Source organism: Sphingobium sp. CR2-8, assembly GCF_035818615.1.
Taxonomy (GTDB): Bacteria; Pseudomonadota; Alphaproteobacteria; order Sphingomonadales; family Sphingomonadaceae; genus Sphingobium.
Genome location: NZ_JAYKZY010000002.1, coordinates 1,193,981 through 1,646,279, shown reverse-complemented (window position 1 = coordinate 1,646,279; position 452,299 = coordinate 1,193,981). Strand labels below are relative to the sequence as shown.

Annotated in this window: 416 protein-coding genes, 10 tRNA genes, 1 other RNA gene and 27 pseudogenes (1 of these 454 only partly in view); 243 read left to right on the top strand and 211 right to left on the bottom strand. The window is 63.3% G+C overall.

Features of this window, described 5'->3' with window-relative positions; all coding sequences use genetic code 11:
- Together U5A82_RS12010 and U5A82_RS12005 are read left to right on the top strand one after the other, a co-directional pair.
- On the top strand, positions 1-972 hold the 3' portion of the coding sequence (locus U5A82_RS12010) for an alpha-D-glucose phosphate-specific phosphoglucomutase (protein WP_326291107.1). 663 nt of this gene lie to the left of the window's left edge; only the last 972 of its 1,635 coding nucleotides appear in the window; its start codon lies off the left edge, out of view; its stop codon occupies positions 970-972.
- 164 nt (positions 973-1,136) lie between these two features.
- Positions 1,137-1,820, top strand: coding sequence for a DUF2490 domain-containing protein (locus tag U5A82_RS12005; RefSeq protein WP_326291106.1), 684 nt, complete (start codon positions 1,137-1,139; stop codon positions 1,818-1,820).
- A 212-nt stretch (positions 1,821-2,032) separates the two neighbouring features.
- On the opposite strand, the gene U5A82_RS12000 is transcribed toward U5A82_RS12005, so the two are convergent.
- Positions 2,033-2,776, bottom strand: a complete 744-nt coding sequence (locus U5A82_RS12000) for a hypothetical protein (protein WP_326291105.1) — start codon at positions 2,774-2,776, stop codon at positions 2,033-2,035.
- Positions 2,777-2,934: 158 nt separating this feature from the next.
- On the opposite strand from U5A82_RS12000, the gene U5A82_RS11995 reads away from it, so the two are divergent.
- Both U5A82_RS11995 and rarD read left to right on the top strand, forming a co-directional pair.
- The gene (locus U5A82_RS11995) at positions 2,935-3,156 is read left to right on the top strand and encodes a hypothetical protein (RefSeq protein WP_326291103.1); all 222 of its coding nucleotides are present in this window, start codon (positions 2,935-2,937) and stop codon (positions 3,154-3,156) included.
- Between the two features lie 32 nt (positions 3,157-3,188).
- Positions 3,189-4,055: an EamA family transporter RarD gene (gene rarD / locus U5A82_RS11990; protein ID WP_326291101.1), complete on the top strand. Its 867-nt coding sequence runs from the start codon at positions 3,189-3,191 to the stop codon at positions 4,053-4,055.
- Positions 4,056-4,113: 58 nt separating this feature from the next.
- On the opposite strand, the gene U5A82_RS11985 is transcribed toward rarD, so the two are convergent.
- Complete coding sequence (locus U5A82_RS11985) at positions 4,114-5,445, bottom strand: dihydroorotase (RefSeq protein ID WP_326291099.1); 1,332 nt, start codon at positions 5,443-5,445, stop codon at positions 4,114-4,116.
- An 86-nt stretch (positions 5,446-5,531) separates the two neighbouring features.
- Between U5A82_RS11985 and ygfZ the strand changes: the two genes are divergently transcribed.
- Both ygfZ and U5A82_RS11975 read left to right on the top strand, forming a co-directional pair.
- Positions 5,532-6,269, top strand: a complete 738-nt coding sequence (gene ygfZ, locus U5A82_RS11980) for a CAF17-like 4Fe-4S cluster assembly/insertion protein YgfZ (RefSeq protein ID WP_326291098.1) — start codon at positions 5,532-5,534, stop codon at positions 6,267-6,269.
- 98 nt (positions 6,270-6,367) lie between these two features.
- Positions 6,368-7,107, top strand: a pseudogene (locus U5A82_RS11975) (glutaminyl-peptide cyclotransferase).
- On the opposite strand, the gene U5A82_RS11970 reads toward U5A82_RS11975, so the two are convergent.
- On the bottom strand, positions 7,104-7,562 hold the full coding sequence (locus U5A82_RS11970; protein WP_326291097.1) for a DUF983 domain-containing protein: 459 nt from the start codon (positions 7,560-7,562) through the stop codon (positions 7,104-7,106). The pseudogene U5A82_RS11975 and the gene U5A82_RS11970 overlap by 4 nt on opposite strands.
- Positions 7,563-7,698: 136 nt before the next feature.
- Here U5A82_RS11970 and ychF point away from each other — a divergent pair, with 136 nt between their 5' ends.
- The 4 genes from ychF (at position 7,699) to U5A82_RS11950 (ending at position 11,222) form a co-directional block, all read left to right on the top strand.
- On the top strand, positions 7,699-8,799 hold the full coding sequence (ychF, locus tag U5A82_RS11965) for a redox-regulated ATPase YchF (protein ID WP_326291096.1): 1,101 nt from the start codon (positions 7,699-7,701) through the stop codon (positions 8,797-8,799).
- A 7-nt stretch (positions 8,800-8,806) separates the two neighbouring features.
- Positions 8,807-9,328 (top strand): DNA-deoxyinosine glycosylase, encoded by a 522-nt coding sequence (locus U5A82_RS11960; protein ID WP_326291094.1) that lies wholly within the window; start codon positions 8,807-8,809, stop codon positions 9,326-9,328.
- 68 nt (positions 9,329-9,396) lie between these two features.
- The gene (locus tag U5A82_RS11955; protein ID WP_326291093.1) at positions 9,397-10,683 is read left to right on the top strand and encodes an alkaline phosphatase family protein; all 1,287 of its coding nucleotides are present in this window, start codon (positions 9,397-9,399) and stop codon (positions 10,681-10,683) included.
- A 71-nt stretch (positions 10,684-10,754) separates the two neighbouring features.
- Positions 10,755-11,222 carry a MaoC family dehydratase gene (locus U5A82_RS11950; RefSeq protein ID WP_326291092.1) on the top strand — a complete coding sequence of 156 codons (468 nt, stop codon included), beginning with the start codon at positions 10,755-10,757 and terminating at the stop codon, positions 11,220-11,222.
- 10 nt (positions 11,223-11,232) lie between these two features.
- Here the strand turns inward: U5A82_RS11950 and U5A82_RS11945 are convergent, their stop codons facing one another.
- Both U5A82_RS11945 and mutL read right to left on the bottom strand, forming a co-directional pair.
- Positions 11,233-11,739, bottom strand: coding sequence for a hypothetical protein (locus U5A82_RS11945; RefSeq protein WP_326291091.1), 507 nt, complete (start codon positions 11,737-11,739; stop codon positions 11,233-11,235).
- A gap of 4 nt (positions 11,740-11,743) precedes the next feature.
- Positions 11,744-13,410 (bottom strand): annotated as a pseudogene (gene mutL, locus U5A82_RS11940) (DNA mismatch repair endonuclease MutL).
- On the opposite strand from mutL, the gene U5A82_RS11935 reads away from it, so the two are divergent.
- The 7 genes from U5A82_RS11935 to U5A82_RS11905 all read left to right on the top strand — a co-directional run bounded on the left by U5A82_RS11935 (position 13,309) and on the right by U5A82_RS11905 (position 19,569).
- Entirely contained in the window at positions 13,309-13,530 is a 222-nt protein-coding gene (locus U5A82_RS11935) for a hypothetical protein (protein ID WP_326293019.1), read from the top strand. The pseudogene mutL and the gene U5A82_RS11935 sit on opposite strands and share 102 nt — an antisense overlap.
- Positions 13,531-13,694: 164 nt before the next feature.
- The gene (locus U5A82_RS11930; RefSeq protein ID WP_326291089.1) at positions 13,695-14,741 is read left to right on the top strand and encodes a rod shape-determining protein; all 1,047 of its coding nucleotides are present in this window, start codon (positions 13,695-13,697) and stop codon (positions 14,739-14,741) included.
- A 17-nt stretch (positions 14,742-14,758) separates the two neighbouring features.
- Positions 14,759-15,682: a rod shape-determining protein MreC gene (gene mreC / locus U5A82_RS11925; RefSeq protein ID WP_326291088.1), complete on the top strand. Its 924-nt coding sequence runs from the start codon at positions 14,759-14,761 to the stop codon at positions 15,680-15,682.
- The gene (gene mreD / locus U5A82_RS11920; RefSeq protein WP_326291087.1) at positions 15,679-16,206 is read left to right on the top strand and encodes a rod shape-determining protein MreD; all 528 of its coding nucleotides are present in this window, start codon (positions 15,679-15,681) and stop codon (positions 16,204-16,206) included. Before mreC ends, mreD begins: the two co-directional genes overlap by 4 nt.
- On the top strand, positions 16,203-18,278 hold the full coding sequence (mrdA, locus tag U5A82_RS11915; RefSeq protein ID WP_326291086.1) for a penicillin-binding protein 2: 2,076 nt from the start codon (positions 16,203-16,205) through the stop codon (positions 18,276-18,278). The genes mreD and mrdA overlap by 4 nt, the downstream gene beginning before the upstream one ends.
- A complete protein-coding gene (rodA, locus tag U5A82_RS11910; RefSeq protein WP_326291085.1) occupies positions 18,275-19,387 on the top strand; it encodes a rod shape-determining protein RodA in 1,113 nt (370 codons plus the stop codon). Before mrdA ends, rodA begins: the two co-directional genes overlap by 4 nt.
- 106 nt (positions 19,388-19,493) lie before the next feature.
- A tRNA-Lys gene (locus U5A82_RS11905) sits at positions 19,494-19,569 on the top strand.
- A 57-nt stretch (positions 19,570-19,626) separates the two neighbouring features.
- On the opposite strand, the gene U5A82_RS11900 is transcribed toward U5A82_RS11905, so the two are convergent.
- Both U5A82_RS11900 and U5A82_RS11895 read right to left on the bottom strand, forming a co-directional pair.
- On the bottom strand, positions 19,627-20,280 hold the full coding sequence (locus U5A82_RS11900; RefSeq protein ID WP_326291084.1) for an MOSC domain-containing protein: 654 nt from the start codon (positions 20,278-20,280) through the stop codon (positions 19,627-19,629).
- An 80-nt stretch (positions 20,281-20,360) separates the two neighbouring features.
- Positions 20,361-20,579, bottom strand: coding sequence for a hypervirulence associated TUDOR domain-containing protein (locus tag U5A82_RS11895; RefSeq protein ID WP_326291083.1), 219 nt, complete (start codon positions 20,577-20,579; stop codon positions 20,361-20,363).
- 126 nt (positions 20,580-20,705) lie between these two features.
- Between U5A82_RS11895 and U5A82_RS11890 the strand changes: the two genes are divergently transcribed.
- The 4 genes from U5A82_RS11890 to U5A82_RS11875 all read left to right on the top strand — a co-directional run bounded on the left by U5A82_RS11890 (position 20,706) and on the right by U5A82_RS11875 (position 24,190).
- Positions 20,706-21,884, top strand: a complete 1,179-nt coding sequence (locus U5A82_RS11890; protein ID WP_326291082.1) for a glycosyltransferase family 4 protein — start codon at positions 20,706-20,708, stop codon at positions 21,882-21,884.
- Positions 21,885-21,911: 27 nt separating this feature from the next.
- On the top strand, positions 21,912-23,231 hold the full coding sequence (locus U5A82_RS11885; protein ID WP_326291081.1) for a replication-associated recombination protein A: 1,320 nt from the start codon (positions 21,912-21,914) through the stop codon (positions 23,229-23,231).
- Positions 23,228-24,085, top strand: coding sequence for a hypothetical protein (locus U5A82_RS11880; protein ID WP_326291080.1), 858 nt, complete (start codon positions 23,228-23,230; stop codon positions 24,083-24,085). The genes U5A82_RS11885 and U5A82_RS11880 overlap by 4 nt, the downstream gene beginning before the upstream one ends.
- 29 nt (positions 24,086-24,114) lie before the next feature.
- Positions 24,115-24,190: transfer RNA gene (locus tag U5A82_RS11875), tRNA-Thr, on the top strand.
- Positions 24,191-24,399: 209 nt separating this feature from the next.
- Here the strand turns inward: U5A82_RS11875 and U5A82_RS21725 are convergent.
- Positions 24,400-24,687 (bottom strand): annotated as a pseudogene (locus U5A82_RS21725) (cupin domain-containing protein); the annotation flags it as partial.
- 121 nt (positions 24,688-24,808) lie between these two features.
- On the opposite strand from U5A82_RS21725, the gene U5A82_RS11865 reads away from it, so the two are divergent.
- On the top strand, positions 24,809-25,111 hold the full coding sequence (locus U5A82_RS11865) for a glycine zipper 2TM domain-containing protein (RefSeq protein WP_326291077.1): 303 nt from the start codon (positions 24,809-24,811) through the stop codon (positions 25,109-25,111).
- Between the two features lie 133 nt (positions 25,112-25,244).
- On the opposite strand, the gene U5A82_RS11860 is transcribed toward U5A82_RS11865, so the two are convergent.
- Positions 25,245-25,526, bottom strand: a complete 282-nt coding sequence (locus U5A82_RS11860; protein ID WP_326292920.1) for a hypothetical protein — start codon at positions 25,524-25,526, stop codon at positions 25,245-25,247.
- Between the two features lie 151 nt (positions 25,527-25,677).
- Positions 25,678-26,085, bottom strand: a complete 408-nt coding sequence (locus U5A82_RS11855) for an EVE domain-containing protein (RefSeq protein WP_326291075.1) — start codon at positions 26,083-26,085, stop codon at positions 25,678-25,680.
- Between the two features lie 103 nt (positions 26,086-26,188).
- Here U5A82_RS11855 and U5A82_RS11850 point away from each other — a divergent pair, with 103 nt between their 5' ends.
- Entirely contained in the window at positions 26,189-27,136 is a 948-nt protein-coding gene (locus U5A82_RS11850) for an isopenicillin N synthase family dioxygenase (protein ID WP_326291074.1), read from the top strand.
- Between the two features lie 182 nt (positions 27,137-27,318).
- Here U5A82_RS11850 and U5A82_RS11845 read toward each other — a convergent pair whose 3' ends face one another.
- Positions 27,319-27,702 (bottom strand): dihydroneopterin aldolase, encoded by a 384-nt coding sequence (locus U5A82_RS11845; RefSeq protein ID WP_326291072.1) that lies wholly within the window; start codon positions 27,700-27,702, stop codon positions 27,319-27,321.
- Between the two features lie 140 nt (positions 27,703-27,842).
- Between U5A82_RS11845 and U5A82_RS11840 the strand changes: the two genes are divergently transcribed.
- From U5A82_RS11840 to U5A82_RS11825, 4 genes are read left to right on the top strand one after another with little or no spacing between them, the layout of a single operon-like run.
- Positions 27,843-28,361, top strand: a complete 519-nt coding sequence (locus U5A82_RS11840; protein ID WP_326291070.1) for a GNAT family N-acetyltransferase — start codon at positions 27,843-27,845, stop codon at positions 28,359-28,361.
- Between the two features lie 42 nt (positions 28,362-28,403).
- Positions 28,404-28,970, top strand: a complete 567-nt coding sequence (locus tag U5A82_RS11835) for a DUF1285 domain-containing protein (RefSeq protein ID WP_326291069.1) — start codon at positions 28,404-28,406, stop codon at positions 28,968-28,970.
- Complete coding sequence (locus U5A82_RS11830) at positions 28,967-29,575, top strand: CoA pyrophosphatase (protein ID WP_326291068.1); 609 nt, start codon at positions 28,967-28,969, stop codon at positions 29,573-29,575. Before U5A82_RS11835 ends, U5A82_RS11830 begins: the two co-directional genes overlap by 4 nt.
- On the top strand, positions 29,556-30,764 hold the full coding sequence (locus U5A82_RS11825) for a CCA tRNA nucleotidyltransferase (RefSeq protein WP_326291066.1): 1,209 nt from the start codon (positions 29,556-29,558) through the stop codon (positions 30,762-30,764). The genes U5A82_RS11830 and U5A82_RS11825 overlap by 20 nt, the downstream gene beginning before the upstream one ends.
- On the opposite strand, the gene U5A82_RS11820 is transcribed toward U5A82_RS11825, so the two are convergent.
- From U5A82_RS11820 to U5A82_RS11810, 3 genes are all read right to left on the bottom strand, one after another.
- Positions 30,728-32,467 (bottom strand): putative bifunctional diguanylate cyclase/phosphodiesterase, encoded by a 1,740-nt coding sequence (locus U5A82_RS11820; RefSeq protein ID WP_442802167.1) that lies wholly within the window; start codon positions 32,465-32,467, stop codon positions 30,728-30,730. The two genes, U5A82_RS11825 and U5A82_RS11820, sit on opposite strands and share 37 nt — an antisense overlap.
- A gap of 102 nt (positions 32,468-32,569) precedes the next feature.
- Complete coding sequence (gene parC / locus U5A82_RS11815) at positions 32,570-34,858, bottom strand: DNA topoisomerase IV subunit A (RefSeq protein WP_326291063.1); 2,289 nt, start codon at positions 34,856-34,858, stop codon at positions 32,570-32,572.
- Positions 34,859-34,925: 67 nt separating this feature from the next.
- Positions 34,926-35,846, bottom strand: coding sequence for a LysR substrate-binding domain-containing protein (locus U5A82_RS11810; RefSeq protein ID WP_326291061.1), 921 nt, complete (start codon positions 35,844-35,846; stop codon positions 34,926-34,928).
- A gap of 131 nt (positions 35,847-35,977) precedes the next feature.
- Here U5A82_RS11810 and U5A82_RS11805 point away from each other — a divergent pair, with 131 nt between their 5' ends.
- The 6 genes and pseudogenes from U5A82_RS11805 (at position 35,978) to purC (ending at position 41,439) form a co-directional block, all read left to right on the top strand.
- Positions 35,978-36,130 (top strand): hypothetical protein, encoded by a 153-nt coding sequence (locus tag U5A82_RS11805; protein WP_326291059.1) that lies wholly within the window; start codon positions 35,978-35,980, stop codon positions 36,128-36,130.
- 133 nt (positions 36,131-36,263) lie between these two features.
- Positions 36,264-36,967 (top strand): annotated as a pseudogene (otsB, locus tag U5A82_RS11800) (trehalose-phosphatase).
- A 150-nt stretch (positions 36,968-37,117) separates the two neighbouring features.
- Positions 37,118-38,841: pseudogene (locus tag U5A82_RS11795) on the top strand (glycoside hydrolase family 15 protein).
- Complete coding sequence (otsA, locus tag U5A82_RS11790) at positions 38,838-40,268, top strand: alpha,alpha-trehalose-phosphate synthase (UDP-forming) (RefSeq protein WP_326291057.1); 1,431 nt, start codon at positions 38,838-38,840, stop codon at positions 40,266-40,268. The pseudogene U5A82_RS11795 and the gene otsA overlap by 4 nt, the downstream one beginning before the upstream one ends.
- A complete protein-coding gene (locus tag U5A82_RS11785; RefSeq protein ID WP_326291056.1) occupies positions 40,252-40,434 on the top strand; it encodes a hypothetical protein in 183 nt (60 codons plus the stop codon). Before otsA ends, U5A82_RS11785 begins: the two co-directional genes overlap by 17 nt.
- Before the next feature lie 222 nt (positions 40,435-40,656).
- Entirely contained in the window at positions 40,657-41,439 is a 783-nt protein-coding gene (gene purC, locus U5A82_RS11780) for a phosphoribosylaminoimidazolesuccinocarboxamide synthase (RefSeq protein WP_017182324.1), read from the top strand.
- A 39-nt stretch (positions 41,440-41,478) separates the two neighbouring features.
- Here the strand turns inward: purC and U5A82_RS11775 are convergent, their stop codons facing one another.
- Together U5A82_RS11775 and U5A82_RS11770 are read right to left on the bottom strand one after the other, a co-directional pair.
- The gene (locus U5A82_RS11775; RefSeq protein ID WP_326291054.1) at positions 41,479-42,231 is read right to left on the bottom strand and encodes a sulfite exporter TauE/SafE family protein; all 753 of its coding nucleotides are present in this window, start codon (positions 42,229-42,231) and stop codon (positions 41,479-41,481) included.
- A gap of 442 nt (positions 42,232-42,673) precedes the next feature.
- On the bottom strand, positions 42,674-43,435 hold the full coding sequence (locus tag U5A82_RS11770) for a competence/damage-inducible protein A (RefSeq protein ID WP_326291053.1): 762 nt from the start codon (positions 43,433-43,435) through the stop codon (positions 42,674-42,676).
- Positions 43,436-43,515: 80 nt separating this feature from the next.
- Here U5A82_RS11770 and map point away from each other — a divergent pair, with 80 nt between their 5' ends.
- The 4 genes from map to U5A82_RS11750 all read left to right on the top strand — a co-directional run bounded on the left by map (position 43,516) and on the right by U5A82_RS11750 (position 46,773).
- Positions 43,516-44,346 carry a type I methionyl aminopeptidase gene (gene map, locus U5A82_RS11765; protein WP_326291051.1) on the top strand — a complete coding sequence of 277 codons (831 nt, stop codon included), beginning with the start codon at positions 43,516-43,518 and terminating at the stop codon, positions 44,344-44,346.
- Between the two features lie 243 nt (positions 44,347-44,589).
- A complete protein-coding gene (locus U5A82_RS11760; RefSeq protein WP_326291050.1) occupies positions 44,590-44,928 on the top strand; it encodes a P-II family nitrogen regulator in 339 nt (112 codons plus the stop codon).
- Positions 44,929-45,011: 83 nt separating this feature from the next.
- Positions 45,012-46,424 carry a type I glutamate--ammonia ligase gene (glnA, locus tag U5A82_RS11755; protein WP_326291049.1) on the top strand — a complete coding sequence of 471 codons (1,413 nt, stop codon included), beginning with the start codon at positions 45,012-45,014 and terminating at the stop codon, positions 46,422-46,424.
- 91 nt (positions 46,425-46,515) lie between these two features.
- Positions 46,516-46,773 carry a nitronate monooxygenase family protein gene (locus tag U5A82_RS11750; RefSeq protein WP_326291048.1) on the top strand — a complete coding sequence of 86 codons (258 nt, stop codon included), beginning with the start codon at positions 46,516-46,518 and terminating at the stop codon, positions 46,771-46,773.
- 29 nt (positions 46,774-46,802) lie between these two features.
- Here U5A82_RS11750 and U5A82_RS11745 read toward each other — a convergent pair.
- A pseudogene (locus tag U5A82_RS11745) lies at positions 46,803-47,457 on the bottom strand (histidine phosphotransferase family protein).
- Positions 47,458-47,554: 97 nt separating this feature from the next.
- Entirely contained in the window at positions 47,555-47,956 is a 402-nt protein-coding gene (locus tag U5A82_RS11740; protein ID WP_326291046.1) for a M67 family metallopeptidase, read from the bottom strand.
- 17 nt (positions 47,957-47,973) lie between these two features.
- On the opposite strand from U5A82_RS11740, the pseudogene U5A82_RS11735 reads away from it, so the two are divergent.
- Together U5A82_RS11735 and rpoH are read left to right on the top strand one after the other, a co-directional pair.
- Positions 47,974-48,926 (top strand): annotated as a pseudogene (locus U5A82_RS11735) (RluA family pseudouridine synthase).
- A gap of 76 nt (positions 48,927-49,002) precedes the next feature.
- Entirely contained in the window at positions 49,003-49,917 is a 915-nt protein-coding gene (rpoH, locus tag U5A82_RS11730; RefSeq protein WP_326291045.1) for an RNA polymerase sigma factor RpoH, read from the top strand.
- A 76-nt stretch (positions 49,918-49,993) separates the two neighbouring features.
- On the opposite strand, the gene U5A82_RS11725 is transcribed toward rpoH, so the two are convergent.
- Together U5A82_RS11725 and U5A82_RS11720 are read right to left on the bottom strand one after the other, a co-directional pair.
- Positions 49,994-50,482, bottom strand: a complete 489-nt coding sequence (locus U5A82_RS11725) for a GNAT family N-acetyltransferase (RefSeq protein WP_326291043.1) — start codon at positions 50,480-50,482, stop codon at positions 49,994-49,996.
- The gene (locus tag U5A82_RS11720) at positions 50,479-51,042 is read right to left on the bottom strand and encodes a TetR/AcrR family transcriptional regulator (protein WP_326291041.1); all 564 of its coding nucleotides are present in this window, start codon (positions 51,040-51,042) and stop codon (positions 50,479-50,481) included. Before U5A82_RS11720 ends, U5A82_RS11725 begins: the two co-directional genes overlap by 4 nt.
- Before the next feature lie 89 nt (positions 51,043-51,131).
- On the opposite strand from U5A82_RS11720, the gene U5A82_RS11715 reads away from it, so the two are divergent.
- Complete coding sequence (locus U5A82_RS11715; RefSeq protein WP_326291039.1) at positions 51,132-52,421, top strand: MFS transporter; 1,290 nt, start codon at positions 51,132-51,134, stop codon at positions 52,419-52,421.
- 33 nt (positions 52,422-52,454) lie between these two features.
- On the top strand, positions 52,455-53,147 hold the full coding sequence (mtgA, locus tag U5A82_RS11710; protein ID WP_326291037.1) for a monofunctional biosynthetic peptidoglycan transglycosylase: 693 nt from the start codon (positions 52,455-52,457) through the stop codon (positions 53,145-53,147).
- A gap of 181 nt (positions 53,148-53,328) precedes the next feature.
- Here the strand turns inward: mtgA and U5A82_RS11705 are convergent, their stop codons facing one another.
- From U5A82_RS11705 to U5A82_RS11680, 6 genes are all read right to left on the bottom strand, one after another.
- Entirely contained in the window at positions 53,329-56,670 is a 3,342-nt protein-coding gene (locus U5A82_RS11705) for a TonB-dependent receptor (RefSeq protein ID WP_326291035.1), read from the bottom strand.
- 359 nt (positions 56,671-57,029) lie between these two features.
- A complete protein-coding gene (gene clpX / locus U5A82_RS11700) occupies positions 57,030-58,298 on the bottom strand; it encodes an ATP-dependent Clp protease ATP-binding subunit ClpX (protein ID WP_326291033.1) in 1,269 nt (422 codons plus the stop codon).
- Between the two features lie 139 nt (positions 58,299-58,437).
- Entirely contained in the window at positions 58,438-59,073 is a 636-nt protein-coding gene (gene clpP / locus U5A82_RS11695; RefSeq protein ID WP_326291031.1) for an ATP-dependent Clp endopeptidase proteolytic subunit ClpP, read from the bottom strand.
- Between the two features lie 90 nt (positions 59,074-59,163).
- Positions 59,164-60,165: a glycosyltransferase family 2 protein gene (locus U5A82_RS11690; protein WP_326292919.1), complete on the bottom strand. Its 1,002-nt coding sequence runs from the start codon at positions 60,163-60,165 to the stop codon at positions 59,164-59,166.
- A gap of 157 nt (positions 60,166-60,322) precedes the next feature.
- Positions 60,323-61,927: a trigger factor gene (gene tig / locus U5A82_RS11685; RefSeq protein WP_326291029.1), complete on the bottom strand. Its 1,605-nt coding sequence runs from the start codon at positions 61,925-61,927 to the stop codon at positions 60,323-60,325.
- 59 nt (positions 61,928-61,986) lie between these two features.
- Positions 61,987-62,071, bottom strand: a tRNA-Leu gene (locus U5A82_RS11680).
- Positions 62,072-62,195: 124 nt separating this feature from the next.
- Here U5A82_RS11680 and U5A82_RS11675 point away from each other — a divergent pair.
- The 3 genes from U5A82_RS11675 (at position 62,196) to U5A82_RS11665 (ending at position 64,143) form a co-directional block, all read left to right on the top strand.
- Positions 62,196-62,393, top strand: a complete 198-nt coding sequence (locus U5A82_RS11675) for a hypothetical protein (RefSeq protein WP_326292918.1) — start codon at positions 62,196-62,198, stop codon at positions 62,391-62,393.
- 210 nt (positions 62,394-62,603) lie between these two features.
- Positions 62,604-63,209 (top strand): RNA polymerase sigma factor, encoded by a 606-nt coding sequence (locus tag U5A82_RS11670; protein WP_326291028.1) that lies wholly within the window; start codon positions 62,604-62,606, stop codon positions 63,207-63,209.
- Entirely contained in the window at positions 63,127-64,143 is a 1,017-nt protein-coding gene (locus U5A82_RS11665) for a FecR family protein (protein ID WP_326291027.1), read from the top strand. The genes U5A82_RS11670 and U5A82_RS11665 overlap by 83 nt, the downstream gene beginning before the upstream one ends.
- Before the next feature lie 3 nt (positions 64,144-64,146).
- Here the strand turns inward: U5A82_RS11665 and U5A82_RS11660 are convergent, their stop codons facing one another.
- From U5A82_RS11660 to U5A82_RS11635, 6 genes are all read right to left on the bottom strand, one after another.
- Complete coding sequence (locus U5A82_RS11660) at positions 64,147-65,889, bottom strand: MFS transporter (RefSeq protein WP_326291025.1); 1,743 nt, start codon at positions 65,887-65,889, stop codon at positions 64,147-64,149.
- Positions 65,890-65,891: 2 nt separating this feature from the next.
- Entirely contained in the window at positions 65,892-66,638 is a 747-nt protein-coding gene (locus tag U5A82_RS11655; protein ID WP_326291024.1) for an FkbM family methyltransferase, read from the bottom strand.
- Positions 66,635-67,780, bottom strand: coding sequence for a glycosyltransferase family 4 protein (locus U5A82_RS11650; protein ID WP_326291023.1), 1,146 nt, complete (start codon positions 67,778-67,780; stop codon positions 66,635-66,637). The genes U5A82_RS11655 and U5A82_RS11650 overlap by 4 nt, the downstream gene beginning before the upstream one ends.
- Positions 67,777-69,081 carry a hypothetical protein gene (locus tag U5A82_RS11645; RefSeq protein WP_326291021.1) on the bottom strand — a complete coding sequence of 435 codons (1,305 nt, stop codon included), beginning with the start codon at positions 69,079-69,081 and terminating at the stop codon, positions 67,777-67,779. Before U5A82_RS11645 ends, U5A82_RS11650 begins: the two co-directional genes overlap by 4 nt.
- Positions 69,078-69,830 (bottom strand): class I SAM-dependent methyltransferase, encoded by a 753-nt coding sequence (locus U5A82_RS11640; RefSeq protein WP_326291019.1) that lies wholly within the window; start codon positions 69,828-69,830, stop codon positions 69,078-69,080. The genes U5A82_RS11645 and U5A82_RS11640 overlap by 4 nt, the downstream gene beginning before the upstream one ends.
- A 73-nt stretch (positions 69,831-69,903) precedes the next feature.
- Positions 69,904-70,605 carry an NAD-dependent deacylase gene (locus U5A82_RS11635; protein ID WP_326291017.1) on the bottom strand — a complete coding sequence of 234 codons (702 nt, stop codon included), beginning with the start codon at positions 70,603-70,605 and terminating at the stop codon, positions 69,904-69,906.
- Positions 70,606-70,694: 89 nt separating this feature from the next.
- On the opposite strand from U5A82_RS11635, the gene dapB reads away from it, so the two are divergent.
- From dapB to U5A82_RS11615, 4 genes are all read left to right on the top strand, one after another.
- Positions 70,695-71,459, top strand: a complete 765-nt coding sequence (gene dapB / locus U5A82_RS11630) for a 4-hydroxy-tetrahydrodipicolinate reductase (protein ID WP_326291016.1) — start codon at positions 70,695-70,697, stop codon at positions 71,457-71,459.
- A gap of 3 nt (positions 71,460-71,462) precedes the next feature.
- The gene (gene nth, locus U5A82_RS11625; protein ID WP_326291015.1) at positions 71,463-72,125 is read left to right on the top strand and encodes an endonuclease III; all 663 of its coding nucleotides are present in this window, start codon (positions 71,463-71,465) and stop codon (positions 72,123-72,125) included.
- 101 nt (positions 72,126-72,226) lie between these two features.
- Complete coding sequence (locus U5A82_RS11620) at positions 72,227-72,625, top strand: hypothetical protein (protein ID WP_326291014.1); 399 nt, start codon at positions 72,227-72,229, stop codon at positions 72,623-72,625.
- A 73-nt stretch (positions 72,626-72,698) separates the two neighbouring features.
- Positions 72,699-72,775: transfer RNA gene (locus U5A82_RS11615), tRNA-Arg, on the top strand.
- 5 nt (positions 72,776-72,780) lie between these two features.
- On the opposite strand, the gene U5A82_RS11610 is transcribed toward U5A82_RS11615, so the two are convergent.
- The 4 genes from U5A82_RS11610 to U5A82_RS11595 all read right to left on the bottom strand — a co-directional run bounded on the left by U5A82_RS11610 (position 72,781) and on the right by U5A82_RS11595 (position 79,118).
- A complete protein-coding gene (locus tag U5A82_RS11610; RefSeq protein WP_326291013.1) occupies positions 72,781-73,275 on the bottom strand; it encodes a methylated-DNA--[protein]-cysteine S-methyltransferase in 495 nt (164 codons plus the stop codon).
- Positions 73,276-73,362: 87 nt separating this feature from the next.
- Positions 73,363-74,775, bottom strand: coding sequence for an efflux transporter outer membrane subunit (locus U5A82_RS11605; RefSeq protein ID WP_326291012.1), 1,413 nt, complete (start codon positions 74,773-74,775; stop codon positions 73,363-73,365).
- Between the two features lie 5 nt (positions 74,776-74,780).
- On the bottom strand, positions 74,781-77,954 hold the full coding sequence (locus U5A82_RS11600) for an efflux RND transporter permease subunit (RefSeq protein WP_326291011.1): 3,174 nt from the start codon (positions 77,952-77,954) through the stop codon (positions 74,781-74,783).
- Between the two features lie 3 nt (positions 77,955-77,957).
- The gene (locus U5A82_RS11595) at positions 77,958-79,118 is read right to left on the bottom strand and encodes an efflux RND transporter periplasmic adaptor subunit (RefSeq protein ID WP_326291010.1); all 1,161 of its coding nucleotides are present in this window, start codon (positions 79,116-79,118) and stop codon (positions 77,958-77,960) included.
- Positions 79,119-79,237: 119 nt separating this feature from the next.
- Between U5A82_RS11595 and U5A82_RS11590 the strand changes: the two genes are divergently transcribed.
- Complete coding sequence (locus U5A82_RS11590; protein ID WP_326292917.1) at positions 79,238-79,825, top strand: TetR/AcrR family transcriptional regulator; 588 nt, start codon at positions 79,238-79,240, stop codon at positions 79,823-79,825.
- Positions 79,826-80,012: 187 nt separating this feature from the next.
- Positions 80,013-80,171, top strand: coding sequence for a hypothetical protein (locus U5A82_RS11585; protein WP_326291008.1), 159 nt, complete (start codon positions 80,013-80,015; stop codon positions 80,169-80,171).
- Between the two features lie 26 nt (positions 80,172-80,197).
- Here U5A82_RS11585 and U5A82_RS11580 read toward each other — a convergent pair whose 3' ends face one another.
- The 3 genes from U5A82_RS11580 to U5A82_RS11570 form a co-directional block, all read right to left on the bottom strand.
- Positions 80,198-83,110, bottom strand: coding sequence for a M16 family metallopeptidase (locus U5A82_RS11580; protein WP_326291006.1), 2,913 nt, complete (start codon positions 83,108-83,110; stop codon positions 80,198-80,200).
- Between the two features lie 198 nt (positions 83,111-83,308).
- Complete coding sequence (locus U5A82_RS11575; protein WP_326291005.1) at positions 83,309-84,691, bottom strand: DEAD/DEAH box helicase; 1,383 nt, start codon at positions 84,689-84,691, stop codon at positions 83,309-83,311.
- A 288-nt stretch (positions 84,692-84,979) separates the two neighbouring features.
- Positions 84,980-85,450 (bottom strand): pyridoxamine 5'-phosphate oxidase family protein, encoded by a 471-nt coding sequence (locus tag U5A82_RS11570; RefSeq protein WP_326291004.1) that lies wholly within the window; start codon positions 85,448-85,450, stop codon positions 84,980-84,982.
- Between the two features lie 97 nt (positions 85,451-85,547).
- On the opposite strand from U5A82_RS11570, the gene U5A82_RS11565 reads away from it, so the two are divergent.
- The 11 genes from U5A82_RS11565 to U5A82_RS11515 all read left to right on the top strand — a co-directional run bounded on the left by U5A82_RS11565 (position 85,548) and on the right by U5A82_RS11515 (position 94,867).
- Positions 85,548-86,123: a NifU family protein gene (locus tag U5A82_RS11565; protein ID WP_326291003.1), complete on the top strand. Its 576-nt coding sequence runs from the start codon at positions 85,548-85,550 to the stop codon at positions 86,121-86,123.
- An 86-nt stretch (positions 86,124-86,209) separates the two neighbouring features.
- Complete coding sequence (gene tsaB / locus U5A82_RS11560) at positions 86,210-86,836, top strand: tRNA (adenosine(37)-N6)-threonylcarbamoyltransferase complex dimerization subunit type 1 TsaB (RefSeq protein WP_326291001.1); 627 nt, start codon at positions 86,210-86,212, stop codon at positions 86,834-86,836.
- Positions 86,833-87,312, top strand: a complete 480-nt coding sequence (locus tag U5A82_RS11555; RefSeq protein WP_326291000.1) for a GNAT family N-acetyltransferase — start codon at positions 86,833-86,835, stop codon at positions 87,310-87,312. Before tsaB ends, U5A82_RS11555 begins: the two co-directional genes overlap by 4 nt.
- A 112-nt stretch (positions 87,313-87,424) precedes the next feature.
- Complete coding sequence (locus tag U5A82_RS11550) at positions 87,425-87,850, top strand: Ros/MucR family transcriptional regulator (protein ID WP_326290998.1); 426 nt, start codon at positions 87,425-87,427, stop codon at positions 87,848-87,850.
- A 124-nt stretch (positions 87,851-87,974) separates the two neighbouring features.
- Positions 87,975-88,397 carry a Fur family transcriptional regulator gene (locus U5A82_RS11545; RefSeq protein ID WP_326290996.1) on the top strand — a complete coding sequence of 141 codons (423 nt, stop codon included), beginning with the start codon at positions 87,975-87,977 and terminating at the stop codon, positions 88,395-88,397.
- Positions 88,398-88,473: 76 nt separating this feature from the next.
- Positions 88,474-89,160, top strand: coding sequence for a lysophospholipid acyltransferase family protein (locus U5A82_RS11540; protein ID WP_442802209.1), 687 nt, complete (start codon positions 88,474-88,476; stop codon positions 89,158-89,160).
- Between the two features lie 8 nt (positions 89,161-89,168).
- Positions 89,169-90,533 carry a tRNA (N6-isopentenyl adenosine(37)-C2)-methylthiotransferase MiaB gene (gene miaB / locus U5A82_RS11535; protein WP_326290994.1) on the top strand — a complete coding sequence of 455 codons (1,365 nt, stop codon included), beginning with the start codon at positions 89,169-89,171 and terminating at the stop codon, positions 90,531-90,533.
- 121 nt (positions 90,534-90,654) lie between these two features.
- Positions 90,655-91,659 carry a PhoH family protein gene (locus tag U5A82_RS11530; protein ID WP_326290992.1) on the top strand — a complete coding sequence of 335 codons (1,005 nt, stop codon included), beginning with the start codon at positions 90,655-90,657 and terminating at the stop codon, positions 91,657-91,659.
- A gap of 27 nt (positions 91,660-91,686) precedes the next feature.
- Positions 91,687-92,196 (top strand): rRNA maturation RNase YbeY, encoded by a 510-nt coding sequence (ybeY, locus tag U5A82_RS11525; RefSeq protein ID WP_326290991.1) that lies wholly within the window; start codon positions 91,687-91,689, stop codon positions 92,194-92,196.
- Positions 92,197-92,241: 45 nt separating this feature from the next.
- Positions 92,242-93,183, top strand: a complete 942-nt coding sequence (locus tag U5A82_RS11520; protein ID WP_326290990.1) for a hemolysin family protein — start codon at positions 92,242-92,244, stop codon at positions 93,181-93,183.
- Between the two features lie 196 nt (positions 93,184-93,379).
- Complete coding sequence (locus U5A82_RS11515; protein WP_326290988.1) at positions 93,380-94,867, top strand: DUF2142 domain-containing protein; 1,488 nt, start codon at positions 93,380-93,382, stop codon at positions 94,865-94,867.
- Here the strand turns inward: U5A82_RS11515 and U5A82_RS11510 are convergent.
- From U5A82_RS11510 to U5A82_RS11495, 4 genes are read right to left on the bottom strand one after another with little or no spacing between them, the layout of a single operon-like run.
- Complete coding sequence (locus U5A82_RS11510) at positions 94,847-95,482, bottom strand: phosphatase PAP2 family protein (RefSeq protein WP_326290986.1); 636 nt, start codon at positions 95,480-95,482, stop codon at positions 94,847-94,849. The genes U5A82_RS11515 and U5A82_RS11510 overlap by 21 nt on opposite strands.
- Positions 95,460-96,857, bottom strand: coding sequence for a dihydrolipoyl dehydrogenase (lpdA, locus tag U5A82_RS11505; RefSeq protein ID WP_326290984.1), 1,398 nt, complete (start codon positions 96,855-96,857; stop codon positions 95,460-95,462). Before lpdA ends, U5A82_RS11510 begins: the two co-directional genes overlap by 23 nt.
- 30 nt (positions 96,858-96,887) lie before the next feature.
- The gene (locus U5A82_RS11500; RefSeq protein ID WP_326290982.1) at positions 96,888-97,289 is read right to left on the bottom strand and encodes an acyl-CoA thioesterase; all 402 of its coding nucleotides are present in this window, start codon (positions 97,287-97,289) and stop codon (positions 96,888-96,890) included.
- The gene (locus U5A82_RS11495; RefSeq protein WP_326290980.1) at positions 97,289-98,602 is read right to left on the bottom strand and encodes a pyruvate dehydrogenase complex dihydrolipoamide acetyltransferase; all 1,314 of its coding nucleotides are present in this window, start codon (positions 98,600-98,602) and stop codon (positions 97,289-97,291) included. Before U5A82_RS11495 ends, U5A82_RS11500 begins: the two co-directional genes overlap by 1 nt.
- A gap of 181 nt (positions 98,603-98,783) precedes the next feature.
- Here U5A82_RS11495 and U5A82_RS11490 point away from each other — a divergent pair, with 181 nt between their 5' ends.
- The gene (locus tag U5A82_RS11490; protein ID WP_326290978.1) at positions 98,784-99,239 is read left to right on the top strand and encodes a universal stress protein; all 456 of its coding nucleotides are present in this window, start codon (positions 98,784-98,786) and stop codon (positions 99,237-99,239) included.
- Between the two features lie 64 nt (positions 99,240-99,303).
- Here U5A82_RS11490 and rnr read toward each other — a convergent pair whose 3' ends face one another.
- Complete coding sequence (rnr, locus tag U5A82_RS11485; protein WP_326292916.1) at positions 99,304-101,649, bottom strand: ribonuclease R; 2,346 nt, start codon at positions 101,647-101,649, stop codon at positions 99,304-99,306.
- Positions 101,650-101,725: 76 nt separating this feature from the next.
- Here rnr and U5A82_RS11480 point away from each other — a divergent pair, with 76 nt between their 5' ends.
- Positions 101,726-102,130 carry a cupin domain-containing protein gene (locus U5A82_RS11480; RefSeq protein ID WP_326290976.1) on the top strand — a complete coding sequence of 135 codons (405 nt, stop codon included), beginning with the start codon at positions 101,726-101,728 and terminating at the stop codon, positions 102,128-102,130.
- Between the two features lie 270 nt (positions 102,131-102,400).
- Here U5A82_RS11480 and U5A82_RS11475 read toward each other — a convergent pair whose 3' ends face one another.
- Positions 102,401-102,550, bottom strand: coding sequence for a hypothetical protein (locus U5A82_RS11475; RefSeq protein WP_326290974.1), 150 nt, complete (start codon positions 102,548-102,550; stop codon positions 102,401-102,403).
- 163 nt (positions 102,551-102,713) lie between these two features.
- Here U5A82_RS11475 and purS point away from each other — a divergent pair, with 163 nt between their 5' ends.
- Both purS and purQ read left to right on the top strand, forming a co-directional pair.
- Positions 102,714-102,947: a phosphoribosylformylglycinamidine synthase subunit PurS gene (gene purS, locus U5A82_RS11470; RefSeq protein WP_093012502.1), complete on the top strand. Its 234-nt coding sequence runs from the start codon at positions 102,714-102,716 to the stop codon at positions 102,945-102,947.
- 3 nt (positions 102,948-102,950) lie between these two features.
- On the top strand, positions 102,951-103,625 hold the full coding sequence (purQ, locus tag U5A82_RS11465) for a phosphoribosylformylglycinamidine synthase subunit PurQ (RefSeq protein ID WP_326290970.1): 675 nt from the start codon (positions 102,951-102,953) through the stop codon (positions 103,623-103,625).
- Positions 103,626-103,934: 309 nt separating this feature from the next.
- On the opposite strand, the gene U5A82_RS11460 is transcribed toward purQ, so the two are convergent.
- The 5 genes from U5A82_RS11460 to wecB all read right to left on the bottom strand — a co-directional run bounded on the left by U5A82_RS11460 (position 103,935) and on the right by wecB (position 109,808).
- Positions 103,935-106,073 carry a GumC family protein gene (locus tag U5A82_RS11460; RefSeq protein WP_326290968.1) on the bottom strand — a complete coding sequence of 713 codons (2,139 nt, stop codon included), beginning with the start codon at positions 106,071-106,073 and terminating at the stop codon, positions 103,935-103,937.
- The gene (locus tag U5A82_RS11455; protein ID WP_326290966.1) at positions 106,073-106,780 is read right to left on the bottom strand and encodes a polysaccharide biosynthesis/export family protein; all 708 of its coding nucleotides are present in this window, start codon (positions 106,778-106,780) and stop codon (positions 106,073-106,075) included. The genes U5A82_RS11460 and U5A82_RS11455 overlap by 1 nt, the downstream gene beginning before the upstream one ends.
- A gap of 102 nt (positions 106,781-106,882) precedes the next feature.
- Entirely contained in the window at positions 106,883-108,178 is a 1,296-nt protein-coding gene (gene wecC / locus U5A82_RS11450) for a UDP-N-acetyl-D-mannosamine dehydrogenase (protein ID WP_326290965.1), read from the bottom strand.
- 90 nt (positions 108,179-108,268) lie between these two features.
- Positions 108,269-108,505: a hypothetical protein gene (locus U5A82_RS11445; protein WP_326290964.1), complete on the bottom strand. Its 237-nt coding sequence runs from the start codon at positions 108,503-108,505 to the stop codon at positions 108,269-108,271.
- A 175-nt stretch (positions 108,506-108,680) separates the two neighbouring features.
- On the bottom strand, positions 108,681-109,808 hold the full coding sequence (wecB, locus tag U5A82_RS11440; protein WP_326290962.1) for a non-hydrolyzing UDP-N-acetylglucosamine 2-epimerase: 1,128 nt from the start codon (positions 109,806-109,808) through the stop codon (positions 108,681-108,683).
- A 138-nt stretch (positions 109,809-109,946) separates the two neighbouring features.
- On the opposite strand from wecB, the gene U5A82_RS11435 reads away from it, so the two are divergent.
- Positions 109,947-110,072 carry a hypothetical protein gene (locus tag U5A82_RS11435; RefSeq protein ID WP_326290960.1) on the top strand — a complete coding sequence of 42 codons (126 nt, stop codon included), beginning with the start codon at positions 109,947-109,949 and terminating at the stop codon, positions 110,070-110,072.
- A gap of 9 nt (positions 110,073-110,081) precedes the next feature.
- Here the strand turns inward: U5A82_RS11435 and U5A82_RS11430 are convergent, their stop codons facing one another.
- Positions 110,082-110,942, bottom strand: a complete 861-nt coding sequence (locus U5A82_RS11430) for an ABC transporter permease (RefSeq protein ID WP_326290958.1) — start codon at positions 110,940-110,942, stop codon at positions 110,082-110,084.
- A gap of 117 nt (positions 110,943-111,059) precedes the next feature.
- Between U5A82_RS11430 and U5A82_RS11425 the strand changes: the two genes are divergently transcribed.
- Positions 111,060-111,761, top strand: coding sequence for a GcrA family cell cycle regulator (locus U5A82_RS11425; RefSeq protein ID WP_326290957.1), 702 nt, complete (start codon positions 111,060-111,062; stop codon positions 111,759-111,761).
- A gap of 156 nt (positions 111,762-111,917) precedes the next feature.
- Here the strand turns inward: U5A82_RS11425 and U5A82_RS11420 are convergent, their stop codons facing one another.
- Entirely contained in the window at positions 111,918-112,760 is an 843-nt protein-coding gene (locus U5A82_RS11420; protein ID WP_326290956.1) for an outer membrane protein, read from the bottom strand.
- 162 nt (positions 112,761-112,922) lie between these two features.
- On the opposite strand from U5A82_RS11420, the pseudogene parE reads away from it, so the two are divergent.
- Positions 112,923-114,898 (top strand): annotated as a pseudogene (parE, locus tag U5A82_RS11415) (DNA topoisomerase IV subunit B).
- A 10-nt stretch (positions 114,899-114,908) separates the two neighbouring features.
- The gene (locus U5A82_RS11410; RefSeq protein ID WP_326290955.1) at positions 114,909-116,222 is read left to right on the top strand and encodes a serine hydrolase; all 1,314 of its coding nucleotides are present in this window, start codon (positions 114,909-114,911) and stop codon (positions 116,220-116,222) included.
- Between the two features lie 33 nt (positions 116,223-116,255).
- On the opposite strand, the gene U5A82_RS11405 is transcribed toward U5A82_RS11410, so the two are convergent.
- From U5A82_RS11405 to uvrC, 10 genes are all read right to left on the bottom strand, one after another.
- On the bottom strand, positions 116,256-116,615 hold the full coding sequence (locus U5A82_RS11405) for a hypothetical protein (RefSeq protein ID WP_326290954.1): 360 nt from the start codon (positions 116,613-116,615) through the stop codon (positions 116,256-116,258).
- A 140-nt stretch (positions 116,616-116,755) separates the two neighbouring features.
- A complete protein-coding gene (locus U5A82_RS11400; RefSeq protein WP_326290953.1) occupies positions 116,756-117,547 on the bottom strand; it encodes a LysR family transcriptional regulator in 792 nt (263 codons plus the stop codon).
- Positions 117,544-117,942 (bottom strand): Co2+/Mg2+ efflux protein ApaG, encoded by a 399-nt coding sequence (gene apaG / locus U5A82_RS11395; protein ID WP_326290951.1) that lies wholly within the window; start codon positions 117,940-117,942, stop codon positions 117,544-117,546. Before apaG ends, U5A82_RS11400 begins: the two co-directional genes overlap by 4 nt.
- A 31-nt stretch (positions 117,943-117,973) precedes the next feature.
- Positions 117,974-119,182 carry a trans-sulfuration enzyme family protein gene (locus U5A82_RS11390; protein ID WP_326290949.1) on the bottom strand — a complete coding sequence of 403 codons (1,209 nt, stop codon included), beginning with the start codon at positions 119,180-119,182 and terminating at the stop codon, positions 117,974-117,976.
- Positions 119,179-120,177, bottom strand: a complete 999-nt coding sequence (locus tag U5A82_RS11385) for a threonine dehydratase (RefSeq protein WP_326290947.1) — start codon at positions 120,175-120,177, stop codon at positions 119,179-119,181. The genes U5A82_RS11390 and U5A82_RS11385 overlap by 4 nt, the downstream gene beginning before the upstream one ends.
- 61 nt (positions 120,178-120,238) lie before the next feature.
- Positions 120,239-120,658, bottom strand: a complete 420-nt coding sequence (locus U5A82_RS11380; protein WP_326290945.1) for a hypothetical protein — start codon at positions 120,656-120,658, stop codon at positions 120,239-120,241.
- Between the two features lie 84 nt (positions 120,659-120,742).
- Positions 120,743-121,786 (bottom strand): 3-isopropylmalate dehydrogenase, encoded by a 1,044-nt coding sequence (gene leuB, locus U5A82_RS11375; protein WP_326290943.1) that lies wholly within the window; start codon positions 121,784-121,786, stop codon positions 120,743-120,745.
- Positions 121,787-121,878: 92 nt separating this feature from the next.
- Positions 121,879-122,613: a DNA repair protein RecO gene (gene recO / locus U5A82_RS11370; RefSeq protein ID WP_326290941.1), complete on the bottom strand. Its 735-nt coding sequence runs from the start codon at positions 122,611-122,613 to the stop codon at positions 121,879-121,881.
- Between the two features lie 75 nt (positions 122,614-122,688).
- Positions 122,689-123,303: a hypothetical protein gene (locus U5A82_RS11365; protein WP_326290940.1), complete on the bottom strand. Its 615-nt coding sequence runs from the start codon at positions 123,301-123,303 to the stop codon at positions 122,689-122,691.
- Between the two features lie 84 nt (positions 123,304-123,387).
- The gene (uvrC, locus tag U5A82_RS11360) at positions 123,388-125,301 is read right to left on the bottom strand and encodes an excinuclease ABC subunit UvrC (RefSeq protein ID WP_326292915.1); all 1,914 of its coding nucleotides are present in this window, start codon (positions 125,299-125,301) and stop codon (positions 123,388-123,390) included.
- 154 nt (positions 125,302-125,455) lie between these two features.
- On the opposite strand from uvrC, the gene U5A82_RS11355 reads away from it, so the two are divergent.
- A complete protein-coding gene (locus tag U5A82_RS11355) occupies positions 125,456-126,508 on the top strand; it encodes an NAD(P)-dependent alcohol dehydrogenase (RefSeq protein WP_326290939.1) in 1,053 nt (350 codons plus the stop codon).
- Between the two features lie 171 nt (positions 126,509-126,679).
- On the opposite strand, the gene U5A82_RS11350 is transcribed toward U5A82_RS11355, so the two are convergent.
- From U5A82_RS11350 to U5A82_RS11315, 8 genes are all read right to left on the bottom strand, one after another.
- A complete protein-coding gene (locus U5A82_RS11350) occupies positions 126,680-127,300 on the bottom strand; it encodes a F0F1 ATP synthase subunit B family protein (protein WP_326290938.1) in 621 nt (206 codons plus the stop codon).
- A complete protein-coding gene (locus U5A82_RS11345) occupies positions 127,293-127,787 on the bottom strand; it encodes a F0F1 ATP synthase subunit B family protein (protein WP_326290937.1) in 495 nt (164 codons plus the stop codon). Before U5A82_RS11345 ends, U5A82_RS11350 begins: the two co-directional genes overlap by 8 nt.
- A gap of 89 nt (positions 127,788-127,876) precedes the next feature.
- Positions 127,877-128,104: a F0F1 ATP synthase subunit C gene (locus U5A82_RS11340; RefSeq protein ID WP_006961951.1), complete on the bottom strand. Its 228-nt coding sequence runs from the start codon at positions 128,102-128,104 to the stop codon at positions 127,877-127,879.
- Positions 128,105-128,157: 53 nt separating this feature from the next.
- Complete coding sequence (locus U5A82_RS11335) at positions 128,158-128,943, bottom strand: F0F1 ATP synthase subunit A (RefSeq protein WP_326290936.1); 786 nt, start codon at positions 128,941-128,943, stop codon at positions 128,158-128,160.
- A gap of 47 nt (positions 128,944-128,990) precedes the next feature.
- Positions 128,991-129,314 carry an AtpZ/AtpI family protein gene (locus U5A82_RS11330; protein WP_326290935.1) on the bottom strand — a complete coding sequence of 108 codons (324 nt, stop codon included), beginning with the start codon at positions 129,312-129,314 and terminating at the stop codon, positions 128,991-128,993.
- A 174-nt stretch (positions 129,315-129,488) separates the two neighbouring features.
- Positions 129,489-129,890 (bottom strand): YdbL family probable chaperone protein, encoded by a 402-nt coding sequence (locus tag U5A82_RS11325; RefSeq protein ID WP_326290934.1) that lies wholly within the window; start codon positions 129,888-129,890, stop codon positions 129,489-129,491.
- On the bottom strand, positions 129,887-130,075 hold the full coding sequence (locus U5A82_RS11320) for a YnbE family lipoprotein (protein ID WP_326290933.1): 189 nt from the start codon (positions 130,073-130,075) through the stop codon (positions 129,887-129,889). Before U5A82_RS11320 ends, U5A82_RS11325 begins: the two co-directional genes overlap by 4 nt.
- Positions 130,072-133,302: an intermembrane phospholipid transport protein YdbH family protein gene (locus U5A82_RS11315; RefSeq protein WP_326290931.1), complete on the bottom strand. Its 3,231-nt coding sequence runs from the start codon at positions 133,300-133,302 to the stop codon at positions 130,072-130,074. Before U5A82_RS11315 ends, U5A82_RS11320 begins: the two co-directional genes overlap by 4 nt.
- 163 nt (positions 133,303-133,465) lie before the next feature.
- Between U5A82_RS11315 and U5A82_RS11310 the strand changes: the two are divergent.
- The 6 genes and pseudogenes from U5A82_RS11310 to U5A82_RS11285 form a co-directional block, all read left to right on the top strand.
- Positions 133,466-134,008, top strand: a pseudogene (locus tag U5A82_RS11310) (JAB domain-containing protein); the annotation flags it as partial.
- Positions 134,009-134,260: 252 nt separating this feature from the next.
- The gene (locus U5A82_RS11305) at positions 134,261-135,502 is read left to right on the top strand and encodes a tyrosine-type recombinase/integrase (RefSeq protein WP_326290929.1); all 1,242 of its coding nucleotides are present in this window, start codon (positions 134,261-134,263) and stop codon (positions 135,500-135,502) included.
- 72 nt (positions 135,503-135,574) lie between these two features.
- A complete protein-coding gene (locus U5A82_RS11300) occupies positions 135,575-135,898 on the top strand; it encodes a type II toxin-antitoxin system MqsR family toxin (RefSeq protein WP_326290927.1) in 324 nt (107 codons plus the stop codon).
- On the top strand, positions 135,891-136,292 hold the full coding sequence (locus tag U5A82_RS11295) for a type II TA system antitoxin MqsA family protein (protein ID WP_326290925.1): 402 nt from the start codon (positions 135,891-135,893) through the stop codon (positions 136,290-136,292). Before U5A82_RS11300 ends, U5A82_RS11295 begins: the two co-directional genes overlap by 8 nt.
- Positions 136,293-136,499: 207 nt before the next feature.
- Positions 136,500-136,727, top strand: a complete 228-nt coding sequence (locus U5A82_RS11290) for a helix-turn-helix domain-containing protein (protein ID WP_326290923.1) — start codon at positions 136,500-136,502, stop codon at positions 136,725-136,727.
- A gap of 32 nt (positions 136,728-136,759) precedes the next feature.
- Positions 136,760-136,909, top strand: a pseudogene (locus tag U5A82_RS11285) (VirB4 family type IV secretion/conjugal transfer ATPase); the annotation flags it as partial.
- 155 nt (positions 136,910-137,064) lie between these two features.
- Here the strand turns inward: U5A82_RS11285 and U5A82_RS11280 are convergent.
- The gene (locus tag U5A82_RS11280) at positions 137,065-137,409 is read right to left on the bottom strand and encodes a DUF7662 domain-containing protein (RefSeq protein WP_326290921.1); all 345 of its coding nucleotides are present in this window, start codon (positions 137,407-137,409) and stop codon (positions 137,065-137,067) included.
- Between the two features lie 159 nt (positions 137,410-137,568).
- Here U5A82_RS11280 and U5A82_RS11275 point away from each other — a divergent pair, with 159 nt between their 5' ends.
- Together U5A82_RS11275 and U5A82_RS11270 are read left to right on the top strand one after the other, a co-directional pair.
- Complete coding sequence (locus tag U5A82_RS11275; protein ID WP_326290920.1) at positions 137,569-137,883, top strand: hypothetical protein; 315 nt, start codon at positions 137,569-137,571, stop codon at positions 137,881-137,883.
- A 375-nt stretch (positions 137,884-138,258) separates the two neighbouring features.
- Positions 138,259-138,426: pseudogene (locus U5A82_RS11270) on the top strand (JAB domain-containing protein); the annotation flags it as partial.
- 160 nt (positions 138,427-138,586) lie between these two features.
- Here the strand turns inward: U5A82_RS11270 and U5A82_RS11265 are convergent.
- Entirely contained in the window at positions 138,587-140,047 is a 1,461-nt protein-coding gene (locus tag U5A82_RS11265; RefSeq protein ID WP_326290918.1) for a DEAD/DEAH box helicase, read from the bottom strand.
- A gap of 124 nt (positions 140,048-140,171) precedes the next feature.
- Positions 140,172-140,606 carry a hypothetical protein gene (locus U5A82_RS11260; protein ID WP_326292914.1) on the bottom strand — a complete coding sequence of 145 codons (435 nt, stop codon included), beginning with the start codon at positions 140,604-140,606 and terminating at the stop codon, positions 140,172-140,174.
- Positions 140,607-140,685: 79 nt separating this feature from the next.
- On the opposite strand from U5A82_RS11260, the pseudogene U5A82_RS11255 reads away from it, so the two are divergent.
- The 4 genes and pseudogenes from U5A82_RS11255 to U5A82_RS11240 all read left to right on the top strand — a co-directional run bounded on the left by U5A82_RS11255 (position 140,686) and on the right by U5A82_RS11240 (position 144,842).
- Positions 140,686-142,124, top strand: a pseudogene (locus U5A82_RS11255) (FAD-binding oxidoreductase).
- 135 nt (positions 142,125-142,259) lie between these two features.
- The gene (locus tag U5A82_RS11250) at positions 142,260-143,060 is read left to right on the top strand and encodes a SapC family protein (protein WP_326290916.1); all 801 of its coding nucleotides are present in this window, start codon (positions 142,260-142,262) and stop codon (positions 143,058-143,060) included.
- Between the two features lie 308 nt (positions 143,061-143,368).
- Positions 143,369-143,443: transfer RNA gene (locus U5A82_RS11245), tRNA-Glu, on the top strand.
- A gap of 163 nt (positions 143,444-143,606) precedes the next feature.
- On the top strand, positions 143,607-144,842 hold the full coding sequence (locus U5A82_RS11240; protein WP_326290915.1) for a tyrosine-type recombinase/integrase: 1,236 nt from the start codon (positions 143,607-143,609) through the stop codon (positions 144,840-144,842).
- A gap of 59 nt (positions 144,843-144,901) precedes the next feature.
- Here the strand turns inward: U5A82_RS11240 and U5A82_RS11235 are convergent, their stop codons facing one another.
- Positions 144,902-145,105 carry a helix-turn-helix transcriptional regulator gene (locus U5A82_RS11235; RefSeq protein WP_093082076.1) on the bottom strand — a complete coding sequence of 68 codons (204 nt, stop codon included), beginning with the start codon at positions 145,103-145,105 and terminating at the stop codon, positions 144,902-144,904.
- A gap of 422 nt (positions 145,106-145,527) precedes the next feature.
- Here U5A82_RS11235 and U5A82_RS11230 point away from each other — a divergent pair, with 422 nt between their 5' ends.
- On the top strand, positions 145,528-145,953 hold the full coding sequence (locus tag U5A82_RS11230; protein WP_326290911.1) for a type II toxin-antitoxin system RelE/ParE family toxin: 426 nt from the start codon (positions 145,528-145,530) through the stop codon (positions 145,951-145,953).
- Positions 145,943-146,263 carry a helix-turn-helix domain-containing protein gene (locus U5A82_RS11225; RefSeq protein ID WP_326292913.1) on the top strand — a complete coding sequence of 107 codons (321 nt, stop codon included), beginning with the start codon at positions 145,943-145,945 and terminating at the stop codon, positions 146,261-146,263. The genes U5A82_RS11230 and U5A82_RS11225 overlap by 11 nt, the downstream gene beginning before the upstream one ends.
- A gap of 237 nt (positions 146,264-146,500) precedes the next feature.
- Here the strand turns inward: U5A82_RS11225 and U5A82_RS11220 are convergent, their stop codons facing one another.
- Positions 146,501-148,237, bottom strand: a complete 1,737-nt coding sequence (locus U5A82_RS11220; RefSeq protein ID WP_326290910.1) for an AIPR family protein — start codon at positions 148,235-148,237, stop codon at positions 146,501-146,503.
- Between the two features lie 373 nt (positions 148,238-148,610).
- Positions 148,611-148,826, bottom strand: a complete 216-nt coding sequence (locus tag U5A82_RS11215; RefSeq protein ID WP_326290908.1) for a hypothetical protein — start codon at positions 148,824-148,826, stop codon at positions 148,611-148,613.
- A 197-nt stretch (positions 148,827-149,023) separates the two neighbouring features.
- Between U5A82_RS11215 and U5A82_RS11210 the strand changes: the two genes are divergently transcribed.
- Entirely contained in the window at positions 149,024-149,638 is a 615-nt protein-coding gene (locus U5A82_RS11210; protein ID WP_326290906.1) for a hypothetical protein, read from the top strand.
- Between the two features lie 172 nt (positions 149,639-149,810).
- A complete protein-coding gene (locus U5A82_RS11205) occupies positions 149,811-151,148 on the top strand; it encodes a HEPN domain-containing protein (protein WP_326290905.1) in 1,338 nt (445 codons plus the stop codon).
- Here the strand turns inward: U5A82_RS11205 and U5A82_RS11200 are convergent.
- A complete protein-coding gene (locus U5A82_RS11200) occupies positions 151,145-151,375 on the bottom strand; it encodes a conjugal transfer protein TraD (RefSeq protein ID WP_326290903.1) in 231 nt (76 codons plus the stop codon). The two genes, U5A82_RS11205 and U5A82_RS11200, sit on opposite strands and share 4 nt — an antisense overlap.
- Positions 151,376-151,397: 22 nt before the next feature.
- On the bottom strand, positions 151,398-151,703 hold the full coding sequence (locus U5A82_RS11195) for a conjugal transfer protein TraD (RefSeq protein ID WP_326290901.1): 306 nt from the start codon (positions 151,701-151,703) through the stop codon (positions 151,398-151,400).
- Positions 151,704-151,876: 173 nt separating this feature from the next.
- Here U5A82_RS11195 and traA point away from each other — a divergent pair, with 173 nt between their 5' ends.
- The 3 genes from traA to U5A82_RS11180 all read left to right on the top strand — a co-directional run bounded on the left by traA (position 151,877) and on the right by U5A82_RS11180 (position 158,283).
- Positions 151,877-154,870, top strand: coding sequence for a Ti-type conjugative transfer relaxase TraA (traA, locus tag U5A82_RS11190; RefSeq protein WP_326290899.1), 2,994 nt, complete (start codon positions 151,877-151,879; stop codon positions 154,868-154,870).
- Between the two features lie 18 nt (positions 154,871-154,888).
- Complete coding sequence (locus U5A82_RS11185) at positions 154,889-155,647, top strand: DUF6118 family protein (RefSeq protein WP_326290897.1); 759 nt, start codon at positions 154,889-154,891, stop codon at positions 155,645-155,647.
- A gap of 602 nt (positions 155,648-156,249) precedes the next feature.
- Entirely contained in the window at positions 156,250-158,283 is a 2,034-nt protein-coding gene (locus U5A82_RS11180) for an EAL domain-containing protein (RefSeq protein ID WP_326290895.1), read from the top strand.
- An 81-nt stretch (positions 158,284-158,364) separates the two neighbouring features.
- On the opposite strand, the gene U5A82_RS11175 is transcribed toward U5A82_RS11180, so the two are convergent.
- Genes U5A82_RS11175 through U5A82_RS11160 form a run of 4 tightly spaced genes read right to left on the bottom strand, consistent with a single transcriptional unit; the run spans position 158,365 to position 161,896 of the window.
- Positions 158,365-158,640 (bottom strand): hypothetical protein, encoded by a 276-nt coding sequence (locus U5A82_RS11175; protein ID WP_326290893.1) that lies wholly within the window; start codon positions 158,638-158,640, stop codon positions 158,365-158,367.
- 15 nt (positions 158,641-158,655) lie between these two features.
- The gene (locus U5A82_RS11170) at positions 158,656-159,306 is read right to left on the bottom strand and encodes a TadE/TadG family type IV pilus assembly protein (RefSeq protein ID WP_326290892.1); all 651 of its coding nucleotides are present in this window, start codon (positions 159,304-159,306) and stop codon (positions 158,656-158,658) included.
- Entirely contained in the window at positions 159,303-159,920 is a 618-nt protein-coding gene (locus U5A82_RS11165) for a TadE/TadG family type IV pilus assembly protein (protein WP_326290891.1), read from the bottom strand. The genes U5A82_RS11170 and U5A82_RS11165 overlap by 4 nt, the downstream gene beginning before the upstream one ends.
- The gene (locus U5A82_RS11160) at positions 159,917-161,896 is read right to left on the bottom strand and encodes a pilus assembly protein (protein ID WP_326290890.1); all 1,980 of its coding nucleotides are present in this window, start codon (positions 161,894-161,896) and stop codon (positions 159,917-159,919) included. Before U5A82_RS11160 ends, U5A82_RS11165 begins: the two co-directional genes overlap by 4 nt.
- A gap of 794 nt (positions 161,897-162,690) precedes the next feature.
- On the opposite strand from U5A82_RS11160, the gene istA reads away from it, so the two are divergent.
- Together istA and istB are read left to right on the top strand one after the other, a co-directional pair.
- Positions 162,691-164,205 (top strand): IS21 family transposase, encoded by a 1,515-nt coding sequence (istA, locus tag U5A82_RS11155; protein ID WP_326290889.1) that lies wholly within the window; start codon positions 162,691-162,693, stop codon positions 164,203-164,205.
- Entirely contained in the window at positions 164,192-164,920 is a 729-nt protein-coding gene (gene istB / locus U5A82_RS11150) for an IS21-like element helper ATPase IstB (RefSeq protein WP_170172217.1), read from the top strand. Before istA ends, istB begins: the two co-directional genes overlap by 14 nt.
- A 284-nt stretch (positions 164,921-165,204) precedes the next feature.
- On the opposite strand, the gene U5A82_RS11145 is transcribed toward istB, so the two are convergent.
- Together U5A82_RS11145 and U5A82_RS11140 are read right to left on the bottom strand one after the other, a co-directional pair.
- The gene (locus tag U5A82_RS11145; protein WP_326290888.1) at positions 165,205-165,651 is read right to left on the bottom strand and encodes a ferritin-like domain-containing protein; all 447 of its coding nucleotides are present in this window, start codon (positions 165,649-165,651) and stop codon (positions 165,205-165,207) included.
- 508 nt (positions 165,652-166,159) lie between these two features.
- Complete coding sequence (locus tag U5A82_RS11140; RefSeq protein WP_326290887.1) at positions 166,160-166,435, bottom strand: hypothetical protein; 276 nt, start codon at positions 166,433-166,435, stop codon at positions 166,160-166,162.
- A 392-nt stretch (positions 166,436-166,827) separates the two neighbouring features.
- On the opposite strand from U5A82_RS11140, the gene tnpA reads away from it, so the two are divergent.
- From tnpA to tnpC, 3 genes are all read left to right on the top strand, one after another.
- Positions 166,828-167,289: an IS66-like element accessory protein TnpA gene (gene tnpA / locus U5A82_RS11135; RefSeq protein WP_326288525.1), complete on the top strand. Its 462-nt coding sequence runs from the start codon at positions 166,828-166,830 to the stop codon at positions 167,287-167,289.
- Positions 167,286-167,639, top strand: coding sequence for an IS66 family insertion sequence element accessory protein TnpB (tnpB, locus tag U5A82_RS11130; RefSeq protein ID WP_278391367.1), 354 nt, complete (start codon positions 167,286-167,288; stop codon positions 167,637-167,639). Before tnpA ends, tnpB begins: the two co-directional genes overlap by 4 nt.
- A gap of 154 nt (positions 167,640-167,793) precedes the next feature.
- A complete protein-coding gene (tnpC, locus tag U5A82_RS11125) occupies positions 167,794-169,320 on the top strand; it encodes an IS66 family transposase (protein WP_326288792.1) in 1,527 nt (508 codons plus the stop codon).
- A 116-nt stretch (positions 169,321-169,436) separates the two neighbouring features.
- Here the strand turns inward: tnpC and U5A82_RS11120 are convergent, their stop codons facing one another.
- Both U5A82_RS11120 and U5A82_RS11110 read right to left on the bottom strand, forming a co-directional pair.
- The gene (locus U5A82_RS11120) at positions 169,437-170,411 is read right to left on the bottom strand and encodes a GGDEF domain-containing protein (RefSeq protein ID WP_326290886.1); all 975 of its coding nucleotides are present in this window, start codon (positions 170,409-170,411) and stop codon (positions 169,437-169,439) included.
- An 898-nt stretch (positions 170,412-171,309) separates the two neighbouring features.
- Entirely contained in the window at positions 171,310-173,403 is a 2,094-nt protein-coding gene (locus U5A82_RS11110; RefSeq protein ID WP_326290885.1) for a PQQ-dependent dehydrogenase, methanol/ethanol family, read from the bottom strand.
- A 124-nt stretch (positions 173,404-173,527) separates the two neighbouring features.
- Here U5A82_RS11110 and U5A82_RS11105 point away from each other — a divergent pair, with 124 nt between their 5' ends.
- Both U5A82_RS11105 and U5A82_RS11100 read left to right on the top strand, forming a co-directional pair.
- Entirely contained in the window at positions 173,528-174,055 is a 528-nt protein-coding gene (locus U5A82_RS11105) for a VOC family protein (RefSeq protein ID WP_326290884.1), read from the top strand.
- A gap of 27 nt (positions 174,056-174,082) precedes the next feature.
- Positions 174,083-174,541 (top strand): VOC family protein, encoded by a 459-nt coding sequence (locus U5A82_RS11100; RefSeq protein ID WP_326290883.1) that lies wholly within the window; start codon positions 174,083-174,085, stop codon positions 174,539-174,541.
- A 16-nt stretch (positions 174,542-174,557) separates the two neighbouring features.
- Here the strand turns inward: U5A82_RS11100 and U5A82_RS11095 are convergent, their stop codons facing one another.
- Together U5A82_RS11095 and U5A82_RS11090 are read right to left on the bottom strand one after the other, a co-directional pair.
- Entirely contained in the window at positions 174,558-175,085 is a 528-nt protein-coding gene (locus U5A82_RS11095) for a VOC family protein (protein ID WP_326290882.1), read from the bottom strand.
- The gene (locus U5A82_RS11090) at positions 175,082-176,716 is read right to left on the bottom strand and encodes a GMC family oxidoreductase (protein ID WP_326290880.1); all 1,635 of its coding nucleotides are present in this window, start codon (positions 176,714-176,716) and stop codon (positions 175,082-175,084) included. The genes U5A82_RS11095 and U5A82_RS11090 overlap by 4 nt, the downstream gene beginning before the upstream one ends.
- A 201-nt stretch (positions 176,717-176,917) precedes the next feature.
- Here U5A82_RS11090 and U5A82_RS11085 point away from each other — a divergent pair, with 201 nt between their 5' ends.
- A complete protein-coding gene (locus tag U5A82_RS11085) occupies positions 176,918-179,221 on the top strand; it encodes a TonB-dependent receptor (protein ID WP_326290878.1) in 2,304 nt (767 codons plus the stop codon).
- Between the two features lie 82 nt (positions 179,222-179,303).
- Positions 179,304-180,515 (top strand): cytochrome P450, encoded by a 1,212-nt coding sequence (locus U5A82_RS11080; RefSeq protein WP_326290877.1) that lies wholly within the window; start codon positions 179,304-179,306, stop codon positions 180,513-180,515.
- A 4-nt stretch (positions 180,516-180,519) separates the two neighbouring features.
- Here U5A82_RS11080 and U5A82_RS11075 read toward each other — a convergent pair whose 3' ends face one another.
- The gene (locus tag U5A82_RS11075) at positions 180,520-182,151 is read right to left on the bottom strand and encodes an FAD-dependent oxidoreductase (protein WP_326290875.1); all 1,632 of its coding nucleotides are present in this window, start codon (positions 182,149-182,151) and stop codon (positions 180,520-180,522) included.
- A gap of 119 nt (positions 182,152-182,270) precedes the next feature.
- Between U5A82_RS11075 and U5A82_RS11070 the strand changes: the two genes are divergently transcribed.
- The 4 genes from U5A82_RS11070 to U5A82_RS11055 all read left to right on the top strand — a co-directional run bounded on the left by U5A82_RS11070 (position 182,271) and on the right by U5A82_RS11055 (position 184,853).
- Entirely contained in the window at positions 182,271-182,888 is a 618-nt protein-coding gene (locus U5A82_RS11070; protein WP_326290874.1) for a TetR/AcrR family transcriptional regulator, read from the top strand.
- 73 nt (positions 182,889-182,961) lie between these two features.
- Complete coding sequence (locus U5A82_RS11065; RefSeq protein WP_326290873.1) at positions 182,962-183,519, top strand: nuclear transport factor 2 family protein; 558 nt, start codon at positions 182,962-182,964, stop codon at positions 183,517-183,519.
- A gap of 15 nt (positions 183,520-183,534) precedes the next feature.
- Complete coding sequence (locus tag U5A82_RS11060) at positions 183,535-183,837, top strand: hypothetical protein (protein WP_326290872.1); 303 nt, start codon at positions 183,535-183,537, stop codon at positions 183,835-183,837.
- A 5-nt stretch (positions 183,838-183,842) separates the two neighbouring features.
- A complete protein-coding gene (locus U5A82_RS11055; protein WP_326290870.1) occupies positions 183,843-184,853 on the top strand; it encodes an NADP-dependent oxidoreductase in 1,011 nt (336 codons plus the stop codon).
- Here the strand turns inward: U5A82_RS11055 and U5A82_RS11050 are convergent.
- From U5A82_RS11050 to U5A82_RS11030, 5 genes are read right to left on the bottom strand one after another with little or no spacing between them, the layout of a single operon-like run.
- Entirely contained in the window at positions 184,850-185,314 is a 465-nt protein-coding gene (locus U5A82_RS11050) for a nuclear transport factor 2 family protein (RefSeq protein ID WP_326290869.1), read from the bottom strand. The two genes, U5A82_RS11055 and U5A82_RS11050, sit on opposite strands and share 4 nt — an antisense overlap.
- Positions 185,311-186,300, bottom strand: a complete 990-nt coding sequence (locus tag U5A82_RS11045) for an NADP-dependent oxidoreductase (RefSeq protein ID WP_326290867.1) — start codon at positions 186,298-186,300, stop codon at positions 185,311-185,313. The genes U5A82_RS11050 and U5A82_RS11045 overlap by 4 nt, the downstream gene beginning before the upstream one ends.
- Positions 186,300-187,490, bottom strand: a complete 1,191-nt coding sequence (locus U5A82_RS11040) for an acyl-CoA dehydrogenase family protein (protein ID WP_326290865.1) — start codon at positions 187,488-187,490, stop codon at positions 186,300-186,302. Before U5A82_RS11040 ends, U5A82_RS11045 begins: the two co-directional genes overlap by 1 nt.
- Before the next feature lie 7 nt (positions 187,491-187,497).
- The gene (locus tag U5A82_RS11035) at positions 187,498-188,571 is read right to left on the bottom strand and encodes a phosphotransferase (RefSeq protein WP_442802166.1); all 1,074 of its coding nucleotides are present in this window, start codon (positions 188,569-188,571) and stop codon (positions 187,498-187,500) included.
- Complete coding sequence (locus U5A82_RS11030; protein ID WP_326290864.1) at positions 188,568-189,995, bottom strand: aromatic ring-hydroxylating oxygenase subunit alpha; 1,428 nt, start codon at positions 189,993-189,995, stop codon at positions 188,568-188,570. The genes U5A82_RS11035 and U5A82_RS11030 overlap by 4 nt, the downstream gene beginning before the upstream one ends.
- A gap of 178 nt (positions 189,996-190,173) precedes the next feature.
- Here U5A82_RS11030 and U5A82_RS11025 point away from each other — a divergent pair, with 178 nt between their 5' ends.
- Together U5A82_RS11025 and U5A82_RS11020 are read left to right on the top strand one after the other, a co-directional pair.
- Positions 190,174-191,187, top strand: coding sequence for an NADP-dependent oxidoreductase (locus tag U5A82_RS11025; RefSeq protein ID WP_326290863.1), 1,014 nt, complete (start codon positions 190,174-190,176; stop codon positions 191,185-191,187).
- Between the two features lie 16 nt (positions 191,188-191,203).
- Complete coding sequence (locus U5A82_RS11020; protein ID WP_326290861.1) at positions 191,204-192,382, top strand: aromatic ring-hydroxylating oxygenase subunit alpha; 1,179 nt, start codon at positions 191,204-191,206, stop codon at positions 192,380-192,382.
- A 186-nt stretch (positions 192,383-192,568) separates the two neighbouring features.
- On the opposite strand, the gene U5A82_RS11015 is transcribed toward U5A82_RS11020, so the two are convergent.
- Together U5A82_RS11015 and U5A82_RS11010 are read right to left on the bottom strand one after the other, a co-directional pair.
- A complete protein-coding gene (locus U5A82_RS11015) occupies positions 192,569-193,348 on the bottom strand; it encodes an SDR family NAD(P)-dependent oxidoreductase (RefSeq protein WP_326290859.1) in 780 nt (259 codons plus the stop codon).
- 101 nt (positions 193,349-193,449) lie between these two features.
- The gene (locus U5A82_RS11010) at positions 193,450-193,869 is read right to left on the bottom strand and encodes a nuclear transport factor 2 family protein (protein WP_326290857.1); all 420 of its coding nucleotides are present in this window, start codon (positions 193,867-193,869) and stop codon (positions 193,450-193,452) included.
- A gap of 332 nt (positions 193,870-194,201) precedes the next feature.
- Between U5A82_RS11010 and U5A82_RS11005 the strand changes: the two genes are divergently transcribed.
- Together U5A82_RS11005 and U5A82_RS11000 are read left to right on the top strand one after the other, a co-directional pair.
- Positions 194,202-195,005 carry an SDR family NAD(P)-dependent oxidoreductase gene (locus tag U5A82_RS11005; protein ID WP_326290855.1) on the top strand — a complete coding sequence of 268 codons (804 nt, stop codon included), beginning with the start codon at positions 194,202-194,204 and terminating at the stop codon, positions 195,003-195,005.
- Positions 195,006-195,028: 23 nt separating this feature from the next.
- Positions 195,029-195,811, top strand: coding sequence for an SDR family oxidoreductase (locus tag U5A82_RS11000; protein ID WP_326290854.1), 783 nt, complete (start codon positions 195,029-195,031; stop codon positions 195,809-195,811).
- A gap of 28 nt (positions 195,812-195,839) precedes the next feature.
- Here U5A82_RS11000 and U5A82_RS10995 read toward each other — a convergent pair whose 3' ends face one another.
- From U5A82_RS10995 to U5A82_RS10985, 3 genes are all read right to left on the bottom strand, one after another.
- The gene (locus tag U5A82_RS10995) at positions 195,840-196,145 is read right to left on the bottom strand and encodes a putative quinol monooxygenase (protein ID WP_326290852.1); all 306 of its coding nucleotides are present in this window, start codon (positions 196,143-196,145) and stop codon (positions 195,840-195,842) included.
- Positions 196,146-196,162: 17 nt separating this feature from the next.
- Positions 196,163-196,585, bottom strand: a complete 423-nt coding sequence (locus U5A82_RS10990) for a nuclear transport factor 2 family protein (RefSeq protein ID WP_326290850.1) — start codon at positions 196,583-196,585, stop codon at positions 196,163-196,165.
- Positions 196,586-196,663: 78 nt separating this feature from the next.
- On the bottom strand, positions 196,664-198,193 hold the full coding sequence (locus U5A82_RS10985; protein ID WP_326290847.1) for a fatty acid--CoA ligase: 1,530 nt from the start codon (positions 198,191-198,193) through the stop codon (positions 196,664-196,666).
- A gap of 192 nt (positions 198,194-198,385) precedes the next feature.
- Here U5A82_RS10985 and U5A82_RS10980 point away from each other — a divergent pair, with 192 nt between their 5' ends.
- Together U5A82_RS10980 and U5A82_RS10975 are read left to right on the top strand one after the other, a co-directional pair.
- Positions 198,386-199,147, top strand: coding sequence for an SDR family NAD(P)-dependent oxidoreductase (locus U5A82_RS10980; RefSeq protein ID WP_326290845.1), 762 nt, complete (start codon positions 198,386-198,388; stop codon positions 199,145-199,147).
- 119 nt (positions 199,148-199,266) lie between these two features.
- Positions 199,267-200,019, top strand: coding sequence for a ThuA domain-containing protein (locus tag U5A82_RS10975; protein WP_326290844.1), 753 nt, complete (start codon positions 199,267-199,269; stop codon positions 200,017-200,019).
- On the opposite strand, the gene U5A82_RS10970 is transcribed toward U5A82_RS10975, so the two are convergent.
- A complete protein-coding gene (locus U5A82_RS10970) occupies positions 200,016-200,381 on the bottom strand; it encodes a Rieske (2Fe-2S) protein (RefSeq protein WP_326290841.1) in 366 nt (121 codons plus the stop codon). The genes U5A82_RS10975 and U5A82_RS10970 overlap by 4 nt on opposite strands.
- An 83-nt stretch (positions 200,382-200,464) precedes the next feature.
- On the opposite strand from U5A82_RS10970, the pseudogene U5A82_RS10965 reads away from it, so the two are divergent.
- Together U5A82_RS10965 and U5A82_RS10960 are read left to right on the top strand one after the other, a co-directional pair.
- Positions 200,465-200,770 (top strand): annotated as a pseudogene (locus U5A82_RS10965) (hypothetical protein); the annotation flags it as partial.
- 82 nt (positions 200,771-200,852) lie between these two features.
- A complete protein-coding gene (locus U5A82_RS10960) occupies positions 200,853-201,521 on the top strand; it encodes an NADP-dependent oxidoreductase (protein WP_326290838.1) in 669 nt (222 codons plus the stop codon).
- A 154-nt stretch (positions 201,522-201,675) separates the two neighbouring features.
- Here U5A82_RS10960 and U5A82_RS10955 read toward each other — a convergent pair whose 3' ends face one another.
- The gene (locus tag U5A82_RS10955; protein WP_326290835.1) at positions 201,676-202,869 is read right to left on the bottom strand and encodes an acyl-CoA dehydrogenase family protein; all 1,194 of its coding nucleotides are present in this window, start codon (positions 202,867-202,869) and stop codon (positions 201,676-201,678) included.
- A gap of 98 nt (positions 202,870-202,967) precedes the next feature.
- Here U5A82_RS10955 and U5A82_RS10950 point away from each other — a divergent pair, with 98 nt between their 5' ends.
- The 8 genes from U5A82_RS10950 to U5A82_RS10915 all read left to right on the top strand — a co-directional run bounded on the left by U5A82_RS10950 (position 202,968) and on the right by U5A82_RS10915 (position 210,303).
- Entirely contained in the window at positions 202,968-203,858 is an 891-nt protein-coding gene (locus tag U5A82_RS10950) for a helix-turn-helix transcriptional regulator (RefSeq protein ID WP_326290833.1), read from the top strand.
- A 166-nt stretch (positions 203,859-204,024) separates the two neighbouring features.
- Positions 204,025-204,459 carry a Zn-ribbon domain-containing OB-fold protein gene (locus U5A82_RS10945; protein WP_326292911.1) on the top strand — a complete coding sequence of 145 codons (435 nt, stop codon included), beginning with the start codon at positions 204,025-204,027 and terminating at the stop codon, positions 204,457-204,459.
- Positions 204,452-205,597, top strand: coding sequence for a thiolase family protein (locus tag U5A82_RS10940; RefSeq protein ID WP_326290831.1), 1,146 nt, complete (start codon positions 204,452-204,454; stop codon positions 205,595-205,597). Before U5A82_RS10945 ends, U5A82_RS10940 begins: the two co-directional genes overlap by 8 nt.
- Before the next feature lie 6 nt (positions 205,598-205,603).
- Entirely contained in the window at positions 205,604-206,812 is a 1,209-nt protein-coding gene (locus tag U5A82_RS10935) for an acyl-CoA dehydrogenase family protein (RefSeq protein WP_326290828.1), read from the top strand.
- 30 nt (positions 206,813-206,842) lie between these two features.
- Positions 206,843-207,805 (top strand): thiamine pyrophosphate-dependent dehydrogenase E1 component subunit alpha, encoded by a 963-nt coding sequence (locus U5A82_RS10930; RefSeq protein ID WP_326290825.1) that lies wholly within the window; start codon positions 206,843-206,845, stop codon positions 207,803-207,805.
- Between the two features lie 18 nt (positions 207,806-207,823).
- Positions 207,824-208,840: an alpha-ketoacid dehydrogenase subunit beta gene (locus U5A82_RS10925; RefSeq protein ID WP_326290823.1), complete on the top strand. Its 1,017-nt coding sequence runs from the start codon at positions 207,824-207,826 to the stop codon at positions 208,838-208,840.
- A gap of 6 nt (positions 208,841-208,846) precedes the next feature.
- On the top strand, positions 208,847-209,647 hold the full coding sequence (locus U5A82_RS10920) for an E3 binding domain-containing protein (protein WP_326290822.1): 801 nt from the start codon (positions 208,847-208,849) through the stop codon (positions 209,645-209,647).
- Entirely contained in the window at positions 209,644-210,303 is a 660-nt protein-coding gene (locus tag U5A82_RS10915; RefSeq protein ID WP_326290821.1) for a dihydrolipoamide acetyltransferase family protein, read from the top strand. The genes U5A82_RS10920 and U5A82_RS10915 overlap by 4 nt, the downstream gene beginning before the upstream one ends.
- Before the next feature lie 113 nt (positions 210,304-210,416).
- Here the strand turns inward: U5A82_RS10915 and U5A82_RS10910 are convergent, their stop codons facing one another.
- The 6 genes from U5A82_RS10910 to U5A82_RS10885 form a co-directional block, all read right to left on the bottom strand.
- Positions 210,417-211,214: a sugar phosphate isomerase/epimerase family protein gene (locus tag U5A82_RS10910; RefSeq protein WP_326290819.1), complete on the bottom strand. Its 798-nt coding sequence runs from the start codon at positions 211,212-211,214 to the stop codon at positions 210,417-210,419.
- A gap of 2 nt (positions 211,215-211,216) precedes the next feature.
- On the bottom strand, positions 211,217-212,008 hold the full coding sequence (locus U5A82_RS10905; RefSeq protein WP_326290818.1) for an SDR family oxidoreductase: 792 nt from the start codon (positions 212,006-212,008) through the stop codon (positions 211,217-211,219).
- Positions 212,008-212,787: an SDR family NAD(P)-dependent oxidoreductase gene (locus U5A82_RS10900; RefSeq protein ID WP_326290816.1), complete on the bottom strand. Its 780-nt coding sequence runs from the start codon at positions 212,785-212,787 to the stop codon at positions 212,008-212,010. Before U5A82_RS10900 ends, U5A82_RS10905 begins: the two co-directional genes overlap by 1 nt.
- 19 nt (positions 212,788-212,806) lie before the next feature.
- Positions 212,807-213,208: a nuclear transport factor 2 family protein gene (locus U5A82_RS10895; protein WP_326290815.1), complete on the bottom strand. Its 402-nt coding sequence runs from the start codon at positions 213,206-213,208 to the stop codon at positions 212,807-212,809.
- Positions 213,208-214,542 carry an aromatic ring-hydroxylating oxygenase subunit alpha gene (locus U5A82_RS10890; protein WP_326290812.1) on the bottom strand — a complete coding sequence of 445 codons (1,335 nt, stop codon included), beginning with the start codon at positions 214,540-214,542 and terminating at the stop codon, positions 213,208-213,210. The genes U5A82_RS10895 and U5A82_RS10890 overlap by 1 nt, the downstream gene beginning before the upstream one ends.
- Before the next feature lie 160 nt (positions 214,543-214,702).
- Positions 214,703-215,359, bottom strand: coding sequence for a DsbA family oxidoreductase (locus tag U5A82_RS10885; protein WP_326290810.1), 657 nt, complete (start codon positions 215,357-215,359; stop codon positions 214,703-214,705).
- Positions 215,360-215,672: 313 nt separating this feature from the next.
- On the opposite strand from U5A82_RS10885, the gene U5A82_RS10880 reads away from it, so the two are divergent.
- Both U5A82_RS10880 and U5A82_RS10875 read left to right on the top strand, forming a co-directional pair.
- Entirely contained in the window at positions 215,673-216,968 is a 1,296-nt protein-coding gene (locus tag U5A82_RS10880) for a carotenoid oxygenase family protein (RefSeq protein WP_326290809.1), read from the top strand.
- Positions 216,854-217,141: a carotenoid oxygenase family protein gene (locus tag U5A82_RS10875; protein ID WP_326292910.1), complete on the top strand. Its 288-nt coding sequence runs from the start codon at positions 216,854-216,856 to the stop codon at positions 217,139-217,141. The genes U5A82_RS10880 and U5A82_RS10875 overlap by 115 nt, the downstream gene beginning before the upstream one ends.
- A gap of 20 nt (positions 217,142-217,161) precedes the next feature.
- Here the strand turns inward: U5A82_RS10875 and U5A82_RS10870 are convergent, their stop codons facing one another.
- A complete protein-coding gene (locus tag U5A82_RS10870) occupies positions 217,162-218,148 on the bottom strand; it encodes a helix-turn-helix domain-containing protein (RefSeq protein WP_326292909.1) in 987 nt (328 codons plus the stop codon).
- 229 nt (positions 218,149-218,377) lie between these two features.
- On the opposite strand from U5A82_RS10870, the gene U5A82_RS10865 reads away from it, so the two are divergent.
- A complete protein-coding gene (locus U5A82_RS10865; protein ID WP_326290807.1) occupies positions 218,378-220,777 on the top strand; it encodes a TonB-dependent receptor in 2,400 nt (799 codons plus the stop codon).
- A gap of 225 nt (positions 220,778-221,002) precedes the next feature.
- On the opposite strand, the pseudogene U5A82_RS10860 reads toward U5A82_RS10865, so the two are convergent.
- The 5 genes and pseudogenes from U5A82_RS10860 to U5A82_RS10840 all read right to left on the bottom strand — a co-directional run bounded on the left by U5A82_RS10860 (position 221,003) and on the right by U5A82_RS10840 (position 223,362).
- Positions 221,003-221,535 (bottom strand): annotated as a pseudogene (locus tag U5A82_RS10860) (hypothetical protein).
- Positions 221,522-221,917: a phosphoribosyl-AMP cyclohydrolase gene (hisI, locus tag U5A82_RS10855; protein ID WP_326290806.1), complete on the bottom strand. Its 396-nt coding sequence runs from the start codon at positions 221,915-221,917 to the stop codon at positions 221,522-221,524. Before hisI ends, U5A82_RS10860 begins: the two are co-directional and overlap by 14 nt.
- Before the next feature lie 121 nt (positions 221,918-222,038).
- Positions 222,039-222,115, bottom strand: a tRNA-His gene (locus U5A82_RS10850).
- Between the two features lie 102 nt (positions 222,116-222,217).
- Positions 222,218-222,814 (bottom strand): nucleotidyltransferase family protein, encoded by a 597-nt coding sequence (locus U5A82_RS10845; RefSeq protein ID WP_326290804.1) that lies wholly within the window; start codon positions 222,812-222,814, stop codon positions 222,218-222,220.
- On the bottom strand, positions 222,811-223,362 hold the full coding sequence (locus tag U5A82_RS10840; protein ID WP_442802165.1) for a septal ring lytic transglycosylase RlpA family protein: 552 nt from the start codon (positions 223,360-223,362) through the stop codon (positions 222,811-222,813). The genes U5A82_RS10845 and U5A82_RS10840 overlap by 4 nt, the downstream gene beginning before the upstream one ends.
- On the opposite strand from U5A82_RS10840, the gene U5A82_RS10835 reads away from it, so the two are divergent.
- Positions 223,349-223,603, top strand: a complete 255-nt coding sequence (locus tag U5A82_RS10835; RefSeq protein WP_326290802.1) for a hypothetical protein — start codon at positions 223,349-223,351, stop codon at positions 223,601-223,603. The two genes, U5A82_RS10840 and U5A82_RS10835, sit on opposite strands and share 14 nt — an antisense overlap.
- Here the strand turns inward: U5A82_RS10835 and U5A82_RS10830 are convergent.
- The 9 genes from U5A82_RS10830 to U5A82_RS10790 all read right to left on the bottom strand — a co-directional run bounded on the left by U5A82_RS10830 (position 223,596) and on the right by U5A82_RS10790 (position 232,319).
- On the bottom strand, positions 223,596-223,868 hold the full coding sequence (locus U5A82_RS10830) for an HU family DNA-binding protein (RefSeq protein ID WP_326290799.1): 273 nt from the start codon (positions 223,866-223,868) through the stop codon (positions 223,596-223,598). The two genes, U5A82_RS10835 and U5A82_RS10830, sit on opposite strands and share 8 nt — an antisense overlap.
- Positions 223,869-224,051: 183 nt before the next feature.
- Complete coding sequence (gene lon / locus U5A82_RS10825; protein WP_326290797.1) at positions 224,052-226,448, bottom strand: endopeptidase La; 2,397 nt, start codon at positions 226,446-226,448, stop codon at positions 224,052-224,054.
- Positions 226,449-226,585: 137 nt separating this feature from the next.
- Positions 226,586-226,909 carry a YbaB/EbfC family nucleoid-associated protein gene (locus U5A82_RS10820; RefSeq protein WP_326290795.1) on the bottom strand — a complete coding sequence of 108 codons (324 nt, stop codon included), beginning with the start codon at positions 226,907-226,909 and terminating at the stop codon, positions 226,586-226,588.
- Positions 226,910-226,912: 3 nt separating this feature from the next.
- Complete coding sequence (locus U5A82_RS10815) at positions 226,913-228,529, bottom strand: DNA polymerase III subunit gamma/tau (protein ID WP_326290793.1); 1,617 nt, start codon at positions 228,527-228,529, stop codon at positions 226,913-226,915.
- A 51-nt stretch (positions 228,530-228,580) separates the two neighbouring features.
- An RNA gene (gene ffs / locus U5A82_RS10810) (signal recognition particle sRNA small type) lies at positions 228,581-228,678 on the bottom strand.
- A 174-nt stretch (positions 228,679-228,852) separates the two neighbouring features.
- Positions 228,853-229,821: an SGM family class A beta-lactamase gene (gene blaSGM, locus U5A82_RS10805; RefSeq protein WP_326292908.1), complete on the bottom strand. Its 969-nt coding sequence runs from the start codon at positions 229,819-229,821 to the stop codon at positions 228,853-228,855.
- 8 nt (positions 229,822-229,829) lie between these two features.
- Complete coding sequence (locus U5A82_RS10800; protein ID WP_326290792.1) at positions 229,830-230,165, bottom strand: 2Fe-2S iron-sulfur cluster-binding protein; 336 nt, start codon at positions 230,163-230,165, stop codon at positions 229,830-229,832.
- Between the two features lie 19 nt (positions 230,166-230,184).
- Positions 230,185-231,273 (bottom strand): cysteine desulfurase family protein, encoded by a 1,089-nt coding sequence (locus U5A82_RS10795; protein WP_326292907.1) that lies wholly within the window; start codon positions 231,271-231,273, stop codon positions 230,185-230,187.
- Positions 231,270-232,319, bottom strand: coding sequence for a cysteine desulfurase family protein (locus U5A82_RS10790; RefSeq protein ID WP_326290791.1), 1,050 nt, complete (start codon positions 232,317-232,319; stop codon positions 231,270-231,272). The genes U5A82_RS10795 and U5A82_RS10790 overlap by 4 nt, the downstream gene beginning before the upstream one ends.
- A gap of 150 nt (positions 232,320-232,469) precedes the next feature.
- Here U5A82_RS10790 and U5A82_RS10785 point away from each other — a divergent pair, with 150 nt between their 5' ends.
- On the top strand, positions 232,470-233,126 hold the full coding sequence (locus U5A82_RS10785; RefSeq protein WP_155186460.1) for an alpha/beta hydrolase: 657 nt from the start codon (positions 232,470-232,472) through the stop codon (positions 233,124-233,126).
- A 48-nt stretch (positions 233,127-233,174) separates the two neighbouring features.
- On the opposite strand, the gene U5A82_RS10780 is transcribed toward U5A82_RS10785, so the two are convergent.
- On the bottom strand, positions 233,175-233,366 hold the full coding sequence (locus U5A82_RS10780; RefSeq protein ID WP_326290788.1) for a hypothetical protein: 192 nt from the start codon (positions 233,364-233,366) through the stop codon (positions 233,175-233,177).
- 105 nt (positions 233,367-233,471) lie between these two features.
- Between U5A82_RS10780 and rpiB the strand changes: the two genes are divergently transcribed.
- The 5 genes from rpiB to U5A82_RS10755 all read left to right on the top strand — a co-directional run bounded on the left by rpiB (position 233,472) and on the right by U5A82_RS10755 (position 236,933).
- On the top strand, positions 233,472-233,909 hold the full coding sequence (gene rpiB / locus U5A82_RS10775; protein WP_326290786.1) for a ribose 5-phosphate isomerase B: 438 nt from the start codon (positions 233,472-233,474) through the stop codon (positions 233,907-233,909).
- 12 nt (positions 233,910-233,921) lie between these two features.
- Positions 233,922-235,223, top strand: coding sequence for a serine hydroxymethyltransferase (gene glyA, locus U5A82_RS10770; RefSeq protein ID WP_326290784.1), 1,302 nt, complete (start codon positions 233,922-233,924; stop codon positions 235,221-235,223).
- A gap of 92 nt (positions 235,224-235,315) precedes the next feature.
- Positions 235,316-235,777, top strand: coding sequence for a transcriptional regulator NrdR (gene nrdR, locus U5A82_RS10765; protein WP_326290782.1), 462 nt, complete (start codon positions 235,316-235,318; stop codon positions 235,775-235,777).
- A gap of 63 nt (positions 235,778-235,840) precedes the next feature.
- Positions 235,841-236,200 (top strand): GIY-YIG nuclease family protein, encoded by a 360-nt coding sequence (locus U5A82_RS10760; RefSeq protein WP_326290780.1) that lies wholly within the window; start codon positions 235,841-235,843, stop codon positions 236,198-236,200.
- An 88-nt stretch (positions 236,201-236,288) separates the two neighbouring features.
- On the top strand, positions 236,289-236,933 hold the full coding sequence (locus U5A82_RS10755; RefSeq protein WP_326290778.1) for an RNA methyltransferase: 645 nt from the start codon (positions 236,289-236,291) through the stop codon (positions 236,931-236,933).
- Positions 236,934-237,015: 82 nt separating this feature from the next.
- Here the strand turns inward: U5A82_RS10755 and U5A82_RS10750 are convergent, their stop codons facing one another.
- Positions 237,016-237,312 carry a chorismate mutase gene (locus U5A82_RS10750; protein WP_326290776.1) on the bottom strand — a complete coding sequence of 99 codons (297 nt, stop codon included), beginning with the start codon at positions 237,310-237,312 and terminating at the stop codon, positions 237,016-237,018.
- A 189-nt stretch (positions 237,313-237,501) separates the two neighbouring features.
- On the opposite strand from U5A82_RS10750, the gene rpsD reads away from it, so the two are divergent.
- Positions 237,502-238,116, top strand: a complete 615-nt coding sequence (gene rpsD, locus U5A82_RS10745) for a 30S ribosomal protein S4 (RefSeq protein ID WP_326290774.1) — start codon at positions 237,502-237,504, stop codon at positions 238,114-238,116.
- Positions 238,117-238,247: 131 nt separating this feature from the next.
- Complete coding sequence (locus U5A82_RS10740; protein WP_326290771.1) at positions 238,248-239,918, top strand: M28 family peptidase; 1,671 nt, start codon at positions 238,248-238,250, stop codon at positions 239,916-239,918.
- A gap of 15 nt (positions 239,919-239,933) precedes the next feature.
- Here the strand turns inward: U5A82_RS10740 and U5A82_RS10735 are convergent, their stop codons facing one another.
- Positions 239,934-240,386 (bottom strand): DUF6265 family protein, encoded by a 453-nt coding sequence (locus tag U5A82_RS10735; RefSeq protein ID WP_326290768.1) that lies wholly within the window; start codon positions 240,384-240,386, stop codon positions 239,934-239,936.
- A 97-nt stretch (positions 240,387-240,483) separates the two neighbouring features.
- On the opposite strand from U5A82_RS10735, the gene U5A82_RS10730 reads away from it, so the two are divergent.
- The 7 genes from U5A82_RS10730 (at position 240,484) to U5A82_RS10700 (ending at position 244,418) form a co-directional block, all read left to right on the top strand.
- Positions 240,484-241,473 (top strand): agmatine deiminase family protein, encoded by a 990-nt coding sequence (locus U5A82_RS10730; RefSeq protein ID WP_326290766.1) that lies wholly within the window; start codon positions 240,484-240,486, stop codon positions 241,471-241,473.
- Between the two features lie 89 nt (positions 241,474-241,562).
- On the top strand, positions 241,563-241,934 hold the full coding sequence (locus U5A82_RS10725; RefSeq protein ID WP_326290764.1) for a DUF2501 domain-containing protein: 372 nt from the start codon (positions 241,563-241,565) through the stop codon (positions 241,932-241,934).
- A gap of 89 nt (positions 241,935-242,023) precedes the next feature.
- Positions 242,024-242,872: an N-carbamoylputrescine amidase gene (gene aguB / locus U5A82_RS10720; RefSeq protein ID WP_326290762.1), complete on the top strand. Its 849-nt coding sequence runs from the start codon at positions 242,024-242,026 to the stop codon at positions 242,870-242,872.
- Between the two features lie 4 nt (positions 242,873-242,876).
- A complete protein-coding gene (locus tag U5A82_RS10715) occupies positions 242,877-243,152 on the top strand; it encodes a hypothetical protein (protein ID WP_326290760.1) in 276 nt (91 codons plus the stop codon).
- Between the two features lie 8 nt (positions 243,153-243,160).
- The gene (gene folK, locus U5A82_RS10710) at positions 243,161-243,667 is read left to right on the top strand and encodes a 2-amino-4-hydroxy-6-hydroxymethyldihydropteridine diphosphokinase (protein WP_326290759.1); all 507 of its coding nucleotides are present in this window, start codon (positions 243,161-243,163) and stop codon (positions 243,665-243,667) included.
- A gap of 43 nt (positions 243,668-243,710) precedes the next feature.
- Positions 243,711-243,786, top strand: a tRNA-Lys gene (locus U5A82_RS10705).
- A 62-nt stretch (positions 243,787-243,848) separates the two neighbouring features.
- Positions 243,849-244,418: an NUDIX domain-containing protein gene (locus U5A82_RS10700; RefSeq protein WP_326290758.1), complete on the top strand. Its 570-nt coding sequence runs from the start codon at positions 243,849-243,851 to the stop codon at positions 244,416-244,418.
- Here U5A82_RS10700 and glgX read toward each other — a convergent pair.
- From glgX to U5A82_RS10670, 6 genes are all read right to left on the bottom strand, one after another.
- Positions 244,399-246,270, bottom strand: coding sequence for a glycogen debranching protein GlgX (glgX, locus tag U5A82_RS10695; protein WP_326290757.1), 1,872 nt, complete (start codon positions 246,268-246,270; stop codon positions 244,399-244,401). The two genes, U5A82_RS10700 and glgX, sit on opposite strands and share 20 nt — an antisense overlap.
- Positions 246,267-247,715 carry a glycogen synthase GlgA gene (gene glgA, locus U5A82_RS10690; RefSeq protein WP_326290755.1) on the bottom strand — a complete coding sequence of 483 codons (1,449 nt, stop codon included), beginning with the start codon at positions 247,713-247,715 and terminating at the stop codon, positions 246,267-246,269. The genes glgX and glgA overlap by 4 nt, the downstream gene beginning before the upstream one ends.
- A gap of 8 nt (positions 247,716-247,723) precedes the next feature.
- Positions 247,724-248,983: a glucose-1-phosphate adenylyltransferase gene (glgC, locus tag U5A82_RS10685; protein ID WP_326290752.1), complete on the bottom strand. Its 1,260-nt coding sequence runs from the start codon at positions 248,981-248,983 to the stop codon at positions 247,724-247,726.
- A gap of 49 nt (positions 248,984-249,032) precedes the next feature.
- Positions 249,033-251,192: a 1,4-alpha-glucan branching protein GlgB gene (glgB, locus tag U5A82_RS10680; protein ID WP_326290750.1), complete on the bottom strand. Its 2,160-nt coding sequence runs from the start codon at positions 251,190-251,192 to the stop codon at positions 249,033-249,035.
- A gap of 20 nt (positions 251,193-251,212) precedes the next feature.
- Positions 251,213-253,681, bottom strand: coding sequence for a glycogen/starch/alpha-glucan phosphorylase (locus U5A82_RS10675; protein ID WP_326290749.1), 2,469 nt, complete (start codon positions 253,679-253,681; stop codon positions 251,213-251,215).
- A gap of 108 nt (positions 253,682-253,789) precedes the next feature.
- The gene (locus U5A82_RS10670; protein ID WP_326290747.1) at positions 253,790-254,989 is read right to left on the bottom strand and encodes a serine hydrolase domain-containing protein; all 1,200 of its coding nucleotides are present in this window, start codon (positions 254,987-254,989) and stop codon (positions 253,790-253,792) included.
- Between the two features lie 135 nt (positions 254,990-255,124).
- On the opposite strand from U5A82_RS10670, the pseudogene U5A82_RS10665 reads away from it, so the two are divergent.
- The 4 genes and pseudogenes from U5A82_RS10665 (at position 255,125) to U5A82_RS10650 (ending at position 262,374) form a co-directional block, all read left to right on the top strand.
- Positions 255,125-255,636, top strand: a pseudogene (locus tag U5A82_RS10665) (RNA polymerase sigma factor).
- 55 nt (positions 255,637-255,691) lie between these two features.
- Positions 255,692-256,615 (top strand): FecR family protein, encoded by a 924-nt coding sequence (locus U5A82_RS10660; protein ID WP_326292906.1) that lies wholly within the window; start codon positions 255,692-255,694, stop codon positions 256,613-256,615.
- Between the two features lie 4 nt (positions 256,616-256,619).
- Positions 256,620-259,067, top strand: coding sequence for a TonB-dependent receptor (locus U5A82_RS10655; protein WP_326290745.1), 2,448 nt, complete (start codon positions 256,620-256,622; stop codon positions 259,065-259,067).
- A gap of 97 nt (positions 259,068-259,164) precedes the next feature.
- Positions 259,165-262,374, top strand: a complete 3,210-nt coding sequence (locus U5A82_RS10650; RefSeq protein ID WP_326290743.1) for an autotransporter domain-containing protein — start codon at positions 259,165-259,167, stop codon at positions 262,372-262,374.
- A 378-nt stretch (positions 262,375-262,752) separates the two neighbouring features.
- Here the strand turns inward: U5A82_RS10650 and gatB are convergent, their stop codons facing one another.
- The 3 genes from gatB to gatC all read right to left on the bottom strand — a co-directional run bounded on the left by gatB (position 262,753) and on the right by gatC (position 266,132).
- On the bottom strand, positions 262,753-264,258 hold the full coding sequence (gene gatB / locus U5A82_RS10645; RefSeq protein ID WP_326290741.1) for an Asp-tRNA(Asn)/Glu-tRNA(Gln) amidotransferase subunit GatB: 1,506 nt from the start codon (positions 264,256-264,258) through the stop codon (positions 262,753-262,755).
- A gap of 1 nt (position 264,259) precedes the next feature.
- A complete protein-coding gene (gatA, locus tag U5A82_RS10640; protein WP_326290739.1) occupies positions 264,260-265,744 on the bottom strand; it encodes an Asp-tRNA(Asn)/Glu-tRNA(Gln) amidotransferase subunit GatA in 1,485 nt (494 codons plus the stop codon).
- Between the two features lie 100 nt (positions 265,745-265,844).
- Positions 265,845-266,132: an Asp-tRNA(Asn)/Glu-tRNA(Gln) amidotransferase subunit GatC gene (gatC, locus tag U5A82_RS10635; RefSeq protein ID WP_326290737.1), complete on the bottom strand. Its 288-nt coding sequence runs from the start codon at positions 266,130-266,132 to the stop codon at positions 265,845-265,847.
- Between the two features lie 127 nt (positions 266,133-266,259).
- Between gatC and U5A82_RS10630 the strand changes: the two genes are divergently transcribed.
- The 3 genes from U5A82_RS10630 (at position 266,260) to U5A82_RS10620 (ending at position 268,383) form a co-directional block, all read left to right on the top strand.
- Positions 266,260-267,378 carry a DUF3089 domain-containing protein gene (locus U5A82_RS10630; RefSeq protein WP_326290736.1) on the top strand — a complete coding sequence of 373 codons (1,119 nt, stop codon included), beginning with the start codon at positions 266,260-266,262 and terminating at the stop codon, positions 267,376-267,378.
- A 32-nt stretch (positions 267,379-267,410) separates the two neighbouring features.
- Complete coding sequence (ruvX, locus tag U5A82_RS10625; protein ID WP_326290734.1) at positions 267,411-267,884, top strand: Holliday junction resolvase RuvX; 474 nt, start codon at positions 267,411-267,413, stop codon at positions 267,882-267,884.
- 97 nt (positions 267,885-267,981) lie between these two features.
- Complete coding sequence (locus tag U5A82_RS10620) at positions 267,982-268,383, top strand: Rap1a/Tai family immunity protein (protein ID WP_326290733.1); 402 nt, start codon at positions 267,982-267,984, stop codon at positions 268,381-268,383.
- Between the two features lie 53 nt (positions 268,384-268,436).
- On the opposite strand, the gene serB is transcribed toward U5A82_RS10620, so the two are convergent.
- Positions 268,437-269,324 (bottom strand): phosphoserine phosphatase SerB, encoded by an 888-nt coding sequence (gene serB / locus U5A82_RS10615; RefSeq protein ID WP_326290731.1) that lies wholly within the window; start codon positions 269,322-269,324, stop codon positions 268,437-268,439.
- Here serB and miaA point away from each other — a divergent pair.
- From miaA to leuA, 7 genes are all read left to right on the top strand, one after another.
- On the top strand, positions 269,323-270,267 hold the full coding sequence (gene miaA / locus U5A82_RS10610; protein WP_326290729.1) for a tRNA (adenosine(37)-N6)-dimethylallyltransferase MiaA: 945 nt from the start codon (positions 269,323-269,325) through the stop codon (positions 270,265-270,267). The genes serB and miaA overlap by 2 nt on opposite strands.
- Before the next feature lie 103 nt (positions 270,268-270,370).
- Positions 270,371-272,122: an acetolactate synthase 3 large subunit gene (locus U5A82_RS10605; protein ID WP_326290727.1), complete on the top strand. Its 1,752-nt coding sequence runs from the start codon at positions 270,371-270,373 to the stop codon at positions 272,120-272,122.
- 10 nt (positions 272,123-272,132) lie between these two features.
- Positions 272,133-272,492: a hypothetical protein gene (locus tag U5A82_RS10600; protein ID WP_326290725.1), complete on the top strand. Its 360-nt coding sequence runs from the start codon at positions 272,133-272,135 to the stop codon at positions 272,490-272,492.
- Positions 272,492-273,007: an acetolactate synthase small subunit gene (ilvN, locus tag U5A82_RS10595; RefSeq protein WP_326290724.1), complete on the top strand. Its 516-nt coding sequence runs from the start codon at positions 272,492-272,494 to the stop codon at positions 273,005-273,007. The genes U5A82_RS10600 and ilvN overlap by 1 nt, the downstream gene beginning before the upstream one ends.
- A 195-nt stretch (positions 273,008-273,202) precedes the next feature.
- Positions 273,203-274,222 (top strand): ketol-acid reductoisomerase, encoded by a 1,020-nt coding sequence (gene ilvC, locus U5A82_RS10590; protein ID WP_326290723.1) that lies wholly within the window; start codon positions 273,203-273,205, stop codon positions 274,220-274,222.
- Between the two features lie 306 nt (positions 274,223-274,528).
- Positions 274,529-275,152, top strand: a complete 624-nt coding sequence (locus U5A82_RS10585) for a YceI family protein (RefSeq protein WP_326290721.1) — start codon at positions 274,529-274,531, stop codon at positions 275,150-275,152.
- Between the two features lie 252 nt (positions 275,153-275,404).
- On the top strand, positions 275,405-277,078 hold the full coding sequence (gene leuA, locus U5A82_RS10580) for a 2-isopropylmalate synthase (protein WP_326290719.1): 1,674 nt from the start codon (positions 275,405-275,407) through the stop codon (positions 277,076-277,078).
- A gap of 112 nt (positions 277,079-277,190) precedes the next feature.
- Here the strand turns inward: leuA and U5A82_RS10575 are convergent, their stop codons facing one another.
- Complete coding sequence (locus tag U5A82_RS10575) at positions 277,191-278,564, bottom strand: M20/M25/M40 family metallo-hydrolase (RefSeq protein ID WP_326290718.1); 1,374 nt, start codon at positions 278,562-278,564, stop codon at positions 277,191-277,193.
- Positions 278,565-278,757: 193 nt separating this feature from the next.
- On the opposite strand from U5A82_RS10575, the gene U5A82_RS10570 reads away from it, so the two are divergent.
- The 3 genes from U5A82_RS10570 (at position 278,758) to trmFO (ending at position 282,773) form a co-directional block, all read left to right on the top strand.
- The gene (locus U5A82_RS10570; protein ID WP_326290716.1) at positions 278,758-280,059 is read left to right on the top strand and encodes a dicarboxylate/amino acid:cation symporter; all 1,302 of its coding nucleotides are present in this window, start codon (positions 278,758-278,760) and stop codon (positions 280,057-280,059) included.
- A gap of 309 nt (positions 280,060-280,368) precedes the next feature.
- Positions 280,369-281,142 carry a GGDEF domain-containing protein gene (locus U5A82_RS10565; RefSeq protein WP_326290714.1) on the top strand — a complete coding sequence of 258 codons (774 nt, stop codon included), beginning with the start codon at positions 280,369-280,371 and terminating at the stop codon, positions 281,140-281,142.
- A 287-nt stretch (positions 281,143-281,429) separates the two neighbouring features.
- Positions 281,430-282,773: a methylenetetrahydrofolate--tRNA-(uracil(54)-C(5))-methyltransferase (FADH(2)-oxidizing) TrmFO gene (gene trmFO / locus U5A82_RS10560; protein WP_326290713.1), complete on the top strand. Its 1,344-nt coding sequence runs from the start codon at positions 281,430-281,432 to the stop codon at positions 282,771-282,773.
- Between the two features lie 16 nt (positions 282,774-282,789).
- Here the strand turns inward: trmFO and U5A82_RS10555 are convergent, their stop codons facing one another.
- Both U5A82_RS10555 and U5A82_RS10550 read right to left on the bottom strand, forming a co-directional pair.
- Complete coding sequence (locus U5A82_RS10555; protein WP_326290711.1) at positions 282,790-283,254, bottom strand: EF-hand domain-containing protein; 465 nt, start codon at positions 283,252-283,254, stop codon at positions 282,790-282,792.
- Positions 283,255-283,296: 42 nt separating this feature from the next.
- Positions 283,297-283,959, bottom strand: coding sequence for a squalene/phytoene synthase family protein (locus U5A82_RS10550; RefSeq protein ID WP_326290709.1), 663 nt, complete (start codon positions 283,957-283,959; stop codon positions 283,297-283,299).
- 121 nt (positions 283,960-284,080) lie between these two features.
- On the opposite strand from U5A82_RS10550, the gene U5A82_RS10545 reads away from it, so the two are divergent.
- From U5A82_RS10545 to U5A82_RS10535, 3 genes are read left to right on the top strand one after another with little or no spacing between them, the layout of a single operon-like run.
- Positions 284,081-285,727: a TadE/TadG family type IV pilus assembly protein gene (locus U5A82_RS10545; RefSeq protein ID WP_326290708.1), complete on the top strand. Its 1,647-nt coding sequence runs from the start codon at positions 284,081-284,083 to the stop codon at positions 285,725-285,727.
- Positions 285,724-286,323: a TadE/TadG family type IV pilus assembly protein gene (locus tag U5A82_RS10540; protein WP_326290705.1), complete on the top strand. Its 600-nt coding sequence runs from the start codon at positions 285,724-285,726 to the stop codon at positions 286,321-286,323. Before U5A82_RS10545 ends, U5A82_RS10540 begins: the two co-directional genes overlap by 4 nt.
- Before the next feature lie 8 nt (positions 286,324-286,331).
- Positions 286,332-286,973 (top strand): TadE/TadG family type IV pilus assembly protein, encoded by a 642-nt coding sequence (locus U5A82_RS10535; protein ID WP_326290704.1) that lies wholly within the window; start codon positions 286,332-286,334, stop codon positions 286,971-286,973.
- A gap of 133 nt (positions 286,974-287,106) precedes the next feature.
- Here U5A82_RS10535 and U5A82_RS10530 read toward each other — a convergent pair whose 3' ends face one another.
- From U5A82_RS10530 to eno, 4 genes are all read right to left on the bottom strand, one after another.
- The gene (locus U5A82_RS10530) at positions 287,107-288,492 is read right to left on the bottom strand and encodes a pyruvate dehydrogenase complex E1 component subunit beta (RefSeq protein ID WP_326290702.1); all 1,386 of its coding nucleotides are present in this window, start codon (positions 288,490-288,492) and stop codon (positions 287,107-287,109) included.
- Positions 288,492-289,571 (bottom strand): pyruvate dehydrogenase (acetyl-transferring) E1 component subunit alpha, encoded by a 1,080-nt coding sequence (gene pdhA, locus U5A82_RS10525; protein ID WP_326290700.1) that lies wholly within the window; start codon positions 289,569-289,571, stop codon positions 288,492-288,494. The genes U5A82_RS10530 and pdhA overlap by 1 nt, the downstream gene beginning before the upstream one ends.
- Before the next feature lie 233 nt (positions 289,572-289,804).
- Positions 289,805-290,116, bottom strand: coding sequence for an FtsB family cell division protein (locus U5A82_RS10520; protein WP_326290698.1), 312 nt, complete (start codon positions 290,114-290,116; stop codon positions 289,805-289,807).
- A 79-nt stretch (positions 290,117-290,195) separates the two neighbouring features.
- Entirely contained in the window at positions 290,196-291,470 is a 1,275-nt protein-coding gene (gene eno, locus U5A82_RS10515) for a phosphopyruvate hydratase (RefSeq protein WP_326290696.1), read from the bottom strand.
- A gap of 233 nt (positions 291,471-291,703) precedes the next feature.
- Here eno and U5A82_RS10510 point away from each other — a divergent pair, with 233 nt between their 5' ends.
- The 5 genes from U5A82_RS10510 to U5A82_RS10490 all read left to right on the top strand — a co-directional run bounded on the left by U5A82_RS10510 (position 291,704) and on the right by U5A82_RS10490 (position 294,130).
- A complete protein-coding gene (locus tag U5A82_RS10510) occupies positions 291,704-292,333 on the top strand; it encodes a hypothetical protein (RefSeq protein WP_326290695.1) in 630 nt (209 codons plus the stop codon).
- Between the two features lie 60 nt (positions 292,334-292,393).
- On the top strand, positions 292,394-292,798 hold the full coding sequence (locus U5A82_RS10505) for a hypothetical protein (RefSeq protein WP_326290693.1): 405 nt from the start codon (positions 292,394-292,396) through the stop codon (positions 292,796-292,798).
- Entirely contained in the window at positions 292,795-293,121 is a 327-nt protein-coding gene (locus U5A82_RS10500; RefSeq protein ID WP_326290691.1) for a hypothetical protein, read from the top strand. Before U5A82_RS10505 ends, U5A82_RS10500 begins: the two co-directional genes overlap by 4 nt.
- On the top strand, positions 293,114-293,803 hold the full coding sequence (locus U5A82_RS10495; protein ID WP_326290689.1) for a hypothetical protein: 690 nt from the start codon (positions 293,114-293,116) through the stop codon (positions 293,801-293,803). The genes U5A82_RS10500 and U5A82_RS10495 overlap by 8 nt, the downstream gene beginning before the upstream one ends.
- Before the next feature lie 105 nt (positions 293,804-293,908).
- On the top strand, positions 293,909-294,130 hold the full coding sequence (locus U5A82_RS10490) for a DUF4170 domain-containing protein (protein WP_326290687.1): 222 nt from the start codon (positions 293,909-293,911) through the stop codon (positions 294,128-294,130).
- Positions 294,131-294,224: 94 nt separating this feature from the next.
- Here the strand turns inward: U5A82_RS10490 and U5A82_RS10485 are convergent, their stop codons facing one another.
- The 3 genes from U5A82_RS10485 to carB form a co-directional block, all read right to left on the bottom strand.
- Positions 294,225-294,884 (bottom strand): rhomboid family intramembrane serine protease, encoded by a 660-nt coding sequence (locus U5A82_RS10485; protein WP_326290685.1) that lies wholly within the window; start codon positions 294,882-294,884, stop codon positions 294,225-294,227.
- 2 nt (positions 294,885-294,886) lie between these two features.
- A complete protein-coding gene (greA, locus tag U5A82_RS10480; RefSeq protein ID WP_326290683.1) occupies positions 294,887-295,363 on the bottom strand; it encodes a transcription elongation factor GreA in 477 nt (158 codons plus the stop codon).
- An 80-nt stretch (positions 295,364-295,443) separates the two neighbouring features.
- Complete coding sequence (gene carB / locus U5A82_RS10475; RefSeq protein ID WP_326290681.1) at positions 295,444-298,779, bottom strand: carbamoyl-phosphate synthase large subunit; 3,336 nt, start codon at positions 298,777-298,779, stop codon at positions 295,444-295,446.
- Positions 298,780-298,855: 76 nt separating this feature from the next.
- On the opposite strand from carB, the gene U5A82_RS10470 reads away from it, so the two are divergent.
- Positions 298,856-299,197 (top strand): endonuclease domain-containing protein, encoded by a 342-nt coding sequence (locus U5A82_RS10470; RefSeq protein ID WP_326290679.1) that lies wholly within the window; start codon positions 298,856-298,858, stop codon positions 299,195-299,197.
- A gap of 148 nt (positions 299,198-299,345) precedes the next feature.
- Here the strand turns inward: U5A82_RS10470 and U5A82_RS10465 are convergent, their stop codons facing one another.
- Together U5A82_RS10465 and carA are read right to left on the bottom strand one after the other, a co-directional pair.
- Positions 299,346-299,684 (bottom strand): ribonuclease E inhibitor RraB, encoded by a 339-nt coding sequence (locus U5A82_RS10465; RefSeq protein ID WP_326290676.1) that lies wholly within the window; start codon positions 299,682-299,684, stop codon positions 299,346-299,348.
- A gap of 24 nt (positions 299,685-299,708) precedes the next feature.
- Positions 299,709-300,974: a glutamine-hydrolyzing carbamoyl-phosphate synthase small subunit gene (gene carA / locus U5A82_RS10460; RefSeq protein WP_326290674.1), complete on the bottom strand. Its 1,266-nt coding sequence runs from the start codon at positions 300,972-300,974 to the stop codon at positions 299,709-299,711.
- Positions 300,975-301,128: 154 nt separating this feature from the next.
- On the opposite strand from carA, the gene U5A82_RS10455 reads away from it, so the two are divergent.
- From U5A82_RS10455 to U5A82_RS10420, 8 genes are all read left to right on the top strand, one after another.
- Positions 301,129-301,581, top strand: coding sequence for a GatB/YqeY domain-containing protein (locus U5A82_RS10455; RefSeq protein WP_326290671.1), 453 nt, complete (start codon positions 301,129-301,131; stop codon positions 301,579-301,581).
- A gap of 105 nt (positions 301,582-301,686) precedes the next feature.
- On the top strand, positions 301,687-302,052 hold the full coding sequence (locus tag U5A82_RS10450) for an endonuclease domain-containing protein (RefSeq protein ID WP_326290670.1): 366 nt from the start codon (positions 301,687-301,689) through the stop codon (positions 302,050-302,052).
- On the top strand, positions 302,049-303,965 hold the full coding sequence (gene dnaG / locus U5A82_RS10445; protein WP_326290668.1) for a DNA primase: 1,917 nt from the start codon (positions 302,049-302,051) through the stop codon (positions 303,963-303,965). Before U5A82_RS10450 ends, dnaG begins: the two co-directional genes overlap by 4 nt.
- 43 nt (positions 303,966-304,008) lie before the next feature.
- A complete protein-coding gene (gene rpoD, locus U5A82_RS10440; RefSeq protein WP_326290667.1) occupies positions 304,009-306,060 on the top strand; it encodes an RNA polymerase sigma factor RpoD in 2,052 nt (683 codons plus the stop codon).
- Positions 306,061-306,216: 156 nt separating this feature from the next.
- Complete coding sequence (locus U5A82_RS10435; protein WP_326290666.1) at positions 306,217-306,897, top strand: DUF6975 family protein; 681 nt, start codon at positions 306,217-306,219, stop codon at positions 306,895-306,897.
- A gap of 80 nt (positions 306,898-306,977) precedes the next feature.
- Entirely contained in the window at positions 306,978-307,823 is an 846-nt protein-coding gene (locus U5A82_RS10430; RefSeq protein ID WP_326290665.1) for an AAA family ATPase, read from the top strand.
- Positions 307,824-307,906: 83 nt separating this feature from the next.
- Positions 307,907-308,320 carry a GFA family protein gene (locus tag U5A82_RS10425; protein WP_326290664.1) on the top strand — a complete coding sequence of 138 codons (414 nt, stop codon included), beginning with the start codon at positions 307,907-307,909 and terminating at the stop codon, positions 308,318-308,320.
- Positions 308,321-308,430: 110 nt separating this feature from the next.
- A complete protein-coding gene (locus U5A82_RS10420) occupies positions 308,431-309,480 on the top strand; it encodes a hypothetical protein (RefSeq protein WP_326292905.1) in 1,050 nt (349 codons plus the stop codon).
- Here the strand turns inward: U5A82_RS10420 and U5A82_RS10415 are convergent, their stop codons facing one another.
- Positions 309,481-310,845: a methyl-accepting chemotaxis protein gene (locus U5A82_RS10415; protein WP_326290663.1), complete on the bottom strand. Its 1,365-nt coding sequence runs from the start codon at positions 310,843-310,845 to the stop codon at positions 309,481-309,483.
- 145 nt (positions 310,846-310,990) lie between these two features.
- On the opposite strand from U5A82_RS10415, the gene U5A82_RS10410 reads away from it, so the two are divergent.
- Positions 310,991-312,166, top strand: coding sequence for a vWA domain-containing protein (locus U5A82_RS10410; protein ID WP_326290662.1), 1,176 nt, complete (start codon positions 310,991-310,993; stop codon positions 312,164-312,166).
- 43 nt (positions 312,167-312,209) lie between these two features.
- Here the strand turns inward: U5A82_RS10410 and U5A82_RS10405 are convergent, their stop codons facing one another.
- A complete protein-coding gene (locus U5A82_RS10405; protein ID WP_326292904.1) occupies positions 312,210-313,298 on the bottom strand; it encodes an anhydro-N-acetylmuramic acid kinase in 1,089 nt (362 codons plus the stop codon).
- Positions 313,299-313,439: 141 nt separating this feature from the next.
- On the opposite strand from U5A82_RS10405, the gene tyrS reads away from it, so the two are divergent.
- Entirely contained in the window at positions 313,440-314,657 is a 1,218-nt protein-coding gene (gene tyrS, locus U5A82_RS10400; protein WP_326290661.1) for a tyrosine--tRNA ligase, read from the top strand.
- 87 nt (positions 314,658-314,744) lie between these two features.
- Positions 314,745-315,101: a PilZ domain-containing protein gene (locus U5A82_RS10395; protein ID WP_326290660.1), complete on the top strand. Its 357-nt coding sequence runs from the start codon at positions 314,745-314,747 to the stop codon at positions 315,099-315,101.
- On the opposite strand, the gene U5A82_RS10390 is transcribed toward U5A82_RS10395, so the two are convergent.
- Positions 315,073-316,149 (bottom strand): mechanosensitive ion channel family protein, encoded by a 1,077-nt coding sequence (locus U5A82_RS10390; protein ID WP_326290659.1) that lies wholly within the window; start codon positions 316,147-316,149, stop codon positions 315,073-315,075. The genes U5A82_RS10395 and U5A82_RS10390 overlap by 29 nt on opposite strands.
- Positions 316,150-316,382: 233 nt before the next feature.
- Positions 316,383-318,445, bottom strand: a pseudogene (gene recG / locus U5A82_RS10385) (ATP-dependent DNA helicase RecG).
- 201 nt (positions 318,446-318,646) lie between these two features.
- On the opposite strand from recG, the gene U5A82_RS10380 reads away from it, so the two are divergent.
- The 5 genes from U5A82_RS10380 to U5A82_RS10360 all read left to right on the top strand — a co-directional run bounded on the left by U5A82_RS10380 (position 318,647) and on the right by U5A82_RS10360 (position 324,652).
- On the top strand, positions 318,647-318,919 hold the full coding sequence (locus U5A82_RS10380; protein WP_326290658.1) for a succinate dehydrogenase assembly factor 2: 273 nt from the start codon (positions 318,647-318,649) through the stop codon (positions 318,917-318,919).
- Between the two features lie 101 nt (positions 318,920-319,020).
- Positions 319,021-322,494: a transcription-repair coupling factor gene (mfd, locus tag U5A82_RS10375; protein WP_326290657.1), complete on the top strand. Its 3,474-nt coding sequence runs from the start codon at positions 319,021-319,023 to the stop codon at positions 322,492-322,494.
- Positions 322,495-322,965: 471 nt separating this feature from the next.
- A complete protein-coding gene (locus U5A82_RS10370; protein ID WP_326290656.1) occupies positions 322,966-323,376 on the top strand; it encodes a hypothetical protein in 411 nt (136 codons plus the stop codon).
- Positions 323,363-324,103, top strand: a complete 741-nt coding sequence (locus tag U5A82_RS10365; RefSeq protein WP_326290654.1) for a TorF family putative porin — start codon at positions 323,363-323,365, stop codon at positions 324,101-324,103. Before U5A82_RS10370 ends, U5A82_RS10365 begins: the two co-directional genes overlap by 14 nt.
- Before the next feature lie 153 nt (positions 324,104-324,256).
- A complete protein-coding gene (locus U5A82_RS10360) occupies positions 324,257-324,652 on the top strand; it encodes an MAPEG family protein (RefSeq protein WP_326290652.1) in 396 nt (131 codons plus the stop codon).
- Here U5A82_RS10360 and U5A82_RS10355 read toward each other — a convergent pair.
- Positions 324,649-326,688: a putative bifunctional diguanylate cyclase/phosphodiesterase gene (locus U5A82_RS10355; RefSeq protein ID WP_326290650.1), complete on the bottom strand. Its 2,040-nt coding sequence runs from the start codon at positions 326,686-326,688 to the stop codon at positions 324,649-324,651. The two genes, U5A82_RS10360 and U5A82_RS10355, sit on opposite strands and share 4 nt — an antisense overlap.
- 125 nt (positions 326,689-326,813) lie before the next feature.
- Here U5A82_RS10355 and moaA point away from each other — a divergent pair, with 125 nt between their 5' ends.
- From moaA to U5A82_RS10320, 7 genes are all read left to right on the top strand, one after another.
- Positions 326,814-327,824, top strand: coding sequence for a GTP 3',8-cyclase MoaA (gene moaA / locus U5A82_RS10350; protein WP_326290649.1), 1,011 nt, complete (start codon positions 326,814-326,816; stop codon positions 327,822-327,824).
- Positions 327,821-328,597: an NAD kinase gene (locus U5A82_RS10345; protein ID WP_326290647.1), complete on the top strand. Its 777-nt coding sequence runs from the start codon at positions 327,821-327,823 to the stop codon at positions 328,595-328,597. The genes moaA and U5A82_RS10345 overlap by 4 nt, the downstream gene beginning before the upstream one ends.
- Positions 328,598-328,674: 77 nt before the next feature.
- A tRNA-Asn gene (locus U5A82_RS10340) sits at positions 328,675-328,749 on the top strand.
- Between the two features lie 354 nt (positions 328,750-329,103).
- Positions 329,104-330,165 (top strand): type III polyketide synthase, encoded by a 1,062-nt coding sequence (locus U5A82_RS10335; RefSeq protein WP_442802164.1) that lies wholly within the window; start codon positions 329,104-329,106, stop codon positions 330,163-330,165.
- Positions 330,162-330,854: a methyltransferase domain-containing protein gene (locus U5A82_RS10330; RefSeq protein ID WP_326290644.1), complete on the top strand. Its 693-nt coding sequence runs from the start codon at positions 330,162-330,164 to the stop codon at positions 330,852-330,854. The genes U5A82_RS10335 and U5A82_RS10330 overlap by 4 nt, the downstream gene beginning before the upstream one ends.
- A complete protein-coding gene (locus tag U5A82_RS10325; protein ID WP_326290642.1) occupies positions 330,845-331,930 on the top strand; it encodes an NAD(P)/FAD-dependent oxidoreductase in 1,086 nt (361 codons plus the stop codon). Before U5A82_RS10330 ends, U5A82_RS10325 begins: the two co-directional genes overlap by 10 nt.
- A 134-nt stretch (positions 331,931-332,064) precedes the next feature.
- Positions 332,065-332,139 (top strand) — tRNA-Asn (locus tag U5A82_RS10320).
- A 115-nt stretch (positions 332,140-332,254) separates the two neighbouring features.
- Here the strand turns inward: U5A82_RS10320 and U5A82_RS10315 are convergent.
- The 3 genes from U5A82_RS10315 to U5A82_RS10305 are packed head-to-tail and all read right to left on the bottom strand — an operon-like array spanning position 332,255 to position 334,831.
- Entirely contained in the window at positions 332,255-333,580 is a 1,326-nt protein-coding gene (locus U5A82_RS10315; protein WP_326290640.1) for an SPOR domain-containing protein, read from the bottom strand.
- Positions 333,581-333,584: 4 nt separating this feature from the next.
- Complete coding sequence (locus tag U5A82_RS10310; protein WP_326290638.1) at positions 333,585-334,097, bottom strand: hypothetical protein; 513 nt, start codon at positions 334,095-334,097, stop codon at positions 333,585-333,587.
- Between the two features lie 11 nt (positions 334,098-334,108).
- A complete protein-coding gene (locus U5A82_RS10305) occupies positions 334,109-334,831 on the bottom strand; it encodes a ParA family protein (RefSeq protein ID WP_326290636.1) in 723 nt (240 codons plus the stop codon).
- Positions 334,832-335,033: 202 nt separating this feature from the next.
- Between U5A82_RS10305 and U5A82_RS10300 the strand changes: the two genes are divergently transcribed.
- Complete coding sequence (locus tag U5A82_RS10300) at positions 335,034-336,050, top strand: SPOR domain-containing protein (RefSeq protein WP_326290634.1); 1,017 nt, start codon at positions 335,034-335,036, stop codon at positions 336,048-336,050.
- A 4-nt stretch (positions 336,051-336,054) separates the two neighbouring features.
- On the opposite strand, the gene gcvA is transcribed toward U5A82_RS10300, so the two are convergent.
- Positions 336,055-336,954, bottom strand: a complete 900-nt coding sequence (gcvA, locus tag U5A82_RS10295) for a transcriptional regulator GcvA (protein WP_326290632.1) — start codon at positions 336,952-336,954, stop codon at positions 336,055-336,057.
- 86 nt (positions 336,955-337,040) lie between these two features.
- On the opposite strand from gcvA, the gene U5A82_RS10290 reads away from it, so the two are divergent.
- Positions 337,041-338,069 (top strand): DUF1338 domain-containing protein, encoded by a 1,029-nt coding sequence (locus U5A82_RS10290; RefSeq protein WP_326290630.1) that lies wholly within the window; start codon positions 337,041-337,043, stop codon positions 338,067-338,069.
- A gap of 5 nt (positions 338,070-338,074) precedes the next feature.
- On the top strand, positions 338,075-339,475 hold the full coding sequence (gene astD / locus U5A82_RS10285) for a succinylglutamate-semialdehyde dehydrogenase (RefSeq protein WP_326292903.1): 1,401 nt from the start codon (positions 338,075-338,077) through the stop codon (positions 339,473-339,475).
- 138 nt (positions 339,476-339,613) lie between these two features.
- On the opposite strand, the gene U5A82_RS10280 is transcribed toward astD (U5A82_RS10285), so the two are convergent.
- From U5A82_RS10280 to U5A82_RS10255, 6 genes and pseudogenes are all read right to left on the bottom strand, one after another.
- Positions 339,614-339,769 carry a hypothetical protein gene (locus tag U5A82_RS10280; RefSeq protein WP_326290628.1) on the bottom strand — a complete coding sequence of 52 codons (156 nt, stop codon included), beginning with the start codon at positions 339,767-339,769 and terminating at the stop codon, positions 339,614-339,616.
- A gap of 202 nt (positions 339,770-339,971) precedes the next feature.
- Complete coding sequence (locus U5A82_RS10275) at positions 339,972-340,352, bottom strand: VOC family protein (protein ID WP_326292902.1); 381 nt, start codon at positions 340,350-340,352, stop codon at positions 339,972-339,974.
- A 420-nt stretch (positions 340,353-340,772) separates the two neighbouring features.
- On the bottom strand, positions 340,773-340,985 hold the full coding sequence (locus U5A82_RS10270) for a DUF2093 domain-containing protein (RefSeq protein ID WP_326290626.1): 213 nt from the start codon (positions 340,983-340,985) through the stop codon (positions 340,773-340,775).
- Between the two features lie 2 nt (positions 340,986-340,987).
- Positions 340,988-342,391 (bottom strand): NAD(P)H-dependent flavin oxidoreductase, encoded by a 1,404-nt coding sequence (locus tag U5A82_RS10265; protein ID WP_326292901.1) that lies wholly within the window; start codon positions 342,389-342,391, stop codon positions 340,988-340,990.
- Positions 342,392-342,481: 90 nt separating this feature from the next.
- Positions 342,482-343,654, bottom strand: a complete 1,173-nt coding sequence (locus U5A82_RS10260) for a glycosyltransferase (protein WP_326290624.1) — start codon at positions 343,652-343,654, stop codon at positions 342,482-342,484.
- Positions 343,647-344,527, bottom strand: a pseudogene (locus U5A82_RS10255) (alpha/beta fold hydrolase). The gene U5A82_RS10260 and the pseudogene U5A82_RS10255 overlap by 8 nt, the downstream one beginning before the upstream one ends.
- 37 nt (positions 344,528-344,564) lie before the next feature.
- Here U5A82_RS10255 and U5A82_RS10250 point away from each other — a divergent pair.
- The 9 genes from U5A82_RS10250 to U5A82_RS10210 all read left to right on the top strand — a co-directional run bounded on the left by U5A82_RS10250 (position 344,565) and on the right by U5A82_RS10210 (position 353,768).
- Positions 344,565-345,971, top strand: coding sequence for a protein adenylyltransferase SelO family protein (locus U5A82_RS10250; protein ID WP_326290622.1), 1,407 nt, complete (start codon positions 344,565-344,567; stop codon positions 345,969-345,971).
- A gap of 48 nt (positions 345,972-346,019) precedes the next feature.
- A complete protein-coding gene (gene astD, locus U5A82_RS10245) occupies positions 346,020-347,453 on the top strand; it encodes a succinylglutamate-semialdehyde dehydrogenase (protein WP_326290621.1) in 1,434 nt (477 codons plus the stop codon).
- An 86-nt stretch (positions 347,454-347,539) separates the two neighbouring features.
- On the top strand, positions 347,540-348,328 hold the full coding sequence (gene cobA / locus U5A82_RS10240; RefSeq protein ID WP_326290619.1) for a uroporphyrinogen-III C-methyltransferase: 789 nt from the start codon (positions 347,540-347,542) through the stop codon (positions 348,326-348,328).
- Positions 348,325-348,621 carry a DUF2849 domain-containing protein gene (locus U5A82_RS10235; RefSeq protein WP_326290617.1) on the top strand — a complete coding sequence of 99 codons (297 nt, stop codon included), beginning with the start codon at positions 348,325-348,327 and terminating at the stop codon, positions 348,619-348,621. Before cobA ends, U5A82_RS10235 begins: the two co-directional genes overlap by 4 nt.
- Before the next feature lie 3 nt (positions 348,622-348,624).
- A complete protein-coding gene (locus U5A82_RS10230; RefSeq protein WP_326290616.1) occupies positions 348,625-350,256 on the top strand; it encodes a nitrite/sulfite reductase in 1,632 nt (543 codons plus the stop codon).
- Entirely contained in the window at positions 350,249-350,656 is a 408-nt protein-coding gene (locus U5A82_RS10225) for a RidA family protein (RefSeq protein WP_326290614.1), read from the top strand. The genes U5A82_RS10230 and U5A82_RS10225 overlap by 8 nt, the downstream gene beginning before the upstream one ends.
- Positions 350,649-351,089: a DUF934 domain-containing protein gene (locus U5A82_RS10220; protein ID WP_326290612.1), complete on the top strand. Its 441-nt coding sequence runs from the start codon at positions 350,649-350,651 to the stop codon at positions 351,087-351,089. The genes U5A82_RS10225 and U5A82_RS10220 overlap by 8 nt, the downstream gene beginning before the upstream one ends.
- Positions 351,082-351,867 carry a phosphoadenylyl-sulfate reductase gene (locus tag U5A82_RS10215; RefSeq protein WP_326290610.1) on the top strand — a complete coding sequence of 262 codons (786 nt, stop codon included), beginning with the start codon at positions 351,082-351,084 and terminating at the stop codon, positions 351,865-351,867. Before U5A82_RS10220 ends, U5A82_RS10215 begins: the two co-directional genes overlap by 8 nt.
- A 92-nt stretch (positions 351,868-351,959) precedes the next feature.
- Complete coding sequence (locus U5A82_RS10210) at positions 351,960-353,768, top strand: DUF885 domain-containing protein (protein ID WP_326290608.1); 1,809 nt, start codon at positions 351,960-351,962, stop codon at positions 353,766-353,768.
- A gap of 92 nt (positions 353,769-353,860) precedes the next feature.
- On the opposite strand, the gene U5A82_RS10205 is transcribed toward U5A82_RS10210, so the two are convergent.
- Positions 353,861-355,345 (bottom strand): replicative DNA helicase, encoded by a 1,485-nt coding sequence (locus tag U5A82_RS10205; protein ID WP_326290606.1) that lies wholly within the window; start codon positions 355,343-355,345, stop codon positions 353,861-353,863.
- 114 nt (positions 355,346-355,459) lie between these two features.
- On the opposite strand from U5A82_RS10205, the gene U5A82_RS10200 reads away from it, so the two are divergent.
- The 10 genes and pseudogenes from U5A82_RS10200 (at position 355,460) to U5A82_RS10155 (ending at position 369,170) form a co-directional block, all read left to right on the top strand.
- The gene (locus U5A82_RS10200) at positions 355,460-355,942 is read left to right on the top strand and encodes a UPF0262 family protein (RefSeq protein WP_326290605.1); all 483 of its coding nucleotides are present in this window, start codon (positions 355,460-355,462) and stop codon (positions 355,940-355,942) included.
- 28 nt (positions 355,943-355,970) lie between these two features.
- Positions 355,971-356,638: pseudogene (locus U5A82_RS10195) on the top strand (GH25 family lysozyme).
- A complete protein-coding gene (locus tag U5A82_RS10190; protein ID WP_326290603.1) occupies positions 356,638-357,096 on the top strand; it encodes a cytidine deaminase in 459 nt (152 codons plus the stop codon). Before U5A82_RS10195 ends, U5A82_RS10190 begins: the two are co-directional and overlap by 1 nt.
- A gap of 5 nt (positions 357,097-357,101) precedes the next feature.
- Positions 357,102-357,692, top strand: a complete 591-nt coding sequence (gene dcd / locus U5A82_RS10185) for a dCTP deaminase (RefSeq protein ID WP_326290601.1) — start codon at positions 357,102-357,104, stop codon at positions 357,690-357,692.
- Positions 357,689-358,447 (top strand): metallophosphoesterase family protein, encoded by a 759-nt coding sequence (locus U5A82_RS10180; RefSeq protein WP_326290599.1) that lies wholly within the window; start codon positions 357,689-357,691, stop codon positions 358,445-358,447. The genes dcd and U5A82_RS10180 overlap by 4 nt, the downstream gene beginning before the upstream one ends.
- Before the next feature lie 185 nt (positions 358,448-358,632).
- Positions 358,633-361,470, top strand: a complete 2,838-nt coding sequence (locus tag U5A82_RS10175; protein ID WP_326290598.1) for a TonB-dependent receptor plug domain-containing protein — start codon at positions 358,633-358,635, stop codon at positions 361,468-361,470.
- Between the two features lies 1 nt (position 361,471).
- Positions 361,472-364,612 (top strand): amidohydrolase family protein, encoded by a 3,141-nt coding sequence (locus U5A82_RS10170; protein WP_326290596.1) that lies wholly within the window; start codon positions 361,472-361,474, stop codon positions 364,610-364,612.
- A gap of 80 nt (positions 364,613-364,692) precedes the next feature.
- Positions 364,693-364,872: a hypothetical protein gene (locus U5A82_RS10165; RefSeq protein ID WP_326290595.1), complete on the top strand. Its 180-nt coding sequence runs from the start codon at positions 364,693-364,695 to the stop codon at positions 364,870-364,872.
- A gap of 190 nt (positions 364,873-365,062) precedes the next feature.
- Positions 365,063-366,556: an ATPase domain-containing protein gene (locus tag U5A82_RS10160; protein ID WP_326290593.1), complete on the top strand. Its 1,494-nt coding sequence runs from the start codon at positions 365,063-365,065 to the stop codon at positions 366,554-366,556.
- A complete protein-coding gene (locus U5A82_RS10155; RefSeq protein ID WP_326290591.1) occupies positions 366,546-369,170 on the top strand; it encodes an ATP-binding protein in 2,625 nt (874 codons plus the stop codon). The genes U5A82_RS10160 and U5A82_RS10155 overlap by 11 nt, the downstream gene beginning before the upstream one ends.
- Positions 369,171-369,181: 11 nt before the next feature.
- On the opposite strand, the gene U5A82_RS10150 is transcribed toward U5A82_RS10155, so the two are convergent.
- The gene (locus tag U5A82_RS10150) at positions 369,182-369,871 is read right to left on the bottom strand and encodes an anti-sigma factor family protein (protein WP_326290589.1); all 690 of its coding nucleotides are present in this window, start codon (positions 369,869-369,871) and stop codon (positions 369,182-369,184) included.
- On the bottom strand, positions 369,868-370,356 hold the full coding sequence (locus U5A82_RS10145) for an RNA polymerase sigma factor (protein WP_326292900.1): 489 nt from the start codon (positions 370,354-370,356) through the stop codon (positions 369,868-369,870). The genes U5A82_RS10150 and U5A82_RS10145 overlap by 4 nt, the downstream gene beginning before the upstream one ends.
- Before the next feature lie 87 nt (positions 370,357-370,443).
- Between U5A82_RS10145 and U5A82_RS10140 the strand changes: the two genes are divergently transcribed.
- The gene (locus tag U5A82_RS10140; protein ID WP_326290588.1) at positions 370,444-371,739 is read left to right on the top strand and encodes a S8 family serine peptidase; all 1,296 of its coding nucleotides are present in this window, start codon (positions 370,444-370,446) and stop codon (positions 371,737-371,739) included.
- A gap of 99 nt (positions 371,740-371,838) precedes the next feature.
- Positions 371,839-372,540 carry a hypothetical protein gene (locus U5A82_RS10135; RefSeq protein WP_326290586.1) on the top strand — a complete coding sequence of 234 codons (702 nt, stop codon included), beginning with the start codon at positions 371,839-371,841 and terminating at the stop codon, positions 372,538-372,540.
- 110 nt (positions 372,541-372,650) lie between these two features.
- Here the strand turns inward: U5A82_RS10135 and U5A82_RS10130 are convergent, their stop codons facing one another.
- The 3 genes from U5A82_RS10130 to U5A82_RS10120 all read right to left on the bottom strand — a co-directional run bounded on the left by U5A82_RS10130 (position 372,651) and on the right by U5A82_RS10120 (position 375,342).
- Positions 372,651-373,340 carry a pentapeptide repeat-containing protein gene (locus tag U5A82_RS10130; protein ID WP_326290585.1) on the bottom strand — a complete coding sequence of 230 codons (690 nt, stop codon included), beginning with the start codon at positions 373,338-373,340 and terminating at the stop codon, positions 372,651-372,653.
- A gap of 107 nt (positions 373,341-373,447) precedes the next feature.
- Positions 373,448-374,155: a response regulator transcription factor CtrA gene (gene ctrA / locus U5A82_RS10125; protein ID WP_326290583.1), complete on the bottom strand. Its 708-nt coding sequence runs from the start codon at positions 374,153-374,155 to the stop codon at positions 373,448-373,450.
- Positions 374,156-374,448: 293 nt separating this feature from the next.
- Positions 374,449-375,342, bottom strand: coding sequence for a LysR family transcriptional regulator (locus U5A82_RS10120; protein ID WP_326290581.1), 894 nt, complete (start codon positions 375,340-375,342; stop codon positions 374,449-374,451).
- A gap of 106 nt (positions 375,343-375,448) precedes the next feature.
- On the opposite strand from U5A82_RS10120, the gene U5A82_RS10115 reads away from it, so the two are divergent.
- The gene (locus U5A82_RS10115) at positions 375,449-376,168 is read left to right on the top strand and encodes a pirin family protein (RefSeq protein ID WP_326290579.1); all 720 of its coding nucleotides are present in this window, start codon (positions 375,449-375,451) and stop codon (positions 376,166-376,168) included.
- A gap of 106 nt (positions 376,169-376,274) precedes the next feature.
- Positions 376,275-376,874: an NAD(P)H:quinone oxidoreductase gene (wrbA, locus tag U5A82_RS10110; protein WP_326290577.1), complete on the top strand. Its 600-nt coding sequence runs from the start codon at positions 376,275-376,277 to the stop codon at positions 376,872-376,874.
- A 108-nt stretch (positions 376,875-376,982) separates the two neighbouring features.
- Here the strand turns inward: wrbA and U5A82_RS10105 are convergent, their stop codons facing one another.
- Positions 376,983-377,942, bottom strand: coding sequence for an acyltransferase family protein (locus U5A82_RS10105; RefSeq protein WP_326290576.1), 960 nt, complete (start codon positions 377,940-377,942; stop codon positions 376,983-376,985).
- A gap of 77 nt (positions 377,943-378,019) precedes the next feature.
- On the opposite strand from U5A82_RS10105, the gene U5A82_RS10100 reads away from it, so the two are divergent.
- Both U5A82_RS10100 and arfB read left to right on the top strand, forming a co-directional pair.
- The gene (locus U5A82_RS10100) at positions 378,020-378,697 is read left to right on the top strand and encodes an RluA family pseudouridine synthase (RefSeq protein WP_326290574.1); all 678 of its coding nucleotides are present in this window, start codon (positions 378,020-378,022) and stop codon (positions 378,695-378,697) included.
- Positions 378,684-379,087, top strand: a pseudogene (arfB, locus tag U5A82_RS10095) (alternative ribosome rescue aminoacyl-tRNA hydrolase ArfB). The gene U5A82_RS10100 and the pseudogene arfB overlap by 14 nt, the downstream one beginning before the upstream one ends.
- Here the strand turns inward: arfB and U5A82_RS10090 are convergent.
- From U5A82_RS10090 to U5A82_RS10075, 4 genes are read right to left on the bottom strand one after another with little or no spacing between them, the layout of a single operon-like run.
- On the bottom strand, positions 379,088-380,710 hold the full coding sequence (locus U5A82_RS10090; protein ID WP_326290572.1) for an ArnT family glycosyltransferase: 1,623 nt from the start codon (positions 380,708-380,710) through the stop codon (positions 379,088-379,090).
- The gene (locus tag U5A82_RS10085) at positions 380,707-381,354 is read right to left on the bottom strand and encodes a class I SAM-dependent methyltransferase (protein WP_326290570.1); all 648 of its coding nucleotides are present in this window, start codon (positions 381,352-381,354) and stop codon (positions 380,707-380,709) included. Before U5A82_RS10085 ends, U5A82_RS10090 begins: the two co-directional genes overlap by 4 nt.
- Positions 381,351-382,346: a glycosyltransferase gene (locus U5A82_RS10080; RefSeq protein ID WP_326290568.1), complete on the bottom strand. Its 996-nt coding sequence runs from the start codon at positions 382,344-382,346 to the stop codon at positions 381,351-381,353. The genes U5A82_RS10085 and U5A82_RS10080 overlap by 4 nt, the downstream gene beginning before the upstream one ends.
- A 56-nt stretch (positions 382,347-382,402) precedes the next feature.
- Positions 382,403-382,813, bottom strand: a complete 411-nt coding sequence (locus U5A82_RS10075; RefSeq protein ID WP_326290566.1) for a GtrA family protein — start codon at positions 382,811-382,813, stop codon at positions 382,403-382,405.
- A gap of 85 nt (positions 382,814-382,898) precedes the next feature.
- Between U5A82_RS10075 and U5A82_RS10070 the strand changes: the two genes are divergently transcribed.
- From U5A82_RS10070 to U5A82_RS10060, 3 genes are all read left to right on the top strand, one after another.
- Positions 382,899-383,381: a GAF domain-containing protein gene (locus U5A82_RS10070; protein WP_326290565.1), complete on the top strand. Its 483-nt coding sequence runs from the start codon at positions 382,899-382,901 to the stop codon at positions 383,379-383,381.
- Between the two features lie 177 nt (positions 383,382-383,558).
- Positions 383,559-384,410 carry an RcnB family protein gene (locus tag U5A82_RS10065; RefSeq protein WP_326290562.1) on the top strand — a complete coding sequence of 284 codons (852 nt, stop codon included), beginning with the start codon at positions 383,559-383,561 and terminating at the stop codon, positions 384,408-384,410.
- A complete protein-coding gene (locus tag U5A82_RS10060; protein WP_326290560.1) occupies positions 384,407-384,697 on the top strand; it encodes a hypothetical protein in 291 nt (96 codons plus the stop codon). The genes U5A82_RS10065 and U5A82_RS10060 overlap by 4 nt, the downstream gene beginning before the upstream one ends.
- On the opposite strand, the gene U5A82_RS10055 is transcribed toward U5A82_RS10060, so the two are convergent.
- The 3 genes from U5A82_RS10055 to U5A82_RS10045 all read right to left on the bottom strand — a co-directional run bounded on the left by U5A82_RS10055 (position 384,633) and on the right by U5A82_RS10045 (position 389,606).
- Positions 384,633-387,287, bottom strand: coding sequence for a sensor domain-containing protein (locus U5A82_RS10055; protein ID WP_326290559.1), 2,655 nt, complete (start codon positions 387,285-387,287; stop codon positions 384,633-384,635). The two genes, U5A82_RS10060 and U5A82_RS10055, sit on opposite strands and share 65 nt — an antisense overlap.
- Before the next feature lie 137 nt (positions 387,288-387,424).
- Entirely contained in the window at positions 387,425-388,243 is an 819-nt protein-coding gene (locus tag U5A82_RS10050; protein WP_326290557.1) for an arginyltransferase, read from the bottom strand.
- Positions 388,244-388,358: 115 nt separating this feature from the next.
- Positions 388,359-389,606, bottom strand: a complete 1,248-nt coding sequence (locus tag U5A82_RS10045) for a threonine ammonia-lyase (protein ID WP_326290555.1) — start codon at positions 389,604-389,606, stop codon at positions 388,359-388,361.
- Positions 389,607-389,701: 95 nt separating this feature from the next.
- Here U5A82_RS10045 and U5A82_RS10040 point away from each other — a divergent pair, with 95 nt between their 5' ends.
- Together U5A82_RS10040 and U5A82_RS10035 are read left to right on the top strand one after the other, a co-directional pair.
- Entirely contained in the window at positions 389,702-390,571 is an 870-nt protein-coding gene (locus U5A82_RS10040) for an NAD(P)-dependent oxidoreductase (protein WP_326290554.1), read from the top strand.
- Positions 390,568-392,271 carry an amidohydrolase gene (locus U5A82_RS10035; protein WP_326290552.1) on the top strand — a complete coding sequence of 568 codons (1,704 nt, stop codon included), beginning with the start codon at positions 390,568-390,570 and terminating at the stop codon, positions 392,269-392,271. Before U5A82_RS10040 ends, U5A82_RS10035 begins: the two co-directional genes overlap by 4 nt.
- A 15-nt stretch (positions 392,272-392,286) precedes the next feature.
- Here the strand turns inward: U5A82_RS10035 and U5A82_RS10030 are convergent, their stop codons facing one another.
- From U5A82_RS10030 to U5A82_RS09965, 14 genes and pseudogenes are all read right to left on the bottom strand, one after another.
- Positions 392,287-393,417, bottom strand: a complete 1,131-nt coding sequence (locus U5A82_RS10030; RefSeq protein ID WP_326290550.1) for a glycosyltransferase family 2 protein — start codon at positions 393,415-393,417, stop codon at positions 392,287-392,289.
- Positions 393,418-393,420: 3 nt separating this feature from the next.
- Positions 393,421-394,770, bottom strand: a complete 1,350-nt coding sequence (locus U5A82_RS10025; RefSeq protein WP_326290548.1) for a sugar transferase — start codon at positions 394,768-394,770, stop codon at positions 393,421-393,423.
- A 77-nt stretch (positions 394,771-394,847) separates the two neighbouring features.
- Entirely contained in the window at positions 394,848-396,743 is a 1,896-nt protein-coding gene (locus tag U5A82_RS10020; RefSeq protein WP_326290547.1) for an XrtA/PEP-CTERM system amidotransferase, read from the bottom strand.
- Positions 396,744-396,753: 10 nt separating this feature from the next.
- On the bottom strand, positions 396,754-398,289 hold the full coding sequence (gene xrtA / locus U5A82_RS10015; protein ID WP_326290545.1) for an exosortase A: 1,536 nt from the start codon (positions 398,287-398,289) through the stop codon (positions 396,754-396,756).
- Positions 398,286-399,512 (bottom strand): TIGR03087 family PEP-CTERM/XrtA system glycosyltransferase, encoded by a 1,227-nt coding sequence (locus tag U5A82_RS10010; protein WP_326290543.1) that lies wholly within the window; start codon positions 399,510-399,512, stop codon positions 398,286-398,288. Before U5A82_RS10010 ends, xrtA begins: the two co-directional genes overlap by 4 nt.
- Positions 399,509-400,579 (bottom strand): FemAB family XrtA/PEP-CTERM system-associated protein, encoded by a 1,071-nt coding sequence (locus U5A82_RS10005; protein WP_326290541.1) that lies wholly within the window; start codon positions 400,577-400,579, stop codon positions 399,509-399,511. Before U5A82_RS10005 ends, U5A82_RS10010 begins: the two co-directional genes overlap by 4 nt.
- A complete protein-coding gene (locus U5A82_RS10000; RefSeq protein ID WP_326290540.1) occupies positions 400,576-401,424 on the bottom strand; it encodes an XrtA system polysaccharide deacetylase in 849 nt (282 codons plus the stop codon). Before U5A82_RS10000 ends, U5A82_RS10005 begins: the two co-directional genes overlap by 4 nt.
- An 876-nt stretch (positions 401,425-402,300) precedes the next feature.
- Positions 402,301-403,140: pseudogene (locus U5A82_RS09995) on the bottom strand (XrtA/PEP-CTERM system-associated ATPase); the annotation flags it as partial.
- A gap of 23 nt (positions 403,141-403,163) precedes the next feature.
- On the bottom strand, positions 403,164-404,780 hold the full coding sequence (locus U5A82_RS09990) for a hypothetical protein (protein WP_326290538.1): 1,617 nt from the start codon (positions 404,778-404,780) through the stop codon (positions 403,164-403,166).
- Positions 404,777-405,718 (bottom strand): AAA family ATPase, encoded by a 942-nt coding sequence (locus U5A82_RS09985; RefSeq protein WP_326290537.1) that lies wholly within the window; start codon positions 405,716-405,718, stop codon positions 404,777-404,779. The genes U5A82_RS09990 and U5A82_RS09985 overlap by 4 nt, the downstream gene beginning before the upstream one ends.
- A gap of 14 nt (positions 405,719-405,732) precedes the next feature.
- Positions 405,733-407,253: an XrtA system polysaccharide chain length determinant gene (locus U5A82_RS09980; protein WP_326290535.1), complete on the bottom strand. Its 1,521-nt coding sequence runs from the start codon at positions 407,251-407,253 to the stop codon at positions 405,733-405,735.
- Between the two features lie 2 nt (positions 407,254-407,255).
- On the bottom strand, positions 407,256-407,900 hold the full coding sequence (locus U5A82_RS09975) for an XrtA/PEP-CTERM system exopolysaccharide export protein (RefSeq protein WP_326290533.1): 645 nt from the start codon (positions 407,898-407,900) through the stop codon (positions 407,256-407,258).
- 132 nt (positions 407,901-408,032) lie between these two features.
- Positions 408,033-409,264, bottom strand: a pseudogene (locus U5A82_RS09970) (pyridoxal-dependent decarboxylase, exosortase A system-associated).
- The gene (locus U5A82_RS09965; RefSeq protein WP_326290531.1) at positions 409,261-410,814 is read right to left on the bottom strand and encodes an acyl-CoA ligase (AMP-forming), exosortase A system-associated; all 1,554 of its coding nucleotides are present in this window, start codon (positions 410,812-410,814) and stop codon (positions 409,261-409,263) included. Before U5A82_RS09965 ends, U5A82_RS09970 begins: the two are co-directional and overlap by 4 nt.
- Before the next feature lie 63 nt (positions 410,815-410,877).
- Between U5A82_RS09965 and U5A82_RS09960 the strand changes: the two genes are divergently transcribed.
- Both U5A82_RS09960 and U5A82_RS09955 read left to right on the top strand, forming a co-directional pair.
- Entirely contained in the window at positions 410,878-411,882 is a 1,005-nt protein-coding gene (locus U5A82_RS09960; protein ID WP_326290529.1) for a GNAT family N-acetyltransferase, read from the top strand.
- Positions 411,883-411,909: 27 nt separating this feature from the next.
- Positions 411,910-412,197 carry an acyl carrier protein gene (locus U5A82_RS09955; RefSeq protein ID WP_326290528.1) on the top strand — a complete coding sequence of 96 codons (288 nt, stop codon included), beginning with the start codon at positions 411,910-411,912 and terminating at the stop codon, positions 412,195-412,197.
- 42 nt (positions 412,198-412,239) lie between these two features.
- Here U5A82_RS09955 and trxB read toward each other — a convergent pair whose 3' ends face one another.
- The 6 genes from trxB to U5A82_RS09925 form a co-directional block, all read right to left on the bottom strand.
- Positions 412,240-413,214, bottom strand: coding sequence for a thioredoxin-disulfide reductase (gene trxB, locus U5A82_RS09950; protein ID WP_326290526.1), 975 nt, complete (start codon positions 413,212-413,214; stop codon positions 412,240-412,242).
- A 408-nt stretch (positions 413,215-413,622) separates the two neighbouring features.
- On the bottom strand, positions 413,623-413,808 hold the full coding sequence (locus U5A82_RS09945) for a hypothetical protein (protein ID WP_326290523.1): 186 nt from the start codon (positions 413,806-413,808) through the stop codon (positions 413,623-413,625).
- Positions 413,809-414,656: 848 nt separating this feature from the next.
- On the bottom strand, positions 414,657-415,394 hold the full coding sequence (locus tag U5A82_RS09940) for a proteasome-type protease (protein WP_326290521.1): 738 nt from the start codon (positions 415,392-415,394) through the stop codon (positions 414,657-414,659).
- Positions 415,395-415,472: 78 nt separating this feature from the next.
- Positions 415,473-416,345: a transglutaminase family protein gene (locus U5A82_RS09935; protein ID WP_326290519.1), complete on the bottom strand. Its 873-nt coding sequence runs from the start codon at positions 416,343-416,345 to the stop codon at positions 415,473-415,475.
- Positions 416,346-416,406: 61 nt separating this feature from the next.
- Positions 416,407-417,339, bottom strand: coding sequence for an alpha-E domain-containing protein (locus tag U5A82_RS09930; RefSeq protein WP_326290517.1), 933 nt, complete (start codon positions 417,337-417,339; stop codon positions 416,407-416,409).
- 124 nt (positions 417,340-417,463) lie between these two features.
- Positions 417,464-418,873: a circularly permuted type 2 ATP-grasp protein gene (locus U5A82_RS09925; protein ID WP_326290515.1), complete on the bottom strand. Its 1,410-nt coding sequence runs from the start codon at positions 418,871-418,873 to the stop codon at positions 417,464-417,466.
- Between the two features lie 219 nt (positions 418,874-419,092).
- Between U5A82_RS09925 and U5A82_RS09920 the strand changes: the two genes are divergently transcribed.
- From U5A82_RS09920 to U5A82_RS09910, 3 genes and pseudogenes are all read left to right on the top strand, one after another.
- Positions 419,093-419,941 (top strand): alpha/beta hydrolase, encoded by an 849-nt coding sequence (locus U5A82_RS09920; RefSeq protein WP_326290513.1) that lies wholly within the window; start codon positions 419,093-419,095, stop codon positions 419,939-419,941.
- Between the two features lie 97 nt (positions 419,942-420,038).
- Positions 420,039-420,115 (top strand) — tRNA-Met (locus tag U5A82_RS09915).
- A 93-nt stretch (positions 420,116-420,208) separates the two neighbouring features.
- A pseudogene (locus U5A82_RS09910) lies at positions 420,209-421,434 on the top strand (NAD(P)/FAD-dependent oxidoreductase).
- Positions 421,435-421,519: 85 nt separating this feature from the next.
- On the opposite strand, the gene U5A82_RS09905 reads toward U5A82_RS09910, so the two are convergent.
- A complete protein-coding gene (locus tag U5A82_RS09905) occupies positions 421,520-422,038 on the bottom strand; it encodes a 2'-5' RNA ligase family protein (RefSeq protein WP_326290511.1) in 519 nt (172 codons plus the stop codon).
- A gap of 84 nt (positions 422,039-422,122) precedes the next feature.
- Here U5A82_RS09905 and U5A82_RS09900 point away from each other — a divergent pair, with 84 nt between their 5' ends.
- Positions 422,123-422,545, top strand: a complete 423-nt coding sequence (locus U5A82_RS09900) for a sugar transporter (RefSeq protein ID WP_326290509.1) — start codon at positions 422,123-422,125, stop codon at positions 422,543-422,545.
- A gap of 9 nt (positions 422,546-422,554) precedes the next feature.
- Here U5A82_RS09900 and U5A82_RS09895 read toward each other — a convergent pair whose 3' ends face one another.
- The 4 genes from U5A82_RS09895 to U5A82_RS09880 all read right to left on the bottom strand — a co-directional run bounded on the left by U5A82_RS09895 (position 422,555) and on the right by U5A82_RS09880 (position 425,692).
- Complete coding sequence (locus tag U5A82_RS09895; protein WP_326290507.1) at positions 422,555-422,896, bottom strand: hypothetical protein; 342 nt, start codon at positions 422,894-422,896, stop codon at positions 422,555-422,557.
- A gap of 29 nt (positions 422,897-422,925) precedes the next feature.
- The gene (gene mltG, locus U5A82_RS09890; protein WP_326292899.1) at positions 422,926-423,897 is read right to left on the bottom strand and encodes an endolytic transglycosylase MltG; all 972 of its coding nucleotides are present in this window, start codon (positions 423,895-423,897) and stop codon (positions 422,926-422,928) included.
- A gap of 121 nt (positions 423,898-424,018) precedes the next feature.
- Positions 424,019-425,278 (bottom strand): beta-ketoacyl-ACP synthase II, encoded by a 1,260-nt coding sequence (fabF, locus tag U5A82_RS09885; protein ID WP_326290505.1) that lies wholly within the window; start codon positions 425,276-425,278, stop codon positions 424,019-424,021.
- A gap of 180 nt (positions 425,279-425,458) precedes the next feature.
- On the bottom strand, positions 425,459-425,692 hold the full coding sequence (locus U5A82_RS09880; protein ID WP_007689016.1) for an acyl carrier protein: 234 nt from the start codon (positions 425,690-425,692) through the stop codon (positions 425,459-425,461).
- 209 nt (positions 425,693-425,901) lie between these two features.
- Between U5A82_RS09880 and U5A82_RS09875 the strand changes: the two genes are divergently transcribed.
- Positions 425,902-427,143, top strand: a complete 1,242-nt coding sequence (locus U5A82_RS09875) for a glycosyltransferase family 87 protein (protein WP_326290504.1) — start codon at positions 425,902-425,904, stop codon at positions 427,141-427,143.
- On the opposite strand, the pseudogene fabG reads toward U5A82_RS09875, so the two are convergent.
- The 3 genes and pseudogenes from fabG to fabD all read right to left on the bottom strand — a co-directional run bounded on the left by fabG (position 427,097) and on the right by fabD (position 429,244).
- Positions 427,097-427,836, bottom strand: a pseudogene (fabG, locus tag U5A82_RS09870) (3-oxoacyl-[acyl-carrier-protein] reductase). The gene U5A82_RS09875 and the pseudogene fabG sit on opposite strands and share 47 nt — an antisense overlap.
- A 1-nt stretch (position 427,837) precedes the next feature.
- Positions 427,838-428,270, bottom strand: a pseudogene (locus U5A82_RS09865) (GxxExxY protein).
- 38 nt (positions 428,271-428,308) lie between these two features.
- A complete protein-coding gene (fabD, locus tag U5A82_RS09860) occupies positions 428,309-429,244 on the bottom strand; it encodes an ACP S-malonyltransferase (protein WP_326290503.1) in 936 nt (311 codons plus the stop codon).
- Positions 429,245-429,426: 182 nt separating this feature from the next.
- Here fabD and U5A82_RS09855 point away from each other — a divergent pair, with 182 nt between their 5' ends.
- From U5A82_RS09855 to U5A82_RS09825, 7 genes and pseudogenes are all read left to right on the top strand, one after another.
- A complete protein-coding gene (locus U5A82_RS09855) occupies positions 429,427-430,893 on the top strand; it encodes an efflux transporter outer membrane subunit (RefSeq protein ID WP_326290501.1) in 1,467 nt (488 codons plus the stop codon).
- Complete coding sequence (locus U5A82_RS09850; RefSeq protein ID WP_326290499.1) at positions 430,883-432,463, top strand: efflux RND transporter periplasmic adaptor subunit; 1,581 nt, start codon at positions 430,883-430,885, stop codon at positions 432,461-432,463. The genes U5A82_RS09855 and U5A82_RS09850 overlap by 11 nt, the downstream gene beginning before the upstream one ends.
- Positions 432,424-433,128 carry an ABC transporter ATP-binding protein gene (locus U5A82_RS09845; RefSeq protein WP_326290497.1) on the top strand — a complete coding sequence of 235 codons (705 nt, stop codon included), beginning with the start codon at positions 432,424-432,426 and terminating at the stop codon, positions 433,126-433,128. The genes U5A82_RS09850 and U5A82_RS09845 overlap by 40 nt, the downstream gene beginning before the upstream one ends.
- 202 nt (positions 433,129-433,330) lie before the next feature.
- A pseudogene (locus U5A82_RS09840) lies at positions 433,331-434,535 on the top strand (ABC transporter permease).
- A 110-nt stretch (positions 434,536-434,645) separates the two neighbouring features.
- Positions 434,646-434,813 carry a hypothetical protein gene (locus tag U5A82_RS09835; RefSeq protein WP_326290496.1) on the top strand — a complete coding sequence of 56 codons (168 nt, stop codon included), beginning with the start codon at positions 434,646-434,648 and terminating at the stop codon, positions 434,811-434,813.
- Positions 434,814-435,189: 376 nt separating this feature from the next.
- Positions 435,190-435,570, top strand: coding sequence for an RcnB family protein (locus tag U5A82_RS09830; RefSeq protein ID WP_326290494.1), 381 nt, complete (start codon positions 435,190-435,192; stop codon positions 435,568-435,570).
- A gap of 138 nt (positions 435,571-435,708) precedes the next feature.
- Positions 435,709-436,116, top strand: a complete 408-nt coding sequence (locus U5A82_RS09825) for a BLUF domain-containing protein (protein WP_326290492.1) — start codon at positions 435,709-435,711, stop codon at positions 436,114-436,116.
- A 7-nt stretch (positions 436,117-436,123) separates the two neighbouring features.
- Here the strand turns inward: U5A82_RS09825 and U5A82_RS09820 are convergent, their stop codons facing one another.
- Positions 436,124-437,524: a GntP family permease gene (locus U5A82_RS09820; protein WP_326290490.1), complete on the bottom strand. Its 1,401-nt coding sequence runs from the start codon at positions 437,522-437,524 to the stop codon at positions 436,124-436,126.
- A 286-nt stretch (positions 437,525-437,810) separates the two neighbouring features.
- Between U5A82_RS09820 and rpsF the strand changes: the two genes are divergently transcribed.
- The 3 genes from rpsF to rplI are packed head-to-tail and all read left to right on the top strand — an operon-like array spanning position 437,811 to position 439,109.
- Positions 437,811-438,251 carry a 30S ribosomal protein S6 gene (gene rpsF / locus U5A82_RS09815; RefSeq protein WP_326292898.1) on the top strand — a complete coding sequence of 147 codons (441 nt, stop codon included), beginning with the start codon at positions 437,811-437,813 and terminating at the stop codon, positions 438,249-438,251.
- Positions 438,252-438,264: 13 nt separating this feature from the next.
- Positions 438,265-438,489 (top strand): 30S ribosomal protein S18, encoded by a 225-nt coding sequence (rpsR, locus tag U5A82_RS09810; protein ID WP_004212076.1) that lies wholly within the window; start codon positions 438,265-438,267, stop codon positions 438,487-438,489.
- 14 nt (positions 438,490-438,503) lie between these two features.
- Positions 438,504-439,109, top strand: coding sequence for a 50S ribosomal protein L9 (rplI, locus tag U5A82_RS09805; RefSeq protein ID WP_326290488.1), 606 nt, complete (start codon positions 438,504-438,506; stop codon positions 439,107-439,109).
- 289 nt (positions 439,110-439,398) lie between these two features.
- Here rplI and U5A82_RS09800 read toward each other — a convergent pair whose 3' ends face one another.
- Together U5A82_RS09800 and U5A82_RS09795 are read right to left on the bottom strand one after the other, a co-directional pair.
- Entirely contained in the window at positions 439,399-440,013 is a 615-nt protein-coding gene (locus U5A82_RS09800; protein ID WP_326290486.1) for an outer membrane protein, read from the bottom strand.
- Between the two features lie 142 nt (positions 440,014-440,155).
- A pseudogene (locus U5A82_RS09795) lies at positions 440,156-442,351 on the bottom strand (TonB-dependent siderophore receptor).
- 400 nt (positions 442,352-442,751) lie between these two features.
- Between U5A82_RS09795 and U5A82_RS09790 the strand changes: the two are divergent.
- The 5 genes and pseudogenes from U5A82_RS09790 (at position 442,752) to U5A82_RS09770 (ending at position 446,164) form a co-directional block, all read left to right on the top strand.
- Positions 442,752-443,084, top strand: a complete 333-nt coding sequence (locus U5A82_RS09790; protein ID WP_326290485.1) for a hypothetical protein — start codon at positions 442,752-442,754, stop codon at positions 443,082-443,084.
- Entirely contained in the window at positions 443,081-443,314 is a 234-nt protein-coding gene (locus U5A82_RS09785) for a hypothetical protein (protein WP_326290484.1), read from the top strand. The genes U5A82_RS09790 and U5A82_RS09785 overlap by 4 nt, the downstream gene beginning before the upstream one ends.
- A gap of 92 nt (positions 443,315-443,406) precedes the next feature.
- Positions 443,407-444,336, top strand: coding sequence for a DUF808 domain-containing protein (locus tag U5A82_RS09780; protein WP_326290482.1), 930 nt, complete (start codon positions 443,407-443,409; stop codon positions 444,334-444,336).
- Positions 444,337-444,442: 106 nt separating this feature from the next.
- Positions 444,443-445,752, top strand: a pseudogene (locus U5A82_RS09775) (MATE family efflux transporter).
- Between the two features lie 91 nt (positions 445,753-445,843).
- Entirely contained in the window at positions 445,844-446,164 is a 321-nt protein-coding gene (locus U5A82_RS09770; RefSeq protein ID WP_326290480.1) for a hypothetical protein, read from the top strand.
- Positions 446,165-446,348: 184 nt separating this feature from the next.
- On the opposite strand, the gene U5A82_RS09765 is transcribed toward U5A82_RS09770, so the two are convergent.
- From U5A82_RS09765 to U5A82_RS09750, 4 genes are all read right to left on the bottom strand, one after another.
- Positions 446,349-447,119 (bottom strand): ABC transporter permease, encoded by a 771-nt coding sequence (locus U5A82_RS09765; protein ID WP_326290478.1) that lies wholly within the window; start codon positions 447,117-447,119, stop codon positions 446,349-446,351.
- Positions 447,116-448,048 carry an ABC transporter ATP-binding protein gene (locus U5A82_RS09760; RefSeq protein WP_326290476.1) on the bottom strand — a complete coding sequence of 311 codons (933 nt, stop codon included), beginning with the start codon at positions 448,046-448,048 and terminating at the stop codon, positions 447,116-447,118. Before U5A82_RS09760 ends, U5A82_RS09765 begins: the two co-directional genes overlap by 4 nt.
- A 59-nt stretch (positions 448,049-448,107) precedes the next feature.
- Positions 448,108-448,737, bottom strand: coding sequence for a class I SAM-dependent methyltransferase (locus tag U5A82_RS09755; protein ID WP_326290474.1), 630 nt, complete (start codon positions 448,735-448,737; stop codon positions 448,108-448,110).
- A 93-nt stretch (positions 448,738-448,830) separates the two neighbouring features.
- Positions 448,831-449,733, bottom strand: a complete 903-nt coding sequence (locus U5A82_RS09750) for a LysR family transcriptional regulator (protein ID WP_326290472.1) — start codon at positions 449,731-449,733, stop codon at positions 448,831-448,833.
- Between the two features lie 129 nt (positions 449,734-449,862).
- On the opposite strand from U5A82_RS09750, the gene U5A82_RS09745 reads away from it, so the two are divergent.
- Positions 449,863-451,002, top strand: coding sequence for an acyl-CoA dehydrogenase family protein (locus U5A82_RS09745; RefSeq protein WP_326290470.1), 1,140 nt, complete (start codon positions 449,863-449,865; stop codon positions 451,000-451,002).
- A gap of 90 nt (positions 451,003-451,092) precedes the next feature.
- Entirely contained in the window at positions 451,093-452,181 is a 1,089-nt protein-coding gene (locus U5A82_RS09740) for an enoyl-CoA hydratase/isomerase family protein (RefSeq protein WP_326290468.1), read from the top strand.
- Positions 452,182-452,299: the final 118 nt, after the last annotated feature.

The following is a 452,299-nucleotide window of genomic DNA, read 5'->3' as shown; positions in this document are numbered from 1 at the left end:
GCGGTCGAGATTTTCGAGCGGCGCCTGGGCGCGCCCGCTGGCACGGTGATGAACGGGACGCCGCTTCCCGATTTCGGTCATCATCATCCCGATCCGAACCTGGTCCACGCCAAAGAGCTGTATGACCGGATGATGGCCGCCGACGCGCCCGATTTCGGCGCGGCGTCGGACGGCGATGGCGACCGCAACCTTATCATCGGGCGGCACAGCTATGTGACGCCGTCGGATTCGCTCGCCGTGCTGGCGGCCAATGCCCATCTTGCGCCGGGCTATGCGGCCGGCCTCAAGGGCATCGCGCGCTCCATGCCGACCAGCGGCGCGGCCGACCGGGTCGCAGAAAAGCTGGGCGTGCCGCTTTATGAGACGCCCACGGGCTGGAAATTCTTCGGCAATCTACTCGATGCCGGCATGGCGACCATCTGCGGCGAGGAAAGCGCGGGCACCGGGTCGGACCATGTGCGCGAGAAGGACGGCATCTGGGCGGTGCTGCTTTGGCTCAATATCCTGGCCGTGCGGCAGCAGAGCGTCGCGGCGATCATGGCCGATCACTGGGCGACCTATGGCCGCAACTATTATGCCCGCCACGATTATGAGGCGATCGCCAAGGATCGCGCTGACGCCCTGATGGCGGCGCTGCGCGGCAAATTATCCGCCCTGCCCGGCACGACCAACAGCGGCGGCACGGTGCAAAGCGCCGACGATTTCGCCTATGTCGATCCCACCGATCAGTCGGTCAGCAACCATCAGGGCGTCCGGATCCTGTTCGAGGACGGATCGCGCATCGTGTTCCGTCTGTCCGGCACGGGCACGCAGGGCGCGACGCTGCGTGTCTATATCGAACGCTTTGTTGGCCCGGATGGCGCGTTGGGGTTGGAGACGGGCGAAGCGCTCGCCCCGCTGATCGCGGCTGCGCAGGAAGTGGCCGATATCGCTGGGTTCACCGGAATGGACACGCCCAGCGTGATCACCTGACCGGTTGATCGCCAGACGAACCAACGAAAGGGATCAGGTCGCGGAGGTAATTTCCCGTCTTCCAGACGCAAACTAACGATCGGGAAACGGGATAGAAACGCGCGCGCATTAAAAGGGCGGATAGCCGCGTGATGCGGCTCGCTTATCCCGGTTACAGGAACATCATGCGTCGCTACTTTGTCTGCCTGTCCACCTGCCTTGCGCTGATCGCCATGCCCGCCAGCGCGGCAACCCGCGAGGACGAGCAGTTCTGGCTCAACCTGACCGCGATGGGATCGGTCAAGGATGAGCTGGTCTATTTCGCGGAAGTCCAGCCACGCGTCGGCGATGGCCTGTCGCGGATCGACCAGTCCATCTTTCGCGGGGCGCTGGGCTGGAAATTCTCCCCGTCCATCACGCTGTATCAGGGCTATGCCCATGTCGTCGTGCCGATCGAGGGCGGCAGGGACGTCAATGAGGAACGCAGTTTTCAACAGCTGAACTGGGCGCTCGGCAAGCCCTGGGGTGGCGAATTGTCGTCGCGTTCGCGGATCGAACAACGGTGGCGGTCGGACGGGCACGATATGGGCTGGCGCCTGCGTGAGATGCTCCGCTATGAAAAGCCGCTACGGCCCGGCAGCGATGCGGTCAACGCGCTGGTCTATGCGGAGGGGTTCGTCGCGCTTAACGACACGGACTGGGGCGCGCGTGGCGGCTTCGACCAGCTGCGCAGTTTCCTGGGCGCGGAAATCGGCCTGCCGGGGGCGTCGACGCTGGAGGTCGGCTATCTCAACCAGTTGGTAAACCAGCGCGGGGGCAACACGCGCGTCAATCATGTGGCGTCGGTGACGCTCTTCTTCCGGCACTGACGACGCAATCGGGTCGACGGCGCGATCGCCACAACGACGTCACTACCGCTTTTCTATAATCTTATTGCAATGGCAAGTCCTTGATTACAAATGCAAATAGGACGGGCATCGTTCACATTCGATGACAAGCCATAAAAATCCATTGGATTACAGGGACTTGCAATCGGCCTATGCGTCGATACTGTCCGACTCGCTGTCTCAAGACGCGCCTCTTACCGCCCGTTGTCGGCGATGATATCCACGCTGGTCTTGCCCCCTGGGGCGTCGGTGAAGACGATGAAATAGGCGCTGCCGTCGGCACCGCGCGTGCCGCCCAGCACATGGTCGCCGCCCATGATCTTATGCTCGCCATCATAGCCCGCACGGCGGGCGACCGTATAATAATAGTCCATCACGCCCTGCCGGGGTGCAGGCGTCACGAAACTCGCCGCACGCAGGGTGCAGCCATCGACCTGCGCACCGGCCGCTTCGGTCAGTTGCGCGCCTGGATAGAGGCCGAACGGTTCAGGCAGGCGTTGCGCCCATTCCATGCCGTAGCTGAGTTTCTTGCTGCAATTGGCGTTGCCGCCACGCCGCCCGGCCTGTTCGCGCACCACCGCGCCCAAGGTGACGGTCGACGCCATCGCTTCGCCCTGGGTCGCGGCAGGTGCGGCCAGCAGCTTGCCGCCCGCCAGCTTGACCGCCTGTGCCTGCGCCGCGCCTGCGTCGCCGCCCAGCAACGGGACCGCGCCATTGGCGGTCCTGTCGGCGGACCGCACGGCGTTGCGGTTGGACTGACCGACCAGTTGCGGATCGACCACGATCGGGTCGGCCAAGGCGCCCTTGAGCGCGGGATCGGTCGCGTTGTTCGTCAGCTGCGCGTCCAGCGCGGCGAGATTGGCGTCCTTGTCCCCCTTGCCGCAGGCGGCGAGCGCCAACACCAGAGATATCATGCCTACAGACCGGAAACGCGCCATCCTTCACTCCTTCGTAAACGAGCCCTGAAGAACAAAGGTAAATTTTGCGTTAGGACTTATGGTGAATCTGCCGCTTATTCCGCGTTATAGCCAGTCCTGATTGACTGGCCTTGGCCCATTGTCTTGCTCTGGGACAGTCTTGCCGACATATAGGGGCGATGCTGAACATATTGTCGGGCTTTATCGGCCTTGTCACCCTCATCCTCATGATCCCGGCAGTGATTCCGCTGCTGGGCGCGCTCAACTGGATATTGGTGCCGATGGCGCTGTTCGGCGCGTTCATCGGCATGATCTCGTCCAGGAATGGCGGGCGGAATTTCTGCCTGATCGTCGCGGCCTTCGGGGCTCTGCGCCTGTTCATGGGCGGGGGCATTTTCTGACGGACGAACAACAGGCGACGCGGCGGGGGCTGATGGCGGCGTTTGCGGCCTATGGCCTGTGGGGCCTGCTGCCGCTATTCTTTCGCCTGCTGCACCATGTCGATCCGGTCGAGATCGTCACGCAGCGCGTCCTTTGGTCGCTGCTGCTGATCGTCGCGCTGCTCGCCCTGCGAAAGGGATTGCCGGATTTCTTCACGACCCTGCGCGATCGACGGCTGATGCTGCCGCTTGCCGGGTCGGCTTTCATGATCGGGATCAACTGGCTGACCTATGTCTGGGCCGTGAATGACGGGCATGTCGTCGCGGCCAGCCTGGGCTATTTCCTCAATCCGCTGATCGTCGTCATGCTGGGCGTGACGGTGTTCAAGGAAAAGCTGCGGCGCGCGCAGATGCTGGCGATCGGTATAGCCGCGATCGGGGTCGCGATCCTCGCTGCGGCGGCGTTGACGACGTTGTGGATCAGCCTGTCGCTCGCGTTCAGCTTCGCCTTTTACGGGCTGCTGCGCAAATTGACGCCGGTCGCGCCGATGATCGGGCTGGGCGTGGAGACGGCGTTGTTGACCCCGCTCGCCATCGCCTATCTGGTGTGGGAGCTAAACCATGGTGGCGTCGGCTTCGGCCAGGATGCGCCTACCAGCGCGCTGCTGATAGCATCGGGCGCGGTGACTACCGTGCCGCTGGTTTTGTTCGCAGTCGCCGCGCAGCGCCTGCCGATGGCGACGCTGGGCCTGATGCAATATCTGGCTCCGACTCTGCAATTTCTGTGCGGGGTGGTGTTGTTCGGCGAGACGCTCAGTCGCGGCCAGATGGCGAGTTTCGGGCTGATCTGGCTGGGCCTGATCCTGTTCGCCAGCGACGGTATCACCCATGCGCGGCGTCGTGATCGCGTAGCGGCGTAAGGCAGGGGTACAGCCACACGCAGAGGACTGGACCCCGGCCTTCGCCGGGAAACCATCCTTAGCGAAATTCTGTAGCCTCGAACCGCACCGCTTCGCCGATCGCAGCGTTGGCGAGCGCGTCTTCCCACATCACCGTGTTGCCGCGAATGATCGTGCCGACCGCCTTGCCGGTCAGTTGATCGCCCTCGAACGGGGACCAGGCGCAGCGCGAGGCGAGCCAGTCGCTGCCCACGGTCCAACGCTTTTTGAGGTCCACCACCGTGAAGTCGGCATCATAGCCGAGCGCAATCCGCCCCTTGCCGGTCAGGCCGAACACGCGCTGCGGCCCCGATGACGTCAGTTCGATGAAGCGGCGCAGCGACAGCCGCCCTTCCGCCACATGGTTGAGCAGCAACGGCACCAGCGTCTGGACGCCGGGCATGCCGCTGGGCGAGGCGGGATAGGTCTTCGCCTTCTCCTCCTTGGTGTGCGGCGCGTGGTCGCTGCCCAGCACGTCGGGCACGCCCTGGTTGAGCCAGAACCACAGGCCGTCGCGATGCGCGCCGGACCGGATGGGCGGGTTCATCTGCGCATAGGTGCCCAGACGCGGATAGGCGTCCTCGCCCGCCAGCGTCAGATGCTGGGGGGTGACTTCGCAGGTCGCGATATCCTTGTTCTGGCCGATATATTCCAGTTCGGCCGGGGTGGTGATATGCAGGATATGGATACGACGGCGCGCCTTGCGGGCCAGCGCGATGATCCGCTTCGTCGCGATCAAGGCGCTTTCGTCATCGCGCCAGACGGGGTGAGTCGATGGATCGCCCTCCTCCGCATGGATTTTGCGCGCGTTCATCCGCGTCTCATCCTCGGCATGGATGGCGACCCGGCGCGTGCCGCTTGCCAGTACGCGCGAGAGGGCGTCGTCATCGTCCACCAACAGGCTGCCGGTCGATGCGCCCATGAAGATCTTGACCCCCGACGTGCCAGGGATGCGTTCCAGTTCGCGAAGCTGCTCGGCATTGTCCGCCGTCGCGCCGACATAGAAGGCATGGTCGCACCACATGCGATGATGCGCGCGCTTCAGCTTGTCATGCACGCGTTCGGCGGTGTCGGTGTTGGGATTGGTGTTGGGCATTTCGAACACGGCGGTGATGCCGCCCAGCACCGCGGCGCGGCTGCCCGATTCGAGGTCTTCCTTATGCTCCAACCCTGGCTCGCGGAAATGGACCTGGCTGTCGATGCAGCCGGGCAGCACGTCCAGGCCGGTGCAGTCGATCAGCTCGCCCGCATCGCCCAGGGACGTACCGATCGCCACGATCTTCCCGGCTAGGACGCCCACATCCACGCTCTCCGCGCCGCCCGGCGTATGGACGGTGCCGTTCTTGAGGATCATGTCGTAGGTCTGGGTCATAATAAAATCTCCGTTCGGTTCGAGCGAAGTCGAGAACCGTGCGTATGCGCCTTGGCTAAGTCGTGCTGCCGTCCTACCTAAAGCCGATGACCGGCACCACCCTAAGCGACCGCACGATCCTGAGAATTTCCGGCGAGGAGGCCAAGCCTTTTCTCCAAGGCCTGCTGACCCGCGACGTGCTGACGCTCCAGCCGGGCCAACCGCGCTGGAGCGGACTGCTGACGCCGCAGGGCAAGGCGCTGTATGATTTCATCCTTTGGGGGGACGGCGACGATGTGCTGATCGATTGCGAGGCGGCGCAGGCCGAGGCGCTTGCGAAGCGGCTGATCCTCTATCGTTTGCGACGCAAGGTGACGATCGCCCGCGAAGAGGGCCTTGCCATCCACTGGTCGCTTGATGCTTTTGACCAGCCGCTCGACCCGCGCCTCCCCGCGCTCGGCCATCGCTGGATCGCGCCGGCGAGCGATGGCGACGCCGCACCGGCCTTCCGCGCTCATCGCCTTTCGCTGGGCATATTCGAAGGGGCGCAGGAATTGGGGCAGGACCAGACGCTGTGGCTAGAAACCAATGCGGAGGAACTGCACGGCGTCGATTATGACAAAGGCTGCTACGTCGGGCAGGAAAATACCGCCCGCATGCATTATCGTAACAAGGTGAGCCGCCGCCTCATCGCCGTGCCGCTGGCGCAAGCGGATGAGAAGCGGCAGCGTGCGGCATTGCCGGACATGGACCTTTCGGTCGAGTTGCACCGGGTGGAGAATATAGATCCCGCAATTTTGCCCGCATGGCTTGCCGAGGCGATCGAAGGACAGGCGGCGGAATGAAGGCGCAGTTTTCACCACACCCACCCCGTTCGGTTCGAGCCTGTCGAGAACCCTCGCGCAAAGGTTCTCGACAGGCTCGAACCGAACGGAAATGGTGGATTGGCGCTTTCGCCTGGCTTGCGATCCTGTCCACGTCCGCCGCTGCCGACACATCCTGGAAATTGGTCGCCACCCACCCGCATGACGCCAGCGCCTTCACCGAAGGCCTCTTCTACCATGATGGCGCACTCTATGAGAGCACCGGGCTGGAGGGGCAGTCGGACATTCGCAAGGTCGCGATCAAGACCGGCAAAGTCCTGCAACGCCGCGTGATCGCCCCCCCTATTTCGGTGAAGGGATCGTCAACTGGGGCGGCAAGCTGGTCAGCCTGACCTGGCGGCATCGCCGGGGGTTCGTCTGGAATTTGTCCGATTTCAAGCCGCTGTCCGACTTCCGCTATGACGGTGAAGGTTGGGGCATGACGCAGGATGGGCGCAGCCTCATCATGAGCGATGGCACCGCGCAACTGCGCTTCCTCGACCCCGACAGCCTGACCGAACAGCGCCGGATCACCGTGACCTGGAACGGCCGCGCGGTCGATCGCCTGAACGAACTGGAATATGTGAAGGGGGAGGTGTGGGCCAATATCTGGTATGATACCCGGATAGCCCGGATAAATCCTACGACCGGCGCGGTCGTCGACTGGATCGACGTCGGTCCGTTGCGCAAGGTGGCGGGCGTGACCGATAGCGAAGCGGTCGCCAACGGCATCGCCTATGACGCAACGAAGGATCGCGTCTTCATCACCGGCAAGAACTGGCCGAAACTGTTCGAGATCAAGGTCGAAGCCAAGCCCTAGTCGCGTGGCTCTCCCCCATGCAGCTTCGCCCATAGCGCGCCGGTGCCGGCTTCCTGCGCACTGTTGGTGAACTGGGCGGCGATCAGCCAGCCCTTGATCGGCCGCATCGGCAGGAGCGTCGTCAGGATCAGCACCGGCACGCCCACGGCCAGATGCACCCACAGCCCTGGCCGCGCCATGATCTCCAGCATGATGATGAAGACCACGCCCGGCACGCAGGCGAACAACTGCACGAACACCGCGGGACCATCGGCCGGATCGGCGAAGCTGTAGTCCAGATCGCAGACCTCGCACCGATCGCGCATCGTCAGGAAACCGGTGAAGATATGCCCCTCGCCGCAGCGCGGGCAGCGGCCGAACGCGCCGGTTTCATGCGCGGGGCGCTTTTTCCACGCCCGCCCCTTCTGGTCGATCCAGTGGGTTTCTCGGCTCGGTTCGATGCTCTCTTGGGTCATGATCCTCTATGCGGCCAAAGCGACGCGCTTATCAATCGCGCCTTTTGTCCACCCCCCTGTCGCGTCCAAGGCTGGCCTTTATCTGCACAAAGCGCTATCGGGCGCGCAAATCTTTCCGATCTTGTAAGGCAGTCAAATGGGTTTTCGTTGCGGTATCGTCGGCCTCCCCAATGTGGGCAAGTCCACCCTGTTCAACGCGCTGACCGAAACGCAGGCGGCGCAGGCGGCCAACTATCCCTTCTGCACGATCGAGCCGAATGAGGGCCGCGTTGCGGTGCCCGACGATCGGCTCGACACGATCGCAAAGATCGGCGGCAGCGCGAAGATCATCGAAACGGAGCTCAGCTTCGTGGATATCGCGGGCCTGGTGCGCGGCGCGTCGAAGGGCGAAGGGCTGGGCAACCAGTTTCTGGCCAACATCCGTGAAACCGACGCCATCGTCCATGTGCTGCGCTGTTTCGAGGATGACGACATCACCCATGTCGAGGGCAAGGTCGATCCGATCGCCGACGCCGAGACGGTCGAGATGGAATTGATGCTGGCGGACCTGGAAAGCCTGGAAAAGCGCGTTCCAAACCTCGCCAAGAAAGCCGCGCAGGGCGACAAGGAAGCGAAAGCCGCCGCCACCGTGCTGGGCCAGGCGCTGGACCTGCTGCGCGAAGGCAAGCCCGCCCGCCTCACCGTGCCGCGCGACGAAGAAGAAGATCGCCTGTTCAGGCAGGCGCAGTTGCTGACCGCCAAGCCGGTCCTCTACGTCTGCAATGTCGAGGAAGACGCTGCATCGGAGGGCAACGCCTTTTCCGCGCGCGTGTTCGAAAAGGCGAAGGTGGAAAATGCCAGCGCCGTGATCGTATCCGCCGCGATCGAGGCCGAACTGGTCACCATGCCTGTCGAGGAACGCGCCGAATATCTCGAAGCGCTGGGCCTGACCGAAGCGGGCCTCGCGCGCATCATTCGCGCGGGTTACGAACTGCTGGGCCTCATCACCTTCTTCACCGTGGGACCGAAGGAAGCGCGTGCCTGGACCGTGGCGAAAGGATCGAAGGCGCCCCAGGCGGCAGGCGCGATCCATACCGATTTCGAAAAGGGCTTCATTCGCGCCGAAACCATGGCCTATGCCGACTATGTGCAATATAATGGCGAAGCCGGGGCCAAGGAAGCGGGCAAGTGGCGGTCCGAAGGCAAGGAATATGTGACGCAGGACGGCGACATCATGCTGTTCCGTTTCAACGTCTGATCGCGGCATGGCGCTGCGGATCGGCCAGATGCCTGCGATACGCAAGGCCGCCTTTCCGCCCAGCGTCGATGCAAACACCCGCGTCCTGATCCTGGGCAGCCTGCCAGGCGATGCCTCGATCAAACAGGGCGAATATTATGCCCATCGCGGCAATGCCTTCTGGGATTTGCTGGGCGGTGTGCTGGACGAAGATCTGCGGGCCGCATCCTATGCGATGCGGCTGAAAAGGCTGCGGGCGCTGGGCATCGGCCTGTGGGACGTGATCGAAAGTGCGGATCGATCGGGTAGCCTGGATAGCAGCATCAGAGGCGCGGAACTGCGCGATCTGGGATCGTTCGTGGAACGGCTGCCGACGTTACGGGCGATCGGGTTCAACGGGAAGACGGCCAGCCTGCACGGACGGCGGCAGCTGGGCGAACGGCCGGGCGTGGCGCTCATCGACCTGCCCTCCTCCAGCGGGGCCTATGCCAGCCTGTCGCGGGAGGCGAAGCGGACCGTCTGGTTGACCCTCCGCGAGCATCTCAAATGAAACGTCACTTTACCGTCATCGGATGACTGCTAAGCGATTGGCATTCGTAAAATAGAAGAAGAGTCGCCATGCCGCCCCGTTTTCTTGCTCCTGCTTTGCTCGCCCCTGCTTTACTCGTTCTGGCCGGGTTGAGTGCCTGCACCACCGCCGCAATTGACCGCCCCGCCCCGACCGCCCAAGCCGAGCAACGTGCGCCGGTCACGATATTGGTGTCGATCGACGGCTTTCGCGCGGATTATCTGCAACGCGGGGTGACGCCAAATCTGGCAGCCTTGGCGGCAGACGGCATCGAAGCGCCTATGCGTCCTTCCTTCCCGACCAAGACTTTCCCCAATCACTGGGCGATCGTCACCGGCGACCGGCCCGATCGCAACGGCATCGTCGCCAACAACATGGAAGACGCGGCACGACCGGGCGAAAAATTCACGATGGCGAGCGACGATCCCTTTTGGTGGAACGATGTCGAGCCGATCTGGGTAACGGCGGAAAAGGCGGGGGTCCGCACCGCGACGATGTTCTGGCCCGGGTCTAACGTCCCCTGGGGTGGCACGCAGGACAAAGCCTGGCCGCATGACATTCATAGTGGCACCCGGCCAGGCGACTGGGCACAGTTCAATCAGCAGATCGGCGGGACGCAACGCGTTAATATGGTGCTCGATGTGTTGCGCCGTCCCGCCGATATCCGTCCGCGCTTCGTGACGCTTTATTTCGACACGGTCGATACGGTCGGCCATGTCAAAGGCCCGGATGCGCCGGAAACGACCCAGGCGCTGGCGGAGGTGGACGCCCATATCGGCGAACTGGTCGCGGGACTGAAGGCGATGGGCCAACCTGTCAATCTGGTGGTGGTCGCCGACCATGGCATGGCCGCGCGATCGACCGACCGGATCATCGCGTTGGACAAGATTGCGAACCCCGCAGACTATCGGATCGTGGAAAGCGGGCCCTACGCCAGTATCGTGGCCCTGCCGGGGCGCGAAAAAGCGCTGGAGGCCGCGCTGCTCAGATCCATTCCGCACATGCAATGCTGGCGCAAAGGGGAGATACCGGCACGCTTCCACTATGGCACCCACCGTCGCATCCCGCCTTATTTCTGCCTGGCCGAAACCGGTTGGGAAATTCAGCCGAGCGCGCCCAAGAGCGAGGTGACGGGTGGCAATCACGGCTGGGACGATCGCGCGCCTGAAATGCAAGCGTTGTTCATCGCCAACGGACCGGCTTTCGCTAAGGGCGCAAAGGCACCGACGGGATTCGCCAATGTCGATGTCTATCCGCTGCTCGCGCGCCTAATCGGCGTGACGGCGCGTTCGTCGGATGGCGACCCAGTCGCATTGGCCGGTCTACTCGCCCATTGAAGGCCGTTCCTGACATTGACGTAAACGGAAAGCAACGGTAGGCCATCGTCCGTAATAACAGGAGACGGGTGATGGCGGATGACATTCTCTATTTCGAGGATATCGCGATCGGCGACGGGTTCGATTTCGGTCCGCTGACCATATCGCGTGATGAGACGATCGCCTTCGCGGCAGAGTTCGACCCGCAGCCTTTCCATCTGTCCGACGAAGCGGCGGCGGCCACCCATTTCGGTACGCTTTCGGCCAGCGGATGGCATACGACCGCGCTGTTCATGAAGATGTTCGTTGCGGCAATGCAGGACAATCCGGGCCAGCAGGCCGCCAGCCTGGGGGCGATTGGCGTGGACGAATTGCGCTGGTTGCGCCCGGTTCGGCCCGGCGACACCTTGCATGGGCGAAGCGAAGTGATCGACAAAAGGCCGTCGCAAAGCCGTCCGGAAATGGGGATCGTCCGCAACAAGGTGACGATCCTGAACCAGGACGACAAGCCGGTGCTGACGATGATCCCGATCGCGATGTGGCGCACCCGTCCGGTGTGACGGGGCGGGCCTAGCGAACGGGCTGGTTCGCCGTTGCATCGGCGGCCATTACCCGCATGGATGGCCCCTTCGATCCCGCGATTTGGACGATGTGCCGCCCCGCCGCCAGATTGAACCAGACGATCTTACGGATGCCCGAACAGGTCGGACCATGCCCATGCTCAACCGATGTCTGCGCGGTCTGATCGGTAATGACATCAATCCAGGCCGGACCATCCAGCGCGATGCCGACACGCGCCGCCTGTTTGATCGACAGGGTGAAAAGTCCGGCATATCCGTCCTTTGCGCCTTTGCCGGGCTGCGCGACGAACTGGACATAGGCCGTGGGGGTCAATGTGGCGACGACGGGCTTGCCCAGGATCAGCGCCGGTGCGCCGTCTGCTTTTGCACCGGCCTTGGCCTGCCCGCTTTGGGTCCAACTGGTCCAGGGTTCGGATAGCGGCGCTGGCGTGGCACAGGCCGGATCGATCGCGGGCGTCCCCACCGTCGCTAACAGAAGAGCGGCCAGGATCGTCATCGTTTCATTTCCTTCCGAACAATTTCTCTATGTCGCCATGGCCCAGTTTCACCCAGGTCGGCCGTCCATGATTGCATTGGCCCGATCGCGGAGTCACTTCCATTTCGCGCAGCAGCGCGTTCATTTCCGCGACGCTCAGCACCCGCCCGGCCCGGACCGACCCGTGGCAGGCCATGGTCGCCGCAACGAGATCGAGCCGCTCCTTCAACGATAACGCACTGTCATAGGCGGCGAGATCATCGGCCAGATCGGTGACGAGGCCCTGCACGTCCGATTGGCCCAGCATCGCCGGGACCGACCGCACCAGCATGGCCGACGGGCCGAACCGCTCCAGGTCGAGGCCGAATTCCCGCAGTTCAGCGATCCGCGCTTCCAGCCGGTCGCAGGCGGGTTCTTCCAGTTCCACGACTTCGGGCAGCAACAACGCCTGCGACGCAACGCCCTGCCCTTCCATGGCGCGGCGCATCCGTTCCAGCGTCAGCCGCTCATGGGCAGCATGCTGGTCGACGATCACCAGACCGTCCTCGGCTTCCGCCACGATATAGGTACGCGCGACCTGCCCCCGCGCCACGCCCAGCGGGAAGCTGCTGCCTTCGGGCGGCGGCGCGGCGGCGGGTTCGGCGCGCGCCTGCGGCGGCGGAGTGATGAAGGATGCGCGGCGATCAGCCAGAGAGGAGGGCGCGAACTGGCTATAGCTGGCAGGGGACAATGCCGCCGCTTCGAAGATCGGCATCGATCCGATGGGTGTCGGAGAAACGGGTTCGGGCTTCCAGGCAGACAGCGCGGCCGGGTCGGCATGCTGGACGGCGCGAAACCCCTCCGCATCGAGCGCGCGGCGCAGGCCTGACACGATCATGCCGCGGATCATCGTCGGATCGCGAAAGCGCACTTCCGTCTTGGCCGGATGGACGTTCACATCCACCTCCTGCGCGGGCACGTCCAGGAACAGGGCGACCACCGGATGCCGATCGCGCGCCAACATGTCGGCATAGGCGCCGCGCAACGCGCCGATGAGCAGTCTGTCGCGGACCGGGCGACCATTGACGAACAGATATTGATGATCGCCCACCCCGCGATTGTAGGTTGGGATCGACGCCACGCCGGATAGTTGCACGCCCTCCCGCTCCAGGCTGACGATGACATGATTGTCCGCCAGCGCCCGGTCGGTCAGGCCAGCGACGCGCTCCTCCCGCGACTCTCCGCCCTGCACGCCCAGCACCCGGCGACCATCATGTTCGACCGAGAAGGCGACGAGGGGATGCGCCATGGCGAGCCGACGGACGATGTCGAGGCAGGCCGCATATTCGGCCTTTGCCGAGCGCAGGAACTTACGCCGGGCGGGCACTTTACCGAACAACTGCTCCACCGTGACCCGCGTGCCCGGTGGGAGGGCGGCAGGCCCTTCCGCCACCAGCTGGCCATTGTCGACCGTGCGGTTCCATCCATCCTGGCCGGACGGACGACTGTCTATCGACAGACGCGCGACGCTGGCGATCGAAGGCAGGGCCTCCCCCGAAAACCCAAAGTCGCTACATTTTCAATGGCATCGTCAGGCAGTTTGGACGTGGCATGCCGCTCCAGCGCCAGCGCCATGTCGACCGAATCCATGCCACAGCCATCGTCGCTGACCTCTATCCGGTCCAGCCCGCCATGGGACAGGCGTATCGCGATGCGAGTCGCGCCAGCATCCAAAGCGTTTTCAACGATTTCCTTGAGCGCGCTGGCGGGTCTTTCGACCACTTCACCGGCAGCGATACGATTGACCAGATGTTCGGGCAGACGGCGTATTGACATTGATTAGGGACTAGCCCAATCGAGCGCTTTCCGCGAGCCGCGATCCTGAATTTTTTGCACTGCAAGGCGCAAGGAAATTGAGGTTAACGGCAGGCGCAGAACAGCTTTCCGACCGGTCCCCCTATCGCGTCGCGGGGACGGCGGGCGATACAGGATAAGGCATGTCGATCTTTTCGCGTCTCTTCAAATTTACTTCGCAGGATATGGCCATCGACCTCGGCACCGCCAATACGGTGGTGTATGTGCGCGGTCGCGGCATCGTCCTCAACGAACCGTCGGTGGTGGCGGTCGAGACGCTGAACGGCGTCAAGCGGGTGAAGGCAGTGGGCGTCGATGCAAAGCTGATGATGGGCAAGACCCCGGATTCGATCGAGGCCATCCGCCCCTTACGCGACGGCGTAATCGCCGACATCGACGTCGCCGAACAGATGATTAAGCATTTCATCACCAAGGTGCATGGGGGCAAGCACAGCCCCTGGCGCGCACCTGAAATCGTGATCTGCGTGCCCAGCGGTTCGACCAGCGTCGAACGCCGCGCCATTCGCGACGCCGCCAGCAATGCAGGCGCCAGTCAGGTCTTCCTGATCGAGGAGCCGATGGCCGCCGCGATCGGCGCCGACATGCCCGTGACCGAACCGATCGGTTCGATGGTGGTCGACATTGGCGGCGGCACGACCGAAGTCGCCGTATTGTCGCTGCGCGGCCTGGCCTACACCACGTCTGTCCGCGTCGGTGGTGACAAGATGGACGAGGCGATCGTCTCCTTCGTGCGTCGCCATCACAATCTGCTGATCGGTGAAGCCACGGCGGAACGGATCAAGAAGCAATATGGCATCGCTCAGGCACCCGAAGATGGCGTGGGCGAAACCATCCATATCAAGGGCCGCGACCTCGTGAACGGCGTGCCCAAGGAAATCAGCATCAACCAGGGCCAGATCGCCGATGCGCTGGCCGAACCGATCAGCACGATCGTGGAAGGTGTGCGGATCGCCCTGGAAAACACTGCGCCCGAACTGGCCGCCGACATCGTCGATCAGGGCATCGTTCTGACCGGTGGCGGCGCGCTGCTCAAGGGGCTGGACGACGAACTGCGCGACGAGACGGGCCTGCCCGTCACCATCGCCGAAGACCCGCTGACCTGCGTCGCCATCGGCACGGGCCGCGCAATGGAAGATCCGATCTTCCGGGGCGTGCTGCAAACCGCCTGATCGAGAAGGACGATTAGATGGCGCGGCCAACCAGCCGACGCCCCGGTATCAACCGGAAGGCGCAATATAGCCTGTTTGCCAGCTATGTCGTGGCGGTGGCCGGTGCGGCCGTCGGCCTGCTTCTGGTCGTTGTCGCGATTTTCGATCCCACGGGATTTGCCGCCATCCGCATCGCCACGTCCGAAATCAGCCGCCCCGTTTCCAGCGCGTTCAAGGGCATGGTGAGCGGCGTCGGATCGGTCGACGAGACATTGGCATCCTACTGGCAGGCGGGATCGCAGAATGTTGCGCTGCGCCGCCAGGTGGAGGCGGATCGCAACCGCATTATCGAGGCGAAGGGCGTCGCGCAGGAAAATATCCGGCTCAAGAAATTGCTCAAGCTGGTCGACGCCGACGCCACCGAAGTGTTGACCGCCCGCCTTATTGCCTCTTCCGCATCCAGTGCGCGCCGCTTCGCGAAGCTCAACGCCGGGACGTGGCAGGGTGTGCGTTCAGGCATGCCGGTCCGCGCGCCGGAGGGGTTGATCGGTCGCGTCCATATCACGACCCCCAACAGTTCGGACGTGCTGCTGCTGACCGACACCAGCAATATCGTGCCGGTCCGGCGGGCGAACGACAATATCCCGGCCATCTCCACGGGCCTGGGCGATGGGTCGGTCGAGATCCGTGCGCTGACTGCGGGACGCAACCCCTTCAAGCCGGGCGATCTGCTCGTGACGTCGGGCATCGGCGGGGTCTATCAACCCAATATACCTGTCGCAGTCGTTGTCCGCGCGGAGGGTGAAATCGCCTATGGCGTGCCGCTCGCCAACCCGGCCAGGGTCGATGCAGTGGTTGTGGAACGTGCGTTCGAGGATGCCGTGACCAGGTCCGGTCCGGCGGCACCAGCGACGCCGACGGTGGTGGACGAGGCGGCGGCCGGCAACGCCGCGCAGCCATGATCGACCCGCATCTCTACCATGTGCCACGGCTGGGGCGGCATCCGTCCCGCTTGCGTTTGGCCGGCACGCCGGTCGTCACGGTGTTGTTCGGCTCCTTCCTGACTGCCCTGCCCGTCATCGCCCAATCTCCGATCATGCCCCCGTTCGGCCTGTTGCTGCTCCTGTCGTGGCGGCTGTTGCGTCCGGACCTGTGGCGCGCCTGGATCGGGCTGCCGCTCGGTCTGTTCGACGACATGATGAGCGGACAGCCGATTGGTTCCGCCATGTTCCTGTGGACGGTCGCTCTGATCGGGATCGATGCGATCGAACATCGCATGATCTGGCGCAGTTATCGGCAGGACTGGCTAATCGCGACGCTCGCCATTATCTTCTGCATCGCCGGTGGTCTGTTTTTCGCGCGGATCACGGGTGGAGGTGATGTGAAGCTGCTTCTGGTCGCGCCGCAAATGGTCTGGACGATATTGCTGTTTCCCTTCGTCGTCCGGCAATGCGCCCGGATCGACCGATGGCGCGTGATGGCATGAAGTTCCTGACCCCCAAGCGCAAGATTATCACCGAAGCTGCCCAATCCTTCACTTTCACGCGTCGCGCGATGATGGTGGGCGGGATTCAGGGCGCGATCGGCGCAATGCTGGTGGGCCGCATGGCGTGGATCAGCGTCGCGGAAAACGAAAAATACAAACTCCTGTCCGAAAGCAATCGCGTCAACCTGACCCTGATCCCGCCACGGCGCGGCTGGATCGTGGATCGCAACGGGCGGCCGCTGGCTAATAATCGCACCGATTTTCGGGTCGACCTGATCCCCCAGCGGGTGGTCGATGCCGAAGCGACAATTCGTCATCTGGCCCAATTGCTCAACCTGGAGGCGGACGAGGTGGACCGCATTCGGGAAGAGTTGGAGAAGACCGCCGGTTTCCGTCCGATCCAGGTCGCCGACAAGCTGACTTACGACCAATATGCCGCGATCAGCGTGCGGCTGCCCGACCTGCCGGGCGTGGCGCCCAGCCAGGGCTTTTCCCGAAACTATCCCGCCGGTGCAACGGTGGGCCATCTGCTAGGCTATGTCGGCGCGGCGACGGCGGAAGATTACAAGAAGCGCAAGGACCCGTTGCTCGTCACGCCGGGCTTCAAGCTGGGCAAAGATGGGCTGGAAAAGGCGTTCGACCAGACGCTGACCGGCAAGGCTGGCGCGAAACGCGTGGAGGTGACGGCACGCGGCAAGATTGTGCGCGAATTGACGACGCGCCCCGACACGCCAGGTAATTCGATCAAGCTGACGATCGACGCTGGCTTACAGGAGTTTGCAGGCCGCCGTCTGGCAACCCAGAGCGGGTCCGTGGTCGTGATCGACTGCCAGAATGGCGATGTGCTCGCCCTGGCGTCGATGCCCAGTTTCGATCCCAACAGCTTTTCCGACGGCATCAGCCATCTGGAATATGAGATGCTGTCGAAGGACGATCATGTCCCGCTGCGTAACAAGACGTTGCAGGGCCTCTATCCGCCCGGATCGACGGTGAAGCCGATGGTCGCGCTGGCGCTGCTGGAGGCGGGGATCGGGCCGCAGGAGACGATCAGTTGCGGCGGCGCGATCCGGGTCGGCAATACCCTGTTCCACTGCCACAAACGGCGCGGCCATGGCCCGCTCAACATGCGCGGCGCGATCGCCCAGAGTTGCGACATCTATTTCTATCAGATGGCGCAGCGGATCGGCATGGACCGGATCGCCAGCATGGCCCGCCGGGTCGGCATGGGCCAGAAATTCGACCTCCCCTTCCCCAGTCAGAGCTATGGCACGGTGCCCGATCCGGCGTGGAAGGAGAAGAAGTATCACCAGAAGTGGCAGGTCTACGACACGGTCAACGCCACCATCGGTCAGGGCTATATGCTGATCAACCCGTTGCAGATGGCGGTGATGGCCGCGCGTCTGGCGACCGGCAGGCAATTGATGCCCAATTTCATCCATGGCGCCCACCGCCTCGAACCCGCCACCGTCGGCGCGACCGAGGAGCATCTGGTCGTCATTCGCGACGCGATGAATGCGGTGGTGAATGGCGGCGGCACCGGGGGTGCGGCGCGCAGTTCCATCCCCGGGGTCATGATCGCGGGCAAGACCGGCACCGCGCAGGTGCGGCGCATCACCATGGCGGAACGCGCCGGCGGGGTGCGCGGCAATAGTTCGCTCGCCTTCAAGCTGCGCGACCACGCCTTGTTTCAGGGTTTCGCGCCGTTCGATAACCCTCGGTTTGCGATAGCCTGCATCATCGAACATGGCGGGCATATGATCCGCAACGAAGATGCGCCCATGATCGCCAGCGACACATTATCCTTCCTGTTCGACCCGAAGAAGGCGATGGAAAAGCTGGAGACGCTGGAAAAAGGCTGGGGCGGGACGCCCGCCGAACGTCAAGCGCGGCAAATGGCGGCTTTTCGCGTGGCCAAGGCTGTCGAAAAAGGCGAAGTGCCGCCACCGGCGGACAATGCCGCATCGAATGCGACAGGCAGCAACGCAGCGACAGCCGCGCCCGCGCCGACGCACAATGAGAGCGAGGATGACGTTCCGCCGCCCCCCGGCAGCAATCCGACAGGCGCGCCATGAGCATCATCCCACGGCCTCTCACCGAATTTCCCTGGCGCATCCTGGCGCTGCTTTTAGCCATTGCCGGGTTCGGCATCATCGTCCTCTATAGCGCAGCAAGCGGCAACATCTTTCCTTGGGCCGTCAACCAGGCCGTGCGTTTCTGCGTCTTTTCGGCAATGGCGCTGACGCTCAGCCGCATTCCGGTGGAGATATTCGCCCGCTTCGCTTTCCCCGCCTATGGCGCAATATTGGCGGCGTTGTTTTTGGTGGAACTGATCGGCGGCGTCGCGGGCGGAAGCCAGCGCTGGATCAACCTGGGCTTCATGCAGTTGCAGCCGTCCGAGTTCATGAAGCCCGCCATCGTTCTGACAGTCGCGCGCTTCTACGCGATGCTGCCGGTTGGCGAAATCCGACGATGGAACGCCATCTGGCCCGCTTTGGTTTTGATCGGCGTGCCGTTCATGCTTGTTCTGATCCAACCCGATCTCGGCACTGCGACGATGATCGCCGCAGGCGGTGTGACGGTCATGTTCCTGGCAGGATTGCCGCTGCGTCTGTTCGTCGGTACCGGCCTTGCCGGAGCGGCATTGGTGCCGATCGCGTTCAGCTTTCTCCATGATTATCAGAAAAACCGCGTGCTGATCTTCATGGACCCGGAAAGCGATCCCTTGGGCGCCGGCTATCACATCAGCCAATCGAAGATCGCGATCGGGTCGGGCGGCATGTGGGGAAAAGGTTTCCTGCAAGGCTCTCAAAGTCATCTCGACTACCTGCCCGAAGGCCATACCGACTTCGTCTTCGCCACCATGGCGGAGGAATGGGGCCTGCTCGGCGGCACCCTGCTCATCCTTGCCTTCATGCTGCTGTTCCGCTGGGGCATTCGCGTGGCGATGCGCACGCAGGATAAGTTCGCCCGACTGGCGGCTGCGGGGCTCACCACGACCATTTTCTTCTACGTTGCGATCAACCTGATGATGGTCATGGGGTTGGCGCCTGTCGTGGGCATACCCCTGCCCTTCATGTCCTATGGTGGATCGTCGATGCTGACGGTAATGCTGTGTGTCGGCATCATCATGGCGATCGATCGCGCCCATAAGCGTCGGGCAGGCACGGGGAATTGGGGCTAACCTGCCGCATCCCGGAAAATTCCGACACATGGCCGATTATTGTTTGCAAATGCCCGGTGCACTGCTAACAGCCCGCCAACGCCGGAATGCATATTTGCCCCGGAGTGGACGCATAGCTCAGTTGGTAGAGCAGCTGACTCTTAATCAGCGGGTCCTTGGTTCGAGCCCAAGTGCGTCCACCATATCTTCTCTTTACATCGCCGTGATGATGGGTGTTCGCCCTGTGGCCTTCATGCGCGTCAGGCCGCTAGTTTCCGTGCTCTTTCCCGCCAGGCTTCGGCCAGGACGGGCATGTGCGCCAGCGTGTGGACGGCGTCGGGGTTGCGTTTGTGTCCGCCGCCGATGAGCAACTGGAATATGCGGGCGATGCTCCAGTCGGGCAATGGACGCTGTAACAATTCCATCGGCGTGCCGGCGCGGGCTTCGCCTTCCTGCACCACGCGGAAATAGAGGCCGCTGCGCGCGGTCTTGACGATGGTCGCCATGACGTCTCGCGCGCCGAAACGGTGGTCGAGCTTCCAGCAGGGTTGCCGCCCATGGCTCACCTCCACCACCGCACTGCCCAGCGAAAAACGATCGCCAAGGCAAATGTCGGTTTCTGTCAGCCCGCGCGAGGCGATATTTTCACCAAAGGCGCCGGGCCTATCGAGCAGAGGCTCGTCGGGCTTACGCGTCCGCCACCAGCCATAATGGTCCTGGGGATAGAGATGGATCGCCTTGTCCCAGCCGCCATGGTGAACGGGATCGGCCACGGCGTCATGCTCGAACCCGTTCCATGTGATACGGACAGGTCCTATCACCGGCTGTTTGGCGATGGCGCTGTAATCGTCGCCGCGGAAAGGAACCGGCTTGCCGACAAGCAGCGCGTCGATAGTCATGAAAGATGTCGTCATGCGCCGATCATGCCATATGTGGCCAGCTTACACGATGGCCGCTTTGCGCGAACAGGCATCGCAAAGCTGGAGCCGACAACTTAAGCGGTGCTGATTTCCGAACGGAGCTTCAGAACTTCGCCGCCATTGTCGGCAGCGATCAGAAAGGCAGGATTGCTTGGCGAGCCGTTGCGACGGATGCACGATCCTTCGATCGTGCGCTCCACATGGCGGTCAAACCGTTCCGCAATGCGTCCTCGGCCGACGCCCTGCCCCCAGTTCCACTTGACCCGCGTTCCTTTACGGAATGTCTCGGTCATACGGGCATCCTCTCCATCATGGGTACATGCTGCGCCGGCCGTAACTCGACAACAACGAACAGCAAAATGCCCAAATCCGCATCTGGTTCCCTTGGGTTTTCATGACGGTTGGGCTATGGGCCGCCCATGGATGCTACCGGCCTGCGCGTCGCCCTGTTCAGCGGCAATTACAATTATGTCCGCGACGGCGCGAACCAGGCGCTCAACCGCTTCGTGTGCTATCTGTTGCGACAGGGCGCGAGCGTACGCGTCTATTCGCCGACGACCGGGACGCCTGCGTTCGAACCGGAAGGCGATCTGGTCAGCACGCCGTCCTTTCCCGTGCCGGGGCGCAAGGAATATCGCGTTCCCTATAGAATGTCGGCGCAGGTCCGCCGCGACCTGCACGATTTCGCGCCCAACATCGTGCATTTGTCCAGCCCCGATCCACTGGGGCATCGAGCGCTCAGTTGGGCACGCGCGCGCAGCCTGCCGACGGTGGCGTCGGTGCATACGCGGTTCGAAACCTACCCGCGCTACTATGGCCTGGCGTTTCTGGAGCCGTTGATCCTGTCCCTGCTCCGCCGCTTCTATCGCCGCTGCGATGCCATCGTCGCGCCGTCGGATTCGATGGCGCAACTGCTGCGCGAACAGCGGATGAACTACGATGTCGGCATCTGGACACGCGGCATCGATCGGGAGATTTTCAATCCCGGTCGCCGCGACCTGGCATGGCGACGATCGCTGGGCATTGATGACGATGCCCCAACGATCGGCTTCATCGGCCGATTGGTGATGGAAAAGGGACTGGACGTCTTTTCCGATACCATCGACCAGCTCGCCACGCGGCAGGTCAGGCACAAGATATTGGTGGTAGGCGAAGGTCCGGCTCGCGAATGGTTCCAGAACCGGCTACCGGGCGCTGTCTTTACCGGTTTCCAGAAGGGCCCCGAGCTTGGCCGCGCGGTCGCCAGCATGGATATGCTGTTCAACCCATCGGTTACGGAAACCTTCGGCAACGTCACGCTGGAGGCGATGGCCTGCGGCCTGCCCACGGTCGCGGCGCGCGCGACCGGTAGTGAAAGCCTGGTGACCGAAGGCGTGACCGGGCGATTGATCCGCCCCGGCGCGATCGGCGACTTTGCCGACGCGTTACAGGCCTATTGCATCAATGACGGCGCGCGACAGGCGGCCGGCACCGCTGCGCAAAGCCGCGCCGAACGCAATGGATGGGATCAGGTCAACCAGGCGCTGGTCGATACCTATTTGCGGATCATCCGCCAGCGTGCACAAGGGCTGGCGCCGCGATCCAGCCCGGTTCCATAATGCGTTTTACATCCTATATCGGGTGCGATGGCCGACCTCTTCGCTCCCGATGACCTGCCCGCTGCCGATAGCGCGGCGGATACTGCTCCGCTCGCGGACAAGCTGCGTCCGCGCACGCTCGGCGATGTTGTGGGGCAGGAGCATCTGACCGGTCCGGACGGCGCGATCGGCCGCATGGTGGCGGCAGGGCGGCTGTCTTCGATCATATTATGGGGGCCACCCGGCACCGGCAAGACGACGACGGCGCGGCTGCTGGCCGATGCGGTGGGCATGCGGTTCGCACCGATATCGGCCGTATTCTCGGGCGTGGCCGACCTCAAAAAATTGTTCGCAACCGCGAAAGAGCATGCGCGGCGCGGCGAAAAGACGTTGTTGTTCGTGGACGAGATCCATCGGTTCAATCGCGCGCAGCAGGACGGCTTCCTCCCCTTCGTCGAGGATGGCACGGTGACATTGGTCGGCGCCACCACCGAAAATCCCAGCTTCGAGTTGAATGCGGCGCTGTTGTCACGGGCGCAGGTGCTGATTCTGCGGCGATTGGACGCGGCTGCACTGGAACAGTTGCTCGATCGCGCCGAAGCCCTGACCGGCCGCCCGGTGCCGATAGACGCCGCCGCGCGCGAAGCTTTGGTGGCGAGCGCCGATGGCGACGGGCGCTTCCTGCTCAATCAGGTCGAAACCTTGTATTCGATCGATCTGCCAGAGCCGCTCGATCCGGCGGGGCTATCCGCCCTGCTCCACCGCCGCGTCGCTGTATATGACAAGGATCGGGAGGGACATTATAACCTCATTTCCGCCCTGCATAAATCGCTGCGCGGATCGGACCCGCAGGCGGCGCTCTATTATCTTGCAAGGATGCTGACGGCAGGGGAAGAACCGCTTTATGTGCTGCGGAGGTTAGTGCGTTTTGCAACCGAAGATATCGGGCTGGCCGATCCACAGGCGGTGGTGCAATGCCTTGCGGCAAAGGACGCCTATGATTTCCTGGGATCGCCGGAGGGCGAACTGGCGATCGTGCAAGCCTGCCTCTATTGCGCCACTGCGCCCAAATCCAACGCGGGCTATGCCGCGATGAAAGCGTCCTTCAAGTCTGCGCGGGATACCGGATCGCTGATGCCGCCGATGAACATCGTCAATGCCCCCACCAAGCTGATGAAGCAGGTCGGTTACGGCAAGGGCTATCAATATGATCATGACGCGGCCGAGGGTTTTTCCGGCGCGAATTACTGGCCAGGCGAAATGACACCGCAGACCTTCTACACGCCGACCGATCGCGGGTTCGAGGCGCGGATCGGCGAGCGGATCGCCCATTGGGATCGCCTGCGCGCGGAACGCGGCGGCGCGTGACGCCCCGCTTCGCGCGGTTTGCCGCGATCGACTGGTCGGGGGCGAAGGGTGCGCGACACAAGGGCATAGCCGTAGCGATGTGCGACGACGGCGACGCCGTGCCGTGCTTGATCGCGGCGCCTGGAGGCATCTGGTCGCGGCAGGCTGTTGCGGACTGGGTTATCGCGACAGCGAAACAGACACCCACTCTGTTCGGCTTCGATTTCAGCTTTGCGCCGCCTTTCGTCACGCGAGGCGACTATCTGCCCGGCGATCCTGCGCCGCAGGATGGCCCCGCCTTCTGGGCCTATGTCGATGCGATCTGCGACGACGTGGACCTGGGGGCGGCGAGCCTGTTGGAAGTGTCGCATCGCCGCCATTTCTATTTCGGCAAGGCGGACGGGGTGAAAGCCAGCTTCATGCACAACCGCATGTGCGAGGCGCATTATAATGGGGGCGGCGGCGGCAAGCCGTCCACTGTGTACGACGCGATCGGCGCGGCGCAGGTCGCCAAGGCCAGCTTTGCCGGGATGCGCCTGCTTCATAACCTGCGGCCGTATCTGCCGATCTGGCCCTTCGACCCTGCCCCTGACGAGGGCTCACTGGTCGTGGAAATCTATACCAGCATCGCCGCCCGCGCCGCCGGACGCCCCAAGGGACGCAGCAAGATGCGTGACGCCGATGCTTTGAATGTGGCGCTGGTCACTCTGGGATCGGAGCAGCATGTCGGGTCGATGCCCGACGATCATGGCGCCGATGCAATCGTGACTGCCGCGTGGATGCGCCGGTCGGCATCAAGGCGGGACCTTTGGACGCCACCGGCGCTGACGCGACAAATAGCGCAAACAGAGGGCTGGACCTTTGGCGTGATCTGATAGTAAGGGCGTCCGACCCGCAAGGGTGCGCCGGCTTAGCTCAGTTGGTAGAGCACCTGATTTGTAATCAGGGGGCCACGGGTTCGAATCCTGTAGCCGGCACCATTCACTTGGTCTTGTTTCCATTCCCTGCGTCCAGGCCGTGGTGGCACAGGATCAGCGGGGTCCTTTTTTGGGGACCGTCGGATCACGATACACCCGCAGACGCCGAAAAAAGATGTCCCCGTCCGTGCAGAACCGGGACAGGTTGGGCAGAAAGGATCGTGGGCAGATATCAGAATTTGAAACCGCCCCCTGCGCGATAGATGCGGCCCAGCGTGCGGTTGAGCGCAGGATGGATATCCAGACCGGTATTGGTCTGTCGCGATCGAAAGGACCAGTGGCGCGCCTGCGTGCCAGAACCAATGTTCGTCCGCATCGACGCAATGCCAGTGCGATCGCTGATGCGCCTCAAGCAGGAACAGGATCGCGGTTCCGGCCGAACGCTCCCCGGGCGACGATGCCGCACGCCAAGTCTCCCGATACCAGCCGCCTTCGGGGTGTGGCGCAAGGTTCAGCGCATCGATCAGCCGCCGCGAATACTGCCCGTCGTCCACGCGCATCTGTTCGCCTCAAATTTTATGTCTTCGGAAACAGTCTCTTAGATCGTTGCCGCAGGTTCATGCAACCTCGATCAAGGTTAGGGGGTTGAAGCGACAAATCACGCTGATGGAGGAGATACTCATGCGTAAAGCCCTGCTCGCCCTGGCCGCCGTTTCGTTGGCCGTTCCCATGTCCATGGCCGTACCGACCGACGGCGCCCAGGCCCGTAAAAACTATCGCTACAAGGAATGGCGTGGCCGTGACGGCCGCACCTATTGCCGCAAGTCGAACGGCACCACCGGCCTGATCGTCGGCGGCGTCGGTGGCGCGCTGGCGGGTCGTGCGATCGATACGCGCGGCGACCGCGCGACGGGTACGATCCTGGGTGCGGCCGGTGGTGCACTGCTCGGCAAGGCGATCGACAGCAAGCGCACCTGCCGCTGACGCATCGAACCGGCATGGCGTGATCGCGCCGTGTCGGTTCCTGGCATAGCGCTACGCGCTACGCACGATCGTCCAACAAGAAAGGGACGGCATCCCGTCGGATGTCGTCCCTTTCTTTAATGCCGTTTGAGACTTAGTTCGAAGCGGCGCCGCGCGCGTCTTCGACCTTGAAGGCGACCTGCTGGCCACCCGATACGCCCGACACCTTGCCGTTCTTCACGGCCAGGTTGAACGCGACAGAGTCCGGGAAGCGACGGCCGGAAATGACCTTGCCGCTCTTCGTGTCCTTGACTTCATACACATAGGTGTAACCTTCGTGCGTGAAGCGCTGCTTGCCGGTTTCTTCGGCCTGAGCGGGGGCAGCTATGGCGACGACGGCGGTCAGGGCGCCGGAAACAATGAACTTGGACAGCATTCGCATGGGTAAACTCCTTGTGAATGCCGATCAAACACCTCTTATATTCTTGTTCTGTTGAAGACGCTTTTATGCTGCAGCGCGGCACCGCGACAATCGCAAAGGACGGCGCGCCAGTTGCATCATGTGCAACCGGCGTCCAAGATGTCGGTCAAGCCTTCGACAGGGCGACGATATGGTCGAACTGCGCTTTGGTAAGTGGCGCTACCGACAGACGCGACTGGCGCAACATTACCATGTCCGACAGCGCCGGATCGGCCTTCATCGTCTTGAGCGACACAGGTCTTGCAAGTTTTTCATGGGGCGCGACATGCACGGCGATCCATTTGCCGCTGTCGTCGGTGCTATCTGATGCGGCTTCCTCCACGATCGTCATGATCCCGACCGCCTCCAGACCGATATTGCTATGATAGAAAAAGGCCCGGTCGCCCTTGCGCATCGCCTTCATATGGCCTTGCGCCGCGTGGTTGCGAACGCCGTCCCATTCGGCCTTCCCCTTTTTGACGAGATCGTCATAGGAAAAGACGTCCGGTTCCGATTTCATCAGCCAATAGTTCATTTTGCCTTCTTGCAACAGCGCTCCGGCGCGATCAAGGATGGCGTCATGTGCGGGCGGTCCCATAGGGGCTGCACCCCAGACGACGAACAATTGGAGATAAGACGTGTCGCAAGCGGTGCTGGATCAGGTGCCTGTCCTGTCCATGGCGGAAATGAGCAAGGCGGATTTCGCCGAGGCTTTCGGTCAATCCTTTCAACGGTTCGGCTTTGCCATGGTGAAGGACCATGGCATGGACCAAGCTCTGGTCGAAGACGGCTGGGCGCTTGCCCGTCAGTTTTTCGCGCTGCCCGAAGAGGTGAAGCAGCGCTATAACGCCAGGGTGAATGGCGGCCAGCGCGGCTATACCGCCTTCGGCACGGAAATCGCCAAGGGCGCGAGCGAGAATGACCTCAAGGAATTCTGGCATGTCGGCCGCGACCTGCCGGAGGGCGATCCGCTGGCGGAAACCATGCCGCCCAATATGTGGCCGCAGGAAATGCCGGAATTCGAGCCGCTGTTCGCCAAACTCTATGCCGAGTTCGATCGCGTGGGCGCGGAACTGCTGTCGGCGATCGCACTGTATCTGGGTCTGCCCGAACGCTGGTTCGACGGCCCGATCGAGAACGGCAATTCGATCCTGCGGCTGCTCCATTATCCGCCGGTGTCGCCGCAGGCGCCGGGCATTCGGGCGGGCGCGCATGAGGACATCAACCTCATCACCCTGTTGTTGGGCGCGGAGGAAGGCGGGCTGGATTTGAAGGACCGGAACGGCAATTGGCTGCCCGTGGTGCCGCCGCCCGGCGCGCTGGCGATCAATGTTGGCGACATGCTGCAGCGGCTGACCAACCATCTCCTGCCGTCGACCAGCCATCGCGTGGTCAATCCGCCACCGGAACGGCGCGGCCATTCGCGCTATTCCATGCCCTTCTTCCTGCATCTGCGGCCCGACTTCATGATCGACGCGCTGCCGCAATGCGTGTCGGATGACAATCCCCGGCGCGATCCGGCGATCAGCGCACATGACTATCTGACCGAGCGTCTGATCGAGATCGGGTTGATCAAGAAGGGGTAATAGTAGAATGCGATGATGCTGGCGCATAAGGCAGTTCCCCGGCGTAGGCCGGGGTCCAGTCCCGCGCTCAGAACTGGACCCCGGCCTACGCCGGGGAACGTTCCTATCAAGGCGACCTGGTATAAGGCTGGTTCGGGCGGAGTGGAGACAGGTTTCTCGACTTCGCTCGAAACGAGCTGTGGTTATCGCCGGCCGCGACCCAGGGTGATGCCGATTTCCTCGCCGCGTTCGCTGAGCGCCAGCTTCACGATCTTGACTTCGACATGGCTGACCTTGTCGTCCTGAAGGAAGATGGTGTCGATGACATGGTCGGCCACCGCTTCGATCAGGGTGAAATGCACGCCCTCTGGCAGGGCGGTAGAGGCGGCGTGCTTCAGGTCCATATAGTTTTTGGACTGGGTGAGCGCGGTGTCCGGCTCATAATGATCCGCGATTCGCAGGCGTGCGCGGATGGATATGCGCAGCGGCTGGGGGAGATGCGTCTCCTCCGAATAGATGCCGGTCAGCACGTCGACATGCAGGTCATTGACCTCCAGCGTCAGAAAATCGTCAAATCCAGTCTGCATAGTCCGCCAACATATGGCCCCCGCCCTGCGCGTCGCTGCCGTGCGGATAGGCCTATTTAGTCTTTCATTTTGCGAAGCGGGCGCTAAAGCCCCCGCTTCCGGCGCTGCCCCATGCGCCATTGACGGCAGATCGGCAAGACGTGTCAGACATTGTGCCTCTCAACAGCCAGCCCGATGCAGCGATAGAGCGTTTGCTCGACGCGGCGTTCGGTACGGACCGGCATGGACGCACCGCCTATCGCATCCGCGCAGGCATGCCATGGCTGCCCGCTTTGTCGTTCGCCACTCTGGACGCCGACGGGGCCTTGATCGGATCGCTGCAAAGCTGGCCGGTGGCGCTGAACGATGCGGATGGCGGCCAGATGCCACTCATCATGGTCGGCCCGGTCGCGGTCGCGCCGACGCACCAATTTGGCGGCCATGGCCGGGCGATGATGGATGCGGTGGTCGCCGCCGCCCGCGCCCAGCGCAGCGAAGCGCTGATGATGATCGGCGACCCGGAATATTATGGCCGCTTCTGGGGCTTTGCCGCCGATGGCACCGCAGGCTGGAGCGCGCCCGGCCCATTCGAGCAGCGCCGCCTGCTGGCTTTGTCGGTCGATGGCCGTCCGGTCGGCGGAAGCGGGATGCTTGGCCCCAGAATTGCGGTCGCGGCCTGATTAGGCCTTTGCCTTCGGGCGAGAGGCCCCTATCTCCGCCCCATGCCGATGGAGCCTTTGCCAGACCTGTCCACCCTTTCGCTCGCCGATATCGCGCGACTGGCTGCTGAAAAGCGCCTGCCGCCGGTCGAGAAATGGAATCCCGACCATTGCGGCGATAGCGAGATGCGAATCGCGCGTGATGGCACCTGGTTCCACCAGGGATCGCCGATCGGCCGGGAAACGATGGTCCGCCTCTTTTCCTCGATCCTGCGGCGCGAGGCGGACGGCAGTCACGTGCTGGTGACGCCGGTCGAAAAGCTGAGCATAGAGGTGGAGGACGCCCCCTTCGTCGCGGTGGAGTTGAAGAGCGAGGGCGAGGCGCGCGACCGCACCCTCGCCTTCCGCCTCAATAGCGGCGATATCGTTACCGCCGGGCCTGATCATGGACTGACCCTGCGCGAAACGCCCGATGGACCGCATCCCTATCTGCATGTGCGCGGCGGCATGGAGGCGCTGGTCGGGCGCAGCGTCTATTATGAATTGATGAACCTGGCGCTGGACGAAGGCGGCGACCGTGTCGGCCTGTGGAGTGACGGGGCATTTTTTCCGCTGGATGGCATGGCATGACGCTGGCGCAGCGGTTGCGCGCCGCGCTGGAGGATGGGCATCGGCGCGACGACATCCTGCTGTCGGACATGCGCGACCCGCGTATCAGCGGCGATATTACGCTGGCGCCAGCCGCCGTGCTGGTGGCGATTACCGACCGGCCCGAACCGGGCCTGATCCTGACGCAGCGTTCGTCTGCCCTGCGCAAACATGCGGGCCAGATCGCCTTCCCCGGCGGCCGGGTCGATGACGGCGATGCCGACGAGATTGCCGGGGCGCTGCGGGAAGCGCAGGAGGAGATCGCCCTGCCCCCGGCTCAGGTCGATGTGATCGGCACGTCCGACCGCTATCATACCTTCACCGGTTTCGACATCGTGCCGGTGCTGGGCGTAATCCCCCCGGACCTGCCACTGCATGCGCAAGAGAGCGAGGTGGCGGAGTGGTTCGAACTGCCATTGGCCTATGCGCTGGACCCGGCCAACCGGATGCGGCGGGAAATCGAGTTTGCGGGTGCGATGCGCCACTATTACGAAATTATGTGGGAAGGTCGCCGGATCTGGGGCATCACCGCCGCCATATTGACCAATCTGTCCCGAAGGTTGGGCCATGACCGTCTTGCTGCCTGATGCCGATTGGCGGCACCGTCCCGGCCTCGATACCCTGCTGGACGCACTGAATGCGGCGAAGGGCAAGGCGCGCTTGGTCGGCGGTGCGGTGCGGGACGGGCTGCTGGGCCTGCCAGTCAACGATCTCGATATCGCCACGACGCTCGACCCGCAGACGGTGGTCGATCGGCTGAAGACGGCCGGGATCAAGGCGGTGCCGACGGGGATCGCGCATGGGACGATCACGGCCGTACTGCCCGACGGGCCGGTGGAGATCACCACGCTGCGCCGCGACGTGAGCACTGATGGGCGTCGCGCCACCATCGCCTATACCGATGACTGGCGGGAAGACGCCGCCAGGCGCGACTTCACGATCAATGCGCTTTATGCCGATCCGCTGACGGGCGCGATCAGCGACTATTTCGGAGGCCTCGCTGATCTGGACGCGCGGCGGTTGCGGTTCATCGGTGACGCATCGGCCAGGATAGCCGAGGATCACTTACGGATATTGCGCTATTTTCGGTTCCTGGCGCGCTATGGCGACAACGAACTGGACAGTTGCGCCTATAAGGCCTGCGTTGCCGCCGCCAACAACCTGATGGCGCTGTCGCGGGAGCGGATCGCCGATGAACTGTTGAAATTGCTGGGCGTGGCCGCACCGGTTCATGCGCTGCGCCTGATGGTCGACGGTGGCATATTGCGTCCGGTGCTTCCCGAGGTGGATGCGGCGGGCGTGGCGCGAGTCGACCGTTTGATCGCGCGGGAGGCAGAGGCCGGAATCGCAGGGTCGGCGCTGCGGCGGCTGGCGGCGCTGCTGCCCGCCGATCCGGCAATGGCCGATAGCGTGGGCGCTCGGTTGAAACTGTCGAACAAGGCGCGCAAACGGCTGGTCGCCGCCTTGGAACCCAACGCGGCGGAGAAACCGCGCACATTGGCCTATCGGGTAGGATTGGAAGGGGCGATCGACCGGCTGTTGCTGGATAGCGAGCAACCTGTGTCGGTTCTGTCACGCCTGGAAAACTGGACCTTGCCGATATTGCCGATCAGTGGCGGTGCGCTGATCGCGCGTGGCCTTGCCCCCGGCCCGGATGTCGCCAAGGCCTTGCACGAGGTGCAACGCCATTGGGTGGCAGAGGATTTTCCGGACGCCGATCGTGTCGCGGCGATCGCCGATCAGATCGTTTCGAAATTCCAGCGCGCGCGCCAATAGTCGAAGGCGTCGGCTTCGCCCATGGGCTTGGCGAAATAATAGCCCTGCCCCTGCCAGCAGCCCATCTGCTGCAGGGCATGGGCCAGCGCCTGCGTCTCTATCCCTTCGGCCGTGACCTTGAGGTTCAGCGATTCGGCGAGTGACAGGATGGTGCGGACGATGACCGCCTTGTCATGATCCTCCAGCATCGAAGACACGAAGCTGCGGTCGATCTTCAATATGTCGATCGGCAGGCTGTGCAGGCTGGCGAGGTTGGAAAAGCCAGTGCCGAAATCGTCCATGGCGATCGGCATCCGCAATTCCTTGAGCGCGACGAGCAGCTTTCTCGCCTTGTCAGGATCCGCCACGATCGCGCTTTCGGTAAGTTCTGCGGTGAGGCGGTTGCCCGCTATCCCGGAATAGCGCAGTGCCTCCTCGAACATCGAGGCCACGTCGTCGCGCGCCATCTGAATGGGCGAGAGGTTGACGTTGACACCCACAGGCAATGGTTGGCCGAACTTCGCGTCCCAGCGCGACAGTGCCTGCGCCGCTTCATAGGCGGCCCAACGACCGAGCGGGGTGATGAGGCCGCTTTCCTCCGCTACCGCGATGAACTCGACCGGCGGCACATGGCCGAGTTCCTCATCATTCCAGCGGGCAAGCGCCTCGAACCCGGTGATCTCGCCGGTCTGGAGGTGAATGAGCGGCTGGAAGGCCAGCGTCAGGCCCCCCTGGGCGAGGGCGTCGCGTAACCGGCTCTCGATCGAAAATCGCCGCTGCGCTTCCTTGAGAACGCCGTTGCGATAGATTTCGACCTTGCCGCTGCGCTTGGCGATCTTGACCGCCGCCTGCGCCTTGCGAACGATGTCGTCGGGATCGTCGTCCAGGTTCAACGACAGCGCGCAGCCGATCGCGCAATCGACGCGGATCTGCAGATCGCTCAACCGGATCGGCGAACTGAGCAATTCTTTGATCCGTTGGACGATATGAAGAGCGTCTGACAAACCATTGTTAAGGCGCGCAAATATTGCGAAGTCATTGCCGCCGATGCGGGCGAGAACGTCACCCTGTCGCAAGCTGGATTTCAGCCGTTTGGCTACGGTGATCAGCAATTCGTCGCCCGCCATCGGTCCGAGCGATTCATTGACGCGGCTGAAACGGCTAAGGTCGATCGCGATGATGCCGAACTGGGCATTGTCCGCCCAGATCGAATTGGCCAGACGATCGTCAATCTCCTCACCAAAACCGGTGCGATTGGGGAGCGCGGTCAGCCCGTCCGACAGCAGTTCGCGCCGCAGATTCTTCTCGATCGTCCGATCGCCGGTGCGGTCCGTTGCAGTGATCAGATAATAGGCCCCGCGCCCCTCCTCCGCAGGCAGGCGGCCGAGGGTGCACATGAAATATTCCGGCCCCAATTTGCCTTCACGCCGTAGTTCGAAACTATCCGAATCGCGACCGGACTGGATAAGATCCAGGACGCGATCGCGCCATTCGATCATGACCTTGGACGAGGATTTGTCGCGTTCCGCCGGCATCTGGAAGGTCGATATATAATTCGCGTTGCCAAGAACGAGATTTATATCGTTATTTTCATAGGATAATATCGCCGCAAGTTGCGGAAGCGCGGCCAGCCAGTCGGCCAAGCTAATGGCTGGGTGACTATGCGCGCCATCGCCCCCGGTCGAGGGGGTGTCGCAGTCCAGTAAGACCGGCAAATTGCGCACCGATGTTGGTTCCATACACCCGCTGTAACCAGAAGGAGTAAATTTTCCGGAAACGTTAATCGCCGCCGCGGGATTTTTAGATCAAAGGCGAAATGCCTGCAATCAGAAGCGATTGTCGCGTGGAAAGCCGGTCGGCGGCATCCGTCCGGCCGCGCCGCGCGCGACTTTCCATGGCATCATGTCGCTTTCGGTGCGGGTGCGTCCCAACTCGCCGCCCATGGTCCAACTAAGGCCATCGGACAGGCGGAAGGCGATCGCATCGGACAGGCCGCCATCGCGATAGCGCTGCATCTGCACCCCCTGCCCGCGCGTCATCTTCGGCATTTCCGTAAGGGCGAATACCAACAGTTTGCGGTTTTCCCCGATCACGGCGATGCTGTCTGCTTCGGCCGGGATCGGGCGGATGACGCTCAGCTTCGCGCCGGCCCGCACGTTAACCACCTGCTTGCCCTTGCGTGTTTCGGCCATCAGGTCTGCCGTCGCCGCGAGGAAACCCCGTCCGTCGGATGAGGCCAGCAGCAGCTCCGATCCGATCCGCGCGGGCATGAAGGCAACGATCGCGCCCTCATTATCCATGTCGACCAGCGACCGCACAGGATCGCCGAAACCACGCCCGCCCGGCAGCTTATCCGACGCCAGCGTATAGATGCGGCCGGTCGAGGTCGCCATCAACAGCTTGTCCGTCGTGTAGGCGTGGAAGGCATAATGTGGAGCGTCGCCTTCCTTGAACTTGAGCGTGTCGGCGGCGGCCAGATCGCGATGGCCGCTCATGGCCCTGATCCAGCCGCGTTCGGACAGGATGACGGTGATCGGCTCGCGCTCGATCATGGCTTCCAACGGAATCTCACGCGCCGGTGCGGCTTCCTCCACTAACGTACGACGGCGGCCGAGATCCGTTTCCGGCCCATAGCGCTTGCGCAGGGCGGCCAGATCCTTCTTCAGGCGCGTGCGTTGGCGTGCCGGGCTTTCGACCAGCTTCTCCAGTTCGTCCTTTTCCTTGACGAGTTCGGCATGCTCGCCGCGCAGTTCCATCTCTTCAAGCTTGCGGAGCGAACGCAGCCGCATGTTGAGGATCGCCTCAACCTGGCGGTCGTTGAGCCCGAATTCCGCCATCATGAGCGGCTTCGGCTCATCTTCCGTACGGATGATTTCGATCACCCGGTCGAGATTGAGATAGGCGATGATATAGCCGTCGAGCAGTTCGAGCCGCGCGGCGATCTTGTCCAGCCGATGCTGGGCGCGGCGGACCAGTACGTCGATCTGGTGCTTGAGCCATTCGATCAGCAGCGGACGCAGGCCCAGCACACGGGGGGTGCGGCTGGCGTCGAGGACGTTGAGATTCAGCGGAAAACGGTTTTCCAGGTCGGTCAGCCGGAACAGGCTGTCCATCAGCATCTGCGGATCGACGGTGCGGGCGCGCGGTTCGATGACGATGCGGATTTCGGTGTCGCTCTCGTCCCGGACATCCGCCAGGATCGGCAGCTTGCGGTCATTGATGAGCGCCGCGATCTGTTCGATCAGCTTGGACTTCTGCACCTGATAGGGGATCTGGGTGACGACGGCGATCCAGGTGCCACGCCCGCCCTCTTCCTTGTGCCAGCGCGCGCGGGTGCGGAAGGCGCCGCGCCCCGTGGCATAGGCTTCGGAGATGATCGACGGCGTGTCCACCAGGACGCCGCCGGTCGGGAAGTCCGGCCCCTGCACCACCTGCATCAGGGCCCCATGATCGGTGTCCGGATCTTCGATCAGCAAACCGGCCGCGTCGATCAGCTCAGAGACGTTATGCGGCGGGATGCTGGTCGCCATGCCCACCGCGATACCGGTCGCGCCATTGGCGAGCAGATTGGGGAAGAGGCCGGGGAACACTTCCGGCTCCTCATCCTCACCATTATAGGTCGGGCGAAAATCGACCGTACCTTCGTCCAGGCCCGCCATCAGGTCGGCGGCGGCCTGGGTCAGGCGCGCTTCGGTGTAGCGCATCGCAGCGGCGTTATCGCCGTCGATATTGCCGAAATTGCCTTGTCCATCGACCAAGGGCGTGCGCAGCGAGAAGTCCTGCGCCAGGCGCACCATGGCGTCATAGACGGAAGAATCGCCATGGGGGTGATATTTGCCGATGACGTCGCCCACGACCCGCGCGCATTTCTTGTAGCTGGTGGTGTTGCGCGCAGGATTGGCGACCAGCACGTCGGGGTTAGCGCCGCCCGGCTCCATCCGCAGCAATCGCATGGCCCAGAGCAGGCGGCGATGGACCGGTTTCAGGCCATCGCGCAGGTCCGGCAACGATCGCGCCGTGATGGTCGAAAGCGCATAGACGAGATAGCGCTGCGACAGCGCATCGTCGAAAGGGTGATCCTTGATGGCGTCGAACGGGTCGCGAAAATCAGTCATCGCAGGTCGGATAGCAGGACGGGCACGAAACGGAAACGGATTTGGTCAAAGGCAGATGCATCGCGCGTCAGCGCGGCAGGTAACGGCCGTCCGGGTCGGCGGCGATCTCGGCAGCGAATTCGGCACTGATCCAGTCGCGAAACGCCTTCACCTTTGGCGTGTTGCGCGCGTGGGTGGGATAGACGATCCAGTAGCTGGCGATTTCGCGGACATAGGAAGGCGTCGCCTCGACCAGCAGGCCCGATTCGACTTCGCTTTTCCACAGGAAATGGTTGAGGATCGCGACCCCCTGCCCGGCGATGGCGGCCCGGCCTTCCATCACCTGGCTGTCGAGCGCGATGCCGGGCGGGCCGATCGCCGGATCGATGTCCACGGCCATTGCCGCGAACCATTCATGCCACCACATGTCGTCGGGCGACAGGCGCGGCAGGCTGTGAAGCGCATGCGCGTCGGCGATGGGGCCGTGACGGTCCAGCCAGGCCGGGCTGCACATCGGAACGAGGCGGTTATGCGTCAGCAGGCTCGCCTCCAGCCCCGGCCATTCGCCCTTGCCGCCGCGTATGGCGAGATCGACGCCGTCGCGGGCCAGATCCACGACGGCATCGTCCGCCTGGATGCGCACCGCCAGTAGCGGATGCCGCATCTGGAACGCGCCGATCTTGGGAGCGAGCCAGAGATGGGCGAAGCTGTTGGTGCAACTGATCGTCAGCACCGCCGAATGATCCTGCGTCAGGGCGGCAAAGCCCTGCCGCATCTGATCGAAGGCAAGGGTCAATATCGGGGCTATCTCCCGCCCCTTGTCGGTCAGCGCCACCTTGCGCCCGATACGCTGGAACAGGCTGATGCCCAGTCGTTCTTCGAGCAGCTTCACCTGATAACTGACCGCCGCCTGGGTCATGCCCAGTTCCTGCGCCGCCGCGGTAAAATTCTCCCGCCGCGCGGCGGCTTCGAACACGCGGATGGCGGACAGGGGCGGCAAGATAGACATGACCGGATAGATAAGGTCAGCTTGTCTATGGCGTCCAGCCTTTTGTTGGCGGCCACAGCGCCGATCGGGCAAAAACAGGGCGCGGGCATCGATTTGGGCCCGCCCTCTGCTCCCAACGAAAGGACGGCATCATGCGTGACGAATATGACGACCGGCTGTGGCAAGATGGTCGGGATGACATCAACCATGGCATAGACAGGCTGTTGGCCCGGGTGATGCAGGCGTTCCGTGTCCTGCACGGCATCCAATGGTCCGCACCATGGACCAAAGAACGGCGATGCTGATCCTAAGCCTGCCGGGTAAAAATCGATAGAGGCTTGAAGATCGGGGGTTGCGGTTTCGGGCGAGGACGCCACTTTGCGTCCGTGCCAGACATTGCCCCCTCCCCCCTTCGCCCTTTCCCCACCCCCCGTCGCTTTGTTGAATGGCGCATCGCTGTTCCTCGATTTCGATGGAACGCTGGCGCCGCTCGCCGAAACGCCCGATGCCGTGGAGGTCGACGACGCCCTGCTCGACATGCTCGCGCAGTTGCGCGATCGACTGGGCGGACGGCTGGCCATCGTCAGCGGCCGATCGATCGCCACCTTGCGTGACCTGGGCTTTGGCGGTTTCCTGTTGTCGGGCACTCATGGACTGGAACTCGCCCATCCCGGCGAGCCGGTGCTGGCCCCACCCCGTCTGCCCGCGATCGACGCGGTCGAGGCGGCCTTCGAAGATTTCGCCAAAGACAAGCCCGGCCTGCTGGTGGAACGCAAATCGATCAGCGTCGGCCTGCATTTCAGGAACGCGCCGCGATGGGGTGAAGAAGCTGGGGCACTGGCCGCGCAACTGGCGCAGGATCACGGCTTGGCCCTGCAACGCGGCAAGATGCTGTTCGAGCTGCGCCCCGGCGGCGCGGACAAGGGCAGCGCGGTGCTGGCGCTGATGCAGGACGCATCGATGGCGGGGGGCGTGCCGGTCTTCATCGGCGACGATGTGACCGATGAAGAGGGCTTCGCCGCTGCGGCGGATTTGGGGGAGCCGGCATACTGGTCGGCGCCCCGCGACCGACACTTGCCGCATTCTCTTTGGAACAGGTTGCCGCCGTCAGGCATTATCTGGCGGAGGGCATCGCCGGATAGATTTCCGGGAGTCCTCGCCGTGACCAGCAAATCGGGGACAGAGCGATCCAAGCATCAAGCGAATCCATCCTGGCCGGAGCCGAGCGCACGCTCGACCTTTGGCCCATCGGCAACTGCCAGGCCTCCGCACTGATCGACCGCATGGGCCGCATGGTTTGGGCCTGCGTCCCGCGCGTCGATGGCGATCCGGTCTTTTCCGCCCTGCTGGACGACAAGGCGTGGGACGATAGCCAATCGCGTGGCTTTTGGGCGATCGAGCTGGAAAATTGCGTCGCCGTCGAACAACATTATATCCGCAATACGCCGATATTGGTGACGCGCCAGAGCGATGGCCAGGGCAATGCGATCGAGATTATCGATTTCTGTCCCCGCCATCGGCATAAGGGCCGCATGTATCGGCCGGTTGCGTTTACCCGCATCGTTCGACCGGTGGCAGGCTCCCCCGCATCCGCGTGAAGCTGCGTCCCACAACCGCATGGAACGAGGAAAAGGTGCCGGTCAATTACGGATCGAACCATATCCGGATCGTGCTGTCCTACATGGCGATGCGGATATCGACCAATGCGCCCATCGGCCTGATCGCGCAGGAAAGCTGGTTCCGGCTGGAGCAGGACGCCCATTTCTTCATGGGGCCGGACGAAGGCTTTTCCGATGCGTTGCGCCCGGCGATCGAGCGCATGTTGGACGACACGATCAACGAATGGCAAATGTGGGTGCGCGGCCTGGCCATCCCGGCCGAGTGGCAGGAAGCGGTCATCCGGTCCGCCATCACGCTCAAGCTGTGCCAGCATGAGGAAACCGGCGCGATCGTCGCGGCGCTCACCACCTCCATTCCCGAACATGCCGATAGTGGCCGTAACTGGGACTATCGCTACTGCTGGGTGCGCGACGCCTATTATACGGTGGAGGCTCTGAACCGACTGGGCGCGCTGGACGTGCTGGAATCCTATCTCGTCTATCTGCGCAACATCGTCGATGGCGCGAAGGGCGGGCATATCCAGCCGCTCTACGACGTGCGCGGCAACGCGACGCTGACCGAGTGGGAGGCCGAGCAGCTTGCGGGATACCGTGGCATGGGGCCAGTGCGCGTGGGCAATGCCGCCTATGAGCAGATACAGCATGACGCCTATGGCCAGATCGTGTTGTCGTCCGTTCAGGGCTTCATCGACCAGCGCCTGCTGCGCATGGCGGGTCATGGCGATTTCGAGGCGCTGGAGGCTGTCGGTGAGCGGGCCTGGGCCGTTTACGACAAGCCCGATGCGGGCCTGTGGGAACTGCGGACTCGCGCCCATGTCCATAGCTATAGCGCGGTCATGTGCTGGGCGGCGTGTGACCGGCTGGCCCATGCGGCGGTCGCGCTTGACCTCCCACTGCGCGCCGCCCATTGGGAAAATCGCGCCGCAACGATGAAAGCGCATATATTGGAGTCGGCATGGCGGGAAGAGAGCCAGGCCATATCCGCCAATTTCGAGGATGATTCGCGCGACGCGTCGCTGTTGCAATTGCTGGACCTGCGTTTCCTGACCGCCGACGATCCCAAATTCGTGGGGACGCTGGCAGCGCTGGAGGCTGACCTGCGACGCGGCAACGACATGCTGCGCTACAGCGCGCCGGACGATTTCGGCGAGCCGGTGACCGCGTTCAACGTCTGCACCTTCTGGCTGATCGAGGCGCTGCATCGCAGCGGCCGTTGCGACGAAGCCCGTACCCTGTTCGAGGAGATGCTGTCCCGCCGCACCGCCGCAGGCCTGCTGTCCGAAGATATCGACCCCACGACCGGGGAATTATGGGGCAATTATCCCCAGACCTACTCGTTGGTCGGCATCATCAATTGCGCCGTCTTGTTGAGCAAACCCTGGAGCGCGATGCGATGAGCCGCCTGATTGTTATTTCCAACCGCGTCTCTCGCCCCAGCAAGTCCGGCAACCAGGGCGGATTGGCCGTCGCCCTCTCGCAGGCGTTGCGGGAAAGCCGTGGCATCTGGGTCGGCTGGTCGGGCGAGGTGACCGACAATTTCACCGGCCATATCGGCTTCGCCGAAGATGGCGGCGTCAAGACCGCGACGATCGACCTGGAAGAACAGGATGTCGACGAATATTATAACGGTTACGCCAACAAGACGCTGTGGCCGCTGTTCCATTTTCGCATCGACCTGGCCGAATATGCCCGTGATTTCGAGGGCGGCTATAATCGGGTGAACAAGCGGTTCGCGGACACGGCCAGCCCGCTGATCGAACCCGAAGACGTCATCTGGGTCCATGACTATCACATGATCCCACTGGGGCAGATGTTGCGGGACAAGGGGCTGAAGAACCGGATGGGGTTCTTCCTCCACATCCCGTGGCCGCCCACCCGGCTGCTGGTGTCGCTACCCCATCATAGCAAGCTGGTCAGCACCTTGTTCGCTTATGACGTCGTGGGGTTCCATACCGAGGAATGGCTCGAATCCTTCCGCCATTATGTCGAGCGGGAAATGGGCGGCACGGTGGACGGCGATTTCGTCACCGTGGGCGACAGGACGATCCAGGCGGTAGCCTGCCCGATTGGCATCAACGCGCAGGAATTCGCCGAAGCCGCGACGAGCGACGCGGCCAACGACATGAGTTCGCTGATCCGCGCATCGTTGCAGGATCGCACGATGATCGTGGGTGTCGACCGGCTGGACTACAGCAAGGGATTGGAGGAGCGGTTCGGCGGCTATTCGCGTTTCCTGAAGGATCATCCCGAACATCATCGCAAGGTCGTGCTGACCCAGATCGCACCGCCATCACGCGGCGAGGTGGAAAGCTATCAGCAGATCCGTGCGACGCTCGATTCGCTGGCGGGCCGGATCAACGGCGAATATAGCGATGTCGACTGGACGCCGATCCGCTACGTCAACCAGGGCTATCCGCGCGACAAGCTGGCCGGCATCTATCGCGGTGCGAAGATCGGGCTGGTGACGCCGCTGCGCGACGGCATGAACCTGGTCGCGAAGGAATATGTCGCGGCGCAGGATCCGGACGATCCGGGCGTGCTAATCCTCTCGCGCTTCGCGGGTGCGGCGATGCAGCTCAAGGACGCTTTGCTCATCAATCCTTATAGCCCGGAGGAGATGTCGGACGCCATCCTGCGCGCGCTGGCGATGCCGCTGGACGAGCGCAAGCGGCGCTGGCGATCGATGATGGACAGCGTCGAGCAGCAGGATATCAGCTGGTGGCGGGAGGCCTTCACCAGTCGACTGATGGCGTCGGGACGCGACGAGTCTCCCGAGAGCGAAACGGTGGAAGCCCAAGCGCCGGAAGATGCAGCCACCGGTTGAGTGGAGCGGCGTCACCGGCTACGCACTGCCCATGGACAGTGACGATAACGACGAACATCGCGGCCTTTGGTCCGCCATCCGCGAACGATCCGGCGTTATTCTGGGGGTAGTCGGCCTCGTCGCCTGGTGCGCGATGATATGGTTCATGTTCGGGGACGTGCTGTAGGGCTGGCGGGTGATCGCTGCTAATTGCACCCCCCTTCACTTTGCTCTATGGGCCGCCTCAGCAGCCCCGGCACCCGCTGATCCTTTCCGATTCGCGTTTGCCGGGGCGCAATGTTTTCTGGATCGGTTTCGACCGATCCGGGTCGTTGGTTTTATGCGATTTCCGAGCCATCAGATGGTCCCATCTGATGAGAAATCGCTCTAAGATAAGACAGGAACGCGCATGGCCCGTCGCCGCCAGATCTACGAAGGCAAGGCAAAGATCCTTTACGAAGGCCCCGAGCCTGGCACGATCATCCAATATTTCAAGGATGACGCCACCGCCTTCAATGCCCAGAAAAAGGGCACGATTTCCGGCAAGGGCGTGCTGAACAACCGGATTTCTGAGCATATCTTCACGCTGCTGGGTCAGATCGGCGTGCCGACCCATTTCATTCGCCGCCTGAACATGCGCGAACAGCTGGTCCGTCAGGTCGAGATCGTGCCGATCGAGGTCGTGGTGCGCAACGTCGCCGCCGGTTCGCTCAGCAAGAAGTTGGGCATCGAGGAAGGCACGCAGCTGCCCCGTACGCTGATCGAATATTGCTACAAGGACGACGCGCTGGGCGACCCGCTGATTTCCGAAGAGCATATCGCCTGCTTCGGTTGGGCCACGCAGGAAGAGATGCATGACATCGCCGACATGGCGATCCGCATCAACGATTTCATGTGCGGCCTGTTTGCAGGCATCGGCATTCGCCTGATCGACTTCAAGCTGGAATTCGGTCGCCTCTATGACGGCGATTACAGCCGCATAATCCTGGCCGACGAGATCAGCCCCGACGGTTGCCGCCTGTGGGATGCCGCGACCAACGAGAAGCTGGACAAGGACCGGTTCCGCCGTGACCTGGGCGGCGAAGTCGAGGCCTATCAGGAGGTTGCACGGCGTCTTGGCCTGCTGCCCGAAGGACTGGACACCACAGTCCTGGATCTCGACACGCATCGCAAGAAGCGCGAAAAGGAATAAGGAAAAGGTCGGCTCCAAGCCGGCCTTTTTTTGTGAGCGTCAGGCCATCACGGCATCGGCCAGTAGCTTGATGCCGAGCAGCACCATCAGCACATAGATGAGCGTGTAGAAACGGGCGGCATCGACGCGGCGGACCAGCGCCACGCCTGCAAGCGTCGCGGCGACCGCCACGGGCACCAGCATGGCGGTCGCCGTCAGATTGGCCCGCGTGAACTGGCCGAGCGCCGCATAGGCATGCACCTTCATCCAGTTCATCGCGGCGAAGGACATAGCGGTCGTGCCGACCAGCATATCACGCGGCAGGCGTTTGGGCAGCACCCACATCTGGAAAGGCGGTGACCCGGCATGGGCGATCTGGCTGGTGAAACCGCTAGCTACCCCGAAGAGCATGCCGACCCAGTTGGGGGAATTGGACGGCAGGACGATCGCCCCGCCCCGCTCGACCCAAAGACGTTGCAGGCCGAAGATCAGTGAGATCGCGCCTAGTGCGCCCAGCACCGCGCTTTCCGACACCTGCGCCGCAAAGACATAACCAAGGCCGACGCCCACGGCCATGCCGGGCAGCATGACCAGCAGGATGTGGCGATCCCAGCTACGTCGGAAGGCCCAGACGCTGACGGCGTCCTGCAGGATGAGGATCGGCAGCAGGATCGCAGCGCCGCGAACGGGATCGACGCCGAGCGCCATGATCGGCATGGCCAGCGCGCCCACCCCCGCGAACCCGCCCTTGGCTAGCCCTGAAATGACGACGGCGACGATCGCGCATGTGAAATAGAGAATATCCGGACTCATGACGTTCGCTTAGGCGAAGGCCCGGCCGAAGAGAATGGCAAGATTGCGGGCAGGCCCCTTCCCCTTTCCGGCGGGGCCGCGTTTTTACCGGGCGCATCCTGGGCGGACCGGCCATGAAAATGGGCCCTGCGTATGATTGCCGTCCATACACCTCGAACGCTATTCAGATTGGGGCTTATGGAACGGATATTATACCAAGATGCATTGATGGGAACCTATAGCCAGTTGTTCCCCGGCGAAGGCCGGGGCCCAGTACCGCGCTCAGAACTGGGCCCCGGCCTTCGCCGGGGAGCTGCCTTATGGGTCAGCATCATCGCATTCTGGTATTAGGCACAAAGCCCATTGACGCAGGAGATGCGTCGTGCCGTTCGCCTCGACACCCAGACCTGCCGACCGCGCCAACCTGAACGCCTATCTCAAGACCGAGGCAAGTAACGGGGTATCAGATACCGTCGGCCGTCACCGGCCAGCCGCCACGCTCCAGCGCGGCGGTGAGGTCCGCAACGCAGGCGTCGAGCTTCGCCGAATCAGTCGAGCGGATCACGAAATTGGCCCCGGTGCGGCCTTCGCGGAAAAAGGGGTAGCTGCCGATCTGGCATCCGTCATGCGCGCGTTCGGTGGCAGCCAGCAGGTCGGCAATCTCGCTTTCCGCCACCCAGCAGCCGATCGTGGTCGACTGGACCGGCAGGCCGCCTTCCAATGTACCTGTCAGGCTGTCGAGCATCCCGGCGGTGATGTGCGGCACACCGGCCATGATGAAGATATTGCCGTGGCGGATGCCCGGCGCGCCCGACATGCGGTTTTCGATGAGGTCGGAACCAGCCGGCACGCGCGCCATGCGCAGCCGCGCTTCGGTCAGGCCGCCGCGGCTTTCATAATAGCCGGTCAGGATCGCCCGGGCGCCTTCATGGATTTCGACGGCGACGCCCAGGGCCGCGGCGATCGCGTCCACCGTGATATCATCATGCGTGGGACCGATGCCGCCGGTCGTGAACAGATAATCGTTGCGAACCCGCAGCGCGTTGACCGCTTCCACGATGGCGTCCTGATCGTCGGCCACCACGCGCACTTCGAGCAGGCGGATGCCCTGCACACCCAGCCAGCCTGCGATTTGGGCGACATTCTTGTCCTGGGTACGGCCGGACAGAATCTCGTCGCCGATCACTATCAGCGCAGCGGTCCATATGCGTGTCGGATCGGCCATGCGCCCGGCCATAGCCTGCGTCCCGCCCGCTGCCTAGCCGCCCTCTCGCATTATCGATCGTCTGCGCCTATAAATATGCCATGACCGACTATATGACGATGACGGCCGATGCGCCGATTACCCGCTCCACCGCGATCAAGCTCTATGACGAGAGCGGCTTTGCAGGCATGCGCAAGGCCGGGCGCCTCGCTGCCGAGATACTGGACGCGCTGGTGCCGCATGCGGTGCCGGGCGTCACGACCGGCGAACTGGATGACATCGTGCGTCGCATGACGCTGGATGGCGGCGGCGTGCCCGCGACGCTGGGCTATCGCGGTTATACCCATAGCTGCTGCATCTCGCTCAACAATGTCATCTGCCACGGCATTCCGGGCGATTATAAACTCAAGGACGGCGATATCCTGAATATCGATGTCACCCCGCTGGTTGACGGATGGCATGGCGACACCAGCCGCATGTTCATCGTCGGCGATGCCCCGATCAAGGCGCGCCGCCTGGTCGAAGTGACCTATGAATGCCTGATGCTGGGCATCGAACAGGCCAAGCCCGGCAATCATCTGGGCGATATCGGCTATGTCATTCAGCGGCATGCGGAAAAGCATCGCTATGGCGTGGTGCGCGATTTCTGCGGCCATGGGCTGGGCCAGGTCTTCCATGACAGCCCGGAGGTGGTGCATGTCGGCCGCCCGGGCACAGGACCGGAATTGCGCCCCGGCATGTTCTTCACCATCGAACCGATGATCAATATCGGCAAGCCTGGCGTGAAGATGCTGGACGACGGCTGGACCGCGGTGACGCGCGACCGCACCCTGTCGGCACAGTTCGAACATAGCATCGGCATCACCGAAACCGGCTGCGAAATCTTTACCAAAAGCCCGACTGGGCAGGATTGCCCGCCCTACAGGCTTTGACCATCGGAATACTGCTCAAAAAACAGGCAGTGCGTCATGATCTTGCCCGGAAACCGGGCAATATGGACAAAGATTGCTGCATCGCCGAAAGCGTGTCCTAGCGATTCGCCATTTGGCACGGTAATTGATCATTAAGCGGGACGACGCCTACCTAGGGGGTATGACAGTCGTTCCTTAGAAGGGAAACGGGATATGGGTCGCGCCCATATCCTGAACGTGCGTCATGGGTTGGGATAACGAGTGATGAAAAAGATCGAAGCCATCATCAAGCCTTTCAAGCTGGACGAGGTGAAGGAAGCGCTGCACGAGGTCGGCGTGTCGGGGATCACCGTTACCGAAGCGAAGGGTTTCGGCCGCCAGAAGGGCCATACCGAGCTGTATCGTGGCGCCGAATATGTCGTGGATTTCCTGCCCAAGGTGAAGCTGGAAGTGGTGGTGGACAATTCGCTGGCCGACCGGGTGGTCGAGGCGATCTGTTCGGCCGCGCAGACAGGGCGCATCGGCGATGGGAAGATTTTCATTTCGGCGATCGAAGGCGCGGTGCGCATCCGCACCGGCGAGCGGGACAGCGACGCCATCTGATTTTAGGAATTTCCGCCGAGCCGGGCGGGAACGGACTTCAACTGCCCCTTCGGGGGGTATTTTTGAGAGAAGGGCAAGTGCACATGGCCAACACGCCAAAAGACATCCTGAAGATGATCGAGGAAAAGGAGATCGAATGGGTCGATGTCCGCTTCACCGATCCCAAGGGCAAGTGGCAGCACCTGACCATGGTGTCGAGCGTGCTGGGCGAAGATGAACTGACCCAGGGCCTGATGTTCGACGGTTCGTCGATCGAAGGTTGGAAGGCTATCAACGAATCGGACATGATCCTGAAGCCCGACCTGGACGCCGTCTATGTCGATCCGTTCAGCGCGACCCCGATGCTCATCATCTTCTGCGACATCGTGGAGCCCGACACCGGCGAACTCTACAGCCGCGATCCCCGTTCGACCGCGAAGCGCGCGGAAGCCTTCGTCAAGTCGGCCGGTTTCGGCGACACCGTCTATGTCGGTCCGGAAGCTGAATTCTTCATGTTCGACGATGTGCGTTTCGAAAACGACTATTCGCAGAGCTATTTCAAGATCGACGACATCGAACTGCCGACCAACACCGGCAAGGAATATGAAGGCGGCAACCTGGGCCACCGCCCGCGCGCCAAGGGCGGCTATTTCCCCGTCGCGCCGGTCGATCCGTGCACGGACATCCGCGCCGAGATGGTCACCACCATGCTGGAAATGGGCCTGCCCTGCGACAAGCATCACCATGAAGTCGCCGCCGCGCAGCACGAACTGGGCCTGACCTTCGGCACGCTGGTGCAGACCGCCGACCGCATGCAGATCTACAAATATGTCGTGCAGATGGTCGCCCAGGCCTATGGCAAGACCGCGACCTTCATGCCCAAGCCGATCGCGCAGGACAACGGGTCGGGCATGCACACCCATATGTCGATCTGGGACGGCGGCAAGCCGCTGTTCGCGGGCGAAGGCTATGCCGGTCTGTCCGACATGTGCCTCTACTTCATCGGCGGCGTCATCAAGCACGCCAAGGCGCTGAACGCGTTCACCAACCCGACCACCAACAGCTACAAGCGTCTAGTGCCGGGCTTCGAAGCGCCGGTGCTGCTTGCCTATTCGGCGCGCAACCGTTCGGCATCGTGCCGTATTCCCTATGGTGCGGGCGCCAAGGCGAAGCGCGTGGAATTCCGTTTCCCCGACGCGATGGCCAACCCCTATCTATGCTATGCCGCGCTGCTGATGGCCGGCTTGGACGGCATCGAGAACAAGATCCATCCGGGCGCTGCGATGGACAAGAATCTCTACGACCTGCCGCCCGAAGAACTGAGCCAGGTGCCGACCGTCTGCGCATCGCTGCGTGAAGCGCTCAACAGCCTGGAAGCCGATTACGACTTCCTGTTGAAGGGCGACGTGTTCACCAAGGACCAGATCGATGCCTATATCGAACTGAAATGGCCCGAAGTGTATCGCTGGGAAATGGCGCCGTCGCCGGTCGAATTCGATATGTATTACAGCAGCTGATCCTTATCAGCGCTGATTTTCGGGGAAGGCCCGGTCGCTCCTGTAGCGGCCGGGCCTTTTCCTTTTGGGAAGGAATATCCACATCGGGCGTATGACTTTCGACAGGCTGAAACTCGCCCATCCCATCATTCAGGCGCTCGCGGAGACGGGGTTAAGGGCGCCCGACTATCCGGTCGCCTATGATGCGGGCAAGGCGCTGAACCAGGCCGCAAAGTTGGCGGGAGATGGCGGCTATGGCGCGCAATGGGCCGGTCAGGGCGCGCCATTGGTCCGAAGCCTGCCTGTGGCCGACCTGATGGCTGCGCTGGTCGCGGAAATGCAGGCCGGGCGGGATCAGCCCGGTAAGTGAGACAGCGAGTTGGACAGTATTACGCGTTTTTACGGCCTGCGGTCGGGGATCGACGCGCCGAACAGAAGCACCGGTTCGCCCGGCGGCGACAGGGCGATCTCACCGCCTGATTCGATCACCATCTGACGCACCATCCAGGCGGCGGCGGTCCGGGATGCCAGCCCCTCGATCGGCAGGGTGCCCGCAAGCGCGCCGCGCAGGTCAGGGTCCAGCACGACCTTCGGCCCTTCGCCGCGCACGACGATTTCCGTCAGCCCGGGGCGCTTTTCCGCGCCGATGTCCAACTGCCCGCCGCGCACCAGCGCGTCGCCGGCGATGAGGGCGAGATTGAGCAGGATCTTGGCTGCCAGCTTGTCGAGCATCTGTTCCTCGACCAGCCAGCCGATCTTGACCCGGCCGGTGGTGGCGAACATGCCCTCTATCGCGACGCGCGCTTCATGCGGGGGACGGCATCGCCAAAGCCGCCGGCCGAACCGAAGGCGAGGCGGAAGAATTTGAGCTTGTTGGCGGAAGTCCGGGCGCTTTCCCCAGCAGATCGAGGCAGCGTTCCCGCATTTCCGGGTCGGTTTCGTCAGCCATCAGTTCCAGCCCGTTATTGAGCGCGCCGACCGGACTGAGCAGATCATGGCACAGGCGCGAGCAGAGAAGGCTGGCAAATTCGATGCTGTCGGTCGGATGGGTCATGCGGGTGGGGATCGCCGGATTAGGAGGAAGAGGAAGCGCGTCCTTGGCTAATGCGCTGCGCGGACTGTCGATGCAAGCCCGACCTGCCGCCTTTCCATCACCGACTGTCGAGATGCATTTTGGTGAAATGGACATTAACTGCCTTACCCGGCCCGGCGCGCCATAAGGTCGTTTGCCCTGCCCCAACGATCAGCCAGAGGCTGCCGTCAGGTGACGCGCAGGCGGCGTCCGTTGCGGACGGTTCGGACACGCCCGAGGGATGGGAATGATAATGGCCCACGATCGCCGCGCCGCCGCCCCGCGCCGTTCGATGCGCTGCGATCAGTGCTGCGGGGTCGAGTTCGAAATGGCGCGCGGGGTCGGGTGCGACATTGGCGGCGGGCAGGATCGCCTCTATCCGGTCAGCGCTGCCCAGCAGCAACCCGCACACTTCGTTGGTATCGGCCGCCGCCAGGGCCACGATCTGTTCCAACACTAGCCTTGAAATTTCGACCCGCATTCCTACATCCATAGACAATGGTTCCGGGGGTTTCCATCATCGAAACGGCGATCGGCGTGGCTCAGGACGGGCTGCGCCTTGACCGCGCTCTGGCGGCTTTGCTGCCCGATCTGTCACGCGAACGGCTGAAAGCGCTGATCGCGGAGGGACAGGTGACGTCCCCCACCTTTCGAAGATCAACGCATCTGCCAAGGTTTCTGCCGGTCAGGCGTTCACGATCGCCCTGCCCCCGCCGGTCGCGCTCGACACGGTGGCGCAGGACATTCCGATGACCATCGTGCATGAAGATGCCGATTTGATCGTGGTGGACAAGCCTGCGGGCCTGGTCGTGCATCCGGCCGCAGGCAATCTGGACGGGACGCTGGTCAACGCGCTGCTGCATCATTGCGAGGGGCAGTTGTCGGGCATCGGCGGCGTCGCGCGGCCGGGCATCGTCCACCGTATCGACAAGGACACGTCCGGCCTGCTGGTGGTCGCCAAGTCCGACAAGGCGCATGAAGGGCTGGCCCGGCAGTTCAAGGATCATAGCATCGAACGGCTCTACGCCGCCATCGTCTATGGCCTGCCCAATCCGGCGGCCGGGACGGTGGATGAATGGATCGGCCGATCCGACGCTGATCGAAAAAGGATGGCGGTTCATCGGGAAGGACGCGGCAAGCACGCGATTACCCATTATCGCACGATACAGCGGCTGCGCGACGCGGCCATGGTGGAATGCCGGCTGGAAACCGGCCGTACCCATCAGGTGCGCGTGCATATGCATCATATCGGCCACCCCTTGATCGGTGACCCGGTTTACGGTAGAGAAAGAAAAGGTTTCAAATCAATACTGGAAACGCTGGGTTTCAGAAGGCAGGCATTGCACGCCAAAAGCCTGGGGTTCATACATCCGGTAACGACGGAACGGCTTATGTTCCAAAGTGCACTGCCTGCCGATATGCAGGAACTGTTAAGCCGGCTCCACGTATAGTGTTCGACAAGTTTGCGACGGCGCAGTGATGCCTCTTCTGGGTCCCGCCGCGCATGAAAGGGAAAGGTGAAGCGACATGGCTACCAAGAGCAATGTCCCCGCGGTTCCAGCGCTGGGCGGTGAAGCCAGCCTCAACCGCTATCTGTCGGAAATCCGCAAGTTTCCGCTGTTGATGCCCGAGCAGGAATATATGCTCGCCAAACGGTATGAAGAGCATCAGGATCCTGATGCCGCAGCCCAGTTGGTGACGTCGCATCTGCGCCTGGTGGCGAAGATCGCGATGGGCTATCGCGGCTATGGCCTGCCAGTCAGCGAGCTGATTTCCGAAGGCAATATCGGCCTGATGCAGGGCGTGAAGAAGTTCGAAGCCGATCGCGGCTTCCGCCTGGCGACCTACGCCATGTGGTGGATTCGCGCGTCGATCCAGGAATTCATCCTGCGCAGCTGGTCGCTGGTCAAGATGGGCACCACCGCGTCACAGAAGAAGCTGTTCTTCAACCTGCGCCGGATGAAGAACAATATCGAAGCGTTCGAGGACGGCGACCTGCGCCCCGAAGACGTGACGAAGATAGCCACGGATCTGGGCGTCAGCGAGCAGGATGTTGTGTCCATGAACCGCCGCATGGCGATGGGCGGCGACACGTCACTCAACGTGCCGATGCGCGAGGATGGCGAAGGCCAGTGGCAGGATTGGTTGCAGGACAATGATCCGTTGCAGGACGAGCGCGTCGCCGAGGAACAGGAGCGCACCCAGCGGCATGACATGCTGGTGGAGGCGATGACCGACCTCAACGATCGTGAGAAGCATATCCTGGCGGAGCGGCGTCTGGCCGAAGAACCCAAGACGCTGGAAGAACTGTCGCAGGTCTATGGCGTGTCGCGTGAGCGTGTGCGCCAGATCGAGGTTCGCGCGTTTGAAAAGCTGCAAAAGGCGATGATGCGCATCGCTGGCGACAAGCTGGGTAAGATGGCGCGGTTCGCGCTGGCCTGATCTGTTTGAGCCTATCGATTGAAAAAGCCCCGGAGCGATCCGGGGCTTTTTTATTGGGCGAACGGTGCCGTCGGCTTTAGTGGCGGCTTTCCACGGGTCGTTCCATCAGGATGCTGGCCGCATCATAGGCCCCGTCCTGCCGGGCCATGGGGGTGAAGCCTTGCTTGCGCCAAAAGGCGTCGGCGCCATTGACTGCGGTCAGCGTGATCCGTTCGAAGCCTGCCCGTCGTGCCTGATCCAGGACCAATCGCACCGCATCGCCAGCCGCGCCGCTGCCGCGAGCCTGGGGCAGTAGGGCCAGGTCATGCAGATAAAAGAGATCGGCATTGGCCGGGATCTGGCGGAGGCGTGCATTAAGCATGGGCGGCGCGTCGCCATGCCACGGATGGCTGACCAGATAGCCAGAAGCCGCGCCATCGCGCTCCAGCAACCAGCATCCCGCCGGGTAGAGACACAGACGTTCAGCATAGACATCCGCGCGTTCGGTATAGGCGCCATGCGCCGCATCGGAGATCGCAGCTACCACCGGGATATCCGACGCCTCCATCGGTCGCCAGCCACTCATGCGGGCACGTCCAGCGCCTGTCGGGCGGCGGATAATATTTCCTCCGACAGAGCGGGATCATCGACGCCGCGCGCCAGCAGCATGGCGCCCACCATCTGCGCCATCCGGGCCAGCACCGTCGGCCTGTCGAGGGTCGGTCCAGCTTCTTGCAGGATAGCGGCCAGTTCCTCGAACCCATCGCGAAATGCCCCTGCCAGGTCGCCGCCGCGCCGCGCCGCGTCCGGTCCCAGCGCGATCAGGGCGCAGCCGGTTTCGGCTGCATCACGGTTGCGGGCGCTCAGATAATGGGCGGCGATCGCGGCCGGGGCGTCGCTTTCGCTGGCGTCCGCCGCGACGTCGCGCCAGCCTACTGCGCTGATGGCCAGCGACGTGGCGCAGGCTTCCGCCGCCAAAGCCTCTTTCGACGCGAACTGGTTGTAGAAGCCGCCATGGGTCAGGCCGCATGCGCGCATGACCTCGCCAATGCCGACGCCTTCTACGCCGCGCGCACGGAAAAGCCGCGCCGCCGCGTCGACCACCCGTTCCCGGTTGCGCGCTGCCTGATCGCGGCTGACCTTCATGTCCTATGTCCCCTTAATGGCCTCTTGACGACATATATGATACCCATCATTTAAAACCAGCCCGTTTGGGGGCAAAGGGGTTCTTCACATTGTCCAACGCTCTTGCCCGTCGTCTGTCCGCGCGGAACATCCATTATGGCTGGGCAGTGGTGGGCGCGACATTCCTGACCATGTTGGTGGTGGCGGGCGCTGTCGGGGCGCCCGGCGTCTTCATCGTGCCGTTGCAGAAGGAGTTCGGATGGAGCGCGGCTGACATCAGCGGGGCGCTGGCCATCCGGTTCCTGCTGTTCGGCGGGATGGGCCCCTTTGCTGCCGCTCTCATGAACCGTTTCGGCGTCCGCCGCATGATGCTGATATCGCTGTCGATCGTCATCGGCGGGCTGCTGCTGTCGTTGGGCATGACCCAGCTTTGGCAACTCATACTGTTGTGGGGCGTGGTCCTTGGCCTGGGTACGGGAATGACCGCCATGGTGCTGGGCGCGACCGTCGCGACGCGCTGGTTCAACCATCGGCGCGGATTGGTGATGGGATTGCTGTCGGCCAGCACGGCGACCGGGCAACTCGCCTTCCTGCCGTTGCTCGCAGGCCTGACGCAGGCGCATGGATGGCGTATCGCATTGCTGCTGATATGCGGCGCGATCGTCGTGGCGGGCTTCGCCGTCATCCTGCTGATGCGGGATCGTCCGGCGGATCTGGGCCTGGCGCCCTATGGCGATACCGAGATGCAGGTCGCGCCGTCCCAGCCCGCAAGCCTGAGCGCGCTATTGGTGACGCCGATCCATGTGCTGCGCGAGGCGGCGCGGGTGCCGACCTTCTGGATCCTGTTCTTTTCCTTCTTCATCTGCGGGGCCAGCACCAATGGCCTGATCCAAACCCATTTCATCGCCATGTGCGGCGATTATGGACTGGCCGCAGTGGGCGCGGCGTCGATGCTGGCCATGATGGGTTTTTTCGATTTCTTCGGGACGTTGGGATCGGGTTGGCTGAGCGATCGGTTCGACAATCGCTGGCTGCTGTTCTTCTATTATGGCCTGCGCGGCCTGTCGCTGCTCTACCTGCCGTTCAGCGACTTTTCGCTCTACAGCCTGTCGATCTTCGCGGTTTTCTACGGGCTGGACTGGATCGCGACGGTGCCGCCGACCGTGAAGCTGACGGCGCAGCGCTTTGGGGCGGAGAAGACGAACATCGTGTTCGGCTGGATTTTTGCCGGGCATCAGTTGGGCGCGGCCAGCGCGGCGCTGGGCGGTGGCCTGGCGCGCACGGCGTGGCAAAGCTACATGCCCGCCTTCATCGTTGCGGGCCTGTTGTGCCTGGTCGGCGCAGCGATGGTGCTGCTGATCAATCGGGACCGGCGGCGGGACACACTCGCCACCGCTTGAACCGGAGGCGGCGGGCGGGCTACCACGGGCGGCATGACCGCACATACACCGCCCCGCCGCCGATTTCGATGGATCATGATTCCGATCAAGATCCTGATCGGATTTATCGCCCTGTCGCTGTTGATGGTGGTCCTCTACCGCTTCGTGCCGCCGCCGGTGACGCTGACGATGCTGTTCGACCCCAACGGGATCACCAAGGATTGGACCCCCCTGGACGATATCGATCCGGATATGGCGCGGGCGGCGATCGCCGGGGAAGATGGCAAATATTGCAGCCATCATGGCTTCGACGTCGACGCCATCGCCAAGGCGGCGATCCACAATGCGAGCGGCGGGCGCATTCGCGGCGGATCGACTATCAGCCAGCAGACGGCGAAGAATGTCTTCCTGTGGCAGGGCGGCGGCTTCGTGCGCAAGGGGCTGGAAGCGTGGTTCACCATGTTGATCGAGGCGATCTGGGGCAAGAAGCGGATCATGGAAGTCTATCTGAACGTCGCGGAGACGGGGATCGGCACCTATGGCGTGCAGGCCGGAGCGATCCGCTACTTCCACCATGGTGCAGGCAAGCTGTCCAAGGCCGAGGCTGCGCGGATCGCGGCGGTCCTGCCGCTGCCCAAAAAGCGCGCCGCCGTCGCGCCGAGCGGCTTTACCAGACGGCACGGCAACACGATTGCGGCGCGGATCGGGTCGGTGCAGCGCGATGGGCTGGATCGCTGCCTGCGGTGAGGGTTTCCCTTAACTTCGCACATTTCCCGCTGATTTTGACATATTGTTACGTGCGGCCGATCCTATCGATATGCTGGCGGTCGAATATAGCGATCGCAGCAACGATAGGGCATCGGACGAACGCATAAGAAAAGGGCGGGGATTGCGCCCCGCCCTTTTCTCTTTTGGATCGATGCGCCCCCTAGAAGGTGAAGCGGGCACCAATACGGATCGTGTAGAGCGACTGACGCGAATAGATCGTGTCGGTCGGCGTCGCGGTCGGCGCCGAGTAACGATACTGAGCGCAGGCCTGGCCGGTGTTGGCAGTCTGCTGACCAGCGGTCGGCGCCGTACCGGTTGCGACCGGTGCGGTCAGGCACTGTCCACGCACGGCAATCACGTTGTAGGGGAACGTGTATTCGCGGATCTGGCCCCACTTCTTGTTGAGGAAGTTCGTGAAATTCTCCACGTCCGCAAACAAAGTGATGCGCGAACCGCCAAGACCCGTTGGGATCTCCTGATCGATATGGAGATCGATCTTGGTGAACCACTTGGCGTTGAAGGCGTTGCGCGGCGCGATCTGCCCGCGGAACTTCCCGAGGCCGGTGCTGGCGATCAGCCCTTCCATATAGGCCTGGGTCGCCGCGCTGTCATAGGACACGAGCGGATCGTTCGCGCTGGTCGGCACATAGAGCAGATAGCGCGAGTTGGAACCGGTGGTACCGAAGATGCCGCTGCGCGCGTTCGACACATCCTGCATCGTGTAGCTGTAGGGCCGACCGATGCGGGTTTCGCCGAACAGGGCGAAGTTGGTCTTGTAGTCACCGAAGAAAGCGTGGCTGAAGTTTACACGATATTTGATATTGTGCTTCACTTCATCGTTCGACGTACCAACGGCCGCGCCGTTGGCGTCAAGGAACGCGCCGTTGCCATAGTTGGACGAAGCGGTCGACGAGGTTGCCGGCGCCTGATCGGTGATATCCTGCCACGTGTAGCTGACACCCAGGTCCAGACCAAAGTCGAAGCTCTTGTCGATACGGGCGACCGCCACATAGCTGCGACCCTTGGTCGTGTTGGTCAGGAACAGGTCGTTGTTCGTGTCGGCGAAGTTCGTGACAGATGCGTAACGAACCCGGCCGTCCGGGGTACGCAATGCCGTTGGCGTGACACGCAGGTCGGTAAAGAACACCTGATTCCGGACCGCAGAGTAGAAGAAGTCTCCACCGAAGTTCCAGCCGTTGCCCAGGAAGGTATCGCGGGGCGACCAGTCTGCCGAGATCGTGCCGCGCCACTGGGAGGGAATCTTGAACTTGTGGTCGAGCGCATTGGTAGGCGCGTTTGCCGACGTCGCAGCATTCGTCACCAGCGTGTTACCGGCAGCCGGGATGGTCGTGCCATTGACGTTATTCAGCACGGCGTTGCCGTTGGGGACATCCGCACCCGTGATGCTGCCATCATTGTTGCGACGCACGTCGATGGTGTTCGACAGGAACCCGGTGTTCGAGAAGCTGTTCGACACATAAACGTCCGGCGAACCGCCAGAGAAGATGCCGCCGCCCGCACGGATCGACAGGTCACTGGTCGGCTTGAAGTCCAGGCCAATGCGCGGCTGGAAGATGCCACGACCGTTGACATAGGCCATGTTGGTGAAGCCGTAGCGGTTCACGAAAGCCTGGTTCAGCGTCGGGCGGCTGTCACCACCATAGACATCGTAACGTGCGCCATAGGCCAGCGTCAGCATGTCGTTGATGCGCCAGGAGTCCTGGATGCCGAAGGTGTAAGACTGATAGCGGAAGCGTGCGGCGGCTTCGTTCGGGTCCAGCGACGGGACGGCATTCTGATAGCGGAAGCGCTGGGCATTGCCAGCCTGGAAGTCCGCGATCGAGTCGAAATAATAGTCGCCAGCCGTCCGCTGAAGGAAGAGGTTGAAGATCTTCGTATCGGAAAATTCGCCGAAGACGCGCAGGTCATGATCGCCCTTGGTCAACCGGGCTTGCACAAGCCCCCCATAGGTGCGGCTGGTGAGTGCGTTGGATTGGCGCGACACGTCGGGGCCGAAGCTGACGGTGCCGAAACCGGGCTGACAAGCCGTCGATGCACCCGACCCGGCGGAGCCGGGGGTCGTTCGATCGGATGTCGGTGCCGTGCAAACCTGGAACTGGGCGAAACCGCGGCCCATGATGGGGTCCTGGCCGCGCTTGTAATCCTTGTAGAAACCACGAACTTCGGTCGAGAAATCGTCGGTCCAATCGGAGTTCAACTGAACCACGCCGGTGTGCAGCTGGTTTGTCGAAACATAGCCGTTGGATTCCAGGCCAAGGCCGGGGTTGCCAGTCGCGAAGGTGTTCTGATTGAGTTGGATCGAGTCCTTCGTGTACATGTAGGTGACCGAGGCGCGTTGCGTATCCGACAGGTTGGCGTCGATACGAGCAACGAGTCGATCGTCGCGATCGTTGTTATTGTTGAGAACGCCACCGGTATCATAGCCATAGCGCGACTGCGCGATGCCCTGAATTTGGCCGACCTGCGCGTCCGTGATGTTGGGGATGACCGTACCGGCGTTGTTGCCCGCCGTGCCTTCGGCGATCGGCAGCGCGGCCCGGATACGCTCGCCTGCGATCATGAAGAACAGCTTGTCCTTGATGATCGGACCGGACAGCTCGGCGCCATAATTCTCATACTTGAAGTTCGGCAGCGTCACACGGCCGGTGGGGACACCCGGGCCAGCCTTGGTCTTCTTGCCGGTCAGTTCGTCCGACGAATAAGCGTAAAAGCCGGTGCCATGGAATTCATTGGTGCCCGATTTCAGAATGGCGTTGATCGCGCCGCCCTGGAAATTGCCCTCGCGCACGTCATAGGGCGCCACCTTGGTCTGGAACTGGCTGATGGCGTCGAAAGGCACGGGCGAACGGCGGGTCGGCAAGCCGTCCGGGTTCAGGCCGAAATTGTCGGTGACGGGCACGCCGTCGATCGAGAAGCGGTTGAAGCGGGCATTCTGCCCGGCGAAGGACACCGCGCGGCCGCCGGTAGGCGTCTCATCCAGGCGCGCGAAGGGATCGCGGCGCATCAGATCACGAACGTCGCGATTGACCGATGCCACCTGCGCGATATCCTCGGCGGTCAGGACAGTCGTGGGGCCGGATGCCTTCGTGCCTGCGCCCACAACCCGCGACGCGGTGACGATGATGGCACCGCCCTGCGAAGTCAGAGCAATCGGCAGGTCATAGGGCTGGGCAACGACAGTGAAGATGTCGGTCACTTCGGTGGTTTCATAGCCATCGGCGGCGATGCGAACCGTGAAGGGACCGCCGACCCGCAGGCCAGACGCATTGAAGCTACCGTTCGCGCTGCTGACGGCATTCGTCACGGTGCCCGACGGAACGTGCGTGATCGTGATCGTCGCATTCCCCAGCGGCGCGCCATCTGCCGTCACCGTACCGCGTACAGACGACGTCGTTTCCTGTGCGTGCACCGGCGCGACCATCGCGGCGGACATCCCCATCGTGGCTACGCCCGCAGCCAACAATATCTTCAAATGTTTCATGTGACCCCTGTCCCTTTTCAAGAATGCCCCGTGGCACGCCTGCTAAAGCTGTCCTGCTCTTGCCGCTCTTTGCAGCTGCTGACGACGGCCCTGTGATGCGTCGATTGCATTTATGTTACAATGCACCCGCAGGACTGTCACAATCCTCCCCTGCCCATCCCGCCTATGCGGTTGGACACATCGCTCATGAACATAAATTATTGATTTTTAATGACTAATCTATTCCTGACACCGCTAGTTTAACGGTGGTGCAATTTTGCAACGCAGCAGGAATTTTTGTGCAGTGCACGGAACAGACATGAAAAAGGGCCGACGATTGCGCGCCGACCCTTAAAATCATACGGGTAAAACTGCCTTAATCAGGCGGCGTCTTCGGCCCGCTTTTCCTTCTCGCTGAATACGCAAATCGGTTCCTTGGTACCGGCGACGACATCCTTGTCGACGACGACCTCGCCCACGCCCTGCATGGAAGGCAGGTCGAACATGGTGTCGAGCAGGATCGCTTCCAAGATAGACCGAAGGCCACGGGCACCGGTCTTACGCTCGATCGCCTTCTTCGCGATTGCGACCAGCGCGTCGTCGGTAAAGCTGAGTTCGACATTTTCCATGTCGAACAGCTTGCCATATTGCTTCACCAGCGCGTTCTTGGGTTCGCCCAGGATCTTGACCAGGGCGGTGACGTCCAAATCTTCCAGCGTCGCGATGACCGGGAGACGACCGACAAATTCGGGGATCAGGCCGAATTTGAGCAGATCTTCCGGCTCGCTGGACTTGAGCAATTCGCCCGTCTTGCGCTCTTCAGGCGCCGCGACATAGGCGCCGAAGCCGATCGACTTGGCTTCGAGACGGTCGCCGATGATCTTTTCCAGGCCCGCGAACGCGCCACCGCAGATGAACAGGATGTTGGTCGTGTCGACCTGAAGGAATTCCTGCTGCGGATGCTTGCGGCCGCCCTGGGGCGGAACGGAGGCGGTGGTTCCTTCCATCAGCTTAAGCAGCGCCTGCTGCACGCCCTCACCCGACACATCGCGAGTGATGGAAGGATTTTCCGCCTTGCGGCTGATCTTGTCGATTTCGTCGATATAGACGATGCCGCGCTGCGCCTTTTCGACATTATAGTCGGACGCCTGGAGCAGCTTGAGGATGATGTTTTCCACATCCTCGCCGACATAGCCGGCTTCGGTCAGGGTCGTCGCGTCGGCCATGGTGAAGGGCACGTCGAACGTCTTGGCCAGGGTCTGCGCGAGCAGCGTCTTGCCGCAACCGGTCGGGCCGACCAGCAGGATGTTGGACTTGGCCAGTTCGACCTCGCCCGGCTTGGAGCCGTGGTTGAGGCGCTTGTAATGATTGTGGACCGCGACCGAGAGGACGCGCTTGGCGCGCTTCTGGCCGATCACATAATCGTCGAGCACGTCGCAGATTTCCTGCGGGGTGGGCACGCCCCCATCCTTCCGTCCGACGAGACCGCCCTTGGTCTCCTCCCGGATGATGTCGTTGCAGAGTTCCACGCATTCGTCGCAGATGAACACGGTCGGTCCCGCGATCAGCTTACGCACCTCATGCTGCGATTTGCCGCAGAAGGAGCAGTAAAGCGTGCTTTTCGAATCCGAACCGGTAAGCTTAGTCATTCGCCATTCTCTCTTCCCCTCCGCCCGCGATCATCAGAACCGCGTTTGGCCGGGGATTTTCTGGTCCAAAGGCCATATTAGACCGGGGCGCGCTCGTTCCACAAGGGAAGAAAGTGGCGCGACCCGGTAAAGATAGTCTTTAAGCGTCGGCAGATTCCGGCGCGGCGGGGCGACGATCGAACACTTCGTCCACCAATCCGAACGCCTTGGCCTCATCCGCTTCGAGGAAGGTGTCGCGATCCATCGCCTTTTCCACCGCTTCCAGGCTCTGGCCGGTATATTTGACGTAGAGGTCGTTCAGGCGACGGCGAATCCGCAGGATTTCCTTGGCCTGGATCTCGATATCCGACGCCATGCCCTGCGCGCCGCCGGACGGCTGATGCACCATGATGCGCGCGTTGCCGAGCGCGATGCGCTTGCCCGGTTCACCTGCGGCGAGGAGGAAGCTGCCCATCGACGCGGCCTGGCCGATGCAGACGGTGCCGACCTGGGGCCGGATATATTTCATCGTGTCGTGGATCGCCATGCCCGCCGTCACCACGCCGCCGGGCGAGTTGATATACATCCAGATGTCCTTTTTCGGATTTTCCGATTCGAGGAACAGAAGCTGGGCGACGATGAGCGAGGCCATGTGATCTTCGACCTGGCCGGTGATGAAGATGATCCGCTCCCGCAGGAGGCGCGAATAGATGTCGAAGCTGCGTTCGCCGCGGTTCGACTGTTCGATGACGATGGGGACCAGCGCGGCCATGGGATCGGACATGATATCGGTCATTGTGCTCTTTCAGTCAGGTGCTTTTGCCCAGCCCCTACATCGGCACAAAAGGCGAATGGTTCAAGGGGGGAACGGTCTGCCGCCGCGCGTTCAGTCGCGACGGGCGAAGTCGGATGGCGCGCGGAAGGCAAGATAGGCGAGCCGCCGCACCTCGCGTCGGCCACGCACCACCGTATCGAGGATGAGGCCGCACATCGCCGACAGTGTCGCCAGAATCATGAGGCCGGTGACGAGGATCGCGGTGGGGAAACGGGGCACAAGGCCGGTTTTGAGATAGGTCACGATCAGGGGCGCGGCGAGGCCGAGACCCAGCGCCGCCAGGAACGCCGCGATGAGGCCGAAGAACAATATCGGCCGTTCGATGCGATAGAGGGTTATGATCGTCCGCAGGATGCGGAAGCCGTCGCGATAGGTGCTGAGCTTGCTGACCGACCCTTCGGGACGGGTGCCATAGGCGGTCATGACTTCGGACACCGGCATGGCGAGTTCGAGCGCATGGACGCTGATTTCCGTCTCGATCTCGAACCCTGCCGACAGGACCGGGAAGCTCTTGACGAAACGGCGGGAGAAGACGCGATAGCCGGAAAGGATGTCGGTGAAGCTGCGGCCGAATAGCTGCTTCAAGAGGCTGGTGAGCGCCCAGTTGCCGAAACGGTGGCCACGGCGATAGGCCGCCTCCACTTCCGATTTGCGCGCGCCCACGACCATGTCGAGATTATCCTCCAGCATGGCGGCGACCATGCGGGGCGCGGCAGCGGCTTCGTAGGTCGCGTCGCCATCGGCCATGATGTAGATGTCGGCGTCGACGTCGGCGAACATGCGGCGGACCACATGGCCCTTCCCCTGCTGGCTGACGCGGCGGACGATGGCCCCTGCCCCGGCGGCGAGTTCGCGGCTGCCATCGCTGCTATTATTGTCGAAGACATAGATATCGGCGTTGGGGAGCGCGCGGCGGAAATCCTGTACCGTCTGCACGATCGCGCCCGCTTCATTATAGCAGGGCAGGATGACCGCGACATGAGGCGCCGCTGTCGCCGTTTCGCCATTTGCTGCAAGGTTTGCTGCGACGTTCACTGGGGGAAATTCCTTCATCGCCTCTACGCCCTGCCCCGCCTTCATGCCGTATCCTCAATGGTGCAAACCCAATGGCGCATCATGATTAAGATTTCGTCTGCCATGCCGCCCGCGAAATGAAAAGCGCCCGTGCTTCTGAGGGAAGCCGGGCGCTTATCATAGCTGTCTGAAGGGTTTATTCAGCCTTGGCGGCCGCCTTCTTGGGAGCGGCCTTCTTCTTGGGCTTTTCCTCGGCGGCGGCGTCTTCAGCCACGGTCTCGTCCTTCTTGGCGGCGGCCTTCTTGGGCGCGGCCTTCTTGGCGGGGGCGGCGTCCTCGGCCTTCGCCTCTTCTGCGGCCGGTTCGGCCTCAGCGGCTTCGGCCTTCTTCTTGGGCGCGGCCTTCTTCTTCGGCTTTTCGTCGTGATGGTCATGACCACAGTCGGGACCATGGACGTGGGGCTTCAGATCGCCATCTTCGGCTTCGATCGCGGCTTCCAGTTCTTCCTTGGTCACGGCGCGGTCGGTGACTTCCGCCTTTTCGAACAGGAAGTCGACGACCTTGTCCTCATAGAGAGGTGCGCGCAGCTGGGCGGCGGCCATCGGGTCCTGGCGGACATATTGCACGAAGCGTTCGCGGTCCTGCGGGCCGTACTGCTGCGCGGCCTGCATGATCAGGCGGTTCATTTCCTGGTCGTTGACGACGACGCCATTGGCCTGGCCGATTTCCGACAGGAGCAAGCCGAGGCGGACGCGACGCACGGCGATGGCGCGATAATCGTCCTTCTCCGCTTCCATTTCGGCGATCGCGGCGGCCGGATCTTCCTCATGGGTCGCTTCATGCTGCAGCTGCTGCCAGATCTGCGCAAATTCGGCTTCCACCATGCTGGGCGGCACGTCGAAATCATGGGCAGCGGCCAGCTGGTCGAGCAGCTTGCGCTTCATATAGGTGCGGGTCAGGCCATTATGTTCCTGCTCGATCTGCCCCTTGAGCAGTTCCTTGAGCTTGTCCAGACCTTCCAGACCCAGCGACTTGGCGAACTCATCGTCCAGCTTGGGCTTGTCGGCGTTCAGGATCGCATGGACGGTGACGTCGAAGGTCGCGGCCTTGCCGGCCAGATGTTCCGCACCATAATCTTCGGGGAAGGTGACCTCGATGGTCTTTTCCTCGCCCTTCTTGACGCCGGTCAGCTGCTCTTCGAAGCCGGGGATGAACTGGCCCGCGCCGATCTTGAGATTGACGCCCTCGGCCGAACCGCCCTCGAAGGCTTCGCCATCGACCTTGCCGACGAAATCGATCTTGAGCGTGTCGCCGTCCGCCGCGGCGTGATCCGCGTCATGTTCTTCGAGCGCGCCCTGCTGGGTCGCGATGCGGCCTGCGGCTTCATCGACCTGCGCGTCGGCGACTTCGACGGTCAGACGCTCAAGCTTGAGACCATCGACGCTGGGGGTCGCGATTTCGGGCAGCACTTCCAGTTCGACCTTGATTTCGGCGTCCTTGCCGAACTCGAAGCCTTCGTCCAGTTCGACCGACGGCTGCATCGCGGGACGCAGCTTCTGGTCGGCGATCAGCGTCTGGATGCTTTCCTGGATGCTGTTGTTGAGCGCGTCGCGTTGCAGCGATTCACCATGCATCTTCTTGACGAGGTTGGCAGGCACCTTGCCGGCGCGGAAGCCGGGCATGCGCACCTGCGGTGCGATCGCCTTCACTTCCTTGTCGACACGGGCGTCGATATCCTTCGACGTGATGGTTACGGTGTAGGCGCGCTTAAGGCCCTCGTTCAACGTCTCGACAGTCTGCATCTCTTCTCTCAAACGCTTTCTTCAGCTGAATTTCGGTGGCGTCGCGCCAGGCGGCGCACTGGTGCGGGCGAAGGGACTCGAACCCCCACATCTTGCGATACCAGAACCTAAATCTGGCGCGTCTACCAGTTTCGCCACGCCCGCATCGGTCGCCGGTCGGCGCGGCATAGAGAAAAGCGCAGGAAGAGGCAAGGGATAGTGGAACATCCCCTGGAACCCGCGATACTGCCCGAACGTAGGGTCTATGCATTACACAGGAGAGACAAAGATGGCGACCCGCCCCGACACCGGACCCGATGGCGTCCCGCCGCCCGACACCATCCAGCCCCAGTCCCCCGACGAACTGCCGGCACCCAACACGCCGGACGAAACCCCGATGACCGAGCCGGATGAAATTACACCAATTGGCCCGGATTACGACCAGCCCGACTCCGCGCCTTCGGAAGTGCCCCCGCCCCCCGACTAAGGCTGACCGCATGGCGGATACAGACATAGCTGTGCGTTCTACGCCACATATCCACAATTATTTTACGCGGCCGGGAACAATTTTGGTCGATCGCGACAATATGCCCCATTGGCGGCTGGACAGACCCCTGCATCCATGATTGAAATATGTCACAGATAAGACAGTGACAAAAAATCAGGAGAGACGCGGCTGACATATAAGGGGGTCATCGTGCATAGGGTTCGCGCTAAACTGGAATGGTTCAAGACGGTGATCCTGCCACAGGAAGCCGCCCTTCGTGGTCGCCTGCGCAGGATATTGCCGTCCACTCATGAACTGGAAGACATGGTCGCCGAGGTTCTGGCCCGCGCCTATGCCACGGAAAATTGGGAGAATGTGACGACAGGCCGCGCCTATCTGTTCACCATCGCCCGCAACCTCGTCATCGACACCGCCCGCCGTAACAAGGTGGTCAGCTTCGAAACCATCGCCGACCTGGAATTGCTGGGTGGCGAGAATAATATCGAAGCGCAGCTGCATGCCCGCGAGGCACTGCGCCAGGTCGAGGCGATCGTCGAGTTGCTGCCGCCCCAATGCAAGCGCGTCTTCATTCTTCGCCGCATCCACGAAAAATCGATGCTGGAGATAGCGGAGGAGATGGCCCTGTCCGTTTCTACTGTTGAAAAACATCTGGCCAAAGCCATCGCGATAGTTATGCGGGCCTGGGCAGAACGTGAGGAAACGGACTTCGAGCGTGCAGGCGTCGGGACCAGGTTCGAGCAGCGCAGACAGGGGCGCGATAGAAGCGCAAGCCGCGCGCCTGCTGGCCAGGCTTAACAGCGCCCCCACGCCTGAGGACGAGTCGGAGATTTGCGCCTGGGTCGAAAGCGACCCGCGCCATGCCGTTGCCTTCGCCCGCGCCGAAGCCGCCTGGGAAGCCGCCGAGCGATTGAAGAGCGCCGCGGCCGATGTTACCCTGCCCCCGCTGGCGCAGATCGTCAGCGAAGAACAGCAGCGCCGCCTGTCGCGCAACATCATGATCGCCGCTGCCGCCGCGGTCCTGTTCTTCCTGGTCGCCGCCGTGGTTACGGTCCGCACGTTCAGCGGCACCGATCGCTATCAGACCAGCATCGGGCAATCGCGCGACATCGCGCTGGATGACGGCTCCATCCTCCACCTCAACAGCAACAGCGAAGCCGAAGTGCGCTTCACGGCGAACGGCCGAAAAGTGCGCGTGATCAAGGGCGAGGCGTCGTTCGACGTCGCCCATGATGAAGAGCGCCCCTTCGACGTCGAGGCGCGGTCTGCGGTGATCCGCGCGGTCGGGACGGCCTTCAACGTGCGGATGCGCCCGTCGATCGTGGAACTGACGGTGACGAAGGGCGCGGTGACGGTCCATTCGGGCGGGAGCGCCGCGCAGAAGGTGGCTGCGGGCGCGGGCGCGGTCATCCAGCCGCGCACGATCGCGGTGACGCATCTTGGTCCCAAGCTGATCGACCAGCGAACCGCATGGCGCGAACAGATGGTCGAACTGGATGGGGAGACGATCGATCAGGCGGCGGGCGAGTTCAATCGGTACAGGGCTGCGCCGATATTGATCGGCGATACGCGCGTGTCGGCCCTGCGCATCGGCGGACGTTTTCGCACCAGCGACAGCCAGGCTTTTCTGTCGGCGCTGCAATTGAGCCTGCCGATCCGCGCGGTGCAGGGCGAAGATGGATCGGTGATGCTGCTTTACCGCGACGAGGCGCCTGCGATAGCGGCCAACTGACGGCTACATCGCGTTGTCGGCGGCGTTCAGCGCGTCGTCAAAATTGTCGGGCAGCGGCGGCTGAACCGGGCGGTCGCAGCCTTCTTCCTTCATATGCGCGCGCAGGGCGTCCATCCGGCCAAGGTTCCAGCGCGCCAGCGGCACGCCGAGCGGCCGAAATTCGGCGCGGTCGAACAATTCCACGACGTAGGATTTGCACAGTTCGTCCACCTGATCGAGCGAGAGCATGCCAAGGTTCATCACCATCGGCTTGCCCGGCACGCCGTTGCGGCCCCGGACCAGATCGGTGACATAGAGGCCGCCGCGTGGATCGACCAGAACGACATCGGCCTGGCTCGAATCGATCAGACGGTGGCTGGCCGCATAGGGCGCGACGAATTCGTGCGTTCGCCAGACGAGGAAGATGCTGGCCAGCGCGGTGATGCACAGGCCGATGACCAGGGGGCGTAATGCCCCCTGCGGCCGGAAGCGCGCCCAGCCCAGCCCCGCGAGCAGGCAGAAGGGACCGATGAAGCCATGGGCGTAGCGGAATCCCCAGCCATAGCCCTGCGCAAGCGCGAGCAGACTGCCCGCCAGACACCCCAAGGCCAGAGGCAGCGCGATTTCCTGCCCCCGGATCATCGTGCGCCAGCGCATCCCCGCCATGCCCAGCATGGCGAGCGGCACCATGAGGATGTTGCTCCAGGCGACATAGCGGGTGAGGTTCACCAGCGGTTGCCAGCGGTCGCCCAGCCGTTCGAACAGGCTGCCGACCTTGTCCGCGACGCCGGCGGACGGGCGGACGTCGGTGGGCGCGCCGAGCGCATGGAGCAGATATCCCGGCCAGAGCTTTGCCCAGATGATGACGATCGCCACGATCGTGAGCGCGTGGAAGGCCGCGACCGTCCAGCGCCGGGCGAGCAGCATCCACAGGATGAAGGGCAGGATGAAGATGGGCGGGAAATGCCATTGATGCAGCCCGGCCGCCACCAGCGCGACGACGCCCGCAGTGACATGACCGACCACGCCACCGCGCAGCACGAGCGCCAGCCAGATCATGTTGAGCGCGAAATGGCCCGTCATCGCATAGGGGGTCATCGCCGTGACCCAAAGCTGGCTGGATGAAAAGCCCAGTAGCACCGTCACCCAGACCGCGTCGGGGCGATCGGGCATCAGGTGCAGCGCCACCCGCCACAACGCTAACAGGCCCGCCATCAGCAGCACGGGACCGGCCAGATTGGGGTCGCCCAACTGCCAGAAAATGGCCTGGATCGCGCTGTTCACCGGCAGATAGGCCGCCGTCCAATAATCCGCCGCGCCGAAGGGCGAGAAAAATTCGGGCATGATCGCGCGGCGATAGGGTTCCCATTCGATGGGGATGGGGCGTGCGAACAGCCCTTCGCGCATATAGGCGGCGGCGAAGCGGGCGACCTCCTCGTCCCGGCTGATCGCATAATCCTGGAACAGCGCATAATGGCCCGCCCAGGCCGCCATGCCGAGCAGGACGATCAAGGGCACGACGATCCGCGCGGTCGGCCGGGGCAGCGTGATCCCCTTCCCCTCCGCCCAGGGCGCGGCGAGCGCGAGCAGCAGCAGCGAGCCGAGCAGGACCGGGAAATCCTGGTCCAGCAGCAGGATCACCGCCAGGCTGACGCCCTGCCGATAGGTGACGTGCCAAAGGAAGGTCGCGCCCAGCCACAGCGCCAGGCCGATCGCTCCCGCCAGGAACAGGCGGCGGGCGCTGACGAATCGGACGGCGGCCTCCATGGTCAGGCCGTCACCAAAGTCCGGTTGACGAAGATGCCGTCCATTTCGACCAGCAGGGGGAAATGCCCCTTGTTGTTGGCGAAGAAGGCTGAGGGGACGAACCCTTTCGCCTCCAGCCAGTCGATCATCGCGCGATAGCCGGTGCCGCCTTCATAGATGGGGCGGACGCCCAGTTCGGTCTGGATGCCGAGAATGTCTGCGATGATGGCGCCTGCGCCTTCGCAGACGGAAAGGTCGTGGCCCTGCGTATCCATCTTCAGGAACGGACGGGTGAAGCCATGCTGCGCCTGGAGTTCAGGCAGCAGCGTGTCGAGGCGACGGCATTGCATCTCGACCGTTTTTGTCACCCTGTTGCGGTCGGCGAAGATGGCGTCCTGTGCATCCGACGGTTTTTGGAGCGAGCTGAACTGGTCGGCGGCCATGATGTTGAAACTGGCGGGACCTTCGAAATCGGACAGCGCCACGTTGAAGACATGCCATTTGCGATCGGACGCCGCCTGTTTTTGCAGTTCGGCGAAGATGTCAGGATTGGGTTCGAAGGAGAGGATCAGGCCTTTATAGCCTGCGTCCTTGCGCAGCATCGTTGCATATTGGCCGCGATTGGCGCCGACGTCGAACAGGCAGTCGATGGCGAAGGCGGACAGGAAACGCTTCAACGCCTGGATTTCGGGATATTGGTGGACGCGTCCGGCCAAAGCCAGGCGCAGGCCCAGGGCGCGGTCGCCCAGTTCGCGGCGATAGCGGTTCATGCGCGCGCGGCCAGCACGGTTTCGTAGATGCCGATCGTCGCCACCGCCATATCCTTCCAATCACCCATAGCCTGTCCATAGGCCCGCGCCTGCGCGCTATGGCTTTGCCTGATGGCCGCGCTTTCAATCAGCGGCAAGAGGGCTTGGGCCAGGGCGGGTGCATTTCCGGCCTTCGCCTTGGCCGCGACGCCGTCCGGCAACTGCCCGAACATGCCCGCGTCGGACGTCACCATCGCCTTGCCATGATGGAGCGCGGACAGGAACGCGCCGCTCGAATCGATATGGCGATAGGGGAAAACGATTATGTCGGCGCGCATCATATGCGCGTCCAGGCGGGATTCGGTGAGGAAGCCGAAATCGGTAATCAGGCGGTCGGCAAAGCCCGCCTGGCGGACGGTTTCGACCAGCGAGGCGACGTCCATGAAAGGCTTGCCCGCCAGCACGAGTTCAAAGACATGGCCCGCACGCCACAGTGTCAGGCAGGCTTCGATCAGGATGTCGACGCCTTTATAAGGGCGGATCGTGCCGAAGAAGAGCAAACGGGGAACGGTGGGCGCCGGCATAGCGGCGAGGTCGGTCCGCGTAGCGGGCGCGAGGCGCATTGGCGGATGCGGCGTCACATGGATGCGGCCGGGATCGATCCCCTGCCCCATCAGCGCGGCGCGCGTGGTGTCGCCATGCACGACCAGCGCATCAAACTGGTCGAGCAGCGCGCGATAGCCGCGCCCCTGCACGCCCGCGTCGGCATGATAGGCGTCGGCATTGTGGACGGTGTGGACCAGCGCCGTGCGCCCTTTGAGGCGTTTCAGCATCAGGGCGTCGGCCGGGGCCAGCGGGAGCCATTGGACATGGACGATGTCGGCCTGACTTAAGGGGGCAATGTCGCCGACTGTGCAGGCGAAGGCATATTCCACAGCCTTGGCGATGCGGAAGGCGCGGCCTTCGCCCTTCCGCGCACGGAGCGCTTCGCTATGGCGGAAATAATGGGGGTGATAGGCATAGCCCTGCGGCGTGATGGCATCGGTGTCGCGCATCGGCCGGGCCAGAAGCGTGACGTCTGCCCCCTGCCCTCCCAATGCAGCGCACAGGCTGTCGTCATAGCGCCCGGTGAAGAGCGAGGGATCGACCATGGCGACCTTCATGCGCGCATCAACCCGCGCAGAGAGACGAGGTGCAGGGCAGCGACGCCGACCAATGTCAGCGCATAGAGCGCGAGGAAGGCGAGGTCGAAGCGCTGCGGCCAGAACAGCAGGGCAAGCGGCGCGCTGGCCAATGATCCGGCGAGGAAGGGCAGCGATCGGGCGAGCAATTCGCCAAAGCGCCCGAGTGCCGCCTGCACATAGACCGATACGCAGAGCAATGTCAGCGCGGCGAGCGCCAGGACGATGAGCATGATGTCCGCGCGATCGATCGCGGCGCGACCGTCGAACAGGAGTGAGAACAGCCGGTCGCCCGCGAAGAGCAGCAGAGCGGACAGGCCGAGCGCGAACAGCATCGCGGCCGCCAGCGCGCGACCCAGCAACTGGCGCAGACGCACCCGGTCGCCCGCATGATAGGCGCGGGTGATGCGGGGCAAGGCGGCCTCCACCGTCGCGCGCACCAACATGGACAGCGAACGCGACATCTTGAAGAAGAAATCGAAGACCAGCATCGGCCGCGCGTCATTGGTGGCGAGGGCGATGGTGAAATAGGGCGCGTTGTAGGCGACGATGTCGGACACGGTGAAGGCGGCCGACGCGCCGATATCGCGCAGATAATGGGCACGGACATGGCCGCCGCCGACGCGGAAGGCGAGCCACTGGCACCGGCTCATGCCAAGGCGGCGGTGGACCTGACCGATCGCATAACCGATCACCGCGATACTGACCGCCAGTTGCAGCGCGACCGACAGGCTGGGGTCCAGGCCCGACAGCATCGCGAGCAGCAGGCCGATCGTCACGACGCGCCGGGCGCAGTCGAGCCCTTCCCACAGGACGTTGCCGTCCACTGCTGCAAGCGCCCGCTTGGCGAGCAAGGCGGGCAGATTGAGGCAGGCGGACAGGAAGAAGAGCAGGAAAAGCAGCGGCAAGCCGGTCGCCAGCCAGCCCAAGGCCAGCGCGGCGAGCAGGATCAGCGTGGCACCCGCGACCAGCAGAGCGAGGAAGAGGAACAGCACGCCCATTTCCTCCAGCCGGAAGCCACCGTCGTCTGCCGCCGCATCGTCGCTCGACAGCCAGTGGCGACGCAGCCGCGCATAAATGATGCTGGTGAGGCCGAATTCCGCCGAGATGGTGAAGTTACCAAAGGCGACGAGCAGCAGGAACGCCTGAAACTCCGCGATCGGCAGGACGCGCACGAACACGAAGGTGACGGCGAAGCCCCAGATCAACACCAGCCCGACATTGGCGAGCTTCACCAGCGCGAGGAAGCGGGCCGAGCCTTCCAGCCGCGCGAGGCGGCTCACCGTGCGATGTCTCCGCCCGGCTTGCGCGCGCGGAACAGACGGTCGTCCAGCCCGTGAAAATAGCGTGTGTCGGTGTCGATCGCGGCCGCGTCGATCTCTTCCAGATCGAAACCGGCGGCGCGGATGCGATCGGCGAAATCGGGGCCATATTGGCGGACATGATCCCACTGGCCAAAGCGTCGTTCCCGTTCGCGCGGGGGGATGTCGAAGCTGCCATCCTCGGTCGGCTTGTCCCACAGTGGGACGATCAGCCAGGCTTCGCCGCCGGGTTTGAGCGCGCGATGGATGTTGCGCAGCACAGCCATGTCGTCAGGCACATGCTCCATCACATGGCTGGCGTAGAACAGGTCGTAGCGGTCGCTGTCGGAGAGGTCCATCAGGTCGACGCGGGCCATGTTCGCGACGGCGTAGCGCGACGGATCGAGGTCGGCAGGCGTATAGTCGGCCGCGACGGCGAAGCGGTGGACCAGGCTGGCTTCATTGGGAGCCATGTGCAGGATCGCGCCGTCGGTCGGCACTTTGAGCATGCCCTGCTGGATCAACCAGTTCATCAGCCGTTCGCGCGGGGATGCGCCGCATTGCGGGCAGCCCCATTCGCCATTGTCGCCATAGCGGAAGAAACCGACGACGGCCGCGCCGCAGGCCGGACAGCTTCGCGTCGCGCGCGCGCCCAGCGCCTTGCGCAGCTTGAGCGCCGCCTTGGTCAGATGCTTGCCGGCGGCCTTGGCCACCCGCTGGACAGTAATCACCGATCGCTCCGCACAGGGATGTTGAAAGGCCGCGCTATACTATAAGCGCCGGGCAATGCGAGGGCTTTCCGGTTCAGGCCAGCAGTTCGCGCACCAGATCGGGCACCAGCAGGCTGGCCGGACCGAGCCGTGTTTCCTCGAAATAGAGGCTGCCCGCAGACGGATCGAGATTGAGTTCCAGCGTGCGTGCGCCGACGTGACGGGCGGTCTGGACGAAACCGGCGGCGGGATAGACTGCGCCCGACGTGCCGATCGATACGAACAGGTCCGCGTCACGGACGGCATCGTCAATCCGCTCCATATCATAGGGCATTTCGCCGAAGAAGACGATGTCGGGGCGCAGGCGCGGCTGGCCGCAGCCGTCGCAGGTGCTGCCCGGCGGCAGGGCGTGAGCCCAAGGGACTGCCTTGTTGCACACGGCGCACAGCGCGGATTTGAGTTCACCATGCATGTGGATCAGCCGCCTCGCTCCGGCGCGTTCGTGCAGGTCGTCCACATTCTGGGTGACGATCAGCAAGTCGCCCGCCCATGCGGCGTCGAGGGCGGCGAGCGCGTGATGCGCGGCATTGGGTTGAACATCCGCCAGCTTTGCCCGGCGTTCATCGTAGAAGCGATGCACCAGCGCCTCGTCGCGGGCCAGTGCTTCGGGCGTACAGACATCCTCCACCCGATGCCCCTCCCACAGGCCGTCCGGGCCGCGAAAGGTGGCGAGGCCGCTTTCGGCCGAAATGCCTGCGCCGGTAAGGATGACGATGTTCCGGATGTCTTGGGTCATGGCGGGCTTTTAGAGAATGCGTCGAGGGATGACAAAGCCGTTCCGCTCTGGCATCGGCCGAAGCCTATAGTGGGAACGGAAACAGAGCCATGACGACGATCGGCATATTCGGGGCGGCGGGCCGCATGGGGCGCGCGATCGCACAGGTCGTGACGGAGGCTGGCCTGGGCCTGTCGGGCGGCACCGATCGCGATCCGTCAGGCGAGATCGCGCCGGGCATCGCTATGACAGCCGATCCGCTGGCGCTGGCCGAAGCGAGCGACGTGCTGATCGACTTTTCGGTGCCGGGTGCGCTGGGCGCGCATCTGGACGCGTGTATCGCTGCGCGCAAACCGATCCTGATCGGTACGACCGGGCTGGAGCCAGTACACCACGCCCTGATCGACGAAGCGGCCAAGCATGTTGCGGTGTTGCAGACGGGCAATACGTCGCTGGGCGTCAACCTGCTCGCCGCGCTGGTGGAGCAGGCGGCGGCGGGCCTGGGCGACGATTGGGACATCGAGATCGTGGAGATGCATCACCGGCACAAGGTCGATGCGCCATCGGGCACGGCGTTGTTGCTGGGCGAAGCGGCGGCGCGCGGGCGCGGGATCGCGCTGGCCGCGCATAGCGAGCGCGGACGCGACGGCATCACCGGCGCACGGGCGCAGGGCGCGATCGGCTTTGCCGCGCTGCGCGGCGGATCGGTGGCGGGCGACCATCAGGTGATCTTCGCGGCCGAGGGCGAGCGGATCGAAATCGGCCATCGCGCCGAAAACCGCAGCATCTTCGCGCGTGGCGCGGTGAAGGGCGCGCGCTGGCTGGTCGCGCAGCCGACCGGGCGTTACGACATGAAGGGCGTGCTGGGGCTGTAAGCCGTGAACAAGGCGCAGATCTTCGATTTTTTCAGCCGCCTGGCGGAGGCCAATCCCGCGCCGGTGACGGAGCTGGAATATGGCAATCCCTATCAATTGCTGGTCGCGGTGACGCTGTCCGCGCAGGCGACCGATGTCGGCGTGAACAAGGCGACGCGCGCGCTGTTCCGCGAAGTTCAGACCCCGCAACAGATGGTCGATCTGGGCGAAGACGGACTGAAAACGCATATCAGGACGATCGGCCTGTTCAATACCAAGGCCAAGAACGTCATCGGCCTGTCGGAGATATTGGTGCGCGATTTCGGCGGTCAGGTGCCGGAAGACCGGGACACGCTGACCACCCTGCCCGGTGTCGGGCGCAAGACCGCCAACGTCGTGGTGAATACCGCCTTCGGCCAGGAAACCTTCGCCGTCGACACCCATATCTTTCGCGTGGGGAACCGGACGGGGCTGGCGCCGGGCAAGACTGTGCTGGCGGTCGAGCAGAAGCTGGACAAGCATGTGCCGGGGCCATTCCGCCGCGACTCGCATCATTGGCTGATCCTGCATGGCCGCTATGTGTGCAAGGCGCGGCGGCCCGAATGTTGGCGCTGCATCGTGGCGGACCTGTGCCGCTTCAAGCCCAAGACGCCTGCGCCGCAGGGATCGGTGTCCAAGGCTGCCTGAACGCGAAGGCCGTTCTCATCCTGTTCAGGACCGCAGCGTTAGGAGATGACGGAAAGAGTCGCGCAGTGCCGTCGATTCGGCGTCATATGAGGAGAGAAGCCATGTCCGCCCGCCGCGCCCTTGCCCCCGCTGCCCGTTTTGCCCTGTATGCCGCGTTTGCCGGCATAGCCCTTCCCGCCTTGGCCAAGGATAAGCCCGATCCCTATGTCGCAAAGGGCAAGCCGGTCGATTGCATCCAGATCGGATCGATCCGATCGACCGACGTGCGCGACGACCGTACCATCGACTTCATCATGAACGGCAAGAAAGCCTATCGCAACATATTGCCCAATAGCTGCCCCAGCCTGGGCTTCGAAAAGCGATTCCTCTACAAGACCAGCCTGTCGCAGCTCTGTTCGGTGGATATCATCACCGTGCTGTGGAATGGCGGTCCGGGATTGCAACCGGGCGCCAGTTGCGGGCTGGGCAAATTCCAGCCGATCGAGAAAGCCGCGAAATAAGATCGGTCGAGGCGATTTTGCCGCTGGCGCAGGGCCTAGGACTTTGCTACCCGCCCCTCCTGACCAGCGTCATGCACCCATAGCTCAGCTGGATAGAGCGTTGCCCTCCGAAGGCAAAGGCCAGTGGTTCGAATCCACTTGGGTGCACCACTTTCTCATAATAGCCGATCGCCGCTCTGCTCGAAATCGAGCAGCCAGCGTTTGGCGTCCATGCCGCCGGCAAAGCCGGTCAGCGCGCCTTTCGCGCCTATTACGCGATGGCAGGGTGCGATGATCGAGATGGGGTTGCGGCCATTGGCGGCGCCGACCGCGCGGCTGGCAGTGGGATGCCCGATCGCGCGGGCGATCTCTCCATAGCTGCGGGTTTCGCCATAGGGGATGGTCACAAGCGCGGCCCACACTTTTTGCTGGAAATCCGTGCCGCGGAAATCCAGCGGGACGGCGAAATGCCGTAACTTTCCCGTGAAATATTCGGTCAGTTCTGCGCTGGCGGTTTTCAGGATCGGATGATCGTGGAGTGTCTGACGGACCGCCAGCCTGACGCGGGCGGGGTCGTCGTCCTGCCACAGAATAGCCACAAGGCCATCGTCGCTGGCGACCAGGGTCAGGTCGCCTACCGGGGACGGGAAAACCGTTTCGAAGAGGCCCATAAAAATCTCCGCTATTCACCTGTTGGCAAATAGCGGAGATTGATCGCCAGGGCTTCCTCCGGCTTGCGTTCAAAAGGGGCGGGCGATTTATTTCAAGCCGCCACCCATTGCGCGATAGAGTTCGACCATGTTGCTCGCGCGCGTCAAGCGCGTGGCGACGAGGCTCTGTTCGGCGGTGTAGAGCGACCGCTGGGAATCGAGCGTCGTCAGGAAGCTGTCCACACCCGCGCGGAAGCGGGCTTCCGACAGGGTGTAGGCGACGCGGGCGGAATCCCGCTGCGACGTCTGCGCTTCGATCTGTTGCGTCATGGTGCCACGCCGCGCCAAGCCGTCCGCCACTTCACGGAAACCTGTCTGCACGCTCTTTTCATAGGTGGCGAGCATCGCGTCGTAGGTCGCACGGGCGTAGCGCAGGTTGCCCTTGTTCCGGCCGAAGTCGAAAATCGGCAATGTCGCGCTGGGCGCGACCGACCAGCTTTTGCTGCCCGATTTAAACAGCCCCGACAGGCCGAGACTGACCGTGCCAAGCGCCGCCGTCAGCGATATGGACGGGAAGAAGGCGGCGCGCGCCGCGCCGATATTGGCATTGGCGGCGCGCAGCTGATGTTCCGCCGCTATGATGTCGGGCCGCCGCAGCAATATGTCGGACGATATGTTCGCAGGCAGATTGTCCAGCGTTGCGTCATTCTGCGATAGCGAATCCGGCAGGTCGGCGGCGGGCACGGTGGTGCCTGCCAGCAGGTTGAGCGCATTTTGATCCTGCGCCACCAGCGTCGTGGCGGCGGCGATATCCGAACGGGCGCCGTCATAGCTGGTCTGCGCCTGGCGCACTTCCAGTTCCGATGCAATCCCCCTGGCGAAGCGCGCCTTGTTCAGTTCCAGCGTCTTGCCGAACGCCTGTTCCATGCCACGCGCGATGCGCAGCCTTTCCTGATCCGCCGCCATGGTGAGCCAGGCATTGGCGGTTTCCGCGATCAGGCTGGTCTGCGCCGCGTTGCGGGTTTCGACGCTGGCGAAATATTGCTCCTGCGCCGCCTTGGTCAGGTTGCGGACGCGGCCGAACAGGTCGATTTCCCAGGCCGAGATGCCGATCTGCGCCTGATAGACGTCGGTCCGCAGCGTATCGCTCTGCCCAAATTGCACCAGCGGCTGCTCGGAATAGGTCGCCGTGCCGCTGCCTGCCACCGTCGGGAGCAGGTCGGCGCGCTGAACCTTATATTGCGCGCGCGCCTGTTCGACGTTGGCGATCGCCAGGCGCAGGTCGCGATTGTTGGCAAGCGCGGTTTCGATCACCCGCGACAGGCGGGCATCGGTGAAGAAATCGCGCCAGGCGGTGTCCGCCGACACGGTCACCTCCTGCCCGCCTGCCGCGCCATAGGCCGGTCCCTGCGGGGTGGCGGTAGGCACCGGCAGCGCGGGCTGCACATATTTGGGCGCCATATCGCAGGCGGCGAGCGCGAGCGAGAGTGTGACGGCGCCCAGCGCTTTCATGTTGCGCATGGTCTTCAAGCCTCCTGCGGGGCGTGCGGGGTCGCCGTGTCGCCTTCCGCTTCATGGTTTTTATGTTCGCGGAACAGCCGCTTCACGACGGTGAAGAAGACGGGGACGAAGAATACCGCCAGCACCGTTGCCGACAACATCCCACCGACCACGGCCCAGCCGATCGCATTCTGACCGCCTGCGCCTGCGCCTTTCGACACCGCCAGGGGGAGCACGCCGAAGATGAAGGCGAGACTGGTCATCAGGATCGGCCGCAGGCGCAACTTGCCCGCTTCCAATGCCGCCTGAGCGGGCGGCATGCCTTCGCGCATCTTTTCCTCGGCGAACTCCACGATCAGGATCGCGTTCTTCGCGGACACGCCGATGGTCGTGATGAGGCCGACCTGAAGATAGATGTCGTTGTTCAGCCCCGCCAGGGTCGCGGCGATCACCGCGCCCAGCACGCCCAACGGCACCACCAGCATGACCGCGATCGGCACCGACCAGCTTTCATAGAGAGCAGCAAGGCACAGGAAGACGATCAACATCGAAAGCGCATAGACATAGGGCGCCTGACCGCCGGACGTCTGCTCCTCATAGGAGATGCCATTCCAGCTGAAGCCGATCCCGGCGGGCAGCTTGGCGGCATGCTCCTCCATCGCCTTCATCGCGGTGCCGCTCGACACGCCGGGGGCTGGCGAACCCTGGATGTTCATCGACGGGACGCCGTTGAAACGCTCCAGACGCGCCGGGCCCTGGACCCAATCCGTTGTGGAGAAGGCCGACAGGGGCGCCATCGTGCCGCTGCTGCCACGAACGTGGAAGGCGTTGATGGCGTCGGGCGTCGACCGGAACGGCGCTTCGGCCTGGACGAAAACCCGCTTGACGCGATCGCGGTCGATGAAGTCGTTGACATAGGATCCGCCCAGATAGGTGCTGATCGTGTCGTTGACGTCCGCCTGGGCAATGCCAAGCGCGCCGGCCGCCGCCTGATCGACGTTCAGTTTAAGCTGCGGCGTGTCTTCCAGACCGTTGGGACGGACCTGCGCCAGACGCTTGTCGCCCATCGCCATGCCCAGAAGCTGGTTGCGGGCGGCAAGCAGTTTTTCGTGGCCGAGATTGGCCTGGTCGAGCAGCTGGAAATCGAAACCGGACGCATTGCCCAGTTCCTGTACGGCGGGCGGCACGAAGGCGAAGCCCATGCCCGACGAGATTTTCTGGAACGCCATATTGGCGCGCTGCGCGATCATGGGCACCTTGCTTTCGGCGCTGGTGCGGACTTTCCAATCCTTCATACGGGCAAAGACGATGCCGACATTCTGCCCCTGTCCCACGAACCCGAAGCCCGCGATAGTGAAGACGGCGGAGACATTGGCCTTTTCATCGACCAGATAATGGTCGCGCATTTTGGCCAGCGTGCGTTCGGTCTCTTCCAATGTCGCGCCCGCGGGCAGCGATATCTGGTTGATGATGATGCCCTGGTCCTCTTCCGGCAAGAAGCCGCTGGGCAGGCGTATGAACACGAAGGCCATGGCGACGACGATGACGCCATAGACCAGCATGGTCCGGCCCCAGCGATGCTCGACCTTTTCGACGCCACGCCCGTAGCGGACCACCCCCTTGTCGAAGGTCCGGTTGAACCAGTCGAAAAAGCGACCGAAGATCGAGCCGATCGGCCCGTTCCAGCTATGGCCGTGGGAGGCGGGCTTGAGGATGGTGGCGCACAGGGCCGGTGTCAGGATCAACGCGACCAGCACCGACAGGATCATCGAGGACACGATAGTGATCGAAAATTGACGGAAGATCACGCCCGTCGATCCGCCGAAAAAGGCCATGGGCAGGAACACCGCCGACAGGACGAGGCCGATGCCGATCAGCGCGCCGCTGATTTCATCCATCGACTTGCGCGCGGCTTCCCTGGGGCTGAGCCCTTCGTCCTGAATGAGGCGCTCGACATTTTCCACGACGACGATCGCGTCGTCGACCAGCAAGCCGATCGCCAGCACCATACCGAACAAAGTCAGCGTGTTGATGGTGAAGCCCGCGACGCTGAGGATGCCGAGCGTGCCCAGAAGCACGACCGGCACGGCGATCGTCGGGATCAGCGTGGCGCGCCAGTTCTGGAGGAACAGGAACATGACGACGAAGACGAGAAGAATTGCTTCGAACAGCGTGTGGATGACCTGTTCGACCGACAGTTTGACGAATGTCGAATTGTCGACCGGGAAATCATATTTCACCCAGCTGGGGAAATTCTTCGACAATTCGTCGACGCGCTTCTTGACCGCATCCACCGTGTCGAGCGCGTTTGCGCCCGGCGCGAGCTTTACACCAAAGCCGGAGGCCGGATGACCGTTGAACTTCACGCCGAAGCCGTAGGTTTCAGCGCCCAGTTCGACCTTTGCCACGTCCGACATCAACACGACCGAGCCATCGCTGTTGCTGCGCAGGCGGATATTGGCAAATTCTTCGGGCGTACGCAGGCGCGATTGCGCCGTGACGGTGGCGTTGAGCGCCTGCCCGGCGGGCGCCGGCGATCCGCCGATCTGACCGGCCGACACCTGCGCGTTCTGCGCTACGATCGCCGATTTGACGTCACTGGTGGTGATGCCAAGATTGGCCATCTTGTAAGGATCGAGCCAGATACGCATCGCATATTGCGAGCCGAACAACTGCGTATCGCCGACACCGGTCACGCGGCTGATCGGATCCTGCAGGCTGGACGCGATAAAGTCGGAAGCATCTTCCTGATCATGGATGCCGTCGTCTGAATAGGCGGCCATGATGAGCAGGAAGCTGGACGTGGACTTGCCGACGCGAAGGCCCTGTTGCTGCACTTCCTGCGGCAAGAGCGGCGTCGCCTGCGACAGCTTATTCTGGACCTGCACCTGTGCGATGTCAGGATCGGTGCCCTGTTCGAAGGTCAGCGTGATCGCAAGATTGCCCGACCCGTCGCTGGTGGACGAGAAATAGCGCAGATTATCGATGCCCTTGAGCTGTTGTTCGATGATCTGCGTGGTGGTGCTTTCCAGCGTCTGGGCGTTGGCGCCGGGATAGCTGGTCGCGATCGTCACTGCGGGCGGGGCGATTTCGGGAAACTGCGCCACCGGAAGGGCGCGCATCGCGAGCAGGCCTGCAAGCATGATGACGACGGCGATGACCCATGCGAAGATGGGCCGGTCGATAAAATAGCGCGCCATGGCTTAGTTCGCCCCGCCCTTGGCACCGGCGTTTTGCGCCGTAACCTGTTGGGGCGCACCGGGCTTCACCACCGTGCCGGGACGAAGGTTGACCAACCCCTCCACGATCAGCTTGTCGCCGGCCTTGAGGCCGTCGGTGACGATCCATTTGTCGCCGACCGCCCGATCGACGGTGACCTGGCGCATCTCGACCTTGTTGTCCTTGCCCACGACCATGGCGGTCGCCCGGCCACGCGCATCGCGGCTGATGCCCTGCTGCGGCGCCAGGATCGCCTGGGTCCGCCGCCCTTCGACCAGTTTGGCGCGCACATACATGCCGGGCAACAACATGCCGTCGGGATTGGGGAAGGTCGCGCGCAAGGTGACGGCGCCCGTTGTCGGCTCTACCGTGATTTCCGAAAATTGCAGGCGGCCTTCGACCGGGTAGGTCGTGCCGTTGGGCAGCAGCAGTTGGATGCGGGCGCCCTCCGCCTCGCTGACGCCGCCGCTCTTCATCGCCTGTTTGAGGTCGATGATCTGGGCGGCCGACTGGGCGATATCGACATAGACGGTGTCGGTGCGCTGGATGGTGGAAAGCGCGTCCGCCTGCCCGGCCTGCACCAGTGCGCCGGGCGTAAAGATCGATCGGCTGATCCGACCGGAAATAGGCGCACGAATGCGCGTGAAACCCTGATTCACCTGCGCTGCTTGGACAGCGCCACGCTGCGCTGCAACATCGGCCCGCGCCTGTTGGGCTGCGGCGTCGGCGTCATCATATTCCTGGCGGCTCACGGCGTTGATACCGACCAGATCCTTGTAACGCTGCGCCTGTAACCCGGTCGACCGGATCGCCGCGTTAGCTCGTGCCAATGACCCCTGTGCCTGCGCAAGGGCAGCGCGGTAGGGCGCGTCTTCAATTTCATAAAGAAGCTGTCCGGCCCGGACAAAGCCGCCTTCCTGGAACAGGCGGCGGCGGATTACGCCACCGATCTGCGGGCGTACTTCCGCCGTTTCCACCGCCACAATGCGGCCGGGAAGTTCATTCACCAAGGGCGCCGATTCGACCTTGAGCGTGACAAAGCCGACGGCGGGCGGCGGCGGCGCGGGTGGCGGGCTTTCACCGCACCCGGTCAACGCCAGTGCCGACACGCATGCCAGCAGCCCGAAGATTGTCCCCTTTTGCATCGTTTGAATATCCGTTTTTTAGGGATCGAAAGAATTGGAATGAACGTTCATTCCGCTTGCCGGGCAAGTACGATCATGGCAATGCGATTTCAAGAGGCAAAAAAGCTGTCGGGGTGGATATGGTTGCAGTGCAGCAGGAAAAAAATGGTCGCACGCCTATTTTGGCGGCGGCACGCACATTATTCGATAGTCATGGCTTTCACCAGACTTCCATGGCGGAACTGGCGGTGCTCGCCAAAGTATCGGTGGGACAGATCTATCGCCTGTTCAAAAACAAAGAAGATATCATCGAGGCGCTGGTCCATGACGACGCCGATCAATGGTGTTCGGACATGGCCGCATTACAGACCCGGCTCAATTCCGGGGAATTGACCGTCGACCAGATATTCGAGGCATTGCTGCTCCAGACGGTCGAGGACAAGGAAGAGGCACTGGCTTTCGACATATTGGCCGAAAGCTTTCGCAATAGACAAGTCGCCGACACGATTGGCGCGATGTGCCAACGTGGGCGCGTCTTCATCCGCCATTTCGCGTGCGCCGCCAATGACAAGCTGTCGGGTGAAGCGCTGGACGCCGCAGAGGAGATGATACTTGCCTGCCTGTTCGGCCTGGGGCATCGCAGCCTGTCGCGCCCACGTTTGTCCGGCCGCGCGGCGGCCCGGCGGACCGCGCAGATGATCGTCACCGGATTGCGGGGCGTTCAATAGCCGCGCGCGCGGTCAATCCTTCCCCGATTTTGGGCCATAACCAGCTTATAACAATGCGATAGCTTCATCGGCATCTCGCCCGATCAACGCTTCGACCCGCCGCAGGATGCTGTCGCTCACGCCGCGCCGCCGCAACTTTATCCCACGGGTGTCATTCACCCAGGAGAGAGTTTTCGAGAGGCACCGTATGATCACCAACCCCTGTTTCGACCGCGCCTATTTCGAAGCGCGGATAGAGAGGAATCGCCAGTTGGCGGCGCAGTCGCGTAATCCCACGATCCGCGACCTGCACCTCGAATATGTTCGCCTGTACGAGCAATTGATGGAAGCGCCGCAGCCCGCCTGATCGGCGGACATGCGGCGCGTACCTCGTCAGCGGGCCGCAACCCCTTCCGGCAGAACCACCGCCGACCAGCTTTTTGCCGGAACCAGATATTTGGCGGCGAGCGCCTGCAACTGGGCGGGCGTGACGGTCAGCATGTCCTGCGACATGTTCTTCATCGCATCGACATAACGCGCGTCATGGGTCGCGCCCTCCATCTGGTTCATCCAGAAGGCGTTCCCCGTGCTGGCGCGCATCAACAGTTGGCGCATCGGCGCTACGGCCCTTTGCAGTTCATCGTCGCTGACCGGCGTCTTGGCTAGGTCGGCCGCCGTATCCTTCACCACGCCGTAGAAATAGGCGATCCTGTCAGGGCGGACCTGGCTGGTGACAAGGATATAGCCCCCGCTTTCATAGGAGAAGGGCCAGTTATTCTGGACCGTGGGCGAATAGGCCGCCCCTTCCGTCGAGCGCAATTTGTCGAACAGGCGATCGTTGAAGATCTGGGTGAGAATTTCCAGCTGTCGCGCCTCCTTCTGAAGCTGGAAGCCACCGGCCGTCGGCCAGGCCATGACCGCGGCGGCCTGTTCCTGGTCGCCCTTGTGGCGCAGCACCACCGGCGTTTCGACATGGGCAGGGAAACGCATCGCCCGATTGATCGCTGGCACCGGCACGTCGGGTCGGGGCGGCAAGGCGCCGAAGGTAGCCGCGACCGCCTGAATCGCGTCCTCCGCCTTGACCTGGCCGAAAATCTGCACCTCGATCGGGCCGGACGCCAGGATCGGTTCCCAGGTTGCGCGGAACGCCTGCGGGGTAAGCGCTTCGATTTCCGGGCGGGATGGCGTACGGAAGCGGACGTCCTTGTCATGCAGCAACCAGTTGAGATCGCGGCCCAACACCGCGTCCGGCGAACGCGACATCGCGTCATACGCCACCGACGCGCCGGTCTTCACCCGCGCGATCGGCGCGGGATCCCAGCCGGGCTGCGCCAGCTTGGTCGCGAACAGGCGCAACTGGTCCTTATAGTCGGCGGGGCGGGTCACGACCTGCATCTCGAAAGCGTCGTCGTCGGTCGAAAAGTCCATGCCCATGCGGCGGCCATTGGTCAGGTCGTCCAGTTCGCGCTGGCCCAGCTTGCCGATACCGCTCGCCACCAAGGCATAGTCGGCCGCCCAGTTCGGCACCGGCTTGGTCGGTGAAAATGCCTGCTGGCCATGGCCGAAGCGGACGTTGATCCGCACCTTTTCGGTTTCCGCGTCATTGGCGAAGAGGGTCAGTTTGACCCCGTTGGAAAAGGCGATGCTTTCCATGCCGTCCAGACCGACGGGCGCGCGCGACACGACGGTGCCGGGCGGTCCCAGCTTGGGCAGGTCGTCCATCGTCACGGCCTTGTCCGCAAGGCGGGCGTTGGTCGCGGCCTTCACCGGCGCAGCCACGGCGGCGGCGAGCTTTGCGTCCAGGCCCGGTTGCGCTTTGCCGGTGATCAGCAAGGCGCGGAACACACCGGCGGAAAAGAGACGCCGCGTCGATTCGCGTATCTTGTCCGGTGTCATGGCCGGTTTGCCCGCGCGGAAGATATCGACGGCCGCCTGCGGGCTGACGGTGGTTTCGCGGATGTCGACAGCGCCGACGAGGTCGCTCGCCTGCTTGGCGCCCGGTTCGGTGTCGGCATTTTCGACCTGGATGGCGAGCGCCGTGTCCATCTGCGCATATTCGCGGTCGATTTCCGCCTGGCTGGGCGGCGCGGCCTTGGCGTCCTCCACCACGGCGCGAACGTCGGTCAGCGCCTTCTCCCAATTATCGCCATTGGGAATGATCGTCACGAAGGTGCCGTCGACCGAGCGACTGACATCCTGCTGCTCCACGCCGGCTTGCAGGAAGCTGCCGCCGCCGCGGGCGGCCTGCTCCAGTCGGCGGCTGATGATCTGCAATGCCAGCATGTCGGTCAGCTTGTCCTGATTATAGACGATGGTGTCGGCATGCGGCGTCCAAGGACGAAGCCAGGCCAGGGTCAGGCCCAGCGGCACGCCCGGCTCGACCACCACGAGGGTGGCGGGGAGCTTGGGATCGGGCGTACCGAAATCGGGCAGCGACGCGCCCTTCCCCGGCACCGACCAACTGCCGAAATTATCCTTTATAAGCTGTTCGGCGAGCGCCGGATCGATATCGCCCGCTATCGAGATGACGGCGTTTTCGGGGCGATACCAGCGCTGGTGAAAGGCCTCCACCTTGGCCGCTGTTGCAGCGGTCAGCGTTGCGAGCGTGCCGATCGGCGCATGATCCGCGAGCGGCTGGCCTGCGAAAAAGTGAAGGCGGCTGGCGTTGGACATGCGCATCTGCGGCCCGTCGCTTTCGCGCCGCTCGGCCAGCACGACGGCGCGCTCGGCTTCCACGGCGCTGTCCACGATATTGGGGTCGACCATCATGCCACTCAGGATCTTCATGCTTTCGCCCAGGCTGGCCTGGGTCGCCTGCGGCAGATCGAGCGCATAGGTGGTGCCGGTCGGCGTGGTCTGCGCATTGCTGTCGCTGCCGAATGTCACGCCCAGCCGCTGCCAGATGCGCTTCGATTCACCATCCGGGACATGGCGCGAACCTCGCATCGAAAGATGTTCGATGAAATGGGCGTAGCCCAGTTCTTCGGGTCGCTCCATCAGCGAGCCGACATCCACGCGCAGGCGCAGGGAAACCTGGCCGGGCGGGACGCCGTTGCGGCGAATGGCGTAGCGCAGCCCGTTGGGCAATGTACCGAAGCGCCAGGCCGGATCGATCGGCACATCGCTATTTTCATATAGCCATGGTCGCACTTGCGCCTGACCGGCGGACGGCCCTGGCGCGGTGGTGGCAGAGCCGGTGTCGGTCCGGGCCGCCAGCGGCGATCCCGACAGAAGCAGGGCGAGAACGGAGAGCGAAGCGGCCGAACGGCGGGGGTAAAGCGCATAGGACAAGGAGCCTAGCGCCATTTTCCTGAATGACCACTGACAAAGAGGTCATGAGAGGATCACGTCAGCCGATTGATCCGCGATTACGCTCTTACCCGTACCGCACAGCTTGAAAACGCCTTTGGGCCAAGCCAGTCGAAAGACCTCCTCCTTTCGCGACGGAAAGGAGAAGGGCTTCGCGAGGCTCAGCCCGAAAATGTGCGGGATTTGTCTAGCGGATCAGCGCGGCGCGCCGGTGCGCTGCACTGCGCCCTTATGCGCGCCGACGCCGCCACCGCTACGGCGGCGATTGAACGGACGCTTGGCAGGCGCGTCGCCTTCCGGACGATGCGCGCGATCGGGCGCGCCGCGCTGCTGGCGCTGACCATCCTGATATTTACGCTGACCATCGGCACGGCGCGCCTGCTGCTGCGGGGACTGGCTCGGCCCCTTTTTAGGCGCGGCGGGCTTGGGCAGGTTGCGCACGGCTTCCATGAAGTTCTCCGGCAGCGGCGTGACTTGCAGCTTGACGCGGGTCGTCTTCTCGATCGCCTTCAAGTACGGACGCTCGTCATCCGCCACGAAGCTAATCGCGATGCCATCAGCGCCTGCGCGCGCCGTGCGACCAATGCGGTGAACATATTGTTCGGCCACATTGGGAATTTCGAAGTTGATGACGTGGCTGACGCCCGACACGTCGATGCCGCGCGCGGCGATATCGGTCGCGACCAGAAGCTTCACCTTGCCTTGGCGGAACGCCTGGAGCGCAGTGGTGCGCTGACCCTGGCTCTTGTTGCCGTGGATGGCGAAGGCGTCGATGCCCGCGCCCTCCAGAAAGCGCACGACGCGATCGGCGCCATGCTTGGTACGGGTGAAGATGAGCGCACGATCGATCTCTTCGCTCTCCAGCACCAAGTGAAGCAGCGCCTGCTTTTCACCCTGGTTTACGAAATACATCTGCTGATCGACGCGTTCGGCGGTTGTCGATTGCGGCGCGACGCTGACCTTGACCGGATTGTTGAGGAACTGGGCGGCGAGCGCCTCGATTTCCTTGGGCATGGTTGCCGAGAAGAAGAGGTTCTGGCGATCGGCGGGCAGCATCTTCGCCACGCGCTTCAGGGGATGGATAAAGCCCATGTCCATCATCTGGTCGGCTTCGTCGAGGACGAAGATTTCGGTGTCCTTGATGGTGAAGGCGCGCTGATCGATCAGGTCGAGCAAACGGCCCGGCGTGGCGACGACGATGTCGACACCGGCCGACAGGGCGCGGATCTGCTTGTTGATCGGCACGCCGCCGAACACGGTCTCGACCGACAGCTTCATGAAGCGGCCATAGTCGCGGAAGCTCTGCGCGATCTGTGCGGCCAGTTCGCGGGTCGGCGACAGCACCAGCATGCGGCACCCCTTGATCGGGGTCGGCTTGGGATTGCGGGCGAAATAGTCGAGGCTGGGCAAGGCAAAGGCTGCGGTCTTGCCGGTGCCAGTCTGGGCGATGCCGCACAGATCCTTTCCTTCCAGCAGGACGGGAATCGCCTTTTGCTGGATAGGCGTCGGCGTGACGTAATTTTTGGCGGCAAGCGCCTTGATGATCGGCTCGGAAAGGCCAAGGTCATTAAATTGCATGAAAAACTCACAAGTCGGCCATGCGCCAACTCATGTCTGCAAGACGCAGCGAGGGCGCGAGGCGGGTTACGAAACGACCCGCGTGAAAAGGGAAGCCTCAAGCTTAGCGCAGACTGTCATTGGCCGGTCCTGCACCCTTCGGGGGAGAGGACGATCACGCTACCAATCGCTGTGGGGCCGATAGACCCATCTGCTGCGCTGCGGCGCATATGCGATAAAGGCGGGCAAAAAGCAAGCGGCCGCAACATAAGTTACGGCCGCCCTGCTTTTATTGAGAGGAGCGTGGCGTCAGAGCGCCACTTCGGCATGTTTGCCCTTCATTTCCGATCGCACGTCGCCGCCGAACAGCATCTTGAAAACGCCCTTGATCGACATGTCGGACCGCCAGATTTCGGCAGTGCCAAGGTCGAAGCGCAGCATCAGCAGATTGGGATCGTTGCGACCGCCTGGATACCAGGCTTCCACTTCCTTCGACCAGAAGCGGTCGATGACGGCCGGATCTGTCTCCGGGGTCAGCGCACCTTCGATGCAGGCGAAAAGGGAATGATCCTTCGCCGAGAACTGCGCCATGGCGGAACCACCGGGTGCCAGGCGATTGTCGCGCGACGTATAGAACCAGAAGCAGTGATTGGCGTCGGGATCGAGTTGCGCCGTCATCGGCAGGCTATGTTCGCTACTGTTGGACAAACCCACCATAAGGAAGGGGCTGGTGGACAGTTCCGCCCAAAAACGATCCTTGATTTCGGTAGCGTCGGTCATGATCCAAACTCCTGGCTGTTTGGACGTTCAATCGCCAGCGCCACGCGAAGTTCCCGAAGCGCTTGATCTTAGCCGCATCCGTCGCCACATAGCGCCCATGCTGATCGAGACCGAACTGACGCCCAATCCGGCGACCATCAAATTCCTGCCCGGACGCGAAGTCATGGGCGCGGGCACCCGCGATTTTGCAAGCCCCGAAGAGGCGGAGGCTTCTCCGCTGGCGGATGCGCTGTTTGGTCTGGGCGACGTCACAGGCGTGTTCTTCGGCAGCGATTTTATTTCGGTGACGATCGCGCTTGGTTCGGAATGGTCCGATGTGAAGCCGGATGTGCTGTCCACCCTGTTGGAGCATTTTTCGGCGAATATGCCCTTGTTCGCACCCAGATCGGCTGCCGGGTTCAACGTTCCGCCGGAAGAGACGAGTTTCGCCGACGACCCCGAAGATGCGGAGATCGTCGAGCAGATTCGCGAACTGATCGATACGCGGGTTCGTCCCGCCGTCGCCAATGATGGGGGCGACATCATCTATCGAGGGTTCGACAAGGGTACCGTGTACCTTAAGATGCAGGGCGCATGCGCCGGGTGCCCCTCCTCCACCGCGACGCTCAAAAACGGGATCGAGCAGTTGCTGAAACATTATGTTCCTGAAGTGACAGAGGTGCGCTCTGTCTGAAGCGCGCACGGCATTTGGCAAATCCGGGCGTATCGACTAACCGCAAGACGACTCCGCATGATGCGGATGCTTGAGGGGAGTATCTTTTGCGTCTTCTGGTGATCGACACAGCGACCCAGGCCTTGTCCGTTGCACTGTTGGAGGACGGGACGCCGATCGGTGGTTTCCACGAGGTCGTGGGACGCGGTCATGCCGAAGCGCTGTTGCCCGCGATCGCCGCCTTGCCAAACGGCGGACGCGCCGATGCCATCGCCGTGGACGTCGGGCCAGGCAGTTTCACCGGCGTGCGCATCGGTATCGCTGCGGCACGCGCATTGGCACTGGCCTGGCATATTCCCCTACATGGCTATAGCGCGCCGTCGCTGATCGCGGCGAAGGCGGCGCAGGATCATGGCGACAGCCCGATCGCCGTCACCATCACCGGGGGGCATGGCGAATTATTCTGGCAGAGCTTCACGGCCGACGGGATGGTTGCGACCAGCGCCATCCTGTCCACGCCGATCGCACAACTGGCAGAAGCGATGGACGCGCCCGTCATCTACGGCACGGGCGCGGAGGCGCTGGTCACGGCGCGCGGCCACGGTGCGGCCGTCAACCTCTATCCCGATGCAACCGATTATCCCCTGATCCGGCACCTGACGCCGCTCCCGCCCAGCCCGATCTATGGGCGAGGCGCAGACGCGATGACCATGGCGGAGCGCGCGGCACCATGACCCCGAACATGCAACTGGACATTTACGACGAAGGCGAGCGCAACGCGCTGGCCGATGCGATGGATGTCATGGTCAACGCGTTCGATCCCGCGTTCGGCGAAGCGTGGACCATGGCGCAATTGGCCGGCGTGATGATGATGCCGGGCACATGGCTGACGATCGCCCGGCTGGATGCAGCGCCGCTTGGCTTTGCGCTGATACGATCGGTGCTGGATGAATGCGAATTGCTGCTGCTGGCTGTCGATCCGATCTGGCGCGGGCGCGGTATTGGCGAGGCATTGTTGCGGCATAGCCTGCTCACCGCGCGGCGACGGGGCATCATGTCGATGAATCTGGAAGTGCGTTCGACTAATGAGGCCGTGAAACTCTATGAGAAAAGCGGGTTCGAATATGTGCATCGTCGTCCTGGTTACTATCGCGGAAACGATGGTCAACTTCACGATGCGCTAAGCTTTCGCATCGATATGCTCGCATGATATACTCAGCTATTGCGAAATTGTCCTACAAGGTCTAGCGAGCAAATTCCGCTCTTGAGATATGTTCCCCGGGCGGGTCGCACAATAATATAGCCCAGTAGGAAACTGCAAAATGGAAACCGAATCGGCCCAGAGCGAGCTGCTCATTACTTTGACATCGGATATTGTGGCTGCGCATGTCTCCAACAACAGTGTTGCTGTCTCTGACGTATCTTCGCTGATCCAGAATGTGCACGCCGCGCTTGCCGGTCTTAGCCAGCCTCCTGCTGCACCGGAAGTGAAGCTGGAGCCTGCCGTTTCGGTCCGTTCGTCGATCAAGCCCGACTATATTATCTGTCTGGAAGACGGCAAGAAGCTCAAAATGCTCAAGCGCCACCTGATGACCCATTATCAGATGACGCCCGACGATTATCGCGCGAAGTGGAGCCTGCCGGCCGACTATCCCATGGTTGCCCCAAACTATGCCGAACAGCGCCGCGATCTAGCGAAGAAAATCGGGCTGGGCACCAAGCGTCGGCGCGTCCCGCGCGCGAAGTAATTCGCCTGGCTCATCGGAAAGCCCATATAGAAGGGGCGCATCGCCGATGCGCCCCTTTCCTGTATCGGCAAAAGTCGCTAGGCTTGTGCCAACCTTGTCGCATCAAGCCATTAAGCGAGCCTGCATGAACCGCAAAATCGACGTCGAAGCCCTGTGTCATGAAAAGGGGCTGCGGATTACCGAACAGCGCCGGGTGATCGCCCAGGTGCTGAGCGACGCCACCGACCATCCCGATGTGGAGGAATTGCATCGTCGTTCCGCCGCGATCGACACCGGCATTTCGATCGCTACCGTATATCGTACCGTCCGCCTGTTCGAAGAAGCGGGCATTTTGGACCGGCATGATTTCGGTGACGGCCGCGCCCGCTACGAAGCGGCGCCCGAATCGCATCACGATCATCTGATCGATGTCGAAACCGGCAACGTCATCGAGTTCGTCGACCCCGAACTGGAACAGTTGCAGAAGCAGATCGCCGAGAAGCTGGGCTTCCGCCTGGTCGACCATCGCATGGAATTGTACGGCGTCGCGCTCGATCGGAAGAACTGACCGATTGAGCGGGCTGCGCCTGACGCTGCGTGTCGCGGCGCTGATCGTCAGCCTGATCATTTGCCTGATACCGCATATGGCGTGGCGCATCGCGCGCCGCCCCTCCCCCTGGCCGCGGCGCTTTCTGGCGTTGGCGGCCCGATCAGCAGGTGCGCGGGTGCGCATCAACGGGCAACCCCATGATGGCGACATGTTTCTGCTCGCCAATCATGTCAGTTGGATCGATATATTGGTGCTGGCCGGGGCGACGGGCGCAGCGTTCGTCGCGCATGACGGCATCGCGCGCTGGCCGGTGATCGGCTGGCTGGCAGCGCAGAACAACACCGTCTTCGTCGCGCGCGAAAGACGCGGCGCGCTGTCGGGTCAGATCGACGCCTTGCGCGCGGCGATGCTGGGGCATCAGCCCGTGGCTCTGTTTCCCGAAGGCACGACCAGCGACGGCAGCAGCCTGCTGCCGTTCAAGCCGTCGCTGCTGGCAGTGCTGCTACCGCCTTCACGCGCGGTGATGATCCAGCCTGTCCATATCGACTATGGCGTCCATACCGCCGAAATCGCCTGGCATGGCGATGAAGGGGCCGGGGCGAATGCGAGGCGGATATTGGGGCGTAAGGGGCGGCTTGACGTCACCCTGCATTTTCTGCCGCCTTTCGATCCCGCCGCCTGCGCCGATCGCAAGGCCATCGCCGCTTTGGCGCGCGACCGCATCGCACAGAGCATCGCTGCACATCAGCACCCTTCCGCTCCGCCCCTGCGGCCTGTATAGCAGGACCGATGAATTGTACCGACGCCCCCAAAAATCCTGCCAAGACGACACCGGCGACTTTCCAAGTCAAATCCTTCGGCTGCCAGATGAACGTCTATGATGGCGAGCGCATGGCCGAAATGCTGGGTACGCGCGGCATGACGGCGGCGGCGGAGGGCGCGGACGCCGACCTCGTCATCCTCAACACCTGCCATATTCGCGAAAAGGCGGTGGACAAGGTCTATTCCGACATCGGCCGCATGGTGCGTGAGGATGGGACGCGCCCGATGATCGCCGTCGCGGGCTGCGTCGCGCAGGCGGAGGGCAGTGAAATCCAGCGCCGGGCGCGCACGGTCGACATCGTCGTGGGACCGCAGGCCTATCACCGCCTGCCCGAGTTGATCGAGCAGGCGGGCCGTGGCGAGGCGGCCGTCGATACCGACATGCCGCTGGCGTCGAAATTCGGCGCCCTGCCCGCGCGCACCAAGCAGGCGCGGCCGACCGCCTTCCTGACGATCATGGAAGGGTGCGACAAATTCTGCACCTATTGCGTGGTGCCCTATACGCGCGGCGCGGAGATCAGCCGATCGTGGACCGCGATCCTGGACGAAGCCAGGGCGCTGGTCGATGGCGGCGTGCGGGAGATCACGCTGCTGGGCCAGAATGTGAATGCCTGGACCGGTGAGGACCATAAGGGCCGCATCCAGGGCATGGACGGACTGGTCCGCGAACTGGCCAAGATCGGCGACCTCAAGCGCATCCGTTACACCACCAGCCATCCCAACGACATGAGCGACGGCCTGATCGCCGCGCATGGCGAAGAGGCCAAGCTGATGCCGTTCCTGCATTTGCCGGTGCAGTCGGGCAACGACCAGATCCTCAAGGCCATGAACCGCAGCCACAGCGTCGAAAGCTATCTGCGCATCATCGAACGGGTGCGCGCGGTTCGGCCCGATATCGCGGTGTCGGGCGACTTCATCGTCGGCTTTCCCGGCGAAACGGACGCGCAGTTCGAGGATACGTTGAAGATCGTGGAGCAGGTGCGTTATGCGCAATGCTACAGCTTCAAATATAGCCCCCGCCCCGGTACGCCGGCCGCCGACATGGATCATCAGATCCCGGCGGACGTGATGGACGATCGGCTCGCGCATTTGCAGGCGGCGATCAACCGGCATCAGGTGGATTTCAACGCCGCCACCGTCGGGCGCAGCACCGATATCCTGCTGGAGCGCAAGGGGCGCTATCCCGGCCAGTTGATCGGCAAGACGCCCTGGCTCCAGTCCGTCCATGTCACCGTGCCCGAATTGTCCATCGGCGACATGGTCGAAGTCGATATCATCAGCGCCGGCCCGAACAGCCTGGCCGGCGAACCCAGCAGGAGGAAGGCCGCTTGAACCAAAACACCGTCGTTCCAGCATATGCAGGAACCCATCTCCGACCCTGTCCACCAGGATCGAACGGCGGAAGATGGATACTCGCCCTGGCGAGGATGACGGACGGGAAAAGGGGCTGACCATGAGCAAGAAACCGAATCATCACCACCGCGAAGCCGTCGCCGAAAAGGCGCGACTGGAAGTGACCTTCGAAAAGCCACATCTGCTGGGCACGTTGTTCGGTCAATATGACCGCAATCTGGTCGCCATCGAAAATCGGCTGGGCGTTTATATCGCCGCGCGGGGCAACAAGTTGCAGATCGAGGGGGAAGCCGAAGCCGCCGCGCGCGCGCGCGACGTCATGACCGGCCTCTACAACCGGATCGTCGCGGGGCAGGAAATCGACACCGGCGCCGTGGAGGCCGTCATCGCCATGTCATCGGAACCCACATTGGACGGCATCATCCGCCACGACGTCGCCGAACCGCCCAAGGTGATGATCCGCACGCGCAAGAAGACGATTGTCCCGCGATCCGCGACGCAGGTCACCTATATGGAGGCGCTGAACCGCAACGACATCATCTTCGCGCTGGGGCCAGCAGGCACCGGCAAGACCTATCTGGCGGTGGCTCAGGCGGTCAGCCAGCTCATCACCGGCAGCGTCGACCGGCTGATCCTTTCACGTCCCGCAGTGGAAGCGGGCGAGAAGCTGGGCTTCCTGCCCGGCGACATGAAGGAGAAGGTCGATCCCTATCTCCGCCCGATCTACGACGCGCTGCACGATACGCTGCCTGCCGAGCAGGTGGAACGGCGCATCGCATCCGGCGAGATCGAGATTGCGCCGCTGGCCTTCATGCGCGGCCGTACGCTGGCCAACGCGTTCATCGTGCTGGACGAAGCGCAGAATACGACCATCGCCCAGATGAAGATGTTCCTGACCCGTTTCGGCGAAGGCAGCCGCATGGTCATCTGCGGCGATCCCAAGCAGGTCGATTTGCCACAGCCGGGCATATCGGGCCTGGCCGACGCGGTCGCGCGGCTGGATGGCGTGGAGGGCATCGCGATGGTGCCGTTCGGCATAGCCGACGTGGTGCGCCATCCGGTGGTCGGGCGGATCGTGCAGGCCTATGAGGGGCCGGATGCCTGACCTCCGGCGTAATGGAAAGAAAGTTGCATGATTGAAGTCGCCGTCCTGCACGACCAAGGCTGGCCCGATACGGACTGGGCGTTTCTGGCCCAGCGCGCTGTCGCCAGCGCGATTGCGCACAGTCCCTATGCGGCGTTCGCCAGCGATCAGACGCTGTATGAAGTGGCGGTCAAGCTGACCTCCGACGAGGAGGTCCATAGCCTGAACCGCGCCTATCGCGACAAGGACAAGCCGACCAACGTCCTGTCCTTCCCGATGGTACAGGACGACCTGCTTCAGGCCACGGCCAACACCGACGATGGCGAAGTGCTGCTGGGCGATATCGTGCTGGCCGAAGGGGTCTGCGCCGCCGAGGCGGCGGAAAAGGGCATCTCCGTTGCCGACCATGCCACGCATCTGATCGTCCATGGGACTTTTCATTTGCTTGGATATGATCATATGGACGACAATGAAGCCGAAGCTATGGAGGCGCTGGAAACGGCGGCTCTGGCAAGCATCGGCCTTTCCGATCCCTATGGGGATCGACAGAGCGTTTAGCAGTCGCGTTTTTGGGAACGCGCGGACAGGGGACTAAGTAGGATCATGGCTGACGGCAGTCCGAAGGACGGCACCGCTTCGAAAGAAGGGGACAGTAGCAACGAGGGCGGATTATGGAGCGGTATCAAGTCGCTCCTGTTCGGTGAAGGCGAGGAAACCAGCCTTCGCAAGGAGCTGGAAGAAGCCCTCGACGACTATGACGAAGAAGAGCAGGACGAAAATGGCGCCGCGCCCGCGAAGGGCGACCTGTCGGCCATTGAGCGGCAGATGGTGCGCAACCTGCTTCATTTTTCCGAACATACGGTGGATGATGTCGCCGTGCCGCGCGCCGACATCATTGCGATCGAGGAAACGGCGAGCTTCGCAGACTTGGCCGACCTGTTCGCGGAGGCCGGACACAGCCGCGTGCCGGTGTATCGCGGGACCCTCGACACCATCGTCGGCATGATCCACATCCGCGACGCCTTCGCGATTCTGGCGGGCAAGGCCCCGGTGCCCGACACGCTGGAACCGCTGATCCGCCAGCCGCTTTATGTGCCTGAAAGCATGGGCGCGCTGGACCTGCTGGCAGAAATGCGCGCCAAGCGAACGCATCTGGCCATCGTGCTGGACGAATATTCCGGCACCGAAGGCCTGTTGACGTTCGAGGATCTGGTCGAGGAAATTGTCGGCGACGTCGAGGACGAGCATGACGATGCGCCCGAGGCGATGTTGGTGCCGCTAGACGGTGGCCTGTGGGAAGCCGACGCCCGCGCCGAACTGGACGATGTCGCCAAAGACATCGACGAGAAGCTGGGCGATGTCGAAGAGGATGTGGACACGCTGGGCGGACTGGCCTTCGTGCTGGCTGGCCGCGTACCTGAGCCGGGTGAGATACTGGACCATGCGCCCAGCGGCTGGAAGCTGGAAATCGTCGCGAGCGACGGCCGCCGCGTGACGCGCCTGCGTTTGCATCCACCGGTCGAGAAGGAAGAACCGGAGGCATAATCCGCCTGCCTGCGCCATTTTCGACGCAAGAGCGAAATGTTAAGTCTGGGCTGTTAGTCACAGGTCGCAGGCGTGACCCGCGTGCAGCCGGGCCTTTCCGCTAAGAAAGCTTGTCGGATCGGGCCGACATCGATCGGCGGAGAGGTTCACGCGCATTTAAACGGTCCCGCCGACGGACCATCAGACATGGCAGGCGATGCGAAACGAACGAAGCAAATTGCAGGGTGGCGGTAGCGCAGACATGGTGGTCGCCGCATCGTGGACGCCGATCGAAACTCTGTTGTTGGCCCTGCTATGTGCCGCCACCCTGTTCTACACCATCGTCACCCCGCCCTTTCAGGCGCCGGACGAGAACCAGCATTATATGAAAGCGCTGGCGTTGGCGCAGGGCGATATGCTGACCGAGCAGCGGGGCAAGTCCATCGGGGTCGACCTGCCCCGCGCAGCGCTGGATATTCATCGCGTGGATTTTCCGACCGAGGTGCCACCGACTTCCCGCAGCTTCGATCGCGCACAGATTGCCGCCAGTGCGGAGGCGGATGCAGGACGGCCCGGCATGGCCTTTGCGGACTTCCCCAATGTGGCGAGCTATGCGCCGACCCTTTATGCGCCCGGCGCGGTCGGGCTGATGCTGGGCAAGGCGATCGGGCTGCCGTGGATCGATATCTTCTATGCCGGGCGGCTGGTGAATGCCCTGACCGGGCTGGCCCTGCTGATCGCCGCCTTGCGCCTCTTGCCTTTCGGCCGCAACGCCATGCTCACCACCGCGCTGCTGCCGACCTTCGCCTATCAGACCGGATCGCTTTCACCCGATGCAGTGATCAACGGCCTTGGCTTTCTGGGCCTGGCGCTGGCGCTGCGCACCGGTTTCATGGCGGCTTCCCCTGCCCGTTCGGTCGCGTTGCTGGTGACCGCGCCGCTGCTGGCGCTGTGCAAGGGCGTCTATCTGCCACTGGTCGCAGCGGGCCTGCGCTGGCAACAGCATCGCTATGACCGACGGCCGGGGCTGATCCTGGGCGCGGGGGCGCTGGGGGCGATCGTCTTCATCGGCTGGATGCAGATGTCGGGTGGGAGCCAAGCGCTCTATTCCATCCGTGCGCGCGACACCGGCGTGTCGGTGATGACCGCGCCGCTGCGCGACCAGTTGGCCGTTATCCTGCACGATCCGCTGGCCTATGGTAGTATCCTGACGAGCAGCATCATCGAGCGCGCGCCGGTCTATCTGTTGCAGATCGTCGGGCGTTTCGGCTGGAACGCGATCCTGCTGCCGCTGGCGGCCTATGTGCTGGGCGCTGTAATGCTGGTCGCGGGCGTCGCGAGCGGGACCAGCACGCGGTTCGGGATCGGCCAGCGGCTCTGGTGGCTGGCGGTCGCGGCGGGCGTGGCCCTGCTGATTGAAACCGCCATGTACCTGACCGGAACGCCGCTGGGTGCAGATTATATCCAGGGAACGCAGGGCCGCTATTTCCTGCCGATCCTGCCGCTGGCGTTGATCGCCCTGTCCCCTGCCCAACCCGTTCGGGGCGCGCGACGGATATTTGCGATCAGTGCGATCCTGCTGTCGGGCATCGCCGCCGCCACGGTGTTCGATAGTTTCTGGGTACATGGTTTCATCACAAGCGACGGGATGCCGCCACATGACAGCATCGGCCGGGCGCTACTGCTACCCTCGCCCCGCTGGTAGCCAGACGCGGCAGAAGGCGAGCCAGCCCAGCCCCTCGATCCAGCCGGCGGTGACGTCGCTGGGCCAATGGACACCAAGCCAGACGCGACTGACGCCGATGAGCGCGATCATCACGGCAGCGGCCCCATAGCCGCTGCGGCGCGCCACCAGCATCGCGAGCGCGCCGAAGAACATCATGTTGCCCGCCGCATGACCGCTGGGAAAGCTGTAGCTGTGGACATTGTCGAGATGCGGCAGCAGGTCCGGACGCGGCGCGGCGAATATCTGCTTGAGGATGAGGTTCAGCGCCGTGCCGCCCGCCATCATCGTGGCGAGCCACAGCGCGCCGCTGCGTCGTCCGACCCAGAGCAGCGATCCGATGGCCACGGTCAGCAGCACCAGCCTGCCCGCCGTTCCGCCGACAGCCGAAGCGATCCGCATGGGAAGGGTAAGATGCTGGCCCATAGCGCTATCGCGCGCTACGCCAGCCCCTTGCATCAGCCCGACATTCAGTCCGTCGAGCCATCCGGCCTTCTGCATCAGCGCGATCGCCCATACGCAAAAGAGCGCGAGAGCCAAAGCCCCCGCGCCTTTCAGGATCGATGTGCGGCGATCAGATATGGAGCGCACGGCCATAAGCCGCCAGCACGCTTTCATGCATCGATTCCGAGATGGTCGGATGCGGGAAGACGGTGTGCATCAGTTCCGCCTCGGTCGTCTCCAGCGTCTTGCCGATGGTATAGCCCTGGATCATTTCCGTGACTTCCGCACCGATCATGTGCGCGCCGAGCAACTCGCCGGTCTTGGCGTCGAACACCGTCTTGGTGAAGCCTTCCGCTTCGCCCAGCGCGATCGCCTTGCCATTGCCGATGAAGGGGAACATGCCGACCTTCACGTCGTAACCCGCTTCCTTCGCTTTGGCTTCGGTCAGGCCGACGCTGGCGATCTGCGGGTGGCAATAGGTGCAGCCCGGAATGTTGCGCGGGTCCATGGCGTGGGGATGCTGGCCCGCAATGGCTTCGGCGGTGATGACGCCTTCATGGCTCGCCTTATGCGCCAGCCATGGCGGCGCGGTGATGTCACCGATCGCCCATAGCCCTTCGACATTGGTGCGGCACATCTCGTCGGTCTTGAGGAAACCGCGATCGTCCACGTCGACACCCAGTTCCTTAAGGCCAATGTCGGCGGTGTTAGGAACGATGCCGATCGCGACGATCATATGGCTGAACTCGGCGGCGCTTTCCTTGCCCGCCTTGTCCTTCAGCTTGGCGGTCACGCCATTGGCGCCGACCTTGATATCACTGACGCCTGCGCCGGTCAGGATGGTCATGCCCTGCTTCTTGAGCGCCTTTTCCAGGAAGGCGGAGACATCCGCATCCTCGACGGGGACGATGCGGTCCATCATTTCCACGACGGTCACGTCTGCGCCCATGTCATTATAGAAGCTGGCAAATTCGATGCCGATCGCGCCCGATCCGATGACCAGCAGCTTGCTCGGCATTTCGGGCGGGGTCATCGCATGGCGATAGGTCCATACGCGCTTGCCATCGGCAGGCGTACCGGGCAGGTCGCGGGCGCGAGCGCCGGTGGCGAGGACGATGTTCTTGGCCGTCAGTTCCTCGGTCTTGCCGTCCTTGGTGACGCTAAGCTTGCCCTTACCGGTCAACTTGCCGTCGCCCATATGGACGGTGATCTTGTTCTTCTTCATCAGGTGCGTGACGCCCTGATTCAGTTGCTTGGCGACACCGCGCGAGCGCTTCACCACCGCTGCGATGTCGGCGCTGATCTTTTCGGCGGCCAGGCCATAATCGCCTGCATGCTGCATATAGTGATAGATTTCCGCCGAGCGGAGCAGCGCCTTGGTCGGGATGCAACCCCAGTTGAGGCAGATGCCGCCCAGATTTTCGCGCTCGACGATCGCGGTCTTGAGGCCCAGTTGGGCGGCGCGGATCGCGGCGACATAGCCACCGGGGCCGGAACCCAGAACGATGACATCGTAATTCTCAGCCATGGTCATTCTCGCTTATTTGTCTTGATAGGATCACGCGCCCGGCAGGGGCGGAACGGAACGGGGCTGACGATCCTCGCCGATCGCCACGAAGCTGAAGGTCGCATGGGTCACGCGATAGGAGCGGTCGTCGTGGCGCGCCCGGCGCCAGGCTTCTACATAGATTTTCATCGATGTGCGCCCAACGGATTTGAGGGTTGCGAACACCGACACTTCATCGCCGACCACGACCGGGCGGAGGAAGGTCATGCCTTCCACCGCAATGGTCACGGCACGGCCATGGCTGTGCCGGGCGGCGACGGAACCCGCCGCCGAATCCATCCAGCTCATCAACCAGCCGCCGAAAATATCCCCATAGGGATTGGTGTCGGTCGGCATGGCGATGACCCGAACCGCGGGGCTGATGTCCGGCGGGATTTCGTCGACATACGCCATCAGGCGAGCATGCCGATCGGGTTTTCGACCAGTTCGCGGAACGCCTTCATCAGGCGGGCGCCGTCCGCGCCGTCGATCGCGCGATGGTCGAAGCTGCCGGTGGCCGACATGACGGTGGCGATCTGAAGCGAGTCATCGACCACGAAGGGCCGCTTTTCGCCCGCGCCGATCGCCATGATCATCGCCTGGGGCGGGTTGATGACGGCTTCGAACTGCTTGATGCCGAACATCCCCATGTTCGACAGCGACGCGGTGCCGCCCTGATATTCTTCCGGCTTCAACTTGCCGTCCTTGGCACGGGCAGCCAGATCCTTCATGCTTTCCGAAATGGCGGCGACGCCCTTGCTGCCCGCATCGGTGACGATCGGGGTGATGAGGCCACCGGGGATCGACACGGCGACGCTGATGTCGGCGCGCTTGAACTGGAGCATCTGGTCGCCTGCGAACTGCACGTTGCATTCGGGCACCTGGAGAAGCGCGACGCCCAGTGCCTTGATCAGCAGGTCGTTGACCGACAGCTTGACGTTGCGGCTGGAGAGGCCCGCATTGAGTTCGCCGCGCAGCTTGAGCAGCTTGTCGAGCTGGATATCCACCGTCAGGTAGATGTGCGGCACCTGCTGCTTGGATTCGGTCAGGCGGCGCGCGATCGTCTTGCGCATGCCGCTCAGTTTGACGAACTCATGCGGGATGCCGAAGTCCTGCGCCGCGGCGGCAACCGGTGCGGGCGCGGCGGCGGCGGCAGGGGCCACAGCGGCGGGAGCAGCCGCCGGGGCAGCAGCGCCGGGCTTCGCCCCGTCGATATCGGCCTTCACGATACGGCCATTGGTGCCGGTGCCGGTGATGCTGGCCAGATCGATGCCCTTGGCTTCGGCAAGACGACGCGCCAGCGGGCTGGCCTTCACGCGGTCGCCCGACGTGACGGCAGGCGCGGCAGCGGCCTTGGCTGGGACGGTGTCGGCTTTGGGTGCGGCAGCTTCGGTCTTTTCGGGGACGGCGTCGGCCTTTGGCGCGGCGTCGGCGGAGGGCGCTGCGGCCTTGTCGCCACCGGCAGCGACGGTGGCTGCGTCTTCGCCCTCTTCGGCGATGATGGCGATCACGGTGCCGACCTTCACGCCTTCGGAGCCTTCGGCGACCAGTATCTTGGCGACGACGCCTTCATCGACCGCTTCGAATTCCATCGTCGCCTTGTCGGTTTCGATTTCCGCCAACAGGTCGCCCGACGAAACGGTGTCGCCCTCCTTCACCAGCCATTTGGCCAGCGTCCCTTCCTCCATGGTCGGGGACAAAGCGGGCATCTGGATCGTCTTGCTCATGCTTTCGGGCCTCTTCTTGGCTTTACGGCTTTCTTCGTTGGTGCCCGTTTTCACCCATTCGCCGGATCGGTCAAGGGACGCCTTGCCAGAGACGCATTTATGGCTCACATTTCACCTCTATGGTTAGTTGCACCTTTCTGATGCAACATCGGGCCATAATTCATGCGAGGGGCGACAGGACGTGCGGACATATCTGGTTGTCGTGGACGAATCGCCGGAGGCCGAAACCGCGCTGCGCTTTGCCGCGCGGCGCGCCGCCAAGACAGGTGGCGCCGTCCGCATCCTAGCGCTGATCCCGCCCGCCGAATTCGTACAATGGGGCGGCGTGCAAGCGACGATGGAAGATGAGGCGCTGCAACGCGCCGAAGCGCTGGTGACGAGCGCGGCGGGCACGCTGACCGATGAATCCGGCATCCGCCCCAGCATAACGGTGCGCCAGGGCGACGCCGTGACCGTGGTGCGCGGCACCCTGGAGGAAATGGAGGATGTCGCGGCGCTGGTGCTGGGTGCGGCGGCGAGCGGCAATCCGGGCAAGCTGGTGACGCATTTCGCCGGGCCGGATGCAGGTAAACTGCCCTGCCCGCTGATGATCATTCCCGGCGGGCTGGACAGCGATGCGATCGACCGGTTGAGTTGAACGCGTCTTTGCAAGCGCAGCGCTTATGGATTGCTTCGCTACGCTCGCAAATGACGACGGCCCATTACCGTTTATGCTTGCCCCGTTTCGCGCCGATATGACGGATGTTGGTCGGGCGGCCGCGCTTGACGCCGGGGCGGGTGCGGTCGCGCTTCATCGGGCCGCCGCGAGGCGCGGGACTGTCGGGCAGTTCGAAGCGGAGCGATCCGTTGATCGGGTCCGCCTCCGCCAGCCGCAGTTCCAGCCGCTGGCCCACCGTGTAGCGATCGCCACTGTCCGCGCCCTGCAGGGCCTTGCCCGCTTCATCATAGTGGAAATATTCGCCGCCCATGGTCGACACCGGCACCAGCCCGTCGCCACCCAACCCGTCGACCGTGGCGAAGAAGCCGAAATTCTGGACGCCGGTGATGCGCGCCTTCACGATTTCGCCGACATGCGCCGCCAGATAGGCCGCGACGTAACGATCGACGGTCTCCCGCTCCGCCTCCATCGCGCGGCGTTCATGGCCGGAGATCATTTCGCCGACCCGACCCATATTCTCATAATCGTCCTGGCTGAGCGAGGAGCGGTCGGGGATGCTCTTGTCCTTGGGCGCGGGAAGGTCCAGGCCGTAGGCGCCGACCAATGCGCGATGCACCAGCAGGTCCGCATAGCGGCGAATGGGCGAGGTGAAATGGGCGTAGCTGCCGAGCGCCAGGCCGAAATGCCCCATATTTTGCGGACCATAATAGGCCTGGGTCTGGCTGCGCAGGATCTGCACCATGATCTGCTCCTTCTCCTCCAACTCCGCGACCTTACGGATCAGCGCGTTGAAGGTCGCGGGGCGGATCACTTGGCCCAGCGCGAAGTCGATGTCGAAGGTGGCGAGATATTCCTTGAGCGAGACTAGTTTCTCGCGGCCCGGCGCTTCATGAACGCGGTACATGACAGGCGCCTTCTTCGCCTCCAGCGCCTTGGCCGCCGCGACGTTGGCGGCGATCATATAATCCTCGATCAGCATATGCGCGTCGAGCCGTTCGCGCACGGCGACGCTCACGATCTTGCCATGTTCGTCCAGCACCACGCGCCGTTCGGGCAGGTCGAGCGCCAGCGGATCGCGCACGTCCCGTGCTTTGCGGAGCAGTGCCCAGCAAGCCCAGAGGGGTTTGAGGGCGACGTCCAGCAGCGCGTCCGCCTGCTCGCGCGAGGCTGTCGGAGCAGGCTCAAGCTCTGCGCCGTCGATCGCCGCCTGCGCATCCTCATAGGCCAGTACCGCCGCGACGCGGATCACGGCGCGCGTGAAGCGCCATGCCGTGACCTTGCCATTGGCGTTGATCGTCAGATGGCAGGCCATCGCCGCCCGATCCTGGCCCGCGCGGAGCGAACACATGTCGGACGAGAGTTCGTGCGGCAGCATCGGCACAACCTGATCGGGGAAATAGACGCTGTTGCCGCGCTTGCGGGCTTCCTTGTCCAGAGCGCTGCCGGGGCGGACATAATAGCTGACGTCGGCGATGGCGACGATCGCCCTGAAGCCGCCGACATTGCCTTCATCCTCGTCGGGTGTCGCCCAGACCGCGTCGTCATGATCGCGCGCGTCGGACGGATCGATCGCGACGATCGGCAGATGGCGCAGATCCTCACGCTTGTCCTCATGCAGCGGCAGGGCCGACGCCGCCGTCGCTTCTTCTTCCACCCGGTCGGGGAAGACATGGGGGATGCCATGTTTGTGGATAGCGATCAGACTGAAACTACGCGGGGCGAAGGGGTCGCCCAGAATATCGGTGACGCGGGCGAAGATGCGTGGCGGGCGGCCATGCGGTTCGGCCAGCACGAGGTCGCCGGGCTTCGCGTCGCCCACGTCGCTGATCGGTGTATCCTTGCGGATGCGCTTGTCGACCGGGCGGAGCCATAGCTTGCCGTCAGCCAACACCTCCACCACGCCCAGCAATTCCTCGCTGGCCTTGGCGAGCTTCTTCATGACGTGCGCGACATAGCCGCGCCCGGCCTCTTCGGTGCGGGCAAGTATGCGGTCGCCAATGGTGAGGGCGCCACGCTTGCCACGCTCCAATACGCGCAGGCGGGGCGCGGGCTGGCCTTCGGCTTCCCACCGCTCGGGGGTGGCGATCAGGGTCGTGTCGTCCACATCGATGATGCGCAGCACCGTGATCTTGGGCACGCCGCCCATCTTGTGGAAGGCGCGGGCGGGGCCGAGGTCGATCAGACCTTCGTCGGCCATATCCTTGAGCAGGGCTTTGAGCGCGATCTTTTCCTGACCCTTGAGCCCGAACGCCTTGGCGATTTCGCGCTTGCCGGCTGGCTGGTCGGACGTAGTGATGAAGTCCACCACTTCGTCGCGGGTGGGGAAGCCGGCGGGGCGGACTTTCTTGCGGGGGGGCGCGGATGTCTTGTTCTTCGGGGTCGATGCCATGGACCAGCTATAGGGACGCGCCGCCGCCGATACCAGCGATATGGCGGAGCAGGCGGGCCGGTTCGTTGGATGGCGCATGAACGCCCTGATCCTGATCGCCGCCGCCAGCGTCGCCACCCCTGCCCCATTGCCTGCACCCGTCGAGAAGGCGGGGGCGGAACATTATGTCTGGGGTGGGGTCAATGACGGCTGGCATCTGGTGAAGCGGGACGATCTGTCGGTGATTGAGGAGCGTATCCTGCCCGGCTCCAGCGAAGTGCGGCATTATCACGCACGGGCGCGGCAGTTCTTTTACGTGCTGTCGGGCGAATTGACGATGGAGGCGGCGGGGCAGACGCATAAGCTGATGGCGGGCCAAGGGATCGAGATCGCGCCGGGGGTTCCGCATCAGGCGCAGAACCGGAGTGACAAGCCGGTCGAGATACTGGTCACGTCCAGCCCCAAAAGCCATGGCGACCGGGTGGAAGCGCCGCTGCCATAAGCGGCAGATGTTGGAAATCCGGCGCTTAACTTCGCACATTTCCCGCTGGTTTCGACATTTTAATGTGCGATTTGGTTATTTTATTTTCAACAGGTCAGGTGCTTGCATCCGCGTGGACGGACTGGCTCTGCCATATCCATAGGAAGGCGGATAGGACAGGCATCACGAAAGTAGCGGCAAGCATCACCCCGATTAACGCTGCTATCCTTAGCGATCCGGCGCGTCATGGCCTGAGATGCCAGCCTGCGCTGGCATGACGGCTATGAATGCTCACCGATGCGCGCGGTAGCCGATCAGCAGGCCGAAACAGAAGGAGGCGAGCAAGGCCAGGCGCACTTTGCCGTGCGGATCGGTATAGCCCACCGCCTGCTCTCCCCATGCGAAAAGCCCGACGAACATTGCCAGCGCCAACCCGGACATGATGCGCGTTCCTCATCCCGACATTATGCAGGCAGCATAGCGCCATGCTGGCTAAGAAAGTCATAATGGCTTGCCTCCGCGCCGCGCCACGCCTAGGGGAGCGGCAAAGTTTGGCCCTGCGCATGTTGCGCGGCGCCGGTCGATTCTGAGGAGTCCACGTCCCATGAAAGCCCGCATCTTCGTCACCCTCAAGGGCGGTGTCCTCGATCCGCAGGGCCGGGCGATCCAGCATGCGCTGGGCGGTCTGGGTTTCGACGGGGTCAACGACGTGCGCGCGGGCAAGCTGATCGAACTGGACCTGGCGGACGGCACCAGCGACGAGGATATCGACGCCATGTGCCGCAAGCTGCTGGCCAACACGGTGATCGAAAATTACCGCATCGAAAAGGTCGCCTGAGCCATGAAGAGCGCCGTCATCGTCTTTCCGGGCAGCAATTGCGACCGCGACCTGGCGGTGGCGTTCGAGGCCGCGACCGGAACCAAGCCGGAGATGATCTGGCACCGCGACACCGAACTGCCCGACGACATCGACCTGATCGGCGTGCCGGGCGGCTTTTCCTATGGCGACTATCTGCGGTCGGGCGCGATGGCGGCCCGTTCGCCAGTGATGCAGGCGGTCGCCAAGGCGGCGGAACGCGGCGCGTTCGTGCTGGGCATCTGCAACGGATTCCAGGTGCTGACCGAAAGCGGCCTGCTACCCGGCGCGCTGCTGCGCAATGCGGGTGGGCATTTCGTGTGCCGCGACGTGGCGCTGACGGTGGAAAATGCGCAGAGCGCCTTCACCAGCCGCTACGATGCGGGCGAGACGATCAGCTTCCCTGTCGCCCATCATGACGGCAATTATTTCGCTGACGATGCGATACTCGACCGGCTGGAAGGCGAAGGCCGCGTGGCGCTGCGCTATGGCGAAAGCGTCAATGGGTCGGCGCGCAACATCGCGGGCATATTGAACGATGCAGGCAATGTGCTGGGCATGATGCCCCACCCCGAACGCGTGATCGAAGCGGCGCATGGCGCGACCGATGGGCAGCGGCTGTTCCAGGGGATCGTCGAAGGGTTGATGGCGCGGGCCTGACCGCAACGGCCAGTGATGATCTGAAAAAAAGCCCACCGTGCCCATGGCGCGGTGGGCTTTTGCGTTGTCGTCATCTTAGCGAAGGGCAGTATCTCATGCGGCGTGACGCGTCATGGCCTGATACCAAAATGCGAGGATGTTGACCCATAGGGCGGTTCCCCGGCGCAGGTCGGGGCCCAGTCCCGTGCTCAGAACTGGACCCCGAGCTGCGCCGGGGAACAACTGGCTATAGGTTCCTATCAATGCAACTTGGTATGATACCCCGGCCTGCGCTGGGGTGACGGGCATGACATGGATAGTCTGTCTCCATCACCCGCCGCGATGATAGTCGTAATCGATCGAGCGGCCCTGTTGCTTGGTCAGGATCGCACCGATGATGGCGCCACCGCTGCGGCGCAGGCGCTCCACGGCCGTGCGCAGGCCGCCATGATGGTTGCGGCCCCATTCGACCACGAGCAGGCTCGCCTGCGCCTGCGCCGCGAGCAAGGGGGCGTCGCCCGCGCCCAGGATCGGCGGCGCGTCGATCAGCACCGTGTCGTAGGAATTGCGCACGGCGGCGAGCAGCCCGGCGAGCGCGGGGGTCGAGAGCAATTCGGTCGGATTGGGCGGCAATGTGCCGCACGGCAGCAGGGCCACCCCCGCCACGCCGCTTTCCATGATGACATCCTGCGCCGTGGCCTGGCCGGTCAACACTTCGCTGATGCCCCGCACGGGCGAGAGGCGGAACAGGCGGTGCTGCACCGGGCGGCGCATGTCGCCGTCGATGACCAGCACGCTCTTGCCCAGCCCCGCCAGCGCCAGCGCCAGCGCATGGAGAGTGAGCGACTTGCCCTCCCCTTCCTGCGCGCTGGTGACGAGGATGGAGCGCGGCAGACCGTCCGCCGACGCCAGCAATAGCGAGGATGCGATCGGGGTGAAGATGTCCGGCGGCTGCGGATTGTCGCCGGTTACCGGGACCGCGCCCAGAAGCGGCAGTCCCACCCGTTCCGCCAGCGTGTCGGCGGAGGTCACGGCGTCGTCGAACATATGGCGCGCGGCCACCAGCAACAGGCCCAGCACTAGCCCCCCCAGCGACGCCAGCAGCAGGATCACGCCGATCCGGGGCGAAAAGGGCTGAGTCGGCACCGCGGCGCGATCGAGCGGCTGGATGCGTCCGGCCTGGAAACCGGCCTGCGAGGCCATGTCGCGATAACGCTGGAGCAGGCTGTCATGCAGCATTCGGTAAGTATCGACCGATCGTTCCATGATGCCGGTCTGAACGTCGCGCCCCTGTTCGACCTGCGCCTCTCGTTCGAGCTGCGCGATTTCCCTGGCGATCTGCTGCTCGCCGCGCACGGCGACATTATATTGTTCGCGCAGCGACGCGCGGATGGTGCTGGCCATGGAATTGGCCTGTTCATCCAGCGCCGACAGTCGCGCGCGGGCTTCGCGCATTTCGGGATGGGCGTCCTTGCGGAACTGCCGTTCTTCGGCGACTTCGGCGCGGGCCTGTGCGCGCTCCGCCATGATCTGTTGCATGGCGCCGTTGCCCAAAACTTCGGGCAACGTGTCCGCGCTGGTGCGGCGGGCGCTTTCCCAGCGTTTTTGTGCGGCGATGCGATCGGCGGCGGCCTGCGCACGGAAGGCATTGAGTTGTGCGAGGCGAGTCGCGACAGACCCCTCGGGCGCGGGGGGCTTGGCGGGCTTAGTGGTTTTCGCCGCATCCGGCTGGTCCTGGCCCGGCTCGATCGGCGCGCCATTGCGGGCGACATAGACCGCCAGATCGCGCTCGGCGCGGGCCAGATCCTTGCGCGCGGCGTCCAATTCACCCAGCAGGAAGCGGCGCGCCTGTACGCCGGATTCGAACCCGCGCTTGAGATCGGCGCGGATCAGGCTGTCGGCGTAGCTGTTGGCGATGCGTGCGGACAATACGGGGTCGGCGCTGACGAAGCTGATGCGCAGCACGCGGGACTTGCCGGGGAGCTCCACTTCCAGATTGTCGTGGAGCAGCCGGACAACCGCGTCCTGCTCCACCTGCCGCTGCGACAGGGTGCCGACGCCTTCGACCGGGCGCGGACGATCCATGCCCTTGAAGAAAGTGGGGGTGCCGACGAGCGACAGGTCGCGGGCGACATCTTCGGCCAGAGCGCGGCTGCGCAGCACCTCCAGTTCGGTTTGCATCAGGGTTTCGGTGTCGGTCGTCGTACTGGCCCGCTGCGCGGCGGCGGACCCGGCGGCACCGGCGGGCACATCCTCCACCTCTATCGAGGCGGTGGCGCGATAGTCAGGGGTCGACGTCAGGATGACGATCGCACCAGCCAGCAGGCTGAGCGCCATGGTGACGAACAGGATGACGCGATGGCGGCGCAGGACCAGCCAGCCGCGATGCGCGGCGATGGAGAGGCGCGCGCCCAGGCCATTGGCGGCCAGGTCGGCATCGTCACGCGCGGGCAGAGATACAGGCGCCATCATCGGCCTCCGTCCAGGGCGATGAAGCCCGTTGCCAGCGCGGGAATGGCGAGCAAGGCGCCGCCCAATATCGCCTTGGCGCGCGACAGGCCGACGACGACCCGGTCGCCCGGCAGGATTTCAGGATCGGCAGCCTCGCCCTTGCGGATGGCGGCAAGGTCGAACAGGGCGGCCTGACGCTGGCCATCCATCTGGCGGACGATCACCACCTGATTAAGGCCTGCAAGGCGCGTCGGCCCCTTCGCCAAGGCGACGGCCTGGAGCAGGGTCAGCCGCCCTTCGACCGGATAGAGGCCGGGTTCGCGCACTTCGCCGTCCACCGTGACGCGGCGGCCGACGGCTTTCTTCACGAACAGCGTGACCTGCGGCGAAACAAGATAGCGTTCGCCCAGCCGCCCGGCGATGACGTCGCTGGCTTCGCTGGACGTGAGGCCCGCGATCGACACGTCGCCAATCAGCGGCATGCGGATCATCCCCGCCGCCGTCACCTGCGCATCTTCCAGCGACAGGTCGGGTTCGTGATAGACCTGAATGCGCAGCACGTCGTCCGGCGCGATGCGATAATCCATGCCGACGGCAGGCGCGGGCGGGATCGCCGCATAGGCGGCCTCGCCACGCGGTGCATCCTCGACCGTCGTGCAGGCAGCCAGCGACCCGCAAGCGGCCAGCGCGACAATGGATAATTTTATGCTTTTCGTGCGCTTCATCCGCGCTTTCGCCCCGTCATGACCCTGTTGATGCCGGGGGGTAACGAGGCGGCGCGGTGATGGCAACCACGGACGGGACGGATGGAACCGACCCGTCGTTCTTCAGACAGCCAGACGACCAGGCGCGGGTTGAGCCAGGCGGCGCGGCTGGTCGGGCCAGATACCCCTGGTGTCATAGACAGCCTTATCGGCGCGCTCGTCGACGGGGACAGATTTGAACATGTCATGATCCACAAGAATGACGAACACGCCACATTGTTCCAGTGCCGTATCGAGATCGATCAGTTCCGCGCCCGTTCCGGCAAATTCCATCGGCAGCGCCTGGGCATAGGGTTCGACCAGCTTGACCCGGCGGCCATAGCGGCGGGCCAGGCGCGCGGCGACCTTTACCGCCGGGCTTTCGCGGAAATCGTCGATATTCGCCTTGAATGCGAGGCCGAGACAGGCGACGTCCTCATCGCCGAACGCGTCGATCAGGTCGGACGCCTTGGCCACGACATAGTCGGTCTTGCCGTCATTCACTTCGCGCGCGGTGCGAATGATGCGGGCATTTTCCGGATCGCCATGGACGATAAACCAGGGATCGACAGCGATGCAGTGGCCGCCGACGCCTGGCCCCGGCGACAGGATATTGACGCGCGGGTGACGGTTGGCGAGGCGGATCACCTCCCACACATCGATGTCCATATTTTCCGCGATCACCGACAATTCGTTGGCGAAGGCGATATTGACGTCGCGAAAGCTGTTTTCCACCAGCTTCACCATTTCGGCGGCGCGGGCGGTGGTGGTGATGCAGGCGCCACGCACGAACTGACGGTAGAAGCCCAGCGCCTTGCGCGCGCAGCGGGGCGTAATGCCGCCGATGCAGCGATCATTGTCGATCAGTTCGACCAGGATGCGACCGGGGAGCACCCGTTCGGGGCAATAGGCTATGGCGATGTCGCCCGCTACGCCGACGCCGGGCATTTTGAGATCAGGACGCAGACCGCCGATCACGTCGCGCATCGCTTCGGTCGTGCCGACCGGCGAGGTGGATTCGAGGATCACGGTGTCGCCCGCCTTCAGCACCGGAGCGATCGTGCGGGCGGCCTTCAGGACGTAGCTGATGTCGGGCGCGCGATCTTCCGATACCGGGGTGGGCACGGCGATGATGAAGACGTCGCTCTGTTCGACGTCCAGGCTGGCGCGCAGATTGCCGCGCGCCACGACGCCCTGGACCAGGCCGTCGAGATCGACTTCCTCGATATGAACGCGACCGCTATTGACGGTTTCGACCACATGGGCGCTGACGTCCACACCCACCACCTGCGCGCCGCCACGGGCGATCAGCGCAGCGGTGGGCAGGCCGATATAGCCAAGGCCAATGACGGAAACCTTCTGCTTGGCGTCGACGGGCATGAGGTGGACAATCCTTCAAACGGTGAATTTGACCGCTTTCCTGCCCGAAAATGCTGAAGATTTCGGTAACGCTTGGTCACCTGCCTGCGCTTAGCGGTAGCGCGGGACGGGCTGGCGCGCCATGTGCATCGGCGAGCGGACGACGGGCGTGGTGATGATCTTGTTCTTCATCAGCGTGCGGATGCGTTCCGCGCCATCGGGATTGAGCAACACCACGCGCGTGCCGCCCGACGACAGCGGCTCTATGGTCGAAATCGCGACCGAATGGCGGGTGCAGAGCGCAGTGACATCGTCCAGCGCGGCGTTGAGATTGATAGCGCGGCTCATGCGGGCAGTTCCGAGCGGCTGGCGGTCGGGTGGCGGCGAATTGATATCATCATGAGACAAGCTCCTTGCTTGGCAAGCGGGAGCGCGAAATGTCTCTCGGTCGCGGCGAATGCTTGCGGGCAGATTTCGCGGCGATGCCGCCGGGTAGCAGATGGCGGCCCAACAGTCGCCGCTTTTATTCCCGCGCGCGCGCCCCTGCCCCGATGATCGCCGCGATCCGGGCCGCCGCCTGGCCGTCGCCGAAGGGATTATGGGCGCGGGCCATGGCGTCATAGGCGTTCTGATCGTCCAGCAGCGCCAGCACTTCGCGCACGATCCTGTCGCGATCCGCGCCGACCAGGCGAGCGGTGCCCGCCTCCACCCCTTCGGGCCGTTCGGTCGTTTCGCGCATCACCAGCACCGGCTTGCCGAGCGAGGGGGCTTCTTCCTGCACACCGCCGCTATCGGTCAGCACCAGATGGGACAGGTCGAGCAGGCGGACGAAATGGGGATAGTCGAGCGGTTCGATCATCGCGACATTGGGCAGGTCGCCCAGCACCGCGTCCATCACCGGCCGGACATGGGGGTTGGGATGGACGGGGAAGATCACCGCCACGTCGGGGCGCGCGGCGATATCCGCGATGGCACGGGCGATCGCCTCCATCCCGCCGCCGAAATTTTCGCGGCGGTGGCTGGTGACGGCGACGATCCGCTTGCCCGCGAAACGGGCGGCCAGATCATCCAGGCCGCTGGCGAGAGCGGGCTGCGCCAGCACCCGGTCGCGGGTCACCAGCAGCGCATCGATCACCGTGTTGCCGGTGATATGGATGCTGGCAGCGTCGCGGCTTTCGGCACGCAGGGCGTCGGCGGCGGCCTGCGTCGGGGCGAAGTTCATGTCGGCTATGCAGGCGACAACGCGGCGGTTCACCTCTTCGGGCCAGGGATGGTGGATGTCGCCGCTGCGCAGGCCCGCTTCCACATGGGCCACGGGGATCTTGCGATAATAGGCGGCAAGGCTCGCCACCATGGTGGTCAGCGTATCGCCATGGACGACGATGCGGTCGGGCTTTTCCGCGTCGAACGCCTTGCCCAGTTCCACGATCAGCTTGGCCGTCAGCCCGTCCAGCGTCTGGTTGGGCACCATCACGTCCAGATCGATGTCCGGCACGATCCCGGCGATGTCCAGCACCTGATCGAGCAGGCCGCGATGCTGCGCCGTCACGATGACGCGCGTGTCGACGCCCGGCTGTGCGCGCAGGGCATGGACGACGGGAAACATCTTGATCGCTTCGGGGCGCGTCCCGAACACTAGCGCTACCTTCACATCATGTCCTTTGCGTCGCCTTTGCCGGATCCGTGTCGCAGAAATTGGTAACCAGCCGCTGAACATCCAACCGGATTCGTTGATGTAGCGACGGGACCGCCCTATCATCGCCCACGGACAAGATCGACGGGATGGAATGTGAGCGACGAACGGAATGAGCCGCGTGACGGCGACAGGTTTCCCCGCCTGCATCATTGGCTGATCGCGGCGGTGACTCTGTTCTGCATGGGCATCATTGTGCCGCTATTTGCGGCGTTCATCTGACAGGGTGCGTCAGGCCTTGATCTTCCAGCCGCGTCGCAGCAGCGTATAGCACAAGCCACCCAGGATCAGGTTGAGGCCCAGAAGCACGCTGCTGCCCACCACCACATTGGTGTCCGCCGCCGCGACGAAACCATAGCGGAAGCCGGAGATGATGTAGAAGAAGGGATTGGCGTGACTGATCCCCTGGAACAGCGGAGGCAGACGGTCGATCGAATAGAAGGTTCCGGACAGCAATGCCAACGGGCCGATCACGAAATTGGTGATCGCCGCGCCATGATCGAACTTTTCCGCCCAGATCGAGGTCAGGACGCCCAGGAAGGCGATGAAGCTGGTGCCGAGCAGGCCGAACCAGACCACCGCCCACAGATGGGCTGGTGTCACATGGACGCCCGGCCACAGCGCCATCGCCAGCCATAAAGCGAAGCCCACCATCACGGCGCGCGTCACCGAAGAGGCGACCAGCGCAAACAGCAATTCGGCCACCGCGATTGGCGGCATCAGGTAGTCGACCAGCGTCCCCTGCACCTTGCCCACCATCAGCGCGAAGCTGGCATTGGCGAAACAGGCGTTGATCATGCCCATGATGATGAGGCCGGGCGCGATGAAATCGGCGAACGGCACGGCAACCCCGCGCAGCAAAACCGTGCGCCCGCTGCCGCCCAGCGCCACGATGAAGATGATGAGGAACATGAGGGTCGTGATCGCGGGCGCCCACACCGTCTGCAACTGCACCTTCATGAAACGGCGCACTTCCTTGGCATAAAGCGCCCAGGTGCCCGCCCAGTTGACGTTGCGGATCTGCGGCACGCCCGGTTCCGGGAAAGGCGGGCGGACCGATGGTGCGGCGTGAATTTTGGGCTGGTCGTTCATGGTCGGATCGACTATCGGCTGGTCCGTTGTGCTGCAAGGGGAAAGGTCCAAGGATTTGAACCTGCGCGCTGTGCTTCCCATATAGGAAGCCATAGAAGATTTGTGAGGAGTTTTTCATTGTCCTGGACCGACGAGCGTATCGACCAGCTCAAGGGGATGTGGGAGCGCGGCCTGACCGCCAGCCAGATCGCCGACGAACTGGGCGGGGTCAGCCGTAATGCGGTGATCGGCAAGGCGCACCGCCTGGGCCTGCAGTCCCGCCCTTCGCCTGTTAAGGCGAACGACGCGCCCAAGAAGGCGGCCGCCCCTGCCCCGCGTAAGCCCGCCCCCGCGCCCGAGGTGGAAGCGCCCCGCGCCGTAGCGCCGGTCGCGCCAGCGCCTGCCCCGGTCCGCGCACCCGTCGCCGCGCCGACGGCGGCCCCCGCACCTGCGCCCGCCGCAGCAGCGACGCCCGCCGCCGACGCGCCAACGCCGACGCCGCAGCCGCGCATCATTTCGGTCGGTCCCGGCGGCTTCCTGCGCCAGGGTCCGGGCGACCAGCAGGCACCGATCCCGCCTGCGCCGCCGCGTCGCCTGGTGCCAGCCAAGCCCAGCGCCGAAATCGCCGACAAGACGACTTTGCTCGACCTGACCGAGCGGATCTGCAAATGGCCGATGGGCCATCCGGGTGAGCCGGACTTCCATTTCTGCGGCGAAGCGGTGAACCCGGGCTTCCCCTATTGCGTCGAACATTGCGGTCGCGCCTATCAGGCGCAGTTGCCGCGTGGGACGCGTCGTCCGCCCCCGCCGCTGCCGTTCGGCGGTCCGCGCGTCCGCTGATCGACGCCTTCCTATCCATAGGAAAGGGCCGCCCCGATGGAGCGGCCCTTTTTTCGTCCGGATAACGGGTCGGGCGATCGCCACACCGACATTTTACCGCAGGCATAGAAAAGGGGGCCGGTTCATGGAACCTACCCCCCTTGATTTTTTCGATGATCAGAAGCGGTAGCTGGTGGTGACCATCACGCTCTGCGTGTCGAACTTGTCGCCGCGATTGATGCTGGCGCCGCCCGACGGTGTGATGCGGAACGGGTTGGTCGCAGGAGCGCTGCCCGCACCGACGTCGACGCGATAATCGCCCGTGTTATAGCGGGTCCAAAGATAGCGTGCGCCGATCGAGAAATGATCGGACACCTTGGCTTCGATGCCGCCACCCATATTGTAACCCCATGCCTTTTCCTCGGCATTGGCCGGGGTGAAGCTGTTGGCGGTGTTGCTCGTGCGGAAATAATTCTGCACCTGCGCATAGGACACGCCTCCGGTGATGTACGGCATGATGCCGCCGGGCGTGGTGTAGCCGACGCGCAGACGGCCATTAGCGTTCCAGTCGAGCTTACGACGCATGGTGTAGAAGGCCGGGGTGGTCGAATATTCGCTCACCTTGTCGTCGATAAACGTCTTGCCACCTTCCAGTACGGCGCCGACAACGAAGCTGCCGAACTGCTTGTCATAACCGACATGGCCCAGCCAGCTGATGGCGTTCTTGTCGTCGTTGCAGCCGCTGGCAGGCGTCGGCCCGCGTGCCGCGCCACCACAGGTGCCGGGCGAAAAGGCGTTCGCGCCGGTGGTGGTGCGGATGACGTCGTTATAATTGCCGTCGGCATTGGTGTCGAACCGCAGATGTTCGCCACCATCCTTTTTCTGCCAGGTCTTACCGAAGGACACGCCGACATAGGGACCGGTCCAGTCGACGGCACCGCTATCCTGCGCGGCGGCCGGCATGGCTGCCATGGCGATCGCAAAGGTAGCGCCCAGTGGCGCGATCAGTTTCAGCTTCATAAAATAAGTCTCCTCGCCTTATGCGGAGGTAATCGTCTCCACATTCCCGGCGCTAACGATCCTCGTGGCAAATTTGTTGCATCGCACTTTGTGACATTTGATTGCCCCTGTGGCCGCGATGCAACGCTTGCGCCCGCCGCCCGCCCGCTTATAGCTTGATGCATGTCCGAAGACCTGTTCGCCGCCAACACGCCCGCCCCGCAAAATTACGATGCTTCGACGATCGAGGTGCTTGAGGGGCTGGAGCCGGTGCGCCGCCGCCCGGGCATGTATATCGGCGGCACCGACGAGCGGGCGTTGCACCATCTGGCCAGCGAGGTGCTGGACAACAGCATGGACGAGGCGGTCGCGGGCCACGCCACCCGGATCGAGGTGACGCTGGAGGCAGGCAATAAGCTGGTCATCACCGACAATGGTCGTGGCATTCCGGTCGATCCCCATCCCAAATTTCCCGGCAAGTCGGCGCTGGAGGTGATCCTGACCACCTTGCATTCGGGCGGAAAGTTCGAGGGCAAGGCCTATGCCACGTCCGGCGGCCTGCACGGCGTGGGCATCAGCGTGGTGAACGCGCTATCGACCGACACGGTGGTCGAAGTGGCGCGCAACAAGGAGTTGTTCCGCCAGAAATTTTCGCAAGGATTGCCGGTCACCGCGCTGGAGAAAGTCGGGGCAGCGCCCAACCGGCGGGGCACGTTGGTCAGCTTCGTCCCCGACACGGAGATTTTCGGCGAGCAGAAGTTCAAGCCTTCGCGTCTCTATCGGCTTGCCCGGTCCAAGGCTTATCTGTTCGCGGGCGTCGAAATTCGCTGGAAATGTGCGCCGGACCTGATCAGCGACGATACGCCGGCCGAGGCGGTGTTTCAGTTTCCCGGTGGCCTGGCCGATCATCTGAAGGAACAGATTGGCGATCGGGACTGTGCGACCACGCAGTTTTTTTCCGGCAGTCAGGATTTTCCGGGCGCCGCCGGGCGGGTCGAATGGGCCGTCGCCTGGCCGCTATGGTCGGACGGCAGCTATAGCTGGTATTGCAACACGATCCCGACGCCCGATGGCGGCACGCATGAGGCCGGCCTGCGCGCTGCATTGGTGAAAGGCATCCGCGCCTTTGCCGATCTGGTGGGGCAAAAGAAGGCCAAGGACATCACGGCCGACGACATCATGACGTCATCGGAAATCATGCTGTCCGTCTTCATTCGCGATCCCCAATTCCAGAGCCAGACCAAGGACCGGCTGACCAGTCCGGATGCCGCGCGGCTGGTGGAAAATGCGGTCCGCGACCATTTCGACCATTTCCTGACCGACCATATGGACCGGGGAAAGCGCTGCTGGCCTATGTGCTGGACCGGATGGACGAGCGCCTCAAGCGCAAGCAGGAGAAGGAGGTCAAGCGCAAGACCGCGACCAACAGCCGCAAGCTGCGCCTGCCCGGAAAGCTGACGGATTGTTCGAACGACGACCCGGAAGGTGCTGAAATCTTTCTGGTCGAAGGTGATAGCGCAGGCGGATCGGCCAAGCAGGCGCGCGATCGCAAGACGCAGGCGATCCTGCCATTGCGGGGCAAGATCCTCAACGTCGCCTCAGCAAATACCGCCAAGATATTGGCAAATCAGGAAATTGCCGACATGATCCTCGCGCTGGGCTGCGGCACGCGCAAGGATTGCAACCCGGATCACCTGCGCTACGAACGCATCGTCATCATGACAGACGCAGATGTCGACGGGGCGCATATCGCGACGCTTTTGATGACCTTCTTCTTCCAGGAAATGCCCGAACTGGTGCGGCGTGGGCACCTCTATCTGGCGCAGCCGCCGCTCTATCGGCTGGTTGCGGGCGGCAAGAGCCTGTACGCCAAGGATGATGCGCATCGCGAGGAGCTGTTGCGTAAGGAGTTCAAGGGCAAGAAGGTCGAGACCAGCCGCTTCAAGGGGCTGGGCGAGATGAACCCGATGCAGTTGCGCGAAACGACCATGGACCCCAAGACGCGGATGCTGATCCGCATCACCCTGCCCGACGATATAGAGGATCGGCAACAAGTGCGCGATCTGGTCGACCGGCTGATGGGCACCAACCCCGCCCACCGCTTCGCCTTCATCCAGGAAAATGCCGCGGCGGTGGATGAGGAGGCGATCGACGCGTGATTGGGTGGGCTTGCCCCAGGCGCCGGTCGGGTGGGTCCGCATAGCCGTGACGGCGCGCGTCATCGCCCTCGTCCTGTTGGCCATGGTCCTGCTCCCGGGCGCCGCCCGCGCAACCCCTGCCCCCTCCTATCAGGCGCGCGCCGAAGAGCTGCTGCGCATCCTGTCTGCGCCGGGTGGCGAAACGGCGTTTTTCTCCACGCTGTTTCTTGATGCGGTGCCGGTCGATCGCTGGCGGGCGATCGCCGCCGACCTGCGCGCCCAGCATGGCGCGCCGATCGCGCTGGGCGCGGTGCGTACCGACAGCGCGACGGCGGGCCAGGTGGAAATCCGCTACGAACGCGCGACCGTCGGCTTCACGCTGGTCGTCGCGCCGCAAGCGCCCAATCTGGTCGTGGGGTTGCATATCGTGGGCGCCCGCACGGCCGACGATAGCCTGGACAAGGTGATGGCGGAGATGGCGACGCTGCCCGGCGTCACAGCCTTCGCTGCGGCTCGGCTGACCGATGGCGCGCCGCAATGGCTGCATACCCATCGCGCCGACGCGCAGATGGCGACCGGATCAAGCTTCAAACTCTATATCCTTGCCGAACTGGCCCGAGCGACGCAGGCGCGCGAACGACGCTGGAGCGATGTCGTACCGCTGGGTCCGAAAAGCTTTTCGGGGCGGCTGATGGGTTGGCCCGATCGCGCACCGATGACGCTGCATAGTCTGGCGACCGCGATGATCGCCGAAAGCGACAATAGCGCCAGCGACACGCTGTTGCGGGCTTTGGATCGGGACAAGGTGGATGCGATGCTGGCGACTACCGGCCATGCCGACGCGACCAAGACATTGCCGCTGCTCAGCACCGCCGAAGGCTTCGCACTGAAAATGCCAGCCAATGCCGATCTGCGTCGCCGCTATGAAGCCGGATCGACCGTCGAACGTCGCGCTCTGCTGCGCGAGGCCGCGCCGCGCCTGACCGCCGACAAGGTGGATGTGGGCAGCGTCGCGGAAGTTCCGACCGCGATCGAGAGCATCGAATGGTTCGCCAGCCCCAAGGATATGATCGCCCTACTGAACTGGCTGCGCATCCATGGCGGCGACGCGTTGCCGATCCTGGCGGTCAATCCCGGCATCGCGCCTGCCGACGCCAAACGCTGGCGCTATCTGGGCTATAAGGGCGGGAGTGAGCCGGGCGTCATGGCGATGAACATATTGGCGCAGGCGCGTGACGGCCGTTGGTATGCGGTCAGCGGGAGCTGGAACGATCCGGCGGCGCGGCTGGACGAAGCGAAATTCGTGGCGCTGATGACACGGGCGATGAATCTGCTGGCACAATGAGACTATGCTATGTGACGAGGGAGCGGATCAGCCCTAGCTTGCGAGCCAAGCGCGTCCATCCTCCATCGTGAGAAACACGCGCACTCTTGGATGCACCAGGGTTCTTTCCGCTTGCGCCTTGTTCAATTGGCTGCCGACGACGACGGCCGTTCGTCCAGTCGTGAGCGCCATGCCACCGCGCATGATGTTCGCGAGCAAATCCGCCACGTCGTTCGCCTGCACCGGGAAATCGAAGGATTCGACGACCACATTGAAATCGTCCCGGATCAATCGTGCCTGGTTCGCCTTTGATCCCACTTCCTTGGCCAGGGCGACGACATTTTCCGGTTTCCAAAAGCCTTCGACCTTGATCGTGAGGCAATTGGCGTAGCGATCATAATCTACTTGAAACATCTATGCCCCGGTACACCTCCGAAAATGGCGTCACATTCTGTAACATGGTGGTTGGTAAACGCATTTATGGCCGTTCCCGCTTTATCATAGATTGACGAGGCGGGGATCGGCTACGACCATAAGTGAGGAACCCTTGTCGATTAAACCGTCAGCGCTTCCACCAGCGCCTTGACCTTCTTCTGCCGCCATTGGGGTAGCGGCGCGATCAGCCAATAGGCGAGCAGCGTGGGACTGGTGTCGCCCACCTGGCGTACCCGGCCCGCCGCGATATCCCCCTGCGCCAGCAGCAGCGGCACACGCGCGCGACCGAAGCCGCTGGCCGCCGCCTCGATCGCCAGGCCGCCGTCGGCGACGCGGATGATGGCGGGTTTGTCGCCGGACGGGCAACCGGGCCAGTCGATGCGATGGTCGGGACCGCCCGCCGCCGCCTCGACCATGACATAGGCAGCCTCACCGATCTTCACGCCCTCATGCTCGCCAGCGCCGTCGGCCAGGCGCAGGGCGATGTCCAGATTGGCTTCGGTGAAGTCGAGTGCTTCGTCGGCCGAGATCAGCTGGAAGCTCAGGTCGGGCTGGGTGGCGGCATAGGCGGCCAGGCGCGGCTGGAGCCATTTGCCAGTGATGTCGCGCGGCGCGGCGATGGTCAGTGCGTTGCTGGACTGACCAGCCTGCATCGCCCGAACCGCTTCCTCAAACTCCAGGAAACCCGCGCGCAGGGCGTCGAGGCCGGCCTCGGTTTCGGGCGTCAGTTCCAGCCCCTTGGGCGTGCGGCGGAACAGGACGACGCCCAGCATATCTTCCAGCGCGCGAATCTGCTGGCCGACCGCAGCGGGCGTCACAGCCAGTTCGTCCGCCGCGCGGGTGAAGGACAGGTGCCGCGCGGCGGCGTCCAGCACGCGCAGGCCGTTGAGCGGCAAATGGGTCCGTTTCATTCGGCCACCGCCGGGGCGATGAGGGCGAAATGCGGGATCGCCACATCGAACGTCTCCCCGCCGACGCCGATCATGCGATAGCTGCCCTTCATCGAGCCAGTCGGCGTGTTGAGGGGGCAACCCGATACATAGTCATAGCTTTTCCCCGGCTGCACCACCGGCTGTTCGCCGACCACGCCATCGCCATCCACCAGATGCTGGGCGCCGCGCCCGTCGGTGATGATCCAGTGGCGGGTCAGGAGCTGAACCGGCTGGTAGCCCTGATTTTCGATGCGGATGTGATAGGCCCAGAACCAGCGGCCCCGGTCCGGCTCCGACTGTTCGGGCAGGAAGGTGACCGCGACATGGACGATGATGTCCCGCGTGGTCGCGTGGAAGGGGAAGAGTGCGTTCACAGTTTCGAAATGCGCCCTGCCCCCGCCTGCGTCAACGCCCTATCGCGCGCAGTGCCTGATCCAGGTCGGCGATGACGTCGTCCGCATCTTCCAGACCGACATTCAGGCGCAGCATGTCTTCGGTGATGCCGACTTCCAGCCGCGCTTCTTCCGCCATGCCGAAATGGGTGGTGGAGGCGGGATGAGTCATCAAGGAGCGCGAATCGCCGATATTGTTGCTGATGTCGACCAGTTCCAGGCCGTTGAGCAGGCCATGCGCCTCCGCCCGGCCGCCACCGACATAGAGCGAGAAGATCGGCCCGGCCGCATCCATCTGGCGCATGGCGAGCGCGTGCTGGGGATGGCTTTCCAGGCCTGGATAGAGCACCCTGGCGACGCGACCTTCCAGGAATTGCGCGACTTTCAGCGCATTTTCGCTTTGGCGGCGGATGCGCAGGTCCAGCGTTTCCAGCCCCTTGAGCACCACCCAGGCGTTGAACGGGCTGAGCGTCGGGCCGGTATTGCGGTGGAAGGGCAGCAGGACATTGTCGATCCAGTCGCGCGTCCCGCAGATCGCGCCTGCCAGGACGCGGCCCTGCCCGTCCATCATCTTGGTCGCGCTATAGGCGACGACATCCGCCCCAAACTCCATCGGCCGTTGCAGCGCGGGCGAGGCGAAGGCGTTGTCGACCACGGTCGTGATGCCATGCGCCTTCGCGATGGCGCAGACCGCGGCGATGTCGACCACGTCCATCGTCGGATTGGCGGGGGTTTCGAAGAAGAACACCTTGGTATTGGCACGAACGGCGGCCTGCCAGGCGGCCGTGTCGCTGCCGTCGATCGTCGTCGTCTTGATGCCGAAGCGGGGCAACAGCGTATCGGTCAGCCAGCGGCACGATCCGAAGGCGGCCTTGGCCCCGACGATATGGTCGCCAGCCGACAATTGGCACAGCAGGGCGGCGGTCATGGCGGCCATGCCGGTGGCGGTGGCGCGGCAGGCCTCCGCCCCTTCGAGCAGGGCGATGCGCTGTTCCAGCATCTCTACCGTGGGGTTCTGGAGCCGCGAATAGGTCATGCCGACCTGATCGCCAGCAAAGCGCGCCGCGGCGTCTTCCGCCCGGTCGTAGCTGTAGCCGCTGGTCAGGAACAGGGCTTCGGAGGTTTCGCCCCATTCGCTACGCGCGGTTCCGCCACGGATGGCGAGCGTCGCTGGCTTCCAATTCTTGGTGATCTCAGGGTTCTGACCGCTTTTCCGCTTCATATCGCTTTCCGCATGTCTTGCCGCACCACCGGGGTGGTGCCGCCCAATATCTCGGCCATCTGGCTCATGTCGCCATTACCGCCCGAGAGGATAACTGCAACCTTCTTGCCCCGCATTCGGTCCTTTTCCTGGAGGGCCGCAGCGAGCGCCACCGCCCCGGCGCCTTCGGCCAGGTTATGTGTGTCCTGCCAATAAATGCGAATCGCTTGCGCCACTTCGTCGTCGGTGACGGCGACGAAGCGGTCGGCGCGTGGACCGAAATAGTCGAGCGCCGCCTGGACCGGAGTACAGACGGCAACGCCATCGGCGAAGGTGTAGGCGGTGGGCGATGCGATCAGGCGGCCCGCTTCGAAGCTGCGCTTCGCCGCATCGACATGGGCCGACACGACGCCGACGACCTTGGTCTTGAGGCCCAATGCGTCGCGGGCGGCGATGGTGCCGCACAGGCCCGATCCGCAGCCTACGGGCACATAGACGGTGTCGAGATCGGGCACCGCGTCGAACAATTCCAACCCATAGCTGGATACGCCGCGCACCAGTTCGTCATGATAGGCGGGGACCATGAACAGGCCCTGTTCCACCGACAGACGGATCGCCTCCGCCTTGGCGCTGTCGAAATCATGGCCATGTTCGATCAAGGTCGCACCGAAGGCGCGCATCGCGGCGTTCTTTTCCAGCGCATTGCCATGAGGCACGACGATGGTGGCGGACAGGCCCGCCGCCGATGCCGCGCGCACCTGCGCCTGGCCGTGGTTGCCGCGTGTCGCGGTGATGATGCCGCTGACGTCCGGGTGCGTGCGACGCAGCCAGTCGATATAGGTGATCGCCCCGCGCACCTTGAATGCCCCGGTGGGCGTGTGGTTCTCATGCTTGACCCACAGGTCGCAGCCCGACCGGCGCGCCAGCAGCGGCCAGGCATATTGCGGCGTCGGCGGCACCTGGGCATGGACCATGGCGGCGGCGGCGCGCAGCGACGCGAGAGAGAAGTCTGTCATCCCGCGCGCCTACAGGCTCGCCCCGTGCCGGAACAGAACCGTTCACGCGCAATTGGACCGGTCAGGCGGCCCGCAGGGCAGCCCCGTCGAAGAGCGGATGGAGATGTTGTTCCTCCCACTCCATCCGTTCGTACAGACCATTCTGAAGCGACAGCACGGCGTCGCGATAGCCGGGCCAATCCTTGCCGATCTGCACCGGGGTCCAATATTTGATATGATCGCTGTAGCGCAGGAACAGTGCGACTACGCCCCGGCTGTGGTCGCGCAGGGTGCGGTCGATCTGCGGGCTTATGGCGCTGTGGCGCAACGCCGTCACCATCGCGTCTTCCTGCGCCATATGTGCGCGAAACATCTGGGAAAAATCGATACGCAACCGAGCGATCGAAGGTATGTCGTCATTGCATGCAGTCCGCATGACATACGCGAAATTGCGCATCGCCACGCGCAGGTCGTCATGCTCCTGCGTCAATTTTCTATGCATAATACGACCCCATTTTCTGATTAGATCGGCATGGGGCCGCAAAGCTTAAATTATTCATCCATTTTTATGCGTCCAACCAATCGGTCAGAGCGCCGCCAAAACGGCGTCGCCCATCTCCACGGTCGACATCGTGCCGCCCAGGTCGAGCGAGCGCGCGCCGCCCGCCAGCGCCTTCGCCACGGCCGCTTCGATACGGTCGGCCTGTTCGGGCAGGTTGAGCGAGTAGCGCAGCATCATCGCCGCCGACAGGATGGTCGCCAGCGGGTTCGCCTTGCCCGTGCCGGTAATGTCGGGGGCGGACCCATGGATCGGCTCATACAGGCCCTGTCCGCTGCCGTTCAGCGTTGCCGACGCCAGCATGCCGATGGAGCCGACGCACATGCTCGCCTGATCGGACAGGATGTCGCCGAACAGGTTGCCCGTGACGATGACGTCGAACTGGCCGGGGTTGCGGACCAGCTGCATCGCGGCGTTATCGACATACATATGGCTGAGCGCGACATCGGGATAGTTGGCCGCCACTTCGATCACCACGTCGCGCCACAACTGGCTGGTTTCCAGCACATTGGCCTTGTCCACCGAGCAGAGCTTGCCGCGACGGGCGCGGGCGGCCTGGAAACCGGCATGGGCGATCCGGCGCACTTCGGCTTCGTTGTAGGACATGATGTCATAGCCTTCGCGCAGGCCGTCGACGGTGGTGCGGAAACCCTTCTCGCCGAAATAGACATCGCCATTGGTTTCGCGGACGATCAGCAGGTCGATCGATCCGGCGACTTCGGGCTTGAGCGCGCTTTCATGCGCCAGTTCGGGAAAAACCTTGGCCGGGCGCAGGTTGGAAAAGAGGCCCAGTTCCTTGCGCAGGCCCAGGATCGCCTGTTCCGGGCGCAGGTGCCGCTCCAGCGAGTTGCAGTCGGGATCGCCGACCGCGCCGAACAGGATGGCGTCGGCGCGTTTCGCGATTGCCAGCGTTTCGGGCGGCAGCGGATGGCCGACCGCCTTATAGGCCGCGCCGCCGACCAGCCCGTCTTCATAGGTCAGGCCATCGATGCCCAGCGCGTCCAGCACGCGGGTCGCTTGCGCGACGATTTCGGGACCGATGCCGTCTCCGGGAAACAGGGCGATCAACATGATTACGCTTCCTCACAATATGTTCGCGTTGGCCCATAGCGTGCAACAATAGGGCAGACTGTTGGCGCAGGCCTTTGCAGAACGAACCCGGATTAGGCAACCGCTCTTTTCAGCCGATCCACCAGCCGTTCGCGCGCCGCCAGTATGTCGGCGCGCCAGTCGGTCAGCACCGATCGTTCGAGAAAGAAGCCGGTAAGGCGCAGGCCGTCCAATATCTGCGGCCAGTCGCCCATGCCACCTTCGATCAGGAAGGGCGGCAGGGGCAGCAACCGGCTTTCATAACCGACCGCCGCCGCCCGGCTGACCGCCGCCGCGCTGCGGGGACTGACATAGGCGAGGTCGTCCGTGTCGCCCAGCGCGGCGCAGCGGGTCAGGTCAAGGCCGAACCCCAGTTCCGCCAGCAGCAGCAATTCGTAGCGTACCAGCGCCACAGCCCAGCCCCGCGCGGCCGGGGCCGCCTCGATCGCGCCCAACATCCCGTCCAGCGCTTCGTGCAGCGCGGGATAGGGCGTTCCCTCCGGCAAGGTGGCTGCCGTCAGCGCGCAACTCCAGTCGATCGCCACCGCAGGCAACGGTTCGGCCAGCAGCGGCGCGCGGCTGTGCGCGAGTTCGACCGTCAGGCCAGCCAGTTGATCCTCGGTACGGGCGCGAAAGTCTGCCTTCACGACATTGCCGGGCAGCAGCACCGGACGCAGCGTGCGGGACCGCCCACCCCGGACATATCCAGGCAACAGGCCATGATCGGGCGTCAGCAGCCGTACGATCGCACCATGTTCGCCATGATGCCGCACGGCGCAGACGATGGCGGAGGTGACGAGACTGGGCATGCGTCGTCCATAGGCGCAAGCAGCCGCGCGTGAAAGCGCAACGCCAGCCGAGAGGTCGCCTTATGGTCGCGATCCTTAGCCAGCCATCGTCTTTCGCCCGGACATATGCTTGGCTATCGCCAGCGCAAATCGCTCCGCCAGTTTTTCGCGGATGCCGCCGCCGCGCACGAGCATGTCGGCCCACCCTGCCTTCATATCTCTGATTTCAACCTTGAACGCGCCGAGCGATTGCCCCGATGCAGGGTCGATCACATCGACTTTGCCCTGGAGCATGTCCATGCTGCCAACGAGCAACGCGACGGCGGCGTCGGCGGTCTTGAGATAATCGATCGATATGCGCAGGAAGACCGGCCTGCCTTCGTCCAGTCGCCATTCGCGCACGACATCCCGGACCACCAGCGGAAACATCTGTTTGAAGGGCATGGTGGCATAGGCTGCACCATCCAGGCCATCGGGATAGCTATTGCCGTCGAGGGGCGGCAAGCCCTGATCGGCGCGCTTGCGCGCCGCTTTGGCGTCACCTTCCGCCAGTTCGGCCTGCACCTTGGGCGCATAGTCCAGGTCCATGCCGGTGATGCGGATTGGCTGTCCCGCCGCGATGGCAAGAGGGGTAATGGCCTTCACTTCCTTCGCCTGCGCCACGGGCGCGGCCACGAGGGCAAGCAGTATCGACATCAGCAGACGGCGCATGCGGAACATCCCCTTGATAATCGGGACGCTTTAGTCGCAACGCCTTAAAAGCTGCTTTCACGCCATGCTTAACGCCGTGCTGCGTCAGCCATGGAAATAATCATAGACCTGCTGCGCCACCGCCTTCGACACGCCGGGCGCTTTGGCCAGATCATCCAGCGCGGCGTCGCGGACGGCGCGGGCGGTGCCGAAATGCATCAGCAACGCCTTCTTCCGCGCGGGGCCGATGCCGGGGACTTCGTCCAGCGACGATACGGTGATCGCCTTGCTGCGCTTGGCGCGGTGCGCGCCGATGGCGAAGCGGTGCGCTTCGTCGCGCAGCCTTTGCAGATAGAAGAGAACGGGATGGTTGAGCGGGAAGCTGATTTCCCGGCCGTCGAGCATGTGGAAGACTTCGCGGCCGTCGCGGCCATGATGCGGCCCCTTGGCGACGCCGATCATGCAGACATCCTCTATACCCATTTCCTCCAATATCGTGCGCGCGGCGGACAGTTGCCCCTTGCCGCCGTCGATCAGCACCAGGTCGGGCCATTCGCCGCTGTCGCGATCGGGGTCTTCCTTTTGCGCGCGACCGAAGCGCCGTTCGAACATTTCGCGCATCATCGCGAAATCGTCGTTCGAGATGGCCGGGTCTTTCATGTTGAACTTGCGATAGGCGTTCTTGCGGAAGCCCTCCGGCCCCGCGACGACCATCGCGCCCAGCGCATGCGCGCCCTGGATATGGCTGTTGTCGTAGATTTCGATGCGGTCGGGCACACCGTCCAGCCCGAAGGTTTCGACCATTTCGTCGAGGATCTTACCCTGGCTGGTGGTTTCCGCCAGCCGCCGGTCGAGCGCCTCCACCGCGTTGCGCTGCGCCTGCTTGATGAGGCGGGTGCGGTCGCCGCGCTGGGGCACCTCGATCTTCACCCTGAAACCCGCACGTTCGCCGAGCGCCTGCATCATCAGGTCGCATTCGGCGGGCTGGCGATCGGCCAGGATCAGCTTGGGCGGCGGCACTTCCTCGTAAAACTGGGCCATGAAGCTTTCCAGCACCTCGTCCGTGGCCACATCGGCGGTGTGGACCGGGAAGAAGCTGCGATGGCCCCAATTCTGGCCGCCGCGAATGAAGAAGGCCTGGATGCACATCGCCCCGCCCTTCTCCGCCAGCGCGAAGATGTCGGCGTCGCCCAGCCCTTCGGCATTGATCGCCTGCGACCCCTGGATGAAGGTCAGCGCCTTCAGCCGGTCGCGGATCACCGCCGCCTGCTCGAAATCCATCGCATCCGACGCCGATTGCATCGCGGCGCCCAGCTTTTTCTGCACGGCGGTCGACTTGCCGCCCAGGAAATCCTGCGCGTCGTTTACCAGTTCGGCATAGCCCGCCGGGTCGATCCGGTCGACGCAAGGGGCGGAGCAGCGCTTGATTTGATAGAGAAGGCAGGGGCGCGAGCGGTTGGCGAAGAAGCTGTCGGTGCAGCTACGGAGAAGAAAGAGTTTCTGCAACGCGTTGATCGTCCGCGTCACCGATCCGGCGCTGGCGAAGGGGCCGTAATAGCGCCCCTTATATTTGCGCGCGCCGCGATGTTTCTGAACGCGGGGGAAGGCATGATCCTCCCGCAACAGGATGAAGGGGAAGCTTTTGTCGTCGCGCAGCAGGACGTTGTAAGGCGGGCGGTAACGCTTGATGAGTTGCGCTTCCAGCAGCAAAGCCTCCGCCTCGCTATTGGTGGTGACGATCGTCATGCTGCGGGTCTGGGCGACCATGCGCTGGAGCCGCCGGGGCAGGCGATCGACCTGGGTATAGTTGGCGACGCGGTTTTTCAGCGCCCGCGCTTTCCCCACATACAGCACGTCACCGCGCGCATCATGCATGCGATAGACGCCGGGCCGGATCGGCAGGGTCTTGAGCGTCGTGCGGATCGCCTCCACCCCCGCGTCGATATCCGGCTGGCTGCCGGTGATGGTGAAGCTTGCCTTGTCTTCATTGAAACGATCGGGGGATTGCGGGCCGGACATGGCGCATGAGATAGCGCCGTCCGCGTCTTTCGCAATGGTGTGGTTGATCGCTTCGCGATGCTTCCTATCTATGCCGCACCGCACAAAGAGGCGGGATTCCATTTGGATCGCCCGCTGATCCGCGAAGACATCCCTATCATCAAGGACATCATCCATGAGCGTAAAAGCCTATGGCGCCCAGGCAGCCGACACGCCGCTGGAACCGATCGCCATCACGCGCCGCGACGTCGGCGCGCATGACGTGCAGATCGCCACCGCCTATTGCGGCGTTTGCCATTCGGACCTGCATCAGGTCCGGGGCGAATGGCAGGGCACCCTATATCCCTGTGTTCCGGGCCATGAGATCGTCGGCCATGTGACCGCCGTCGGCGACCATGTGTCGAAGTTCAAGGTCGGCGATACGGTCGGGGTCGGCTGCATGGTCGACAGTTGCCAGTCCTGCGCATCCTGCGACGAGGGGCTGGAGCAATATTGCGAGAAGGGTTTCGTCGGCACCTATAATGGTGCGACCACCGACGCGCCGGGCCATACGATGGGCGGCTATTCGCAGAGCATCACGGTCAAGGATGATTTCGTCCTGAAGATCAGCCATGCGCCCGAACAGCTAGCCGCCGTCGCGCCCCTATTGTGCGCAGGAATCACCACCTGGTCGCCGCTGCGTCACTGGAAGGTCGGGCCGGGCATGAAGGTCGGTATCGTCGGGATCGGCGGCCTGGGCCATATGGGCGTGAAGCTCGCCCATGCATTGGGCGCGCATGTCGTCGCCTTCACGACGTCCGAAGGCAAGCGGCAGGATGCGCTGGCGCTGGGCGCGGACGAGGTGATCGTGTCGCGCAATGCGGACGAGATGGCGGCCCATGCCAACAGTTTCGATTTCATCCTGAACACGGTTGCGGCGAGCCACGATCTGGACGCCTTTACCGCGTTGCTGAAGCGGGATGGCACGATGACGCTGGTCGGCGTGCCCGAACATCCTCACCCGTCGCCCAGTGTCGGGGTGTTGATCTTCGGTCGCAAGGCGATCGCCGGTTCGCTGATCGGCGGCATCGCCGAAACGCAGGAGATGCTCGATTTCTGCGCGGAAAAGGGCATCACGGCCGAGATCGAGATGATCGCGATCCAGGACATCGAAAACGCCTATGCGCGGATGCAGAAGAGCGACGTCAAATATCGCTTCGTGATCGATAACGCCACGCTGGCGGCGTGAAGTAAGAGGCGGGCGGCTTTTGTCGCCCGCCGATCGGGCGGTGGGGAGCATAGCGCCGTGGCGCATTTTTCCCTCCGCGCGGTCCCCTCTCCCCAGCAAGATGGGGACAATCAACGAAAAAGGGCCGGTGCGACGATGCGCACCGGCCCTTTTCCGTTCAGTCCCGAACGATCAGTTGATCGTGCCGGTGCCCAGGCCCGAAATCGCGCTGTCGACCAGCGCCTTGTCCGCGCGGGCGTCATGCCCCTGCGCGATCAGGACGGCGGCGGCACTGGTGGCCGCGTTGACCGCCTTGGCGCGAATGGCAGTGATCGCAGCGCGTTCTGCTGCGCCGATCTTATCCTCCGCCATCTTTTCGCGACGGGCGACCAGCGCTTCGGCATTGACCGTGGCGTCGGCGATCAGCCCTTCGGCTTCATGTTCGGCCGCCTTGCGCATGGCGTCGGCTTCACCGGCTGCGGCGGCCAGCTTGGCTTCATATTCGCCCTTGAGCGTTTCGGCCTCGGCGCGAAGGCGCGAGGCTTCGGCAAGCTGTTCCTTGATCTGCGCGATCCGGCCATCCAGCGCGCCGCCGATCAGGGCGGGCACCTTCTTGACCAGCAGGATGACGATGAACACCGCCATCGCCAGGCTGACCCAGGCGGTCGCGTCCATGCCGACCGCTTTGGGATCGGTGTGGGGCGCCACGCCTTCGTGCGAAACGGTGCCGACCGGTTCCATGCCTTCGGCATGGATCGCCTGGTCGAGCGAGGGCGGATTTTCCGCCGAATGCTGTGCTGCTGCCTCAGCCATGGGCCAGTGCCGCCTTTACTGCGTTGCGGGCTGCTTCGTCCGACGCGTCGACGCCGGAGATGCGAGCCACCATGTCGCGCGCCGCGTCGGCGGCAACGGTTTCGATTTCTGCCATGGCCGCGTCGCTGGCACCCTTGATACGGGCTTCGGCGGCGGCAATGCGATCCGCGACGACCGCATCGGCGGCGGCGAGACGCACTTCGGAAGCCTTGGCGGCCTCGCTCTTGGCCTTGGCCAGCGTCGCCTGGGCGGCGGCGCGGTTTGCCGCGTCACGGCTGCGGTAATCCGCTTCCGCTTCGTCGGCGCGGGCGAAGGCCGCTTTCGCGGCGTCCAGATCACCGCTGATCTTCGCGTCGCGCGCATCCGCCGTACCCTGAACCTTTGGCACCATGCCAAGGCCGATGACGAAGAAGATGAAGCCGAACGTCAACAGCAGCCAGAAGACCTGACTGGAGTAAGTGTCGGCAATTTGCGCGATTTGAGGCATTTTACGGTCCGTCCGATCAGAGGGCGGTCAAATAAGGGAAGCGGGCAAGGCAGGCCATGATGCCGCCCCGCCCGCTTCTATCTCGTGCTTTAGGCCACGAACACCAGGATCATGGCGATAACGAACGCCAGCAGACCCAGAAGTTCCGCCGCGGCGAAACCGATGAACAGACGGCCCTGCTGACCATCAGCGGCGCCCGGATTGCGCAGCGCGCCTTCGAGGAACGCGCTGAACACGTTGCCAACACCCAGGGCAGCGATGCCCGCACCGATCGCGGCCAGGCCAGCACCGAGCAGCTTTGCGGCTTCTGCGTCCATGTCGTAAACTCCCTTGTTAAATCAGGTAAAAGTTGAGGAAAATCAGGTGAAACTTAGTGCAGGTTCTCGGCATCGTTGAGATAGACCGAGGTCAGCAGCGCGAACACATAGGCCTGGATGACCGCGACGAGCATTTCCAGCGCGCTGATGCCGATCATCAGGATGAAGCTGGCGGAGCCGACGGTCAGACCCAGAAGCGGAGACGCATTAGCGCTGTTGATGACGAAGCCCGCCAGCACCTTAAGCAATACGTGGCCAGCGGTCATCGCGACGAACAGTCGCAGGCCCAGGCTGAACGGACGCACCATGAAGGAGACGAGTTCGATGAAGAAGAGCGGCACCACCATCGCCACGGGCGTGCCATGCGGCACGAACAGCGAGAAGAAGTGGAAGCCATGCTTGGCGAAACCGACGATCAGAACGATCGAGAAGCTCATGATGGCGAGCACACCGGTCGCGGTGAAGTGGCTGGTGAAGGTGAAGGGGTGAAGCCCGATCAGACCCAGCGGCAGGAGGCCCAGAAGGTTCGCCAGCAGGATGAACATGAAGAGCGAGAAGACGTAGGGGATGTATTTCTTGCCACCCTCACCCACGTTGGAGATCAGCAGGTTCTTGATGAAGCCGGTGAAATATTCCACCGCCATCTGCCAGCGACCGGGCACCAGTTCACGCTTCATGCCGCCGATCACGAAGATCCACAGCACGACAGCGGCCAGCACCATATAGAGCGCGCTGTTGGTGAAGGCGATGTTGAAACCGCCGATCGACAGATGGTCCGTACCGAACAGCGGTTCGATAGCAAACTGATGCATCGGATCGATTTTGCCGGATTCTGCCACGTTGACCCCTGTAACGTCCATGTCTTCGGACTATGACAAAAGCGTCCCTATTGGTCGGGACGCTTCGTCGTCGTCAATCTGATGATGTTCCTGAACGCCGCCACGATCCCAAGACCGAGGAACACGAGCAGGAGCCATGGGGATGTGCCAAACAGCCGGTCGAGAACCCAGCCGATCAACGCACCGCCGACAAGACCGCCGATCAATTCAGCAAGAACCCTGTTGCCGAGGCGAGACCCATCGTCCGCCTTCTGCCCAGTGGCCCCCTGCCTGACCTTTTCGACATGTTCGGCCCGTGCGATCCGCTCTTCCAAAGAGCCGATCCGCGCGTCCTCCCCTGCCGGGTCCTGTCCGGGTGTTTCCGCAACCATGGTCATCCTCCATCCGGGTTGTTCACCCGATGGCAGGCGGCATGGAGCTTGCGGCTGCACCCGTCAAGGCGCGGCCCGTTTAGAAAGGGGATGACGGATAGTCAACCATGGTTAGGGCAGAGAATAACCGCCCCGCACGAAGGACGATAAAAAGTCCGCCAGTGGCGGTTTCCCTTACCCCGCGGTCGCGCAATAGCCGGGCAGCGCGATCGGGTCCGCCCCCTTGGTCTGCCAGGCGCCCGCACCGATGCGATAGGCCTGCCCCTGTTTGACACGGCTGCTGAGCGTTTGGCAACCGGTCGCAGCGGCGACATCCTGTACGGTGACGCCGCGCTGGCTCGCCAACTGGGTATAGACGGCGCGGCGCTTGATATTGATCAATTCGACCTCCGAACGCACGTCCGCGCCGACCGACCCGGCGATGCCGAGATAGCCGTCGGCCTGCTCACCCACCGTTCCGGCCGCCATCGCGGCGGCCACGGGTCCGGATTGCGCGCGCGCGGGCGCGGTCATGATGATGCCGCTCGCCAAAGCGACCGCAGCGCCGGCGGCGATCATGAATATCTTGCGTGTCATTGCGGGAACAACTCCGGGTTATTCTGGATCAGGTCTTGCGCGTCACGTTGCAGCCGCACCACGACTTCCTGCTGCACCTTCACGTTCAGGTTGATTTCGATCGGCTTGTCAGGCGCCTTCACCTGAATACAGCCCGTCAGGGCCAATCCGGCGAAACCCACCATGATGATATGTCGCTTTGTCATTTCGGTTCCCTATCTGGCCCCTTGTCGCTGTCCAGAGGCTGAACCGCAAGGCCCTGCACACCCTGGGTGCGCATCTTTTCCTGCGCCTGCTTGCCGATTTCGTCCCGGATTGTCTGGGTCGGATCGATGAAGGACTGGGCGGTGCCAAGCAGCCCGCGGAAAGGGGCCTCCACCCGGACGTTGAAGATGAAGGGCAATCCGATGAAGCTGCGCGCTATCCCGCCCGGCGCGTCGCCCAGTTTGCCCCGGTTGACGCCGTTGAAGACGACGTTCGTCACCATCTCCCCATCCAAGGCGCCATCCATCAGGATTGTCAGACATTTATATTGCAGGTTTTTGAGCGCGTCGAACGCCATGCGCCCCATCGTGCCGAGTTGTTCGTTCGATACCGGCCCGACATAGGACAGGACGCCGGACTGACGCGTGGGATCGCAGGGGATCGTCGGCAGCACGCCTTCGGGCATGATGAGCGGGTCCATGCCGTGCTGCCGCGCGACCAGCACGCCGCCCGCGACCCGGCCACCCTTCGCATTGAAGATCAGCGGCATGATGCCATCGAACGTGCCGGTGGCGGATATATTGTCCAGTTCCATCGCCTGGATGAACGCACCCGCGTCCAGCCCGATCACGCGGAAGGTCAGATAGCGATCGACATCTTCGCCGAAATTCATCGTCGTGGGCAGCAAGTCCAGCTTGCCGCCGGAGAAGGGCCAGCCGCCGCCCTCGATTCGCACCTTCTGCCCCGGTTCCAGATGGTAGCGGACGACACCATCGTGCACCTCGACGCCCGGATTGACGGACTTGATGCGCACCTCCTGCCCCGGCGCGGAGACCAGGCCGATAAGGTCGGTGAAGCGAATCTCGCCCGACACCCCCTCGACTGGGCCGAAGGCGGCGGCGAGATTGGCGTTGTCGGTGCGGAAGGTGCCGCGGCTGCTGACGGTGGAGCCGGTCCAGTCGATTCGCCCCGTCCCGGTCACGCTGGCATTCACATTGGCCACGATGCCACGGGTCAGCGGGGTCACGTCGTCGGGCTGGAGGGCGGGGCCGAATAGCAGTTTGGGCACGGTCAGGCCGGCATGGCCCTTCGCACTGGAAAGATCATGCGCGATGGCGACGTCGGCCACCTTCGCGCCGTTGCGCGACGCGGTGAGCGATCCGGTGGCGGTGATGCGGCCATCCTTCAGCGCAAGCGCGAAATCAGGGACCGGCATGGGCACGAAGCGCGCGGGTGCCTGCGAATCACGCACGACCACGGCCGCCCGGAAGGTGAGCGCACCTTTGGCGAAGGCCCAGTCGCCCGCGCCCTGCTCCACGATAAGGGGCACGCTGCCGATCCGCCCGCCCGCGCCGCCGACCTTGCCGACGAACCCGTCCTTCGTCGCGAGGCCGTCGAGCGTCGCGGCGGTCAAGCGGACGGACGGGGCATCCTGCGGGCCAATCGTAAGTGCCGGATTGGCAAGCGCGAAGCCGGTGCGGCCCAGAACGACGCGCGCATGATCGGCAGTCAGGCGCATCGGGCTGCTGCCGTTGCGGCCTTCCAGCGCGAGATCGCGAATTTCTGCGCCGCCCTTGGTGCCGCCCGGCCCCGTCGAGACCATCGCACCACCGACCGGACATAGGGTCTGGCGCGTCTGGCCGAGCGCGAAGACGCCGTAGCGGGCTTCCACCAGCGAAACGGGAACGCAACCGCTGTTGATCGCCAATGCGCCATCGGCCGCGATGCGTCCTTCGACCGGTATGCTCAATCCCCGCAAACGCCCATCGGGCAAAGGCCCGTCGAGCCGCAGCGCCGTCGAGAAGCGGGTCGCCCCGTTCGCGTCCGCAGTGAAGCGCACCCGATCCAGCGTCAGGCGGGCGTCCCTCGCGGTATAGGGATCGACGAACAATTCGCCCCCGAATCCGCCGCTGGGCCGCCGCGCCACACGGATCGCGGCATTGGGCAGGCCGCCCCCGCCCGTCTTCAACGCGCCGTCCAGCGCCCAGTCGAGGCCGCCCCGCTTACCCGGCCACGTCAATGTCACCAGGCTTTCGGGTGCAAGGCCCAACCGCGCGCCGCTGCGCGCGTCCAGTTCGGCGTCGGTGACGACCAGGCTGCCGCCGGTCGGCTTATAGACCAGAGCGAAGCGGGTGCGCAGTTGGTTGGCCGCGCTGGCGCGTTCGACCGCATCGGCCAGTTGCGCAGCGAGCGGCCCCACCGGCGTATTGGTCGAAGCGGTCCGCAGGCTGGCAATCGGGTCGCGCGACGACGCCCTGATGTCCTGACCCGACAATGTGCCTTTCAGGCTGCTGCCCCCGGCGCCCATGACGAAGTCGCCCGACAGTCTGGCTTCGCGCAACCGCGCGGCGCGCGCGTTGAGGGCATCCGCCTTCATCGCCAGCTTTCCGGCGGTGCGCTGCGCCGTGCCGTCGAAATCGATACGGCCCGAGGGCGACGCCAGCACCAGCCCCTTGCCCTTGAGCGCCTGCCCCGCCAGGTCGACATGACCCTTCCACCGATCGAGCGCCTGGCTCAGATCGATGTCGATGGTGGCGACCGGCCGTGCGATCGCCACGTCAGCGCTGCGACAGGCGATCGCGTCGGCACGAATCGGTCCGGACAATGTGGGTTGGCCCTGGCGCATGGCGATCGCCACGATGGCGCTTGCCCTTGTTGCCCCGCATCCCGCCAGCGCCGCGCGCGGCATGGCGGCGGCCAGACGCCCCCGAAAACCCGATTGCAGATTGCCGTCGCCGTCGACCTGCATGCCGATCCGACCGGCATCGGTATCCAGCGTAAGCCGCGCGTCGGCGATCGACACCAGCATGTCGGGCAGGCTGAATGGCGCGGTCGAATCGGGATCACGAAATTTGTCGAGTTCGCCCAGGCGCAGCACGCCGTCATGATAGGTGCCGCGCATCCGCACGCCGCCCGCGCGCACGGCGGCAACCTGCGGCGTCAGGCCGGCAAAGGCGATGTCGACCTCCACCCAACGGGCCGTCAGGTCGGGATGCGCGGGATTGCCCAGCACGATATGTTCGATCCGTTGGGTCCGCAGGCCGACATCGACCAGATCGTAATTGGCCTGCACCCCGCGCCGGTTGAGTTCGCGGCTGATGAAATTTTCGGCGATCGGCGCACGTTGCGTCCACAACCCCGCCAGTACGAGCGCCAGCGAACCGGTGCCGACGCCCAGCCAACGTAGCCATGCCCGGCGAACCGTTTCTTCGCCGTCCTGATCTTCCATGCCTATCGCCAACCCCGGCTTGGTTCGACGCGCCCTGCGTGACGCGAAAGTCCGTAACGGGAGCATAACGTCCCCGTCTTCGAAAATATCCTGCCCCTTAAATATCCTTGATCCGGGATTCCGCAACTTATAGCGTCGCCACGCCGGTGAAGGGGACGAGCAGTTGGCGGAACAGGATGCGAAAATCCCCCATTACGGTGCGGGCCATCGCGCGCGTCTGCGGGAAAAGATGGCGGAAAGCGGCGGCGAGGCGCTGCACGATCATGAACTGATCGAATATCTGCTGGCGCTCGCCATTCCCCGGCGCGACACCAAGCCACTCGCCAAGGCGCTGCTGCGGGAATTTGGCGGCATCGGAGGACTGATGTGTGCCGACTGGCAAGCCATCGCGCGCGTTCCGGGCATGGGCGACACCAGCATCGCCGCGATCAAGGTGGTTCAGGCGACGGCACTGCGGATGCTCCGCAACGAAGTCGCCGCCCGGCCGGTGCTGGCCAGCTGGCAGGCGCTGCTCGACTATCTGCGCGCGGACATGGCGCATCTGAGTATCGAGCGGGTGCGTGTGCTGCACCTCAACAGCCGCAACATGCTGATTCGCGACGACCATATGGGCGACGGGTCGATCGACCAGGCGGCGATCTATGTGCGCGAAGTCATCAAGCGGGCGATGGAACTGGGATCGGCGGCGCTGATCCTGGTGCACAACCAGGATAACTGGGCCTCGAATTTCACGTAAATTCACGACTAATCACTTGAATTCATGTGATTTTTTTACTTGCCCGCTAGAAGCGAGTTTGGCACCTTGGGTCCGGTATAAAAGGCCGTTTGGAGCGGTTACCGACCCCTATTCCGACCTCCAATCGGTCCGGCACCATTCGGACGGCGCCGCTCGGAGAGTCACAGGCTCTTCGGCCCGCTTCCCCGCGAAACCCTACTCGACAGGCGAGGAGGAAATGCAATGACCCAGTTCACTGACTCTCTCATCCGACAAGCCATCAAGCGGGTCGGACAATCGACGACATCCGAACTACTGACCGAAGGCGAAGGTCGCGGCGTCGGACGCCTCGTACTTCGAGTCAAGGCCGCGCGCCGGCGCGTCGTCGCCGAGTGGCTGGCGCAACAGTGGCGCAACAACAAGCGGGTCCGGGTGAAGCTTGGCGACTATCCGTCCATGACGGTCGCAGAAGCGCGGGAAACGTTCGAGCGCGACTTCGCCAACGCGATCCAGAAGGGGCGGAGCATCAAGATCGTCCGGGACGAACGAACCGGGACGGTTGGTGACCTCTTCGATGGCTATGTTGCCTGGCTCAAGGCCAACGACAAGCCCTCGTGGAAGGATACCCAAAAGGGCCTGGACAAGATCGCGGACACGCTCGGCCGCAACCGGCTGGCCCGGGAGATCGAGCCCAATGAAATCACCGAAATCCTTCGGCCCATCTATGATCGAGGAGCACCCTCAATGGCCGATCATGTTCGTGGCTACCTGCATGCGGCCTTCAACTGGGGCATCAAATCGGAAAACGACTACCGCAATCGGTCGCCACGCCGGTTCGGCCTCCATGTGAATCCCGCGGCCAGTATCCCGACGGAACCCAAGGTCGTCGGAACCCGCTGGCTGTCAAGCCGCGAGTTCGTCCAGCTCTATCGCTGGCTGGAACATCCCAGCACACCGGTTCATCCGCCGTATCTGCGGGCCGTTCGTCTGCTGATGCTCACCGGACAGCGGGTGCAGGAGATATCCAAACTGCACATCGACAATTGGGACGCCGAGCAGCGGATCATTGACTGGTCGAGGACGAAGAACGGCAGCCCGCACGCGATCCCCGTGCCAAGCCTGGCGGCCGAACTGATCGAGGGCATTGTCCCCAATCGTCACGGCTGGCTGTTCCCGGCCGCAAAGGACCCCAGTCGTCCGGTCTCGCATCAAACGCTCTACGCCTTCATGTGGCGTCAGCGGGATCGGGAGGTGATCCCGTTCGTGACCAATCGCGATCTCCGGCGGACGTGGAAGACCCTCGCCGGACAGGCCGGGATTCGAAAGGAAATCCGCGACCGCATCCAAAACCACGCCCTGCAGGACGTCAGTTCAAAGAGCTATGACCGATGGGACTACATGCCGGAGAAGCGCGCCGGGATGGAGAAATGGGACAAGTTCGTTCGACATCTTCTTGATAAGGAGGCCCAACGTCGTGCCGCATAGCGCAAATAGGCACGGGCCGACCGGATCACCGCTGCTTTACCTTGAAAATAAACCTTCAAGGTGTATATAGAGATGGCGTTCAAGCGTAGACCTCACCATGATCTGGCTGCGGTCCAGGCGAAGTTCGCGCAGGTCGAGACCCTGGAGATCACCCGCACTGCCGTCGAGGGCGCGCGGGCTCTGGGTTACTCGCTGGCAGATATCGTTGAGGCGGTGCAGGCGCTCGAACCAGGCGACTTCATAAAGTCGCAGACAGCGCATACCCCGCCCAATACGAGGATATGGCACGACACCTACAACATGCCGTGGGATGGTTTGTGGCTGTATCTTAAGTTCGCGGGCGAGACGTTGGTCGACGTCACGCTCACATCGTTCAAGGAGGTCGGCCATGAATGAGACGCGCATCCATCCCGACACCGGCAAGACGCTTATGCGTGGTGTACGTCCCCAGAACGTGACCTTCGGATCGATGACCCGCACCGTCGCCGTGCCGGGTTGGTATCCCGAAGACGGAAGCGACTCTATCCATTCCGGCGCCGATCTGGCCGTATCCGATCGCGTGTTTCAGGAGCTAAGGGCCGCTTATGCAGCCCACGTCCGCAAGGTTCGCAAACGCCTCAAGCTGACACAAGAGGAGGCTGGGCGGCTGATCGGCGGTGGCCGGCGCGCGTTCCAAAAATATGAGAGCGGCGCCATGCCGCCCAGCGATGCGGCCGTAGGTTTAATCGAAATCCTCCATCGGCATCCCGAGGAGATCGAGATCCTGAAGTCGCTCAGACACGCAGCTTGAGCAGCGGCGATCCAAACGAGCACGACAACGCCCGTGCGGGATTTTCGTCGAGCTAGCAGGAGGCCCAATGTCTATCGAAGAACATTTGGTGAAATCTGCTATACTGCTTTTATGAATACGAGGCGGAAACATAGAAGCGTGGCCGCTGAGGCGGTCCATCCGAACATCGAGGCAAAGTACCTAGCCGGGTCCATCGACTAGCAGACTATGCGCGAGTTCGATGAATCGTGCCTTGCCGTTCCACCGCCTCTGGACGCGGAGGACATCAAGGCGTTGCGAGAGAGCAATCGCGTCAGTCAGCCGGTATCTGCGCGCTACCTCAACACCAGCGATAGCACGATCGAGAACTGGGAGACCGGCGCGAAGAAGCCGAGCGGCGCGGCTTTAAAGCTCCTGTCGGTCGTAAAAAAGCATGGGCTTCAGATTCTCGCATGACTGACTGAGGTTGGCGGATCCCGACGTCCCTCATGGGCGTCGTGGCGGTGCGGGAAGAGATCGCGCTAGAGCCCGCCTTCTGGGCGCAGTTTCCGGCGAACTTCAGCTACATCGCGCGCCGTGGCCTGATTTCCACGAACAACTTCGCCGGCTTCGCCAGCGCTCACAACTTCCCCTTTGGGTCGGATTGCGAAGCAGGCATCGCGTCAGAGAACGGACGTGGGGAGCAGGGCTTTCACCTACGACTCCGGTTGTAACCGGTATGTTCGATTACACCATCCCCGATCAAAGTTTCTACGACGTGGGCGACCCGGTCAATGTCCGCAACGGGTCGATTTCATTCCGGAGCTTCGCCGCCGAAAGCGGACCTAGCCTCCAGACAAGAAAGCAATCGCCGTCGTCGTCCGCTAAGGGTGGCTTCCGGTCTGGGCGAAGTATCAGCTCGCCGGAAGGTGACGGCCTCCTTCGAACCGGGAACAGCGTGATAACCTGCGTCGAGCCAAGCGTTGCGTTGGACCTCATAACGGTCCTTCGGAGCGGCGTTGGACCACCATTCCGCTTTGCCGACGGCCTTGGGTAAAGGCGCGCCTATGATCCGCTCGATTTCGAAGAAAGTTAGGGTGAGATCGTCGTCACGCCGACGATGACGCAGGAAGCGCCGCAATGGTTCGTACTTCGACATCGAATAACCCCTAAACCCGGGCGGCAGAATTGACTAGGCTGGCGCTGCCTCACTGGGGAACGTAAGACGCCTTCGGCTACACCATCAAGCCCGCTTCGGCCGAGTGGTTCGCCAAACAGGCCGCAATCATCGCGGCTGAACTAGGCGATCTTCGTCAACATGCTGACGCCCAGTCGTCTGGGGGTCCTGAAGACGATCGGATACAAGGTCGGTCTCGACGGCCTGCCGCCGAACGACCGGCGCCTACGCCTAGATTATGTGATGTCAGGCGCCCTGCCCTTTGTCGGGTCGCCAGCGCATATGCAAGAATGGGGACAGCCCCTTTCCTTCGTGCGTTATCGCAAGCTTCATCGTGTGCTTGCTGGGTTTGCCACCTCCGCCAAGAACCAAGGTCCGCACATGGTCCATGCGGCCGAAGATTGGATGGAAGACCTCGACTATATCGAACGAGTCTGGAAGCCCAAGCTCGACTGATCGGTGCTGTCAGACCGACGCTGACTTGTCTCCCCCTTCTGGGTCGCAAGCCTTTTGAATTCCGAAGGGGCGCTTTGATGCGTGTTCCGCAATCGCACGAGAACCCACATCGCAGCGCGGCGGCGTGCACCGAGCATGATGACAACAACAGTTTCGCAGTGGCAGAGCGCTCATCATCTACGGGAACAAATCTATCACCCGCGATACAAATCCCCTTCACTTCTGCTGCCGTTTTCCGTATAGACTTCTTATGAAATAGCGGGAATGGTAGTGAAGTTCCCGGTCATTCAATTGATACATGACCTCAACCCATGCTTTTCTCTTTCTCCATTTTCTGCTAAATATCTGATACAACTAGGAAAGGGTGATTGTGTTTTACTTGTCCACAACCATCCGTCCGGCGACCCGTCGCCCAGCCGTCAGGACATCGACATCACACGGCAGATCGTGGAGGCCGGCAAACGGCTGGGCATCGCAGTCCATGACCATATCATCATGGCGGGCGGCGGACATACGAGCCTGCGGGCGCAGGGGTTGCTGTAGGACGATCGCCGCTTAACTTCGCACTTTTCCCGCCAATATTGTCATTTCATTACGCCGCCGCGATCCTATCGGAAAGTCGGCGGCCCAAATGACGGCAGCATAGACATCATGGCGGAAAGCGGAGCCATAGGACAGTCGCCCGCTACCCGCAGACGACGGTTCAGCCGCTGAAACCGAAGTTCAGGAACTCGGGGACGGGACCGTTCCAGCCGTCGTCCGGGCCATCATCGACCGTCTCGTTGCGGCGACGCGGCGGCGGCGCAGATGGGGCGCGATCGGGGCGCGAATCGCGGGGCTGGTCGGTGCGCGGACGATCGTCGCGGCGCGGCCGATCCTGACTGGGGCGATCTTCGCGCTGACGGCTTTCGCGCGGCTTGTCGTCGCGGGCCGTTTCCGCGCGCGGTTGATCGTCACGCGCGGCGTCTTCGCGCGGCTTTCGGGCGGGACGGCCGCCACGGCCTTCGGACCGCGCCTCTTCACGCACCGGCTCGGCGCGCTCTTCGCGGGTCGGCGGCGTGATATAGTCGATCTTCGTGCCGATCAGCTTCTGGATATTGTCGATCGCTTCGGCGTCTTCCGCCGTCACGAACGTATAGGCAGTGCCCGTCGCGCCCGCGCGGCCGGTGCGGCCGATGCGGTGGACATAATCGTCCGGGTGCCAGGGCGCATCGAAATTGAACACATGGGACACGCCCTTGATGTCCAGACCGCGCGCCGCGACATCCGACGCGACCAGGATGTTCACCTTGCCCTCGCGGAAGCGTTCCAGTTCGGCGATGCGCGACGACTGGTCGATGTCGCCATGGATTTCGCCGGACTTGAAGCCGTGGCGTTGCAGGGTCTGGTTAAGATCACGCACCGTCGTCTTGCGGTTGCAGAAGATGACCGCGCTGGTCACGTCTTCGGCTTCCAGCATCTCGCGCAACGCGTCGCGCTTCTTGCGCGAATCGACCTTCACCAGCCGCTGGGTGATGTTGATCGATGCCGTGGCGGGACGCGCCACTTCGATCGACTTGGGATTGGACAGGAACTTGTCGGCCAGCTTCTTGATGACCGGCGGCATGGTCGCGGAAAACAGCAGCGTCTGGCGCTGCGTCGGCAGCTTGGTGCAGATTTCCTCGATGTCAGGGATGAAGCCCATGTCGAGCATACGGTCGGCTTCGTCGATGACCAGCATCGAACAGCCGTTCAGCAATATCTTGCCCCGCTGGAACAGATCCATCAGCCGCCCGGGGGTCGCGATCAGCACGTCCACGCCCTTTTCAAGGGCCTTGAGCTGATCGCCCATCTGCACGCCACCGATCAGCAGCGCCATGTTGAGTTTGTGATATTTGCCGTATTTCTCGAAATTTTCGGCCACCTGCGCCGCGAGTTCGCGGGTTGGCTCCAGGATCAGGCTGCGCGGCATCAAAGCGCGGGCGCGGCCATGCGCTAATATGTCGATCATCGGCAGCACGAAGCTGGCCGTCTTTCCCGTGCCCGTCTGGGCGATGCCGATAATGTCCCGCATCATGAGGACGGATGGGATTGCTTGCGCCTGGATCGGCGTCGGCGTGTCGTAACCCGATTCGGTTACGGCCTTGAGCAATTCGTCGGAAAGGCCGAGATCGGCAAAAGTCATTCAATAGTCCGGGATAGGAGGCTACTCCGTCCTGCGCGGATGCGAGACGGAAATCCGCCGCGCATTGCGGAAATATTGGCCTCTTGTCAAGGAAATCGCGCCATATATGGGCCAGAGCGCCGGTTCAGTCGTCATTCTCCACCGGGACAAGGCGGCGAAAACTGTCGACGGCGCAGCTGAGGCCGCTGCGCGCCTGCAATTCATCCCGCCCGGAACATAGCGACCCGTCCTCGTCCGGCTCGACATAGAAACCGGAATAGAAACCGATGGAGTCGCACCCCTTTTCCAACCGGGCGCGATAGCGGTGATTGTCCGCCAATAGAAGATCCACGCCATTTTTCACGACGATGCTGGCGCCGCGAATGGACCGTAGCGCGACGCAGCGCGGCCCCTTCTTTTCTTCCCAGGCATCGCGCGCATCCGGCGTGATGCGCGCGGGCGTCGGCCCCTTGCGCGCCATGGGCACGCGAATGATGACGCGCTGCTGGATGGACAGTTGCGCCCATTGGACCGGGTCGCCGGTCGATGCGGAAAGCAGCAGCAAAATCGAATGAACCAACATGGACCCCTTTATGGGACGGGTACGCTATCGGGCAATGGTTGAACCGTCGATGAATTCCGGGGCATAGACACGTCCCATGATTGGACAAGACATCATCGACCGGTTCGTCGCCCTGCTCGGCCCCAAGGGGGTCGTCACCGATCCCGACGATATCGCCCCGTGGACCAGCGACTGGCGCGGACGCTATCATGGACGGGCGGCGGCCATCCTGTCGCCCGCCTCGACGCAGGAGGTCGCGGCGGCGGTGACGCTGGCGACTGACCTGGGCGTCGCGCTGGTGCCGCAGGGGGGCAATACGTCCATGGTCGGCGGCGCGACCCCACCGGCCGACGGATCGGCGCTGATCCTGTCGCTGCGGCGGATGAACCGGATCCGCAGCCTGTCCCCGCAAGACAATCTGGTCGTGTGCGAGGCCGGGGTGATCCTGAGCGTGCTACATGACGCGGCCGAGGCGCAGGGTCGGCGCTTCCCCTGAGCCTGGGTGCGAAGGGATCGGCAACCATCGGCGGCCTGGTGTCGACCAATGCAGGCGGCACGCAGGTCTTGCGCCACGGCACGATGCGCGCGCTGGTGGAAGGCGTCGAGGCGGTGTTGCCGGACGGCAGCATCTTCGACGGGCTGGATGCACTGAAAAAAGACAATCGCGGCTATGATATCAAGCAGTTGCTGATCGGTGCGGAAGGGACGCTGGGCGTCGTCACCGCCGCCTCGCTGCGGCTGGCGCCCGCCATCGCGGCGCGGGCGGTGGGCTGGGTCGGGGTGCAGACGCCCGCCGACGCGCTGGCGCTGCTGCGGCTGGCCGAAACCATGCTGGGCGTCAGCGTCGAAGGGTTCGAGGTGATCGCCGACGAAACGCTGGGCTTCGTCCTTGGCCATATTCCCGGCACAAGGTCGCCGATCGAAACGCGCACGCCCTGGCATGTGTTGATCGAGGTCGATCATGCCGACCTGTCCGATCCCGGGCCGTCCGAACGCCTGGAGGCGGCGCTGGCGCAGGCGTTCGAACGGGGCATCGCCATCGACGCCGCCATCGCCGCCAATGAGGCGCAGGCCGACGCCTTCTGGCGGATTCGCGAATCGCTGTCGGAATCGGAAAAGGCGCAGGGGCCAGCGCTCCAATATGATATCAGCGTGCCGGTGGCGAAGATGCCCGCCTTCATGATCGACGCCGCCGCCGCGGCCGAACGCGCCTTTCCCGGCACCACAGCGTCGTCCTTCGGCCATCTGGGTGACGGCAACGTTCATTTCCATGTCCGCGCGCCCAGGGGGACGAGCGACGGTCCAGCCTGGATCGCGGCGCAAGGACAGGCCATCAACGCCTTCGTTCATGACGCCGTGGTTGCCGCGGGCGGCTCCATATCCGCCGAACATGGCATCGGCCAGATGAAGCGCGCGGAACTCGCGCGCCTCTCCAGCCCGGCGCGGATCGGCGCCCTGCGCGCGATCAAGGCGGCCTTCGACCCCATGGGCCTGTTCAATCCGGGCAAGCTCATCCCCTTGCCCGACGACGGCTGAAAGCGCGCAGACGGCACGAAGCGCCAAGGACAAAGCGATTGCCTCTCGCAGGGAAGGTCATTATCGCCCTGCCCCAATATCAAGCCCGCGGCGCGCAGGCAAAAGCGCCCGCAACAGACAGAATGGACCCGGACCATGGCCAGCGCGCCCGCGAACACCCTGCCGATCTTCTACAATGATCTCCTTCCGCTGAGCAGCGTGGACCATGTCGATTACCGCACCCGTCCGTCCAATTCGGCGCCGTTCCTGACGACCCAACACGCCATCCCGCTGACGATCGACGAATTCGTCGCGGCCCAGCGTTTCGCGCCGATCATCTTTTCGGCCGGCGCGGACTGCGTGCCGCTGCTGCTGATGGGCCTGAACGAAGGCGTCAATATTTTCGTCGACGACAAAGGCAAGCTGCGCGGTCCGGCCTATGTCCCGGCCTATGTGCGCCGCTATCCCTGGATGCTGGCCAAGCTGCGCCCCGACAGCGACGACCTGTCTCTCTGCTTCGATCCCACCAGCTCCACCATCGGCGCGTTCGAGGATGGCGAAGCGCTGTTCGACGATGGCAAGCCCAGCGAGCTGACCCAGGGCGTCATGAAATTCTGCGAGGATTTCGAGCAGGCCGCGGCGCGCACCGGCCAGTTCGTCCGCGACCTTCAGGAACTGGACCTGTTGATGGATGGCGAAGTCGCGATCCAAACTCCTGTCGCCGACCAGCCCTTCGTGTATCGCGGTTTCCGCATGATCAACGAGGAAAAGCTGCGCGAACTGCGCGGCGACCAGCTGCGCAAGATCAACCAGAACGGCATGCTGCCGCTGATCCACGCCCATCTCTTCTCCCTGCAACTGATGCGCGAAATATTCGAAGCGCAGGTTGCCCAGGGCAAGGGACCGATCACCCTGCCCGCGCCGACCGACGCCGCGCCGGAGGCCGCCAACGCCTGAATGAGAAATTAACCCAAAAGGGTTTGAAAAATTGATGGAAAAGGCATCGCATCCCTCTTGAAAGCGGATGCGTCCTGCCCTATCTGTCTATTATGCGATGCACCTGCCCCCCTTTCGGGTGTATCGTATGGGCGCCCCCCCCTTTGGAGGCGTCTCCTCCCTGAACCTTGGCCACCCCGTGCATTTGCATGGGGTGGTTTTTTTATGGGCTGCATTTTGCCCGAGGGCGTTGCGACCGCCTTGTTTCGCTTGACGCCGTTCCCCCTATTCCTAAAGGCACCCCCTGCCGACCGCCCAGCGCGGTCCACGGCCCCTTCGTCTAGCGGTTAGGACGCGGCCCTCTCACGGCTGAAGCACGGGTTCGATTCCCGTAGGGGTCACCAAAATACTCTCCCAGAGAGTATCAGAATGTGCCGGAAACGGCGGATTTCTGCGGTTTTTCATGGTATAGGTATCCCATACGGAGCGGTCTTGGACCACCGGATACCAGCAACTTGATGGTATATCTGATGGTAGCGCGGCCCTCCTCGAAAAGGAGATACCATCATGGCGCTCACCGCCGCTGCGATCAAAAACGCCAAGGGCAAAGCCAAGCCCTATAAACTCACCGATAGCGATGGCCTTTTCCTCTATGTGGCACCTAATGGCGGGCGCTACTGGCGGATGAATTATCGCCACCTTGGCAAACAAAAGACGTTGGCCTTCGGGATTTATCCCGACACCGGCCTTGCCGACGCCCGCGAGCAGCGCGACGCTGCCCGCAAGGTGCTGGCGAAGGGGAACGATCCCGCCGAAAAGATCAGACTGGATCGGATTGCCGCGACCGTGGCCGCGTCCAACAGCTTCAAGGCGGTTGCCGACGAATGGCTGGTGAAAGTCGAGCGTGAAGGCCGCTCTTCCGTCACGATCAAGAAGCTGCGTTGGTTGCTTGCCTTTATCAATGTGTCGCTGGGCAAACGCCCAGTCACTGCCATCACCGCGCAGGAGGTTTTGACCATGCTGCGCAAAATGGAGGGCAAGGGCCGCTACGAGACGGCTAAGCGCCTACGCAGCACATGCAGTCAGATATTCCGCTACGCCATCGCCACGGCGCGCGCGGAGCGTGACGTGGCAGCGGACCTGCGCGGGGCGCTGATCGCACCCAAGCCAGTTCACCGCGCCGCGATCACTAGTTCGGAGAACGCCGGTGGATTGTTGCGCGCTATTGAGGCGTTCGAGGGCTTCGCCAACACCAAGGCCGCGCTGCAACTGCTGCCCCATGTGTTCGTGCGCCCCGGCGAACTACGCCATGCCGAATGGGCCGACTTCGATTTTGACAAGGCGCTGTGGACGGTCCCGGCGCACAAAACGAAGATGCGCCGCGCCCATTCCATCCCCCTCTCCCGGCAGGCATTGGCGATCCTTGGCACCATCGAACATGATGCCGACTATAGCCGCTACCTGTTCCCGTCGCTCCGCTCGGTGGACCGGCCCATGTCGGAGAACACCATCAACGCCGCGTTGCGGCGCATGGGCTTCGCACAGGATGAAATGACCGGCCACGGCTTCCGGGCGATGGCGGCGACGCTTCTCAACGAAATGGGACTATGGCATCCCGACGCGATCGAGCGGCAGCTTGCCCATTGCGACAACAACGCCGTGCGTCGCGCATACACGCGGGGCGAATATTGGGACGAGCGGGTCCGCATGATGCAGCACTGGTCCGACCATCTCGACTTCCTGCGCGACGGGCAGAAGGTCGTAACCGGAAAGTTCGGTAAGGCGAAGAGCCAAGCCGCCTGATCGCAAGCCGTCGATGTTGCCGTGCCCATGCCTGCAACAGGTTGGGCACGGCAACATGATCAAACGCCCAACTCTTCGCGATAGCTTACCGGATCGGCAATCCAGCGGTTGATGGCGGACTCGCGCCAGCCAGCGCCGTGGACGCTGATCTTCACTTGGCGCGGGAAAGTGCCTTCGCCCATCTTGCGATAAAGCGTCGTGCGGGAAAGCCCTGTGCGGGCGAGGACGGTTTTCAGGCGAATGATACGATCACTGTTGGTCATGGGGCAGTCTCTTCAAATCAGGATGTTGCACGCGCCCCCGACCACGAGCATTGGATGCCTTGCCGTGCCGGACAAGAGTGTTCCGGGCGCGTAGGCAGCTAAGCTTTCATGGGTCGGTGAACGCTGGCGGCAATTGGCGGTCAGCGGCGGAAGACGGCGGAATTTGGCGTAGGCTTCTCACTGATAGCGATCAGCGAAGATTTTTTCCCAGCCTGTACCAAAGTTTCATGCCAAGCCTTCTCATCCGCCCCGTCTCAGGGACAGCCAGCAGGCGTTAGGTCGAGTTGTTCATTGGAGGCTCCTTTGAAAGGACCACCTTCTCAGCGTCATGAAGCAAACTCATGCTCACCCGCAGCCTATGCGCTGTCAAGAAGGCCGATGTCGTGTCGTTCCTTCCCATCCATATTGAACTATAACGCTAAGTGTTATATAGAGCCACAGAGAGCAGGAGAACCGCCATCGCGCGCATCTTAAAAAATGGTTGGTTCGAGCGCTTCGCGCGAAAAGAGCGGATTGCTGATGCCTCGCTTGTTGAAGCCGTGGAGCGCGCAGAAAGCGGTCTGGTGGATGCCGATCTTGGCGGCGGTGTCATCAAGCAGCGGGTCGCGCGCACCGGGCAAGGCAAGTCGGGCGGCTATCGCACGCTGATCCTGTTCCGGCAGGGTGACAGGGCGATATTCGCTTTCGGGTTCGCCAAAAGTGCGCAGGCGAACATAACAAAGGCGGACCTGGCCCTGCTCCGTAACTCGGCGAGCGAGGCGCTGGAGTGGAGCGCCGGGGAATTGGACCGACTGGTGGCGACGGGAACGTTGGTGGAGATAGACGATGAGAACCGTGATGAAGGATAAGGGCTATCGCAGTGAGATTGCGGGCGCGATCCATGAAATGATGAGCGACGCTTACGACGCGGGCGTGGTGTCGCGCGCGACGTTGCGTACATTCGATGAAGCGTGCCTCGCCCCCGCCCCCACGCTGGCAGGCGATGAAATTCGGGCAATCCGCGAGCGCGAGCATGTCTCGCAGCCTGTGTTCGCCGCCTATCTCAATGTCTCGCGCAATCTCGTGTCGGATTGGGAACGAGGCGTTAAGCGACCCGGCGGCCCTGCCCTGCGCCTTCTGTCGATCATCCAGCGCAAGGGTTTGCAGGCGGTCGCGTAGCTGCTCCTTTCGGAAAGACCTATTTGTCGCCCAATGGCCGTTTGCAGACTGACAGGTCTAGAGCCCTTGACCTAAAGAAGCGGACGCTCGCCCCCAACCAGGCTAGTGTAACCGAGCCGTACTGGAGACGCCACCTCACCGTTCGGCGAAAGCATTGCCACATTGCAGTGGATTGGCCGCCTTCTTTGCGGCGATGGCAGTTGTGCTAGGGCTGCGGGGACGAAGGCGTGCCCGTCCCTAAAGAGGGATCGTTTCATTCGCTAAGTCTCGATCAAAAGCCTTAGCGAACGTCTCGGACCGGATGGCATCACGAAGTCTCTCTCTAGTGCCTGTATCCGCTGCAGCGATCCGCGCCTTAAGAAGGTCGTGCGTTTTCTCGACCGTCGCCTTCAAACGAGCTTCATCGGCTGCTAAATCAACTATCTTGGCGGATATCGCCTGTATGTCCTGACGTCTCCTTGCAAAAACATCGCCATTTCCGATAATCTTTCTGCCAATAGCAGCCATGAAATAGAAGCGATATATCTTAAAATCTTTGTCGAGTTTTTGATTTCTCCACAGATAGTCGAGACGATAATGCAGATAGCAGGCCGCATGATAGAGCCGAACATCGTGCTCTTCGAGGAACAATTTGTCCTGATATTCAGCTGTTATGCCACGGTAGTCTCGCGCAGAGCGATTTGGCTGATTTAGCAAAGTTGCGGCTACCGCTTTCATCAGCGTCGAGGGCTGCATGATACGTGCTCTCTCAACCTTCTGCCCACGAAACTGATTTTCTCGTCGTTCAAAAAGAATACGCTGTTCGTCGTCAAGGGACTGGCAGTACTCCTCGAAGCTTTTCATGAAAGGCCGCAGAGCCCAGAATTGCTCTTCGCGAACGGCGTTTTGACGGTTAGTCCCTGCGATGATAGAGGAAATGAAATCATCGTCCTTCGTGCCAATCAACCGGAAAGGAACATGGACACTGGCTACTGCCGTTCTATTGTTGAAGAGAATATTACTTGTCTGACAGCCGTTTACTACCTGATAGTCCTCGATCCGAAATCTGTCGCCAGTCCGATCTATAGACTTTGCAACAACGGTAATACCATTGTTGCGAAAAATGAAGTCGGGGGCCTCGCCTCTTTGAAGGGTGTCCGCAATATCATTATTTATTTTGGAATCTGGATCAAAATCCCGAATATTATCGAAAAAAACTGATCGATTAATGTCCTGCGGATTGCCATCATCGTCTCTAATTGAGACGAGCTTTACGACCTCGTCAGCGGTGATATATCCGAGATAAGCTTCTTCTACGCTCCCATGGCTTGGCAGCACCACATTTCGAGGGAACTCAATCGTTGCTTCAACGGCGCTTGACGCCGCACGATAAAGGCGCTGCAGTTCTTTCGCACCGATCATTTGGATTGAGGTTCGATCCTGATCGAATATGTTGAGATCTGACCATTGACTTTGGGCGCTTACAATCAGCTTCTCTATGCGAGACGGCTTATCGTAATTTCCGGTGCAAGCGTAATACGCGTGCAATCCCGGGTTTCGCCGACCCACGCCTTTACTGTAAAGAACGTCCTTGGCAGCGATCAAATCATCAAGCTGCGGGCTCTCGCCATTCATGCTGCCATCAAAAAATCCACTGATCGAATCAAAGAATTTTGATATATCGCCATAATCAAAGGACGTTCCGGTTTTCGATTGAAAGAAGTAGAAGTCGATTTCTGGATTTTTGATATCTTGTATTGCCTGTTCAGCATCTGTCGTATCGGCAACTAATCTACCCTGGACTATGATCGCTACACCATCAACGCCAAACTCATTGCCAGACAGGTGGACATCGGCCGCGTCTACGCTCTCGCCCAATCCACCGTTCAAAATCGAGTATACTGAGTATATCTCAAATATCTCGCTTTCAGCGCGGTGCTCGATGTCTTCCGTCGCGGCAAAGTCGAGTACCTGCGCTTTAATGACCGGATTCACGCTCTTCTCCCGTTTGTGGGCTTTAGCTATCACACCTCTCGGTTGAGCCAAGCCTAAAAGCACACTAGCGGTGGCAATACGGTACGGTAGACATGAAAGGCGCCAAGTATCCTTTCCTATTGTCCAATTTATCGGTCGCGCACTGAATGAAATTAAGGCCGGTTAGGGGGCCAAAGATCCCCGCTTAGAATGACCGACAATGGCGCAAACTCGACAATCGAAAACCATAATTTCAGTCGCTAGCCGCGCACTCTGGCGCTGATGCTGGGAAAATCGGCATCGTGTGGATACGCCACCGCAGGCCGCGCTCAACAATCAATCACCGTCGGATCGGCCAGGCGTCCGACAATCGCCGCAGCCGAACTGTTTTCGTTCAGGGCTTGCCCTGACCCGTGAACGCTTCCGGATTCTCGCGGCGCTGCAATTCGTTCTCCACCGCCTCGCGGATGAACAAGGCGAGCCTACGGTTGCCCACGAGCGCCTCGATACGACGGATCGTGTCGGTAGTCAGCCTGATCGTCGTCGGCTTCATTCCAAGTGGCGGGCGTCCCATCGACCTGTCGCTATCGGGTGCGATCGCAATTTCCAAATCAAACCCATTGACGCCACCGTTTACTTGAATATACGCCACCGTTTATTGATTAAACGATGGCGTATATGCCGCGACGGCCTTTCTCGGAGGGCTATTGCGCGACCGGCATCGCGAATCATGTGGGAGTGCCGGGCCCGTTCCGTATCCGCCGTCATATCTCACTCCCTTGCGATGGATGCGGAACGGAGGTGCATATGCTTGTCTCCAAATCCCGCCGCGCCCTGCTGCGCGCACTGACCATTGCGCCGGTTGCCGCATCGGCAATTGCCTCGCCCTGGGAGGGCGCACTGGGGGCGCTTCATCAACGCTACGAGGATGAACCCGCGACACTTGTTCGGACGAAAGAGGGGCGAAGCATAAGCCGCTTCCGCTATCACAATGCGGAACGGTGGATGACAACGCTGGAAGCGGATTTCCTCACTGAGCCGCGATTTGCACGAGAAGCGCTGCATCAGGCCGGTTTCGTGACCCAGCAGGCCCTGTGTGCCTATCTGCTCGACATGGGCTTTGCCGATGCGTGGAACGCCCGCCACATCAAGCAAGACATCGCCAAGGGGTTGGCCTATGCCAATGCCTGCGGCTTTGGGCATGATTGCCCCGACATGGCGCGGCTGGCGGCGGTTCTGTCGCCCTATTGGAAGTGGGGCTATCATTATCATGATTGGGAAGAAGACCGGCCCCGCACGGGCGGCTTCATTCCCGCCTCGATTACGCCCCTTGTGCGTGCCTTGGTGGATCGCGTCCATGACGTGACCGGCCACCCGCGCCCGAAGGGTTGCCAGCGTCGCTCGCAGGAGGCGCGGTCATGATGCTGCGTACCGATGCCGACCATCTGCCCGCGTCGATCCGCGAGGAGCTTCTTCACGTCACCATGATCCTGTTCGAGGCGTTCGAGGAAACGACCAAGGGCCGATGCTCTGAACATTTCCGGGCGGGCCGCATTCTCACCCTGATCCTGCACGGCCCCCATGCCGAGAAGGATTGGGAAGAGGTCGCGCCGGGGAAGCGTTCCGCCTGCTCGCGATCGTCAACTATCCGCGCCTTGCCCGCAGCGAAGGCGACTGGAGGCTGGTGCGCGACCGACTGCGCCGCGCATGGGAGAATGGCGAAATTACCCGCCCGGTTCGGTTGGCGGTCGAAAGCCTTGACCGGGTCAACGGCTCTCTTGTCGAAGGCGTCCCTCATTTCGTCACCATCGCCGAACGGGGAATCGCGCTTTACCAGATGGAGGGATTGCGGCTGAGTGAGCCGCGCCGCCTTCCGGTGCGGGAACGGGCTATTCGGGGTGCAGCGGAGTTTATCCGGTGGCATAATCGCGGAACCGGATTTCTGGCAGGCGCGGCTTTCTATCGCAACCGGGGCGATGCCCCGATGGCGGCGCTGATGTTGCATCAGGCGTGCGAGCATTTCTATCTGTGCGTTTTGCGGTCGATCAGCCTACACGCACCGCGCACCCATGCGCTCGATGAACTGCGCGAGGCGGCGGAGGCGCTGGACCCGCGCCTGTGTTCAGCATGGCCGCGCGATAGCCGGTTCGAGCGCCGCGCGTTCGGCTGCATCCGCCGCGCCTATGTCGAAGCGCGCTATGGGCGATCCTACCGCATTTCGGGTGAGGAACTGGCATGGGCGTTCGCGCGAGTGGAGATATTGCAGGTACGGGCAGCGTTCGCCTGCGCGGATCATCAGGCTTCGCTCGCTGCAAGCCTGCCAGCGCAAATGCTTACGCCGCCCACAGAGCCGACAACAGCGCTAACGCTTTCCCGGCCCGTGCGCCGCGCCAATATGCTGCGACGGACATGGCGGATCTTGCGACGAGTTGGCCCACGAGAGGGCCGATGGAATCCGCTCATTCCGCTTCGCCAATTCTGGCGCTCCGAAAGGTTCATCGATTGGGTTGACCATCTGCCCTTGGCGATTGTCTGCCTGTGCTTCTTCATGGCGGGTGCCGAGGCAACGCTATGGCGGGTAAAGTCCGCGCAGGCCGTCCGTTCCGAACCGGCTGACCTCTCAGCCGTGCTGGACTTCGACGTGCGCGCGGACACGGTGCTGGGCGCGGTCATGGACGTTGCGCAAAGGGCGGGATACCGGGTCAAGGCCAATGACGACATTTGGGCGGTGCGGTGGACCGGGGCCTATCGCGCCAAGGCGACGACCTTCGACGCGCTGGCGGACATTCTCTATGGCTCCGGCCTGTGCCCTGCGATCCGAGAAGACTTCATCACCGTGCGCTATTGCGACAAGAGCAGCCCACCGATTGCGGCGGTGGTCGAGTATCAGGCAGAACCGGACGGCAATGTGCGCTTGTCAGTATCGCGCTAACCGCCGCCCTGTTCCGCCTCGAAGGCTCGCTTGCCTTTGCGCTTCCAGAGGGCAAGTGCGTTGGCGCGTTCCTCGCCGCGCAGTCTGTCGGCAACGGTGAGGAACGCGCCGTAGAGCGCGGCCCGATCATCGTCGGTCAGATCGACTAGCCCGGCCTTGATGACGAGGCCGCCCAGTTCGATCAAATGCCGCGTGCGTTCACGGCGTGCAGTGGCCCAGTCCCGCATATCGGTTCGCGCCTTTCGAGCCTCAAGCCGATGTCGCGCCGCCGCCCTGCGGGAGAGTGCCGCTTTGCTGGCCAGAAGGTCCGCCCGCAGGCTTGCCGCCTTTGCCGAGAAAGAAGCCCGCGCCCGCCTTCCGCCATACCTCCTTTGTCGCGGCGTCCTTCACCGTGGCTGCATGAAGTAGCGCTCCGGCCAGCATATTGGCGTCGAGCGTATCGGCCCCGGTTGCCGTCACCAGTTCGCCAAGCTGGCGCACGCGCCGTTCCTTGAGCGCCTTGGCCTTGTCGGCCAGGGCTTTGAGTTCCGAATCAAAATCGCGGGGCTTGCGCATCGTAAAGTCTCCATTGAGTGACGATGACGCTATGATAAGATGATACCTCCGCAAGCGCAGTAGAGTCGCCGGGACAGCCTGACACTGCCTAGTCCCGTCCGAGAAATTTTCGAGAAGGGCGCGCTTATACGTCGTTCCGACGTGCGCTTTGATGGCGTAGATGGATTGCCATCATGGCGATCTTCCATTTCTCCGTTCAGGTCATTAGTCGCGCGGCGGGGCGCTCTGCCGTCTCTGCCGCCGCCTATCGGGCGGGCGAGCGGCTGCACGACGAGCGTCTTGATCGCGACCATGATTTCCGTGCCCGTTCTGGCGTTGAGCATAGCGAAATCACGTTGCCCGAAGGCGCGCCCGAACAATGGCGCGACCGCGAACGCCTGTGGAACGATGTCGAGGCATTCGAGAAGCGCAAGGACGCTCAGCTTGCCCGTGAGGTCGAGTTCGCCATTCCGCGCGAAATGACCAAGGCGCAGGGCATTGAACTGGCGCGGGATTTCGTGTCTGCCGAGTTTGTGGATCGCGGCATGATCGCCGACCTCAATGTGCATTGGGACATCGGCGCGGACGGCCCGCCCAAGCCGCACGCCCATGTCATGCTCACCATGCGGGAAGTTGTCCAGCGCGAGGACGGCACCGCTGGCTTCGGGGCGAAGGTGCGCCAGTGGAACGATCATGAGAATGTCGGGCGCTGGCGCGAACGCTGGGAGACCCACGTCAACACGCGCCTTGCCGAACTCGACATTGACGCGCGCATCGATCACCGCAGCCTTGCCGATCAGGGCATCGACCTTGAACCGCAAAGCAAGATCGGCGGCCCTGCACACAGGATGGATGCGCAAGGGCTGGAAGCCGACCGCGCCGAACTGCACCGCGAGATTGCGCAGGCGAATGGTGAACGCATCATCGCTGATCCCGGCATCGCCCTTAACGCCATCACCCACCAACAGGCGACATTCACCAACCGCGATATGGCGATGTTCATCCACCGGCATAGCGACGGGCAGGAGCAGTTCAACGCCGCCATGCGCGCGGTTAGGGGATCGCCAGACCTGATTGCGCTGGGCAAGGATGGGCGCGGCGACGAGCGGTTCACGTCGCGCGACATGATCGAGACCGAACAGCAGATGAGCCGCGCCGCTGACAGGCTTGCGATCGACCGGAGCGATAGTCTCTCGGCGGCGGCGACCTACGCCAGTCGCGCCGCCGAGACTTGTGGTCTTGCCCTGGGAGCAGAGCAAGAATCCGCGTTGCGCCATATAACGGGCGGGCGCGGATTGTCACTGGTGCTGGGCTATGCCGGGACCGGCAAGAGCGCCATGCTGGGCGTGGCGCGCGACGTGTGGGAAGGTGCGGGGCTGAATGTTCGTGGCGCGGCGCTTGCGGGCATCGCCGCCGAGGGACTGGAGAATGGCTCCGGCATCGCGTCGCGCACCATCGCTGCACTTGAACATGGTTGGGCGCAGGGCCGCGATCTATTGACCGCCCGCGATGTGCTGGTGATTGACGAGGCGGGCATGGTCGGCACGCGCCAGATGGAGCGCGTCCTGTCCCATGCCGCCGATGTTGGCGCGAAGGTTGTGCTTGTCGGCGATCCGCAGCAGTTGCAGTCGATCGAGGCGGGTGCGGCGTTCCGCGCGATCCATGAGCGCCATGGCGGCGTCGAGATCACGCAGGTTCGCCGCCAACATGAAGGATGGCAGCAGGGTGCCACCCGGCATCTGGCGACCGGCAGAACCGGCGAGGCCATTGCCGCTTATGCCGACAAGGGCATGGTGCATCAGGCAGAGACACGCGACGATGCGCGGCGCGATCTTGTCGCGCGGTGGGATCGCGAAAGGCAGGCAAACCCTGACGCCAGCCGCATCATCCTCACCCACACCAATGCGGAGGTGCGCGACCTCAACGAGGCTGCGCGCGCGGCGATGCGGAGCGCGGGCGAATTGGGCGAAGAGCGCCAGGTGAAGACCGAGCGTGGCGACCGGCTATTCGCGTCTGGCGGCCGCATCATGTTCCTGCGCAACGAGCGCAGCCTGGAGGTGAAGAACGGCACGCTGGGCACGATCGAGAAGGTCAGTCCGGAGCATATGTCCGTCCGCACCGATGACGGGCGTTCCGTATCGTTCGACACCAAACATTATCGCGACCTCGACCACGGCTATGCCGCCACCATCCACAAGGCGCAGGGCATGACCGTGGACAGGGCGCATGTGCTGGCGACACCGGGGATGGATCGGCACGGGGCTTATGTTGCCATGTCTCGCCATCGCGACGGCATGGCGCTTCATTATGGCCGCGACGATTTTCGCGATCAGTCCCGGCTTGTCCGCACGCTCTCACGCGAGCGCGGCAAGGATATGGCCACCGATTACCAGAAGACCGACCCCGCAAGGGAATATGCCGAGCGGCGTGGCATTAGCTTTGGCGAGCGGGTCGCTGAAATCGTCAGGCCCATGGTCGAAAAGGCGCGGGGGATCTTCGACAATTTCCGGCCGAACCTTCCGCCGCAGCAAGAACGCGACATATTTGCGGGCTTCCAGCCCAAGGCCGAGCCGCCTGCCCAGGAGCGGGCGGTTCGGCACCAACCCGAACATGACGCGCAGCCGATGTGGGCTGGCGGCGTGCGCGGTGCGGTGGAGCGCTACGCCAAGGCGCTGGACGCGATCCAACAGACACGCGCCCAAGGTCTGGACGCCATGCCGCACCAGCGCGAGGCGTTCGACAGGGCGCGCGATGCTCTGGACGCGATCCGCCCTGAAGGTTCGTCAGACTTGAACAGCGCCTTCCGCAGCAGCCCGGAGCTTGTCCGCGAGGCCGCCGAGGGCCGTGGCCAGGTCGCCGTGCGCGCGATGCAGCTGGAGACCGAAATCCGCATGGACCCCTTCCAGCGGGCCGACCGGTTCGTGGAAGGGTGGCAGCAATTGCAGCGCCATCATGCGAACCTTTTGCGCGACGGCAATTTCAGGGGCGCGAAGAGTGCCGCGCAGCAGATGGCGGGCATGGCGAAAAGCCTCGAACGCGATGCCCAGCTTGAATCCGTGCTGGGCCTGCGCAGCCGCGAGCTTGGGCTTGAGATTGGCCAGCCGGCGGGCCGCAGCCTCTCCCATGAGCTCGCATCCTCCATCCCGTTCGATCACGGACGCCACATCAGTCGCGGCATGAGCCGCTAACCCCAAGGAGACAACGACATGGACGACGAACAAAGCCTTTTGAACGAACCGGAGCCGGAACCCCGGCCCAACGCCGCCGCCGAGGCGTTCGCGCAGCTCTCGGAGCGCGTCGCCGCTATGGAGGAGCGGCTTGAAGGGCGCATGGCGGTGATGGCCCGCGCGCTTGAGCATATCGCCATCGAGAAGCAGAGCATCGAGTACCCCGACTACGGCCCGACGCTTGCCAAGATGAACGGCTATCTCGCGACGTTGGCGGCGCAGACGAAAACAATCATTGATGCACCCGCCATGCAGTTGACGCCGGAGAGCATGGCGGAGCGGATTGGCGACGCGGCACACGCCGCACGCGAGACCGACCGGGCTACGATCAAGAAATCGCTGGAATTGCACCATCAAGTCCATGCGGATCAAATGCGCGCGGTCGGAACCATTCGGACCAAACAGCAGCAGCGCTGGCACATCATGTATTGCGGCGGCGGCGCAGCGCTGGCCGTATCGCTTCTGTGGCTGATTTATCCCGGCTGGGCGGCCAGCATCGGCCCGCAAAGCTGGCTTTGGCCGGAACGGGTTGCCCGTCGTACGCTGGGCGAGGCAACGGTATGGGATGCTGGTATCCGCCTAATGCGAACCGAGAACCCGGAAGGCTGGCAGGCAATTGTTGACGCCGCCGACCTGGCGCGGGAGAATCGCGACAGCCTTGCCGCATGTCAGAGGGCAGCAGCCAAGGCCAAGGTGCCGGTAAGTTGCACAGTCAGAGTAAGGATGTCGCAGTCTTGATCGTTCGGCTTGGGGCTCTCGTCGCGAAGCCGACTGGCCGCTTCGGCGCTTGTTGGGTAGCGCGCGGCCATTCTGCTTCGCCCAGCGACAATCGACCGGTGGCGGAATACCCTTCGGCTATCGTTGTCGGACGCCTAGCCAATCCGACAGTGACTCTCGGACGCTGCCTGCGGTGACGTGCCCACGCGGTGCCGATATTCACGGCATCAGCGCAAGGATGCGCGGCTCGTGACCGAGATTGATGTTTTCTCCGACCGACGGCTTTGCGCCACTTTTTGCCATTCGAGGCAGATTTTTCGGCGCTCGGGAGCGGTCAGTCCGCTATAGGGAACGAGACAGCGTTAAGCCGACAATTAACACTAATCTTTGCGCTACTGGTAGATCATCGTATTTTGTCAGATATTAACAGCAGACGTGGCAGTCGGTGAAATGGCCTGCTCGAAGCGACGCGGCTACTAAAACCGTTACGATCAGGCAACAGTTTGAATTGCAAGGAAATATCAACCTCCCGATGCCAAACTGAAATTGAGGAGGGCTGTGTGCGACCAAGCCGACTATCAAATATTGGAGGTGCCTGCCTGTCCGACGGCCAAGCCACGCGCTTGGTTGAAAAATATGAAGACAGTGGGAAGGGCTGGTTCTGGGAAACACATGACGACGGGACGTTGGCATATCTCAGCCCCAAGATCAGTCGCGCTATGGCGGATTGCATGATATTTCCCGCAAGCCTTTCAGATTTGGTCGATAATGACGCCAGCCTGGCTGAAGAAGCCTCGGAGAGGAGCTTGAGCTTTTACATTGCCTCCCGCTTACCGTTTGAAGGATTGGTGGTAAAATTCAAGGCACGAGGGGATATATGGTGGTCCATTACGGGCGAACCCAAGCACGATGAGGCTGGCCAATATCGCGGTTTTGTTGGCTTCGCAGTTGACCTGACGGATCAGAAGAATTCCGAGATCAAACTGCTGCAATTGGCGCGCTTTGATTCGCTAACGAGTTTGGCGAATTGTGAGACGATGCGGCAAGCTCTGGAAAACAGTCTTATCTCCGCCGCCCATCGCAGGCAGCGATGCTCTACGATGATATTGGACCTCGACAGGTTCAAACTCGTCAACGATACATTTGGTCATCTGGTGGGCGACCAATTGCTCAAATCCGTCTCTGAGCGTCTCGTGAACTCTATTGCGGGAAGAGGACAGGTCGGTCGCCTTGGTGGAGACGAGTTTCAGATTGTCTTTGCAGATATCTGCGAGATTGAGATTCTATCCGGCATCGCTGAGGACATCATACATAGCCTGTCACAGCCCTATCTCATTAAATCGCATTTGATCACTATCGGGACATCGATTGGCATCGCCACATCTGATCATGACCATCGTTCGGCCGTCGATCTCGTTCGCGATGCAGACTTGGCACTGTATGCGGCAAAAGCAGCCGGTAAAGGCACATTTCACTTCTTTGCCTCCCAGATGCACGAACAAGCGCGCTCACGGCAACAAATCGAAGAGGATATGCGGCGGGCGCTGGAGAAGGGAGAGTTTCACCTCGCCTATCAGCCAGTGGTCAACACGCAAACTGGTGATCTGGTTGGATTTGAAGCTTTGGTACGCTGGACACATCCGGTGCGTGGATCTGTGTCACCAGCGGTCTTCATCCCGATTGCGGAAGAATCTGGACTGATCATAGAGTTGGGTGATTGGGTTCTTCGTACCGCCTGCATCGAGGCTGCAAAATGGCCTGATCACATAAGCGTGGCTGTGAACATTTCGCCGGTTCAGTTTTCAAGCCAAGCGCTTCCCGTTCTCGTGACTAGCGCCTTGGCTTATGCAGGAGTGACCGCAGACCGACTTGAACTCGAAATTACCGAGGGCGCTCTACTCGATGAAACTGCGAAGACGCGCGCCACCATCGCGACGCTAAAGGGCCTCGGTGTCAAAATATCGCTTGACGATTTTGGTACAGGATATTCAAGCCTTGGCTATCTCAAGAACATTCCGTTCGATAAAATCAAGATTGATCAATCATTTGTCCGGGGCGCTACGCTCACTGGTAATAATAACATCCCGATTATCAGAGCAATTGTTAATCTTGCGACCGATCTGGGTATGATCACCACGGCGGAAGGGGTCGAAACGGAGGACCAACTGGCGCTCGTCCGCGAGTTGGGATGCACGCTTATCCAGGGTTACATCTACGGACGACCTATGGATGCGAAAGCAGCCTATTCGCGCACGCAGACTAATCAATCGATCGTCAGCGGCTTCAAAACAGACCGTGCCGAACGGCGCAGGATCATCAGAGCAGGTCGGATCGGCACGCAAGGGAAGGATGAGACAGTCAGGCTTCGAAACATTTCCTGCACAGGAGCGATGGTGGAAACCAGCCTGCCACTGCACGTTGGAGATTTAGTCTCGCTCGACATTGGCCTTGCCGAACCATTGGAAGCCGATGTGCGATGGACCAAAGACGGCCGAGTCGGTGTTAAATTCGCCCACCTCATAAATCTGGACGATGTTTTTCTCGTGAAGCCGAAAGCTTCGTTTAAGACCTTCGTGCCCAATTATTTATTGCAAGAAAGCAGCGAGCTTTATGCGCCGAAAGAGCGCCTAGATCCCAAGAGCCTAACCATTCGATAAGCGAAAGTTTCTTCGTGTCCGGTTGAATTCTGTTCTATGATACATCTCCTGGGACAGCACGGCCTACCCCGCCAGCTTGCTCTACCCGTCTGACTGAAAACGGTCTTCGATCACCCTTCCACCCAAATCTTCCGCGCGGGGTATGGGGTTAAAGGCTTGATCGATGTTCGGCTCTTGGACGAAGTTTGGGGCATATTCGACCGACGGACTGGCACCGGATGGATTAGAGACAGGGGATTGCAGCGCGCTAAATCCTTGCGGCACGGCGGCGTCCTCTTGAGCGCCCCCACCGACCTGGTCGACTGCCGCAACAACTAATGCACCTACACCAATAGCGACGTAAATGAACTTATCCATGATTTTACTTATCCATCAGCATGTTGAAGGAACGACATTCTCATTATTGTAGATGCCGTTTGAACCGCCGCCATAATCTCTCTGATCCCGAACTGTCATGGCCGCGATGGCCGTGATCTGATCATTCGGTATAAAAAGACGTGTTATCAGCGGCTGGTAATTATACGCAACTTCCACAAAAATAAGAGCACCATCGTCTGGCGCGGTCGCCGTTTGGCCTCCAACAGTAAGGCCTGCCAAGTTGCTATCGCCCGCCCTCCCGTATGAGGACGGCCAAATCTTGCTTCCACGACACCTCTGCCATCTAATCCGGTAGCGATTGGTGGGATTGGGATTGGCGACGGGTTCGAGACTGCTCAAAATGACGCGACCGTGGCCATAGAGGTCAAGCCGTCCTCCCTGTAGCCCAGCTCCAGTCAGAAGATCGTTAATCTGCGCTTCGGTGATTTGTTTGTTGGCAAGGACCGTTCCGGTGCCGATCCGTGCCGCATTGTCGGCGACATGTAGGGCAAGCTGACTGATGCGCATTTTCGTGGTCACAAAGCTGGTGAGTTCGGCTCCGGCAAAAGCAATGGCGGTCATGAGAGGTAGGGCTAAACCGAACTCTACGGCCGCTACCGCGCGGTGCTCGCCAACAAGTCTTTTGCAAAACGAGATCAACTTCATATGCAGTTTCCCACAGTCGGCGGTCCATATGCACCTTGCTCGCCGAAAGGCTGGTTTTCGAGGACCGTCCTTGCTTCGACCGTCACCGTCTCAGACATTCCTACGAGCTTTGCGATTGGCAAGAGGCGTGGGAAGGTGATCTGAACCGTGTAAACCACATCGTCCTTTGCGCCACCCTGACCATTGTCCCCGCCATCGCGATCCCACACTGTGTTGCGGTTGTTATCCTGAAATGGTTCGTTATTGTCGCAACGGCCATTGGCGTTTATGTCCTGATAAGGCTCAGCCGTCGCCTGCGCTGCCTTGGTAAAATCCCTAAAATATCGGCGGGAGAATGTAACCGTTGAGTTTGCAGCGAGATGTTGCACGCGCTCCCTAACTGCCGCATCGAGCACCGATTGTTGCACCTCCGCTTTCCCACTTTCAAGCGTCGCATCCCGCGCGGTCTTCTGGACGGAGCCCTGAAGCACTGACTGGACATAGAGACTATGCCCAAGGTCCATGAAGCCAAGCAGAGTAGATACAAACAAGATGGCAATGAGGCCGAATTCAACGATTGTTGCGCCTTTCTCGTCTCCTCTCAGCCGTTCTAGCCAGTATCGATCGCCGATCATTTCGTCAGCCTCAATTGCGATATTTCGTCCGCAATTTGCTGGAAGTTTGAAATAAGGGTGGCGCTGTTGGCGGCAACGTAAAAGCGGTTGGGAGAAGCACAGGATTGCAGCAGCGTCTGCGCGCTGGAGCTTACCCCAGTGCCAAAGGAAACAACCCACAATGTGATGTTCTTCGACTTTATGGCGGCACAAAGGGCTTTCGTCCGCTCGTTTACCACTGCCGTAAGGATATTGGCGCTCGGCCCGGCATTGCTGCGGGTCTGTCGTCGGTCCCACCAGCCTACACCATGCGCGGTATAGCCCTGATTGCTGGTTACCGTGTCACCATCGGTCATGAACACCAGATGGCGTTCAATTTCCCCGCCGCTGGGAGTAAACGCATTCTCCGAGCTGAAAAGACCCGTCGGCGACATGAGGCGCGCGCCCCACAACAAGCCGATGTCGTGGTAGGTGTTACCGTTTGGATAAAGTGTATTTACATATCCCTCAAATGCGTTGGCATTCGAATATGGCTTTAGCTTCGCTGCTGCAGTGGGACAGGCATAGGTGTAGTTTCGACTAAGATCGGAGCTTGTCTTGACCTTTGCGGTCGTCCAGTTTCCGACGCTGTCATATCGTCCCCACACGAGGTCGGGGAGCAGTGGCTTCCACTTCGTCGCATCCGATCCAGTGGGCATCATGTCGATGTTCATATCGAATGCGCTGCTGGGAACAGGGCTGAATTCGCCCGTCGGATCGTCATCGGTATTTTGATAGGTCTGGCGTTCCTCGATGCAGCCATCCCACGCGATCGTGGCTGTCTGACCGTAGGGACCGACAGGCGCAGTAATACCGGCGTTCCAACTCGTTCCGCCTGCCTTCAGCCCCCCCACGTTGAAGGCGAGTTGATCGTATTCGTAATCCTTGAAGCCTGTTGTATCGCTGCGCTGATAATTCCGCTTCAAATAGCCACTGATGTACCGGCGTTGGATCTGGCATTTGCCTGTGACCATTACGCCCTGGTAATTATAGTAACGGCCGTCCTGATTGGTTGACCAGCTTACGACACGGGTCTCACCACCGCCGCTGGTGCTCTGATTATAGGGGGCGCTCTCCGTGCCCGTCATTTCAATGGAATCGGCTGGGATTTTACCGGTGCAGCTTGAGCCGCTAGCGCTTCCGAAATTTTCCCACGCGCTCCAATTCATATTGTAGGGAATCTGCTCTGAGGAAGCGACTTCAGCCTTACCCTCTTTATAGCCATCGACATCGGTGTTCCCGGTCGTCTTAGCCTTGCGTGACTGATAGAGCGCTGCATCAACCATCCATTCGTTGCGTAGCAGACGACCCACGTTCACATTGGACGAATAGGGCACAAAGCCAAAGCGGAGCTGAACATCATTGTTGCGATTGCCCGTCGGGTTGCTGCCGCAATTCGCTGTCGTATCGACCTTCGCCAACGCCTCATAGAAGCACTTGACCGCTACTTTTAGACCATTGATTTTCGTGTCACCGTCGCCTGGATTGACCGAAGCCATCGAGCCTGTGGTGTCGAGCACGAACATGACATCGGTGTTGGGAATGCGCATTTCTGCGTCGCACGTCACGTCGATCGTCTTCGATGAGTGACCGAAAATCACCATGATCGTCATGGGGAGAGAAACAGAGGCGGTCCCGGTAACCTTCCCTTGGCTTTCCGAGAAGGTCTTCGTCAGACCGCCCGATCCGTAGGCACCGGGAACGTAGTTGATGTTGAAGATGCCCTCTGCGGTACTGCGTGCCTTCTCATTGCTGGCATTCCACGCGCCGCCCGCCATCTGCTTGCGGCCTGCAAGGGCGCCAGCATCGCAGGCATGCTGCAAGCGAGTCTTCACGAGATAGATACGCGCCATATCGACGCCGCCGCCGATAAACCCCAGCAGCGGAATAAAGCCAGCCGCGACCATCACGAGCACGTTACCCGCTTGGTTGTCGCGCAACCGCGTTAGAAACCCCATGGAACTCCCTCCAGTAGATTTATCCATGGCGGAGGAAGGTTTATATCAAATTAAGTATCTGAAAAATCGTCGCAACGTAGATTAAGATTGGAATCGCTTTTGCCACAACCGGGCTCCGACGCAATCTCGATCACTGAATGGTCCGTAGGCGCGTCCAGTGGAATCCCCGCCTCTTTTCGCTCGGAATACCGATGCACCAGCCGCGCGGCGCGGGACTCATTGCATAATGCTGCCCATGCAGGAGATGTAAAGGTCTGTCGGCCATTCAGGCCACCCGCCGGTCGTCGACGCGCTTTACGACTAGAGCCTTGGTCGGCAGCAATGGCATGATCACCGACTACTCGAGATCCGCCGGATCGAGCCGCGCCATCCCGTTCTCCTTCGGAGAATTGAAGCGGATCACAGATACCTTGGGAATCAGATTTATGGGTATGTGTCCTTGAGTAGAAAGCCCGTCCTAAGCCTATGTAACGAGTAGCGGCTTTGGAGTATTCCCACCGATCGGCGCCGGAACTGGGAACGGCCGATTGCCCCAGTAGCCCACGCTGGTCATAAGGCAGCTATTCTGGTGTGGGCGCTCCAAACCGGACTTCCCAAAATCGGCCAGTTTAAGCCAACGAACTGCCGGGCGAAAATACGCCACTGTCTGACGTCAGCGGACTGGTTTTCCTTTCCCGAAAGCTGTGGATCGGCGTGCAAAAAGGACCCCGTTAGCGGGGTGATCGGCGTCTAAAAGGGACCCCTCATTTCGATAGCTTACACAGCCGCGTGGAAGTTCATGCGGCGAGATCGGGATGTTGGTTTTGGAGACAGTGGTTCGTATCCGGCGTGAGTATGCCGGCGGGAAGGCGATCAAGGCGATCGCGCGTGATCTGCATGTGTCGCGGAAGGTGATCCGCAAGGCGATCCGGGCGCCGGAAGGCGCATTTGATTATCGACGCAAGGTTCAGCCGCTGCCGCGGATCGGTCCGTTTCAGGATCGCCTGGATGGGCTGCTGGAAGAGAACGAGTTACGGGGCCGGCGTGACCGGCTTCGGATGACCCGTATCCACGACCTTCTGGTGCGTGAGGGTTTCGAGGGCTCTTACGATGCCGTGCGCCGCTATGCGGCACGGTGGAAGGTCGAGCGGCGCAGGGATTTCGGCGACGGGACGACGGCCTTTATTCCGATGATGTTCCAGCCCGGCGAGGCCTACCAGTTCGACTGGAGCCACGAGGATGTCGAGATCGCCGGCAAGCCGATGCGGGTAAAGGTCGCGCACATGCGGCTGTGCGCGTCGCGGGCTGTGTATGTCCGGGCTTATCCACGCGAGACCCAGGAGATGCTGTTTGACGCGCATGCGCGCGGCTTTGCCTTCTTCGGCGGCGTGCCCCGGCGCGGCATCTACGATAATATGAAGACGGCGGTGACGAGCGTGTTCACCGGCAAGGACCGGGTGTTCAACCGGCGGTTCCTGATCATGGCCGACCATTATATGGTCGAGCCCACGGCCTGCTCGCCGGCGGCGGGATGGGAGAAGGGTCAGGTCGAGAATCAGGTGCAGACGATCCGAGGGCGTTTCTTCCAGCCTCGTCTGCGGTTCGCCAGCCTTGAGGAGCTCAATGGCTGGCTGGAAGCTGAGTGTCGGCGCTGGGCCGAACGACAGGCCCATCCTGAGCACGGCGACCAGACCGTGGCGCAGATGCTGGAGATCGAACGCCCTGCATTACAGTCGATGCTGGGGCCGTTCGACGGCTTCAACGAGAGCGAGCACGGCGTGTCGGGCACCTGCCTGATCAGCTACGATCGCAACCGTTACTCGGTCCTCTCGACGGTGGCGCGGCGCACGGTGCAGGTTCGGGCCTATGCCGACCGCATTGTCGTGCGATGCGGCGATGAGGTCGCCGCTGAGCATCCCCGCTTCTTCGGGCGGAACCGGACCATCTACGATCCCTGGCACTATCTCCCGGTGCTGGCCCGCAAGCCCGGCGCTTTGCGCAACGGCGCACCCTTCCAGGACTGGGAACTGCCGCCGGCGCTCGCCCGGTTGCGACGCAAGCTGGGCAACGGCGATGATGCCGATCGGCGGTTCGTGCGCGTGCTGGCGGCCGTGCTGACCGATGGCCTGGAGATCGTCGAAGCCGCCGTGCGGGAGGCGCTGGCGACCGGCACGGCGAGCGACGATCTGATCCTCAATATCCTGGCACGGCGCCGCGAACCGCCGCAACCGCTGACGATCGTCACTTCGGAGGACAACGCCCTGAGGCATCCGCCGATCGCCGACTGTGCCCGTTACGACCAACTGAGGAACTTCCATGCAGCGGCATGACATGATCGACGCGATGCGCGGGCTCGGACTCAAGGGGATGGCTGGCGCGTTTGATGAGGCCGTCACCACAGGGCTCCAGCGTCAGCGCACAACGATGGAGATACTGACCGATCTGCTGCGCGCAGAGGCAACGCACCGTCACGCGGCCTCGATCCGATACCGGATGGCGGCCGCCAAGCTGCCGGTGGTGAAGGACCTCGATGCCTTCCGCTTCGAAGGGACGCCGATCAACGAGGGGCTGGTCCGTTCGCTGCACGGCGGAGCGTTCCTGCCCGCACGGCGCAATGTCGTCCTGGTCGGTGGCACTGGCACCGGCAAGACCCATCTGGCCATCGCCATCACCGCCAATGTCGTCCGCGCCGGAGCGCGGGGGCGCTACTTCAACACTGTGGATCTGGTGACCCGTCTCGAAGAGGAAGCCCGGATCGGCAAAAGCGGGGCGCTTGCCGCCCAGCTCTCTCGCCTCGACCTCGTCGTGCTCGATGAGCTTGGCTATCTGCCGTTCGCCCGCTCAGGTGGGCAGTTGCTGTTCCATCTAGTCAGCAAGCTTTATGAGCAAACCAGCGTCATCATCACGACCAACCTGGCGTTCGGGGAATGGCCGACCGTGTTCGGCGATCCCAAGATGACCACCGCTCTTCTCGATCGTGTCACCCATCATTGCGACATCATCGAGACCGGCAATGACAGCTGGCGCTTCAAGAACCGAAACTGATCCCCGCCGCAGGTCGGGATTAAGATGCTTTGCGCTGCGCGCGCCTCCGGTCGGGCTCCGCCCTCCCTACGCCGCGCGCAGCGCAAGGAGCATTCCTCGACCGTCGTGCCATACTCGAAAGGGGGTCCCTTTTGCGCGCTGATCGGGGGTCCCGTTTGGACGCCGATTGACACCGAAAGCGGACGCCCATCGCTATTTCGGAGGCACCGTAAATGACGGAGGACCGGTCAGTTGGCCGTCGTCCATACGAATAAGGCCGCCCGCAAAGGGGCGGCCTCAACCAGTTATGCAATGCTGTGCTTCAGCGCGCTCATTTTATCGTGGCCTTCTCTGACCGATACGAACGCCTTTTCTACAACAGCACGCGAAGACGGATCCAGGTTCGTGTCGCGAAGCGCGCCTTCAAACTTGGCCTTGATGTGATCTTCACCACGCTCGACTTCCTGAATGATTGCTTTGTCGTCCTTGCCAGTGAACGCTTGCTTCAGGTCCATGAAGGTGCGGTGAGCCGCTGCGAGGAAGCTGCTGTCGTCCTCAGGGTTTCCATTAAGGCGGCGAACTTCGGCCTGAAGATCGGTCGCTGCTGCGCTACGGTCCCGCGCGAAATCTGCGAACATCGTCGCGAATTGCGTGCTTTCAGCATCCTTCGCAGCGTCCTGATAACCCTTCATGCTATCGAGGGTGGTCTTGATCAGGCCGTTCAGCGTTGAGATCGTGCTATCTGTGGTCATGATGGTTCTCCTTGAGGTAAGTGTATCAACCAAACACGAGCGAACACGATCCATTTAGGGCGAAACATCGTCAGCTATAAAGCTTTACGTACGACACTTCTGCTGGGAAGCCGCACTTGTCCGGTGTGCGTCATTTCCCGTCGTTTAGATTAACCTCGACGCGCACATCGCCCAAACCCGCCATTTGCACGAATAGCTAAAGAAGTGACCGATAATCGTCGGGTTTAGGAAAAAACGACATGCGGATTTTGACCGATGAATGGCAATAGCTACCACGACTTTGCAGGGTGAACCGTCGATAGCCCGGCCTCCTGTCCTTTGATCATCCCGATAATCCGGGCCTCGGTAAAACGGCTCTTCCTCATACGTCTGCGCCTCTGTGGGCAGACTCTACGTTAGAGGGGGAAAACTCTCGGGGGGGCAAGTCACCAGTGGTTGCTGCCTCGTAAATGAAAAAGGCTCTCCATAGTGATATGGAGAGCCTTCCATTCGCTATGGGAGCGAAACCTTATTCGCCGCCGTTGTCCTTGACGCCGACAGTCGGAACTTCAATTTCTTCCTTCTTGGTGCCGACAACGACTTCCTTACTATCGACATCGACCTTGGGCAGCGCGCCGCCATCGACGCTGACTTCCGGCAAGTCGCCACCTTTAACATCTGCGCTCCAGAAGCCGGTGGCGAACAAAAGACCCACTATCGCAAGCGCGAGTATCGCAAGAATTGCAATCGTCCGTCCGGTATTGCTCTTCTTCACAATGAAACGATCATCACGAACGTCGACCATAGCACTTATCCTCCACGATTTGTGGATGTAGTAACTGTCGCGGAAACCGTTTGTTCCAACATAGCAACAAATCGATTTCGGGTGGATGCTGAAGCAGTGAGTGTTTAATCCGAAATTAAGGTGATCGGTATCAGTAGGTTAGCTCGACCGCATTGTTTGCCGTTGTTTCCAACATTGTGCGAAAGCCTACCAAGGATCACCAATGGGGACCGCTATGGGGAGCCGACGGAGATCCTGACGATCCCGCCAACGTCATAGCCCCGAGTACCATCTCCCGAAGCAATTTAATAAGTACTGAAACTATGTACATGCCGCGTAAGCGGTAAAAATCCCCCACATTTTCATGATTTGGCGATTTGGTAATTAGTGCGCCTTGCATTTGCGAGGTTGCGATGAGTGGTGATTTCGAAACGGGTTTCGAAACTGAAAGGGCTGAGAGGGTAGGCAAGGCCGAGCGTCTTGATGTCATTCCCTTGTCGAATGGCAACCGTGGATGGACTCCGGCGGCGAAGGCGCGGATCATTGAGGAGAGCTTCAAGCAGGGAGCGAATGTGTCTGAGGTGGCGCGGCGTCATGGCATGCTCCCGCAACAGCTTTATAACTGGCGAGGGCGTTTCCGAGAGCGGGCCGAGGGGATGGCCTTTGTTCCCGCGGTGATCGAAGACCCGGCTGCACCTCCCGTACCGCCGCCATCTTCCGGGCCACCGGCGCCCTCAGTGTCATCGTTGCCCGCGAGCCTGAGGAGTGGCGGTGAGATCGTCATCGAGACCCGCGGGCTGTCGATCCGCATCCCGTCGCACGTCGATGCCGACCATATCGAGCGGGTGCTCCTGGCCGCGCGGGTGACCACGTGATCATCCCGCCCGGGCCGTTGAAGGTGCTGGTTGCAACCCAGCCCGTGGACTTCAGGAAGGGCATGGTAGGCCTCGCCTCACTGGTGCAGCAGGAACTGCGGCTCGACCCATTCTCAGGCATGCTTTTTGTCTTCCGGGCACGCCGGGCAGACAGGATAAAACTCCTGCTATGGGATGGCACCGGGCTCGTACTCGTGACGAAGCGGTTGCAGGATGGGAAGTTCCGCTGGCCCCGACCGGGAGACGGCGTGATGAAGCTGTCGGCGGCCCAGGCTTCGGCGTTGTTCGAGGGGCTGGACTGGTCGCGCATGCATGTGCCGCGCGTGCCAAAACCACTTCATGCACAGTAGATCGCACGCCTGATTTTGTCTGGCGCAGGGGTGTTCCCAGCCGTGCGAAACCGGCTAGAATACGGGCGTGGCGGCGCATCCTGAACCCCCTCTCGAGACCAGCCCGGAGGCTGGATATGACGAGCTTCCCGATAATGTGGAGCAGCTCAAGGCGATGGTGCTGGCCGAGCGCGCTCGCGCGGCGCGGCTTGAACATATCCTCAAGCTGATCAACCGCTCGACCTTCGGCAAGCGTTCGGAAAAGCTCCCGGTCGATCAACTGGCATTGACGCTGGAAGACCAGGGCGTCGCCCTTGGCGAAGCCGATGGCTTGCAGGACAAGACCGCCGAGGAGGCCGAACGTTATGGCCTCAGGCCGCGTCGTCGACGGGCTCCGGATGCCGAGCGCGCATCACTGCCAGCGCATCTGCCGCGCTTCGAGACAGTGATCGAGCCCGAAAGCCTGGAATGTGCCTGTGGCGGGGCGCTACACAAGATCGGTGAGGACCGGTCCGAAAGGCTCGACATCATCCCGGCCCAGCATCGTGTGATGGTGACGATCCGACCCCGCTATGCCTGCCGCTGCTGTAGCGACGGCGTTCGCCAGGCGTTGGCACCGGCACATGTCGTGCCGGGCGGCTTGCCGACCGAAGCGCTGATCGCCGATGTTCTGATCAACAAATATTGCGACCACTTGCCGCTTTACCGTCAGTCGAAGATCTTCGCCCGGCAAGGCATCGAGATCAGCCGCGCCACTCTGGCGAACTGGGTTGGTCGCGGCATCGCTGCGCTGATGCCGATCACCGACAGGATGCGCGCCGATGCGCTTGCCCGTGCCCGTCTGTTCGTCGACGAAACTACGGTCAAGGTGCTGGCACCGGGAACGGGCAAGACGAAAACCGGCTACATGTGGGTCATAGTGTGCGACGATCGCGCTCATGGCGGCGTCGATCCGCCTCTGGCGCTCTATACCTATATGCCGGGACGCGGAAAAATGTGGGCCAGGCAGTTGCTAGGGTCATACCAGGGCATCCTACAGGTCGATGCCTGGCAGGCTTATGACCAGTTCGGCAAGGATGATAGCGCCGACGCCGGCGTCACGAAGTCCTTTTGTTGGGCTCACCTGCGACGCGGCTTCGTCGATGCAGGCAGCGATGCCCCGGTCGCGCAGGACGCCTTGCAGCGCATTGCCGAAATCTATCGCATCGAGAAGGAAATCCGGGGGCGCGCGGCCGAGGAACGCCTTGCCGTCAGGCAGGAGCGAACCCGTCCACTGGTCGACAAGCTCCATGCCTGGTTCGCCGCCACCGCACCGCGCATGATGGCTGGATCGGCAACGAGCGATGCGATGAAATATGCGCTCAAGCGCTGGGCGGGCTTTACCCGGTTCCTCGACGACGGCAGGATCGAGATCGACAACAACGCCGCCGAACGGGCCGTCAGGCCGGTGACTCTCCAAAGAAAAAATGCACTCTTCACCGGCCACCAACTCGGCGCCGAAAACTGGGCAGCGATCTCCTCGCTGGTCGAAACCTGCAAGATGCTGGACGTCAATCCCTACGCCTATCTCTGCGATGTCCTGGCCCGGATCATCACCCGCGCAGACACCGATCCCATCGACGATCTGTTGCCGTACAACTGGCTCGATGCCAACGCCGCCCAAGCTTCGTTCGAACTAAGCAGCATCGCAAGCGCCGCCTGATCACTCAGATGACAGCACCGCTCCCAAGGCCACGTGGGGGATTTTTACCGCTTACCATGCCGCTGGGACGTCGTTTTATCAAAGACATACTAAACGTCGATCCTGCTTGGATGAAATCACTCGGCTATTGAAGATCGAGGAACGAAAGAAGCGGCACACACTCGATCCCGACCAGTGCGCTTGGCGAGGTAAAGAGCCTCATCAGCCGCCTTTAGCGCAGTGCTCCCGTCGACATAGTTCAACCGGTCGGCCAAACCTGCTGAAAATGTCACACGCCCCATAGCGCGCTCAGTGCGACGATTGACAATGTTTCGTTCGCTAAGGTTTTGACGTGCAGCGTCCAGTTTGGCCATTGCATCTGGGACGGAATGGCCCGGCAGCAATATCCCGAACTCTTCCCCGCCAATCCGGGCAACAAAACAGCGTCGGCAGTTTTGCTTAAGCTGGTTTGAAACGAACTGGAGAACTCGGTCTCCTGCATCATGACCGTGCGTATCATTAATCGACTTGAAATGATCAATGTCGCAGATCGCCAGCACAAGCTGACCACCGTCTGCGAATGCTTTGCTGGCTTCATGTTCAAGCTGAGCATCGAAGGCGCGTCGGTTTGGGAGGTTTGTCAAAGCGTCCTTGTTCGCAGCACGTTGGGCCGCATCCAGCTTAGACTTAAGTCGAGATATTTCAGATTGATTCTGATCCATTTCGTTCTGCAGTTTGTCCGTGCGCGACACCATGGAAGAAGTGATTTCCAGCAATTTAGAAACTAAGGGCTTAACTTCTTTGCCCCGTTCGGCCTGATTGATATCTGCGCGTAATGCATCGCCATACATATGCACAGATATACGAGAGGCGGTCGCTATTCCATCCAGCACATTGACACCCTTTTGTGCTTTTTTAAGCATATCAAGAAGGGCTTCTGCTGTTGGCACGAGGTTCGTTCTCTGCGATATTTCCAGCATAACCGCATCCGACAGCGGATCGTCAGATTTTATTATCGCATCAATTTCGAGTTCGACTGCGCGATTGGTGCGCGCAAGATAGTCATGGGCAAGCCCAAAATTCAACGGAGTTATGGAGAGATCGTGAGCCAACAGAAACTCACCGACATCATCAAATAACCTCCGCCTCGCGCGTTCTCGATCGTGCACTGGACCTGCAGGTCTGGTGTGAGAAACTACCGAGTTCTCGCCCTCCGCATCGTCGCGCGAAATTGGGCGCATTCGGTTTGTTGATCGAGAAAACAGCGGCATAGCCAGACCATACTCAGCATGAGTAAACGGAAGGTAATTCCGATCAAGGCACAGGCATCATATACCGGAGTTATCGGTGAACCGAATGTTCCTGCAATTGTGGCGCAACGTGTCACCCTATTGGCACGCCTGCAACTGGTCGATGAACGACAGGCAGCTATTTTCGCCCACGATTGTGTCGCCTGCCCTAAAGACGGCCGGCGGCTATCCCCTCTTACCCGCCGGTAAAACGACATTCCGAAATCGGCCAAAAGCTGCGCGACAAAACTGGTGTTTCCGGCACATCCGCCGATGAAGCGCCATCTCAAACAATGCCATAAGAGTCCACGCGATAATAATGGACAGATGGCACTTGTGATGGTATCAATCGTGGGTCGGAAGCAAGAACCGACTTTAAATCAATACCTTGCCATGACTGCTGGGTGCCCGTAGGGGTCACCAAAATACTCTCCCGCACATGGATTTAGCTCACCACCGCCATATCCAGGCAGAAGTGGAGCGAAAACGGAGCCGGAGGTCGGCGGTGAAGCCGCTTCTGATACCGGTGGTCTGTATCCCGGGCTGCCGTGAGGGCGGATCATGCTGTCATGCCGCCGTCAGGCTTCGATCAGGTTTGCGCGAACGCCTTTCAAGCACCCCCGCCGTTACGGCTTTAGGGGCAGACGTCACAGTGGCAAAAGCGCGCGTCCTATTGACCCGAAACATCCACCGACCAGACATGTCCGATCATCCGTCGACGCTATTTCCCGGTCGGTGTCTGGACGGCGCCCCGATGCCAGTCGGCGTTATTGCGCCGGATATATTGGCGTAGCGCCGCGAGGGCGGCATCGTCGAACTCTTCGAAACGCGGCATGCCGTTGGACACCAGCGCGCCGTCCCGAACGACCGTCGCAAAAGCCGTGGGATCAACTGGCACGGTGGAGGCCCGCAGATCGGGCGCATGGCCGGCCGCGACGACATTGACGCCGTGACAGACGGCGCAATGCAGCGCGTAGGTCAGCATCCCGCGTGCCTCCATAGCAGGATCGGGCTTGAAATCCGGGTCCGTGGCAGGCGTCAGCGGCGCGATGTCGGCTTTGGGCAGGGTAGCCTTACCATCGAGCGCAAAGGTCAGGATGCGCCGCGCCTGAGTGCGATAGTCGATGCTGACCGGCAGCAGCGTGCCGAACGCCGCGCCGCTGGTGCCCATGCCGGTGATGACAGTTACATATTGCTTGCCATTAACGGCATAGCTGATCGGCGGCGCGGTGACGGGCGCCTGCGCGGCAAAGCGCCATAGCAGCTTGCCACTGTCGGCCGCATAGGCATTGAACTGGCCGTCGATCCGCCCCTGGAAGACGAGGTTGCCCGCAGTGGTCATCACGCCGCCATTCCATGGCCCCGGCGTCGGCACTTTCCACGCCGCGCGCTGGCGCACCGGGTCCCATGCCAATAGCGCGCTGGTGGCGTTGGTGGGGCCGGCGTCCTTGACGACATAATTGGGGATCGCCGCACCGTCCACCGCGCTGCCGGGCGTCCGCACCCAGTTGGCCCGCGTGATGCCGACGTCATTATAGCTGGTCGCCATCTCGATCGCCGGGATGTAGACGAGGCCTGCCTTGGGATTATACGCCATCGGCAGCCAGGTATGCGCGCCGACCGGGCCGGGCCACATGGTGAAGGTCTTGCCATCGGGATAGCGCGCGTCGGGATCTTCGACCGGGCGGCCGGTCTTGAGGTCGATGCGCTTGGCCCAGCTGACCTTGACGAAGGGTTCAGCTGAGATGAGCTTGCCGTTGGTCCGGTCGATGACGTAGAAAAAGCCGTTCTTGGGCGCGGTCATCAATACCTGACGCCGTTTTCCATCGATGGTCAGGTCAGCCAATTCCATGTCCATCGAGGCGTTATAGTCCCACGTCTCGCCCGGATTGACCTGATAATGCCATTTATAGGCCCCAGTCTTTGCATCCAACGCCACGACGGACGCCAGGAACAGATTGTCGCCCTTGCCCTCGCTGCGCACCTTGTGGTTCCAAGGCGAACCGTTGCCGACGCCCAGGATGATGGAATCCGTGCTGACGTCATAGGTCATCGCGTTCCAAACGGTTCCGCCGCCGCCATATTTCCACCAGTCCCCGGCCCAGGTCCGCGCCGCCATTTCCATGGCCTTGCTTTCGAAGCCATCCTTGGGATTGCCCGGCACGGTGTAGAAGCGCCAAAGTTGCTTGCCGGTTTTCGCGTCGTAAGTCGTCACATAACCACGCACCGAACTGACATCGCCGCCGCCGAAGCCGATGATGACCTTACCCGCGAAATAGCGGGGCGGGCCGGTGATGTAGCTGGGATTGTCGATCGGCAGCGTGCGCGACGACCAGGCAAGCGCACCTGTCTTCGCATCGATCGCCAGCAGGCGACCGTCATGCGTGCCGACGAAGATCTTGCCCTCGCCATAGGCAAGGCCGCGTATGCCCCAGCCCTGGCGCAGCTTGCGACCCGATAGTTCGGCCGCCTTGCTGTCATATTCCCATAACAGCTTGCCGGTCACCGCATCGATCGCGCGGACAAAGGTGTACCCTGTGGCGGTATAGACGACCCCGTCGATCGCCAGCGGCGCGGACACGCTGTTCTGCGGTGGCAGGTCCATCGACCAGACCAGGCCCAGCTTGCCGACATTGCCGCTGTTGATCCCATCGAGCGGGCTATAATGTTGTTCGCCGCCGGTGCGTCCGAACCCCGTCCAATCATTGGGGTTCAGCGCCGCATCGGTGGTGTCGCGAACCGTCGTGCCGCAACTCGACACAATCAGGGCAGTGGCCGCGATCCCCATAATGATTATGGCCTTGTGATGCGGCATAGATCCTCCCGATACGCTTATCGTCGCATGATAGCGCGCGATGAAGAACTTACCCCCCTGTCAAAGATGTTAGTCGCCGATCCGCACGAAAAGCCTAGCTTGGCCCGAGCAGAGGAGAGGACCGATGTCGCGACGCGCCGCCGCCAGGATCGTGCAAAATGGCTATGTCGTGCGCGATCTGGACATGGCGTGCGAGCGCCTGCGCGCGATGCTGGGCGTCGGGCCTTTTGTCGGCGGGACCGAAGTGACGCTGGAGGACCATCATTATCGCGGTGCGCCGACAGCGCCCATCCGGCTGCGGGGCGTGTTCGTCCAGTCGGGCGACCTCAACATCGAACTGATCCAGATCCTTTCACCCGGTCCCAGCGCCTTTCACGACATGATCGACACGGGGCGCGACGGGTTGCATCATGTCGCCCTGTTCTGCGAGGATTATGAGGCAGAAAAGGCGCATTGGGTCGCGGCCGGTCATGCCATTGCCAGCGAGTTCACCACCGGCTTCGGCGCGAAAATCTGCTATGTCGATGCGCGTGATACGCTGGGCCATTTCATCGAACTCTATCCCGAACATCCCATCATCCGCGCCATGTACGCCCGCACGGTCGAAGCGGCGCGCGACTGGGACGGCGAACAGTTGATGGTCCCCTGGTGACCCCTATTCCATGAAAGGCCTTTGCGCATGATCGACCTGCAACGCTTTCACCATACCGGCATGGCCGTGGCCGATATCGACGCGGCGATGGACCTGTTCGGCTCCACGCTGGGGCTGACATGGGCGGCGGTGCGGCATTTCGACCCCCTGCCCTTTTGGACGCCGGAAGCCGGATCGCATGAGGTGCATGTCAAGGCGACCTATTCGCTGGGCGGTCCGCATCATCTGGAACTGGTGCAGGGCAGCGGCGCCTTTTATGACCCCGATCGCGCGCCGGATGCGCGGCATGTCGGTATCTGGGTCGATGACCTGAAGGGCGAAACGGACCGGATGATCGGTGAAGGGTGGCGCGTGGTCGCGGCGGGCGCGTCGCCGGAAGAAGGCTATGGGCTGATCGCCTATGTCGCGCCGCCGGTGCCCGGATTGCTGGTCGAGCTGATTTCGACCGACCTGAAGCCGGTGATCGACGACTGGCTGGGCGAGTGAGGCTTGAACGAGCGCATCAGGCCATGCTGATGGGCCGGATTACGTCGCGGCCATCGAAACCGATCGACGCCTGCCTGACGACATCATAGAAGTCGGTCAGCACCGGCGCGCCTTGATACAATTCGATCATGTGGCCGTAGCGCGCGACCGCATCCATCATCAGGAAGCGGAATCCGTCGTTCATCTCCGCCTCCAATGCGGTAGCGAACCCCGCCTGTTCGCAAGCGATCCGGGCGGTCTCAAGATCGTCCACGATGAGGGCGACATGGTGAAACCCCTCCGCCCCCGGCGCAAACATATCGTGAAAGACGGAGGGGCCGGGACCATTTTGTTGCGCAAATTCGATCATCAGGTCGTTCCACTGCCCAAAGGCAGAACTATGATCGAGCGGCACCGCGACGCCACGGTGCAGGCAGCGTTTGAGCGGGATATGATCGGCCACGAAATAGGGACCGGAGCCGAAGGTCGCGGCGTGGGCGATGGCGGCGACGCGCACATCCTGAACGAAATAGGCGACCTGCCGGATCGGCAATCCCGCGATCATGCCGCCACGAACCGGCGCGCATCCGCAGCGATCAGGCTGGCCGCATGCCAGGCCAGCGCCATGACGGGACCGTTGGTGTTGCCCGACACCGGCGATGGCATGACGGAGCAGTCCACCACGCGCAGGCCCGACACGCCGCGCACGCGCAGGCGGTCGTCGACCACCGCCGCGTTGTCGCTGCCCATGCGGCAGGTCGCCACCGCATGGGTGCCGCACAGCGACAGGCGGCGGAACGCGGTGAGGATGTCCGCGTCGCTCTGACAGGCGGCGCCCGGCACCAGTTCTTCCCCGACATAGGGTGTCAGCGCCGGTTGCCGCATATAACGCCGCATATAGCGGACCATCGCGATCGCGGCATGTTCATCCTCCGCCGTGGTCAGCCAGTTGGGCGTGATGACCGGCGGCGTGGCAGGATCGGACGAACGCGCCATTACGCTGCCCTCGCTGGTCAGGCGCAAAAGCTGGCCGTAGATGGTCAGCCCAGGCAAACGCTCGACATCGGCCAGCGGGACCGGGAAATTGTCGTCGCTCCGCGCAAAGGTGAAGCCGCCCATATAGAGCTGCGCATCGGGTCGATCGACATGGGGTTCCGTCCGCACGAACGCCCCGACTTCGAACGGCCCCGTCGCCATCGGTCCCTTGCGCGTCAGAACATATTGCGCGACGCTGGCCATGAGACCCATCCCGTGAAACCGCCGGTTGATGCCCGGATCGCCCTGCAACCGATAGGGCAGCGAAAAGCCCAGATGATCGCGCATCCGCGATCCGACATCCGGGCTGTCGGTCACGACGTCGATACCCAGCGATCGCAGATGATCGGCAGGGCCGATGCCGGACAGTTGCAACAGCTTGGGACTGTTGATCGCGCCCGCCGACAGGATCACTTCGCCCGCGCAGTGGAAGGTCAGCAATTCCTGTCCGCGACGGCCGACGACGCCGGTCGTCACGCCATTTTCCACCAGGATGCGCTCGACCAATATGCCCGGCTCGATCTGGAGATTGGGCCGCTTGCGCGCGGGGTTGAGGAACACCACCGCCGCGCTCTGACGGCGGCCATTCTTGATATTATGGGCGTAATAGCCCACGCCCTCCTGATCTTCCCGGTTCAGATCCTCCTTACGCGCAAGGCCCATCTGCTCGCCCGCCTCGATCAGCGCCTCGGCCACAGGATAGCGGAATTTGCCGGTGCTGATATGCACCGGACCGCCCGCGCCGCGTTGGTCGTCCGCCCCCAGTTCATGATCCTCGATTTCCATGAACGCCGCCTTCATGGTCGGCCAGCCCCAGCCGGTCGCGCCCCTGGCCTCCCAGTCGGCATAATCCTCCGGCTGGCCGCGCACATAGATCATGCCGTTGATCGAGCTGGAGCCGCCCAGCACTTTGCCGCGTATCCATAGTTCGGAGGCGGGCATGCCCGGTTCGCGCGGCTGATCCACCGGATAATGCCAGGCATGGTTGGGATCGAGCACCAGCTTGCCCAACCCCTTGGGCATGTGAATCAGGAAACTGCTGTCCTGGCCGCCCGCTTCCAGCAACAGCACCCGATTGCGCGGATCGGCGGACAGTCGTTCGGTCAGAACGCATCCGGCCGACCCCGCGCCGATGATGATATAATCGAACTGGTCGGCCAAAGCGGTCTCTCCTTTTTCTGATTCTGAAACTATCATCGGATGATGTCGCGCCCTGTCAGCTAGTCGAAACAACAGGCCGACCTGTCCGTCGCCGTAACGACCCTAGTGTTTTGTCGAGGTTGTAAGCGACCGCCCGCCCCGCATAACTAACCTTACAAATACAGCCTTGGCCGCTGACATAAGAACAACAGGGAGACGGTGATGACCGACAGGAAGATTATGCCTTCATTTGGCCTGCTGGGCGGCTGCGCGCTGTCCGCTTTAGCCTTCGCAGCGCTTGCCGCACCGGCGATGGCGCAGGAGGATGCTGCCGCTGCGCCGCAGCTGGAAAAAAGCCAGATTCAGGACATCGTCGTCACCGCCCGTCGGCGCGACGAGACGTTGCAGTCGACGCCGATCGCGATCACCGCAATCGCCGCGGCGCAGATCGAAAACAAGGGCGCCGTTACCATCGGCGATCTTCAGGGGTCCGCGCCCAACCTGCTCATCACGCAACAGAATTCCGGCGCGGCCGCAGCCAACCTGTCGATCCGCGGCCTGACCTATGCCGATATCGAAAAGTCGCAGGAACCCACTGTCGGCGTCGTGGTCGATGGCGTGTTCATCGGCACCAGCACCGGGCAATTTTTCGACTTTTTCGACATCAAGCAGATCGAAGTGCTGCGCGGTCCGCAGGGGACGTTGTTTGGCCGCAACACCATCGGCGGCGTCATCAGCATCCAGCGGTCGCGCCCTACCGGTGAATTCGGCGCCAAGCTGGAGGGCACCTATGGCAGCTACAATACCTGGGCCGCCAAATCCATCATCAACCTGCCCATCGTTGCAGACAAGCTGGCCGCCAAGGCATGGTATATCCACAATGAAAGCGACGGCTTTTATCGGCACGGCATAACCGGCAAGCGTGCCGGCGGCAGCAATAGCGACAATTTCGGTGCGTCTTTCCTCTTCACGCCCAGCAGCAACTTCGACGCGTTACTGACTGTAGAGAAGCAGATACAGAAATTTGACGTCGTCAACCCCACCATCGCCAGGACAGGCGAACTATTCTGCAATTTCATGCCTGCCAACCAGTGCAATCGCAACACCTCTGGCGACCTCTACACCGTTTTCAACGATCCGGGTACATCCAACTATCGGGCGCCATCGGTCACCTATGAGATGAACCTGGACCTGGATGCGGTCAAACTTACATCGATCACCGGCTATCGCAAATCCACGGAGCGCCAGACGCAGGATTTCGATTCATCCACGGCCGATCTCTATTATGTGTTGCGTTTGCAGAATTATCGCCAATGGAGTCAGGAATTGCGCGCCGGTGGCAAAGTCGGCGATAATTTCGACTATGTCGTGGGCGGATATTTCTTTGACTCCAAATATAACCTGACGCAATTCACCCGCCTGTTCGGCTTCAATCCGACGCTTGATCCCAGGGTTGCCGATCCAGCGCCGCAAAACGTCACCGGCAAAAACCGGTCCTATGCCGTGTTCGGCGACTTCATCTGGGCCTTTGCGGACCAGTTCCGCCTGTCCTTCGGTGGCCGCTACACCTGGGATAAAAAGGAACTGACCAATGCCTTCGGTGTCACGCCGGTCGGCAGCGGCGCGGCGGATTTCAAGAAATTCACGCCCAAGATCGGACTGGATTATCGACCCGACGCCAACACGCTGCTCTACGCATCCTGGTCACGCGGCTATCGTTCGGGCGGTTTTTCTCCCCGCGCGGCGACGGCGGATACCGCCAGCTTGCCGTATCAGCCCGAAACGGTGGACAGCTATGAAATCGGCGCCAAGCTTGATCTGTTCGACCGGATGCTGCAATTCAATGTCGCGGCCTTCTACGCCAAATATAAGAATTTGCAGCAGAACACGACGATCCCCGGCGGCCCGACCGGTAACCAGACGATCACGTCCAATGTCGGCTCGGAATTGATCAAGGGCGTGGAAATCGACTTCGTCGCCCGTCCGGCCACGGCCCTGCGCATCAGTGGATCGGCCGGTTTTCTGGATACCAAGTTCAAGAACTTCGTCGCCGGCAACGTGCTGACCTTCCCCGCGCCTGTCGGCACGGTCATCCGCCCGTTCGACTATTCGGGCAACGATCCGATCTACAGCCCCAAATTCAACGCATCGTTCAACATCGACTATACGCTGGACACCAGCTTTGGCGATGTCGTCGCCAATGTAGGCTACCGCTACATTGGACGTTATGACCAGCAGATCTCGCTCGGGCCGCTCACGGGCAATACCGGCGCGGTCAGCAATGGCGGCACTGTCATCGTCAATGGCAACGACCCGCGCGTCCGTTCGGATGCTCAGGGACTGGTCGACGCCAGCCTGACCGCGCATTTCGACATGGGCAAAACCAAGGCGAAATTCACAGTGTTCGGTCGCAACCTCGCCAATGACCGGGGGCCATCCGCGGCATTCACCGTTGCTGGTCTGTGGTCCTTTGCATCGGCGCGCGAACCCCGCACATTCGGTGCGACACTGGGCGTCGAATTCTAACGGCCTCCCACTGCGACGGGCGGCCTACCATCGCGCCGCCCGTCGATTTCTGCACGATATGCGCTCGAAGGAGCCGAGCATCATGACTATCCCGACGCCGGTTCCCGACCATGTCCCTGCCGATCGCGTAGTCGATTTCGATGTCTATCAACCGCCCCTGATCGAGCAGGATTATTTCTCGGCGTGGAAGGCGCTTCAGGCACCGGGTAAACCCGCGCTGGTCTGGACGCCGCATAATGGCGGCCACTGGATCGCGACGCGGGGCGAGGATATTCACCGGCTCTGGGCGGATACGGACAATCTGTCCAACGAAGTGCTCACCGTCCCGCCCGAAGTGGGCAAGGTGATGCGGTTCATCCCGTTGCAACTCGACCCGCCCGAACATGGGCCATTCCGCAAGGCGGTGATGACGGGCTTTGCGTCGCGCCATATCGTCGCGATGGAGCCGCAGGTCAGAGCCGTCGCCCGCGAACTGATCGCCGGTCTGCAAAATCGCGGGACATGCGATTTCATGACGGACTTCGCCGAAATCCTGCCGATCAACATCTTCCTGACGCTGATCGACGTGCCACTGGCCGATCGCCCGATGCTGCGGGAGTTCGGCGCCCAATTGACCCGGCCTGACGGCACCATGACGCCAGCAGACCTGATGCAGGCGGCGGACGATTATCTGTGGCCCTTCGTTCAGGCGCGCCTGGCGAACCCCGGCGACGACCTGTTCAGCCGCATATTGACGGTTCCCATCGATGGCCGGGCGTGGACCGAGGACGAAGCGCGTCGGATGTGCCGCAACCTGTTGTTCGGCGGTCTCGACACCGTGGTGGCGATGCTGGGCTTCGTCATGCTCCATCTGGCCCGCCACCCCGCGCAGCAGGCACAATTGCGCGACGATCCGGCCCTGATCCCCGATGCCGCCGACGAACTGATGCGCCGTTATGCCAGCGTATCTGTCAGCCGCAATCTGCGCGTGGACATGGAACTGGATGGCGTCACGATGCAGGCGGGGGACACGATCTATCTGGCCAGCGTCCTGCACAATCTGGACGAACGCAGTTTCGATGCGCCACAGGATGTGCGGTTCGACCGCAAACTATCGCCGCTCAAACATACGACCATGGGCAATGGCGCGCACCGTTGCGTCGGTGCCGCGCTCGCCCGTATGGAGATCATCACCGTCCTCCAGGAATGGCTACCCGTCATACCCCTGTTCGACCTGGACCCGGCGCATCGCGTAACGATGCGGACGGGCAATGTCGGCGCCTGCACGGCGCTGCCGCTGCGATGGGATCGCTGACGGATCAGCCCCGCGCCGCAGCATGAAGCCCCGCGCGATAACCGAACACCATGCCCGGCGCCAGCGTGCCGCCCGCCCCGCCATAGGTCATGCCCATGGGTGAAGCCATCACGTTCCCTGCCGCATAGAGGCCCGGAATGGCGGCCCCATCGACGTCCAGCACATTCGCGTCCACGTCGGTCTGCGGTCCCCCCTTGGTGCCCAGCGCGCCACTCTTCACCTCCACCGCATAATATGGCCCCTTCCCCAAAGCGCCGAGGGTCGCCCGTTTGTCGCCGCGCCAGGCCGGATCGCCCCACCACAGGTCATTGGCGCTTTCGCCCCGTCGGAAATCAGGGTCGGTTCCCGCCGCCGCATGACCGTTGAACCGGTCCACCGTCGCCTCCAGCTGGTCGGGGTCGATGCCGATCCGGTCGGCCAGTTCCCGCAAGGTGGGCGCGCCCGCTATCCATTGGGGCGGCGTCAGGCCATGCTCATATTCATCGCGCAGACCGCCGACGAAGGGATATCTGGCATAGAAATCCTGATTAAAGATCAGCCAGCAGGGCAGGTTCGCATAGTCGAAGCGACTGACATCCTGCTCGTGAAACGCCGCACCGAAAGCATTATAATTGGACGCCTCGTTGGTGAAGCGCCTGCCCTGTTTGTTGACCATCAACGTGCCGGGCATGGTGCGTTCATAGGTCAGCAACTGTTTGCCCATGCGGTTCACTTCGGTCGGTACTTCGATCACCGGCATCCACCAGGCTTCCCGCATATTGCCCAGCATCGCGCCCACACGCATCGCCATCTTCAGGCCATCGCCGGTATTGGTCTTGATCGACAGCGGATGGGTCATCGGCCCGCGCGTAAAGGCCCGGACCATCTTCGCGTCCCATTCGAACCCGCCGGTCGCCAGGATCACATTCTTCGCTGCGACCTCGAACGGACCGCCCGGCCCCTCCAGCTTCAGGCCCGCGACCGCGCCGTCCCGCATCACCAGTTCGACCGCGCGGCAACCGGTCTGTGGTTCGATCCCGCGATCGAGACAGCCCTTCAGCAACCGCCCGATCAGCGCCAGCCCCATGCCCCGCTCGTCATTGGCGCGCCGGCGCGCCTTTTCCGCCTGCGGCACTTCGACCGGTACAGGTTGGCCCAGCGTGGTTTCGCCCACGGTGATGGTATAATCCAGATAATAGGGCGAGGTGCCGACCCGGTCGGCCCAATCGCCCAATTCGCCAAAGGGAAAGAGCCGACATTCCAGCGTCCGTCCGCCTTCCGGCTTGCCGCCCGGAAATTCGGGGTGGTAATCGGGGAAATCGGGAATGGAATAGAAGCTGACGGGCGAGCATTTTTCGAGGAAGTCGATCATCTCCGGCCCGGTATCGACGAACGCTTCTGCCATATCCGGCGCGATCATGCCGTGCGACAGCGACATCAAATAGGTCAATGCGTCGTCCCGGCTGTCTGGCTTGCCCAGTGCGCGCTGGTGCGGGTTGTTGGGTATCCAGACCTGCCCGCCCGACCAGGCGCTGGTGCCGCCCACCGTATCCGCTTTCTCGAACAGGCCGACCTTCGCGCCACCCTCATGCGCGGTGATCGCCGCCGTAAGGCCAGCTGCGCCGGTGCCCAGCACAATGACGTCATATTGATCCATCGATCCACTCCCGATTTTATTTACAACATATGTTATATAATAAAATAGACCGAAAGCTGTCGGAATCGCTAGGGAGACATGCCTTTACAGCGTCGCCTTTCTCTGGAGAAACTCGTGCCGTGCCCGCCACCGTCGATCATGAAGCCCGCCGCCGCCATATCGCCGACATCGCGGCCGATCTGATCGCGCAGGGCGGGATGGAGAATGCGACGATCCGCAACGTCGCGGCAACGGCAGGCTATAGCACCGCGATCGTCACCCATTATTTCGCGCATAAGCGCGACTTGCTGCTCTGGGCCTATCGCGCGTCCGCACAGGCGACCCAGCGCCGCTTCGATGCGGTGCAAGCCAACGATCCCGATGACCTGATCGCCGCACTCTGCGCTTTTCTGCCGGATACGCCGGACGGGATAAAGGCGTGGCGCGTCTATTTCGCTTTCTGGCGCGCGACGGTCAGCGATCCCGAAATGGCGGCGGAACAGCGATGGTGGCAGGCCAATGCCCTAGCGATCATCGGCGCCGTCGCCAGCCGTCAGCCGGGTATGACCACAGCACAGGATCGGGTCGCCCGGATGTTGCTGGCGATCGTCCAGGGGATCGCGACTCAGGCTGCGCTCGATCAGGATCATTGGAGCGCGCAGGAACAGCATCGCGCGCTGGCTATTCAGGTCGATGCCATCCTGCGCCAGCCCAGTCCTGCGATTGCGCTATCTGCCCCAAATGCCGAACTGCTTTAAATGATAGTCGGGAATAGACGCGCCATGCTCTAGCCTCCGCCTGATGGATAAGAGTATCGGGAAGAGGCACAGCATGGCCAGAGCAGCAGGCACCGCCGCCTCGTTGACGAAGGGCGTGTCCAGCCCACGAGGCGCTCTCGATACTACCAGCGACACCGCGCGCTCGCACCAGCAGATCGTCGAACTGACGCTCGCCTATTGCCGGGGCGTCGATCGCGCCGACGAGACGCTGCTGAAAAGCATCTTTCATGACGACAGCGTCGTGGTCAGCGGCGCCTTCGATGGCAATGGCCAGCAATTCGCGTCCGAAATCTGCGCGATCGTCCGGGCCGTGTTCGACCAGACCCTGCATAGCATCGACCATCAATGGATAGAGGTGACCGGCGACACCGCCATCGGCGAAACCTATGTCGTCGCGGTGTCGACCATGACCGACCTGGAACGTGGCAAATCGGAAATGCTGACCGGCGGCCGCTATCTCGACCGGTTTACGCGCCGCGATGGCGTTTGGAAATTCTCGGCGCGCAGATTCGTCAGCGAATGGAGCCGCGTCGACGGAACCAGTTGCACCGACGAAGCGCCGTCCGCCACACAGGGATCGGGCAGCCATCCTGCCCCGCGCTGGCATTGACGCATGGAGGATCGGATGAACCTTGAAGCGGAAATGCGCGATCTGGCCGCGCGGCGCGACATTCAAAAGGCGATCTTCGATTATATGCGCAGGCAGGACCGGCTGGATCCCGATTTGCAGATGCGCGCCTTGCATGCCGATTCCGACGTCGATTGCGGCCTGCTGCGCGGCGGGCCAGAGGCCCATATCGACTGGGCGCGCAAGGACGCGCCGAGCGACGCCTTCATGGCGGGCATGCCGCTCATCCATCTGCCGGGCCGCAGGGGCACGGATTTCAGCCAGACGCGCGATCGGGCGTCGGGCATATCGGGACGCTGACAGACATGACCATCAACCGCCGCTTTCTCCTCACCGCCCGGCCCGACGGCCTTATCAAGCCTGGCGATTTCACGCTGGTCGACGAACCGGTCCCCGCCATCGGCCCCGACGAGATGCTGGTGCGCAACCATTATGCCTCGATCGACCCGGCCATGCGCGGCTGGCTGGACGACGTACCCAGCTACCTGCCGCCGGTCGCACTGGGCGACGCGGTGCGGGCGACGACGGTGGGCGTGGTGGAGGCCAGCAATCTGGAGGGCTTCGCGCCGGGCGACTGGGTGATGGGCCTCAACAAGATCGAGCACTATTCTGTGGCGCGCAAAGGCGGTTTCACCAGCCCGATCGATGCGGCGCTGGTGCCATCGGTGACCCATTATCTCTCCGTCATGGGCGCTGTCGGCCTCACCGCCTATTTCGGGGTGAACGACATATTGAAGCCCCAGGCAGGCGAGACTTTCCTCATCAGCGGCGCGGCCGGCGCTGTCGGATCGCTGGTCGGGCAGCTGGGCAAGCTGGTCGGCGCGCGGGTCGTCGGCATAGCGGGCGGACCGGACAAATGCCGCCGCCTGATCGCCGATTACGGCTTCGACGCGGCGGTCGATTATCGCGGCAAGGATGTCGATGCGCTGACGGCCGCGATCGGGGAGGCGTGCCCGGACGGCATCGACCTGGTGTTCGAAAATGTCGGCGGCATCGGGCTGGACGCGACGCTGGAGCATATCAACGCCCATGCGCGCATCGGTCTGTGCGGCCTGATCTCCGAATATAATGGCGAACCCTATGGCACCCGCAACCTGTGGAAGCTGATCGCCCGAATGGCGACCATTCGTGGCTTTCTGATCAGCGAGTTTCTCGATCGCTTCGCCGAGGGCGGCATGGCGATGGCGAAACTGGTCGGCGAGGGCAAGCTGCGGTTCGACGAGCATATCGATGAAGGCATCGACAACGCCTTCCCCGCCTTCCTGCGCCTGTTCGAGGGCAGCAACCAGGGCAAGATGATCCTGAAGCTGATCTAGAAGCGCAGCGGATCGTTCACCGGATGGCCCGGATCGGCGGGATGGCCGAACAGCCGCACTTGCGCGTGCATCGTGTCGAAAAATTCCCAGATTTCGCGGATGGTGCCATCCTCGACGCGAAATATCTGGCAATAGGTCTGCTCGTAACGGTTGCCGTCCTTGGTTTCGGCGCCGCCCTCCATCATGCCGACCACGGTCGGGCCATCGACGGCCATGATGCGATGGCGGCGGGCGAGATTGACGGTGCCGGGCACGAGGTTGGCCATGACCAGCGGGAAAATATCCTCGAACAATTGCCGCTTGCCATAGGAGCGACCCGACACAGGAGTCCGACCGGCGACATTATTGATGAAATCCTCATGCAAGGTCGCAGCGAACCCGTCGATGTCCATCGCGGAGAGGCAGCGATACCACTGCTCCACCACGGATCGAGGGTCGACGGGCCTATGTTCGCGCGTCAAAGCCGCACGACCTGCTTTCCCCGGTTCGCGCCGGTAAACAGCCGGGCCAGCGCCGCCGGGGCGTTTTCCAGACCGTCCAGCACATCCGTCTGCCAACTGATCCGCCCGGCCAGCGCCAGTGCCGCCAACCGCGCGCGTATGCGGGGCCACGCCGCCTCATGGTCCAGGATGATGAACCCGCCCATCGTCGCCCGGCGCAGGATCAGGTTGAAATAATTGGTCGGCCCGGCGATCTTGCCGCCTTGTTCGTACCGGCTGATGCCCCCGCACAGCACCACCCGTGCGCCGATCGCCAGTCGCGCCAGCATCGCGTCGAGCACCTCGCCGCCGACATTGTCATAGACGACATCAACGCCATCGGGCGCGAGCGCCTTTATCTGCTTCGAGATATCGCCCGCCTTATAGTCGATCGCGGCGTCGAACCCGGCTTCATCGACCAGCCAGGCGCATTTTTCCGCGCCACCGGCGATGCCGATCACCCGGCATCCCGCGATTTTGGCCAGTTGCCCCGCGACCGATCCTGTCGCCCCGGCCGCGCCTGAGACAAGGACCGTGTCACCGGCCACGGGGCGTCCGATGTCGTGCAGCCCGACCCAGGCGGTCAATCCGGGTATGCCCAGCAGCCCCAGCATCGCTTGGGGCGGCAGGTCGGGATGGCAGGCGTCGAACCCCGCGCCGTCGCTGACCAGCGCTTCGGTCCAGCCGGTCATGCCGACGACCATCGTGCCGATCGGGAATTTGCCGCCCTCGCTTGCGACCACCTCCGCCACGCCCATGCCGCGCATGACGTCGCCCAGTTCGATGGGCGCGACATAGCCGCCGAAATTTTCCATCCACCCCTTTTGCGCCGGCTCAAACCCCAGCCAGCGGGTCGCCAGCAGCATCTGGCCGGGACCGGGTGTCGGCATAGGCACATCGACCATCGTAAAGTCGGTCGCGGCGACGGGGCGACCGACCGGGCGATCGGCAAGAACAAGCTGGCGCATCAGCGCCCCGCGTTCGCGCGCTTGATCTTCTTGGCGAGGCTCCATTTATGGACCTCGGTCGGCCCGTCATAGATGCGGAAGGCGCGAATCTCACGGAACACCTGTTCGACCATCGTGTCCTGCGTGACGCCGGTGCCGCCCATCACCTGGATGCAGCGATCGGCGACGCGGAACAACGCTTCGGACACCGCGACCTTGGCCATCGAGCTTTCGGTGGTGCCGAGTTCGCCGCTGTCCAGCACGTCGGCGCACCAGTCGATGATGAGTTCGCATTGTTTCAGGTCGATGAGGTTTTCCGCCAGCGGAAAGCCCACGCCCTCATGGTCGATCAGCGGCTTGCCGAAAGCATGGCGCTTGCAGGCATAAGCGGAGGCGATCTCCTGCGCGCGGATGCATGCGCCCAGCCAGCGCATGCAGTGGGTGAGCCGCGCCGGGCTGAGACGGATCTGCGCATAGTCGAACCCTTTGTGCAGTTCGCCCAGCACCTGGTCCGGCGACACCCGTAGATTATCGATCGCGATCACCGAATGACCGCCGGGCATCGAGCCATCCATCGTATCCATCACCCGCTCGATACTGATCGCCGGATCGGGCAGATCGACCAGGAACATGGTCGCGGCCATTTTCTCGGCCGTGCCGCTATTGGCCATGACGATGCCGACCTTCGCGCCCTTCGCGCCGGTGATGAACGCCTTTCGCCCGTTGATGACCCAATGGTTGCCGTCCTGCACGGCGCGCGTCTGCATCATCGACGGGTCGGCCCCGGCCCCGCCATCCTCGGCCGGTTCGGTCATGAAGAAGGCGGATCGGGCCTCGCCGCGATGCATGGGGGCCAGGAAATGATCCTTCTGCGCCTGCGTCCCCACCTTGCCGATCAGATACATATTGCCTTCGTCCGGGGCGGCGGTGTTGAGCGCGGTCGGGCCAAGGATCGACAGACCCGATGTCTTGAGCACCAAAGCGGTTTCGCGATGGGTCAGATGCCCGCCATCGGGCAGGACATGGGGCGTCATCAGCCCGGCGGCGCGCGCCTTGTCGCGCATCTCGGCGACCAGTGCCTCCTCCGGGCCGTGGGCGTCCTGACGCGGGTCCTTTTCATAGGGGATAACGACATCGCGCACGAAACGTTCGACCCGCGCGGCCAGATCGGCGGCGCGCTGGGTGGGCGCGGGATGGGGAGCGGTAATCATGGGCAATTCAGTCCTTTCGGGCTGCCATGGCGCGGGCCAGGCCGGCGAGTTCGGGCAAGGTATCGACCAGGCTGGCCGCTTCGGGCGAGGCGGCCGTGCCGCGCGCCATCCGCCCCTTGATCCCGTGCAGGATCGCGGCGAAGCGGAACATGTTGAAGGCGAGGTAGAAGGACAGATTGTCGATCCCCGCCCTGCCCGTCCGCGCGCAATAGGCCGCCACATAGGCGTCTTGGCGCGGGATGTTGAGCGCTACCAGATCCGCGCCCTTGAACCCGCCGATGATATGGGGCGGCAGATGATACATCATCAGATGATAGGTGAAATCGGCGAGCGGATGGCCCAGGGTCGAAAGCTCCCAGTCCAGCACCGCCAATATCGTCGGCTCTGTCGCGTGCCAGATCATATTGTCGGCACGGAAATCGCCATGCACGACTCTGCTTTCGTCGCCGGCAGGGATGTTCGTAGGCAACCAGTCGACCAGCCAGTCCATATCGTCCAGCCGCCCGGCTTCGACATCTTCACCATATTGGCGCGACCAGCGCGCGATCTGGCGTTCGAAATAATTGCCCGGCCGTCCATAATCGCCCAGCCCGATCGCGTCGGGGGCAAAGCCGTGCAGCTTTGCGATGGTCGCGTTCATGGCGTCGAAATAGAGCGGCCGTTCCTGTGTCGTCAGGCCGGGTAGCGTCGAATCCCAGAAAATGCGGCCCTCCACCATCTCCATCAGGTAGAAGGCGGTGCCGACGATGCTGTCGTCGTCACACAAGGCATAGGCCTTGGCGACAGGAAAGCCCGCCGCGCCAAGCGCGCTGATTACGCGATATTCCCGCTCGATCGCGTGGGCGCCCTTGAGCAACTGGCCCGGCGGCTTGCGGCGCATCACATATTTACGCGTCGGCGTAATCAGCTTGTAGGTCGGGTTGGACTGGCCGCCCTTGAACTGCTCGACGGTCAGCGGCCCGGCAAAGCCCTCCACATGCGCCGCCATCCATTCGGCGAGGCGTTCGATATCGAAACCATGGCCTTCGCGGATCGCGCCCGATCCGGCGAAACGCTGCTGCGCGCTGTTCGTCATCGTCATGCCGCCTCGATGAATTTCATCAACGTATTCTGAAACTGGCGGATCTGGATTTCCTGATAATTGGCCAGTTGCACCTGCCCGTTGGCGGAGCTTTTCAAGCCTTGCTGGACGAAGGGCAGATTTTCCATATCCTGTTCGAACACATCGCCCAAAATGCCGATCTCGGCCGCTTCGGTCCATTTCTGCGCGTCCGTCAGGAAATGCATCGGCGGGCATTTGGGCGGGGTTTCGCCGGGCGGCGTGCGGGTAAGGATGCGCACTTCCATCAGGCAATGGTCGACATCATGCCACGGCCGCCAGCGATAGACGATATTGGGCTGGAACCCCGCCCAGGGGCTGTAATTGGGGAAGACATTATAGAGCAGCGCATCCATCATCTCGCTGTCGGATGCGAAGCTGATGTCCTGCCCGAACATCTTGCTGGTCGTTTCGCGCAGGCTGGCGCCCAACGCCGCGCGGGCCGTAACCCCATCCGGCACCTTGACGTTATAGCCGCCTTCGGGTTGCTCCTCATAATTGTCGGACGAGCGGCCATTATATTTGACGAACTCGTCGACGATCCATTGCTGCGGCTTGCCTTCGGGATCGATGTGGGGCGACATGGTGCCGAAGGGCGTGACCGTCAGGTTCGTATAGTCGCCGTAGATATTATAGGATGAATTGGCGTCGCCGGTGAACGGCAGCAATTGCGGGTGGGTGACGACGGTGTGCCAGCTTTCCATGAAAGCCTCCATCACCACCTTCCAATTGGCGGGAACGACCTTGCCGACCCAGATGACGGTCGTGCATTCCTCATGCTTCCAGCGCTGGAAATGTTCGGGCAGCGGGGCCAGAAATTCCTCGATCGTCGGCCCTTCGCCCGCTTCCCGGATGAAGATATAGCCGCCCCAGCGCCCGACGGACACTTCGGGCAGCGCCATCTGATCGTCCGACAGATGCGCAAAATCCCAGCGGCACGGGATCTGTTTCATCGACCCGTCCATATTCCAGGTGAAGCCATGGAACGGGCATTGCAGTTCGCCTGCCCAGCCGCTTTCCAGCTTCAGCTTGCGGCCGCGATGCAGGCAGACATTGTAGAAGGCGCGGACCGACATATCCGCCTGCCGCACGATGATGAAGGATTTGCCGACATTCTCATATACGGCATAGTCGCCCGGCTCGGGCAGTTCCTCCTCGCGCACGGCGAATTGCCAGACCTTGGGCCACATTTTCTGCTTTTCCAGCTCGAAAAAGGCCGGGTCGGTGTAGCGGGATGTGGGGATCGGATCGGACCCCAGATTTTCATAGACATCCTGATAGAGATATTCCGGCACTTCATTGGTGTCGGCCAGGGCCAGGTCGCGATAGGACGGCCCCGGACAGCGTGGCAGCGGCTCTCCCTTGATCTGCGGCGGGGCTTTGATCTGGGGATCGGCGTCAGCCATAGTCTCGAATCTCCTCTTCCTGCGCCCAATCTATCGAAAGTCGGGCGCTTTATGACCTATGGATTGCATCAGGCCACCCAAGGCGTTGATGTGTCGACCTAGTGATAATCACAGGGAAGCGCCAACCGCGCACGCTCTATCATCGCGTCGTCGGCTATGACCGGCGTCCAGGAGAGTCATGACCGGCACGCATCGCACCATCACGCTGGCCCGGCGCCCCACAGGGCTTCCACAGGCGGGCGATTTCCAGTTGGCGCAGGCGCCGTTGCCGGTGGTGGCGGACGGCACGATGCTGGTCCGCAACCGGGTATTTGCGATCGATGCGGCGATCCGCGGTTTCATGGACGACCGGCCCAGCTATCTGCCGCCGCTGGCGATCGGCGAAACCATCCGCGGCATGGCGCTGGGCGAAGTGGTGGACAGCCGCCTGCCCGGTTTCGCCGCAGGCGACATCGTGCGCGCGCTGGCTGGGTGGGAGGAATATAGCCTGCTCACTGCCGACGCGCTGGGCCTGGAAAAATGCGACTGTCCCGATCGGGGGGCGCTCTCGCTCTATATGGGCACGCTCGGCCCGTCGGGCCTGACCGCCTATGTCGGCCTGTTTGCGATCGGCCGGATCAAGCCGGGCGATACCGTCGCGATCAGCGCGGCGGCGGGCGCGGTGGGCAATGTCGCGGGCCAGATCGCGCGCCTGTCCGGCTGCCGGACGATCGGCATCACCAGTTCACCCGACAAGGCCGCGCTGTGCCGCGACCTGGGCTTCGACGCCGTCGTCGATTACAACGCACCCGGCACGCTGGACGCGAAGATCGCCTCCGCCGCGCCGCAGGGGATCGACGTCTATTTCGACAATGTGGGGGGTGAGATACTGGACGGCATACTGCCCCACCTGACTGATCATGGCCGGGTCATCGTGTGCGGCATGATCGCCAATTATAACAATGCCGATGAACAATATCCGATCCGCAACCTGTGGCAGTTGCTGGTGAAGCGCGCGACGATGCAGGGGTTCCTGACCTATGAGCATCCAGAGTTTCTGGCCGAGGCGCAATCGCGTATCGGTGCATGGGTCAAGGCTGGCGACCTGCGCCCGCTGGAAAATGTAACGCATGGGCTGGACGCGACGCCGGACGCCTTCATACGATTGATGAGCGGCAGGACGACGGGGAAAACCGTCGTCTGCCTGCCGTGAGGAGAGAGACACGAGCATGGGCTATCATGACATCATCGGCAACGAAGCCGCCAGGATGCTGGACTATGTGGAAAGCGGCACGACCGACTGCGCAGCCGAAACCATGGCCGTGCCCGCCGCCGCCTATACCGACCCGGCCTGGTTCGACCGGGAGATGTCGGAGATTTTCCTGAAGCTGCCGTTGCTGGCCGCGGTGACTGCCGAAATGCCCCATCCGGGCGATTACAAGGCGATGGACCTGATGGGTAAGCCCATCCTCATCACCCGCAAGACGGACGGGTCGGTCGCGGCGATGTATAATGTCTGCTCGCATCGCGGCATGATCCTCAAGCCCGAAGGCCATGGCAACGCCAAGCGTTTTTCCTGCCCCTACCACGCCTGGACCTTCGCCAATGACGGCAAGCTGATCGGTGTCGCCGAACCCAAGAAGTTCGGTGCGATCTGCAAGGAGGACCATAATCTCACCGCCCTGCCCTGCGTCGAGGCGGGCGGCATCATCTGGGTCAGCCTGGACCCGAAGGCCGACATGGACATCGGCAAGCATCTGGGCGGGATGCTGGACGACCTCAACGCCTATGCACTGGATCAATGGCATTTTTGCGGGTCGCGCCGCATATATGGCGCGAACTGGAAGGTCGCCTATGATGGCTATCTAGAAGGCTATCATTTCGCCGCCGCCCATCCCGAAACCATCCATCCGCGCACCTTCAGCAACATCATGAGTTTCACCGCCTATGGCCCGCATCTGCGCGTGGGCTATCCGCAGGTCCGCATCAAGGAAGCGCTGGGCGCGCTGCCGCGCGAGACCTGGGGCGAGCATGAAAATGAAGGCTATGACTTCGTGCGCACCATCTTTCCCAATGTCAGCATCTTCTTCGCGCCCGAAATCACCCAGGTCGCGCAACTGATCCCCGGCCCGACGCCGGACAAGAACATGACCAACCTGCTGTTCATCCGCCGCCATGGCCCCAAGGACGAGGCCGACGCCGCCGCCATCGAGGGCATGATGGACTGGCTGCGCGACGTGGTGGATGTAGAGGATTATGGCGTCGGGCTACAGGTGCAGAAGGGCATGGAGTCCGGCGCGCGGCCGAACGTCACATTTGGCCGCAACGAGCGCGGGAACCAGTATTTCCACCGTTATGTCGACTATTATCTGAGCGACGATCCGGGCAAGACGCCGCCGGTCCTCTGACACAAAAACCTATGGCTTGTTCCCCGGCGCAGGCCGGGGCCCAGTCCCGCGCTCTGAACTGGACCCCGGCCTGCGCCGGGGAACTTCAACATCATCGCGTCTTGGCATAGCTTGCCACTTTCACACCGCGATGACTTTTGGCTCAGTTCGCCATGATCGGCGGGACCAAGCCATAATCATCTCACCCTAAACCCCCATCATCCCGGCCGTCGACGCGCCGTCGATGGCATATTCCGCGCCGGATATGAACGCAGCTTCGTCCGACGCCAGGAACGACACCAGCGCCGCCACCTCCTCCACCTGGGCCATGCGGCGTAGCGGAGACATGCCCTGATAGGCGGCCAGCGCCGCGGCGCTATCGGGCGACTTGTCGATGATCGCCTGGATCATGTCGGTCTGCACAACGCCTGGCAGGATCGCGTTGCAGCGGATATTCATCCCCTCGTTCGCGCAATGCATCGCCACGGATTTCGACAGCGCCAGCACCGCGCCCTTGGTGGTCGAATAGGCGACGAAATTGCCCATCACCTTGTGCGCGCTCATCGAACTGTTGACGATGATCGATCCGGTCGCCCCGCCCGGATTGTGACGCATCAGGCGCACGGCCGCCTGCGCGGTCAGCATCACGCCCGTCAAGTTGACGTCCAGCAGGCCGTTCCAGGCGTCGAGCGCGATATGTTCGACGCTGCTGTCGCCCCGTTCCATACCCGCATTGGCGAAGGCGATGTCGAGCCGCCCGAAGTCCGCCCGGACCAGCGCATCGAACCGCGCCCAGTCGGCAGGCTCCTGCACCCGGCCCTTGAGGAAGGTGGCGCCGGTCGAGGCGGTGATCGCGGAGGCTGCGGCCTCGTTCGATCCGGTGAAGATCACCCGCGCGCCGTCAGCGGACAGGCGCTCCACCGTCGCCTTGCCGATGCCCGACGTCCCGCCGGTGACCAACGCCACCTTGCCCGCCAAATTGTTCATATGCCCATCATCCTCTCGCCCGATTACGCCTGTTTGCGGCCATCATGGCAAGGCGCAAGCCCTTTGCCGCCTGCTATAAATGGCAGGCGGGGCATATGATGTCAGCTATCGACCGGCGTGCCCGTCGCGCGGCAGATCGCCGCCGTGTCGAAATAATAGGGCGTGATCCCGCTGAACTTGCCATCGCGCAGGTGGAATACCTCGCACAAGGGCATTTCCAGCCGTTCGCCGTTGAACCGGGAGGTCGCATGGAAAGACAGGAGGACGACGATATTATCCTGCGATATCGCGATATCCTTATAGTCCAGCGCCGGATCTTCCCAGAAGGCGAACACTTTGGTGAAGAGCGCCTGCAACGCACCCTTCCCTTCATAGACGCCGCCGAAGGGCAGACATTCCGCCTCCACGATCCTGAAGTCGTCGGTCAGCAGCGCCTCGACCTTGTCCCACTGTCCCGTGCCCGTCAGCGAATAGAGATGTTCGATCTGGCCCTTGAGGGCAGCATAGCGTTCGGCATCCATGCGCGTGTCCCTTGCTGTCAAAACTTGGTCGAAACCTGCACCATCACCGTCCGGGGCAGCGCGCCGAAGCCCGAGGCGCAATAGCGATAGTCATGATGCCCAGCCCCTTCGATCGTCCGCCCAAGGTCCGATGTCGGGCTTGTTCCGTTGAATGTCTCCGGCAACCCGATTGCCCGATATCAGGGGCGCGGACTGCCGACGACGGCGGCATGCACCCGGCGCCGCATCAGGTCACCCTGTGAAAAGCCGCAGGTGCTGCATGGCCGATATAAAGGGACAAGGATGGGCAGGAACATAGGGCCGACACCGGCCATATACGGGAGGGCGAGGATATGGGCGCAGGCCGTTTGGACGGACGCATTGCTTTGGTTTCCGGTGGCTTGCGGGGCATCGGCCTCGCTATCTGCATCTGTCTGGCCGCCGATGGGGCAAGCGTCATCATAACCGATCTGGATGGCCCCGACAGCCCGGACGCCGTCGCGGCCATCGGCACGGTCGAAAACGCCAGCTATATCCAACTGGACGCCACGCAGGAGGACGCGTGGATCGCCGCGCGGACGCAGGTAGAGCGGGACTTTGGCCATCTGGACATATTGGTGAACAATGTCGGTGGCGCCCTTAACGGCAAGGTACAGGACATGCCGCTGGCCGACTGGCGGCGTCTGATGACGCTGAACGTCGATACCGTATTCCTGGGGACCAAGACGTTCCAGCCCCTGCTGGCGAAGGCGGGTGCAGGCACCCCCTATGGCTCCAGCATCATCAATGTCAGTTCGATCTTCGGGCTGGTCGGCATGGGCGACGTATCGGCCTATAACGCGTCCAAGGGCGCGGTGCGGCTGTTCACGAAGTCCAATGCGATGGAATTTGCCGATGCTGGCATCCCGATCCGGGTCAACAGCATTCACCCCGGTTTTGTGGAAACGCCGCTTCTGCATCAGGGCATGGCCCTCTGGGCCGAGCGCGAGGGCGGGACCGCGCAGGAACGGATCGATGAGATGGCCGCGACCACGCCGACCAAGCGCCTCGCCCAGCCGGTCGAGATCGGGAAGGTCGTCGCCTTCCTCGCCAGCGACGACGCCAGCTACATGACGGGCAGCGAAGTCGTGGTCGATGGCGGATGGACCGCCCGCTGATCCCTGTCGTGGAAGGATAGATAATGCCCAACTTCGGTCTCGACGGCGCGGTGGCGCTCGTCACCGGCGCGACCGGCGGCATCGGTCGCGCGACCTGTCTCGCCCTCGCGGAATCCGGCGCGAGGGTTATCGCCACCGACCTGGCCGACAGCGCCGACATTGCAGGCGCTGCCGATTATCGTCGGCTGGACGTGACCGATGAAGCCCATTGGGCCGCGCTGATCGCCCAGATCGACACCACGCATCGTCGGCTCGACATCTTGGTCAACAATGCCGGGATATCCGTGACCAACAGCATCGCCAACACGACCTTGGCCGAATTTCGCACATGCATGGCGATCAATGTGGAGGGCGTGTTTTTGGGCACGCAGGCCGCGCAGAGCTTGCTGGCCAAAAGCGGGACGGACCGCAAGGGTGGCTCGTCCATCGTCAACCTTTCATCCGTCGGCGGCCTGCGCGGGGCAGCGCTCATGTCCACCTATTGCGCCAGCAAGGGCGCGGTGAAGCTGTTCAGCAAGAGCGCGGCCCTGGAATTTGCGATGATGGGGCTGCCCATCCGCGTGAACAGCGTCCACCCTGGCGGGATCGACACCAACATGATGGACACGATCTACGCCCGCTATGTCGATGATGGCCTGTTCCCCGACGAAGCCACCGCGCGCGCCACCGTGTCGGCGAACCACGCGATGGGGCGAATGGGCGAACCGGACGAGATCGCAGCGGGCATCGCCTATCTGTCCAGCCCGGCAGCCAGCTTCATGACCGGCGCGGAACTGGTGATCGATGGTGGCATGACCGCCAAATAAATGGCGGTCATGCAAAGCAGCGTGTGGATCAGGATGTCACCGTCAGCACTTCGCTACTGACGACCTGATGTATCTGAACGGCGGTGCGAAACTTTCCTTTGAAATCCTGTACCAGCGCGGCGACCGCGGGAAGAGCCAGGTGCGTATCCAGCGCCGCCTGGTCGCGCCATCCTTCCGTCGCCATGATAATGCCGCGCTCCGCGTCCTCAAGCGCCATATGGTAGAATAGGCAACCATCTTCTGCGCGAGATGGCGCGCATAGTTCTTTCAGGCGCCCATAAAGCGCGGGCAGTGTGTCCAGGTCGGTGAAAATCTGTCCGGTAATCACGATCATCGGTACGGCTCCTTGGCTCAGCTCTGGTGGATGATGGTGAAGCTGCGGCTTTGCAGGAACCACGCGCCGCCGCGCTTCACCAGCTTGTCATTATAGCAGGCGCGGGCGCGCTTATCCTTGCCGGTTTCCGGTTCCTCATAGACTTCGGAGATGTAGGTGCGCGCCTGCGCGACGTCGCCGTCGACCTGGATCATGCCGACGGATATCATGAAGCTGAGCTTGGGATAATGCGGCATCGCCCCGCGCCACAGCGCGACGATCGCGTCCTTGCCCTCCACGATCCCCAATTCGGGATAGTGCGACAAATCCCAGTGGCTATCCTCGACCCAGATCGAGGCCCATAGGTCCTCGTCCACGCGATTGACCGCGTCGGCATAGGTTTCCAACACCTCGCGGATCGCCATGCGATCTTCCAGCGGCCCGGTGAAATTGGCGGTCATGCGCGTGGCTCTCCCATAGTCTGTTTGGCAGCAGGCTATGCCGTCACGACCGGCGCGTGACCTGCTGGAAACAGCAGGTCAGCGATATTCGTCGCGCAACAGGCGGCGCAATATCTTGCCCGATGGATTGCGCGGCAGCTGCGCGCGAAACTCCACGCTCTTGGGCGCTTTGTAAGCCGCGATCCGTTCCCGCGCCCAGGCGATCAGGGCCACCGGATCAGGCGTCTCACCCTCGACCGGCACGACGATCGCCTTGACCGCTTCACCCCATTTGACGTCCGGCACGCCGATGACCGCGACATCGCTGACCTGGGGATGGCTGTAGAGGGCGTTTTCGACCTCCGCCGGATAGACATTCTCCCCGCCGGTGATGATCATGTCCTTGATCCGGTCGGCCAGATAGAGATAGCCGTCCGCATCCATCGTGCCCGCGTCACCCGTGCGCATCCACCCCTCGGCGTCGATCGTCTCGGCCGTCGCGTCGGGCCGCCCATAATAGCCGATCATGTTGGCGGCCGATCGCACCGCGATCTCTCCCACATCGCCGCGCGGCAGCTCCATGCCGGATTCATCGATGATCCGCACCTCCACGCCCGGCAGCGGCAATCCGACCCCGCGCATCCGCGCATTGCCGTTTGGATCATGATCCTCCGGCGGCAGCCCGACGATCGTCCCGGCCGTCTCCGTCATGCCGTACATCTGCGCAAAACCACAGCCGAACACGGCGATCGCCTGGCGCATCAGGTCCAGCGGAATGGCTGATCCGCCATAGCAGATAGTCTGGAGAAAACTGAAGTCGGTGGTGGCTGCGGCGGGATGATCGCACACGATCCGCATCGCGGTCGGCACCATCATGATCTTCGTGATGCGATGCGCGGTCAGCAGGCCCAGCACCTGATGCGGATCGAACTCGCGCACCACCACGCCCTTGCCGCCATGTTGCAGCGACCACAGCCCCCACCCCGACCCGCTGATATGAAAGATGGGCATCGCGATCAGCGCGACATCCTGCGCGCTCCACCTGTTCCAGGCGGGCATGATGGCGTCCGGCGTGTCCTGCCGCAGCGCCAGCAGGCTGCGATTGGTCAGCATCGCGCCCTTGGGATTACCGGTCGTGCCGGACGTGTAGAGTTGCAGGACCGGCTCATCATAGTCCGCATCCCGATGCGGATCGATCGGTGCCTGCGCGTCCCGCCAAGCCGCAAAGTCCACCCGCTCCGCGACGGGTTCGGTCGTCAAAATGGCATAGTCGCCCTGCCCGTCCAGCCGGTCGAGAAATTCGGGATCGGCCAGCACCAGCCGGGGCCTGGCGTCACCCAATATATAGGCGACCTCCGGCAGTGCCAGCCGCCAGTTGATCGGCACCAGCACGACGCCCGCCTTCGCCGCGCCCAGCCAATATTCGAAATAGAGATCGCTATTCCTCCCCAGAAACGCGACCCGATCACCCGGCGACAGGCCCATGGCGACCATCGCGGCGGCCACGCAGCTGGCATGGGCGTCCAGCGCGGCATAGCTGCTGTCCCGCCCCTCGAACGTCAGGGCGATCGCCTCGCCTCGCACTATCGCATGGCTTCGGATAAGGTCGGCGAGAACGGGCTTACCCATGAGCGGAACATCTCTCCTGGCGTTTATGCCACCATCTATAGGGCAGCGATGGCCCATCCGCCCCTGTCAATTCCATGGGGTCGGGGCGACAGGCGAACACTGTCGGAAACGCCAGTGCCTCCCACCCCGTCATCGGCTAGATATAGCGCAACAGGCTACGCCGAAGCACGGGCGGACCGAGAGGAGCGATGTATGGATCTGGGACTGAAAGGCCGTAAGGCCATATTGGCTGGCGCGAATGCCAGCATGGGCTTGGCCGTCGCGCGCATATTGGCGGGCGAAGGTTGCGACATCGCCTTGTGCGGGCGCACGCAGGGCAAGGTCGACGGCGCTGTCGCCGAACTGTCCGCGCTGGGCGTCAACGCATTTGGCGCATCGGTCGATGTCACCGACGCCGATGCCTTCCCGGCATGGATCGAACAGGCCACCAGCCAACTGGGTGGTTGCGACATCTTCATTTCCTTCGTCTCGGTCAATCCGGGCGCCGATACGGTCGAAGGCTGGAACACCGTGTTCAACGGCGACATCCTGCCGCTGGTGCGCGGTATCCAGGCAGCGCTGCCGTCGCTGGAACAGTCCGATGCCGGATCGATCGTCACCATCTCCTCCACCGGTGCGATAGAGGAATTTATGGGGCCGCAGCCCTATAATGCGCTCAAGGCCGCAATCATGAATTACAGCGCCGCGCTGGCGCAGAAGCATGCGCCGCAGGGCATAAGGGTCAATTGCGTGACCCCCGGTCCGGTGTTCACGCCGGACGGACCATGGCAATATATCAAGGACAATATGGCCGATTTCCACGATTCGATCCTGCAACAAATCCCCTTCGGCCGGATGGGGACGGGCGAGGAGATCGGCAAGGCCATCGCCTTCATCGCTTCCCCCGCCTGCCGCTACATGACCGGCGCCAACGTGCGGATTGACGGGTCGATGACCAAGGGCGTGTCTTTCTAGAGCATTTTCGAAGCAGATGGCATCATCTGCTGGCTGGGAAAATGCGGAAAACAAAGAATAACGAGAGCATGATCCGATCCTGTATGATCGGATTATGCTCTGGACAAAGGATTTAGGGCATGAGTGACCATCCCGAGCGGATCGACTGCGTCCTGATCGCAGGCGGCCTGTATCACGACATCGACTTCGCCCGGCTGCAACTGCTCAAGCTGCTGGGCGAGGACGACCGGGTCCGCACCCGCGTGTTCGAAAACTACGACAATATCGACGCCATCGTCCAGGCCGACTTCCTCGTCACCTATACCTGCGACGTCGTGCCATCACTTGCCGCGCAGGAAGCATTGCGCGACTGGGTGAAGGGCGGCGGGCGCTGGTATGCGCTGCACGGCACCAATTCGGTGCTGCGCCTGTTCGACAACGGCCTGTATGGTAGCCCGCGCTGGGCGCCGCTGTTCATGGACACGCTGGGCAGCCAGTTCATCGCCCACCCGCCGATCGCGCCCTACAGCGTGACCGTCGCCGATCCCGACCATCCGATCACGCGCGGCATCGCACCGTTCGAAACCACCGACGAACTCTATTTGATGGAACGGCACGGCGACCTGCACGTCCTGCTCGAAACCGAATTTGCCGGCGAAGCGACCGGCTTTGACGAGGCCGATTGGGCGCAGGACAAGCATCCTGTCCTCTACATCAAGCCGCAGGACAAGGGCGCCGTCCTCTACAACACGCTGGGCCACTGCCGGGGGCATTATGACATGCAACCCCTTCTCGACTATTGGCCGACCGTGGATCGCTGCGCCTGGGACCTGCCGGTCTTCTACGATCTTTTGCGGCGCGGCATTGATTGGGCCAAGGAAAGGCGGGCCTAGACCAGCGCCTTCACCGGCAGATGCTCCATCCCCGGCGCGTCGTCCGGCACCGCGACTTCGATCCAGCCGTCGTCGGTCACCCGCCATGGGAACAGCTTGAGCGGCTTGTAGCCTGCCCCGCCTAGGCATTCGCCGCTGTCCAGCTTGAACCGCGCGCCGTGCAGCGGGCACATCACCGATCCGCGCCGGACCTTCCCAGCCGGGGCGAGTTCCGCCGCGGCATGGGTGCAGCGATTGATGATCGCGTGGATCGCGCCCTCTTCACGGCAGAGGAACAGCGGCCAGCGGTTGACGATGAAGGGTAGCATCGCCTTTTCCGCCACATCCGACGCCTGGATCACGCGATGATAGGTCTCACTCATAGGTCTTGAACATCCGGCCTCTCCATATCCGACCCGTCTGGCCCAAGCCGATACAGCCGACAATTAATGCTTGTCATAGCTGCATGACGGACCCGAACGTTCCATGCCATGGTCAGGAAAAGAGGATGACCGGCATGAACCGCTTCTGGCAACTGGAAAGCTATCCGAACGGAACGGATTTCGCGTCCGGCATCAAGCTGCGCGAAGAGGCGGTGCCGACCATTGGCGACAACCAGTTGCTGGTGCGCAATCTGTGGCTGTCGCTGGATGCGGGCACGCGCATGTGGCTGACCCCGCGCACGGACAGCTATATGGCCCCCACCCCGCTGGGCAGCAAGATCGTGGGCTTCGTCCTGGGCCAGGTCGTGGAATCGCGCCACGCCGGGTACAAGCCGGGCGATATCGTGCGGGCCTATGGCCAGTGGGCCGACTATAGCGTGCTTGCCCCCCGACAGGGGCGCTATCTGGATCGTGGATGCCATCGCCGACATGCGCCAGCATTTCGCCGTGCTCGGCCCCAATGGCTGGACAGCCTATGTGGGCCTCACCGAATATGGCCGGGTGCGTCCGGGCGAAACCGTGCTGGTGTCGGCTGCCGCAGGCGCGACCGGGCTGCTCGCCGCGCAGTTCGCCAAGGCGATGGGATGCCGGGTGATCGGCATTGCGGGCGGCGCTGCCAAATGCGCCTTGCTGACCGATCGCTATGGCCTGGCCGCCGCGATCGATTACAAGGCGAACGATCTCGCCGCGCGGCTCGCCGCCTTGGCGCCCGGTGGGATCGACTGTTTCTTCGACTGCGTCGGCGGGGATACGCTTGATACCGTGCTGCCCGCCATGGCGATGAACGGGCGGATCGCAATCTGCGGCCTTATCTCCACCTATGACAAGGCGGAGCGGGTCGGCCCGCAGAATTTCGACCTGATCCTGATGAAGCGCCTGACCGTGGCGGGCTTCTTTTCGCCCGACTTCTATTTTCGCGGCGGCGAGATCAACCGGCTGACCGCGCCATGGCTGGCATCGGGCGTGGTGACGATGGAATTCGACGTCACCAATGGCCTGGAGAACACGCTGGACGCCTATGGCAAGCTGTTTTCCGGCGGCAATATCGGCAAGGTGATGGTGGACCTGAGCGCCAGTTAGGCCACCGTCAGAGCCAGCGCAGGCGCTTCACATGAAATCCGTTCGCCCTGAGCCTGTCGAAGGGCTTTTCTTTCCCTCAACGCCGAAAAAGAAAGGAGCTTCGACAGGCTCGGCTCGAACGGATGGGCGTGACGGGTATCTCATGCGCCTCAGGCTAGGCCGCCACCAGCGCCTCGTAACGCCGCAATTCCCACTCGCTATCGCCCAGCAATGACGCCAGCAGCATGACGCGCTTGAACGCCTGCCCGACCATCAGTTCCTCGGTCGTACCGATGCCGCCATGGAGTTGGACCGCATCTTCGCCCAGCGCCATCGCGCTGGCGCTGATATAGGCCTTCGCCCCCGTGATCGCCGCAGCGCGAGCGGCATCTTCCCGCCGCGTCGCCGCGGCGCGATAAAGCTGCGAACGGCTCAATTCCATGCGGGCATAATTGTCCGCCATGCGATGCTGGATCGCCTGGAAACCGCCGATCGGCTGGCCGAACTGCTTGCGCGTCTTGATATAGTCCAGCGTGGCGTCGAACATCATCGCCATCAACCCGATCAATTCAGCGCTGATCGCCAGTCGCACGTCGATCAATACATCGTCCAGCGCCGCCAGCCCGCCCGCCATCGCTTCGCCCGGCACATTGGTCAGCACCAGATCGCTCGCGATCGACCCGTCGGTCATGCGATAATGGCGCAACGTCAGCCCCGGCGCGTCGGCCTGCACCAGGAAAAAGCGCGCCTCACCCGTCTCATCGATCGCGGACACCACGAAGACATCGGCGACGCTGCCCGCTAGCGCCATCTGCTTCGCGCCGCTCAGCCGCGCACCCTTCGCGCGGGTGGCGACGCTGTCCTGATTGAAGCGCGCGCTATGCTCGCCATGCGCCAGGCTCGCCATCGCTTCGCCAGCGGACAGGCGCGGCAGCCAATGGGACTTTTGCGCATCCGTGCCCAACTTGTCGATCATGCCGCCCGCCATCAGGATGACCGGCAATATCGGCTCCACGGCAACGGCGCGGCCGATCGCCTCCATCACGGTGATGAGTTCGACGCTGCCGCCACCAAAACCGCCCCATTCCTCGGCGAAGGGAAAGGCGAGCAGTCCGGTGTCCGCCAGCGCGGCCCACCCCTCCAGGCAGAAGCCATGCGCCTGCCTGACATAGCTCAGCCGTTTGGCCGGGTCGTAGCGATCGCCCGCAAACTTCTCGATAAGGTTGCGCAGGAGAGCCTGTTCCTCGCTGAGATCGAAATTCACGCTGCCCCTCGCTTCCGCTATCGGTGACGCCGCGCCTGCTTCGACGGCGGCATCCTTCATCCGTGCCAAAAGGATAGACCCCGCCGCGCCCAGGCCAGCCTGCATTTTCCGATAGTTTGCGGCATCATGACATTGCGGACCTGCCACTATTCATAGGTTTTGTTTCGCTTGATCCTTATCAGCTTGGGGCGTAGCTTTCGGCTATGGAGAGATTAGGCGACATATCCGTCGCCTGTTCTAACGACGGCGGAATCCCGGCACAGATCGGCACCGACGCCCGTTTCGACAGGCATGTTCCCACCGCGATTGCGACGTCGGCCGATATATTGCCCGCGGCGCAGGCATTGCGCGACATCGCCATGGATGTCGGCAATTTCCGCGTCGCCGCATGCGCCAATATCGCGTCCAAGATGCCGATGTGCGATGCGGACGGCAATGTCCTGGCCCATTCCGTCTTCGGCTGGCCATCGACCAAGGAACAATGGTGGAAGAAGCCGCTTCTGGCGCTCAGTTCCCCCCTGCCCTTCGCCTGCCGCTATGAAAGCGATCCTTTCTGGGTCAACGCCCATGGCATCCACACCCGCGCCCACAACCCGCTGCTCGGCCAGATCGACCTGTCGCATTTCAGCGAGCAGGTGAACGCCAGCGCCGTCATCGTCGTGCCGATCCACCTGCCCTTCGGCCAGATCGGCGCGGTCAGCTTTTCACCTATCGACGATACGCGCGAAGACCTGTCGCGCGAGTTCGACCTGTACGCCGATCAGCTGGAATATCACAGCCGCCGCTTCGTCGGCGGCTATTCGCGCGTCACCAGCCAGCGGCCGTGGATCCCCACCAATTGCCGCCTGTCCAAGCGGGAAGTGGAATGCCTCCGCTGGGCGGCGGTCGGCAAGACCGACGTGGAGATTGCGATGATCCTGACGCGCAGTTGCGCCACGGTGCGCTTTCACATCCATAATGCCGCCACAAAATTGGAAGCCGTCAATCGCAGTCAGACCGTGTTCAAGGCCACCCAGCTCGGCTATCTGGGCAGCGTCGCCACCGTGACGACGCCGACCAATCACGACATGATGGACGCCGCCGCCGCCAACTGAGCAGCGCAGCGACAGCACAGGAAAAAGGCCCGCCCGGCAATGCCGCGGCGGGCCTTTTCTTGTCCATCGGGGCGACCTGCGACGATAACCTATGCTTTCTTACAGCAGCATTTGCCCGCCCGCATTTCCATAGTCGTCGCAGACAAGCAGACCAGGGAGCTGAACCATCACCGACATCGCCAGCCTCGATAGCGTTGCCGTAGCAGAGGGCCTTTTCGCCGCGCAGCCGCAACCGCATCTGATCGGCGGGCGTGATCGCGAAACGGGCCGCATCGTCTTTCCCTATCCCGCTGGCGATCCCCGGTTCGAAGCAATCGCTCTGCCTGCGCGCGGCCGGGTCTGGTCCTGGACCATCCAGCGCTTCCGCCCCAAGACTCCGCCCTATATCGGCGCGCAAGCGTTCGAGCCGTTCGCCATCGGCTATGTCGAACTGCCCGACGCGGTGATCGTCGAGACGCGGATCGTCGGCATCGCCTTCGATGCGATCCGCATCGGCATGGAGATGCAGACGGTCATCATTCCCTTCGCCACCGACGCTTCGGGTCGCGCCGTCCTCACCTATGCCTTCGCGCCACTTCAGGAGGACAGGCAGCATGGCTGATGTCTTCATCGTCGGGGTGGGCATCCACCCCTTCGGCCGCACCGATGGCCTGTCAGGCCTTCAGCAGGGCGCTTATGCAGCGCGGGCGGCGATGGCTGATGCGGGTGTCGATTGGAGCGACATCCAGTTCGGCTTCGGCGGCTCCGACGCGTCGGGCAATGCCGACACGATCGTCAACGAACTGGGCCTGACCGGCCTGCCCTTCATCAACGTCAAAAATGGCTGCGCGACTGGTGGGTCGGCGATGATCGGGGCGTGGCAGGGCATCGCGTCCGGCCAATATGACATTGGCATCGCGCTGGGGTTCGACAAGCATCCGCGCGGCGCGTTCAACGCCATGCCCGCCGACTACAGCCTGCCCGACTGGTATGGGTCGGTCGGCCTGATGGTCACGACTCAGTTCTTCGCCATGAAGCTGCAACGCTATATGGCCCAGCATGGCATCACCAGCCAGTCGCTGGGCCGCGTGTCGGAAAAGGCGTTCGATAACGCGGTCCACGCCGACCATGCCTGGCGGCGCGCGCCGGTCGACATCGACACCATCCTGAACGCCGCGATGATCAACGATCCGCTGACCAAATATATGTTCTGTTCGCCCGCTGAAGGCGGCGTGGCGCTGATCCTAGCGAGCGAGAAGAAGGCGCGCGAACTCGGCCGCGCCGACGTTCGCGTCAAGGCGGCGGCGATCCGCACCCGCCCGCCCGGATCGTTCGAGGTGTTCGCGCCGGGCCTGGACGTCGTGCGCGGTGGCGCGCCGACCCTCCTCGCCTCCGCCGCCGCCTACGAGATGGCAGGCGTAGGCCCGGAGGATATCGACGTCGCCCAGTTGCAGGACACCGAGTCGGGAGCGGAAATCATGCACATGGCCGAAAACGGGTTCTGCGCCGACGGCGCGCAGGAGGAATGGCTGGCGGAGGGCTGGACCCGGATCGACGGCAGGCTGCCGGTGAATACCGATGGCGGCTGCCTGGCCTGTGGCGAGCCGATCGGCGCATCCGGCCTCCGGCAGGTCTATGAAAATGTCATCCAGTTGCGCGGGCATGGCGGCGGCCGCCAGGTGCCGGGCAACCCCAAGACCGCCTACACCCATGTTTACGGCGCGCCCGGTATTTCCGGCGTGACCATCCTCCAGCGCTGACGGCCTATGGACCTGCATTTCACCCCCGAAGACGAAGCCTTCCGCGCAGAGGTGCGCAGGTTCCTGGACGGCCACCTGCCCGACCATCTGCGCGCGGGGATGCAGGCCACCCCTACGGTCTTCGTCGAACCTGACATCGGCCGCGAATGGCAGGCGATCCTGCACGCCAAGGGCTGGCTTGCCTATAACTGGCCCGTCGATTGCGGCGGCACCGGCTGGACCATGACCCAGCGCTATATCTTCGAGAAGGAATGCGCGCTGGCCGATGCGCCCAGTCTGCCGGTCCTCAGCCTCAAACTGCTCGGCCCGGTCATCTGCCGCTTCGGCACGGCGGAGCAGAAGGCGACCCTTCTGCCCCGCATCCTGGACGGCACCGATTACTGGTGCCAGGGCTTTTCGGAACCGGGCGCCGGGTCCGACCTCGCCAGCCTCAAGAGCAAGGCGGAGCGCAAGGGCGATCATTATCTGGTCAACGGCCGCAAGCTGTGGACCACCCATGCCCAGCACGCGACCCACATCTTCTGCCTGCTGCGCACCGACCCTGCCGCCAAACCGCAGGCGGGCATCAGCTTCATCCTGATCGACATGAACCAGCCCGGCGTGGAGGTCCGTCCGATCATCGGCCTGGCGGGCGATCATGAGGTCAACGAAGTCTATCTGGACGATGTCGTAGCGCCGCTCGACAATCTGGTGGGGGAGGAAGGCGGCGGCTGGACGATCGCCAAATTCCTGCTGGAAAACGAGCGCGGCGGCGCCTGCCACGCGCCCAAATTGCTCTCCGACCTCCAGAAATTACGCAGGGCCGCAGCCCAGGAACCCGACGGTATGGGCGGATGCATGGCGGACGATACCGCGTTCATGGCCGCCATCGGCCGCACCGAACTGGAAGCGCAGGCGCTGGAAATGACCGAATTGCGCATCCTCGCTGACATGGCCAAGGGCCTGCCGCCCGGCCCGCAAACCTCGCTCTGCAAAATGGTCGCCTCCACCCTGCGCCAGCAGGTGGATGGCCTGGCGGTGCGGCTCTACGGCTATGCAGGCCTAGCGCTGGAGGAACATCGCCCACTTTACGGCAATGGCGCGCCCGAACCGCTGCGCGACAAGGCGGCGCAGGTCGCGTCCCCCCGCTACCTCAACAGCCGCGCCTGGACCATCTTTGGCGGGACGAACGAGGTCCAGCGTACTATCATCGCCAAAACGGTGCTGGGTCTGTGACCTGCGACACCATCATGGGAGACGGACGACATGCAGCTTAGCCGCGAAGCCCTGTTACAGGCCTATCGCCAGATGAAGACGATCCGTGTCTTCGAGGATCGCCTGCATGACGAGATCGCGCTGGGCGAGATCGCCGGCTTCACCCATCTCTATGCTGGGCAGGAAGCCTGCGCCGTGGGCGTGTGCGAACGTCTGGACGCACAGGATTTCATCATCTCCACCCACCGCGGCCACGGCCATTGCATCGCCAAGGGATGCGACGTCGTCGGCATGATGAAGGAAATCTACGGCTCCAGCGAAGGGCTGTGCAAGGGCAAGAGCGGCTCCATGCACATCGCCGACGTGACCAAGGGGATGCTGGGCGCCAACGGCATCGTCGGGGCAGGCGCACCGATCGCGGTGGGTGCGGGCATCACGGCCAAGGGGACGGGCAATGTCTCGATCGCCTTTTCCGGTGACGGCGCGTGCAACCAGGGCACGACGTTCGAGGCGATGAACATGGCGGTGGTGCTGAAACTGCCGGTCATTTTCGTGTTCGAAAACAACCATTATTCCGAGCATACCGGCGAATCCTACGCGGTCGGCGCGGAAAGCATGACGACCCGCGCCGCCGCCTTCGGCATGAAGGCAATCAAGGCCGACGGAATCGATTTCTTTTCCGTCTATGAGGCGATGCGGGAGCTGATCGCCTATTGCAAGGCGGGCAATGGCCCCGCCTCCATCGAATTGGATTGCGAGCGCTTCTTCGGTCATTTCGAAGGCGATCCGCAGCGCTATCGCGGCAAGGGCGAACTGGATCGGCTGCGCGAGGAACGCGATTGCCTCAAACTCTTCCGCACCAAGGTGACGGAGGCCAAGCTGCTGGAAGGCGCGGCGCTCGACGCGCTGGACGCGGAAGTCACGGCGCTTATCGACCGCGCCGTCGCCGAGTCCAAGGCCGCCGCCCGCCCCACGGCCGACCACGTCCTTGAAGACGTCTATATCAGCTACTGACGCGAAAGATTTTCCATCATGGCCATGAAAATGATCCGCGACGTCATTCGCGACACGATCGACGAGGAAATGGCGCGCGACGATAGCGTCATCATGCTGGGCGAGGATATCGTCGGCGGCATGGGGTCGCCCGGCGGGCCGGAAGCGATTGGCGGCATCTGGGGCACGTCTGGCGGGCTGTGGGCCAAATATGGGTCCGACCGTGTGATCGACACCCCCATTTCCGAAAGCGCCATCATCGGCGCGGCGGCGGGCGCTTCGCTGACCGGCAAGCGCGCCATCGCCGAAATCATGTTCGCCGACTTCATCGGCGTCTGCATGGACCAGATCTGGAATCAGGTCGCCAAGTTCCGCTACATGTTCGGCGGCAAGAGCAAATGTCCGATCGTGATCCGCATGCCCTATGGCGGCGGCTACAATGCCGCGCCCCAGCACAGCCAGTCGATCCACGCGATGGTGACGGCGATGCCAGGGTTGAAGGTCGTGATGCCATCGACCGCCGCCGATACCAAGGGCCTGCTGGCGCAGGCGATCCGCGAAGACGACCCGGTCATCTTCCTGGAGCATAAGGCGCTGTATGGCGTGAAGGGCGAAGTGCCCGACGGCGATTATCTGATCCCGTTCGGCCATGCGCGGCAGGTGACGCAGGGCGATGACATCACCGTGCTCGCCACCGGTATGATGGTCGGCTTTGCGGAAAATGCCGCAGCGCAGCTGGCGCAGGACGGCATCGGCTGCGACCTGATCGACCTGCGCACCACCAGTCCGCTGGACGAGGAAGCGATATTGGACAGCGTGGAGCGCACCGGCCGCCTGCTGATCGTGGACGAATTGCCGCCCCGGTGCAGCTTCGCCACCGATCTGTCGGCGCTGGTCGCCAACAAGGCCTTTTCCAGCCTGCGCGCCCCGATCGAGATGGTGACCGGCCCGCACAGCCCGGTGCCTTTCGCCCGCGAACTTGAATCCGCCTATCTGCCCTCGCCCGAAAAAATCGTGGCGGCGGCGGTCAAGGCTATGTCCTACAGGCGGGGATAAGCAGCCATGGCCAATCTGCGCGCATTCGCCATGCCCAAATGGGGCATCGAAATGACCGAGGGCGTCGTTGCCGAATGGATGGTCGCCGAAGGGCAGCCGTTCAAGAAGGGCGACACGCTGGCGCTCATCGAGACCGACAAGATCACCAATGAGGTCGAGGCCGAAGCCGACGGTATGTTCCCCCGCCTGCTGGCCGAAAAGGGCGGCACCTATCAGGTCGGGGATCTGATCGCAGTCTTGACCGGCGCCGATGAACAACCGTCGGCCCAAGAGGTGGAGGCGTTCGTTGCCGGGTTCCAGCCTGCCGACGCCAAGCCTGCGTCCAAGGCGGCAGCACCATCGTCGCCGCCCCCCTCGGCCGGTTATGGGCAAGCTACTCCTCCGCCCCCGGCCAAGGCCATCACCATTCCCGCCGACGCGGCAATCAGCCCTGCCGCCCGCGCTTTCGCCGAAGCGGAGGGCATCGATATCGCCCATATCATCGGCTCCGGTCCCGATGGCCGAATCACCCTTCAGGACGTGCAGCAGGCCAGCCTGCCCCCGGTCGCAGTCGGTGGCGGCGCGGCTGTCGACACCACACCGGTCGGCAACATGCTGGGCGACGTCTATGCCAGCCCACTGGCGAAACGGCTCGCGGTCCAGCACAAGGTCGATCTTTCCGCCCTACGAGGGACTGGGCCGAAGGGGCGCATCTGCAAGGCGGATGTGCTCTCGCAGGTGCAGCCATCGGCACCGGCGTCGGCGGAACCAGCCGCCCCCATGGCCTTCGCCCGCCCCGCCCCCGGACGGCCGAGATCGTCAAGATGACGCCGATGCGCAAGGCGATCGCCAAGGCGCTCAGTCACAGCAAATCGACCATCCCGCATTTCTACCTGCGATCGAAGATAAGGATCGACGCGATACTGGGCCTGCGCGCGCAGGCGAAGGCCGCGACCGGCGAAGCGCCCAGCATCAACGACTATGTCGTCCGCGCCTGCGGCCTGGCGCTCGCGCAGCATCCCGACGTCAATGTGCAGGTTCATGGCGACGAAATCCACCGCTTCGGCAGCGCGGATATTTCGGTGGCGGTGGCCACGGACAAGGGACTGATCACGCCTATCGTGAAGGGGGCCGACACACTGTCGGTCGCCGCTATCGCGCGCGAGATCAAAGCATTGGCGGACAAGGCGCGCAACGGCAAACTCCAGCCCGAAGAATTTCAGGGCGGCAGCTTCTCGATCAGCAACCTGGGCATGTTCGGCATCGACCAGTTCGACGCGATCATCAATCCGCCGCAGGGCGCGATCCTGGCAGTGGGCGCCGGCACGCGCCAGCCGATCGAGATCGGCAATGCTTTGGGCTTCGCCACGATCGTGGAAATGTCGCTCAGTTGCGATCACCGCGCCATCGACGGCGCAGTCGGCGCGGCCTTCATGCGGACGTTGAAAGACCTGATCGAAGACCCGAAACTGCTGACGGCATGAGGAGAAGCGGGGGCTGTCCTATACGCCCCCGCTTCTTCATAATGTCGGTCAGACACATGAATAGGATCAACCGACCGTAACAATATTTCAAAATGAGCGGGAAATGTGCGAAGTTAAGCCCGGCCACCCAGCCAGGCCCGACTGGTCCGCATCAGTTCCGCAGCGCGATCGTTAAAGTCGGGAAAGTCCTCCCGCAGCGCCTTCGACCGCTCCTCGATTCCGATCGGCAATCCATCTGGCAATCCTGCCAGCAACCCATCGATCGCGAGGCCGCCCCGCCCCAAAGCGACCCGGCCATCGATCGCCTCGACGAGGATCGCATCGGGGTCGCCAGGGTCCGCCCCCGGCATCGGCGCATCGCATAATTGGGCATAGCCCAGCCACTCTATCGGCACGGCGGCGACATCCGCCAGCGTGCCCCCAGACCGGGTCCAGTGCAGCGCATCGATCAGCAACCCCATGTTCGGTGCATCGATTTCCCGCAGGATCGCGCTGGCCTGATCGATGGTCTTGACCGCTGTAAACAGGCCGAACTCCAGATTGACCCTGATCCCGCTGCCCCCATGCGCCATCAACGCCGCCAGCTTGTCCCGCGTCGCCCCCGCATCAGGGTCGCTGCTGACGCACAGGACATTGTGCGCGCCAAGCTCCAGCCCGATGTCGACGATACGCAGATGATCGGGGTCGAGCGGGCCAGGCTTGATCCACACCACTTCGACGTCCAGCAGTGGCAGGCCCGTCGCCGCCAGCGCCGCCCTGACCTCCCGCGTCGTGGCCGTCGTCCAGTCGGCCATCTCGACCCACATGCCGCCATAGTCGAACCCGGCCTGGGCGGCCGCCTCGACCAGTTGTACCGGGGTCGCTTCCGGCATGATGCCCGCCGACATGGCCAGCGGATGGCGGCGGCCCATCGTCAGCCCGCCGCAATCGCCGCCGCGACCGACGCTGCGATGTCCGCCTTGGACGGATTACCGCGCAGGCTTAGCCCGCCATTCACCTGCATATTCTCACCGGTCATGAAAGATTCGTCGCTGGCGAGCCAGACACAGGCCGCCGCGATATCCTCCCGCGTGCCATAGCGACCGAGCGGATAGGCTTTGTTGAAGGCGTCCATCAGGCCGGGCACGGCAGCCGCATCGGCCGTCATCGGCGTATCGGTGACGCCCGGCGACACGCTATTGAAACGGATGCCGCGGTCGCCAAACTGGTTGGCGACGCTGCGGATCATATGGTCGGTGCCCGCCTTGGTCGCCATATAGGCGTCATGATCGTGGAACATGATCGTCGCGGTCGCCGAACTGATCTGGATGACTGACCCGCCTGCGCCCATCGCCGGGATCAGCGCTTGCAGGAACTGGAACGGTCCGCGCAGTTGCAGCGCATACATCCGATCGAAATCCTCGTCGGTCGTTTCGAGGAACGGTTTGAGCAGGCCCCAGCCGGTGGCGTTGACCGCAATATCCAGGCCGCCCAGCGCCGCCTTCGTGCCTTCGACCAGGGCGAAGATACTCGCCCGATCGGAAAAGTCACAAGGCAGCGCCACGCCGCCAATCTCGCCCGCCAGCGTTTCCAGCACGTGCATGTTGCGCCCGGCGACCACGACCCGCGCGCCTTCATCCGCAAAGCGGCGAGCGATCGCCTGTCCCATATTCCCCGCGCTGGCGGCACCCACGACCAGCGCCGCCTTGCCCGACAGCCGGCCCATCAGACGAACTCCTCCGGGCGCGGCGTTCGCCGTAGCGCCTGTCCGGCGGTGACATCGATCCGCTGGCCGGTCACGAACGCCTCGTCACTGGCGAGCCACAAGGCGGTATTGGCAATATCCTCGACCGTAGGAAAGCGCCCCAGCGGCATTTCCTTGAGGAAAGCGTTCGTGACAGCCGGCATGGCAAAATAATCCTCCGTCATGGCGCTCTTGGTGAAGCCCGGCGCGATGGAATTGACCCGGATGCCGCGTGCGCCCAGTTCATTGGCGGCGACTTTGACCAGCACGTCCGCCCCGCCCTTGGACCCCGCATAGGCGCCATAATCGGTCGCCTGCACCAGCACGGTGAGCGACGATGCGGTGATGATCGATCCGCCACCCTTGCCATCGGCAACAGGGGTCATGGCCAGCGCCATCTGCTTGATGAACAGGCCCGTCCCGACGAAATGCACTTCCGCCTGCTGGCGGAACAGCTCGGCGCTGGTGTCCAGGATCGCGCCCGACCCACCTATACCGGCATAGTTGATCGCAATGTCGAGCCGCCCATAATTATCGACCGCCGCCTTGGCGAGCGCGGCCAATTGCGCTTCGTCGGTGATATCGCAGGCGATGGCGACCGCGCCCAGATCTGTCGCCACCGCTGCGACCGCGTCCGCTCGCCGCGCCGCCAGCACCAGCTTCGCGCCCTCGGCCGCAAAGCGCCGCGCCGTCGCCGCGCCCATGCTGCGGGGGTCGGACGCGCCCAATATCACCGCAACCTTGCCGTCCAGTCGTGCCATCATCCTCTCCCGATCGATCTCAATAGTCTTCGCTGTCGACGGCGGTGAACGCACGGAAGGCAAAGCCCCAGACGCCATTGCGTTTGCGATAGCGATCCTCGTAGCAGCCCTGCACCCGTAGCCTTTTGCCATCGGCGGTGCGCGCGACTTCGCTGGAATAGGATCGCCCGGTAGCCGCGTCGCCATCGATCACGACCTCACCCTGCGACACCATCATGATCACGAAGGGGAATCCCGCCATTGCCTGTCGCCAGGCGTCCAGGATCGCCGCCCGACCCTTCACCGGATCGGGATCGAACAGCCGCCATTCGCCGTCTTCGTCCCAGGTCGATGCCCATAAGACCGCGTCACGCCGGTTCACGCCATCGGCATAGCGCGCCAACACGTCGTTGATCGCCACCCGGTCTTCGAACGCGGACATCAGTCCCCATCCGCCGGTAACGCGCCATGAATGCCGCACGCATCGTTCAGCAATTCATGGAAGCGCTGAATCCGCTTTTCCTGCCCTGAAATCGTGCCGCCCTTATAGCCCATCGAATGCAGCCCCTGCTGCTGGCCCACAGCCACCGACATGTCCTGATCCGCGACATAGCCCAGCGTCTTGTCGCCATAGATCACGACCTCCCGCTCGGCAGGCGCGAAGGGCACGATGCCGACCGGGGTGACCACTTCCGTGCGCCCGTCAACCGGCGGCATCAGATACCAATGGTCGAAGATGCATTTTTCCGGGTCGGTCGGATGCGGTTCGGACCGCAATATCTGGAACCCGTCCGGGCTCATCGTGATCGTTGTGTTTGGCCAGAGCGTATAATGATAATAGTCGGTCAGCATGCTGTCGGTCATCGTGTCGAAATGCCGATAGCCGCGTTCGCGTCCCAACCGCCGCTTGGCCTGCTGGATCGCCACCCGTGCCTGCGTCGCGCGATCGGTGAAATCGGCGGGGTCCAGCCCCCATTCGCGCAGATTATCCTCGACCAGCGGCTGCATCGCATCGGGATAGTCCAGCCGCTTGGACGGGTGGCATCCCTTTTGCACCATGCGGTTATGGCCGCTGGGATACATCTCGAAACTGGTGTCGGTATATTCGTCGTCGATAAAGCTCGCCAGTTCCGGGTGGAGCGTGGGCAAATGATAGCTTTCGTTGAAATTGTCGCGAATGATCTTCCAGTTGCAGGGAATTTCGCAGCGCACGTCCAGCACGCGCGTCATCGTCTCCATCTGATAGCCTGCCAGTTGATCGGGCAGCGGCGCCAGCCAGTCGAGCAGCGGCGTGGCGTCTTTGTCCATGTTAAACCAGACGAACGGCCCCCATGTGCCGACCGCGATCTCGGTCAGATGCGCCTTGCCGCACGGATTGCCGCCGGGAAAATCCTCTGCATCCTGCGCGAACAACAAGGTGCCGTCCTTACCGAACTGCCAGCCATGATAGGAGCAGGTGATCCGCTCGCTGCTGCCCATGTCGGACCAGAGCAGCCGGTTGCCGCGATGGACGCAGGCATTGAAGAAGGCCTTGATCGAGCCATCCTCCTGCCGGATCATGATGACGCTGTCGCGCATCAGATTATGGGTGATCCAGTCGCCCGGTTCCTCCAGATCGGCCAGCATCCCGCCGATATGCCAGACCTTGGCAAAGACGTGGCGCCATTCGGCGCGCGCCCAGCGCTTGGAATAATAGCGTTCTCCGGTGATCGGATCGCCGCGCACCGGGGGCTCGAAATCCGCTAGCGTCCTTCCCAGAAAATGCTCTCTCGCCATTGCCTGTCCTCTGCCCGAGCGCTCTTGATTGGCGCGCGGATTTGGGGACAGTCTAGGCACTGGAGGACGGCCGCGAACCTCGGCTTTATATCAGGGTCGGTCTTCAGATATTCATTGCCGCGACCATCATAAAGGCGTCTTCTCGCCCAACAGCCCTGGGTCAGACTGACCGGCTTTCCGTGGCGATCTTTCTCAGCGCCTGTTCGAACGCTTCGGGCGGCTGCCCGCCGCTGATGAGATATTTCCCGTTCACTACGACCGCGGGAACGCTGTTGATCCCGCGGGACTGCCATAGGGCTTCCTCACTGCGCACGGCCGCCGCGAACTCGTCGCTTTCAAGGATCGTCAGGGCCCGTTCGATGTCCAGACCGGCCTTCGCCACAGCGCCAAGAAGAACCGAATGGTCGGCCACATTGAGGCCGTGGGTGAAATAGGCCTCGAACATCGCGAGCTTGAGATCGGCCTGCCCGCCCTCCTCAGCGGCCCAGCACAGAAGCCTGTGGGCATCGAAGCTATTATACATCCGGCTGTCTGCGGTCATCGTGATGTCAAAGCCCAACGCTGCGGCGCGATCCTTTATCATCGCCCGATTGGCGGCCGACTGCTCGGGCGTCGATCCATATTTCTGGGCAAGATGCTCGCCCAGATTCTGGCCTTGCGGCTCCATGTCCGGATTAAGTTCGAACGGGTGGAAGCGAATATCCGCCGTGACCTCGCCATCGAGGCGTTTCAGGGCCACTTGCAGACCTTTAAGCCCGATGATGCACCAGGGACAGACAATGTCCGATACGAAATCGATCTTCAAACGCTCGGCCATGCTGACGTCCTTTCACATGCAATCGGCTCGCTGCCGTCCGCCACCGGCAAGATGGGAATGGCTTGCCATGAATAGGAGGGCGGACGAGCATAAAATCAGGCCTGAAATCACCTGGCGGTCGCAGCCGTCAGGCGATGTCTGACGCGATATGGCGGTCACCATGTCAGCCTCTAACTCTTCGAACAATGTCAACGCGCAAATTTCATTACATATCAACATTTTAAGAAACATTGCGGAGTTAATTCGCAACATTCTTGCGCATTCTTTGATCGTGATGCACATAGCCACGCAATAATGATAGGAGGAAGAGGCGGTGGCAGCATTTCCACAAACACCCGAATATACCGGCCTGAACACACCGCTTGGCGCTGAATATGATTTGCATAATCTGAAGGTTGAGGGCGTCATACCCGCCGACGTGAAGGGCGTCTTTTTTCGCGCTGTGCCGGACCCTGCCTATCCCCCATTCATCGAAGATGGTGGCGCCATTCTGTCGGGCGATGGCATGATTTCGGCGATCCGCTTTGCAGCGGACGATGTCAGCATCTCCATGCGATACGTACAAACCGTTCGGCATGAGGTCGAGGCAGCCGCCGGTGAAGCGGTGTATGGGAAATATCGCAATCCTTTTACCGACAAGCCTGTTGCGGCAGGATTGGATCGCACCGTCGCGAACACCACCCCCATCTGGCATGGCGGACGACTGCTGCTCGCCAAAGAGGATGGACGTCCCTATCGCGTCGACCCGGCCACGCTGGCGACGGTCGGTTCTTATGATTTCGACGGCAAGCTGCAATCCCAGACATCAACCGCCCATGGCAGGGTCGATCCCGACACCGGGGAACTCTTCATGTTCGGTTATGAGGCCGACGGACTGGCATCACGGAAAATCGCCTATTTCATCGTGGATAAAGACGGCATCCTGTTGCGGGAACAATGGTTCGATGCGCCTTACTGCGCGATGATGCACGATTTCGCCATTACCGAAAATTATGTGCTGTTCCCCATATATCCGACGACCGCCGATCTGGATCGCCTGAAGGCAGGGGGCGATCATTGGGTCCATCATATGGATATCGACAGCTGGGTTGGTGTGATGCCGCGCTATGGCGATACCGCCGAACTCCGCTGGTTCAAGGGGCCAAAAGGCGTCTTCTGCTATCATATGATGAACGCCCATGAGGATGCAGAGGGGCTTATTCATTTCGATCAGTGCCTGTCGAACGTCAACGCCTTCCCCTTCGTTCAGCGCGCGTCGGGCCTTAATATTCCAGCTTGGGAAGCCGATGGTCGGCTGGAACGCTGGACCATTAATCTGACGGATGGCAGCGACACTATCACCGCTGCGCGCATCGGCCCTTCCGGGGACTTTCCCATCATTCCGGCGCATAAGCAGGGACGGCCACTCGACTATGGCTGGATGCTGACAATGGATCCCGACATGCGTGCCCCCCCGTTTTGGGCGGGCCGGTGGGGGCCATGTTCAACAGGCTTATTCGCCTGGATTTCAACGGTGGGCCTCTGCAAGCGCTCGCCTTGCCACCGGCCCATTGCTTCAATGAACCGGTCCATGTGCCCAGCAAACAAGCCGGGCATGAAGGGTGGCTGATAACGGTCGTCGACCAACAAACTGGATCTGACGATTTCGAGCACCAATGCTGGATCATCGACGCAGGGAATATCGGCGCAGGGCCAGTGGCGAAGGTGTCCATCCCCCAACGTCTGCGTCCGCAGGTTCATGGCTGCTGGGTTGATGCGGCTGCGCTTGCGAAGGCCGGGTAAACTGGATGGCCCAAGCCGGATCAGACCGATCTGGCAGGCTGACCCACAGCGAGCAACGGAGTGCAGGCGCGCCATTGCGTCGGCGTGCAATGGCGATTGCGTCGGAAGGCATTGGTAAAATGCGCCGCATCCTGAAAGCCGTTGGCAAAAGCGATTTGGGATATGGTCATGCCCGCGCGCGCTGGATCGCGCAGGTCTTCGGCGGCCTGTTCAATCCGTCGTTTCCAGATGCGATCTGTGATGGAGGCACCCAACGTATCATGAAATAACTGGTCCAGATGACGGCGGCTGATATGCTGGGATCGCGCGACAGCTTCGGCGGATAGTGCGGGTTCGGCCAGATGGAGGTCGATGAACAGGAGCGCATTCTGCACCCGCCAGACCGGCTTTGACGGCGCTTCGTCCTGCGCGAATTCCGCCGCCCCCATCAGATGGATTATGGAGACTAGAACCGCGCGTCGACGGTCCTCCCCCAACAGCGCCGCAGACCGCAATGCGCTCATCAGCGCATCAGCAATCATGCTGGTGTCGGCTTCTCCGCTACGCAATGGGCACACGGTGCGATGCTCCAGATGCGGGTTGCGACTCAGCACGCTGGCGCGCGGCATGCGCAGGAAGATGATCTGACCGCTGTCGGGGCCATTGATGCTGAATGGCAAACGCTCGTCGATAAAGCAGATGTCACCGGCATTCATCTCCGCGCGGCGCCCCTGCACGACTTCGTTGCAGCCCTCTATCTGCATCATCAGCGTGAAATTGGCGTCGTCGCTCCAGCGGCCTGGCGTGTATTGTACGCGAGCAGCGGGGTAGCGCATGGTCCAGAGGGCGCCTTCCCCCATCGCCAGCCGATGAATTTGCCCTGCCGACTGAATCTGCCCAAGGTCGCTGATGGAAAGGCCAGGGAATATGGACGGCGTGCGGCTGGACCAGACATGCGCCCGACGATCTTCCTCGACACCGCTCAGATCGAGCAGGGCGGGAACATCATATCGCCCTCCCAGTTCCATTTCAGACAACCTGCCGCTCTATTTCGCTCAACGCTTCCGCCGCCAGACCTGGATAGGATAGGCGGACGGCTTCAACAAGCGCTGAGTTGGGCAATTCAACCAGCGCCGTCCATGACCGCAGAAGTGTGCCGACCGCCATATCGGTCGAGCCGACTGCATCATGGCGACGGGGTTGGAGCAGAATAATTGGGCGATTGGCATATCGTTCGAACAGAGGGGGAGGACTTTAATGAACGTTGCCGTAAAATCCGGCTGTGCCTTGACGGCGCTGACCGCAGCGATGCTTTCGACCACGGCATGGGCGCAATCAAGCGCGGGCAACGAAACGCCAGCGGCCGCACAAGATGCCGGTCAGGCCGATGCAGATGGCGGCAATCGCGACATCATCGTCACGGCGCAATTCCGGCAACAGCGTCTTCAGGATACGCCACTGGCAATCACGGCCCTGTCGGCGGACATGCTCAACAATCGAGACCAGACGAGCCTGTCCAATATCGGCGGCTATGCCCCCAGCGTCAGCGTCAGCGAAGCGCCGTCCTATTATGGCAATTCGCTGGTCGCCTTCATCCGCGGCGTGGGCCAGAGCGACTCCAGCTTCGCCTTGGAACCGGGCGTCGGCATCTACATCGATGACGTATATTTCGGCACGACATTCGGCGCCGTCTTCGACCTGACCGATTTGGAGCGCGTCGAAATTCTGCGGGGTCCGCAGGGGACGCTCTCGGGCAAAAACTCTCTGGGCGGATCGATCAAGCTTTTCACCAGAAAGCCCGATGAAACAGCCGGTGGCTTTGTCGAAGCCACCTTTGGCCGCTTCAACCGGATCGGCCTGCGCGCCAGCGCCAATATCCCGTTGACGGACTCATTGTTCGCCCGCATTTCGGGCGTCTCCAGAAGTTCGGACGGCTATGTGAAGCGGCTCGATTATGGCTGCGTCAATCCGGGGCAAGGCTTTGCCGCCAGCCCTACATCGGGCGGAAGCTGCACGATCGGCACGGAAGGCGGCAAAAATGTGAAGGGCCTTCGCCTGTCCCTGCGCTACGCACCCGCGGACTCGCCGGTGGAAGTCAACCTGACGGGCGATGTGACCCGTGACAATTCCGAAGCTGGCGCGTCGAAATTGTTCTTCGCCAACAACCCCAACGTCCGAAGCTTTTCTCCTCTCAACCCGTTCGCCGGGATACCCTTCGACAGCCGTTTCCTGACCGGGGCCAAGAGCTACACCAACTATTCTAACTACTCCAACGGCGGCAATTATACGACGATCTTGGGTATTCCTACACAGGTTGCGCCGGGTTCCTTCAACATGACGCCAGAGTCCACCGCCAAGGGCTATGGGCTGAGCGCCATGGTCGACATCGAACTGAGTGATGCGCTCAGCCTTAAATCCATCACGGCCTATCGTGACGCGAGCGGCACCAGTGCGTCTGATTTCGACGGGTCGCCGCTCGCGATCTTGAATCAGGCGCTGCGCTTCAGCCACAAGCAATTCACGCAGGAACTCCGCCTGAGCGGCAAGGTCGGAACAGTCCTGAACTACACCGTTGGCGGATTTTACTATGATGCCAAGGATCGGTTGCGTTCCAGGGTAGAAATACCCGATTCGCTGTTTAACTTCTTGACCAACGATCCCGTCACCAATCGCAATTATTCCGTCTTCGCCCATGGAGAAGTCACGCCGTTTACGGGATTTAGCATTATCGGCGGGCTTCGTTACACCAATGACAAGAAAACCTATACTTTCAGTCGCAGAAATACCGACGGCACGCCGATTTCCCCTGCCTTCTTTGCGCCAAACTTCCTGATCTTCGGCCTGGACGGTGTTTCAGGCACCTATAAGAAGACCCATGTCGATTACCGCATCGGCGTCAACTATCGCTGGAACGAGGCGCTGATGACTTATGCGCAGGTGTCCACGGGCTTCAAGGGCGGCGGCATCAATCCGCGTCCCTTCGTACCCGATCAGGTCCGCAATTTCGGCCCGGAAACGGTGACGGCTTATGAAGCCGGTTTCAAGGCCGATCTGGGAGGGCGGACAGCGCGGTTGAACGGCGCTGTTTTCCTCAACGATTATAAGGATATGCAACTGACCTTGTTTGCCTGTCCGCCCAGCGTAAGCCCGGCCTGTGCCGCCCCGGCCAATGCCGGCAATGCGCAGGTGAAAGGCGCGGAGATCGAACTGACCTTGCGCCCGGTCGATGGGCTGACCATCGACGGGACCGCAGGCTACCTCGATTTCAAATATAAGTCGGTCAATCCGCTTTCGGGCGTATCGCTGAACATGAAAGAGCCCTTTCTCAGCGACTGGCAAGCCTCTGCGGGCATCCAATATGAGGCCGATCTTGGCTCCGGCACGCTCACGCCCCGGCTGGATTGGACCTATCAATCGAGCTTCTTTTACAAGGCGGTCAACACGCCTCTCAATCGCGTAGAAGCACGTAGCCTGTTTCAGGTGCGCCTGACATATGAAACGGCGGACCGTGACTGGAGCCTGAGTACGGGCGTGACCAATCTGTTCAATAAATTCTATTATACCGGTTTGGACGAAAGCGTTGTCGCTTACGGACTGGTGACAGGTTATGTGGGTCGCCCCAGAGAATGGTATGCGACGCTTACCCGACGGTTCTAATAGCAAGTTGCATTGATAGGAACCTATAGTCAGTTGTTCCCCGGCGAAGGCCGGGGCCAGTCGGGCGCTCAGAACTGTACCCCGCCCTTCGCCGGGGAACTGCCTCATGGGTCAGCGTCATCGCATTCTGGTATTAAACACAGGCCAGAAGTCAGAACCGATGTGACATCAATACTTTGGCATGACTGCCATTTGCCCGTAGCCGTCACCAGCTTTTGCGATATCCTAAATCTCGCAGAGCGGATGGCCGTCCTTGTCCCGGGCGCGCAGGGCGCTGGCGGCGTCGTTGGCGGTGCGCGGGAAGCTGACGCCTTCCAATGAGCCGCGCCCTTCGCACAGGTCTGCGCAGGCCATGTCGACCACACCGGGCAGCGCGATCTGGTCGCCATCATATTGCGCGACCACGATGCAGCGATCCCCGCCCTTGAAGCTGAGGATCAGCTTGTCGCCCGCGCGCCGCGCCGACCCCTGCCCTCGGCAGCTCTCATCCTCGCCGAAATTGGCCTGTAGCCCGAAGCGAAACGCGCCATCCTTGGACGGCATCACGCACAACATGTCTCGCCCGGCCTCGTGGCTGCGCTGGTAGAGGCCTATGGGCGACGTCTTGCTGGTGTCGGTGATCGCGCCACTCTCGATCGCGGCGCGCTCAAGGCCGGAGACGGCGGGCGCATCGGATGCCCCCCGGTGGCGTCAGCCGCCTCCGGAGCACGTTGGCAAGAGGCCAGGAGGACAAGGAGCGCCAGGCTAGCCCGCTGCATCGATCGCAATATCTGCCGCAGGTTCCACGGCCGTCAGGCCGTCCGGCCCGACCCGACGAAAGAAGCAGGAGCGCGCGCCGGTGTGGCAGGTGGGACCGGCGGGCGTCGCCTTCACCCAGACGGCATCCTGATCGCAATCGATGCGGATATCGCGCACTGTCAACATGTGGCCCGACGTCTCCCCCTTCTTCCACAGCGCCTGGCGACTGCGCGACCAGAAATGGGCAAGGCCGGTCTCGACCGTCAGCGCCAGCGCCTGCGCGTTCATATGCGCGACCATCAGCAGTTCGCCCGTCGCCGCGTCGGTCACGACTGCGGTAATCAGGCCATGATCGTCATATTTGGGATTGAGGGTCAGGCCCTTGTCGCGCGCATCGGTCATAGCCGCGCTATAGAGCATCATGAGGAAAATTGGGAACGGCTTTTGCGTGTCCGGCAACGCCGTTTGACGATCCCATTCCCGCAAAGAACAGGCCCCTTATGGCAGGGGACATATCAGACAATGGGGCGATCGACGGGATCCGAACCCGCGACCTCCGGTACCACAAACCGGCGCTCTAACCAACTGAGCTACGATCGCCACAGGGGCCAGAAGCCCCGAGAGAAGCGCCACATATGCGGCCCATTACCGGTCGTCAAGCAGTCAAATGCCATAGGCGCGCAATGACGCACATTCTCCCCTTCATCCCACCGATCGCGGTCTTGCCGCCTCGCTCCAGGGAAGGATCGGCAGATCGGGCCAGCATGTAGCCCAGCGCGCAGCCTTATGCTCGTAAAAGGCGCGGTCGATCAATGTCGCATTGGCGCGCACGACAGGCGCCAGGAAATCGTCCAGACCGAAAGGCGCGGACAGGGCGACCTCATTGATCGCCACGGCCGACGCGGTCGTGGGGAAAGTCGCGGTCGCGTCCCGCGCCGAACGATAGGGCGCAATCGGAACGCCGAAGCGATCGGGATACCAGAGATGCACCCGCGCCTGATTTTTCACGTCCAGACGGATCGGCAGATCGGCGAAGACCTGGCCGACATGCGCCGCCGCCCGCGCCTCCGCGTTATCGGAGAGGTCGACCGGATCGAAATAGATGATGTCGGCGTCATCGATGCCGTGCAACGGTGGCAGGCCGAACCGGATGTTCCACCAGGCCTGCGCGAGCAGGCTGCCGGACAACCAGGCGTCGGGCAGGCCCAGCAGTGCCCAGCGGTCCAGCATCGGACCAGCGACGGGATGGTCTTGTGCGATGCGCCGCACGGTCTCTGCCTGCGCCGCCGTCGCCGTCATGGGGCCGACGCCTGCAATTGCGCGCGCAGGTTGACCAATATCCTTTCCGGCACGCGTGGCCGGCTGCTTGCCGCCTTGCCCTTGCGCAGGCGCGCCTTGTCCTTTTCCGGTGGATCGACCAAGCGCACGCGGACCGGCGCATGACCCTGCGCCCGGATGCCCAGTTCTTCCGCCGCGCCGCGCGACAGGTCGATCACCCGTCCGCGACCCGAAAAGGGGCCTCGGTCGTTGACGCGGACCAGCAGCGTGCGGCCGGTGTCCAATGCCGTGACCTCGACATAGCTGGGCAGCGGCAGGCTGACATGCGCGGCGGTGATCCACTTGGCCCGGAACCGCTCGCCATTGGCGGTGTGGTTGCCTGATTCCGATCCATACCAGCTGGCATAGCCCAGCATGTCATAGGTCGGATCGGCGGCAGGAACATAGGTGGTGCCGCGCACTGTATAGGGCGGGCCGATCCTGACCGGCGTGTCGCGCACCGGGCGATAATGGCCGCCAGCGCAGGCGGACAACCCCAGGGCCAGGATGATCCCGATGGCTCTCGTCATGCGTCCCGTCATGGAGAACGTCCTAACCATCGCTCCCTCTCGGGTCGAGGGGCGCATCGGCAAAAAAAGGGACGAAAAGGCGATGTGCCCCTTCGTCCCTTTTGCCATTCGGCATCTGGCGGCGTGGAAGATGATCTTCCTGTCGCCGCATCACTCTCCTGAAAACTTTCCGGCCGCGATGCCGGCAGATGGTCGAACGGTCGGCGCCCCCGGGAAGGCAGGCGCCGCGCGCCTCAGTTGACCGAATCCTTTAGGCCCTTGCCGGCCTTGAACTTGGGTTGGGTCGAAGCCTTGATGGTCATGGTTTCGCCGGTGCGCGGGTTGCGGCCGGTGGACGCTTTGCGCTGCGAAACGGAGAAAGTGCCGAAGCCGACGAGGCGCACTTCGTCGCCCTTCTTCAGCGCGCTGGTGATGGCGTCGAACACGCCTTCGACGGCCTTGGTCGCGTCATTCTTGCTAAGGCCGCTGCTTTCAGCAACTGCGCTGATCAAATCCTGCTTGTTCATGCCTTGGGAACCCCCTTGCTATTTGGTTGATTAGGAATCGCGGCGTAGGGGGCGCAATAAGGCGCGGATTCCTGCGCCTGTCAAAGGGAAAGCGACAAAGCCCTTCACCGCTGTGGAATTTTGCGCCCGCGGACGCAAAATCCAACAAAACCCGCAGATACCCGCCGCTTTCCCGGCTTTTGGTTAATGCCGCAAGGCGGGGTCGCTGTCGCGCCCTGGCCCATTGCTGGGCTGTGCAGCCAAATCATCCTCTTCGGTCCAGGCGATCGCTTCCGGTACGGATGCGAGCGCGCGGGCCAGCACCTCATCGACATGCGAGACCGGCACGATTTCCAGCCCTTCGCGAATGTTGGCCGGGATTTCTGCTAGGTCCTTCTCATTTTCCTGCGGGATCAGCACCGTCTTGATGCCGCCGCGCAACGCCGCGAGCAGCTTTTCCTTCAAGCCGCCGATCGGCAACACGCGGCCACGCAATGTGACCTCACCCGTCATCGCGACATCCTTGTGCACCGGAATGCCGGTCAGGGTCGACACGATCGTGGTGACCATGCCGATACCGGCCGACGGGCCGTCCTTGGGCACCGCGCCTTCGGGCAGATGGATATGGATGTCCTTGCGGTTGAAGACGCTCGGCTTGATCCCATAGCCCGGCGAACGCGCCCGCACATAGGAGAAGGCGGCCTGCACCGATTCGTTCATGACCTCGCCCAGCTTGCCGGTGGTCTTGATCAGCCCCTTGCCGGGCACCGTCACCGCTTCGATCGTCAGCAATTCGCCGCCGACTTCGGTCCAGGCCAGGCCCGTTACCGCGCCGATCTGATCCTCTTCCTCACCCATGCCGTGGCGGAATTTCCGCACGCCCGCATAGTCGGCCAGATTGTCCGGTGTGATGACGACCTTGTCATAGGCGCCTTCCAGGATCTTGCGCAGTGCCTTGCGCGCCAGCCGCGCCACTTCGCGCTCCAGCGTGCGAACGCCCGCCTCGCGGGTATAGTAGCGGATCAGGTCGCGGACGGCCGCTTCGGTGACTTCGAACTCGCCGTCTTTCAGGCCATGCGCCTCGACCTGCTTGGCGATCAGATGGCGTTGGGCGATCTCGACCTTTTCATCCTCGGTATAGCCTTCGAGCCGGATGATCTCCATGCGGTCGAGCAAAGGTTGCGGCAAATTCAGCGAGTTGGCCGTCGTCACGAACATGATGTCCGAAAGGTCGACGTCGATTTCCAGATAGTGATCCTGGAACTTGCTATTCTGTTCCGGGTCCAGCACCTCCAGCAGCGCCGACGCGGGATCGCCGCGGAAATCCTGCCCCAGCTTGTCGATCTCATCCAGCAGGAAGAGCGGGTTCATCGTCCCCGCCTTTTTCAGGTTAGTGACGATCTTGCCCGGCAGCGAGCCGATATAGGTGCGACGGTGGCCGCGAATTTCCGCTTCGTCGCGCACGCCGCCCAGCGACTGGCGCACGAATTCACGCCCCGTCGCCTTGGCGATCGAACGGCCCAGCGACGTCTTGCCGACGCCCGGAGGACCCACGAGGCACAGGATCGGCCCCTTGAGCTTGTTGGTGCGCGCCTGCACGGCGAGATATTCGATGATCCGGTCCTTGACCTTGTCGAGCGCGAAATGATCCTCGTCCAGCACATCCTGCGCGCGCTTGAGGTCGTTCTTGACCTTGCCCTTCTTGCCCCAGGGCAGGCCGAGCAGAACGTCGAGATAGTTGCGCACAACCGTCGCTTCGGCCGACATGGGCTGCATGCCCTTGAGCTTCTTCAGCTCCGCCGTCGCCTTGGCACGGGCTTCCTTGCTGAGCTTGGTCTTGGCGATCTTCTCGGTCAGTTCGGCGAGTTCGTCGCCTTCCTCACCCTCGCCATTGCCCAGCTCGCGCTGGATCGCCTTCAACTGCTCGTTCAGATAATATTCGCGCTGGGTCTTTTCCATCTGGCGCTTCACGCGGCCACGAATTTTCTTTTCGACCTGGAGCACGCCCAGTTCGCCCTCCATGAAGGCGAACACCATTTCCAGCCGCTTGACCGGATCGGCCTCGACCAGCAGCGACTGCTTGTCGGACACCTTGACGTTGATGTTCGCGGACACGGCGTCGGCCAGGCGGCCCGCATCCTCGATCTCGCGCAGTTGCACCGGGGTTTCGGCGGGCAGCTTCTTGTTGAGCTTCGCGTAATTTTCAAACTGTTCGGCAACCGAGCGCATCAGCGCCGCCGCCTCCGGCCCTTCCGCGACGATGTCTTCGACATCATCGACATTGGCGACCAGATAGGCGTCGCGGGTTTCCATGCTGTCCAGCTGCGCGCGATGCTTGCCCTCCACCAGGACGCGCACGGTGCCGTCAGGCAGCTTGAGCAGTTGCAGCACCACTGCCACCACGCCCGTGTCGTACAGCGAATTGCGGCCCGGATCATCTTCCGCCGGGTCGAGTTGCGACACGAGGAAGATTTCCTTCGATCCTTCCATCGCGGCTTCCAGCGCGGCGACGCTCTTGTCGCGGCCGACGAAGAGCGGGACGATCATCTGCGGGAAGACGACGATGTCGCGCAGCGGCAGAAGGGGATATTGCACAGTCATTCAATCTCCGGGGCCGAAAGAAGCGGCCCTCTCCTACGGTTCATCGCCATTATGGGGATGCCCGTCGCGGCAATCAATCGCCGCCGTCATATTGGTGCAACGATGAACCGCAGGTGATCGATCCATCGCGCCGGTCATCAGAAGGGCAGCTTGAAGCCGGGGGGCAGCGGCAGGCCGACGGTCATCTTGCCCATTTCGGCGTTGCTGATCTCGTCCGCCTTCTTGCGCGCGTCGTTGAACGCGGCGGTGACCAGGTCTTCCAATATCTGCTTTTCCGACGGGGCGAGCAGATTGTCGTCGATCGATACGCCCAATATACGGCCCTTGGCCGACGCGCGCACCTTGACCAGGCCGCCGCCAGCCTGGCCTTCGACCTCCAGCTTGTCCAGATTATCCTGCGCGCGCTGCAACTCTTCCTGAACACGGCTCGCCATGCCCAATATGTCGTTCAAATCCTTCATGTCTCAAGCACTCCATGCTTCGGGGCGGTCGGTTTCGACCAACTCCGCGTCGGGGAAAGCGGCCATCGCCGCCTTGACCACCGGGGTTTCCAATATTGCGGCGCGGGCATCGGCCTTTGCGGCTTCGGCCTGTTCCAGCAAGGTAGGGCCGCCGCCCGCCTGCGCCAACTGCACCGTCCATTTCGTGCCGGGCGTGACGGCGTTGATCGCCTGTTCCAGATCGCGCTTGAAATCGCCGAACGGCCAGGGGCTGGTCAGCCGGATTTCGATCGCGGGCGCGTTCAGGGCGACCAGCGCGGCGCAATCATGCAGATGATTGGCCAGCAGCGCCTTGTGCGGCTCCACCAGCTTTATGATGTCTTCCAGGCTACCAGGCAGGGTTGCGGATGGCTGCGCGGATGGGCTTGCCGCTCCGCCCGATTCCGCGCTCCCACCCGCAACGGGCGCGCCTTCGCGCAGCATCCGCACCAGTTCGCCCGGATCGGGCATGGTCGCGGCATGCATGACGCGCAGCAGCGCCATTTCGCAGCTTTCGATCGGCAATATGGCGCCCGCGACTTCGTCATGGCCCTTCACCAGCAATTGCCACAGCCGATGCAGCGGCGCGAAGCCCAGTTGCGACGCCCATTCCGCCAGCGCATCGCGCTCCTCAGCCGACTGGCCGGGGCTGGCGATATCGCGCCCGGCCTTCACCAACGTCACGGCGTGGGTGAGTTCCATCAGGCCGCGCATCAGCGCCAGCGGCTCCACCCCCAGCGCATATTGGTCGCGTACCGCGCCCAGCAGCGCGGCCGTATCGCCCTCCAGCAGCAGACCGAGCAAACGCCGCACCGACCCGCGATCGGACAGGCCCAGCATGTCGCGCACCTGGGCGGCGGTGACCATCGGCGCGCCTTCACCCATCTCCGCATGGGCGATCGCCTGGTCGAGGATGGACAGGCCATCGCGCGCGGAGCCTTCGGCCGCCTGCGCGATCAGCGTCAGCGCATCGGGTTCGGCCGCCACGCTTTCGGCCTCCACCACATGGGCGAAATGGCTGGCGAGCAGTTCGGCGGGAATGCGGCGCAGGTCGAAGCGCTGGCAGCGCGACAGCACCGTCACCGGCACCTTGTTCACCTCGGTCGTGGCGAACAGGAATTTCACATGAGCAGGTGGCTCCTCCAACGTCTTCAACAGCGCGTTGAAGGCGTTTTTGGAGAGCATATGGACTTCGTCGATGATGTAGATCTTGTAGCGCGCCGACACCGCAGCATAGCGCACCGCCTCGATAATCTCGCGCACATCGTCCACGCCAGTATGGCTGGCGGCATCCATCTCGACGACGTCGATATGCCGTCCTTCGGCGATGGCGACGCACGGTTCGCACACGCCGCACGGATCGATGGTAGGCCCGCCCTGCCCGTCCGGGCCGATGCAATTGAGCGCCTTGGCAATGAGGCGCGCCGTCGATGTCTTACCCACCCCGCGTACGCCGGTCATTAGGAAGGCGTGGGCCAGACGGCCCCGCTTGATCGCGTTGCCCAGCGTCTGGACCATCGCGTCCTGTCCGATCAGCTCGCGAAAGCTGCGCGGTCGATATTTGCGCGCCAGGACGCGATAGGGCTGCGGGGAATCGGACATGGACCTGTCCTAGCCGCTCATGCGGCCATTGTCGAAGATGGATGATGGTTGAAAAGTAGGAGCCGGAACGACCCGTGACGAAATCACTGTGGCTGCTTCCGTCAGGACCTGACCCGGTTCGCGACGATCACGTCCGCCCGACTCCCGGCGCGGCATATGGCGAAAGGGGAGAGGGATGGCAAGGGGTAGTAACCACCTCTTGCCAATCGTCACCCTGAACTTGTTTCAGGGTCCATTTCTCCACACATGCTTTTGTACCCGGTGGCGGGATGGATGCTGAAACAAGTTCAGCATGACGGTGGACAGGATGGCAGCGCCTTCCTCTACTCCAGCCCGCTCTTCTGCGCCTTGCCCACGAAATCCAGCGCGGCGCGCGCGGTTTCCGCGATCGCGGCTTCGGCCTTCTTGGCGTCGACGGTCGGCCGGTCGATATAGATCGCCAGGATATATTCGTCGCCAGCCGGCGATTTCACCAGCGCCACGTCATTATAGGCGTTGCCGCATGTCCCGGTCTTGCTGCCCGATGTCCAGCCTTCGGACAGGCCCGCCTTGATCCGCTTGTCGCCGGTGCTGCTGGCGTTGAACCAGCTGCGCAGCGTATCCGCGCTTTGCGGTTTCATGTCGCGGAAGAAGAGGCGCCCCATCAGCCCCGCCATCGCGGCGGGCGTCGTGGTGTCCTGCTCGTCCCCTTCCGCATTTTCGTTCAGCGTCGGCTCGTTGCGATCCAGCCGCGTCACGCTGTCGCCATGGGCGCGCATGAAGGCTGTCAGTCCTTCCGGCCCGCCCAGCATGGGCAGCAACAGGTTGGCGGCGCTGTTGTCGCTGACCTCCACCGCCGCCTGCGCCAGCTCGCCCATGGTCATGCGACCGCGTTTAAGGTTCTTCTTCACCACCGGCGCATGGTCAAGGATATCATCCTTGCCGACGGGGATCGTCCCGTCCAGCCCGAACTTGCCCCCTTCCGCCCCGATCAGCACGGCGGCGGCCAGCGGCCCCTTGAAGGTCGAACACATGGCGAACCGCTCGTCGCGGTTGAACCCCAGCAGCAACGCCCCGCTCCTGTCGACCAGCGCGACGCCCAGCCGACCGCCGATCTCCTTCTCGATCTCGGCGGGATTACGCACGGAAGTCAGCGCCGATTGCGGCACCAGATAGCGCGGCGCGGGCGGCAGCAGCGTGTCGAGCCGTCCCGTCGGCGCCGGTTCCTTCGCGGGCGGGGCCTTCTTTTCGGCGGCCGAGGCGGGGGCGGCCAGCAGCGACAGCGTGGCGAACGCGGCGATCAGTGTTTTCATATCGGTCATCACATGCCCTGCATGTTGTTGAATTCGCCTGGAATGCGCACCATCAGCCGGTCCAGCTTCCCATCCAGCACGATCTGGCACGACAGGCGGCTGGTGCGGGTCGCGGCAGCGGCCAGGTCCAGCATATCTTCTTCATCCTCGCTGGCGCGGGGCAGCCTGGCGAAATCGTCGGTATCGATGATGACATGGCAGGTGGAGCAGGCCATCTGCCCCTCGCACGTGCCCTCCAGCGGCTGGCCAGCGGCTTGCGCTATCTCCAGCAATATCGATCCAGTGGGTGCGTCCACCTCCTGCCGTCGTTCGCCATCGGCGCTGATGAAGGTGACGATGGTCATATATTCTATGCGCTCCCGTTCACGGCGCCGCTTGTGCGGCTGCCGCTTCATGCAATGCCTGTGCTGCCCTCTCCAACTCTTCCCGGCTCGTGTAACGGCCAAAGCCGATCCGCACCGATCCGCGCGCCTGGGCATCCGTCAGCCCCAGCGCGCGCAGCACATGGCTAGGCCGCCCGGACCCGCTTGCGCAAGCGCTACCGAGCGAAAAAGCAATATTGCGGCAATATGACAACAATCGCGCGCCATCGATGCCGTCGCGGCGCAGGTTGAGATTGCCGGGATAGCGATGGGTGTCGGACCCGTTCAATGTCCAGTCGGCGAACAACGCACGGGCCAGTGCGGCTAGCCCTTTGACGTGGTCGCGATCGGCATCGGCCCGTTCGCGCATCAATCGCGCGGCAACGCCGAAACCGGCGCAGAGCGCAGGCGACAGCGTGCCCGAACGCAGCCCGGCCTCCTGCCCGCCGCCATGGATCAGCGGCACGGGCCGCACGCCATCGCGCAGCCAGAGCGCGCCCACGCCCTTGGGACCATGGATCTTGTGGGCACTGATCGCGATCATGTCGCAGGCCGGGGGGATCGCCACGCGGCCATAACCCTGCACCGCGTCGCACAGGAACAGTGCGCCCGCGCGATGCGCCAGATCGGCAAGCGCGGCGACCGGCTGGATCACGCCGATCTCGTTATTCACCAGCATGGCGACAACGAGTGAGACACCTGGAACGATGGCCTGCGCGGCAGCGTCCATATCTACGACCCCATCCGGCCCGACGGGGAGAATGGTGACATCCCGCCCGGTGCGCCGCATCGCCTCCACCGTATCCAGCACGGCGGCATGCTCGGTCGCGATCGTCACGATGCCGCCCGGCCCCGCGCCCTGGATCGCGATGTTGAGCGCCTCCGTCGCGCCGGAGGTGAAGATCAGCCTGCCGCCCGGCGGCAGCAATCGCGCGATCTCGTCGCGCGCCACCTCCACCTGTGCGGCGGCGGCGCGGCCCAGCCGGTGGGCGCTGTGCGGGTTGGCGAACTGGTCGCGGAGCAACGGCACCATCGCGTCGAACGCTTCGGACGCAAGCGGCGTCGTTGCCTGATAATCCAGATATATCAATGCTTTGATCGCTGCATCATGGTCTTCCAAACATTTAGGAACCTGTCCATGTCGCTGTCGCACGTTTGCGGGCCGAAGCTGACCCGGACGACTTGCGACGCGGCATCCTCGTCCCAGCCCATCGCGCCCAGCACATGGCTGGTCTTGAGCGAACCGGACGAGCAGGCGCTGCCCGCCGACACCGAAATGCCCGCCATGTCGAACTGGATCAGCTGGGCGCGGGCCGACACGCCGGGCATGCGATAGCTGGCGATAGTGGGGATACGCGGCGCATCGCGCGCGACGATGATCCCGCCCGCCGCCTCTATGTCCGCGTCCAGCCGCGCGCGCAGGGCGGCGGCGCGGGGCAGCCAATCCTCCCGCGCCTCCAGCGCGGCGACCATGGCGAGGATAGCGGGCAGATTTTCGGTCCCGGCGCGATAGCCCTGCTCCTGCCCGCCGCTCGGTTCCATCAGGGCCAGGTCGCGGATCAGCAGCGCGCCGATGCCGGGCGGGCCGCCGAATTTGTGCGCACTGATCGCGATCATGTCCGCGTCCGGCAGGGGCAGTTTACCCGCGCTCTGGGCGCAATCGGCAAACAGGATCGCGCCGTCACGATCGATCTGGTCGAGCGGCTGGATCACCCCGGTTTCGTTGTTGACGTGCTGGATGGCGAAGACCACCCCCTCACCTGTTCGAACTGCGCCAACGGAGGTTGGATCGACACGTCCGTCAGACTTAACCCCCAACCGCGCCGCCGCCTTCGTCACGCGCAGCACGGCGTCATGCTCCACCGGCGACGTGACGATGCGGGCGGCCTTCGCGCGCAGCAGACCGATGGCGATCGCCTCGCTCGCGCCAGAGGTAAAGATGACATGCCCGGTCCAGCCTAGCGCCGCCGCGATGCGGGCACGTGCCTCCTCCAGCCTGGCGCGGGCGGCGCGGCCATCGGCATGGGGGCTGGACGGGTTGGCCCAGCCAGCCATCGCCTCCACCATCGCGACTTGCGCCGCTGGCAGCATGGGCGTGGTGGCGGCATGATCGAGGTAAAGGCGGTCGGCGACCAAGCGGCGTTACTCATTGATTGCGGAAATGGCGGCGGCTTCTATATAGGCGGACTGCCGCGCAGCGCCAGCACTACCCATTGGTGCGCGCGATCCGCATCCATCCGCTGTCGGCTCATCCGAGCAGGACGGCCCAGAACGATAACAGGTGCCATGCCAGACGTCATTTTCCCCGGACCCGAAGGCCGCCTCGAAGGCCGTTTCAGCCCCCCGCCCCGCCCGCGCGCGCCGGTCGCCATGATCCTGCACCCGCACCCCCAGGGCGGCGGCACGATGAACGACCGTATTACCCAGGCGCTCTACAAGACCTTCGTGAAGCGCGGCTTTGCCGTGTTGCGCTTCAACTTCCGGGGCGTCGGCCGCAGCCAGGGCACGTTCGACAATGGCATCGGTGAACTGTCCGACGCGGCGGCCGCGCTCGATTGGGTGCAGAGCTTCCATCCTGAAGCGCAGACCACCTGGATCGCCGGCTTCTCCTTCGGCGCGTGGATCGGCATGCAGTTGCTGATGCGCCGCCCGGAAATCCGCGGCTTCATCTCAGTCGCGCCGCCCGCCAACATGTACGACTTCTCCTTCCTCGCGCCCTGCCCCTCCTCGGGCATCATCGTGCAAGGGACGTCGGATGAAGTCGTGACGGCGAGCGCCGTGCAGAAGCTGGTCGACAAGCTGCGCACGCAAAAGGGCATCACCATCCATCATGACGAAATTCGCGGCGCGAACCATTTCTTCGAGCATGAACTCGACCAGTTGATGAAGTCGGTCGACAATTATCTCGACATGCGCCTGTCGCCGGATTCGCCGATCCGCTGAGGATCGGCACAGCTAAAAGAAAAGGGGCTGCCGAAAGGCGGCCCCTTTTTATCGCCGTTCCAGCGGCGCGATATCCGGCCCCGGTATCGCGCTGATCGCGACATTGCCGAACATGACGAGGCCCGCGACGATCATCAGGCCGCCGCGCTTGCGGTCGCCCTTCTTCACGACCGCATAAATGCCACCGCCCGTGAGCAGGACGCCTGCGAGCATCAATATGGATAAAATCGTGCCAGCCATGGCGACGATGCATAGTCGGCAAGCTGGACGGTGGCAATTGCCCGCCTCTCCCCCTATGACGCGCCCAGACTCGAATCACCCCATGGACGCAGGGGCCCAACAGCCATGAAGATCGCCATCGCTTCCGATCATGCCGCCGTCGAACTGAAGGCGGAGCTTGCGCAATGGCTGCGCGACGAGGGGCATGACGTCGCCGACCTTGGCCCCGCGACTGCCGACCGGGTCGACTATCCCGATTTTGGTTACAAGCTCGCGACAGCCGTCGCCTCGGGCGCAGCGGAGCGCGGCATTGCGCTGTGCGGCTCTGGCATAGGCATTTCGATCGCCGTCAATCGCAACCCCGCCTGCCGCTGCGCGCTGGTGGGGGAACCGCTGTCGGCCGCCCTGTCGCGCGAACATAATGACGCCAATGTCATCGCGATGGGCGCGCGCCTGACGGGCGTGGACATGGCCAAGGCCTGCGTCACCGCTTTTCTCTCCACCGATTTCGGCGGTGGCCGCCATGCCGGCCGCGTCGAGAAATTATCCCAGCCCGCGCTCTGAAAGGATATTTCGATGAGCACAGACACGCTTTCGCCCGCCATCCGCCAGGAAGGCTTCTTCAGTGAATCGCTCAGCAGCGCGGACCCGGACATCTTCGGCGCGATCGGCAATGAGCTGAAGCGCCAGCAGGACAAGATCGAACTGATCGCGTCCGAAAATATCGTGTCGAAGGCGGTGCTGGAAGCCGCAGGCTCCATCTTCACAAACAAATATGCCGAGGGCTATCCGGGCAAGCGTTACTATGGCGGCTGCGAATATGCAGACGTGGTCGAAACGCTGGCGATCGAGCGCGCCAAGCAGCTGTTCGGCGCGAACTTCGCCAACGTCCAGCCCAATAGCGGCAGCCAGATGAACCAGGCCGTGTTCCTGGCGCTGCTGCAACCGGGCGACACGTTCATGGGGCTCGACCTGTCGTCCGGCGGCCACCTGACCCACGGCTCGCCCGTCAACATGAGCGGCAAGTGGTTCAAGCCCGTCGCATATGGGGTTCGTCCCGACGATCATCTGATCGACATGGACGAAGTCGCCCGCATCGCGCGCGAATCCAAGCCCAAGCTCATCATCTGCGGCGGCACCGCCTATTCGCGCGTCTGGGACTTCAAGCGTTTCCGCGAGATCGCCGATGAGGTGGGCGCCTATCTTCTGGCCGACATGTCGCACTTCTCCGGCCTGGTCGCGGGCGGCGCGCACCCCTCGCCGGTGCCTTACGCCCACGTCACCACCACCACGACCCACAAGTCGCTGCGTGGACCTCGGTCGGGCATCATCCTGTGCAATGACGAGGCGCTGGCCAAGAAATTCAACAGCGCGATCTTCCCCGGCCTGCAGGGCGGCCCGCTGATGCACATCATCGCGGCCAAGGCGGTGGCGTTCAAGGAAGCGCTGACGCCAGAGTTCAAGGCTTATGCGCATCAGATCGTCGCCAATGCCCGCGCCCTGTCTGAAACGTTGGTCGAAGCCGGCCTGTCGATCGTGTCGGGCGGCACCGACAATCACCTGATGCTGGTCGACCTGCGCGCGAAGAACACCACCGGCAAAGCCGCGGAAAAGGCGCTCGATCGCGCCTACATCACCTGCAACAAGAACAATGTGCCGTTCGACACGGCCAGCCCGTTCGTCACGTCGGGCGTGCGGCTCGGCACGCCGGCCGGCACGACGCGCGGCTTCCGGGAGGAAGAGTTCCGCGAAATCGGCCGCCTGATCGCGCAGGTCGTGGAAGGCCTCAACCGCAACGGCGACGAAGGCGATGGCCAAGTCGAAGCCCATGTGCGCGAGAAGGTGCTGGGCCTGACGGCGCGCTTCCCGATCTATTAAGATGAGAGAGCCGTTCGTTTCGAGCTTGTCGAGAAACGGGTTCAGCGACATCGTTTTCCGAAGCGGCTCGAAACGAACGGAGATTATTATCCATGCGCTGCCCCTTCTGCGCCCATGAAGACAGCCAGGTGAAGGACAGCCGTCCGACGGAGGATGGCGCCGCCATCCGCCGCCGCCGCCAGTGCGAAGCCTGCGCCGCGCGCTTCACCACCTTCGAGCGCATCCAGCTGCGCGACATCTGGGTCGTGAAGAGCGAGGGGCGCAAGGAAGCGTTCGAGCGGGACAAGCTGGCCCGCTCCATCGGCATCGCCTGCCGCAAGCGACCGATCGACCCCAGCCGCCTGGAAAAGCTGATCTCCGGCATCCAGCGCCAATTGGAAACCAGCGGCGACAGCGAAGTCCCGGCCCGCGCGATCGGCGAACTGGTGATGGAAGGGCTCAAACGCCTCGACAGCGTCGCCTATATACGCTTCGCGAGCGTCTATAAGGACTTCACCGACGCCAAGGATTTCGAGGAATTCGCAGGGACGGTGAAAGAAGTCGGGCGAGAGTGAGGATGTGACCAGCGGTCATCCCAACCCCCGTTCAGTTCGAGCTTGTCGAGAATCCCGCGCCATATGAGTTTCTGGATCTACATCCTTCGCTGTTCGGACGGCTCTTACTATACCGGCCATACGGACGATCTTGAACGTCGCGTCGCCCAGCACCAGTCCGGCGAGTTGCCCGGCTACACCCATGATCGCCGGCCTGTCGAATTGGTCTTCAGCGAGACCTTCACGGATCGTATCAACGCTTTGGAACGGGAGCGACAAGTCAAGGATTGGTCGCGGAAGAAGAAGGAGGCGCTGATTCGCGGCGACTGGAACGCCGTTTCGGATGCAGCCCGTTCTCGACCGCGGGTCTCGACTGCGCTCGACCTGGCTCGAACCGAACGGAACATATGGAGGCTCAGCCCCTACTCAGGACGAACGGTTTAATGACAGAAGATCACGCCCCTCCCCCTCCCCCGTCATCGTCCTGGTCCGCCCGCAGCTGGGGGAAAATATCGGGAAGGCGGCACGCGCCATGCTGAATTTCGGGCTGACCGAAATGCGGCTGGTGTCGCCGCGCGACGGCTGGCCCAATCCCGACGCCGGGCCGTCGGCGGCAGGCGCGGACTTCATCCTGGACCAGGCCCAGGTCTACGAAACACTGGCCGACGCGGTGGCGGACTGCGCCCATGTCTACGCCACCACGGTGCGCAAGCGCGGCGTGACCAAGCCTGTCGTGACACCGGAGCAAGCAGCGCAAGAAGTTCATGCCGCGCAGGGCCGCTGCGCCTATGTCTTCGGCCCGGAACGATCGGGGCTGGAGACGGAGGACGTTGCGGTCGCGCGCAAGATCCTGACCGTGCCGATCAACCCCGAGTTCGGGTCGCTGAACCTGGCCCAAGCGGTCATATTGTGCGCCTATGAATGGTCGAAACAGGCGGACCTGAAACAGCCCACCATCACCGATCTGGGTGAGCCTGCACCGCAGGTGGAGCTTGAGGGCATGATCGAGCAACTCGATGCGCTGTTGGTGAAGGTCGGCTATTTCTTTCCGCCCGACCGCGCCGGTGCGACCCGGCTGACGCTGCGCAACCTGCTGACCAAGCCGGGCTGGAACCACCTGGAGGTGCGGACGCTGCGCGGGGTGCTGTCGCATCTGGCGCGGCCGCGCGAACGCTGAATGCTCCTTCCCGTTCGGTTCGAGCTTGTCGAGAACCCTGGCGCCAGGGTTCTCGACAAGCTCGAACCGAACGGAGTCATGTTCACCCCCGCGTCCGGTCGAACTCCGCCATTTCATAGGCGATCGACGCTTCGACCAGTTCTTCCCACATGCCCGCGATCAAGTCGCACGGCACCCCCAACGCCTCCGCCTCGGCACAGGCGTTGGCGATGACCTCCGCCTTGCGCGCTTCGTCGCGCACCGCGCTGCGATCGGGCTTGATCCGGGCGGCGGCGCGCATATGGGCGAAGCGTTGCGCCAGCAAGGCGACGATCTGCCGGTCGAGATTGTCGACGCCAGCGCGCACCTGCGCCATGGTGGAATAATGTTCGGGAGTCATGCCTGACCGACTAAGCCGCCGCGCGCAGCCTGTCGAGGGTTGACATACAGGGTCCATATGGTCATAGGCGCGCCTTCGCAATTGGCTCCGCATCCCGGTGAAGCGGCGGCCCTGCCCCTGAGCGCATGACGCAATACGGACGTAGGCGATACCGGGAACAACGTTAAAAGCAATTACTAGGAATTATCTATGACGAAGCGCACCAGCGCCAAGTACAAGCTCGACCGTCGCATGGGCGAGAATATCTGGGGCCGTCCCAAGTCGCCTGTGAACAAGCGCGAATATGGTCCCGGTCAGCACGGCCAGCGCCGCAAGGGCAAGATGTCCGACTATGGCATCCAGCTGCGCGCCAAGCAGAAGCTGAAGGGCTATTACGGCGACATCACCGAAAAGCAGTTCAAGAAGAACTATTTCGAAGCCAGCCGCATGAAGGGCGACACCGGCCAGAACCTGATCGGTCTGCTGGAGCGCCGCCTCGACGCCGTCGTGTACCGCGCCAAGTTCGCGCCGACCATCTTCTCGGCCCGTCAGATCGTGTCCCACGGGCACATCTATGTGAACGGCGTGAAGTGCAACATCGCGTCGCGTCTGGTGAAGCCGGGCGACGAAATCACCCTGGGCAAGAAGGCGCAGGAAATGGCGCTGGTTCTGGAAGCGCAGAGCCTGCCAGAGCGTGACATCCCCGACTATGTCGCCCCCGACGGCGCGACCAAGGTCAGCTATGTCCGCGTGCCGACGCTGGACGAAGTGCCCTACCCGGTGAAGATGGAACCGAACCTGGTCGTCGAATTCTATTCGCGCTAATCGGTTTACCGATACGGAATTACGAAAAGGGCGGCTCTGCAAAGAGCCGCCCTTTTCTGTGTGCGCAACATTCTTGCGCGACCTGCCACACGGTGGCATCACCTGCGCATTCGTAAAACAGAGGGTATTCCATGCGTAGCTCCATTGCGGCGATCGCCGCCGTCCTTGCCCTGTCCACACCGGTCGTTGCGACTGCGGCACCAGCCAGGTCCACCGCCGCCAAAACGGCCGAGCCGTCGATCGACACGATGAAGCGGCTGGTGAAGGAACTGTCCTCCGACGCCTATGAAGGGCGCGCGCCTGGATCGCCCGGCGAGGAAAAGACGCTGGCGCTGCTCGCCGCCGAATTTGCCAAGCTGGGCCTGAAGCCCGGCAACAAGGGCAGCTGGTTCCAGGATGTGCCGCTGGTGGAAATCACCGCGAAGAATGTGTCGCCGCTGTCCTTCACCGGCGGCAAGAGCGCCGTCACCGCCGCCTATGGCCCCGAAATGGTGGTCGGCACCTATCGCACGACTCAGTCAAAGATCACGATCAAGGACAGCCCGGTCGTATTCGTCGGCTATGGCATCAACGCGCCGGAAAAGGGCTGGAACGACTATGCCGGGCTGGATGTGAAGGGCAAGACGGTCATCATCCTGGTCAACGACCCTGATTATGAGACGCAGGGGCTGACCGGCCCGTTCAACGGCCGGGCAATGACCTATTATGGCCGCTGGACCTACAAGTTCGAGGAAGCCGCTCGGCAGGGTGCGGCCGCCGCGATCATCGTGCATGACACGGTGCCTGCCGCCTATGGCTGGAACGTCGTCCAGTCCAGTTGGACCGGCGCGCAACATGTCGCCGACAGCGCCAACGGCAATGCCGACCAGAGCCAGGCGATCGGCTGGATTCAGAAGGACAAGGCGTCGGCTCTGTTCGCCAGCGCAGGCCTGGACCTGAACGCCCAAATGGCGGCAGCCAAGAAGCCAGGCTTCAAGGCGGTGCCGCTCACAGGGGTGAAGGCCAGTCTGTCCTTCGACAACGACCTGCGCAAGCATAGCTCGAAAAATGTCGTGGCGTTGCTGCCCGGCAAGACCCGGCCCGACGAATATGTGCTCTACAGCGCCCATTGGGACCATCTGGGCCACTGCCAGGCCGCGCCCGACGGCGACGATATCTGCAACGGCGCGGTCGACAACGCCACCGGCACCGCCGCGCTGGTCGCGCTGGCGCAGGCCAATGTGAAGGCCGGGCCGACCGACCGCAGCCAAGTGTTCCTTGCCGTGACCGGGGAGGAATCGGGTCTGCTGGGATCGGCCTATTATGGTAAGAACCCGGTCTTTCCCTTCGCCAGGACCGTGGGCGGCGTGAACATGGACGCTTTGTCGGTTGCGGGGCTGGCAAAGAATGTCGTGGTCATCGGCAAGGGCAAGTCGCAGCTCGACGCCTATCTCGACCGCGCGCTCGCCGCGCAGGACCGTGTCGCGACGTTGGAGCCGACCCCGGAGAAGGGCTTTTATTATCGTTCCGACCATTTCAGCTTCGCCAAATATGGCCTGCCGATGCTCTATTTCGAGGGTGGCGAGGATCTGGTGAAGGGCGGCACGGCAGCGGGTCTGGCCGCGGCGGAGGATTATACCAAGAACCGCTATCACGGTCCCAAGGACGAATATGATCCCAACTGGGACTGGACCGGCATCCTGGCCGACCTGAAACTCTATTACAGTGTCGGCCGCGACCTGGCGACGACCACCGACTGGCCCAACTGGGTGGAAGGCGACGAATTCCGCGCCATCCGCGACAAGGATCGGGCGGGGAAGTAAAACCGGTAGCTGGACCTACTTCCCCGCCGGGGCGTAGGTCCAGCTCTGGACATTGCTGCCGTCCATCTTCGACGTTTCGGCCATCAGCAGTCGCCCTTCGCGCCAATAGCGGATGCGTTGCGGATAATCATGGTCGGGATTGGCGAAGACGATATCGCGAACGCCCTGCTCGACCAAAGGAAAGACGGTCGCCGGGCCGCCGTCGGGCGCGCCATGAAACGCCAGCGATCCATCGGCGGCGCGCACGATCCGCATCACTTCCCAGGACCGCAGGCTTTCCCCGCGCCCGGTCCGACCGACACCGATCATCATCCCGCCGCGCGGCAGGGTCCATACTTCCTCGGTCCAGCGATCCGCCCGCTCCTGCTGCCATTCGCCGGTCAGCCAGTCCGGCAACTCACCGGCCCTTGCCGGACCGGACAGCGAAAGCAGAAGGCCCGCCGCCATCATCGAAACGCGTATCTTCATGGCATCCGCCCTCTGTCCACTTGGCACATGGCACGCTATGGAGCGCGCATAATCCCGCTATCACGGATCGGCCCCCGGTCGAGCAAGGACAAAAGCCATGACTTTCCGCATGCCTGCCGAATGGGCGCCGCACGACTGGACCTGGATCGGCTTTCCTACCAACCCCGCCGAATGGCCCGGCGCGTTCGAGGATGCCCGCGCGCAGATCGCCGCCTTCGCCAGCGCCCTCCATGCCGATGGCCGGGGTGAAGCGGTGCGGCTGGTCGTCGCCAATGAAGGCGATGCGCAGGCGGCCCGCGCGCTGGTCGATTCTGGTGTCTCTATCGTCGTTCAGAAACTGGGCGACGTCTGGCTACGCGACACCGCGCCGATCGCAGTGCTGAACGGCGCACAAGGCCGGGCATTGGTCGATTTCGGCTTCAACGGCTGGGGCGGCAAATATCGGATGCCCGGCGACGAGGATATCGGGGCGCGGCTGGCTGCGACCACCGGCCTCATGACCTCCACCCAGAATTGGGTGTTCGAAGGGGGCGCAATCGACACCGACGGCACCGGCCTGTTCGTGACGACCGAGCAATGCCTGCTTAATCCCAATCGCAACCCGGATCTGGATCGCGGCAAGATCGAGACGTTGCTCGCAGGCGCGCTGGGCCTGTCCGACATGCTGTGGCTGGGCGACGGGTTGCTGAACGACCATACCGACGGCCATGTCGACAATCTCGCCCGCTTCGTGGCGCCCGGCAAGCTGGCCCTGCCGATCGCGACGACGGCCGACGATCCCAATAGGGCGATCTACGCCGACGCCCGCGATCGCGCCAAGGCGCATGGGGTGGAGGTGGTCGACATCCCCTCCCCCGGCCTGGTGCTGGTGGACGGCGAAGCCATCCCGGCCAGCTACATGAATTTCTACGTCGGCAACGCTGCGGTCATCGTGCCCATCTATGGCCAGCCCAACGACCAGGCCGCGCTCGACGCCTTCCGCCCCTTCTTCCCGGGCCGGGAAATCGTCGGCCTGCGCAGCGACGCCATCCTGTCGGGCGGCGGCAGCTTCCATTGTTGCAGCCAGCAGATGCCGAGCGCCGCCTGAACTACCGAAAAGCGGCGTTGCGAATGAAGGCGGATCGGCCCACCCTTCAGGCCGATGGCCGGAGTCGTCCGGCCGTAAAGGAGACTGCCATGATCCGCCTTCCCCTTCGCGCTGCGCCGTTCGTGCTGCTGGCGATGACCGCCGCCCCGTCCTCCGCGCAACTGGATCTGGGCGGCCTGCTGGGTGGCGGACTACCCAATATCGCATCGGTCGGCGCGGGCAATGCCGCAGGCGTGCTGAGCTATTGCATGAAGAACAAGCTGGTCAACGCCACCCGCGCCGCGTCCATCCTGGGCAAGCTGACGGGCAAGCCGGGCGTGAAGGAATTGAGCGGCTTCAAGCTGGGGCAGACGGGCACTATCCAGACCGACCGGAACGCCCTGTCGCTCGACAGCCTCAAGAGCAAGGTGAAGACCCGCGCCTGCGACCTGGTGCTCAACCACGCGTCCGGGTTGCTCTGAACCGGTCGGTCGGCAACGATGGTTTGAACGGTGGCATGTCGGGCGGACAGTCCCTATATGGCGCGCTGTTTCCCGCCATGGAGTGAAGAATGACCCGCGTCACCGTCGCCGCCCTTCAACTCGCCTTTTCGGACGATATGGGCGCCAATATCGCGCTGGTCGCCGACCATGTGCGCAAGGCCGCGAGCCGGGGCGCAAAGATCATCCTGCCGCCGGAACTGTTCGAAGGCCCCTATTTCTGCCGCGTAGAGGATGAAGCGCTGTTCGCCAACGCGCAGCCGACCGACAGCCATCCGGCGGTGCAGGAGATGCGCAAGCTGGCGAAGGAACTGGGCGTCTATATCCCCACCAGCTATTTCGAGCGCGACGGGCAGCATCATTACAACTCGCTCGCCATGATCGATGACCAGGGCGAGATCATGGGTGTCTATCGCAAGAGCCATATTCCCGATGGCCCGGGTTATGAGGAAAAATATTATTTCCGCCCCGGCAACAGCGGCTTCAAAGTGTGGAACACTCGATATGGCACCATCGGCGTCGGTATATGCTGGGACCAATGGTATCCCGAAACCGCACGCTGCATGGCGTTGATGGGTGCGGAAATGCTGCTCTACCCTACCGCCATCGGTTCCGAACCCTATGACGCCGACCTCGACACCAGCCGCATGTGGCGGCGCGCGATGATCGGCCATGCGGTCAGCAACTGCATGCCGGTGATCGCCGCGAACCGCATCGGGGACGAGGACGGCCAGCTTTTCTACGGCCACAGCTTCATCACCGACGAATGGGGCGACTATCTGGCCGAAGCCGACGCGAAGGATCATGGCGCGCTGGTGGCGACGCTGGACCTGACCAGGGCGCGCACCCACCGCGCGGGCATGGGCTTCTTCCGCGACCGGCGACCCGACCTCTATGGCCGGATCGCGCAGGATATCTGATCGCATGACCGACACCGATACCCCCATCACCGATGCTGCGGCACCCCAAACGCCCGAAATCGAGATCGAAGCGCCGACCGAACCGATTCACGAGCTCGGCAGACCCCAGAAGCGCCTGTTGAAGCGGCTTTACAATGCGCGTACGGTGCCGGTTATCGCGGATGAGCGGCCCTTTCTGACCTATAAGGACGCCCTGCGCTATCTGCTGACGCTGCCGCTTGATGCACAAGACGCCGCCTATGCCCAGATGAAGGCGCAGGCCAGGGATAAGGTCCGCTAGGGACGCCGATGGCCGACCCGCGTCATCTCTACGCGCTGGCGCTCGGATCGAACCGGCCCTTGTCCGCCAGCCGGACGCCCACGCGCCTGCTGACGGAAGCGACAGCCATGATCGGGAACCAAGCGCGGGTTCTGGGCGTGTCGCCCATATTGTCCACGCCGCCACTTGGCCCTTCCGCCCGCCGCTTCGCCAATGGCGCCTTGCTGGTCGAAAGCGCACTGCCGCCGCCCGCGATGCTGACCTTCCTCCAGGCCATCGAGAACCGATTGGGCCGTCGTCGCCATCGCCGCTGGGGCGCGCGCAGCGTCGACATCGACATCATCCTCTGGTCGGGCGGCGTCTGGCGCAGCCGCCTTCTGACGATCCCGCACGCCGCCTATCGCGGTCGCGCCTTCGTGCTGACGCCGCTTCTGGCGATCGCGCCGGACTGGCGCGACCCGCATCTGGGGCTGTCCGTCCGCCATCTCCATGCCCGCCTGCAAAAAGCCAGGGTCAAGCGCGCGACTAGAGGTTGACCATCGCCATCCTCGCCTTTAGGGCAGCCTCCACCGCTTGCGGGGGTCCATAGCTCAGTCGGTAGAGCAACTGACTTTTAATCAGTAGGTCGCTGGTTCGAACCCAGCTGGACTCACCATATTTCGTCATCGGCGTCATGTTCCCGTAGCGGCAAGGCACGGCGGAACCGGAGAACGTCTGATGACCAGCATCCTTTCGACGCGGACGATCTATGAGGGCTGGCTGAACCTGTTGATGGTGGCGATGCGCGCGCCCGACGGGCAAGAGTTCGAGCGGCATGTCGTGGAAATGCGCCGCGCCGTGGTCGTTTTGCCCTATGATCCCGATCGCCGTGTCGCGCTGCTCGTGTCGATGCCGCGCACGCCCGTGATGCTCGCTGGCCTGCCCGACATGCTGGAGCCGATCGCGGGGATATTAGAAGATGAACCGGAACAATGCGCCCGGCGTGAGGCGCTGGAGGAAGCGGGCGTACGGCTGGGCGACCTCACCCATCTCGGCCAGATCTGGAGCATTCCCACCGTCGTCACTGAAAAGATCGACTATTTCCTAGCCGAATACCGCGCGCAGGACCGGATCGCCGCAGGCGGTGGACTCGATGCGGAGCAGGAACATATCAGCGTCCACGAATTGCCGCTCGATACGCTCTGGACGATGTTCACCGACAAACAGATCGGTGATGGCAAGCTGGCGATCACGCTGATGGCGTTGCGGCTCCGCAGGCCGGACCTGTTCAGCGTTCCGGTCGCCTGATCGCGACGGCGCGCGCAGCGACATCCACCTCTGCGTCCGGCAGGCGGAAGCGGCAGGGCGTGGTATCGCCGTTGACGCAAATGGCCAGCCCGCTGCTGCGATAGCGCAGTGTCAGGCGTCGGCGCGCAGGGTCTTCCCACTGGCCGACCGTCAGTGCCTGCCCCTCTTCGTCCAGCCATTCGACATCGGCATCCGACAAAAGCGCCGCGTCGTGCAACGCCGGCGTCTCCGCCCGCACCGCCGCCAGCGCGAAGGCATGCGCCTCCAGCGTCCGATCCCGCCCATTCCAATCGATCCAGCTGATCGCATTGTCCTGCGCATAGGCATTGTTGTTGCCCTGTTGGCTGCGCCCGAACTCGTCGCCCGCCGTTAGCATGATCGTGCCCCGTGACGCGAAGAGCGTGGAGAGCAGCGCCTCGACATCGCGCCGCAGTGCCGACAGGATCGCCGGATCGGCGCTTGCGCCCTCGACGCCGTTGTTCCAGCTGAAATTGTCGCCATGGCCGTCGCGATTCTGCTCGCCATTGGCTTCGTTGTGCCGCTGTTCGTAGGCGGTCAGATCGGCCAGCGTAAAGCCGTCATGCGCGGCGAGGAAATTGACGCTGCGGGTGGTGCTGCCGGGGAAAATATCCGACGATCCCGCCAGGCGCATGGCGAATGCGCCCAGCATCCCTGCGTCACCACGCCAGAAGCGACGCATATCGTCGCGATAACGGTCGTTCCATTCCAGCCAGCCGTCGCCGAACCGGCCCAGTTGATAGCCGCCTGGCCCGATATCCCATGGTTCGGCGATCAGGATGCGATCCGCCAGCAGCGGATCGGCGCGCATCTCCTGCAACAGCGGCGCGGCAGGATCGAATCCGTCCGCCATGCGACCGAGCGCCGGACCAAGGTCGAAGCGGAAGCCGTCCACCCCGGCTTGGGCCACGAAATAGAGCAGCGAATTGAGGATCAGGCGGCGCACGACCGGCGCATTGCAGGCAATGCTGTTGCCCGTGCCCGTGTCGTTGATCAGCCGCCCGTCGCCGTCGTGGCGGAAATAGCCCCGCGCATCCAGGCCGCGCAGCGACAGCGTCGGCCCATGCGCGTCGCTTTCCCCGTCATGATTATAGACCATGTCGAGGATCACGCCGATGCCCGCATCGTGCAGCGCCGCGACCGTATCGCGCAATTCCGCGATGCCGCCGGGCGCCAGGCGCGGATCGAGCGCGAAATAGCTGACCGGATTATAGCCCCAGGCATTGGTGAGGCCGAGCGGCCCCAGATGCCGTTCATCGATCCAAGCGTTGATCGGCATCAGTTCGATCGCCGACACATGCAGGCGTTGAAGATGCGCGATGATCGACGGATGGGCGAGCGCGGCAATCGTCCCGCGCTGCGCCTCCGGCACATCGGGATGCAACAGGGTGAAGCCGCGCACCTGCACTTCGTAGATCAGTCCGCCCGGCGCAAATCGAGGTGGCTCGGGCGGTAGCGCCGCTCCTTCAGGAACGACGATAGCCTTGGGCATCAGCGACGCCGTGTCGCCCCCGTCCCCGCGCGACGCGGCCAGCGCCGGGTGATAGGCAAAGGCGCGGTCGATCGCCGTCGCATAGGGATCAAGCAACAGCTTGTCGGGATCGAACCACAGCCCCGCGCCCGGATCATAGGGGCCATCGGCGCGCAGGCCGTAGCGCGCGCCCGCGCCCACGCCAGCCGCCTCGACATGCCAGCAGCCATCGGCATCGCGCAACATCGGCAGGCGGGTTTCACGATCCGCACCGTCGAACAGGCAAAGCCAGAGCTGGGTCGCATCGGGCGACCACACCGAAAAGCGCGTCCCCGTCGCCCCGACCGATGCACCCGGCCTCACGCGGCCGCCGCGATCAGCGATCGATACAGGTCGGCATAGCGCGCCGCGCTGTGGGTCCAAGAAAAGTCAGCGCCCATGCCCGCGCGCTGAATTGCCTGCCATGTCGGCTTGTCGCCATGCAGTGCGACCAGCCGGTTGATCGCGCCGTGCAGGGCCAGCGGATCGGACGGGGCGAAGACGATACCCGTCGCCGCCCGCGCGCCCACCGCCGCTTCATTGGCGTCGATCACCGTGTCCGCCAGCCCCCCGACCCGCGCCACCACCGGCACGCAGCCATAACGCAGCGCATAAAGCTGGGTCAGACCGCAGGGTTCAAAGCGCGACGGGATCAAGATGGCGTCGCCGCCCGCCTGCATCAGGTGCGACAGCGGCTCGTCATAGCCGATCTGCACGCCGATCCGCCCGCGATGCCGGTCCGCCGCGCCCAGCAGCGCGCCTTCGAGCGGATGATCCCCCGATCCCAGCACGGCCAGCTTGCCGCCCAGCGCGACCAGATGTTCGGCCGCGTCGATCATCAGGTCCATGCCCTTCTGCCAGGTGAGGCGGCTGACGATGATGCACAGCGGCGCGCCGTCATGGTCGAGGCCGAACTGCGCCTCCAGCGCGCGCCGATTGGCCGCGCGGCCCGCCAGCGCCCGCGCGCTGAACGGCTTGGCGATCAGCGTATCAGCGGTCGGGTTCCAGATGTCGGTGTCGACCCCGTTCAATATGCCATGCAGCTTGTCGATCCGCCCATTGATCAGGCCATCCAACCCCATGCCATGGACCGGGGACCGAATTTCCTGCGCATAGCTGGGGCTGACCGTGGTGATCGCGTCCGCCGACACCAGCCCCGCCTTCAGATAACCGGTCCCGCCATAATATTCGACGCCATCGACGCCCCAGGCTTCGGGCGGCAAGCCGAGTTGCGCGAAGATGTCGGCAGGAAACCGCCCCTGAAAGGCGAGATTATGGATCGTCACCAGCCGGGGCACATGGGCCGCAGGGCCGAAGCGCATATAGGCCGCGGTCATCGCCGCCTGCCAGTCATGGACATGGACGACATCGGGCCGCCACCCCTTCAACCCGCCCTCGGCGATGTCGGCGCCGACGCGAGACAGCGCCGCAAAACGCCGCCAGTTATCTGGCCAGTCGTTGCCGCCATGATCGCCATAAGGCCCACCTTCACGCGCGAAGAAATCGGGCGCGTCCAGCACCAGCAGGTCCAGCCCATCGACCGTGGCCGCCAGCACGCTCGCCGCCGCACCGGACAAAGCGTCGTAGCGGCGCACGACCTTCGCCTTGCCCAGCCGTGCGATCACGGCCGGATAGCCCGGCACCAATGTCCGCACCTGTACGCCCTGCCCCGCCAGCGCAGCAGGTAGCGCGCCGACCACATCGGCCAGGCCACCGGTCTTGATCAGGGGGTAGATTTCGGACGCGACCGACAGCAGCTTGATGGTCATGGGTCGGATCAGGCCTCCAGACGGTCGATCATGGGCTGCGTCACCAGACAGATGCCACTGTCGGTCAGGCGGAACCGCTGCGCGTCATGCACCGGATCTTCGCCGATGATGAGGCCGGGTGGAATGATGATCCCCGAATCCAGCACGCATCTGTGCAACCGCGCGCCCCGCCCGATCTCGCAATTGGGCATGATCACGCTTTCGGTGACGGACGAGAAGCTGTGCGTCTTGACCCCGGAAAACAACAGGCTGCGATCAAGTGAGGAGCCGGACACGATGCATCCTCCCGCCACCAGCGATGACGTGGCCGACCCGCGGCGGCCGTCTTCATTATGGACAAACTTGGCGGGCGGCGTCACCTCCGAATAGGTCCAGAGCGGCCAGCTGCGATCGTAGAGGTCGAGCGACGGCACCACGTCGGTCAGGTCGATACTGGCCTGCCAATAGGCGTCGATCGTCCCGACGTCCCGCCAATAGGGGACCAGTTCGCTTTCGGCGCGGACGCAACTGCTGGAAAAGCGATGCGCCACCGCTTTGCCGTGCTTGACGATATGGGGGATGATATCGCCGCCGAAATCGCGCTTGCTGATCAGGTCGTCCGCGTCGCGGCGCAACTGTTCGATCAGGAAACGGGTCTGGAACACGTAGATGCCCATCGACGCCAGCGCCATGTCGGGCTGGCCCGGGATGCCCGGCGGGTTCATGGGCTTTTCGATGAAGGCGGTGATCACGTCCTTCTCGTCCACATGCATGACGCCAAAGCCAACCGCTTCCATGCGCGGCACCTCCAGGCAGCCGACAGTGACGTCCGCGCCGCTATCGACATGCTGTTGCAGCATCAGCTCATAGTCCATCTTGTAGACATGATCGCCCGCCAGGATGACCATATATTCGGGCGCATAGCTTTCGATGATGTCGATATTCTGGAACACGGCGTCGGCCGTCCCTTCATACCACTGGCTTTCCGACACGCGCTGGCTGGCGGGCAGGATGTCGAAACTTTCATTGCGTTCCGGGCGCAGGAAGTTCCAGCCGCGCTGCAAATGGCGGATCAGCGAGTGCGCCTTATATTGCGTTGCCACGCCGATGCGGCGGATGCCGCTGTTGAGCGCATTGGACAGCGCGAAATCGATGATCCGCGCCTTGCCGCCGAAATGGACGGCGGGTTTGGCGCGCTTGTCGGTCAGTTCCGCCAGCCGACTGCCCCGTCCGCCCGCCAGGACATAGGCCATGGCGTCACGCGCGATCGGCTGATATTTGCTCTGCATTGCGCCTCTCCTATATGCGCCCGCGTTTCGTCGCATGCGCCGTCATTGATCAATAATCCAGTTCCAGCATCAGGGTTGCGAAGGGCGGAATGGTGATGTTCGCCCAACCTTCCTCATCCGCCTGCACCACGCCCATATTGCCCACGCCGCTGCCGCCGTAATCGGCCGCGTCGCTGTTCAATATCTCGCGCCACAACCCGCCCGATGGCAGGCGCATGCGATATCCGTGCCGCAATATCGGCGTGAAATGGCTGATGACGACGATCGGCCGGACGCCCGGCGCGCGTCGCTGCCACGCGAAGATGGAATCCCCGGCAGCATCGGCCAGCACCCATTCGAACCCTTCCCCCTCGCAATCGCGCGCATGTAGCGCAGGGCGCGCACGGTAGAGCCGGTTGAGGTCCCCCACCAGCCTCTGCACCCCCAGATGCGGGCCATGGTCGAGCAGATTCCAGTCGAGCGAACGCTCTTCGCTCCATTCGCCGCGCTGGGCGAACTCCTGCCCCATGAACAGAAGCTTCTTGCCGGGATAGCCCCACATGAAGCCATAATAGGCCCGCAGCGTCGCGAATTTCTGCCAGTCGTCGCCCGGCATCTTGTGCAGGAGCGACCCCTTGCCATGCACCACTTCGTCATGACTGAGCGCCAGCACGAAATTTTCGCTGAAGGCGTAGACCAGGCCGAAGGTGATGTCGTCATGATGATGGGCGCGATGCACCGGGTCACGCTGTAGGTAACGCAACGTGTCGTGCATAAAACCCATATTCCATTTGAAGCCGAAGCCCAGCCCGCCGCTATGGACCGGCTGCGATACGCCGGGCCAGCTGGTCGATTCCTCCGCGATGGTCATGATGCCGGGATGCGCGCCGTAAATCGCCTTGTTCATCTGCTGGAGGAAGGCGACGGCCTCTACATTCTCCCGGCCGCCATGGTCGTTGGGAATCCATTCCCCGGCCTTGCGCGAATAATCGAGGTAGAGCATCGATGCGACCGCATCCACCCGCAGCCCGTCGATATGATAGCGCTCCGCCCAGAACAGCGCGTTGTTCACCAGGAACTGCGCCACTTCGCGCCGCCCGAAATTATAGATGGCCGTGTTCCAGTCGGGGTGGAAGCCCTTGCGCGGATCGGCATGTTCGTACAGCGCCGTGCCGTCGAAATGCGCCAGGCCATGTTCGTCGGTCGGAAAATGCGCCGGCACCCAGTCCAGAATGACGCCCACCCCCGCCCGGTGCGCCCCGTCCACGAAGCGCGCGAACCCGGCCGGATCACCGAAGCGCGCGGTCGGCGCATACAGCCCCAGCGTCTGATATCCCCAGCTGGGATCATAGGGATATTCGCTGATCGGCAGAAATTCGATATGGGTAAATCCCATCCCCACCACATAGGGGATCAGCCGGTTGGCCAGTTCGTCCCAGCTCAGGAAATCGCCATGGTCGTCATGCTGCCACGATCCGGCATGCACTTCGTAGATCGATACGGGCTGGCGACGCGCATCGACCGTTCGCCAATGGTCGCGGTGCCGGTCGTCGCCCCAGGCCTGATCGATCGGCGCGGCGACGATCGACGCGGTGGAGGGGCGCAATTCGCTCTGGAAGGCGTAAGGGTCGGCCTTGAGCGGCAGGCGCACGCCATCTGCGCCGATGATCTCATATTTATACGCGCTGCCCGGTCCGACCTCCGGCAGGAAGACCTCCCACACCCCCGCATCGGCGCGATGGCGCATCAGCCCGCGACGGCCGTCCCAACGGTTGAAGTCGCCGACCACCGACACGCGCCGAGCATTGGGTGCCCAGACCGCGAAATGCGTGCCGGCAACGCCCTCATGCGTCATCGCATGCGCGCCCAGCTTGTCGAACAGGCGGTCGTGCGATCCTTCCGACAGAAAATGGTCGTCCATCGGCCCCAGCACCGGGCCAAAGCTATAAGGATCGATCAGCGCATAATGCCCACCGTCGCCAAAGGTGGCGACATAGCGGAGCGGCTGGCGCTTGCGGATCTTCACCTTGCCGAAAAACAGCCCGTCGCCATGGATCTGCGCCAGGTCGCCGACGGGCTTACCATCCAACGTCTGCGCGATCACGCTGACCGTTTCGGGCAGCAATAGGCAGGCGGTGAAGCCTTTTTCAGCCGGATGCACGCCCAGCGTGGCGAAAGGATCGTCGTCCAGGCCCTTGACCAGCCGATCGATCTGCTCCGGCGTCGGCACGGCCTATCTCCTCTTCCGGATCATGATGCGATCTTCCAGATGTCGGCCGCATATTCACGGATCGTGCGGTCGGACGAGAACCAGCCCATGCGCGCCACATTGTGGATCGCCTTGCTCGCCCAGACCGACTGGTCCTGCCACAAGGCGTCGACCCGGCGCTGCGCGGCGGAATAGCTGTCGAAATCGGCCGCGACCATGAACCAGTCATGGTCATATATGCCCTGCACTAGCCCCTTGTACCGGTCTGGATCGTCGGGTGAAAAGACGCCACTGGCAATGGCGTTTAGCGCCTGGCTCAATTCCCGACTTTGCCCGATCACCTCGCGCGGAACATAGCCCTTCGCGCGCCGGTCGTTCACGTCCTGCGCGGTCAGGCCGAAGATCACGATATTCTCTTCGCCCACATGATCGCGCATCTCGACATTCGCGCCATCCAGCGTGCCGATGGTCAGCGCGCCGTTGACCGCGAATTTCATGTTGCCGGTGCCCGACGCTTCCATGCCCGCCGTCGAAATCTGTTCCGACAGGTCGGCCGCCGGAATCATCACTTCGGCCATGGAGACATTATAGTTGGGCACGAATTGCAGTTTGAGCAGCCCCTGCACCGCCGGATCGTGATTGACCGCGCGGGCCACGTCACCGGTCAGTTTGATGATCAGTTTGGCATTGTGGTAACTGGACGCCGCCTTCCCGCCGAACAGCTTGACGCGCGGCACCCAGTCCTTTTCCGGGTGCGATCGGATCTGGTCGTACAGCGCCACCGCTTCCACGATGTTGAGCAGCTGCCGCTTATATTCGTGGATGCGCTTGATCTGGATGTCGAACAGCGCCGCCGGGTCGATCCGGGCATTCACGCGGGCGCGCAACAGGTTGGACAGTTCGACCTTGTTCGCGCGCTTCACCGCGACGAATTTCTCCTGAAACGCACTGTCGTCGGCAAAAGCGTCCAGGTCGCGCAAGGCTTCGGGATCGTCCAGGAAACGGTCGCCGATCGCTTCGCGGATCAGGCCGGTCAGCCCCGGATTGCACTGCATCAGCCAGCGGCGGAAGGTGACGCCGTTGGTCTTGTTGTTGATCCGCGTGGGATAGAGCGTGTGCAGGTCGGCGAAGACCGTGACCTTCATCAAATCGGTGTGCAGCGCCGACACGCCGTTGACGCTATGCGACCCGGCGAAGGCCAGATTGCCCATGCGCACCCGCCGCTCGCCGCCTTCGTCGATCAGCGATATCGCACCGATCGCCCCGTCATCGAACTGGCCGGATTTGCGCGCCTCGCCCAGAAGCTTGCTGTTGATCGCATAGACGATCTGCATGTGCCGGGGCAGCAGCCGTTCGAACAAGGGCACGGGCCAGCTTTCCAGCGCTTCGGGCAGCAGCGTATGGTTGGTATAGCTGAACGTGCGGCGCGTAATGTCCCAGGCTTCGCTGAAATCGATGCCATGATCGTCCAGCAGCACGCGCATCAGTTCCGCCACAGCGACCGCGGGATGGGTGTCGTTGAGCTGGATCGCCGCCTTGTCCGGCAGAGTGCGCACATCGCCGAAATATTGGATATGCCGACGCACGATGTCCTGCAGCGAGGCGGAGGAGAAGAAATATTCCTGCCGCAACCGCAATTCCTGGCCCGCAGGCGAAGAGTCGGCAGGATAGAGGACACGCGTCAGCGCTTCGGCCCGGTTGCTTTCGGACAGCGCGCCGATGTGATCGCCCGCATTGAACTTGTCGAGCAGGATGGGGTCGATCGGCTGCGCTTCCCATAGCCGCAGCGTATTGATCCGCTTGCCGCGCCAGCCCGCGATCGGCGTGTCATAGGGCGTGGCGATGACGCGCTCGGCGGGACGCCAGCGCATCTGGTGCGGCCCTGCGTCCTTACCCTCGGCCGGGTCGACGCGCCCGCCAAAGCCGATCTCGTAGCTTGCCTCGCGCCGCTCGAACTCCCACGGATTGCCGTGCGCCAGCCAGTTTTCGGGCAGTTCCACCTGCCAGCCGTCGCTGATTTCCTGCCGGAACATGCCGTTCACATAGCGGATGCCATAGCCATAGGCGGGCACGTCCACCGTCGCCATGCTTTCCATGAAGCAGGCGGCCAGACGGCCAAGGCCGCCATTGCCCAGTGCAGCGTCAGGTTCCAGCGCGGCGATGACGTCGATGTCGACGCCCAGCAACGCGAGCGCAGCCTGCATATCGTCCAGCATTTCCATGTTGGACGCCGCATCGCGCATCAACCGGCCGATCAGGAACTCCAGGCTCAGATAATAGACCCGCCGCCCTTCTTCCTCATAGGTTTTCTGGGTGGAGGTGATCCACGCGTCGATCACCCGGTCGCGGATCGCCAGGATGACGGCATGCAGCCAGTCGTGCGGCTTGGCCGCCACCGCATTCTTGCCGATGCGATAGGTCAGCCGCTCGACGATCTCATGCGCCAGGGCTTCCGGGTCCACCTGCCGCGGCGCTGGCTTGGGAAGCTTGGTCTGGCCGTCGAGATTCATGGCGCGTTCCCCCTGATGAGTCACCGCGATGATGGCACAGCGCCCCACGCCATGCCATCGCCATTTTTGCGGTGCAGCAATAACTTGCGGCCCGCGATTTCGATCCGCCTACCCTTTGCGACGGGTGATGATCGCGTCCGCGACGCCCTGCCGCAACATGGCGCGGATGGGATAGGTGCTGGACGGAAGATGCTGGGTCATGAAGATACCGATCAGCCGTTCAACCGGGTCGATCCAGAAGTAGGTCGAGAAAACGCCACCCCAATAATATTGCTGGGTGTCGAGGCCCATGGCGAAGCCCAGGCCGAAACCGACGCCCTGATAGTCCGCTTCGCTGAACATCGCGCTGGACATGGACGACAGATCGCCACCGCCCGGCAACTGGTTGCTCCGCATCTGCGCGACCGTGTTTTCCGACAGGAGCCGTACGCCATCCAGTTCTCCGCCGCGCAGCAGCATCCGCGCAAAGCGATGATAGTCCGCCATCGAGGACACCAGCCCGCCGCCACCCGACTGGAACCGGTCGGTCCATCGCCACCCGCTGCGCGCACCAAAATCGGCGACGCTAATCCTGCCCGTCTCGTCCAGCCGCCACGCGTCGGTCAGCCGGTCGGCCTTGTCATCGGCCAGCGCGAACGTCGTATCGACCATGGCGAGGGGATCGAAGATGCGGCGGCGAAACACGCTTTCCAGGTCCAGACCGCTCAGCCGCTCCACCACCACACCCAGCACATCGGTCGCCACCGAATAATTCCACCGCTCGCCCGGCGAGAATTCCAGCGGCAGGGTGGCCAGGTCGGCGATGAACCGGTCGGACGTCCGCTTTTGCTTGAAGTCGTCCAGTCCCATCTCGCGGTAGCGGGCATCGATCGCCGTCTGGCGCTGCAATCCATAGCTGAGGCCTGATGTGTGGCGCAGCAGGTCGATCATCAGCATGGGCCGCTTGAGACGCGCCGCGCCGTCCAGCCCGACGCGCAGATCGGCAAATTCGGGAATGACGTCCGTCACCGGCGTGTCGAGCGTGACTTGCCCCGCCTCCACCAACATCATGAAGGCAACCGACGTAACGGGCTTTGTCATCGACGCAATCCGGAACAACGCGTCGGCGCGCAGTGGCTCGCCGGTCGCCCGCGCCTGTCCGCGCGTCACCGACAGCAACGGCTGTTCATCGCGCGAGAGCAGCAATTGCATATGCGGCAGCTTGCCCGTGGCCACGTAAGTGGCGTCGATAGAACCCGCCAGCGCGTCCAGCCGGTCAGGGTCCATTCCCGCCGTCCGGCATGCCGCCCCGTCGATTCCATCCACCATGCCGCCTGTCGCTCCATCAACCGTGCCCCCCGCTAACCCAGCGGCACGGACAGGTAAACAGCTTGGGCGTTGCCAAGACCCCACCGCCCCCTCTATGGCAACGCGCCAGACCCTTTGACTGGACGCAAGACAGGCATGGCCACCGGCCTCACCGCAATCTTCATGGCCAACCGCGCCGCATTGTTGCGCTTCGTCCGCGCGCGCGGCGCCGGGGACGATGCCGAAGATTTGCTCCAGGACATGTGGATGAAACTGGAGGCCAAGGATCTGGGCCCGGTGTCCGATCCCTTGCCCTATCTCTATCGCATGGCGAACAACCTGATGCTGGACCGCTATCGTTCCGCCACGCGGCGCGAACGGCGGGAACAGGATTGGGCGGAGGGCGCGGGCGGCGTGATGGCCGACCCGACGGACGATGTCGCCGTGGACGATCGCATGATCCTGAACGAAGCGCTGGACGAAGCGCGCGCCGTGCTGCGCGAGCTTGCCCCCGCGTCGAACTGGTGTTCCGCCGCTTCCGGATCGAGGGCGTGGGGCAGCGCGTCATTGCCGAGGAACTGGGCATCAGCCTGACCACGGTGGAGAAGGATTTGCAGAAGGCCTATCGGGCCATGCTGGCGCTCAAGCAGAAAATGGATACGGCATGAGCGGGTCGGCGGCGTCAGCTTCCGTAAGGGGCATAAAATGAACGGGGCTGAAGCCATGATCAACGAGGAGGCGCTGGGCTGGGTCATCCGCACGCGCGATCCCGATTTTGTCGATTGGGACGGCTTCACGGCATGGCTGGAGACGGATGCCCAACATGCGTCCGCCTATGACGCGTTGATGCTGGCGGACAGCGAGTTGGACAGTATCACGCCGGTTCAGCCCGTGGCCATGCCGGTGGCGGCGAACGATCCGGGCGTGGCATCGCGTCGGCCTTTCCGCTGGATTGCTGGCGGCGCGGTGGCGGCCGTCCTCGTCGCAACTGTCTCACTTGCTGTTTTCAATCGCAGCGACATCTACACCGTCACCACGAAACCCGGCGAAATCCGGATGATCGCGCTGGACGACGGCACGAAGGTCGAACTCAATGGCGGCACGACCATGCGCTTCGATCGCAAGGATGCGCGCTTCGCCGCGCTCGATGCGGGCGAGGCCGCCTTCACGGTGCGCCATGACGAAGCCAACCCGTTCCGCGTCACCGTGGGCGACGCCGTGTTCGAGGATGCGGGCACCGTTTTCAACATCGTCCATACTAACGCCGCGACGCGCATCGGCGTTTCGGAAGGCAAGGTGATCTATAACCCGCAGGCCGAAGCGATTGCGTTGCCCGCCGGGCGCGCCCTGGCCGACGACGCGCAAGGGTTGCGCGTCATGGATATCGCGCCAGCTTCCGTCGCAAGCTGGCGTCAGGGGCAGCTGAGCTACGCCAACGCACCCGTCACGCAGGTGGCCGAAGACGCCGCCCGATCGCTGGGCCTGACCGTGCGTTTCACGCCGCAGGCGCAGGCGATGCGCTTTACCGGCACGATCCGGCTGGATCGCGATCCGGTTCGCTTCTTCGCGCAGGCTGCGCCGCTGATGGGATTGACCGCCACGCGTCAGGGCGACGGATGGCTGTTGCAGGAAGAGCCGAAGCAATAGGGGAATGGGCCGCAGAGCTGATCTCTTCATCGTCACCGCCTCCATCATCGCCGTCGCCACAGCGATAGCGACGCCCGCTTGTGCGGCGGAAAGACAGGATATCAGCATCGCCCCGGGACGGCTGGGCGAGGCGGTGATCGCACTCGGCCGTCAAACCGGCGCCAGCATCGGCATGTCGGACCAATCGCTTGCCGCGATCCGCACCCCCGCCATTCGGGGACGCTTGAGCGCGGAAGCGGTGCTGCGCCGGTTGCTCAAAGGCACCGGCGCGAGGGCGCAGCGGATCGGCGGCAATGGCTGGCGCATCGTCCGCACCCTGCCCGCGCCCTCTTCGCCCTCCGCCGCGTCCGCCCCGATCCCCGCCGCGCCCTTGCCCGAGCAGCCGCCTGCTCAGATCGTGGTCACAGCGTCCAAGCGCGACACGCCCCTGCCCCGCTATGCCGGGATGGTCGAAGCGCTCGATGGCAGCCTGTTCACGACCGCGGAGGCTTCGGGCGGCACCGCCACCCTGTTGTCGCGCGTCGCGAGCCTGAGTTCCACCCATGCCGGTGCGGGCCGCAACAAGCTGTTCATCCGCGCCATCGCGGATTCGGGTGTCGCCGGGCCGACCCAGGCGACCACCGGCCAATATCTGGGCGACATGCGGCTCAACTATGCCGCGCCCGACCCCGACCTCAAACTCTATGATGTCGGCCGGGTCGAGGTGCTGGAGGGACCGCAGGGTACGCTCTATGGGGCGGGATCGCTGGGCGGCATCATCCACCTCATGCCCAACCCGCCCAATCTGGGCGCATATGGCGGGCAGATATCCGCGGGTCTGTCCGCGACCCAGCATGGCGATCCGGGCGGCGACCTGTCCGCCACGCTCAACCTGCCGATCGTGCCGGAAAAGCTGGCGTTGCGCATCGTGGGCTATAGTGTGCGTGACGGCGGCTATATCGATGACGTCCATCGCGACAGGCAGGATGTCAACCGGACCGGCACCTATGGCGGCCGCGCCGCGCTGCGCTTCGCGCCGGGGGACGACTGGACCATCGACTTGACCGGCGTCTATCAGCATATCCACGGCGACGACGCCCAATATGCGGCCCGGTCGGTCGGACGGCTGGAACGGGCGTCCGCCGTCGCCCAGCCCTATTATGCCGACTATCTGCTGGGCAATCTGCGGATCGAACGGCAGTGGGACAGCCTGCGCTTCGTGTCGTCCACCGGCTATGTCCGCAACATCCTGGCCGAAAGCTACGACGCGACCCAGGCGAACAGCCCGCCCGCCCTCTTCCGTCAGCGTAACAGGGTGGATATCTTCTCCACCGAAAACCGGCTGGTGCGCGATCTGGACAATGGGCTGGGCTGGATATTGGGCGCATCCTATCTGCGCAGCACGTCGGACCTCAAACGATCGCTGACATCCTATGGCGCGGCGGCGTTCCAGCCCGCCATCATTCCCGGCGTGCCGATGTTCGGACGTGGCATGGCGGCGTCGGCCACCGGGGTGCGCAACATGGTCCAGGAAGCGACGCTGTTCGGCGAAGCCTCCTTCGAACCGGTCAAGGGGCTGGTCGCGACCTTCGGCGGTCGCCTGACAAACAGCCGCCTGTCGGGCCGTGCGCTCGATCCCGTCGCCGCCCTGTCCAACATCGAACTCGCCCGGGCCGAAGCGCAGGCCGACCGCAGCGAGACGATCTTCTTGCCGTCCGCTTCGCTGCTGACCGACGCCATTCCCGACCTGACGCTCTATGCCCGTTTCCAGCAGGGCTTCCGTCCCGGCGGGCTGGCCGTCGACGACCAGCGGGTGCGGCGGTTCCAGAACGACCGCGTGTCCACGGCGGAGATCGGCGCGCGCAAGGGCGTGCCGGGACGCGATGCGATCGCCTTCAGCGCCAATGTCGCCTATACCGACTGGCGCAATATCCAAGCCGACGTCACCGACCGGATCGGCCTGCCCACCACCGCCAATATCGGCGACGGGCGCATCTACACGGTGGAGGGGCGCGTGGTCGTGCGGGCGACACGGGCGCTGACACTGGATGGCAGCGTCATCTATAATGACAGCCGCCTGACCCAGCCCGCCGCCTTCGTGCGCGCTTTGTCCTATGAGGGGCGCTCGCTCGGCCTGCCCAATGTCGCGGACCTGAGTGGCCGGGTGGCGCTCGATTATCGCGCGTCGCTGGGCGACGCCATGCAGTTCCACCTGTCCGGCTCCGCCCGCTATGTCGGCAAGTCCCGGCTAGGGGTCGGGCCGATCCTGGGCCAGAGCCAGGGCGACTATGTCGACACCAGCCTGTCCGCCAGTATCACGCGCGGCCCTGTGCAATATTCGCTGTCGCTGACCAACCTGTTCGACAGCGACGGCAACCGTTTTTCGCTGGGCACGCCGTTCGACCTGCGTACCGATTATTATACGCCGTTGCGGCCCCGCACCGTGCGCTTCGGGATCGATTTCGCTTTCTGATCAAGCCTTTGTCGTATTTTCGTGACGGAAGCCGGGAACCGGCACCGTCCCTTTGCGACGCGCGCACATCAATAGCGCGGTACGCAGAGGAGACATCATGCGACATCTACTGGCCTGCACGGCGATCGCGCCCGTGCTGGCGGCCCTTACCATGGCCGACGCGGCGGCGGAAACCACCATCGCCACCGCCACCACCGTTCCCGTCAGAACATCCATTGTCGCCAATGGGGCAAGGGACGACATCACGATCAGTTCCGCCGGATCGATCACGCTGACCGGCGGCACGGCGGTGACGGCGGACAGCAGCAACAAAGTGTCGAACGCGGGCACCATCACCATCAACGACGCCGACACTGTGACCGGCATCCTGGTCGCCCCCGGCACCAGCGGCGACATCACCAACAGCGGCACCATCACGCTGACGGAAAATTACACCGCGACCGATACGGACAATGACGGCGATGTGGACGGCCCCTTCGCCAAGGGGACGAACAAGAAGGGCATCTGGGTCCAGTCGGGTGCGGGCCATAGCGGCAGCATCGTCCATAGCGGCACCATCACGATTGAGGGCAACCAGTCGGCAGCTATCCGCCTGGACGGCGCGCTGGCGGGCAATCTGTCGACCAGCGGCACGACCAATGTCGTCGGCGACAACAGCTATGGCGTGCTGGCCAACGCCGTGACCGGCAACGTCACCCTGCGCGGGACGACGACGGCCGTGGGCAAGGACAGCATCGGCGCAGCCCTGCTGGGCGACATCAACGGCGCGCTCAAGATTCAGGGCGGCATCACCACCACCGGCTACCGCACCACCACCCGTCCCAGCGACGTATCGAAGCTGGACTCGGACGACCTGCTCCAGGGCGGATCGGCCGTCGTCATCGCCGGCAACGTGACCGGCGGCATAATCTTCGACGTGCCGCCGACACCGAGCACTACGGACACCGACGTCGACAAGGACGGCTTGCCCGACGCCACCGAAGGCAGCGCGGCGATCGCGACCTATGGATCGGCGGCGGCTGTCCAGATCGGCGCGGCCGACCGCGACACGAGCATCGGTGCGGTCGCGGCGGGCAATACGGGCTATGGCCTTATCGTCAACGGCAGCATCGCGGGCTACGGCGTCTATGACGGCGTCAACGCCAACGGCCTGGTCATCGGCGGACTGGGCGGCGCCGTGTCGATCGCCAGGGGCGTGCAGGTGGCGGGCACGATCGCGGCGGCGTCCTACGACAGCACCGCCACCGCCCTGCGGATCGGGTCCGGCACCACGGCCAGTGCGATCGACATCAGCGGCACGGTCGCCGCCGCCGGATCCGTGAAGGACGGCACCGTCGCCCGCGGCCTGGTGATCGACGCGGGTGCATCGACCCGCGCCATCACCGTCGGCGGCACGGTCGCCGCCACGGCGGGCAGCAGCGACAAGGGCGCAGCCACCGCGATCCTCAATTCGTCGGGCACCCTGTCCAGCCTGGCGAACAGCGGCACCATCAGCGCGTCGGGCGGCAAGGCCGGATCGAATGTCGCCATCGACCTGAGCGCCAACACGGGCGGCGTCACGCTGACGCAGGCGCTGGCGTCGACAACGGCCAAGGCCCCGTCCATAGTGGGCGACATCCGCCTGGGTTCGGGCAACGACGCCCTCGCCGTATCGGCCGGCACGATCAACGGCAATCTCAGCTTGGGCTCCGGCAATGACAGCGTCGCGCTGTCCGGCACGTCCAGCCTGGCGGGCAACATCGCCTTCGGGTCCGGCACCAACAGCCTGACCCTGGCGGACACGGCCAGGGTCAGCGGCACGCTCGATTTCGGCGGCGGCGCGGGCGCGTTGACGCTGGGCGGCACATCTTCCCTCACCGGCACGATCGCCAATGGCGGCAATGTCGCCGTGGCGCTGAACGGCGGCACATTGAACGCTACCAACACCGGATCGGTGGCGCTGGGTTCGCTCTCCGCCAGCGGTACGTCCACGCTGGGCGTCAGCATAAACGCGGCGAACAAGACCAGCACCGTCTATACCGTCGCGGGCGCGGCCAGCTTCGCCAGCGGATCGCAGGTGAAGGTGAACCTGACCAATGTCGGGGGATCGGCGGGCGACTATGTCATCGTGCGCGCCGGATCGCTCAGCGGATCGCCGACGCTTGCCACCGCCACGCTGCTGCCCTACATGTTCAAGGGCAATGTGGCGGGCAACAGCAGCGCGGGCACCGTCACCCTGTCCATCGCGGCGAAGACCGTGTCGGAACTGGGGCTGAGTGGATCGACCGCCAGTGCCTATCCGGCGATCTTCAACGCGCTGGACAATGACGCTGCCGTCGCCAACGCCTATCTGGCGATCAACGACGGATCGACGCTGACAGCCAATCTGCGCCAGATGCTGCCCGACCATGCCGGTGGCACGTTCGAAGCGGTCACGTCGGGATCGCGGGCCACCGCCCGCATTCTGTCCGACCCCAATGGCATCTATCGCACGGCGGACGGACGCCTGGGCTTCTGGCTGCAACAGGTGGGCTTCGGCAGCGCCAAGAGCGTGGGCAGCACCGCGTCCTACGACATCACCGGCTGGGGCGCTGGGGGTGGCGCCGAATATCTGAGCGACATCGGCGCGTTCGGCGGTTCCTTCGCCTATATCCATGGCAGCGACAGCAATGGCAGTTCCAACAATGCGGTCGATTCCGACCAGTTCGAACTGGCGGCGCACTGGCGCGGGCAATGGGGTCCGCTCCAGGGCTTCGCCCGCCTGTCGGCCGCCCATGTCAAGTTCGACGGCAGCCGCCATTTCGAATCCGGCGATGTCGTGCGCACCGCCAATGGCGATTGGACCGGCAAGCTCTACTCCGCGACGGCTGGTGCCTCCTACCAGATCCAGATGGGTCGCTTCGGCCTGCGTCCGGCGGTCGGCATCGATTATTACCGGCTCAAGGAAGACGGCTATAGCGAAAGCGGCGGGGGCGACGCGTTCAACCTGACCGTACTCGGCCGGACCAGTGATGAACTGACCGCCAATGGCACGGTGACGGCGGGCTACGACTTTGGCAGCCTGAACAAGGAAGATGGCTGGCTCCGCCTGGAACTGGAAGGCGGCCGTCGCCAGATCGTGGGCGGATCGCTGGGCGACACGACCGCCTTTTTCAAGGGCGGCGAACGCTTCACTCTGGTGTCGGAAGAGCGCACCAACGGCTGGACCGGCCGCGCCCGCCTCTATGGCGGCACCGACACTTTCCGGGTCGGCGGCGAGTTCGGCGCGGAGGAACAACAAAATCACGTCGCCATATCATTTAGGGCGACGGTAAACTTCGTCCTGTGACGTCTTGAATGTGAAAGGACGGGCCACCCCACTGACCCCTCCCGGTCCGTCCTTTCCACTCCGGCGCATATCCCTCCCCAAGGGTGCCGGACAGTAAAGAGGGGCGTCGCTGGTCCCCCCGGCGGCGCCCCTTATTTATGTGGACACAGCAACACGCTGTCCCCCATGTGCATGCCCCACAGCTATTCAGGCTGTCGGCGCCTTTCGCGCTGTTCCCCGGCGCAGGCCGGGGTCCAGTTCGGACCTCGCAAACTGGACCCCGGCCTGCGCCGGGAACAGCATATTACTCCCGGTCAGCCAAGCGATACACCCACACGAAAAAGGGAGCGGCCCGATTGAGCCGCTCCCCTTTTTCCTTCCTATCGATGACGCAGCAACTCAGCCAGCCAGCGCCTTCTTCACCAGTTCATTGACGACCTGCGGATTGGCCTTGCCCTGCATCGCCTTCATCGTCTGCCCTACGAAGAAGCCGAACAGCGCTTCCTTGCCGCCGCGATACTGCTCGACCTTGTCGCCATTGTCCGCCAGCACCTTGGCCACCGCCGCCTCGATCGCGCCGGTATCTGAGGTCTGCTTCAGGCCCTTTTCCTCGACGATCTTGGCCGGCTTGTCGCCGGTTTCGAGCATGATCTCGAACACCTGCTTGGCGATCGTGCCGCTGATCGTGCCATCGGCGACCAGCGCCAGCAGTTCCGCGCCATCGGTCGGGCCGACCGGGCTGCTGTCCAGCGTCTTGCCCAACCGGTTGAGCGCGCCATAGAGTTCCGACAGCAGCCAGTTGGCCGACGCCTTGGCGACGTCGCTTTCACTCTTGCCCTGGATGCGCGCGGCTTCCGCCACCAGCGTCTCGAACCAGCGCGCCGTATCGGCGTCGGCGGTCAGCGTCGCGGCGTTGTAGGCGGACAGGCCCAACGCCTGCTCATACCGCTTGCGCTTCACGTCGGGCAGTTCGGGCAGCGACGCGCGGCATGCTTCCAGAAACGCGTCGTCCAGTTCCAGCGGCAACAGGTCGGGATCGGGGAAGTAGCGATAGTCGTGCGCATCCTCCTTCGACCGCATCGACCGCGTTTCGTTGCGGTCAGGGTCGTAGAGGCGCGTTTCCTGCACGATCTTGCCACCCGCCTCCAGCACGTCGACCTGGCGGTTCGCTTCATGCTCGACCACGGCCATGACGAAGCGCACCGAATTGACGTTCTTCGTTTCCGTGCGCGTCCCAAACTCTGCGCCCGGCTTGCGGACCGACACGTTCACGTCGGCGCGCATCGACCCCTGGTCCATATTGCCGTCGCACGATCCGACATAGCGCAGGATCGTGCGCAGCTTCGCCAGATAAGCGCCTGCTTCGGCGGGCGAGCGCATGTCCGGCTTCGACACGATCTCCATCAGCGCCACGCCCGACCGGTTGAGGTCGACATAGGAACTGGTGGGATGCTGGTCGTGCATCAGCTTGCCCGCATCCTGCTCGACATGGATGCGCTCGACGCCGATCACCTTGGTGCTGGTTTCCGGGTTCTTCTCATCCAGCACGATCTCGATCTGCCCTTCGCCCACGATCGGGTGATAGAGCTGGCTGATCTGATAGCCCTGCGGCAGATCGGCGTAGAAATAGTTCTTGCGATCGAACCGCGACCATTTGTTGATCTGCGCGTCGATCGCCATGCCGGTGCGCACTGCCTGACGGATGCATTCCTGGTTCGGCACGGGCAACATGCCGGGCATGGCCGCATCGACCAGGCTGACCTGCGTGTTCGGTTCCGCGCCGAACGCCGTGGCCGCGCCCGAAAACAGCTTGGCGTTCGAGGTCACCTGCGCATGGACTTCCAGGCCGATCACGACCTCCCACTCGCCGGTTGCGCCCTGGATGCGATAGGTTGATTCAGTCATATTACCACCACTTGTCCGGGCGCGCGTTGAAACCGGCGCGTTCCTCGATTGCCAGGCCCGCGTTCAGCACGGTCTGTTCGTCCAGCGCCTTGCCGATGATCTGGAGGCCGATCGGCAGCCCGGCCGAATCCAGCCCGCCCGGCACCGCCATCGCGGGCAGCCCGGCCAGGGAAGCGGGAACCGTGAAGACGTCGTTCAGATACATGGCGAGCGGATCGTCCTGCTTCTGGCCCAGCGCGAAGGACGCGCTCGGCGCGGTCGGCGTCAGCAGCAGGTCGCATTTTTCGAAGGCCTGCTCGAAATCGCGCGCGATCAGCGCCCGAACCTTCTGCGCCTGCGTATAATAGGCGTCGTAGAAACCTGCCGACAGCACATAGGTGCCGATCATGATGCGGCGCTTGACCTCCGGCCCGAACCCGGCGGCGCGGGTCGCGGCATACATGTCCTGCAAACCGGCCCCATCGGGCAGGTCGCGCTGGCCGTACCGCACGCCGTCATAGCGGGCGAGGTTGGACGACGCTTCGGCAGGCGCGATGATATAATAGGTCGGCAGCGCATATTGGGTATGCGGCAGCGACACGTCGACCACCTCCGCGCCCGCATCCTGCAACCAGGCGATACCGCGATCCCACATCGCGGAGATTTCGGCGTTCAGCCCATCGGGACGATATTCCCTGGGAATACCGACCCTCTTGCCCTTGAGATCGCTCGACAGATGGGCTTCCCACCGGGGCACTTCCAGATCGAGCGAGGTCGAATCCTTGGGATCGAAGCCCGACATCACCTCCAGCAGGATCGCATTGTCGCGCACGGTGCGCGCCATTGGCCCCGCCTGGTCGAGGGAGGAGGCGAACGCCACGATGCCCCAGCGCGAGCAGCGGCCATAGGTCGGCTTGATGCCGCTGATGCCGGTGAAGGCGGCAGGCTGGCGGATGGAACCGCCGGTATCGGTGCCGGTCGCTGCCGGGCACAGCCGCGCGGCGATGGCGGACGAAGACCCGCCCGAAGAGCCACCCGGCGCGAGCGCGGCATTGCCGCCGTCCTTGCGCCGCCAGGGCGAGATCACATTGCCATAATAGCTCGTCTCGTTGGACGATCCCATGGCGAACTGATCCAGGTTCAGCTTGCCCAGCATCCCCGCGCCCGCCGCCCACAGCTTGCCCGACACGGTCGATTCATAGGTCGGCACGAAACCTTCCAGCATGTGCGACGCGGCGGTGGTCTGTGTGCCTTCGGTGCAGAACAAATCCTTCATGCCGATCGGCACGCCGGCCAGCGCGCCGAGCGTGTCGCCAGCGGCTTTCGCGCTGTCGGCGGCATCGGCGGCGGCCAGCGCCTTGTCCGGCGTTTCCACGATGAAGGCGTTCAGCGCCTTGGCGGCGGCGACGTTGGCGTTGAACGCGCTCGCCACTTCGCGCGCCGAAAAATCGCCCGCGCGGAAGCCGTCGCGGATTTCGGCTACGGTAAGATCAGTAAGGTTGGTCATGCCCCAAATTCCGTTCGCCCTGAGCCTGTCGAAGGGCTGCTCTTTATGTCAAGAAAGGACTGGGCTTCGACAAGCTCAGCCCGAACGGTGAGAGTGATGATCACTCAATCACCTTGGGCACCGCGAAAAAGCCATGTTCGGCCTGCGGCGCATTGGCCAGCACCTTGTCACGCACATTGCCGTCGGTGACGATGTCCTGACGCAGGCGTTGGTGGTTGGGGATGACGGCGGTCATCGGCTCTACGCCGGTGACATCCACCTCGCCCAGTTGCTCCACCCAGCCAAGGATGTTGTTAAGTTCGGGCACCATCGCTTCGGCTTCGGCATCGGTCACCGAAATGCGCGAAAGGCTGGCGATCTTTTTCACGGTCTGAAGGTCTATCGACATGGCTTGCCGCTAGCACCCGCTCCGGCCCGCTTCAACCCGTTTCGCGCCTCTTGCGCCCACTCTTCCCTTGCGCCAGACAGGACGCCGCAAAAGGGGGCATGATCGCGCCCCGATACGGAGAGCAAGGGTGGCCCGCAAATTCCTCTATGTCATCGCGGCTCTGGTCGTGCTGGTGATCGCGGCGCTGCTCGCCTACCGCGTCTGGGGCATGCAGCTCATCCGCCTGGTGATGGTCCCGCGCGAAGCCTTCACCCAGCTGCCGCCCCTGCCCGCCAACGCCTATGACAGCGCCGCCATGTGGGTGGCCCGGCCGGACATCGTGAAGGACAATGTCGCGCTGTGGACGCCCGCAGGCGTGACCACGCCCGCGACGGGGCAGAAGGCCGCCATCTTCTTCATCCACCCGACCAGCTACATCACCACCTTCGGCGACGCGCACTGGAACGCCCGGATCGGGGACAAGGACGCGGACGCCACCGCCCGCCGCTTCGTCATGGGGCAGGCCAGCGCCTTCAACGCCGCAGGCGCCGTCTGGGCGCCGCGCTATCGCCAGGCCAATTACGGTGCCTTCCTGACCGACAAGCCCGCGGGCGACCAGGCGCTGGCGGTGGCCTATCGCGACGTGACCCAGGCCTTCGCTGCCTTCCTGAAAGCCAATCCCACCGGTCCGCTGATCCTGGCCGGTCATAGCCAGGGGTCGCGCCACCTGCTGCAACTGCTGCGCGAACAGGTGGCGGGGAAGCCCGTGGCCGACCGGATCGCCGCCGTCTATGCGGTCGGCTGGCCGGTGTCGGTGGAGGCGGACCTGCCTGCGCTCGGCCTGCCGGCCTGCGCGCGGCAGGATCAGGCGCACTGCATCGTCAGCTGGCAAAGCTATGCCGAACCGGCCGATCCGTCCGCCGTGGTCGAAAGTTTCGAGCGCAAGACCGGCTATACCGGCCAGCCGCGCAAGGGCACGCACATGCTCTGCACCAACCCGATCACCGGCGCGTTCAACGGCGCGGCCCCGGCCAGCGCGAACAAGGGTACGCTCGATGCGCGCGAGCAGGGCCAGCCGCCCAAGCTGCTGACCGGCATCGTGCCCGCGCGCTGCGACACCAGCGGCGTACTGATGATCGGGGAGCCGGTCGACATGGGGCCTTTCACCCTGCCCGGCAACAATTACCATGTTTACGACTACAGCCTCTTCTGGGGCAATGTGCGTGAGGATGCGCAGAAAAGACTGGCGGCCTTTACGAAGAAGTGACTCCGGTCCGAAGACATGGCAGGGCACGGCCCATGACATTGGTAACAACGGATCGCGCCATTTTCCGCGCGGCGCTCCCCGAAGGCGGGCGGCTGATCGGCATGGACGTCGGCACGAAGACGATCGGCCTGGCGCTGTGCGACGCCGAATGGTCGATCGCCAGCCCCGCCTATACGGTGACGCGCGGCAAGTTTAGCAAGGACAAGATCGGCCTCGCCGCCTTCATGACGCAGCAGAATGTGAAGGGAATCGTCATCGGCCTGCCGCTGAACCTGGACGGCACCAACAGCCCGCGCAGCCAGTCGAGCCGCGCCTTCGCCCATAATGTCGCGGATCTGGGGTGCCCGGTGCTGCTGTGGGACGAACGCTGGTCGACGCAGGCGGTCACCCGCACCCTGCTGGAAGCCGACGCCAGCCGCGCGCGTCGTGACGAACTGGTCGACAAGCTGGCCGCCAGCTACATATTGCAGGGCGCGATCGATGGGCTTGTCGCGGGGATGGAATGACGCCGTCCTGGCCGAAACCCGTTCGTCATGCCCGCGCAGGCTGGGATCTCAGGCGGCGGAGCGCCATCGACTGAGACAAGATGGAGAGTCTTTGAACATGCGCCCCAAACATCTGTCCTACTTTGCATTGGCCGCAGCCGCGCTCATCCCCGCCACCGCCAACGCCGGTTTCTACTCCGGCGACGAACTCTACGCCGTCTGCACGACCGACAAGGACAGCAAGGATTATTTCGAGAAAAGCTATGAATGCGTCGGCTATATCAGCGGCGCGGTCGATGCGTTCAACACGACGCGGGAGGCCAATAAGCTGAAAAGCTGCATCCCCGGCGACGTGACGATCAACAAGCTGCGCACCGTCACGGTCGATTATCTGGGCAACAACCCGATCGACCGCAAGCAGTCCGCCTCCTCCCAGGTCTTTGCCGCGACGCGCAAGGCCTGGCCCTGTTCCACGCCCAAGGCGGCGGTGAAGAAGAAGGCGAGCAGGAAGAAGCGATAGGCTTGAATGGGCACGGACAGGCGTAGCGCTTTTGGGCTGGAAGCAGGCAGCGGTCAGTGCTGAGCCTCCCTAACCCATTGCGACGACGGGATGCCCTGCGCGTAGAGCAGCACCGACAGATCGCCGTGGACGATTTCGGCAGCCGCCGCTTCGCGCGTCTTGGGCTTGGCATGATAGGCGACGCCCAGGCCCGCGCCTTCGATCATCGGAATGTCGTTCGCGCCGTCGCCCACCGCCAATGTCAGTGCGCGATCGATCCCGCCTGCGATCGACGCCTCCAGTTCGGTCCGCTTGCGCGCGGCGTCCACGATCGGCGTGGTTACGGTACCCAGCAATGCGCCATCGGCGATTTCCAGCACATTGGCGATATGGGCGTCGAAGCCGATCTCCGCCGCCACCGGCCCGGTGAAGCGGGTGAAGCCGCCCGACACCAGCAGGGTCTTCGCCCCGCGCGCCTTCATCGTGCGGACCAGCGCCTTTGCCCCGCCCATGATGACGACCCGTTCTGCGCGACACTGGTCGATGGCGCTATCGGGCAAGCCTTTCAGCAGCGCGACCCGGCCGTGCAGCGCCCCTTCGAAATCCAGTTCGCCGCGCATCGCCCGCTCGGTGATCTCGGCGATCTGCGGCTTGATCCCGGCATAGTCGGCCAGTTCGTCGATGCACTCGACGGTAATCATGGTCGAGTCCATGTCGGCGATCAGCAGCTTTTTCTCGCGATTGGCGACGGGCTGGACGATGACGTCCACTGTCTCAGCCACGCCATTCAGCGCAGCGCGGGCCGCGACCGGATCGGCGGCGAAGAACAAGTCTGCGGCCTTGCCTTCCTCCAGCCATGCCGTCTTGCCCGGCTGGCAACCGGCGTCGCGCAATCGATCGGTGGCCTGCGCAATATCCCCCTGCCCGATCGAGCCACTTGCCACTAAGGTCGCGACGAACATGCACACTCCTGAACCATCTTCGGGCGAATCCCGCCCGCGCGTCGCGCTTATTGCCGGGCCGACCGCCAGCGGCAAGAGCGCGCTGGCCATTGCGCTGGCCAAGGCGACGGGCGGCGTCGTCATCAATGCCGACGCCAGCCAGGTCTATGCCGACCTCGCCATCCTGTCTGCCCGCCCCTCAGCGCAAGAGATGGGCGATGTCCCCCATCGCCTCTTCGGCCATATCGACGGGGCGGAGGCCTGCACCGCACCGCGCTGGGCGGCCGAGGCGAAGGCGCAGATCGCCGCCGCCCATGATGCGGGTCGCCTGCCGGTGCTGGTCGGCGGCACCGGCCTTTATATCCGTACGCTACTGGACGGCATCGCCCCGGTGCCGGAGATCGATCCCGACATTCGCGCCACCGTCCGCGCGCTGCCGGTGGCCGACGCCCATGCCGCCCTGACCCGCGAAGACCCGGAGGCCGCCGCCCGCCTTGCGCCTGCCGACACCACCCGCGTCGCCCGCGCGCTGGAGGTGGTGCGGTCGACCGGCCGACCGCTCAAACAATGGCAGCAGCATAAGGCGGGCGGCATCGCCGATCGGATCGCCCTCGCCCCCCTGATCCTGCGCCCGCCGCGCGACTGGCTCATCGAACGCTGCGACCGGCGCTTCGCCCAGATGATGGCGAGCGGCGCGATCGAGGAAGTGGCGCAGCTCCTGACCCGCAAGCTCCATCCCGACCTGCCGGTCATGCGTGCGATCGGCGTGCCGGACATCGCTGCGTTCATCAAAGGAGACAGCGAGTTGGACAGTTGCATCGCATCGGGCAGCCTGGCGACCCGCCAATATGCCAAGCGCCAATATACCTGGTTCACCAACCAGCCGCCGCCATCCTGGCCCCGCGAAGATCGCGCAATTGATGCCAAAATCATCGATGAATTAGCAATTAAATTACAACAATAGTGGGTTGACCAGTCATTTTATGTCCTCTAGAGGCTGCCACCTTGCTATCGCAGGTGCGCTGTCGCAAAGGACGTGCCCTGCATCATGAAAGAAGGATTTTATCGTGGCCGAAAAGAGCGGCGCGGACATATTGGTCGAATGCCTGATGGATCTCGGGGTCGAGGTCGTGTTCGGCTATCCCGGCGGCGCGGTGCTGCCGATCTATGACGCGCTCTACAATCATCCCACGATCCGCCACGTGCTGGTCCGCCACGAACAGGGCGCGACCCACATGGCGGAGGGCTATGCCCGCTCGACCGGCAAGCCCGGCGTCGTGCTGGTCACGTCCGGTCCGGGCGCGACCAATGCCGTCACCGGCATCACCGACGCCTTGCTCGATTCGATCCCCATGGTCGTCATCACGGGCCAGGTGCCCACGCAACTGATTGGCACCGACGCGTTCCAGGAAGCGGACACGATCGGCATCACGCGCCACTGCACCAAGCATAATTATCTGGTGAAGACCCCCGGCCGCCTGGCCGAGGTCGTGCATGAAGCGTTCCACATCGCCACCACCGGCCGTCCCGGCCCGGTCGTCATCGACATTCCCAAGAATGTCCAGATCGCGACCGCGCCCTATGCCAAGCCGGAACTCAAGGTCCACGCCAGCTATCATCCGCAGACGAAGGCGGACGCGAGCGCGATCGACGCGGCGGTCGAGATGCTGGCCGCGGCCGAGCGCCCGATCCTCTATACCGGCGGCGGCGTCATCAACTCCGGCCCGCAGGCGAGCGCCTTGCTGCGCGAACTGGCGGCGCTGACTGGCGCGCCCGTCACCTCGACCCTGATGGGCCTGGGCGCCTTCCCTGCATCGTCCGACCAGTGGCTGGGCATGCTGGGCATGCACGGCACCTATGAAGCCAATTGGGCGATGAACCAGGCGGACCTGATCCTGTGCGTCGGCGCGCGTTTCGACGATCGCGTCACCGGCCGGCTCGACGCCTTCGCGCCCAACAGCCGCAAGATCCACATCGATATCGATCGCAGCTCGATCAACAAGATCGTGGATGTCGACGTGCCCGTCGTCGCCGACATCGCCAGCGCGCTGGACGACATGATTGCTCTGTGGAAGCAGCGCAATCACCAGAAGGTCGACCTGACCGACTGGTGGTCGCGGATGGAAGGGTGGCGCGCGCGCAAGAGCCTGGACTATGCCGAAAACGGTGTCGAGATCATGCCCCAGCGCGCGATCGCGGACCTTTATGCGGCGACGAAGGCGACCGGCAAGGATGTCATCATCACCACCGAAGTGGGCCAGCACCAGATGTGGGCGGCGCAGCATTTCGGCTTCGACGCGCCCAACAAATGGCTGACGTCGGGCGGCCTTGGCACCATGGGCTATGGCTTCCCGGCCGCCATCGGCGCACAGATGGGCAATCCCGACAGCATCACCATCTGCATCGCGGGCGACGCGTCGATCCAGATGAATATCCAGGAAATGGGGACGGCCAGCCAGTATCGCCTGCCGGTCAAGATCTTCATCCTGAACAATGAATATATGGGCATGGTCCGCCAGTGGCAGGAACTGACCTATGAAAGCCGCTATTCCAACAGCTATTCCGACAGCCTGCCCGATTTCGTGAAACTGGGCGAAGCCTATGGCTGGACGGGCATCCGGATCGAGGAACCTGCGGATCTGGAAGCCGGCATCCAGCAGATGCTGGACACCGACGGACCGGTCATCGTGGACTGCCGCGTCGCGAAACTGTCCAACTGCTTCCCGATGATCCCGTCGGGCGCGGCCCATACCGACATGATGCTCGATCCCAACCAGATCGCAGGCGTGATGTCGGACGAAGCCAAGGCGCTCGTATGATGGCCGTCCTGTGACGCAGCATCTCAAGCTCCGCATCCATGTGACGGAGCCGTGGGATTTCGAGAGGAATGCGGGCAGCGCCGAGCTGACCGGCTGGACCATAGACCATGCCGACCCGGACAATGAGGAATGGGAAGTGCATCTGGACCATGGGTTCGACTTTAACGGGCGGCATATCGGCACATTGCTGCTCGGCCCCCGCTATGTCGGCGAACATCTTGCCCGGGTGTTCGACACGGTGACGGGCCTGCCCGTGCGCGTGGCCCACGCCCAGGACGGCGGCTGGCACTATGCCTTTACCGCCATGATTTCGCAGCGCCATGACGATAGGGACGGGCGCGCAGATACGGATAACGGAAGCAGCATCTGATGCATATTCAGGAAGAACTCAGCCAGCGGCACGTCCTGTCGCTGACCGTGTCGAACGAGGCGGGCATATTGGCGCGGATCGCGGGCCTGTTCACCGCGCGCGGCTATAATATCGACAGCCTGACCGTGGCGGACATCACGCAGGATCATGGCGTCAGCCGCATCACCATCGTCACCAACGGTCCGCCCAAGGTGATCGACCAGATCATCGCGCAGCTCGACCGGCTGGTGCCGGTGCACAAGGTCACCGACCTGACCGAGGCCGGCCCCTTCGTGGAGCGCGAACTGGCGCTGGTGAAGGTCGCGGGCATCGGTGAAGACCGGATCGAGGCGCTCCGCCTGGCGGACGTATTCCGCGCCAAGGTGGTCGACACGACGATCGAAAGCTTCATCTTCGAAATCACCGGCACGACCGAGAAGATCGACAATTTCGTGGGCCTGATGCGCCAGATCGGCCTGGTCGAAGTCGGCCGCACCGGCGTGGTCGGCCTGATCCGGGGCAAGGAAGCGAACTAAGCATTTTCCCTCTCCCCTTGGGGGAGAGGTAGCGAGACTTGGCAGCGTGCTGCCTAGTCGCAGCTAGGTGAGGGGGCGTTGTGCCACTCGACCCCTCTCCAACTTCATCTAGGACCGGCTCCGCCGGCCCGAGATTTCGTATCCTCCCCCCTCTCCGGGGGAGGGAGCTATTGGACGGTTCGAGGAAAAACACTCATGAAGGTTTATTACGATCACGACGCAGACATCGGCCTGATCAAGGGCAAGAAGGTCGCCATTCTGGGTTACGGTTCGCAGGGTCACGCCCATGCGCAGAACCTGCGCGACAGCGGCGTCGCCGAAGTCGCCATTGCGCTCCGCGCCGGTTCGCCGTCCGCCAAGAAGGCCGAGGGCGCAGGCTTCAAGGTGCTGCCGAACGCCGAAGCCGCCGCATGGGCCGACGTGCTCATGATCCTGGCGCCCGACGAGCATCAGGCCGCCATCTATGCCGACGACATCCACGCCAATCTGCGCCCCGGCGCGGCGCTGGCCTTCGCCCATGGCCTGAACGTCCATTTCGGCCTGATCGAAACCCGCAAGGACGTGGACGTCATCATGATCGCGCCCAAGGGTCCGGGCCACACCGTGCGCGGCGAATATGTGAAGGGCGGCGGCGTGCCCTGCCTGATCGCGATCCATCAGGACGCGACCGGCAACGCGCATGACATCGCCCTGTCCTATGCGTCGGGCGTTGGCGGCGGCCGCAGCGGCATCATCGAAACCAACTTCCGCGAGGAATGCGAAACCGACCTGTTCGGCGAACAGGCCGTGCTGTGCGGCGGCGCGACCGCGCTGGTCCAGGCCGGTTTCGAAACGCTGGTCGAAGCCGGCTATGCGCCGGAAATGGCCTATTTCGAATGCTTGCACGAACTCAAGCTGATCGTCGACCTGATGTATGAAGGCGGCATCGCCAACATGCGCTATTCGATCAGCAACACCGCCGAATATGGCGATATCAAGACCGGCCCGCGCATCATCACCGAAGAAACGAAGAAAGAAATGAAGCGCGTATTGGCCGACATCCAGTCGGGCCGCTTCGTCAAGGACTTCGTCCTCGACAACCGCGCCGGTCAGCCGGAGCTCAAGGCCAGCCGCATCGCCGCCAAGCGTCATCCGATCGAGGAAACCGGCGCCAAGCTGCGCGCCATGATGCCCTGGATCGGCGCCAACAAGCTGGTGGATCAGGAAAAGAACTGACCCTTCTTCACCCCTTCCTTGAAAAAGAAGGGCAATCGCATTTGATTTTTTACTATCTCTTCAACGTCATCCTGAACGTGTTTCAGGATCCATCGCGCCCCAAAAGCCGCCGTCTGTGACGAAAAATGGATGCTGAAACAAGTTCGGCACGACGACGTGGGATAAGCTATGCGTTTCATATGCGATAGTAGTTTGAGAGAGGGGCTTTAGCGGGAACGATCCGTTTCCGCTTACGGCTCTGGCGCAATCGAGGGGCGTAGCTTATTCAAGCTGCGCCCCTTGAGCGTTTTACGGAGAGTCTGTCCTATGAAGAAGTTTCTCATCCCCGCCGCCGCCCTCATCGCGATCGCTGGCGGCACCGTCGTCGTCGCCCAGATGCCCACCAGCGCACCCGGCACGAAGGACATCGCGAAAGTCACCGGCGGCACCTACAAGGTCGATGGCGGCCATACCCAGGTCGTCTTCGCCTGGGACCATATGGGCTTCACCAATAATGCGGGCACGATCGCCGAGCCGACCGGCACGCTGACCCTGGACAAGGCGAACCCCGCCGCATCGAAGGTATCGGTCACCTTCACCATCGCCAATCTGCGCACCGGCGTGGCGAAGCTGGACGAGCATCTGATGAAGCCCGACTTCTTCGACGCCGCCAAATTCCCGACCGCGACCTTCGTGTCCACCAGCGTGAAGCCGGAAGGCGCCAGCGGTGCGGCCATCACCGGCAACCTGACCATCAAGGGCGTGACCAAGCCGGTCACGCTGGACGCCGAATTTTACGGCGCGGGCGTGCAGCCGATGAGCAAGAAGGAAAATGTCGGCTTCGTCGCCACCGGCACGATCAAGCGCAGCGAATTCGGCATGGGCTATGGCGTGCCCGTCGTGGGCGATGCGATCGAACTCAAGATCATCGCCGGTTTCGAAAAGCAGTAAGCCGACCGCACGACATATTGCATCAAAGAACGGGGCCGACTTGCATGTCGGCCCCGTTTTGCGTTAAGGCCCGTTCCATCATGCAGCGCGTCACGCTTCTTACCCTGCTACGACTTACACGCCCTTAGGCGTGGCTTTTGTGCTGCCGTCCGGCTAAGGGCAGCGTCGATCCGCCTAAGGGCATTCATCATAGTCAAGTCGTATATCGAAAAGCGCCTGCGCTTTTCGACCGCCAAGAAGTAGTTTGATCCCATGATGCTGACCGATCCTTCCCAGAAATACCGCGCCTTTCCGCAGGTGGACCTGCCCAATCGCCAATGGCCTGCCCAGGTCATCACCGCGCCACCGCGCTGGCTGTCGACCGACATGCGCGACGGCAACCAGTCGCTGATCGATCCCATGAATGCGGAAAAGAAGCGCCGCTTCTTCGACCTGCTCCTTAAGGTCGGCGTCAAGGAAATCGAGATCGGTTTCCCGGCCGCAGGCGCGACCGAGTTCGACTTCATTTCAGGCCTCGTCCGCGACGGCGCGATCCCCGACGACGTGATCGTCCAGGTGCTGACGCAGGCGCGCGCCGACCTGATCGCCACCACCTTCGAATCGCTGCGCGGCGCGCCCAGGGCGATCGTCCATGTCTACAACGCCGTGTCGCCCGCCTGGCGCAACATCGTGTTCCAGATGAGCCGCCCGGAGATCAAGGAGATCGCCGTCAACGCCGCCAAGCTGCTGCGCGACAATGCGGCGGCCCAGCCCGACACCGACTGGCATTTCGAATATTCGCCCGAAACCTTCTCCACGGCCGAGCTGGATTTCAGCCTGGAATGTTGCGAGGCGGTGATGGATATCCTCCAGCCCACGCCCGACCGGCCGCTGATCCTGAACCTGCCCGCGACGGTCGAATGCGCCACGCCCAACATCTATGCCGACCAGATCGAATGGATGTGCCGCAACATTTCCAAGCGCGACAGCGTCGTCATCTCGCTGCATCCGCATAATGACCGGGGCACCGGCGTCGCGGCGGCCGAGCTGGGCCTGATGGCGGGCGCGGACCGCGTCGAAGGCTGCCTGTTCGGCAATGGCGAACGGACCGGCAATTGCGATCTGGTGACCGTGGCGCTCAACATGTACACGCAGGGCATCAACCCGCTGCTGGACTTCAGCGACATCGACGAAGTCATCCAGACCGTCGAATATTGCAACCAGCTGCCCGTCCACCCGCGCCATCCCTATGCCGGGGAACTGGTGTTCACGGCCTTCTCCGGCAGCCATCAGGACGCGATCAAGAAGGGCTTCGCCGCACAGGAAGCGCGCAACGACCTGATCTGGGACGTGCCCTATCTGCCGATCGATCCCAAGGATCTGGGCCGCGACTATGAAGCGGTGATCCGCGTCAATTCGCAATCGGGCAAGGGTGGCGTCGCCTGGGTGTTGCAACAGGACAAGGGCTACAAGATGCCCAAGCGGATGCAGGCAGAATTTTCCAAGGTGGTGCAGGCCTTTGCCGACGAAAGCAGCCGCGAACTCAACGCCGCCGATATCTGGAGCGCCTTCCAGGACCATTACCGCCTGAGGGGCGAGCAGGCCTATAGCCTGGTCGACTATCATGAGAGCGGCGTCGCGGGCGACCGCATCTTCACCGGCAAGATCGTCCATGACGGCGCGGAGCGCTCGATCTCCGGGCGCGGCAACGGCCTGCTCTCCTCGGTACTGGCCGCGCTGCGCGACGAATTCGGCGTGCAGCTGGAGATCGCCGACTATAGCGAACATGCGATCGGCGCGGGCAGCGACGTGAACGCCGCCGCCTATGTTGAATGCCGCACGCCTGATGGCCGCACCGTCTTTGGCGTGGGCACCGACGCGGACGTGGCGACGGCTTCGGTCCAGGCCGTGCTGTCCGCCGCGAACGGGATCGCGGCCAGGGGTTAATCCCCCTTCCTCCTGACAGCCGTTCGGTTCGAGCAGCTTCGAGCAAAGTCGAGAAACGTCCGTCGAGAACAATTCTCGACAGGCTCGAACCGAACGGGTTCAGGGACAGGCCCTACTTCGCCAAGGCCCTTACCACCCGGTCCCATTGCTCCAGCGATTGCGCGATGCCCGCCACCGGCACCCGCTCGTCCAGCCCATGGGCGAACCCGTCCCCCGCCTTCATGAACAGGCTGGACACGCCGTAGCTCGGCACCCCCAGCGCCCGGAAATAGACGCTGTCGGTGGCCCCTGCCGACATGCCCGGCATCACAGCGATCCCCGGCGCCCGCGCCGTCACCGCGTCGCGCACTGCCTTCATCACGTCGGCGCGCAAGGGGGAGGCGTCGCTTGCCAGCGGATCGCCCAATGTCGTCACGGTCGCATCCGGGTCCGCCACGATCCTGGTCAGTTCCGCCTTGACGTCATCGATTGCGACACCGGGAAAGATGCGGCAATTCACCTGCACCTTCGCGCTTTGCGGCAGGGCGTTCAAGGCATGGCCCGCCTGCGCCATGGTCGCGACGCAGGTCGTGCGCACCTGCCCCACAAACTCCGGCCGCGACGACAGCAATGCCGCCGCCGCCCCGTCGCCCGTTTCCGCATAGTGCCGCATCGCCTGCCCCACCTCCCCGCCGATCCGGTCGCCGGACAGCAAAAGCGACGCTTTCGTCAGGTCGTTGCGCATCGGGGGAAACTGATAGGCCGCGATCGCGTCGATCGCCTTCGCCAGCCGATAGATGGGATTGCCCGGCGTCGGCGCGCTCGAATGGCCGCCGGGGTCGGTAAAGCCGATCTCGAAATCGGCATAGGTCTTCTCGCCCGCCTGCACCTGGTAGAGAACCGGCTCCCCTTCGTCATTCAGCAGCCCGCCGCCGCTATCGCCGTTCAGCACCAGCGCCGCGTCCTTGTAGCGCCCGGCCAGCGCCTTGGTCGTCGCCATCGCGGTTTCCTCGTCCCCCGACAGAGCCAGGATGACGGTTCGGCGGGGTTTCCAGCCCGCCTTGCGCCACCGCGCCATGGTCGCGACCATCATCGCGACATCATATTTATTATCCTCCGCGCCCCGGCCGAAAATATAGCCGCCCTCCTCTACCGGCACGAAGGGATCGCGGGTCCAGTCGGCACGGTTCGCCGCCACCACATCCATATGCCCGATCATCAACAGGGGTTTGAGCGCCGCATCGCTGCCCTTGAGCGTCGCGGTCAACATTGCCGTCTCGCCGATCGACGTGACGACGACATCCGCATCGGCGAAGCCTGCGGCTTTGAGCACCCCGGCATAATAGGCCGCAAGTCCCGGCACCTGCCCCGCTCCCTCGACCGTACGGAACGCGACCGAGCGCATCAGGATTTCCTTCGCCACCCCCGCGTCGGCCGCGGCCATCGCGCCATGCGGCAGAGCCAGCATCGCCGCGATCATCCCCCATCCATAATGCCGCCGCTGCATCAATCCGCACTCCCTGATGAACCTTGCCTGCTTCTGTGGCATAGTGGATTATGCGCGCCAATGCGTCGAACAGGCAAAGCCGTGGAAAGAGGACCACCTTATCCGCGTTGCATCCCCCTAAAGAATTGCTTGCGCGCAATCGGATCGTCAGTTCCCATATGGCGTAGCGGCACGCCCCACAGGAATGAAGCCCATGGCCATCAACTATCGCAGTTTCGGATTTCAGGTATTGGCCGGCATGGTCGTGGGCCTGTTGCTGGGCCTTGTCGCACGCCAGATCGGCGCAGGGCCGGACGGCGACCTCAACTGGCTGGCGACCACGCTCAAAACGGTCGGGTCGATCTTCGTCTCGCTGTTGAAGGCGATCGTGCCGCCGCTCGTCTTCGCCGCCATCGTCGCGTCGATCGCCAACCTGCGCGCGCTCGACAATGCGGCGCGGCTGGCCGGGCAGACCTTGCTCTGGTTCGCCATCACCGCGCTGATCGCCGTCGCCATCGGCATCACCATCGGCGTCATCGTCCAGCCCGGCACGGGCCTGCAAGGCGCGGCCCTCCCCATGGGCAAGAGCGACAGCATGGGCGGCTGGCTCGATTTCCTCAAAGGCCTGGTGCCCGCCAACAGCCTGGCGCTGTCGGGCAGCACCAAGGTCACGGACGGATCGGCCAGCACCAGCATCGGCTTCAACATCCTGCAACTGCTGGTCATTTCGATCGCCGTCGGCCTCGCTGCCTTGAAGGTCGGGGAAAAGGCCGACGCCTTCCTCTCCTTCGTCCGCTCGCTGCTGGCGGTCGTGCGCGCCATCCTGGGCTGGGTCATCCGCCTGACCCCGATCGGTTCGGCCGCCCTCATCGGCACCGCGATCGCCACCTATGGCTGGAGCGCGCTGGCGCAACTCGGCACCTTCACCGCCGCCATCTATCTCGGCCTCGCGCTGGTGCTGCTGGTCGTCTATCCGACGCTGCTGATCGCCAATGGCCTGAAACCCGGCCCCTTCTTCGCCAAGGCCTGGCCCGCGATCCAGCTTGGCTTCGTCTCGCGCTCCTCGGTCGGCACCCTGCCCGTTACCGAAGCCGTGACCCAGCGTCTGGGCGTGGAGCAAGGCTATGCCGCCTTCGCCATTCCCCTGGCGTCCACCACCAAGATGGACGGCTGCGCCTCCATCTATCCCGCGCTGGCGGCGATCTTCGTCGCGGGCTTCTACGGCATTCCGCTGCATTTCATCGACTATGCGCTGATCGTCTTCGTGTCGGTCATCGGGTCGGCCGCGACGGCCGGACTGACCGGCGCCATCGTGATGCTGACGCTGACCCTCTCGACACTGGGCCTGCCGCTGGAGGGCGTCGGACTGTTGCTCGCCATCGACCCGATCCTCGACATGGGCCGCACGGCCGTGAACGTCGCGGGCCAGGTGCTGGTCGGCGTCATCGTCGCGAAGCGCGAGGGGATACTCGACGAGACGGCCTATTATGGTGAGGGACAGTTGGTGACGGTTTAGCCTCGCTGCCTTCCGCTGTGCCATCCATCATCCACCGCCCGCTTTTACACGTCCGATACCATTGACCGGGCACGCCGTTCGTTTCTAAGGCGCTATGAATATTGGGCGCAAAGCAGAGTCAATGAAGGCGGTATGATGTCTTATTATCAGCAGGCACGGAGCGCTCTGGATTTTCTGGAACATCACCAGCACGAGCCGTCCCCTGCCAATTATGATTTCGCCCTGCGCTATATCATGAATCCGGCATCCAAACTGGCGCATGATGTCGACGATCTGACATCGGACGGCTTGCGACTGACGACCAATGCCATGATGACGCTCGTGGAGCGTCATTCGTCCGAGAATCATGGCTTTGCGCTTGATAAGCGGGAACGCACCGTCGCTCGACAGGCGGACGAGTTGGGAACATTAACCTCAGACGCGCACGACCTTACCGAAGCGCTTGGTCGTGACGTCGGCATCATCGTGAATCAGCCGGATCGCTCTCTGATCAATACGGACAATCTGGTAACCCGCCTGTCCGCTGCGGAGCGCGAGCTTGCGGAATTGCGCGATGACTTCATGACGCTGCGCAACGCAATCGACAATCCTGGGCAACCACGCGCCGATGTCGACCAGGACGAATTGACCCGGGCGCTGAATCAGACTGGCGCATGGCGGGTACTCGAACCGCTGTTGAGAGAAGGGCATAGCTATGTGCTGATCATGTTCGTCATCGATGATCTGGTCAGCATCAACGCCAAATTCGGGCGCGAAGTGGGCGACAACGTGCTCAATGCCTTTGCCGCGACTTTGCGACAGGAATTCCCCAAGGAAGATTTGATCCGCTGGAACGGGAACGAGTTTCTCATCGTGGCGACCGATATCGCAGCGACGGCAGCCCGTATTCAAACAGACGAAGCCCTGGCCGCTTTTGCGGCGCGGCGGCTGAGGTTGCGCGGCACGGGAGAATGGATCGGCACCGTCACCGCATCGGCGGGGATCGTGACGAGCAGGGGCGAAGAACCGGAAGCCATATTGGAACTGGCTCGTTCCAGCGCTCTGTCTGCGGTGGAACAGGGTGGCAACCGAACGGTAGGGTGAGACGCCAGGCTCCTGCGGCCGACCCCGAGCGAACAGCATTTCGCAAAAATTCTCCTATTGTGAAGTGCGTTTTGCCAATCACCATTGCTGGAAATGCTGACCCTGCGACGGTGTGAACTTCGCAGCTTTCGCATCTCGCCCTGCCCCGCCGCCTTTGGACAAAAGCACGTCACCCCGCCTGTCCTACTGCCACCCCATCGGCTATAGCCCTTGCTCCAGGCGGCGATATGTCCCACGGACGCCCGCATCATCAGCCTTGTCCCACATAGCCACGAAGTCACACATCCATGCCCCATCATCAGGTCCATATCATCGGCGGCGGCCTCGCCGGAACGGAAGCGGCGTGGCAGTTGGCGCAGGCGGGCATCCGCGTGCGCCTGTCGGAAATGCGGGGCGCGGGCGACATGACCCCGGCGCATCAGACCGAGGGATTGGCCGAACTCGTCTGCTCGAACAGCTTTCGCTCCGACGATGCGGACAAAAATGCCGTGGGCCTGCTGCATCAGGAAATGCGCCGCCTGGACTCGCTCATCATGGCAAGCGCCGAACCGGCCAAGGTGCCCGCCGGCTCCGCGTTGGCGGTCGATCGCCATGTCTTTTCGGGCGCCGTCACCCGCGCGCTGGCCGATCACCCTAATGTGGAGATCGTGCGCGAGCGGATCGACACGCTGCCGACCGATGGCATGACCATCGTCGCCACCGGCCCGCTGACCGCGCCCGCGCTCGCGACCAGCATCGGCCAGGCGGCAGGCATGGAGCATCTCGCCTTCTTCGATGCGATCGCGCCGGTCATCCACTATGACAGCATCGACATGGACCAGTGCTGGATGGCCAATCGCTGGGACAAGATCGGCCCCGGCGGCGGCGAGGGGAAGGATTATATCAACTGCCCGATGGACAAGGAGCAATATCAGGCCTTCGTCCAGGGGCTGCTGGACGGCGAAAAGACCGAGTTCAAGGAATGGGAAGCCAGCACCCCCTATTTCGAGGGCTGCATGCCGATCGAAGTCATGGCGTCACGCGGGCCTGAAACGCTGCGCCACGGGCCGATGAAGCCGATGGGCCTCGACAATCCGCGCACCGGCCGCTGGCCCTATGCGGTCGTGCAGTTGCGGCAGGACAATGCCAGCGGCACGTTGTGGAACATGGTCGGCTTCCAGACCAAGCTGAAACATGGCGCGCAGGTCGAATTGTTCCGCACCATTCCCGGCCTCCAGAATGCCGAGTTCGCGCGGCTGGGCGGGCTGCATCGCAACACCTTCATCCAGTCGCCCAAATTGCTGGATCCGACTTTGCAACTCAAAAGCGCGCCGCATATCCGCTTCGCCGGACAGATGACCGGCTGCGAAGGCTATGTGGAGAGCGCCGCGATCGGCCTGATCGCCGGGCGCTTCGCCGCCGCCGAACTGCTGGGCCGCGACCTGACCCCGCCGCCCGCCGACACGGCGCTGGGCGCGCTGCTCGGCCATGTGACCGGCAATGTGGTGAGCGCCGACTATCAGCCGATGAACGTCAATTTCGGTCTTTTCCCGACACTGGACGAGGTCAAGAAAAAGCAGCGCAAGGAAGCCTATACGGCGCGGGCGCGGGCGTCCTTCGGCGTGTGGATGGGGGAAATGGAACTGGCGTGATCGCCCCATCCCCGTTTCAACATTTACATTTCGCCTTCACCGCCCGCTTGGGCGCAGTCGCGGCGAACTCGGCCGGGGTCAGCTTGCCATCCTTGTCGCCGTCCGCCGCGCCGAACCGATCGGCCGTCGCCACCGCCCATTCCTCGAAGGACAGGAGGTTGTCGCCATCCTTGTCTAGCGCCTTGAACGCCCTGGTCCGGCTGCCCAGCATCTCGACCCGGGTGATAACGCCATCGCGGTTGCGGTCGTAGCGGGCGAAGCGCTTCTGCTCCCGGCTCTGCGGGCTGGCTTCCCCGGGCATGGGCGGCGCATCGCCGACGGCATTGGGGTCGCCCTCCGGCAGCGGCTCGATCTGCGGCGGCGGCGGTGGAGCGGAGGCCAGTTGCGGCACCGGCGCGGTGTCGGCCCGTCCCTGCCACCAGAACAGCCCGCCCGCGACCAGCAACAGCGCCGCCATGCCCCCCGCCAGCATTCGCCCCATGCCTGCCCCCTTCGTCTTGCCGCCAGACCCTATCCCGCCAGCCTAGCGACCGACAAGCGCAATTCGCAACAGTCGCAGCGCCAGCGCGCGCGGCATCCCGACCGGCGCGCCCCGTCCCGCCAGCACATCCTGCCGCGCCAGGGTGAAGGCGATGCGCAACGGTTTCCAGGCCCGCGTCCACCCCGCGCCCTCCGCCTGCGCCAGCGCGTCCCGCGCCAAACCCAGCGCCGCCTGCGCCAGCGCCGGATCGCCGACATGCCCCGCCAGATCCCACAGTGCCCATACCTGCCCCGCTGCATCCAGCCAGGCGGGCACATCCGCGACACCGGCCAGCGCCCGGAACAAGCCGCCGCCGCGCCCGGCCGCATAGTCGCGCAGCCCCTGCACGTCGATCTCCGGCTCGACCACCAATATTTCCCAGCCGTCGATCATCGCGCAAAGACCCGGCGCGCCGATCGCTCCCGTCGCCCGCATGGCGTCGACCACCGGCTCGCCCTGCCCTTTCAAGCCCGCGGCGTCATCCACGACGTCGTTCCACCAGGCAAGGCGCATCTGCCCGATCGTCGGCTCGCTGGTGGTGCGCGCCACCTGCGCCAGCCGTGCATCGAACGCCCAGAGCGCGCGATGCCGCTCGACTTGGCCAGGCCCGGCATGCGCCGACAGCAACAGCGCCAACGGCGGCATGGCATCTTCCGCCACCATCATCGAACAAAGCCTGCAATGACGGGGATCAGGCGGGTTATCGATGCTTTAACCATCTTCCTCATACACATTCTAACGAGTGCGCCTGCATAGGCGAAAAGGCTGCCCGTCCCATTACGGGGACATGGGGCGCGACATGGGTGATTGCGGGCAAATGGGCAAGATTAAGTATCGGGCGTTGAGCTTTCTGGCGACTTTACTGCGCAATCAGGCCGGTAACACACTCGCGATCATGGCGATTGCTCTGATCCCGCTGGCAGGAATGATCGGCGGCGGCCTCGATATGAGTCGCGGCTATTTGGCCAAGACCCGGTTGCAGAACGCCTGCGACGCTGGCGTCCTGGCCGGGCGAAAGGTCATGGCGACCAAGGGCGTGATCGACGATGCCGTGCGGACGGAAGTGCGCAAATATACGACGTTCAACTTCCCGACCGGCTATCTGGGCACGAACCTCGTCGCAACCGACATCAATCCGACCTTGGGCGCCAACGAACAGATAGATCTTTCTTTGTCCGCCACAGTCCCAACGGCAGTTATGCAGTTGTTCGGCAAGAACAGCATTTCCGTCACCGCGACATGCAGCGCGCGCAACGACTATACCAACATCGACATCATGCTGGTGTTGGATACCACCGGGTCGATGGCATGTACGCCCAGCATGAACACGAGCGAGTGCAGCACCTACGCCAATGCTAACAAAGTCGTCAGCAACCTTCCTTTGATCGGCAAGTCGCTAGAGTATATAGTTGAAAATTCGGGCGGTTCGCGCATGGCTGGTTTAAGAACCGCATTGTCGACAATGCAAAGCCAGATGGCGACGATAGAATCCCAAATGAACCTAAGCGATGCCAGTAAACGTAAGCGTGTACGATGGGCGATTGTCCCATTTTCTCAGATGGTCAATGCCGGTTTTAGCACTGATGCGGCAGGAACCAAGTTATACGATCGTCAACCGACATGGTTTAATACTAGTGGATACTACATCCCCAGAAGCTGCAGTTGGTTCGGCGGCAATTGCTATCCGGTAGATCATGACTCCAACTGGTTGAACAATACATGGGATGGTTGTGTGGAAGAGCAATCGACCAGCAACAATATAACCTCCACATCCAGCACGATTCCTTCGACTGCTTATGACATGCTATATGATACAATTCCGTCGTCAACAGCGACTAGATGGCTAGTTGCTGACCCGGACGCTGCCGTCGGTCAATATGCCTGCCCGAAGGCGATGAGCGAATTCAAACAAATGAACGCAACTGATTTCAATAATTACTTTACCGCAGAACGTGGATTTGTAGCAAATGGCGGCACCTATTTAGACTTGGGACTATTATGGGCTGCTCGCCTGTTATCGCGCAGTGGTAATTGGGCCAGCAACAACCCCACATCCTACAATACCTTTCCGGTTAGCCGCTATCTGATCTTCATGACGGATGGCAATATGGATACGGGCAACTCGGGCTATGGCGCATATAATCGAGAGTCCGTCTGGAAACGTGTCACCACGAATGGCGCGATTAGCAGCAGCAATGCCAATCATACCGCCCGCATGCTGCTGACATGCAACGCAATCAAGAATATGGGCGTGAAGATCTACACAATATCTTTCAGTCTTGGTTCCGATCTGAGCGACGACCTGATCGACTGCTCCTCATCTACCAATTCGACCAGTCCCGAATTTGCTTACAAGGCCGACAGCAGCAACCAATTGAATACCGTATTCCGCAATATCGGCGAAAATATTGGCTCGTTGAGGCTTTCGCGATGAAGCGCTTCACAAACTGGCGCCGACGGTTGATCAAAGATCGGCGCGGTGCGTCCATCCCCGAATTTGCGCTGATATTGCTGCCGTTGTGCTTGCTCATCCTGGGCGGCCTCGACATGGGCTATCAGCTCTACGTCCGTTCGGTCGTGCTCGGCGCGATGGAGCGCGCGACGCGGCTCGCCACGCTTCAGACGGTCGACAACACCGCAGTGGAAACCGAAATCGAAACCACGATCAAGCGCATCGCGCCCAATGCCACCGTCAACACGACCAAGGGCAGTTTCAACGCCTACAGCAATATCAACACCATGGAGCGGCTGACAAAGGACACAAATGGAAACAATGTCCTCGACAGCGGCGATTGCTGGGAAGATATCGACGATAACGGCGCGCGCAACGTCGTGGTCAGCGGCAAGGCGGGCAGCATCGGCGGTGCCGACGACATTGTGCGCTACGAGACGACCGTCACCTATAAACGCATATTGCCGATCTGGCGCATCATCGGAATGGGCGACACGGTCACCATGACCGCCAACACTCTGACGAAACGCCAGCCCTATGAAAAGCAAGACCCGGTGGTGCCGAAATGCAAAGCATGACATGCCACATGCGCGCCATGTTCCGCAACCGCGTCCGATCAGCCATAGCAGACCAATCGGGCGTGTCTGCGGTCGAATTCGCGTTGGGCCTGCCGGTCTTGATCGCGTTGACGATGGGCGGTGCAGAAGCAGCCAACATGGCCTACACATCCCAGCAGTTGGGCGATATCGCGACCATGAGCGCCGACAGCGTTGGCCGCGTGAAGGAATCCATCAATAACGGCACCGTCACCGACATATTGTCCGCCATGAAAACCATCAGCGACAAGATCGACCTGCGTAATCGTGGTCGCATCATCGTGTCCAGCATACAGCCGGTGGTCAATGATGCCGGAAACGTCACCAATCAGAAATTGCGCTGGCAACGCTGTACGGGCGCGCTGGTCAAATCATCCGCCTATAGCTCGACGGAAGGCGCGTTGCTCGGTGCGGACGGCATAGTCGTGTCCAGTAACCGCAAGATCGCCGCGTCGAAAGACAATGAGATGATCTTCGTAGAGGTATATTATACCTACAGACCGTTGATATCGTCGGCTTTTCTCGGGACGCCGCAAATGTCCGCCATTGCCGCGATCAGTGTGCGCGAACGATCGAACAACGACATCGGAGCGGGCGGGACGGTGTCCTCCTGTTCGACATACGCCGCCTGAACCGTGCCAATCGGCGGCATGACGTAGCGCCGCCTTCTCCTCGTCATTCGGCCCATGAAGAAGGCGCTGTCGTTTCCGACAGCGCCTTCTTCATTTTGGGATGCACCCGGGCCATCACCGGCCCGGTCCATATTTACCTGTAACACACCTTCTTCGCCGCTGCGACGACGCGTGCGGCGTCGATCAGGGCCGCCTTTTCCAGGTTCGCGGCGTAAGGCAGCGGCACGTCTTCATTGGTGACGCGCAGGACCGGGGCGTCGAGGTCGTCGAAGCCCTGTTCCATCACGACCGCGGCGATTTCCGACGCGATCGAGCAGGTCGGCCAGCCTTCTTCCACCACCACCAGGCGGTTGGTCTTTTTCAGGCTCTCCAGCACCGTCGCAGTGTCGAGCGGGCGCAGCGTGCGCAGGTCGATCACTTCGGCATCGATGCCTTCGCCCGCCAGCGTTTCCGCCGCGTCGAGCGCCAGGCCCACGCCGATCGAATAGCTGACCAGCGTCACGTCCTTGCCCGGGCGCATGATGCGCGCCTTGCCGATCGGCAGGACATAGTCGTCGACCTTGGGCACGTCGAAGCTGCGACCGTAGAGAAGTTCGTTCTCCAGGAACACGACCGGATCGGTCGAGCGGATCGCCGCCTTGAGCAGGCCCTTGGCGTCGGCCGCGTCATAGGGCGCAATGACGATCAGGCCGGGAACGGCGGCATACCAGGGACCGTAATTCTGGCTGTGCTGCGCGCCGACGCGGCTGGCCGCGCCGTTGGGACCGCGAAACACGATCGGGCAGCGCATCTGGCCGCCCGACATATAGTTGGTCTTGGCGGCGGAGTTGATGATGTGGTCGATCGCCTGCATGGCGAAGTTGAACGTCATGAACTCGATGATGGGGCGCAGGCCGCCCATGGCTGCACCCGTACCGATGCCGGCAAAGCCATATTCGGTGATCGGCGTGTCGATGACGCGCTTGTCGCCGAACTCGTCCAGCAGGCCCTGGGTCACCTTGTAGGCGCCCTGATATTCCGCGACTTCCTCGCCCATCACGAAGACGCGCTCGTCCTTGCGCATTTCTTCGGCCATCGCGTCGCGCAGCGCTTCGCGGACCGTCGTCTTGACGAACTCGGTGCCTTCGGGAAGGTCCGGATCCTGCACCGTCGCCTTGGCTTCCGATGCCAGCTTGGACGTGCCGCTCTCCGCCTTCTTGGGCGCTGCCTCGGCGTCGGCCTTGGGCGCTTCCTCGGCCTTGGGGGCTTGTACCTTGGGCGCCGGCGCCTCTTCGCCGTCCTCGCCCGCCATCGTCGCGATGACGGTGCCGACCTTTACGCCTTCGCTCCCTTCGGCGATCAGGATCTGGCCGATCTTGCCTTCATCGACGGCTTCGAATTCCATCGTCGCCTTGTCGGTTTCGATCTCGGCCAGGATGTCGCCGGATTTCACGTCGTCGCCTTCCTTCACCAGCCACTTGGCCAGCGTGCCCTCTTCCATCGTCGGCGAGAGCGCCGGCATCTTGATTTCGATACCCATTAATATTGCTCCACCAACACGTCGGTATAGAGTTCAGCCATGTCCGGTTCGGGCGAGGTTTCGGCGAAATCGGCCGCTTCGGCGACGATCTTGCGGATGTCCTGATCGATCAGCTTGATGTCGTCTTCGCTGACGCCCACTCCGATCAGATATTTCTTCACGCCCTCGATCGGGTCGGACTTGTCGCGCATCGCCTGCACTTCCTCACGCGACCGGTATTTGGCCGGGTCGGACATGGAGTGACCGCGATAGCGATAGGTCTTCATTTCCAGCAGGATCGGGCCATTGCCGCCCTGCACCCACTTCAACGCTTCCTCGGTCGCGCCGCGTACCGCGAGCACGTCCATGCCGTTGACCTGGATACCGGGAATACGGAAGCTTTCGCCACGACGATAGAGCTGGTCCTCGGCCGAAGAGCGGTTGACGCTGGTGCCCATGGCGTACTGGTTGTTCTCGATCACGAAGATGATCGGGAGCTTCCACAGTTCGGCCATGTTGAACAATTCATAGACCTGGCCCTGGTTGGCCGCGCCGTCACCGAAATAGGCGACGCATACGCCGCCATCGCCATTATATTTATGCGCAAAGCCCAGGCCCGCGCCGAGCGACACCTGCGCGCCGACGATGCCATGGCCACCGAAGAATTTATGTTCGACGCTGAACATATGCATCGAACCGCCCTTGCCGCGCGAGATACCCGCTTCGCGTCCGGTCAGTTCGGCCATGATGACCTTGGGATCGATGCCATAGGCGAGCATGTGGCCATGATCGCGATAGCCGGTGATGACGCTATCCTTGCCGGGCTGCAGCGCGGACTGGATGCCCACGGCCACGGCTTCCTGGCCGATATAGAGATGACAGAAGCCGCCGATGAAGCCCAGGCCGTACAACTGGCCGGCCTTCTCCTCGAAGCGGCGGATGAGGACCATCTGCCGATAGAATTCCAGCAATTCTTCCTTGCTGGCCTTGTAATCGGTCGGCGTTTCCGGGCGAGGCCGGTTATGGTCCGCACCGGCGACGGCGGGTGCAGCCGCCTTTGCCTTTGCGCTCGCAGCGCGCGGCGTGGTTGGTTTCGCCAAGGCTATTATCCTTTTGCGTGGGGGTAGGATGGAAGGAAGGCCGATATAGCGGTAGAGTTGCATATATTGCAACGGCGGACGCCTCGAAATCCGGGCAGAACCGACAGCTATCGGTAAAAATCGATGACAGGCGCGGCAGTCTCTACAACCGCGCCCACCAAGCTCGCATCAAAATTACGAAGATCGCATTCACCACGCAAATTCCTTGCGTGCGATCGCAGATGGCGCAAGGCTCAGTTGAGCGGCACGACCACTTCATCATGATGGATGACGCCCAACTGACGGCGGATCAGCTCGTCCGACAGGTCGGGATCGACCCGGCGGGCATTGAGCAAGTCGACTCTATTGTGCAGTTTCGCCCGCGCCAGTTGAGTCGCGTGCAATTCCGTCTTCGCCTCGCGCAATTGGCGCGAATAATCGCCCCAGGCCAGCACGCCGTTCGACCCCAGCACGACATAGCCCGCGAAGAACAGCAGCAAAAGCAGCGCGATCGCGGGGCCGATAGCCGACCATAAGAGGAGACGAAGCTTCGCGATATGCGCCATAAGTCAGATGAATCACAGGAAAAGGCTGGCCGCAAGCGAAAAATACATTGCTTGCGGCCAGCCGAGTCCCTGACGGTTTTTAACGGAAAATCGAACGCCCGGCATAGACCGCGATATCACCCAGTTCTTCCTCGATCCGGATGAGCTGGTTATATTTTGCAAGCCGGTCCGAACGGGCGAGCGAACCGGTCTTGATCTGCCCGCAATTGGTCGCGACGGCGAGGTCGGCGATGGTCGCATCTTCGGTTTCGCCCGACCTGTGCGACATGACGGCGCTGTAGCGCGAACGATGCGCCAGATCGACGGCGGCCAATGTTTCGGTCAGCGTACCGATCTGGTTGACCTTGACCAGCAACGAGTTGGCCAGCCCTTTGCCGATGCCCATCGCCAGGCGCGCGGGGTTGGTGACGAACAGATCGTCGCCCACCAGCTGAACCTTGCCACCAATCTTGTCGGTCAGCGCCTTCCAGCCCTCGAAATCATCCTCGCTCATACCGTCCTCGATCGACTTGATCGGATAGTCGGCGGCCAGCGCGGCCAGATAGTCGGCCATTTCGACCGGCGTCAGCGACAGGCCTTCGCCCGAAATCTCGTAGCGGCCGTTCTTGAAGAACTCGGTCGCGGCGCAGTCCAGCGCCAGCACGACGTCGTCGCCCGGCTTGTAGCCCGCCTTCTCGACCGACAGCATGATGAAGTCGAGCGCATCGCGCGTGGAAGCGATGTTGGGGGCAAAGCCGCCCTCGTCGCCGACCGACGTCGCCAGCCCCTTGTCATGCAGGCCCTTCTTGAGCGTATGGAAGATTTCAGAGCCGATGCGGACGGCGTCGGCGATGCTGTCCGCACCGACCGGCATGATCATGAATTCCTGGAAATCGATCGGGTTGTCGGCATGTTCGCCGCCATTGATGATGTTCATCATCGGCACCGGCAGGACATGGGCCGACACGCCACCGACATAGCGATAGAGCGGCAGGCCACGCGCGTCGGCGGCGGCCTTCGCGGTGGCGAGCGACACACCCAGGATGGCGTTGGCGCCCAGGCGCGACTTGTTCTCCATGCCGTCCAGCGCGATCATCGCGGCGTCGACTTCGCCCTGATCCTCGGCGTCCAGGCCGATCAACTCGCCCGCAATCTCGTCATTGACGGCGGCAACGGCCTGCAACACGCCCTTCCCCAGATATCTGCTCTGGTCGCCGTCGCGCTTTTCCACCGCTTCATAAGCGCCGGTGGATGCGCCCGAAGGCACGGCGGCGCGGCCGAAGCTGCCATCTTCCAGCATGACGTCGACTTCGACGGTTGGGTTGCCCCGGCTGTCGAGAATCTGACGGGCGTGAATATCGAGAATTGCGGTCATGAACGCTCCTGCACTTGCGGTCGTAACGGGTGGCTTGCGGCCGGGAACTCGCGCTCCGCTTAGCCAGCGCCTACTCCGATGGCAATGCAGGGGGTTGCGCGGACGCAAAAAATGCCGATGCTCGAAAATGTAACGGCAACGGAACTGTAGGCCGCCACGATGCATTTGTGCGATGATGCCCGCAGGCCTTTATCGGCCGCCATGCTGAATTTGTTAAGGGAGACCAGAGGACCATGGCCGACACACCAGGCACCCCGCCCACCAAGCGCGTGAAGAAGACGGTAGAGGTCAAGCCGGTCAAGGCGAAGCCCGCCAAGTCGGCCATCGCCACGCCGTCCGCGCCTGCGGTGAAGGCTGCGCCGATCAAGAAAGCCGCGTCCCGCAAGGCCTCTGCCGCTCTGGCCGCCGCCAATGGCGCGGCGTCGGATGGCTGGGCATCGCAGATTGCGCCGATCAAGGAAAAGGCCGGAAAGGCAGCCAAGGCTGCTGCGGAAAAGCTGAACGCCGTCGATTGGAAAGCACATATCGACCCGATCAAGGATCAGGCCGGCAAGACCGCGAAATCGGCAGCTGTCGTGGCCAAGGGCAAGACCGGCAGCGCCATGCAGAGCCTGGCCAAGCTGATCTCCGACACCGCTGGCACCGTGGATGCCAAACTGGGGCCGCAATATGGCGACTATGCCCGTCAGGCCGCGGAATCGGTCGCGGGCGCGGCCGACACGCTGGACACCAAGGATATCGACCAGTTGCTGGGTGAAGCGCGCGACTTCGTGCGCAAAAGCCCTGCGGTGGCGATCAGCGCGGCGGCGGTGGTCGGCTTCGTGCTGATGCGCCTTGCCAAAGGGTCGGATGATACGGCCTGACCGCCGAAAGACGATCACATATTCTGACGCACAGGCCCGTATGGCGGGTCGGAGGTCCAATTGATTGACGAGCCAGCGGAAACGGCGGTGACGCCGCATACCGATGGGCAGCCCGACGGCGCGCCCGCAGAACAGGCACGCGAAGAGGGTGTGCGAGCGACGTTCGCACGCCTCTATGCTGACAGTCGCGCCTATGCGGCGGCAGAAGCAGAAAAGCAGAAACTGCGGGCCGGGATCATCGGCGTCGGCGTGCGCAATGCCGCGATCTTCGGCGTTGTGGCGCTCATGCTGGCCTTCGCCAGCATTGTTGCGCTGCTGGTCGGCCTTATCATCGCTCTGTCGCAAATCGTGGCGCCGATCTGGGCCACGCTGATCGTGGTCGGCGGCGGATTGGTCGTCGTGCTGCTCCTTTTGCTCGCCGCCAAGGGATGCATCACGCGCATGAAGAAGGCGATCGCGCCATGACGACGCTGGAGACCCGCTATCGCGAGGCCTGCGAACGGGCCGACGCCGCAAAGGGTCGCCTGACCATAACGGCACAAGAGGCCAAGGACCGCGTCACCCCTGCCCGCATCAAGCAGGATATCAGGGACAAGGCCAAAGGGGCGATCAAGAATGGCGCGGGCAGGATCGTCGCAAAGGTCCAGCAACGCCCCGTCGCCTCCGGCGCGGCGGCTGCGGCCTTTGCCCTGTTTCTGGCCCGGCGACCGCTGACGGCACTTTTCGGGCGGCTGTACGTTCGTCTAAGGAACACAGGAACAGATAATTCGGAGACTGACGATGGCTGATATCCGCGCTCAACTGACTCGCGTTCGCGAAGCCGCCAATGATGCGGCGGTCACAGCGTCCGACCGGATCAAGGACACCACCGAAAAGGCGCGCGACAGCGCTGGCGACCTCATCCAGACCAGCCGCGACAAGGCGAGCGAAGCCTATGGCGAGGCACGGGAAAAAACGCAGCGTGTAGCCACCCGCGCCAACGAAATCGTGCAGGAACATCCGATCGTGGCCGTAGCGGGCGCGGTTGCGGTGGGGGCTGTCGTCGCGTGGATGTTCCCCAAAAGCCGCGCCGTCATGAAAGCGCTGCCGGGCCTGGCCGCTACCGCAGGATCGCGTGTGTTGGAAGCGGCCGTCGCCGCCCGCTCCGTGGCTGCCGAAGGCGCTGAAACGGTGAAGAAGGGCGCAACGCACGCATTCCACAGCGCCAGCGACGCTGCGGCGGACGCGCGCGATAATGTGGCGGCGGCCGATCTGCCTGCAAAGGCGTCCAAGCTGGCCGATATGGTCGCCACGCTGGTCGCGGCGAAGGTCGATGCGCTGAGCGGCGCTGCGGCCGATGCCCGGCACAATGTGGAGGAGGCTGATCTGCCTGCTAAAGCATCCAAGCTGGCCGACGACGTCACCGCCCTGGTTGCGGCGAAGGTCGATGCGCTGAGCGACGCGATCAAGGCGCGATTGCCGAAAAGCTAATCGCGATTGCGGCAAACGCAATCGCGGCCTGCCGCCGCTCTCCTTGGCTGATGCCAGCGACGATGCTAAGGCGTCGCCATCAGCCAAAGGAGAATAGAAAACGCCATGAGCAAAATGCACCTGGTGATGGGCGGTCGCGTAACCAACCCGCAGACGCTAGAATTTCAGGATTTGAAGGACGTCGATCTGGTCGGCGTATTTCCTGACTATGCTTCGGCGGAAAAAGCCTGGCGCAGCGCCGCGCAACGCACGGTCGATGACGCAGAAATGCGCTACGTAATTGTGCATCTGCACCGCCTGCTGGAACCCGAATTGCCGGCCGCTTGATTTGAAAGATATTTCTGTATCCCGGCGAAGGCCGGGGTACAGTTCTGCGATCAGCCTACCCTGGCCTTCGCCGGGGCAGAGCAAATCCCAAACGTCAGTTGACGACCCTTGGCTTCTTCCGAAATCGCCAACGGAGCAATGGCCGGGTCAGCGCCAGCCCGACCAGAAAACCACCGATATGCGCGGCGATCGCGATCTGCCCCAGTTCCGCCATGCCCGCTCCGCTGGCCAGCCCGATCATCAGCTGCACCGCGATCCACGCCCCCGCCAGCCACAGCAGACGCACCACGTTGGACGATAGCGGCCCGATCGCACGCACCTGCTGCTGACTATAGAGCAACGCATATGGGGCGATGATGGCGGAAATTGCGCCGCTGGCGCCGACCATAGGGTTGGTGGACCCCGGATCGAGCGCCCATTGCGCCAAGCAGGCGCCATAGGCGCCGACGATGTAGAGGGCCAGCGTACCGCCCCACCCCAGCACATGCTCCACCTGACGCCCGCAGAACAGCAACATCAGCATATTGAAGCCGATATGCATCCAGCCTGCATGAATGAAGGTGCAACTGAGCGGCGTCAGCCAACTCGGTACGGCGGCCATCCCCTCCAACAACGCGGGATCGTCCAGCCGCGCAGGGATGAAGCCGCCGATGATCGCGGCATTATCCACCTGCCCCGTCAGAAAAGTCAGCAGGAACGCGGCGAAGGTGATCGCCGCGATCCCATTGGTCAATCGGCCAGCTGGCAGCTTCACGGTCAGATGAAATCGATTTTATCGACCGAATAGAATTTGTCCCCGGACGGCACGGACACTTCCACATCCTCGCCGACCGTACGGCCGATCAATGCACGACCCAGCGGGCTGTTATAGCTGATCATGCCCTGCTTGGCGTCCGCCTCCGCCTGACCCACAATCTGATACTTCACCGGCTTGTCGTCTTCGTCCAGCAGTGTGACGGTCGCGCCGAAGATGATCTTGTCGCCCGACAAGGTCTTAGGATCGATCACCTGGGCGCGGGACAGCTTGTCCTCCAGGTCGTTGATCGTCGCCTCGACCTGACCCTGCCGTTCCTTGGCAGCGTGATATTCCGCGTTTTCCGACAAATCGCCGTGCGCGCGCGCTTCTTCGATCGCGTCCACGATCAAGGGCCGCTCGGCCTTCAATTCGCGAAGCTGCGTATTGAGCTTGTCGTAGCCCATCTGAAGCATCGGCATCTTTTCGACCGTCGCCATTAGTGCAAATCCTTCGTCAAAACTTCCCTTTGGCGACCCGAACGTCGGGTCACCCGCAGCATGCTTCCTTGTGCAGGGGATCAGGCGTGCGACAGGGGATAATAGGACTGGAGCGATCGCACTTCAAGGGGATGACCCCGTAAAGCCTCGATTGCATCGGCTGCGGCGACGCTGGCGGCCGCCGTGGTGAAGCTCGCTACCTTCTGGCGCAACGCGCTGGTGCGGATCGCCTTGCTGTCCTTGAGCGATTGCCAACCCTCGGTCGTGTTGAAGATCAGCTGCACGTCGCCGTCGGTGATCTTGTCCACGATATGCGGACGCCCCTCGGCGACCTTGTTCACCTTCTCCACCGCGATGCCATGCTCCGCCAGGTAATCGGCGGTGCCACCAGTCGCGATCAGTTTGAAGCCCATATCGACCAGCTTGCGCGCGGCAGGCAGGATCACCGGCTTGTCGCTGTCCTTGAGCGAGATGAACACGGTGCCACCGGTCGGCAATATGGTGCCCGCACCGATCTGTGCCTTGGCGAAGGCAGTCGCGAAATTGCTATCGATTCCCATGACTTCGCCGGTGCTCTTCATTTCCGGTGACAGGACCGGATCGACGCCGGGGAAGCGGCCGAAGGGGAAGACGGCTTCCTTCACCGCCACATGGTCGATGGCGTTGCGGTCTATCCTGGGCAGATCCTTGATCTTCTCTCCGGCCATCACGCGGCTCGCGATCTTGGCGATGGGCGTGCCGATCGCCTTGGCGACGAAGGGTACGGTCCGGCTGGCGCGCGGATTGACCTCGATCAGATAGACGACGCCATCCTTGACCGCGAACTGGATGTTCATCAGGCCGCGCACCGACAGGGCGTGGGCCAGCACTTCGGTCTGGCGCTCGATTTCCGCGATGATCTCGTCCGACAGGCTGTAGGGGGGCAACGAACAGGCGCTGTCGCCCGAATGGACGCCCGCCTCCTCGATATGCTGCAAGACGCCCGCGACCACAACATCGTCGCCATCGCACAGTGCATCGACATCGACCTCAATCGCGTCACGCAGATATTGGTCGATCAGCACCGGCGATTCGCCCGACACCTGCACGGCCGTCGTGATATATTCCTCCAGCTGCGCCTGACCGTCGACAATCTCCATCGCCCGGCCACCCAACACATAGCTGGGCCGCATCAGAACAGGGTAGCCGATGCGATTGGCGACCGCGATCGCCTCTTCCCGGCTACGCGCGATGCCGTTGGCGGGCTGGCGCAGTTTCAGCTTGTCGATCAGCGCCGCGAACCGCTCGCGATCCTCGGCCAGATCGATCGCGTCGGGGCTGGTGCCCAGGATCGGAATGCCCGCATCCTCCAGCGCCTGCGCCAGCTTGAGCGGCGTCTGCCCGCCAAACTGCACCAGTACGCCCGCCAGCGTCCCGTTGGACATTTCGACGGCCAGAATTTCCAGCACGTCCTCGGCCGTCAGCGGCTCGAAATAGAGGCGGTCCGACGTGTCATAGTCGGTCGACACGGTTTCCGGGTTGCAGTTGACCATGATCGTTTCATAGCCGACTTCGCTCAACGCGAAGCAGGCATGGACGCAGCAATAGTCGAATTCGATCCCCTGCCCGATCCGGTTCGGCCCGCCGCCCAGGATCACGACCTTCTTGCGATCGGTCGGCGCGGCTTCATTCTCCGCCTCGCCGAACAAAGGCGCTTCGTAGGTCGAATACATGTAGGGCGTCTTCGCCTCGAACTCGGCGGCGCAGGTGTCGATGCGCTTGAACACCGGGCGCACGCCCAGCTTGTGGCGCAGCTTGCGCACTTCATCCTCGGTCACGCCACCGGTCATTGCCTTAACCGCTTCATGGATCAGGCCCGATCCGCGTGCGATGCCGCGCTCCATGCCCCGCAGATTGGCGGATTTCAGCGCCAGCCAGGCGAGCCGCTTATCCGAAAAGCCCATGGCCTTGAGGCGACGCATGCCGTCCGCATCCTGCGGCAGGCCGTTTTCCAGCACTTCGCCTTCGGCATCGACGATCTCCTTGATCCGCTCCAGGAACCATGGGTCGAACTTGGCGATATTGTGGATTTCCTGAACGCTCAAGCCTTCGCGCAGCGCCTGCGCGGCGACCAGCAGCCGGTCGGGCGTCGGCTGGGCGAGCGCCGCAACGATATCGTCCTTGGGCGCGCCGACCAGATGATCCACATTGTTGAAGCCGCTCAGCCCCGTTTCCAGACCGCGCAGCGCCTTCTGCATCAATTCATGGATGTTCCGGCCGATCGCCATGACTTCGCCGACGGACTTCATCGCGGTGCCCAGCAGCGGCTCGGCGCCTTTGAACTTCTCGAAGGCGAAGCGCGGGATCTTCGTCACGACATAGTCGATCGTCGGTTCGAACGAGGCAGGCGTCGCGCCGGTAATGTCGTTGGTGATCTCATCCAGCGTGTAGCCCACCGCCAGCTTCGCTGCGACCTTCGCGATCGGGAAGCCGGTCGCCTTCGACGCCAGCGCGGACGAGCGCGACACGCGCGGGTTCATCTCGATCACGACCAGGCGGCCATCCTTCGGATTGACTGCGAACTGGACGTTGGAACCGCCTGTTTCGACGCCGATTTCCCGCAATACCGCAATCGATGCATTGCGCATGATCTGATATTCCTTGTCGGTCAGCGTCAGCGCCGGAGCGACGGTGATGCTGTCGCCGGTATGGACGCCCATCGGATCGACATTTTCGATCGAACAGATGATGATGCAATTGTCGTTGCGGTCCCGCACGACCTCCATCTCATATTCTTTCCAACCCAGGAGGGACTCCTCGATCAGCACCTCGGTCGTGGGCGACGCATCCAGCCCGCCGCGCACGATGGTCATGAACTCGTCGCGATTATAGGCGATGCCACCGCCGGTGCCGCCCATGGTGAAGCTCGGCCGGATGATCGAAGGAAGCCCTGTAAACTCCAGCCCCTCCAGCGCCTCTTCCATCGTATGCGCGATGCGCGAGCGGGCCGATTCCAGACCGATCTTGTCCATCGCGTCGCGGAACTTGATCCGGTCCTCCGCCTTGTCGATCGCCTCGGCATCCGCGCCGATCATCTGCACACCGTATTTTTCCAGCGTGCCGTCGTTGAACAGCGCCAGCGCCGTGTTCAGCGCCGTCTGCCCGCCCATCGTCGGCAACACCGCGTCCGGTCGCTCCTTCTCGATGATCTTCGCCACGATTTCGGGCGTGATCGGCTCGACATAGGTCGCGTCGGCAAATTCCGGGTCGGTCATGATCGTAGCCGGGTTGGAATTGACCAGGATGATGCGATAGCCCTCTTCCTTGAGCGCCTTCACCGCCTGCGTGCCCGAATAATCGAACTCGCACGCCTGGCCGATGATGATCGGGCCAGCGCCGATGATGAGGATGGAGGAGATGTCGGTTCTTTTAGGCATTGACTGTAACGCTCCAAAGCCCTCTCCCTTGAGGGAGAGGGTTGGGTGAGGGTGTGAAACGGTGGCGGAAAAGCGCTTGACCAGCACCGCGCGAAAGCTGCGCGGTGAACTGACCGAGGCGGAAAAATCTCTGTGGATGCGGCTGCGCGCCAGTCAGGTCGATCGCTTCAAATTCGTCCGACAATTCCCCATCGGCCCGCATATCGTCGATTTTGCCTGCCGCAGCGTGAAACTGGTCGTTGAGCTGGATGGCGGGCAACATGCGACGGACGACACGGACCCCGCGCGTACGCGCATTATCGAAGCATACGGCTATCATGTCATCCGTTTCTGGAATCATGAAGTGCTGAACAATATGGACGGCGTCCTCGACACTATCCAATCTGAACTGCGTCTCGCCAGCAACCGTCTCCCTTGAGAGAGACGGATACGAAGCCTTGCCAGCCTGCTGGCTAGGCGAAATTGGATGAGGATGTGGCGCACTGGCAGAATATCCCATCAGCGCAGTTCCCCCTCACCCCGGCCCTCTCCCCGCAGGGGAGAGGGAGATGAACAGCGGCGCATTATCAATGCACCGCCCCCGTCTGCGCCTCGCACCCCCAGCCGTCATATTCGACGCCGCAGAGGATTTCGATCTGGAGGCATTTGCGGGTCAGCGCGCGGATCGATTGTTCGTCGACCGGCTGCACGCATTCCAGGAACAGGTACAGATCGCCCTCCTCATCCTCTTCCCGGTCCAGTTCGACAAAGCCGAACTGGCTGGCGATGGTGAGCAGCCGCTCGAAATCCTTTTCGCTGCCGCGGAACGACACGTCCACCGGCCGCGCGATCCGCGCCACGTCGCCATTGGCGGCGAGGTTGGCGAGAACGTCCTTATCCGCCTCCCACTCGGCGGCGAGGCGCACTTCATCGACGGGGGAGGTGCTGGCTCACGCCGCCACCGACCCTTTGAGGCCCGCCACGAACTTCTTGAACAGATAGAAGCTGTCCTGCGGCCCCGGCGAAGCTTCGGGGTGATATTGTACGGAAAAGGCATTCTTATCCGTCAGTTCGATGCCACAGTTGCTACCGTCGAACAGCGACACATGGGTCGCGCGGACATTGGCGGGCAGCGTATCGGCATCGACCGCAAAGCCATGGTTCATCGACGTGATCTCAACGAGGCCATCGTCCAGCCGCTTGACCGGATGGTTCGCGCCGCGATGGCCCTGATGCATCTTGATCGTCTTGGCGCCCACAGCCAGACCCAGCAATTGATGGCCAAGGCAAATGCCGAAGATCGGCACATTTTCGGTCAGCAGTGCGGCGATCACCGGCACGGCATAGGCGCCGGTCGCGGCCGGATCGCCCGGCCCGTTGGAGAGGAACACGCCGTCGGGCTGCAAGTCCATCACCTGCTCGAACGTCGTGGTCGCGGGCAGTACGGTGACGCGCGCGCCGGCCTTCACCAGATTGCGGAAGATATTGTTCTTCGCGCCATAATCGATGGCCACGACATGCGGGCGCGGCGCGGGGGTCGGCAAGTCCTGCTGGTCGAACAGCAGCGCATTGCCATCCGCATCGCTGGCAGGATAGCCCGCCGCGACCGTCTCCAGCGCGTCGGTGGCGTCGACATCATAGCCCTTGCCCAGCGTCCAGCCGCCATCCTTCCACAGGCGCGTTTCCTTGCCCGTGACTTCGATGGCGAGATCCATGCCCTCCAGCCCCGGCCAGCCCGCCGCCTTGGCGGCCAGCGCGGCGATGTCGAACGCGCCTTCGGGATCATGGGCGATCACGACATTGGGCGCGCCCTTGACCCGGATCAGGCGCGTCAGCGCGCGCGTATCGACGCCCGCCAGGCCGATGCGGCCATTGTCCGCCATCCACTGGTCGAAGGCCATGACATTGCGGAAATTGCTCGGCGCGGTCACATCCTCGCGCACGATGCAGCCCAGCGCATAGGGCTTGTCCGCCTCGACATCGTCCAGGTTGGTGCCGACATTGCCGATATGGGGAAAGGTGAAATTGATGATCTGCCCGGCATAGGAGGGATCGGTCATGATCTCCTGATAGCCGGTGATCGACGTATTGAAGCACAGTTCGCCCACCGCATCGCCGACCGCGCCAAAGCCGCGCCCGAACACTGCGGACCCATCGGCGAAAACCACGACCCCTGTCGCTCCTTTAGGCACGGTAAGGGTTTTGGCGTCAGCCATGGCGATCGGTCCTTTATGCTTTTGCGGGAACCCGTCTGATGCGGGTTAAACGGCCGGTCACCTATGCCCCCACGCCCGCAAGGTCAACGTCTGTTAAAAATCTCTTTTGGCGCTATATCTGTCTCTTTCCGCAAGAAACAGGATTTATGCGTCGATGATTCGCGATACCATCAAGAGCGCCCAGGTCACCGCCATGAAGGCCGGCGACAAGGAAAGGCTGGCCGCCGTCCGCCTGATCCTGGCGAAGCTGAAGGACCGCGACATCGAACTGCGCACCGCTTCCACCGTGCCGGATGACGACGCCATCGTGGTCGAAGTGCTCCAGAAGATGGTGAAGCAGCGCCGCGAATTGATCGACATGTTCAAGACAGGCGGCCGCGACGAACTGGCCGCCAAGGAACAGGCCGAATTGGACGTGATCGAAAGCTTCCTCCCCGCGCAGCTGAGCGAAGAAGAAACCAAGGCGGCGATCGAAGGGATCAAGGCGGAAGTCGGCGCGGAAAGCGTGCGCGACATGGGCAAGGTGATGGCCGTGCTGAAGGAACGCCACGGCAGCGTCATCGACATGAGCAAGGCCAGCGGGCTGGTGAAGGCGGCGTTGGGGTGAAGCAAGACGGGGGAGCGCCAAGCACTCCCCCTCCCGCCTGCGGGAGGGGGCCAGGGGGTGGGCGCACCCTTTCGACTTGCACGACCGACCGATAGAGCGCGCGATTTGCGCCATAACGCGACCGCCGCAGAACGCCTGCTGTGGAGCCACCTCAAAGGCGCCCGACTGGCTGGCCTGAAATTCAGCCGACAGATGCCCATCGCTGGCTTCATTTGTGATTTCGTGTGCCGATCCCGCAGATTGGTTATCGAACTTGATGGAAGCCAGCATGTCGATGCGACAGATTACGACGCCATGCGCACTGGAAAGATAGAGGCGCAGGGCTACCGCCTCATCCGATTCTGGAATAACGATCTTACCGATAATCTAGAGGGCGTTTTGGAGACCATCGTAAGGGCAGCATTGGGTGGCCCGGTCCAGCCCACCCCCCAGCCCCCCTCCCGCAAGCGGGAGGGGGAAGAGCGCCGATGACCCTCACGCCCCAATGGCTGGACGAACTGCGCGCACGCACGTCGCTTTCCACCTTGATCGGCAAGACCATCAAGGTCACGAAAGCCGGCCGCGAATATAAGGCCTGCTGTCCCTTCCATAACGAAAAGACGCCCAGCTTCACCATCAATGACGAGAAGGGCTTCTACCATTGCTTCGGCTGCGGCGCGCATGGCGATGCGATCCGGTGGATGACCGACCAGCGCGGCCTGCCCTTCATGGAGGCCGTCAAGGAACTGGCCGCCGCCGCGAGCATGGACGTCCCCGCAGCCGACCCGCGCGCCGCCAAACGCGCCGAAGCGGCCAAAGGCCTGCACGACGCCATGGCGGCAGCACAGGGCTTTTTCGAGGAGCAGTTGGGCGGAATCGATGGCGGAGAGGCGCGCGCCTATCTCCAGAAACGCGGGATCAGCGACGCCACCCGCCGCGCCTTCGGCTTCGGCTACTCGCCTGACGGACGTGGCCGCCTCAAGACGGCGCTCAAGGATTTCGGCGATCCGATGCTGGTCGAAGCCGGCCTGCTGATCGACCCGGACGGTATCGATCCCGATGGCAATAAGGGCAAGAGACGCGAGAGCTACGATCGCTTCCGGGGTCGCCTGATGCTGCCGATCCGCGACATTCGTGGACGTGTCATCGCCTTTGGCGGCCGTATCCTGGGCGCGGGCGAACCCAAATATCTGAACTCGCCCGACACGCCACTGTTCGACAAGGGCCGCACCCTCTACAATATCGACCGCGCCTCCCCCGCCAGTCGGCAGACCGATCGCGTGATCGTTGTCGAAGGCTATATGGACGTGATCGCCCTTGCCCAGGCAGGGTTCGGCGACGCCGTCGCCCCGCTCGGCACCGCGCTGACCGAGCATCAGATCGAACGGCTGTGGAAGATGGTCGAAGTGCCGATCCTGTGCTTCGACGGCGATTCGGCGGGGCAGAAGGCCGCGATCCGCGCGGCGACCCGCGCCCTGCCCCTGCTGCGCCCGGGCCATAGCCTGTGCTTTGCCACATTGCCGCCGGGCCAAGACCCCGACGACCTGCTTCGCGCCAGCGGCCCCAAAGCGATGGATGCGGTGCTGGATGCGGCAGAGCCGCTCATCGAACGGCTCTGGAGCCACGAACTGGCCGCCGCCCCGCTCGATACGCCCGAGCAGAAAGCCGCGCTCAAGCAGCGGCTGCGCACCATCACCGACGCGATCGCCCATCCCGACGTGCGCGCCCATTATGCGCATGAATTTCGCGAACGCTATGACGCCCGATTCTTCGCACGGCGCGATTCGGGGCCTTCGCAACAGCGCGCCCAAGGCGGCAACGCGGGATATGGTGGCGGCGCGCGCTGGCAACGCGACAAGCGCGGCAACTGGAAACCACCCATCCCCTCGGCCGGGACCGAAGCCCACGCGATCGGCGCGACCGGCCTGGAGCAGCGATTGCTGCGCGCCGTCTTCGCCAGCCTGCTGCGGCACCCCGAACAGATCAGGCTGCACCGGGAAATGCTGTCGTCCCTCAAAATCGCCGATCCGCTGCTGACGCAATTGCTCGATGCGATGATCGGCGCGTCCTTCCGCAAAGAAACAGTTGAAACGCAGGGCCTCCTTACCATATTGGGGCAAGGTGAGTTGTATAATATGGCTAAGGGGATGCTCCGGGCCGACGCGTTCACACTCACTCCCGCCAGGATGACCACCGATCCAGATCGCGTCGCGCGCGATCTGGAGGAGGCCGTTCGGGTCATGGCGCAGGGACCGGAGCTGGAACAGAATCTGGTCCTGGCGACCGAGCGGGTGAAGGCGGATGTGAGCGATGAGAATTTGCTAGCGCAGAATCGCGCGCTGGTCGCTCATCGGAATCATCTGGACCGTTTGGCGGAACTCGGCCAGTCCGAAGACATTGTTTGATTTGATCGTCCCTATGCGGGGGCGACGGAGTTAAGGCGAATACATGGCGACCAAGGCGAACAGCAAAAATGCGGCGGGTGCAGGCGACGGCGGGGACGAAGGCGGCGATGCGCCCCTGCTCGACCTCAACGAAGCCTCCGTCAAGAAGCTGATCGCTCGCGCGAAAAAGCGCGGATACATCACCTATGACGAACTGAACGACGCTCTGCCGCAGGACCAGATGTCCTCCGAGCAGATCGAAGACGTCATGTCCGCGCTCAACGACATGGGCGTCAACATCGTCGAGAATGAGGAAGCGAGCGAAGACGGCGACGAGCAGCGCGAGCGCGAGGATGCCGAGGACGCCGAAGACGATTCGGGCGACGATGACGGCCCCAAGCTGATCACCGAAAAGAAGAAGGAAACGGTCGATCGCACCGACGATCCCGTGCGCATGTATCTGCGCGAAATGGGCGCGGTGGAACTGCTCAGCCGCGAAGGCGAAATCGCCATCGCCAAGCGGATCGAGGCCGGTCGCGACACGATGATCTTCGGTCTGTGTGAAAGCCCGACCACCTTCAACGCGATTATCGAATGGTCGACCGCGCTGAACAATGGCGAAATGCAGCTGCGCGAGATTCTCGATCTCGACGCCATGCTTTCCAAGGACCCTGCCCCGGAAAATCTGGAGGAAGGCGCCGAGGACGAGGATGGCGAGATCAGCGAGAAGACCGCCGGTCCTAGCTTCAAGGAAGAGGAAGAGCCGGAGGAGGAATCCGCCGACGCCGATGAGGATGAGGACGGCGCCCCCCGCGCCCGCCGCGCCGAAGAGGAAGAGGAAGAGGACAACACGCTGTCCCTCGCCCAGATGGAAGAAACGCTCAAGCCGATGGCGCTTGAGAAGTTCGCGACCATCACCGAGATTTTCCGCGCCTTCTCCGCCGCGCAGGCTTCGCGCATGGTCGCCATGGCGACCGGCGAGGTGCTGAGCCAAAAGGATGAGGACGACTATCAGGAACTGCGTGAAAGCCTGACCGCGCAGGTCGAGAGCGTCCAGTTCCATCAGCAGAAGATCGAATATCTGGTCGATCAGCTCTATGCCTATAACCGTCGCCTGACCGCGCTCGGCGGCCAGATGCTGCGCCTGGCGGAGCGCCACAAGGTGCCGCGCAAGGATTTCCTCGACCGCTATGTAAACCACGAACTGGACGATGGCTGGCTCGACAAGGTCGGCGGCCTCGACAAGAAATGGACCGCCTTTGTCGCCGCCGAAGGGCGCGCGGTCGATCGCATCCGCAACGAAGTGGGCGAAATCGCGCAGGCGACCGGCATGTCGCTTAGCGAGTTCCGCCGCATCGTCAACATGGTGCAGAAGGGCGAGCGCGAAGCGCGCATCGCCAAAAAGGAAATGGTCGAAGCAAACCTACGCCTCGTCATCTCCATCGCTAAAAAATATACGAACCGTGGCCTGCAATTCCTTGATCTTATTCAGGAAGGTAATATCGGCCTGATGAAGGCGGTCGATAAATTCGAATATCGCCGCGGCTACAAGTTCAGCACTTACGCGACCTGGTGGATCAGGCAGGCGATCACCCGTTCGATCGCGGATCAGGCGCGGACCATCCGTATCCCGGTCCATATGATCGAGACGATCAACAAGCTGGTCCGCACCAGCCGCCAGTTCCTGCACGAGCAGGGCCGCGAACCGACGCCCGAGGAAATGGCCGAGCGTCTGTCGATGCCGCTCGAAAAGGTGCGCAAGGTGATGAAGATCGCCAAGGAGCCGATCTCGCTCGAAACGCCGATCGGCGACGAGGAAGACAGCCATCTGGGCGACTTCATCGAAGACAAGAATGCGATCATTCCGGTGGATGCCGCGATCCAGGCGAACCTCAAGGAAACCGTCACGCGCGTCCTTGCCAGCCTCACCCCGCGTGAAGAACGCGTGCTGCGCATGCGCTTTGGCATCGGGATGAATACCGACCATACGTTGGAAGAAGTGGGCCAGCAGTTCAGCGTGACCCGCGAGCGTATCCGACAGATCGAGGCGAAGGCGCTGCGCAAGCTCAAGCACCCGTCGCGCAGCCGGAAGATGCGGTCCTTCCTGGATCAGTAAATTAAAAGCTTTCGGTAAATATAAATTAACCATTCTTGACGGAAAAGGGCGGCTTTCACGGTCGCCCTTTCTGATTCCGTAAACCGGACGTTTACTCCGGCGCGCTATCTCTCTTGATCACAGCCTGCGCATGCGGGGCATCACAGGGATTTGAGCATGAGCGAAGCGGCACCGCGCTATCAATTTGGCGACATAGCGCAAATCCTGGAGGCGCTGGTCGCCGCCGATGGAACGGCCGCCCATCCCTATGCCAATCGCGCCGCCACCGGCGTGGCGCGCGATACGCTGCTCTCGCTGTCCGATCTGGCCGACGCCGCCTATTATCTCTGCATGCTCCATGGTCGCCACCCCGGCGTGATCGATCATGCCGCCACCCGTTCAGCCGACAATGCCGCGCGCCTATGGCTGATCGAGGCAGGCGACGCCTTCGCGCGGGAACGCGCCTATCTCGCGCAGGTCACGGTCGCTGTCGGCCCCGCCCCCAGCACGGCGGGCCAGGCCGATTGCGAAACCGTCGTCAGCCAGCAGCGCCACGCGCTCGACATGCTCGCCCAGTCCGACCGGCGCGGATGCGCGCTGGGCGCGGCGATGGCGCTGGTGCTCGACTGGCGCGCCGTGCGCCATGTCCTTGACATGGCGGCCCTGCGCGCAGGGCTGGAACCCCATCCCTGCGCCCTGCCCGATCGCAGCGAGACGCTGACCGTCGCCCGCGCCATCGGCGGCGACGAAGCCATCGACCGGGCGATCCAGTTCGGCGCGCGCCAGCTGCTCAACCAGCATCGCGGCCTGTGGGATCTCCTTTCCGCCCGCGCCGACGTGCGCGCAAAGGCCGACTAAACGCCATCGCAATGCCAGGCCATGTCCGTTAAGGTCCATGCCATCATGTCCGTCAGGACAGGCAGCAGATGGGAGCCGGAATGCGCTTTGAAGGCACGCAGGATTATGTCGCCACCGACGATCTGAAGGTCGCGGTCAACGCGGCGGTGTTGTTGCGCCGCCCGCTGCTGGTAAAGGGCGAACCCGGCACCGGAAAGACCGTCCTCGCCCAGGAAATCGCTAGGGCGCTGGACGCTCCGCTGATCGAATGGAACATCAAGTCCACGACGAAGGCGCATCAGGGCCTCTACGAATATGACGCCGTAGCGCGCCTGCGCGACGGGCAACTGGGCGACGCGCGCGTCCACGACATCGCCAATTATATCCGCAAGGGCAAGCTGTGGGAGGCCTTCACTTCCCCCCGTCTGCCCGTGCTGCTGATCGACGAGATCGACAAGGCCGACATCGAATTTCCCAACGACCTGTTGCAGGAACTCGATCGCATGGCCTTCCACGTCTATGAAACGGGCGAGACGGTCGCGGCGGCCGAGCGCCCGGTCGTGATCATCACGTCGAACAATGAAAAGGAATTGCCCGACGCCTTCCTGCGCCGCTGCTTCTTCCACTATATCAAATTCCCTGACCGCGACACGATGCAGGCCATCGTGGACGTCCATTTCCCCGGCATTCAGAAAATCCTCGTGTCCAGGGCGATGGACATTTTCTATGACATCCGCGACGTGCCGGGCCTCAAGAAGAAGCCCAGCACCAGCGAACTGCTCGACTGGCTGAAACTGCTGCTGAACGAGGATATGCCGCTCGACGTCCTGCAAAACAGCGATCCGACCAAGGCGATCCCGCCCCTGCACGGCGCGCTGCTCAAGAACGAGCAGGACATCATGATGTTCGAACGCCTGGCCTTCATGGCGCGCCGACAGGGGCGTTGAAATTCTGTAGCGAGACTGATGCGCGTCGCGCGTCAGTCGCAGCGGGGTGGGCAACCTACTGCCGTAACTGACAAGGAGTTCCCATGCCCCACAAAGCCGGATGCCTGTGCGGCGCCGTCCGCATCACGATCGACGCAGAGCCGATCGCCGCGCGCCAATGCTGGTGCCGCCTCTGCCAATATCTGGGCGGCGGTGGCCCGACCGTGAATGTCGGCTTCCCTTCGGACAAGGTGACGACGAGCGGCGACATACGCTGGCACGCGAGCACTGCCGACAGCGGTAACGCCATGCAGCGCGGCTTTTGCCCGGCCTGCGGCACGCCCCTGTTCAGCAAGGCCGAATCGCGCCCGCACATTCTCTTCATCCGCGCCGGTGCGCTGGACGATCCCGCGCTCATTGCTCCGCAGGCCGTGATCTGGACCGACGCCGCTCCTGATTGGGCGCATCATGATCCTGACTTGCCCCTCTATCCCGCTCAGCTTCCGCCCATCGCCTGAATCCGGCACCCATCTATAAATAGGCGCTTGCGCGCTCCGGATTAGTCTGTAGCCTCCCTGTCATAGTTCAATGCCGCGCCAAGACGGTAGGGATCTGGAGAGTGATGACGATGCCGAAGCGCGCCAAGGGACTCATTGCAGCATCATTGTCGGCGGCCGCCCTGTGCCTGGCTGCCCTGTCGCCTGCGCAGGCAGCCGACACCGAAGCCTGGACGCCGACCGACAACGCGATCCGCGCAGCGTCCGCGGGCGTCAGCCTGCCCCAGACCGTTGCCGGCCTTTCTCTCTCCAAGAGCGGCGAAGCGTCGAACGGCGGTCGCGCCGTGGACAATTATGCGCAATATCTGTCCGAAGACGGCGCCGTACAGGCGACCCTCTATGTCTATCTGCCCACCTATGCCGACGCTTCGCTCGCCGCCTATATGACCGACAAGGCCGTGATGGCCCGGTTCGGCACGAAGACGCGCCGCACCGCCTATGCCACCGCCCCCGCTGCGGGCCGCGCCGACGGGGCGATCCGCGCCGTCTATGACGATGCGGCCGATGGCGCGCTGACGACGGCAGCGGGCTTCGTCCATGCCGGACGCTGGATCGTCAAGGTCCGCGTGACCGGCCCGACCGAACGACGCAGCGAAGTGCTAGCCGGCCTCGACGGCATGCTCGCCAATCTGTCGGTCGAAGACCCAGCCGGCGTGCATGCGACCGCCCCCGCCAGCTTCGCCGCCTGCCCGGCCGCACCCACCGCCGACGCCCGGCTGACCCCGGCCAAGCCATCGCAGGACGCCGCGCCGCAGGCCGTGCGCATCCCGCGCGAAGGCAAGGATTCGCTGTGCATTCGCGGCACGGTGAAAACCGCCGACGGCAGCTACGACATGCTCCAGCAGACGGGCCGCAGCGACGGCGCGATCATCGTGCCGGTCGATGACAGCGGCACCGTGCTTGCCCTCGATCCCGCCACCGATGCGAAAGGCTATAAGCTGTCGATCCACATGGTGGGTCAAACCGATCTCTACGGTCTTTACGACGGTGTCCCCAGTTCGCGCCAGATCGCCGCGATCCTGGACGGCAAAGACCCCCAAACCGCACAGGCCGGCGCCGTCGCCACCTACGCCGCCAATGGCGACGTAACGATCAGCCACCTGGCGCAGAAGGCCCGCTGATCAGATCAGATAACCCACCTCATACAGCCCCCAGCGCCGCCCGCCGAAGATCAACGGCACGAACACGCTGCGCAACGCGCGATAGCGGCCTTCGCCCAGATCCTGCCGATAGGTGTAGAGGAAAAAATCGCCGTCTTCCTGCAAGGCCTTGCGGGTCTGGCCGTCCATGAAAATCTGCCGGTTGCGCGCATTGTCCATGTTCCACGCCAATGCGCCCGGTCGCTGCGGCTGGGATCGCGCGCTGATATGGGTCGGCAGATAGCCGTTCATGTCGAGCAGGCAGCAGCCGATGATCGCCCCGTCCTCACCCGTCCGCTGGTCGAGCACAGGCCTCAGCACCCGATCGGCGAAATCGGTGAAGCCGTTCAGATATTGGGTCGGTCCCGATTCCGCGATCGGGCGATAATCGGTGTCGAACAGCTGGGGCAGGCTGATCTGACCATCGATCAGCGCGCGCTCGATCAGCGCGCCGACCTCTTCCGCGCCCTCTTCCGCCAGCGCGATGTAGCGGCTGTTGCGCGTCTTTTGCGGGCCATGCGCTGCGGTGTCGAGCATCGCATTGGCCATGCCCTCCAACCCTTCCAGCTTTTCGCGGGCGACATCGACGCGCGCGGCATTGTCACTCGCTGATCGGCTGAACGCGCCTAGCCCCTCACGCAGCGCGCTCACATCGCCATCGGCGGCGTCGGTGCAGGTGACGATCGCTGTGGACCGCTCGCCAAACTGGGTGACGAGCGAAGCGATCTCCGCCATGCTCAGGCGTAGCCGGTCGATATGCGTGCCTGCCCCCCGGCCGCGCACGATATTGGCCTCCACCCCATCGATCAGACGGCGTGCATCGCGATCCAGTTGGCTCAGCTTGTCCCCCACAGACGCAGACGACTCGCTCGCCTGCCCCGCCAGCCGCCTGATCTCGTCCGCCACCACGGCAAAGCCTTGGGTCGCCGCGCCACCCCGCGCGGCCTCGATCGCCGCGTTGACGCCCAACAGCCGCGTCTGACGGGCGATCGCGCCCAGTTCTTCGGAGATATCGCCCACCGCCTCGATCACGCTCAAAAACTGGCGCAGATGGCCCTCCAGGCCAGTGACATGCTCGACCAGGCCAGCCACCTCGCCCAGCGACAGGCCGATCACATCATGCCCGTCGGCAATGATCTGGCCGGCGCGGTGCGCGGTCAGGCTCAATTCCTGCGCGGCGGCGACGCTCTCATTCTGGCTGGCTGCCAGCCGGTCCATATTGGACTGGAGGTCGCCCAGATGCACGACGTCGCCCTGAATCCGGCGGTTCAATTCGCTCAGATAGCCAGCCGTCTCGCTGCACTGCAATGCGATGTCGCCCGACCGTTCCCCCAGGTCAGCCAACAAGTCCCTGTTTTCCAAGCCTGCCCCGCTTTATTTCTTGGTCATGGATAGTGCCCGATTAACCATGCATCGCAACACTTAATATTCGGACAATCGCACGCGACACGGATGCTTGCATCGTTGCGCCTGCTGACCGAAAAGCATCGCCATGCTCCTGAACTTCCTCGACGCCCTCCGCGCGGCCGGCATCAACGCCAGCATCAAGGAACATCTGTTGCTGCTGGAGGCGCTCGACCGCGACGTGATCGCCCGGCGGCCCGAGGATTTCTATTATCTCGCCCGCGCGACCTATGTGAAGGATGAAGGGCTGCTCGACCGGTTCGACCAGGTCTTCGCCAATGTCTTTAAAGGCGTGCTCAGCCAGGACGGGGTCGAAGCCGACATCCCGGAGGAATGGCTGCGTCTCGTCGCCGAAAAATATCTATCGCCCGAAGACATGGAGAAGATCCAATCGCTGGGCGACTGGGACGCAATCATGAAGACGCTCAGGGAACGGCTGGAAGAGCAGAAGGAACGCCATCAGGGCGGCAACAAATGGATCGGCACCGGCGGCACATCCCCCTTCGGCCATGGCGGCTACAATCCCGAAGGGGTCCGGATCGGCGGCGAATCCCGGCACAAGCGCGCGATCAAGGTCTGGGAAAAGCGCGAATTCGCCAATCTCGACAACAGCAGAGAACTGGGCACCCGCAACATCAAGGTCGCGCTGCGGCGCCTTCGCCGTTTCGCGCGCGAAGGGGCTGCGGACGAACTGGATATGGACGAAACCATCCGTGGCACCGCGCGGCAGGGCTGGCTCGATATCCGCATGCGCCCCGAACGGCATAATGCCGTCAAGCTCTTGCTCTTCCTCGATGTCGGGGGATCGATGGACCCGTTCGTCACCCTGTGCGAGGAACTCTTTTCCGCCGCGACCGGCGAATTCAAGAATATGGAATTTTTCTACTTCCATAACTGCCTCTACGAAGGCGTGTGGAAGGATAATCGCCGCCGCTTTGCCGAGCGTATTCCAACCTGGGACATCCTGCACAAATATGGCCACGACTATAAGCTGATCTTCGTCGGCGACGCAGCGATGAGTCCCTATGAAATCAGCCATCCGGGCGGTTCGGTCGAACATATGAACGCAGAATCGGGCGCGACCTGGCTCGGGCGCATCACCCACACCTATCCCGCCGCCGTCTGGCTCAATCCGGCCGCGCAGACCCATTGGGACTATAGCCAGTCCACGAAGATGATCCGCGACCTGATGAACGGCCGCATGTATCCGCTGACGATCGCGGGAATCGACGCGGCGATGCGCGAACTGACGCGCAAACGATGATGGACGGAGCAGTCGAGCCGATGCAATCGGATCGGATCATGCCCTAGTCCGCCCGAAACAGCACCCCGCCCGTCATCGGACCCGGCACGCCGGTGGTGCCCGGAAAGCTGATCGGCAGGCCGGCCAAATGCCGCACCGCCATATAGGCGAACCCCTGCGCCTCCAGCGCGTCGCCATCCCAGCCCAGACCATCGACCGGCCGCACCTCCACCCCGGTTCGCTCCTCCAGCATCGTCATCAACGTTGCATTATGTCGGCCGCCACCAGCCACGTAGATGCGCGTGGGCCGGTCGGCCAGATGATCGACGCCCCGCGCCACGGCGGCCGCGGTAAAGGCCGTCAGCGTCGCCGCGCCATCCTCGAGCGACAGCCCCGCCACCGCCGCGATGCTGAACTGCTCTCGATCGATGCTCTTGGGCGGGGGCGCCGCAAACCAGGGATCGGTCATCATCGCCGCCAGCCGGTCCGCATCCACGCGCCCGCGCGCGGCGCAGGCCCCGCCCGCGTCATAGGCGGCATCGCCATGGGCCTGCATCCAATTGTCGATCAACCCGCTCGCCATCCCGGTGTCGAACGCCACCAAAGTCCCGTCCGCGCCGATGGAGGTGATGTTGGCGACTCCGCCCAGGTTCAGCACCGCCACGGGTTTGGGCAGGCCCGCCGCCAGCGCCCGATGATAGACCGGCAGCAAGGGCGCGCCCTGCCCGCCCGCCGCCACGTCCGCGCTGCGCAAATCCGCCACGACCGGAATCCCGAACGCTCCTGCCAGCGCCGCACCGTCGCCGATCTGCCAGGTCCACCCCCGTTCGGGGCGATGCGCCACCGTATGCCCGTGAAAGCCAACGACGCCCACATCCTCCGCAATATAGCCGCCCCGCCCCAACAGATCCGCCACCGCCTCGACATGGCGCTCGGTCAGTTCCGCCTCCACCGCCGCCAGCAACGGTTCGAACCCCGGCGCGTCCATCGCCATCGCCCTCTGGCACGCTTCGGCCAGCCGCACCCGGAACCCGTCATCATAGGCCATGGCGTGAAAGGCGACCGGCGTCACCACGCCTTCGCCATCGGTTTCGATCAGCGCCGCATCGATCCCGTCGCGCGACGTGCCGGACATCAGGCCGATTGCTAGCATTGAGGATCGCGTCATCTTGTCTCCGTTCGGGCTGAGCCTGTCGAAACCCTGCTCTTCTTTTGGAAGAAGTGATGTCCTTCGACAAGCGCAGGACGAACGGAGGCTTTTCGCGGCCGGGCCGCAATGCTACAGGCGCGCGCCATGAGCAACTATCAGTCCGATCTCCTCCGCCTGCTCGACACGCGCGGCTACATCCACCAGCTGACCGATGCGCAGGGGCTGGACGCCCTCGCCGCGCGCCAGGTGGTGCCGGGCTATATCGGCTTCGATCCGACCGCCCCCTCGCTTCATGTCGGCAGCCTGGTGCAGATCATGATGCTGCGCCGCATGCAGCAGGCCGGGCACAAGCCGATCGTCCTGATGGGCGGCGGCACCGGCAAGATCGGCGACCCCAGCTTCAAGGACGAAGCGCGCAAGCTGATGACCGGCGACACGATCGCGTCCAACGTCGCCAGCATCAAGCGGGTGTTCGAAAAATTCCTGACCTTCGGGGATGGCCCGACCGACGCCATAATGGTCGACAATGCCGACTGGCTCGACCGGCTGGAATATATCCCTTTCCTGCGCGACATCGGCCAGCATTTCTCGGTCAACCGGATGCTGAGCTTCGACAGCGTGAAGATGCGGCTCGACCGCGAACAGTCGCTCTCGTTTCTCGAATTCAACTATATGATCCTCCAGGCCTACGACTTTCTGGAACTGTCGCGCCGGTCGGCCTGCCGCCTCCAGATGGGCGGCTCCGACCAGTGGGGCAATATCGTCAACGGCATCGAACTGTCGCGCCGCGTCGACGGCACGCAGGTGTTCGGCATCACCAGCCCGCTCATCACCACCGCCGATGGCGGCAAGATGGGCAAGACGATGAACGGCGCGGTGTGGCTGAATGCCGACGCCCTGCCCGCCTATGAGTATTGGCAGTTCTGGCGGAACACGCAGGACGCTGATGTCGGGCGTTTCCTGCGCCTCTTTACCGACCTGCCGCTGGACGAGATCGCCCGGCTGGAGGCGCTGGAGGGCGCGGACATCAACGACGCCAAGAAGATCCTGGCCGATGCCGCCACCACGCTGGCGCACGGCGCAGACGCGGCGCGGGCCTCGGCCGAAACCGCGCGCAAAACCTTCGAGGAAGGCGCATCGGACGCCAACCTGCCGACCGTCAGCCTGGGCGCGGACGGCCTGACCGTCGTGCAGGCCGTCACCGGCCTGGGTTTCGCGACATCCAACAAGGAAGTCCGCCGCAAGCTTGGCGAAAACGCCATCCGCGTGAATGGAGAGGTCGTGACCGACCCCGCCATAATGCTCAAGGCGGGCGACAAATTGAGCTTCGGCGCGAAGAAGCATGGCCTGATCGTCACCTGACATATAGGCAAAAGGGGAAAGCGTTAGCCCGCAGTTAACGCTTTCCCCTAGTGAATTGTCCATCTTCCCACGCTTAGGCTCGGGATCATGACGTCATCCGTCTTCGCCCATCTGGACCATGTCCTTGGTTCGCGCGACCCTGCGGTCGATCAGCGCCGTGCGCGGCGGGATCTGGTCGACATGGTCAGCCACGCAACGGCGCGCGGCCGCAGCCAGAGCATTCGCATCATCAACATCTCCTCGCTTGGCCTGATGTGCCGGACCGATGGCGACCTGCTCAAGGGCGAGCGGGTCAGCGTCTGGCTGCCGATCGTGAAGGATTATGAGGCGGAAATCCGGTGGGTGGAGGGCAATCGGGTCGGCATGGAATTTTATACGGCCATCGAACCGCGCATCTACGACGCTATGCTGTCCCTCATCCCGCCGCGCCGGACAGAGTGGTGAAACCCTCCCCCGCTTCCACCCGCTGACGCCCGCGCACCAGCGCTTCGGGCATGTCCGTCCGCAGGAATGTCAGCATCGCCTCCCGCACCTCGCAGCGCAGGTCGAAAGCGATGCCCGCATTACGCGCGCTCAGCAGTCCGCGCAGTTCCAGCGCATCGGCGCGATGATCCGTCACCTGCAATATCGCGACCCGCCCGTCCCAGCGGCTGTTGCCCTTCACCGCCTCGATGAAGCGCGCGCGGATACGCTCGATATCGGCGGTCGGATCGACATAGAGGAACACCGTGCCCAGCAGGTCCGACGTCTTGGTCGTCCAGTTCTGGAACGGCTTTTCCAGGAAATAGGACACCGGCACCACCAGACGCCGGTCGTCCCAGATGCGCACGATGACATAGGTCAGCTTGATGTCCTCGATCCGGCCCCATTCGCCTTCGATTATGACCACATCGTCCAGGCGGATCGGCTCGGAAAAGGCCATCTGCACGCCCGCGATCAGGTTCTTGAGTGCAGGTTGCGCCGCCGCACCCACGGCCAGCGCTGCAAGGCCCGCCGACGCCATCAGCGACACGCCGATCGTCCGCACGCCCGGAATGGCGATCAACATCATGGCGATGACGAAGAAGCCGACGATGCACTGGCAGATGCGGTAGAGGATGCTGATCTTGGTCCGCCGCCGCCGGGCTTTCAGATTATCCTCGACGCTGATGTCGGCGCGCTCCTCCAGCATCGCCTTGCCCGCGCGCATCACGCGAAGGATCAGCCAGCCGACCAGCAGCGCGAACACCATGCGCGACCCGATCGACCATATGCCCTCGGTACGTGACCCCATCTCGATCGACTGCATCCCCGCGCCCAGCGCCAGCAATACGACCAGCCAGCGCGTCGGCTGGAATATGGCGGGCAACAGCACCGGCTCGATCTTCGATTGCACCACCACCCGCAACGCGATCCAGTAGAGCGCCCAATGGACGAGGAAGGCGACGACCACCGACGACGCGATATAGAGCGCGGCCATCGGCGTGATGTGGGTCAGGCTGATGTCGGACATGATGGGGCAACGCGGGCACGCGCGATTTTGTTTCGCATGTGCGAGATGTTTTGGCCTGCATCCCTCTTCCTTGGGGGAGAGGGTTACCAAGACTTGGCAGCTTGCTGCCTAGTCGCAGTTGGGTGAGGGGGCAGCAGCCTATCGCATGCGCGCCGCTCCGCCCTCATCCAACTCCGCCTAGCCGCTACGCGGCAAGGCTCCATATCCTTCTCCCTTCAAGGGAGAAGAAAAAGCTACCCGCCCCGCAACAACCCCACGGCCGCATCCTTCTCGAACAGATAGAGGCACGTCCGCGCCGCCTGCCCCCGCGCGCTGTCCAGCCCGCCGTCGCGCTCGATCAGCAGATGCGCGTCGTCCCGCGCGCTGTCTACCAGCGCGGCGACATGTTCCGGGGTCGCCACCTTCAGCGCCGCCTCGCCCGATTGCCGCGTGCCCAGTACCTCACCCGCCCCGCGCAGCTTCAGATCCTCCTCGGCGATCCGAAACCCGTCATTCGTCTCGCGCATCAGCGCCAGCCGCGCGCGCGACGTTTCGCCCAGCGCATTGCCGCGCAGCAGCAAACAGGTGGACGGCTTGTCGCCACGCCCCACGCGCCCGCGCAACTGGTGCAACTGCGCCAGCCCGAAGCGATCCGCCCCCTCGATGATGATCAGGCTGCTATTGGGCACATCGACGCCGACCTCGATCACCGTGGTCGCTACCAATATCTGCGTGCGATTGGCGGAAAACGCCTCCATCGCCGCATCCTTGTCCGGCCCTTTCATCCGGCCATGGACCAGACCCACCCGATCCCCGAACCGCGATTGCAGCGACGCTGCACGCGCTTCCGACGCCGCCTGGTCGCTCGTCTCGCTTTCTTCGACCAGCGGACACACCCAATAGGCCTGCCCCCGCCCTCGACATGGCGGGCCAGCGCCTCCACCACCTCGTCCAGTCGCGTGGCGGCCATCACCAACGTCTGGATCGGCTGACGCCCCGGCGGCATCTCGTCCAGCCGCGACACTTCCATCTCGCCATAATAGGTCAGCGTCAGCGTGCGCGGGATCGGCGTCGCCGTCATCACCAGCAGATGCGGCGACCGCTCCGCCTTGCTCGCCAGCATCATCCGCTGCGCCACGCCGAACCGATGCTGCTCGTCGATCACGGCCAGCCCCAGACTCTTATACTGCACCGCTTCCTGAAAGATGGCGTGGGTGCCGACCAAAATGTCGATGCTGCCGTCCGCCAACCCCATCAGCGTGGCCTCGCGCACCTTGCCTTTCTCGCGCCCTGTCAGGATCGCGATCTCGACCGGCAAGCCCGACGCCATTTTCCGCAGCGTCTCATGATGCTGCCGCGCCAGGATTTCGGTCGGGGCCAGCATCGCCCCCTGCATCCCGGCCTCGACCGCATTGAGCAGCGCCATCAGCGCCACCAGCGTCTTGCCCGACCCGACATCGCCTTGAAGCAGGCGTAGCATCGGCGTCGCCTGCGCCATGTCGCCTTCGATCTCGCCGATCGCTCGTCGCTGCGCGCCCGTCGGTGCAAAGGGCAGTTTCAGCATGTCGCGCAGCCGCCCATCGCCCTGGATCGGCACGCCCCGCCGCCTGCGCGACGATTGCCGCACCAGCATCAACGCCAGTTGCCCGGCGAAAATCTCGTCATAGGCCAGCCGCTCGCGCGCTTGTGCGTCGGACGGATCGGCATGTACCCGCGCCAACGCCTCGCGCCATGTCGGCCAGTCCTTGCGCGCCAGCAGGCTCGGCTCGATCCATTCGGGCAGGTCAGGCGCACGGCTCAGGGCCTGCGCCGCGATATCGCGCATCCGGTTGTTGGTCAGCCCTTCGGACAGCCCATAGACCGATTCGCGCGCGGGTACCGTGCCGCCTTCTTCGGGTGGCAGGACATAGTCGGGATGCACGATCTGGAGGTTGTCGCCATAGGCCTCCAGCTTGCCCGAGATGAATTTCGCTTCGTTCAGCGGCAGCAATTTGCGCGGCCAACCGCTGTTCCGGCCGAAATAGACCAGCGCGACATGATTGCCTTGCGCGTCGACCGCATCGACGCGAAACGGCGCGCGCGCGCTGCCGCTGGCGCGATAATCGACCGGGGTCAGCACGATCCCGACGATCCGCCCGGCGTCCGCCAAATCCAGCCTGTCGGTCAGGTGCCGATCCACCCAGCTGACCGGCAGATGAAAGGCGACATCGACCGCGCGCTTGAGGCCCAGCCGCTCCAGCGGGCGGGCCAGCGCAGGGCCGATGCCCTTGAACAGGGATATTTCGGCAAAGAGCGGATTGAGAATATCGGGTCGCATGGCTATCTGCTGCGCTCTAGCTTAACCGGGGCGATGTCTCAAACATCCGATCGGCTAAATGGCCATGCTCATTTTTACCGTTCGTGCTGAGTAGGGACTGAGCTTGTCGAAGGCCCGTATCGAAGCATCCGCGCTTCGCCCCATCCTTCGATACGCCGTTTCGACTTCGTTCAACGGCTACTCAGGACGAACGGACTATTCATGCCCCTCGCTAACGATCCCCTGATGCGCCGCCTGAAATTCCGGGCCTGGCACCGCGGCACGCGCGAATTGGACTATACCGTCGGCGGCTTCTTCGAACGCTACCACGCGGAATGGAACGCGGAGGAAATCGCCTGGTTCGAACGCTTCATGGAGGAACAGGACGCCGACATCATCGGCTGGGCGCTGGGCACCATCCCCGTGCCGGACGAATGGAAAGGCCCGATGATGGACAAATTCCTGAAACTCGATTTCGTGAGAATCGAGAATTGATCCTATCGCACCGTTCGGGCTGAGCCTGTCGAAGCCCCCTACTTCTTCATCAAAGATAATAAGACCCTTCGACTGGCGCAGGGCGAACGGATGTTGATGCTATGACCGATCTCCAGACCATCCTGAAGGCCAAGGCGCCCCTCACCCTCTCGGGCGTCCCCGCAGGCTTCCAGCCCTGGCTGCTGGCCGACATCGCCCGCGCCGCCGGGGCGGCAGGGGGTCGCGCCGTCTTCATCGCGTCCGACGAGCAACTGATGCGCGCGGTCGCCGACACGGCGCATTATTTCGCGCCGGAGATCGAGATCATCGAAATTCCCGCCTGGGACTGCCTGCCCTATGACCGCGCCAGCCCCTCGCTGCGCGCGGCGTCGGCCCGCCTCGCGGGCCTCCACGCGCTGCAGGCCAAGCCCAAAGGCCCGCAACTTGTCCTCACCACGCTGGCGGCCATGACCCAGCGCACGCTTACCCCGTTCCGAGTCCGCCAGCTGGTCGCGCGGCTCGCGCCCAAGGAGCGGATCGCGATCCAGAAGCTGGCCGAAATGCTCCAGGCCAACGGTTACGTCCGCACCGACACCGTCCATGACCGGGGCGAATTCGCCATTCGCGGCGGCATCGTCGACCTCTTTCCCGGCGGCGAAGACCAGCCGCTGCGCCTCGACTTTTTCGGCGACGAGATCGAAACCGTGCGCCGCTTCGACGCCGCCGATCAGCGCACGATCGAAAATGTCGACGGCTTCACCCTCCTCCCCGCCTCCGAAGCGCTGCTGGACGAGGAGACGATCAAGCGTTTCCGCAGCCGCTACCGCGAAACCTTCGGCGCGACCGCGACCGGCGACCCGCTCTATCAGGCGGTCAGCGACGGCCGCCGCCTGGCGGGCATGGAACATTGGCTCCCCCTGTTCGAGGAAAAGCTGGTCCCCCTCGCCGATCATCTGGGCGAAGGCGCGGTCCTGATCCGCGACCCCGGCGTCGCGGGCGCGGCGGAAAACCGGTTCGAGGCGATCCGCGACTATCACGCCAACCGCGTCCAGGCGAAATCCGCCGATCCCGGTGCCTACCGCCCGCTCAAACCCGACTCCCTCTATCTCGACGCCGCCGAATGGGACGCCGCCGTCGCCACGCTGCGCATGCACCACACCACGCCGTTCCACGAGCCCGAAAGCGCGACCGTGCTGGACTTCGCGGTCGACGGCCCCCGCGATTTCGCCCCCGAACGCGCGCAGAACAGCAACATCTACGAAGCGGTCGGCAAACATATCGCCAGCCTGCGCCGCACGAAGAAGAAGGTGGTCATCGCCAGCTACTCGATCGGCGCGCGCGAGCGCCTGTCGGGCCTGCTCGCCGATCATGACGTCCCCCGCCTCGCGACTGCCGACAACTGGCAGGAGGCGCTGGGCGTCGCCGCCAATGGCAGCGTCACGCTCACCGTCCTGCCGCTGGACCACGGCTTCACCGCGCCCGACGTCGCCGTCCTCACCGAACAGGACATGCTCGGCGACCGCCTCGTCCGCCGCGCCAAGCGCAAGAAGAGCGCCGACGCCTTTCTGGCGGAACTCGCCACCCTCTCGCCCGGCGACCTCGTCGTCCATATGGACCATGGCATCGGCCGCTATGAAGGGCTGACGCAAATCCCGGTCAGCAAGGCCGCGCATGACTGCGTCGCGCTGACCTATGCAGGCGGCGACAAACTCTACGTCCCCGTCGAAAATCTCGAAGTCCTCTCCCGCTATGGCTCCGAAAACGAAGGCGTAACCCTCGACAAGCTGGGCGGCGAAGCCTGGCAGCGGCGCAAGGCGAAGATGAAGGAGCGCATCCGCGAAATCGCGGGTGAACTCCTGAAAACCGCCGCCGAACGCGCCCTGCGCGCCGCCACCGTCGCCGAACCGGATCAGGCGGGCTACCCCGCCTTCGTCGACCGCTTCCCCTATCAGGAGACGGAGGATCAGGACCGCGCGATCAGCGACGTGGTGGACGATCTGGGGTCGGGCAAGCCGATGGACCGCCTCGTCTGTGGCGACGTGGGCTTCGGCAAGACCGAAGTCGCACTGCGCGCCGCCTTCGTGGCAGCCATGGCGGGGATGCAGGTCGTGGTCATCTGCCCCACCACCCTCCTCGCGCGCCAGCATCATATGCAGTTCGAGGAACGCTTCCGAGGCTTCCCCGTCAACATCGGCCGCCTCTCCCGCCTGGTCCCCGATAAGGAGGCGAAGTCGACCAAGGCAGGCCTGGCCGACGGCACGATCGACATCGTCGTGGGCACCCATGCGCTGCTCGCCAAGGGGCTGGAATTCAAGCGCCTCGGCCTCGTCATCGTGGACGAGGAACAGCGGTTCGGCGTCACCCACAAGGAACGGCTGAAGTCCCTCAAGACCGATGTCCATGTCCTCACCCTCACCGCCACGCCCATCCCGCGCACGCTGCAAATGGCGATGTCGGGCCTGCGTGAACTCTCCGTCATCCAGACCCCGCCGGTCGATCGCCTGGCGGTGCGCACCTACATCATGCCCTGGGATGGCGTCGTCATCCGCGAAGCGCTGCTGCGCGAACATTATCGCGGCGGCCAGAGCTTCTTCGTCGTCCCCCGCATCGCCGACCTGACCGAGATCGAGGAATTCCTCCGCAACGAGGTGCCGGAAATCAAGGCCATCGTCGCCCATGGCCAGATGAGCGCCACCGATGTCGAGGAACGCATGTCCGCCTTCTACGACAAGCGCTACGACGTGCTGCTCTCCACCACCATCGTCGAATCCGGCCTCGACATTCCCAGCGCCAACACGCTCATCATCCACCGCGCCGACCGCTTCGGCCTCGCGCAACTCTATCAGCTGCGCGGGCGCGTGGGCCGGTCGAAGACCCGCGCCTATGCCTATATGACCACGCCCGCCAACCGCATCATCACCGACACAGCGGAAAAGCGGCTCAAGGTCTTGTCGGACCTCGACACGCTGGGCGCAGGGTTCCAGCTGGCCTCCCACGATCTCGACATTCGCGGCGCGGGCAATCTCGTCGGCGACGAACAATCAGGCCATATTAAAGAAGTCGGCTTCGAACTCTACCAGTCGATGCTGGAAGAGGCGATCATGGACGCCAAGGCGGGCGGCGTCGGCATCGAAAAGCGCAGCGACAGCTTCTCGCCCCAGATCAGCGTCGACGCGCCCATCCTCATCCCCGACGATTATGTGCCCGACCTTGACCTGCGCATGGGCCTTTATCGCCGCCTCAACGAGATCGAGGATCGCAATGGCCTCGAATCCTTCGCCGCCGAACTCATCGACCGTTTCGGCAAGCTGCCGCTGCCCACGCAAAATCTGCTCAAGATCATCGAGATCAAGCAGAACTGCATGGTCGCCAACATCGCGAAGATCGATGTCGGGGCCAAGGGCGCGCTGGTCAGCTTCTTCGAAGACCGCTTCCCCAACCCCGCAGGCCTCATCGCCTATGTCCAGCGCCTGGACGGCGTCGCCCGCCTGCGCCCCGACAGCAAGGTCGTCGTCAACCGCGCCTGGCCCGACCCACAAGCCCGCCTCAACGGCGCGCTGCAACTGTCGAAGGGATTGATGAAAGCGGCTGGTTAGACCTTATCCCCTCCCTTTCAGGGAGGGGTTAGGGGTGGGTGGCGAGCGGAGCGAGCATCCACCTTTCCTATCAGCCAATCCTCTGCTTACCCTCCCCAATGGAAAAGCCTCGCCTCCACCCCGCCCGCGCCCCGCAACAGCCGCCCGCCAATGATCCATCCGTGACCTACAAGATGCGCAACAGACGCGCCGCCATGCCCTTCCAGACGCGTCGGAGGCGCGCGCCTGTCGCGTCAGCGGCGCTTCACGGACGCGTAACTGGCGCATTTGCCGAAAATCCCCCGCAAATCGCGACCCATCGACGGTGTGAACTTCATGCATGACGCGTCACGATGACCCTGCACGATGCCCCATGCCACCCCGGCAGGACGCCCTTCCTCATCATCCAGCAAAGAAACAGCAACGGGCAAAACCTAAACCCTCAAGGGACGACCGGACAACAAAGCCCGGCGTCACAGCAGGAGAATTTGCATGAGCATGACCCTAATCGCGCTTGCGGCGGCCGCCGCGACCCATAGCGTCTCGGTCGATCATCACGGCCAGACCCTGGGCGCGACCTACACCGCCCGCGCCGACATGCGCACCCGGACGATCGGGGCGAAGACGCCCAACCGCATGGACAGCCAGCGCTGCCAATGGACCGCGACGGTCGTGGTCGACCGCAAGCTGGATCACGCCCCGGCCCTCGCCCGCACCATCGCCACCGACCGAACCTTTTCGGGCAGCGAATCCGGCGCCTGCCCCCGCGACGACCGGTTGGGCGCCCGCGCGCTAGCGCAGCATCGCGACAAGATAGAGGCCCATCTGCTCGCGGTGGCGCAGGCCGATCGCGCGCCGCTGCTGGCAGAGCTCGACGCGGTGCGCAATCTTGCCGCCAACTGATCGCTTCATCCGGGCTGCATGGCTGGGCGCGCTCTCGCTCGCCGGTCATGCCGTTCCGGCGGCCGCCCAATATGCGTCCAGCCCCACCGTCACGCTTGAAGCCGCCAGCGACGAACGCCGCCGTGGCCTGAGCTGGAGCGATGGCGATCCGGTGTTGCGCGGCACCGTGTTGGTTCCGGTGATGACGGACGGCCTTAACCTCGACGGCGCGGCCACGACGCTATGGGGCAGCGACCGCCATGGCGGCGCCGACGCGGTGATCGACCTGGGCGCAACCTACGCCCGGCAACTGGGCGGCTTCCGGCTAACCAGCGAAGCCCGCTACCATCTCTTCCCCGGCGCATCGCATCAGGGCTACGGCGAAGTCGGCGCGGGCGCAGGCTTTTTGATCGGCCCGGCCAGCCTGGACCTGTTCGCCAGCTATGCGCCGCGCCAATCGGCGATCGGTGGCGACAATCTCTACCTCGCCGCCTCCGCCGCCACCGCCATTCCCGGTACGCCCTTCACCGTGTCCGCCCGGATCGGCCGATCGTCGGGCGACGTTCGCGACCCCATGCGTGCCTCGCGCCTGCGCCCCGACGGCCGCTATTGGGATCATGGCGCGGGAATCGACTATGTCAAAGGGCGCTGGTCCGCCGGGCTGCGCTACGCCAACAGCAGTATCGACGGCCCCGGTCGCAACCATGCAGGCGCACGCCTGATCGGACGCGTGGGCCTGACATTATAAGCCAATGCCTGCCCCGTTCGCTTCCAGCGCAGTCGAGACGCACCCGGCACCAAGCCGCCTTATCGCGCCACACCCAAAAAACGGACGGCCACGTCTCAACCCTGTCCTACCCGGCCCCACTTTGCTAATCAGGCCGGGAAGGAGACATGTCCCATGCCCGTCGAAATCACGATCCTCGCCTGGTCCATGGTCCTGCTGCTGGTCCACATCTTCACTGCGGCGCATTTCAAGACCAAGCAATATGGCCCCAAATGGAATATGGGCGCACGCGACGAAAAACTGCCGCCGCTTCATCCGCTCGCCGGGCGGCTGGTCCGGGCGGAGGCCAATTTCAAGGAAAACCTGCCCATCGCCATCGTCGCGCTGATCGGGGTCGTGGTGGCGGGGAAGACCAGCGAATGGACCGCCATGGGTGGCTGGATCTGGCTGGGCGCGCGGGTCGTGTATCTGCCGCTCTATGCCGCAGGGGTTCCGGTGGTGCGCACCATCATCTACCTGGCCAGCCTGGTCGGCATCCTGATCGCCCTCTGGCCGCTGCTGCTTTTCTAACCCGCCAGCACCAGATTGATGAGGTCGGCGGAAGACACGCCCGCCGATCGCAGGAAGCCCTGACAATAATCGCAACCTTCCCGCGCCAGCAGGTCGAGTTGCTCCTCCGTCTCCACCCCTTCGGCGATTACTTTAAGGCCCAGCGACTTGGCCATATGGATCACCCCGCGCACGATGATCCGGTCCCGCGCGGTCCCGGCGATATCCTGCGCCAGTCCGCTGTCGATCTTCAGATAGTCGAGCGGCAGGCTTTTAAGATAGGCGAGACTGGAATAGCCCGTGCCGAAATCGTCGATCGCCACCGCCAGCCCTTCCGCCCGCAGTGCGTTGAGCAGCGCCGTCGCTGCGGCCACATCCTCGATCAGCCCGCTTTCGGTAATCTCGACCGTCAACCGGGATCGCGGAAAACCGCTGCGATCCACCAGCCCCAGCAGATCAGTCATGAATCCGGGCTGGGCGATGTCCGCCGCCGTGACGTTGATCGACAGGCGCAGGTCCGCCAGCGCGCCGGGCCACGCCGCCGCCTGCCGCAGCGCCTCCGCCTGGATATGCGCCGACAGCGGCAACATATAGTCGGATCGTTCGGCCGTGGCGAACAATATGCCCGCGCCCAGCGGGCCATAATGGGGGTGGTTCCAGCGCGCCAGCGCCTCCACCCCGCTGATGCGATCGGAGCCGACGGGATATTGCGGCTGGAACACGATACTGATCTCGCCCCGGTCCAGCGACAGGCGCAAATCCGTCTCCAGCCGGTCGGCATCGACCTGCCGACTATGCTTTTCGGCCGACAGGATGCGGATGCCCTCGCCGCCCGCCTGGCGCGCATCGGACAGGGCGGTGCCCGCCCGACGCAGCAATTGCGTCACATCGTCCTCGGTCCGCGCCTGGGCGATACCGCACCGGGCGATCAGGCGGATCAGATGGTCGCCCGCGCTGAACGGCTGCCCGACCGCGCCGATCAGCTGCCGCGCCAGGAAGGTCGCCCGGTCGCTGCCCGCCACTTCGCCGGTCAGGCCGACCAGAAATTCGGTGCCCGCGATGCGTGCGACCATCGTGTCCGGCGCAACATCGTCCACCATCCGCTCGATCCGCCGGGCGATGCGCCCCAGCAGCGCGTCGCCCACCACTTGCCCATAGGCCGCATTCATCCGGTCGAAATGGCTGATCGACAGCAGCAATATGGTGGTCGGCAGCCCCGCCCGCCGCGCCAGCCAGTCGAGCGCCGCCTGCCGCGAACGCAGCCCGGTCAGATAGTCGCGGCTCCCCCCATCCTGCGCCTGCCCGTCCGACAGCCATTCAACGTCGGCGGCAATCGCGCCGTCCGTGTCCCGCAGATGATGGACCAGCCGCTGCCCCGGCCGATCCGGCAGGGCATGCGCCAGCACGGCAGGCCGCCCGACCTTGCGCATCGCCTTCAACGCCGCCAGCACCCCGCGCCGCTCCACCCGCGGCAGTCGGCGGACCAGCGCCGCAGGCGCGACGACGCTATCCGTCAATCCCAGATGCTGCGCCAGGCTATCGCTGGTCCGCAGCAATCCGTCGCGACCCAGTGCCCAGTAAAGCGCGTCCCCCCGTCGGATGCGCTGCGCCCGCTGGCTGTGCGCGACACCGCCGCCCAGCCGCTCGACCAGCCGATGCGCAGACGCCAACGCGGCTTTCAGGCTCATGTCGGTCACGGCGCCCGCCAGATAATGCGTCGCCCCGACCGCCAGCAGGGCGGGCACCTGATCCAGATGGCGCGCGTCGATCAACACCAGGATCGCGCCGCCGCCCGCCTCCATCGCCGGCACCAGCGGCGCGAGCAGATTGTCGACGTCGCCGCCGCCTCGCAGATCGACCAGCCCGATCTGCGCTTCGCTGTGGAGATAGCGTTGGGGGGCATCCTTGGCCCGGCGCGCGCCGATCGCGCGCCAGCCGATGCGCTGTGCCGTCTGGATCAGCCCGTCGCGGTCACCCGGCGACAGGATGAACAGGCTGCGCTGGCCCTCGCCACTCTGATCCCCACTTGCCAAATTCACTTCCCCGGCGCCGCGCATCGCCACGCCCTAACAGACAGGCGTTACCGACCTCTTGCCTGCCCTGCAACTTCCTATGGCGCAACTTCGCAAGGCTGGGCGCGGTGGTGCTTGCACAGGCCATGTCCATCGCCTAGCTAGACAGCATGGTCCCGGCCGATCCCTCCCGCGCTCTGATGACCGACGGCCTTGGCCGCCGGATCAGCTATCTGCGCATATCGGTGACGGACCGGTGCGACCTGCGATGCCGCTACTGCATGGCCGAACGCATGCAGTTCCTTCCCAAGAACCAGGTCCTGACGCTGGAGGAGATCGCGCTGCTCGCCGACCTCTTCATCGCACGGGGCATCAGCAAGATCCGGCTGACCGGCGGCGAACCGCTCGTGCGGCGCGACATCGGTGACCTCGTCCGCCGGATCGGCCGACATCTGGGCGAGGGTCTGGAAGAACTGACGCTCACAACCAACGGCACGCGTCTGGCCGAACATGCCGACATGCTGGTGGATGCGGGCGTGCGGCGGATCAACGTCAGCCTCGACAGCCGCGACCCCGACCGCTTCGCTCATGTAACGCGCGGCGGCCGGATCGAACAGGTGCTGGAGGGATTGGACGCCGCGCGCGCGGCTGGGCTGGCGATCAAGATCAACATGGTGGCGCTGAAAGGCGTCAACGATGACGAAATCCTGCCCATGTTGCGCTGGTGCGGCGACAAGGGCTTCGACCTGACCCTGATCGAAACGATGCCGCTGGGCGACACCGGCGAAGATCGTACCGACCATTATCTGCCGCTGACCAAAGTGGCCGACGCGATTCAGGTCGAACACAGCCTCACGCCCCTGTCCCACCGCACCGGCGGACCGGCCCGCTATCATGCGGTCGATGGCATGGGTATCAAGCTGGGCCTCATCACCCCGCTGACGCAGAATTTCTGTGCCGACTGCAACCGCATCCGCATGACCTGCGAGGGCAAGATCTTCATGTGCCTGGGCCATGAAGACCATGTCGATTTCAAGGCCGCCCTGCGCGAAGGCGGCCTGCCTGCCGTGGAGCCGCTGATCGACCGGGCGTTGCGGCTGAAACCTGCCGCCCATGATTTCCGCATCGGCGCGGGCGAAAGCGCCGCCACGCGTCGGCACATGAGCGTTACCGGCGGATGAGCAGCGAGCCGCGGCGCGCCCTGGTCGCGTCCCCCACCCAGGCTGCACGCGCGGCGGAAGAACGGCTGCGCGCCGCCTACGACTTCGTCCCGTTCGAACAGGCCGATATGATCATCGCCCTGGGCGGCGACGGCTTCATGCTCCAGACGCTCCATTCGATGCTGGAGGCGCGTCGGATACTGCCGATCTTCGGCATGAACCTGGGCACCGTCGGCTTCCTGATGAACGAATGGCGGCTGGAACGGCTGGATCAGCGGCTGGAAAAGGCCAAGAGCTTCAAGGTCAATCCGCTCCGCATGACCGTGGATACGGTCGATGGTGAGCGTTTCTCGATCCCCGCCATCAACGAAGTATCGTTGCTGCGCGAAACGCGCCAGACCGCCAAGCTGGAAGTGCAGGTAAACGGCCGCCCGGTCCTGCCCGAACTGGTGTGCGACGGGGTGCTGGTCGCGACCCCGGCCGGCTCCACCGCCTATAATCTGTCTGCCCATGGGCCGATCCTGCCGCTGGGGTCCGCCCTCGTCGCGCTGACCCCGATCAGCCCCTTCCGCCCCCGTCGCTGGCGCGGCGCGATCCTGCCGGAAAATACCAGCATCCGCTTCACCGTGCTGGACCCCGTCAAGCGCCCGGTCAGCGCCGTGGCCGACCAGCGCGAAGTGCGCGACGTCGCGCAGGTGGAGGTCGGCATCGACCGCGCGACACCGCTGACGCTGCTCTTCGATCCCGAACATACACTTGACGACCGCATCGCCGCCGAACAATTCATCGCCTGAAATTTCCGTCATTTGGCGCTTGCCATTTCCGGAAACCCGCTGCTATACGCGCCGCCTGCCCAGCGAAAGCGGGCTGCTCCCCGATAGCTCAGCGGTAGAGCATTCGACTGTTAATCGAATGGCCGTAGGTTCAAATCCTACTCGGGGAGCCAAATTGCACCATCGCCGTCCCGGAATAGCGGACAGGTGAGCGGCTGGCGCCATATTCCCAGATCGAACGCTTTCATGGCCCCCTGTAGTCAGGGTTTCATCGGCATTATCTGCGCTAGCAATTGGTCGGGACCGCCGCACTTCTGCGCCACCCTGTCCGACAGATGCGGCCCCCGCTGCCATCATGGCGTGTCGATCTTGCTATCTTCACGGCATAGACCATAAGTTGCGAAGGGCCATGGATTGTCTGCAACCCTTATCGCTTCCGCTTCGTTTTACCCGCAATTCGTGACCGGTAAAATTGTGGCTACAGCAGGATGCTTCATCACGCAGGTCGGCGACAGCAAGGAAAGCCCGTGCATCCCACACTCCCTTATATCAACGCCATTTCCACCGCGACCCCACCCCATGATGTTCACCCCGCTTTTATAAACTGGGCGAAGAAGAGGATGGCTGACGAGCGGGAAAGCGCCGTCTTCGCGCGCATGGTCGATCGCGCTGCCATCGATCATCGCTGGAGTGTCCTGCCGCCCCCAGCAATCGATCGTTCGCAGACCGATACCGGCGGATTCTATGACAGCCAGGCGTGGCCGGGCACGGCGCGACGCATGGCGCTCTACGCCGACGCGGCGCCAGCACTGGCCGAACAGGCCATTCGTGGTCTGGGATCGCTGGATGACGTAACGCATCTGGTGCTGGCCAGTTGTACCGGCTTTGTCGCGCCAGGCATCGATCAACTATTGGCCCAGCGTCTGGGTCTGGACGCGACGGTGGAACGGACGTTGATCGGCTTCATGGGCTGCTATGCCGCCGTCGCCGCTATGCGGACGGCCTATCATATCGTCCGCTCGCAACCAACGGCAGTGGTGCTCGTGGTGACGGTCGAACTGAGCACCCTGCATCTGCAACAAGCGGACGACCTCGAGTCCTTGCTGGCAATGCTGCTCTTTGCCGATGGCGCGGCGGCGTCACTGGTCAGCGCCCGCCCAGTGGGCCTTGAGATTAGCGCGCCCTTTTCCGTAGCCCTTCCCGACAGCGGCGATCTTATCACATGGACGGTGACCGACACGGGTTTCGCGATGGGCCTGTCCGGCATGGTGCCCGGACGGGTTGCCAGCGCCCTCGCCGACCCTGACATGCATCAACGCCTATGGGCGGACGGCAGGACCGATAGTTGGGCCGTCCATGGCGGCGGACGCTCGATCCTGGACGCCGTCGAACGTGGACTGGATCTGCCCGAAAATGCGCTGGACACCTCTCGCGCCGTGTTGCGCGACTGCGGCAATATGAGTTCGGCAACCCTGATGTTCGTTCTGGCCCGTATCCTGGCTGACGACGCGCGGCCATCTGCCGGTGTTGCCCTGGCGTTCGGCCCCGGCCTCGCAGTCGAAGGCTTTCGCTATCGGTCGCCAGGATGATCGATCTTTCACGCCCCGTCATGGCGCAGGAACAGATGGATGCGCCGGACTTGCCGCCCGAAACCTATGCGGCGGTGCTCCATGACCTGAGCCGCGTCAACAAGTGGACGATGGCGGCGCGCCCGACGCTCGGCTTCCTGGGCCGGATCGCGCGGCCGGGCGAACCGCTTCGGATACTGGACGTAGGATATGGGGCGGGCGACATGCTGCGCACGATTGCCCAATGGGGCAGGACACGGCGCATCCCTCTGACGTTGGTGGGCATCGACCTCAATCCGCGATCCGCCGCCGTCGCCAAAGCTGCGACAGCGCAGGACATGGAGATCGATTATCGGACCGGCGATTATGCCGATCTTGCCAACCAGAATTGGGATGTGATCCTGTCCAGCCTTGTCGCGCATCATATGTCGCGCGAGGAACTCATCCAATTTCTGCGCTTCATGGACGGGGAAGCCAGTCGCGGCTGGCTGATCAACGACCTTCATCGCCACCGCTTTGCCTATCTCGGCTACCCCCTGCTCGCGCGCCTCATGCAATGGCACCCGATCGTGCGGCAGGACGGTACGCTGTCCATCGCGCGCTCTTATCGGCGCGATGAGTGGCGGCCGTTGCTGGATGAGGCGGCCATTATGGGCGCGCGTGTCTTTCGGGCTTTTCCCTTTCGCCTTTGCGTCGAACGATGCCGCTGATCGTCGGCGGTGGCCCGGCAGGCGCAGCGGCGGCGATCCAATTGTCGCGCGCCGGGTTACGCCCTGTCGTCATAGAGCGTTCCGCCACACCAGCGGACATGCTCTGCGGTGGCTTCCTCAGTTGGAACAGCGTTCGACTTTTGGAGGAATGCAATGTCGATCCGCTGGCATTGGGTGGACATGCCATTCATCGCGCCCGCCTGTTTGCCGGACGACACGTCACGGAACTGGCATTGCCCGCACCCGCTGTCGGTCTGTCGCGCAGACGCCTGGACGCGGCTTTGCTGGACCAGGCGGCGGCGGCTGGTGCCGACATCCGGCGGGGCGTGACCGTGCGCGGAATCGACAATGGCGTCGTCCGCTATGCTGACGGCACGTCCGAAACGCCCGCTCACCTCATATTGGCGACCGGCAAGCATGACGTGCGCGGGGCTGCGCGCCCGGCCCCCACGAACGATGCCGCCGTCGGCCTGCGCTGGCAATTCCCAGCGAGTCAGCGACTGATCCAGACATTGGGCGACGCGATCGAGTTGCATCTCTTCCACCAGGGCTATGCCGGACTGGTCGGCCAGGAGGACGGCGCGGTCAATCTTTGCCTTGCCGTTCGCCAGAGCGCGTTCGTCAGGGCGGGCAAGCGTCCCGATGCCATGCTGACCGCCCTCCTTGCGCAAACGCCGGGGCTGGCAGACCGGCTGGCCGACGTCGCGGTGGGGGAAGCCCAGGCCATAGCCAATATCCCTTATGGCTGGCGGGCGGATGGTCCGTCGGAGGGGCTATATCGTATCGGCGATCAGATCGGCGTGATCCCGTCCATAGCAGGAGAAGGCGTGGGAATCGCGATCGCGACGGGAATGGCGGCAGCGAAAGCGATAATGGCGGGTGTCGACCCGCTGACATATCAAAGAGCCTGCTCTCGTCAGATCGCGCCACCGATCAAATGGTCAGGGCTGATATGGTCGTTGGCGGAGCGGCCTTGGCTCGCGACCATGGCGCTTAACCTGTTGTCGGCTCTACCGGGCTTGGGCTTGGCCGCAATGCACATCACCCGGGTGGCCGGTTCACCCAGGGACGACTGATTCTGCCGTCGACGCAGGGCCGGAATTTGCCTGTCCCGGCGCATACGATTTTTTGAGATCAAGGGCTTGCGAAGCCCTTGCCATTTCAAATCAGCCGATGCATAGGCGCAGCCAGTCCGACGAAAGCCGGTCGTTCCCCGATAGCTCAGCGGTAGAGCATTCGACTGTTAATCGAATGGCCGTAGGTTCAAATCCTACTCGGGGAGCCATTTTTCCAAATCCGATATCGCGCAATTCTCATTCGACCGTTTCTGCGGCCCAGAAAAAACGCGCGAAGCCGACGGGGCCTCGCGCGTTCAGGTTTCTCGGGGGAGAGATTGTGGTTCAGCGCGATGCGAACTGACGCCCCCTGGTCGCCACCGCCCAGCGCTGAGGCGTTGCGCCCTGCGCGGTTTCACGGACGAAGCACTGACCGCTGCGGGCGCGAATGGTCCGGCATGCCGTTATCGCATCGGCGCGGCTGCCAAAGCCGCTGATGGCTAGGCGGTGATAGGCCTTGCCCTTCACCGTCACCTGGCTGGTAAGCACCGGGAAGGCTGCCAGCGTAGCGCTGCGCCCGGCCATGCCCATCCATTTTTCCTTGGCGATCGCCGCGCTGTCATAAGCGCCCAGTTGCACCACCCAATGGCTGGCGCCATTGGCGACGGGCTTCACGAACGCGACCTGCTGCATCCGCGCCTCGCCGGTCGATGATGTTTTGGCGGTGAAGGACTTGGCGTTCCGATCCTCGATGATGAAATCGCGCGCGGCGACGCGAACGGGCGCGCGGGACGCCTTGATCGTGGGCGCGGTTTCGACCACCGGTTGCGGGACTGCTGCCGCCTCCGCCATCACCACCGGCTGGACTTCCGGCAGCGGTGCAGGCTGCGGCGCAGCCTCAGCCAAGGCGACCGGTGCGGCGGTGGCGGCAGGCGCGAGCGCGAGGGCAACCGGTTGGCCTGCATCGGCCTCGTTCATCGTCACGCCCAGCAGTGCGGCGACACGCATCGGTGCCAGTGACGGCTCGGCAATCTGCGCCCAGTCGGAAATGCGTTTGTTCGCGGCCAGCGGCTCCATGTCCAGGCCGACGATGAGGCGAGCATCCTTCCAGCGCCCGGCCAGCGCATAGGCATAGGCCAGGTTCTGGCGCGTCCGCACGGTGGCGGACGGATCGTGAATCGCTTCGGACAGGATACGCACGCCTTCGCCCGCATCGCCCGCCATCGCCATCGCCAGACCATAATCGCTGGCAGGCACGGTGCTGGCGTTGGCCGTCAGCAGGCTACGCGCGGCATCGGCCCGACCTTGCGCCACCTGCACCAGGGCCAGGCTGACGATCGTGCTGGCATTGCTGTTGCCCAGCGCGACGGCGTCACCCAGCGCCGTTTCCGCCGACGCAAAGCGGCCGGCCAGCACATAGGCACGGCCCAATATCTGACGATAGGCGGCATTTTGAGGCTCGAGTCCTACCGCCGCCTCGGCGGCTTCCACCGCCTTGGTCGCGTTCCGGTCGGCCAGGGCCCTTTCCGCCGTGATGGCGAGCTTGCCCGGATCGCCCTTTTGCCGGACGGCCGAAGCCGACGGGCGGAACGCCGCGCCGGTGCAGCCGACCATGGTCGTGGCGACCAGCAGGGACGATAGCGCTGCCTTTGCGAATGTGTTGCGTTTCATGATTTTACCCACCCTTCATGCGCTCGCCATCGCCCGCAGGCGGCAGCTGCTCCGTCAGCCGGTCGATTTCCGGCAGGTCGTTGAGAAGATCGTCCAGCGCCTGCGTCACGATCTGTTGGGCCGAACGCCCCGTGATCGCGCAGGCCAGGCGCAGTTTCAGATGCCGTCCGGTATCCAGCCGCAGCGTGAAAGCGGTCTTTCGCCCGCGCACGGGCGCATCGGCCGACAGAAGCTGGCGCGCCAGACGCGTCGCCAGCAACTGGCGCTCCACCATAACGGGCGGCACGGGAATGACCGGCGCCATCGGCGTCAGGCCGATCGGCGCGGCCAGTTCCTCGGTCGGTTCATGGATGGGTTCGACATCGAAGCCCATGTCGTTCCAGCCCAGATCGTCCGGCGACGCCGTCAAAGGCGTGCGGGTGAAGCCCAGCGTCGGACGGCGCATGGCGGGCTGGGCAGCGCCTTTGCGGGCGAGCAGGCCGGAGGTCAGCGAAGCGAGCGGTTTGGGTTCGGCCATCATACTGTCCCTTACTGGCCGATCACGCGGCGACCGAAGCCGCCGCTCACCGGGCGGGCCGCGATCGTGCCGACGCTGCTGCCCTGGGGCACGGAAAAGACCGTGCGGCGGAAATTCTTTTCAAGCCGATCCGACACGTAGGACCAGAGCGCCTCCACTTCGGCGGCGGAGCGGCCCTTGGGATCGACCTCCATCACGGTGCGACCATCGATCATCGACGCGGCGAAATCGGTGCGGTGATGCAGTGTCACCGGCGCGACCGTGCCATGCTGCGACAGCGCGACGGCGGCTTCGGACGTGATCCGCGCCTTGGGCGTGGCGGCGTTGACGACGAAGATCAGCGGCTTGCCCGCCCGTTCACACAGGTCGACCGTCGCACCCACGGCGCGCAGGTCGTGGGGGCTGGGCCGGGTCGGCACGACGATCAGTTCGCTGACCGCAATGACGCTCTGGATCGCCATGGTGATCGCGGGCGGCGTGTCGATGACGGCCAGCTTGAACCCCTGCTGGCGCAATATCTCCAGGTCGGCGGCCAACCGCGCGACGGTGGTCTGGGCGAAGGCGGGAAACTCCGCCTCCCGCTCGTTCCACCAGTCTGAAAGCGACCCCTGCGGGTCGATGTCGATCAGGACGACCGGACCAGCCCCGGCCCGTTGCGCCTGCACGGCCAGATGGCCCGACAAGGTCGTCTTGCCAGATCCACCCTTTTGCGACGCCATCGCCAAAATCCGCAACGCACACCCCCCGAAAATCCAGTTCCGGGTTGAACTGCCACAAGTCGCGCTAAAATTTGGTTAACCGCAGGCAAAAGCGGCCCGACGACCCGGCCATGCTATTGCTCCGTCACCCTATATTTCGGCCTTACGCTAACAGGACTTTAACCTTATCTGGCCATGGCTGTTATCCATTAGGATTTTCGCACTGGAGCCTGTGCACATGAAGCATATCTGGGGAACCGCGGCGCTGGCCGCGATGCTGGGCGTCGCGCTTCCTGCGCTGGCGGATGTGAAGACGGGCGTAGATGCCTGGCAACAGGGCGATTATGCCAAGGCGATCGCCGAATGGCGGCCGCTGGCGCAATCGGGCGACCCCGACGCGCAGTTCAACCTGGCCCAGGCCTATAAGCTGGGCCGTGGCGTTCAGCCCGACGTCAATGTCGCGATCGACTGGTATCGCAAGGCAGCGGTGCAGGGCCATTTGCGCGCAGAAGATAATCTGGGCCTGTTGATGTTCCAGCAGGGCGACCGCGCGGCGGCCATGCCTTATCTGCAACGTGCATCGCTGCGGGGCGAACCGCGCGCCCAATATATCGTCGGCACGGCCCTGTTCAACGGCGATACCGCGCCCAAGGATTGGGTGCGCGCCTATGCGCTGATGACGCGCGCATCCGCGTCCGGCCTGACGCAGGCCGCGACCAGCCTGGAGCAGATGGACAAATATATTCCCGAAGATCAGCGCAAGCAGGGTCTGGCGCTGGCCGCCAACATGGAAAAGGGTGACGCCGGCCGGGCGCTGGCCGCCGCGCCGTCTGCCCCATCGCGCAGCACGCCCTCGGCGGTCCGCAGTGCTGCGGTGCCTGCGTCCACCGTTACACCCGCAGCACCCAAGCCGACGCCTGCCCCTGCCAAGGCTCCGGCGCAGGTGGCCGTCGCCAAGCTGAAAACCGTGCCCGTACCGGCACCGGCCCGTCCCGCGTCGAGCGCTCCTGCCCCGGCGGCATCGGGCGGCTGGCGCGTCCAGCTCGGCGCTTTCGGTGAGGAAGGTCGCGCCCGCGCGCTGTGGAGTCAGCTCAGCCGCAAGGTGAGCGGTCTGTCCGCCTATCAACCCTATCTGGTGAAGGCCGGCGCCGTGACCCGGCTTCAGGCCGGTCCGATCGCCAGCAGCGGCGACGCCGCGCGCCTGTGCGGCGCGATCAAGGCGGCGGGCGCCGACTGCATGCCCAAGAAGATGTAGGGGATCACGCGCTTCGCGCCTGATCCACCATCCAGTCCCGGAATTGCGCCAACGGCCCCGCGCCCAGAGCGCCGGTCGGATAGACCAGATAATAGGCCTGATCGGTAGATAACGGCCGGGCGAAGGGGATGACCAGCGTCCCCGCCTCCAGTTCCGGCTGTATCAGGAAGCTGGGGATCAGCGCCACGCCGACCCCGGCGGCGCAGGCCTGCGCCAGCATCAGGAAATGCTCATAGGCCGCGCCTTGCGCCAGATCGGACGTGTCCACCCCCGCCGCCATGAGCCAACGCGCCCAGGCGTCCCGCCGCGATGCCTGGCTCAGCAGCGGCGCGCGCAGCAGGTCGGCCGGATCGCGCAGCGGGTGCGCCGCCAACCAGGCGGGGGCACAAACCGGCACCGCTTCTTCACGGAACAGAAAGTCCATCGCGACGCCCGGCCAGTCCTCTGCGACACCGAAATGGACAGCTGCATCGAAATCCTCATGCCCGAAATCGAAGGGCTGCGATCGGGCGGCGAAGTCGATCACCAGATCGGGATGGCGCGCGGTCAGCTGCGGCAGGCGCGGCGCGAGCCAGCGCATCCCGAAGCTGGGCAATGTGGCGATCCGCAGCGCCGTCCGCGACGGCCGCGCCGACGCTCTCGCCGTGGCCCGGCGGATGCTATCGAGCGCAGGGAGCAGATCGTCGGCATAGGCCCGCCCCGCCGCGTTCAGGCGCACCCTTCGCCCGATCCGGTCGAACAGCGGCATTTGCAGCCAGTCCTCCAGTTGCGCGATCTGGCGACTGACCGCGCTCTGGGTCAGGCCGATTTCGGCCCCGGCGCGGGAAAAGCCGCCGTGGCGCACCGCGGCTTCGAACGCCGTCAGCGCGGACATGGGCGGCAACCATTTGCGACTATCATTCATTCCAACCTCGCATCAACAGATGACAGGAAGCCATTTTGAATTGGCTGCCTACCGTGCGATAACAGTGCTGTCATCCGGAGCATATCATGTCGAATGAGAATATGGGTAGCATAGAGACACTGGTCGGCGCGGCGCTGGGCGAACAAGCCGCGCGCCAGACGCTGGACATGCTGGAGATCGATCCCATCCTGCTGGCCCAGCATGGCGACACCGTGTCCCGCGCCGCCTTCGCCATGGCCATGAACGTGGCGCTGTTCCACGACCTGTTGCATCGCGTGCCGAGCGGCGCGGCCTATGTCGCCGACACGCTGTCACGCGGCGGAAAGGTCGTCTTCGACCATGGCGCGCTGCGCTCCATCCGCTTTCCTGACGGCCCGACCGGCGCCCTGCCCGGCGGCGAAGACGCCTTCACGCGCATCTTCCTGCCCCTGGGCTACGAAATGGCGGCGATCTACCCGCTCGACCGGCTGCGCATGACCGGGCGCGCCTATCGCCACCGCGACTTCCCCGAAGCGATCCCGCAATTCTTCCTGTCCGAACTGCATGTCGACCGGTTCGACGCCGCATTCGGCGAAGCCGCCGCGCGTGTCTTCGGCACGTCGCGCGACCCGCTCGACGACCGGGCCAGGGCCGTATTGGCCGATTTTAACACCGCTGATACTGTCCAACTCGTTGACGCAATCGCTGTTTTGCCGGTGATCCTGTCCGCCTTCGACCGGCAGCATGAGCCACCAAGTTTCGCCGATTATCAATTACTTCTGTCCCGGTCCAACGAAGCCGCCTGGATCGCGACCGAAGGCAATGGCTTCAACCACGCGACCGACCGGGTGGCCGATGTCGCCGCCCTTGCCGATCGCCTGAAGGCCGAGGACCACCCGATGAAGGAGAAGCTGGAAATTTCCCGCACCGGTCGGGTACGCCAGACCGCCTTCCGCGCCGACAGCGTGGAGCGCCCCTTCGCCGATGGGGAATGGCGGCGGGTGCCCGGTTCCTTCTACGAATTCATCAGCCGCGATATCGACCCGGAGACGGGCAAGCTCGACCTCGCCTTCGACACCGGCAACGCCACGGGCATCTTCGCCATGACGAGCGCGCAAGAAAGCGCGGGCCGGTGAGCGCGATGTTGCAGTCCTTCGATCCGGCGTCGCGCGAACTGGTCTGGGAAGGGCCGGTTGCAGATGCAGACGATTGCCATCGGGCTATCGCCACCGCTCGCGCTGCCCTGCCCGGCTGGCGCGCCCTGCCTGTGGACGACAGGATCGCGGTCGCTCGACGCTACGCGCAAGTGCTGGGCGACCGGCGCGGGGCGCTGGCGCAGCTCATATCGCGCGAAACGGGCAAGCTGCTGTGGGAAAGCGACGCCGAAGTCGGATCGATGATCGCCAAGGTCGACGTGTCGATCAAGGCCCATGCCGACCGCACCGGCGAACGCGCCGCCGACATGCCCTTCGGCCGCGCCGTGCTGCGCCATCGCGGCCATGGCGTGATGGCGGTGCTTGGTCCCTATAATTTTCCCGGGCACCTGCCCAACGGCCATATCGTCCCTGCGCTGATCGCGGGCAACGCCGTCCTGTTCAAGCCGTCGGAGATCACGCCTGCCACCGGCGCGGCGATGGCGGACGCCTGGGCGGCGGCTGGCCTGCCCGATGGCCTTCTGACCGTCGTGCAGGGCGGGCGGGCGACCGGAGAGGCACTGGTGGCGGGCGATATAGACGGGTTGCTCTTCACCGGATCGGCGGGCGCAGGCGCAGCGCTGCGTCGCGCTTTAGTCGATCGGCCGCATGTCGTCATGGCGCTGGAGCTGGGCGGCAACAATCCGCTCATCGCCTGGGATTCGCCCGAACAAGCGGCGTCGATCATCGTCAACTCCGCCTTCATCACCACGGGCCAGCGCTGTTCCTGCGCCCGCCGCCTGATCGTGCCGGAAGGCGCGACCGGCAACGCCATCGTGGAGGCGACCGCTGCGATCGCCGCGCAATTGCCGATCGCTGCCTGGAACGAACCGGGCGACGCCTTCATGGGACCGCTGGTGTCGGATCAGGCCGCCGCCGCCGCCCACCGCGCCGTCAGCGACCTGATCGCGCGCGGCGCAAAGGTGATCCGCCCGTTCGATGGTTTGCCGGACCGCAGCGCCGCCTTCGTCACGCCCGCCCTGCTAGACCTGACCGGTGTCGATGCGCCCGACGCGGAAATTTTCGCGCCGGTGCTGACGATCGTCCGGGTGCCGGATTTCGACGCCGCGATCGCGACCGCCAACGCCACCAGCTTCGGCCTGTCCGCTGGGCTGATCGCACGGGACGAAGCGCTCTGGCAGCGTATGGTGGAGGAAAGCCGTGCAGGCGTGGTCAACCGCAACCGCCCGACCACCGGCGCGGCGGGCAACATGCCCTTCGGCGGGCTTGGCGCATCGGGCAACCACCGCCCCAGCGCCTATTATGCCGCCGACTATTGCGCCTACCCCATCGCCAGTTTCGAGGCGAACGAGGTCGCGACGGTGCCAATTAACGGTTTAAGCCGTTAGGGTGGCAGGGGTGGAGTAAAAGCGGTTCAAGCGCGCTGGATCGCTGTCCTGGCGAGTGCTGCTTAACTAAAGCGCGAGCGGAAGCGCTTGGGCGATGCCGACCGCCTTCTTATCGCGATGACGATCGGCATCGCCGAATTACAGCCCCAACCGCGCCCAGAAATCATCGGGTGCGATCACGGTTGCGGCGGTCAATTTGCGATCGACGCGCGCCCAGCTGCTGTGGGGCAGATAGACATGATTGTCCCCGCGAACGGGACGCTGCGGGTGGGGGCGAGTGGTCTTGCGGTTCATCGTCTTCTCCTCGAACAAGGGAACACGAAACCTGGCGTGGTCGCTTCGGCACCGTGCGCTTTAGCCGTTGGTAACGCGGAGCAAGCTGACATCCTTCAAAAGCCGCGGAGCGAAACGCTCGCCATCCTATTGAACGCCGAGAGCCACAAAGTCCAAATAGCTTTGCTTGGGGGCGATCCAGCACTGCTTGACCGATATGGGATCAGGCGATGCGATGCAGACCGCATAATTTGTTACCGGCCGGATCGCGAAGATAGGCGAGATAAAGCTTGCCGAAGCCCCCTTCCCTTATGCCGGGCGGGTCTTCGCAATGGCTGCCACCTGCCGCCACACCAGCTGCATGCCAGGCGTCCGCCTGTTCGGGAGACGCCATGGAAAAACCGATCGTCCCGCCGTTAGCATGACAGGCCGGATTGCCATCGATCGGCTTGGTCACCAGGAATAGTGATCCGTCATGCATATAGATGGCGCGGCCCATGTCATCGTAGAAGCCGGGCTTCGCACCAAGCGCGCCTAACAGCGCGTTGTAAAAGGCTTTGGACGCGTCCATATCGTTCACGCCGACCATGACGTGACTGAACATCATTTTCCCTGATTGATGCCATGATAGACGATCCGCAAAGCGCAAGCCTTCATGAGGAGATACTCTTGGCGCCGACCGCCTGCGACAGGTGGCATCAGCATTCCAATTCGCGCGCCTAGTCGCGGCGGGATCAGACGATCGTGCTGTAGAGGAACCAGCCCACGATCAGCAGGCTCGACACGATGCAAATACGATCACCGAAGACGTCGATACGAGACATCAAAAACATCCTTCCACCAAATAGGCGCTCTGCGTCGCCTCAAGGGAAAGATTACATCAGTTTTAATCGTACTGGAATAGCAAAGTTGCGACTGGCCGCCTGAACAAGGGGTTGAACCGATATTCCCACCATATTGAAATCCGGTCGGCATATGCCCATCGACAAATGCCCGAACCGGGGCGCAGCTTAACTCGCCAAATTTATTCGACAATTTCTCCGCGGTGGCGGAGGAAGGCGTGCGTGGCCTCCTGCGGCCCGCGATAGGCCTCCTGAAACTCCGCGCTCCAATATTTGAGGTCTTCCAGATCGATTCGCGTGCCTGACACGGCGCACAGCACGAACTGGCCTGGTTGCATGACGTCGAAATGCGGCGTGTCATAATGCAGCACCGCCAGCCCCTGGATATCCGCCACCCTCAATCGCCGGTCAGGATGCGGTCGACCAGCTGCTTTACGGTCGGCACGAACCCGTTCGAATAGAAGGGATCCTGCTTAAACCGATAGGCGGCATGGCCAGCGAACAGCAAATTCTTGTCAAGGTCGCCGCCATGGACCAATTCCTGGAGCGACTTCTGGATACAGAAGCTGCGCGGGTCCGCCAGACGGCCGGTCGAATTGGTTTCGCTATCCATCCAGCTGGAGAAGGAACATTGCGACAGGCAGCCCATGCAGTCGGTCTGGTCCTTGCGGATTTCCGCCTTCTCGTCTTCCGCGACGAACACCAGCGTGTTGTCGGGCGTCTTGAGCGCCGAGGTGAACCCCGCGCCGAACCATTCGCGCGCGCGGGTCAGGTCGCCCAGCGTCACCCAGAAATTCTTGCCCTTCACGCCCACGTCCAGCTGGTGGGTATGGTCGCCCGCCTGTTCGGTGCTGAACGGTATCTGGCGTTCCGATCGGGCTTCGAGCGAGCGCAGGAAAGGATTGCGGATCGCCGAACTGTAGAAGCCGGTGGGCGAGAATTTGTGCAGCAGCACGTCGCCCGGCTCCAGCTGCATCAACCGGTCCTTCCACGCCTGCGGAATTGGGCTTTCCTGCGTCAGCAGCGGGCGGGTGCCGAACTGGAACATGATCGCGCCCAGTTCGGGATTGTCGATCCAGTCGTTCCAGTCCTTGAGCGCCCAGACGCCGCCCGCCATCACGATCGGCACGTCGTCCGAAATGCCGCCTTCGCGCATGGTCGCGCGCAGGTCGCGCACGCGGGGATAGGGGTCTTGCGGGGCGCGGGGATCTTCGGCGTTGGACAGGCCGTTATGGCCGCCCGCCAGCCAGGGATCTTCATAGACCACCGCTGCCAGCCATTCCGACGCCTTGGAATAGGCGCGCTTCCACAGGGCGCGGAAGGCGCGGCCGGATGAGACGATGGGGAGATAGCTGACATTGTAGGAGGCCGCGATTTCGGACAGCTTATAAGGCATGCCCGCGCCGCAAGTGACCCCTGCCACCATGCCGCGCGTCTTTTCCAGCACGCCATGCAGGACGCGCTGCGCGCCGCCCATCTCCCACAACACGTTGATGTTGATCGCGCCCTTGCCGCCGGCGATCTCGAACGCGCGCTTTACCTGTTCGACCGCGCCATCGATGGCATAGGCGATCAGTTCTTCGTGCCGGTCGCGACGGGTGCGGCCATGATAGATTTGCGGTATGACATTGCCGAAGCTGTCATAACTGTCGGCATTGACCGCCGACACTGTCCCGATGCCGCCGGCCGCCGCCCAGGCGCCGGAGCTGCTATGGTTGGATACGGCAACACCCTTGCCACCCTCGACTATCGGCCAGACTTCACGGCCGCCATAGACGATAGGCTTCAACCCCTTGAACAACGACATCTCCTGCACATGCGCCGGCCCCCTCGACCGGGTAAAAAGCGACCCTATAGCAGCTTTGGCTGTCTATGACGAATTTCGCGCGCCCTAGCGCAAAATCATGGGGCTGGCCAGAGCGTCGCCATATAGCTGTGCATAAGCGTTTACCATAGCGTCTTCGGCATAGTCGCGCGCCGCGCGCTGGCGGTTGGCATCGCCCAGGCGCGCGCGCAGATCGGCGCCCGACGCCAGAGCCCCCAGCGCATCGGCAAGCCCCGCCTCACGCCCCACGACGAACGGGCGATTTTCCGGCGCGACCATATGGGCGACATCACCCACGTCCATCGATGCAGCAGGCAATCCGGACGCCATCGCCTCCACCAGGGAGATCGGGAATTGTTCGCTGTCGGATGACAAAGCGAAGATGTCGAACAGGCCGACGAAGCGCCAGGGCCGGTCCATGAAACCGGCCATGTGCATGTCGTCCAATCCATGGGCAGCGGCTTCGGCCAGGATGGCGTCGCGCTCCGGCCCCTCACCCACCACCACCAGTTGCAACCTGTCCTTGTGCGCGGCGACGGCGCGGACGAGGCGGGGAATATTCTTGACCCCGCGCAATCCCGCGAGCGTACCGACCAACAGCTTGCCGGGCGTGCGGACAAGCCCTGCAATGGCATCCGGCGCAGGCGGCGTGGCGTAGCGGGCGATATCGATGCCGTTGCGGATCAGGTGGAGCCTGTCGGCCGGTTGCTTCCAGACGATGCGGGCGATGCCCTCCAACCGCACCGAGGGCACGACCAGCCCATACGCGCTTTGCAGACCAAGGCGGCGGAACAGGTTGCGTTTGACCTTCAACCCATCGGTCTCGTCGGCGTTAAAGCCATCCTCATGATGGATCAATGCGGGCAGTCCCGCAGACGCGCCCGGCATCATCGTCGCCAGACGATGTGCCATGACGGCGTCCATTGATCCCCAATTATAGGTCAGAACAAGGTCGAACCGCTTGAGGAAAGCCGTAATCACCCGGTAGCGTGCCGGGCCGGGCTTCCCCGCGAAGGACGGGCCATCGGGGAAATCGACCATGATGCCCGGATCAATCGCGTCGCGCGCATTCATCGCCTGGGGATCGGCGCTGACGATGCTGTGCCGCGCTTTGTCGCCCCACAGGTTCATCAGGCGCACGGTGCGCGCCTCCTTCCCGCCCAAAGAGAAGCTGCCATGGACATGGAGAATATGGGGCCGCGCCCCGCCGATCCTGAAATTGCGGGAAGCGTCAGCCATGGAGGACGCGCGCCAGCAACCGGTCGATCGCCGCCGCGCTTTCCGGCTCGTCCAGCGCAGGGGCGTGGCCGACATGGGGGACAGTCACCAGCTCCGCGCTGTGCCCGATCCCGTCCACCATACGCCGGGCCGTCGCGTCGGACAGAAGATCGGATCGTTCCCCCGCAGCAGCAATGTCGGGATGTCGCGGAACGCCTGCATCACCGGCCACATGTCGACCCCGGCCTCGCTGCCCATGGCGCGGATCGGCTCGGCGATCTTCATGTCATAGTCCAGCACCACGCGCCCGCCGCTGTTCAGGCGGTAGAGGCGCTTGGCCATCGCCAGCCATTGTTCCAGATCATAGCCGGGATAGACGTCGGCATTGGCTTCCGCCAAGGCGCGGGCGGCATGCACCCAGGTCGGATGCGACTGGCCCACGCCGACATAGGATCGAATGCGCGCCAACCCGCCTTCGTCCAGCACCGGGCCGACATCGTTGAGCAGCGCGCCAGCCAGCCATTCCTTGTGGGTCGCGGCGATCAGCATGGTGATGAGGCCGCCGAGTGAGGTGCCGATCGCGACGAAGCGCGTGATCGCCAGATCGGCCAGCAGGCGGCCTATGTCCTGAAAATAGGTGAGCGGGACATAGGTCATCGCATCCTTGGCATAGGCGCTTTCGGCACGCCCGCGCATGTCCGGGCAGATGATTCGCCACTCGCCCGCCAGCCGCCCGGCCAGCGGTTCGAAATCGCGGGCGTTGCGGGTCAGCCCCGGCAGGCAGAGCAGCGGCGGACGACCGTCATCGCCGCCGGCCCCATTCTGGTGATAGTCCCGATAATGGAGCCGCAGCCCATCGGGTGACCACCAATATCCGTCGCTATAGCCGCTCAAGCTTGATCCTTCAGGTGACCTTCCCCCATATCGCCATATGAACCACAAGCCGCAACCCGCCAAATATCGTCCCGCCACTGAAATCGACGCGCTGATGCCGGACATCGCTGATCCGGTCGCAGCGGCCGACTTTCCCCAGGCGATCCTGCGCTATCGCAATGACCGGGCGGCCGCATCGGTCGGATTGGATGACTTGAGCGATGATGCATGGATCGCGCATTTTGGGCGCTTTGCGCCATTGGAAGGCAGCCTGCCCCGGCCGCTGGCGCTACGTTACCATGGCCATCAGTTCCGCCACTATAATCCCGACATTGGCGACGGGCGCGGCTTTCTCTTCGCGCAATTGCGCGACGATAGAGACCGCCTGCTGGATCTGGGCACCAAAGGATCTGGTCAGACGCCCTATAGCCGCTTCGGCGACGGACGCCTGACGTTGAAGGGCGGCGTGCGTGAGATATTGGCGACCGAGATGCTGGAGGCGCTAGGCGTCAACACCTCCAAGACCTTCTCCATCATCGAGACGGGCGAGGCATTGGAACGCAACGACGAACCATCCCCTACACGCGGCGCGGCGATGGTGCGCCTGAGCCACTCGCATATCCGCATCGGATCGTTCCAGCGCGCGGCCTTTCATGACGACAAGGTGTTGCTGGAAAAGCTGACTGATTACGCGTTGACGCGGCTGTATGGCGAAACCCCTGGCGACAACCCGCCTGCCCAATTGCTGGGCCGGGTGGTGGAGCGCACGGCGGACCTCGCCGCCAGCTATATGGTCGCGGGCTTCGTCCATGGCGTGCTGAACAGCGACAATATCAATGTGACCGGCGAAAGCTTCGACTATGGGCCATGGCGCTTCACGCCTTTGTGGGACGCAAATTTTACGGCTGCCTATTTCGATCATTACGGTCTCTATGCCTTCGGACGTCAAGCCGAGGCGATTCACTGGGACGTGGCGCAATTGGCGGTGTCACTGCGCCTGCTGACGGAAGCGCCGCCGCTGATCGCACAACTGGAGCGGTTCCCGGCGCTCTATGGGGAAGCGATGCAGCGGCGCTTCTGCTGGCGGCTGGGCGTAGAGCCGGGCGCTGACCCCGGACCGATGGTCGAAGCGGCTGTGCGCGGCATGGTGACGAGCGGTACGCCGATCGATCGCTTCTTCCATGACTGGCGCGGTGGCACGACGCGCGACGGCGCGCCTTATGACGACGCTGCCTGGGCGCCCTTTCGCGAGGCGATCGCGCGCTTTACGGCAAAGCCGGGCGCAAAGGATCATGATTATTGGGCGGATGATGCCCCCTGCTCCATGCTTATTGAGGAGGTCGAGGCAATCTGGAGCGCGATCGACAAGGATGACGACTGGAAACCGCTCCATGCCAAAGTCGCCGCGATCCGGCGGATGGGTGAAGCGCATGGTTCCGGTCCGGCTGCTGTTGCGACGGGTTGAGGCGCGCCCTCTTCTTTCGTTAACCAATTTCCGTCATGCTCAGTCCAAATGGTCGCGTCGCTTACATCCTACGAACCTGCCACCGGCGTCCTGCTCTGGCAGGGTGAAACTGGAGATGTCGAGGCCGAGGTAGCGCGCGCCCGCGCCGCCTGGCCGCGCTGGGCGGCGCAACCCATAGCGTATCGCATCGAAACGCTGCGCCGCTTCGTCAATGTCGTGCGGCGGCAGGAAGATGCGCTGGCGGACCTGATCGCACGGGAAACGGGGAAGCCCTTATGGGATGCGCGCGCCGAAGTCGCCGCAGTCATCGGCAAGATCGACGTCAGCGTCGCCGCCTATTCCGAACGGACGGGACAGCGCCGGTTGGAGGCCGCCATGGGCGCGCGCCAGTCGGTGCGGCACAAGCCCCATGGCGTTATGGCGGTGCTGGGCCCCTATAATTTCCCTGCGCACCTGCCCAACGGCCATATCATTCCTGCGCTGCTGGCCGGGAACGCGGTCATATTCAAACCGTCGGAAAAGACGCCTGCGGTGGGCGAGATGCTGGTCAGTCTCTATCATGAGGCGGGCGTGCCGGTGGACGCGGTCCGCCTGTTGATCGGCGGGCCGGACGCAGGCAGGGCACTGGCCGCCCATCCCGATGTCGGCGGCATCCTGTTCACCGGGTCCGCCCAGACGGGCATCGCGATCAACCGGCAATATGCCGCCCAGCCATCCAAGATCCTGGCGCTGGAAATGGGCGGCAACAACCCGATCATCGTGTGGGACACGCCCGAAATCAACGCGGCAGCGACGCTCGTCGTCCAGTCCGCCTTCATGAGCAGCGGCCAACGCTGCACCGCCGCCAGCCGCCTGATCGTACGCGACGGCATCGCCGACCGCCTGATCGCGGAGGTCAAGAAACTGGCCGACCGGCTGATCGTCGATCATCCCCATGCCGATCCCACACCCTATATGGGACCGGTGATCGACAATCCGACCGCCGACGGTCTGACCGAAAGCTTCCTCTATCTGATGAGCAATGGCGGCAAGCCGATCAAGCATATGGTGCGGCCGAAAAAGGGCCTGCCCTTTCTGACCCCCGCCATCATCGACGTGACGGGCATGAAGGAGCGGCCCGATGTGGAATTGTTCGGACCACTGCTACAGGTGATCCGCGTGGCCGATTTCAGCGACGCCATCGCGGAGGCGAACAACACACGCTATGGCCTGTCTGCCTCGCTGATCGGCGGGTCGCCCGAACAATATAACCAGTTCTGGGCCAATGTCCGTGCCGGCGTCGTCAATTGGAACCGGCCCACCAACGGCGCGTCGTCATCCGCGCCCTTTGGCGGGGCCGGCATATCCGGCAACCATCGCCCCAGCGCTTATTATGCCGCAGACTATTGCGCCTATCCGGTGGTATCGGCGGAGATCGAAACGCCGCGCGCCTCGATCGGCGTGGGGCTGAAGGACATCGACGTCAGCGCGATGGGCGATTGACGGTCGCAACACGCAAAACATTTCCTAATCCCCGCCATACCCATTATGAATTGAACTTGGCCGACGCTTTCGCCATGTGAGCGACCATGGCTGACAATGCACCTTCGACGGTCTATCTGGTGGGCGCTGGTCCCGGCGATCCGGACCTGCTGACGATCAAGGCCGCGCGCCTGATCGGGGCGGCGGACGTGATCGTGCATGACGGCCTGGTGTCCGACGCGATATTGGCGCTGGCGTCGCCGGACGCAGACCTTATTTCGGTCGCCAAACAACGCAGCCGCCACAGCATGCCGCAGGACGCGATCAACGCGCTGCTCATAGATCTGGCGCGCGAGGGGCGCAGCGTGGTCCGCCTGAAGGGCGGCGATCCCTTCATCTTCGGACGCGGCGGCGAGGAAGTCGATGCCTGCCGCGCTGCGGGCATAGCGGTGGAGGTCGTGCCGGGCATCAGCGCCGCCATGGGCAGCGCCGCGCAGGCGCAGCTTCCCCTCACCCATCGTGATGCGTCCAGCGCGGTCAGCTTCGTCGCGGGCCAGTGCAAGGGGCTGACGGATCAGGATTGGTCGGGACTGGCGGGGAAGGGCCGTACGCTCGTCATCTATATGGGCGTCGCGACCGCCACCGACATCGCCGACAAGCTGATGGCGGATGGCGTGTCGCCGACCCTGCCCGTCGCGGTGCTGGAAAACGGCACGCGCGCGGACATGCGGACATTGCGCACCCTGCTCGCCGACCTGGGCGACATGGTGGCGCGCGAACAGGTGGTCAGCCCGGCCGTGATCGTGGTCGGCGACGTGGCGGCCCACGCACTGGCACGCGATGTGCTGGCGGGTTGGGCGGCAACAGGGGAGAATATTTCGGAGATGCGTTCGTGAAGATACTGACCGGCAACGATCTTGTGAGCGGCGACGTCATCTGGTGGGCGGGCGACGGTTGGTCGCGCCAGGTCGGCGACAGCGCCGATGTGGGAGAGCGCGGCGACGACCTGGCTCGTACTGAGGAAGCCGCGCTGCGCGTGGTGGGCGCCTATGTCATCGACGCGACCGTCACCGACGACGGCGTGCGCCCCGCCCATATCAAGGACCGCATCCGCGCCCTTGGGCCGACCGTGCGCCCCGACCTGACGCTGAAACCGAATGACGCCGATGCCGGCAACTGGGTGATCTGAACCATGTATCGCTACGACAGCTACGACCAGTCCATCGTCGACGCCCGCGTCGAGGAATTTCGTGACCAGGTGCAGCGCCGCCTGACCGGCGCGCTGACCGAGGATCAGTTCAAGCCGCTGCGGCTGATGAACGGCCTCTATTTGCAATTGCATGCTTATATGCTGCGTGTCGCCATCCCCTATGGCACGCTGAGCGGCAAGCAGATGCGCAAGCTGGGCGAGATCGCGGCGAAATATGATCGCGGCTATGGCCACTTCACCACGCGCCAGAATCTGCAATATAACTGGATCAAGCTGGCCGACGCGCCCGATATCCTCGCCGAACTGGCGACGGTGGAGATGCATGCGATCCAGACCAGCGGCAATTGCATCCGCAACATCAGTTCGGATCAATATGCCGGGGTAAGCGCCGACGAGGTGGCGGACCCCCGCCCCTGGGCCGAGTTGCTGCGCCAATGGTCCAGCTTTCACCCCGAATTCACCTATCTGCCGCGCAAGTTCAAGATTTGCGTCATCGCCAGCGACGATGATCGCGCGGCGATGAAACTGCACGACATCGGCCTGAAACTGGTGGAACGCGACGGCGTGATCGGCGCGGAAGTCTATGCCGGTGGCGGCATGGGGCGTACGCCGATGGTTGCGCCGCTTATCAACGCCTTCGTGCCGGAAGACGAGATCATCTCCTATCTCGAAGCCTGTCTGCGCGTCTACAATCGCTACGGTCGCCGCGACAATAAGTATAAGGCACGGATCAAAATCCTGGTCCATGAGATCGGCGTCGAAGAGTATAAGCGGCAGGTCGAGGAGGAGTTCGCCCATATGCGCGAATTGGGCCTTAACCCGCCGACCGAAGAACTGGACCGCATCCGCGCCTTTTTCGCGGCGCCTGCTTATGCCACCGGCCTGTCCGATGATATCGACCGCAGCGACCCGGCGTTCGCGCTGTGGGTCGATCGCCAGGTCGCGGCGCACAAGGCGCCCGGCTATGCTATCGTCAATATCAGCCTGAAGCCGCTGACGGGTATCCCCGGCGACGCGTCGGCGGACCAGATCGAGCTGGTCGCAAGCCTGGCCGAGCAATATTCGCTCGACGAGTTGCGCGTAACTCACGCCCAGAATCTGGTTCTGCCGCATGTGAAGAAGGCGGACCTGTACGCTATCTGGCAAAAGCTGGACGAGGCAGGTCTGGCAGAAGCCAATCTGGACCTCATCACCGACATCATCGCCTGCCCAGGCCTGGACTATTGCGCGCTGGCCAATGCGCGCTCGATCCCGCTGGCGCAAAAGATCGCGCAGCGCTTCGCCGCGGCCGAACGGCAGGCGGAACTGGGCGAGTTGAAGCTCAAGATTTCGGGCTGCATCAATGCCTGCGGCCACCATCATGCCGGGCATATCGGCATATTGGGCGTGGATCGTAAGGGTATCGAGAATTTCCAGCTATTGCTCGGTGGATCGGGCGCGGAGGATGCTTCGCTCGGCCAGATCACCGGTCCCGGTTTTTCCGAGGATGGCGTGGTCGATGCGATCGAGAAGGTCACCGATATCTATCTCGCCCAGCGGGAAAGCGGTGAACGCTTCCTCGACACCTATCGTCGCATCGGCATGAAACCCTTCAAGGAGGCGATCTATGGCTAAGCGCGACGCCGTTTATCCGGCCATTCCCCACGCTCTGTATGAAGAGCATCGCTACTCTCCTGCGATCCGATCGAAGGGCTTTCTGTTCGTGTCGGGACAGGTCGGGGCGCGTACCGACGGATCGCCCGAACCCGATCTGGGGGATCAGGTCCAACTCGCCTTCGACAATCTGAACGCGATATTGGAGGCGGCGGGGAGCAGCTTCGCCGACGCTGTTGACGTGACCCTATTCATGATCGACCCGGAACGGCATTTCGAAACGATCTGGCCCGTTCTCCAGAAAAACTGGGGCGAAAAGCCCTTCCCGAACATCACTGCGGTGGGCGTCACCTGGCTGGCGGGTTTCCAGTTCGAGATCAAGGTTATCGCGCGTATCCCGGAGGAAGCGGATCATGGTTGAATTTCTCTCCTTCCGCGACGGTGAAGCCACGCAGGAACCGGCGGTTACGGTCGAATCCTTCACGGGCCAGTCCAACTCGACGGCTGTCCGTATCGAAGCGGGTGAGGATGCGCGTGAACTGCTGCCCCATCTGGATCGTCTGTCGCTGGTCGAGGTGAATTTCCCCGCTTATGGCGACGGGCGCGGCTATTCGGCCGCCCGCATCCTGCGGGAATCGGGCTATCAGGGCGAGTTGCGCGCCGTCGGCGACGTGCTGGTCGATCAGATCAACGCCATGCGTCGCTGCGGCTTCGACAGCTTCCATCCCGCAAAGGCGCTGGACGACGATGCCGTGGAACGCGCGCTCAATCGCTATGCCGACGTTTATCAAAAAACGATCGATGGCCGTCAGCCCGTCTGGGCAAAACGGCACCCGGAGACAAGCAATGGCTGAACCTGCTCGCCAGATCGACCTGATCGACGCCCGCCCTGCTTTTACGCAGGCAGATGCCGACGCGCTGAACGCGCGGTTCGAGGGCGTCGATACGATCACCATGCTCAAGACCGTGTTTGCAGAAGGCCTTGCCGGCAATGTCGCCGTCGTGTCTTCGTTCGGCACGGAAAGCGCGGTGCTGCTCGATCTGGTGGCGAAAGCCGACAATACCGTGCCGGTCATTTTCGTAGACACGATGAAGATGTTCGCCGAAACGCTGAACTATCGCGACACGCTCATCAAGCGCTTCGGCTTTACCGACAGCCGGACGGTCACGCCGATCGCCGAGGTGATCGCGCAGAAGGACGAGACGGGCCTGCGCTGGTCCTACGACCCGGACGGCTGCTGCGAAATCCGCAAGGTCGAGCCGATGAAGCGCGCGAAGGATGGCCTGGACGCCTGGATTTCGGGTCGCAAGGCGTTCCAGTCGGTGACGCGCCAGAACCTGCCTCGGTTCGAGGTGGAGGATGGCCGGCTGAAGCTCAATCCGCTGGGCGACTGGAACAAGGCCGACTTAGAAGCCTATTTCGAGGCCCAGCAACTGCCGCGCCATCCACTGGAGGCGCAGGGCTATCTGTCGATCGGCTGCGAACCGTGCACGTCGAAGGTGATGCCGGGCGAAGACCCGCGGGCGGGCCGCTGGCGCGGTTGGGACAAGGTGGAGTGCGGCATTCATGCGCCCGTCACGCCAATTCCGGTCGTCGATCCCGAAGACCCGGCCAACCAGCCCGCCTTCTAAAAGATCACGACTTAGTAACAAAGTTACAAGCGGGTGGACGGACGCGTCTTAGGACGCGATAAACTTCCTTATCTGACATAAGGGAGTCGTCCATGGATCGCCGTCAATTTCTTGCTACCAGTGGCGCAGCCGCTGTTAGCGTCGCCGCACCGCGCGCGCTGGCACAGGGTGCCGATGCGGACGACGCCCGCCTGTCGGCCGCTTTCGCCGCAATTTTCGAACGGCAACTGGACATGTCGCCCAGCTTCGTGACCAGTCTTGGTCTCGACAAGGGCGCACGCGCCGAAGCCAAGAGCCAGTTGGACGACAACAGCAAATCAGCGATGCTCAAAAAGCTGGCGGCGACGCAGGCTGCGATCAGGGAACTGGATGGCTACAAATCGGCCAAACTGTCCGACGCGCAGCGATTGAACCTGGACGTCATCCTTTACGCGCTGGACCAGCAGACGGTCGCCCCGGCGAAATTCGGCCTGAACAGCGCGGTGCGCCCCTATCGGATCTTCCAGCAGGGCGGCAGCTATTTTTCGACCCCCGATTTCCTCAACACCGCTCACACCATCAACGTCGCGGGCGATTGCGACGCCTATGTCGCGCGACTGGAGGCGTTCGCCCGCAACCTGCGCACCGACACCGCGCTACAGCGGGACGAGGCGGCGCGCGGCTATCTGGCCCCCGGCTGGTCGCTCGACCTGACGTTGGGGCAGATGAAGAAGCTGCGCGGCCAGGCTGCTGCTAACAGTTCGATGGTGCAGTCGCTGGTCAAGCGCGCCGCCGCCAAGGGCATAGCGGGCGACTGGCAGTCGCAGGCCGCTGCCGTCGTGGAGAAATCCATCTATCCCGCGCTGGATGAGCAGATCGCCGCGATCGAGGCGCTGAAGGGCAAGTCCGCGGCGGGCGACGGCGTGTGGCGCACCCCTCGGGGTGACGAAATCTACGCAGCGGCGCTCAAGAGCGCGACGACGACCGATCTGTCCGCCGACCAAATTCACGCCATGGGGCTGGAACAGGTCGCCGACATCAGCGCGCAGCTCGATACGATCCTGAAGGGGGCGGGCTACAGCAAAGGTACGATCGGCGAGCGGCTGGCGGCGCTGAACGTCGAACCGTCCCAGCTTTATGCCGACAGCCCGGACGGACGTGCGGCGTTGCTGGCGCAGCTCAACCGCGATGTCGATGCGATGAAAGCCAAGCTCCCCGAAGCCTTCGCGACCATTCCCGATACCGCGCTGGAAATCCGCGCGGTGCCTGTCGAAATACAGGATGGCGCGTCGAACGGCTATTATAACCGCGCCGCACTGGATGGATCGCGGCCGGCCATCTACTTCATTAACCTCAAGGATGTGGGCGACTGGCCGAAATATGGCCTGCCTGCGCTGACCTATCATGAAGGCGTGCCGGGCCATCACCTTCAGATATCGACAGCGCAAACGGCTGGCGACATCCCGATGCTGCGCAAGACCGCCTTCATGAGCGCCTATAGCGAAGGCTGGGCGCTCTATGCCGAGCAGTTGGCGGACGAACTGGGCGGCTATGAGACGCCGCTCGACCGGGCTGGCTATCTCCAGTCCTTCCTGTTCCGCGCCGCCCGGCTGGTGGTCGACACCGGCATCCATGCGAAACAATGGAGCGCCAAGCAGGCGACCGATTACATGGTCGAAAAGACCGGCTTCGCCCGCCCCCGCTGCCAGCGCGAGGTCGAGCGTTATTGCACCCAGCCGGGCCAGGCGACCAGTTACAAGGTCGGTCATGGCGTGTGGACCAAGGCGCGTCAGGCCGCGCAGGCCACGCTGGGCAAGCAGTTCGATATCAAGCAGTTCCACGCCATTCTTGAGGAAGGCGCGATGCCGCTGTCGATGCTGGAGACGCGCGTCGCGGCGCGGGCGAAGGCGGCCAAGGGTTAGTCGCGTGCCCGGCAAGGGCCAGGGTTCGGTTTCTCTATCGAAGCTCTACCTTGGCCCTTGCCACGCTGCGGTTCACCCAGCGACGCGCCGGTCTATTCGTAGCTCAAATCCTCATAGCCATCGTCGGCGAGGTCGGAGAAACGGGTGATCTTCGCGTCGAACTTCATGCGGATACGGCCGGTGGAGCCGTGGCGCTGCTTTGCGATGATAACTTCCGCCTTGCCGTAGATGCGCTCCATATTTTCTTTCCACGTGGCATAGGCGGCCTCGTCGTCGGGTTTCGGCTCCTTGGCAGCTTCGTAATAATCCTCGCGGAACACGAACCAGACCATGTCCGCGTCCTGCTCGATGGAGCCGGATTCGCGAAGGTCGGACAGTTGGGGCCGCTTGTCTTCACGCTGTTCCACCGCACGGCTGAGCTGCGACAGCGCCAGCACCGGCACATGCAGTTCCTTCGCCAAGGTCTTAAGGCCGCGCGAAATTTCCGAAATTTCGTTGACGCGGTTCTCGTTGCCCCGCCCGGTTCCCTGAAGCAGTTGGAGATAGTCGACCACGATGAAACCGATATCGTGCCGCCGCTTCAACCGGCGCGCGCGGGTGCGGAGCGCGGCGATGGTCAGGCCGGGCGTATCGTCGATGAACAGGGGCAGTTCCTGTAATTCGCGCGCGGCGCGCGAGAGGTTCTGGAAGTCTGCGCGGCTGATCTTGCCCATGCGCAGCGCTTCGCCGCTGATGCCCGACTGTTCGGCCAGGACGCGGGTCGCCAGCTGGTCGGCCGACATTTCCAAGGAGAAGAAGGCGGTCTTCGCGCCCATATTCTTTTCCGCCGGGATGCCGTCGGCATTGTCCCGCAGCCAGCGCGACGCGGCATTATAGGCGATGTTGGTCGCCAGCGACGTCTTGCCCATGCCAGGGCGCCCGGCCAGGATCATCAAGTCCGAATTGTGCAGGCCGCCGATCTTGGCGTTCAGGCTGTTGATGCCGGTCGTGATCCCCGACACATGGCCGCCGCTGTTGAGCGCGCGTTCTGCCACCTGCACCGCCGCAGTGGACGCCATCAGGAAGCTTTTGACCGAGCCGCCCTCGCCTTCGCCCTCTGATACTTTGTAGAGCGCGACTTCGGCCGCCTCTATCTGCTCGCGGGGGTTGACGTCCTCGCTGGTATCCAGCGCATTTTCAACCAGTTCGCGGCCGACGCTGACAAGCTGGCGCAGCAATGCGAGGTCGTATATCTGCGTCGCGAAGTCGCGCGCGCCGATCAGCGCCGCGCCGTTGCCGGTCAGTTGCGCCAGATAGGCCGCCCCGCCCAGTTCCTTGAGCGCCGGGTCCTGTTCCAGCATCGGCTTCAAGGTCACGGGGTTGGCGACCATATCCTTGTCCAGCAGGCGCATGATCGCGTCGTAAATGCGGCCGTGCAGCGGCTCGAAATAATGTTCGGCCTTCAGCTTGAGCTGCACATCCTCTGCAATGCGATTGTCGATCATGATCGCGCCCAGCAGCGCGGCCTCCGCCTCGACATTGCGCGGCAATTCGGTTCCGCCGGGTTCGGCGGGGGTGATTTTCAGCAGTTCGACCATGGCCTCTCTTTCCTCCGCTCGCGCGCGCCATGCAAGGGCCAGAATGGAAACCATCTGTGGATAAGTCCCGCTTGCTTTTCGCCGCGCGCCGCCGCACTGACTATCGCCTTCATCATGGCCGATCCGCGCATCATAGACATCCAGCTGGACCAGCGCACGATCCTGTGGCGCAATGCCGATGTGGAGCAGGAACGGCGCATCGCCATCTTCGACCTGCTGGAGGATAATCATTTCGCGCCGCAGCGCGTTCATGCCGACGGCTATGCCGGTCCCTATAAGGTCGTGCTGCGGGTCGAGGACGGACGGCTGGTGATCGAACTCAACCGGGAGGATGATGCCCCGCTGGAGGCCATCATCCTGGGTCTGGGCCGGTTTCGTCGGCCGATCCGCGAATATTTCGCCATTTGCGACAGCTATTATCAGGCGATCAGCAACGCGTCGCCGCAGCAGATCGAAACGGTCGACATGGCCCGCCGCGCCATTCACAATGACGCGGCGGAGATGTTGAAGGAACGGCTGGAAGGCAAGATCGATGTCGATTTCGACACGGCACGACGGCTGTTCACGCTGATCTGCGTACTGCATATCAAGGGGTAGGACGATCAGGGTAGTGACTTTGGGGGGCCTGCTGGTCCGCGTCGGGGCGGGACTGGCTGTGGTCGCAGCACTGGCATTGGCGCTGTGGATCTACGCGCGCGGATGGGCGCCGAGCCGCGACCAATATCCGGTGCAGGGCGTGACCATCAGTGCCGACAACGGTCCGGTCGACTGGGGCACGCTGGCGGCGCAGGGCGTGGACCTGGCCTATATTCGCGCAGCGGACGCCGCAAACCGGCGCGATCCGGCGTTCGCCGCCAACTGGCGGGGCGCGCGGACGGCGGGCCTGCGTTATGGCGCGTTGCTGGAATTTACGCCCTGCCGCCTCGCCATCGATCAGGCCACTCGCTACATGACCACGGTGCCGCGCGACAATGCCGCGCTGCCGCCGGTCATCCGCCTGGCCTTCTCCCCGCCTGCACGGCGCGTCCGAACCGTGACCAGTTGCTGTCCGAACTCAACACGCTGGTCAATCTGGTGGAGGGGCATGCGGGCAAGACGGTGCTGATCAACGTGACCGAGGATTTCGACAAGGCCTATGACATCGGGTCGGGAATCAATCGCACCTTGTGGCTGGACGGCAATTTTTTCCCGCCCGATTACGCCACCCGGCCATGGGTGATGTGGACAGCCACCGATATGCGGCATATCGACGGCGTCGATGGTCCGGTACGATGGAATGTGGTGGCGCCCTGATGCAAGATAGACAGCGAGTTGGACAGTTGATCGACGCTGCGCGAGCGGCGATGGCCCACGCCCATGCGCCCTATAGCCGCTTTGCGGTGGGCGCGGCGGTGCGGTTGACCGACGGCAGCATCGTGACCGGCTGCAACTTCGAAAATGCCAGCTACGGCCTGTCGCTCTGCGCCGAAACGGTGGCACTGGCGAGCGTCAACGTGCAAGGTCGTTTCGCTGACGTAACGGAAATCGCCGTGGTCGGCGGCGCGATGGATGATGCGCAAGAAGCGCTCGTCACGCCCTGCGGTCGTTGTCGCCAGATCATGAACGAGGCCGAGCAGATGGCGGGTCGCACGCTGGCCATCTATTGCGCCACGCCCAGCGGAGACCGTATCCTCAACCTGTCCGTCGCCCAACTCCTGCCCCATGCCTTCGGTCCGGCGGACCTGGGCATCGGCCCTGCAAAAAAGAGCTAAGACCCATGGCCATTCTTTCCGACAAATGGATCCGCGAACAGGCGCTGAAAACCAACATGATCGAGCCGTTCGTGGAGAGCCAGCGGCGCGAAGGCTGTATCAGCTACGGCTTGTCCTCCTACGGCTATGACGCGCGGGTGGCGGACGAGTTCAAGATCTTCACCAATGTCGACAGCACGATCGTCGACCCCAAGGATTTCGATCCCAAGAATTTCGTCGATCGCAAGACCGACTGCTGCATCATCCCACCCAACAGCTTTGCCCTGGCCCGCACGGTCGAATATTTCCGCGTGCCGCGCGACGTGCTGGTCATCTGTCTTGGCAAATCCACCTATGCGCGCTGCGGCATCATCGTAAACGTAACGCCGCTGGAGCCGGGCTGGGAGGGCCATGTGACACTGGAATTTTCCAACACCACGCCCCTGCCCGCCAAAATCTACGCCAATGAAGGCGCGTGCCAGTTCCTGTTCCTTCAGGGCAACGAGCCATGCGAGGTCAGCTATGCCGACCGGGCAGGCAAATATATGGGGCAGCAGGGCGTGACTCTCCCCGCCTCTGATGCGACATTCATCGTCATGAGATTTTGGCCCTCATGAAATTCTGGCGCAGAGCAGCGCGGGACGCGGCACCGATCCCCGATGTCGGCGCGGATCGCCGGGTCTATGCGATCGGCGACGTGCATGGCCGCATCGACCTGCTCGACGCATTGCTGGCGATGATTGCGCAGGACGACAAGGATCGACCGCGAAAGGCCATCAGCCTGATCCTGTTGGGCGACCTGGTCGACCGGGGCGCGGAGTCCCGCGCGGTTGTGGAGCGGGTGATGGCCCTGTGCGCGTCGGGCGGGGATGTCGTTTGCCTCAAGGGCAATCATGAGGAAGCATTCATCCTGGCCGCACGCGGCGACGTGCGCGCCCTGCCCCTGTTCCGCCGGATGGAGGGCGAGGCGACGCTGGCAAGCTATGGCCTGCCCCCCGCGCTGTTCTGGACGATGAGCGACGAAGAGGTCGCAGCCTGGATGGCAACCAACGTGCCGCGCGCGCATGTCGATTTTCTCGACAGCATGCCCGACAGTGTTGCGATCGGCGATTACCTGTTCGTCCATGCCGGTATCCGTCCCGGCATACCCATAGAAGAGCAGAGCGCGAACGACTTGCGCTGGATACGGCAGGAGTTTCTGGGCCACCGGGGCGTCCATCCCAAGATGGTCGTCCACGGCCACAGCATCAGCCGCGAGGTGGACCAGCAGGCGGGCCGGATCGGCATAGACACCGGCGCCTATTTTTCGGGACGTCTGACCGCTATCGGCCTGGAAGGCACCGAACGCTGGGTGCTGCAGACGGGCACCTGATTACTGTCCGCTGACAATATAGTTGGCGGTTCAGGCAATAGGTTCGTCGAACAGACTGTTTATCATAACCCTATCAGAAACATTTTATGTCGTGATCACCTGACGAACGGTAGGGGAATCCCATGCTTTCTTCGTTGATGACAGCAGAACGGCCTTAGAACGCCGGTCCAGCAGGGGAACAGACAATGCGTAATCGCCATGCCATGGCGGGGATGGCCCTCGCCATCTGCCTCGTGTCGCCTAGCCATCTCCTTGCCGCCGCACCGGCGGACGCCACACTGACCCAGCGGCACAATTTCGACATCCATGTCCAGCCGCTGAGCAGCGCGCTGCGTCAATTGTCCGCCCAGTCGGGCATCCGCATCCTTTTTCCTTATGACGAGGTCGCGTCGATCCGCAGTCGCCGCATCCAGGGCTGGCTATCCACGCAGGACGCCCTTGCGCGCCTGCTGGCGGGCACAGACTTGACGTCCACGCCCGCCGGCGCCGGGGTGATCGCCCTGGCCGCACCGTCCAGCCGCAGCGCCGCCCGGCGCAGTCCGCTTGGCCTGCAATATGCGCAGGCCAACGTGCCGGGTGCGGCACCTTCGGCCATGACGATGGCCCCTGCCCCAAAACCGGTCGAGGATGCGACGCCGATCATCGTGACCGGCACCCGCACCACCAACCGGACCGTCGCCGAAAGCCTGGCACCGATCGACGTGCTGGGCGAAAAGGATCTGGAAGCGAGCGGCAAACAGTCGGTGCGCGACCTGCTCGGTACGCTGGTGCCGTCGATCAACGTGTCGAACAATGGCGCAGGCGCGAGCTGGGCGGTACGCACCCTCTCCTTGCGCGGACTGGGCGGCGATCAATTGTTGGTGCTGGTAAACGGCAAGCGCCGCCACAATACCGCGACCCTGTTCATCAATGGCTCCGTCCAGAACGGCCAGTCGCCGCCGGACCTGGACCTGATCCCCGGCAACGCGATCCAGCGCATCGAAGTGCTGCGTGATGGCGCGTCGGCGCAATATGGGTCGGATGCGATCGCGGGCGTGGTCAACATCCTCCTGAAGAACGACACATCCGGCGGCGCGGCGCTGACGCTGGGCAGCACGGCCGACAATGGCGGCTGGCAGGGGCGCTGGCAGGTCGACAAGGGCTTTTCGCTCGGCGCCGATGGCGGCTATATCCATATTTCGGGCGATGGCGTGTTGCAGGACAATACGATCACGAAGAGCAGCCCGATCACGACCAACCCCTTCTATCCGACCGGCGATCCGCGCAACGCGAACCCCAATCGCATCCGCGCCAAATATGGCCAGCCGCAGGTCATCGGCGGCAATGTCGGCTATGACGCGATGCTGCCGGTGGGCGACCGTTTCGAACTCTACAGCTTCGGCACCTATTCCAAGCGCCATGCGGCGGGTTGGCTGACCTATCGCAACCCGGCGGCGCTCAACAACATCTACGAAATCTATTCCGAAGGCTATATTCCGCGCATCCATGTCTATGACGAGGATTTCCAGGTCGCGGCGGGCCTGCGTGGCGACATAGGCAGCGGCATCCGCGCCGACCTGTCGACCAGCTATGCGCAGAACGAGGTCAAATATGCGCAGACCACGTCGCTCAACCCGTCATTGGGCACCGCCAGCCCGACGCATTTCTACCTGGGCAAGATCCGGTTCGACGAATGGACCAGCAATCTGGACCTGAGCAAGGAATTCGACATCGGTCTGGCCGGTCCGATCGCACTGGCGGTGGGCGGGGAGTATAAGAAGAATAAATTCCTGATCGGGCCGGGCGACCCGGTATCCTATATCGACGGCGGCTATCGTTCGCCGCCGGGAGCTTGGCTGGCTGGGCAGACCCGCACCGGTGTCGGATCACAGGGGGTCACCGGTTTCCTGCCATCAGGTTCGGGTAGCTGGAGCCGCGACAACTGGAGCGCCTATGTCAACCTGGAAGGGAAGATCATCGAGGGCGTCGAGTTCGGTCTGGCCGGACGACATGAGGATTATTCCGATTTCGGCACCACCGACACCGGCAAGGCGTCGATCCGCATAGAACCCACGCGCGGCTTCGCCGTTCGCGGCACGGCCAGCACGGGGTTTCGCGCACCGACGCTGCAACAGCAGCATTATGCGTCATCCTCCACCATCAACGTGCCGGTCAACGGGGTGAACCAGTTGCTGCCGGTGCAGGCGCTGCCGGTCGATGGCATTGCCGCGCGCGCGCTGGGCGCGGTATCGCTGCGGCCTGAAAAATCACGCAACCTGTCGGCGGGCGTCGTCATCACCCCCGCGCCCAACCTGAACCTCACCATCGACGCCTATCAGATCAAGGTCAGGGACCGCATCCTGCTGAGCGAGACACTGAGCGGCGCGGTGGTCATGAACGCGCTGGCGACGGCGGGTATCCGGGGCGTGGCGGGCGGCCTCATCTTTTCCAACGCCGCCGATACGCGCACGCGCGGGCTGGACATCGTCAGCACCTACCGCGCCGGACTGGGCGATATGGGGACGGCGACCTTCAGCCTGTCGGCCAATTTCAACAAGACGATCTTTACCCATATCGACCCGGTCCCGGCCGTGATCGCGGCGTCGGGCCTAGCGCTGATCGGCCGCGCCAAGATCGGCGATCTGTCCGAAGGCACACCGCGTAACAAGTTCATCGCCAATGTCCTGTGGGAAAAGGATGATTTCAACCTGAACCTGCGCGCCACCCGTTATGGCAAGGTGGTTCAGCGGGCGGGCGCGCGCGTCTTTCACACCAGCGATTTTGTGGGCTGTACGGCGGGGAGTGCGGGTTGCACGCTGGATTTCGTGGACGAAAAGCTGACGCCCAAGACGATCCTCGATCTCGAACTGGGCTATAAGCTGGCGCAGGGGGTGAAGCTGTCGGTCGGCGCCAACAATCTGCTCAACACCTATCCCGACAAGCTGAAGCCGGTCAATCGCACGGTGGGCAGCCTCTACAATGCCTATGCCCCCTACGGCATCAGCGGCGGCTTTTACTATGGCCGGTTCAATCTGGAGTTCTGACATGACCAAATTGGCGGGTGTGAACCGGCGTGAAGCGATGGCGGCTGGCGGCATCGGCCTGATCGTAGCGGGCAGCGCGGCTTCATTGGCGCAGTCGGCCGGTGCGCCTGTGCCGGGGAAAGAAACGATGGTGCGAGTGGAGGACTGCACCAACGTCGCGCTTTCGCTCTCGCCCGATGGCAAGCGCATCGCCTTCGACCTGCTCGGTATCCTTTGGACGCTGCCGGTCGGGGGTGGCCCGCTCAAGCGCCTGACCGGCGATTTCGATGACCTGGCCCAGCCCGACTGGTCGCCCGATGGCAAGCGCATCGCCTTCCAATCCTATCGCACCGGCCATTTCCATATCTGGTCGGTGGCCGCCGACGGCGGCGACATGCGCCAGCATACGGACGGGCTGGTGGACGATCGCGAACCGCGCTGGTCGCCCGATGGCAAAACGATCGCCTTCGCCAGCGACCGGGCGGAGGGACGCTACGCCATCTACCTGCTCGATGTCGCGAGCGGCAGGGTCACGCCCTTTTCCAAGGGCACGACCAATGACAGCGAGCCGACCTGGTCGCCCGACGGCAAGCGCATCGCCTATGTCGCGGGTGGCGCCAGACTGGTGGTGGCGGACGTTGCCACGGGTGCGGTCAGTGATGTCGCGTCGGTCACGCCGTCCGCCGATCGCTTCACCCCATCGGCGATCATGGCCCCGGCCTTCGCGCCCGATGGCACGATCGCCTATACCCGTGTGCAGCCCGCATCTCTGACGCTGGTTCTGGGGGACAAGGACATCGTCTTGGGCGAGGATCTCTACCCCTTCCGCCCCGCTTTTACCCAGGATGGCGCGATCCTTCATGGATCGAACGGCAAGCTGCGTCGGCTGAAAGGCGGCAAGGCGTCGATCATCCCCTTCTCGACCCAGGTGCCGGTGACGACGCCCGACTATGCCAAGAAGACGCGCAACTTCACGTCCACCGCGCCCAAGCCCGTGGTTGGGATCGCAGCGCCGATGCTCTCGCCTGACGGCCGGAGCATCGTCTTCGCGGCGCTGAACGACATCTATCTGATGCCCGTGGGTGGCGCGCCCAAGGCGATCATCACCGACCCCTTCCACAAATGCGATCCCGCCTGGTCGCCCGATGGCCGGACGATCGCCTATTCGTCCGATCGCGGCGGCACGCTGGACCTCTGGCTGCATGACATCGCGACGCGCAAGGACAGGCAGTTGACCAACATTCCCGACAAGGCGGTCGCCTGGGGAAGCTGGTCGCAGGATGGCACGATGATCGCTTTCCTCGATCAGGATGGCGCACTGCATACGGTGGAGGTGGCGAGCGGCGCCGTTACCAAACGGTTCGACGCCATCTGGGAGCCGGGCCGCCCCAGCTTCGGCCCCGATGGCAAGACCATCGCCTATGCCGCCTTCAAGCCCGTAACAGGCCGCTATCGCGAAGGCGCCAGCGAGATACTGACCGTGGATTTAGCCAGCGGCAAGGGCAGCTATCGTCCGGCGTTCGAGGGCAAATCCCTGGGGACGCGCGGTCATGACGGGCCGGTCTGGTCGCCCGATGGCAAGCAGATGGCGTTCGTTTTTGCCAGCACGCTCTGGGTCGTGACCGTAGCGCCGGACGGCCGCTTTACGACCGCACCCCGGCAGATCACGACCGAAGTGACCGACGCGCCGAGTTGGAGCGGGGACGGCAGCCAGTTGCTCTACCTCAGCAACGGCAAGCTGCGCATCGTTCCGGCCGCAGGCGGCGCGGCGCAGACCATCCCCTGCCGGCTGTCATGGGCCAATGCCAAGCCTGCGGGTCGCACCGTGATACGGGCTGGCAAAGTCTGGGATGCGCTGTCCGCCGACTATAGGAGCAATGTCGATGTCGTGCTGGACGGCAACGTCATCAGCGCCGTCGCGCCACACGGCGCAGGCGCATCTGATGCCAATGCCAAGGTCATAGACGCTCCCGGCCTGACGCTGATGCCGGGCCTGATAGACATGCATACCCATCGGCAGATGGCGGGCTATGGCTATGGCGACCGGATGGGGCGGCTGTGGCTGGCGATGGGGATCACGGCGACGCGATCGCCCGGATGCCCGGCCTATCACATGGTCGAGGACCGGGAGGCGATCCAGAGCGGCAAGCGCATCGCCGCACGCCACTATGCCACCGGCGAAGCGATCGACGGCGGGCGCATCTTCTACAATTTCATGCGGCCGGTGACCGAAAAAGGCCAGATGGCGCTGGAACTGGAGCGCGCCCGGGCGCTCGATTACGACATGGTGAAAACCTATGTCCGCTTTCGCCATGACATACAGAAGGAGGTTGTGGACGCATCCCATAAGATGGGCATGCACCTGTCGTCCCATTATCATTATCCCGCGCTGCACAGCGGCATGGATTGCATGGAGCATACCGGCGCGACCAACCGCTACGGTTATTCGCGCACCATCACGGCGCTGGGCGGCGGATATCATGACGTCAACGACCTGTTCGCCGCAGCCAAGGCCGGACGTACGCCGACCCTGTTCGCGGCAACGTCGCTCCTGGGGCTGGACGATGGCTTCATGCGCGATCCGCGCATCAGGACGCTCTATCCCAGCTGGGAATTTGCCAAGCTGACCAGCCGGGTGAAGGCGATGAAGGGCGAAGGCGGCGTGGCGCTGCTCGCTTCGCTGGAGCGGCAGGTGGCACAGATCAAGCTGATGCTGGAGGCCGGATGGCATCCGATTTCGGGCACCGACGCGCCGATCGACCTGACCGCGATCAGCCTGCACCTCAACCTGCGGGGCATGGTGAAGTTCGGCATCCGCCCCCACGACGCGCTGATGATGACGACACGCTGGTCGGGCGAATTTCTGGGCGAACCGATCGGGCGGATCGCGCGCGGCATGCTGGCCGACATGATCCTGGTGGAGGGCGATCCCCTGCGGGATATCGCCGCTGTCGCCAATGTCCGCCACGTGATCGCCAACGGCGTCGTCCATACACCCGAACAACTGGCAGCCCCCTTTGCCGCCGCCCGGCCGCAGGCCGCGCTGACGCCGGTCGGACCGATGCTGGCGGACGCGCACCAACATTATTGGTGGCACGATCCCGACTATGTCGAAAGCAGCCGGGCCGCCTGCTGCGCAGGCCATGCCGTGGCGCACGCCTGAAACGCGCCGGACACAATCGCCACCTCATGCGCTTTAGCTTCGTCACGATCTGCCGTGGCAGACGTTCATAGGAGAGTTGCATGAGCATCGAAGGTAAAGCGAAGGAAGCCGCCGGCTACATCAAGGAAGAAGCCTTCGAGCATGGCAAGTCGCCCGAGGCCAAGGAAAAGGCCCAGGAAGGGCGTGACCTGCGCAACGAAGGCCGGATCGAGGACGGCAAGGCACCCAAGACGAGCACGCCAGGCACCGAAAAACCCTGACGTGATGATCGGCCCCCGTTCTCGCGGGGGCCGATGACGCGATACGAATTGATCGAGATCAAGCTTATCTCGCTTAAATTCTTTAGAAGCGAAATAAATGGCGTGAAATATTAGTCATCATTTCACTTTCGCTTCTCTTCCCCACGGATTTGGCTACCGTCCCATTTCATATGAGCGGACGGGACGAGTGATGGAAGTGAAGGTTATTTCGACCGGGAATGTCGGTCTCGACACGGTCCTTGGCGGCGGTGTGCCGCCCCACCGTCTCTATCTGCTGGAAGGTGCGCCGGGATCGGGCAAGACCACGCTGGCGCTGCAATTTCTGCGCGAAGGCGTTCGCTTGGGCGAGCGCGTCCTCTACATAACATTGTCCGAAACCCGCGAGGAGTTGCGCGCCGTCGCCGCATCCCATGGCTGGGATCTGGACGGGTTCGACGTGTTCGAACTGGAATTGGTGGACGATGTATTTGGCGACGGGCGTGAACAATCGATCATCCATCCCTGGGAAATGGAGTTGGGCGAAACCATACGCCTGATCCAGGATGAGGTAGGCCGCGTGAAGCCGACGCGCGTGGTGTTCGACAGCCTTTCCGAAATGCGCCTGCTGGCACAAGATCCGCTGCGCTATCGCCGACAGGTTCTGGCGCTGAAGCAGTTTTTCTCCGGCCGGGAAACGACTGTTATCCTGGTGGACGACATGACCGGATCGGGCGATGCGCGCGACGCGCATCTCCATAGCCTGTGCCATGGCGTCGTCACGCTGGAGCGGCTGACGTTGGAATTCGGCGCGGCGCGCAGGCGGATGCAGGTGCAGAAACTGCGCGGGATCGATTTTACCGCCGGTTATCATGACATGATGATCCGCAAGGGCGGCGTCGATATCTACCCGCGCCTGATCGCCGCCGATCATCATGTCGATTTCACCGGCGACATGGTGCAGAGCGAAGTTCCCGCTCTCGACTCCCTGTTGGGCGGCGGGCCGATGCGCGGCACCAGCACATTGATTACCGGGCCGGCCGGATCGGGCAAGACCACCATCGCCCTGCAATATCTCTATGCCGCCTGCGAACGCGGCGAAGCCTGCACCCTATTTCAGTTCGATGAGCGGGTCGGCACGTTGCTGACGCGCGCCTCCGCCTTTGGTCTGGATGTCAAACGGCATGTCGATGACGGTTGCATGCTGATCCAGCAGATCGACCCGGCCGAAATATCACCGGGCGAATTTGCCGCGCGCGTACGGCAGGAGGTGGAGGAACGCGGCGTCCGCATGATCGTGATCGACAGCCTGAACGGCTATATGGCGGCCATGCCGCAGGAACAGCAATTGCTGCTCCAGATGCACGAGTTGCTGTCCTATCTCAGCCATCGGGGCGTGGTGACGTTCCTGATCAATCCCCAACATGGGCTGGTCGGAACGATGTCGACCAACCTCAACATATCCTATGTCGCCGACGCCGTCGTGCTGCTGCGCTTTTTCGAGGCGGAGGGGCGGGTCCGCAAAGCCATCTCCGTTCTTAAAAATCGCGGCGGCGTGCACGAGGATGCGATCCGCGAATTTCGGATCGATGGCAACGGCGTCCGAGTCGGAGCGCCGCTACGCGACTTCCGCGGCGTGTTGACTGGCACGCCCGAATATCTGGGCGCGACCTTGCCGTTGATGGAAGATCGCGCCGGTGACGACTGACAGCGTCAGGGAAGGCGGCCGCCTTCTGATCTGCGCGCCATTCGGCCGGGATGCGGACAGCGTCGCAGGACTGCTTGCCAAGGAGCGATACGATGTCCGCACTTGCGCGGACGTGACGGCGGTCGCAGCCGCGCTGGACGACCATATCGGCGCGGTCCTCGTCACCGAAGAGGCATTGACGGGCGATCTGACCGCGCTGCAAAGCGCGCTGGCCGCCCAGCCTGCATGGTCGGACGTCCCCTTCATCCTGTTGAAGGCGCAGCGGACCGGACGGTCCCCTGCCGGCCCCTGGATTCCCGGGCGCCTGCTCGACTTCGTCACCAATACCGTGGTCCTGGAGCGCCCGCTGGGCGTCGCGTCGCTGGTCAGCGCCATCGCATCGGCCATGCGCGCGCGTCACAAACAGTTCGAGATGCGCGATCGGATCGAGGAACTGGCCACCAGCGAAAGCCGCCTGCGGCTGGCCACGGGCGCCGCCAATATCGGCACCTGGGATTATGATCCGGTCGGCGACACGCTGAACTGGGACGATCGGTGCAAGGCGATGTTCGGCCTGAGCGCCGACGCACCCGTCAGTTACGATGGCGCATTCCTGGCCGGACTGCACCCTGACGATCGCAATCGCGCGGCGACTGCCGTGGCTGCGGCCTTGGACCCCGATGGCGATGGCATGTTCGACATCGAATATCGCACCGTGGGCATAGAGGATGGCGTCGAACGCTGGATCGCCGCGCGCGGCGGCGCGGTGTTCGATGACAATCGCGCAACGCGTCTGATCGGCACCGTCATCGACATATCCGAACCCAAGCAGGCAGCAGCAGCACTCGCCGCATCGGAAGCGGCGCTGCGGGAGGAAAGCCAGGCGCTGGACATCCTCAACCGCATCGGTCGGCAGGTCGCGGCGGAACTGGACCTGGATCGCCTTGTCCAGGCGGTGGTGGATGCCGGACGCGACCTGACCGGCGCGCAATTGGGGGCCTTCTTCTACAATCGGACGGACGACATGGGCGAGCGCTATATGCTCTTCAGCCTGTCGGGCGCGCAGATGGAGGATTTCAAGCACTTCCCTATTCCCCGCAATACCGAGTTGTTCGCGCCCACCTTTTCCGGCGAGGGCGTGGTACGATCGGCGGATATTACGCAAGACCCGCGCTACGGTCGCAATGCCCCCTATCGTGGCATGCCAAAGGGGCATCTGAAGGTGGTGTCCTATCTGGCGGTGCCGGTGATCGCCCGATCGGGCGAGGTGATCGGCAGCCTCTTTTTCGGCCATGCCCAGCCCAACCAGTTCGACGAACGCGCGGAGCGGCTGGCGCTGGGGCTTTCGGCGCAGGCGGCGATTTCGATCGAAAATGCGCGTCTGGTCCAGTCGGCCCAGCGACTCAACCAGACGCTGGAGCAGAAAGTCGCGGAACGTACTGCCGCTTTGGAAGCGGAAATGGTCAGCCGTGCGCACGCCGAATCCGCTCTGCGCCAGAGCCAGAAGATGGAGGCCGTCGGGCAGCTGACCGGCGGCATCGCCCATGATTTCAACAATATGCTGACCGGCGTGATTGGCGGCATCGACATCGCCAAACGGCGGATCGCTTCGGGTCGGCTGGACGATCTAGATCGTTTCATGGACGCCGCATCCACTTCGGCGCAGCGCGCGGCGGCGCTCACGGCTCGCCTGCTCGCCTTTTCACGTCGACAGTCGCTCGATGCCCGGTCGGTCGATATCAACGCTCTGCTCACGGCTCTGGACGACCTGCTGGCGCGCAGCATCCACGAGAATATCCGGCTGAAGATCATGCCGGGGGACGGCGCGCCCCATGCGGTGGTCGATCCCAATCAGCTGGAAAATGCGATATTGAATCTGGCGATCAACGCCCGCGACGCCATGCCGGACGGCGGGGAATTGACGGTCGAGGTCGGCACGGTCGAGCTGGACGACGCCTATGCCGCGGCGAAGCCGGACATAGCAGCGGGCCATTATGTCGTCATATCCGTTTCCGACAGTGGCGTCGGCATGCCGCCCGATGTCATCGACAAGGTGTTCGAGCCCTTCTTCACCACAAAGCCGATCGGTCAGGGGACGGGGCTTGGCCTGTCGATGGTCTATGGCTTTGCGCGGCAGTCGGGCGGTCAGGTGCGCATCCATAGCCAGCCGGGCGTCGGTACGTCGGTGAAGATCTACCTGCCCGCTGGCGAGGCCGCGCACGACGCCAAGGAACGCATCGTGCACGCCGTGCAGGAAGGACAGGGCCAGACGGTGCTGGTGGTGGAGGACGACCCATCGGTCCGCCTGCTGGTGCGCGATGTGCTGGAAGATCTGCGCTATGTGCCACTGGAGGCCAGCGACGCGAGCGAGGCCATTCCCATCCTGCAATCGGCGCGGCCGATCGACCTGATGGTGTCCGATGTCGGCCTGCCGGGCATGAACGGGCGGCAGTTGGCCGAAGTGGCGCGCGAACATCGGCCGCACCTGCCGATCCTGTTCGTCACGGGTTATGCGGAAAATGCCGCAGTGCGGGCGGGTTTCCTGGGCGACAATATGAGCATGATCACCAAGCCCTTCGCACTGGACGCGTTGGCATCCAAGATCGACGAGATGATGGCCGGTCCGGCCGAATAGCGATCATTGCGTCAGCGCCAGTTCCTTGCCTGCGCCGCCTGCTCCCCGGCTGCATCCGTCGGCGCGCCCGCGATCAGCGCGTCCACCGTCGCCATCACCCGCATGTCGGCGGAAGATGCCTGCCGATACGCCCCATTCTTGCCTGCTCCCGGGAGAAGCTGCTGTATCTGCCAGCCCTCGCCTTCCCGGCAGGCAACCCCTGCCATTGCCCCGTCGAAGCTGCGACACCAGCCACCCCCCTTGCGCTGGAAGGTGAGGCCGATGCGGATCGGCGTGTCACCCTGCGCCGACGCCAATTGGCTGTCCAGTGCGGTGGCAAGGGGGCCTTGCGCCACCATCACGCCATCCTGCGCACCGATCGGCCCCGCGTCTCCGCCGGACAGGCGACCAAGACCAAGCCCCAGCACCAGACTGGCAGCGATCGCTCCTCCCGTTGCCCAAGCGCCCCAGCGCCGTGCCGGGCGTGCCATCGGCGTCACGGTGCCGCTGTCCTGCAGCAGGAGACGCAGCCGATCCGGCACGGCCTCTTGAGCGACAGGCGCATAATGGCCAGCCAGCAGGTCACGCAGCCGCTGGTGATGCGCCAGCCGATCGGCCAGCGCCGGATCGCCCGCGACCGCGCGCTCGACGCGGCGGCGATTGACCTCGTCCAGTTCCCCATCGACCAGCGCGATCAGCATGGCTTCATCGATGTTCGTCATGCCGCCTCTCCCATCAATTCCAGCAACGCGCCCCTACCCCGCACCAGCCGCGATGTCAGCGTCCCCATGGGTACGCCCAGCACCGCCGCCGCCTCCTTGTAGGAAAGCCCCTCCACCAGCACGAGCGCGATGGCTTCGCGCTGTTCGGCAGGCAGCGCCTGCATCGCGCGATCGACGTCGGATAGCATCATATGCGCCTCCACATCGCGGTCGCCGGCATGCCCTATATGCGTGCCCGCTTCTTCCGGCGCGAAAGTTTTGGCGGCACGCTGGCGAGCGCGGGCTTCGTCTATCCACAGATTGCGCATGATCCGATACATCCAGCTATCCAGACGGGTGCCCGGCTGCCACTGGTCGCGCGATTTCAGCCCGCGCTCCAGTGCCGCCTGGCACAGATCGTCGCCATCGGCGCGGTCGCGCGACAGGCTGGCGGCAAAGCGCCGCAGCCGGGGCAGGATCGCAAGCAGGTCGCTTTCGAACGACATCATGTCTCCGTCACATGTTCGAAGGATGAAACGTAACAGGCCATCCGTTTCATCCCCACACAAAAGACGGATGGACATTTTTTCGCAATGGATGATTTTGCAGGCGAAAGGATCGGTGAATTGGACATGAGGCTGACGCGTCCCTGGATGATCGCGGGACTGATCCTAATTGCGCCCACTGGCGCGACATCGGGCGCGCAAGCGCAGTTGCTACCGGGCGGCGGCGGTTTGGGCGCCGTCGGGCAGGTCGTGCCCGACACGCTGGGCCGCGTCGGCGCGATGGTTGACGCCGCCGGGATCGATCGGCTTGCCCCTGAACGTCTGACGGAACGGCTGGCGACGGCGCGCCTGAACAGGATCACCGACCTGCTACGAAATCATGGCGACCGGATCGAACTGGACGATCGGCGCGAACCGGCGCGACGGGGCGTGATCTTGCTGACCGGGGCGGACGAGGGTGCGCTCAAGGCGCTGCGCGCAGCAGGCTATGGCGTGGAGGGCGAGACGGTCGAGGGCATCGACCTGCCGATCGTCCGTCTGACGCCACCTGGCAACCGGACCCTCAGCCGCGCCTTGCGGGATGTGCGCAAACTTGCCCCGCGCGCGCAGGCGAGCGCGGACAATCTCTATTTTCCCAGTGGTCCGGCCCTGGCGATGGCCAGCGGCGCGCTGGCAGGCGGCGGGCGGGTGGAGGGCCGTGTCGCCGGGCTGATCGACGGCGGCGTGGCGCGGCATCCGGCGCTGAACGGGCCGATCGAACAGCGCGGTTTTGCGCAGGGTGCGCCGCGCGCCAGCGCCCATGGCACCGCCGTCGCCTCGCTCATCAGCGGCGACGGCGTTGTGCGGGGCGCAGCGCCCGGCGCGCCTTTGCTGGTCGCCGATGTCTATGGCGACGATCCGGCAGGCGGCGGCACCTTCGCCATCGTCCGGGCATTGGGCTGGATGGCGGCGCGGGGCGTCCGCGTGGTGACGGTCAGTCTGGTGGGTCCAGCCAATCCCCTGCTGGATGGCGCGATCCGGCTGGCGCGGGACAAAGGCGTAACGGTGGTAGCGGCGGTCGGCAATGACGGCCCCGCCGCGCCGCCCGCTTATCCAGCCTCCTACCCCAGCGTCATCGCCGTGACGGGTATCGACGGACGCGGTCGCACCCTGCCCGAAGCAGGCCGCGCGCTGCACGTCGATTTCGCCGCCCCGGGGGCGGACATGCAGGCGGCGGACAGCGCAGGCGGCAAGAGCGCGGTGCGCGGCACCAGTTTTGCCGCGCCGCTGGTGGCGGGGCGCCTGTTCGCGCGCGGCACATTGGCTGCGCTGAAAGCGGAAGCCGATCCGGCGCGTAGGGGACAGCCGCCGCTGCTATGCGCAAATTGCAGAAATAACGAATGATTATCAGATGCTTGCAGATTTCCTTGGCTGGCAGGGATTAAAGTCTATCGCCCTTCCGTTCTCCCGACATCGCATTGAAAGCCATGAAGGAGACGAGTGATGAAAGCCAAGTTCCTGATCGCGACCGCCTGCCTTGCCGCCCTGTCGGCCGCGCCCGCTCCGGCCCAGCTTCTGGGTGGCGGCGGTGGTGGCCTGGGCGGATCGCTGGGCGGCGCATTGGGTGGCGGCAGCGGCGGCCTGGGCGGATCGCTCGGCGGATCGCTGAACGGCGCTGGCAGCCTCGACCGTAGCGTTGATCTCGACAATGGGCGCGTCGGCGCCAGCGGTTCGGGCCGTGGTCGCGCAGATGGCAGCGCCAGCGGTTCGGCCACCCGCAACGGCAGGACACGCAGCGGCAGCGCGTCGGGATCGGCCAACGGCGCTGCCAATGGCGGCCTGGCAGTGGATACGCTGGGCGCCAGCGACGCGCGCAATGCCGTCGGCTCTGTGCGTGATCGCGCCACGGAAACCGGCAGCGCAGTGCGCGATCGGGCAACCGACACGGCAACCGCCGCACGGGATCGCGCCGCCACGACGGTCGCCAACAGCCGCGACCGTGCAAGCATGGCGGCCAACGCCGCAAGGGATCGCGCTTCGGGGGTTACCAGTAGCGCTGGATCGGCGGCAGGCAACGTGGCGGGGCGGGCGGGCGGCGCGCTCGACAATGCCGCCTCCATCGACGCCAGCGGTCAGATTTCGGGTGACGCCTCCGGGCAAGGCGCGACCAGCAGCACCCCCACTCCCAATCAGGCGGACGATTGACCCCGCACGGGGCGTGACACGGACGGCGGATATTTTCCACTCCGCCGCTCGACGCCCCTTCGCCTGATGAACGGGCCGGTTGCCTTTCAGGCAGCTGGCCCGTTCTTATGTCAGCGCACGTTCAATCCCAGTTCGCCCAGCAACTGCCCCGCCTGCTCCCGCGATATGGTCGCGCCGCGAAACAGCCCCGCATTGACCAGCCGCAACCCGCCAATATCCGCGCCACGCAAATCCGCGCCATCGAACCGACACCCGTCGAGCCCCGCATCGCGCAGGCTGCATCCGTCGAACGACGTGCCTCGGAAATCGCATTTGGCGAGGTCCGCCTGACTGAAGTCGACCGAGGTCAATGCCTGCTTGCGGAAGGAAAAGCCGGGCAGCCGCGCATTTACCAGCAGCGTTTCGATAAACTGCACGTCCAGCGCGCTGGCTTCGGCCAGGTCTGCGCCGGTCAGCTTGCACCGTTCGAACTTCGCGCCGAACAGCTTCGCGCGACGCAATACGCCATTGTTGAAATCGCACGCCAGAAATTCCGCTTCGCGCAAATCCGCACCGGTAAAGAGCACGAACCCGCCCCGGCAGGATTGCCACCGCGTCCCGTCCAGCTTCGTGCCGCCAAAGTCCGTGCGGCGCATTTGGCAGCGTTCGAATGTCCAGCGCGACAGGTCCAACCCTGACAGGTCGGCCTCTTCCAGGTCGCAATCGATCAGATGCGTGGGCAAGCCCTTGGCCAGCGGCGCGATATCGGCCCGGCTCAGCGTTCGTTCCCGCAAGGTGCGATCGGCAAACAGATCATCCATGACGCGGCCTTAACCGTAACCGGCGCTATGATCCATGCCGCAAAACGGGAAAAGGCCAGCATCCCTTCGGACCCCGGCCTTTCCACCCCCCATTAACCCTTTGACGATCAGGCGACCTTGGCCTGCTCTTCCACTATTTCGTCGGGATCGCGCAGCACATAACCACGGCCCCAGACCGTCTCGATATAATTGTCGCCGCTGCATGCGAGCGCCAGCTTCTTGCGCAGCTTGCAGATGAACACGTCGATGATCTTGAGTTCCGGCTCGTCCATCCCGCCATAGAGGTGGTTGAGGAACATTTCCTTGGTCAGCGTCGTGCCCTTGCGCAGCGAGAGCAGTTCCAGCATCGCATATTCCTTGCCGGTCAGGTGGACGCGGTTGCCGTCCACTTCCACCGTCTTGGCGTCGAGGTTCACGGACAGCTTGCCGGTGCGGATGACCGACTGGCTATGCCCCTTCGACCGGCGGACCACGGCGTGGATGCGGGCAATCAGCTCTTCGCGATGGAAGGGCTTGGTCACATAATCGTCGGCGCCAAAGCCGAAGGAGCGGACCTTGCTATCCATTTCCGAAATGCCCGACAGGATCAGCACCGGCGTCTGCACCTTGGCGGCGCGCAGCTTCTTCAGCACGTCATAGCCGTGCATGTCAGGCAAATTCAGGTCCAGGCAGATGATGTCGTAATCATACAGCTTGCCCAGATCGAGGCCTTCCTCACCCAGGTCGGTCGTATAGACATTGAAGCCTTCGGTCGTGAGCATAAGCTCGATCGCCTTGGCGGTGGTCGGTTCGTCCTCGATCAGCAGCACGCGCATGTGAAGCCCCTTGTGTAACACCTGTCGGTGTGTCGCAGTCCCGTTCACCCACCAGAACGGCTTCTGCTCCAATTCATTAACCAAAAAACTTCTGAAGGACAAAGGTTAATTTTTCGCTAACCGGCAGGAATCCACGAGTTGCTAGAAAACGAATCTGTTTACAAAGAGTTGAGATGGAAACGTCCCAACCGGAGTCAAGATGGATTCACCTACGAAACGACGCGCAAATGCGCTTTCAACCGTACCGATTTGACGCGGCGCGCCAAATGTTTCGCGGGACTTTACCGGCGCGGTTAACAGCCGTGATGCTTCGTGAGATAGTCGAGCAGCGCATCGACGCGCGCAGGGCGCAGGCGCGACGGCGGCGTCACCAGATGCAGGCCGAAGGGGGCGGGCCGCCAATCGGTCAATATCTCTTCCACCTCCCCCTTCGCCAGCGCGTCGCCGATGATAAAGTCGGGCAATCGCGCGATGCCCACGCCCATACGCAGCGCGGGCAGCATCGCCTCCCCACTGTTCACGGTTATACGACTGCGCACCTGCACCACCACATTCTGCTGCCCCGGCCCGGCAAAGCGCCACACATCGGGCGCCGCGACGTTGGAGTAGCATAGGCAATCATGCGTTCCGAGATCGGACGGGTGTTGCGGCCGTCCTCGTTCTTCCAGATAGGCGGGTGAGGCGACGACATGCAAAGTCACGTCCGCGAGCCGACGCGCACGCAGCGAGCTGTCCGGCATGTCGGCGATGCGGATGGTCGCGTCCAGCCCCATTTCGACAATGTCGATCTGCGCATCGGACAGGTGCAGGTCGACATCCACCAGCGGATGTTCCTTGGTGAATTGCGCCACCATCGGCGCGATCCGCATCAGACCGAAGGTCATCGGCGCGCCCAGTCGCACGACACCCGACAATTCCGCCGTTTCGTCGCGCGCGGCTTCCTCCGCCGCCTGCCCCTCCGCCATGATACGATGGGCATGATCGGCCAACCGCTTGCCGCTTTCGGTCAACGCCAGGCGGCGGCTGGTGCGGTTGAACAGGCTGGTGTCCAGATGCTCCTCCAGCCGGGTTACCGCCTTGGACACGGTGGCCTTCGACACGCTCAGCGCCTTGGCCGCGTCGGTGAAGCTGCGATGTTCCACCACCGCGGCGAACATAGCCCAGGCCTCGAAGTCAGGTAATCGCATCGGGAAACAATCCGTTTCAAAGCTGCCGGTTTAAGAAACGATCCTGATGGCTAGATTGTCGGAAAGCAAGCGGAAGCATCCGCCTCCGCAACGAAAGGCATTCCGTATGACCACGACCATCACGAGCCGCATAGAGCGCCGCCCGTTCGCGTCGCTGGGCCATGCCGACCATGGCTGGCTGAACGCGCGCCATCATTTTTCCTTCGCCGATTATCATGACGACGATCGCATGCACTGGGGCGCGATCCGGGTGTGGAACGATGACGAGATCGGCCCGCGATCCGGCTTTCCACCGCACCCGCATGCCGACATGGAAATCATCACCTATGTTCGCACCGGCGCGATCACGCACAAGGACAGCCTGGGCAATCAGGGGCGTACGGAGGCAGGCGACGTGCAGGTCATGTCGGCGGGCACCGGCATCCGCCACGCCGAATATAATCTGGAGGATGAAACCACCACCCTGTTCCAGATCTGGATCATGCCCCGTGTCCGCGGCGGCCAGCCCAGTTGGGGCGCCAAGCCGTTCCCGACGGGCGAGCGTTCCGGCAGGCTGGCGGTGCTGGCGAGCGGCTATGACGAGGATAGGGAGGCGCTACGCATCCGCGCCGACGCCCGCTTGCTGGGCGGTACGGTGAAGGCCGGGACGAGCGTCACCTACGACAGCGCGGAAGGCCGCCACCTCTATCTGGTTCCGGCGACGGGCCGGATCGAGATCGACGGCGAACCGTTCGAAGCTCGCGACGGTGCGGCCATTCTGAGCGGCGGGCCGATCACGATCACGGCACTGGAAGATGCCGAAATCGTTTTGGTGGACAGCATCTGACCCCTTCGGCCCGTCCATCCCCCCTCCCATCGGACGGGCCGGGCCGCCCGCATCCCCTATGCGGGCGGCCACTCCCTTTTCCCCTACCATGTGAAGGAGACGCTTCATGGCTAAAGTCTTGGTTCTCTATTATTCCTCCTACGGGCATATCGAACAGATGGCCCAGGCCATGGCCGAAGGCGCCGCCGCCGCAGGCGCGCAGGTCGACATCAAGCGCGTTCCCGAAACCGCGCCGCTGGAAGTTGCGAAAAACGCGCATTTCAAACTGGATCAGCAAGCCCCAATCGCGACTGTCGCCGAACTGGCGGATTATGACGCGATCATCGTCGGCACCGGCACCCGCTTTGGCCGCATGTCCAGCCAGATGGCGGCCTTCCTCGATCAGGCCGGCGGCCTGTGGGCGCGCGGCGCCTTGAACGGCAAGGTCGGCGGGGCCTTCACCTCGACCGCCAGCCAGCATGGCGGGCAGGAAGTCACGTTGTTTTCGATCATCACCAACCTGCTGCATTTCGGCATGACCATCGTCGGCCTCGATTATGGGTTCCAGGGCCAGATGGGCGTGGACAAGGTGCGCGGCGGATCGCCCTATGGCGCGACCACCCTGGCCGACAGCGACGGCAGCCGCCAGCCCGGCGAGGAAGAACTGGAAGGCGCACGCTATCAGGGCCGCCGCATCGCGGAGACGGCGATCAAGCTGCACGGCTGATCTTATTAGCAGCCTTCGGGTCGCATCAGGGCTGCCAAAAGGGACTGGCGCATCAAGACGATGCGCCAGTCCCTTTTTGTTTGACGGCAAGCGTTTTCATGGATGCGGTTAGAGCAGCCAGCGGGACGCTACATGCGAACGGCGGATAGCTTGATACAGGCAGAACGGAACGAGCAACGCCAACAGCAGCAGCCACGGCTTGCCCAGATAGGGCGACAGATAGTGGATCACCGCGACATGGAGGTACATGACCACCAGCGAAGCCCGCCCCACCGCCGCGACCGACCCGGCGAAGGGCGCGATCAAGGCGGACAGGCGAAACAGGAGCAAACTGGTCGCCACTGCCGAACCGATCGACAGGAGCGGCCAACCATAGTCCGCCGCTTTCATGTTGAGCGTGGGGAACACTCCCGCCAGCCCGCCCAGCGCCAGCGCGCTCAAGGGAAGCAACATCCAGCCCCGCCAGCGGATACGCGGCCATATCGCCCCGGTCCATAGCAGCACAAATGCCATAGGCACGCTCAAAACTCCCAGGGGCGACGCCTCCGTCCACCGACCCAGCGCATAGGCCAGGACGATCATCGGCAACAGGATGAGGCCCCACCGCCGGTTGAGCACATCCGGCCAGCGCACCAACGCGACGTTGAACAACAGCCGTGCAATAAGCAGGCAGGGCACGAACCAGAAGATGGTATAAGGCCCCCGCAGCCAGGACCCGCCCAGCAGGATCGGGATGCTATCACCTGGCCATTGGTGGAAGATGGGCAGACCGCCCTTCAGGCGTTCGATGATCTGGTCCGCCACCAACAATATGAGCAGGAACGCGGCGTAGGGCCGCATCTGCTTCACCAGTTGTCGTCGCGTAAAATCCCCTATTGCATGGGGCCGCGACAACATGCCCGACAGCAGGAAGAAGAGCGGCATATGAAAACTATACATGGCGTCGCGCACCGGCCCGCGCGTCCACACATGGCCGATCACGACGGCGACGACGCCAATGCCACGCGCGACATCGACCCAGTCGAGCCGAAATTGCGCCTGCGGCCGATCATGCCCCCTGTTGTCCATCGCCTCCACCGCCTATAGGAAGCCGCGCGCGCGTCAATTGCCCGTCCCATTTCCTCCTCCCGATCGGATCACGCCTCTTGTCCCTGCTTTCCGACCTAGTCCTGTTCATCGATGGCGAAGCCCTCATCCTCGACAAGCCTTCGGGCCTGCCGGTCGACGCGCCGCGTGATGGATCGCTGGCGGTGGAAAATCATCTGGCGTCCCTGACCTTCGGGTTCCAGCGCTGGCCGTTGCCGGTCCACAGGCTGGATCGCGACACCAGCGGCTGCCTGTTGCTGGCGCGCAATCCCAAGGCGCACAAACGCTTCGCCGCCGCGTTCGAGGCTGGCACGGTCGTCAAACGCTATGTCGCGGTGATCGAGGGTGTGCCGAGCGAGGATGAAGGCGTGATCGAACTTGCGCTCGGCAAGGTCAGTACGGCAGCGGAAGGCTGGCGCATGATCCCGGCCAGGGCGGGCAAGAACGCCATCACCCATTGGCGCAAGATCGCGGAGAAGGACGGCCGGTCGCTGATCGCCTTCGCCCCAAAAACCGGGCGCACCCACCAGATCCGCGTCCATGCGCTGCATGGCCTGGGCTTTGGCATCGTCGGCGATCCGGTCTATGGCGACGGCGAAGGCGCGATGCTGCTGCACAGCCGTTTCCTCAGCATGCCGCGCGGCGACAAGCCTGCGGCGGAGGCGACCGCCCCCCTGCCCGCGACTTTCGCCGCGGCGGGCTTTGGCCAGGATTTGCTGGACAATGTCGGGCTTTGACATTCCCGATGATGCGCTGGAGGAGCGCTTCATCACCGGCGGCGGTCCGGGGGACAGAATGTCAACAAGGTGGCGACGACGGTGCAGTTGCGCGTCGACCTCTTCAAGCTGGCTCTGCCGCCCTATGCCTATCGCAAGCTCAAGGAACTGGCCGGATCGCGGCTGACCGCCGCGAACGAGATCGTGATCCAGGCGTCCCGCTTCCGCACGCAGGAGGCGAACCGGCAGGACGCACGCGAACGGCTGGCCGAGATGATCGCCAAGGCGCATGTCCGCGACGCCCGGCGCATCGCGACCAAGCCGGGCAAGGCCGCCAAGGCTCGCCGCGTCGACGCGAAGAAAGCGCGCAGTTCGGTGAAACAGGGGCGCGGCCGGGTACAGATGGACTGATCAGCGCACCGAAGCGCAAAGGGCGGGATCGGCCGGAGCGGCGGGGAAATGCAGCGTATATTTGCCCACGTCGCGCGTGTGGGGATAGGCGTCCCTGATCGCCGCGATCACGACCGGCTGATAGCGGCTGAGAGATACGCCCTGACCCAATATGCCGTCGATAGCGAAGAAACCAAAGCAATGTGCCCGCACGAGCCGTGCGAAGCCGTCCTGATCGTAGACGCCTTTTGCGCCCAGTTCAGCGGTTATTGCTGATTCCCACTGCACTTTTCGGCCCGCGCGAATGGGAAATGTCATGTCGTCGGATATGACCGGACGATCGCTGGCTGCGATCATGTCCACTATCGGTTGTTTTTGACGCAGCCTTTCCCCGATCGAAGCCGTGGCGGGCTGTCCATCATACAGCGCGAACATGGCGATCAATTGGCCCGGCAGCGCGAGAAACAGCAACTTCACCAACAGGGATCGCGGCGTGGACATCGCCCCGCCCAAGGCAATGGCAACATAGGGCGCGATCGCCACCCCGGCAAAAATGGCGATGCCGGAGAACCAGTCCACCATATAATTATAGTTGGCGCCCGACTTGGCCATCGCCGCCAGTAGAACGGTCTTCAGGCCCAGAAAGGCGATCAGGATCAGCGTCAGAGTGGCCCTGGGATCATCCGCGACGCGGCGGCGTGCAACCGCCATAGCCCCTGCGTCATGGATGATATGACGGACATGACTCCATGCCGCCATGCCGCCGACCACCGCCAGCCCGATCGCCGCCACATGGATCGCCAATTGCGGCAGCAAAATTTCCCACAACAGGTTGAGCGCGAAGCGGTTCACATTATAGCCGACGATGTGACGGAGAAATTCGCTGCCGTTCAGCCATTGTTCGACCGCCAATCCCGACAGGCCCATGACAAGCGCAGCGGCCAGCCCGCGCACCGCCAGTAGCCGATGCGTGAATAGCAGCACCAGAAACGCAGCGGCGGGCGGCGCGACCGAAATCTGCTTCACGAACAGGCCAAGTACGAACATGGCGCTGGCAACGTAGATATAGTGCGGGCGCGACAATGCGCGCAGCACGAACCACAGTCCGGCAGCGCCGAATAGGACCGACAGCATGTCTACGCGCATCAGCGGCGTCCACATGCGCACCGGCACGCAGGACAGGAAGAGCAGGCCCGCAAAAGCGCCGCATAGGATGCGCGTCCTGACGGTTTCGGCGTTTCCGATCGTCGCGCTTGTGAGCATGCCCACGACCACAGCGGTCAGTGCGGAGGATGCAATCGAAACGAGGCGACCCGCGATCATCTCGTCCAGGCCGGTGAGGGCCGCCAGCCCTTCGAACGTCAGATGATAGACCGGCGGATAATGATAGACTATCGCCGGAAATATCTGGAGCGGCCCGTAGCCTTCGCCCGCCCAGATGTTGCGCGCCTGCTGCCAGACGATCCCTTCGCCATAATCGAGCTGGAAGGGATAGTTCAGTGCAAAGCCGATATAGGACAGCAGGGACAGGAGATGGCAGAGCAGGAGCAGGAAGATAACTGCCAGCCCTGCTGTCACCAGCCGCCGCTTGGGCAAGCTCCCACGAAGCCGGTGGGTGGGCACGGATGCGACTTGCCCGTTCATGCCGGTTCCGCCTTCGGACGCGCAACGACCAGCATCTGCTTGCCCATCGGCTTAAAGGGCGAACGTAGATAAGCGCCGATCAGGATCGACCAGGACGGCAGACGCGACTTGATGCTGAGCGGCAGGAAGCGCGAATGCACCGCCACAATATCCCATCCATGCGCCGACAGCATGTCGGGCAGGCTGATATGGGAATAGGCCGTCAGATGTGTATAATCGTCGAAATATTCGCGATACGCATAGCGATAATTGGGCTGCAATATGGTGAGGCATCCTGCGGGGGACAATTTCCCCCGAAGGGCGGCCAGCACAGCGACCAGCGCCTCCCGCGTCAGATGCTCGAACAGGTTGGAGGCGAAGGCATAGTCGACGCAGCCATCTTCGATGGCTGACAAATCTTCGACCGGCCCCACGATCGTCTCCACGCCGGGCGCGACATGTCCCGGCATGGCAGGCCAGATGTCCAGCGCGATCCTGCGCCGGGCGACGACCGTATTGATGAAGTCGCCATAGCCCGCGCCCATGTCCAGCACGCAATCATCGGGGCGGACATGGCGACTAAAATAATATTTCCACAACGCCCGCCATACGGCCCCGCGTCGGCTGTCTTCGTTCAGCCGCGATCCATGATAATCGCCGCTCACGCCGGTTGTTTCCAGTTGTTGAGCATGCCCGATATCATGCGCATACCAACGACGAAGCTGCGCCAGTTATTGACGTTGCCGCCCTTGCTCAGCCCGACGCGCGGATGGAAGGTGATGGGACATTCCAGCAGCACATAATTTTCGCCCAGCGCGGTATCGAGGAAATGGGCGTTGAATTCCAGATTGACCGCCGGGTTAAGCCGGGGCAGCAATTTCACCAGCGCATCGCGACGGCATAATTTGTACGTCGTGCCGACGTCGGTGATAGTGCCACGCCCAAGATGCTTTGCCTCCAGCAGCTTTCCGACGAAGATATTGCCGTAGAACATGAAGGTGCTGAGTTGAGTGATATATTGGCGCAGCGGCTCCACCGTCCGCGTGCCGTTTACGATGTCGGCATGCGGGGCATAGGCCAGCAGCTTTTCGATATCATAGGCGCGAAAGGTGCTGTCCCCTTCGCACAGGACGACGAATTCGGTGTCCAGATATTGCGCGCCCTCTTCCAGGCAACGGAAGACGCAACGCCCATAACCGGGCTGAAGTTCGTTATAGCCGATGGCCCCGGCCTCGATGGCCCGTTCCAGCGTCCGGTCGCTGCTGTTGTTGCTGACAACGATGACCCGTTCGACCAGCGGATGCGACAGAAAATCCTCAACCGCAGGCCCGATGCTGTTCTCATCATTATAGGCCGTCAGCGCCACGGTGACACGGCGGCGCTGAACCGGCTCGAACCGCACGGGCATGTCAGGCTTCTTGCCGCCGAACAGGACGAGTATGTCGAACAGAGCCAAAGCCAGCCCCAGCATGATGGGCACGCCGCTATACCATACCAGCCAGATGGCGACAGGATCGAGTAGCGCATAAAGGCCCAGAAGATAGCGGGGAATGACGAGCAGGACGCCCAGAAGATAGATCGCAATGCCCAGGGTGAACATCAGCACTCCATAAAGGAGAAAGGGCGCGTGCCGCCTCTTGATGGTCCCGTCGGTCATGATTCCCCCGTTCAGATATGCTGATCAGGCGCTATCGGCATATGGTTAAGGAACCCTCAATTCCTGCCGTTACGCTTGGCGAATACCCAGTGTCTGGCCAGCAGGAACGTCACCAGCGGGGTGGCGAAGATCATGGGTAGCAAGGCCGTCCAAGGCTGCCAATGCAGGCCACGAGTGCAAATCCAGACCCAGAGGCTGTTGCAGGCGAACGCCCCCAGGGACAGGGCGCAATAACGCGCGATGCTGCCCGCCCCGGACTGCGCGTCGGCGAAGCTGAAACTGCGATGCAGCCGATAGCTGACACCCAACTGAGCGATATAGGCTAGGAGGTTCGCGACCTGCGGGTGCAACCCCATCATCATCGCACAGGCTGCATAGACGATGATCGCCACGCAAGCCGCCAGCCCGCCGCTGATCGCAAAGCGGGTGAAGGCAAGCCAAGTGGAGGAGAGGATTAGCGCGCGCATGTCCGCGCCTGCCTAACGCATCAGCGTTAACCATAGTCTAACGCCCGCCGTTTGCGATAGGCTGACGCAGCCCTATATAGACTGCATGTATGACTTTGCATCCGTCGCTGCCGACAAGCCCACCCTCTACGCCGACCTATTGTCGGCCGCCGACGCGCTGACTGCGTCGGAGCCTGATCCGGTCGCCAATATGGCGAATTTGTCGGCCCTGCTCTGGCAATTTCTGCCCGACCTGAACTGGGCAGGATTCTATCGGATGGTGGACGATGAACTGGTGCTGGGGCCATTTCAGGGGAAGCCTGCCTGCATCCGCATTCCGCTGGGCCGGGGTGTGTGCGGCACGGCGGCAGCCACGCGCCAGACCCAGTTGGTCGAGGATGTCCACGCCTTCCCCGGCCATATTGCCTGCGACGCAGCCAGTGCATCGGAAATTGTCGTCCCTGTCCTACGAGACGGTCACCTGGTCGGCGTCATCGATCTGGACAGCCCCCTCGCCGCCCGTTTCGACTCGGATGACCAGCGCGGGCTGGAGGCTTTGGCGGCGCGCATAGCGGGGCGGATAGGCTGACGGGTTAACCCTCTTTCCTGCACATCGCCCGCTCCACTTTCCCTTTCCGCCCCGTTTCGGGACAGGATAATGCGGCAGGGATCGTGGATCGGCGCGGATCAGCATGCTAAATGATGCGTTAGGATTTCGGCCTGCGCATCCGGTTCGCACGCCATGTCAGAACAGGGAGTGTTAACCATGCGAACGCCAACTCTTCTCCTGCTGGGGGCAAGTGCAGCGCTGGCAGGATTCGCTGCTCCAGCGGCCGCATCCGGTGGCGCAGGCGCGTCGCTGCCTGTGATGGGCAAAAGCTGGAGCGGACCGCGCCCTGGCGGGGCAATGCGGAATTCCGGCCCGCGCCCCGGCGTTCACGGTCCTCGCCCCGGCGGCCAGTGGAGCAGCGGCAATTGGAATGGCGGCGGGCATCGCTGGGGACCGCGCCAGAATGGCCGCTGGTTCGCCGGATGGGGCGCGCCGGGTGGATGGGGTGGCTATCAGCGCCCGGTCTATGGCTATGTCCTGCCGCGCTATTGGGTCAGCCCCTCTTATTCCATCGTCAATTATGGCGCCTATGGCCTGCCTGCTCCGGCTTATGGTTATGGCTGGTCGCGCTATTATGACGATGCGGTCATGACCGATCGCTATGGCCGGGTCTATGATTCGCGCAGCGATATCGACTGGGGCCGTTATGAGGGCGGATATCGCCCCGATGAAGACGGCTATTATGACGAACCGCGCCGCGACAATGGCGTGGGTGGGGCCGCGATCGGCGCTGTGGTCGGCGGCGTTGCGGGCAATCGCATCGCGGGACGCGGCAACCGTACCGCAGGCACGCTGATCGGCGCAGGCGTAGGCGCCGTCGCGGGCATGGCGATCGACAAGGCGGAAAATGCGCCGCGTCGCGGCGGACCGCCCCCCGCCCGGGCGTCGGCTATGATGATGGCTATGGTTATGCTGACGACAGCGTCACCACACGCAATGACTATCCCCAGAATGCATATGAAGGCCACTGGACCGGCACCTGGACGACCGATGACGGTCGGCAGGTGAGCGGCACCTATGACGGTCGGTTCGAAGGGGACGTACGCGGCGCGGGCGTCGATTATGACGCGCCGCCTTATGCCGGTGGTGCGCATTGGTCGGGCGGCCTGGGCCAAGTGGTCACGCAGGGCGGTGGCGGCTACATATCGGGCGGCTATTATTATCCCGCGCCCGTCGTGACGACCGTGACCATACAGCCCGCCGTAACGACCACGACGACGACAAGCTATGTTACCGAGACCGTAGCGCGCAAGCCTGTGCGTCGACGGGCGGTCCGGAACTGCCGCTGTAAATAAGGACCGATGGCGCCAAGGCCCTGGGAAAGAAGGGGGCGGCCTTATGAGAGGCCTGCCCCCTTTTGCTGCCTGCCCGCGGCGGCGCGACGGCATGAACCGGCTGCGGGCGGCCGAGATGGAAGCCCTGGCCGACGATGCAGCCCTGATCCAGCAGGAAGTCAGCTTCGGCCGCCGTCTCCACGCCCTCGGCGACGACTTCCATGCCGAAACTGCCGCCCAGTTTGACGATCGCATCGACGATCGCCGCATTGCCAGCATCCTGATGGATGTTGCTGACGAAGCTGCGATCGATCTTGAGCACATCCACCGGGAATTGCTTCAGATGGGTGAGCGACGCAAATCCGGTCCCGAAATCGTCCAGCGCCACACGCACCCCGGCATCCGAAAAGTGTCGCAAAGCCTGCGCCACCTGATCCGCGCCGCGCCCCAGAAAGACGCTTTCCGTCACCTCGATTTCGAAATGGGCGGTCGGCACGGCAGCGCGATCCAGCAGGCCCAGCACCCGGTCGGCAAAGTCGCCGCTGGCGAAATCCGCCGCCGCGGCGTTGATGGCGACCCGCCCCGGATCGAAGCCAGCCTCCAGCCAGCGCTGCACATCGTTCAGCACGGCGTTCAGCATCTTCTGCGTCAATGCCACCGCGATCTCGCCATGGTTGAAGGCGGCAGCGATGCTACCAGGCAATTGCACGCCCATGCGGGGATGATGCCAGCGCAATAGCGCTTCATAGCCCAGCACCTGACCGCTGCGCATGTCCACGCGCGGCTGGTAATAGGGGATGGCGAGATCGTCCGCGACCACTTGGCGCGCCATGCGGATCATCGAACTGCGCTGCTGCGCTTCGGCGCGCAGATGGGAATGAAAAAGGGTGAGCCGCCCGCGCCCTGCGCCTTTCGACGCGTAAAGCGCCAGGTCCGCCGCCTTGAGCAGATCGTCCGCCCGGCTCGCATGGTCGCGGAACACGGCCCCGCCGATACTGACGCCGCAATGGAGCGAACGGCCCTGATGGACATAGGGTATGCGCAGACTGTCGATCAGCGACGCGCTGAACCGTTCCAGCGATGCACTGTCGGTCAGGGACGGCGCGACAAGCCCGAATTCGTCCCCACCCAGTCTCCCCAGCACAGCATCGATCGGCGCGACCGACGCCAACCGTTCGGCAAAGGCACAGAGCAGCGCATCGCCCGCATCATGCCCCATCGCGTCATTGGTGCGTTTGAGGTCGTCGATATCCAGGAGCAGCAGCCCAAAACTTGTGCCGTCGACCGTCGCCCGCGCGGCCATCTCTTCCAGCGTCGCCTGCCACAGCGCCCGGTTGGGCAGGCGCGTCATCGGATCATGGGTCGCAGCCCAGCGGATCCGCGCCTCGGCTTCATTCTCCTCGCTGACGTCGCGAAAGGTCACGACGATGCGGAGCGGGCGACCGGCATCCGATCGCGTCGTCCAGCCCGTGCTCCGTATCCAGCGCAGTGCACCGGTATCCGCGCGGTAGATCCGCATCGTCGTTTCGAAATTTGGCAGAACCACGCCTGCGGCCGCGGCGTCCAACATCGTCTGGAGGCGTTCTCGGTCCTCCGGGTGCGTAACGGCCAGCGCCAGTTCGGTGGTGGCCGGTTGATGATCGCCCAACCCCAACATCCGGCGAAATTCGGCAGACCAGGTACGAACGCCAGTGACGCAGTCGAAATCCCAGATGCCCAGGCACGCCGATTGGACCGCCAGACGGAACCGCTCTTCACTGTCGCTCAGTGCCGTCTGCGCCAGTCGTTCGGCATGCACATCCTCCAGCGTGCCGTACCAGCGCAGGACAGACCCATTGCTATGACGGCGCGCGGACGCGCGCGCACGCATCCAGCGATAACCGCCATTGCGCAGACGAATGCGATATTCGACATCCAAAGGCGCGCCGCTCGACAAATGCCCACGCCAGATCGCCACCACCCGCTGCATGTCGTCGGGATGCACCGCACCCAGCCATCCGGTACCGGCGGCCTGGTGCGGCGCCATGCCGGTCAGGTCGAACCAGCGTGGTCCTACTTCCTGGACGTTGCCGTCCGGGTCAGCGGTCCAGGGAACCTGCGGGTTGAGTTCGACCGACGCGCGATAATGATCGCAGCTTTCGGCCAGCGCCGCGGCCAGAATGCGGGCCTCCCGATCGTGACGGTCGTGCACATCCTCCACCGTGCCATACCAGTGCGTTTGGCATCCGGGCGTCATCAGGCGCATCATGCGGATCAGGCACCAACGTGCCTGTCCATCCGCGCATTTGATGCGAAGCGTCACTGGTTGGGGACGATCGCCGGCGCGTGTCATGGCCAGCAACGTGCGGCGATCCTCAGGCGAGAACAGGGCGCGCCAACCCAGGGTCATGGGATCGGTCACGAATCGCGGAAGGGCGCGATCGCTTTCCCGTTCCACGGCGATCAAACGGCCGCGATGATCCGCGACCCAGCGCAGCAGTGGCGGCGAAACGCGATCAAACACCGGCGATAGAAGTAATGCATTGTCATAGGGAAACGCGTTGCGCGCGAGTACGTCGTCGCCCGGCGTCAACCAGCCATCGTGAAAACGGCGATCAGCGAAGCGGTCCAAAACCCGCCTCCGGTCCGATATATCTTTCGCCGCTCATGAAGAGAGAATGGGCGGAGAAAGTAAAAAATTTGCTGCCGCTACAGACATGACAGTCATTGTCATGTCCGTCGTTGACGGCCTACAATCCCTAGCCGTGCCTATTTGCGAAACATGCCGACCAGTTCGAGGGGAAGCGGCGGCTCGTCGCGTTGCTGGACGCCCCGAATGGCCTGCGCCTGTTCGTGGGGATCGAACCGCACCCAGCCGGCACGGCTCAGCTTTTCGAGCGGGCGATAACGGATTTTATACTGCATGCGCTGCGATCCGTCGACCCAATAGCCCAGATAGACGTAGGATAGGCCCGCGCTGGCCGCGCGCGTGATGTGATCCAGGATGATATAGTTGCCCAGGCCCGGCCGATGCTCCAGCTTCGTATCGAAAAAGCTGTAGATCATCGACAGACCATCGCCCTGCCGATCGGTCAGGCACGCACCGATCAATTTGCCGGGACGACCGTCGACGCCCGGCTCGCGATACTCGATGATGTGGCTGTCGACCGGGGTCTGTTCGACCATGTCGGCAAAATCCATCTCATCCATTTCGGTCATACCGCCGCCAGGATGGCGGTCCGTCAGGTAGCGCTGGAGCAATGCGAACTGCTCCTCGGTCGACCAGGGCTTGCAGGCCGTGACCTCAAGATCGCTGTTGCGCCGGATCAGCTTGCGCTGAGTTGCATTGGGCTGAAATTCGCTGGCGACCACCCGCACCGACACGCAAGCCGAACAGTCCGCGCAACTGGGCCGATAGGCGACGTTCTGGCTGCGGCGAAAACCGATTCGGCCCAGCGCGTCGTTAAGCTCTGACGCGTTGTCGCCGCTCAGTTCGGTGAACACCTTGCGCTCGCTCTTGCCCGGCAGATAGGGACAAGGGCTGGGATTGGTCACGAAGAAACGCGGAAAGCGGAAGGCGGCTGTCACGCTCCAGGCTCCATTTCACGGCGACGGCAGGGTTCGATCATAGGGTCGACTATGCCGCCGCGCGCGCCCGCTGAAAAGGGCATTTACCACGAAAGTTGGAACCCCTTGCCGACGGTCAGGCGACCTCGATCGGGGCGACCTCATAGCCCGCTTCGCCCAGCGCCAAAATCAGCCGTTGCAGGTGAGCGCTGTCGCGGGTTTCGCACTCGACATCCAGGGTCAGCCCCTTGGCCGGCAGGTTGGTGAAGATGCGCTGATGCGCCAGTTCCAAGATGTTGACCGCTTCCTGATCGAAGATGCGGGCGACATGAAACAGCGCGCCGGGACGGTCCTGCAAGATGATGCGCAGGCGCGCCAACCGCCCCGATCGCGCGAGGTCGCGCAGCAGCACATTGGCCAGCAGGCGCGTGTCGATATTGCCGCCGGTCAGGACCAGACCGACATTGCGCCCGGCAAACTGCTCGCGATAGCTGAGCAGCGCCGCCAAACCAGCAGCGCCCGCGCCTTCCACGACTGTCTTCTCGATCTGCAACAACAGACTGAGCGCCTCTTCCAGCCGCCGTTCGTCGACCAGCAGCACATCGTCGGCCAGCCGCTCGACGAAGCGGCGGGTCAGTTCGCCCGGCTGCTTGACCGCGATGCCTTCCGCCAACGTATCGCCGTCGCAGGCCAGGTCCGCGCCCTTGATGAAATCATACATGGACGGATACAGCTCGGCCTGGACGCCGATCAGCCGGATGTCGGGCTTCATCGCCCGCGCCGCGGTCGCCATGCCGGAAAACAGGCCGCCACCGCCGATCGGGATGACCAGCGTGTCGATCTGCGGCGCATCCTCCAGCATTTCGAGCGCGACGGTGCCCTGCCCGGCCATGATGTCGGGCTCGTCGAACGGATGGACGAAGGTCAGCCCCTGTTCGACTTCCAGCATACGGGCATGGGCATAGGCGTCGTCGAATTTCTCGCCATATTGCACCACGGTTGCGCCATGGCCCTGCGTCTGCGTGACTTTAACCGTAGGCGTCGTGGTCGGCATGACGATGGTGACGGGTACGCCCAATCGCTTGCCATGATAGGCCAGCCCCTGCGCATGATTGCCCGCGGACGCCGCGATGACGCCCTTCGCCTTGGCCGCGTCGTCCAGCTGGATCAGGCGGTTGAGCGCGCCGCGTTCCTTATAGGCGGCCGTAAACTGAAGATTTTCGAATTTCAGGTAAACATTGCAACCCAGCATGTTCGAAAGCGTCTGGCTGATCAGCGTCGGCGTCTTAACGATCGAACCCGCAATCCGGGTCCGCGCGGCAAGGATGTCATCGACAGTGACGGGGAGCGGCAGGGCGCTTTCGATCTTGGCGAGCGTATTCATGATCGCGCCCTAAACGAAAATTGCGGGCGAAGGAACTGGCCCTGTCGGAAAACTGGCCTTATGGCAGGCGCGCACGCATCAATAGTATGAGGCATATGGCTACTATCGCATTTATCGGCCTGGGCGTCATGGGCGGCCCGATCGCTGGGCACCTGGCCAAGGCGGGGCATAGCCTCACCGTCTACAACCGCTCCATCGGCAAGGCGAAGCTGTGGGCGGAAACCTATGGCGGGGCGGTGGCGATCAGTCCGGCCAAGGCCGCGGAAGAGGCGGATATCGTCATCAGTTGCGTCGGCAATGACGATGATCTGTCGCAGATCACGCTAGGCCGCGAAGGCGTTTTCCGGACGATGAAGGAAGGCGGTCTGTTCATCGACCACACGACCGTGTCCGCCCGCATCGCGCGCCAGCTGTTCGTGGAAGGTGAAAGCCGGGGCATCCATAGCGTCGACGCCCCCGTGTCGGGCGGCCAGGCGGGCGCAGAGAACGGACGGCTTTCAGTCATGTGCGGTGGTAGCGAACCGGCGGTGGCCGCCGCCAAGCTGGTGATGCAGGCCTATGCCGCGCGGATCGTTCATGTGGGCAGTGCGGGCGCAGGCCAGACCACCAAGATGGTGAACCAGATCTGCATCGGCGGTGTGCTGCAGGGCCTGTCGGAAGCGCTGCGCTTCGCCCAGGCGGCCGAACTGGATCTGGACGCGGTATTCGAGGCGATTTCCGGCGGCGCGGCGCAAAGCTGGCAGATGGACAATCGCTGGAAGACAATGGCGCAGGACAGTTTCGACTTCGGTTTCGCGGTCGACTGGATGCGCAAGGATCTGGGCTTGGCCCTGGAAGAGGCGCGCGCCAATGGCGCAACGCTGCCGGTGACGGCGATGATCGACCAATATTATGCCGACGTGCAGGCGCTGGGCGGCAATCGTCAGGACACCAGCGCACTGGTCCGCCGGATCACCCGCGCATGAAGGCCGCGTGGCTGGCGGCCATCGCCGCACTCACCCTGCCCCTCCCCGCGCTCGCTGCGGGCGTGATCGACAATGTGAACGGCATCGCGGTCGACGCCAACGGGAAGCTCGTGCGTTTCGCCGCACTGATGATCGATGATGATGGCAAGGTCGAAAAGCTGCTGCCCGGCCGCTATCAGGAACCCAAATATGAACGGCCCAAAAAGCCGAAAAAGGGTCACCCCTGGCCCGAACCGCCCAAGGGGCTGGCGTTCAAGCTGGATGCGGGCGGCAAGACGCTGATCCCCGGCCTGATTGACGCGCATGGGCATGTCATGGGCTATGGCCTGTCGCTCATCACGCTCGACCTGTCCGACACGCGATCGCTGGCGGAGGCGCAGGCCAAGATCCGTGCCTATGCGCAGGCCAATGTCGGGCGGAAGTGGATCATCGGCACCGGCTGGAACCAGGAAAAATGGGGCCTGGGCCGCTTCCCCACCGCCGCCGAACTCGACGCCGCCGTGGGTGATATCCCGGTCTGGCTGGAACGGGTCGACGGTCATGCGGGCTGGGCCAACAGCGCGGCGATCCGCGCGGCGGGCATCACGCCAGCGACCAAGGCGCCGATGGGCGGCCGCATCGAAACCGCGGCGGGCAAGCCGTCCGGCGTCTTCGTGGACAAGGCGATGGACCTCATTCAAAAGGTCGTGCCGCCGCCCGCGCCCAAGGATCGCGACATCGCCCTGGAGAAGGCGCAGCGCGCGCTGCTGTCGATGGGCATCACCGGCATCGCGGACATGGGCACCAGCATCGATGACTGGCAGGCCTTCCGTCGTTCGGCCGATCGTGGCGCGCTGCGCGTACGGATCATGTCCTACGCCTATGGCATCGACAATATGGTGCTGATCGCCGGGCCGGAGCCGACGCCCTGGCTCTATGACGATCATCTGCGCATGGGCGGCGTGAAGCTGCTGCTCGACGGCGCGCTCGGGTCGCGCGGCGCATGGCTGCGCGCCGACTATGCCGACGCGCCGGGGCAGCGCGGCTTGCCGATGATCCCCGACACGCAGCTTCGCAATTATATGAGCCGCGCGGCGATGGATAATTTCCAGGTCGCCGTCCATGCCATTGGCGACGCGGCCAATCATGAATTGCTGAACGCGATCGAGGAACTGAACGATACCTACAAGGGCGACCGGCGCTGGCGGGTCGAACATGCGCAGATCGTGACGCCGACCGACCTCCCGCGCTTCGGGCCGCTGGGCGCGGTCGCATCGATGCAGCCGGTCCATGAGGCGTCCGACTGGCGTATGGCGACGACGCGGCTGGGCGAGGCCCGACTAAACGGGGCCTATGCGTGGAAGGCGATGCTGGACAACAAGGTGCCACTGGCCTTCGGCTCCGACGTGCCGGTTGAAAGCCCCAATCCCTTCGCGGGCATCGCCGTCGCGATGAGCCGCGAAGACGCCAATGGCGAACCTGCGGGCGGGTGGATGCCCGAACAACGCGTCAGCTTCGACGCCGCGTTGGACGGCTTCACGCGCCAGGCATCCTATGCCGGTTTTGCGGAGAAGAAGTTCGGCAGCCTGGTGCCCGGCCAGCGCGCCGACTTCCTGCTGATCGACCGCGACATTTCGACGTCGCGGGCGGCCGACATCCGTCAGACGCAGGTGCTGGAAACCTGGATCGGCGGCAAGCGGGTTTATATGAAGGGGCAGTAGCTCAGCGGGACTGATTCAGCGGGACTGGGCGGGGTTCCATATGGTGACGGTGCGCCCCGTCATCGCCTTGCCCACGCCCTGCAAAGTCGCGGCATAGGCGATCAGCACGTCGACCAGTGCGGCGAAAGGTCCGCTCTTCGCCCGCACGCCGATCCAGATCACCAGCGCCGTGCCCAGCGCGCCCGCCAGATACAGCGCAGGCGACATCCGCAACGCCAGCGCCCCCGCCGCGACCGCTCCGATCAGGATGAACAGCCCGCCGAACCAGCGCACGATCTTGCGCGACGCATATTTGAAGCGGTCGAGCGCCGACATCCGCCGCAACTGCGGCCGCAAATGCCTATGCGTGTGCCATGCGCGCGCCGCGATCCGCACCTTGCGCCGATATTCATCCTTACGCCCCGTCACCAGCCGCTCGCGCGCGATCACATCCTTGGCCTTCACCAGCCGCTTGCCTGCAAACAGCACCGCCATCGACACGGTCAGGTCGTCCAGCACGCTGTCCGGGAAATCGGGATAGAGGCTGCGCCGGATCGAGAAGATGGAGCCGTCCGCGCCCAGCACATTGCCGGTGCGTGATTCTTCGTCCTTCAACTTCTCTTCGATGCGCCAGTAGAGCGACCCGACCGAAGCGGTCGCGCTGCCTTCTGCACCGACATAGTGCAGCGATCCCAGCACGCCGCCGATCTGCGCATCCGCATAGCGCGCCAGCAGATTGTCGACGGCATCAGCGTCCAGCAGCACATTGGCATCGGTAAAGATCAACACGTCGCCGCGCGCGCGGGCAGCCAGTTGCTTCATGCCATGCGCCTTGCCGCTGCGCCCAGGCCCCCGCACCAGCGTCACCAGATCGCCCTGCCTCGCGATCAGATCGCCGGTGCCGTCCGAAGATCCGTCATCGAACGCCAATATCTCAAGGTTCGGGTGCCGCGCCTTGAGCATCGCCAGATTGGCGAGCTTTTCGGGCATCGCCGCCGCCTCATTATAGGCGCAGAATAGCAGGGAGGCGCTCGGCAACGGCGCGTCGACGGGCGTTTCCGGCCGCGTCGGCATGGTCCGCAGGATCAGCGGGTAGACCAGAAAGGGCCACACCACCACGATCAGGCAAAGCAGCAGGACCGCGCCAAGGATCAGGTTCGTCGTCATCGCTCAATAGGCCTTGTGATGGACCAGCACGCCCAGCGTCGCGACGATGATCCGCAGGTCGCGCCACACCGACCAGTCGCTGACATATTCCAGGTCCGACTGGAGCCGGTCGATCAGATCCTGATGATGGTCGGTCGACCCGCGATGGCCGCGCACCTGGGCCAGGCCCGTCATGCCCGGCTTGATGCAATGCCGCGCCCAATAGCGCGCGTCGACTTCCCAATAGAGGCTGTCGCCTGCCTTCGCCGCGGCGGCATGCGGGCGCGGGCCGACGATGCTCATGTCGCCTTTCAACACATTGAGCAATTGCGGCAGTTCATCGATGCTGGTCTGGCGCAGGAACGCGCCGACCTTCGTCACGCGGTCGTCGTCGCGTCGGGTGAGCGTCGCGGCCTGATGATCGCTGGCCTCCGTCCGCATCGACCGGAACTTGTAGATGGCGAAGGGCCGGGCATCCTTGCCAATGCGGGGCTGGCGGAACAGCGCGGGACCGGGGCTGGTCATCCGCACCGCCAGCGCGGCGCCGATCATGATCGGCGACAGGAGGATGGTCGCGATGGTCGCGACAATCAGGTCGAACAATCGCTTGATCAGGCGATCGCGAAAATGCATGGGGCCGCCCGCGACGATGATGGTCGGCTGCCCGTCGAACTGATCGATCCGCGCAGGCGCGAAACGCAACAATTCGGGCACGACAATCTCCCCCCGCGCCGACAGCGATTTGAGTGCCGCCGACCAGTCGGCCATCCGATCGAGCGGACAGGCGACGATCACCCGCTCCGCCATGCCCACCGCTGCGGCCAGCCGCGCCGCCATGTCGGCGTCATGCCGCCCGGGATGCAGATTGGCCGCCGCCGCTTCGATCACATCCATATGTGGCCCGGTGTCGATCCTCACCCCGTCCATGATGACGGCGGTCAGATGCGGCACGTCGCCCAGCACGCGCACCGCCAGCCGGGCGACGGCCAGTCGCACCAGCGCCACCGCGACAGCGCTCAACCCCAGGCCCGTGATGAAGGTCAAACGCGACAGCTGCTCTGCAATCTTGCCCAGATAGACAATCAGCAGCATCAACAGCGCCGCCTGCGCCAGCGCCCAGAGCGCGCGCACGATCCCGCGCCGCACCCTGTCGATCGTGTTGATGCCATAGGCGCCGCCCTGCACCGCCAGCAGGGCGTAGAGCGGCGCGACCATCGCGAACATCACCAGCCCGTGCGGCTTGCCCGGCTCGCCCCACAACGCGCCCAGCACGAACCAGTTGGCCGCCAGAAACGCCATGAACAGCCCCGCCATGTCCCCCGCCAGACACAGCGCATAAAGCCGCAATCGCACGATTTCCTTGGAGACTGTCACTATTGCGCCCTGATTGTCGTCATGTGCCCCGTTGGCACCGGGGGGAGCGGGTTGCAAGGGTTGTCGAGCGTAGGCGCCTAGACCCCGAACAATCGCGTCAGCGACTTGTCCAGCATCAGCAGCTGCCACAGCAACCGGCCATGATCGGACACGCCCGATCGGTGATCCGCCGCAACCTTCGCCAGCATCTTGGTATCGAACCAGTCCGTCTTGGCCAGCGCCGATCCGCCTGCAATGGCCGTCGCTTCGCCTGCCAGCGCGCCCCGGAACCAGGCGCTGATCGGAGTGACGAAACCCATTTTCTGGCGATAGAGAATATCCTGCGGCAGGAACGGCTCCATCGCCTTTTTCAGGAGATATTTGCCGCTATTACCACGGATTCGCTGGCCCACCGGCAGTCGCGCGGCGAACTCCACAAGCCGGTGATCCAGCAGCGGCTCGCGCGCCTCCAGGCTGACGGCCATACTCATCCGGTCCGTCTTGGTCAGGATATCGCCGGGTAGCCAGATGCGGATGTCGGCATATTGCGCCCGGTCGAGCGGGTCGCGCGCGGGCGCATCCGCCATCGCCCTGACATACCGATCCTCGGCGCGATAAGCGCCCAACCGGCTCTTCATGTCCTGGCTGAACAGGCGCTGCCGCAACCCAAGCGGCGTCACGCCGACCGACGCGGCATAGGCCTCACCGCCTTCTCCTGCCAGTTCAAGCAGCGTCGATTTGGCGCGCAACCCACGCGGCGCCCAATCGGCCTTGGGATAATATTTGCCCAGCGTCCCGAACAGGGGCTGGCGCACCGATGCCGGTATCAACGAACGAAACCGCTCCCCCTGCATCTGGAAACGATGGCGACGATAGCCCGCAAAGGCTTCGTCCGCGCCGTCGCCCGACAGCGCCACCGTCACCTGTTCGCGCGCCAGTTCGCACACCCGGAACGTCGGCAACGCGGAAGCGTCCGCGAAAGGCTCGTCGAAATGAAAGGCCAGCCGGTCGATCAGCCCATAGTCGTCGGGCGACACGATCCGGGTGCGGTGATCGGTGGCGAAGCGGCGGGCGACGCGATCGGCATAGGCCGTCTCGTCCAGGCTGGCGACGTCGAAGCCGATGGTGCAGGTCTTGACCGCCTGGGCAGACGCTTCGGCCATCAGCGCAACCACGCTGCTACTATCCACCCCGCCCGACAGGAACGCGCCCAGCGGCACGTCGGCGACCATGCGCGAACGCACCGCCTGCCGCATCAGCGCAACCAGTTCCTCCTCCAGCGCTTCCGGCTTCGCCTTGGTCCGATCCGCAAAGCTGACATCCCAATAGCGTTGCGGCTGGGTCAAGGGCCGCCCCCGCACCAGACGCAGCGTCTCGCCCGCGCCCAGCTTGCGCACGCCTGCCACCAGGCAGGCGTCGTCGGGCACATAGCCATAGGCCATATAGTCCTCGATCGCCGACAGGTCCGGCGCGCGCCGCAGCAGCGGATGGGCGAGCAGGCTCTTCAACTCCGATCCGAAGATCAGGCTGCCGTCGGACAACAGCGCATAGTGCAGCGGTTTGACCCCCAACCGATCCCGCACCAGCCAGAGCGCCTGCGCCCGCGCGTCGAACAGGGCGAAGGCGAACATGCCATTGAACCGCTCGACGCACGCCTCCCCCCATTGGCGATAGCCATGCAGGATGACCTCTGTGTCGCTATGCGTGCGAAAGACATGACCCTTCGCTTCCAGCTCCGCCCGCACTTCGGCGAAGTTGTAGATTTCGCCGTTGAAAACGACGGCCAGGCTTTCATCGTCGGTCAGCATGGGCTGCGCGCCCAATTCCAGGTCGATGATCGACAGGCGCAGATGGCCCAGCCCTACGCCGGGCGCGGTCCAGATGCCGCTGCCGTCGGGGCCGCGATGCGGCATGGCATCCAGCATCCCGCGCACCCGCACGGGGTCCACGGGCTTGGCCGTTTCGAGATGGAAAATACCCGCAATGCCGCACATAGGGATCGCTCTAGCGGATGCCGACGCTGCGGTCAGCCAAAAGCTGCACATCGCCCAGATCGGCGAGGAAAGCCGATATGGCCAGATCGGACGGACGCCCTTCGTCATCTTCCGCCGACACCAGTATCGCGACAGCGCGCTGGTCCTGCCCCAGCAATCGCGCCTTCATCGTCGCCAGCTTGATCGCGGGCTTGCTGCCGGACAGTGCGTCCTCCCCGACGCGGTAGAAACTCACGACATGCCGCACGACTGGACCGGGCGCGGTGATCTGCTCACCCCGCGCGTCGGCGGGCGCGCGGGCGGGCGAGGACCAGACCCATTCGCTGTCAGGATCGGCTGCGCCCTGTGCGAAGCCCACCAGTTCGCGTTGCTCGTCCTGCCGCGCATAGGCGGCGATGGCGAGGTCCACGACCTGTCCCTTCCCATTGCGATAACGGCCCATCACGAAATGGTCCGCGCCATCGAACCGCGGCTTCCAGGGATAGACTTGTGACGCGTCGATGCGGCTCCAGCCGGATATGACAGGCAAGGACAATGTCGCGGGCAACGGGTCCGCGGCTGCCGCGGTGGCGGCGAGCCAGAGCGGCGCGGCGACGATCATCGCCAGCGCGCCGCCTGCCATCCTGTCGGCGCGCGACATAGGCCTGACCACGCCCTGCAAAGCGCGCGGATCGAACCAGGGATCGCCCGGCTTGCGATCGAAAAAGGGCCAGGCGGCCGCCATGACCACCGTCATGACGATCGCAAAGAAGACCCAGCCATAGACCACATGGTCGAAGCCCACGGCTGCGTCGACGGTCGTCAGATGCGCGACCAATATGGTGGCGAAGGCGCGCACACCATTGGCGAGCACCGACAGGCTGAGCGCGCCCGTGAGGAACACCACGCGGCGCGGCCAGCTGCGGAAACAGACATTGCAGACCAACGCCCCGTAGGCCGTCATCGCGATCAGGAATTTCGCGCCCGAACAGGCCTCCGCCACTTCGAAATAACCGGTCGGGGTGGTGATGAAGATGCCCTCCATATGCGCCGGCACACCCGACAGATCGAGCAGGATCATGGTCAGTCGCGCGGTCAACAGTTGCAGCGGCGGCACGATCTCTTCACCGAACGGCACCATGAAGAAGGCGTAGAACAGCGGAAAGAGCAGCGCCCGCGCGACTGCCGGTCCCAGCAACGCGATCGTCGCGCCCTGGAGCATGACGATCAGCGCGCCGTGGCGGACGACGGCAACACCGGCCGCCGCGCCCAGCAACCAGGCGAAAGCCCCCAGGCCCAGCCACACAAGGCCAGGCGCCCAGGCGACCGGCTCCAATTGCCGCAACCCCGGCAGACGCTGCTGCACCAGCCAGGCGATCAGCGGCGGGATGAAGAGACAATGGCCAAAGGTGGACGCATGCCACCAGATGGACACCATGCTGCGCACATCGGCGAAGAACAGCGCCAGGATCGCAAAACCGACGACGCCCAGCGCGATCAGATGGCCGCGCCAGCCTGCCAGATCGGCCGAAGACGACCGGTTCGTCGGGATCGCGCGACCGGTCACGCTGCGCGGACGCCTGCAACGGTGTCCCCAAACAGTAGGTCGGGCAGATGGGTCAGCGTTGCGGACCATCGGTACCGTTCTTCCATGCGAGCGCGCGCCGCGATGCCCAGGCGCTGCGCCCGGGTCGGGTCGTCGAGCAGCGCAACGATCTTGGCTGCTTCCTCGCCCGGATCGGCGGCGACCAGGAAATGCGCCTCGTCGCGGGCATCTATGCCCTCGGCCGCCTGCGGCGAAGCCACCACCGGCCGGGCCATCGCCATCGCTTCCAGCACCTTGTTCTGGATGCCGCGCGCGATACGAAGCGGGGCGACGACGACGTCCGCCGCCGCCAGCCAGCCGCGTACGTCAGGCACTCCGCCCGACACGATCACGCCCGGCACCGTGGCGAGCGCTTCCACCGCCTTGGCGGGATTGCGACCGACGATCGCAAAACGGGCGTCGGCATGGACGGCGCGGATCGCGGGCAAGGTCCGGCGCACGAAGCTTTCGACCGCTTCGACATTGGGGCGATAATCCATCTGTCCGGTGAAGACGAGCAGCGGACCTTGTCCACGATCGATCGTCTGGAAATCCGCCGCCGGGTCGAAATAGTCGAGCGCGACGCCATTTTCGATCGCGACCACCCGGTCGGGACCAAGGCCGCAGGCTTCGCGAAACAGTGCAGCCTCCGCTTCGCTCACGAAGCTGCTCACATCCGCGCGCGCCGCCGTCCGCCGCTCGAAATCCAGCAGCATCCGCCCTTCGCGCCGGTTGATCCAGCCCATCGGTCCACCACCCTGCGCACCATAGGCGGCATATTTGGCGGAATTGAAATCGACGAAATCCATCAGGAAGCGCGTGCCCGTCGGCAGCACCGGCACGAAATGCGCCATCTGCGCCGAATAGGCGACGACCGCGCGTATCGGCCGCTCCGCGAGCGTCCGGGCGACCCAGCGATGCAGGCCGGGATGGTCGAACAGCGACACCAGCAAGGATTGCTGCCGGGCAAGGCCGGTCAGCCCCGCCACAAGCCTGGACCGGTCGCGCATCAGTACGCATTGGCTGGTTGCGACCTGTGCCATCTCGCCTGCAAAACCCATGTCGCGATCGTCGTCGGCGAAGCAGCCGACATGGACGGGTGCGACCTGCGCCAATCGCTGGAGCAGATGATAGGATCGTATCTTGTCGCCCCGATCGGGCGGAAAAGGAACGCGATGGCAGAGGAAGAGTATCTCGCCGGTCATCCCAGCCCCCGCGCGATATGCGGCCCGATCAGGTTTGCGATCGGCAGCGGCAGACGCTTCCACAGGTCGATGCGCCGCTGGTATTTCGCGCTGGTCGGGTTGACGTCCCGCCCCGCCCCGTCCTGCGACCAGTCATGATAGACGCGCGGCGCAGGGTCGAAGCCGAAACTTTTCTTCCAGGCCGCCTGCCCGCTGCCGACCTTGGACCGGCCGAAATCGAAATGCGTCATGCCGCGCTCACGGGCATGGCCCATCAGGCGATAATACATCAGCTCGTTGGACCGCAGCCGACGGGCGTCCGCCACGCCCCCGCCCCAATAGGGCATCACCCGCCCATGATGATAAAGCGACAGCACGGCCGACACCGCCCGATCGCCATCGCGCACCACCAACAGATCGGCATCCTCGCCGAACTGCTGCAACACGCAATGAAACAGCTTCGCGGGAAAAACGGGCGTGCCCAGATTATGGACGCTGGTGGCGTAGACGCGATAATGGTCGCGCAGCAGCCGCTCGCTCCGCCCGGTTTCGACGCGCAGCGCCGCATTGGCCAGCGCCTTGCGCAATTCGGCGCGATGCTTGCGCGGCACGGCCAGCAATTCCGCTTCGTCGTCGGCCGCCAGCGGCCGGACGAAGCCGACATGTTCGCCCTCGCGCCGCCGCCAGTCGCCCCCCGGCGCCTGACCGCCCCGCAACTCCAGCGGCACGCCGCCCTTCTCTTCCGACAGCCCGCGTGCGGCTGCGGCAAGCGGGGCCACTGCCCGGTCGTCATCGGCCAATATGCCGCCATCCACCGCAAAGGCGGCGGACACCAGCGCCTGGCCGAACAAGCGGCTCTTTACATGATGCAGCGGCAGCAGTCCCCTTATGTCGCCCGATGGAGCAACAGCCGCGAATAATTGCGCGCGATGGCCGGTCGCCTGCGCGATCGCGCGCAGCCAGGCGGTGCGGTGAAAGGGCGTGCTTTGCGCATGCCCGGCGACGAAAGCGTCTGCCGCCTTCGCCTGGGCCGGGTCGGCGATATCCAGCGATATGATGCCCAGATCGGCGGCGTTGCCGACCATCATGACGCGCGCGCCGCTTCCGCATCGGCCAAGGCGTCGACGCGGGTCCAGGTAAAATCGCGGGTCAGGCGACGCAGCTTGTCCGCCATGACCGACAGGTTGCTATAATGGCGCAGGCGCGATCGCAGGGGTGCTTCCGCTACGCGGGGCTGGTCCGGATCGATTTCCCAAGGATGGAAATAGATGATCGCGGGCCGCCCGGCCTGTTCGTTCACCTGCCGGATCGCCCAGCGCGAAAAGGCATAGGGCAACAGGCGGAAAAAGCCGCCCCCGCCCGCCGCCAAAGTGCGCTTGCCCCATTTCGCGGTCGTCACCGGCAGTTCCACCAGCGGCGAACCCTCCACCGGCTTCCAGGCGAAACGGGGAGAATCGGGCCAGCCATAATGGTCGTGCCGGATCGGCGCGACGCTGGAGGAATAGCGATAGCCTTCCTCCGCCAATATCCCATGCGCCCAGGGCGTGCGCGGATCGATGGAGAAGCTGGGCGCGCGATAGCCGGTCACGGCCTGCCCGCTGGCATCCTCCAATATCGTCCGGGACTTGCGCAGGTCGGCGCGAAACTGTTCGGGCGTGAAGGTGAAGACGCGGGCATGATCGTAACCATGGCTGGCGACCTCATGCCCCGCTTCCGCGATGCGCCGCATCAGCGCGGGATAACGTTCCGCAACCCAGCCCAGCGTGAAGAAGGTCGCCTTCACATCCGCCTGCGCGAAAAGGTCCAGCACCGCGTCGCTATTGGCTTCGACACGATGCGCCAGACCGTCCCAATCGGCGCGGCGCAGCGTCTTTTCGAACGCCCCGACCTGGAACCAATCCTCGACATCGACAGACAGGGCGTTCTGCATCATCTTCCCAGCTTGGCTATCATGGTGCGTGTCGGCAAGCCGCCGTCAGGCCGCGACGCCCGCCTGCATGTCGACCATCTGCTCCTCGCGCTCGACCCAGTCGACCAGCAAGGTCAGCACGCGGCGAAGCGCCGTATCCTGTTCCTCGGCGCGAAATTCCAGTGCAGACAGCCGCTCCTCGATCAGCGTGAAACAGTCCTTGAGCGCTTCGGGATCGACTTCCGCCTGCACCGGCTGGCCGAAGGGCGCGTGCGACTGCACCGCGCGCAGCGACGCGATCTCGGCCCGCAGCGCTTCGATCTCGCCCGACATGTCGGTGCGCAGCGCCGCAATGTCCGGCGCGTCGATCGCCGCGAAGGACAATGGTTCGGCTTCCGTCAGTTCGTCAGGCCCAGCGATCGGTTCGACCCCGGCAAAGGCTTCGACTTCCGCCACCTCCTCTGACGCCGGGATCTCCGCGTCCACGACATCCTCATGCTCGACATCGTCCTCGATCGGCGCAGGCTCGGCTTCGGCCTCCACCGCGCGCGGTGGCGCGAAGGCAGCGAAAGTCGGCCGGGCAAAAGGTGCGACGGTGCTCGTCGTGGCAGGCGCGACCTCTTCCGGCTCCTCGTCCGTCTCGGCCTCAGCATCTACCGGATCGGCCGTTACGGCGGCCCATGCGGGCTGCGTCCATACAGCGTCCAGTTCGATGATCTCGTCTTCGACCGGCTCGTCCTCCGCGACAGGCACTTCCGCAGAAATAGAGGACGAAAGATCCTCCGTCGCCCAATCCGGCGCGACCTGTGCATCTTCGACCTCATCGACGACAGGCTCGTCCTCGACCTCCGCGTCGGCGACCGGCTCGACCGCCACGCTGTCTTCCGCCCTATCGAGCGCCGATGGCATCACCGGTGTCGGGGCCACATCGGTGTCCAGCCCCATATCCTCGACGACGGCGCCCACGACGTCCTCGTCGATCATATAAAGCTGCTCGATCGCGCCCAGCAACAGCACCCGGCTGGTCAGCGCGTTCAGGCGGCGCGGCACGCCTCCGGTCGCGGCGTAGAGCGCGGCAAAGGCGCCCGGCGTGAAGGCGGGATTGCCGGTCCAGCCCGCGATGGACAGGCGGTGGATGATATAGGGTTCGACCTCATTCGCGGCCATAGGGTCCAGATGATGGGTGGCGATGACGCGCTGGCGCAACTGCTCCAGGTCCGGCGACTTGAGAAGATCGCGAAATTCCGGCTGACCCAGCAGAAAGATTTGCAGCAGCGACTGGCCGCCCAGCTGGAAATTGGACAGCATCCGCAATTCTTCGATCGCGGAAACGCCCAGATTCTGCGCCTCGTCCACGATCAGCAGGCTGCGTCGTCCGGCGCGCGCTTGGTTATGCAAGAAGCCTTCGACCTGATGCAGGATCGCCGCCTTGGACAGGCCGTCTGCGGCCAGGCCAAAGCTGTGGGCGGCCAGCCGCAGCATGTCGTCGCCCTCGACCTGCGTCGACACGATCTTGACCGCGGTCAGGCGCGCCGGATCGATCGTCTGCATCAGATGGCCCACCAGCGTGGTCTTGCCCGCGCCGATGTCGCCGGTGATGACGATGAAGCCTTCGCCCTGCGCCAGGCCATAGCCCAGATAGGACAGCGCCTTGCGATGGGTCGCGCTCTCGAAATAATAATGCGGGTCCGGCGTCAGCTGGAACGGACGGCCCTGCAATCCGTAGAATTGATCGTACATATCGTCTTCTCCAAGCCGACCGGTTAGAAGGCGTAGCGCAGGCCGACCTGCCCCATCGCGCTGATGATCGTGTCCAAATCGTCCGCCTTCACCCCATCCAGGCCGAGCGAGGCCGAAGCGGACAGGCGACGGGAAATGCCCTTGCTGTACGTGCTGAACGCACCATAGTTCAGCACATCCTCCCGGTCCCCGCTGGCGTCGAAATAATTGGCGTAACCGATCAGGTCGATCGTGTCGGTCGAACTGATCGTGTAGGTCGCCGACGCGTTGCCGAACCAGTTTTCATCCCTTGACCCGCGGATAAGCACCGTCTGGCCGTTGGGCGTGATGAACTTGCGCTGCGAATAACCCGCGCCAATGCCCCAGCCCCATTGCCCGCGCTGCAAGGAATATTGCGCCGACACGCCGCGATAGCGGAAATTGGCGTCGGTGATGCCCGACAAGGCATCGTTGAAACATTGTCCGCCGCCGGTAGTCGAGAAAGCACAGCCGGTGATGTCGCCCGTGAACGGATTGCGCGCGACGTCGAAATTGCTGCCGGACAGGGCTGCCACGTTGCTGGTGATCAGGCGGCCGAAACTGTCGATGCCGTCGAAGACGATGATGGCGACGCTGCTGTCGCGCCCCTGCCACAGGAAACTGCCCTGATAGGTCATGCCGCCATAGCGTTCGCCCACACGCGCCTGCAAGGTGGTGCGACGGCTGGGTCGCCACAGCACGCCCGCATCCCAGATGATGTCATCAAATTCGTAGATCAGCGCGCGCGGCGAACTCTTGTCCGTCACATAACGGCCGTTGCGGATCAGCGGAACGCCATTGGCGTCCAGTGCGGGCGATCGCTGGCTGATCTCGATATTTTCATAGCCGACCCCGCCCACCAGGGCGAGCGTGGGCGTAACCGGCACGGTCGCATCGACCCGGCCCCACAGATCCTCGAACCGCTGGTCGAGCTGGCTCGCATCTTCGCGATCATAGCCCGCGCTCGCGGTCAGGCCGATGCCCGGCAGCACGGTGTCGGGTGCAAAGCCGATCGATCCGTTCAGGCTATGGGTCCAACTGTCGGCGAAGGAACCGCTGGGCTGTACGCCTACGAAATCGCCGTTCACATCGTCATTCACCCGCGCATAGCCCAGGCGATAGGAGGCGTTGAAGTTCAAGTCGCCCAACTGCGTCGTATAGGACGGTCCCACATAGCCGGAATAAACCTGGCTGGTGAAGCTGTTGCGCTGCGTCGCCGCGCCGGTCAGCCCGTCGGTGCGCACGCGCGAGGCCAGACCACCGCTCATCAGCGACAGGCCACGCGCCAGGTTGACGTTCAGGTTGGCGATGCCGCTGATGACATCCTGGTCGGTCGCCTGCCTGCCCCAGCCGAAGCTGTGATTATATTGCAGGTCAACCGCCGCTTCGACGCGGCGGCTCTGCACCTGCGCGGTGATGCCGGCGGTGACGTTGGTGTAGGTCAGCACGTCGCCATCGCCCTTGAGCGGCGCCATGACCACCTGGTCCACGCCCAGATAGGGGGTCACGTCGATCCGCTTGCTGCCGCCTCCGCTGCTGCCCGATGCAGACTGGGCATAGGCGGGCATTGCAACGGCCAGCGCGGCGAGCGATGCGCCTGCGATCCAGAGCCGGACGGTCATGACTGGGCTTCCCCCTTGGCATAATAGCTGCCGAAACGGCGGCCGCCGCTGTTGAAGCGCACGGCGTTGAGCAAAAGCTGCACCTGCGCCCCGCCCTTCAACATGCCCGCGGCGTCACGCAGCGCGCTTTCAGGCGTCTTGTCAGCGCGCACCACCAGCAGCGCGATGGCGGCGTGGCTGGCCAGCACGGCGGCGGCCGACGCAGCGAGCAAGGGCGGCGAATCGAAGATAACAATCCGCTCCGGGCGTCCTTCGGTCAGGCGGCCAAGCAGTTGCTCGGTCCGGGCCGAGGCCAGATATTCGGTGTCATTGTTGCTGCGCTGTCCGGCAGGCAAGACGGACAGCGACGGAATGTCCGTGCGGATGACGATATTCTCGATCGCGATCGTCGGATCGGCCAGCGCGTCCATCAACCCCGGCCCTGCCTCCAGCCCCAGTTGGGCAGGAATGCCGGGCTTGCCGAAATCGGCATCCACCAGCAGGATTTCCCGATCCTTCTCCGCCGCCAGGCTGAGCGCCAAATTGATGGCGCAGAAGGTCTTGCCTTCGCCACTATGCGCGGAGCAGACGAGGATATGATTGCCGCGCGCATTGCCGCGCAGCTGCGACAGCAGGTCACGCTTGAGCAGGCGGAATTCCTCGCTCATCGTCGTCACCGCGCTATCGGGCAGCAGGAAGCCCTCCTCCGCCAGTTTCACGCGATCGATCGGCTGAACCGGTCCGGTCCACGCAGGCGCGCGGAACGTCGGTGCAGCGGGCGTTTCGGGCGCGAACGGAGCAGGCGTGGGCGTGGGTGCCACGTCCGGCGCGGGCGGCAGGTCGGCGGACACATCGACGGCAGGACCGGCGCGGCCACGCAGCGCAGCGTTGAAATCATAGATTTCGGTCGCGCGTTCGATCAGCGATCCCCGGCCTTTGATGGAACTATGCTGGTTCATTTTCCCTGGATCCTTCACGCCATACCGCGCTGGACGAATTCGATGCCGATCAGCAGGAGACAGACGGCGGCCAGTCCGCCGCTGGCGCCGGCGAACCATTTCATGCGCTGCCGGTCGATCGCGGCCTGCGCCGCGCTGACCGTCTGGCTGATCGATCCGGCGACCGGCAGGCCGATCGCCTTTTCCAGCCGCGCGGCGGTCGGGAACGTGCCCTTGAGCTGGCCCAGGGCAAAGGCGACACCGATGCCCGCGGCCACGCCCAGCAGCAGGACCCCCAGCAGCAGCACGGGCCGATTGGGCGCCGATGGCGCGGTGGGCGTGCTGGGCGGCTGGATGACGCGGAACTGGACGGAGCCGGTTTCGGTCTTCACCTCGCCGCGCAACCGGATTTCTTCCCGATCGCCTGTCAGCTTGTCATATTGGGTCTTGAGCGCGGCATAGTCGCTATCCAGCTTTTCCTGCTCCGACGCGACGCCCGGCTCATCGACCTGGCGCGACGTCATGGTGTTCAGGTCGCTCTGCAACTGCGCCTTGCGCGCCTGGAGCGCCTGCACCGTAGCGGCGCGTTCGGCCTGCATCGATTTGATCGACAGATAGGCGGGATTGGCCATGCTGCCTGCACCACCCGCACTGCCGCCGCCGGCCTTGCGCAGGGCGTCGACTTCACGCTGGGCGGCGATCACGTCGGGATGGGCGTTGGTCCAGCCGCGCGCCTTCATCGACGCCAGATTGGATTGCGCCTGCGCCAGCGGCGATGCGCCGCCCGACGCGCCCACGCCCGGCAGGGTGGCAGGCGTGCCGATCAGTTGTCCGTTCATCGCGCTGAGCGCGCTTTGCGCCTGGACGAGCTGCGAATCGATATTGTTGATCTCCATCCGCGCGGCGTCCATGCGCTGGCTGATCGATCCCGCGCCGGGGAGCAATCCGACATAACGCTGGGCAAAGGCGACGCGGCGCTGGTCGGCCGCCTCCATCTGCTTGCCGCGCGCGGCGATCTGCTGGTCTAGGAACGCCAGGCTCTGCTTGGTCTGGGTCCGGTCGCCGGAGAGATTTTCTTCCTGGAAGATATCGATCAGCTTTTGCACAACCTGCTGCGCGATGCGGGCGTTGGCGCCGTCCGACAGGCCCGAATCGGCGGAGATCGCGCTGATGTCGATCATGCTGGGATCGGCCTGCGCCATCACCGTGATATTCTCACGCAGCGTCGTGATCTTCGCGGCGATATCGCGCGGGCCGGACACCGACTGAGACAGGTCGGTGTCGCGCACCACCTTTTCCAGATTTTCCGCGCTGGTCAGCGTGTTGCGCACCCGGTCCAGATCCTGCTGGGACTGGACCTGGGTGATGCCCACCTTGTCCTCCAGCAGCGACTGGGTGTTCACATAGACCCGCGCCTTGGACTGATAGGCGTTGGGGATCAGCGCCACGCCCAGCCAGCCAAGCATGCACAGGCCCCACGCCACGCCCAGCGCGACCCAGCGGCGACTCCATATGCCATGGAGCAGGACCAGCAGTTCATCGTAAAGACCGGCCATGATCAGAACATGCTTTCAGGAATGATGATGACGTCGCCGGGCGACAGCAGCACGTTGGCGCGCGTATCCCCCTTCTTAAGCAGGTCGCCCAGGCGAACCTGATATTCCTGCTGCTTGCCCGTCGCCTTGTCGAAACGGACCAGCCGGGCCTTGTTGCCCGCCGCATATTCGGACAGGCCACCCACGGCGATCATGGCGTCGAGCAGCGTCATGTTCGCGCGATAGGGGATGGACGCGGGCTTTTCCGTTGCGCCCACGATCCGCACCTGCTGGCTGAACGTCCCGCTGAAATTGTTGACGATCACCGACACCAGCGGATTTTCGATATATTGGCTCAGCGCCAGCTTGATGTCGTCGGACAGCATCTTGGGCGTCTTGCCGACCGCAGGCATATCCGTGATCAGCGGCGTGGTGATGCGGCCATCGGGGCGCACCTGCACCTTCGCGCCCAGTTCGGGATTGCGCCATACGAAGATGGTGAGGTCGTCGAGCGGGCCGATGATATATTCCTCGCCCGGCCCTTCCTGTGTCGATACGAAGGAGGCGGGCGGCAATTGCGGCCCGGACGGCGCGGAGGCGCAGCCCGATAAGGCGACGGCGGGCAAGGACACGCCGATCAAAAGCCTGGAAACCGACACAAAACGCATATTCTCACCTCTTCGTGCGGCCATGCGTCGGCGGCCGCCAAAGAGGGCAAGGCAACCGGTCGGCACATGGCTTCGGGTTTCTTCTTGCCGGTAAAGGGTAAAGATACCGTTAGGAGTTAAGTCTTGAGCAAATCAGCCAAGTAAAAGTTCGCGAGGACTTGGGTGACCAAGAAATGCGGCGGGACTTGCAGATGCACCATAGGCTCCCGCAAGGAAGATAGCAATGAGGTCGCCCTCCTCCACCGGCGGCAACGCCACCTTGTCTCCCAGTCTATCGATCGGGGTGCACAAGCACCCCACCACCGTTACCGGATCGACGGCGGAGGGCGCGCCGAAACGGTTCGCGACCGCGATCGGATAGTTGCGCCGCACGACAGTGCCGAAATTGCCGCTGGCCGCAAGTTGATGATGCAGCCCGCCATCGACCACGACGAACGTCTCACCCTGGCTGACCTTTACGTCGATGACGCGGGTCAGGTAGACCCCCGCCTCCCCCACCAGCCAGCGGCCCAGTTCGATCGCGAACGCACTGGGCTTGAGAATGTCCGGCAAACTGTCCAACTCGCTGTCCAGCGCGGCGCCGATCGGCCGGATATCCAGCGATTGATCGCCAGGAAAATAGGGCAGGCCAAAGCCGCCGCCCAGATTGACCAGCGGCGGCGTTGCACCGACCGCATCCGACAGGCGCGCCGCCAGCGCGATCGTTGCCGCCTGCGTTTCGATGAGAGCGCTGGGGTCGAGATTCTGGCTGCCTGCAAAGATATGCCAGCCCCGCCAGTCCGCCCCCGCGTCGACCATCGCCCGCGCCAGCGCTGCCGCCCGATCTGCGTCCACGCCGAAGGGCTTGGCCCCGCCGCCCATCCGCATGCCCGATCCTTTGAGGTCGAAATCCGGATTGACCCGCACGGCCAGACGCGGCGTCTTGCCCACGCGGTCGGCAACGGCCAGCGCGCGCCGCCCTTCCCCTTCCGACTCCAGGTTGATCGTGACCCCTGCGAAGATCGCCGCTTCCAGTTCGTCGTCGCGCTTGCCTGGGCCGGCAAAACTGATCCGTTCCGGCGCCATGCCCGCCGTCAGCGCCATGCCCAATTCGCCACCCGATGCTATGTCGAAGCCGTCGACCTGGCTCGCCATACGCGCCAGCAACGGCGCATAGGGGTTCGCCTTTATCGCATAATGAAGGTGCAGCGCATCGGGCATCGCCGCGCGAAAACGGCGCACCTGCGTTTCGATCATCCCCATGTCATAGACGAACAGCGGCGTGTCGCCCGCCTCGTCCACCAGGCTCGCCGCGCCGCAGCCGCCGATCAGCAGCATGCCGTCTTCTGCCCCAATCCGGCGGGTATCGGTCCCATCGGCTTCATGCGCCATGCTCCGCAGCCAGCGCTACACGGTCGATCTTGCCATTGGGGTTGCGCGGAAATAGCGGGAGCACGAGGATATCCTTGGGCTGCATGAAATTGGGCAGTTCGCTTTTTAGCTGCGCGGCGACGGCCTGAACCACCGCCGCATCGTCGCCACGTAGCAGCAACCGCACCGCCTGCCCCAGCCGATCGTCTTTCACCCCCAGCGCCACCGCTTCGGCAACACCGGCAACGGCCACGGCGGCTTCCTCTATCTCGGTCGGGCTGATCCGATTGCCCGCCGACTTGATCATCGCATCGTCGCGGCCGACGAAATAGAGCAGGCCGTCCTTGTCCCGGCGCACCGTGTCACCCGACCAGACCGCCATGCCGCCATAGCGCGACGCAGGCGGCGCGGGCCTGAACCGCTCAGCCGTCCGCGCAGGGTCGCGCCAATAGCCCTGCGCCACCAGAGGCCCGCAATGGACGAGTTCGCCCGGTTCATCATCGTCGGTGATACTGCCGTCCGGTCGCACGACCAGGATTTCGGCGAAGGGGATGGCGCTGCCCATCGAATCGGGATGGCTGTCCACCAACGCGGGCGGCAGATAGGTGGACCGAAAGGCTTCGGTCAGGCCGTACATGGGATAGAGGTCGGCCTGGCGGAAAAGCGCGCGCAGCTTCGCCACCAAAGGCCGGGTGAGCGCACCACCACTGTTGGTCAACCGCCGCAGCTTGGCCGCCACGTCCGACGGCCAGTCGAGTTCGGCCAATTGCACCCAGAGCGGCGGCACCCCCGCCAGCGTCGTGATGTCGCGCCGATCGACCAGCTTCATCACGTCGCGCGGCGTCAGATAATCGAGCGGATAGACGCAACCGCCCGCAAGCCAGGTCGAAAACAGTTGGTTCTGCCCATAGTCGAAGCTGAACGGCAACACGCAGGCGGTGCGGTCGCGCGCCGTCAGTTGGAGATAGTCGGCAACGGCGACAGCCCCCAGCCAGAGATTGGCGTGGCTCAGCACCACGCCCTTGGGCCGTCCGGTCGAGCCGCTGGTGTAGAGGATCGCCGCGACATCCTGCGGGTCGGCCGTCGATGGACCGATCGCATCGCCCCCGCTCATGGCGCAGGCGGCGTCATCCTCACGATGCAGATGGCATCCCACTGGCACGTCGCCGGGCAGCAGGCTGTCGAGCCGCGCGCCCGTGCCGATCAGCAGCATCGCGCCGCTGTCCGCCACTATATGCGCAACCTGCGCATGTTTGAGCAGCGGGTTTATCGGCACATGGACAAGACCCGCGCGCGGCGCGGCCAGCGGCATCAGCGCAGCCACCGGGCCCTTGGCGATCCAGCTGGCGACGCGCGCGCCCTTTTCCAGCCCGAACCCTGCCAGCCAGCCTGCCAACCGCCCCAGCGTTTCCTCCAGCTCCGCATAGCTGTAGCTGCCCGACCGCCCGTCCAGCGCGACATGTGCCCGATCGCCGCGCAAAAGGATATGATCGATCGGTCGCACGACGGTGCCGTCGATCCTGGAAAAACCTTCGAGGTCAGGGACAGGCGTGCTTAACTCCATTTCCAGACTTTTATCCTATGCCGCACGTTGATTTTAAACCGGGATTGGGGCGGAGATAGTCGGTTGCTGGCGTCAAGGGAATATCAGACGATCGAAGAGGCAAGACGGGCCCTGGCCGGTCGGCTCGATCGCGCCCATGGCCTGGCCCTTTTCGATCGCATCGACTGGTTCGACGCGCTGCACCGCCACTGCATGGCCGACCAGCCAATCCGCATCGTGCAGGCGCAGATGGGCGATGCGCAGGCCTGGCTGTTCCTGCTGTCCGCGGCGCCACGCCGCGCCAGCGCGCTTGCCAACTGGTATAGTTTTTCCTGGGCACCACTGTTCGTCGGCGCGCCCGATCCAGCGGTGCAACGGCATCTTCTCGACAGCCTTGCCCGCCATCTGCTGGCCACGTGCGCGCAGATCGACCTCTATCCGCTGGAGGACGCCACGCCGATGCTCGCCGCGCTGCGCCGCGCTGGCTGGTTTGCGGTACGACGGGCGATGGGCGGCCGCCATGTGCTGCATGTCGCAGGGCGCAGCTTTGCCGACTATTGGGCGTCGCGACCGGGGCAGTTGCGCAGCCTCGCCAGGCGCAAGGGGCGTGGCGATCGCTTTGCCCTGTCTGTCGAAACGCGGCTGACCGATCATCTCTGGCGCGACTATGTCGACGTGCATGGCCGCAGCTGGAAACCGGCCGAGCCGGGCATCGCTTTCCTGCGCGACCTGGCCGAGCGGGAGAGCGCGGCGGGTACGTTGCGGCTGGGCTTCGCGCGGCTGGATGGGCGCGCCGTTGCCGCCCAGTTGTGGACGGTGGAGGATGGTGTAGCCCTCATCCATAAGCTCAGTCATGACAGCAGTTTCGACCATGCTTCCCCCGGTACTTTGCTGAGCCATAGGATGTTCAGGCAGGCGATCGACCAGGATCGGGTGCGGACGATCGACTATGGCACCGGGGACAACAGCTACAAGACCGACTGGATGGACCTGCGCCTGCCGCTCTATCGCATCGACGCCTTCAATCCACGTTTCGCCTCCGCCTGGTTGCCTGCCGCACGCACGGCGATTTCGGCGCTTGTAGGTTAGGCCGCCTCTCTCTATTTAGCGCGCATCATGCGGGCGCAAAATTCTCAGCCGGACGACCGGATCATCGACGTGGACAGCCTGATGCGGGCGCTGTTGCGCGACACGCTTGGCCTGTCCCAGGATCGCGTCGACGCTTTCGACGCCGACACGCCCTTGTTCGGCGCGCTGCCGGAACTGGATTCCATGGCGGTCGCGGGCCTGCTCACCGAAATCGAGGATCGCTTCGACATCCTGATCGAGGATGAGGATATCGACGGCGACACGTTCGAGACATTCGGGTCGCTGGTCGCCTTCGCGCGGGGCAAGCTGGACTAAGCTTGCCTTTTTGCGCCCCGGCCTGCGCCGGGGCACATGTATTCAAGCGTCGACCTTGTTTTCAACGACCGCTTCGAAATCCTGCTCCGCCAGGAATTTCTCGACATCCAGTGCAGCCATGCAGCCCATGCCTGCCGCCGTCACGGCCTGGCGATAGATTTTGTCGGTCACATCGCCCGCCGCGAACACGCCCGGAATGGCGGTATGGGTCGTGCCCTTTTCGACCACGATATAGCCTTCGTCCAGCGGCAGCTGGCCGGTGAAGAGTTCGGTCGCGGGATGATGGCCGATCGCGACGAAGCCGCCATCGGTCGGCTCATGCGACCGCTCGCCCGTCACCGTGTCGATCAGGTCGACGCCGACCAGTCCTTCGGGCGTGCCGCCGCCCACGAACTTGTCCACCGCCTTGTTCCACAGCACCTTGATATTGGGATGGGCGTGGAGCCGCTGTTGCAGGATCTTTTCCGCGCGCAACGAATCGCGGCGGTGGATCAGCGTGACGTCATGGCTGTGGTTGGTGAGGTAGAGCGCTTCCTCCACCGCGGTATTGCCGCCGCCGATCACCACCACCTTCTTGCCGCGATAGAAGAAGCCGTCGCAGGTGGCGCAGGCGGACACGCCCTTGCCCTGTAAATGCTCCTCGCCCTCCACGCCCAGCCATTTGGCCTGCGCGCCGGTGCAGATGACCAGCGTGTCGGCGACATAGAGGGTGCCGCCATCGCCGCGCAGGCGGAAGGGACGCTCCGACAGGTCGATGTCGACGATCTGGTCGTACATCATCTGCGCGCCGACATGCTCGGCCTGCGCCTGCATCTGCTCCATCAGCCATGGCCCCTGGATGACGTCGCGAAAGCCGGGATAATTTTCGACGTCGGTGGTGATGGTCAGCTGCCCGCCCGGCTGCATCCCCTGCACCACGATCGGCGCCAGCCCCGCGCGCGCGCCATAGATGGCGGCGGACAGGCCAGCCGGGCCGGAACCGAGGATCAACATGCGGGTGCTGTGCGTGGCGGTCATATCAGGCTTTCAAACTGCGATTCGGATTGGCGAGAGAGATAGGCGGCATGTGCCGTGGTGCAAGCGAAGGATTTGTTTGGGCGACGTGAAGCGCGGTTGCGGGCGGTATCAGGTCATGACGACGTGCGTGGTGGGTCACAGGTCCGAAGTTCACACCGTCGTGCAACGAAATAGAGGCCAAATCTGTCGCTCTTGCGCCCCGTAAGCGCCCGCGACGCGTCGTATAGGTCACGCCTGCGCGCCACCGACGCGCCGGTTGCGTTACAGGAATGCGCCACCGGCGCGACAGACAGGTCATAGTCGCGCACCCACCCAATGAAGGGTGTTTCCATGATGCACAGGGTGGACTGGGGCGACGTGACAAAGGGTGCAGGACGGGTCATCCGATCATGTAGATCAGAGAAAATCCTACATTGAAAGCATATCGTTAGGCGTCGCGTGTGGTCCGTCAACCATGAGCCAATCAAGCGCTTCCGCTTCCGTTTCGAAGCATTTGACCGCATCGCGTTCGAGAATCCGTCGCGCCTGCATCCTTGCGAGCGAACTGCCCGTGATGAACGCCAGCTTGCGGCTGAAGAGGGTCTGGTCACTCATCACATTCTTGAACGCGGCAACGGCTTCCTGCGACTGGAGGTTGCATTGCGAAATATCGCATAGCGACAGATGCTGGTTCCGTCCGCAAGTCAGCCTGGCGAAGGCGGGCCGCCTGTCTTTGTCAAAGGCCCGTATCGTTTGGATATCGAAAAAGCCCGATAGCGTTATCCGCACCAGGTCGCGTTCAGGCTCTACGTCGATGCGGTAGTGGCAATTCATGCCCCCGGAGTATCACGCATATGTTGATAAAATCTTGCCTTACAACGTGGCGGTCCGGCTACGCGTCATCGCGATGAAAATGGCGATTTTCGTTGGTCAGGTGCGCGGGGGTAAACGGCCATTCTCGGCCTCAACAATATGCGGGTAGCATTAGTTGGAAGCGGCTTTTCCCTTTATCGTCACCCCAGCGAAGGCTGGGGTCTCAGGCATCAGAAGATGACATCTGACATATCGCGCCAAGCTGGATTACTCTCTTCCCAAAGCCGATTTTCCATTCGCCTTTCCAAGCTTTGCGCGTCTTCTCGCGGGCGATGGCGAGCCTCATGTCATCATGTGGCTCGACCAGGACAAGGCTGGTTAGCCCGCATGTCTTGCAAAAGGCGGAGCAGGTACCGTTTCGATAGTGTTCGGCGCGCTCAGCCAACAATATAGAGAACGCCCCTTGGCTTATTGGGCATGGCATAGGTTTAGCCGCCTCGCGCCATAATCCTATCATAGCGCGTCATTGCCTGAGACCCCAGCCTTCGCTGGGGTGACGGTGAAATTCATGTCTCCTTTACGGTGCCTGCACCCGTAAACCCGCCTGTCCCCAAACCACCCAAACCGGACAGCAGGCTATTCAGCCCGCATCAATCCAAGACGTTGGGCAGATCCGCGAACCCCTTGTGGAGCGCAGCGCCCCAGCTTTGGGAGATTTTCACGAACTCCTCATTGTCCGCCTCGATCCGCGTGCGGACGCGGAAGTCGAAGGCGTCGGTGGGGATGACCGTCAGGTCGAGCGGCATGCCGACCGACAGGTTGGAGCGCAGCGTCGAATCCATCGACACCAGCACCGCCTTGGTCGCATCCTCCAGGCTGGTTTCGCGGCGGATGATCCGGTCCAGGATCGGCTTGCCATATTTATGCTCGCCAATCTGGAAGAAGGGCGTGTCTTCCGTCGCCTCGATGAAATTGCCGGCGGAATAGATGAGGTAGAGGCGCGGCTTGCCGCCCTTGCGCTGGCCTGCGATCATGATCGACGCGCCCGCGCCCGATCCGCCCATCTCGATATTCTCGCGATAGCGCTGCTGCATCTTCTGCATCGCTTCGCCCACGATCTGCGCCACGCGGTACATGGTGTCGCAGTTCAGGATGGTTTCGATATCGGGGTCGAGCTTGGCTTCCTTGATCGCCTTGCTCAGCGTCGCCTTCACGCCCTGGGTAATGGACAGATTGCCCGAGCACATGAGCGTGATCGCCCGTTCGCCCGGCACATGATAGGTGAAGCTTTTTCGAAAGCGCGCGATATTGTCCATGCCCGCATTGGTGCGGGTGTCGGACAGCATGACCAGTCCCTGGTCCACGCGCACGGCCACACAATAAGTCACGGCCCAATGGCCCCCTGTGTTCTATCTGTCGCGATCACCGAATTGCCGGATGCACCATCCGACTGGCGATCGCCTCCATTAACCCGTCGATCCGGGCGACGGGAAGCTTTGTTGCTGCTGTCGTTGCAGCTGTCGTTCCTCGACGCCCTCCTCCGCCTGCGCGATACGGACGTCCGCGTCAATGCAGATATCGCCCATGACCGTGACCGAGCCACGGATCGGCGCAGCGTCGTCCGCATCCAGCCCGCTGGCGAGGCGCAGATAGCGTTCGGTCACGCACACCCGGTTGGACGGGTCGAATCCGATCCAGCCCAAGCCCGGCACATGGGCTTCGGCCCAGCCATGGGTTTCGTGCAGGGCAGTGCCGTCGCCCGCCAGCAGATAGCCCGTCACATAGCGCGCGGGCAGGCCCAGCGTCCGGGCGGCGGCGATGAAGATTTGCGCATGGTCCTGGCACACGCCCGCGCCCAGCGCGAAGGCCTGCGCCGCGCTGGTGTCCGATCGCGTGACACCCGCGCGATATTGCACGGCATCGCTGACCGCCGCGGACAGCGCATGGAGTTGCGCCAACGGACCGCTGTCGCACGGCGTCGCGCGGGCCATGGCGGCGATGCCGTCCGACGCGCGGGTCAGCGGCGTATCGCGCAGGAAATAGCGAGGGTCGACGCGGCTATCGAGGGGACCGACCACGCCATGGTTTTCGCATGTCTCGACCAGCCCCTGCGCCACGATCTCCGCATGGTCCAGCCGGTCGCGGCAAATCCAGATGGTTTCCATTTCGCCATAGCTGTTGCGGCGAAAGCCGGTCAGCGGCTCGTCATTGATGCTGACCTGCCAGTCCAGCACCTTTTGCGTGGGCGTATCGACCGGCATCAGCTTCAACCGCATCGCGACCCGCGTAGGCGTGGTGGCGTAGCGATAGACGGTCTGATGCCGCACGAGCAATTTCATGGAAGCCCCCCTCCCCCTGCACTGGCCCGGCCTGCCCTTCCACCGGCCCGACTTTCCCCCATCAGCCGAAATGATAGGCGTCGGCGATTTCCATGCCCAATCGGTTGGTCATCGACAGACCGTGCTGCACCGTTTCGTGCAGGCCGAAACGGAAGATCTCGCCACTGTCCAGCGTCTCCAGCGCGGCGACCATCTCACGCACCGTGTCGTGGCAGGCGGCGCGCGCATCGTGCCAGCCCGCCAGGCGATTGAGCCGATAGGCCAACTGGTCGTAGCAATAGGCGACACTGCGCGGGAACAGCCGGTTGAGCATCAGGAAATCGGTGATCTGCCAGGGCGTGTAGGTGCCGCCATAGACATGATGATAGGCGCGGCTGCCCGACAGGGCGTGCAGTACCGACGTCCATTGATAATGGTCGCGATTGCCGCCGATCACTTCGGTTTCGGGCAGCAGCACATAATATTTGACGTCGAGCAGGCGCAGCGTCATCTGCGCGCGCTCCAGCGCGGAGCCGCAGCGCAGAAAGTCGTGCCCTTCGTTACGCAACTGGCCCGAATGGGCCGCGCCGCGGAAGGTCATCACCCGCGTCTTGACCCAGTCGATCAGCGTGGGAAGCTGTTGCCGCGCTTCGCCCACATCATAGCTGTCGAGCTTGCGCCAGCCGTCGTTCAGCGCTTCCCACATGTCCTGCGTCAACATGGTCCGCGCGGACTTGGCATTGGCGCGCGCCTTGAGCAGGCAGGACCGGATCGAACTGGGATTGTCCGCGTCCAGCATCAGGACGGATACGGCGTCGCTTTCGGTGACGACCGCACCTTCGGGAAAGCGATGCTCCGCCCCGGTGGCGCGGACGACCGAGCGCCATTCGTCGCGATGATGCGCGCCGGGCAGGATCGCCATCCGCTGCCCCATGGTCAGCAGGCGCGCGGTCGCTTCGGCCCGCTCCATATAACGCGCCATCCAGAAGAGATTTTCGGCGGTCCGGCTCAGCATGTGGGATAACCTCTTCCCCGTTCGCCCTGAGCCTGTCGAAGGGTCTTTCTATTTAAAGGAGAAGTGCGGGGCTTCGACAAGCTCAGCCCGAACGGATGTGAATGCTCTAAACACGCCATCGCCATCAGTCCTGCAATACCCAAGTGTCCTTGACCCCGCCGCCCTGGCTGGAGTTCACCACCAGCGATCCTTCGGTCAGCGCGACCCGCGTCAGGCCGCCGGGGACCAGGCGGATCTGCTTGCCGACCAGGCAATAGGGACGGAAATCGGCGTGACGACCGACAACCGACGCCGGGCCGAGCGTCGGCACGGTCGACAGGTCCAGCGTCGGCTGGGCGATGAACTCGCCCGGATTGGCGCGGATCCGCGCGGCATAGGCCTCGACCTCATCCTTCGTCGACTTGGGACCGATCAACATGCCGTAACCGCCCGATCCATGGACTTCCTTGGCGACCAGTTCGTGCAGATGCTCCAGCACATAGGCCATCTCATCGGGCTTGCCGCATTGCCAGGTCTGGATATTGTCCAGGATCGGCTTTTCGCCGAGGTAGAAACGGATCATCTCCGGCACATAGATATAGACCGCCTTGTCGTCGGCGATGCCCGATCCCGGCGCGGACGCCAGCGTGACCCCGCCGTTGCGATAGACGTTGAAGATGCCGGGAATGCCGAGCAGACTGTCGGGGCGGAACACCAAGGGATCAAGATATTCGTCATCGATCCGGCGATAGATGACGTCGACCGCCTTGGGCCCCAAGGTGGTCTTCATCCACACCCGGTCCTCATCGACGAAGAGGTCAGCCGGCTCGACCAGTTCCACGCCCATCAGGTCGGCCAGGAAGCTATGCTCATAATAGGCGCTGTTGAGCGAACCGGGGGTCAGCACGACCACGACGGGATCGCCCTTGCACGCAGGCGGCGCCACTTCCTTCAGGCTCTTGAGCAATTCGGCGGGATAATCGTCCACCGGCGCGACGATCCCCTGCGCGAACAGTTCGGGGAACATGCGCGTCATGATCTCACGATTTTCGAGCATGTAGGACACGCCCGAGGGGGTGCGGCAATTATCCTCCAGCACTTCGAAGCTGCCCGGCCCGGTGCGCACGATGTCGATGCCCACGATATGGCTGTAGACCTTACCCGGCGGGGTGAAGTCCGCCATCTCGGCCAGATAGGCGCTGTTCTTGTAGATGATGTCGGCGGGCATGATCCCCGCCTTTACGATTTCGCCGCGATGATAGACGTCGTGAAGAAAGGCGTTCAACGCCCGCGCGCGTTGGCGGATGCCCTTGTCGAGCACGCGCCATTCCTGCGCGGTGAAGATACGCGGCAGCAGGTCGAAGGGGATCAGCCGTTCCGGGTCGCCGCCCTCGCCATAGACGGCGAAGGTGATGCCGATGCGGCGGAAGATCGCTTCAGCCTCGTCCATGCGACGGTTGAGTCCGGCAATGCCTGTCCGCTCCACCCATTTCTGCACTTCGTCATAACAGGGGCGTATCGAACCTTCCGGCTCAAACATTTCATGGAAGGGCAAGTCGTCATTCCTCCCTCGGCCGCGCCGGGCCGGTTGTGCATCGCAATATTAGTGCGCCGCGTTGTGGCGATTGCAAGGCAAAAATGGCGAGCGGCAAAAAGGTTGCCTGAGCATTCAGGATAAATGGCGGAAAGCTGCTGCAATTTCGTTTTTGTCGGCCTTGCGCGCGCCACCTGGGGCATCGATAACCGACGGACGCACAGCTTAAGGATATGGCGTATGAACCGGATCAGGCAGGCGGCCCTGTCATGGACGATCGCGGCGGCGCTGGCGCTGACCGGCTGCGCGGCGGCGATGCGCGAGCAGATATACAAGGCGAACGACGCGACCGTCGACATCGCGCAATGGACCAGAAGCCCGCCCCAGCCCATGCCGGTACAGACAGCGGACGGCATCATGCTGACCGGCTATTACTGGCCGGGCGAACCGATGGACCGCGACGTCATCCTCTTCTTCCATGGCCGGGGATCGAACCAGGGCATCGCGGCCCGCTATGCCGAACATCTGACCGGCCGGGGCGACCATGTCATCGTCGTGTCCTATCGCGGCTTTGGCGGCAATCCCGGCGATCCGACGCAGGCCGCGCTGGTGGACGACGGGCGCAGATTTATCGCCGCCGCGCGCAAGCTGGTGGGATCGAACGCCCGCATCTTCCTGGTTGGCCATTCGCTGGGCGGCGCGGTGGCGCTGCACGTGGCGGCAACGGAGCCGGTCGCGGGCGTCATCACCCTGTCGACGTTCGACACACTCGCGCAATCCGCGCCGGGCGGCATGGGCAAGCTGCTACCCGACAAGTGGAATAATCTGGATGCCGCGTCGAAGATCGGGGCGCCGCTGGTGATGATCCACGGCACCGCCGACGACCGGGTGGACATGGATCAGGCCGCCGCCCTGTTCGCCGCCGCCAGGCATCCCGCCGACTGGCTGATCGCACCGGGCGCTGGCCACAACCCCGATATGGCCAAGCTGGGGCCGCTGGTCAGCGAAGCGGTGGAAGCCGTCGATGACGACGCGCTGGACGACTATCCCGTGGCGCTGCCGACGGGGTGGGAAGTGCGCCGGAAATGATCGCAGAAGTTTTGCGCAAACCCCGTTGACCCGCCTGCCATCGCTGCGTATAGCGCCGCCTCACCGCAGGGCGATGCGCCCGGCGAGGCCCTTTTGGGGCGGAGTAGCTCAGCTGGTTAGAGCAGCGGAATCATAATCCGCGTGTCGGGGGTTCAAGTCCCTCCTCCGCTACCATTTTTCACCCGCACGAAACATATCCTCCTTGCCTCACGCGGCAAAGCGCGCCAATCAGCGTCGCAAATAAGGCATGACGGGGATAGAGGACGGATGAGCTATTACGACGTTCTGATCGTGGGCGCGGGCCATGCAGGCGCACAGGCGGGCATCGCGCTGCGCCAGGCCGGGTTCGACGGGTCGGTCGCCATGATCGGCGACGAAAAATACCCCCCTATGAGCGCCCGCCCCTGTCCAAGGAATATTTCGCGGGCGACAAGAGCTTCGACCGCATCCTCATCCGCCCCGCCCGCTTCTGGGAAGAGCGCAAGATCGACATGCTGCTGGGCAGGCGCGTCAAAAGCATCGATCCGGTCGGCAAGTTCGTGACCGTGGGTGACGGCGAAATCGGCTATGGCAAGCTCATCTGGTGCACGGGCGGATCGCCCCGCCTGCTGACCTGCAATGGCGCGGACGCCACCAATGTCCATGCCGTGCGCCGCCGCGACGATGTGGACGCGATGATGGCGAAGATCGATAGCATCAATCATGTGACCATCATCGGCGGCGGCTATATCGGGCTGGAGGCAGCGGCCGTGCTGTCCAAATTCGGCAAGACAGTGGTGCTGCTGGAAGCGCTCGACCGGGTGCTGGCGCGCGTGGCAGGCGAAGATCTGTCGCGTTTTTACGAAGCCGAGCATCGCGCCCATGGCGTGGACCTGCGCACTGGCGCGCGGATGGACTGTATCGAGGTGAAGGACGGGCTGGCGACCGCCGTCCTGATGCAGGATGGCGAGCGGATCGACACCGACATGGTGATCGTGGGCATCGGCATCATCCCCGAAACCGGCCCGCTGATCGCGGCGGGCGCGGCGGGGGGCAATGGCGTCGACGTGGACGAATTTTGCCGCACGTCGCTGGACGACATCTACGCGGTGGGTGATTGCGCCGCGCACGCCAACCGCTTTGCCGGCGGCGCGCAGATGCGACTGGAATCCGTGCAGAATGCCAACGATCAGGCGAAGGTCGCAGTGGCGCACATCATGGGCAAGGAAGAGGCCTATGACGCCGTGCCCTGGTTCTGGTCGAACCAATATGATCTGAAGCTCCAGACGGTGGGCCTGTCCACCGGCTTTGACCAGACGATCCTGCGCGGCGATCCGGCCACGCGCAGCTTCTCGGTCGTGTATCTCAAGGGCGGCAAAGTGATCGCGCTGGATTGCGTGAATATGGTCAAGGATTATGTCCAGGGTCGCGCCCATGTGATTGCCGGGGCCGCGCTGGACGTGGCGCAACTGGCGGACGCATCGGTGCCGTTGAAGGAAGTCGGGCTGGCCTGAATAGTGCGCCGTCCGCCAATAGTGGCGGACGGCGGATTTATAATCCTCTCCCGCCTTTGCGGGAGAGGATAAGTAGCTGACCGCCCTACCCCCTGAACATCGCCTTCATCGCCAATTCCCATGGCCCGCCGCGATAATGCCAGGCGGCAAGGCCTGAAATGGCGAAGGCGCGCGGTTGAAATTCCGCCGCCAATCGCTCCGCCAGCGCCTTCGCTTCCTGTGGCTTCACCTTGTTCTGGATCGTGACGTGCAGGCGCGGACGGGCCTGATCCTGCGGAGTTAGCAGGCCTGCAAATGCGTCGGCCAGTTCATCGCGCATCGCCATCAGCTCGGGGCTGTCGATGCGATAGGCGACCCCCTGCCCCAGCGGCATGACGGCTGCCAGCCTGGCCGCCGGCGCGGGGCCACGGCACAGGGTTTTCAACCGCGCTGCAATCTCGTCCAGCAGCGAGGGCGGAAGATGGTGAAACAGGGTCACATGGGCGGACAGTTGATTGCGTTCCGGCGGAAAATGCGCGCGGCGCAGACCATCCGCCCAGGCAAAGTCCGCCGCGCCCATCAGCGCCGTCACGATGATCGGCGCACGTCGTTCCGCTATCGTCATGTCTCTTTCGGTCCAATGCTATCAGGTGTATCATCCCTATAGAGCGTCCTGCCCGGCGCAGCGACGTCATGGAGGGGAAAGATCATGTCCACGTCGCGCAAGGTTACGATCATCGGGGTCATCCTGTTGTTATGGGGCCTGATGGGGATCGCGGCCTTCATCATGCAATATACGGTCGATCTGAGCGCGCTGGCCAGAACCGATCCCGCCGCCGCCCGCGCCTTCGCGACGATGCCAGGCTGGGTATGGACCGTCTATGCCATCGCCGTGGCGACCGGCACGCTGGGCGCGATCGCGCTGCTGTTGCGCAAATCGATCGCCGCCTTCCTGTTCCTGCTGTCGCTTGTCTGCGTCATCGTGCAGTTCGGCTATACGTTCCTGGGCACCCACTTGCTGGCGGAAAAGGGATGGGTTGCCACCGTTCCCTTTCCCGCGCTCATCATCGCGGTGGCGCTGTTCGGCTGGCTTTATAGCCGTTCGCTCGTCGCGAGGGGCCTTTTGCGCTGATTGGACAGGTCAGCGGGCCTTGCCGCTCATCGCGCTCAAGGCGTTGCCAGCGGCCGTGATCTGACCGCCACGTTGCTTCAATTCTTCGCCACATTGAACAAGCAATGTCCGGGTCTGGCTTTCGTCGATATCGATCGCCTCACGCGTCATCAGGCTAGTGAGGTCGATATCTGGCTCCGCCCCGAAGATCTGGTCCGCGAAGAACATCGATCCGATCAGACCCGACATCTTCATCGTCGCATCTTCGTTCGTGGCAAGGGACGACACGACGATGAAGCAGCGCACCGCGTGGCGGACCGCTGGATGATGCGTCTGTGCCTTCGCAGCGCCGGGTAACGGCATGACAGCCAAGAATGCCGCCGCGATCCAGCGCCGATACCTCACAACTCGCCGCGCGCGCGGCGGATTTCGAACCATTTGCGCACATTTTCATTATGCTGCTGATAGGTGTCGGCGAAGATATGGCCGCCCTTGCCATCGGCGACGAAATAGAGCGCCTTGGTTTGCGCCGGGTGCAATACCGCCAGGATCGACAGCCGTCCCGGATTGGCGATCGGTCCCTTGGGCAGGCCGACCATGGCGTAGGTGTTGTAGTCGTTGACCGCCGCGATTTCCGACTTGCGGATGCGGCGGCCCAGCGGCTTGCCCCGCGTGATCGGGTAGATGATGGTCGGGTCCGCCTGCAACATCATGTTGGTGCGCAACCGGTTGGCATAGACCCCCGCCACCATGGGCCGCTCCAAAGGAACGCCGGTTTCCTTCTCCACGATGCTGGCGAGGATGACCGCTTCCCTGGGCGATTTGACGATGGTGTTGGCCGCGCGCTCCGCCCAGAGTTGGGCCAGGGCCTTGTCCATCGCCGCCTGCATGCGTTTCAACACGACGGCGCGCGCCTCGCCCTTGTCGAAGGCATAGCTGTCGGGCAGCACGCTGCCTTCGTCGGGCACCGGAATGTCGCCCGTCAACTGGTCGTTCGCCATCAGCCGCTCATGCACCAGGATGGACGGCATGCCTTCGGGAATGGTGATGAGGCGGGTAAGCGTCTTGCCGCCTTGCAGGATGGACAGGATGTCGCTGTTGCTGGCGCCTGCGGGCAGGATGAACTCGCCTGCCTTGATCGATTTGCCGCTGCCGAACAGCTTCGCCCGCGTCAGAAAGGCGTCGGCGGACCGCACCGCCCCACCCTGTTTCAGCAGCACCGCCGCGTCGGACAGCGTCGCCCCTTCCGGCACGACGATACGGACATCCTGTTTCGCGGGGCCTGGCTCGCTCCACCCATAGACGAAGCGGAACGCGATGAAGGCAGCGACCGCCAGCCCGATCAGCAGGACGATGCCGCCTAGTCGTCGCATGGGGCCGGTGCGGGTTCGCTTTGCCATAGGGTTCCCCTGTTCCCCGGCGAAGGCCAGGGTCCAGTTCAGAGCGAGGGACTGGACCCCGGCCTTCGCCGGGGAACAGAATGGATAACCTGCCTCAGATCGCCTTCATGATCAGCGAGGCGTTGGTGCCGCCGAAGCCGAACGAATTGTTCAGCACCGCGCGCACCTTGCGCTCCTTGGCGACGTGCGGGACCAGGTCCACGCCCTTGCAGCTTTCGCTCGGTTCATCGAGGTTCAGCGTCGGCGGCACGATGCCGTCGCGCATGGCGAGGATGCAGAAGATGCTTTCCACCGCGCCCGCGCCGCCCAGCAGATGGCCGATCGCCGACTTGGTGGACGACATCGACATATGGCCGATCTGGTCGCCGAACAGGCGGCGCACCGCGCCCAGTTCCAGTTCGTCGCCCAGCGGGGTCGATGTGCCATGCGCGTTCACATAGTCGATGTCGTCGAGGGACAGGCCCGACTTCTTGAGCGCCATCTGCATCGAACGGAACGCGCCCGATCCTTCGGGATGCGGCGCGGTGACATGATAGGCGTCACCCGACAGGCCGTAACCCAGCACTTCGGCATAGATTTTCGCGCCGCGCGCCTTCGCCCGTTCATATTCTTCGAGTACGACCACGCCGGCGCCTTCGCCCATGACGAAGCCGTCGCGGTTGACGTCATAGGGGCGGCTGGCGCGCGTGGGATCGTCGTTGAAGCCGGTCGAGAGCGCGCGCGCCTGGGCGAAACCAGCGATGCCGATAGGGCAGATCGCGCTTTCCGCGCCGCCCGCCAGCATGACGTCGGCATCGTCCATCGCGATCATCCGCGCGGCGTCGCCGATCGAATGCGCGCCGGTCGAACAAGCGGTGACGACCGCATGGTTCGGCCCCATCAGGCCATATTTGATCGAAACCTGGCCGGAGATCAGGTTGATGAGGCGGCCATGGACGAAATGCGGGCTGACCCGGCTCGGCCCCTTGTTGGCCAGCACCAGCGATTCGCTTTCGATGCCGGGCAGACCGCCGATGCCCGAACCGATCGAGCAACCGGCGCGCAGCCGTTCTTCTTCCGACATATTGTCGAGGCCCGCGTCGCGCAGCGCCTGGCTGGCGGCGGAGATGCCGAACACGATGAATAGGTCGACCTGGCGCTGGATCTTGTGATCGACATCCAGCGACGCGTCGTAACCATATTCATGGTCCTTGGGCTTCACTTCGCAAGCGATGCGGCATTTATAGTCGGTAGGATCGAAGCGCGTGATCGTGGCCGCGCCGGATTTGGACGCGATGATATTCTTCCAACTGGTTTCCACATCTCCGCCCAAAGGGCTGACCATGCCAAGGCCAGTGACGACGACACGACGCATATGCTTGCTCCGAAATATTCTCTTTGGCTTCGCATCGTCCATCTAGTGGCTTGCAGCCCTATTGTGAACGGTGCGCCAGATACGAAAAAGCTCCCCACATTCCGGAATTACCGGACAGGAGGGAGCCATTTCCTAACGCGCAGGGCGGCCCGGCGCATCGCACGCGGGCCGCAAGACGCCTTACTGCTTGCTGTCGATATAATCGATCGCATCCTTGACGGTCGCGATCTTTTCGGCAGCGTCGTCAGGGATTTCAACGCCGAATTCTTCTTCGAACGCCATGACCAGCTCGACGATGTCCAGGCTGTCCGCGCCCAGATCGTCGATGAAGCTGGCATCCTCGGTCACCTTTTCGGCTTCAACGCCCAGATGCTCGACGACGATTTTCTTTACGCGATCCGCGGTCTCACTCATGAGTGGTCCTTCTTGACTGGTATCGTTGGTGGTTGTGAATAACCGTTAAGGCATTGCCCTAGTGCCAAGCTCCGATAGAGGCAAGAGGGAAGGCCGCCAAGCCCCTTTCATCCCATCCAGTGCCTGTACGGCAACAAAAAACTTGGCCTGCCGCTCTGCATAACGACCTATTTACCAAAATTTCAGCGCCTTTGTGCGATGGAAACCGCATGCGCGCCTTTCCGCTCCCCGATCAACTGGTCACCCGCGCGCGCATCCGCCTGGTTGCGATGCTGGTGCTGGCGGCGACGGTGATCGGCCTCCTCTACCTCTTCGCGACCGCGCATGGCACGGTGGATTCGCTGGGACGGCCGCTGGGGACGGACTTTTCCAATGTCTGGAGCGCGGGCTGGATGGCCGACCATGGTCGGGCGCCAGATGCGTGGAACTGGGCGCGCCACTATGACGTGCAGAAACAGGTGCATCATGATGTCGCCATCCCCTTCTACGGTTGGCACTACCCCCCGCCCTTCCTGATCATCGCGACGTTGCTTGCCCAATTCCCCTATGTCGCCGCGCTTGTGCTCTGGCAGGGTTCGACACTGATGCTGGCACTGGCGCTGGTGCGGCGCATATTGCCGGGGGATCGCGACGCGATGCTGGTGGCGCTGGGCGCGCCGGTCGTGCTGATTTGCCTGGGCCATGGTCAGAATGCCTTCCTGACGGCCAGCCTTCTGGGCACGGGCATGCTGTTGCTGGACAGACGCCCCTGGGTGGCAGGCATGCTGCTGGGCGCGTTGGTCTACAAGCCGCAATTTGCGGTGCTGATCCCGGTGGTGATAATCGCGCGCGGCAATTGGCGCGCTTTCGTTGCAGCGGCCCTGACCGTCATGGCGCTATGCCTGGTGACGCTGGCGATCTGGGGATGGCCGGTCTGGCGGGCCTTCCTCGATTCCCTGCCGCTGACGCAACATATCGTCATAGAGGCAGGCGATACCGGCTGGGAGAAAATCCCCAGCCCCTTCGCCGCGATGCGCCAATGGGGTGGATCGATTCCGATCGCCTATGGCGTCCAGGCTGTCGTCACCGCCATCGCGATCGGGGCGGCGGCGCTGGCGGCCCGACGCGGATCGACGGCTGTGCGCGGCGCGGCGGCGCTGAGCGCGGCTCTGCTCTGCACGCCCTATGTTCTGGATTACGATTTCGTGCTGCTGGGCGTCGCCATCGCCTTCCTGGTGGCGGACATGCAGAAACGGGGCGTCCTGGCGTGGGAGCCGACAGGACTCGCCTATGCCTGGATCGCCCCGCTGTTCGGCCGGTTCCTGTCGGACCTGACCCATATCCCGGTCGATCTGATCGCCGCCATCGCCGTGCTGGCGCTGGCGGTGCGGCGCGCCATCCTGCTGGACGGCGCGCTCGCCCGGTTCAGATCATCGCCATCCCGCCATTCACATGCAGCGTCTGGCCGGTGACGTAACCGGCTTCGCGGCTCGCCAGATAGACGACCGCCGCGCCGATATCGTCGCCATCGCCCAGATCGCCCGCCGGAATCTTGGTGAGGATCGCGCCCTTCTGCGCATCGTTGAGCGCATCGGTCATGGCCGACCGGATGAAGCCCGGTGCCACGCAATTGACGGTGATGCCCCTGCTCCCCAGTTCCTGCGCAAGCGATTTGGACATACCGATGATGCCGGCTTTCGACGCGCAATAATTGGCCTGACCGGGATTGCCGGTGACGCCGACGACCGAGGTGATGGAAATGATGCGGCCGAAGCGGGCCTTCATCATCGGCTTGGCCGCCGCGCGGACGAGACGAAACGCCGCCTCCAGATTGACAGAGATGACCTGCGACCATTCCTCATCCTTCATCCGCAAGATCAGGTTGTCGCGAGTGATGCCGGCATTGTTGACGAGGATGTCGACCTTCCCGCCGAGCGCTTCGACCGCCTGCGGCACCAGCGCATCGACCGACGCGGAATCGCTCAGGTTGCAGACGATCGTCTTGTGATCCCCGCCCAGTTCGGCGGCAAAGGCCTTGAGCTTGTCTGCATTGCTGCCCGAAAGCGCCAGCGTCGCGCCCTGCGCCGCGAGCGCCCGGGCGATGGAAGAACCGATCCCCCCGAAGCGCCCGTCACCAGCGCGGTCATGCCTGTAAGGTCGAACATGTCAGTCTCCTTGTTCTTTTTGGTTCACGCGGAGGCGCGAAGACGCGGAGGGGACATAGTCGTTGACTATGCGCTTGCCCCCCTTCCTTGAGCGTCGCGCCGCCGAAATTGATGAGCAACCCAACGGGCTGTTTCGTCAGGCGAAGATAGGTCAGCAATTGCTTTGCGTGGGCCGGGCTGAGGCGTTCCGCCGATTTGATTTCAACCAGAAGCACGCCTTCTACAATGAGATCGATGCGAAAGGCTGCATCGAACCGCAACCCGTCATATTCGACATCGAACGGGCGCTGTCTCTCCACCACATAACCCATGGCGGCCAATTTGGCCGCCAGGATCATCTCATAGACGCTCTCCAATAATCCCGGCCCCAATTCGCGGTGCACACGCAGAGCCAGATTCAAAACGTCGCCACTGATGCGGTCGATCTCGACCAAATCTCCTCCGCGTCTTCGCGCCTCCGCGCGAACAAAATTTAAAAAGCGCCCAGCGCCGCCTCGATATCGTCCATCGTCACGATGCTGCGCACGGTCGCGTCGGGGGCGATGCGCTTGACCATGGGGCCGAGCACCTTGCCGCCCAACTCCACGAACTCGGTGACGCCCGCGTCCCACATGGCCGACACGGATTCGCGCCAGCGCACGCGGCCTGTCACCTGTTCGACCAGGCGCGCCTTGATCTCTTCGGGGTCGGCGATCGGCGCGGCCAGCACATTGGCGTAGACCGGTAGCAGCGGGGCGTTGATCGCCGCCTTCGCGAGCGCTTCCGCCATCACGTCTGCGGCAGGCTGCATCAGTGGGCAATGGAAAGGGGCCGACACCGGCAGCAGCACGCCGCGCTTGATGCCATGATCCTTCACCAGCGCGACCGCACGCTCGATCGCGGCGCGATGGCCCGAAATTACGACCTGGCTCGGATCGTTATCGTTGGCGACGGTGCAGACTTCGCCCTGCGCCGCTGCGTCGGCCAGCGCCTGCGCCTTGTCGATGTCCGCGCCCAGCAAGGCCGCCATCGCGCCCTCGCCCACCGGCACGGCCGCCTGCATCGACTGGCCACGCAGCTTCAGCAGGCGCGCCGTCGTGATGATATCGAACGCCTCCACGGCGCAGAGCGCGCTATATTCGCCCAAACTGTGGCCCGCGACATAATCGCCCTTCTCCGCCAGGCTGAAGCCGCCTTCCGCCTGCATCACGCGCAGCGTGGCGATGGCGTTGGCCATGATCGCTGGCTGGGCATTTTCGGTCAGCGTCAGGTCGCTATCCGGCCCCTCCACCATGATGCGGAACAGATTTTGCGACAGGGCGTCGTCGACTTCCTGAAACAATTCCCGCGCCGCCGGACTGGCGTCGGCCAGCGCCTTGCCCATGCCCACGGACTGGCTGCCCTGCCCCGGAAAAAGAAATGCCCGCATCGATTGTCCTCTGACCAAAAGCGCCTGGAAAAGCGCATAATTTCAAACATGATACACTTTGAGACATAAATGTCATTGAGCCGTACACACCCCTGCGGCAGTCAGGGACGGGACATCTCACCCCCCTTTGCAAGCGGGGCAGCGTGGCCGCCCCTTTAACGACGACGGAGTGCAAGGAAAAGGTGCGATATCGCATTGCATGGATCAGCGGCACGACGCTCCTCCTGTCCGCCTGCGCGGCAGGGCCTGACTATCGCGCGCCGCAGACCGCTGCGCTCGGCATTCCTGCTGCCTATAGCCAGGGCGATGGCGCGCCGGTCAGCGACACCGACCTTTCCCAATGGTGGACGCGGCTGAACGACCCGGCGCTCAGCGCCCTGATCGACACCGCAATCGCCAACAATCTGGATATCGTGCAGGCGCAGGCGCGCTTGCGGCAGGCGCGGGAATCGCTGCGCCAGGCCAATGCCAGCTTCGCGCCACAACTCAGTGGCGCGGCGACGGGCGGACGCAACTATAGCAATCAGGATGCGGGCGGGCGACTGGACAGCAGCGGCAATCCGATCGGTGGCGGCACCGGCAATTGGTCCAGCAGCTATTCCGGCCGCATCAACGCCAGCTGGCAGGTCGACCTGTTTGGCGAACTGTCGCGTACCGCCGAAGCGGCGCGGGCGGACCTGGCGGCGTCGGGATATGATCTCGCCAATGTGCGGATGACGATCATATCCGAACTGGCCACCAACTATATCCAGGCGCGACTGGCGCAGGAACAGCTGCGCATCGCGCGCGAAAGCCAGCGCGTCCAGAAGGATAATTTCGACATCGCCAGCTGGCGCTTGCAGGCTGGCCTCGTCTCCTCGCTGGACGAGCAGCAGGCCCGCGCCCAACTCGCCCAGACCAACGCCACGATCCCGCAGTTCGAAGCCAGTTTGAAAGGCAGCCTGAACCGCATCGCCGTGCTGACGGGGCAGGCGCCGGGCGAAGCGACACGCGCGCTGGAAACCCCCGCCCCCATTCCCGTAGCATCCTCACAGATCGCGACCGGCATCCCTGCCGACACATTGCGCCAGCGCCCCGACGTGCGCAGCGCCGAACGCGCGCTGGCCGCCGCCACCGCGCGGATCGGCGTGGCGCAGGCGCAGCTCTACCCTTCGCTCGGCATCAGCGGCAATATCGGCACAACCTCCAATGCGTTCAGCGATTTGTTCAGCCTGATCACCGGCGGCGTCTTCGCCAATGTGGCGCAGACCATCTTCGACGGCGGCCGCCTGACATCGCAGGTCCGCTCGCAAAAGGCCGCGACCGACGCCGCCTTCGCCGCCTATAAGCAAAGCGTCCTCACCGCGCTGGAGGATGTCGAAAACGCCATGGCGCGACTCACCAGCGCGCGCCTGCGCAAGGTGGAGTTCGCCACCGCCCTTGACGCGTCGAACAACGCCGCGATCCTGGCGCGCAGCCAGTATCAGGCGGGGCTGACCGATTTTCAGACGCTGTTGACCAGCGAATCCACCCTGTTGAACGCGCGCAATAGCCTGGCTTCCGCGCAATCCGACGAAGTTCTGGCCATCGCCCAGCTTTACGATGCGCTGGGTGGCGGCTGGCAGACCATGGAAGATCGCCCCCCCAGTGGATCAAGCAATGAGCAATGATGTGAGCAAGGATCAGGACCTCGACGATTTTCTGGGCGCGAAGCCTGAAAAGCCGTGGCGCAAATGGGCGATCCGGGGCGCGATGGGCGTCGTCCTGCTGATCGTCATCCTGTTGCTGGCACGCTGCTTCTCGGGCGAGGACAAGCCCAACTATGCAACCCGTGAAGTGCGCACCGGCGATCTGACCGTCAGCGTATCGGCAACCGGCAACCTGAAGCCCATCAATCAGGTCGATGTCGGGTCCGAACAATCGGGCAAGATCACGGCCGTCTATGTCGACGTGAACGATCGCGTGACCAAGGGGCAAAAGCTCGCCGAACTCGATACCCGCCGTCTGGTCGATACGGTGAACCAGAACCGCGCGCAGGTCGCCGCCAGCCAGGCCAGCGTCGCGCAGGCACAGGCACAGGTAGCGCTGGCCAAGGCGACGCTCGACCGGCAGGAAAATGTGTTCCGCCTGTCGGGCGGCCGCGTGCCGGCCAAGACCGAACTGGATTCGGCCCGTGCCGACTATCAGGGCGCGCTCGCCAATCTTCGTTCCACACAAGCGCAGGTGAACGTGTCGCGCGCGCAGTTGTCGACCGCACAGACCAACCTGTCGATCGCGCAGATCGTGTCCCCGGTGAACGGCGTGGTCCTGTCGCGCGACATCGAACCAGGCCAGACGGTGGCCGCGTCCTTCAACGCGCCGGTCCTCTTCACCCTGGCCGAAGACCTGACGCAGATGGAGGTCGAGGTTTCGGTGGACGAAGCCGATGTCGGCCAGGTGAAGGAAGGCCAGAGCGCCACCTTCGCGGTGGACGCCTTCCCCGGCCGCACCTTCCCGGCCACGGTGTCGCGGGTCAATGTCGGGTCGAACGCGTCGAGCAGTTCGTCCTCCTCGACCGGGACGACGACCACCAGCACGACCGGCACCGTGGTCGCCTACACGGCGGTACTGACGGTCAACAACAAGGATGAGATATTGCGTCCCGGCATGACCGCGACCGCCGATATCGTGACGCAGGAACTGAGCAACGTACTGCTGGTCCCCAACAGTGCGCTGCGCTTCAAGCCCAGCAGCGGCGCGCAGGGTGGCGGCATCGCCAGCGTCCTGCCGGGACCCGGCCGCATGCGGCGCGGCGGAGCCAAGCGTCAGGTGAATTTCGGCGCGGGCAGCAGCCAGACCGTCTATATCGTAGGCGAAGACGGCGATCCGAAGGCGGTGCAGGTGACGGTGGGCGCAAGCGACGGATCGCGCACGGCGATCACCGGCGGCGCGTTGAAGGCAGGGATGCGCGTCATCACCGGGCAGCTTGCGGCGGGCCAGCAGCCCCCGGCGGAAGACCAGAAGGCCGATGCGGGCGCCGACACCAAGGCCCCGGATCGTCGCCAGTCCAATCCGTCGGCCGACGGCACCCCCGCCAGCGTTGGCAAGCTGGGCAATTCAGGCGACGCAGCGCCTGAAACCGCGCCGGTAACGCCCTCCAACGGCGCCGCCCCCCTGCCCAGACGCGCGGCGTCGGCCGCCCGAGCGGAACCTGATTCGCCATGGCGGCAAGCGACCCGATCATCTCCATGCGCGGCGTGACGAAGGTCTATGGCGAAGGCCCGACCGCGTTTCAGGCTTTGAAAGGCGTCGACCTCGACATCCAGCAGGGTGATTTCGTCGCCGTCATGGGGCCTTCCGGTTCGGGCAAGTCGACCACGATGAACATATTGGGCTGCCTCGACGTGCCATCGGGCGGGGCCTATTTGTTCAAGGGCCATCATGTCGAAACGCTGGACCGCGACCAGCGCGCGCTGCTGCGCCGTCGCTATCTCGGTTTCGTGTTTCAGGGGTTCAACCTGTTGTCGCGCACGACGGCGCTGGAAAATGTGGAGCTGCCCCTGCTCTATCGCGGCGAGGATAAGAAGACCCGCTACGACATGGGCATGGCCGCACTCGACAAGGTGGGCCTGAAAGACTGGTGGGATCACACGCCGGCCGAACTGTCCGGCGGGCAGCAGCAACGCGTCGCCATCGCCCGCGCCATCGTCACCCAGCCCGACGTGCTGGTCGCCGACGAACCCACCGGCAACCTCGATTCGCAGCGATCGATCGAAATCATGGAATTGCTGACCGACCTCAACAGGAATAGCGGCATCACCGTGCTGATGGTCACGCACGAACCCGACATGGCGGCCTATGCGCGCACCATCGTGCATTTTCGCGACGGACTGGTCGAACGGATCGAACAGGGGGTGGCGGCGTGAGGATGGTCGCTTTAACTATCCCCTTCGTCACTCTGAACTTGTTTCAGGGTCCATCGGGCGACACGCGCGGATGGAGGCGAAGGCGCGGAACGTTGCGGCGGGTCACAGGTGGACGGGACAGCGCGTCCATGAGGAAGATCTTACAAATCGCAACATGGATGCTGAAACAAGTTCAGCATGACGACAAGTGCGAGATATCGCCATGCTAGGCACCACCGTCATCCTCGCCTTCCGCGCGATCAACCGGCACAAGCTGCGCAGTTTCCTCACCACACTGGGCATCATCATCGGCGTCGCGGCGGTCGTCACCATGGTGACGCTGGGCAATGGCGCGACTGCGGCCGTGCGCGAACAGATCAGTTCGCTGGGCGCGAACGTCCTGCAATTGCGCCCCGGCCAGGGCTTCGGCCGCGGCGGCGGCGGCCCGCGCCCCCCGACTTCAAGGAACGCGACCTGACCGCGATCGAAAACCAGCTGACCGGCGTCCGCGCCGTCGCGCCGGTCGTCCAGTCCAGCGGGACCGCCATCTATGAAGGCAATAACTGGTCGACCACCGTCTATGGCACGACATCGGCCTATTCGGAGGTGCAGCAGTGGAAGGTGGCGGACGGCCGCCTGTTCCTGCCCGAGGAGGAAGAGGCCGGTCGCCCCGTCTGCATCATCGGCAATACGGTGCGCACCAACCTGTTCCAGGGGGCGGAGCCGGTGGGCCAGCGGATGCGGATAAAGGGCGTGTCCTGCCAGGTCGTGGGCGTGCTGGCGACGCGCGGCCAGGGCGGGTTCGGCGATCAGGACGATGTCGTCGTCATGCCGATCAAATTCGTGCAGCGGCGCTTCACCGGCGACCGCGACATCAGCCAGATCATGGTCGCCGTGGACGACGCCTATGACACCAGCACCGTCCAGGCCAGCCTGGAGGAGTTGATGCGCGAACGGCGCAAGATCAAGGCGGATCAGGAGGATAATTTCAACGTCTTCGACACCAAGCAGATCAGCGACACGCTGACCGGCACGACCACGATCCTGACCCAGATCGTCGGCGCGGTCGCGGCGATATCGCTGCTGGTCGGCGGCATCGGCATCATGAACATCATGCTGGTGTCGGTGACCGAGCGGACCCGGGAGATCGGCATCCGCCTCGCCATCGGCGCGGTCGCGCGTGAGGTGCTGATGCAGTTCCTGGTCGAGGCGATCGTGCTGTCCTGCCTGGGCGGCCTCATCGGCCTGTTCCTGGCCCTGATCGCGTCGGTCGGCATCGCGCCGCTGATGAAGGTGCCGTTCCTGTTCGATCTGAAGGTGAACCTGATCGCCTTCATCTTTTCCGCCGCGATCGGCGTGGTGTTCGGCTATTTCCCGGCCCGGCGCGCGGCCGCGCTCAACCCCATCGACGCGCTGCGGCACGAATAGCGGATACACTTTCCGACAAAGGCGGGTGTCGTTTGGCACAATCCTGCGACACCCGCCGTCTAATCCCCTTCCATGCCGCCACGCACCGTGGCCCGGAAGGAAGCAGCCGCATGAAAACCATCGCCCTCAGCATCGCCAGCAGCGCGCTGGTGCTGGGCCTCAGCCTGACGCCCTTGTTCGCTGCTCCCGCTACGCAGGCCGCGCCAGTAGTAGAGGGCAAGGATCGCCCCATCCTGCTTCAGCGCATGGTGGTGACGGCGACACTGTTGCCGAGTTGATCCTCGATTTGTTCGCAAAGCCAAGCTCGGTAGCCGTCGCTGCCGGGCTTTTTTGTTCACGCGGAGGCGCGGAGAAAGTGACGCCGAGCTAAGTGATTGCCGTTCCCCGGCGAAGGCCGGGGCCCAGTTCGGATCTCTCAACTGGGCCCCGGCCTTCGCCGGGGAACGTGTATGGGCCAAACCCGCCTGCCCCTGCAAACCTTCCAGGAAAATCCTCGAAACCCACCCTTGCTGAACAACAGTTCAGCTTAAATATCAATCTGTTACAATTTCCGACAAAGTCACCCAAGGCGTGACACACCCCCGCGACAAGCCGGTCCTATCTCTGTCTTCGACGCCACGGAATGGCGCCCGTTACAAGGCAAAGGAGCCACCCATGTTCAAGAAGATCCTCGTCGCCCTGGCCACCACCACGCTGGTCGCCAGCCCGATCGTCACCGCCCAGGCCCAGGCGCAAAGCTACGGTCCCCAGCACCGGCAGGTAGAAACGCGCAAGGTCGTGCAGCACAGGGCCAACGGCCGCACCGTCGTCAAGAAGCAGACCGTCGTGCGTCGTGACACCGGCCGCCGCTGGGCCAAGGGCCAGCGCTTCGACCGCCGCTATGCGACCAACTATCGTGTCGTGAACAATTATCGCGACTATCGCCTGTCGGCCCCGCCGCGCGGCTATCATTGGGTCCGGTCGGGCAATGACGCGGTCCTGATCGCCATCACCAGCGGCCTCATCGGCGCCGTGGTGGGCAGTGCGATCCGCTAAGAGCGGCTGGAAGTGACTAAGGATGCCCGGGGGTTCGCGCCTTCCGGGCATTCTATTTGATCGAAGTTAGACACAGGATATTAAGAGATGTTCCCGCATATGGTTGCGCGCCGGGGGGCGGCAAAGCCGGAACTGTCCATGTCCTTGTATCAGATCATGTATATCAGCAGCGCGACCAGCATGATGACGTCGCAACAATGCGCGACCATTGCTCAAAGGTCGGCGATCAACAACAGCCGTGACGACGTGACCGGCCTGTTGCTGTTCAATTCGCGGCGATTTCTGCAGGTGCTGGAGGGACCGAAGGATGCGGTGGAGCGCATCTTCGCCCGTATCCACGCCGATCCCCGTCACCGCGCCGTGGTCAAACTGCGCGAAGCGCCGATCGATGCGCGGGAATTTGGCGCATGGGCCATGGCCTTCGACGATCCGACACAGCCCTCCGACATGTTGAAGGACAAGGTCGCCGCCCTGCTCGCGCAGGCCGGGCCGTCCACCTGCGCGCATTTCATGGGGTCGGCCCAACTGCATCGCCCGGCCGCCTGACCGGCGATTACACAAGCCCGGTCAGATAATAGACCGCGATCACGACGAAGACGGTCAACGTCTTGATGACCGTCAGCGCGAATATATCCTTATACGCCTGCCGATGGGTCAGTCCCGTCACGGCCAGCAAAGTGATGACCGCGCCATTATGCGGCAGGCTGTCCATGCCGCCCGACGCCATCGACGCGACCCGGTGCAGCACCTCGCGCGGGATGCCGGCCGCGTCGCCCGCCGCCATGAAGGGGTCGGCCATCGCGGCAAGCGCGATCGACAGCCCGCCCGACGCCGATCCGGTGATGCCCGCCAGCGACGTTACGGTGATGGCTTCATTGACCAGCGGATCGGGGATCGCGCGCAAGGCATCCTTGACGATCAGGAAGCCAGGCAACGCGGCAATGACAGCGCCGAACCCATATTCGACCGCCGTATTCATGCCCGCCAGCAATGCGCCGCCGACCGCCGCCTTCGACCCATCGGCAAAGCGCCGCGCCACGTCGCGAAAGGCGAAGAGCAGGATCGTGCCGATGCCCAGCAGCAGCGCGCCCTCCACTGCCCATAGCGCGGAGACCTGCGCCACCTTGACCGCGACCGGTTCCGCCATGCCGGGCAGGGACAGCGTCACATCCGCCCCCGCCGTCCAGCGCGGAATAGCGATCGTCAGCAGCAAATTACCCGCCCCCACGACCACCAGCGGCAACAGCGCGACCAGCGGATGCACCCGGACGCCATCCTCCACCACTTCCGGTTCGTTGACCAGCGTGTCGGGCGCGCCGTAGCCCTCCCCCGCCGCCAGCATCGCGCGCCGTCGCCAACCCAGATAGGCCAGGCCGCTCGCCGCGATGACAAACGATCCGATCAGGCCCAGCACCGGCGCGGCCCATGTCGTCGTGCCGAAGAAGCTGGTCGGGATGATATTCTGGATTTGCGGCGTGCCCGGCAGCGCATCCATGGTGAAGGTCAGCGCGCCCAGCCCGATCGTCGCGGGCACCAGCCGCTTGGGGATGTCGGCGCGCCGGAACATCTCCGCCGCGAAGGGATAGACGGCAAAGACCGCAACGAACACCGACACCCCGCCATAGGTAAGCAGCGCCGTCACCGCCATGATCGCCGGGATCGCCCGCCCCGCGCCGATGAAGCCGATCACTGCTGTCACGATCGCGCGGGAAAAGCCCGAAATCTCGACCAGCTTCCCGAACAGCGCGCCCAGTAGGAACACCGGGAAATAGAGTTTGAGGAAACTCGCCACTCTTTCCATGAACAGGCCGGAAAAGGCGGCGGGGACGGCTGCCGGATCGGTCAGGAAGACGGCCAGCATCGCCAGCAGCGGCGCCATGATGATGACGCTCATGCCCCGATAGGCGGCGATCATCAGCAGGATCAGCGACAAGGCTGCAATCGCGACTGCCATAAGCTAACCCTCTCGCCCGTTCGCACTGAGCCTGTCGAAGTGCCTTATTTCTTTCTGCAACGATAGAAGGAAGTAAGAGCCTTCGACAAGCTCAGGCCGAACAGCTTTCTGGCTCTGGCGCCGGGCACCGATGCCCCTTGCCTTTCTCCCCCTTTCCCCCATAGGCGCGCCTTCGCATGAACGCCGGGGTGACTCGGCGCATCTGCGAAGCATGACAGACGACAGCCGGAGGGGCGTTCCACATGGGGTGGGCGTCAGCGATCGGCCAACAGATGAGGTAATACCCATGGCTCTTTACGAGCATGTGTTCCTTGCGCGCCAGGATCTGGCACAGGCGCAGGTGGACGCGCTGGCGGAAACCGCCACGAAGATCGTCGAGGACAACAATGGCAAGGTGACCAAGGTCGAAACCTGGGGCCTGCGTTCGCTCGCGTACAAGATCGCCAAGAACCGCAAGGCGCACTATGTGCAGCTGAACATCGATGCCCCCGGCAACGTGATCGCGGAACTGGAGCGCCAGACCCAGATCAACGAAGACATCATCCGCTACATGACCGTCAAGGTCGATGAGCTGGAAACCGGCCCGTCGGTGATGATGCGCAAGCAGGACCGCCCCGAGCGTGGTGATCGTGGTCCCCGCGGCGATCGTGGTGACCGTGGCCCCCGTGGCGACCGCGACGATCGTGGCCCGCGCCGCGACCGCGAAGACGCCCCGGCTGCTGAATAAGGAGATCTGAGACATGGCACGCCCGTTTTTCCGCCGCCGCAAGAGCTGCCCCTTCGCCGCCAAGGATGCGCCGAAGATCGATTATAAGGACGTTCGTCTGCTGCAGGGCTTCGTGTCCGAACGCGGCAAGATCGTCCCCAGCCGTATCACGGCTGTGTCCGCCAAGAAGCAGCGCGAGCTGGCCCAGGCCATCAAGCGCGCCCGTCATCTGGGCCTCCTGCCCTACATCGTGAAGTAAGGGAGTAGAAACCCATGGAAATCATCCTGCTCGAACGCATCGAGAAGCTGGGCGCAATCGGCGACATCGTCACCGTCAAGGACGGTTACGCCCGTAACTTCCTGCTCCCCAACAAGAAGGCGCTGCGCTCCAACAACGCCAACAAGAAGGTCTTCGAAGCCAACCGCGCGAAGATCGAGGCCGATAATGCCGCCCGTCGTTCCGACGCCGAAGCGGCCGCCGATGGCGTGAACGGCACGCAGATCGTCCTGATCCGCCAGTCGTCCAACGCGGGCGCACTATATGGTTCGGTTGCGGTTCGTGACATCGTGGACGCGCTGCACGCCGCTGGCGTGACCAACGTCACCAAGGCGATGGTCGTGCTGGAACGCCCGATCAAGACGCTGGGCGTGTTCGACGTCAAGGTCGCGCTGCACCCCGAAGTCGTGACCACGATCACCGTGAACGTCGCGCGTTCGCCGGAAGAAGCAGAGCTTCAGTCGCAGGGCGTCGACGTGATGGCCGATCTGTTCGAAAAGGACGAGAGCGGCTTCACCGAAGATTATGATCCCAATGCAGAGCCGGGCGAAATCGCTTCGGCCAGCAGCGACGAAGCAGAAGAGACGGCTGAAGAAGCCTGATTTCTTCTCGCAAGGATCGAACAGGAAAGCCGCCCCGAAACGGGCGGCTTTTTTGTTGGTGGACAGGCTGCGGGTTTGGGTGAGGAGCGGACATAGCATATAGTCGTCACCCCGGACTTGAGCCGGGGTCTCGCTGCCTTCTGAAACGTCGATACTGAAGGGAAAGCTGGACCCCGGGTCAAGCCCGGGGTAACGTAGCCTTGTAGCCGCAAGCGGGGCGACAACCACCAACAAAAAGGCCGGAGGATTACTCACCCGGCCATTCGCATCTCTACGCTGTCGTCCGCTCTCAGAAGCGGAAGCCACCCGTCACCGCGACCTGCTGGCGCGTCACATCGATGCCGGTGTCTACACCCGCGATCTTGTAGCTGCCATAGTCGCTGTAGCGATATTCGATCCGCGCGAAGTGGGTGGGGTTGGTGAGTTCCAGGCCGCCGCCCAGACGCCAGCCGTCCAGCGTGTCGCTGTCGGTGAGGATGAGAGCGGCGCCGCCATCATAAGTCAGTTTGACGCGGCCGTTCACATAGCCGCCCTTGGCATAGATCAACAGGTTGGGGCTGACCGGTATGCCGATGCGTGCGCCGACATAGAGGTCGCGGCCTGTCGCCAGCTTGGCCCTGTCGCCCGAGAAGATGAGGTCGGTGAACCGCTGCTTGGCCGAACTGTCGCTCGCCTCCAGTTCCAGGCCAATTACCGCGTTCCCCAGGTCCAGGTCATAGCCTGCGGTCACGCCATAGAGGACGCCGTCATCGCTGGCGCTGACATCTTCATATTCCAGGCTGACCTTGTCATAGCCAGCTACGACGCCCAGCTTGAATCCGCCGAAATTCCCGGCCTCTTGCGCATGGGCTTGCGTGGCGAAGACGCCTGCCGCACAGACGGCAGGAAGAAGATAACGGATCACAAAAGTCCCCCTTGCGTGGTTCGCCTCCTCGCAGGAGGCCCCCTCCTCTGACAGGCAGGTGGTAAAGGAAGCGCTAAGCGCGAATGAAAAAGCGCCCTCCTGTCAGGGAGGACGCTTCCTATCGCGGCGATATGGCGCCCTATCAGAACTTGTAGTTCGCGCCGATCGTGAAGTTACGCGGCGCGCCGTAGCGATATTGGCTGAAAAAGCCCATCTGGCTGTAATAGGTCTTGTCGAGCAGATTTTCGACATTGGCCTGCAACTGCAACTGGTCGGTCACCGCATAACGCGCCATCAGGCTGACCAGCGTATAGCCGCCCTGCTGGAAGCGGAAGGGCGCGGCGGTCACAGGGTTCAAACCTTCCGAATAGGCCTTACTGCGATAATTGATGCCGCCGCCGACGGTCAGCCCGGTCAGAACGCCCGGCAGGTCGTATGTCGTGAAAATCTTGAGCAGCTTGCGCGGCTGGTTGGTGTTCGCAGCAATGCCATCGCCATCCTCCGCCTTGAACTGGCTGTAGCTGGCGTTGAGGTTCCAGCCCGGCAGCGGCTGGCCGGTCGCCTCGATCTCGAAGCCCTTGCTGGTCACACCCTGCGCCGCGACATAAGTCTGCTGCGGGATGCCGCCATTGGGCGGGATGATGATGTCACCGACCTGGCCGACATTATCCTGCTCGATCCGGAACAGCGCGACCGAGGTTTGCAGCGCGTCGCCGAAAAAGCTGCTCTTCAGGCCGATTTCATAGGCGTTGCCGTCCAGCGGATCGAGCAGCCGGAGGTTCCGGTCGACCAGATTCTGCGGCTGGAAGATCTTGGTATAGCTGGCATAGACGCGATGATTGGGCGTCACGTCGTACAGCGCGCCGACATAGGGGATGAACACATTGTCATCGCCATAATCGCTGGGGCCGCTCCAGGCGAAGCCCGTCTGCTTCCAACTGGCCAGACGCCCGCCCAGGATGATCTTGAACGGATCGGCGACGTTCAGCCGAAACGCACCATAATAGCCGGTCTGCTCGATCCGTTCCGCTTCGTTGCGGGTCGGCGTCGTGCCCCAGACGGGTTCTGGGAACGGAACCCCGATTTGACCAACCAGCGGAACATTCCCCGCCCAATCGTTCAATATACCCGGCGTTTGTCCTGGCTGTAGCAACGCCGGATTATAGCGCGTGAAAGGCGCGACATAATTGTCGGTATGCCGTTTCAGCACGCTGTTCAGCGCGCCGACCACCACTTCATGGTCGCGCCCGAACAGGCTGACCTCCCCCTTCACCTGCGCGTCGAAGCTGTTCTGAACGCTGATACCCTCGGCCTTGTAGGGATTGCTGGACTGGATCGTGCCCGTCGCACGGTCCACATTGCCATAGAGATACAGAAGCTCGCTCGAATTGGTGTTGCGCAGACGGTTATAATTGACCGTGACGTTCCACTTTTCACCCAATTCCTGGCGTATGGTGGCAAAGATATTCTAGTTGGTCGTGTTCCAATGGGTCCAGTCCGCCGCCGTGCTCTGTGAGCGGGCCAGGTCGGTCGTCGTGCCGTCGGTGTAGAAAGTGGGCAGCGCCCCCCAGGTCGCGCCCTTGGGCTTGGTATCCTGGTGACTCATGCCGACGCGGACCAGCGTCGTGTCGGTCACATCGGCATCGATCACGCCATACAGCACCCACTTCTTCTTGTCCTGGATGTCGATATAGCTTTCGCCCTCTTCATATCGACCGACCAGCCGCGCGCGTATGCGCCCATCCGCCGTCAGCGCGCCACCGACATCGGCCGACACACGCCAGGTGTTCCAGCTACCGATGCTGGCGTTGACATAGCCGGTGAGGTTGGTGGCGTCGGCATGTTTGCGGACCAGATTGACCGAAGCGGACGGATCGCCAGCGCCCGACAGCAGGCCGGTCGCGCCCCGCACGATTTCCACCCGATCATAGATCGACACGTCGATGCTGGTTTCGCCATTGCCGCCCGCCAGCGTCCAGGCCGCAGGGACGCCGTCGACCTGCGTGTTACGGATTTCGAAGCCGCGCGCGTAGAAATTGTTGCGCACGTCGTCCACCTCGTTGGCGGAGACGCCGACGCTGTTGACGATGACATCCTTCACGCTGATGAGATTCTGGTCGAGGATGCGCTGGGCGGTCATGATGCTGACCGATTGTGGCGTTTCCTGCACGGTGAGGCCCAGGCCAGTCGCGGTATCGATCTTGTTGGGCAGCGTATAGGTGCCGGTGACGACGATCTCCTCCTCCCCGAGCGCTGCGGCTGGCGTTTGCGCGACAGCGGGCATGGCGATCAAGGCTGCTGCCGACCCGCTCAGAAGCCAAGAATAAGATATTTTCATGATGCGAACCCCGATGGAATAGAGCGCCGTCGGCGGGCAGCAGCTTCAGCGCCAGCCCGCGACGGCATCCGTGATCGGAAGCCGATAGGTCAGTTAATAATGTTTCGCAATATTAACGTTGCCGGAAGTAGGCGCTTAGAGGACAAATTGCGAGGCCGTCGCATTTGCGCCACACATGTCAGTCGGCATGGCGCTTTCACCGCGTATCCCGGCCCCTCTTCGCTACATAGGCAGTCCCTCGCGCTTCTGCTTGTCGGTATAGCTGCCTTGTCACCCTCCGGCATGGCCTTCCTCCCTAGCATCCTGCCCGGTTTCAACACCGTGGCACCCGCCCGGTCCATATCGATGCGATAGCGGCACGATGCACGGAACGGCGAGCGGCAGCGCGCGTTGCGTCTGCATGGAAAATCGATCCCTCATCGAACGTCTGGCGCGCCATCTCGCAGCCGCCGATCCCGACGCCTGGCCGACGCGGGTCGAAGACGCGGCCAGCATCCTTGCCATCCTCAAGGAACCCGACGCGGCCATGCGCGACGCGGGCGATGCGAACGCCTGGAGCGCGATGATCGACGCCGCGCTGCGCGAACGCTGGTCCTTGCCGCAATCCTCCACGCAGGATCAGGATATGCGCGGATCGGACGAGGAAGGCGAAATCAGTCTGGCGTCCCATGCGGTCGGCCATGACCGCGCCGATTGGGTCCATCTGCATCATGGGCAGGAGAAGCATCAATGAAGGGGCTGTTGAAACTCGCCATTGTCACCGGCCTTGGCGCGATCGCGATCAAGGGCTGGCGCGAATGGATGGGCGATGGCGAAGCGAAGGGTGACCTCGGCCCGGTCGGGTCGTCCGGTATCGTCCGCGACGCGGGGCCACAGCATGGCGTCGACCCCACCGATTGGGACAAGGTGGATGAACAGTCCGACGAATCCTTTCCCGCGAGCGACCCGCCAGGCAACTATTAAAGACCGCTAGCGCTCCATTGCCCCTGCGCCGCCCCGCCTCTATGAGGCGGGTGCGGACTTATCATGAGCCCGCAACAGGGGAATGAATATCTATGCCTTCGGGTCTGATCGCGCTGCTCGATGATGTGGCGGGCATTGCCAAGCTGACGGCGACATCGCTGGACGACGTCGCCGCCGCCGCCGGGCGGGCCGGCACGAAGGCGGCAGGCGTGGTGATCGACGACGCCGCCGTCACCCCCAAATATGTGATGGGCCTCACCCCCGACCGCGAACTGCCGATCATCTGGAAGATCGCGAAGGGATCGCTGCGCAACAAACTGTTGTTCCTGCTGCCCGCCGCGCTGTTGATGAGCGCTTTTGCGCCCTGGCTGCTGCCACCGCTCCTGATGCTGGGCGGCGCCTTCCTCTGCTTCGAGGCGGTGGAAAAGCTGCTGGAGGCAATACAGGGCGGCCATGACGTGGCGGAGGAAGCGGCCCAGACGCTCAGTTCCACCGAGCTGGAAAACCAGAAAGTGTCGAGCGCGATCCGCACCGACTTCATCCTGTCGGGTGAGATCATGGCGATATCGCTGGGCACGGTCGCAGCCGAACCGGTATGGGAACAGGCGGCTATCCTGGTCGTCGTCGCCATCCTGATCACGGCGGGCGTCTATGGCGTCGTCGGCCTGATCGTGAAGATGGACGATATCGGCCTGCACCTCGCCAAGAAGGATTCGTCCGGCACGAAGGCGCTCGGCCGCGGCCTGGTGAAGGCGATGCCCGTCATCATGGCGATCCTGTCGGTGGTCGGGACCGCCGCCATGCTGTGGGTCGGCGGCGGGCTGATCGTGCATGGCTTGCACGAATTTCATATCGACCTGATCCCCGGCGCGATCGAGCATGTCGCGCAGGGCGCGGCGCAGGCCCTGCCCGCGATCGGCGGACTGCTGCACTGGTTGGTAACTGCGGTGGGCGGCGCGATCGTCGGCCTGGTCATTGGCGGCATCGTGGTCGCCGCGCTGCACCTGTTCAAGAAGCATTGAGGCCTCTAACCAGACGCAACATATAATTCCCTGGCCGGACACCGACGTGACCCACCCCTCCCCCTGGCGTATCGAAGCCACAGCGCTGATCACGCTGGCGCTGCCGATGATTGCGGGCAATATCGCCTGGTCGGCGATCGCGGCCACCGATCTGCTGCTGCTCGGCCGGATCGGGGCGGAGGCGGTCGCGGCGGGCGCGCTCGCCATCAACCTGTTCCACGCACTGCTGCTGTTCGGCATGGGCCTGGTCACTGCCGCCTCCCCCTGATCGCCAGCGAACGCGGCCGCCGACGCCATAGCGTGCGCGACATCCGCCGGACCGTTCACCAGACGCTGCGCGCCGCGCTCTTCTTCGTCATCCCCGCCTGGATATTGCTCTGGCAAAGCGAATCGATCCTGCTCGCCATGGGGCAGAATGCCGACCTGGCGCGCGAAGCGGGCCATCTGATGCACGGTCTGCAATGGGCGCTGCTGCCGTTCCTGGGCTTTACCACCCTGCGCAATTTCATCGCCGCGCTGGAGCGGCCCATCTGGGGCCTCGTCATCATGTTGGCCGTCATCCCGTTCAATGTGTTGGCAGGCTGGGCATTGATCTTCGGCCATGTGGGTTTCCCCGCGCTCGGCCTGTTCGGCGCGGGCCTCGCCAGCACCCTGTCCTCCTGCTTCCTGTTCTTCGGCCTGCTCGCCGTCATCCTGATCGACCGGCGCTTCCGCCGCTACCGGCTGATGGGCCGTTTCTGGACGCGCGATCGCGAACGCCAGCGGCAGGTATGGGCGCTGGGCCTGCCGATCGCGATCACGCTGGGCTTCGAAACGACGGTGTTCAACGCCTCGGCCCTGCTCATGGGCCTCATCGACCGCGATTCTCTCGCGGCCCACGCCGTCGCGATCCAGATCGCAGCGCTGGTCTTCATGGTGCCGATGGGCATCGGCCAAGCCGCGACCATCCGCGTGGGCATCGCCTATGGCCGTCACGATCGGGCGGGCGTGGGCCGGGCGGGATGGCTGGCGCTGATCATCGGCACCGGTTTTGCCGTCTGCGCCGCCCTGCTGCTCATCTTCATGCCGCGCACCCTGGTGTCCGCCTTCCTCGACCTGTCCAATCCCGTCAACGCTCGCACCGTCGGCCTGGCCGTCAGCTTTCTGGCCGTCGCCGCGTTGTTCCAACTGGTCGACGCCGCGCAGGCGGTGGGCGCGGGCGTCCTGCGCGGGGTGCAGGACACGACGGTGCCGATGATCTTCGCGCTGATCGGCTATTGGGTGGTGGGCCTGGGCGTCGGCACCCTGCTCGCCTTTCCGCTGCGCATGCAGGGCCTGGGCATATGGCTGGGCCTTGCCAGCGGACTGGGCGTCGTGGCGCTATTGCTCATCAGCCGTTGGAGCATGCGCGAACGGCTGGGTCTTGTGCCCGCCTGAACCATTCGTCGCGCTGATTGCACGGGATGGATATGGTGCAACGCACAAAGCAATTGAAAGAATTGGCGAAATCGGTCAGGTAGGCGACATCATGCAAGCCCCGACCGAGATTTTTGAAGCGATCGCGCTCCAGAAGTGCCTGAAGGTGACCTATAATAAAATGGTCGTAACCTTGGCGCCGCACATCCTCTACACCCGCCATGATGAACTGTTCATCGACGCAGTGACCACCGACCGCGAAGGCCGCCCGCCGCGCGAATTGAAGCTTGGCACGTTCAAGCTGGTCGGGCTATCCGACATCGTCGTGCTGGATGAAAAGTTCGAGGCGATGTACGGCCTCTATAATGACGGCGACGACAAATATAAGGGCGTGACCCTGTTCGCCGTGACGCCGGAAAGCCAGGCGGCGTAACGTAACGCCCTTGTGGGCTTTATAAGATCGCCATTGGCACCGTTGGCGCGCCTTCATACCAAAATATATTGAATAACTGCTGTTCCCCGGCGAAGGCCGGGGTCCAGTTCGAGACGCGGAGCTGGATCCCGGCCTTCGCCGGGAAACCATCTGCCTGCACCGTGGGCTACTGCAGGCCCGGATATCACTTCTTCAATCGATATCCCGTGCGGAACATCCATCCGATGATGCCGATGCACACCGCCAATATCCCCGCGACGAACAAGAGGCTCAGCCCGATCGCCACGTCGCCCTTGCCGAAGAAGGTCCAGCGAAATCCCGATATCAGATAGACGATCGGATTGAAGAAGGTGATGGTCCGCCAAGGTTCGGCCAGCATCTTGACCGAATAGAAAGCGCCGCCCAGAAACGTCATCGGCATGATCAGCAGCAGCGGGATCACCTGCAACTGTTCGAAACTCTGCGCCCAGATGCCCAGAATGAAGCCGAACAGGCAGAAGCTGATGGCGATCAGCACCATGAAACTCACCATCGCGAAAGGATGCGCGACCGGCACGTCAACGAACAGGTGGGCGGTCAGGAAAATGATGCTGCCCACGATCATCGACTTGGTGGCCGCCGCACCGACATAAGCGATGATCGTCTCCGTCGCGGACACCGGTGCGGACAATAGTTCGTAAATGGTGCCGCTGAATTTGGGCATATAGATGCCAAAACTCGCGTTGAAGATGCTTTCGGTGAACATCGTCATCATGATGAGGCCGGGCACGATGAAGGCGGCATAGGGGATGCCGTCCACCTCCGTCATGCGCGATCCGATCGCGCCGCCGAACACCACGAAATAAAGGGAGGTGGTAATGACCGGCACCAGCAATCCCGTCAGCAGGGTGCGCCGGAAGCGATGCAGTTCGAAACGGTAGATCGCCGATATGGCGCGCAGATTCTGGAGGCTCATGCGGCCTTCTCCTGATGGACGAGGCTCACGAATATATCCTCCAGGCTGCTTTGCCGGGTATTCAGATCCTTATAGCCGATGCCCAGATCGCCCAGCTTGCGCAGCAGCGACGATACGCCGGTGCGCTCCGCCTGGGTGTCGAAAACATAGTCCAGCTCATGCCTGTCCGCACCCAGCGTGACGTTCCATTCGGCCAGGTCCACCGGCACCGCATCGATCGGGTCCGCCAGGACGACGGTCAGCGTCTTCTTGCCCAGCTTCTTCATCAATACGGTCTTGTCCTCGACCAGCATCAGTTCACCCTTGTTGATGACGCCCACCCGGTCGGCCATTTCCTCGGCTTCCTCGATATAATGGGTCGTCAGGATGATGGTGACGCCGGTCTGGCGCAATGCGCCGATCAGCTTCCACATGTCGCGGCGCAGTTCCACATCGACGCCCGCAGTCGGCTCGTCCAGGAACAGGATGCGCGGTTCGTGGCTCAGCGCCTTGGCGATCATCACGCGCCGCTTCATCCCGCCCGACAGTTCCAGTATCTTGCTATGTCGCTTGTCCCAGAGCGACAGGTCGCGCAGCACCTTCTCGACATGGGCGTCGTTGCGCGCCTTGCCGAACAGGCCGCGGCTGAAGGTCACGGTATCGATGACCCGCTCGAACTGGTCGGTGGACAATTCCTGCGGCACCAGGCCGATCGCGGTGCGCGCGCCGCGATAGTCGCGCACGATGTCGTGCCCCGCCACGGTTACGCTGCCGCCGGTGCCCCGGGCAATGCCGCAGATGATGGAAATCATCGTCGTCTTGCCCGCGCCGTTAGGCCCCAGCAGCGCGAAAATCTCACCTTCTTCGATCGAAAGATCGACGCCCTTGAGCGCTTCGAACCCCGACGCATAGCGTTTCGTCAGGCCCTTGATGTCGATGATGGATGCCATGGATGGCTCTGCCCCTTTTGCGTTGCGGCAAAGATAGGGGGCCGATGGCCAAACGCAACCTATTCGCCGCGCCGGGAAAAGCGGAAGACGGTGGCGGGCGGGAAATTGCGCACGGTCTGGCCGACCCGCATGACGTCCAGCCCCAGCGCCTCCATCACGTCGCGATGCACCGGCGGGCGCATCGAATAGGTGAACTGCACGAAGCTGCCGCCGGGACGCAGCATCCGCAGCGATTCCGACAATATGTCGAAATGCATGTAGCGATCCATCGCCAGCAACGGCAGGCCGCTGACCACCACCTGATAATCGCCCGGCAGGCCAGCCGTCGCAGTCGACACGATCTGCGCAGGCGTTTCCAGGATAGACACATGGGGGAAATGCCGACGCAATCCGCGCGCGAACGCAGGATTGATCTCCACCACTTCCAGATGATCCGGTGGCAGGCCGGTGCCCAGGATCGCGCGGGTAAACACCCCGGTCCCGCCGCCCAGTTCCAGCACGCGGCCATCGTGCGGATCGATCTGAGAGACCATCAACCGGGCCAGGTAGCGGCTGGACGGAACGACCGACGCGGTCTGGCGCGGCTTCTTCACCCAGGCGGCCAGAAAATCGAGATATTCGGTGGCGCGGGCGCGAAATTCACCGCTCGGCAGGGCGATCGCCCTGCTGCGCTTGGGCTTATGCTGCATAAGCGTAATGCGACCGCCTTATTTCCATCCCGACTCCCTTAGCGAGGTCCAGGGGCGGCGTCGATTGACTTTAAAGCGAATTTGAAGCGGGCCTCACCCACCCCCCTGAAAATCGCGATGACCCGACAATATGTCCACGCGTTCCTGCAACCATTCGGCGACCGCACCGATCCGCGCCAGCTTGCGCAGGTCGCCATGCATCACCAGCCAGAAACTGCGCGTAATTTCGACCTGATCGGCCATCAGCGGCACCAGGCCGGGGTCGCGCCGCGCGATGAAATCGGGCAGCACGCCGATGCCCGCCCCGTCGGCGATCATCCGCTGCTGCATGATGATGCTGGTCGATCGCAGCGTAGCCTCCAGCCCCGTCTCCACCTCGTCCAGATAATCCAGCTCGGGCGAAAAGAGGAATTCGGGCACATAGCCGACCAGCACATGATCGCGCAGGTCCGCCGACGTGGCGGGCCTGCCCGCGCGCTCCAGATAGGCTGGCGACGCATAGAGATGCAGCCGATAATCCCCCATCCGCCGCACCGTCAGCCGCCCGCGTTGCGGCCGTCCCAGCATCACCGCCATGTCGGCTTCACGGTTGGACGGGTTGAGGAAACCGGATGCGGTGATCAGGTCCAGCCGGATGCCCGGATAGCGCCGGTTGAAATCGCCCATGCCCGGCGCCAGCACCCAGGTCCCGAACCCTTCGGCGACCGACAGGCGCACCTGCCCGGCTAGCCTGTGTACCTGCCGCTGCACATCCTCCATCGCCGCGAGCGCCGCGCTTTCCGCCCCCTCCGCATGGCCCAGCAGCGCCTGGCCCCGCGCCGTCAGCGTCCGCTCCCCCGCGCCCAGTTCGAACAGTTCGGCATCGATCGCCTTTTCCAGCCGCGCCAGCCGCCGCGCGATGGTGGTCGCATCGATCCCCAGCGCGCGGGCGGCGGGCGCGACCTTGCGCGCGCGGGCGACCGCCAGAAATACCCGCAGATCGTCCCAATCGAACAAGCGCCCGCCCCCTCTGCAAATTTGCAGGGAGTTCATGCACAACTTCGCCATTGCTGGCAATAACGCAACATTGCTACAAGGCCACCCACAAGCGATCATGCCATGCACAGGGCGTGACGGAAGGAGAGCATGAGCCAGTTCGACCTGACCGAGGACCAGCGCGCGATCCAGGAGATGGCGCAGCGCTTCACCGCCGATGCGATTACCCCGCATGCGGCGGAATGGGACGAAAAGCATATCTTCCCCCGCAACACGATCCGCGCGGCGGCGGACCTCGGCTTTGGCGGCATCTATGTGTCGGAGGAATCGGGCGGCATCGGCCTTGGTCGGCTGGAAGCCGCGCTCATCATGGAGGCGATGGCCTATGGCTGTCCCTCCACCAGCGCCTTCATATCCATCCATAATATGGGCGCCTGGATGATCGACCGTTTCGGATCGCAGACGGTGAAGGACAGATATCTCCCCGACTTGGTGCCGATGACGCGCATGGCCAGCTATTGCCTGACCGAAGCGGGCGCGGGGTCGGACGCTGCCGCGCTCAAGACGAAGGCGGTCCGCGACGGCGATCATTATGTCGTGACCGGCTCCAAACAGTTCATATCCGGCGGCGGCGAGAATGAAGTCTATGTCGTCATGGTCCGCACGGGAGAGGATGGCCCGAAAGGCATTAGTTGCCTCGTCATCGAAAAGGACATGCCCGGCGTCAGCTTCGGCGCGCAGGAGCGCAAGCTTGGCTGGCACAGCCAACCCACCGCGCAGGTGAATTTCGATGCCGTCCGCGTACCTGTAGACAATCTCGTCGGCGCGGAGGGTGAAGGCTTCCGCATCGCGATGACGGGGCTGGACGGCGGCCGTCTCAACATCGGGGCCTGCTCGCTGGGCGGCGCGCAGCGCTGTATCGATGAAAGCGTCCGTTATACGAAGGATCGCAAGCAGTTCGGCCAATCGATCGCCGATTTCCAGAATACGCAATTTACCCTGGCCGACATGCAGACCGAATTGGAGGCTGCCCGCACATTGCTCTACGCCGCCGCCGTCAAGGTAACCGACAATGCGCCGGACAAGACGCGCTTCGCCGCGATGGCAAAACGCTTCGCCACCGACACCGGATCGTCCGTGGTCGATCGTGCGCTGCAACTCCATGGCGGCTATGGCTATCTGATGGACTATCCGATCGAACGCTTCTGGCGCGACCTGCGCGTCCATTCCATCCTGGAAGGCACCAACCAGGTCATGCGCATGATCGTGGCGCGGGATATGTTGCGTTAGTCATGCCTGTCTTCTCTACCAACGTTCGGTTCGAGCCTGTCGAGAACCCGGCGCTGGGTTCTCGACAGGCTCGAACCGAACGGAATTGAAATGACCGACCAAGTCCTGACCTTCATCGACCGCACTATCGGCCGCATCCGCCTGAACCGGCCCAGGGCGATCCACGCCCTCACGCCGGACATGTGCCTAGCCATCAACGACGCGCTGCTGGCCTGGCGCGAGGATGACGCCGTCGTCGCGGTCATGATCGACCACTTCCCCGACCCGGACGGCGATCCCAAACTCTCCCGCGGCTTTTGCGCAGGGGGCGACATCGCCCTGATCGCCAACAGCGCCAAGACAGACTGTGTCGAAGCCGAACGCTTCTTCGCCCTCGAATATCGGATGAACCATCTGCTGTTCGTCTATCCCAAGCCGATCGTCGCCTTCATCGACGGCATCGTCATGGGCGGCGGCGTCGGCCTCTCCCTGCCCGCCCGTTTCCGCGTCGCGACCGAACGCACGACCTTCGCCATGCCCGAAACCGGTATCGGCCTGTTCCCCGACGTGGGCGGCGGCTGGTTCCTGCCCCGCCTACCCGGCCGGGTCGGCGCCTGGCTGGCGGCGACAGGCGCGCGGATCGACGGCGCGGATTGCGTCGCGGTGGGCATCGCCACCCACTATATCGCCTCCAACAAGCTGGACGCGATCAAGGCGCGCATCCTGGCCGACCCGCTGGGGCTGGACGAGATATTGGCGGAAAATGACGAACCACCGCCCCCCTCCAAACTGGAAGAGGCGCGCCCCGACATCGATCGCCTGTTCGCGTCGGACAAGGCCGAGCAGATCGTCGCCGCGCTGCGCGCCGATGGCGGCGAATGGGCCACCAAGCAATTGTCCGTCCTCGCCACCAAATCGCCCCAGACGATCAAGGTAGCCCTGCGCCAACTGGTCGAGGGTGCGGGCAAGGCCGACTTTGCGGACAATATGGCGATGGAATTCGCCCTTGCCTGCGCGGTCATCCGCCGCCCCGATTTCGTGGAGGGCGTGCGCGCCGTGATCTTCGACAAGGACGGCGCGCCGCGCTGGAATCCACCGACGCTGGAGCAGGTCGATGATGCGACGATCGACGCCATCTTCGCACCGCTGCCGCCGGAGAAGCGATGGACCCCACTGCCGGACCTTATAGACGCAGGCTGATCCTGTCCTATCGCGGCGGCAGGCGCTAAATTCAGGGCGCCTCCTTTCCGATAGGATCAGGCCCACGTAACATAATGTCAAAATCAGCGGGAAATGTGCGAAGTTAAGCGGGAGAGGA

What these genes read in the sequence shown, in the direction of transcription:
- U5A82_RS12005 (WP_326291106.1), top strand. Translation starts at nt 1,137, where the DNA reads ATGCGTCGCTACTTTGTCTGCCTGTCCACCTGCCTTGCGCTGATCGCC.
- U5A82_RS12000 (WP_326291105.1), bottom strand. Translation starts at nt 2,776, where the DNA reads ATGGCGCGTTTCCGGTCTGTAGGCATGATATCTCTGGTGTTGGCGCTC.
- U5A82_RS11995 (WP_326291103.1), top strand. Translation starts at nt 2,935, where the DNA reads ATGCTGAACATATTGTCGGGCTTTATCGGCCTTGTCACCCTCATCCTC.
- rarD (WP_326291101.1), top strand. Translation starts at nt 3,189, where the DNA reads ATGGCGGCGTTTGCGGCCTATGGCCTGTGGGGCCTGCTGCCGCTATTC.
- U5A82_RS11985 (WP_326291099.1), bottom strand. Translation starts at nt 5,445, where the DNA reads ATGACCCAGACCTACGACATGATCCTCAAGAACGGCACCGTCCATACG.
- ygfZ (WP_326291098.1), top strand. Translation starts at nt 5,532, where the DNA reads ATGACCGGCACCACCCTAAGCGACCGCACGATCCTGAGAATTTCCGGC.
- U5A82_RS11970 (WP_326291097.1), bottom strand. Translation starts at nt 7,562, where the DNA reads ATGACCCAAGAGAGCATCGAACCGAGCCGAGAAACCCACTGGATCGAC.
- ychF (WP_326291096.1), top strand. Translation starts at nt 7,699, where the DNA reads ATGGGTTTTCGTTGCGGTATCGTCGGCCTCCCCAATGTGGGCAAGTCC.
- U5A82_RS11960 (WP_326291094.1), top strand. Translation starts at nt 8,807, where the DNA reads ATGGCGCTGCGGATCGGCCAGATGCCTGCGATACGCAAGGCCGCCTTT.
- U5A82_RS11955 (WP_326291093.1), top strand. Translation starts at nt 9,397, where the DNA reads ATGCCGCCCCGTTTTCTTGCTCCTGCTTTGCTCGCCCCTGCTTTACTC.
- U5A82_RS11950 (WP_326291092.1), top strand. Translation starts at nt 10,755, where the DNA reads ATGGCGGATGACATTCTCTATTTCGAGGATATCGCGATCGGCGACGGG.
- U5A82_RS11945 (WP_326291091.1), bottom strand. Translation starts at nt 11,739, where the DNA reads ATGACGATCCTGGCCGCTCTTCTGTTAGCGACGGTGGGGACGCCCGCG.
- U5A82_RS11935 (WP_326293019.1), top strand. Translation starts at nt 13,309, where the DNA reads ATGCCGCTCCAGCGCCAGCGCCATGTCGACCGAATCCATGCCACAGCC.
- U5A82_RS11930 (WP_326291089.1), top strand. Translation starts at nt 13,695, where the DNA reads ATGTCGATCTTTTCGCGTCTCTTCAAATTTACTTCGCAGGATATGGCC.
- mreC (WP_326291088.1), top strand. Translation starts at nt 14,759, where the DNA reads ATGGCGCGGCCAACCAGCCGACGCCCCGGTATCAACCGGAAGGCGCAA.
- mreD (WP_326291087.1), top strand. Translation starts at nt 15,679, where the DNA reads ATGATCGACCCGCATCTCTACCATGTGCCACGGCTGGGGCGGCATCCG.
- mrdA (WP_326291086.1), top strand. Translation starts at nt 16,203, where the DNA reads ATGAAGTTCCTGACCCCCAAGCGCAAGATTATCACCGAAGCTGCCCAA.
- rodA (WP_326291085.1), top strand. Translation starts at nt 18,275, where the DNA reads ATGAGCATCATCCCACGGCCTCTCACCGAATTTCCCTGGCGCATCCTG.
- U5A82_RS11900 (WP_326291084.1), bottom strand. Translation starts at nt 20,280, where the DNA reads ATGACGACATCTTTCATGACTATCGACGCGCTGCTTGTCGGCAAGCCG.
- U5A82_RS11895 (WP_326291083.1), bottom strand. Translation starts at nt 20,579, where the DNA reads ATGACCGAGACATTCCGTAAAGGAACGCGGGTCAAGTGGAACTGGGGG.
- U5A82_RS11890 (WP_326291082.1), top strand. Translation starts at nt 20,706, where the DNA reads ATGGATGCTACCGGCCTGCGCGTCGCCCTGTTCAGCGGCAATTACAAT.
- U5A82_RS11885 (WP_326291081.1), top strand. Translation starts at nt 21,912, where the DNA reads ATGGCCGACCTCTTCGCTCCCGATGACCTGCCCGCTGCCGATAGCGCG.
- U5A82_RS11865 (WP_326291077.1), top strand. Translation starts at nt 24,809, where the DNA reads ATGCGTAAAGCCCTGCTCGCCCTGGCCGCCGTTTCGTTGGCCGTTCCC.
- U5A82_RS11860 (WP_326292920.1), bottom strand. Translation starts at nt 25,526, where the DNA reads ATGCTGTCCAAGTTCATTGTTTCCGGCGCCCTGACCGCCGTCGTCGCC.
- U5A82_RS11855 (WP_326291075.1), bottom strand. Translation starts at nt 26,085, where the DNA reads ATGAACTATTGGCTGATGAAATCGGAACCGGACGTCTTTTCCTATGAC.
- U5A82_RS11845 (WP_326291072.1), bottom strand. Translation starts at nt 27,702, where the DNA reads ATGCAGACTGGATTTGACGATTTTCTGACGCTGGAGGTCAATGACCTG.
- U5A82_RS11835 (WP_326291069.1), top strand. Translation starts at nt 28,404, where the DNA reads ATGCCGATGGAGCCTTTGCCAGACCTGTCCACCCTTTCGCTCGCCGAT.
- U5A82_RS11830 (WP_326291068.1), top strand. Translation starts at nt 28,967, where the DNA reads ATGACGCTGGCGCAGCGGTTGCGCGCCGCGCTGGAGGATGGGCATCGG.
- U5A82_RS11825 (WP_326291066.1), top strand. Translation starts at nt 29,556, where the DNA reads ATGACCGTCTTGCTGCCTGATGCCGATTGGCGGCACCGTCCCGGCCTC.
- parC (WP_326291063.1), bottom strand. Translation starts at nt 34,858, where the DNA reads ATGACTGATTTTCGCGACCCGTTCGACGCCATCAAGGATCACCCTTTC.
- U5A82_RS11810 (WP_326291061.1), bottom strand. Translation starts at nt 35,846, where the DNA reads ATGTCTATCTTGCCGCCCCTGTCCGCCATCCGCGTGTTCGAAGCCGCC.
- U5A82_RS11805 (WP_326291059.1), top strand. Translation starts at nt 35,978, where the DNA reads ATGCGTGACGAATATGACGACCGGCTGTGGCAAGATGGTCGGGATGAC.
- otsA (WP_326291057.1), top strand. Translation starts at nt 38,838, where the DNA reads ATGAGCCGCCTGATTGTTATTTCCAACCGCGTCTCTCGCCCCAGCAAG.
- U5A82_RS11785 (WP_326291056.1), top strand. Translation starts at nt 40,252, where the DNA reads ATGCAGCCACCGGTTGAGTGGAGCGGCGTCACCGGCTACGCACTGCCC.
- purC (WP_017182324.1), top strand. Translation starts at nt 40,657, where the DNA reads ATGGCCCGTCGCCGCCAGATCTACGAAGGCAAGGCAAAGATCCTTTAC.
- U5A82_RS11775 (WP_326291054.1), bottom strand. Translation starts at nt 42,231, where the DNA reads ATGAGTCCGGATATTCTCTATTTCACATGCGCGATCGTCGCCGTCGTC.
- U5A82_RS11770 (WP_326291053.1), bottom strand. Translation starts at nt 43,435, where the DNA reads ATGGCCGATCCGACACGCATATGGACCGCTGCGCTGATAGTGATCGGC.
- map (WP_326291051.1), top strand. Translation starts at nt 43,516, where the DNA reads ATGACCGACTATATGACGATGACGGCCGATGCGCCGATTACCCGCTCC.
- U5A82_RS11760 (WP_326291050.1), top strand. Translation starts at nt 44,590, where the DNA reads ATGAAAAAGATCGAAGCCATCATCAAGCCTTTCAAGCTGGACGAGGTG.
- glnA (WP_326291049.1), top strand. Translation starts at nt 45,012, where the DNA reads ATGGCCAACACGCCAAAAGACATCCTGAAGATGATCGAGGAAAAGGAG.
- U5A82_RS11750 (WP_326291048.1), top strand. Translation starts at nt 46,516, where the DNA reads ATGACTTTCGACAGGCTGAAACTCGCCCATCCCATCATTCAGGCGCTC.
- U5A82_RS11740 (WP_326291046.1), bottom strand. Translation starts at nt 47,956, where the DNA reads ATGCGGGTCGAAATTTCAAGGCTAGTGTTGGAACAGATCGTGGCCCTG.
- rpoH (WP_326291045.1), top strand. Translation starts at nt 49,003, where the DNA reads ATGGCTACCAAGAGCAATGTCCCCGCGGTTCCAGCGCTGGGCGGTGAA.
- U5A82_RS11725 (WP_326291043.1), bottom strand. Translation starts at nt 50,482, where the DNA reads ATGAGTGGCTGGCGACCGATGGAGGCGTCGGATATCCCGGTGGTAGCT.
- U5A82_RS11720 (WP_326291041.1), bottom strand. Translation starts at nt 51,042, where the DNA reads ATGAAGGTCAGCCGCGATCAGGCAGCGCGCAACCGGGAACGGGTGGTC.
- mtgA (WP_326291037.1), top strand. Translation starts at nt 52,455, where the DNA reads ATGACCGCACATACACCGCCCCGCCGCCGATTTCGATGGATCATGATT.
- U5A82_RS11705 (WP_326291035.1), bottom strand. Translation starts at nt 56,670, where the DNA reads ATGAAACATTTGAAGATATTGTTGGCTGCGGGCGTAGCCACGATGGGG.
- clpX (WP_326291033.1), bottom strand. Translation starts at nt 58,298, where the DNA reads ATGACTAAGCTTACCGGTTCGGATTCGAAAAGCACGCTTTACTGCTCC.
- clpP (WP_326291031.1), bottom strand. Translation starts at nt 59,073, where the DNA reads ATGACCGATATCATGTCCGATCCCATGGCCGCGCTGGTCCCCATCGTC.
- U5A82_RS11690 (WP_326292919.1), bottom strand. Translation starts at nt 60,165, where the DNA reads ATGAAGGAATTTCCCCCAGTGAACGTCGCAGCAAACCTTGCAGCAAAT.
- tig (WP_326291029.1), bottom strand. Translation starts at nt 61,927, where the DNA reads ATGCAGACTGTCGAGACGTTGAACGAGGGCCTTAAGCGCGCCTACACC.
- U5A82_RS11675 (WP_326292918.1), top strand. Translation starts at nt 62,196, where the DNA reads ATGGCGACCCGCCCCGACACCGGACCCGATGGCGTCCCGCCGCCCGAC.
- U5A82_RS11660 (WP_326291025.1), bottom strand. Translation starts at nt 65,889, where the DNA reads ATGGAGGCCGCCGTCCGATTCGTCAGCGCCCGCCGCCTGTTCCTGGCG.
- U5A82_RS11655 (WP_326291024.1), bottom strand. Translation starts at nt 66,638, where the DNA reads ATGAACCGCTATCGCCGCGAACTGGGCGACCGCGCCCTGGGCCTGCGC.
- U5A82_RS11650 (WP_326291023.1), bottom strand. Translation starts at nt 67,780, where the DNA reads ATGAAGGTCGCCATGGTCGATCCCTCGCTCTTCACCGGGCGCTATGAC.
- U5A82_RS11635 (WP_326291017.1), bottom strand. Translation starts at nt 70,605, where the DNA reads ATGACCCAAGACATCCGGAACATCGTCATCCTTACCGGCGCAGGCATT.
- dapB (WP_326291016.1), top strand. Translation starts at nt 70,695, where the DNA reads ATGACGACGATCGGCATATTCGGGGCGGCGGGCCGCATGGGGCGCGCG.
- U5A82_RS11620 (WP_326291014.1), top strand. Translation starts at nt 72,227, where the DNA reads ATGTCCGCCCGCCGCGCCCTTGCCCCCGCTGCCCGTTTTGCCCTGTAT.
- U5A82_RS11610 (WP_326291013.1), bottom strand. Translation starts at nt 73,275, where the DNA reads ATGGGCCTCTTCGAAACGGTTTTCCCGTCCCCGGTAGGCGACCTGACC.
- U5A82_RS11605 (WP_326291012.1), bottom strand. Translation starts at nt 74,775, where the DNA reads ATGCGCAACATGAAAGCGCTGGGCGCCGTCACACTCTCGCTCGCGCTC.
- U5A82_RS11600 (WP_326291011.1), bottom strand. Translation starts at nt 77,954, where the DNA reads ATGGCGCGCTATTTTATCGACCGGCCCATCTTCGCATGGGTCATCGCC.
- U5A82_RS11595 (WP_326291010.1), bottom strand. Translation starts at nt 79,118, where the DNA reads ATGCAAAAGGGGACAATCTTCGGGCTGCTGGCATGCGTGTCGGCACTG.
- U5A82_RS11590 (WP_326292917.1), top strand. Translation starts at nt 79,238, where the DNA reads ATGGTTGCAGTGCAGCAGGAAAAAAATGGTCGCACGCCTATTTTGGCG.
- U5A82_RS11585 (WP_326291008.1), top strand. Translation starts at nt 80,013, where the DNA reads ATGATCACCAACCCCTGTTTCGACCGCGCCTATTTCGAAGCGCGGATA.
- U5A82_RS11580 (WP_326291006.1), bottom strand. Translation starts at nt 83,110, where the DNA reads ATGGCGCTAGGCTCCTTGTCCTATGCGCTTTACCCCCGCCGTTCGGCC.
- U5A82_RS11575 (WP_326291005.1), bottom strand. Translation starts at nt 84,691, where the DNA reads ATGCAATTTAATGACCTTGGCCTTTCCGAGCCGATCATCAAGGCGCTT.
- U5A82_RS11570 (WP_326291004.1), bottom strand. Translation starts at nt 85,450, where the DNA reads ATGACCGACGCTACCGAAATCAAGGATCGTTTTTGGGCGGAACTGTCC.
- U5A82_RS11565 (WP_326291003.1), top strand. Translation starts at nt 85,548, where the DNA reads ATGCTGATCGAGACCGAACTGACGCCCAATCCGGCGACCATCAAATTC.
- U5A82_RS11555 (WP_326291000.1), top strand. Translation starts at nt 86,833, where the DNA reads ATGACCCCGAACATGCAACTGGACATTTACGACGAAGGCGAGCGCAAC.
- U5A82_RS11550 (WP_326290998.1), top strand. Translation starts at nt 87,425, where the DNA reads ATGGAAACCGAATCGGCCCAGAGCGAGCTGCTCATTACTTTGACATCG.
- U5A82_RS11545 (WP_326290996.1), top strand. Translation starts at nt 87,975, where the DNA reads ATGAACCGCAAAATCGACGTCGAAGCCCTGTGTCATGAAAAGGGGCTG.
- U5A82_RS11540 (WP_442802209.1), top strand. Translation starts at nt 88,474, where the DNA reads ATGGCGTGGCGCATCGCGCGCCGCCCCTCCCCCTGGCCGCGGCGCTTT.
- miaB (WP_326290994.1), top strand. Translation starts at nt 89,169, where the DNA reads ATGAATTGTACCGACGCCCCCAAAAATCCTGCCAAGACGACACCGGCG.
- U5A82_RS11530 (WP_326290992.1), top strand. Translation starts at nt 90,655, where the DNA reads ATGAGCAAGAAACCGAATCATCACCACCGCGAAGCCGTCGCCGAAAAG.
- ybeY (WP_326290991.1), top strand. Translation starts at nt 91,687, where the DNA reads ATGATTGAAGTCGCCGTCCTGCACGACCAAGGCTGGCCCGATACGGAC.
- U5A82_RS11520 (WP_326290990.1), top strand. Translation starts at nt 92,242, where the DNA reads ATGGCTGACGGCAGTCCGAAGGACGGCACCGCTTCGAAAGAAGGGGAC.
- U5A82_RS11515 (WP_326290988.1), top strand. Translation starts at nt 93,380, where the DNA reads ATGCGAAACGAACGAAGCAAATTGCAGGGTGGCGGTAGCGCAGACATG.
- U5A82_RS11510 (WP_326290986.1), bottom strand. Translation starts at nt 95,482, where the DNA reads ATGGCCGTGCGCTCCATATCTGATCGCCGCACATCGATCCTGAAAGGC.
- lpdA (WP_326290984.1), bottom strand. Translation starts at nt 96,857, where the DNA reads ATGGCTGAGAATTACGATGTCATCGTTCTGGGTTCCGGCCCCGGTGGC.
- U5A82_RS11500 (WP_326290982.1), bottom strand. Translation starts at nt 97,289, where the DNA reads ATGGCGTATGTCGACGAAATCCCGCCGGACATCAGCCCCGCGGTTCGG.
- U5A82_RS11495 (WP_326290980.1), bottom strand. Translation starts at nt 98,602, where the DNA reads ATGAGCAAGACGATCCAGATGCCCGCTTTGTCCCCGACCATGGAGGAA.
- rnr (WP_326292916.1), bottom strand. Translation starts at nt 101,649, where the DNA reads ATGGCATCGACCCCGAAGAACAAGACATCCGCGCCCCCCCGCAAGAAA.
- U5A82_RS11480 (WP_326290976.1), top strand. Translation starts at nt 101,726, where the DNA reads ATGAACGCCCTGATCCTGATCGCCGCCGCCAGCGTCGCCACCCCTGCC.
- U5A82_RS11475 (WP_326290974.1), bottom strand. Translation starts at nt 102,550, where the DNA reads ATGTCCGGGTTGGCGCTGGCAATGTTCGTCGGGCTTTTCGCATGGGGA.
- purS (WP_093012502.1), top strand. Translation starts at nt 102,714, where the DNA reads ATGAAAGCCCGCATCTTCGTCACCCTCAAGGGCGGTGTCCTCGATCCG.
- purQ (WP_326290970.1), top strand. Translation starts at nt 102,951, where the DNA reads ATGAAGAGCGCCGTCATCGTCTTTCCGGGCAGCAATTGCGACCGCGAC.
- U5A82_RS11460 (WP_326290968.1), bottom strand. Translation starts at nt 106,073, where the DNA reads ATGGCGCCTGTATCTCTGCCCGCGCGTGACGATGCCGACCTGGCCGCC.
- U5A82_RS11455 (WP_326290966.1), bottom strand. Translation starts at nt 106,780, where the DNA reads ATGAAGCGCACGAAAAGCATAAAATTATCCATTGTCGCGCTGGCCGCT.
- wecC (WP_326290965.1), bottom strand. Translation starts at nt 108,178, where the DNA reads ATGCCCGTCGACGCCAAGCAGAAGGTTTCCGTCATTGGCCTTGGCTAT.
- U5A82_RS11445 (WP_326290964.1), bottom strand. Translation starts at nt 108,505, where the DNA reads ATGAGCCGCGCTATCAATCTCAACGCCGCGCTGGACGATGTCACTGCG.
- U5A82_RS11430 (WP_326290958.1), bottom strand. Translation starts at nt 110,942, where the DNA reads ATGAACGACCAGCCCAAAATTCACGCCGCACCATCGGTCCGCCCGCCT.
- U5A82_RS11420 (WP_326290956.1), bottom strand. Translation starts at nt 112,760, where the DNA reads ATGAAGCTGAAACTGATCGCGCCACTGGGCGCTACCTTTGCGATCGCC.
- U5A82_RS11405 (WP_326290954.1), bottom strand. Translation starts at nt 116,615, where the DNA reads ATGTTTCAAGTAGATTATGATCGCTACGCCAATTGCCTCACGATCAAG.
- U5A82_RS11400 (WP_326290953.1), bottom strand. Translation starts at nt 117,547, where the DNA reads ATGAAACGGACCCATTTGCCGCTCAACGGCCTGCGCGTGCTGGACGCC.
- U5A82_RS11390 (WP_326290949.1), bottom strand. Translation starts at nt 119,182, where the DNA reads ATGAAGCGGAAAAGCGGTCAGAACCCTGAGATCACCAAGAATTGGAAG.
- U5A82_RS11385 (WP_326290947.1), bottom strand. Translation starts at nt 120,177, where the DNA reads ATGACAGACTTCTCTCTCGCGTCGCTGCGCGCCGCCGCCGCCATGGTC.
- U5A82_RS11380 (WP_326290945.1), bottom strand. Translation starts at nt 120,658, where the DNA reads ATGCATAGAAAATTGACGCAGGAGCATGACGACCTGCGCGTGGCGATG.
- leuB (WP_326290943.1), bottom strand. Translation starts at nt 121,786, where the DNA reads ATGTTGATCGCCCTGTTTCCCGGAGACGGCATCGGTCCCGAAATCGTC.
- recO (WP_326290941.1), bottom strand. Translation starts at nt 122,613, where the DNA reads ATGCCCAGTCTCGTCACCTCCGCCATCGTCTGCGCCGTGCGGCATCAT.
- U5A82_RS11365 (WP_326290940.1), bottom strand. Translation starts at nt 123,303, where the DNA reads ATGCGCCGTCTGCTGATGTCGATACTGCTTGCCCTCGTGGCCGCGCCC.
- uvrC (WP_326292915.1), bottom strand. Translation starts at nt 125,301, where the DNA reads ATGTCCGGCCCGCAATCCCCCGATCGTTTCAATGAAGACAAGGCAAGC.
- U5A82_RS11355 (WP_326290939.1), top strand. Translation starts at nt 125,456, where the DNA reads ATGAGCGTAAAAGCCTATGGCGCCCAGGCAGCCGACACGCCGCTGGAA.
- U5A82_RS11350 (WP_326290938.1), bottom strand. Translation starts at nt 127,300, where the DNA reads ATGGCTGAGGCAGCAGCACAGCATTCGGCGGAAAATCCGCCCTCGCTC.
- U5A82_RS11345 (WP_326290937.1), bottom strand. Translation starts at nt 127,787, where the DNA reads ATGCCTCAAATCGCGCAAATTGCCGACACTTACTCCAGTCAGGTCTTC.
- U5A82_RS11340 (WP_006961951.1), bottom strand. Translation starts at nt 128,104, where the DNA reads ATGGACGCAGAAGCCGCAAAGCTGCTCGGTGCTGGCCTGGCCGCGATC.
- U5A82_RS11330 (WP_326290935.1), bottom strand. Translation starts at nt 129,314, where the DNA reads ATGGTTGCGGAAACACCCGGACAGGACCCGGCAGGGGAGGACGCGCGG.
- U5A82_RS11325 (WP_326290934.1), bottom strand. Translation starts at nt 129,890, where the DNA reads ATGACACGCAAGATATTCATGATCGCCGCCGGCGCTGCGGTCGCTTTG.
- U5A82_RS11320 (WP_326290933.1), bottom strand. Translation starts at nt 130,075, where the DNA reads ATGACAAAGCGACATATCATCATGGTGGGTTTCGCCGGATTGGCCCTG.
- U5A82_RS11315 (WP_326290931.1), bottom strand. Translation starts at nt 133,302, where the DNA reads ATGGAAGATCAGGACGGCGAAGAAACGGTTCGCCGGGCATGGCTACGT.
- U5A82_RS11305 (WP_326290929.1), top strand. Translation starts at nt 134,261, where the DNA reads ATGACCCAGTTCACTGACTCTCTCATCCGACAAGCCATCAAGCGGGTC.
- U5A82_RS11300 (WP_326290927.1), top strand. Translation starts at nt 135,575, where the DNA reads ATGGCGTTCAAGCGTAGACCTCACCATGATCTGGCTGCGGTCCAGGCG.
- U5A82_RS11295 (WP_326290925.1), top strand. Translation starts at nt 135,891, where the DNA reads ATGAATGAGACGCGCATCCATCCCGACACCGGCAAGACGCTTATGCGT.
- U5A82_RS11290 (WP_326290923.1), top strand. Translation starts at nt 136,500, where the DNA reads ATGCGCGAGTTCGATGAATCGTGCCTTGCCGTTCCACCGCCTCTGGAC.
- U5A82_RS11280 (WP_326290921.1), bottom strand. Translation starts at nt 137,409, where the DNA reads ATGTCGAAGTACGAACCATTGCGGCGCTTCCTGCGTCATCGTCGGCGT.
- U5A82_RS11275 (WP_326290920.1), top strand. Translation starts at nt 137,569, where the DNA reads ATGCTGACGCCCAGTCGTCTGGGGGTCCTGAAGACGATCGGATACAAG.
- U5A82_RS11265 (WP_326290918.1), bottom strand. Translation starts at nt 140,047, where the DNA reads ATGACTTTTGCCGATCTCGGCCTTTCCGACGAATTGCTCAAGGCCGTA.
- U5A82_RS11250 (WP_326290916.1), top strand. Translation starts at nt 142,260, where the DNA reads ATGGCCAGCGCGCCCGCGAACACCCTGCCGATCTTCTACAATGATCTC.
- U5A82_RS11240 (WP_326290915.1), top strand. Translation starts at nt 143,607, where the DNA reads ATGGCGCTCACCGCCGCTGCGATCAAAAACGCCAAGGGCAAAGCCAAG.
- U5A82_RS11235 (WP_093082076.1), bottom strand. Translation starts at nt 145,105, where the DNA reads ATGACCAACAGTGATCGTATCATTCGCCTGAAAACCGTCCTCGCCCGC.
- U5A82_RS11225 (WP_326292913.1), top strand. Translation starts at nt 145,943, where the DNA reads ATGAAGGATAAGGGCTATCGCAGTGAGATTGCGGGCGCGATCCATGAA.
- U5A82_RS11210 (WP_326290906.1), top strand. Translation starts at nt 149,024, where the DNA reads ATGCTTGTCTCCAAATCCCGCCGCGCCCTGCTGCGCGCACTGACCATT.
- U5A82_RS11200 (WP_326290903.1), bottom strand. Translation starts at nt 151,375, where the DNA reads ATGCGGGACTGGGCCACTGCACGCCGTGAACGCACGCGGCATTTGATC.
- U5A82_RS11195 (WP_326290901.1), bottom strand. Translation starts at nt 151,703, where the DNA reads ATGCGCAAGCCCCGCGATTTTGATTCGGAACTCAAAGCCCTGGCCGAC.
- traA (WP_326290899.1), top strand. Translation starts at nt 151,877, where the DNA reads ATGGCGATCTTCCATTTCTCCGTTCAGGTCATTAGTCGCGCGGCGGGG.
- U5A82_RS11185 (WP_326290897.1), top strand. Translation starts at nt 154,889, where the DNA reads ATGGACGACGAACAAAGCCTTTTGAACGAACCGGAGCCGGAACCCCGG.
- U5A82_RS11175 (WP_326290893.1), bottom strand. Translation starts at nt 158,640, where the DNA reads ATGGATAAGTTCATTTACGTCGCTATTGGTGTAGGTGCATTAGTTGTT.
- U5A82_RS11170 (WP_326290892.1), bottom strand. Translation starts at nt 159,306, where the DNA reads ATGAAGTTGATCTCGTTTTGCAAAAGACTTGTTGGCGAGCACCGCGCG.
- U5A82_RS11165 (WP_326290891.1), bottom strand. Translation starts at nt 159,920, where the DNA reads ATGATCGGCGATCGATACTGGCTAGAACGGCTGAGAGGAGACGAGAAA.
- U5A82_RS11160 (WP_326290890.1), bottom strand. Translation starts at nt 161,896, where the DNA reads ATGGGGTTTCTAACGCGGTTGCGCGACAACCAAGCGGGTAACGTGCTC.
- istA (WP_326290889.1), top strand. Translation starts at nt 162,691, where the DNA reads ATGTTGGTTTTGGAGACAGTGGTTCGTATCCGGCGTGAGTATGCCGGC.
- istB (WP_170172217.1), top strand. Translation starts at nt 164,192, where the DNA reads ATGCAGCGGCATGACATGATCGACGCGATGCGCGGGCTCGGACTCAAG.
- U5A82_RS11145 (WP_326290888.1), bottom strand. Translation starts at nt 165,651, where the DNA reads ATGACCACAGATAGCACGATCTCAACGCTGAACGGCCTGATCAAGACC.
- U5A82_RS11140 (WP_326290887.1), bottom strand. Translation starts at nt 166,435, where the DNA reads ATGGTCGACGTTCGTGATGATCGTTTCATTGTGAAGAAGAGCAATACC.
- tnpA (WP_326288525.1), top strand. Translation starts at nt 166,828, where the DNA reads ATGAGTGGTGATTTCGAAACGGGTTTCGAAACTGAAAGGGCTGAGAGG.
- tnpC (WP_326288792.1), top strand. Translation starts at nt 167,794, where the DNA reads ATGGTGCTGGCCGAGCGCGCTCGCGCGGCGCGGCTTGAACATATCCTC.
- U5A82_RS11110 (WP_326290885.1), bottom strand. Translation starts at nt 173,403, where the DNA reads ATGCCGCATCACAAGGCCATAATCATTATGGGGATCGCGGCCACTGCC.
- U5A82_RS11105 (WP_326290884.1), top strand. Translation starts at nt 173,528, where the DNA reads ATGTCGCGACGCGCCGCCGCCAGGATCGTGCAAAATGGCTATGTCGTG.
- U5A82_RS11100 (WP_326290883.1), top strand. Translation starts at nt 174,083, where the DNA reads ATGATCGACCTGCAACGCTTTCACCATACCGGCATGGCCGTGGCCGAT.
- U5A82_RS11095 (WP_326290882.1), bottom strand. Translation starts at nt 175,085, where the DNA reads ATGATCGCGGGATTGCCGATCCGGCAGGTCGCCTATTTCGTTCAGGAT.
- U5A82_RS11085 (WP_326290878.1), top strand. Translation starts at nt 176,918, where the DNA reads ATGACCGACAGGAAGATTATGCCTTCATTTGGCCTGCTGGGCGGCTGC.
- U5A82_RS11080 (WP_326290877.1), top strand. Translation starts at nt 179,304, where the DNA reads ATGACTATCCCGACGCCGGTTCCCGACCATGTCCCTGCCGATCGCGTA.
- U5A82_RS11075 (WP_326290875.1), bottom strand. Translation starts at nt 182,151, where the DNA reads ATGGATCAATATGACGTCATTGTGCTGGGCACCGGCGCAGCTGGCCTT.
- U5A82_RS11065 (WP_326290873.1), top strand. Translation starts at nt 182,962, where the DNA reads ATGGCCAGAGCAGCAGGCACCGCCGCCTCGTTGACGAAGGGCGTGTCC.
- U5A82_RS11060 (WP_326290872.1), top strand. Translation starts at nt 183,535, where the DNA reads ATGAACCTTGAAGCGGAAATGCGCGATCTGGCCGCGCGGCGCGACATT.
- U5A82_RS11055 (WP_326290870.1), top strand. Translation starts at nt 183,843, where the DNA reads ATGACCATCAACCGCCGCTTTCTCCTCACCGCCCGGCCCGACGGCCTT.
- U5A82_RS11045 (WP_326290867.1), bottom strand. Translation starts at nt 186,300, where the DNA reads ATGCGCCAGCTTGTTCTTGCCGATCGCCCGGTCGGTCGCCCCGTCGCC.
- U5A82_RS11040 (WP_326290865.1), bottom strand. Translation starts at nt 187,490, where the DNA reads ATGATTACCGCTCCCCATCCCGCGCCCACCCAGCGCGCCGCCGATCTG.
- U5A82_RS11035 (WP_442802166.1), bottom strand. Translation starts at nt 188,571, where the DNA reads ATGACGATGACGAACAGCGCGCAGCAGCGTTTCGCCGGATCGGGCGCG.
- U5A82_RS11030 (WP_326290864.1), bottom strand. Translation starts at nt 189,995, where the DNA reads ATGGCTGACGCCGATCCCCAGATCAAAGCCCCGCCGCAGATCAAGGGA.
- U5A82_RS11025 (WP_326290863.1), top strand. Translation starts at nt 190,174, where the DNA reads ATGACCGGCACGCATCGCACCATCACGCTGGCCCGGCGCCCCACAGGG.
- U5A82_RS11020 (WP_326290861.1), top strand. Translation starts at nt 191,204, where the DNA reads ATGGGCTATCATGACATCATCGGCAACGAAGCCGCCAGGATGCTGGAC.
- U5A82_RS11015 (WP_326290859.1), bottom strand. Translation starts at nt 193,348, where the DNA reads ATGAACAATTTGGCGGGCAAGGTGGCGTTGGTCACCGGCGGGACGTCG.
- U5A82_RS11010 (WP_326290857.1), bottom strand. Translation starts at nt 193,869, where the DNA reads ATGGATGCCGAACGCTATGCTGCCCTCAAGGGCCAGATCGAACATCTC.
- U5A82_RS11005 (WP_326290855.1), top strand. Translation starts at nt 194,202, where the DNA reads ATGGGCGCAGGCCGTTTGGACGGACGCATTGCTTTGGTTTCCGGTGGC.
- U5A82_RS11000 (WP_326290854.1), top strand. Translation starts at nt 195,029, where the DNA reads ATGCCCAACTTCGGTCTCGACGGCGCGGTGGCGCTCGTCACCGGCGCG.
- U5A82_RS10995 (WP_326290852.1), bottom strand. Translation starts at nt 196,145, where the DNA reads ATGATCGTGATTACCGGACAGATTTTCACCGACCTGGACACACTGCCC.
- U5A82_RS10990 (WP_326290850.1), bottom strand. Translation starts at nt 196,585, where the DNA reads ATGACCGCCAATTTCACCGGGCCGCTGGAAGATCGCATGGCGATCCGC.
- U5A82_RS10985 (WP_326290847.1), bottom strand. Translation starts at nt 198,193, where the DNA reads ATGGGTAAGCCCGTTCTCGCCGACCTTATCCGAAGCCATGCGATAGTG.
- U5A82_RS10980 (WP_326290845.1), top strand. Translation starts at nt 198,386, where the DNA reads ATGGATCTGGGACTGAAAGGCCGTAAGGCCATATTGGCTGGCGCGAAT.
- U5A82_RS10975 (WP_326290844.1), top strand. Translation starts at nt 199,267, where the DNA reads ATGAGTGACCATCCCGAGCGGATCGACTGCGTCCTGATCGCAGGCGGC.
- U5A82_RS10970 (WP_326290841.1), bottom strand. Translation starts at nt 200,381, where the DNA reads ATGAGTGAGACCTATCATCGCGTGATCCAGGCGTCGGATGTGGCGGAA.
- U5A82_RS10955 (WP_326290835.1), bottom strand. Translation starts at nt 202,869, where the DNA reads ATGCAGGCTGGCCTGGGCGCGGCGGGGTCTATCCTTTTGGCACGGATG.
- U5A82_RS10950 (WP_326290833.1), top strand. Translation starts at nt 202,968, where the DNA reads ATGGAGAGATTAGGCGACATATCCGTCGCCTGTTCTAACGACGGCGGA.
- U5A82_RS10940 (WP_326290831.1), top strand. Translation starts at nt 204,452, where the DNA reads ATGGCTGATGTCTTCATCGTCGGGGTGGGCATCCACCCCTTCGGCCGC.
- U5A82_RS10935 (WP_326290828.1), top strand. Translation starts at nt 205,604, where the DNA reads ATGGACCTGCATTTCACCCCCGAAGACGAAGCCTTCCGCGCAGAGGTG.
- U5A82_RS10930 (WP_326290825.1), top strand. Translation starts at nt 206,843, where the DNA reads ATGCAGCTTAGCCGCGAAGCCCTGTTACAGGCCTATCGCCAGATGAAG.
- U5A82_RS10925 (WP_326290823.1), top strand. Translation starts at nt 207,824, where the DNA reads ATGGCCATGAAAATGATCCGCGACGTCATTCGCGACACGATCGACGAG.
- U5A82_RS10920 (WP_326290822.1), top strand. Translation starts at nt 208,847, where the DNA reads ATGGCCAATCTGCGCGCATTCGCCATGCCCAAATGGGGCATCGAAATG.
- U5A82_RS10915 (WP_326290821.1), top strand. Translation starts at nt 209,644, where the DNA reads ATGACGCCGATGCGCAAGGCGATCGCCAAGGCGCTCAGTCACAGCAAA.
- U5A82_RS10910 (WP_326290819.1), bottom strand. Translation starts at nt 211,214, where the DNA reads ATGGGCCGCCGCCATCCGCTGGCCATGTCGGCGGGCATCATGCCGGAA.
- U5A82_RS10905 (WP_326290818.1), bottom strand. Translation starts at nt 212,008, where the DNA reads ATGGGCCGGCTGTCGGGCAAGGCGGCGCTGGTCGTGGGTGCCGCCAGC.
- U5A82_RS10900 (WP_326290816.1), bottom strand. Translation starts at nt 212,787, where the DNA reads ATGGCACGACTGGACGGCAAGGTTGCGGTGATATTGGGCGCGTCCGAC.
- U5A82_RS10895 (WP_326290815.1), bottom strand. Translation starts at nt 213,208, where the DNA reads ATGTCCGCGTTCGAAGACCGGGTGGCGATCAACGACGTGTTGGCGCGC.
- U5A82_RS10890 (WP_326290812.1), bottom strand. Translation starts at nt 214,542, where the DNA reads ATGGCGAGAGAGCATTTTCTGGGAAGGACGCTAGCGGATTTCGAGCCC.
- U5A82_RS10885 (WP_326290810.1), bottom strand. Translation starts at nt 215,359, where the DNA reads ATGGCCGAGCGTTTGAAGATCGATTTCGTATCGGACATTGTCTGTCCC.
- U5A82_RS10870 (WP_326292909.1), bottom strand. Translation starts at nt 218,148, where the DNA reads ATGGAACTGGGAGGGCGATATGATGTTCCCGCCCTGCTCGATCTGAGC.
- U5A82_RS10865 (WP_326290807.1), top strand. Translation starts at nt 218,378, where the DNA reads ATGAACGTTGCCGTAAAATCCGGCTGTGCCTTGACGGCGCTGACCGCA.
- hisI (WP_326290806.1), bottom strand. Translation starts at nt 221,917, where the DNA reads ATGACCGATGCGCGCGACAAGGGCCTGACCCTCAATCCCAAATATGAC.
- U5A82_RS10845 (WP_326290804.1), bottom strand. Translation starts at nt 222,814, where the DNA reads ATGACGGCGACGGCGGCGCAGGCAGAGACCGTGCGGCGCATCGCACAA.
- U5A82_RS10835 (WP_326290802.1), top strand. Translation starts at nt 223,349, where the DNA reads ATGGCTCTCGTCATGCGTCCCGTCATGGAGAACGTCCTAACCATCGCT.
- U5A82_RS10840 (WP_442802165.1), bottom strand. Translation starts at nt 223,362, where the DNA reads ATGACGAGAGCCATCGGGATCATCCTGGCCCTGGGGTTGTCCGCCTGC.
- U5A82_RS10830 (WP_326290799.1), bottom strand. Translation starts at nt 223,868, where the DNA reads ATGAACAAGCAGGATTTGATCAGCGCAGTTGCTGAAAGCAGCGGCCTT.
- lon (WP_326290797.1), bottom strand. Translation starts at nt 226,448, where the DNA reads ATGACTGTGCAATATCCCCTTCTGCCGCTGCGCGACATCGTCGTCTTC.
- U5A82_RS10820 (WP_326290795.1), bottom strand. Translation starts at nt 226,909, where the DNA reads ATGAAGGATTTGAACGACATATTGGGCATGGCGAGCCGTGTTCAGGAA.
- U5A82_RS10815 (WP_326290793.1), bottom strand. Translation starts at nt 228,529, where the DNA reads ATGTCCGATTCCCCGCAGCCCTATCGCGTCCTGGCGCGCAAATATCGA.
- blaSGM (WP_326292908.1), bottom strand. Translation starts at nt 229,821, where the DNA reads ATGAAAACACTGATCGCCGCGTTCGCCACGCTGTCGCTGCTGGCCGCC.
- U5A82_RS10800 (WP_326290792.1), bottom strand. Translation starts at nt 230,165, where the DNA reads ATGACCATCGTCACCTTCATCAGCGCCGATGGCGAACGACGGCAGGAG.
- U5A82_RS10785 (WP_155186460.1), top strand. Translation starts at nt 232,470, where the DNA reads ATGCCAGACGTCATTTTCCCCGGACCCGAAGGCCGCCTCGAAGGCCGT.
- U5A82_RS10780 (WP_326290788.1), bottom strand. Translation starts at nt 233,366, where the DNA reads ATGGCTGGCACGATTTTATCCATATTGATGCTCGCAGGCGTCCTGCTC.
- rpiB (WP_326290786.1), top strand. Translation starts at nt 233,472, where the DNA reads ATGAAGATCGCCATCGCTTCCGATCATGCCGCCGTCGAACTGAAGGCG.
- glyA (WP_326290784.1), top strand. Translation starts at nt 233,922, where the DNA reads ATGAGCACAGACACGCTTTCGCCCGCCATCCGCCAGGAAGGCTTCTTC.
- nrdR (WP_326290782.1), top strand. Translation starts at nt 235,316, where the DNA reads ATGCGCTGCCCCTTCTGCGCCCATGAAGACAGCCAGGTGAAGGACAGC.
- U5A82_RS10760 (WP_326290780.1), top strand. Translation starts at nt 235,841, where the DNA reads ATGAGTTTCTGGATCTACATCCTTCGCTGTTCGGACGGCTCTTACTAT.
- U5A82_RS10755 (WP_326290778.1), top strand. Translation starts at nt 236,289, where the DNA reads ATGCTGAATTTCGGGCTGACCGAAATGCGGCTGGTGTCGCCGCGCGAC.
- U5A82_RS10750 (WP_326290776.1), bottom strand. Translation starts at nt 237,312, where the DNA reads ATGACTCCCGAACATTATTCCACCATGGCGCAGGTGCGCGCTGGCGTC.
- rpsD (WP_326290774.1), top strand. Translation starts at nt 237,502, where the DNA reads ATGACGAAGCGCACCAGCGCCAAGTACAAGCTCGACCGTCGCATGGGC.
- U5A82_RS10740 (WP_326290771.1), top strand. Translation starts at nt 238,248, where the DNA reads ATGCGTAGCTCCATTGCGGCGATCGCCGCCGTCCTTGCCCTGTCCACA.
- U5A82_RS10735 (WP_326290768.1), bottom strand. Translation starts at nt 240,386, where the DNA reads ATGAAGATACGCGTTTCGATGATGGCGGCGGGCCTTCTGCTTTCGCTG.
- U5A82_RS10730 (WP_326290766.1), top strand. Translation starts at nt 240,484, where the DNA reads ATGACTTTCCGCATGCCTGCCGAATGGGCGCCGCACGACTGGACCTGG.
- U5A82_RS10725 (WP_326290764.1), top strand. Translation starts at nt 241,563, where the DNA reads ATGATCCGCCTTCCCCTTCGCGCTGCGCCGTTCGTGCTGCTGGCGATG.
- aguB (WP_326290762.1), top strand. Translation starts at nt 242,024, where the DNA reads ATGACCCGCGTCACCGTCGCCGCCCTTCAACTCGCCTTTTCGGACGAT.
- U5A82_RS10715 (WP_326290760.1), top strand. Translation starts at nt 242,877, where the DNA reads ATGACCGACACCGATACCCCCATCACCGATGCTGCGGCACCCCAAACG.
- folK (WP_326290759.1), top strand. Translation starts at nt 243,161, where the DNA reads ATGGCCGACCCGCGTCATCTCTACGCGCTGGCGCTCGGATCGAACCGG.
- U5A82_RS10700 (WP_326290758.1), top strand. Translation starts at nt 243,849, where the DNA reads ATGACCAGCATCCTTTCGACGCGGACGATCTATGAGGGCTGGCTGAAC.
- glgA (WP_326290755.1), bottom strand. Translation starts at nt 247,715, where the DNA reads ATGACCATCAAGCTGCTGTCGGTCGCGTCCGAAATCTACCCCCTGATC.
- glgC (WP_326290752.1), bottom strand. Translation starts at nt 248,983, where the DNA reads ATGCAGAGCAAATATCAGCCGATCGCGCGTGACGCCATGGCCTATGTC.
- U5A82_RS10675 (WP_326290749.1), bottom strand. Translation starts at nt 253,681, where the DNA reads ATGAATCTCGACGGCCAGACCAAGCTTCCCAAGCCAGCGCCGCGGCAG.
- U5A82_RS10670 (WP_326290747.1), bottom strand. Translation starts at nt 254,989, where the DNA reads ATGGTGGATGGAATCGACGGGGCGGCATGCCGGACGGCGGGAATGGAC.
- U5A82_RS10660 (WP_326292906.1), top strand. Translation starts at nt 255,692, where the DNA reads ATGATCAACGAGGAGGCGCTGGGCTGGGTCATCCGCACGCGCGATCCC.
- U5A82_RS10655 (WP_326290745.1), top strand. Translation starts at nt 256,620, where the DNA reads ATGGGCCGCAGAGCTGATCTCTTCATCGTCACCGCCTCCATCATCGCC.
- U5A82_RS10650 (WP_326290743.1), top strand. Translation starts at nt 259,165, where the DNA reads ATGCGACATCTACTGGCCTGCACGGCGATCGCGCCCGTGCTGGCGGCC.
- gatB (WP_326290741.1), bottom strand. Translation starts at nt 264,258, where the DNA reads ATGACTGAATCAACCTATCGCATCCAGGGCGCAACCGGCGAGTGGGAG.
- gatA (WP_326290739.1), bottom strand. Translation starts at nt 265,744, where the DNA reads ATGACCAACCTTACTGATCTTACCGTAGCCGAAATCCGCGACGGCTTC.
- gatC (WP_326290737.1), bottom strand. Translation starts at nt 266,132, where the DNA reads ATGTCGATAGACCTTCAGACCGTGAAAAAGATCGCCAGCCTTTCGCGC.
- ruvX (WP_326290734.1), top strand. Translation starts at nt 267,411, where the DNA reads ATGACATTGGTAACAACGGATCGCGCCATTTTCCGCGCGGCGCTCCCC.
- U5A82_RS10620 (WP_326290733.1), top strand. Translation starts at nt 267,982, where the DNA reads ATGCGCCCCAAACATCTGTCCTACTTTGCATTGGCCGCAGCCGCGCTC.
- miaA (WP_326290729.1), top strand. Translation starts at nt 269,323, where the DNA reads ATGCACACTCCTGAACCATCTTCGGGCGAATCCCGCCCGCGCGTCGCG.
- serB (WP_326290731.1), bottom strand. Translation starts at nt 269,324, where the DNA reads ATGTTCGTCGCGACCTTAGTGGCAAGTGGCTCGATCGGGCAGGGGGAT.
- ilvN (WP_326290724.1), top strand. Translation starts at nt 272,492, where the DNA reads ATGCATATTCAGGAAGAACTCAGCCAGCGGCACGTCCTGTCGCTGACC.
- ilvC (WP_326290723.1), top strand. Translation starts at nt 273,203, where the DNA reads ATGAAGGTTTATTACGATCACGACGCAGACATCGGCCTGATCAAGGGC.
- U5A82_RS10585 (WP_326290721.1), top strand. Translation starts at nt 274,529, where the DNA reads ATGAAGAAGTTTCTCATCCCCGCCGCCGCCCTCATCGCGATCGCTGGC.
- leuA (WP_326290719.1), top strand. Translation starts at nt 275,405, where the DNA reads ATGATGCTGACCGATCCTTCCCAGAAATACCGCGCCTTTCCGCAGGTG.
- U5A82_RS10575 (WP_326290718.1), bottom strand. Translation starts at nt 278,564, where the DNA reads ATGCAGCGGCGGCATTATGGATGGGGGATGATCGCGGCGATGCTGGCT.
- U5A82_RS10570 (WP_326290716.1), top strand. Translation starts at nt 278,758, where the DNA reads ATGGCCATCAACTATCGCAGTTTCGGATTTCAGGTATTGGCCGGCATG.
- U5A82_RS10565 (WP_326290714.1), top strand. Translation starts at nt 280,369, where the DNA reads ATGATGACGCTCGTGGAGCGTCATTCGTCCGAGAATCATGGCTTTGCG.
- trmFO (WP_326290713.1), top strand. Translation starts at nt 281,430, where the DNA reads ATGCCCCATCATCAGGTCCATATCATCGGCGGCGGCCTCGCCGGAACG.
- U5A82_RS10555 (WP_326290711.1), bottom strand. Translation starts at nt 283,254, where the DNA reads ATGGGGCGAATGCTGGCGGGGGGCATGGCGGCGCTGTTGCTGGTCGCG.
- U5A82_RS10550 (WP_326290709.1), bottom strand. Translation starts at nt 283,959, where the DNA reads ATGATGGTGGCGGAAGATGCCATGCCGCCGTTGGCGCTGTTGCTGTCG.
- U5A82_RS10545 (WP_326290708.1), top strand. Translation starts at nt 284,081, where the DNA reads ATGGGGCGCGACATGGGTGATTGCGGGCAAATGGGCAAGATTAAGTAT.
- U5A82_RS10540 (WP_326290705.1), top strand. Translation starts at nt 285,724, where the DNA reads ATGAAGCGCTTCACAAACTGGCGCCGACGGTTGATCAAAGATCGGCGC.
- U5A82_RS10535 (WP_326290704.1), top strand. Translation starts at nt 286,332, where the DNA reads ATGCGCGCCATGTTCCGCAACCGCGTCCGATCAGCCATAGCAGACCAA.
- U5A82_RS10530 (WP_326290702.1), bottom strand. Translation starts at nt 288,492, where the DNA reads ATGGGTATCGAAATCAAGATGCCGGCGCTCTCGCCGACGATGGAAGAG.
- U5A82_RS10520 (WP_326290698.1), bottom strand. Translation starts at nt 290,116, where the DNA reads ATGGCGCATATCGCGAAGCTTCGTCTCCTCTTATGGTCGGCTATCGGC.
- eno (WP_326290696.1), bottom strand. Translation starts at nt 291,470, where the DNA reads ATGACCGCAATTCTCGATATTCACGCCCGTCAGATTCTCGACAGCCGG.
- U5A82_RS10510 (WP_326290695.1), top strand. Translation starts at nt 291,704, where the DNA reads ATGGCCGACACACCAGGCACCCCGCCCACCAAGCGCGTGAAGAAGACG.
- U5A82_RS10500 (WP_326290691.1), top strand. Translation starts at nt 292,795, where the DNA reads ATGACGACGCTGGAGACCCGCTATCGCGAGGCCTGCGAACGGGCCGAC.
- U5A82_RS10495 (WP_326290689.1), top strand. Translation starts at nt 293,114, where the DNA reads ATGGCTGATATCCGCGCTCAACTGACTCGCGTTCGCGAAGCCGCCAAT.
- U5A82_RS10490 (WP_326290687.1), top strand. Translation starts at nt 293,909, where the DNA reads ATGAGCAAAATGCACCTGGTGATGGGCGGTCGCGTAACCAACCCGCAG.
- greA (WP_326290683.1), bottom strand. Translation starts at nt 295,363, where the DNA reads ATGGCGACGGTCGAAAAGATGCCGATGCTTCAGATGGGCTACGACAAG.
- carB (WP_326290681.1), bottom strand. Translation starts at nt 298,779, where the DNA reads ATGCCTAAAAGAACCGACATCTCCTCCATCCTCATCATCGGCGCTGGC.
- carA (WP_326290674.1), bottom strand. Translation starts at nt 300,974, where the DNA reads ATGGCTGACGCCAAAACCCTTACCGTGCCTAAAGGAGCGACAGGGGTC.
- U5A82_RS10455 (WP_326290671.1), top strand. Translation starts at nt 301,129, where the DNA reads ATGATTCGCGATACCATCAAGAGCGCCCAGGTCACCGCCATGAAGGCC.
- dnaG (WP_326290668.1), top strand. Translation starts at nt 302,049, where the DNA reads ATGACCCTCACGCCCCAATGGCTGGACGAACTGCGCGCACGCACGTCG.
- rpoD (WP_326290667.1), top strand. Translation starts at nt 304,009, where the DNA reads ATGGCGACCAAGGCGAACAGCAAAAATGCGGCGGGTGCAGGCGACGGC.
- U5A82_RS10435 (WP_326290666.1), top strand. Translation starts at nt 306,217, where the DNA reads ATGAGCGAAGCGGCACCGCGCTATCAATTTGGCGACATAGCGCAAATC.
- U5A82_RS10430 (WP_326290665.1), top strand. Translation starts at nt 306,978, where the DNA reads ATGCGCTTTGAAGGCACGCAGGATTATGTCGCCACCGACGATCTGAAG.
- U5A82_RS10425 (WP_326290664.1), top strand. Translation starts at nt 307,907, where the DNA reads ATGCCCCACAAAGCCGGATGCCTGTGCGGCGCCGTCCGCATCACGATC.
- U5A82_RS10420 (WP_326292905.1), top strand. Translation starts at nt 308,431, where the DNA reads ATGCCGAAGCGCGCCAAGGGACTCATTGCAGCATCATTGTCGGCGGCC.
- U5A82_RS10410 (WP_326290662.1), top strand. Translation starts at nt 310,991, where the DNA reads ATGCTCCTGAACTTCCTCGACGCCCTCCGCGCGGCCGGCATCAACGCC.
- U5A82_RS10405 (WP_326292904.1), bottom strand. Translation starts at nt 313,298, where the DNA reads ATGCTAGCAATCGGCCTGATGTCCGGCACGTCGCGCGACGGGATCGAT.
- tyrS (WP_326290661.1), top strand. Translation starts at nt 313,440, where the DNA reads ATGAGCAACTATCAGTCCGATCTCCTCCGCCTGCTCGACACGCGCGGC.
- U5A82_RS10395 (WP_326290660.1), top strand. Translation starts at nt 314,745, where the DNA reads ATGACGTCATCCGTCTTCGCCCATCTGGACCATGTCCTTGGTTCGCGC.
- U5A82_RS10390 (WP_326290659.1), bottom strand. Translation starts at nt 316,149, where the DNA reads ATGTCCGACATCAGCCTGACCCACATCACGCCGATGGCCGCGCTCTAT.
- U5A82_RS10380 (WP_326290658.1), top strand. Translation starts at nt 318,647, where the DNA reads ATGCCCCTCGCTAACGATCCCCTGATGCGCCGCCTGAAATTCCGGGCC.
- mfd (WP_326290657.1), top strand. Translation starts at nt 319,021, where the DNA reads ATGACCGATCTCCAGACCATCCTGAAGGCCAAGGCGCCCCTCACCCTC.
- U5A82_RS10370 (WP_326290656.1), top strand. Translation starts at nt 322,966, where the DNA reads ATGAGCATGACCCTAATCGCGCTTGCGGCGGCCGCCGCGACCCATAGC.
- U5A82_RS10360 (WP_326290652.1), top strand. Translation starts at nt 324,257, where the DNA reads ATGCCCGTCGAAATCACGATCCTCGCCTGGTCCATGGTCCTGCTGCTG.
- U5A82_RS10355 (WP_326290650.1), bottom strand. Translation starts at nt 326,688, where the DNA reads ATGCGCGGCGCCGGGGAAGTGAATTTGGCAAGTGGGGATCAGAGTGGC.
- moaA (WP_326290649.1), top strand. Translation starts at nt 326,814, where the DNA reads ATGGTCCCGGCCGATCCCTCCCGCGCTCTGATGACCGACGGCCTTGGC.
- U5A82_RS10345 (WP_326290647.1), top strand. Translation starts at nt 327,821, where the DNA reads ATGAGCAGCGAGCCGCGGCGCGCCCTGGTCGCGTCCCCCACCCAGGCT.
- U5A82_RS10330 (WP_326290644.1), top strand. Translation starts at nt 330,162, where the DNA reads ATGATCGATCTTTCACGCCCCGTCATGGCGCAGGAACAGATGGATGCG.
- U5A82_RS10325 (WP_326290642.1), top strand. Translation starts at nt 330,845, where the DNA reads ATGCCGCTGATCGTCGGCGGTGGCCCGGCAGGCGCAGCGGCGGCGATC.
- U5A82_RS10315 (WP_326290640.1), bottom strand. Translation starts at nt 333,580, where the DNA reads ATGAAACGCAACACATTCGCAAAGGCAGCGCTATCGTCCCTGCTGGTC.
- U5A82_RS10310 (WP_326290638.1), bottom strand. Translation starts at nt 334,097, where the DNA reads ATGGCCGAACCCAAACCGCTCGCTTCGCTGACCTCCGGCCTGCTCGCC.
- U5A82_RS10300 (WP_326290634.1), top strand. Translation starts at nt 335,034, where the DNA reads ATGAAGCATATCTGGGGAACCGCGGCGCTGGCCGCGATGCTGGGCGTC.
- gcvA (WP_326290632.1), bottom strand. Translation starts at nt 336,954, where the DNA reads ATGAATGATAGTCGCAAATGGTTGCCGCCCATGTCCGCGCTGACGGCG.
- U5A82_RS10290 (WP_326290630.1), top strand. Translation starts at nt 337,041, where the DNA reads ATGTCGAATGAGAATATGGGTAGCATAGAGACACTGGTCGGCGCGGCG.
- astD (WP_326292903.1), top strand. Translation starts at nt 338,075, where the DNA reads ATGTTGCAGTCCTTCGATCCGGCGTCGCGCGAACTGGTCTGGGAAGGG.
- U5A82_RS10280 (WP_326290628.1), bottom strand. Translation starts at nt 339,769, where the DNA reads ATGAACCGCAAGACCACTCGCCCCCACCCGCAGCGTCCCGTTCGCGGG.
- U5A82_RS10275 (WP_326292902.1), bottom strand. Translation starts at nt 340,352, where the DNA reads ATGTTCAGTCACGTCATGGTCGGCGTGAACGATATGGACGCGTCCAAA.
- U5A82_RS10260 (WP_326290624.1), bottom strand. Translation starts at nt 343,654, where the DNA reads ATGGCTGACGCTTCCCGCAATTTCAGGATCGGCGGGGCGCGGCCCCAT.
- U5A82_RS10250 (WP_326290622.1), top strand. Translation starts at nt 344,565, where the DNA reads ATGAACCACAAGCCGCAACCCGCCAAATATCGTCCCGCCACTGAAATC.
- astD (WP_326290621.1), top strand. Translation starts at nt 346,020, where the DNA reads ATGGTCGCGTCGCTTACATCCTACGAACCTGCCACCGGCGTCCTGCTC.
- cobA (WP_326290619.1), top strand. Translation starts at nt 347,540, where the DNA reads ATGGCTGACAATGCACCTTCGACGGTCTATCTGGTGGGCGCTGGTCCC.
- U5A82_RS10230 (WP_326290616.1), top strand. Translation starts at nt 348,625, where the DNA reads ATGTATCGCTACGACAGCTACGACCAGTCCATCGTCGACGCCCGCGTC.
- U5A82_RS10225 (WP_326290614.1), top strand. Translation starts at nt 350,249, where the DNA reads ATGGCTAAGCGCGACGCCGTTTATCCGGCCATTCCCCACGCTCTGTAT.
- U5A82_RS10220 (WP_326290612.1), top strand. Translation starts at nt 350,649, where the DNA reads ATGGTTGAATTTCTCTCCTTCCGCGACGGTGAAGCCACGCAGGAACCG.
- U5A82_RS10215 (WP_326290610.1), top strand. Translation starts at nt 351,082, where the DNA reads ATGGCTGAACCTGCTCGCCAGATCGACCTGATCGACGCCCGCCCTGCT.
- U5A82_RS10210 (WP_326290608.1), top strand. Translation starts at nt 351,960, where the DNA reads ATGGATCGCCGTCAATTTCTTGCTACCAGTGGCGCAGCCGCTGTTAGC.
- U5A82_RS10205 (WP_326290606.1), bottom strand. Translation starts at nt 355,345, where the DNA reads ATGGTCGAACTGCTGAAAATCACCCCCGCCGAACCCGGCGGAACCGAA.
- U5A82_RS10200 (WP_326290605.1), top strand. Translation starts at nt 355,460, where the DNA reads ATGGCCGATCCGCGCATCATAGACATCCAGCTGGACCAGCGCACGATC.
- U5A82_RS10190 (WP_326290603.1), top strand. Translation starts at nt 356,638, where the DNA reads ATGCAAGATAGACAGCGAGTTGGACAGTTGATCGACGCTGCGCGAGCG.
- dcd (WP_326290601.1), top strand. Translation starts at nt 357,102, where the DNA reads ATGGCCATTCTTTCCGACAAATGGATCCGCGAACAGGCGCTGAAAACC.
- U5A82_RS10180 (WP_326290599.1), top strand. Translation starts at nt 357,689, where the DNA reads ATGAAATTCTGGCGCAGAGCAGCGCGGGACGCGGCACCGATCCCCGAT.
- U5A82_RS10175 (WP_326290598.1), top strand. Translation starts at nt 358,633, where the DNA reads ATGCGTAATCGCCATGCCATGGCGGGGATGGCCCTCGCCATCTGCCTC.
- U5A82_RS10170 (WP_326290596.1), top strand. Translation starts at nt 361,472, where the DNA reads ATGACCAAATTGGCGGGTGTGAACCGGCGTGAAGCGATGGCGGCTGGC.
- U5A82_RS10165 (WP_326290595.1), top strand. Translation starts at nt 364,693, where the DNA reads ATGAGCATCGAAGGTAAAGCGAAGGAAGCCGCCGGCTACATCAAGGAA.
- U5A82_RS10160 (WP_326290593.1), top strand. Translation starts at nt 365,063, where the DNA reads ATGGAAGTGAAGGTTATTTCGACCGGGAATGTCGGTCTCGACACGGTC.
- U5A82_RS10150 (WP_326290589.1), bottom strand. Translation starts at nt 369,871, where the DNA reads ATGACGAACATCGATGAAGCCATGCTGATCGCGCTGGTCGATGGGGAA.
- U5A82_RS10145 (WP_326292900.1), bottom strand. Translation starts at nt 370,356, where the DNA reads ATGTCGTTCGAAAGCGACCTGCTTGCGATCCTGCCCCGGCTGCGGCGC.
- U5A82_RS10140 (WP_326290588.1), top strand. Translation starts at nt 370,444, where the DNA reads ATGGATGATTTTGCAGGCGAAAGGATCGGTGAATTGGACATGAGGCTG.
- U5A82_RS10135 (WP_326290586.1), top strand. Translation starts at nt 371,839, where the DNA reads ATGAAAGCCAAGTTCCTGATCGCGACCGCCTGCCTTGCCGCCCTGTCG.
- U5A82_RS10130 (WP_326290585.1), bottom strand. Translation starts at nt 373,340, where the DNA reads ATGGATGATCTGTTTGCCGATCGCACCTTGCGGGAACGAACGCTGAGC.
- ctrA (WP_326290583.1), bottom strand. Translation starts at nt 374,155, where the DNA reads ATGCGCGTGCTGCTGATCGAGGACGAACCGACCACCGCCAAGGCGATC.
- U5A82_RS10120 (WP_326290581.1), bottom strand. Translation starts at nt 375,342, where the DNA reads ATGCGATTACCTGACTTCGAGGCCTGGGCTATGTTCGCCGCGGTGGTG.
- U5A82_RS10115 (WP_326290579.1), top strand. Translation starts at nt 375,449, where the DNA reads ATGACCACGACCATCACGAGCCGCATAGAGCGCCGCCCGTTCGCGTCG.
- wrbA (WP_326290577.1), top strand. Translation starts at nt 376,275, where the DNA reads ATGGCTAAAGTCTTGGTTCTCTATTATTCCTCCTACGGGCATATCGAA.
- U5A82_RS10105 (WP_326290576.1), bottom strand. Translation starts at nt 377,942, where the DNA reads ATGGACAACAGGGGGCATGATCGGCCGCAGGCGCAATTTCGGCTCGAC.
- U5A82_RS10090 (WP_326290572.1), bottom strand. Translation starts at nt 380,710, where the DNA reads ATGAACGGGCAAGTCGCATCCGTGCCCACCCACCGGCTTCGTGGGAGC.
- U5A82_RS10080 (WP_326290568.1), bottom strand. Translation starts at nt 382,346, where the DNA reads ATGACCGACGGGACCATCAAGAGGCGGCACGCGCCCTTTCTCCTTTAT.
- U5A82_RS10075 (WP_326290566.1), bottom strand. Translation starts at nt 382,813, where the DNA reads ATGCGCGCGCTAATCCTCTCCTCCACTTGGCTTGCCTTCACCCGCTTT.
- U5A82_RS10070 (WP_326290565.1), top strand. Translation starts at nt 382,899, where the DNA reads ATGTATGACTTTGCATCCGTCGCTGCCGACAAGCCCACCCTCTACGCC.
- U5A82_RS10065 (WP_326290562.1), top strand. Translation starts at nt 383,559, where the DNA reads ATGCGAACGCCAACTCTTCTCCTGCTGGGGGCAAGTGCAGCGCTGGCA.
- U5A82_RS10045 (WP_326290555.1), bottom strand. Translation starts at nt 389,606, where the DNA reads ATGAATACGCTCGCCAAGATCGAAAGCGCCCTGCCGCTCCCCGTCACT.
- U5A82_RS10040 (WP_326290554.1), top strand. Translation starts at nt 389,702, where the DNA reads ATGGCTACTATCGCATTTATCGGCCTGGGCGTCATGGGCGGCCCGATC.
- U5A82_RS10035 (WP_326290552.1), top strand. Translation starts at nt 390,568, where the DNA reads ATGAAGGCCGCGTGGCTGGCGGCCATCGCCGCACTCACCCTGCCCCTC.
- U5A82_RS10030 (WP_326290550.1), bottom strand. Translation starts at nt 393,417, where the DNA reads ATGACGACGAACCTGATCCTTGGCGCGGTCCTGCTGCTTTGCCTGATC.
- U5A82_RS10020 (WP_326290547.1), bottom strand. Translation starts at nt 396,743, where the DNA reads ATGTGCGGCATTGCGGGTATTTTCCATCTCGAAACGGCCAAGCCCGTG.
- U5A82_RS10010 (WP_326290543.1), bottom strand. Translation starts at nt 399,512, where the DNA reads ATGACCGGCGAGATACTCTTCCTCTGCCATCGCGTTCCTTTTCCGCCC.
- U5A82_RS10005 (WP_326290541.1), bottom strand. Translation starts at nt 400,579, where the DNA reads ATGATGGTCGGCAACGCCGCCGATCTGGGCATCATATCGCTGGATATC.
- U5A82_RS10000 (WP_326290540.1), bottom strand. Translation starts at nt 401,424, where the DNA reads ATGATGCAGAACGCCCTGTCTGTCGATGTCGAGGATTGGTTCCAGGTC.
- U5A82_RS09990 (WP_326290538.1), bottom strand. Translation starts at nt 404,780, where the DNA reads ATGACCGTCCGGCTCTGGATCGCAGGCGCATCGCTCGCCGCGCTGGCC.
- U5A82_RS09985 (WP_326290537.1), bottom strand. Translation starts at nt 405,718, where the DNA reads ATGAACCAGCATAGTTCCATCAAAGGCCGGGGATCGCTGATCGAACGC.
- U5A82_RS09980 (WP_326290535.1), bottom strand. Translation starts at nt 407,253, where the DNA reads ATGGCCGGTCTTTACGATGAACTGCTGGTCCTGCTCCATGGCATATGG.
- U5A82_RS09975 (WP_326290533.1), bottom strand. Translation starts at nt 407,900, where the DNA reads ATGCGTTTTGTGTCGGTTTCCAGGCTTTTGATCGGCGTGTCCTTGCCC.
- U5A82_RS09965 (WP_326290531.1), bottom strand. Translation starts at nt 410,814, where the DNA reads ATGGAGTTAAGCACGCCTGTCCCTGACCTCGAAGGTTTTTCCAGGATC.
- U5A82_RS09955 (WP_326290528.1), top strand. Translation starts at nt 411,910, where the DNA reads ATGCGGGCGCAAAATTCTCAGCCGGACGACCGGATCATCGACGTGGAC.
- trxB (WP_326290526.1), bottom strand. Translation starts at nt 413,214, where the DNA reads ATGACCGCCACGCACAGCACCCGCATGTTGATCCTCGGTTCCGGCCCG.
- U5A82_RS09945 (WP_326290523.1), bottom strand. Translation starts at nt 413,808, where the DNA reads ATGAGTGACCAGACCCTCTTCAGCCGCAAGCTGGCGTTCATCACGGGC.
- U5A82_RS09935 (WP_326290519.1), bottom strand. Translation starts at nt 416,345, where the DNA reads ATGAAATTGCTCGTGCGGCATCAGACCGTCTATCGCTACGCCACCACG.
- U5A82_RS09930 (WP_326290517.1), bottom strand. Translation starts at nt 417,339, where the DNA reads ATGCTGAGCCGGACCGCCGAAAATCTCTTCTGGATGGCGCGTTATATG.
- U5A82_RS09920 (WP_326290513.1), top strand. Translation starts at nt 419,093, where the DNA reads ATGAACCGGATCAGGCAGGCGGCCCTGTCATGGACGATCGCGGCGGCG.
- U5A82_RS09905 (WP_326290511.1), bottom strand. Translation starts at nt 422,038, where the DNA reads ATGACGATAGCGGAACGACGTGCGCCGATCATCGTGACGGCGCTGATG.
- U5A82_RS09900 (WP_326290509.1), top strand. Translation starts at nt 422,123, where the DNA reads ATGTCCACGTCGCGCAAGGTTACGATCATCGGGGTCATCCTGTTGTTA.
- mltG (WP_326292899.1), bottom strand. Translation starts at nt 423,897, where the DNA reads ATGCGACGACTAGGCGGCATCGTCCTGCTGATCGGGCTGGCGGTCGCT.
- fabF (WP_326290505.1), bottom strand. Translation starts at nt 425,278, where the DNA reads ATGCGTCGTGTCGTCGTCACTGGCCTTGGCATGGTCAGCCCTTTGGGC.
- U5A82_RS09880 (WP_007689016.1), bottom strand. Translation starts at nt 425,692, where the DNA reads ATGAGTGAGACCGCGGATCGCGTAAAGAAAATCGTCGTCGAGCATCTG.
- U5A82_RS09875 (WP_326290504.1), top strand. Translation starts at nt 425,902, where the DNA reads ATGCGCGCCTTTCCGCTCCCCGATCAACTGGTCACCCGCGCGCGCATC.
- fabD (WP_326290503.1), bottom strand. Translation starts at nt 429,244, where the DNA reads ATGCGGGCATTTCTTTTTCCGGGGCAGGGCAGCCAGTCCGTGGGCATG.
- U5A82_RS09850 (WP_326290499.1), top strand. Translation starts at nt 430,883, where the DNA reads ATGAGCAATGATGTGAGCAAGGATCAGGACCTCGACGATTTTCTGGGC.
- U5A82_RS09845 (WP_326290497.1), top strand. Translation starts at nt 432,424, where the DNA reads ATGGCGGCAAGCGACCCGATCATCTCCATGCGCGGCGTGACGAAGGTC.
- U5A82_RS09835 (WP_326290496.1), top strand. Translation starts at nt 434,646, where the DNA reads ATGAAAACCATCGCCCTCAGCATCGCCAGCAGCGCGCTGGTGCTGGGC.
- U5A82_RS09830 (WP_326290494.1), top strand. Translation starts at nt 435,190, where the DNA reads ATGTTCAAGAAGATCCTCGTCGCCCTGGCCACCACCACGCTGGTCGCC.
- U5A82_RS09825 (WP_326290492.1), top strand. Translation starts at nt 435,709, where the DNA reads ATGTCCTTGTATCAGATCATGTATATCAGCAGCGCGACCAGCATGATG.
- U5A82_RS09820 (WP_326290490.1), bottom strand. Translation starts at nt 437,524, where the DNA reads ATGGCAGTCGCGATTGCAGCCTTGTCGCTGATCCTGCTGATGATCGCC.
- rpsF (WP_326292898.1), top strand. Translation starts at nt 437,811, where the DNA reads ATGGCTCTTTACGAGCATGTGTTCCTTGCGCGCCAGGATCTGGCACAG.
- rpsR (WP_004212076.1), top strand. Translation starts at nt 438,265, where the DNA reads ATGGCACGCCCGTTTTTCCGCCGCCGCAAGAGCTGCCCCTTCGCCGCC.
- rplI (WP_326290488.1), top strand. Translation starts at nt 438,504, where the DNA reads ATGGAAATCATCCTGCTCGAACGCATCGAGAAGCTGGGCGCAATCGGC.
- U5A82_RS09790 (WP_326290485.1), top strand. Translation starts at nt 442,752, where the DNA reads ATGGAAAATCGATCCCTCATCGAACGTCTGGCGCGCCATCTCGCAGCC.
- U5A82_RS09785 (WP_326290484.1), top strand. Translation starts at nt 443,081, where the DNA reads ATGAAGGGGCTGTTGAAACTCGCCATTGTCACCGGCCTTGGCGCGATC.
- U5A82_RS09780 (WP_326290482.1), top strand. Translation starts at nt 443,407, where the DNA reads ATGCCTTCGGGTCTGATCGCGCTGCTCGATGATGTGGCGGGCATTGCC.
- U5A82_RS09770 (WP_326290480.1), top strand. Translation starts at nt 445,844, where the DNA reads ATGCAAGCCCCGACCGAGATTTTTGAAGCGATCGCGCTCCAGAAGTGC.
- U5A82_RS09765 (WP_326290478.1), bottom strand. Translation starts at nt 447,119, where the DNA reads ATGAGCCTCCAGAATCTGCGCGCCATATCGGCGATCTACCGTTTCGAA.
- U5A82_RS09760 (WP_326290476.1), bottom strand. Translation starts at nt 448,048, where the DNA reads ATGGCATCCATCATCGACATCAAGGGCCTGACGAAACGCTATGCGTCG.
- U5A82_RS09755 (WP_326290474.1), bottom strand. Translation starts at nt 448,737, where the DNA reads ATGCAGCATAAGCCCAAGCGCAGCAGGGCGATCGCCCTGCCGAGCGGT.
- U5A82_RS09745 (WP_326290470.1), top strand. Translation starts at nt 449,863, where the DNA reads ATGAGCCAGTTCGACCTGACCGAGGACCAGCGCGCGATCCAGGAGATG.
- U5A82_RS09740 (WP_326290468.1), top strand. Translation starts at nt 451,093, where the DNA reads ATGACCGACCAAGTCCTGACCTTCATCGACCGCACTATCGGCCGCATC.